At 71.6% G+C, this 448,171-nt stretch carries 411 protein-coding genes, 1 tRNA gene and 9 pseudogenes (2 of these 421 only partly in view); 211 read left to right on the forward strand and 210 right to left on the reverse strand.

Going from position 1 to position 448,171, the window contains the following annotated elements:
• Both IE206_RS02915 and IE206_RS02920 read left to right on the forward strand, forming a co-directional pair.
• On the forward strand, window positions 1-724 hold the 3' portion of the coding sequence (locus tag IE206_RS02915) for a trypsin-like serine peptidase (RefSeq protein WP_189960274.1). Its footprint begins 266 nt before the window's first position; 724 of the gene's 990 nt are visible here — the last part of the coding sequence; its start codon lies beyond the left edge, outside the window; its stop codon occupies window positions 722-724.
• Window positions 724-1,200, forward strand: a complete 477-nt coding sequence (locus IE206_RS02920; RefSeq protein ID WP_189960275.1) for a GNAT family N-acetyltransferase — start codon at window positions 724-726, stop codon at window positions 1,198-1,200. The genes IE206_RS02915 and IE206_RS02920 overlap by 1 nt, the downstream gene beginning before the upstream one ends.
• A gap of 72 nt (window positions 1,201-1,272) precedes the next feature.
• On the opposite strand, the gene IE206_RS02925 is transcribed toward IE206_RS02920, so the two are convergent.
• From IE206_RS02925 to IE206_RS02935, 3 genes are all read right to left on the reverse strand, one after another.
• A complete protein-coding gene (locus IE206_RS02925) occupies window positions 1,273-2,025 on the reverse strand; it encodes an FAD:protein FMN transferase (RefSeq protein ID WP_189960766.1) in 753 nt (250 codons plus the stop codon).
• A 97-nt stretch (window positions 2,026-2,122) separates the two neighbouring features.
• The gene (locus IE206_RS02930; RefSeq protein ID WP_189960276.1) at window positions 2,123-2,545 is read right to left on the reverse strand and encodes an FMN-binding protein; all 423 of its coding nucleotides are present in this window, start codon (window positions 2,543-2,545) and stop codon (window positions 2,123-2,125) included.
• 30 nt (window positions 2,546-2,575) lie between these two features.
• Window positions 2,576-3,940, reverse strand: a complete 1,365-nt coding sequence (locus IE206_RS02935) for a ferredoxin reductase family protein (RefSeq protein WP_226598675.1) — start codon at window positions 3,938-3,940, stop codon at window positions 2,576-2,578.
• A 191-nt stretch (window positions 3,941-4,131) separates the two neighbouring features.
• Between IE206_RS02935 and IE206_RS02940 the strand changes: the two genes are divergently transcribed.
• Window positions 4,132-4,866, forward strand: coding sequence for a response regulator transcription factor (locus IE206_RS02940; protein ID WP_189960277.1), 735 nt, complete (start codon window positions 4,132-4,134; stop codon window positions 4,864-4,866).
• A complete protein-coding gene (locus tag IE206_RS02945) occupies window positions 4,863-6,335 on the forward strand; it encodes a sensor histidine kinase (protein ID WP_189960278.1) in 1,473 nt (490 codons plus the stop codon). The genes IE206_RS02940 and IE206_RS02945 overlap by 4 nt, the downstream gene beginning before the upstream one ends.
• 72 nt (window positions 6,336-6,407) lie before the next feature.
• On the opposite strand, the gene IE206_RS02950 is transcribed toward IE206_RS02945, so the two are convergent.
• Window positions 6,408-7,955 (reverse strand): LCP family protein, encoded by a 1,548-nt coding sequence (locus IE206_RS02950; RefSeq protein WP_189960279.1) that lies wholly within the window; start codon window positions 7,953-7,955, stop codon window positions 6,408-6,410.
• Window positions 7,956-8,031: 76 nt separating this feature from the next.
• A complete protein-coding gene (locus tag IE206_RS02955; protein WP_226598676.1) occupies window positions 8,032-8,283 on the reverse strand; it encodes a hypothetical protein in 252 nt (83 codons plus the stop codon).
• 330 nt (window positions 8,284-8,613) lie between these two features.
• On the opposite strand from IE206_RS02955, the gene IE206_RS02960 reads away from it, so the two are divergent.
• The 3 genes from IE206_RS02960 to IE206_RS02970 all read left to right on the forward strand — a co-directional run bounded on the left by IE206_RS02960 (window position 8,614) and on the right by IE206_RS02970 (window position 12,879).
• On the forward strand, window positions 8,614-9,189 hold the full coding sequence (locus IE206_RS02960; protein WP_053726797.1) for a TerD family protein: 576 nt from the start codon (window positions 8,614-8,616) through the stop codon (window positions 9,187-9,189).
• 208 nt (window positions 9,190-9,397) lie between these two features.
• Window positions 9,398-11,329: a glycoside hydrolase family 5 protein gene (locus tag IE206_RS02965; RefSeq protein ID WP_189960280.1), complete on the forward strand. Its 1,932-nt coding sequence runs from the start codon at window positions 9,398-9,400 to the stop codon at window positions 11,327-11,329.
• Between the two features lie 143 nt (window positions 11,330-11,472).
• Entirely contained in the window at window positions 11,473-12,879 is a 1,407-nt protein-coding gene (locus IE206_RS02970) for a lipase maturation factor family protein (protein ID WP_189960281.1), read from the forward strand.
• A gap of 25 nt (window positions 12,880-12,904) precedes the next feature.
• Here the strand turns inward: IE206_RS02970 and IE206_RS02975 are convergent, their stop codons facing one another.
• Window positions 12,905-14,284: an FAD-binding oxidoreductase gene (locus IE206_RS02975; RefSeq protein ID WP_189960282.1), complete on the reverse strand. Its 1,380-nt coding sequence runs from the start codon at window positions 14,282-14,284 to the stop codon at window positions 12,905-12,907.
• 255 nt (window positions 14,285-14,539) lie between these two features.
• Here IE206_RS02975 and IE206_RS02980 point away from each other — a divergent pair, with 255 nt between their 5' ends.
• Window positions 14,540-15,757, forward strand: a complete 1,218-nt coding sequence (locus IE206_RS02980; RefSeq protein WP_189960283.1) for a sulfite oxidase — start codon at window positions 14,540-14,542, stop codon at window positions 15,755-15,757.
• A 94-nt stretch (window positions 15,758-15,851) separates the two neighbouring features.
• Here the strand turns inward: IE206_RS02980 and IE206_RS02985 are convergent, their stop codons facing one another.
• Window positions 15,852-16,484 carry a hypothetical protein gene (locus IE206_RS02985; protein ID WP_226598678.1) on the reverse strand — a complete coding sequence of 211 codons (633 nt, stop codon included), beginning with the start codon at window positions 16,482-16,484 and terminating at the stop codon, window positions 15,852-15,854.
• Between the two features lie 350 nt (window positions 16,485-16,834).
• Here IE206_RS02985 and IE206_RS02990 point away from each other — a divergent pair, with 350 nt between their 5' ends.
• Complete coding sequence (locus IE206_RS02990) at window positions 16,835-17,674, forward strand: SAM-dependent methyltransferase (protein ID WP_189960284.1); 840 nt, start codon at window positions 16,835-16,837, stop codon at window positions 17,672-17,674.
• A 119-nt stretch (window positions 17,675-17,793) separates the two neighbouring features.
• Here IE206_RS02990 and IE206_RS02995 read toward each other — a convergent pair whose 3' ends face one another.
• From IE206_RS02995 to IE206_RS03025, 7 genes are all read right to left on the reverse strand, one after another.
• Window positions 17,794-20,649: a condensation domain-containing protein gene (locus tag IE206_RS02995; RefSeq protein ID WP_189960285.1), complete on the reverse strand. Its 2,856-nt coding sequence runs from the start codon at window positions 20,647-20,649 to the stop codon at window positions 17,794-17,796.
• Window positions 20,639-22,477 (reverse strand): non-ribosomal peptide synthetase, encoded by a 1,839-nt coding sequence (locus IE206_RS03000; protein WP_189960286.1) that lies wholly within the window; start codon window positions 22,475-22,477, stop codon window positions 20,639-20,641. Before IE206_RS03000 ends, IE206_RS02995 begins: the two co-directional genes overlap by 11 nt.
• Window position 22,478: 1 nt before the next feature.
• The gene (locus tag IE206_RS03005) at window positions 22,479-24,362 is read right to left on the reverse strand and encodes a non-ribosomal peptide synthetase (RefSeq protein ID WP_226598680.1); all 1,884 of its coding nucleotides are present in this window, start codon (window positions 24,360-24,362) and stop codon (window positions 22,479-22,481) included.
• Window positions 24,362-27,550: a non-ribosomal peptide synthetase gene (locus IE206_RS03010; RefSeq protein ID WP_189960287.1), complete on the reverse strand. Its 3,189-nt coding sequence runs from the start codon at window positions 27,548-27,550 to the stop codon at window positions 24,362-24,364. The genes IE206_RS03005 and IE206_RS03010 overlap by 1 nt, the downstream gene beginning before the upstream one ends.
• 167 nt (window positions 27,551-27,717) lie before the next feature.
• Window positions 27,718-29,010, reverse strand: a complete 1,293-nt coding sequence (locus IE206_RS03015; protein WP_189960288.1) for a condensation domain-containing protein — start codon at window positions 29,008-29,010, stop codon at window positions 27,718-27,720.
• An 87-nt stretch (window positions 29,011-29,097) separates the two neighbouring features.
• Window positions 29,098-30,375: an MFS transporter gene (locus IE206_RS03020; RefSeq protein ID WP_229853165.1), complete on the reverse strand. Its 1,278-nt coding sequence runs from the start codon at window positions 30,373-30,375 to the stop codon at window positions 29,098-29,100.
• Between the two features lie 351 nt (window positions 30,376-30,726).
• Complete coding sequence (locus IE206_RS03025) at window positions 30,727-31,158, reverse strand: DUF6299 family protein (protein ID WP_189960290.1); 432 nt, start codon at window positions 31,156-31,158, stop codon at window positions 30,727-30,729.
• 329 nt (window positions 31,159-31,487) lie between these two features.
• Here IE206_RS03025 and IE206_RS03030 point away from each other — a divergent pair, with 329 nt between their 5' ends.
• Window positions 31,488-32,621, forward strand: coding sequence for a glutamate--cysteine ligase (locus IE206_RS03030; protein ID WP_189960291.1), 1,134 nt, complete (start codon window positions 31,488-31,490; stop codon window positions 32,619-32,621).
• Window positions 32,622-32,851: 230 nt separating this feature from the next.
• A complete protein-coding gene (locus IE206_RS03035) occupies window positions 32,852-33,472 on the forward strand; it encodes a hypothetical protein (protein ID WP_226598682.1) in 621 nt (206 codons plus the stop codon).
• A gap of 73 nt (window positions 33,473-33,545) precedes the next feature.
• On the opposite strand, the gene IE206_RS03040 is transcribed toward IE206_RS03035, so the two are convergent.
• The 4 genes from IE206_RS03040 to IE206_RS03055 all read right to left on the reverse strand — a co-directional run bounded on the left by IE206_RS03040 (window position 33,546) and on the right by IE206_RS03055 (window position 35,412).
• Window positions 33,546-34,259 (reverse strand): ribonuclease H family protein, encoded by a 714-nt coding sequence (locus IE206_RS03040; protein ID WP_189960292.1) that lies wholly within the window; start codon window positions 34,257-34,259, stop codon window positions 33,546-33,548.
• Window positions 34,260-34,346: 87 nt separating this feature from the next.
• Window positions 34,347-34,871, reverse strand: coding sequence for a DUF3592 domain-containing protein (locus IE206_RS03045; RefSeq protein ID WP_189960293.1), 525 nt, complete (start codon window positions 34,869-34,871; stop codon window positions 34,347-34,349).
• 152 nt (window positions 34,872-35,023) lie between these two features.
• Window positions 35,024-35,097, reverse strand: a tRNA-Met gene (locus IE206_RS03050).
• A gap of 129 nt (window positions 35,098-35,226) precedes the next feature.
• A complete protein-coding gene (locus tag IE206_RS03055; protein WP_189960294.1) occupies window positions 35,227-35,412 on the reverse strand; it encodes a DUF1059 domain-containing protein in 186 nt (61 codons plus the stop codon).
• Window positions 35,413-35,653: 241 nt separating this feature from the next.
• On the opposite strand from IE206_RS03055, the gene IE206_RS03060 reads away from it, so the two are divergent.
• The gene (locus IE206_RS03060; protein ID WP_189960295.1) at window positions 35,654-36,811 is read left to right on the forward strand and encodes a serine hydrolase domain-containing protein; all 1,158 of its coding nucleotides are present in this window, start codon (window positions 35,654-35,656) and stop codon (window positions 36,809-36,811) included.
• Window positions 36,812-36,892: 81 nt separating this feature from the next.
• On the forward strand, window positions 36,893-37,066 hold the full coding sequence (locus IE206_RS03065; protein ID WP_189960296.1) for a hypothetical protein: 174 nt from the start codon (window positions 36,893-36,895) through the stop codon (window positions 37,064-37,066).
• A gap of 197 nt (window positions 37,067-37,263) precedes the next feature.
• Here the strand turns inward: IE206_RS03065 and IE206_RS03070 are convergent, their stop codons facing one another.
• The gene (locus tag IE206_RS03070) at window positions 37,264-38,313 is read right to left on the reverse strand and encodes a PHP domain-containing protein (RefSeq protein ID WP_189960297.1); all 1,050 of its coding nucleotides are present in this window, start codon (window positions 38,311-38,313) and stop codon (window positions 37,264-37,266) included.
• A 166-nt stretch (window positions 38,314-38,479) separates the two neighbouring features.
• Between IE206_RS03070 and IE206_RS03075 the strand changes: the two genes are divergently transcribed.
• Entirely contained in the window at window positions 38,480-39,454 is a 975-nt protein-coding gene (locus IE206_RS03075; RefSeq protein ID WP_189960298.1) for a trypsin-like serine peptidase, read from the forward strand.
• A gap of 114 nt (window positions 39,455-39,568) precedes the next feature.
• On the opposite strand, the gene IE206_RS03080 is transcribed toward IE206_RS03075, so the two are convergent.
• The 3 genes from IE206_RS03080 to IE206_RS03090 all read right to left on the reverse strand — a co-directional run bounded on the left by IE206_RS03080 (window position 39,569) and on the right by IE206_RS03090 (window position 44,853).
• Window positions 39,569-39,946, reverse strand: coding sequence for a hypothetical protein (locus IE206_RS03080; protein WP_189960299.1), 378 nt, complete (start codon window positions 39,944-39,946; stop codon window positions 39,569-39,571).
• A gap of 44 nt (window positions 39,947-39,990) precedes the next feature.
• Entirely contained in the window at window positions 39,991-40,869 is an 879-nt protein-coding gene (locus IE206_RS03085) for a C40 family peptidase (RefSeq protein WP_189960300.1), read from the reverse strand.
• Window positions 40,870-41,088: 219 nt separating this feature from the next.
• Window positions 41,089-44,853, reverse strand: coding sequence for an nSTAND1 domain-containing NTPase (locus IE206_RS03090; RefSeq protein ID WP_189960301.1), 3,765 nt, complete (start codon window positions 44,851-44,853; stop codon window positions 41,089-41,091).
• 395 nt (window positions 44,854-45,248) lie between these two features.
• On the opposite strand from IE206_RS03090, the gene IE206_RS03095 reads away from it, so the two are divergent.
• On the forward strand, window positions 45,249-47,033 hold the full coding sequence (locus IE206_RS03095) for a M4 family metallopeptidase (protein ID WP_189960302.1): 1,785 nt from the start codon (window positions 45,249-45,251) through the stop codon (window positions 47,031-47,033).
• Window positions 47,034-47,104: 71 nt separating this feature from the next.
• Here the strand turns inward: IE206_RS03095 and IE206_RS03100 are convergent, their stop codons facing one another.
• Window positions 47,105-48,001 (reverse strand): hypothetical protein, encoded by an 897-nt coding sequence (locus IE206_RS03100; RefSeq protein WP_308433904.1) that lies wholly within the window; start codon window positions 47,999-48,001, stop codon window positions 47,105-47,107.
• A 492-nt stretch (window positions 48,002-48,493) separates the two neighbouring features.
• Between IE206_RS03100 and IE206_RS03105 the strand changes: the two genes are divergently transcribed.
• Window positions 48,494-48,862 (forward strand): PQQ-binding-like beta-propeller repeat protein, encoded by a 369-nt coding sequence (locus IE206_RS03105; RefSeq protein ID WP_189960303.1) that lies wholly within the window; start codon window positions 48,494-48,496, stop codon window positions 48,860-48,862.
• Between the two features lie 57 nt (window positions 48,863-48,919).
• On the opposite strand, the gene IE206_RS03110 is transcribed toward IE206_RS03105, so the two are convergent.
• Complete coding sequence (locus tag IE206_RS03110) at window positions 48,920-50,248, reverse strand: serine hydrolase domain-containing protein (protein ID WP_189960304.1); 1,329 nt, start codon at window positions 50,246-50,248, stop codon at window positions 48,920-48,922.
• 270 nt (window positions 50,249-50,518) lie between these two features.
• On the opposite strand from IE206_RS03110, the gene IE206_RS03115 reads away from it, so the two are divergent.
• On the forward strand, window positions 50,519-53,080 hold the full coding sequence (locus IE206_RS03115; RefSeq protein ID WP_189960305.1) for a DEAD/DEAH box helicase: 2,562 nt from the start codon (window positions 50,519-50,521) through the stop codon (window positions 53,078-53,080).
• An 8-nt stretch (window positions 53,081-53,088) separates the two neighbouring features.
• On the opposite strand, the gene IE206_RS03120 is transcribed toward IE206_RS03115, so the two are convergent.
• On the reverse strand, window positions 53,089-53,508 hold the full coding sequence (locus IE206_RS03120) for a nuclear transport factor 2 family protein (protein WP_226598826.1): 420 nt from the start codon (window positions 53,506-53,508) through the stop codon (window positions 53,089-53,091).
• Between the two features lie 162 nt (window positions 53,509-53,670).
• Between IE206_RS03120 and IE206_RS03125 the strand changes: the two genes are divergently transcribed.
• The 5 genes from IE206_RS03125 (at window position 53,671) to IE206_RS03145 (ending at window position 59,152) form a co-directional block, all read left to right on the forward strand.
• Window positions 53,671-54,231: a TetR/AcrR family transcriptional regulator gene (locus IE206_RS03125; RefSeq protein WP_189960307.1), complete on the forward strand. Its 561-nt coding sequence runs from the start codon at window positions 53,671-53,673 to the stop codon at window positions 54,229-54,231.
• A gap of 135 nt (window positions 54,232-54,366) precedes the next feature.
• Window positions 54,367-54,570 carry a hypothetical protein gene (locus tag IE206_RS03130; RefSeq protein WP_189960308.1) on the forward strand — a complete coding sequence of 68 codons (204 nt, stop codon included), beginning with the start codon at window positions 54,367-54,369 and terminating at the stop codon, window positions 54,568-54,570.
• A gap of 175 nt (window positions 54,571-54,745) precedes the next feature.
• The gene (locus tag IE206_RS03135) at window positions 54,746-56,290 is read left to right on the forward strand and encodes a carboxylesterase/lipase family protein (protein ID WP_189960309.1); all 1,545 of its coding nucleotides are present in this window, start codon (window positions 54,746-54,748) and stop codon (window positions 56,288-56,290) included.
• A gap of 138 nt (window positions 56,291-56,428) precedes the next feature.
• Window positions 56,429-57,931 carry an MFS transporter gene (locus IE206_RS03140; RefSeq protein WP_189960310.1) on the forward strand — a complete coding sequence of 501 codons (1,503 nt, stop codon included), beginning with the start codon at window positions 56,429-56,431 and terminating at the stop codon, window positions 57,929-57,931.
• Between the two features lie 267 nt (window positions 57,932-58,198).
• Window positions 58,199-59,152, forward strand: a complete 954-nt coding sequence (locus tag IE206_RS03145; RefSeq protein WP_189960311.1) for an NAD-dependent epimerase/dehydratase family protein — start codon at window positions 58,199-58,201, stop codon at window positions 59,150-59,152.
• Window positions 59,153-59,169: 17 nt separating this feature from the next.
• On the opposite strand, the gene IE206_RS03150 is transcribed toward IE206_RS03145, so the two are convergent.
• Window positions 59,170-59,586 (reverse strand): organic hydroperoxide resistance protein, encoded by a 417-nt coding sequence (locus tag IE206_RS03150; RefSeq protein ID WP_189960312.1) that lies wholly within the window; start codon window positions 59,584-59,586, stop codon window positions 59,170-59,172.
• A gap of 136 nt (window positions 59,587-59,722) precedes the next feature.
• On the opposite strand from IE206_RS03150, the gene IE206_RS03155 reads away from it, so the two are divergent.
• The 6 genes from IE206_RS03155 (at window position 59,723) to IE206_RS03180 (ending at window position 62,905) form a co-directional block, all read left to right on the forward strand.
• Window positions 59,723-60,232: a MarR family winged helix-turn-helix transcriptional regulator gene (locus IE206_RS03155; RefSeq protein ID WP_189960313.1), complete on the forward strand. Its 510-nt coding sequence runs from the start codon at window positions 59,723-59,725 to the stop codon at window positions 60,230-60,232.
• A 90-nt stretch (window positions 60,233-60,322) separates the two neighbouring features.
• Window positions 60,323-60,673 (forward strand): hypothetical protein, encoded by a 351-nt coding sequence (locus IE206_RS03160; protein WP_189960314.1) that lies wholly within the window; start codon window positions 60,323-60,325, stop codon window positions 60,671-60,673.
• Between the two features lie 63 nt (window positions 60,674-60,736).
• Complete coding sequence (locus tag IE206_RS03165) at window positions 60,737-60,925, forward strand: hypothetical protein (protein ID WP_189960315.1); 189 nt, start codon at window positions 60,737-60,739, stop codon at window positions 60,923-60,925.
• A 200-nt stretch (window positions 60,926-61,125) separates the two neighbouring features.
• Window positions 61,126-61,866, forward strand: coding sequence for an SDR family NAD(P)-dependent oxidoreductase (locus IE206_RS03170; protein WP_189960316.1), 741 nt, complete (start codon window positions 61,126-61,128; stop codon window positions 61,864-61,866).
• A 59-nt stretch (window positions 61,867-61,925) separates the two neighbouring features.
• Window positions 61,926-62,357, forward strand: a complete 432-nt coding sequence (locus IE206_RS03175) for a hypothetical protein (protein WP_189960317.1) — start codon at window positions 61,926-61,928, stop codon at window positions 62,355-62,357.
• Between the two features lie 80 nt (window positions 62,358-62,437).
• A complete protein-coding gene (locus IE206_RS03180) occupies window positions 62,438-62,905 on the forward strand; it encodes a hypothetical protein (RefSeq protein WP_189960318.1) in 468 nt (155 codons plus the stop codon).
• A gap of 25 nt (window positions 62,906-62,930) precedes the next feature.
• Here the strand turns inward: IE206_RS03180 and IE206_RS03185 are convergent, their stop codons facing one another.
• Entirely contained in the window at window positions 62,931-63,953 is a 1,023-nt protein-coding gene (locus tag IE206_RS03185) for a methyltransferase (RefSeq protein ID WP_189960319.1), read from the reverse strand.
• Between the two features lie 396 nt (window positions 63,954-64,349).
• Between IE206_RS03185 and IE206_RS03190 the strand changes: the two genes are divergently transcribed.
• Window positions 64,350-64,736, forward strand: coding sequence for a PPOX class F420-dependent oxidoreductase (locus IE206_RS03190; RefSeq protein WP_189960320.1), 387 nt, complete (start codon window positions 64,350-64,352; stop codon window positions 64,734-64,736).
• A 9-nt stretch (window positions 64,737-64,745) separates the two neighbouring features.
• Here the strand turns inward: IE206_RS03190 and IE206_RS03195 are convergent, their stop codons facing one another.
• Window positions 64,746-66,962: an RICIN domain-containing protein gene (locus tag IE206_RS03195; protein ID WP_189960321.1), complete on the reverse strand. Its 2,217-nt coding sequence runs from the start codon at window positions 66,960-66,962 to the stop codon at window positions 64,746-64,748.
• 238 nt (window positions 66,963-67,200) lie between these two features.
• On the opposite strand from IE206_RS03195, the gene IE206_RS03200 reads away from it, so the two are divergent.
• Window positions 67,201-67,683 carry a hypothetical protein gene (locus IE206_RS03200; protein ID WP_189960322.1) on the forward strand — a complete coding sequence of 161 codons (483 nt, stop codon included), beginning with the start codon at window positions 67,201-67,203 and terminating at the stop codon, window positions 67,681-67,683.
• Between the two features lie 19 nt (window positions 67,684-67,702).
• Here IE206_RS03200 and IE206_RS03205 read toward each other — a convergent pair whose 3' ends face one another.
• Window positions 67,703-68,911, reverse strand: a complete 1,209-nt coding sequence (locus IE206_RS03205) for a trans-sulfuration enzyme family protein (RefSeq protein ID WP_189960323.1) — start codon at window positions 68,909-68,911, stop codon at window positions 67,703-67,705.
• Window positions 68,912-68,970: 59 nt separating this feature from the next.
• Here IE206_RS03205 and IE206_RS03210 point away from each other — a divergent pair, with 59 nt between their 5' ends.
• Window positions 68,971-69,444: an Lrp/AsnC family transcriptional regulator gene (locus IE206_RS03210; RefSeq protein ID WP_189960324.1), complete on the forward strand. Its 474-nt coding sequence runs from the start codon at window positions 68,971-68,973 to the stop codon at window positions 69,442-69,444.
• A gap of 49 nt (window positions 69,445-69,493) precedes the next feature.
• On the opposite strand, the gene IE206_RS03215 is transcribed toward IE206_RS03210, so the two are convergent.
• From IE206_RS03215 to IE206_RS03225, 3 genes are all read right to left on the reverse strand, one after another.
• Window positions 69,494-71,077: a GMC family oxidoreductase gene (locus IE206_RS03215; protein WP_189960325.1), complete on the reverse strand. Its 1,584-nt coding sequence runs from the start codon at window positions 71,075-71,077 to the stop codon at window positions 69,494-69,496.
• Window positions 71,058-72,599 carry an APC family permease gene (locus tag IE206_RS03220; protein WP_189960326.1) on the reverse strand — a complete coding sequence of 514 codons (1,542 nt, stop codon included), beginning with the start codon at window positions 72,597-72,599 and terminating at the stop codon, window positions 71,058-71,060. The genes IE206_RS03215 and IE206_RS03220 overlap by 20 nt, the downstream gene beginning before the upstream one ends.
• An 87-nt stretch (window positions 72,600-72,686) precedes the next feature.
• Complete coding sequence (locus tag IE206_RS03225) at window positions 72,687-74,174, reverse strand: aldehyde dehydrogenase family protein (RefSeq protein WP_189960327.1); 1,488 nt, start codon at window positions 74,172-74,174, stop codon at window positions 72,687-72,689.
• Window positions 74,175-74,470: 296 nt separating this feature from the next.
• On the opposite strand from IE206_RS03225, the gene IE206_RS03230 reads away from it, so the two are divergent.
• Entirely contained in the window at window positions 74,471-75,067 is a 597-nt protein-coding gene (locus IE206_RS03230) for a Type-2Aa cytolytic delta-endotoxin (RefSeq protein ID WP_189960328.1), read from the forward strand.
• Window positions 75,068-75,076: 9 nt separating this feature from the next.
• On the opposite strand, the gene IE206_RS03235 is transcribed toward IE206_RS03230, so the two are convergent.
• From IE206_RS03235 to IE206_RS03245, 3 genes are all read right to left on the reverse strand, one after another.
• A complete protein-coding gene (locus tag IE206_RS03235) occupies window positions 75,077-76,786 on the reverse strand; it encodes a ricin-type beta-trefoil lectin domain protein (protein ID WP_226598684.1) in 1,710 nt (569 codons plus the stop codon).
• 316 nt (window positions 76,787-77,102) lie between these two features.
• Window positions 77,103-77,753, reverse strand: coding sequence for a response regulator (locus tag IE206_RS03240; protein ID WP_189960330.1), 651 nt, complete (start codon window positions 77,751-77,753; stop codon window positions 77,103-77,105).
• A 3-nt stretch (window positions 77,754-77,756) separates the two neighbouring features.
• Window positions 77,757-78,962 carry a sensor histidine kinase gene (locus tag IE206_RS03245; RefSeq protein WP_189960331.1) on the reverse strand — a complete coding sequence of 402 codons (1,206 nt, stop codon included), beginning with the start codon at window positions 78,960-78,962 and terminating at the stop codon, window positions 77,757-77,759.
• 168 nt (window positions 78,963-79,130) lie between these two features.
• Here IE206_RS03245 and IE206_RS03250 point away from each other — a divergent pair, with 168 nt between their 5' ends.
• From IE206_RS03250 to lepB, 4 genes are all read left to right on the forward strand, one after another.
• Window positions 79,131-79,646, forward strand: a complete 516-nt coding sequence (locus IE206_RS03250; RefSeq protein ID WP_189960332.1) for a YceI family protein — start codon at window positions 79,131-79,133, stop codon at window positions 79,644-79,646.
• A gap of 98 nt (window positions 79,647-79,744) precedes the next feature.
• Window positions 79,745-80,503: an N-acetyltransferase gene (locus tag IE206_RS03255; protein ID WP_189960333.1), complete on the forward strand. Its 759-nt coding sequence runs from the start codon at window positions 79,745-79,747 to the stop codon at window positions 80,501-80,503.
• 189 nt (window positions 80,504-80,692) lie between these two features.
• Entirely contained in the window at window positions 80,693-81,805 is a 1,113-nt protein-coding gene (locus tag IE206_RS03260) for an alpha/beta hydrolase (RefSeq protein ID WP_189960334.1), read from the forward strand.
• Window positions 81,806-81,974: 169 nt separating this feature from the next.
• A complete protein-coding gene (gene lepB / locus IE206_RS03265; protein WP_189960335.1) occupies window positions 81,975-82,847 on the forward strand; it encodes a signal peptidase I in 873 nt (290 codons plus the stop codon).
• 11 nt (window positions 82,848-82,858) lie between these two features.
• Here lepB and IE206_RS03270 read toward each other — a convergent pair whose 3' ends face one another.
• The 4 genes from IE206_RS03270 to IE206_RS03285 all read right to left on the reverse strand — a co-directional run bounded on the left by IE206_RS03270 (window position 82,859) and on the right by IE206_RS03285 (window position 86,005).
• Window positions 82,859-83,359, reverse strand: coding sequence for a hypothetical protein (locus IE206_RS03270; protein ID WP_189960336.1), 501 nt, complete (start codon window positions 83,357-83,359; stop codon window positions 82,859-82,861).
• Window positions 83,356-84,003 carry an RNA polymerase sigma factor gene (locus tag IE206_RS03275; protein ID WP_189960337.1) on the reverse strand — a complete coding sequence of 216 codons (648 nt, stop codon included), beginning with the start codon at window positions 84,001-84,003 and terminating at the stop codon, window positions 83,356-83,358. The genes IE206_RS03270 and IE206_RS03275 overlap by 4 nt, the downstream gene beginning before the upstream one ends.
• 73 nt (window positions 84,004-84,076) lie before the next feature.
• A complete protein-coding gene (locus IE206_RS03280; protein ID WP_226598827.1) occupies window positions 84,077-84,574 on the reverse strand; it encodes an LPXTG cell wall anchor domain-containing protein in 498 nt (165 codons plus the stop codon).
• 201 nt (window positions 84,575-84,775) lie between these two features.
• On the reverse strand, window positions 84,776-86,005 hold the full coding sequence (locus IE206_RS03285) for a carbohydrate-binding protein (protein ID WP_189960339.1): 1,230 nt from the start codon (window positions 86,003-86,005) through the stop codon (window positions 84,776-84,778).
• Window positions 86,006-86,159: 154 nt separating this feature from the next.
• Here IE206_RS03285 and IE206_RS03290 point away from each other — a divergent pair, with 154 nt between their 5' ends.
• Complete coding sequence (locus IE206_RS03290) at window positions 86,160-86,528, forward strand: hypothetical protein (RefSeq protein WP_189960340.1); 369 nt, start codon at window positions 86,160-86,162, stop codon at window positions 86,526-86,528.
• A 27-nt stretch (window positions 86,529-86,555) separates the two neighbouring features.
• Window positions 86,556-87,707, forward strand: coding sequence for a D-alanyl-D-alanine carboxypeptidase family protein (locus tag IE206_RS03295; protein ID WP_189960341.1), 1,152 nt, complete (start codon window positions 86,556-86,558; stop codon window positions 87,705-87,707).
• Window positions 87,708-87,725: 18 nt separating this feature from the next.
• Here the strand turns inward: IE206_RS03295 and IE206_RS03300 are convergent, their stop codons facing one another.
• The gene (locus IE206_RS03300; RefSeq protein WP_189960342.1) at window positions 87,726-88,640 is read right to left on the reverse strand and encodes a LysR family transcriptional regulator; all 915 of its coding nucleotides are present in this window, start codon (window positions 88,638-88,640) and stop codon (window positions 87,726-87,728) included.
• A 326-nt stretch (window positions 88,641-88,966) separates the two neighbouring features.
• Between IE206_RS03300 and IE206_RS03305 the strand changes: the two genes are divergently transcribed.
• The 4 genes from IE206_RS03305 (at window position 88,967) to melC2 (ending at window position 92,312) form a co-directional block, all read left to right on the forward strand.
• The gene (locus IE206_RS03305; protein ID WP_189960343.1) at window positions 88,967-89,413 is read left to right on the forward strand and encodes a subtilase-type protease inhibitor; all 447 of its coding nucleotides are present in this window, start codon (window positions 88,967-88,969) and stop codon (window positions 89,411-89,413) included.
• Window positions 89,414-89,569: 156 nt separating this feature from the next.
• Window positions 89,570-90,661 (forward strand): phosphatidylinositol-specific phospholipase C domain-containing protein, encoded by a 1,092-nt coding sequence (locus IE206_RS03310; RefSeq protein ID WP_226598688.1) that lies wholly within the window; start codon window positions 89,570-89,572, stop codon window positions 90,659-90,661.
• Between the two features lie 360 nt (window positions 90,662-91,021).
• The gene (gene melC1, locus IE206_RS03315) at window positions 91,022-91,408 is read left to right on the forward strand and encodes an apotyrosinase chaperone MelC1 (protein WP_189960344.1); all 387 of its coding nucleotides are present in this window, start codon (window positions 91,022-91,024) and stop codon (window positions 91,406-91,408) included.
• 76 nt (window positions 91,409-91,484) lie between these two features.
• Window positions 91,485-92,312, forward strand: a complete 828-nt coding sequence (gene melC2, locus IE206_RS03320; RefSeq protein WP_189960345.1) for a tyrosinase MelC2 — start codon at window positions 91,485-91,487, stop codon at window positions 92,310-92,312.
• A gap of 5 nt (window positions 92,313-92,317) precedes the next feature.
• Here the strand turns inward: melC2 and IE206_RS03325 are convergent.
• From IE206_RS03325 to IE206_RS03340, 4 genes and pseudogenes are all read right to left on the reverse strand, one after another.
• A pseudogene (locus IE206_RS03325) lies at window positions 92,318-92,434 on the reverse strand (methyltransferase domain-containing protein); the annotation flags it as partial.
• Window positions 92,435-92,465: 31 nt separating this feature from the next.
• Window positions 92,466-93,329, reverse strand: a complete 864-nt coding sequence (locus tag IE206_RS03330; protein ID WP_189960346.1) for an ABC transporter permease — start codon at window positions 93,327-93,329, stop codon at window positions 92,466-92,468.
• Complete coding sequence (locus tag IE206_RS03335) at window positions 93,289-94,116, reverse strand: ATP-binding cassette domain-containing protein (RefSeq protein ID WP_189960347.1); 828 nt, start codon at window positions 94,114-94,116, stop codon at window positions 93,289-93,291. The genes IE206_RS03330 and IE206_RS03335 overlap by 41 nt, the downstream gene beginning before the upstream one ends.
• Entirely contained in the window at window positions 94,113-94,577 is a 465-nt protein-coding gene (locus IE206_RS03340) for a MarR family winged helix-turn-helix transcriptional regulator (protein ID WP_189960348.1), read from the reverse strand. Before IE206_RS03340 ends, IE206_RS03335 begins: the two co-directional genes overlap by 4 nt.
• 218 nt (window positions 94,578-94,795) lie before the next feature.
• Between IE206_RS03340 and IE206_RS03345 the strand changes: the two genes are divergently transcribed.
• The 5 genes and pseudogenes from IE206_RS03345 (at window position 94,796) to IE206_RS03365 (ending at window position 100,941) form a co-directional block, all read left to right on the forward strand.
• Window positions 94,796-95,914 (forward strand): hypothetical protein, encoded by a 1,119-nt coding sequence (locus tag IE206_RS03345; protein ID WP_189960774.1) that lies wholly within the window; start codon window positions 94,796-94,798, stop codon window positions 95,912-95,914.
• A 134-nt stretch (window positions 95,915-96,048) separates the two neighbouring features.
• Window positions 96,049-97,266: a cytochrome P450 gene (locus IE206_RS03350; protein ID WP_189960349.1), complete on the forward strand. Its 1,218-nt coding sequence runs from the start codon at window positions 96,049-96,051 to the stop codon at window positions 97,264-97,266.
• 70 nt (window positions 97,267-97,336) lie between these two features.
• Window positions 97,337-98,008 (forward strand): TenA family protein, encoded by a 672-nt coding sequence (locus tag IE206_RS03355; protein ID WP_189960350.1) that lies wholly within the window; start codon window positions 97,337-97,339, stop codon window positions 98,006-98,008.
• A gap of 361 nt (window positions 98,009-98,369) precedes the next feature.
• A pseudogene (locus IE206_RS03360) lies at window positions 98,370-99,270 on the forward strand (nitroreductase/quinone reductase family protein).
• 132 nt (window positions 99,271-99,402) lie between these two features.
• Window positions 99,403-100,941 carry an alpha/beta hydrolase gene (locus IE206_RS03365; RefSeq protein WP_189960351.1) on the forward strand — a complete coding sequence of 513 codons (1,539 nt, stop codon included), beginning with the start codon at window positions 99,403-99,405 and terminating at the stop codon, window positions 100,939-100,941.
• Here the strand turns inward: IE206_RS03365 and IE206_RS03370 are convergent.
• A complete protein-coding gene (locus IE206_RS03370; RefSeq protein WP_189960352.1) occupies window positions 100,938-101,681 on the reverse strand; it encodes a metallophosphoesterase in 744 nt (247 codons plus the stop codon). The genes IE206_RS03365 and IE206_RS03370 overlap by 4 nt on opposite strands.
• 136 nt (window positions 101,682-101,817) lie before the next feature.
• On the opposite strand from IE206_RS03370, the gene IE206_RS03375 reads away from it, so the two are divergent.
• The 3 genes from IE206_RS03375 to IE206_RS03385 all read left to right on the forward strand — a co-directional run bounded on the left by IE206_RS03375 (window position 101,818) and on the right by IE206_RS03385 (window position 104,595).
• The gene (locus IE206_RS03375; protein ID WP_189960353.1) at window positions 101,818-102,438 is read left to right on the forward strand and encodes a CGNR zinc finger domain-containing protein; all 621 of its coding nucleotides are present in this window, start codon (window positions 101,818-101,820) and stop codon (window positions 102,436-102,438) included.
• Between the two features lie 115 nt (window positions 102,439-102,553).
• The gene (locus IE206_RS03380; RefSeq protein ID WP_189960354.1) at window positions 102,554-104,029 is read left to right on the forward strand and encodes an MFS transporter; all 1,476 of its coding nucleotides are present in this window, start codon (window positions 102,554-102,556) and stop codon (window positions 104,027-104,029) included.
• Complete coding sequence (locus IE206_RS03385) at window positions 104,026-104,595, forward strand: TetR/AcrR family transcriptional regulator (RefSeq protein WP_189960355.1); 570 nt, start codon at window positions 104,026-104,028, stop codon at window positions 104,593-104,595. The genes IE206_RS03380 and IE206_RS03385 overlap by 4 nt, the downstream gene beginning before the upstream one ends.
• 18 nt (window positions 104,596-104,613) lie before the next feature.
• Here the strand turns inward: IE206_RS03385 and IE206_RS03390 are convergent, their stop codons facing one another.
• Both IE206_RS03390 and IE206_RS03395 read right to left on the reverse strand, forming a co-directional pair.
• Window positions 104,614-104,805, reverse strand: a complete 192-nt coding sequence (locus tag IE206_RS03390) for a ferredoxin (RefSeq protein WP_189960356.1) — start codon at window positions 104,803-104,805, stop codon at window positions 104,614-104,616.
• A gap of 31 nt (window positions 104,806-104,836) precedes the next feature.
• Window positions 104,837-106,069 carry a cytochrome P450 gene (locus IE206_RS03395; protein ID WP_189960357.1) on the reverse strand — a complete coding sequence of 411 codons (1,233 nt, stop codon included), beginning with the start codon at window positions 106,067-106,069 and terminating at the stop codon, window positions 104,837-104,839.
• 197 nt (window positions 106,070-106,266) lie between these two features.
• On the opposite strand from IE206_RS03395, the gene IE206_RS03400 reads away from it, so the two are divergent.
• A complete protein-coding gene (locus IE206_RS03400) occupies window positions 106,267-107,268 on the forward strand; it encodes a cytochrome c oxidase assembly protein (protein WP_373300853.1) in 1,002 nt (333 codons plus the stop codon).
• Window positions 107,269-107,272: 4 nt separating this feature from the next.
• On the opposite strand, the gene IE206_RS03405 is transcribed toward IE206_RS03400, so the two are convergent.
• Both IE206_RS03405 and IE206_RS03410 read right to left on the reverse strand, forming a co-directional pair.
• Window positions 107,273-107,698, reverse strand: coding sequence for a hypothetical protein (locus tag IE206_RS03405; RefSeq protein WP_189960358.1), 426 nt, complete (start codon window positions 107,696-107,698; stop codon window positions 107,273-107,275).
• Window positions 107,699-107,796: 98 nt separating this feature from the next.
• Complete coding sequence (locus IE206_RS03410) at window positions 107,797-108,567, reverse strand: DUF2127 domain-containing protein (RefSeq protein ID WP_189960359.1); 771 nt, start codon at window positions 108,565-108,567, stop codon at window positions 107,797-107,799.
• A gap of 137 nt (window positions 108,568-108,704) precedes the next feature.
• On the opposite strand from IE206_RS03410, the gene IE206_RS42325 reads away from it, so the two are divergent.
• Together IE206_RS42325 and IE206_RS03420 are read left to right on the forward strand one after the other, a co-directional pair.
• Complete coding sequence (locus IE206_RS42325; RefSeq protein ID WP_226598690.1) at window positions 108,705-109,352, forward strand: DUF1275 family protein; 648 nt, start codon at window positions 108,705-108,707, stop codon at window positions 109,350-109,352.
• Window positions 109,353-109,618: 266 nt separating this feature from the next.
• Window positions 109,619-111,052 (forward strand): PP2C family protein-serine/threonine phosphatase, encoded by a 1,434-nt coding sequence (locus tag IE206_RS03420; RefSeq protein WP_189960360.1) that lies wholly within the window; start codon window positions 109,619-109,621, stop codon window positions 111,050-111,052.
• A 69-nt stretch (window positions 111,053-111,121) separates the two neighbouring features.
• Here IE206_RS03420 and IE206_RS03425 read toward each other — a convergent pair whose 3' ends face one another.
• Entirely contained in the window at window positions 111,122-112,615 is a 1,494-nt protein-coding gene (locus IE206_RS03425) for a DNA-binding protein NsdB (RefSeq protein ID WP_189960361.1), read from the reverse strand.
• Window positions 112,616-112,848: 233 nt separating this feature from the next.
• On the opposite strand from IE206_RS03425, the gene IE206_RS03430 reads away from it, so the two are divergent.
• Window positions 112,849-113,982 (forward strand): aminoglycoside phosphotransferase family protein, encoded by a 1,134-nt coding sequence (locus tag IE206_RS03430; RefSeq protein WP_189960362.1) that lies wholly within the window; start codon window positions 112,849-112,851, stop codon window positions 113,980-113,982.
• Window positions 113,983-114,055: 73 nt separating this feature from the next.
• Here the strand turns inward: IE206_RS03430 and IE206_RS03435 are convergent, their stop codons facing one another.
• From IE206_RS03435 to IE206_RS03455, 5 genes are all read right to left on the reverse strand, one after another.
• Window positions 114,056-115,384 (reverse strand): N-acetylmuramoyl-L-alanine amidase, encoded by a 1,329-nt coding sequence (locus tag IE206_RS03435; protein ID WP_189960363.1) that lies wholly within the window; start codon window positions 115,382-115,384, stop codon window positions 114,056-114,058.
• A 278-nt stretch (window positions 115,385-115,662) separates the two neighbouring features.
• The gene (locus tag IE206_RS03440) at window positions 115,663-116,163 is read right to left on the reverse strand and encodes a hypothetical protein (RefSeq protein ID WP_100573614.1); all 501 of its coding nucleotides are present in this window, start codon (window positions 116,161-116,163) and stop codon (window positions 115,663-115,665) included.
• 170 nt (window positions 116,164-116,333) lie between these two features.
• Window positions 116,334-117,515 carry a LuxR C-terminal-related transcriptional regulator gene (locus tag IE206_RS03445; protein WP_189960364.1) on the reverse strand — a complete coding sequence of 394 codons (1,182 nt, stop codon included), beginning with the start codon at window positions 117,513-117,515 and terminating at the stop codon, window positions 116,334-116,336.
• Window positions 117,515-118,474, reverse strand: coding sequence for a Zn-ribbon domain-containing OB-fold protein (locus IE206_RS03450; RefSeq protein WP_189960365.1), 960 nt, complete (start codon window positions 118,472-118,474; stop codon window positions 117,515-117,517). Before IE206_RS03450 ends, IE206_RS03445 begins: the two co-directional genes overlap by 1 nt.
• Before the next feature lie 265 nt (window positions 118,475-118,739).
• Complete coding sequence (locus tag IE206_RS03455) at window positions 118,740-119,540, reverse strand: crotonase/enoyl-CoA hydratase family protein (protein ID WP_189960366.1); 801 nt, start codon at window positions 119,538-119,540, stop codon at window positions 118,740-118,742.
• 166 nt (window positions 119,541-119,706) lie between these two features.
• On the opposite strand from IE206_RS03455, the gene IE206_RS03460 reads away from it, so the two are divergent.
• The gene (locus tag IE206_RS03460) at window positions 119,707-121,329 is read left to right on the forward strand and encodes an acyl-CoA synthetase (protein ID WP_189960776.1); all 1,623 of its coding nucleotides are present in this window, start codon (window positions 119,707-119,709) and stop codon (window positions 121,327-121,329) included.
• Here the strand turns inward: IE206_RS03460 and IE206_RS03465 are convergent.
• On the reverse strand, window positions 121,284-122,846 hold the full coding sequence (locus IE206_RS03465; protein WP_189960367.1) for an alpha/beta fold hydrolase: 1,563 nt from the start codon (window positions 122,844-122,846) through the stop codon (window positions 121,284-121,286). The genes IE206_RS03460 and IE206_RS03465 overlap by 46 nt on opposite strands.
• A gap of 199 nt (window positions 122,847-123,045) precedes the next feature.
• On the opposite strand from IE206_RS03465, the gene paaK reads away from it, so the two are divergent.
• Window positions 123,046-124,338 carry a phenylacetate--CoA ligase PaaK gene (gene paaK / locus IE206_RS03470; RefSeq protein WP_189960368.1) on the forward strand — a complete coding sequence of 431 codons (1,293 nt, stop codon included), beginning with the start codon at window positions 123,046-123,048 and terminating at the stop codon, window positions 124,336-124,338.
• 12 nt (window positions 124,339-124,350) lie between these two features.
• Here the strand turns inward: paaK and IE206_RS03475 are convergent, their stop codons facing one another.
• The 4 genes from IE206_RS03475 to IE206_RS03490 all read right to left on the reverse strand — a co-directional run bounded on the left by IE206_RS03475 (window position 124,351) and on the right by IE206_RS03490 (window position 129,537).
• On the reverse strand, window positions 124,351-125,841 hold the full coding sequence (locus IE206_RS03475) for an acyl-CoA synthetase (protein ID WP_189960369.1): 1,491 nt from the start codon (window positions 125,839-125,841) through the stop codon (window positions 124,351-124,353).
• Window positions 125,842-125,909: 68 nt separating this feature from the next.
• Window positions 125,910-126,767: an RNA polymerase sigma-70 factor gene (locus IE206_RS03480; protein WP_189960370.1), complete on the reverse strand. Its 858-nt coding sequence runs from the start codon at window positions 126,765-126,767 to the stop codon at window positions 125,910-125,912.
• Between the two features lie 113 nt (window positions 126,768-126,880).
• Complete coding sequence (locus IE206_RS03485; RefSeq protein WP_189960371.1) at window positions 126,881-128,431, reverse strand: acyl-CoA synthetase; 1,551 nt, start codon at window positions 128,429-128,431, stop codon at window positions 126,881-126,883.
• On the reverse strand, window positions 128,428-129,537 hold the full coding sequence (locus tag IE206_RS03490) for a nitronate monooxygenase (RefSeq protein ID WP_189960372.1): 1,110 nt from the start codon (window positions 129,535-129,537) through the stop codon (window positions 128,428-128,430). The genes IE206_RS03485 and IE206_RS03490 overlap by 4 nt, the downstream gene beginning before the upstream one ends.
• Before the next feature lie 261 nt (window positions 129,538-129,798).
• Between IE206_RS03490 and IE206_RS03495 the strand changes: the two genes are divergently transcribed.
• A complete protein-coding gene (locus IE206_RS03495; protein ID WP_373300864.1) occupies window positions 129,799-131,517 on the forward strand; it encodes a serine hydrolase domain-containing protein in 1,719 nt (572 codons plus the stop codon).
• A gap of 25 nt (window positions 131,518-131,542) precedes the next feature.
• On the opposite strand, the gene IE206_RS03500 is transcribed toward IE206_RS03495, so the two are convergent.
• The 4 genes from IE206_RS03500 to IE206_RS03515 all read right to left on the reverse strand — a co-directional run bounded on the left by IE206_RS03500 (window position 131,543) and on the right by IE206_RS03515 (window position 136,741).
• A complete protein-coding gene (locus tag IE206_RS03500; protein WP_189960373.1) occupies window positions 131,543-133,108 on the reverse strand; it encodes a phytoene desaturase family protein in 1,566 nt (521 codons plus the stop codon).
• A 105-nt stretch (window positions 133,109-133,213) separates the two neighbouring features.
• Window positions 133,214-135,406 carry a serine/threonine-protein kinase gene (locus IE206_RS03505; protein ID WP_189960374.1) on the reverse strand — a complete coding sequence of 731 codons (2,193 nt, stop codon included), beginning with the start codon at window positions 135,404-135,406 and terminating at the stop codon, window positions 133,214-133,216.
• Between the two features lie 18 nt (window positions 135,407-135,424).
• Complete coding sequence (locus IE206_RS03510) at window positions 135,425-136,315, reverse strand: oxygenase MpaB family protein (RefSeq protein ID WP_189960375.1); 891 nt, start codon at window positions 136,313-136,315, stop codon at window positions 135,425-135,427.
• A 123-nt stretch (window positions 136,316-136,438) separates the two neighbouring features.
• Window positions 136,439-136,741 carry a hypothetical protein gene (locus IE206_RS03515; protein WP_189960376.1) on the reverse strand — a complete coding sequence of 101 codons (303 nt, stop codon included), beginning with the start codon at window positions 136,739-136,741 and terminating at the stop codon, window positions 136,439-136,441.
• A gap of 569 nt (window positions 136,742-137,310) precedes the next feature.
• On the opposite strand from IE206_RS03515, the pseudogene IE206_RS42335 reads away from it, so the two are divergent.
• Window positions 137,311-137,400, forward strand: a pseudogene (locus IE206_RS42335) (rhamnogalacturonan endolyase family protein); the annotation flags it as partial.
• A gap of 67 nt (window positions 137,401-137,467) precedes the next feature.
• Here the strand turns inward: IE206_RS42335 and IE206_RS03520 are convergent.
• From IE206_RS03520 to IE206_RS03550, 7 genes and pseudogenes are all read right to left on the reverse strand, one after another.
• On the reverse strand, window positions 137,468-137,986 hold the full coding sequence (locus IE206_RS03520) for a hypothetical protein (protein ID WP_189960377.1): 519 nt from the start codon (window positions 137,984-137,986) through the stop codon (window positions 137,468-137,470).
• Window positions 137,983-139,416: a hypothetical protein gene (locus IE206_RS03525; RefSeq protein ID WP_189960378.1), complete on the reverse strand. Its 1,434-nt coding sequence runs from the start codon at window positions 139,414-139,416 to the stop codon at window positions 137,983-137,985. The genes IE206_RS03520 and IE206_RS03525 overlap by 4 nt, the downstream gene beginning before the upstream one ends.
• A gap of 13 nt (window positions 139,417-139,429) precedes the next feature.
• A complete protein-coding gene (locus tag IE206_RS03530; RefSeq protein ID WP_189960379.1) occupies window positions 139,430-139,900 on the reverse strand; it encodes a hypothetical protein in 471 nt (156 codons plus the stop codon).
• 152 nt (window positions 139,901-140,052) lie between these two features.
• Window positions 140,053-140,274: pseudogene (locus IE206_RS03535) on the reverse strand (hypothetical protein); the annotation flags it as partial.
• Between the two features lie 269 nt (window positions 140,275-140,543).
• A complete protein-coding gene (locus tag IE206_RS03540; RefSeq protein WP_189960380.1) occupies window positions 140,544-143,459 on the reverse strand; it encodes a glycoside hydrolase family 48 protein in 2,916 nt (971 codons plus the stop codon).
• 70 nt (window positions 143,460-143,529) lie between these two features.
• Complete coding sequence (locus IE206_RS03545; protein ID WP_226598694.1) at window positions 143,530-144,375, reverse strand: transposase family protein; 846 nt, start codon at window positions 144,373-144,375, stop codon at window positions 143,530-143,532.
• A gap of 201 nt (window positions 144,376-144,576) precedes the next feature.
• On the reverse strand, window positions 144,577-145,767 hold the full coding sequence (locus tag IE206_RS03550; protein ID WP_189960381.1) for an acyl-CoA dehydrogenase family protein: 1,191 nt from the start codon (window positions 145,765-145,767) through the stop codon (window positions 144,577-144,579).
• A 273-nt stretch (window positions 145,768-146,040) separates the two neighbouring features.
• Between IE206_RS03550 and IE206_RS03555 the strand changes: the two genes are divergently transcribed.
• Window positions 146,041-146,460, forward strand: a complete 420-nt coding sequence (locus IE206_RS03555) for a CBS domain-containing protein (RefSeq protein ID WP_189960382.1) — start codon at window positions 146,041-146,043, stop codon at window positions 146,458-146,460.
• A gap of 112 nt (window positions 146,461-146,572) precedes the next feature.
• The gene (locus IE206_RS03560; RefSeq protein ID WP_189960383.1) at window positions 146,573-146,773 is read left to right on the forward strand and encodes a hypothetical protein; all 201 of its coding nucleotides are present in this window, start codon (window positions 146,573-146,575) and stop codon (window positions 146,771-146,773) included.
• Window positions 146,774-146,893: 120 nt separating this feature from the next.
• Here IE206_RS03560 and rho read toward each other — a convergent pair whose 3' ends face one another.
• The 4 genes from rho to IE206_RS03580 form a co-directional block, all read right to left on the reverse strand.
• Entirely contained in the window at window positions 146,894-148,021 is a 1,128-nt protein-coding gene (gene rho / locus IE206_RS03565; RefSeq protein WP_189960384.1) for a transcription termination factor Rho, read from the reverse strand.
• A 579-nt stretch (window positions 148,022-148,600) separates the two neighbouring features.
• On the reverse strand, window positions 148,601-149,977 hold the full coding sequence (locus IE206_RS03570) for a DUF2252 domain-containing protein (RefSeq protein ID WP_226598696.1): 1,377 nt from the start codon (window positions 149,975-149,977) through the stop codon (window positions 148,601-148,603).
• A 218-nt stretch (window positions 149,978-150,195) separates the two neighbouring features.
• Window positions 150,196-151,068, reverse strand: coding sequence for a carboxymuconolactone decarboxylase family protein (locus IE206_RS03575; RefSeq protein WP_189960385.1), 873 nt, complete (start codon window positions 151,066-151,068; stop codon window positions 150,196-150,198).
• 29 nt (window positions 151,069-151,097) lie between these two features.
• On the reverse strand, window positions 151,098-151,844 hold the full coding sequence (locus IE206_RS03580; protein WP_189960386.1) for an AraC family transcriptional regulator: 747 nt from the start codon (window positions 151,842-151,844) through the stop codon (window positions 151,098-151,100).
• A gap of 84 nt (window positions 151,845-151,928) precedes the next feature.
• On the opposite strand from IE206_RS03580, the gene IE206_RS03585 reads away from it, so the two are divergent.
• A complete protein-coding gene (locus tag IE206_RS03585) occupies window positions 151,929-153,119 on the forward strand; it encodes an MFS transporter (protein ID WP_189960780.1) in 1,191 nt (396 codons plus the stop codon).
• Window positions 153,120-153,125: 6 nt separating this feature from the next.
• On the opposite strand, the gene IE206_RS03590 is transcribed toward IE206_RS03585, so the two are convergent.
• The 4 genes from IE206_RS03590 to IE206_RS03605 all read right to left on the reverse strand — a co-directional run bounded on the left by IE206_RS03590 (window position 153,126) and on the right by IE206_RS03605 (window position 157,939).
• Complete coding sequence (locus IE206_RS03590; protein ID WP_189960781.1) at window positions 153,126-154,670, reverse strand: bifunctional phosphatase PAP2/diacylglycerol kinase family protein; 1,545 nt, start codon at window positions 154,668-154,670, stop codon at window positions 153,126-153,128.
• Between the two features lie 51 nt (window positions 154,671-154,721).
• Entirely contained in the window at window positions 154,722-155,099 is a 378-nt protein-coding gene (locus tag IE206_RS03595; RefSeq protein WP_189960387.1) for a DUF488 domain-containing protein, read from the reverse strand.
• A 159-nt stretch (window positions 155,100-155,258) separates the two neighbouring features.
• Window positions 155,259-156,383, reverse strand: coding sequence for an ABC-2 transporter permease (locus IE206_RS03600; protein WP_373300854.1), 1,125 nt, complete (start codon window positions 156,381-156,383; stop codon window positions 155,259-155,261).
• Window positions 156,384-156,979: 596 nt separating this feature from the next.
• Window positions 156,980-157,939: a TIGR01777 family oxidoreductase gene (locus IE206_RS03605; protein ID WP_189960388.1), complete on the reverse strand. Its 960-nt coding sequence runs from the start codon at window positions 157,937-157,939 to the stop codon at window positions 156,980-156,982.
• 183 nt (window positions 157,940-158,122) lie between these two features.
• On the opposite strand from IE206_RS03605, the gene IE206_RS03610 reads away from it, so the two are divergent.
• Together IE206_RS03610 and IE206_RS03615 are read left to right on the forward strand one after the other, a co-directional pair.
• Entirely contained in the window at window positions 158,123-158,635 is a 513-nt protein-coding gene (locus tag IE206_RS03610; protein ID WP_189960389.1) for a DUF5709 domain-containing protein, read from the forward strand.
• Window positions 158,636-158,664: 29 nt separating this feature from the next.
• Entirely contained in the window at window positions 158,665-158,913 is a 249-nt protein-coding gene (locus IE206_RS03615; RefSeq protein ID WP_189960390.1) for a type B 50S ribosomal protein L31, read from the forward strand.
• Between the two features lie 12 nt (window positions 158,914-158,925).
• Here IE206_RS03615 and IE206_RS03620 read toward each other — a convergent pair whose 3' ends face one another.
• Window positions 158,926-159,468, reverse strand: coding sequence for a SixA phosphatase family protein (locus IE206_RS03620; protein WP_189960391.1), 543 nt, complete (start codon window positions 159,466-159,468; stop codon window positions 158,926-158,928).
• 176 nt (window positions 159,469-159,644) lie between these two features.
• On the opposite strand from IE206_RS03620, the gene IE206_RS03625 reads away from it, so the two are divergent.
• The 11 genes from IE206_RS03625 (at window position 159,645) to IE206_RS03675 (ending at window position 171,085) form a co-directional block, all read left to right on the forward strand.
• The gene (locus IE206_RS03625; protein ID WP_189960392.1) at window positions 159,645-160,025 is read left to right on the forward strand and encodes a hypothetical protein; all 381 of its coding nucleotides are present in this window, start codon (window positions 159,645-159,647) and stop codon (window positions 160,023-160,025) included.
• Between the two features lie 222 nt (window positions 160,026-160,247).
• Window positions 160,248-161,486, forward strand: a complete 1,239-nt coding sequence (gene thrS, locus IE206_RS03630; RefSeq protein ID WP_189960393.1) for a threonine--tRNA ligase — start codon at window positions 160,248-160,250, stop codon at window positions 161,484-161,486.
• 364 nt (window positions 161,487-161,850) lie between these two features.
• Window positions 161,851-162,729, forward strand: coding sequence for a glycerophosphodiester phosphodiesterase (locus IE206_RS03635; RefSeq protein ID WP_189960394.1), 879 nt, complete (start codon window positions 161,851-161,853; stop codon window positions 162,727-162,729).
• 95 nt (window positions 162,730-162,824) lie between these two features.
• A complete protein-coding gene (gene dhaK / locus IE206_RS03640; RefSeq protein WP_189960783.1) occupies window positions 162,825-163,817 on the forward strand; it encodes a dihydroxyacetone kinase subunit DhaK in 993 nt (330 codons plus the stop codon).
• 22 nt (window positions 163,818-163,839) lie between these two features.
• Window positions 163,840-164,436 (forward strand): dihydroxyacetone kinase subunit DhaL, encoded by a 597-nt coding sequence (gene dhaL / locus IE206_RS03645; RefSeq protein ID WP_189960395.1) that lies wholly within the window; start codon window positions 163,840-163,842, stop codon window positions 164,434-164,436.
• Entirely contained in the window at window positions 164,433-164,846 is a 414-nt protein-coding gene (locus IE206_RS03650; protein ID WP_189960396.1) for a PTS-dependent dihydroxyacetone kinase phosphotransferase subunit DhaM, read from the forward strand. Before dhaL ends, IE206_RS03650 begins: the two co-directional genes overlap by 4 nt.
• Before the next feature lie 161 nt (window positions 164,847-165,007).
• The gene (locus IE206_RS03655) at window positions 165,008-165,799 is read left to right on the forward strand and encodes a PIG-L deacetylase family protein (RefSeq protein WP_189960397.1); all 792 of its coding nucleotides are present in this window, start codon (window positions 165,008-165,010) and stop codon (window positions 165,797-165,799) included.
• A 90-nt stretch (window positions 165,800-165,889) separates the two neighbouring features.
• The gene (locus IE206_RS03660) at window positions 165,890-167,911 is read left to right on the forward strand and encodes an NADPH-dependent 2,4-dienoyl-CoA reductase (RefSeq protein WP_189960398.1); all 2,022 of its coding nucleotides are present in this window, start codon (window positions 165,890-165,892) and stop codon (window positions 167,909-167,911) included.
• Window positions 167,912-167,939: 28 nt separating this feature from the next.
• A complete protein-coding gene (locus IE206_RS03665; protein WP_189960399.1) occupies window positions 167,940-168,515 on the forward strand; it encodes a PadR family transcriptional regulator in 576 nt (191 codons plus the stop codon).
• Window positions 168,516-168,602: 87 nt separating this feature from the next.
• On the forward strand, window positions 168,603-169,037 hold the full coding sequence (locus IE206_RS03670) for a MarR family winged helix-turn-helix transcriptional regulator (protein WP_226598699.1): 435 nt from the start codon (window positions 168,603-168,605) through the stop codon (window positions 169,035-169,037).
• Window positions 169,038-169,183: 146 nt separating this feature from the next.
• Complete coding sequence (locus tag IE206_RS03675) at window positions 169,184-171,085, forward strand: NAD-binding protein (protein WP_189960785.1); 1,902 nt, start codon at window positions 169,184-169,186, stop codon at window positions 171,083-171,085.
• Between the two features lie 7 nt (window positions 171,086-171,092).
• Here the strand turns inward: IE206_RS03675 and lysA are convergent, their stop codons facing one another.
• Both lysA and IE206_RS03685 read right to left on the reverse strand, forming a co-directional pair.
• Window positions 171,093-172,427: a diaminopimelate decarboxylase gene (gene lysA, locus IE206_RS03680; RefSeq protein WP_189960400.1), complete on the reverse strand. Its 1,335-nt coding sequence runs from the start codon at window positions 172,425-172,427 to the stop codon at window positions 171,093-171,095.
• A gap of 95 nt (window positions 172,428-172,522) precedes the next feature.
• Window positions 172,523-172,675, reverse strand: a pseudogene (locus tag IE206_RS03685) (SAV_915 family protein); the annotation flags it as partial.
• A 273-nt stretch (window positions 172,676-172,948) separates the two neighbouring features.
• Here IE206_RS03685 and IE206_RS03690 point away from each other — a divergent pair.
• The 3 genes from IE206_RS03690 to IE206_RS03700 all read left to right on the forward strand — a co-directional run bounded on the left by IE206_RS03690 (window position 172,949) and on the right by IE206_RS03700 (window position 174,900).
• Window positions 172,949-173,512 carry a universal stress protein gene (locus IE206_RS03690; protein WP_226598701.1) on the forward strand — a complete coding sequence of 188 codons (564 nt, stop codon included), beginning with the start codon at window positions 172,949-172,951 and terminating at the stop codon, window positions 173,510-173,512.
• Window positions 173,513-173,627: 115 nt separating this feature from the next.
• The gene (locus IE206_RS03695) at window positions 173,628-174,404 is read left to right on the forward strand and encodes a GNAT family N-acetyltransferase (RefSeq protein ID WP_189960402.1); all 777 of its coding nucleotides are present in this window, start codon (window positions 173,628-173,630) and stop codon (window positions 174,402-174,404) included.
• Window positions 174,405-174,495: 91 nt separating this feature from the next.
• A complete protein-coding gene (locus IE206_RS03700) occupies window positions 174,496-174,900 on the forward strand; it encodes a VOC family protein (protein WP_189960403.1) in 405 nt (134 codons plus the stop codon).
• Window positions 174,901-174,909: 9 nt separating this feature from the next.
• Here IE206_RS03700 and IE206_RS03705 read toward each other — a convergent pair whose 3' ends face one another.
• A complete protein-coding gene (locus IE206_RS03705; RefSeq protein WP_189960404.1) occupies window positions 174,910-175,386 on the reverse strand; it encodes a DUF6328 family protein in 477 nt (158 codons plus the stop codon).
• Window positions 175,387-175,490: 104 nt separating this feature from the next.
• Here IE206_RS03705 and IE206_RS03710 point away from each other — a divergent pair, with 104 nt between their 5' ends.
• The 5 genes from IE206_RS03710 (at window position 175,491) to IE206_RS03730 (ending at window position 182,785) form a co-directional block, all read left to right on the forward strand.
• The gene (locus IE206_RS03710; RefSeq protein ID WP_189960405.1) at window positions 175,491-175,985 is read left to right on the forward strand and encodes an NUDIX hydrolase; all 495 of its coding nucleotides are present in this window, start codon (window positions 175,491-175,493) and stop codon (window positions 175,983-175,985) included.
• A 133-nt stretch (window positions 175,986-176,118) separates the two neighbouring features.
• Complete coding sequence (locus IE206_RS03715) at window positions 176,119-177,432, forward strand: ROK family transcriptional regulator (RefSeq protein ID WP_189960406.1); 1,314 nt, start codon at window positions 176,119-176,121, stop codon at window positions 177,430-177,432.
• A 298-nt stretch (window positions 177,433-177,730) separates the two neighbouring features.
• A complete protein-coding gene (locus tag IE206_RS03720) occupies window positions 177,731-179,101 on the forward strand; it encodes a family 2B encapsulin nanocompartment shell protein (RefSeq protein WP_189960787.1) in 1,371 nt (456 codons plus the stop codon).
• Window positions 179,088-180,356, forward strand: coding sequence for a cysteine desulfurase (locus IE206_RS03725; protein ID WP_226598703.1), 1,269 nt, complete (start codon window positions 179,088-179,090; stop codon window positions 180,354-180,356). Before IE206_RS03720 ends, IE206_RS03725 begins: the two co-directional genes overlap by 14 nt.
• A 305-nt stretch (window positions 180,357-180,661) precedes the next feature.
• The gene (locus IE206_RS03730; protein ID WP_373300855.1) at window positions 180,662-182,785 is read left to right on the forward strand and encodes an NPCBM/NEW2 domain-containing protein; all 2,124 of its coding nucleotides are present in this window, start codon (window positions 180,662-180,664) and stop codon (window positions 182,783-182,785) included.
• Window positions 182,786-182,787: 2 nt separating this feature from the next.
• Here the strand turns inward: IE206_RS03730 and IE206_RS03735 are convergent, their stop codons facing one another.
• Genes IE206_RS03735 through IE206_RS03745 form a run of 3 tightly spaced genes read right to left on the reverse strand, consistent with a single transcriptional unit; the run spans window position 182,788 to window position 185,133 of the window.
• Window positions 182,788-183,558 (reverse strand): class I SAM-dependent methyltransferase, encoded by a 771-nt coding sequence (locus tag IE206_RS03735; protein WP_189960408.1) that lies wholly within the window; start codon window positions 183,556-183,558, stop codon window positions 182,788-182,790.
• A gap of 31 nt (window positions 183,559-183,589) precedes the next feature.
• Window positions 183,590-184,387 carry a lysophospholipid acyltransferase family protein gene (locus IE206_RS03740; protein WP_189960409.1) on the reverse strand — a complete coding sequence of 266 codons (798 nt, stop codon included), beginning with the start codon at window positions 184,385-184,387 and terminating at the stop codon, window positions 183,590-183,592.
• Window positions 184,384-185,133 (reverse strand): GNAT family N-acetyltransferase, encoded by a 750-nt coding sequence (locus IE206_RS03745; protein ID WP_226598831.1) that lies wholly within the window; start codon window positions 185,131-185,133, stop codon window positions 184,384-184,386. The genes IE206_RS03740 and IE206_RS03745 overlap by 4 nt, the downstream gene beginning before the upstream one ends.
• 371 nt (window positions 185,134-185,504) lie before the next feature.
• Here IE206_RS03745 and IE206_RS03750 point away from each other — a divergent pair, with 371 nt between their 5' ends.
• Window positions 185,505-186,983, forward strand: coding sequence for a peptidoglycan D,D-transpeptidase FtsI family protein (locus tag IE206_RS03750; protein ID WP_189960411.1), 1,479 nt, complete (start codon window positions 185,505-185,507; stop codon window positions 186,981-186,983).
• A gap of 137 nt (window positions 186,984-187,120) precedes the next feature.
• Here IE206_RS03750 and IE206_RS03755 read toward each other — a convergent pair whose 3' ends face one another.
• Window positions 187,121-188,110 (reverse strand): alpha/beta fold hydrolase, encoded by a 990-nt coding sequence (locus IE206_RS03755; protein WP_189960412.1) that lies wholly within the window; start codon window positions 188,108-188,110, stop codon window positions 187,121-187,123.
• 251 nt (window positions 188,111-188,361) lie between these two features.
• Here IE206_RS03755 and IE206_RS03760 point away from each other — a divergent pair, with 251 nt between their 5' ends.
• Window positions 188,362-189,837 carry a M6 family metallopeptidase gene (locus IE206_RS03760; RefSeq protein ID WP_189960413.1) on the forward strand — a complete coding sequence of 492 codons (1,476 nt, stop codon included), beginning with the start codon at window positions 188,362-188,364 and terminating at the stop codon, window positions 189,835-189,837.
• 39 nt (window positions 189,838-189,876) lie between these two features.
• Here IE206_RS03760 and IE206_RS03765 read toward each other — a convergent pair whose 3' ends face one another.
• Window positions 189,877-191,127, reverse strand: coding sequence for a cytochrome P450 (locus IE206_RS03765; protein WP_189960789.1), 1,251 nt, complete (start codon window positions 191,125-191,127; stop codon window positions 189,877-189,879).
• A gap of 317 nt (window positions 191,128-191,444) precedes the next feature.
• Here IE206_RS03765 and IE206_RS03770 point away from each other — a divergent pair, with 317 nt between their 5' ends.
• Both IE206_RS03770 and IE206_RS03775 read left to right on the forward strand, forming a co-directional pair.
• Complete coding sequence (locus tag IE206_RS03770; protein ID WP_189960414.1) at window positions 191,445-192,515, forward strand: esterase-like activity of phytase family protein; 1,071 nt, start codon at window positions 191,445-191,447, stop codon at window positions 192,513-192,515.
• Window positions 192,516-192,594: 79 nt separating this feature from the next.
• Entirely contained in the window at window positions 192,595-193,533 is a 939-nt protein-coding gene (locus tag IE206_RS03775; protein ID WP_189960415.1) for a DUF4436 family protein, read from the forward strand.
• 89 nt (window positions 193,534-193,622) lie between these two features.
• Here IE206_RS03775 and IE206_RS03780 read toward each other — a convergent pair whose 3' ends face one another.
• Both IE206_RS03780 and IE206_RS03785 read right to left on the reverse strand, forming a co-directional pair.
• On the reverse strand, window positions 193,623-193,772 hold the full coding sequence (locus tag IE206_RS03780; protein WP_189960416.1) for a hypothetical protein: 150 nt from the start codon (window positions 193,770-193,772) through the stop codon (window positions 193,623-193,625).
• Window positions 193,769-193,996: a hypothetical protein gene (locus tag IE206_RS03785; RefSeq protein WP_189960417.1), complete on the reverse strand. Its 228-nt coding sequence runs from the start codon at window positions 193,994-193,996 to the stop codon at window positions 193,769-193,771. Before IE206_RS03785 ends, IE206_RS03780 begins: the two co-directional genes overlap by 4 nt.
• Window positions 193,997-194,072: 76 nt before the next feature.
• On the opposite strand from IE206_RS03785, the gene IE206_RS03790 reads away from it, so the two are divergent.
• Entirely contained in the window at window positions 194,073-194,699 is a 627-nt protein-coding gene (locus tag IE206_RS03790; protein WP_189960418.1) for a TetR/AcrR family transcriptional regulator, read from the forward strand.
• A gap of 88 nt (window positions 194,700-194,787) precedes the next feature.
• Here the strand turns inward: IE206_RS03790 and IE206_RS03795 are convergent, their stop codons facing one another.
• Both IE206_RS03795 and IE206_RS03800 read right to left on the reverse strand, forming a co-directional pair.
• Entirely contained in the window at window positions 194,788-197,010 is a 2,223-nt protein-coding gene (locus IE206_RS03795) for an NADP-dependent isocitrate dehydrogenase (RefSeq protein ID WP_189960419.1), read from the reverse strand.
• A gap of 151 nt (window positions 197,011-197,161) precedes the next feature.
• On the reverse strand, window positions 197,162-197,368 hold the full coding sequence (locus IE206_RS03800) for a cold shock domain-containing protein (RefSeq protein ID WP_189960420.1): 207 nt from the start codon (window positions 197,366-197,368) through the stop codon (window positions 197,162-197,164).
• Window positions 197,369-197,809: 441 nt separating this feature from the next.
• On the opposite strand from IE206_RS03800, the gene IE206_RS03805 reads away from it, so the two are divergent.
• The 4 genes from IE206_RS03805 to IE206_RS03820 all read left to right on the forward strand — a co-directional run bounded on the left by IE206_RS03805 (window position 197,810) and on the right by IE206_RS03820 (window position 200,875).
• Window positions 197,810-198,370, forward strand: coding sequence for a hypothetical protein (locus IE206_RS03805; protein ID WP_226598705.1), 561 nt, complete (start codon window positions 197,810-197,812; stop codon window positions 198,368-198,370).
• A gap of 322 nt (window positions 198,371-198,692) precedes the next feature.
• The gene (locus tag IE206_RS03810; protein WP_189960421.1) at window positions 198,693-199,808 is read left to right on the forward strand and encodes a mechanosensitive ion channel family protein; all 1,116 of its coding nucleotides are present in this window, start codon (window positions 198,693-198,695) and stop codon (window positions 199,806-199,808) included.
• Between the two features lie 196 nt (window positions 199,809-200,004).
• Window positions 200,005-200,454, forward strand: a complete 450-nt coding sequence (locus IE206_RS03815; protein ID WP_189960422.1) for a helix-turn-helix transcriptional regulator — start codon at window positions 200,005-200,007, stop codon at window positions 200,452-200,454.
• Between the two features lie 10 nt (window positions 200,455-200,464).
• Window positions 200,465-200,875, forward strand: coding sequence for a VOC family protein (locus tag IE206_RS03820; RefSeq protein ID WP_189960423.1), 411 nt, complete (start codon window positions 200,465-200,467; stop codon window positions 200,873-200,875).
• Between the two features lie 84 nt (window positions 200,876-200,959).
• On the opposite strand, the gene IE206_RS03825 is transcribed toward IE206_RS03820, so the two are convergent.
• Window positions 200,960-202,051 (reverse strand): hypothetical protein, encoded by a 1,092-nt coding sequence (locus IE206_RS03825; protein ID WP_189960424.1) that lies wholly within the window; start codon window positions 202,049-202,051, stop codon window positions 200,960-200,962.
• Between the two features lie 153 nt (window positions 202,052-202,204).
• The gene (locus IE206_RS03830) at window positions 202,205-202,750 is read right to left on the reverse strand and encodes an RBBP9/YdeN family alpha/beta hydrolase (RefSeq protein ID WP_189960425.1); all 546 of its coding nucleotides are present in this window, start codon (window positions 202,748-202,750) and stop codon (window positions 202,205-202,207) included.
• A 123-nt stretch (window positions 202,751-202,873) separates the two neighbouring features.
• Between IE206_RS03830 and IE206_RS03835 the strand changes: the two genes are divergently transcribed.
• Window positions 202,874-203,356 (forward strand): Lrp/AsnC family transcriptional regulator, encoded by a 483-nt coding sequence (locus IE206_RS03835; protein ID WP_189960791.1) that lies wholly within the window; start codon window positions 202,874-202,876, stop codon window positions 203,354-203,356.
• 222 nt (window positions 203,357-203,578) lie between these two features.
• On the opposite strand, the gene IE206_RS03840 is transcribed toward IE206_RS03835, so the two are convergent.
• From IE206_RS03840 to IE206_RS03850, 4 genes and pseudogenes are all read right to left on the reverse strand, one after another.
• On the reverse strand, window positions 203,579-203,851 hold the full coding sequence (locus tag IE206_RS03840; protein WP_189960426.1) for a hypothetical protein: 273 nt from the start codon (window positions 203,849-203,851) through the stop codon (window positions 203,579-203,581).
• Window positions 203,852-203,855: 4 nt separating this feature from the next.
• A pseudogene (locus IE206_RS43820) lies at window positions 203,856-204,010 on the reverse strand (IS630 family transposase); the annotation flags it as partial.
• Window positions 204,011-204,116: 106 nt separating this feature from the next.
• Window positions 204,117-205,028 carry a hypothetical protein gene (locus IE206_RS03845; RefSeq protein WP_189960427.1) on the reverse strand — a complete coding sequence of 304 codons (912 nt, stop codon included), beginning with the start codon at window positions 205,026-205,028 and terminating at the stop codon, window positions 204,117-204,119.
• A gap of 89 nt (window positions 205,029-205,117) precedes the next feature.
• Window positions 205,118-205,525 carry a hypothetical protein gene (locus tag IE206_RS03850; protein ID WP_189960428.1) on the reverse strand — a complete coding sequence of 136 codons (408 nt, stop codon included), beginning with the start codon at window positions 205,523-205,525 and terminating at the stop codon, window positions 205,118-205,120.
• A gap of 711 nt (window positions 205,526-206,236) precedes the next feature.
• Here IE206_RS03850 and IE206_RS03855 point away from each other — a divergent pair.
• Complete coding sequence (locus IE206_RS03855) at window positions 206,237-207,619, forward strand: MFS transporter (protein WP_189960429.1); 1,383 nt, start codon at window positions 206,237-206,239, stop codon at window positions 207,617-207,619.
• A gap of 48 nt (window positions 207,620-207,667) precedes the next feature.
• On the opposite strand, the gene IE206_RS03860 is transcribed toward IE206_RS03855, so the two are convergent.
• The 6 genes from IE206_RS03860 to IE206_RS03885 form a co-directional block, all read right to left on the reverse strand.
• The gene (locus IE206_RS03860) at window positions 207,668-209,584 is read right to left on the reverse strand and encodes a helix-turn-helix domain-containing protein (RefSeq protein WP_189960430.1); all 1,917 of its coding nucleotides are present in this window, start codon (window positions 209,582-209,584) and stop codon (window positions 207,668-207,670) included.
• Window positions 209,585-209,681: 97 nt separating this feature from the next.
• The gene (locus tag IE206_RS03865; protein WP_189960431.1) at window positions 209,682-210,485 is read right to left on the reverse strand and encodes a 3-hydroxybutyrate dehydrogenase; all 804 of its coding nucleotides are present in this window, start codon (window positions 210,483-210,485) and stop codon (window positions 209,682-209,684) included.
• A 56-nt stretch (window positions 210,486-210,541) separates the two neighbouring features.
• Window positions 210,542-211,024, reverse strand: a complete 483-nt coding sequence (locus IE206_RS03870; protein ID WP_189960432.1) for an NUDIX hydrolase — start codon at window positions 211,022-211,024, stop codon at window positions 210,542-210,544.
• Between the two features lie 34 nt (window positions 211,025-211,058).
• Complete coding sequence (gene lnt / locus IE206_RS03875; RefSeq protein ID WP_189960433.1) at window positions 211,059-212,675, reverse strand: apolipoprotein N-acyltransferase; 1,617 nt, start codon at window positions 212,673-212,675, stop codon at window positions 211,059-211,061.
• Between the two features lie 118 nt (window positions 212,676-212,793).
• Window positions 212,794-213,381, reverse strand: a complete 588-nt coding sequence (locus IE206_RS03880; protein ID WP_189960434.1) for a hypothetical protein — start codon at window positions 213,379-213,381, stop codon at window positions 212,794-212,796.
• Window positions 213,382-213,427: 46 nt separating this feature from the next.
• A complete protein-coding gene (locus IE206_RS03885) occupies window positions 213,428-214,210 on the reverse strand; it encodes a glutamate racemase (protein WP_189960435.1) in 783 nt (260 codons plus the stop codon).
• An 81-nt stretch (window positions 214,211-214,291) separates the two neighbouring features.
• On the opposite strand from IE206_RS03885, the gene IE206_RS03890 reads away from it, so the two are divergent.
• Complete coding sequence (locus tag IE206_RS03890) at window positions 214,292-215,467, forward strand: glycosyltransferase (protein WP_189960436.1); 1,176 nt, start codon at window positions 214,292-214,294, stop codon at window positions 215,465-215,467.
• 6 nt (window positions 215,468-215,473) lie between these two features.
• On the opposite strand, the gene IE206_RS03895 is transcribed toward IE206_RS03890, so the two are convergent.
• A complete protein-coding gene (locus IE206_RS03895; RefSeq protein ID WP_189960437.1) occupies window positions 215,474-216,808 on the reverse strand; it encodes a TerD family protein in 1,335 nt (444 codons plus the stop codon).
• 244 nt (window positions 216,809-217,052) lie between these two features.
• Here IE206_RS03895 and IE206_RS03900 point away from each other — a divergent pair, with 244 nt between their 5' ends.
• The 4 genes from IE206_RS03900 (at window position 217,053) to IE206_RS03915 (ending at window position 221,656) form a co-directional block, all read left to right on the forward strand.
• Window positions 217,053-217,505, forward strand: coding sequence for a DUF6643 family protein (locus IE206_RS03900; protein ID WP_189960438.1), 453 nt, complete (start codon window positions 217,053-217,055; stop codon window positions 217,503-217,505).
• 57 nt (window positions 217,506-217,562) lie between these two features.
• Window positions 217,563-218,396 carry an MOSC domain-containing protein gene (locus tag IE206_RS03905; RefSeq protein ID WP_189960439.1) on the forward strand — a complete coding sequence of 278 codons (834 nt, stop codon included), beginning with the start codon at window positions 217,563-217,565 and terminating at the stop codon, window positions 218,394-218,396.
• Window positions 218,397-218,534: 138 nt separating this feature from the next.
• The gene (locus IE206_RS03910; protein WP_189960440.1) at window positions 218,535-219,140 is read left to right on the forward strand and encodes an Rv1733c family protein; all 606 of its coding nucleotides are present in this window, start codon (window positions 218,535-218,537) and stop codon (window positions 219,138-219,140) included.
• A 113-nt stretch (window positions 219,141-219,253) separates the two neighbouring features.
• Window positions 219,254-221,656, forward strand: a complete 2,403-nt coding sequence (locus IE206_RS03915; protein ID WP_189960441.1) for a right-handed parallel beta-helix repeat-containing protein — start codon at window positions 219,254-219,256, stop codon at window positions 221,654-221,656.
• Here the strand turns inward: IE206_RS03915 and IE206_RS03920 are convergent.
• The gene (locus IE206_RS03920; RefSeq protein WP_373300856.1) at window positions 221,626-224,007 is read right to left on the reverse strand and encodes a hypothetical protein; all 2,382 of its coding nucleotides are present in this window, start codon (window positions 224,005-224,007) and stop codon (window positions 221,626-221,628) included. The genes IE206_RS03915 and IE206_RS03920 overlap by 31 nt on opposite strands.
• Window positions 224,008-224,142: 135 nt before the next feature.
• Between IE206_RS03920 and IE206_RS03925 the strand changes: the two genes are divergently transcribed.
• Window positions 224,143-225,003, forward strand: coding sequence for a DeoR/GlpR family DNA-binding transcription regulator (locus IE206_RS03925; protein ID WP_189960443.1), 861 nt, complete (start codon window positions 224,143-224,145; stop codon window positions 225,001-225,003).
• A 108-nt stretch (window positions 225,004-225,111) separates the two neighbouring features.
• On the forward strand, window positions 225,112-225,594 hold the full coding sequence (locus IE206_RS03930) for an SRPBCC family protein (protein WP_189960444.1): 483 nt from the start codon (window positions 225,112-225,114) through the stop codon (window positions 225,592-225,594).
• A 21-nt stretch (window positions 225,595-225,615) separates the two neighbouring features.
• On the opposite strand, the gene IE206_RS03935 is transcribed toward IE206_RS03930, so the two are convergent.
• The 3 genes from IE206_RS03935 to cds1 all read right to left on the reverse strand — a co-directional run bounded on the left by IE206_RS03935 (window position 225,616) and on the right by cds1 (window position 229,449).
• Entirely contained in the window at window positions 225,616-227,229 is a 1,614-nt protein-coding gene (locus IE206_RS03935) for an FAD-dependent monooxygenase (RefSeq protein WP_189960445.1), read from the reverse strand.
• 152 nt (window positions 227,230-227,381) lie between these two features.
• Window positions 227,382-228,287: a universal stress protein gene (locus tag IE206_RS03940; RefSeq protein WP_189960446.1), complete on the reverse strand. Its 906-nt coding sequence runs from the start codon at window positions 228,285-228,287 to the stop codon at window positions 227,382-227,384.
• Window positions 228,288-228,348: 61 nt separating this feature from the next.
• Window positions 228,349-229,449 carry an L-cysteine desulfhydrase Cds1 gene (gene cds1, locus IE206_RS03945; RefSeq protein ID WP_189960447.1) on the reverse strand — a complete coding sequence of 367 codons (1,101 nt, stop codon included), beginning with the start codon at window positions 229,447-229,449 and terminating at the stop codon, window positions 228,349-228,351.
• A 218-nt stretch (window positions 229,450-229,667) separates the two neighbouring features.
• On the opposite strand from cds1, the gene IE206_RS03950 reads away from it, so the two are divergent.
• Complete coding sequence (locus IE206_RS03950) at window positions 229,668-229,997, forward strand: hypothetical protein (RefSeq protein ID WP_189960448.1); 330 nt, start codon at window positions 229,668-229,670, stop codon at window positions 229,995-229,997.
• Between the two features lie 147 nt (window positions 229,998-230,144).
• Entirely contained in the window at window positions 230,145-230,663 is a 519-nt protein-coding gene (locus tag IE206_RS03955) for an ATP-binding protein (RefSeq protein ID WP_189960449.1), read from the forward strand.
• 22 nt (window positions 230,664-230,685) lie between these two features.
• On the opposite strand, the gene IE206_RS03960 is transcribed toward IE206_RS03955, so the two are convergent.
• From IE206_RS03960 to IE206_RS03970, 3 genes are read right to left on the reverse strand one after another with little or no spacing between them, the layout of a single operon-like run.
• Complete coding sequence (locus IE206_RS03960; protein ID WP_189960450.1) at window positions 230,686-233,241, reverse strand: ABC transporter permease; 2,556 nt, start codon at window positions 233,239-233,241, stop codon at window positions 230,686-230,688.
• Complete coding sequence (locus tag IE206_RS03965) at window positions 233,238-234,020, reverse strand: ABC transporter ATP-binding protein (RefSeq protein WP_189960451.1); 783 nt, start codon at window positions 234,018-234,020, stop codon at window positions 233,238-233,240. The genes IE206_RS03960 and IE206_RS03965 overlap by 4 nt, the downstream gene beginning before the upstream one ends.
• Window positions 234,017-234,304 carry an SHOCT domain-containing protein gene (locus tag IE206_RS03970; RefSeq protein WP_189960452.1) on the reverse strand — a complete coding sequence of 96 codons (288 nt, stop codon included), beginning with the start codon at window positions 234,302-234,304 and terminating at the stop codon, window positions 234,017-234,019. The genes IE206_RS03965 and IE206_RS03970 overlap by 4 nt, the downstream gene beginning before the upstream one ends.
• A gap of 167 nt (window positions 234,305-234,471) precedes the next feature.
• Between IE206_RS03970 and IE206_RS03975 the strand changes: the two genes are divergently transcribed.
• Genes IE206_RS03975 through IE206_RS03990 form a run of 4 tightly spaced genes read left to right on the forward strand, consistent with a single transcriptional unit; the run spans window position 234,472 to window position 236,948 of the window.
• Window positions 234,472-235,041: a TetR/AcrR family transcriptional regulator gene (locus IE206_RS03975; RefSeq protein WP_189960453.1), complete on the forward strand. Its 570-nt coding sequence runs from the start codon at window positions 234,472-234,474 to the stop codon at window positions 235,039-235,041.
• Window positions 235,042-235,076: 35 nt separating this feature from the next.
• Complete coding sequence (locus IE206_RS03980; RefSeq protein WP_189960454.1) at window positions 235,077-235,490, forward strand: (R)-mandelonitrile lyase; 414 nt, start codon at window positions 235,077-235,079, stop codon at window positions 235,488-235,490.
• A gap of 10 nt (window positions 235,491-235,500) precedes the next feature.
• Window positions 235,501-236,070, forward strand: coding sequence for a DUF4865 family protein (locus IE206_RS03985; protein WP_189960455.1), 570 nt, complete (start codon window positions 235,501-235,503; stop codon window positions 236,068-236,070).
• Entirely contained in the window at window positions 236,064-236,948 is an 885-nt protein-coding gene (locus tag IE206_RS03990; RefSeq protein ID WP_189960456.1) for a phosphotriesterase family protein, read from the forward strand. Before IE206_RS03985 ends, IE206_RS03990 begins: the two co-directional genes overlap by 7 nt.
• Here the strand turns inward: IE206_RS03990 and IE206_RS03995 are convergent.
• A complete protein-coding gene (locus tag IE206_RS03995) occupies window positions 236,936-238,156 on the reverse strand; it encodes an ROK family protein (protein ID WP_189960457.1) in 1,221 nt (406 codons plus the stop codon). The two genes, IE206_RS03990 and IE206_RS03995, sit on opposite strands and share 13 nt — an antisense overlap.
• 426 nt (window positions 238,157-238,582) lie before the next feature.
• On the opposite strand from IE206_RS03995, the gene IE206_RS04000 reads away from it, so the two are divergent.
• A complete protein-coding gene (locus IE206_RS04000) occupies window positions 238,583-239,797 on the forward strand; it encodes an MFS transporter (protein ID WP_189960458.1) in 1,215 nt (404 codons plus the stop codon).
• A gap of 65 nt (window positions 239,798-239,862) precedes the next feature.
• Here IE206_RS04000 and IE206_RS04005 read toward each other — a convergent pair whose 3' ends face one another.
• The gene (locus IE206_RS04005) at window positions 239,863-240,267 is read right to left on the reverse strand and encodes a MarR family winged helix-turn-helix transcriptional regulator (protein ID WP_189960459.1); all 405 of its coding nucleotides are present in this window, start codon (window positions 240,265-240,267) and stop codon (window positions 239,863-239,865) included.
• Window positions 240,268-240,426: 159 nt separating this feature from the next.
• Here IE206_RS04005 and IE206_RS04010 point away from each other — a divergent pair, with 159 nt between their 5' ends.
• A complete protein-coding gene (locus tag IE206_RS04010; RefSeq protein WP_189960460.1) occupies window positions 240,427-240,714 on the forward strand; it encodes a DUF6332 family protein in 288 nt (95 codons plus the stop codon).
• Here the strand turns inward: IE206_RS04010 and IE206_RS04015 are convergent.
• The 3 genes from IE206_RS04015 to IE206_RS04025 all read right to left on the reverse strand — a co-directional run bounded on the left by IE206_RS04015 (window position 240,675) and on the right by IE206_RS04025 (window position 243,396).
• The gene (locus tag IE206_RS04015) at window positions 240,675-241,340 is read right to left on the reverse strand and encodes a response regulator (protein ID WP_189960461.1); all 666 of its coding nucleotides are present in this window, start codon (window positions 241,338-241,340) and stop codon (window positions 240,675-240,677) included. The genes IE206_RS04010 and IE206_RS04015 overlap by 40 nt on opposite strands.
• Window positions 241,337-242,599 (reverse strand): sensor histidine kinase, encoded by a 1,263-nt coding sequence (locus tag IE206_RS04020; RefSeq protein ID WP_189960462.1) that lies wholly within the window; start codon window positions 242,597-242,599, stop codon window positions 241,337-241,339. The genes IE206_RS04015 and IE206_RS04020 overlap by 4 nt, the downstream gene beginning before the upstream one ends.
• Before the next feature lie 98 nt (window positions 242,600-242,697).
• Window positions 242,698-243,396, reverse strand: a complete 699-nt coding sequence (locus IE206_RS04025; RefSeq protein WP_189960463.1) for a TetR/AcrR family transcriptional regulator — start codon at window positions 243,394-243,396, stop codon at window positions 242,698-242,700.
• Between the two features lie 210 nt (window positions 243,397-243,606).
• Between IE206_RS04025 and IE206_RS04030 the strand changes: the two genes are divergently transcribed.
• A complete protein-coding gene (locus IE206_RS04030; RefSeq protein WP_189960464.1) occupies window positions 243,607-244,062 on the forward strand; it encodes a nitroreductase family deazaflavin-dependent oxidoreductase in 456 nt (151 codons plus the stop codon).
• A 96-nt stretch (window positions 244,063-244,158) separates the two neighbouring features.
• Here the strand turns inward: IE206_RS04030 and IE206_RS04035 are convergent, their stop codons facing one another.
• Genes IE206_RS04035 through IE206_RS04050 form a run of 4 tightly spaced genes read right to left on the reverse strand, consistent with a single transcriptional unit; the run spans window position 244,159 to window position 248,764 of the window.
• Window positions 244,159-245,469 (reverse strand): alpha-glucosidase/alpha-galactosidase, encoded by a 1,311-nt coding sequence (locus IE206_RS04035; RefSeq protein WP_189960465.1) that lies wholly within the window; start codon window positions 245,467-245,469, stop codon window positions 244,159-244,161.
• A 37-nt stretch (window positions 245,470-245,506) separates the two neighbouring features.
• Window positions 245,507-246,379: a carbohydrate ABC transporter permease gene (locus IE206_RS04040; protein WP_226598832.1), complete on the reverse strand. Its 873-nt coding sequence runs from the start codon at window positions 246,377-246,379 to the stop codon at window positions 245,507-245,509.
• 11 nt (window positions 246,380-246,390) lie between these two features.
• Window positions 246,391-247,389, reverse strand: a complete 999-nt coding sequence (locus IE206_RS04045; protein WP_189960467.1) for a carbohydrate ABC transporter permease — start codon at window positions 247,387-247,389, stop codon at window positions 246,391-246,393.
• Window positions 247,390-247,420: 31 nt separating this feature from the next.
• Entirely contained in the window at window positions 247,421-248,764 is a 1,344-nt protein-coding gene (locus IE206_RS04050) for an ABC transporter substrate-binding protein (RefSeq protein WP_189960468.1), read from the reverse strand.
• Window positions 248,765-249,118: 354 nt separating this feature from the next.
• On the opposite strand from IE206_RS04050, the gene IE206_RS04055 reads away from it, so the two are divergent.
• Window positions 249,119-249,856 (forward strand): TNT domain-containing protein, encoded by a 738-nt coding sequence (locus IE206_RS04055; protein WP_373300865.1) that lies wholly within the window; start codon window positions 249,119-249,121, stop codon window positions 249,854-249,856.
• Between the two features lie 45 nt (window positions 249,857-249,901).
• Here IE206_RS04055 and IE206_RS04060 read toward each other — a convergent pair whose 3' ends face one another.
• A complete protein-coding gene (locus IE206_RS04060) occupies window positions 249,902-251,167 on the reverse strand; it encodes a geranylgeranyl reductase family protein (RefSeq protein WP_226598707.1) in 1,266 nt (421 codons plus the stop codon).
• A gap of 177 nt (window positions 251,168-251,344) precedes the next feature.
• Here IE206_RS04060 and IE206_RS04065 point away from each other — a divergent pair, with 177 nt between their 5' ends.
• Both IE206_RS04065 and IE206_RS04070 read left to right on the forward strand, forming a co-directional pair.
• Window positions 251,345-252,709: a dipeptidase gene (locus IE206_RS04065; protein WP_189960469.1), complete on the forward strand. Its 1,365-nt coding sequence runs from the start codon at window positions 251,345-251,347 to the stop codon at window positions 252,707-252,709.
• A gap of 90 nt (window positions 252,710-252,799) precedes the next feature.
• Window positions 252,800-253,510, forward strand: a complete 711-nt coding sequence (locus tag IE206_RS04070; protein ID WP_189960470.1) for an MBL fold metallo-hydrolase — start codon at window positions 252,800-252,802, stop codon at window positions 253,508-253,510.
• On the opposite strand, the gene IE206_RS04075 is transcribed toward IE206_RS04070, so the two are convergent.
• A complete protein-coding gene (locus IE206_RS04075) occupies window positions 253,469-254,509 on the reverse strand; it encodes an NUDIX hydrolase (RefSeq protein WP_189960471.1) in 1,041 nt (346 codons plus the stop codon). The genes IE206_RS04070 and IE206_RS04075 overlap by 42 nt on opposite strands.
• Window positions 254,510-254,750: 241 nt before the next feature.
• On the opposite strand from IE206_RS04075, the gene IE206_RS04080 reads away from it, so the two are divergent.
• Entirely contained in the window at window positions 254,751-254,927 is a 177-nt protein-coding gene (locus tag IE206_RS04080) for a DUF8839 family protein (protein ID WP_189960472.1), read from the forward strand.
• A gap of 124 nt (window positions 254,928-255,051) precedes the next feature.
• Window positions 255,052-255,768: a 2OG-Fe(II) oxygenase gene (locus IE206_RS04085; RefSeq protein ID WP_189960473.1), complete on the forward strand. Its 717-nt coding sequence runs from the start codon at window positions 255,052-255,054 to the stop codon at window positions 255,766-255,768.
• 14 nt (window positions 255,769-255,782) lie between these two features.
• Here the strand turns inward: IE206_RS04085 and IE206_RS04090 are convergent, their stop codons facing one another.
• The 7 genes from IE206_RS04090 to IE206_RS04120 all read right to left on the reverse strand — a co-directional run bounded on the left by IE206_RS04090 (window position 255,783) and on the right by IE206_RS04120 (window position 262,937).
• A complete protein-coding gene (locus IE206_RS04090) occupies window positions 255,783-256,706 on the reverse strand; it encodes a phosphatase domain-containing protein (protein WP_189960474.1) in 924 nt (307 codons plus the stop codon).
• A gap of 8 nt (window positions 256,707-256,714) precedes the next feature.
• On the reverse strand, window positions 256,715-257,920 hold the full coding sequence (locus IE206_RS04095; RefSeq protein ID WP_226598709.1) for an RNA ligase: 1,206 nt from the start codon (window positions 257,918-257,920) through the stop codon (window positions 256,715-256,717).
• Between the two features lie 79 nt (window positions 257,921-257,999).
• Window positions 258,000-258,272 carry a hypothetical protein gene (locus tag IE206_RS04100; protein WP_189960475.1) on the reverse strand — a complete coding sequence of 91 codons (273 nt, stop codon included), beginning with the start codon at window positions 258,270-258,272 and terminating at the stop codon, window positions 258,000-258,002.
• Window positions 258,273-258,491: 219 nt separating this feature from the next.
• Window positions 258,492-259,415, reverse strand: coding sequence for a carbohydrate ABC transporter permease (locus IE206_RS04105; protein ID WP_189960476.1), 924 nt, complete (start codon window positions 259,413-259,415; stop codon window positions 258,492-258,494).
• Window positions 259,412-260,326, reverse strand: a complete 915-nt coding sequence (locus tag IE206_RS04110; RefSeq protein ID WP_189960477.1) for a carbohydrate ABC transporter permease — start codon at window positions 260,324-260,326, stop codon at window positions 259,412-259,414. The genes IE206_RS04105 and IE206_RS04110 overlap by 4 nt, the downstream gene beginning before the upstream one ends.
• Window positions 260,327-260,394: 68 nt before the next feature.
• Window positions 260,395-261,690 (reverse strand): ABC transporter substrate-binding protein, encoded by a 1,296-nt coding sequence (locus IE206_RS04115; protein ID WP_189960478.1) that lies wholly within the window; start codon window positions 261,688-261,690, stop codon window positions 260,395-260,397.
• A 293-nt stretch (window positions 261,691-261,983) separates the two neighbouring features.
• Window positions 261,984-262,937 carry an ROK family protein gene (locus IE206_RS04120; RefSeq protein ID WP_189960479.1) on the reverse strand — a complete coding sequence of 318 codons (954 nt, stop codon included), beginning with the start codon at window positions 262,935-262,937 and terminating at the stop codon, window positions 261,984-261,986.
• 159 nt (window positions 262,938-263,096) lie between these two features.
• Between IE206_RS04120 and IE206_RS04125 the strand changes: the two genes are divergently transcribed.
• Window positions 263,097-264,158 carry a LacI family DNA-binding transcriptional regulator gene (locus IE206_RS04125; protein WP_226598714.1) on the forward strand — a complete coding sequence of 354 codons (1,062 nt, stop codon included), beginning with the start codon at window positions 263,097-263,099 and terminating at the stop codon, window positions 264,156-264,158.
• Between the two features lie 40 nt (window positions 264,159-264,198).
• On the opposite strand, the gene IE206_RS04130 is transcribed toward IE206_RS04125, so the two are convergent.
• The 6 genes from IE206_RS04130 to IE206_RS04155 form a co-directional block, all read right to left on the reverse strand.
• The gene (locus IE206_RS04130; protein WP_189960481.1) at window positions 264,199-265,902 is read right to left on the reverse strand and encodes a serine/threonine-protein kinase; all 1,704 of its coding nucleotides are present in this window, start codon (window positions 265,900-265,902) and stop codon (window positions 264,199-264,201) included.
• A 90-nt stretch (window positions 265,903-265,992) separates the two neighbouring features.
• Window positions 265,993-267,291 carry a DUF6986 family protein gene (locus IE206_RS04135; protein ID WP_189960482.1) on the reverse strand — a complete coding sequence of 433 codons (1,299 nt, stop codon included), beginning with the start codon at window positions 267,289-267,291 and terminating at the stop codon, window positions 265,993-265,995.
• A 162-nt stretch (window positions 267,292-267,453) separates the two neighbouring features.
• Window positions 267,454-268,416 (reverse strand): electron transfer flavoprotein subunit alpha/FixB family protein, encoded by a 963-nt coding sequence (locus tag IE206_RS04140; RefSeq protein ID WP_189960483.1) that lies wholly within the window; start codon window positions 268,414-268,416, stop codon window positions 267,454-267,456.
• 105 nt (window positions 268,417-268,521) lie between these two features.
• Complete coding sequence (locus tag IE206_RS04145; RefSeq protein WP_189960484.1) at window positions 268,522-269,307, reverse strand: electron transfer flavoprotein subunit beta/FixA family protein; 786 nt, start codon at window positions 269,305-269,307, stop codon at window positions 268,522-268,524.
• A gap of 199 nt (window positions 269,308-269,506) precedes the next feature.
• Window positions 269,507-270,016: a flavin reductase family protein gene (locus tag IE206_RS04150; protein WP_189960485.1), complete on the reverse strand. Its 510-nt coding sequence runs from the start codon at window positions 270,014-270,016 to the stop codon at window positions 269,507-269,509.
• Between the two features lie 222 nt (window positions 270,017-270,238).
• Window positions 270,239-270,598 (reverse strand): TlpA family protein disulfide reductase, encoded by a 360-nt coding sequence (locus tag IE206_RS04155; RefSeq protein ID WP_226598715.1) that lies wholly within the window; start codon window positions 270,596-270,598, stop codon window positions 270,239-270,241.
• A 225-nt stretch (window positions 270,599-270,823) separates the two neighbouring features.
• On the opposite strand from IE206_RS04155, the gene IE206_RS04160 reads away from it, so the two are divergent.
• A complete protein-coding gene (locus IE206_RS04160; protein ID WP_189960486.1) occupies window positions 270,824-271,555 on the forward strand; it encodes a lysophospholipid acyltransferase family protein in 732 nt (243 codons plus the stop codon).
• A 4-nt stretch (window positions 271,556-271,559) separates the two neighbouring features.
• Here IE206_RS04160 and IE206_RS04165 read toward each other — a convergent pair whose 3' ends face one another.
• From IE206_RS04165 to IE206_RS04185, 5 genes are all read right to left on the reverse strand, one after another.
• Window positions 271,560-272,264 carry a B3/B4 domain-containing protein gene (locus IE206_RS04165; protein WP_189960487.1) on the reverse strand — a complete coding sequence of 235 codons (705 nt, stop codon included), beginning with the start codon at window positions 272,262-272,264 and terminating at the stop codon, window positions 271,560-271,562.
• Window positions 272,265-272,277: 13 nt separating this feature from the next.
• A complete protein-coding gene (locus IE206_RS04170) occupies window positions 272,278-272,877 on the reverse strand; it encodes a transglutaminase-like domain-containing protein (protein WP_189960488.1) in 600 nt (199 codons plus the stop codon).
• 80 nt (window positions 272,878-272,957) lie between these two features.
• Entirely contained in the window at window positions 272,958-274,019 is a 1,062-nt protein-coding gene (locus tag IE206_RS04175) for a threonine aldolase family protein (protein ID WP_189960489.1), read from the reverse strand.
• The gene (locus tag IE206_RS04180; RefSeq protein WP_189960490.1) at window positions 274,016-274,762 is read right to left on the reverse strand and encodes an SDR family NAD(P)-dependent oxidoreductase; all 747 of its coding nucleotides are present in this window, start codon (window positions 274,760-274,762) and stop codon (window positions 274,016-274,018) included. Before IE206_RS04180 ends, IE206_RS04175 begins: the two co-directional genes overlap by 4 nt.
• Before the next feature lie 26 nt (window positions 274,763-274,788).
• A complete protein-coding gene (locus IE206_RS04185) occupies window positions 274,789-276,189 on the reverse strand; it encodes a DUF6421 family protein (protein WP_189960491.1) in 1,401 nt (466 codons plus the stop codon).
• A gap of 658 nt (window positions 276,190-276,847) precedes the next feature.
• Between IE206_RS04185 and IE206_RS04190 the strand changes: the two genes are divergently transcribed.
• A complete protein-coding gene (locus tag IE206_RS04190; RefSeq protein WP_189960492.1) occupies window positions 276,848-277,531 on the forward strand; it encodes a glycerophosphodiester phosphodiesterase in 684 nt (227 codons plus the stop codon).
• 3 nt (window positions 277,532-277,534) lie between these two features.
• Here the strand turns inward: IE206_RS04190 and IE206_RS04195 are convergent, their stop codons facing one another.
• Window positions 277,535-278,083, reverse strand: a complete 549-nt coding sequence (locus IE206_RS04195; protein ID WP_189960493.1) for a GNAT family N-acetyltransferase — start codon at window positions 278,081-278,083, stop codon at window positions 277,535-277,537.
• 73 nt (window positions 278,084-278,156) lie between these two features.
• Between IE206_RS04195 and IE206_RS04200 the strand changes: the two genes are divergently transcribed.
• The 7 genes from IE206_RS04200 to IE206_RS04230 all read left to right on the forward strand — a co-directional run bounded on the left by IE206_RS04200 (window position 278,157) and on the right by IE206_RS04230 (window position 283,961).
• Window positions 278,157-278,543, forward strand: a complete 387-nt coding sequence (locus tag IE206_RS04200; protein ID WP_189960494.1) for a VOC family protein — start codon at window positions 278,157-278,159, stop codon at window positions 278,541-278,543.
• Window positions 278,544-278,697: 154 nt separating this feature from the next.
• Complete coding sequence (locus IE206_RS04205; protein WP_189960495.1) at window positions 278,698-279,252, forward strand: DUF5134 domain-containing protein; 555 nt, start codon at window positions 278,698-278,700, stop codon at window positions 279,250-279,252.
• 121 nt (window positions 279,253-279,373) lie between these two features.
• Window positions 279,374-280,309, forward strand: a complete 936-nt coding sequence (locus IE206_RS04210; RefSeq protein ID WP_189960496.1) for a M56 family metallopeptidase — start codon at window positions 279,374-279,376, stop codon at window positions 280,307-280,309.
• A 34-nt stretch (window positions 280,310-280,343) separates the two neighbouring features.
• Window positions 280,344-281,015 (forward strand): phosphatase PAP2 family protein, encoded by a 672-nt coding sequence (locus tag IE206_RS04215; protein WP_189960497.1) that lies wholly within the window; start codon window positions 280,344-280,346, stop codon window positions 281,013-281,015.
• Between the two features lie 19 nt (window positions 281,016-281,034).
• On the forward strand, window positions 281,035-281,739 hold the full coding sequence (locus IE206_RS04220) for an HAD family hydrolase (protein WP_189960498.1): 705 nt from the start codon (window positions 281,035-281,037) through the stop codon (window positions 281,737-281,739).
• Window positions 281,740-281,916: 177 nt separating this feature from the next.
• Window positions 281,917-282,519, forward strand: coding sequence for a TetR/AcrR family transcriptional regulator (locus tag IE206_RS04225; RefSeq protein WP_189960499.1), 603 nt, complete (start codon window positions 281,917-281,919; stop codon window positions 282,517-282,519).
• A gap of 95 nt (window positions 282,520-282,614) precedes the next feature.
• Window positions 282,615-283,961: an FAD-dependent oxidoreductase gene (locus tag IE206_RS04230; protein ID WP_189960500.1), complete on the forward strand. Its 1,347-nt coding sequence runs from the start codon at window positions 282,615-282,617 to the stop codon at window positions 283,959-283,961.
• A gap of 31 nt (window positions 283,962-283,992) precedes the next feature.
• Here the strand turns inward: IE206_RS04230 and IE206_RS04235 are convergent, their stop codons facing one another.
• Window positions 283,993-284,355, reverse strand: coding sequence for an ArsR/SmtB family transcription factor (locus IE206_RS04235; protein ID WP_189960501.1), 363 nt, complete (start codon window positions 284,353-284,355; stop codon window positions 283,993-283,995).
• 107 nt (window positions 284,356-284,462) lie between these two features.
• Here IE206_RS04235 and IE206_RS04240 point away from each other — a divergent pair, with 107 nt between their 5' ends.
• Window positions 284,463-285,554, forward strand: coding sequence for an NADH:flavin oxidoreductase/NADH oxidase (locus IE206_RS04240; RefSeq protein ID WP_226598716.1), 1,092 nt, complete (start codon window positions 284,463-284,465; stop codon window positions 285,552-285,554).
• Window positions 285,555-285,803: 249 nt separating this feature from the next.
• On the opposite strand, the gene IE206_RS04245 is transcribed toward IE206_RS04240, so the two are convergent.
• Entirely contained in the window at window positions 285,804-286,628 is an 825-nt protein-coding gene (locus IE206_RS04245; RefSeq protein WP_226598717.1) for a class II aldolase/adducin family protein, read from the reverse strand.
• A 140-nt stretch (window positions 286,629-286,768) separates the two neighbouring features.
• Here IE206_RS04245 and IE206_RS04250 point away from each other — a divergent pair, with 140 nt between their 5' ends.
• The 5 genes from IE206_RS04250 to IE206_RS04270 all read left to right on the forward strand — a co-directional run bounded on the left by IE206_RS04250 (window position 286,769) and on the right by IE206_RS04270 (window position 291,339).
• Complete coding sequence (locus IE206_RS04250) at window positions 286,769-287,377, forward strand: TetR/AcrR family transcriptional regulator (protein ID WP_189960502.1); 609 nt, start codon at window positions 286,769-286,771, stop codon at window positions 287,375-287,377.
• Window positions 287,378-287,466: 89 nt separating this feature from the next.
• Complete coding sequence (locus IE206_RS04255) at window positions 287,467-288,555, forward strand: WD40/YVTN/BNR-like repeat-containing protein (protein WP_189960503.1); 1,089 nt, start codon at window positions 287,467-287,469, stop codon at window positions 288,553-288,555.
• Window positions 288,556-288,606: 51 nt separating this feature from the next.
• A complete protein-coding gene (locus IE206_RS04260) occupies window positions 288,607-289,284 on the forward strand; it encodes a uracil-DNA glycosylase (RefSeq protein WP_189960504.1) in 678 nt (225 codons plus the stop codon).
• The gene (locus IE206_RS04265; protein WP_189960505.1) at window positions 289,281-290,264 is read left to right on the forward strand and encodes an N-acetylglucosamine kinase; all 984 of its coding nucleotides are present in this window, start codon (window positions 289,281-289,283) and stop codon (window positions 290,262-290,264) included. Before IE206_RS04260 ends, IE206_RS04265 begins: the two co-directional genes overlap by 4 nt.
• A gap of 145 nt (window positions 290,265-290,409) precedes the next feature.
• On the forward strand, window positions 290,410-291,339 hold the full coding sequence (locus IE206_RS04270; RefSeq protein WP_189960506.1) for a sirohydrochlorin chelatase: 930 nt from the start codon (window positions 290,410-290,412) through the stop codon (window positions 291,337-291,339).
• 85 nt (window positions 291,340-291,424) lie between these two features.
• Here the strand turns inward: IE206_RS04270 and IE206_RS04275 are convergent, their stop codons facing one another.
• Together IE206_RS04275 and IE206_RS04280 are read right to left on the reverse strand one after the other, a co-directional pair.
• Window positions 291,425-292,468 (reverse strand): lactonase family protein, encoded by a 1,044-nt coding sequence (locus tag IE206_RS04275; protein ID WP_189960507.1) that lies wholly within the window; start codon window positions 292,466-292,468, stop codon window positions 291,425-291,427.
• Between the two features lie 313 nt (window positions 292,469-292,781).
• Window positions 292,782-294,287: an FUSC family protein gene (locus IE206_RS04280; RefSeq protein WP_189960798.1), complete on the reverse strand. Its 1,506-nt coding sequence runs from the start codon at window positions 294,285-294,287 to the stop codon at window positions 292,782-292,784.
• 228 nt (window positions 294,288-294,515) lie between these two features.
• Between IE206_RS04280 and IE206_RS04285 the strand changes: the two genes are divergently transcribed.
• From IE206_RS04285 to IE206_RS04295, 3 genes are all read left to right on the forward strand, one after another.
• Window positions 294,516-294,992, forward strand: coding sequence for an Lrp/AsnC family transcriptional regulator (locus IE206_RS04285; protein ID WP_189960508.1), 477 nt, complete (start codon window positions 294,516-294,518; stop codon window positions 294,990-294,992).
• A 197-nt stretch (window positions 294,993-295,189) separates the two neighbouring features.
• Complete coding sequence (locus tag IE206_RS04290) at window positions 295,190-295,876, forward strand: HAD family hydrolase (RefSeq protein WP_189960509.1); 687 nt, start codon at window positions 295,190-295,192, stop codon at window positions 295,874-295,876.
• A 170-nt stretch (window positions 295,877-296,046) separates the two neighbouring features.
• The gene (locus IE206_RS04295) at window positions 296,047-297,099 is read left to right on the forward strand and encodes a chitinase (RefSeq protein WP_189960510.1); all 1,053 of its coding nucleotides are present in this window, start codon (window positions 296,047-296,049) and stop codon (window positions 297,097-297,099) included.
• A gap of 105 nt (window positions 297,100-297,204) precedes the next feature.
• On the opposite strand, the gene IE206_RS04300 is transcribed toward IE206_RS04295, so the two are convergent.
• Window positions 297,205-298,173: a PDR/VanB family oxidoreductase gene (locus IE206_RS04300; protein WP_189960511.1), complete on the reverse strand. Its 969-nt coding sequence runs from the start codon at window positions 298,171-298,173 to the stop codon at window positions 297,205-297,207.
• Window positions 298,174-298,322: 149 nt separating this feature from the next.
• A complete protein-coding gene (locus IE206_RS04305; protein ID WP_444545499.1) occupies window positions 298,323-298,688 on the reverse strand; it encodes a luciferase domain-containing protein in 366 nt (121 codons plus the stop codon).
• 872 nt (window positions 298,689-299,560) lie between these two features.
• On the opposite strand from IE206_RS04305, the gene IE206_RS04310 reads away from it, so the two are divergent.
• From IE206_RS04310 to IE206_RS04340, 7 genes are all read left to right on the forward strand, one after another.
• Entirely contained in the window at window positions 299,561-299,788 is a 228-nt protein-coding gene (locus IE206_RS04310; protein WP_189960513.1) for a type A2 lantipeptide, read from the forward strand.
• Between the two features lie 84 nt (window positions 299,789-299,872).
• Window positions 299,873-300,679, forward strand: coding sequence for an HlyD family efflux transporter periplasmic adaptor subunit (locus tag IE206_RS04315; protein ID WP_189960514.1), 807 nt, complete (start codon window positions 299,873-299,875; stop codon window positions 300,677-300,679).
• Window positions 300,676-302,955, forward strand: coding sequence for an NHLP family bacteriocin export ABC transporter peptidase/permease/ATPase subunit (locus IE206_RS04320; protein ID WP_189960515.1), 2,280 nt, complete (start codon window positions 300,676-300,678; stop codon window positions 302,953-302,955). The genes IE206_RS04315 and IE206_RS04320 overlap by 4 nt, the downstream gene beginning before the upstream one ends.
• A 1-nt stretch (window position 302,956) precedes the next feature.
• A complete protein-coding gene (locus IE206_RS04325) occupies window positions 302,957-305,797 on the forward strand; it encodes an NHLP bacteriocin export ABC transporter permease/ATPase subunit (RefSeq protein WP_189960516.1) in 2,841 nt (946 codons plus the stop codon).
• 161 nt (window positions 305,798-305,958) lie between these two features.
• A complete protein-coding gene (htpX, locus tag IE206_RS04330) occupies window positions 305,959-306,864 on the forward strand; it encodes a zinc metalloprotease HtpX (RefSeq protein WP_189960517.1) in 906 nt (301 codons plus the stop codon).
• A 37-nt stretch (window positions 306,865-306,901) separates the two neighbouring features.
• Window positions 306,902-307,480 carry a PspA-associated protein PspAB gene (gene pspAB / locus IE206_RS04335; RefSeq protein ID WP_189960518.1) on the forward strand — a complete coding sequence of 193 codons (579 nt, stop codon included), beginning with the start codon at window positions 306,902-306,904 and terminating at the stop codon, window positions 307,478-307,480.
• A 102-nt stretch (window positions 307,481-307,582) separates the two neighbouring features.
• Window positions 307,583-308,137, forward strand: coding sequence for a phospholipase domain-containing protein (locus IE206_RS04340; protein ID WP_189960519.1), 555 nt, complete (start codon window positions 307,583-307,585; stop codon window positions 308,135-308,137).
• A 33-nt stretch (window positions 308,138-308,170) separates the two neighbouring features.
• On the opposite strand, the gene IE206_RS04345 is transcribed toward IE206_RS04340, so the two are convergent.
• The 5 genes and pseudogenes from IE206_RS04345 to IE206_RS04365 all read right to left on the reverse strand — a co-directional run bounded on the left by IE206_RS04345 (window position 308,171) and on the right by IE206_RS04365 (window position 312,018).
• Window positions 308,171-308,665, reverse strand: coding sequence for a DUF3574 domain-containing protein (locus tag IE206_RS04345; RefSeq protein ID WP_226598718.1), 495 nt, complete (start codon window positions 308,663-308,665; stop codon window positions 308,171-308,173).
• A gap of 35 nt (window positions 308,666-308,700) precedes the next feature.
• Window positions 308,701-309,822, reverse strand: a pseudogene (locus IE206_RS04350) (NsdA family TPR-like regulatory protein); the annotation flags it as partial.
• A pseudogene (locus IE206_RS04355) lies at window positions 309,714-310,865 on the reverse strand (MAB_1171c family putative transporter); the annotation flags it as partial. The pseudogenes IE206_RS04355 and IE206_RS04350, both read right to left, overlap by 109 nt.
• A complete protein-coding gene (locus IE206_RS04360) occupies window positions 310,862-311,437 on the reverse strand; it encodes a hypothetical protein (RefSeq protein WP_189960521.1) in 576 nt (191 codons plus the stop codon). The pseudogene IE206_RS04355 and the gene IE206_RS04360, both read right to left, overlap by 4 nt.
• 158 nt (window positions 311,438-311,595) lie before the next feature.
• A complete protein-coding gene (locus IE206_RS04365; RefSeq protein ID WP_189960522.1) occupies window positions 311,596-312,018 on the reverse strand; it encodes a YjbQ family protein in 423 nt (140 codons plus the stop codon).
• Window positions 312,019-312,570: 552 nt separating this feature from the next.
• Between IE206_RS04365 and IE206_RS04370 the strand changes: the two genes are divergently transcribed.
• From IE206_RS04370 to IE206_RS04390, 5 genes are read left to right on the forward strand one after another with little or no spacing between them, the layout of a single operon-like run.
• Complete coding sequence (locus tag IE206_RS04370) at window positions 312,571-313,455, forward strand: ABC transporter permease (protein ID WP_189960523.1); 885 nt, start codon at window positions 312,571-312,573, stop codon at window positions 313,453-313,455.
• The gene (locus IE206_RS04375) at window positions 313,428-314,186 is read left to right on the forward strand and encodes an ABC transporter ATP-binding protein (protein ID WP_189960524.1); all 759 of its coding nucleotides are present in this window, start codon (window positions 313,428-313,430) and stop codon (window positions 314,184-314,186) included. Before IE206_RS04370 ends, IE206_RS04375 begins: the two co-directional genes overlap by 28 nt.
• A gap of 26 nt (window positions 314,187-314,212) precedes the next feature.
• Window positions 314,213-315,229, forward strand: coding sequence for an ABC transporter substrate-binding protein (locus tag IE206_RS04380; protein ID WP_189960525.1), 1,017 nt, complete (start codon window positions 314,213-314,215; stop codon window positions 315,227-315,229).
• Window positions 315,229-316,437 (forward strand): LLM class flavin-dependent oxidoreductase, encoded by a 1,209-nt coding sequence (locus IE206_RS04385; protein ID WP_189960526.1) that lies wholly within the window; start codon window positions 315,229-315,231, stop codon window positions 316,435-316,437. The genes IE206_RS04380 and IE206_RS04385 overlap by 1 nt, the downstream gene beginning before the upstream one ends.
• Before the next feature lie 51 nt (window positions 316,438-316,488).
• Entirely contained in the window at window positions 316,489-317,574 is a 1,086-nt protein-coding gene (locus IE206_RS04390) for an NAD(P)-binding domain-containing protein (RefSeq protein ID WP_226598720.1), read from the forward strand.
• Between the two features lie 27 nt (window positions 317,575-317,601).
• Here the strand turns inward: IE206_RS04390 and mltG are convergent, their stop codons facing one another.
• The gene (mltG, locus tag IE206_RS04395; RefSeq protein ID WP_189960527.1) at window positions 317,602-318,432 is read right to left on the reverse strand and encodes an endolytic transglycosylase MltG; all 831 of its coding nucleotides are present in this window, start codon (window positions 318,430-318,432) and stop codon (window positions 317,602-317,604) included.
• A gap of 162 nt (window positions 318,433-318,594) precedes the next feature.
• Between mltG and IE206_RS04400 the strand changes: the two genes are divergently transcribed.
• Window positions 318,595-318,747 (forward strand): hypothetical protein, encoded by a 153-nt coding sequence (locus IE206_RS04400; RefSeq protein WP_189960528.1) that lies wholly within the window; start codon window positions 318,595-318,597, stop codon window positions 318,745-318,747.
• A gap of 75 nt (window positions 318,748-318,822) precedes the next feature.
• Here the strand turns inward: IE206_RS04400 and IE206_RS04405 are convergent, their stop codons facing one another.
• Entirely contained in the window at window positions 318,823-320,634 is a 1,812-nt protein-coding gene (locus IE206_RS04405) for an ABC transporter ATP-binding protein (RefSeq protein ID WP_189960529.1), read from the reverse strand.
• Window positions 320,635-320,751: 117 nt separating this feature from the next.
• Here IE206_RS04405 and IE206_RS04410 point away from each other — a divergent pair, with 117 nt between their 5' ends.
• The 3 genes from IE206_RS04410 to IE206_RS04420 all read left to right on the forward strand — a co-directional run bounded on the left by IE206_RS04410 (window position 320,752) and on the right by IE206_RS04420 (window position 325,892).
• Window positions 320,752-321,210 (forward strand): MarR family winged helix-turn-helix transcriptional regulator, encoded by a 459-nt coding sequence (locus IE206_RS04410; protein WP_189960530.1) that lies wholly within the window; start codon window positions 320,752-320,754, stop codon window positions 321,208-321,210.
• Window positions 321,211-321,232: 22 nt separating this feature from the next.
• Window positions 321,233-324,181: an FAD-binding and (Fe-S)-binding domain-containing protein gene (locus IE206_RS04415; RefSeq protein WP_189960531.1), complete on the forward strand. Its 2,949-nt coding sequence runs from the start codon at window positions 321,233-321,235 to the stop codon at window positions 324,179-324,181.
• 322 nt (window positions 324,182-324,503) lie between these two features.
• Window positions 324,504-325,892: a Gfo/Idh/MocA family protein gene (locus IE206_RS04420; RefSeq protein ID WP_189960532.1), complete on the forward strand. Its 1,389-nt coding sequence runs from the start codon at window positions 324,504-324,506 to the stop codon at window positions 325,890-325,892.
• 34 nt (window positions 325,893-325,926) lie between these two features.
• Here the strand turns inward: IE206_RS04420 and IE206_RS04425 are convergent, their stop codons facing one another.
• On the reverse strand, window positions 325,927-327,534 hold the full coding sequence (locus IE206_RS04425) for a peptide-N4-asparagine amidase (RefSeq protein ID WP_226598721.1): 1,608 nt from the start codon (window positions 327,532-327,534) through the stop codon (window positions 325,927-325,929).
• 161 nt (window positions 327,535-327,695) lie between these two features.
• Here IE206_RS04425 and IE206_RS04430 point away from each other — a divergent pair, with 161 nt between their 5' ends.
• Both IE206_RS04430 and IE206_RS04435 read left to right on the forward strand, forming a co-directional pair.
• On the forward strand, window positions 327,696-329,534 hold the full coding sequence (locus IE206_RS04430) for an ABC transporter transmembrane domain-containing protein (RefSeq protein ID WP_189960533.1): 1,839 nt from the start codon (window positions 327,696-327,698) through the stop codon (window positions 329,532-329,534).
• Window positions 329,531-331,312 (forward strand): ABC transporter ATP-binding protein, encoded by a 1,782-nt coding sequence (locus tag IE206_RS04435; RefSeq protein ID WP_189960534.1) that lies wholly within the window; start codon window positions 329,531-329,533, stop codon window positions 331,310-331,312. Before IE206_RS04430 ends, IE206_RS04435 begins: the two co-directional genes overlap by 4 nt.
• A 298-nt stretch (window positions 331,313-331,610) precedes the next feature.
• Here the strand turns inward: IE206_RS04435 and IE206_RS04440 are convergent, their stop codons facing one another.
• Complete coding sequence (locus IE206_RS04440) at window positions 331,611-332,402, reverse strand: metal-dependent hydrolase (protein WP_189960535.1); 792 nt, start codon at window positions 332,400-332,402, stop codon at window positions 331,611-331,613.
• Between the two features lie 84 nt (window positions 332,403-332,486).
• On the opposite strand from IE206_RS04440, the gene IE206_RS04445 reads away from it, so the two are divergent.
• From IE206_RS04445 to IE206_RS04455, 3 genes are read left to right on the forward strand one after another with little or no spacing between them, the layout of a single operon-like run.
• Window positions 332,487-335,060, forward strand: coding sequence for a DEAD/DEAH box helicase (locus IE206_RS04445; protein ID WP_189960536.1), 2,574 nt, complete (start codon window positions 332,487-332,489; stop codon window positions 335,058-335,060).
• A gap of 35 nt (window positions 335,061-335,095) precedes the next feature.
• Complete coding sequence (locus IE206_RS04450; protein ID WP_189960537.1) at window positions 335,096-335,977, forward strand: acyl-CoA thioesterase; 882 nt, start codon at window positions 335,096-335,098, stop codon at window positions 335,975-335,977.
• Between the two features lie 31 nt (window positions 335,978-336,008).
• Window positions 336,009-336,497, forward strand: a complete 489-nt coding sequence (locus IE206_RS04455) for a glutathione peroxidase (protein WP_189960538.1) — start codon at window positions 336,009-336,011, stop codon at window positions 336,495-336,497.
• Window positions 336,498-336,568: 71 nt separating this feature from the next.
• Here IE206_RS04455 and IE206_RS04460 read toward each other — a convergent pair whose 3' ends face one another.
• Window positions 336,569-336,787, reverse strand: coding sequence for a hypothetical protein (locus IE206_RS04460; protein ID WP_189960539.1), 219 nt, complete (start codon window positions 336,785-336,787; stop codon window positions 336,569-336,571).
• 116 nt (window positions 336,788-336,903) lie between these two features.
• On the opposite strand from IE206_RS04460, the gene IE206_RS04465 reads away from it, so the two are divergent.
• Window positions 336,904-337,656, forward strand: a complete 753-nt coding sequence (locus tag IE206_RS04465; RefSeq protein ID WP_226598722.1) for a TetR/AcrR family transcriptional regulator — start codon at window positions 336,904-336,906, stop codon at window positions 337,654-337,656.
• Here the strand turns inward: IE206_RS04465 and IE206_RS04470 are convergent.
• A complete protein-coding gene (locus IE206_RS04470; protein ID WP_189960540.1) occupies window positions 337,653-338,882 on the reverse strand; it encodes an acyl-CoA dehydrogenase family protein in 1,230 nt (409 codons plus the stop codon). The genes IE206_RS04465 and IE206_RS04470 overlap by 4 nt on opposite strands.
• A 176-nt stretch (window positions 338,883-339,058) precedes the next feature.
• On the opposite strand from IE206_RS04470, the gene IE206_RS04475 reads away from it, so the two are divergent.
• Complete coding sequence (locus tag IE206_RS04475; RefSeq protein ID WP_189960541.1) at window positions 339,059-339,712, forward strand: TetR/AcrR family transcriptional regulator; 654 nt, start codon at window positions 339,059-339,061, stop codon at window positions 339,710-339,712.
• A 193-nt stretch (window positions 339,713-339,905) separates the two neighbouring features.
• On the opposite strand, the gene def (IE206_RS04480) is transcribed toward IE206_RS04475, so the two are convergent.
• Window positions 339,906-340,493: a peptide deformylase gene (def, locus tag IE206_RS04480; protein WP_189960542.1), complete on the reverse strand. Its 588-nt coding sequence runs from the start codon at window positions 340,491-340,493 to the stop codon at window positions 339,906-339,908.
• Window positions 340,494-340,610: 117 nt separating this feature from the next.
• On the opposite strand from def (IE206_RS04480), the gene IE206_RS04485 reads away from it, so the two are divergent.
• From IE206_RS04485 to IE206_RS04505, 5 genes are all read left to right on the forward strand, one after another.
• Window positions 340,611-341,858 (forward strand): Mur ligase family protein, encoded by a 1,248-nt coding sequence (locus IE206_RS04485; protein WP_053724187.1) that lies wholly within the window; start codon window positions 340,611-340,613, stop codon window positions 341,856-341,858.
• Between the two features lie 25 nt (window positions 341,859-341,883).
• Window positions 341,884-342,612 carry a type 1 glutamine amidotransferase gene (locus IE206_RS04490; RefSeq protein WP_189960543.1) on the forward strand — a complete coding sequence of 243 codons (729 nt, stop codon included), beginning with the start codon at window positions 341,884-341,886 and terminating at the stop codon, window positions 342,610-342,612.
• Between the two features lie 190 nt (window positions 342,613-342,802).
• Window positions 342,803-343,828, forward strand: coding sequence for a 6-phosphofructokinase (locus IE206_RS04495; RefSeq protein ID WP_189960544.1), 1,026 nt, complete (start codon window positions 342,803-342,805; stop codon window positions 343,826-343,828).
• A gap of 122 nt (window positions 343,829-343,950) precedes the next feature.
• Window positions 343,951-344,907, forward strand: coding sequence for a cytochrome c oxidase assembly protein (locus IE206_RS04500; RefSeq protein WP_189960545.1), 957 nt, complete (start codon window positions 343,951-343,953; stop codon window positions 344,905-344,907).
• A gap of 62 nt (window positions 344,908-344,969) precedes the next feature.
• Complete coding sequence (locus IE206_RS04505) at window positions 344,970-345,131, forward strand: hypothetical protein (RefSeq protein WP_189960546.1); 162 nt, start codon at window positions 344,970-344,972, stop codon at window positions 345,129-345,131.
• A gap of 25 nt (window positions 345,132-345,156) precedes the next feature.
• Here IE206_RS04505 and IE206_RS04510 read toward each other — a convergent pair.
• A pseudogene (locus IE206_RS04510) lies at window positions 345,157-345,929 on the reverse strand (polysaccharide lyase family 8 super-sandwich domain-containing protein); the annotation flags it as partial.
• A 147-nt stretch (window positions 345,930-346,076) separates the two neighbouring features.
• On the opposite strand from IE206_RS04510, the gene IE206_RS04515 reads away from it, so the two are divergent.
• Window positions 346,077-346,778 carry a lysophospholipid acyltransferase family protein gene (locus tag IE206_RS04515; protein WP_189960547.1) on the forward strand — a complete coding sequence of 234 codons (702 nt, stop codon included), beginning with the start codon at window positions 346,077-346,079 and terminating at the stop codon, window positions 346,776-346,778.
• A 93-nt stretch (window positions 346,779-346,871) separates the two neighbouring features.
• A complete protein-coding gene (locus IE206_RS04520) occupies window positions 346,872-347,909 on the forward strand; it encodes an NAD-dependent epimerase/dehydratase family protein (protein ID WP_189960548.1) in 1,038 nt (345 codons plus the stop codon).
• A gap of 67 nt (window positions 347,910-347,976) precedes the next feature.
• Here the strand turns inward: IE206_RS04520 and IE206_RS04525 are convergent, their stop codons facing one another.
• The 9 genes from IE206_RS04525 to IE206_RS04565 form a co-directional block, all read right to left on the reverse strand.
• Window positions 347,977-349,500, reverse strand: a complete 1,524-nt coding sequence (locus tag IE206_RS04525; protein WP_189960804.1) for an alpha/beta hydrolase — start codon at window positions 349,498-349,500, stop codon at window positions 347,977-347,979.
• 206 nt (window positions 349,501-349,706) lie between these two features.
• Window positions 349,707-350,474 (reverse strand): urease accessory protein UreD, encoded by a 768-nt coding sequence (locus IE206_RS04530; protein WP_189960549.1) that lies wholly within the window; start codon window positions 350,472-350,474, stop codon window positions 349,707-349,709.
• Window positions 350,462-351,139: an urease accessory protein UreG gene (gene ureG / locus IE206_RS04535; RefSeq protein ID WP_189960550.1), complete on the reverse strand. Its 678-nt coding sequence runs from the start codon at window positions 351,137-351,139 to the stop codon at window positions 350,462-350,464. Before ureG ends, IE206_RS04530 begins: the two co-directional genes overlap by 13 nt.
• Window positions 351,140-351,368: 229 nt before the next feature.
• Complete coding sequence (locus IE206_RS04540) at window positions 351,369-352,043, reverse strand: urease accessory protein UreF (protein ID WP_189960551.1); 675 nt, start codon at window positions 352,041-352,043, stop codon at window positions 351,369-351,371.
• 14 nt (window positions 352,044-352,057) lie between these two features.
• Complete coding sequence (locus tag IE206_RS04545; RefSeq protein WP_189960552.1) at window positions 352,058-353,779, reverse strand: urease subunit alpha; 1,722 nt, start codon at window positions 353,777-353,779, stop codon at window positions 352,058-352,060.
• Window positions 353,772-354,083: an urease subunit beta gene (locus IE206_RS04550; protein WP_189960553.1), complete on the reverse strand. Its 312-nt coding sequence runs from the start codon at window positions 354,081-354,083 to the stop codon at window positions 353,772-353,774. Before IE206_RS04550 ends, IE206_RS04545 begins: the two co-directional genes overlap by 8 nt.
• A gap of 15 nt (window positions 354,084-354,098) precedes the next feature.
• Window positions 354,099-354,401 carry an urease subunit gamma gene (locus tag IE206_RS04555; RefSeq protein ID WP_189960554.1) on the reverse strand — a complete coding sequence of 101 codons (303 nt, stop codon included), beginning with the start codon at window positions 354,399-354,401 and terminating at the stop codon, window positions 354,099-354,101.
• Between the two features lie 298 nt (window positions 354,402-354,699).
• Window positions 354,700-354,993: a type II toxin-antitoxin system Phd/YefM family antitoxin gene (locus tag IE206_RS04560; protein ID WP_189960555.1), complete on the reverse strand. Its 294-nt coding sequence runs from the start codon at window positions 354,991-354,993 to the stop codon at window positions 354,700-354,702.
• A 152-nt stretch (window positions 354,994-355,145) separates the two neighbouring features.
• A complete protein-coding gene (locus IE206_RS04565; RefSeq protein WP_189960556.1) occupies window positions 355,146-355,841 on the reverse strand; it encodes a lysophospholipid acyltransferase family protein in 696 nt (231 codons plus the stop codon).
• 251 nt (window positions 355,842-356,092) lie between these two features.
• Between IE206_RS04565 and IE206_RS04570 the strand changes: the two genes are divergently transcribed.
• From IE206_RS04570 to IE206_RS04580, 3 genes are all read left to right on the forward strand, one after another.
• The gene (locus IE206_RS04570) at window positions 356,093-356,722 is read left to right on the forward strand and encodes an ATP-dependent Clp protease proteolytic subunit (protein ID WP_189960557.1); all 630 of its coding nucleotides are present in this window, start codon (window positions 356,093-356,095) and stop codon (window positions 356,720-356,722) included.
• 6 nt (window positions 356,723-356,728) lie between these two features.
• The gene (locus tag IE206_RS04575) at window positions 356,729-357,037 is read left to right on the forward strand and encodes a hypothetical protein (protein WP_189960558.1); all 309 of its coding nucleotides are present in this window, start codon (window positions 356,729-356,731) and stop codon (window positions 357,035-357,037) included.
• 524 nt (window positions 357,038-357,561) lie between these two features.
• A complete protein-coding gene (locus IE206_RS04580; protein WP_189960559.1) occupies window positions 357,562-358,035 on the forward strand; it encodes a C40 family peptidase in 474 nt (157 codons plus the stop codon).
• A gap of 61 nt (window positions 358,036-358,096) precedes the next feature.
• On the opposite strand, the gene IE206_RS04585 is transcribed toward IE206_RS04580, so the two are convergent.
• Complete coding sequence (locus IE206_RS04585; protein WP_189960560.1) at window positions 358,097-358,531, reverse strand: ATP-binding protein; 435 nt, start codon at window positions 358,529-358,531, stop codon at window positions 358,097-358,099.
• Window positions 358,532-358,766: 235 nt separating this feature from the next.
• Between IE206_RS04585 and IE206_RS04590 the strand changes: the two genes are divergently transcribed.
• Together IE206_RS04590 and IE206_RS04595 are read left to right on the forward strand one after the other, a co-directional pair.
• Window positions 358,767-359,630 (forward strand): helix-turn-helix domain-containing protein, encoded by an 864-nt coding sequence (locus tag IE206_RS04590; RefSeq protein ID WP_189960561.1) that lies wholly within the window; start codon window positions 358,767-358,769, stop codon window positions 359,628-359,630.
• 23 nt (window positions 359,631-359,653) lie between these two features.
• Window positions 359,654-359,875 carry a DUF397 domain-containing protein gene (locus IE206_RS04595; RefSeq protein WP_189960562.1) on the forward strand — a complete coding sequence of 74 codons (222 nt, stop codon included), beginning with the start codon at window positions 359,654-359,656 and terminating at the stop codon, window positions 359,873-359,875.
• 7 nt (window positions 359,876-359,882) lie between these two features.
• On the opposite strand, the gene IE206_RS04600 is transcribed toward IE206_RS04595, so the two are convergent.
• Entirely contained in the window at window positions 359,883-361,025 is a 1,143-nt protein-coding gene (locus IE206_RS04600; protein WP_189960563.1) for an 8-amino-7-oxononanoate synthase, read from the reverse strand.
• Between the two features lie 145 nt (window positions 361,026-361,170).
• Between IE206_RS04600 and bioB the strand changes: the two genes are divergently transcribed.
• From bioB to IE206_RS04655, 11 genes are all read left to right on the forward strand, one after another.
• Window positions 361,171-362,391, forward strand: a complete 1,221-nt coding sequence (bioB, locus tag IE206_RS04605) for a biotin synthase BioB (protein WP_189960564.1) — start codon at window positions 361,171-361,173, stop codon at window positions 362,389-362,391.
• Window positions 362,384-363,673: an adenosylmethionine--8-amino-7-oxononanoate transaminase gene (locus tag IE206_RS04610; protein WP_189960565.1), complete on the forward strand. Its 1,290-nt coding sequence runs from the start codon at window positions 362,384-362,386 to the stop codon at window positions 363,671-363,673. The genes bioB and IE206_RS04610 overlap by 8 nt, the downstream gene beginning before the upstream one ends.
• A 1-nt stretch (window position 363,674) precedes the next feature.
• Entirely contained in the window at window positions 363,675-364,367 is a 693-nt protein-coding gene (gene bioD, locus IE206_RS04615) for a dethiobiotin synthase (protein WP_189960566.1), read from the forward strand.
• Window positions 364,367-364,729 carry a VOC family protein gene (locus tag IE206_RS04620; protein WP_189960567.1) on the forward strand — a complete coding sequence of 121 codons (363 nt, stop codon included), beginning with the start codon at window positions 364,367-364,369 and terminating at the stop codon, window positions 364,727-364,729. Before bioD ends, IE206_RS04620 begins: the two co-directional genes overlap by 1 nt.
• Window positions 364,730-364,797: 68 nt before the next feature.
• Window positions 364,798-365,478, forward strand: coding sequence for a class I SAM-dependent methyltransferase (locus tag IE206_RS04625; RefSeq protein ID WP_189960568.1), 681 nt, complete (start codon window positions 364,798-364,800; stop codon window positions 365,476-365,478).
• 150 nt (window positions 365,479-365,628) lie between these two features.
• Window positions 365,629-366,447 carry an ABC transporter ATP-binding protein gene (locus tag IE206_RS04630; RefSeq protein WP_189960569.1) on the forward strand — a complete coding sequence of 273 codons (819 nt, stop codon included), beginning with the start codon at window positions 365,629-365,631 and terminating at the stop codon, window positions 366,445-366,447.
• A gap of 6 nt (window positions 366,448-366,453) precedes the next feature.
• Window positions 366,454-369,021 carry an ABC transporter permease gene (locus tag IE206_RS04635; RefSeq protein WP_189960570.1) on the forward strand — a complete coding sequence of 856 codons (2,568 nt, stop codon included), beginning with the start codon at window positions 366,454-366,456 and terminating at the stop codon, window positions 369,019-369,021.
• A gap of 24 nt (window positions 369,022-369,045) precedes the next feature.
• Window positions 369,046-369,930, forward strand: coding sequence for an LLM class F420-dependent oxidoreductase (locus IE206_RS04640; RefSeq protein ID WP_189960571.1), 885 nt, complete (start codon window positions 369,046-369,048; stop codon window positions 369,928-369,930).
• A gap of 42 nt (window positions 369,931-369,972) precedes the next feature.
• Window positions 369,973-370,491 carry a GNAT family N-acetyltransferase gene (locus IE206_RS04645; RefSeq protein WP_226598723.1) on the forward strand — a complete coding sequence of 173 codons (519 nt, stop codon included), beginning with the start codon at window positions 369,973-369,975 and terminating at the stop codon, window positions 370,489-370,491.
• Window positions 370,492-370,673: 182 nt separating this feature from the next.
• Window positions 370,674-372,011, forward strand: a complete 1,338-nt coding sequence (locus IE206_RS04650) for a hemolysin family protein (RefSeq protein ID WP_189960573.1) — start codon at window positions 370,674-370,676, stop codon at window positions 372,009-372,011.
• Window positions 372,008-373,033 carry a hemolysin family protein gene (locus IE206_RS04655; RefSeq protein ID WP_373300859.1) on the forward strand — a complete coding sequence of 342 codons (1,026 nt, stop codon included), beginning with the start codon at window positions 372,008-372,010 and terminating at the stop codon, window positions 373,031-373,033. Before IE206_RS04650 ends, IE206_RS04655 begins: the two co-directional genes overlap by 4 nt.
• 52 nt (window positions 373,034-373,085) lie before the next feature.
• On the opposite strand, the gene IE206_RS04660 is transcribed toward IE206_RS04655, so the two are convergent.
• Window positions 373,086-373,340, reverse strand: a complete 255-nt coding sequence (locus IE206_RS04660; RefSeq protein WP_226598724.1) for a holin — start codon at window positions 373,338-373,340, stop codon at window positions 373,086-373,088.
• Between the two features lie 181 nt (window positions 373,341-373,521).
• Between IE206_RS04660 and IE206_RS04665 the strand changes: the two genes are divergently transcribed.
• The gene (locus IE206_RS04665; RefSeq protein ID WP_189960574.1) at window positions 373,522-374,358 is read left to right on the forward strand and encodes an SGNH/GDSL hydrolase family protein; all 837 of its coding nucleotides are present in this window, start codon (window positions 373,522-373,524) and stop codon (window positions 374,356-374,358) included.
• A 90-nt stretch (window positions 374,359-374,448) separates the two neighbouring features.
• Here IE206_RS04665 and IE206_RS04670 read toward each other — a convergent pair whose 3' ends face one another.
• The gene (locus tag IE206_RS04670) at window positions 374,449-375,171 is read right to left on the reverse strand and encodes a GNAT family N-acetyltransferase (RefSeq protein ID WP_189960575.1); all 723 of its coding nucleotides are present in this window, start codon (window positions 375,169-375,171) and stop codon (window positions 374,449-374,451) included.
• A 185-nt stretch (window positions 375,172-375,356) separates the two neighbouring features.
• Here IE206_RS04670 and def (IE206_RS04675) point away from each other — a divergent pair, with 185 nt between their 5' ends.
• The 3 genes from def (IE206_RS04675) to mug all read left to right on the forward strand — a co-directional run bounded on the left by def (IE206_RS04675) (window position 375,357) and on the right by mug (window position 378,148).
• Window positions 375,357-376,004 carry a peptide deformylase gene (gene def / locus IE206_RS04675; protein WP_189960577.1) on the forward strand — a complete coding sequence of 216 codons (648 nt, stop codon included), beginning with the start codon at window positions 375,357-375,359 and terminating at the stop codon, window positions 376,002-376,004.
• Between the two features lie 142 nt (window positions 376,005-376,146).
• Window positions 376,147-377,589 (forward strand): adenylosuccinate lyase, encoded by a 1,443-nt coding sequence (gene purB, locus IE206_RS04680; protein ID WP_189960578.1) that lies wholly within the window; start codon window positions 376,147-376,149, stop codon window positions 377,587-377,589.
• Window positions 377,590-377,602: 13 nt separating this feature from the next.
• Window positions 377,603-378,148: a G/U mismatch-specific DNA glycosylase gene (gene mug, locus IE206_RS04685; protein ID WP_189960807.1), complete on the forward strand. Its 546-nt coding sequence runs from the start codon at window positions 377,603-377,605 to the stop codon at window positions 378,146-378,148.
• A gap of 170 nt (window positions 378,149-378,318) precedes the next feature.
• Here the strand turns inward: mug and IE206_RS04690 are convergent, their stop codons facing one another.
• The 3 genes from IE206_RS04690 to IE206_RS04700 form a co-directional block, all read right to left on the reverse strand.
• Entirely contained in the window at window positions 378,319-378,753 is a 435-nt protein-coding gene (locus IE206_RS04690) for a hypothetical protein (RefSeq protein ID WP_189960579.1), read from the reverse strand.
• A 66-nt stretch (window positions 378,754-378,819) separates the two neighbouring features.
• Window positions 378,820-379,566 (reverse strand): ABC transporter permease, encoded by a 747-nt coding sequence (locus IE206_RS04695; protein WP_189960581.1) that lies wholly within the window; start codon window positions 379,564-379,566, stop codon window positions 378,820-378,822.
• Window positions 379,567-379,569: 3 nt separating this feature from the next.
• Window positions 379,570-380,502 carry an ATP-binding cassette domain-containing protein gene (locus IE206_RS04700; protein ID WP_189960582.1) on the reverse strand — a complete coding sequence of 311 codons (933 nt, stop codon included), beginning with the start codon at window positions 380,500-380,502 and terminating at the stop codon, window positions 379,570-379,572.
• 107 nt (window positions 380,503-380,609) lie between these two features.
• Here IE206_RS04700 and IE206_RS04705 point away from each other — a divergent pair, with 107 nt between their 5' ends.
• The 3 genes from IE206_RS04705 (at window position 380,610) to IE206_RS04715 (ending at window position 383,788) form a co-directional block, all read left to right on the forward strand.
• Window positions 380,610-381,785 (forward strand): sensor histidine kinase, encoded by a 1,176-nt coding sequence (locus IE206_RS04705; RefSeq protein ID WP_189960583.1) that lies wholly within the window; start codon window positions 380,610-380,612, stop codon window positions 381,783-381,785.
• 106 nt (window positions 381,786-381,891) lie between these two features.
• Window positions 381,892-382,542 (forward strand): response regulator, encoded by a 651-nt coding sequence (locus IE206_RS04710; protein WP_189960585.1) that lies wholly within the window; start codon window positions 381,892-381,894, stop codon window positions 382,540-382,542.
• A gap of 88 nt (window positions 382,543-382,630) precedes the next feature.
• Window positions 382,631-383,788 (forward strand): ROK family transcriptional regulator, encoded by a 1,158-nt coding sequence (locus tag IE206_RS04715; RefSeq protein WP_189960587.1) that lies wholly within the window; start codon window positions 382,631-382,633, stop codon window positions 383,786-383,788.
• A 51-nt stretch (window positions 383,789-383,839) separates the two neighbouring features.
• On the opposite strand, the gene IE206_RS04720 is transcribed toward IE206_RS04715, so the two are convergent.
• Window positions 383,840-384,604, reverse strand: a complete 765-nt coding sequence (locus IE206_RS04720) for a GntR family transcriptional regulator (RefSeq protein WP_189960589.1) — start codon at window positions 384,602-384,604, stop codon at window positions 383,840-383,842.
• 343 nt (window positions 384,605-384,947) lie between these two features.
• Here IE206_RS04720 and IE206_RS04725 point away from each other — a divergent pair, with 343 nt between their 5' ends.
• Entirely contained in the window at window positions 384,948-385,820 is an 873-nt protein-coding gene (locus tag IE206_RS04725) for an alpha/beta fold hydrolase (RefSeq protein WP_189960590.1), read from the forward strand.
• 46 nt (window positions 385,821-385,866) lie between these two features.
• On the opposite strand, the gene IE206_RS04730 is transcribed toward IE206_RS04725, so the two are convergent.
• Window positions 385,867-386,265, reverse strand: coding sequence for a VOC family protein (locus IE206_RS04730; protein WP_189960591.1), 399 nt, complete (start codon window positions 386,263-386,265; stop codon window positions 385,867-385,869).
• A 202-nt stretch (window positions 386,266-386,467) separates the two neighbouring features.
• On the opposite strand from IE206_RS04730, the gene IE206_RS04735 reads away from it, so the two are divergent.
• The 3 genes from IE206_RS04735 to IE206_RS04745 all read left to right on the forward strand — a co-directional run bounded on the left by IE206_RS04735 (window position 386,468) and on the right by IE206_RS04745 (window position 391,362).
• A complete protein-coding gene (locus IE206_RS04735) occupies window positions 386,468-388,024 on the forward strand; it encodes an alkaline phosphatase D family protein (RefSeq protein ID WP_189960592.1) in 1,557 nt (518 codons plus the stop codon).
• A gap of 162 nt (window positions 388,025-388,186) precedes the next feature.
• A complete protein-coding gene (locus IE206_RS04740) occupies window positions 388,187-389,602 on the forward strand; it encodes a GNAT family N-acetyltransferase (RefSeq protein ID WP_189960594.1) in 1,416 nt (471 codons plus the stop codon).
• Window positions 389,603-389,685: 83 nt separating this feature from the next.
• On the forward strand, window positions 389,686-391,362 hold the full coding sequence (locus IE206_RS04745; protein WP_189960596.1) for a DUF885 domain-containing protein: 1,677 nt from the start codon (window positions 389,686-389,688) through the stop codon (window positions 391,360-391,362).
• A 58-nt stretch (window positions 391,363-391,420) separates the two neighbouring features.
• Here the strand turns inward: IE206_RS04745 and IE206_RS04750 are convergent, their stop codons facing one another.
• On the reverse strand, window positions 391,421-391,906 hold the full coding sequence (locus tag IE206_RS04750; protein ID WP_189960598.1) for a rhodanese-like domain-containing protein: 486 nt from the start codon (window positions 391,904-391,906) through the stop codon (window positions 391,421-391,423).
• 95 nt (window positions 391,907-392,001) lie between these two features.
• Between IE206_RS04750 and IE206_RS04755 the strand changes: the two genes are divergently transcribed.
• On the forward strand, window positions 392,002-392,448 hold the full coding sequence (locus IE206_RS04755) for an Lrp/AsnC family transcriptional regulator (RefSeq protein ID WP_189960599.1): 447 nt from the start codon (window positions 392,002-392,004) through the stop codon (window positions 392,446-392,448).
• Between the two features lie 276 nt (window positions 392,449-392,724).
• Here the strand turns inward: IE206_RS04755 and IE206_RS04760 are convergent, their stop codons facing one another.
• The 4 genes from IE206_RS04760 to fusA form a co-directional block, all read right to left on the reverse strand.
• Window positions 392,725-395,754: an AAA family ATPase gene (locus IE206_RS04760; RefSeq protein WP_189960600.1), complete on the reverse strand. Its 3,030-nt coding sequence runs from the start codon at window positions 395,752-395,754 to the stop codon at window positions 392,725-392,727.
• Window positions 395,751-396,905: an exonuclease SbcCD subunit D gene (locus IE206_RS04765; protein WP_189960601.1), complete on the reverse strand. Its 1,155-nt coding sequence runs from the start codon at window positions 396,903-396,905 to the stop codon at window positions 395,751-395,753. The genes IE206_RS04760 and IE206_RS04765 overlap by 4 nt, the downstream gene beginning before the upstream one ends.
• Window positions 396,906-397,028: 123 nt before the next feature.
• On the reverse strand, window positions 397,029-397,655 hold the full coding sequence (locus tag IE206_RS04770; protein ID WP_189960602.1) for a YigZ family protein: 627 nt from the start codon (window positions 397,653-397,655) through the stop codon (window positions 397,029-397,031).
• A gap of 59 nt (window positions 397,656-397,714) precedes the next feature.
• Window positions 397,715-399,781: an elongation factor G gene (gene fusA, locus IE206_RS04775; RefSeq protein WP_189960604.1), complete on the reverse strand. Its 2,067-nt coding sequence runs from the start codon at window positions 399,779-399,781 to the stop codon at window positions 397,715-397,717.
• Between the two features lie 622 nt (window positions 399,782-400,403).
• Here fusA and IE206_RS04780 point away from each other — a divergent pair.
• The 4 genes from IE206_RS04780 to IE206_RS04795 all read left to right on the forward strand — a co-directional run bounded on the left by IE206_RS04780 (window position 400,404) and on the right by IE206_RS04795 (window position 405,274).
• The gene (locus IE206_RS04780) at window positions 400,404-402,821 is read left to right on the forward strand and encodes a polysaccharide lyase 8 family protein (RefSeq protein ID WP_189960605.1); all 2,418 of its coding nucleotides are present in this window, start codon (window positions 400,404-400,406) and stop codon (window positions 402,819-402,821) included.
• Between the two features lie 65 nt (window positions 402,822-402,886).
• The gene (locus IE206_RS04785; RefSeq protein ID WP_189960607.1) at window positions 402,887-403,834 is read left to right on the forward strand and encodes a phytoene/squalene synthase family protein; all 948 of its coding nucleotides are present in this window, start codon (window positions 402,887-402,889) and stop codon (window positions 403,832-403,834) included.
• Between the two features lie 35 nt (window positions 403,835-403,869).
• Window positions 403,870-404,310 (forward strand): CoA-binding protein, encoded by a 441-nt coding sequence (locus tag IE206_RS04790; protein WP_189960808.1) that lies wholly within the window; start codon window positions 403,870-403,872, stop codon window positions 404,308-404,310.
• A 100-nt stretch (window positions 404,311-404,410) separates the two neighbouring features.
• Entirely contained in the window at window positions 404,411-405,274 is an 864-nt protein-coding gene (locus tag IE206_RS04795; protein ID WP_189960609.1) for an alpha/beta fold hydrolase, read from the forward strand.
• 59 nt (window positions 405,275-405,333) lie between these two features.
• Here IE206_RS04795 and fxsT read toward each other — a convergent pair whose 3' ends face one another.
• From fxsT to IE206_RS04815, 4 genes are all read right to left on the reverse strand, one after another.
• Window positions 405,334-409,308, reverse strand: coding sequence for an FxSxx-COOH system tetratricopeptide repeat protein (fxsT, locus tag IE206_RS04800; protein WP_189960610.1), 3,975 nt, complete (start codon window positions 409,306-409,308; stop codon window positions 405,334-405,336).
• The gene (locus tag IE206_RS04805) at window positions 409,301-410,647 is read right to left on the reverse strand and encodes a TIR-like protein FxsC (protein ID WP_189960612.1); all 1,347 of its coding nucleotides are present in this window, start codon (window positions 410,645-410,647) and stop codon (window positions 409,301-409,303) included. The genes fxsT and IE206_RS04805 overlap by 8 nt, the downstream gene beginning before the upstream one ends.
• A gap of 194 nt (window positions 410,648-410,841) precedes the next feature.
• Window positions 410,842-413,262, reverse strand: a complete 2,421-nt coding sequence (locus IE206_RS04810; RefSeq protein WP_189960614.1) for an FxsB family cyclophane-forming radical SAM/SPASM peptide maturase — start codon at window positions 413,260-413,262, stop codon at window positions 410,842-410,844.
• A gap of 699 nt (window positions 413,263-413,961) precedes the next feature.
• A complete protein-coding gene (locus IE206_RS04815; RefSeq protein WP_189960615.1) occupies window positions 413,962-414,534 on the reverse strand; it encodes a helix-turn-helix domain-containing protein in 573 nt (190 codons plus the stop codon).
• Window positions 414,535-414,664: 130 nt separating this feature from the next.
• Here IE206_RS04815 and IE206_RS04820 point away from each other — a divergent pair, with 130 nt between their 5' ends.
• Window positions 414,665-415,531, forward strand: a complete 867-nt coding sequence (locus IE206_RS04820; protein WP_189960616.1) for a DMT family transporter — start codon at window positions 414,665-414,667, stop codon at window positions 415,529-415,531.
• Here the strand turns inward: IE206_RS04820 and IE206_RS04825 are convergent, their stop codons facing one another.
• Together IE206_RS04825 and IE206_RS04830 are read right to left on the reverse strand one after the other, a co-directional pair.
• A complete protein-coding gene (locus IE206_RS04825; protein ID WP_189960618.1) occupies window positions 415,532-416,275 on the reverse strand; it encodes an acyltransferase in 744 nt (247 codons plus the stop codon).
• Between the two features lie 70 nt (window positions 416,276-416,345).
• Window positions 416,346-416,876 (reverse strand): gamma carbonic anhydrase family protein, encoded by a 531-nt coding sequence (locus IE206_RS04830; RefSeq protein ID WP_189960620.1) that lies wholly within the window; start codon window positions 416,874-416,876, stop codon window positions 416,346-416,348.
• 105 nt (window positions 416,877-416,981) lie between these two features.
• On the opposite strand from IE206_RS04830, the gene IE206_RS04835 reads away from it, so the two are divergent.
• Entirely contained in the window at window positions 416,982-417,425 is a 444-nt protein-coding gene (locus tag IE206_RS04835; RefSeq protein ID WP_189960622.1) for an SRPBCC family protein, read from the forward strand.
• An 80-nt stretch (window positions 417,426-417,505) separates the two neighbouring features.
• Here IE206_RS04835 and IE206_RS04840 read toward each other — a convergent pair whose 3' ends face one another.
• The 3 genes from IE206_RS04840 to IE206_RS04850 form a co-directional block, all read right to left on the reverse strand.
• Window positions 417,506-418,177: a DedA family protein gene (locus IE206_RS04840; RefSeq protein ID WP_189960623.1), complete on the reverse strand. Its 672-nt coding sequence runs from the start codon at window positions 418,175-418,177 to the stop codon at window positions 417,506-417,508.
• A gap of 75 nt (window positions 418,178-418,252) precedes the next feature.
• Window positions 418,253-420,733: a beta-glucosidase family protein gene (locus tag IE206_RS04845; protein WP_189960625.1), complete on the reverse strand. Its 2,481-nt coding sequence runs from the start codon at window positions 420,731-420,733 to the stop codon at window positions 418,253-418,255.
• A 258-nt stretch (window positions 420,734-420,991) separates the two neighbouring features.
• Window positions 420,992-421,429, reverse strand: coding sequence for a DUF4442 domain-containing protein (locus IE206_RS04850; RefSeq protein ID WP_189960809.1), 438 nt, complete (start codon window positions 421,427-421,429; stop codon window positions 420,992-420,994).
• Window positions 421,430-421,537: 108 nt separating this feature from the next.
• Between IE206_RS04850 and IE206_RS04855 the strand changes: the two genes are divergently transcribed.
• The gene (locus IE206_RS04855) at window positions 421,538-422,581 is read left to right on the forward strand and encodes a DUF8017 domain-containing protein (RefSeq protein WP_189960627.1); all 1,044 of its coding nucleotides are present in this window, start codon (window positions 421,538-421,540) and stop codon (window positions 422,579-422,581) included.
• 105 nt (window positions 422,582-422,686) lie between these two features.
• Window positions 422,687-423,988: an MFS transporter gene (locus IE206_RS04860; protein WP_189960629.1), complete on the forward strand. Its 1,302-nt coding sequence runs from the start codon at window positions 422,687-422,689 to the stop codon at window positions 423,986-423,988.
• Here the strand turns inward: IE206_RS04860 and IE206_RS04865 are convergent.
• The 4 genes from IE206_RS04865 to IE206_RS04880 form a co-directional block, all read right to left on the reverse strand.
• Window positions 423,950-424,810, reverse strand: coding sequence for a spermidine synthase (locus tag IE206_RS04865; protein WP_189960631.1), 861 nt, complete (start codon window positions 424,808-424,810; stop codon window positions 423,950-423,952). The genes IE206_RS04860 and IE206_RS04865 overlap by 39 nt on opposite strands.
• 93 nt (window positions 424,811-424,903) lie before the next feature.
• On the reverse strand, window positions 424,904-425,740 hold the full coding sequence (locus IE206_RS04870) for a patatin-like phospholipase family protein (protein WP_189960633.1): 837 nt from the start codon (window positions 425,738-425,740) through the stop codon (window positions 424,904-424,906).
• Window positions 425,741-425,807: 67 nt separating this feature from the next.
• Window positions 425,808-426,977 carry an elongation factor Tu gene (tuf, locus tag IE206_RS04875; RefSeq protein WP_189960641.1) on the reverse strand — a complete coding sequence of 390 codons (1,170 nt, stop codon included), beginning with the start codon at window positions 426,975-426,977 and terminating at the stop codon, window positions 425,808-425,810.
• Between the two features lie 291 nt (window positions 426,978-427,268).
• Window positions 427,269-427,967 carry a DNA alkylation repair protein gene (locus IE206_RS04880; protein ID WP_189960643.1) on the reverse strand — a complete coding sequence of 233 codons (699 nt, stop codon included), beginning with the start codon at window positions 427,965-427,967 and terminating at the stop codon, window positions 427,269-427,271.
• 106 nt (window positions 427,968-428,073) lie between these two features.
• On the opposite strand from IE206_RS04880, the gene IE206_RS04885 reads away from it, so the two are divergent.
• Window positions 428,074-428,778: a TVP38/TMEM64 family protein gene (locus IE206_RS04885; RefSeq protein ID WP_189960644.1), complete on the forward strand. Its 705-nt coding sequence runs from the start codon at window positions 428,074-428,076 to the stop codon at window positions 428,776-428,778.
• A 209-nt stretch (window positions 428,779-428,987) separates the two neighbouring features.
• Window positions 428,988-429,860 (forward strand): undecaprenyl-diphosphate phosphatase, encoded by an 873-nt coding sequence (locus IE206_RS04890; RefSeq protein ID WP_189960647.1) that lies wholly within the window; start codon window positions 428,988-428,990, stop codon window positions 429,858-429,860.
• A 30-nt stretch (window positions 429,861-429,890) separates the two neighbouring features.
• Here the strand turns inward: IE206_RS04890 and IE206_RS04895 are convergent, their stop codons facing one another.
• Complete coding sequence (locus IE206_RS04895) at window positions 429,891-430,268, reverse strand: hypothetical protein (protein ID WP_189960649.1); 378 nt, start codon at window positions 430,266-430,268, stop codon at window positions 429,891-429,893.
• 210 nt (window positions 430,269-430,478) lie between these two features.
• Between IE206_RS04895 and IE206_RS04900 the strand changes: the two genes are divergently transcribed.
• The 3 genes from IE206_RS04900 (at window position 430,479) to IE206_RS04910 (ending at window position 431,819) form a co-directional block, all read left to right on the forward strand.
• Window positions 430,479-430,655, forward strand: a complete 177-nt coding sequence (locus IE206_RS04900) for a hypothetical protein (protein ID WP_189960651.1) — start codon at window positions 430,479-430,481, stop codon at window positions 430,653-430,655.
• A 119-nt stretch (window positions 430,656-430,774) separates the two neighbouring features.
• A complete protein-coding gene (locus IE206_RS04905; RefSeq protein WP_189960653.1) occupies window positions 430,775-430,972 on the forward strand; it encodes a hypothetical protein in 198 nt (65 codons plus the stop codon).
• Between the two features lie 52 nt (window positions 430,973-431,024).
• Window positions 431,025-431,819 carry a GNAT family N-acetyltransferase gene (locus IE206_RS04910; protein WP_189960656.1) on the forward strand — a complete coding sequence of 265 codons (795 nt, stop codon included), beginning with the start codon at window positions 431,025-431,027 and terminating at the stop codon, window positions 431,817-431,819.
• A gap of 24 nt (window positions 431,820-431,843) precedes the next feature.
• On the opposite strand, the gene IE206_RS04915 is transcribed toward IE206_RS04910, so the two are convergent.
• On the reverse strand, window positions 431,844-432,629 hold the full coding sequence (locus tag IE206_RS04915) for a crotonase/enoyl-CoA hydratase family protein (protein ID WP_189960657.1): 786 nt from the start codon (window positions 432,627-432,629) through the stop codon (window positions 431,844-431,846).
• Between the two features lie 83 nt (window positions 432,630-432,712).
• On the opposite strand from IE206_RS04915, the gene IE206_RS04920 reads away from it, so the two are divergent.
• Together IE206_RS04920 and lnt (IE206_RS04925) are read left to right on the forward strand one after the other, a co-directional pair.
• Window positions 432,713-433,192 (forward strand): nuclear transport factor 2 family protein, encoded by a 480-nt coding sequence (locus IE206_RS04920; RefSeq protein WP_189960658.1) that lies wholly within the window; start codon window positions 432,713-432,715, stop codon window positions 433,190-433,192.
• A gap of 110 nt (window positions 433,193-433,302) precedes the next feature.
• Complete coding sequence (gene lnt, locus IE206_RS04925; protein WP_189960659.1) at window positions 433,303-434,874, forward strand: apolipoprotein N-acyltransferase; 1,572 nt, start codon at window positions 433,303-433,305, stop codon at window positions 434,872-434,874.
• Here the strand turns inward: lnt (IE206_RS04925) and IE206_RS04930 are convergent.
• The gene (locus tag IE206_RS04930; protein ID WP_189960660.1) at window positions 434,798-435,703 is read right to left on the reverse strand and encodes a Gfo/Idh/MocA family protein; all 906 of its coding nucleotides are present in this window, start codon (window positions 435,701-435,703) and stop codon (window positions 434,798-434,800) included. The genes lnt (IE206_RS04925) and IE206_RS04930 overlap by 77 nt on opposite strands.
• A gap of 262 nt (window positions 435,704-435,965) precedes the next feature.
• Here IE206_RS04930 and IE206_RS04935 point away from each other — a divergent pair, with 262 nt between their 5' ends.
• Together IE206_RS04935 and IE206_RS04940 are read left to right on the forward strand one after the other, a co-directional pair.
• Window positions 435,966-436,502 (forward strand): DinB family protein, encoded by a 537-nt coding sequence (locus IE206_RS04935; RefSeq protein ID WP_189960661.1) that lies wholly within the window; start codon window positions 435,966-435,968, stop codon window positions 436,500-436,502.
• A gap of 96 nt (window positions 436,503-436,598) precedes the next feature.
• Window positions 436,599-437,048, forward strand: a complete 450-nt coding sequence (locus IE206_RS04940) for a hypothetical protein (RefSeq protein ID WP_189960662.1) — start codon at window positions 436,599-436,601, stop codon at window positions 437,046-437,048.
• A gap of 33 nt (window positions 437,049-437,081) precedes the next feature.
• Here IE206_RS04940 and IE206_RS04945 read toward each other — a convergent pair whose 3' ends face one another.
• The 7 genes from IE206_RS04945 to IE206_RS04975 form a co-directional block, all read right to left on the reverse strand.
• Window positions 437,082-437,555, reverse strand: a complete 474-nt coding sequence (locus tag IE206_RS04945) for a hypothetical protein (RefSeq protein WP_189960663.1) — start codon at window positions 437,553-437,555, stop codon at window positions 437,082-437,084.
• 151 nt (window positions 437,556-437,706) lie between these two features.
• Entirely contained in the window at window positions 437,707-438,390 is a 684-nt protein-coding gene (locus tag IE206_RS04950; RefSeq protein ID WP_189960664.1) for a uracil-DNA glycosylase, read from the reverse strand.
• A 94-nt stretch (window positions 438,391-438,484) separates the two neighbouring features.
• Window positions 438,485-440,038, reverse strand: a complete 1,554-nt coding sequence (locus IE206_RS04955) for an ABC transporter substrate-binding protein (RefSeq protein WP_189960810.1) — start codon at window positions 440,036-440,038, stop codon at window positions 438,485-438,487.
• A 161-nt stretch (window positions 440,039-440,199) separates the two neighbouring features.
• A complete protein-coding gene (locus IE206_RS04960) occupies window positions 440,200-440,961 on the reverse strand; it encodes an SDR family oxidoreductase (protein WP_189960665.1) in 762 nt (253 codons plus the stop codon).
• A 17-nt stretch (window positions 440,962-440,978) separates the two neighbouring features.
• Entirely contained in the window at window positions 440,979-441,740 is a 762-nt protein-coding gene (gene fabG, locus IE206_RS04965; protein ID WP_189960666.1) for a 3-oxoacyl-ACP reductase FabG, read from the reverse strand.
• Window positions 441,741-441,888: 148 nt separating this feature from the next.
• Window positions 441,889-442,272, reverse strand: a complete 384-nt coding sequence (locus IE206_RS04970) for a DUF3037 domain-containing protein (protein WP_189960667.1) — start codon at window positions 442,270-442,272, stop codon at window positions 441,889-441,891.
• Entirely contained in the window at window positions 442,269-443,132 is an 864-nt protein-coding gene (locus tag IE206_RS04975) for a HipA family kinase (RefSeq protein WP_189960668.1), read from the reverse strand. Before IE206_RS04975 ends, IE206_RS04970 begins: the two co-directional genes overlap by 4 nt.
• 159 nt (window positions 443,133-443,291) lie before the next feature.
• Between IE206_RS04975 and IE206_RS04980 the strand changes: the two genes are divergently transcribed.
• Complete coding sequence (locus IE206_RS04980) at window positions 443,292-443,738, forward strand: Rieske (2Fe-2S) protein (RefSeq protein WP_189960669.1); 447 nt, start codon at window positions 443,292-443,294, stop codon at window positions 443,736-443,738.
• Here IE206_RS04980 and IE206_RS04985 read toward each other — a convergent pair.
• Window positions 443,725-444,375 (reverse strand): isochorismatase family protein, encoded by a 651-nt coding sequence (locus IE206_RS04985; RefSeq protein WP_189960670.1) that lies wholly within the window; start codon window positions 444,373-444,375, stop codon window positions 443,725-443,727. The two genes, IE206_RS04980 and IE206_RS04985, sit on opposite strands and share 14 nt — an antisense overlap.
• Window positions 444,376-444,477: 102 nt before the next feature.
• Here IE206_RS04985 and IE206_RS04990 point away from each other — a divergent pair, with 102 nt between their 5' ends.
• Window positions 444,478-444,954: a pyridoxamine 5'-phosphate oxidase family protein gene (locus IE206_RS04990; protein WP_189960671.1), complete on the forward strand. Its 477-nt coding sequence runs from the start codon at window positions 444,478-444,480 to the stop codon at window positions 444,952-444,954.
• Between the two features lie 3 nt (window positions 444,955-444,957).
• Here IE206_RS04990 and IE206_RS04995 read toward each other — a convergent pair whose 3' ends face one another.
• A complete protein-coding gene (locus IE206_RS04995; RefSeq protein ID WP_189960672.1) occupies window positions 444,958-445,860 on the reverse strand; it encodes a LysR family transcriptional regulator in 903 nt (300 codons plus the stop codon).
• Between the two features lie 74 nt (window positions 445,861-445,934).
• On the opposite strand from IE206_RS04995, the gene IE206_RS05000 reads away from it, so the two are divergent.
• Window positions 445,935-446,891 (forward strand): DMT family transporter, encoded by a 957-nt coding sequence (locus IE206_RS05000; protein WP_189960673.1) that lies wholly within the window; start codon window positions 445,935-445,937, stop codon window positions 446,889-446,891.
• Here IE206_RS05000 and IE206_RS05005 read toward each other — a convergent pair.
• Window positions 446,885-448,171, reverse strand: partial view of an aminotransferase class I/II-fold pyridoxal phosphate-dependent enzyme gene (locus tag IE206_RS05005; protein WP_189960674.1) — the 3' portion only. The gene runs 54 nt beyond the window's last position; the window shows 1,287 of its 1,341 coding nt (coding positions 55-1,341); the start codon falls outside the window, past its right edge; its stop codon occupies window positions 446,885-446,887. The genes IE206_RS05000 and IE206_RS05005 overlap by 7 nt on opposite strands.

Raw genomic sequence — 448,171 nt, forward strand, 5'->3', positions numbered from 1 at the left:
CATCCCGCCGAGCAGGAGCTTCGACGGCATCCCGCAGGCCGGCACGTTCTTCTGGACCGACGCCTCGGGTACGGGGCGTACGTGCAGCGGATCGGTGGTGCGCAGCCCCGGCCACAATCTGGTCCTCAGCGCCGGGCACTGCCTGAAGGGGTACTCCGGCGCCTCCCCCAAGCGTCATCTGGCCTTCGTGCCGCAGTACCACGACGGGCTCACACCGTTCGGGATCTTCCCCGTCGAGGACAACGGTGTGTACGTGCCGCAGGAGTACTACGACCGGGGCGAACACGCGGGCGCCGCCTACGACTTCGGGTTCGCGGTCACCGAGCCCAACCAGGACGGGAAGCTCATCCAGGACGCGGCCGGCGCGGTCCAGCTGCTCGTCGATTCGGGGTATTCGCATGCCCCGGTGCGGATGATCGGCTACCCCGGCGGCGCGCAGAAGCCGCTGGAGTGTCTGAGCTGGACCACGAAGTGGGTCAGCGACGACCCGGCCGACCCGGGCACCTTCGATCGCATCGCCTGCGACGCCTTCGTGGGCGGGACCAGTGGCGGCCCGATGCTGGTGGCGCGGCCCGGCGGGTGGGCGGTGATCGGCGTCATCGGCGGCTACCACACCGGCGGGAACACCCCGCAGGTCTCCTACAGCGCGTACTTCGGCGCCGCCACCAAGGCCCTGTACCAGGCCGCGACCACGGGTGCCCCGCCGGCCGGGCCCGCGTCCTGATGACCGTGGCGATCGCCCTGCGCGCGGTGCGGGACAGCGACCTGCCCGCCTTGTGGGAACAGCTCTCCGACCCGGAGGCGCAGCAGGTCGCCGCGGTCACCCGGGAGTACAACTACGACCGGAAGGAGTTCGACGCCCACTGGGCGCGGGTGCGTGGCGATGCTTCGGTCACGATGCGCACCGTGCTGGCCGACGGTGTGGTGGTCGGCCATGCCGCCGTCTACGGTCCGCCGGACGAGCGCGAAGTCACGTACTGGATCGACCGGGTGCACTGGGGCCGAGGCATCGCCACCGCGGCCCTGGCGCAGCTGGTGGGCCTCGAAAGCGCCCGCCCGCTGTTCGCGCACGCGGCGGCCGACAACACCGGCTCGATCCGTGTACTGGAGAAGTGCGGCTTCGTCGTCACTGGGCGCGGCCGGGGTTTCGCGTTCGCCCGCGGCCAGGACATCGACGAGGTGCTGCTCACGCTCGCATAGCCATGCTGCTCGCTTGCCGCCGGCAGCGTCGACCCGGACCAGTGGGCTGCGGCACCATGTCTTCGTCACACATCAACCACCGTGACATGTAGGCGGGTTGTCGTGTCGGGCGGCGGGAAAGTGCTCGCTCTGCCACACGTCGCCCGCCGAGGTCACCAGCAACGTCTCGTAGGCGCTGTGGGCCCGGGTCCAGGTCCGGGCCGGCGCGTCCCCCATGGCGAAGAGCGCGGTGGCGTATGCATCGACCTCGGTGAGGTGGCGCCCGGTCACGGTGACCGATACGAGGCCCATGGCGGGCAGCCCGGTGTGTGGGTCGAGGATGTGGTGGCCGCGTTCGGCGGTGCCGGAGGTGGCGACGGCGAGGTCCCGGCCGGTGACGACGGTCAGGAGTTGGCCGGGGTGCAGGGGGTGCGCGATGCCGATGCGCCATGCGCTGCCCGGGGCCGCCTCGCCCCTGAGTTGGAGGTCGCCGCCGCCGTTGACACAGGTGTTCCGGGCCCCGGCGTCGTACAGGATCTGTGAGGCACGTTCGGTGGCCCAGCCCTTGACCAGACCGGAGGGGTCAAGTCGGCCGCCGGGGGTGTGGCTGAACCAGCCGTCTGTGGCGGCGGCGGCCTTCTCGCAGCGGGTGAGCACGTCGGCCACCTCGGACGGGCGGTCGCTCACGCCCATGTGGCCCCGCGCCATACGGCTGATCGCGCTGTCGCGCCGGTAGGTGGAGAAGACGGCGTCCACGTGGTGCAGCCAGGCGACGGCCTCGGCCAGGGCGTCGCGGACCTCGGGGGTGGGCCGGTCACGTATGTCGAAGGAGAAGACGGTGCCCATGACGTGTTCGGCATGGCGAAGGCCGTCGGCGGCGCGGGGCGGCTGCGACCCTCCGGCCGGAACGGTCGAGTGCGGCCCCGCTGCCGCCCGGGTCACGTCATGCACCGGCCTTGTCCAATGCGCTCTGCAGGGACTGGATGTAGCCCTCGCTGGTGTAACTCGCGCCCGATACGGCGTCGATCCGGGCGTTCTGCGCGCCGAGCGCCTCCTCGTTCAGGCGGGGCACGGCGCGTGCCGCGATCTCCTGGTCGCGCCCGCTCTCGCTGGGCACCTGGAGGACGTGGACGGCGGCGAGTCGCCCCTTGTCGAGGGTGACCGACACCTGGACCGGCCCGTACCGGGTGTCGATGGCGTCCCCGGTGAAGTCGCCGGTGCGGGTGCCGGTGGCTGCCGTCGGCGGTGTCGAGGTGGTCGGCCGGGGTGCGGACACGGCGGGCGGATGGCTCTGGTGGGGCTTGAGGGAGAGCAGCAGGACCACGCCCGCGGCGGTCGACAGGGTGGTGACGGCGACTCGGCGCACGGCGGGTCTCCTCTGGCTTCGGGTCGCGCATCAGAACGCGAAGGACTCGTGGTGGATGCGGCGGCGCTGCACTCCCGCGTCGCGGAGGGCTCCCAGCGCCGCGTCGGTCATGCCGGGCGGGCCGCAGAGGTAGACGTCCCGGTCCCTGAGGTCGGGCACGTACTGGAGCAGGGCCGCGGCCGTCAGCGGCAGGCAGTGGGCGGCCGGTTCGTCGACCGAGTACAGGATCCGGGCGCCGCGGGCCGCCGCGAGGGCGTCGAGTTCGCCGCGCAGCGCGAGGTCTTCGGGGCGGCGGGCCCGGTAGAGGAGGGTGATGTCGCCGGGCAGGGTCTCCAGGAGCGTGCGCAGCGGGGTGATGCCGACGCCGCCCCCCAGGAGCAGCGTCCTGGTTGTGGTGCGGCGGGCCGCGGTGAAGCCGCCGTAGGGGCCTTCGGCCCACACACGGGTGCCAGGGGCCAGTGTGGCGAGGGCGGCACTGTGGGTACCGACGGCCTTCACGGTGATGCGCAGGTGGCGGTGGTGGGCCGGGGCGGAGAGCGAGTACGGGTTGGCGGCCCACCACAGGCCCGGAGCGAGGAAGCGCCAGCGGAAGAACTGCCCCGGTTCCGCGCCGAGTTCGTCGAGGTGTTCGCCGGTGAGGTGGACGGACACGACGCCGGGGGCTTCGCCGCGGACCTCGGCGACGCGCAGGCGGTGGCGCATTGCGCGACGGACGGGGATGACGAAGCGGTACCACAGGAGCAGTGCGGCGATGCCGAGGTACATCGCGTACCAGGCGAGCTGGGCCGGCCGGTTTCCGACGAAGTCGGCGCCGTTGGAGAGCTGGTGCCCGAAGACGAGGAAGACCGCGAGGTACGTCGCGAAGTGGAGGTAGTGCCAGGTCTCGTAGCGCAGCCTGCGGCGGGCGACGCGCGCGGAGACGATGCCGGTGCCCACGAGGAGCAGGAATCCGGCGGTGCCCTTCAGGAGGTCCGGGTAGTGCAGCACGAGGGTGGTGGTCTGGCTCACCACGTTCGCGTGCGAGGTGACCGCGTAGCCCCAGATGATCAGCAGGGTGTGGGTGAGGGCGAGTGAGAGGGTGTAGCGGCCGCCCATGGCGTGCCAGCGGGCCAGGCGGTCGGTGCCCACACCCCGGTCCAGCACGGGGATACGGGCCATGAGGCCGAGCAGGACCGCGCAGGCGTATCCGGCGAGGAGACCGGTGATGCGGCCCCCGTCGGTCAGCCATCCACCCGGGCCGACGACCGATGTGGTGTCGCTCCACCACAGGCCGAGGACCCCTGCGGCGCCGCTCCAGATGAGGGTCTGGGCGGCGACGGGTATCCAGGCGGTGCCGCGCGGTGCGGCGTGCGGGACGCGCGCAGCGGGTCGGCTGTCGTACATGCCGGCGGCCATCCGGTCCCCTTTCCGGGCGGCGGACCATGTGGTCCGGCACCATGTGGGTGGTGCGCGGCCAGCCTCACACCGGCACTTCTGAGTTCCCTCTGAAAGGGGGGCGCCGGATCCGGATCCACAGGTGATTCAGAGGAAACTCAGAGCTCTGCGTTCCCCTGTCGGCGGGGTGCGCGGGGGATGCTGGAAGCACCATGGAAAACCCTTCACCACCTGCTGTGCTCCGCAGGCCCGACGGCAGCCCCGTCCGGATCCTCGTCGTCGACGACGAGCCCGATCTGACGGAGGTTTTGTCCGGCGCCCTGCGCTCGGAGGGCTGGGACGTCCGCTCGGCCGCCGACGGCGCGAGCGCTCTCAGCGCCGCGGCCGCCTTCCGTCCCGACGCGGTGGTCCTGGACTGGATGCTGCCCGACCTGGACGGGCTGCACGTGCTGCGCGAGATGCGGGCCGGCCTGCCCGACGTCTGTGTCCTGTTCCTGACCGCGCGCGACTCCGTCGAGGACCGCATCGCGGGCATCACCGCGGGCGGCGACGACTACGTCACCAAGCCGTTCAGCCTGGAGGAGGTGCTGGCCCGGCTGCGCGGGCTGCTGCGCCGGGCGGGCATGGCACGCGAGCCGGGCGGGAACCGCCTGGTGGTCGGCGATCTAGTGATGGACGAGGACGCGATGGAGGTCAGCCGGGCGGGCCGGCTCGTGGACCTGTCCCGCACCGAGTTCGAGCTGCTGCGCTTCCTCATGCGCAATCCGCGCCGGGTGCTGTCCAAGGACCAGATCCTGGACCGGGTCTGGTCGTACGACTTCGGCGGCCGCGCGCACATCGTCGAGCTGTACATCAGCTATCTGCGCAAGAAGATCGACGCGGGCCGGGTGCCGCTGATCCACACGGTGCGCGGCGTCGGCTACGTGCTGAAGCCCGACCCCTCATGAAGCGGCCTGATCTCCCGCGCCTTGTCAAGCAGCAGCGCCTCGCGGGGCGGCTCGGTCTCCCCCGCACGCTGCGGGCCCGCCTCACGGCCGGGCTCGTCCTGCTCCTGGCGCTGGCGTGTCTCGCCGTCGGGGTGACGTCCGTGCTCGCCCTCGAAGGGTTCCTGGTCAGCCGTCTCGACCAGCAGCTCAGCGCGTCCGGCGGCCGGTTCGCGGCCAGTCTCGAACACGACGAGAAGCCCGACGCCGACAACCAGCCGGACACCCGCGGCCAGTCGAACGGCACGTTCGGCGCCCGGCTGCTGCGCGGCGAGACCACCCAGGCCGCCGTGGTGCACGCCCAGACCGACGCCGCCGTGGCGCTCACCGACGCGGACCGCGCCGCGCTCGCGGCCGTGCCGGCCGACGGGCGGGGCCACGACATCCGGCTGTCGACGCTGCGCCACTACCGTGTCGTCGCGGTGCCGGGCGACGACGGCGATGTGCTGATCACGGGGCTCCCGCTGGAGCCGGTGGAGGAGACCCTGCACCGCCTGGAGGTCGTCGAGGCCGTCGTGTTCGGTGCCACCCTCGCGGCCACCGGAATCGCCGGAGCGCTGTGGGTACGGCTCTCGCTGCGGCCCCTGCGCAGGATGGCTGCCACGGCGGCCGAGGTCACCCGACTCCCCCTGGCCAGTGGGGAGATCGCGATGCCCGCCCCGGTTCCCGACACCGATCCGCGTACGGAGGTCGGCCAGGTGGGCACCGCGCTCAACCGCATGCTGGGCCATGTCGGGGACGCGCTGGCCCAGCGGCAGGCCGGCGAGGAGCGGCTGCGCCACTTCGCCGCCGACGCCAGTCATGAGCTCCGCACTCCGGTCGCCACCGTGCGCGCCCACGCCGAACTGGCCCTGCGTCACCGCGGCCCCGTACCGGGCGAGGTGCGGCATGCGCTTGAGCGGATCCAGTCCGAGACACAGCGCATGACCGGCCTGGTCGACGACCTGCTGCTGCTCGCCCGCCTGGACGCGGGCCGTCCCCTCGCGCGCGAGCCGGTCGACCTGACCCGGCTCGCCCTTGACGCGATCGGCGACGCGCGCGCCGCCGCCCCCGGTCACCGCTGGCTGCTCGACCTGCCGGAGGAGCCCGTCATGGTGACCGGCGACGAACACCGCCTCCACCAGGTCGTCGCCAACCTCCTCACCAACGCCCGCACCCATACCCCTCCAGGCACCGAGATCACCCTCCGTCTCGGTGAAACTGGCACGGGAGCACGGGAGTTGAGCGTGGCGGACACCGGCCCGGGCATCCCGAAGGACCTGCTGCCCGAGGTGTTCCAGCGCTTCACGCGGGCCGGCCACAACCGCGCCGTGTCGGCGGGCTCCGGTCTCGGCCTGGCCATCGTGCTCGCGGTCGCCCAGGCCCACGAGGGAACCGTCGACGTCACCAGCCGCCCGGGCCGCACCGTCTTCCGGGTGACTCTGCCGCGGTGACGCGGAACGAACCTGTATGACGCAGCGTCAAATAGCTGCTGTACGAGCCCACTTGTGGACTGCCGTGCTGGCTCAGCCGTACGAAAGGTTGGAGCAGACGTCGTCGTCGGCCGAGCGGGCGGTTCCGGCCACGCCGGTGGGCAGGGCGGTGGGTGCGGGTGATTCGGTGGCGGACGATGGGGTGGCGGACGATGCGGTGGGCTGCGGGGCGTCGGCGTAGGTCCGGCCGAGGATGACGCTGATCCCGGGCGCCGCCGCCGAGGTCACTTCCGCGCCGGGGAAGACCTGGGCGACCTTCTCGGCCTGGCCCTGCTGACCGGGTCCGTACTCGATGACCGTCTTGGTCTGCGTACGGACCATGGCCGGGGTGGTCTTGGTGACGGTGAAGCCGTGTTGCTTGAGTGCGTCCGAGGCGCGGGCGGCGAGACCGGTGACGGTGGTGCCGTCGTAGACGGCGACGGAGATGCCCGTGCCCACGGCGGCTGCGCTGCCGCTCGGCGAGGGGGATGTCGCGCCGACCCGCTCGCTCTGGTGATTGCCCGCGTCCTGCCCGTCGAGAGTGCGGTCGGCCTTGAGCGCGGCCCACAGTGCTTCGGCGTCGGGGTGGACGACGGCGACGCGTTCGCCCTGGTAACGCCACGGCAGGGTGATGAACTTCGTGTTGTGCAGATCCATGTCGCGCAGGGACATGGCGAACGAGATCAGCTTGTCGGCGGAGCCGAGGCCGGGGTCCACGGTGAGGGACTGGGTGGCGGCGTCCGCGAGCGGAAAGAGCTTGGTGGGGGTCAGGCCGTCGCTCTTGACCTTCTTGATGAGCGAGGCGACGAAGGCCTGCTGGCGTTGTATCCGGCCTATGTCGGAGCCGTCGCCGATGCCGTGCCGGATGCGTACGTAGTCCAGGGCCTTCTGGCCGGAGACGGTCTGCGGGCCCTTGGCGAAGATCTGGTCGCCACGGGTGGTGCGGTTGGGGTTGAGGTCCCGTTGGTAGATGTCCTGGGGCAGACAGACCTGGACGCCGCCGACGGCCTCGGTCATCTTCGCGAACCCCTTGAAGTCGACGACCATGGTGTGGTCCACGCGAAGCCCTGTCAGCTTCTCCACGGTGTTCTGGGTACACGCGGGGTTGCCCTTGGCGCTCTCGCCCACCGAGTAGGCCGCGTTGAACATGGTGTTGATCCGCGGCTCGGTCCAACTGCCGTCGGGCAGTTTGCAGGGTGGGATCTCGACCAGGGTGTCGCGCGGTATGGAGACGGCGACGGCGTGCTTGTGGTCGGCGTACACATGCAGCAGCAAGGCTGTGTCGGAGCGCCCTATGTCGCTCTTGTCTCCGCCGCCGAGTTCGTCGTTGCCACCGATGCGCGCGTCCGTGCCGATGACCAGGACGTTCGTGCCCTGGGTCGAAGCCGACGGGCGGTCGCCGGAAATCCCGTCCGCGTTGAACGTGTCGATGTTCCCGTCGAGCCGCATATAGGCCCAGCCCACACCTGCCGCCGCCAGGACGAGCAGGGCCAGCGTGATGCTCAGGCCCAGCCGTACCCCTCTGCGCTTGCGCTGCCGTCCCCTCACCTCGGACCCACCGCGTGCCCCCGACCCCTCTTGACCGCCCCGACCGCCTGCCATGCGCGCGCTCCCCAGTGCTTCCGGCACACCCCGAAGGGGATGAACCGCCCCCACCTAATAGTACTGGCGTGCCCACTCAGGGGCTGGCGCCGTCGAATCCGTAACGCAAGGGCTCTTCATGGATGCGGTGGTTGCGGCGGTACACATACACCGCCTCGGCGCGCACCCCCGGCACCGGCGACTCCCATGCGCAGGAGTACGTCACCTGCACCACCGACGGGCGGCCCTTGACGTACATGCGCAGTCCGTCCGCGGGGCCACCCGCCAGCACGGCCACTTCCCTGCACATCTCCGCCCCTGCATCCATTGCACCCGTCCCCACATCCATGCCGTTACTTTAAAGCTTGCGCAACCATTGAACTATGGTGAGGTCCATCACGCGACGGACGCACCACCGCGCATCCGGCGTCATCGGGCCCGCGTCGCATCCGGGCGGCTTTCACGCCCACTTGACACGGGGGTGGCACAACGCGGTCCGAGTGTTCGCGGACCTCGCCGCGCCCAGCGCGCCGCCGGGCCTCGCGGCCGCGCGAGCACATGGCGGCAGCGAACCGCCGACAATGATCCACATTTCAGGGATTGCGCAATCATGGAACCGTAGCTGCGTTCCGCGCGTTGTAACCGGAGGACGGAACCGGCACAACCACGGAGGAAAAACATGGGCGTGAGCCTGGCCAAGGGCGGCAATGTCTCGCTGAGCAAGGAAGCCCCCGGGCTGACGGCCGTCACGGTCGGCCTGGGCTGGGACGTGCGGACGACCACCGGCACGGACCACGACCTCGACGCGAGCGCACTGCTGTGCAACGAGAGCGGCAAGGTGCTCTCCGACAGCCACTTCGTCTTCTACAACAACCTGACCAGCCCGGACGGTTCGGTCCAGCACACCGGCGACAACCTCACCGGTGAGGGCGAGGGTGACGACGAGACCATCAACATCGACCTCACCGCGGTCCCCGGCCCGGTCTCGAAGATCGTCTTCCCGGTCTCGATCCACGACGCACAGGCCCGCGGCCAGAGCTTCGGCCAGGTGCGCAACGCCTACATTCGCGTGATCAACCAGGCGGGCGGTGCCGAACTGGCCCGCTACGACCTGAGCGAGGACGCCTCGACCGAGACCGCGATGGTCTTCGGCGAGCTCTACCGGCACGGCGCCGAGTGGAAGTTCCGCGCCGTCGGCCAGGGTTACGCGTCCGGTCTGGCCGGCATCGCCTCCGACTACGGCGTCAACGTCTGACCACTCGGCCGCACACCCCTCTCGGCCACACGCCCCGCCGGCACCCCTTCCCCTGGGGAGCGGCGGGGCTCTCTTGGCGATTCCTTTACCACGCAGCCCGTTGTACCCGGCGGTAACAGCGCTCCATGCTGCTGTCAGCCGGCCCCATCCGATGTCCGCCGACCGTCCCAACCCGGCTTCCAGGGCGGTCACTTGAGACGGAGTACGGATGTTTCGGCTACTGCCGCGCGGCACCCTGGCCCTGACCGCGCTTGTCGGCCTACTCGTCGGCACTCCCGCGGGCGCGGCCCCACAGGGGAGCCCCGTGGCGGTGACCACGGCGAGCCCGACGCAGCAGAGGACCGAGCCGCTCGCGGAGTCCTGGACCGGGCCGCTCTCCACCCGGGGCCGCTACATCGTTGACGCGACCGGCGCACGCTTCAAGCTCAAGTCCGCCAACTGGGGCGGCGCACAAGGCAGTTGGTCGGGCTCCGGCAACATCGACGACCCCGCCACCCACCATGCGGGCGAGGACTCGTACAACATGCCCGTCGGCATCGACCGGGTGCCGATCGCCACCCTCCTTGCCGACTTCCACCGCCTGGGCATCAACAGTGTGCGGCTCCCCTTCTCCAACGCGCTCATCCACAACACCACCCCCGTCCCTGACGCCGCGGTCGCCGCCAACCCACAGCTCCGCGGCAGCACCCCGCTCCAGGTGTACGACGCCGTCGTGTCCGCCCTCACCCGGGACGGCTTCGCCGTCGTCCTCAACAACCACACCAATACGGCGCGTTGGTGTTGTGGCCTCGATGGCAACGAACGCTGGAACACCTCGCAGTCGACCGCCCAGTGGGTGGACGACTGGGCATTCATGGCGGGCCGCTACCGGGACAACAAGCGGGTGGTCGGCGCCGACCTGTACAACGAGGTGCGGCGCAACCTATGGGACGACCCCAACTGGGGCAACGGCGACGACCACGACTGGTTCACCGCCGCGCAGGAGGCGGCCGACCGCATCCTCACCACGGCCGATCCGGATCTGCTCGTCGTCATCGAGGGAATCAACTGGACGGGCATCCCGGCCGACGGCCTCCCCCACGGCCGCCCCACCCTCACCCCCGTCCGCACCCTCTCGCACACCCTGCTGCGGTCCGGAAAGCTGGTGTATTCGGCGCACTTCTACGGCTTCACCGGCCCCAACCACTCGGGCGCGTACGGCACCGGAGAGACCCACGACCCGCGCTACCAGGACCTGTCCCGCGCCGACCTGTACGACGTACTGCGCCAGGAGGCGTTCTTCGTCACCGACGAGGGCCTGCATTACACGGCGCCGCTGTGGGTCAGCGAATTCGGCACCGGCGCCTCGGCGACGGACCCCAAGGCGCGCGCCTGGTTCACCGATTTCACGGACTACCTGGCCGCGAACGACACGGACTTCGGGTACTGGCCGCTGGTCGGCCTGCGCGGACCGGCCGGCCAGGGCGACGACTTCGCCCTGCTGCGGTACGACCCCGAAGGGCACCGATCCGGAATCCTCGACGGGACGGACTGGCGCACGGCGGGCTGGGGGGTTCTGCTCAACTCCCCCTCCCGCACCGGCCAGATCGCGACACCGGCCCGCTGGAACATGCTGGACCTCGACCATGCGGACGCCGTCCGCTCGCTCGGCATGGCAGCCGTTGGCGACTGGGACCCGGGGGCCCGCAAGGGTGTCTGCCCCGACGGCCAGCGGCTCATCGGCCTGGCCCACGGCGGCGGCCGCGGGCTGTGCACCGACGTGGGTGCGGGCGACCTGCGCGCGGCGGGCGACACCTACACCGTCGTGCGCGACGAGCGGTACGTCACCCACGGCGACTGGGCCGGCGGTTATACGAAGCTGGAGTGCCCAGCGGGGCAGTTCCTGACCGGCTACGGCGTGCGGGGCGAGGCGACGGCCTCGGCCCTGTGCGTCCCCGCCCGCAGCTCTCTCGGGACGGCCGGCCGCACCGTGTGGTTCGACCGGGGCGACAACCGCCCGGCCGGTTCCCCCGGCGGGGATTTCGCGTACGGCCGCTACAAAGGGCAGTGCGGCCAGGGGGAATACGCGGCCGGAATCGCCTTCACCGGGCGCGTCGGCGCCTCCCCGGCGCCGGCCGCCCTGCTGTGCCGCGCCCTGTAGGAACCCGCCCGGTCCGATGATCACGGTTCTGGCGCGAGCGGGTGAAGCGGCCGTGCACCGCCTCGACGTGGCACCTCGATCCCCGCTACGAAGAGGGCGCATACTCTCCCCGCTGCCCACTCGCACCAGGAGGCGCCCCCACCGTGGAGTGGTTCTCGTCGTCGGCCTACTGGCTCGGCCGGCTCGTCTTCCAGCGCTCCCTCGCGGCCGTCTACGGGGTGGCGTTCCTGGCGGCGGCCCTGCAGTTCCGGGCGCTCATCGGGGAACACGGAATGCTTCCTGTGCCCGATTTCGTCCGGCGCGTGCCGTTCCGCAGCGCGCCGAGCCTGTTCCAACTTCGGTATTCCGACCGGCTGTTCGCCTCGTGTGCGTGGACGGGTGTGCTGCTTGCCGGGGCCGTGGTGGCGGGGGCGGCCGATGCCGTGCCGCTCTGGGCGGCGATGGTGTGCTGGGCGGTGCTGTGGGCGCTGTATCTGTCGATCGTCAATGTGGGCCAGACCTGGTACGGCTTCGGCTGGGAGTCGCTGCTCCTGGAGGCCGGATTCCTCGCGGTCTTTCTGGGCAACGACGAGGTCGCGCCGCCGGTGGTGCTGCTGTGGCTGCTGCGCTGGGTGCTGTTCCGCGTCGAGTTCGGCGCCGGGCTGATCAAGATGCGCGGCGATCCGTGCTGGCGCGATCTGACCTGCCTGTACTACCACCACGAGACCCAGCCGATGCCCGGCCCGCTGAGCTGGTTCTTCCACCATCTGCCGAAGCCGCTCCACCGCGCCGAGGTGGCGGCCAACCACTTCGTCCAACTCGTCGTCCCCGTCGCCCTGTTCACTCCGCAGCCGGTGGCGAGTGTCGCCGCCTGCCTCATCATCTGCACCCAGCTGTGGCTGGTCCTCTCCGGCAATTTCGCCTGGCTGAACTGGCTGACCATCGTCCTCGCCGCCTCCGCCCTGGACGGCTCCCTCATCGCCGAACCGCCCTCGCTTCCCGGTCCCCCGCTCTGGTACGAGACCCTGGTCATCCTGGTCGCCGTACTCGTCCTGGCGCTCAGCTATCGGCCCGCCCGCAATCTCCTCTCGCATCAGCAGCGGATGAACACGACGTACGAACCGCTGCATCTGGTGAATTCCTATGGGGCGTTCGGCAGCATCACGCGGATCCGGCACGAGGTCGTCGTCGAAGGGACTGCGGACGCGGAGATCACCCCGCAGACGGTCTGGCGGGAATACGAATTCCATGGGAAGCCGGGCGATGTGCGGCGCCTTCCGCGTCAGTTCGCGCCCTACCATTTGCGGCTCGACTGGCTTCTCTGGTTTCTCGCGCTCTCGCCGTCGTACGGGTACTCCTGGTTCGGCGGATTCGTCGAGCGGCTCCTGGTCAACGACCGCGACACGCTGCGCCTGCTGCGGCACAACCCTTTTCCCGATGACCCGCCGGTGTTCATCCGTGCCCACATGTGGCGCTACCGCTTCACCACCTGGCAGGAACTCCGTACGACCGGGGCGTGGTGGCACCGTGAGGCACCCCGCGAGTTCCTGCCCCCGACGACACTGCGCTGAACGAGCCGTCCCGGTCCACCCGCGGCTATGCGGCGGGCTCGATGTTCTGGTTGGCGTGGAACAGGTTGTGCGGGTCGTACAGCCGCTTGATCGATGCCAGGCGGTCGTAGTGGTCGCGGTATGTGGCCTTCACCCGGTCCCGGCCCTCTCCGGCACCGATGAAGTTCACATAGGAACCACCCATCGAGTGTGGGTGCAGCTCACCCCAGTAGTCGACACACCACTGCCGGACGACTTCGGCGTTGGCCGGGTCGGGGTCGATGCCGCCGATGACTCCGGACCACATGGCGTCCCGGTAGGCCCAGGCGGTGTCCTTCTGGGCGACGCGGTGGGCGGCGCCGTCGACCGGGTACAGGTGCATCGTCGACAGGTTGGTGGGCAGGCCTTCGGCGTACTTGGCGTGCACGTCGATGGCGCCGTCCGTGATTCGGTCGAAGAAGTCCCCTCGCCAGTACCACTGCAGCCCCTTGGGGATCAGCTCGTCGAACATGGCCTGCAGCATGGGGTACGGCATCGGGCTCGTGAAGTGGAAGGTCGGCGGGCCCGCCTCGTTGACCGGTTCGAAGGTCTTGTCGGAGGCGTCCGGGTCACCCGTCCAGCACCACACCACCCCGCACATCTTGTGGCCGTGGATCTCCTCGGGGAACGGCGGCCCCGGCGGGACGACGAGCGCGGCGAAGAAGCCGTTCAGGTCGTTGGGCGCCTGTGGCAGGAAGTCGCGGTACCAGCGCAGCACGTCACCGATCCGGTCCAGCGTCCACAGGGTCACCCCGAGCACCACCGTGTGCACCGGGTGCAGCCGGAAGGTGAAGGAGGTCACGACGCCGAAGTTGCCTCCGCCGCCGCGCAGCGCCCAGAAGAGGTCGGGGTTGTCCCGCTCGGTGGCGGTGACGAAGGTGCCGTCGGCGAGCACCACGTCCGCGGCGAGCAGGTTGTCCACGGTCAGGCCGTACTTGCGGGTGAGGTGGCCGTGGCCGCCGCCGAGGGTGAGGCCCGCGATGCCCGTCGTCGACATGATGCCAGCGGGGGTGGCGAGGCCGAATCCGTGGGCCGCGTGGTCGAGGTCGCCGAGCACGCTGCCGCCGCCGACCTGTGCGGTCTCGGTCACGGGGTCGACGCGCGCCCAGCGCATCGGCGACAGGTCGAGGGTGACGCCGTCGTCCACCAGGCACAGGCCGGCGCCGCTGTGTCCGCCGCCGCGTACCGCCAGTTCGAGGCCGTGGTCCCGCACGAAGTCGACCGCGTCGATGACATCCGCGGCGTCCGTGCAGCGCACGAACGCGGCCGGTCTACGATCGATCATCGCGTTGTAGATCGACCGGGACTCGTCGTACTCCGGGTCGTTCGGGCCGATGACCGGGCCGCGCAGCACGGTCCGCATCGCCTCCAGCGTCGTGCCGTCCATGACGATCTCCTTGCAGAGGGCACGGTGGGGGGCCGTGTCCGCCCGGCATTCCCCTGCTGGGCTGCCGGTGGTGACACGCGCGCGCCGGTGGCCCCGGCACCTTCTCGGGCCGCACGCGCGGTCGGACGCCACAGGGCTGACCCTTCAAGCGTCCCGCCGGACGCGCGGACCCGCAATCGGTGGCTCACCGCCCCGTTCCGTCGCACGTTGTGGGGTGGGATGCCGGGATCCGCTCCCCGGGCGCACCATGGATGCATGGACGGTCGCATGGGTGCCATCAGTCCACCGGGGCGCCTCGCCGAGCCGGCCGAGGGCATCAGCCCCGAGGAACTGGCGCTCGCGACCCGCAATCACGGCATGCCCCTGGAGTCCCTGCGGTACGACCTCACACCGCCGGGGCTGCACTATGTGCTGGTCCACTACGACATCCCTGCCGCGGACGCCCACACATGGGCGCTCACCCTAGGTGGCCGGGTGCGTACCCCTCTCACACTCGACATGGCGGCGCTGCGGTCCTTCCCGTCTGCCACACACCGGGTGACGATGGAATGTGCGGGCAACGGCCGGGCCCGGCTCACACCGAGGCCCGTGAGCCAGCCCTGGCTCGTCGAAGGAATCGGCACCGCCGAGTGGACGGGCGTACCACTGCGCACCCTCCTCGCCGCATGCGGTGTGGCACCGGGCTCCGTCGAGGTGGTCTTCACCGGCGCCGACCACGGCCTGGAGCGCGGCGTCGAACAGGACTACCGGCGCAGCCTGCCGCTGGAGGTGGCCACGGGCCGCGATCCCGAGGTGATGGTGGCCTATGCGATGAACGGCGCTCCCCTGCCGCCGCAGCACGGCTATCCGCTGCGGCTGGTGGTTCCCGGGTGGTACGGCATGGCGCAGGTGAAGTGGCTGCGGGACATCACCGTCATCGACACGGAGTTCACGGGCTTCCAGCAGCAAGTGGCCTACCGCTACCGGCAGGCGGCGGACGATCCGGGCGAGGCGGTGACCCGCATCGCCCCACGCGCGCTGATGGTCCCGCCGGGCTTCCCGGACTTCATGTCCCGTACGCGCGTGGTGCGGCCCGGGCCGCACTTCCTGGAAGGCCGCGCCTGGTCCGGCCTGGCCCCGGTCGTACGGGTCGAGGTGAGCACGGACGCCTCACGCGGCTGGTACGACGCCGAACTCGACGTGCCGCCGCACGGCCACGACTGGGCCTGGCGGCACTGGCAGGCACCCTGGACGGCGACACCCGGCACCCATGTCCTCAGCGTCCGGGCCACCGACGCCGAGGGCAACTCTCAGCCGCTCGAGCAGAGTTGGAACCGCGGCGGCTTCGGCAACAACCTCGTACAGCGGGTGGAGGTGCTGTGCGAGGCGGCGGCCTCCCCCGAGGACGGCGACCCGGGCACGGCCGACGCCGCCGGCCACACCGAGTCCCCCACCCGCTCCGGCACCGGCACCCGCTCCGGCCACGGCTCCTGACGAGCGCTTCAGCAGAGCGGTACGGCGCGGTGCGACACTGCGGGTCGGCAGCGTGGGCCGACGGCGGATCACCGGAGCGGGTCGTCGGCGTGGGTCAGTGGACGATCTGGTCGCCGTCCGGCACGTCCTGGACCGTCACGATGTGGCGGGCACGGCCGAGTCCGTCGGCCACGGCGCGGGCGATCCCGGCGACGTCCTGGCCGCTCGGGACCGGGACCTGCTCCCCGTCGCCGTAACTCTCGATCGCCTTCGTGAAGTAGCTCGGATGCCAGGCGCCGACCGCCCCCTTGACCTCGATCGCGGCCACCGGCCGACCGCCGACGAGGGCCTTGAGGGCGGGCAGTATCTCGTCGGAGCGCAGTTCCCCCGGCACCTGGAACAGGCTGGCGTGCGCACCCACCAGGCCGCCGCCGCGCAGCCGGACCGTCACCGTGAGACAGCTGGTGACACTCGGGTACGTGATGACACCGCCCGGGGCGACCTCCTTCACCTGCCCCTCCGAGACGGTTGCCGCGAGCGGAGCCCTGGTGCCGTGCGCGACGGCCTCGGCCGCGATGCCCTGCCCGCTGTTCACCGGCTCGCGCGTCTGCGCCTGGGCCGTCGAGCCGGCCCGGATCTCCAGCGCGAGCAGCGCCAGCGGAAGCACCAGGGCACCCGCCGTGGCGGCCCTCCATGCCGTCGGCCGGCCGGTGGCGTGGGTGGACTGACGGGCGCGCGGGAAAAACACGTGAACTCCTGGCGGGTGAAACAGGGTCGGCCACACAGGTGAGGCCGACCTACGGTCGGCGGACAACTGTACGCAGCCGACTGTCTGGCGGCGTACGCGAGCCATATGCGCAGCCCACACGTGCTGGGCCACCATGTTGCCGCGCGCCACAGCCGCCCCACTCATGTGGTTGCGCCACATGGCTCGGCGCGTCGGCCAGCTCATCTCAACACCCCGGCCGTGTGGCCGAATTGGCCCTCCTGATCTTCGCGGAAGGTCCGGTTATGGTCCGGTCAACGTCACTTTCAGCACTCGGAGACGCACGAGCACGAGCATGCGCCAGCACACGAGCAACAGCAAGGACAGCAGCGATGAGTCATGAGAGCACGACAGGTGCCGCCGAGTCGGCACGCCGCTATTACGACACGAGCGACGTCGACGCCTTCTACGCCGAGGTCTGGGGCGGCGAGGACATTCACACCGGGATCTACGCCCATGACCGGGAGCCGGTCGCCGATGCCTCCCGGCGCACGGTCGAGACGGCTGCCGCGAAGATCGCCGACCGGCTCGCTCCCGGCTGCACCGTACTGGATCTGGGATCCGGATACGGCGGCCCGGCCCGCCGTCTGGCGGGTGAGTTCGGCTGCCGGGTCGTCGCGCTCAACATCAGCGAGGGACAGAACGACCGGCACCGCAAGACCAATGCCGAGCGCGGGCTCGACGGGCTCATCGAGGTGGTCGCCGGTTCCTTCCAGGACATTCCCTTCCCGGCCGAGCGGTTCGACGTGGTGTGGTCGCAGGAGGCCTTCTGTCACAGCGGGGACCGCGAGCGGCTGCTCAGCGAGGCCGTCCGGGTCCTCAAGCCGGGGGGCGTCCTGGTCTACACCGACCTCATGGCCGCCGATTCCGCGCCGCCCGAGGCGCTGCGCCCGGTGGTGGCCCGCCTCGGTGTGGAGGAGTTCGCCACGCCGTCGTTCTATCTCCGCCAGCTGGCCGAACTCGGCCTGACACACGTCGAGTTCGACGACCGAAGCGACCAGTTGCTCACCCACTACCTCCGGCTCACCGAGGAGACCCGGAGTCGTGCCACGGAGCTGAGTGACGTCATCAGCCCGGCTTATGTGGAGAGCCTCCTGGAGAATCTGCCCCTGTGGGTGGATGCCTGCCGCGAGGACCAACTGAGCTGGGGCATCTTCACCTGCCGCCGGTAGCGTTACCCCGCCCTGGGGACACCACGCCTGTCCCTGACAGACAGCGGCGCCCGCACGTACCCGAGTACAGACGTACTCAAGTACGACGGGCGCCTCAACTGCCGCACAAGCCAACCTGCTTATGCCTCCATGCCCTTGATCATCGAGGCGAGCACCGCATGCAGATCCTCGCCTGCCGCCGGGCGCAGAGCCGTCGCGAGGCGGTCCGCGCGGTAGTGCCAGCGGTGGTCGAGGTCGCGGTGCACCTCGTCGTCGAACGTGACGGCGCTGTCACTGCCGAGCAGTGTCACCAGCTCGGCGGTCAGGTCGGACCAGGACACGTGCCCGCTCACGGCGTTGGCCACACCGTGGACCGGCGCGTCGAGGCAGGCGGTCACGGCGCGGGCCAGGGCGGCCGCGTGCACCCAGGCGGCCCCGTACCAGTCGTGCCCGCCGGAACCGGCGGCCGGCAGGCTGATGGGCCGGCCGGCCAGGGCCGCCTGGTACAGCAACCCCGTGGCGCCCCAGCGCAGTTGGTCGCGGAGCCGGTCGTGGGGCCCCCACACGATGGGCGAGCGCACCGCGCTCGCGCCGCCGCGCCCCTGCGTGCCGGCCGCCTTCAACAGGAGCCGCTCGCAATCGAGCTTGGCCTGTCCGTACGCACTCAGCGGCGCGTGCGACGACGACTCCTCGGCGACCTGTCCGCTCACGGGCTGCCCATAGGCGTCCACGCTGCTCACGAAGACGAACGGGCCTCCGCGCCAGGCGTCGACCATGGCCTCCATCGCGGCCACGTCCACCTCGGGGCGGGTGAAGGTGCACGCGGCGTGAATCACCGCGTCGGCACTTGCGACGGCGGCACGCAGGCTGTCCAGGTCGCCGAGGTCGCCCTCGATCACCTCGATGCCGTCGCCCCCGACCAGGTGTGCCGACTCGGGGCGGGCGAGCGCGAGCACCGGCCGTCCCTGTGCGGCCAGTTCGCGCAGGACGAAGGCGCCGACGCCCCCTGTGCCGCCGGTCACCAGGACCGTACCCTCGCGTGCCCGGCGCGGGCGCGCGGTCGTGGCGGCGCAAGCGGTGGCCGTCGCCCGCTCCGCCTCGCGGGCGTCGAGCAGTGCCGCGATGGCTCGTGGCGTTCGGGTCTGCATGATGTCGAGGCCGATGAGCGGCAGCGTGAGGGCGGACCGCAGACGTTCGGCGAGCTGGACGGCGGCGAGCGAGTGCCCGCCGAGCGCGAAGAAGTCGTCGTCCGGGCCGGGGCGTTGGCCGAGGAGGCCCGCGAACGCCTCCGTCACCGCTTCGAGGTGGGGGCTCTTCGGCAGCGCGGGACGCGGGCCGGTGGGCAGCCTCCCCGCGTCCACCGTGCCGTCGGCCGTACGGGGCATCTCGTCGAGCAGCGTCACGGCGGCCGGGACCAGTTCGCGCCCGAGCACGCCGCGCAGGTGGGCGCGGAGCTGTGCGGGCGAGGGCCCTCCGGTGCGGCGCAGTACCGCGTAGGCGAGCAGCGGGCCGCCCGCCGGGTCCGGTACGTGTGCGTCGGCGATCTCGGGGTGGGCCCGCAGCCGGGCTTCGGCGGGGTGTCCCGCGGCGGTCCGCGGCTGTGCGAGCCGGCCGGGCAGCCGGGAGAGCGCGAGGTGGGGGTTGCCCGCGACGGCGGTCAGCAGTTCGGCGAAGGATGCGGCCAGGGCCAGGCCGGTCTCCTCGTCGAGGGCGGCCCGGCCGTACTGGACCAGGCTCGCGGGAGTGTCCTCGTCCAGCAGGCCGAAGGTGAGGTCGAACTTGGCCTCGCCCACGCCCACTTCGACGGCACGCGCCTCAAGTCCCGGCAGTTTTAGAGCAGTTGGCTCCCCCACGACGTCCGAGGTGACGCGCACCAGGGCGGTGCCGTCGTCGCCCCGGGCGGCGGCGCCGAGCCGCTCCAGGATCAGGTCGAACGGCACCTCGCGGTGCTGCTGCGCTTCGAGCAGCGCGTCGCGTACGCGCTCGACGAGGGTGGCGAAGGTGGGGTCGCCGGACAGGTCGACGCGTACCGGAAGGGTGTTGACGCACAGGCCCACCAGGCCGCGCATCGCCTGGCCCTCGCGGTGGGTGGCGGCGCAGCCGATGACGAGGTCGAGCTCGCCGGTGAGGCGGTGCAGCGCGGCGAACGCGGCGGCCAGGCCCACCGTGAACACCGTGGCCCGGCGCTCGCGGCCCAGCTCGCGCAGCGCGGGCAGCACCTGTTCGCCGAGTTCGGTGGTGCGGGTGGCGGCGGGGTGTTCGGCCGCGTCGGCGGGCGGGGTGGCGGGCCGGGGCAGCCGGGGCGGGGTGGCTCCGGCGAGGCGGCGGGTCCAGTGGGCGAGTCCGTCGTCGAGGCGGGCCGCGTCGGTGTGCTCGCGGCGTGCGAAGTCCGCGTACTGCGGGGGTTCGGGCAGCTCGCAGGGGCGCCCGTTCACGGCGGCCTCGTACAGTGCGGCGAGTTCGTCGGCGACGGTCTCCAACGAGGCGCCGTCGATGGCGATGTGATGAAACGTCAGGAGGATGGTGTGGTCCTCGGGGCCGTGGCGCAGGACGAGGGCGCGCGGGATCGTGTCCGCTGCCAGGTCGAAGGGGCGGCGGGCCTCTTCGGTCAGGAGGTGGTTGCCGTCGCCGGGCGACTCGACCACCTGCACGGTGACCGCCTCGGGGGCGGGCAGCGTCTCCTGGTACGGCTCTTCGCCGTCGCGGCCGTAGCGGGTGCGCAGGATTTCGTGGCGGCGTACCAGCTCGGTGAGGGCGGAGCCGAGGGCGGCCACGTCGAGCGGGCCATGCAGCCGGGTCGCGAACGGCACGCTGTACTGGGCGCCGTTCTGCCCGAGCCGTTCCATCAGCCACATGCGGCGCTGGGCGTGGGTGAGCGGGGCGGGGCCGGCGGCGCGGGCGGCTGCGGGCGCCGGGGTCGTGGAGCGGCCGGTGGCGCGGGCGCGGGCCCTGCGCAGCAGCTCTTCCTGCAGGGCGGCGGAGGTGTCAGTGGCCATCGGTGTCCTTGGGCGCGTCGGGGTGCAGATCGGTGTGGGCGGCGAGCAGGGCGCGCTCGACCAGGGCGGCGTGTCCGGCGACCGTGGGTGCGGTGAAGAAGTCGGGCAGCGACAGTTCGACACCGAGGTCTTCGCGCAGCTCCTCGGCTACGACGAGGGCGAGCAGGGAGTGGCCGCCCAGGTCGAGGAAGTCGGCGTCGGGACGGGTGACTTCGCAGCCCAGCGAGCGGCTCCACACCTCGGCGACGGCCTGCTGGAGCGGGGTCAGCGGCTCGGCTGCGCCGATGGTCTCGGCGGCCGTGGCGAGGTCCGCGAGCGCCCGGCGGTCCACCTTGCCGGAGGTGGTGAGCGGCAGCCGGTCGACGACGGTCAGCTCGGCCGGGACCAGGTGCGCGGGCAGCAACGCGGTGAGCCGGCCCAGGAGGGCGTCGGGGCGGGGTACCGGGCCCGGCGCGGCCACCACGAAGGCGGCCAGGCGCGCGTCGTCGGGGGTGGGGCGGCGTACGGTGACGGCTGCGTCGTCCACGTCCGGCTGCTCGCGCAGGGCGTGCTCGATCTCGCCCGGCTCGATGCGGAAGCCGCGCACCTTGACCTGGTCGTCGGTGCGGCCGTGGAAGTCGAGGACGCCGTCGGGGCGGGCCGAGACGAGGTCGCCCGTGCGGTAGAGGCGGCCGAGGGTGGGGTGGTCGACGAAGCGCTCGGCGGTCAGCTCGGGCTGCCGGGTGTATCCGTGGGCCAGGCGGCTGCCGCCGATCCACAGTTCACCCTGGGCGCCGTCGGTGACGGGCAGGAACGCCTCGTCGAGGATGTGGGCGGTGGCACCCGCCATGGGGCGGCCGATCGGCACCGGGCCGTCGCAGTCGGCGTCGGTGACGCGGTGGGTGGTGGCGAAGGTGGTGGCTTCGGTGGGGCCGTAGCCGTTGACGAGCTCGACCCAGGGGAAGGCACGCAGGACTGCGCGGGCGTGCTGGGCGGCCATCGCCTCGCCGCCCACGACGACCGTGCGCAGCAAGGAGAAGACGCGGGAGCGGCGTGCGGCGAGCTGGTGGAAGAGGGCCGTGGTGAAGAACGCGACGGTGACGCCGTGCCGCTCCACCTCCTTGGCCAGGTCCTCGAACGAGGGCCGCTCGGTGGTGCAGACCACGACGGCCGCGCCGTTGGCGAGCGCCGACCACACCTCGAAGGTGGAGCCGTCGAACGTCGCCGGGGAGTGGAGGAGCACCCGGTCGCGTGCGGTGACGGTGACGTAGTCCGGGTCGGTGACGAGTTCGGCGATGGCGCCGTGGTGGATCGCCACGCCCTTGGGACGGCCGGTGGAGCCGGAGGTGAACATGACGAACGCGGTGTCGTCGGGGCCCGGTCCGTCGCCGGGCATCTCCGCGTCGGCCAGCTGCTCGTCGCCGGGCAGCGCCAGGGTGGCGCCCGGTGTGCCGGCCGCTTCGAGCAGCTTGCTGTCGCCGACGGTGAGCGTGGCGCCCGAGTCTTCGAGCATGGCCGCGGTACGGGGCCCGGGGTGCGCCGGGTCGAGGGGTACGCAGGCCGCGCCCGTCCACCACAGGGCGAGCTGGGCGACGACGGTCCTGGCCGAGCGCGGCATGAGGAGCGCCACGAAGTCGCCGGGGCGTACGCCCTGCTCGTGAAGGTGGGCCGCCAACCGGCGGGCCGCGCCCGCCAGTTGGGCGTAGGTGAGGGTGGTGTCGCCGTCCGCCACCGCGAGGGCGTGCGGGGTGTGTTCGGCGTGCCGCGCCACCAGGGCGGGCAGGCCGGTCCGGGCCACGGTCACGGCCGTTTCCTTCCGGTCGTCGAGGAGGGGCTTGCGGTTCGTCACGTCAGGACCTCGACCTGCGGCGCTTGTCGATGACGGCGGCGATGGCCCGCAGATCGGGCTGGCGCAGCAACTCCGGTGCGCGCAGCCGCACTTGGGTTTCCTTCTCCAGGACTTCGAGGAGGCGGGCGGCGAGCAGGGAGGTGCCTCCGGCGTCGGTGAAGTTGTCCTCCAGGGTGGTCTCGGGGCGGCCGAGCAGGTCGCGCACCGAGGCGAGGACGAGCCGTTCGTCGGCGGTCGCGTCGTCCGGCAGGGCGGCATCGGCCGGGGCGAGGGCGGGTGCCTCTTCGGCGTGCTTGAGGAGGGCAGGCCGGTCCACCTTGCCGTTGGCGTCCAGCGGGAAGGCGTCCACGATGCGCACCGTCGAGGGCACCGCCTGCTCGGGCAGCCAGGCGCGTACGGCGGCGAGCAGTTCGTCGGCGGTGGGCGCGGCGCCGGGGGTGGGCAGGACGTACGCCACGAGCCTGGCGCGGCCTTCGGCGTCGCGGGGCGCGGTGACGACGGCGCTGCGGACGGCCGCGTCGTGCTCGAACGCGGCCTCGACCTCGGCCGGTTCGATGCGCACTCCGCTGATCTTGACCTGGTCGTCGAGGCGGCCGAGGAAGACGAGCCGGCCGTCGTCGAGCATGCGCACCCGGTCGCCGGTGCGGTACATGCGGTCCACGCCCGGCAGCTGCGGCGGCGGGGCGGCAAAGCGGCGCGCGGTCAGCTCCGGGTCGAGGTAGCCGAGGGCCAGGCAGGTGCCGCCGATGCGCAGTTCACCGTCCGCGCCGCGGGCCAGGACGGTGCCGTCGGCGTCGGTGACGGCCACGGTGGCGCCCGCGATCGGGGTGCCGATGGGCGGGGCTGCGTCGGAGTGCGCGTCCGGGTCGTCGGCCCGCATGGCGTGGGTGGTGGTGATGACGGTGGCCTCGGCGGGGCCGTAGGCGTTGTGGAGGGTGGCGCTCACGTCGGGGCCGGGGCGTCGGCGCATCCGGTCACCGCCGACGACGAGGTGACGGAGCAACAGATCCTGGGGCCAGGGCCGGTCCAGGAGGGGTTCGATCATGGGGGTTGCCGACACGGCGACCGTGACCTCGGCGTCGCGCCACCAGTCGGTGAGCGCGGCCGGGTCCCAGCGGACGTCGTCGGGCGCGGGTATGAGCGCGGCGCCGGAGGTGAGGCCGGCCCACAGTTCGAGGAGGTGCGGGTCGAAGGCGACGCCGATCAGCAGCGACTGGCGGTCGCCGGGGGCGAGCCCGGTCTCCGCTCGATACCAGTGAAGGAGCGCGGCAAGGGCGGGTTCGGCGACGGCGACGGCCTTGGGGCGGCCGGTGGAGCCGGAGGTGAGCACGGCGTACAGGGCCTCGGGCGGGGCCGTGCGGGCACCGGGTGCGACCGGGCCGAACGCGGCCACGACGCAGGAGGCGGCGTTGACGCCCTCGCCCGACAACGCCAACTCGATGTGCTCGACGGGTCCCTGACGTTTCGGCAGAACTTCGGGATCGCCGATGAGGCAGACGACGCCGATGTCCTCGGTGACCGCGGCGATGCGGCGCTCGCCCGGGCGCGGGCCGAGCGGCAGGTAGACCGCGCCGATCCGGGCAAGCGCGACCGCGGTGATCACCAGGGCCGCGGAACGGTCCAGGCAGACCCCGACGAGGTCGCCGGGCCGCACACGGTCGGCCAGGGTCTTCGCGACCGCCTCGGCCGCCTCGTCGAGCTGCGCGTAGGTCCAGCGACACTCCCCGTCGATCACCGCGGGGGCCTCTGGGGAGCGCCGCACCCACTCCTCGTAGCGCGACAACACCCCGGACTCGCCGGCCCCGGGAAGGGGCGTGCCGTGCAGCACGCTCAGGGTGGCGTTCGTACGGTCTGCGTCCTGACGGTGCATCAACTGCTCTGTCATCACGACTCCTTCGGCGTGGCGAGGGCGGGGGTGGCGGTCTCGGCGAGGGCTCGGGCCTGGTCGGCGAGGACCGGGTGCTGGAAGAGCAGGCGCAGCGAGGGACGCTCGCCCAGACGCGGTTCCAGCCAGGCCGCCAGCTGCGCGGCGAGCAGCGAGTGGCCGCCGATGCGGAAGAAGTGCGAGCTCTCCTCGAAGCGGTCGTGCCCGAGCACCTCGCGCCAGCCCTCCGCGAGCAGCGCGACGGCCGGGTCGTCGGACAGCGCCGGGTCCGTCGCCGGGGCGGCTTCCTCGACCGGGGCGGCCGGGGCCGGCTCGGCGGCCATGCGGGCCAGGGCCACCCGGTTGGGCTTGCCTCCGGCGAGCGTCGGCATCGTGTCGAGGAGCACCCAGCGGCCGGGCACGAGCGCGCCGGGGAGGCGGGTGCTGAGCTCGGCGTGCAGGGCCTGCTCGTCCCACTCCTCGACCTCGTCGGCCCGTTCGCGGAACGCGACCAGGCGGGGGCCGCCACTGGATTGGGTGTCGAGGACGACGGCGCAGGACCGGCCGCCGAGCGCGGCGGAGGCGGCGGCCTCGACCTCTTCGAGTTCGATGCGGTAGCCGCGCAGTTTGATCTGGTTGTCGCGGCGGCCCAGGAAGCGGAGGAGGCCGTCCTGCCCGCGGTAGCCGAGGTCGCCGGTGAGGTAGACGCGTTCGCCGCCGAGTGCCTCGACGGTGACGAAGCGGGCGGCGGTGGCCTGTGGGTTGCCTACGTAGCCCTCGGCCAGCCCGGCGCCGGCGATGGCGAGTTCGCCGACCGCGCCGGTGGGCAGCGGGCGCAGGCCCTCGTCCAGGACGTGGATCCGCTCGCCGGGCAGCTCGGTGCCGAGCGGGATCTCGGCGCCTTCGACCAGGCCGTCCCGGGTGATCTCGTGCACGGTGGAGCTGATCGCGGCCTCGGTCACGCCGTACGCGTTGAGCACGGAGAAGTCGGTGCCGCTGCCCTTCTTCGCATCGTCGAAGAAGGTGCGCATCACTTCGGCCGGGATGCGTTCGCCGCCGAGGACGAGCAGGCGCGGCGTCCACCGGCCCTCCTGGATCACCGGCAGCAGGTCGTCGCGGGTGGCGAGGAAGTAGCTGGTGGGCAGGTTGGCCACGGTGACCCGGGCGGCGCAGAGCAGCTCCGCAAGCTCGGTGCCGGTCGGCACGTCCTGCTCCGGTACGACGAGGCAGGCGCCCGCGTACAGCGAGGGCAGCACCTCTTCGAGGGCGACGTCGAAGGACGGCTGGGCGAACAGGAGCACCCGGTCGCCGGCCGCGAGCCCGAACCGCTCGGCGGCGCCGGTGAGGTGGTTGACCAGCGCGTCCCGCCCGACGGCGACGGCCTTGGGGATGCCGGTGGAGCCGGAGGTGTGGATGATGTACGCCGCGTTCGGCACGGCCTCCGCCGCGCGGGCGGGCGGCAGGGTCGCGGCGTCGACTTCGGCGCTGGGCAGGCCGTCGGGGATGCGGACCGGGCTGTTCTTGGCGGTGAGGACGAGTGCCGGGCCGAGGCGTTCGAGCAGCAGCTCGAGGCGGGCGGCGGGGTCGGACGGCGACAGCGGGCAGTACACCGCGCCGGTGCGCAGACAGGCGAGCAGCGTCACGACGGAGTCGGCGCCGCGGGGCAGCACCGCGGCGACGGGCCGGCCCGCCGTCACTCCGGCGGCCAGCATCCGTTCGGCGAGGGCGGTGACCCGCGCGTCGAGGTCCCCGTACGTGAGGCGGCGGGCGCCGATGAGGAGGGCGGGCAGCGACGGGTCCTGGGCGGCGGCCGGGTCGAGCGGGTCGCCTGCCGGCGCCACGACAGCAACAGGTGCCGATTCGGGCGGAGTTGACGGCAGCGCAAGGTCGGCGAGGGTGGTGGCGGGCGCGTCGAGGTAGGCGCGCAGCAGGTCGAGGAAGCGCTCGGCGAGCAGCTTCGCCACGTCCTCGCCGAACAGGTCGGCGTCGTAGTCCCAGACGAGGGTCATGCCGGCCGCGCCGTGCCGGAGGCTGACGCCGCGCCGGTCGTCGGGGAGCAGCACCACATCGAGGTCGAAGCGGGTGGTGCCGGTGTTGAACCCCTCGAACAGGGTGATGTCGAGGCCGGGCACGTCGATTTCGGGCAGCGCCGCGTCGTGGGCGCTGAACATGACGCTGAACAGCGGGTTGTCGGCGCCCGAGGTGTGCAGGCCGAGCGCGCGGGTGAGTTCCTGGACCGGCACCTCCTGGTGCGGGAGCGCGCGGATGAGGGTGTCGGTCACCTCGTCCATGGCGTCTTCGGCCGGTGCGCCCGAGTCCAGGTTCAGCCGCAGCGGGATGGTGTTGACGAACATGCCGACGGCGTCCTCGAAGCCGCGCGGACGGTTGCCCACAGCGGTTCCCACCACCATCTGGCTGCGACCGCTGTGGCGCCGCAACAGTTCGGCGAACAGGCCGAGCAGGGTGGCGAACGGGGTCAGTCCACGCTCGCGGGTGTGGGCGCGCAGCCGCTCGGCGAGGTCCGCGCCGATCGACTGGCGCAGCTGGCCGCCGTGGTGGCGGCGCCGCGCGCCGGGCTTGGTGAGGCCGGGCAGCGGCATGTCGTACGAGGCGTCGCGCAGCGTCTCGGACCAGTACTCCAGGCTCGCGCCCAGCTCCTTGGCCCGTATGTCACCGGCGCGGGCGCGCACGTGGTCGGCGTACGAGCTGGGGGTGCCCAACTCGACGCTCTCGCCGAGGACTTGGGCCCGGTAGACGGTGAAGACGTCGCCCAGCAGGATCGCGAACGAGTGCCCGTCGTGGATCAGGTGGTGTTCCACGTGGATGAGCCGGTGCCGGTTCTCGGCGAGCTTGACCAGGGTCCAGCGAATCAGGGGCGCCTCGGTGGTGTCGAGGGGGGTCTCCGCCTCGATGCGAAGGAGCTTGTCGAAGGCGGCCTCGGGGTCGGCCTCCCAGGTGACGTCCACGGTGCGCAGCCGCGGCAGGCAGACGTCGGCCACCTGCTGGCCGGGCATCGCGCCGGCCACGGGGACGAGTTCGAGCCGCAGCCCGGGGTGGCGGGCGAGCGTGGCGGCGAGGCCGCTGCGCAGGGCTTCGACGTCGAGGGTGCCCCACAGGTCGAGGGAGGCGGTGAAGTTGTAGGCGCGGCTGCCCGGCTGCACTTCTTCGTGCAGCCAGACGATCTCCTGCGAGGAGGAGAGGGGGAGCATGGGCGATCCCTTGGGTTGTCGGGTCGGGTGGCGCGGGGCGCGTTCGTGCGCCCCGCACGGCGGCGCGCCGGCCGGTCCGCGGATCGCGCGGCACGGCCGGATGCTGGGAGTTCAGGGGGTACGCGTTCCTGCGGCGGTGTCCGCGCGGGACACGGGTGGGGCCGGGCTCAGTGGGCCGGGGCCTCGGCGGGGAGTGCTCCGCGCAGGGCCGCGAAGGCGTCTTCGGCCGCGGCGTCGTCGAGGACCGAGCGGTCCCACACCATGCGGAGGTGGAGTTCGGGTCCCTGGGTGGCGGAGACGGCGAAGGGGGCGCGGACCTGCCGGCCGCCGATGTGGACCTCGCGGCCCGCCGTCCCGCCGAGCCTCAGCGGGGTCCGGTTGCGGGCGTCGTCCACGGTGAGCAGGCCGTCGAGCCGGCCGGACCAGGCGGATCCGCCCGCCCGGGCGGCCCGTACGACCTCGTCGAAGGGGGTGTCGGCGCGGTCGAGGTCGTCCCACCAGTCGGTGGCGGTCACCTCCGGCGCCGGGGCGCTGCCGGTGTCGGCCGGGAAGACCACGGTGTTCAGGAAGCAGCCGAGGACGGGCTCGGCGCCGGCCGGGCGGCCGCCCCACGGGTAGCCGATGGGCGCCACGGGCCCCGTCCCGAACAGGGCTCCTGCTGCCGCGCGGCAGGCGTCGAGCAGCGCCGGGAAGGGGACGCCTCCGGCGGGCGAGGGGAGCCTCACCTCGACGGCGCCGGTGGGCAGTCCGGCGGATATGGACCGCGAGCCGGGCAGCGGGGCCTGCTCGCGGGCCGTACGCAGCCGCTCTCCCCAGTACGTGAGCGCGCGGGGCGAGGCGGCGCGGTCCTCGGCTTCGAGCTGGCGCAGGACGGCGTCGCGGTAGGCGGCGAGTTCGGCGGCCGCCTCGGCGGGCGACAGGTCGTCGGGGCCGAGGCGGTCGCGGTAGGCGTCGCCGAGTTCCTCGACGATGCGGGCGAGCGACTGGCCGTCGCAGGCGGTGTGGTCCAGGACGACGGCGAGGAGCTCCTCCTCGGCGTGCGGGCCGCTGTGGGCGAGGAACAGCCGCAGCGGCGGGCCGTCGGCGGGCCAGCCGGCCAGGGTCCGGCGCAGCGCGTCCTCAGCGTCCTCGCCGGGTGCGCGGGCGACGTGGTCCAGGGGTACGTCCGCCGGTTCGGGCCGCAGGGCGGGTGTGCCGCGTACGACGCACGGCCGGGAGCGCAGTACGGGGTGGCGGGCGGCCAGATGGTTCGCGGCGGCGCGCAGCCGTGCCGCGTCGACGGTGCCGCGCGGGAAGGCGAAGAACATCGGGACGATGTCGGCGCGGCCGGCGGGGTCCAGGGAACGCACGAGCAGGAAGCGCCGCTGGGCCCCGGTGACGGGCAGCAGTCCGGCCGCCGGGTCACCTGCGCCGAGGCGCTGGTAGCGGGCCAGATACTGGCCCGTGATGCTGGGGAGCACGTGGTCCTCTCTCGGGGTTGGGAACTCTCGGTGCGGGGGTGGCGGGCTTGAACTGGCTTGCAGCCAAGGGGAGTTGCCCGGTGGCGGTCAGGCGACGGGGACACTCTCGTCGTGGCCCGGCGTCGAGTCCTGCCGGTCGTCGTCCTCGGTCTCGGGGTGCGCGGTCTCGGGGAGGTCGCGCATCCCGCGCAGCGGGGAGAGCAGGAGCGGCAGCGGCACGGCGAGGAAGCCGATCGCGCAGATCCACAGCGCGGTGCGTGCGCCGGAGGCATCCGCGACGGCGCCGCCGACGAGCGCGCCGAGCGGCAGGGTGCCCCACATCATGAAGCGGAGGGTGGCGTTCATGCGCCCCAACAGGCGTGGGGGGCACAGGGTTTGACGGAAGCTCACCTGGGCGACGTTGTAGACCACGGCGCCGAAGAAGACCACGCCGGAGGCGACCGCGAAGAGCGCGGCGGCCAGGCCCTTGCCGGACAGCGGCCACAGCAGCGCGAAAGGGCCGGTCGCGAGGGCGGAGAGCCAGATGATGCGGGCCTGGCCGAAGCGTCCGGCAAGGCGGCCCGCGCAGAGCGCTCCGGCGAGTCCGCCCACGGCCGATGCCGAGAGCATCACGCCGATCGCGGCCGGAGGCAGGTCGAGGACCCGGACCAGGAAGATGGTCTGGGTGGCCATGAGCATCGCGGTGAAGAAGTTGCCGAGCGCCGTGGTGCCCGCGATGACACGCAGCAGCGGGTGGCCGAGCACGAAGCGCAGGCCTTCCGCGACGTCCTTGCGCAGGGAGGCGCCGGGTACGGGTTCGGGCCCCGGCTCGGGGCGGCGGATGGCCAGCAGGAACAGGGCGGAGACGGCGTAGCCGATGGCGTCGGCCACGATCGCGAGGTGTGCCCCCACCAGTTGGACGAGCCCGCCGCCGAGCCCGGGCCCGGCCACCTGCGCCGAGGAACGTACCGTCTCCAGGGCCCCGTTGCCCGCCACCAGGTGCTCCCTGGGCAGGAGTTGGGGCAGATAGCTCTGGTGGGCCACGTCGAAGAAGACGGTCGCCACACCCACGACCAGGGCGACGGCATACAGCTGGGCCATGGTCAGCACGTCCGCCACCGCGGCGAGCGGGACGCTGGCCATGGCCAGGGAGCGGACCACGTCGGCGCGGATCATCAGCGTCAGCTTGCGCATCCGGTCGACCCAGGCCCCCGCGGGCAGTCCGATGAGCAGGAACGCGGCGGTCTCGGCGGCGGTGAGCAGTCCCACCTGGAAGGCGGGCGCCTTGAGTTCGAGCACGGCCACCAGGGGCAGTGCCACCAGGGTGACTTGGGCGCCGACCTGCCCGGCCGCGGCTCCGGCGAGCAGAAATCGGAAATCGCGCATACGGAGCAGGCCACTGGGAGCGGCCTGGGGCGAAGGGGACATGCACGAGACCTTCACCGCAGGCCGATCAGGAGTCAAAACAAACAGGACACTTTCGGTCGTTTCTTGTGCCATCCTGACAGTCGATCAAGAAAATCAACGGCCAGATCAGGGCAACGGCCGGATGAATTACAGATGTTGGGCCCTGTCGGCAGAGGTCTTCAACCGCCCTTGGACGAGGGATTTGAAGGGACAGTGCACCCCCGCACCCTATGAATGCGGGTATGTCCGAAACTCACCGCCCGCACACTTGTGGAGGCAACCAGAAGCGATTTCAGACGTCGGGGGTGCCGGAACGGCGTGGACGCTCCGTCAGTCCTTGGCGGGGCGAAGGTCGATGCTGTGCCAGTCGGTGGCGAGGATGACGGGCAGCGGAAGGCCGCTGCGGGTGTTCAGCTGCACCAGGGTGGCCTCGATGTCGGCCGGTCCGGGCTTCACCGGCGTCCCGTGCGGCTTCTCGTGGTTGACCCAGGTGTGTTCGGCGCCGTCGCACCGCGCGGCCGTGCCGCCGATGCCGTGCTGTACGCCGCCGCTCCGCACCGAACTCGCCACGAAGATCGGGCCGGGTCCCGGGGCGGAGCACCGGTAGGTGCCCGAGAGGATGACGGTGCCGTCGCTGGAGACCGTCCCGGTCGGGTCGGCGGAGACGGTGCCCGAGGTGGCGGCCCCGGCCGGGCCGGAGGCGGCGCACAGAAGGACTCCGGCGGCGACAGCGGCCCCGGCGGCAACAAGACTTACGCGCATCGGCAGATCTCCTACGTCGGTATGTACGTTCGCGAGGTGTGCGACGTTCATGTGTGGTGCCCGCGCCCCAAGGAATACCGCCCGGGCGCCCGGGCGCCGGGGATTCCCCCCGGTCGGTGGCGTGTCAGGCCGGGCAGGGCGGCTGTGACCCGAGTGGCGGCACAGCTGCCGTGGCGGCCGCTGGGGCCGGGGGTGCCCGGCCCTGACGGGTGTGACCGAAAGAGGGCCCCCTCACCGGCACCCGGGGACGGCACCGGCCGTGCATGCTGGTGCCCCCGGCCGTTTTCCGTGCCGCCCGACGGGCGCCCGGACAGGATGGGAGCGTCATTTTGCGCACCGTAGGCGTGGAAGAGGAACTGCTCCTGGTCGACCCGGGCACCGGGCAGCCGTGTGCCCTGTCCTCGGAGGTGCTGGCCCGTCTTGCCAAGTGCGCCGCCGACGGAGGCGGCCCCGCCAAGGGCACGTTCGAGCGTGAACTGCAGGGTCAGCAGCTGGAGTTCGGCACCCGGCCGCAGACGGACATGGAGGAACTCGGCGCGGAGATCGTGCACTGGCGCCACGAGGCGGCCCGGCACGCGGCCGAAGCCGGAGCGGCGGTCGCCGCCCTCGCGACGTCGCCCCTGCCCGTCCGGCCCGCCGTCAACGCGGGCCGCCGCTACCAGTGGATGGAGGAACAGTTCGGTCTGACGACCCAGGAACAGCTCACCTGCGGATGCCACGTGCATGTGTCGGTCGCATCGGACGACGAGGGCGTCGCCGTCGTGGACCGGATCCAGCCGTGGCTGCCCGTGCTGACCGCACTGAGCGGGAACTCTCCGTACTGGCACGGCAACGACACCCTCTACAGCAGTTACCGCAGCAGGGTGTGGGGCCGGTGGCCCATGTCCGGGCCGACGGGTGTCTTCGGCTCGGCCGAGCGCTACCACGCCCAGGTCGACGACATGGTGACGAGCGGTGTGGTGCACGACCGGGGCATGATCTATTTCGACGCCCGGCTCTCCCACCGCTACCCCACGGTGGAGATCCGGGTGGCGGATGTGTGTCTGGAGGCCACCACCGCGCTGCTCGTGGCGGGTCTGGCCCGCGCACTGGTCGAGACCGCTGCCCGGGACTGGCGCAGGGGGCGGCCACCACTGGGACACGGGGTGCAACTGCTGCGGCTCGCCGCGTGGCGGGCCGCGCGCTCCGGGCTCGACGACGACCTGCTGCACCCGGTGACCATGCGGCCGGCCCCCGCACCCGTCGTCGCACGGGCCCTGTTCGACCACGTACGGGAGGCGCTCGAAGACAGCGGGGACTTCGCATGGGCCCACAAGGCGACCGCGGAACTGCTTGTCCGCGGCAACGGCGCCCGCGTTCAGCGCGAGTTGCTCGCCCGCACCGGAAACCTCAGTCATGTGGTCGCGGCATGTGTGCGGCGCACCCTGGGCGAGCGCGAACTCCGATACACGACACCGGAGTAGCACCCCGTCATGTGGTCCGGTTCGAAGGCCGCTCTCTTCAACCCGCCGGGGCGGGAGCGGCCTCCATCCTCAGGGTGGGACATCACTCGGTGTGCCCCGCGAGGCCGTTGCCCACGGGATTCATTCACCCTGAGCGGTCTCATCTACTGTCAAGTGGGTGCCCCTGCACAGAGGAGGCGCGTAACATCCGGCAGCAATCACGTACGCACACGCCCCCGGAGGAACGACTCGTGCCGGACAGCACCATGCTCCAGTCCCAGTACGCTGCCCAGATCCAGAGCGATCTCGACAGCAACGTCGCCGAACGCGAACACATCGCCGGCCAGATCAGTGCGCTCCAGGAGCAGTTGAGCATCCTGGAGAGCAACCACGCCCTGCTCGCCTCCATGCAGCAGGCGATCGGCACCCCCGCCGTGCCCGCCGCGGGCAAGGCTCCCAAGAAGGCCGAGGCATCCGCCCCGCGCATCCCTCAGGCGCGTTCGGGATCCAAGTCCGCAGGTCGCGCGGCCAAGAAGCAGGCGCGGCCCGCCCCCAAGGCCAAGGCGTCGGGTGCTGCTCCCACGCTGCGGGAGCTCGTCGCGGCCCACCTCGCCACGAGCGGTGAGCCGCGCTCGGCCGCCGAGATCACGGCCGGTCTCACCGACGCCCACCCGGGCCGCAACATCGCCGGCACCGTGGTGCGCAACACCCTCGAAAACCTCGTGGCCAAGGGTCAGGCGCAGCGCACCCGGCAGAACCGGTCCGTCTTCTACACGGCTCCCGAGGGCGGCGACACCAGCGCGTCCGCGCAGCCCGCGGACAGCGACGTCAAGAAGGGGGAGGACGCCGTCACCCCCGTGACCACCGACTGACGGGCGCACGGTGCCGGCTCGTCCGGCACACGTACGGCCACCTACCGGACAGGTGACATGGCAGCCCCGTGCCTCACACCACTGGGCTGCAGTCCGGGTGTCCCCAGCCCTGCTCGCGCTTCATGATGGGAGCACCCGCGGCATAGGGCTGCCCGCACGGGCAGCGTCCGGGGAACTTCGCCTTGATGGTCCGCGGCTTGCCCGCACCGGCTCCCGAGGCGGACGACTTGGCCGCGGCGGGTGCCTTCCGCGCGGTGGCGGTCCTGGCCCGCGTCGTACTGGCGCGAGCCGGTGCGGGCACCGGCATCTCCTGGTCGCCGTGGGCCGTGCCGGCGGCGCGCTGGGTGGTGGCCGCGTCGCTGGCGGCCTGGTCGGCGATGGCGTTCAGCGGGTCTCCGCCCACCTGGTGTGCGGGCACATAGACGAACTCCACGTCCCGTTCGGCCAGCAACCCGTCGATGCGCTCGACGAGTTCACGGTTGGCGACCGGCTTGCCCGCCGCGGTCTTCCACCCGTTGCGCTTCCAGCCCGGCAGCCACTGGGTGACCGCCTTCATGGCGTACTGGGAGTCCATGCGCACCTGCAGGGGGGTGCCGGGGTCGACTGCTTCGAGGAGTCGCTCCAGGGCGGTGAGCTCGCCGACATTGTTGGTGGCGGTGCCGAGCGGACCCGCGCCCCAACGCTCCGGCCGCCCCTCGGCATCCGCGATCACCCAGGCCCATCCGGCAGGGCCGGGATTGCCCTTCGACGCCCCGTCACAAGCGGCAACAACAACACGATCAGACATCGCGCCATCATCCCACCGCCCTCCCCCACACCAGAAATCGTCCACACCCAAGACCCTCGACCGGTTCGGGCAGGGTTCGGACACCGCTCAGGGCCCGGCGGTGAGGTGCGGGTCCGGCAACGGGACCGGGGCGCCGTCGTCGGCCGATGCGCCCAGGAACACGGCCGCGCCGAAGCCGATCGCGGCGAAGAACAGCCCCACACAGGTGAAGACCACCATGGCCCCGCCGAAGAGGCACGACACCACTCCGACCCCGGTCGGCGCCTCGTCCACGACCGCGCGCTCGGGCCGGTGCGGCAGATGGCGCAGCAACACCATGTCACCCGTCACATAGGGCTGCCTCGATGTCACCTGCACCCGCACATCACGCCCGTCCCCCGCACGGAACCCGACGATCAGACGGCGCTGGTGATGCACAGGCCCACCGGAACGGTGGGTGCGCACCACATACGTCTCCAGACAGCGGCCCTGTGCCCTCAGCCCCTCGCGCAGGGTGCGCCTGTGCTCCGACACCCTGCGGACCACCCCGACCAGCATCGCGATGCCCACCAGGGCGAACAGCAGCCCCACACATCCGAATACCACCCCGAAGGCCCCACCTACAGCGAACATGCCCCATCTCCCCACCCGGCGTCGCCGGTGAAGAGGAGTACGGCGGTGCGTCGGTTCCCTTTCGGATGGGTGGGCCGGGCAGACATACCCGCGGGCAGCCATGTCACGCACTTCGGCCCCCGGCACGCAGAGTGCCGGGGGCCGAAGTTTCGTAGCGGGGACAGGATTTGAACCTGCGACCTCTGGGTTATGAGCCCAGCGAGCTACCGAGCTGCTCCACCCCGCGTCGGTGAACACCACCCTACGCCACCTGCGGCGGAGCTCCGACCACTCCGGTCCGCTCACGGCGCCGGGGCCGACGCCGACGCGGAACGGCCCTCAGAGGTGGTCGGTCCTGGTTCGGGCTGCCGGGGCGCTAGACGGTTGCCTCGTCCTTCAGCATCTTCTTTATCTCTTCGCGGAGTTCTGGAGAGTCCGTGTGGCCGTGCACCGATGCGGCGTGCTCGGCGGCCGCCCGGACGACTTCCTCTTCCGTCCCGGAAATCGTCAGGCTGCAATTCGATTCACTCGGGTAGTCCCGACAGTCGGCGACCTTGCGCATGAGATGCCTCCTCGGGGAAGAAATGTCCCGATATCAGGATCGCACCGATTCGCCCGCCCGGCGCGGCTACTTCGGGTGATCGGCGGTCGCACGGGGTGCACGCAACGGCGCACGGCGATGTGCGCCAAGTGGCCAAGTGACATGGGTGAGCGCGATGATTCCCGGGCCCGGGGGGAGTCTCCCTTCCGACGGACTTCGAGAACCGGACTCCAGGAGAGCCGGACTTCCAGAAGGTGGGCCCATGAGCGCATTGCGCAAGATCCTCGACACATACGTCCACGACGGCACGGTGCCGGGTGCGGTGGGCCTGGTGGCCTGCGGTGACCGCGTGGAGTGCGCGGTGGCCGGCTCCCTCGACGCGGGCGGCGCTTCCCCGATGGCCAGGGACTCGATCTTCCGTATCGCCTCGATCGGCAAGCCGGTCACCGCCGCGGCCCTCATGATGCTGGTCGACGACGGGCGGATCGCGCTGGACGACCCGGTCGCCCGGTGGCTGCCGGAGCTGGCTTCGCCCATGGTCGTCCGTACGCCGTCCTCCCCGGTCGACGACGTCGTCCCCGCCGAGCGGGCGATCACGGTGGCCGATCTGCTGACCTTCCGCGCCGGCTACGGCTTTCCCTCCGATTTCTCGCTGCCCGCCGTCGCGCCTCTGTTCAGCGAGCTCCAACAGGCGCCTCCGCGCCCGCAGTCGGTGCCCGCGCCGGACGAGTGGCTCGCGCGGCTCGCCCGCATTCCGATGCTGCACCAGCCCGGCGAGGCGTGGCTGTACAACCTGTGCTCCGACCTCCAGGGCGTCCTGATCGCGAGGGTTTCCGGGCGCACGCTGCCCGAGTTCCTGGCCGAGCGCCTCTTCGGGCCGCTCGGCATGACCGACACCGGGTTCTCGGTGCCGGCCCGCGATCTGGACCGGTTCACCACCTGCTACCGGCCCCTTCCGCAGGGCGGTCTGGAACTCGTCGACGCCCCCGACGGGCAGTGGAGCAGCCCGCCCGCGTTCCCTTCCGGCGCGGGCGGACTCGTCTCGACCGTCGACGACCTGCACGCCTTCGCCGGGCTGCTGCTCGGCGGCGGGACCGTTCAGGGGCGCCGGCTGCTCTCGCCCGAAGCCGTACGGCAGATGACCACCGACCATCTGACACCCGCCCAGCGCGCCGCCGGCACGTTGTTCCTGCAGGGCCAGGGCTGGGGGTTCGGCGGCTCGGTCGACATCGAGACCATCGAGCCGTGGAACGTGCCGGGGCGCTACGGCTGGGTCGGCGGCACCGGCACGACCGCCTACGTCGTTCCGTCCACCGGCACGGTCACCATCCTGCTGAGCCAGGTGGAGATGACCGGGCCGACCCCGGTCACCCTGATGCGTGACTTCTGGCAGTACGCCGCCGATCATTACGCTGCGTAATGGTTCGGGGTGCGCCTGGTGACGGTGCATGGCACGGTGAATGCGTTCGATCCCCACCCCCACACTCAGGAGCGAATCTCCATGGGCAAGGCCGAGAAGTTGCAGGACAAGGCGCGACAGGCCGCCGAGCAGGCCAAGGTGAAGGCATCCGAGGCCGGACAGCAGATCTCCGACCGCAGCAGCAGGCAGCGGACCGAGGACGAGCAGGAGCGGGCCGAGCAGGCGATGCGCGACGCCGGGATCGACCGCGGCTGACCCGGTCCCGCACGGGAGCCGGGGCTTCACCCAGCGCGGGGTGAAGCCCCGGCTCCCGCATGTCCGCGCCCCGCATCGACGCCCTCGCATGCCTGCCCTCGCGTGACGGCCGACCGGATTCCCGGGATGTCGGGGCGGTTGCGAAGACGCTCGTCCCGCGCGGAGTGCGCACGGGAGACGGGACGGGACCGGCCCGCTCAGGCCCGGTCGGCCACGCCTGCCGGGACCTCGCGGGTGCGGGTCCAGGTCAGCAGATCCTCCAGCGTCCAGGTCGTGATGACCCGCTCCGGCGGCACGCCGCATTGCTCGGCCCGCGCGCAGCCGTAGATCTGCCAGTCGAGCTGGCCCGGGGCGTGGGAGTCGGTGTCGATGGCGAACAGGACGCCCGCCTCGACGGCCCGGGTCAGAAGGCGGCGCGGCGGATCCAGCCGTTCCGGGCGGCTGTTGATCTCCACGGCGGTGCCGCCCTCGGCGCAGGCGGCGAACACCGCGTCCGCGTCGAACTCGGACTCGGGCCGCCCGCGCCCGGTGACCAGACGTCCGGTGCAGTGCCCCAGCACATCGGCCAGGGGGTTGCTGACGGCCGCGATCATGCGCCGGGTCATGGCGGCGGCGTCCATGCGGAGCTTGGAGTGGACGGAGACGACCACGACGTCGAGCTGGTCGAGCAGTTCGTCCTCCTGGTCGAGGGAGCCGTCGTCGAGGATGTCGCACTCGATGCCGGTGAGGAGCCTGAACGGCGCCCAGCGCTCGTTGAGTTCGGCCACCACCTCCAGCTGATGGCGCAGCCGCTCGGCGGTCAGTCCGTTGGCGACGGTGAGCCGGGGCGAGTGGTCGGTGAGCACGGCCCATTCATGGCCGAGCTCCGCCGCGGTGCGGCCCATGTCCTCGATGGTGCTGCCGCCGTCCGACCAGTCGGAGTGCAGGTGGCAGTCGCCGCGCAGCGCGGCCCGCAGATCTTCGCCGCCCTCGGCGAGCGGCGCCGCGGCCTCCAGTTCCGATTCGAGGCGCTGAAGATAGCCCGGCACCCGGTCGGCGAGTGCCTCGCGCACCACCTGGGCGGTCTTCGGGCCGATGCCCTTGACCGACTCCAGGCTTCCGGCCACCGCCGCGCGCTCGGCGACCTCGTCCGGCGGCAGCTCCTTGACCGCCGCGGCGGCGGTACGGAAGGCCTGTACGCGGTAGGTGGCGCCCTGGCTGCGTTCGAGCAGGAAGGCGATCCGCCTCAGCGCCGACACGGGATCCATGGACACCTCCTGCGGGCGGGGCCTCGCGGCCACCCTCCCAGCTTCCCCCAGCCCTCGCGCGCTCGCAGGCTCTGGGCGCGGTCCGCTGCCGCCCGAACGTTTTGCGCCCGGTTGGCGCTCGTGTCGGCGCGGCTCCTGCCCGTGCCCGGGCCCTAGCCTCGCCAGCGTGCTTATGAGAAGAAATGCGCACAGTGGCGGCCGGTTGAGGGCGGTGCTCGGCGTTGTCCGGGAGGCGGCTCTGATCACGGTTCTGACCTGCACGTTGACGATCTGCCCGGCCCGGGACGACGAGGCAAGCACCGCCATCGCCTCCTCGGCCCGGCCTGCCGGGACCCCGGCCGGGCTGCCCGGCGCCCCAGTCGGCACCGGCGCCGACGGTGCGGGGTTCCACCCGGCCCGCCCGGCCCGCCCGGAACAGTCGGCGGCCTGTGCCGCGGAGCAGCTCCGCGCGGCCCCGCACGACCTGCGGTCGGCCTGCTCGTACCCGGCCGTCGGGGTCTTCCTGTGGCCCGGTGGCCGGCACACCTGCACGGCCGCCGTCGTGGACAGCAGACACGGCGATCTGCTGGTGACGGCGGCGCACTGCCTCCCGCTGGACGGGGCCACGTTCGCGCCCGGCTATCACGACGGGCTCACCCCGCAGGGCGAGTGGCCGGTCCTCGCCGCGCTGGCGGACCCACGGTTCACCGGGCCCCGCGAGGGTGCCGAGAACTGGCCGTACGACTGGGCCTTCGTGCGGGTGGCCCGGGTCGGCGGCAGAAGCGTCCAGGAGGCGGTCGGCTCCGGGTTCCGCGTGCCTGCGCACCCGGAGCGGCTCTCCCCCGACCTCGGCCGGGTCACCCTCATCGGCTATCCGCACGACCGGCCGGGCCAGCACATCTGCACGGCGGACGCACGGCCCGCCTACAGCGACTTCCGGCAGGCCCGGTGTGCGGGCTTCTCGACCGGGGTGTCCGGCAGCCCGTGGGTGATCCCGGCGCCGCACGGCGGGAACACCGTGATCGGGGTGCTCGGCGGCGCCGAGCGGGGTGGCGGCTTCGAGGACGACGTCTCGTACACCGCCCGCTTCGACGCGGGGCTCGGCTCGCTGTTCGCGACGGCACAGGGGGTCGGGCCGCAGGATTCACCGCTCGTCACGTGACCGGCCGGCGGACACCCCTGACACATCGACAACCCCCTTGGCGGTCAGGCAAGTTGGCCGGGCCGCCCGTCGGGGGATCGACGGGCGGCCCGGTGCTCTAGTGCGGTGCTGCGATCAGCACTCGCGCAGGCCGGGAGCCGGGTCCTGGCCGGTCTTCACGCTGACGGCCGGGACGTTGCCCCAGGCGCCGTTGTCGAGCTGCGTCCAGTACCAGATGTCGTTGCCGCCCTGGTGCGGGTCGCCGTGGCCCCAGCACACGAACCAGTTGAACCCGGTGTCCAGGGTGCCGCGGGTGGCCGAGCGGTAGGAGCGGTCGGCGTATCCCTTCGCGCCGACCGCGTTGCCGCAGTACAGGCGGCCGTCGGAGCGGACTCCGCACTCGGCGGCGGGCTTGGCGGGTGCGGCGACGGCAACGGGCAGCCCGGTCGCGGTGAGGCCCGCGGTCAGCGCGGTGGCGGAGAGGAACAGGGCGATCTTCTTGCGAACGTTCACGGTGAACTCCTTGCGGGTGTGGTGTCTATGGTGGGCCGGGCTGTTCAGGCGCAGGTGGGGACGCCGTCGAGCCAGGCGGATCCCCGGATGTAGATGTTGGTGATCCATGCCTTGTAGTCGGGCAGGTAGGACCAGGCGTCGTTGCGGTATCCCTCGGCCTCGACGAGCTGGGCGTGCTTCTGGCAGCCGACCTTCACGCGGGTCGGGCCGGCGAACTTGTTGACCCGGGCGCTCGTCGTGGACGGTTGGGCGTGGGTCCACACATCGGTGCCCCAGGTGGAGAAGGTGCCGTTCTGTCCCGGGCCCGCGCCGATGATGCGTACGGCGCCGTTGTAGTCGCCGCCGAGGCGTACGTCGCTGACCATCACATGGGTGCCGGACTGGCGGGCCTCGACCATCTTGCCCGCGCCGAGGTACACGGCGATGTGGTGGATGGAGTTGTCGCCGCCCCAGGCCATCAGGTCGCCGGGCAGCAGCGGCCCGGTGCCCTGGGCCGCGCCGAAGCGGGCGGTGGCGTGCGAGGAGTGGTACTGGCTGTTGGAGTTGCCGGCCAGGATGTCCTGCCCGGTCGCCTGGGCGTAGGCATAGCGGACCAGGCCCGAGCAGTCGAAGCCGAGCCGCTCCGGGTCGTGGTTGCTGGCCGGGTCCGTGGGGTCGACCTGCCCGTAGGTGGCACCGGGTTGCGGGCCGTGGCCGCCGCCCCACGTGTACCAGATGCCGAGCTGGGAGCAGGCCGCCCGGACCGCCGCCTCGGCGGTGGCGGAGGCGCCGGGGGCGAGCACGTCGCAGCCTCCGGCGGCCGCAGCCGATGGCCTCGACTGAGGTGTTGCTGCGGAGGGTTGGGCGGTCGCCACGATGGCGCAGGCGGCCACGATGCTCGCCGCGACGAGAGTCCGCCGCGCTCTGACCAGCGTATGGTGCATGTCCGATTCCCCGTTTCGTCGTACGTGCCGTACGTGTGGTGCGTGTCGTGCGTGTGCCGGGCCGGTGCCTGGCACGCGGCAGATGCTCCTGTGCGGAGCCGGATCATCTGCCGCGGTGGTTCGAGACTGTGCCGTGCGCAGCGGCGCTGTCGAGGTGGCGGCCGTCTCCCGTGCCGACGGGAAACGGGAAACACCTGGGAAACACCCTGGATCCGCCGGTCAGTCGGCGGACGGACAGAGGGGCCGGTAAGGCAGGTCGGGCAGCAGGTGGGACCAGCGTTCGGGGCCCGTGTCGCCCAGCAGACGGCAGACCCCGGCCTGTTGGCGGGGCACGTCGGTGTTCCAGAGCCGGACGGTTCCGTCGTTGCTGCTGCTCGCCAGCGTGCCGGGCAGGCCGGGGTCGAAGGTGACGCCCCAGACGGCGCCGGTGTGTCCGCTGAGGGTGGCGGTCTGTTCGGCGCGGGCGGGGTCCCACAGGCGTACGGTCTGGTCGCTGCCGCTGCTCGCGAGGGTCTTGCCGTCGGGGCTGAACGCGACCGCGCGCACCGACCCGCTGTGCCCGGCGAGGGTGTCGGCCGTCGTGCCGTGGGCGACGTCCCACAGGCGTACGGTCCCGTCGTTGGCGCCGCTGGCCAGGGTGCGGCCGTCGGGAGCGAAGGCGACGGCGCGCACCGACCCCGTGTGGCCGCGAAGGACCGAACGCGGCCCGCGACCGGGATCGTTCACGTCCCACAGCCGGACGGTGAGGTCGTCGCTGCCGGTGGCCAGGGTGCGACCGTCGGGGCTGAACGCGACCGCGTTGACGAAGTCCTCGTGGCCGTGCAGCGTGGCGTACGGCTTGCGGGTCGCGACGTCCCAGAGCGTGGCGGTGCGGTCGGCGCTCGCGGAGGCCAGCAGGCGGCCGTCGGGCGAGAAGGCGAGCGCGAACACCGAGCCGTCGTGACCGGTGAGGGTCGCCTCGGGGCGGCCGGTCGCCGTGTCCCAGAGTCTGACCGTGCGGTCGGCGCCCGCGGAGGCGACGAGGCGGCCGTCGGGCGAGAACGCCACGGCGAACACCGAGCCGTCGTGGCCGGTGAGAGTGGCGCGCAGCCGGTGGTGGGCGACGTCCCAGATGCGGACGGTGCGGTCCGCCTCCGCCGAGGCCAGGATGCTGCCGTCGGGCGAGAACGCCGACTGCCACGCCTCGGTGAACGGCCGTGCGGTGAGCGCGGAGCGCCCCGGGTCCCACAGCACCACGGACTGGTCGAACCCGGCGGTGGCGAGGCGGTCGTCGGGCCCGGCGGCGACCGCGAGGACGTAGTCGGTGTGGCCGGACAGGGTGGCGACCACCCGGTGGTTCACGGCGTCCCACAGTTTGACGGTGCCGTCGCCGCCGGCGCTGATGACGGTGTCGCCGGTCCGCGTGAAGGCGACCGCGTTGACGTCGTCGCTGTGCCCGGTCAGGACGCTGCGCAGGGTTCCGTCGGGCAGGTTCCACAGCCGTACGGTGCGGTCGGCGCCGCCGGATGCCAGGGTGTGGCCGTCGGGGCTGAACGCCACGCCGAGCACTTGGTCGCTGTGACCGGTGAGGACCATCGGTGGCTGGCTGTCCGTCACATTCCAGATCCGTACGGTGCGATCGGCGGACGCCGACGCCACGGCGTGGCCGTCGGGGGCGAAGGCGACGGCCATCACCCAGTCGGTGTGGCCGGTGAGGACGGCGCGTGCGGTGCCGTCGGGCACGTTCCACAGGCGTACGGTGCGGTCGGATCCGCCCGACACCAGGGTGTGGCCGTCGGAGCTGAACGCCACGGAGCGGACGGCTCCCTGGTGTCCTGGCAGCGTCGCGGTCATGCGGTGGGTGGCCGCGTCCCAGAGCCGGACGGTACCGTCCGCGCCGGCTGTCGCCAGGCGTGTGCCGTCGGCGGAGTAGGCGACCGAGGTGACCGCTCCGGCATGGCCGGTCAGGGTGGCGGTCACCTGGCGGCTCGCGGTGTTCCAGAGCCGTACGGTCGCGTCCGAGCTGGCTGTGGCGAGGGTCGTGCCGTCGGGGCTGAACGCGACCGAGTTGACCGGGCCCGAGTGGCCGCGCAGCCGCCCGTCGAAGGAGGTCGCCTGGGTGCTGAGCAGGGCTCCGCGTGCCTGCGGGGTGCGGTCGGTGCGGTAGGCGTCGGCGGCGAGCAGCATGGAGGCCTCCGGCTGCCCGGCGGCGAGCGCCCCGGACCGCACGGCCAGTGCCTGGGACTGGGCGGTGCGGCTCTGGTCCAGGGCCCGTTGACGCTGTTGGAAGGCGAGGGCGCCGGCCGTCACCGCGAGCGCGAGGAGCCCGGCGAGGGTGACGAGCAGGGCGCGGCGGATCCGGGTCTGGCGTCGGGCCGTGCGCTCTCCGCGCCCCTCCTCGGCTTCGCAGGCATCGATGAACTCCCGCTCCACCGGCCCGAGTTGGGCCCGGTCGGAGGCCTGCTGCGCCCGGTCGCGCACGGCGGCGAGGCGGGTGCCCCGGTAGAGCAGGCTCGGGTCGCGGCCGGCCCGTACCCACTGGGTCGCGGCGTCGGAGACCTCCTGGCGCATCACCAGGCCCGCCCGGTCGGCGTCGATCCAGCCGCGCAGCCGTGGCCAGGCGTGCAGGAGCGCCTCGTGGGTGATCTCCACCGTCTCGCTGCCCGCGGTGACGAGCCGGGCGCGCACGAACGCGTCGAGGGCGCGGGCGCCGGACTCGGGGTCGGCCAACTGCCGTAACAGCAGGGCTCGTTCGACGGGCTTGCGGGTCTGGGCGCTGTCGTCCGCCACATGTACGAGGCGGACGAGGAGCTGGCGGGCCGTCAGTTGTTCGGCGGGGTCGAGCCGGGCGTGCACCGACTCGGCGGTACGGGCGACCGCGCCGTGGATGCCACCGGTCGTCTCGTAGCCGGCCACGGTCAGGGTGCGGCTGGTGCGCTGCTGCCAGGTGACGAGCAGGGCGTGCGCGAGCAGCGGAAGGGAGCCGACGGACGCCGCCGAGTCGCTGCCCAGATCCCTCAACAGCAGTTCCACCAGGCCTGGTTCGAGGCTGAGCCCGGCGCGTTCGGCGGGTCCGGTGATGGCCTGGCGCAGTTGGGTGCCGGACATCGGGCCGAGCGCGAACAGGCCGTGGGTGAAGACCTCCACGAGGTGGGGGTGGTCCAGGCAGCGGCCGCAGAAGTCGGCGCGCAGGCCGATCACGACGGCGGCGCGGGCGGTGGTGCCGTCGAGGTCACGGGCGGTGGCGAGGGCGTGCAGGACGGCGACGAAGTCGCGGCGCTCGCGATCGTTCTCGCAGAGGGTGAAGGTCTCCTCGAACTGGTCGACCACCAGGACCAGGCCGGGGCCGCGGCCGTGCGCGGCGGAGGCGTCGAGCAGGGTGCGCGGCCGCTCGGCGAGCGCCTCGGGGGTGATCTCGGCGCCCGCCGCGCCGAGCACCTCGGCCGCGCAGCGCAGAAGTTCCTTGAGGGGGTGGGCCGTTGGGGTGCACACCACGACCGGCCAGTCGTCGGAGCCGGGCACGGGCAGGGCGCCCCGGCGCAGCGCGGGCAGCAGTCCGGCCTGGAGGAGTGAGGACTTCCCGGCGCCCGAGGGGGCGACCACGGCGAGCGGTCCGCGGCCCATCCGTTCGGCGAGCCGCCCACTCAGTTCCGCGGTCGCGCTCTCGCGGCCGTAGAACCACTCGGCGTCCTGCGGCCCGTAGGCGGCGAGCCCCCGGTAGGGGCACAGGGCCGTCTCGGCGGGGCCTGCGTGGGTGGTGCGCGGCGCGGGGACGGCCGCCGGTCTGGGCAGCAGACGCACGAGTTCGCCCTGTGCGCCGAGCGCGTCGTCGCAGCGGCGGGCGACGTCGAGGGTGGGCGGCTTGCTGCCGTTCTCGATCTTGCTGAGATATCCCTTGCTGTAGTGGATCGAGCGGGCGAGTCCGGTGAGGGACACCTTGCGCAGGCCTCGCAGGCGCCGCAGCTCCGCTGCGAATCCGTCGGCCGTTTCGTCGTCCGTTGGCACGGGACCTACCTTTCCGTGGCGGACGGGGCGTACGCCTGAAAAGGACGAACTTCGTCGGGTTCCGGTCGGCAACAGACGTACGAGCCGGGTTCATTGGGCAACGCGAACTCCGTACCTGGACCATCACCCAAACCTTGGGCGGGCCGGGCAACCCCTCGGCGCGATCATGCATCTGGGCCGGTGAAGGGGAGTTGGACACCTTCCGGCCATCGAAGTCCAGGGCAATTGTTAAATCTGGGTTCCGGGAGCACAGAACTCGATCATCCCCCTTTACATGTTCATGCCAGGCATAGCAGGGTTTCGGCCGGGACCACACGGTCCCCGCGGTGCACAACAGCACCGTGCGTACGGGTGGTTGAGCCGACCGCCCCCGCACCCTCTAAGGACCCTCCACCGTGCGTACACCCCACATACGCAGCCTGGCGATAGCCCTGGCCGTCACCACGGCCGTCACCATCACGGCGGGAGGCGGGGCCACGGCCTTCGCCGCCCCGACCGCCCAGGGGGCCACCGCCCCCGCCGCGAGCGCCGGTTTCCAGCCGGTGATCGACGCGGCCCGCACCGCAGCCGTCGCCCACTCCTCGGTCACCGGAGTCGGCAAGGAGGACACACTTCAGGCCACCGACGTCCTGGTCGACACGGACGGCAAGCAGCACGTCCGGTTCATACGCTCGCACCGCGGACTCCCGGTCCTCGGCGGCGACCTGGTCATCCATCTCGACGCGAGATCCGGCTACACCGGCGTGACCCGGGCGCTGCGCCACCAGGTCGACGTCCCCACCACCAGCGCCAAGGTGACGGCGGGACAGGCCCAGGCGAAGGCCGCAGCCGCCGCGAAAGGCACCGCGGGCACCGCCCAGCTCGTGGTCGACGCCCGCGCCGGGCGCTCGGCGCTCGCCTACCAGATCCAGGTGAAGGACAGCTCCACCGCCGAGTCCGGCAGCCGTACGGTCGTCGTCGACGCGGCCACCGGCACGGTCCTCAGCAACACCCCGGCCAGCGATTCGTTCCTGTCGCCCAGCGTCCAGGAGAAGCTCCGCAAGAGCGGCCAGAAGCTCAGCCCCGCGCTCGGGACGGCCTCCCCGGCCCCGCTCGCCTCGTCCGCCGCGACCGGTTTCCCCGCACAGGCGACCGGCACCGGCTCGTCCCTGTTCGTCGGCAGCGTGTCGCTGACCACCACGCAGACCGCGAAGAGCGCCTTCACGCTCAAGGACCCGAGCCGCGGCCAGACCGAGACGCGCGACGCCGGCAACAAGGAGCTGGAGCAGTTCACCAGCGGCAAGGCGTTCACCAGCACCACCAACCGCTGGGGCACGGGCAGGGCGAGCGACCGCTCCACGGCCGCCGTCGACGCGCAGTACGGCATCACCAGCACGCTCGACTTCTACAAGAAGACGTTCGGCCGCAACGGCATCAAGAACGACGGGGCGGGCGCGCACGCGCTCGTCCACTTCGGCAGCAAGGTCGGCAACGCCTTCTGGTCCTCCGACTGCGGCTGCATGCTGTACGGCGACGGTGACGGGCAGACCTTCGCCCAGCCCCTCGTCGTCCTCGACGTCACCGGCCACGAGCTCACCCACGGTGTCGTGGACGCGACGGCGAACCTCCAGCCGACCCGTGTCGACGCCAACGACAACCAGTTCGGCGAGCCCGGCGCGCTCAACGAGTCGCTCGCCGACATCTTCGGCAGCAACGTCGAGTTCGCCACCAACAACCCCAACAACCCGCCGAACTACCTGATGGGCGAGAAGCTCGGGCTCCAGCAGAAGTTCCTGCGCCGCCTGGACAAGCCGTCCCTCGACAAGCTCGAAGGCACGGTCGACTACTGGTCGACGGCGTCGTACGACACCGAGGTCCACGCGGGTTCGGGTGTCTCCTCGCACGCCTACTACCTGCTGGCCGAGGGCAGCGGCAAGAAGACCATCAACGGCGTGGCCTACGACTCGCCGACCTACGACGGCTCGACGGTGGCCGGCATCGGCCGGGACAAGGCGACGCAGATCTTCTACCGGGCCCTCACCCGGTACATGGTCTCCACGACCGACTTCCACGACGCCCGCACCGCCACGCTGAGCGCGGCCGCCGACCTCTACGGCGCGAGCAGCACCGAGTACAAGACGGTGGACAAGGCCTGGGCCGCCGTCAACGTGACCGCGGCGAACGCCCCGTCCGGCAACTGATCGAGCACGTCGCTGCCGCCCCGCGCAGTGCGGGGCGGCAGCGGCATGTCCACACCCCTATGACACCCCTTCTACGGCACCAGGCTGTCGAGCGGTGTCATCACCACGTCGCTGGTGGGACGCGACAGGTGCAGGGCCGTGTGGAAGTAGCCGTCCGACTCCCTGCCCTCGGGGTCGTGCCCGGCCGCGGTCACCGTCTCGACGGCGTAGCGCCGTTCGCGTGCATCGGTGAAGCGGCGCTGGGGGAAAGTGGGCGCGGCCCGCTCGGTGGCGAGGCCGAAGGCCGCGAGGCATCCGGCGATCTCCGCGTAGGAGGTGGTGCGCAGCACGAAGGCTGCCACCCACACCGGTCCGCGCGCCGCGGAGAGCAGCGACCGGAAGGTGCGCTGCGACAGGAAGCTGGTGCCGCCCGTCACGGTGATCAGCCGGGCCTCCCGTACCGCGCGGCGCAGTGCCGGGCTGGGCGGGCCTTCCTCGAGGTTCTCGGCGAAGCCTTCCGCGAGCAGCCCGACGGCGCGCCCGTAGGCGACCGCGCGCGGGGCGATGTCGATCCCGACGACACGAACGCGGTCGCTGCGGCGCCGAGCCTCGAAGAACTCCCGGTCCCACTCGGTGAGTTGGGCCGTGTTCATCGCGGCGGCCTCGTGCGAGGTGTAGCGCTCGTACAGCTCGTCCAGCGTCACGTCGTGGTTGAGCAGGGCCGCGTTGATGCCGTACGAACAGCAGAGGTCGAGCACGGTCAGGGGCGGGCCCTCCCCCATCGCGCCGAGCGCGGACCGCAGCCGCCGGAAGATGTCCTGCGCGTGGCCCGGCGTGCGGTAGTCGAGCGGGCCGAGCACCCTGAAGTAGGCCCGGGGATCGGGCTGATCGTAGAGCTCGCCGAACTGGACCATTCCCTCCACCGCGGCGGTGACCGCCACTCCCACCCCGCCACCCGCTGCCGAGCCGGTCCGCTGAGCCTCGGTCATGGTGCCCGTCCCCTCTCGCTCCGACGCCGCTTCCCCGGCAGAGCATTGGGGACGACAACGGCCCTTGGGAACACGGCCGGTTGGAATCCGGCCAGGTGGCGAACACACCTGAGGCCCTCCACAGAGTTCGCCCCACCCGTCACACTCGACGCATGACCGCTCGTGACTCCGGAGAACTGCCGGACCCCGATGGGCCCGTGGACCCGCACCGGCCGGACGACTTCCAGTGGCCCGGAGCCGGCCTGCTGCCGCCCGCCTCGGAGCAGCGGCAGCCGGCACCGGTCCGGCCCGGCTACGGACAGGGGAACCCACCGCCTCCGGGGCAGGGTCCCGTGCCGGGAATCCTTACGCACAGCCGCAGTTGGACGCCTTCGGGCCGCCGCAGCAGCCACCGATGGCGCCGCTCCCGGCCGGCCGCAACCCGTCCAGGGGCGGGCGGGGGCTGATCGTGGCCGCAGGAGCGGCGGGCCTCCTGGTGATCGATGGCGGGGTGTGGACACGGACCTGACCAAGAACGCCGACGGCGACCAGGTCGTCGCCGTCGACCTGAACACCGGCAAGGAGAAGTGGCGCGCGAATCCGCCCCGGGCCCGCAACGTGCGTCCGCTCGCCGTCGAGAACGGCAGGGTGGTGGCCCACCTGGACGCCGGGCCCCAACTGGGCGCGGCGGTGGCGACGTTGGCCCCGACGGGCGGCGCCCCGCAGGTGTTCCTGCAGAGCCCGCAGGCCGCCGCCGAAGCCCAGCGCAGCTTCTTCTCGCCGCGCCTCGGGTGGGTAGGCGGACGGCTGTTCATGCTCAACAACCGGGTGGAGACCCCGAAGCCGAACGTCCTGGTGAACGCGGCCCTGTCGTTCGGGTAGCACCCACGGGCCTCTGCGCTCCGAAGCACGGACCGCAGAGGCCGGTCGGGCAGCACGTCAGAGGCGCGGGCCCATCGGCGGGGCGAGGTCCTGGGTGCGCGGGAGGGGCACGGCCGGGGCGGCGGGCCTGCCCGTCCGGTCCCCCGCGTTCTTGCCGCACAGCGCCTGGAGGTAGAAGCCGTTGAACGCGGCGTCGATCGGGCTCGGCTCCACCTTCCCGTCCTTGCCCACCTTCTGATACTTCATCAGGTTGTAGGCGGTGGCCATCTGGCGCTTGCCGTCCGGGCTGGACAGGACGGACGTCCCGGCCCCGAACACTGCCCCGTCGTGCCCCCAGAACCGCCCGCACGGGAGGTCGACGGCGGCCACACCGAGGCCGTAGTTCATCGCGACCTCACCGTTCTCACCGTGTACCGGCACCGTGGTCTGCATCTCGCGGAGCTGGGCGGCGGGCAGAAGCCCACCGCGCAGCAGCTTGCGGTAGAAGTCGTCGAGGTCGCCCGTCGTCGAGACGAGGGCCCCCGCGGTCCCGCCCCACGACATGTCGTACACGCTGTAGTCGCGCGGCGGGTCGATCAGACGGTAGAACGACTCGTACATCTTGGGGTGCGGTCCGGATATGTAGGGGGAGCGCGGGAAGTAGGTGTTGCGCAGCCCCGCCTTCTGGATGACGTTGCGGGTGATGTACGCCTCGGCGTCCTCGCCCGTGACCTTCTGGATCAGCATCCCGGCGATGACGTAGTTGGTGTTGGAGTACGACCACTTCTCGCCGGGCTTCCCGGTGGGCTTGGCCTCGACGCCGAGGCGGGCCAGCTCTTCGGGCCGGAAGTGGCGGAAGCGGTTGTCGTCCAGGCTCTTGGTCGACCCCTGCATGAGCGAGGGGAACGCGCCGGGGATGTAGTCGGCGATACCGCTGGTGTGGTTGAGCAGCATCCGTACCGTGATGGCCCGGCCCCGCTCGCCGGGAACGGTGTCAGGGAGGTAGCGGCCGATCGGGGCGTCGAGATCGATGCGGCCCTTGGCGACCTGCTGGAGGACGGCGACCGAGGTGAACGCCTTGGTGACGCTGCCCACGCGGTGCTGGAGCTGGGGGCGCATGGGACGGCCCGTGCCGACATCGGCGAGCCCAGTGGCGCCCTGCCACTCCTGATTCCCGTCTCTGACCTCCGTGTTCACGCCGTACATGCCTGCCGCGCGGACCGCGTCCAGCGCCTTGCCGAGCGCCTTGCGGTCCAGGCCGGCCGAAGCGGGGGCCACCGGGCCGGGAGCGGTGGGGGCGGGCGCGGCCTGGGCCGGTACGACGGTCGCGAGGAGGGCCACCGCGAGTGCGGCGGTGGTTCCGGCGACGCGTACGCGGCGACGTCGGTCCGGGCGGGTTAAGGACATGAGGTCTCCCCTTCGATTGGGCGAACTGGGCATCAACTCTCGCAAGGGGCCAGGGCCGGGCAAATCCTCCCGACGAACGATCTTGACTCTGCGCACTGCACCGAACGGACGAGCCGCTCTCGGCCACTGGCTCGGGGCTTAGGGGTGTCCGGTGGGTCAGGGCCGGGCGCCACGACCTGCCCGACCCTGACCCACCGGACACCCCCTAGTGTTTTCCTTCTCCGGGCGGCCCACGTGGCCGCGGGCAGCGATGAGGAACGGTGGGCGTGCGTGATCAGGCTCCGTGAGCACCAGGTGGACGCGAAGGCGCGGATCCTCGCCGAGTTCGGCTTCCCGGCGCACACCGCCGTACCCAGGAGCGGGGCCCGGGCCACCGTCGTGTCCGCGACGGGCAGCGGCAAGACCTACACCGCCGCTTCGGCCGCGCTGGAGATGTTCCCGCGCGGCCGGATCCTGGTGCTCGTACCCACCCTCGACCTCCTGGTGCAGACCGCGCGGGCCTGGCGTGCGGTGGGCCACCGCTCCCCCATGGTCGCGGTGTGTTCCCTGGAGACGGACGAGGTCCTGGACGGGCTGGGGGTGCGGTGCACGACCAACCCCATCCAGCTGGCCCTGTGGGCCGGCCGGGGTCCCGCCGTCGTGCTCGCCACCTACGCCTCCCTGGTGGAGCGGGACGACCCCGAGCAAGGGGCCCTGCCCGGTGCGAAGAAGGTGCCGGGACCGCTCGAACTGGCCCTGGCGGGCGGTGAGTCGATGTTCGGACAGCGGCTCGACCCGTTCGACCTCGCCGTGGTCGACGAGGCCCACCGCACGGCCGGCGACACCGGGCGCCCCTGGGCTGCCGTCCACGACCAGGCCCGCATCCCGGCCGGCCGGAGGCTGTACCTGACGGCCACCCCGCGCATCCTCGCCGTGCCCCGGCCGCCGCACGGAAAGGACGGCCGGGAGCTGGAGATCGCCAGCATGACGGCGGACTCGGCCACCTACGGGCGGCAGATCGTCCAGCTCGGGCTCGCCGAGGCGGTCGAGCGCGGCATCCTGGCCGGATTCGAGATCGACGTACTGGAGATCCGCGATCCGGCGCCGCCGCGCGCCCGGGCCGGCGAGGAGGAGCGGCGGGGGCGGCGCCTGGCTCTGCTCCAGACCGCGCTCCTGGAGCACGCGGCGGCGCACGACCTGCACACCGTGATGACGTTCCACCACCGAGTCGAGGAGGCCAAGGCCTTCGCCGCCCGGCTTCCGCAGACGGCCGCCGAGCTGTACACGGGCGAGGTCAGCGCCAGGGCGCGGCGCCGGGCCGCGAAGCTTCCGCCGTCCCAGGCCGAGCCGTACGAGCTCGAACCGGACCGCCATGTCCCGGCGGACCGGGTGTGGGCCGAGTGGCTGTGCGGGGACCATCTGGTGTCCGAACGGCGGGAGGTACTGCGGCAGTTCGCGGACGGCACCGGCGCCGACGGACGCCGTGTGCACCGCGCGTTCCTCGCGAGCGTGCGGGTGCTCGGCGAGGGCGTGGACATCGTCGGCGCGCGCGGTGTGGAGGCCATCTGTTTCGCCGACACCCGGGGCTCCCAGGTCGAGATCGTCCAGAACATCGGCCGCGCGCTGCGGCCCAACCCGGACGGCACCACCAAGACCGCCCGGATCCTGGTGCCCGTCTTCCTCGGCCGCGACGAGGACCCCCGGGACATGATCGCCTCGGCGAGCTACGCGCCGCTCGTGGCGGTCCTCCAGGGGCTGCGCTCGCACGACGAACGGCTCGTGGAGCAGCTGGCCTCGCATGCGCTGACCCGCGCGTCCGACAGCGGCCGCCATCCGCACCTGCGCCGCGACAGCCGGGGCCGCATCGTCGACGACACCGACGAGAACCCGCTCCTGCACTTCTCCACGCCGCGCGACCCGGCCACCGTCGCCGCGTTCCTGCGCACCCGCGTCTACCGTCCCGAGTCCCTGGTGTGGCTGGAGGGGCTGAACGCCCTGCGCCGCTGGCGCGCCGAGCACCACTACACCGGGCCGATGTCCGTCCCGTACGACACCGAAGTGGCCCTGGGTGTCACCCGGTTCCCGCTCGGCCGGTGGGTCGCGCAGCAGCGGCGGGCGCTGCGGGCCGGCGAACTCGACGAGCACCGCAGGCTCCGGCTCGACGAGGCGGGCATGGTGTGGGAGCCGGGCGACGAGGCATGGGAGGGCAAACTCGCGGCGTTCCGCGCCTTCCACCGCACCCACAACCATCTGGCACCCCGGCAGGACGCCGTCTGGCTGGACGAGCCGGTCGGGCAGCACCTGGCCAATCTGCGCAGGAAGGGCGGGCTCGGCAAGGACCCGGAGCGGGCGGGGCGCCGGGAGGCACAGCTCGCCTCGATCGACCCCGACTGGAACTGCCCCTGGCCGCTCGACTGGCAGCGGCAGTACGCCGTGCTGCGTGACCTCGTCGCCGCCGACGGCTCCCTCCCCGACATCCGGCCCGGGGTGACTTTCGACGGCGACGACCTCGGTCGCTGGGCCGAGCGGCAGCGCCAGGACTGGCGCGCCCTGTCCAAGCCTCAGCGGGACCGGCTGTCCGCGCTGGGCCTGGGGCCCGCGAAGCCGCCCCGCCCGGACGCGAAGACCGGCACGGCCAAGATGTCGGCCGCCTTCACGCGCGGCCTGGCGGCGCTCGGGCAGTACGTCGGGCGCGAAGCCCGCACCACCATTCCCCGGGGGCACGAGGAGACGCTGCCGGACGGCACCGTCGTGAAGCTCGGCATCTGGTACTCGAACACCAAGAGCCGACGCGCCGGCCTCAGCCACACCCAGCGCAGCGCGCTCGCCCGGCTGGGCATCGACTGGGCGTGACCACCGGCTCAGCGCAGGCGGCGGTCCGCCTCGGCGATCGGCACGTCGTTGATGCTGGCCTCGCGGCGGCGCATCAGACCCGCGTCGTCGAACTCCCACTGCTCGTTGCCGTGGCTGCGCCACCACTGGCCCTGCGCGTCACGGCACTCGTACTCGAACCGCACTGAGATGCGGTTGCCGGTGTACGCCCACAGCTCCTTGCGGAGCCGGTAGTCCCTCTCGCGCTGCCACTTGTCGGAGAGGAAGGCGCGGATCTCCTCGCGGCCGGTCAGGAACCGGTCGCGATTGCGCCACACCGAGTCCTCGGTGTAGGCGAGGGCGACCCGCTCGGGGTCCCGGGAGTTCCAGGCGTCCTCGGCGGCCTGCACTTTGGCGCGGGCACTCTCTTCGGTGAACGGCGGTACGGGCGGGCGTACGTCGGCAGTCACAGCAGCTCCGATCGACTCGGCGAATGGGCAGGGCCAGGAAGCCCGGCGATAGGTGAGAACGATCGTTCTCATCCTGGTTCCGTACCGTAGAGAACGGACGTTCTCCGCGCAAGTCATAATGGGGTGACGAGTTGAGGGACCATGGGTCGGACGGGTGGCGTGATGGATGACGACGAGGCGAGGGTGCGGCTGCTCGATGCGGCCGACGCGCTGTTCTACACCTACGGGGTGCAGGCGGTCGGGATGGACCGCATCCGCGCCGAGTCACAGGTGCCGCTGAAGCGGCTGTACCGGATCTTCCCCGCGAAGGAGGCGCTCGTCGCCGCCTATCTGGACCGGCACGACCGGCGCTGGACGGCCGGTCTGCGCCGCCATGTGGCGGCCGCACATGGAGACCCGCGCGAGCAGGTGCTCGCGGTCTTCGACTGGCTGGCCGAGTGGTTCGACGAGCCCGCGTTCCGGGGCTGCGCCTTCCTCAACGCGCTCGGAGAGCTCGGCGACACACCGGCCGCCGTGAACGATGTGGCCCGCCGCCACAAGGCCGAGCTCCAGCAGGTCCTGAACGAACTGGCAGCCGCCGCGGGGGGCCCGGACGCACTGGGCGCCCAGCTGATGATCCTCGTCGAGGGCGCCACGGCCGTCGCGGCTCTCGCCCCCGGGCCCGCCCCGGCCCGCCGGGCCCGAGCCATGGCCGAGGCGCTCCTGGGGCACGCCGTGCGATGAGAGCCGCCGTGTCACCTTCGGCGGGTGTTCCGCATGCGTCGGCGTGGTACCGGTGACAGTGTCGAATGGCCGGGGCGTACCCGGCGTCCGCGGCCGGGCGGCCGGGCGCGGCCCGACACGGATGAGGAGCCACCAGTGCGCCATCGCATCGTTGCCGAACGACTTCCCGACGGCACCCTCAAGGAATGGCACATGGTCCGCGGCGACGAGGAACAGGTCATGTGTGGACGCGGCTTGCCCGAGGGCACCGAGGAACTGCCCGACGACGCCTGGGGTACGGACCGCGCCCGCCCCTTCTGCCACACGTGCGGGGCGCTGTATCTGCGCGAGGTGCCGTAGCCGGGCCACGGCGGGCGGGCCGTGATCCGCCCGCCACCCCCTTTCCCCTGGCCCCAACTGCCGATCATTGACGGCTGGTTGAGCCACACATCGTTTCTGGGCACAGCACCCCCTCACCGCCCACCCCCTTCTCGGCTCCGTATCGTGGAGTCCCGCTGCCGAGAAGGGACATCGCATGACAGGACCCACACGCGCACCCGAGATCCGTACGACCGCCGGAACCGTCCGCGGACGCATCGCGGACGGCATGGCCGTCTTCCGCGGCATCCCGTTCGCCCAGCCGCCCGTCGGCCCGCTGCATCTGGCCCCGCCGGTGCCCGCCCTGCCGTGGGACGGCGTACGCGAGGCCGTCTCGTTCGGCCCCACTCCCCCGCAGTCCCTCGCCCTGGGGTTCGGCTCGGGGCCCGAGAGCCCGGCCGGCTCGGACGAGTGGCTGACGGTCAACGTCTGGTCGCCCGATCCGGGCGGGGCGGCCCGGCTGCCCGTCATGGTGTGGATATACGGCGGGGCCTTCATGGTCGGCTCCGCCGACGGGCCCACCTATGACGGGACGGCGCTCGCCCGGCGGGGCACCGTCGTCGTGACGTTCAACCACCGCGTGGGCGCCGAGGGATACGGCCACTTCGAGGGCGCGGTGCCCAACCGGGCGCTGCTCGACCAGGTCGCAGCCCTGGAGTGGGTGCGAGACAACATCGCCGGGTTCGGCGGCGATCCGGACCGGGTGACGGTCTTCGGCGAGTCGGCGGGGGCCGGCGCGATCGCGGCGCTGCTCGCGATGCCGAGGGCGGCCGGGCTCTTCCACCGGGCCGTGGCGCAGAGCGTCCCGGGTTCGGTGTTCAGCCCGGCGCTCGCCGCGGACGTCGGCGCGAGCGTGGCCGCCGAGCTCGGTCTGCCCGCCACCCTGGACGCGCTGGCTCCGGTGCCGCCCAAGGCACTGCGGGACGCGGCGGACGCGGTGCTCGGCAAGATCTCGCAGTACGGGGCGCGCTGGGGGCTGATCGCCCACGCCCACCTCCCGTTCTCACCGGTGGTCGACGGCGAGGTGCTGCCGTGTTCGCCGTGGGAGGCGCTGCGCACCGGGCAGAGCCGCGACGTCGAGCTGATCGCGGGTCACAACCGGGACGAGGCACGGCTGTTCACGGTGATGTCGGGCCGCCACGGCAAGATCACCCAGGAGGAGGCCGACACCACCCTGGCGAGGTTCGCACCCGGCCGCGAGGGCGTGGCGGCCTACCGGGCGGGTTACCCGGAGGCCGACCCGACCGCCATGCAGGAACTGGTCATGTCGGACTGGCTGTTCCGGATGCCGAGCCTCCACCTGGCCGAGGCACACGCGATGGGTGGCGGCACCACATACGCGTATGAACTGGCATGGGGAGCACCCGCGTTGGGCGGCGCGCTCGGCGCCTGTCACGGGCTCGATGTGCCGCTGGTGTTCGGCAACCTGCTCGGTGGTATCGCCACGCTGGCACTCGGCGAGGAGCCGCCGGCCGAGGCCGAGGCCGTCTCGGACGCGATGGGCAGCGCGTGGACCGCGTTCGCGGCGCACGGTGACCCGGGCTGGGCCCGCTACCGCACCGACGACCGGCTGACCCGGGTGTTCGCGGTCGAGCCTCACACCGTGCCGTACCCACAGGAGATCTCCCGTCGTATGTGGGCCCAACACACCTTTGCCGCCCTGGAGTTGACCCAGGACGAGGATCCTGTGCCCTCTGCCTGAGAGTCGCCGCCGCTGCGGGGCGCGCCACCTGTTCGGGTCCGACTGGGTGCGGGCGATTGCGGGGATTATGTCCGGTGAGCGCCGGGTACTCGCGTCCGGCAGGGTGCGGTTTCGGCTCGCGGCGGCAGGAGGCAGTTCATGGGCGGCGCGGTGCAGGACCCGGGTCCGCGGACCATCACGACCCAGGTGCCGGCGAGGCTGGACCGGCTGCCGTGGTCGCGCTGGCACTGGATGATCGTGATCGGTCTCGGCACCGTGTGGATCCTGGACGGCCTCGAAGTCACCGTCGTCGGGAACATCGCGAGCCGGCTCTCGGAGCACGGCAGCGGGCTCGCGATCACCGACGCCCAGGTCACGGGCCTGGGCGCCGCACTGTATGTGGCGGGGGCCTGTTCGGGGGCGCTGTTCTTCGGCTGGCTGACCGACCGGTTCGGGCGCAAGAAGCTGTTCCTGGTCACCCTCGCGGTCTATCTCGCCGCCACCGCGATGACCGCACTGTCCTTCTCGGCGTGGTGGTTCTTCCTGTTCCGCTTCCTGACCGGGTTCGGTATCGGCGGCGAGTACGCGGCCATCAACTCGGCCATCGACGAGCTGATCCCGAGCAAGTACCGCGGCCGGGTGGACCTCATCATCAACGGGAGTTACTGGCTCGGCGCGATGGGCGGGGCGCTGCTGTCGGTCGTCGCACTGAACACCGACATCCTGCCGAAGAACGTCGGCTGGCGGCTCACCTTCGCCCTGGGTGTGGTGCTCGGCCTCGTCATCCTGCTGGTGCGGCGGCACGTACCGGAGAGCCCGCGGTGGATGTTCATCCACGGCCGCGAGGAGGGCGCGGAGCAGCTGCTCGACGACGTGGAGCACGAGGTGGAGGAGCAGACCGGCGAGCGGCTTCCGCCGCCGGGGCGGTCGATCACCATCGAGCAGCGCGAGAGCGTGGGCTTCGTCGAGATCGCGCGCACCCTGTTCAAGGCCTACCCCAAGCGGGCGGTGCTCGGCTTCGCCCTGTTCATCGGACAGGCCTTTCTCTACAACGCGATCACGTTCGGGTTCAGCTCGATCCTGGTGAAGTTCTTCGACGTCTCCAGCGGCACCACCGGCTACTTCTTCGCTGTGATCGCCTTCGGCAACTTCCTGGGCCCGCTGCTGCTCGGCAAGCTCTTCGACACGGTCGGCCGCCGCAGGATGATCGCCGGTACGTATGTCCTGTCGGGCGTGCTGCTCTTCGTCACCGCGTGGTTCTTCGCCCAGGGGTGGCTCAACGCCACAACGATGACCGCGTGCTGGTGCGTGGTGCTGTTCTTCGCGTCGGCGGGTGCCAGCTCCGCGTATCTCACGGTGAGCGAGATCTTCCCGATGGAGACCCGGGCGATGGCGATCGCCTTCTTCTACGCGCTCGGTACGGCCGCGGGCGGCATCTCGGGGCCGCTGGTCTTCTCGGCGCTGACGTCCAGCGGGGTGGTCGGCGACGCGGTCATCGCCTTCAGCATCGGCGCGGCGCTGATGACGGCGGCCGGCGTGGTGGCTGCGTTCCTCGCGGTCGACGCGGAGGGCAAGTCCCTGGAGGACATCGCCGCCCCACTGTCCGCGCGGCTCGCGGCGGCAGCCGAGGGCACGACGCCGCCGGCGGCACCGGCCGCGTAAGTCCTGGCCGCGGCCGGGCGGCTCCGCGGCCGCGGGGAGTGGAGTGCTCGCCCGCGGGCCGGTGGGAGCTGGTCGCGCCCACGCGGCGGAGCCGCACGGTGCCGCTGCCGCGCGGCCCTTTGTAGCGCTGCCCGGAAGCGGCGCGAACCTGGCACATTTCCTCTCTCGATTGCGTCAAGCACACACTGACGTTATAGTCTCTAACTAACGGCACTGCACATAACGAAGCCGGGGGCTGACGCCGTCCCGGCCATGAGGGGAATCGACATGTCGCACACGGAAAACAACCTCCACGTGGTTCTCGGCTCGGGCCCGGCCGGCACTGCGGTGGCCACCGAGCTCGCGCACCGCGGCCACCCCGTCCGCCTCGTCGACCGGACCGGAACCGGCCCCGAGACAGCGGGAGTCGACCGAGTGAAGGGCGACGTCGCGTCGGCCGAGGGGGCGGCGGCAGCCATACGCGGAGCCGGGGTCGTCTACCACTGCGTCAACGTCGCCTACCAGCTCCAGGTCGAGGTCATGCCCCGCATCCAGGAGGCCGTCCTGGGCGCCGTGGAGGCGGAGGGCGCGCGCCTGGTCGTGCTCGACACGCTCTACCCGTACGGCGAGACGCACGGCGAGGTCATGACCGAGGACACCCCGTGGCGCGCCACCGCCCTCAAGGGCCGGATGCGCGCCGAGCTCGACGAGAAGTACCTGGCCGCACACCGCGAGGCACGCGCTTCGGTGGTGCTCGGCCGGTCCGCCGACTTCGTCGGCCCCGGGGTGCTCAACTCGACGCTCGGCGCGGCCGTCTTCCCCGGGGCGCTGACCGGCGGCGAAGTGCTGACGCTCGGGGACATCGACCTGCCGCACAGCTACACCGACATCCGCGCGGTGGCCGCCGGGCTCGCCACGCTCGGCGAGAGCCCGCACGGCGACGGCCGGGTCTGGCACCTCCCGACGGCGCCGGCCCTGACCACCCGCGAGGTGCTCGGAATGATCGAGGACCGGGTCGGCCACCCACTGAAGATCGTCACGCTCGACGAGCCGCGCCCCTTCGGCCCGTTCGACCAGGTCTTCATGGACGCGTACGCCGAGATGTTCTACCAGCACACCGAGCCGCAGATCGTGAGCTCGGGCGCCTTCGAGGCCGCGTTCCGCACCGAGCCGATCCCGATGGGCGACACCCTCGACGCCACGCTCGCGTGGTACCGCGGCCTGCTGGCCGAGCGCGCCTGACCGCGGCGCGCGGACCGCTACTCGATGACGATCTCGAACGGGATGTTGCCGCGGGTCGCCTTGGAGTACGGGCAGGCCGCGTGGGTCAGCTCGACGAGCTTGGCGCCGCTCTCGCCCTCCAGGTGCTCGGGGAGCTCGACGCGCATGACGACACCGATGCCGAAGCCGCCGTCGGCGGGGTCCTTGCCGATGCCGACCTCGGCGGTCACCGAGACGTCCTTGACGTCGAGCTTCAGCTGGCGGGCGACGGAACCCATCGCGCTGGCGAAGCAGGCCGCATAGCCGGCGGCGAAGAGCTGCTCCGGGTTGGTGCCCTGACCGTTGCCCCCGAGGGCCGGCGGGAAGGCGAGCGGCAGGTCGAGCTGGCCGTCGGAGCTGACGGTGCGGCCTTCGCGGCCGTTGGCGGTCGCCACTGCGGTGTAGAGCGCGTCCATGGGATCGGGTTCCTCTCGTGTCCGTCCGTACGGAGCCGGTGTGACTCCGTACGGGGAAGCCTCGGCTGCCCAGAACCAACTGAAGCACACAATTAAGTTGTGCACAACTAAATGGCGTGCGTGTTAGCCTGGTCGCATGGTGACCACGCCCCCCGACCGCCCGCACGACGAGGACTATCTGCGGCTCGACCTCCAGCTCTGCTTCTCGCTGCACGCGGCATCGCGCGCCTTCAACGGGGTCTACCGCACGCTCCTGAAGGACCTGGGGCTCACCTATCCGCAGTACCTGGTGATGCTGACGCTCTGGGAGCACGGGGAGCTGCCGGTCAAGAGCATCGGCGAGAAGCTGCGGCTCGACTCGGGCACGCTGTCGCCGCTGCTCAAGCGCCTCGAATCGGCGGGCTTCGTGGAGCGTCACCGCAGCAAGGCGGACGAGCGTTCCGTCAGCATCCGCCTCACGGAACAGGGCACGGCGCTGCGGGAACACGCGCTGACGGTGCCGCACCACATCGCGCGGGCCGTCAATCTCCCTCCGGAGGACTTCCACACGCTGCGCACACTTCTGGCCACCCTCACCGAGGGCCTCGACGCCGCACAGGGCCCGATGGCAACGGGCACGGACGAGGCGGCCTGCGCGGAGGGCTGAGTACACGGGCGCGGGCCGTGTGTGCCCCCTCCCCCTCTGTGCGCGAAAAGTCGTGTGCGGGCCACACACGGGTCGACATAACCTGCGCCGATGAGTGGCTTTGCGACACACCGTCAGCGCGTGCACGACGGGGGCCTGACCGCCCGGGCCCGCCACGCGAGCCTGCGCACCTGCGCGGTGATGTCCGCGCCCTACGGGTTCCGCGCGACGTACCACCACCTCTGCCGCAGCGCGGGTGTGCCCGCCGTACTGGAGTCGGATCCGCAGTCCCTGGTGCGGGCCGTGGAAGAGCTGTACGCCGCACGGCAGTTGTGCCTCGCGGACGAGGCCGCGTATGCCGCGCGCCGTCGGGGCGAGAAGGCCGCCGGGCGGCGGGGCGTACCCACGGACTACGACCGCCGGGGCCGCCGGCTCGGGCCCGGCGGAAGTCTCGCGCTGTGACCCGATCCCGGGTTCCACCCCACCGAACCGCTTCCGGCCGTGGTGGCCCGCATCCTCGGCTCCGTGCGATCCACCGCGTGCCCGGCGTGCGACGGAACGGCGGGCGTGAGCCGCTGGTTCGACGGCTACGACGAGCACGAGCTCTGCGCACACTGCGGGATCTCACTCGCATCACGCCAGGCCGGGCCCGATGTCCGTGTGCTGCGGGAACGTCACGAGCGATGGCTGGCGCTCTGGCGGCGTACGGCCTGACAGGTGGAGAGCCTCGCCTCGGCCCGACCGGTGGCGGGTCTCTAGTCGGCTGACCGGTAGCGGGTCTCTCGTCGGCCTGCCGCGCATCCCGCGCCTCCCCCTTCGCCCGGCCAGGAGGGGCCACGTCGGCGATCCGCGGCTCGTGCGATAGGACTTGCTGTCGAGTACATGCACGCACCAGCAAGCGCAGGAGGCAGCACGTGTCACGTCGGGTCACCATCGTCACAGGCGGCAGTCGGGGAATCGGGGCGGCGACCTGCGTCCGCCTCGCGGAGGACGGCCACGACCTGGCACTCGGGTACGTCAGCAACGACGCGGCCGCGCACGAGGTGGCCCAAGCGGTGCGTGCGGCGGGGGCCCACTGTGTCACCGTGCGGGCCGACACCTCTCAAGAGGCGGATGTGGAGCGGCTGTTCGACACGGCAGCGGCCGAGCTCGGGCCGGTGACCGGCCTGGTCAACAACGCCGGGGTGACCGGCCCGCTCGGCCGCCTCGCCGACGCCCGCACCGAGGATCTGCGCCGGGTGGTCGACGTGAACGTCCTCGGCCATCTGCTCTGCTGCCGACGGGCCGCCCGCGACATGGCGGCGAACGGCGGTGGCGCCATCGTCAACATCTCGTCCGCGGCGGCCACGCTGGGCAGTCCCGGGGACTACGTCCACTACGCAGCGTCCAAGGCGGCCACCGACGCGCTGACCATCGGCCTGTCCAAGGAACTCGGCCCAGACCGCATCCGGGTCAACGCGGTGGCCCCGGGCATCGTCGACACCGACATGCACACCACGATGGGCGACCCCGGCCGTCCGGCCAGGATGGCGTCGGCCATCCCGCTCGGCCGCCCCGGCGAGGCCTCCGAGATCGCCGCGGCCGTCGCGTGGCTGCTGTCGCCCGACGCCTCGTACACCAGCGGTGCGATCCTCAGGGTCGCCGGCGGGCGCTGACCCCGGCTCGACACCGTACGGCGGCGGCCAGCATGCTGGGAGTTCAGGGAGGTGGGCGCATGGCGGGACCGTTCGAGGCGGCCACCGGGGACGGGCCCGTGCCATCCCCGGACGCGGGCCGGGATGCGGCCGTGCGCGCCGCCTTCGAGGGGCTGCTGCACATCCGCCGGGTCACGAATGCCTCGGGCCCCGCGCAGTGGGAGCGGCTCCAGCCGGTGCGGGCGGTCGCGCTCGCCCTGGAGGCGGCGGGCATCGAACCGTCCGCCGTCGACGAGGACGGCAGGCGGTACGCCACCGGTTACCGCGTCGGCGCCACCGAAGGGGCCACCGTCCGCGTCGAGTGGCTCGGCCCGCCCGGCAGCGGTGCCGAGTACGCGGCGAAGGAGTCGCTCCGGCGCTGCGCCGCCGCGCTGCGGCCGCTGGGGTGGCTGGCGTTGGAGTACCGGGGGCCGCGCCGCCACCACTACCTCGAAGTCGAACCGGCGGGGTGAGGCGGGGCCGGTTCGCGAGTCGCACCGGCTGCCGGTAGAGTGCCATGCTTGTTCGATTGCCCAGGGGCGACGGGGGAAGCGTGAGCGCACAACTGCGGGACACAGCAAGCGAGTTGGCGGAACTGCTGTGGCGGGAGCACACCTTGTACCGCGAGCGGTCGGGCAGTGTGGTCATCCGCGGGGCACATGTGGAGCGCTGGATCAGCCTCTCCCCCCCCGGCGGCCAGGACCAGGTCCTCATCCGCGCGGGCCGGATCCTCGACGGGGGCACCACCGCCCCCGCCCGCTCGGAGGCGGTGGCCAGTCTCACCGTCGGCACGAGTGAACTCGCCGCCGTCTGCCGGAGGCTGCTCGCCGAGACCGCGGCGGGACCCGCGCCACGGAGCGAACGGCCAAGACCCACCAGAGCCAGGAAGGCCAAGGCGGCCAAGGGGGCCGGAAAGCCGGTGCGCAAAAGTCGGCACACCGGCCTGGCGTCCTGGCTGATCATCCTCGCCCTCGTCGGCGTCGTCGCCCTCTTCGTACGCAACCTGGCAACGGCCTTCTGAGGACCGGGCCGTCAGCGGGCCCCGCTCACACCGCTTCCGCCTCGATGAACGAGGCCGGTGACGGGGTCGGCAGGATGCGGTTCAGCTTGAACCCGGCCCGGCTGAAGAGGTCCTCGAACTCCTTGGCCGTGCGCTCCCTGCCGCTCACCAGCATCAGCATGATGACGTCCACCTCCACTGCCGGGTGCGGATCCCCGTTGTCGGGCAGGACCGCGTCGACCACGAGGAGCCGCTTGCCCGGGGCGGCGGCCCGGCGGATCGAGCCCAGAATGCGCAGGCAGTCCTCGTCGTTCCAGTCGTGCAGGATGCGCTTGAGCACGTAGAGGTCGCCGCCGGCCGGTACCTCCGTGAAGAAGTCGCCGCCCGCGACGCTCCAGCGTCCGCGTACCTCCTCGGTGTCGAGCACATGGTCGGCCACGGTGTCCGGCTGGTCGAACAGCACGCCGGTCAGGGCGGGTTCCCGGCTGAGCACCGCGCGCAGGAATCCGCCCCGGCCGCCGCCGACGTCGACCACGGTGCCGCTGCCGGGGAACGGATAGCTCCCCGCGAGGAGGTCGTCGCCCTGGCCGGACATCTCGTTCATGCCGGCGTCGAAGAGGTGGCGGGCGGCGGGCGATCCTGCCAGATGGGCGAAGAAGGGGACCTTGTAGGCGGCCTCGAAGGGGGTCGTGCCGGTCCGCACCGCGTCCGGAAGTCCGTCGGCGGACCGGCGGAACATCTCGTCGGTGATCAACAGGGCCGCCGTGTGCTGCGAGCCGGGCACGTCCGTGCGCAGCGCCTGGCCCGCTTCGGTCAGCCCGAAGGTGCCCTTCTCGTCCTGGGTGAAGAGGCCGTGCATGGCGAGCAGACGCAGGACGCGCCGCAGGGAATCGGCGTGCAGGCCGGCGCTCGCGGCGAGATCCTCGGCCGTGCGGGGGCCGTCGGCCAACTGGTCGGGGATGCGGTGCACGGCCACGGCGCGGACCGCCGCCGAGCAGACATGGCCGAAGAGGAGCTGGTTCAGCGGTGAGGGGGTGGGGTCGGTCGGATGGTCCGAGCTGGTCGCCAACGGTCCGCTCCTGTCATTCGGAAGGTGTGCCTTCGTCACCGAGAGGCCTGCCGGTGCGGTGACGAAGAGGTGTGCCTTCGTCACCGCACCGCGCGTGCCTTCCCATCGTCGCAGTGCGCGCCGCGCCCCGGTGTGTGTTTGCCCGGGGCGCGGGGGCGTCAAGTCGGCTTCCGGTCAGGGAGTGACAGACGGGGAGGTCAAAGACCGTAGGGCGACGAGCTCTTCGAGTACACCTGCGACCGCGTCGGAACCCTGCCCGGCGTCGAGGCCAGGGAAGTCGGTCCTGTCCTGCGCCGGATCAAGCAGGCCGGAAGCCGGGAGGAAGTCGACCCTCCGCGATGGGCACTCACCTGCTACAAAGGCCTCCCACCCGCTCGCGAGTTCAAGGATGGCGTCATGAGTGCCGACGTGCTGGACCGGCTCGGCGCCGGTAAGTACCTCCTGGTCACGACCTACAAGAAGGACGGCACGGCCGTCGCCACCCCGGTGTGGGTCGTCCGGGACGGCGACGCCCTGGTGATCTGGACGGTCGCCGACTCCTGGAAGGTCAAGCGCATCCGCAACCGGCCCGGGATTCTCGCCGGGCCCTGCGACGTGCGCGGCAACCCCACGGGCGAGCAGTACCCGGCGACCGCCGTGATCTGCGACGCGGCCGCCACCGACGCCTGCCGGGCGCTGCTGCGCCGCAAGTACGGGGTGCTCGGACGGCTCACCCTGCTCGCAAGCCGGCTGCGGCGCGGCACGAGCGGCACGGTGGCCGTCCGGATCACCCTCGACGCCTGATCGGGTTCCTCACGGCCCCGAGACCAGGTCGGCCACATTGTTCGCGGAGTTGGAGGGTCCTCCGCTGTTGTTGATGACATGGCCGATGGTTCCGGTGCCGCCGAGGGAGACCGTCACCATGTCGTGGAAGCGGACCCCGGACGCGGTGGGTGCCTCGAAGGCCCGGTCGGCGACCACCGAGGGGTCGGCGCTGAAGTAGCAGTAGCTGCCGAGCCCCCAGGCTTCGTGGCTGGTCACATTGCTCGCGACCTTGTACGCGTCGTAGCCGCGCGTGGAGCCGTTCATCCAGGAACCCTGGCCGGGCGGGTCGTAGGGCATCTCGTTCTGGAAGAAGTAGGTGCGGCCTCCGTTTCCGTTCCAGATGACCTGGTGCTGCTGGTAGTGCTCGACGAAGAGGCCGTACATGGTGACGTTGTTCCCGTTCACGGTCAGCCCGTTGGCGGCGGTGTTGCTGGTCCAGCCGACGCCGCTGCCGTGGTCGGCCCGCCACAGCCACATGTGGTCGCCGATGACGTCCGAGCTGTTCACGACGAGGCTCTGGGTCGCCCTGCCGACGCCGGCGCCGCCGATGCGGAAGAACACGTCGTGCAGTGAGGTCGGGTCGGCGCTGTGCCGGGCGGCCGCGCCGTTCGGACCGACCCGCATCAGCGTCCCCGAGTTGGTGGTGCCCGCGTCGATGAGGAGACCGGCCACGTTCACGCCGTCCACGTCGGCCACATCCATCGCGGTGATGCCGTTGTCGGGGACGAGGGTGGCAAGTCCCAGGCCGAGCACGACGGTGTCCGGACGGGTTACGTCCAGGGTCTGGTCGAGGTGGTAGACACCGGGTGTGAACAGCAGGTTCTTGCCCTGGGCGAGGGCCTGGTTGATGTCACCGGCGGTGGCGCCCGGCTTCACTATGTAGAAGGTGTCGATGCCCAGCGAGCTGCCGGGCTGGTTGCCGCCCGCCCACGTCGTGCCCTGGGTGTTGGTCCGCAGGGCGGGCACGAACACCTTGTACGCGCCCGCGCCGTCCACGTACAGGAAGGGCTTCTCGCGGGTCACGGGTGACTGGGCGACCGTGGTGTAGGGCGGGTTGGGGAAGGTGTTGGCGGGGGCGTTGACGTCACCGACGAACACCATGTTCCAGTTGGCGCCGTTCCAGCTGCCCCATTGCGTGTTGCGCGAGAGCCACTGCTGCTGCGAGCCGGACCGCACCTGTCCGTCGATCTTCGAGTCGGCGATCAAGCCGCCGCTCGACCAGCCGCCGTCGTCGAGCTGGAGGTCGCCGCGTACGTGCATGCGGCGGTAGGGGGCGGCCTGCGACACGGCCCAGCGGTCGCCGCCGCCGGTGGGGTTGACCGAGAGGTTCTCGGCGGAGCGCCAGAAGTTCTGGGTGGCGTTGCCCTGGAACCAGTCGGCTTCGGCGTGCACGGCGCCGTTGATGGTGACGTCGTCGGGCGAGAGGCCGAGCCCCGCGACCTGGGTGTAGAAGCCGACGTTGGCGTCGGCGGAGTACGTGCCGGGCTTGAAGAGCAGGGCGTAGCGCTGCGCGCCGAACTGGTTCTTCTCCTGCTGGGCGAAGACCTGGTTGAGTCGGCCCTGGATGGCGGAGGCGGACATCGACGGGTCGAAGACGGTGACGTTCGGGCCGAAGTCCGGTGTCCCTGATGGCGGTTGGGGGTCGCCCGAGGCGTCCAGGCCGAAGGACTGGGCCGCGGTTCCGTTGCAGGCGTACTGCTGGATGCGGGCGCCGTCCGCGGTCGAGGCGCCCGGCACGTCCAGGCACTTGCCGCTGTTGCGGTTGACGAAGTGGTAGGTGCCGCCCGCCTCTTGGACCGGCAGCCACTGCTGGTTGGCGCCGCCGCCGTACGACCACAGCTGGACCAGGGCAGAGTCGGCGGTCGAGACGTCCGTGACGTCCCACGCCTTGCTCGCGTTGCGGTTGTCGACCCGCACGTAGCCGTCGCCGGTCGGCTGGAACTGCCACTGCTGTGCGGTGCTCGCGTTGCAGGCGTACTGCTGGACCGCCGTGCCGTCGGCGGTGCCCGCCGCGGCCGCGTCCACGCACTTGCCGCTGTGCTTGGCGGCCACCGTCACCCAGCCCGTCGGCAGCGCGTCGGCGTGCGCGGTGGGGGCGAGGGCGGTCGCGGAGACGAGGGAGGCGAGCAGCGCGCCGAGGGCGAGCAGCGGGGTGGTCCGGGTTCTGGGGTGCGGGAGCCGGGTGGGGGATCCGGAAGTTCTCATACGTCCATCCTGTACCGCGCGGTGCACGGAGTAAGTGGGGGGTGTACGGGAGGAGTTACGAGGTGCGGGAGGGCGTCACAAGTGACGCGAGGGGTTCACGGCTTTCTTCAAGGTGTGAAGTTAGGAGTCCCTGGCGGGCCCGTCAAGAGTTCAGGTACGGAAGAAGTTCCGGTACGCGGGACGGGCGGCTGGTAGCTTGACGCGTCCGGAAATCGCGTTCACAAGGGGACGATCAGCAGTGCACAGGTTCTTGCGTACCACCGGCCTCGCCTCCATGGGGCTCGCCGGTGTCCTTCTCGTCTCGGGGTGCAGCGGCGGCTCGGACAAGGCCTCCGACGAGCCGCCGTCGGGCAAGGGGCCGGCGGCGAGCAGCTCGCCCGCGAAGACGCCCGCCGGGCCGGGTTCATCAACTCCCGGTCAGGGCACGGGACATGCCACCCCGCCCGCGACCGGCGGCAGCGTCGACGGCGACTGGGTCGCCGTGACCCAGGGCAAGCCCGTCGCCCTCGTCGTCAAGGGCAAGAACGCGTCCGTACTCGGCGAGCACCTGTGCAGCGGAACGGCGAACAGCGCCGCCGGTTCGGCGACGCTGCTGCTCACGTGCCCGGACGGCAACACGGCCCGCACCAAGGGCACGGCCAGGCTCAACGGCTCCACCCTGGAGGTCACTTGGTCCGGCGGAGGCAAGGACGAGTTCACCCGGAACAAGACGTCCCGCTGAGGCGCCTGCCTCCAGGCGCTCAGGCGTCGGCGAGCCGGACCTCTCGGGAGGCATGAACTCCCGTATGCAGAGCAGGAGTTGAGAGCTCGGAGCCGAGCGCCCGGTCGAGGTCGCGCCACAGGTCCTCGACGTCCTCCAGGCCGACCGACATGCGCAGCAGGCGGTCGCTGACGCCGGAGGAGGCGCGGTCGTCCTCGGGCACGATGCGGTGGCTGATCGACGCCGGGTGCTGGATGAGGGAGTCGACGCTGCCGAGGCTGACGGCCGGGGTGATCAGGCGGACCCGGGCGATCACGTCGTGCGGGTCGGTGAGCGTCTCGAAGGCCACCATGGCACCGCCCACCTTCGGGTAGTGGACGCGCAGCACGCGGGGGTCGGCGGCCAGGCGCGCCACGAGTTCGGCCGCGGTCGCCGACGCGGCACGCACCCGGACGGGCAGGGTCGCGAGGCCCCTCAGCAGCAGGTAGCCGGCGAGCGGGTGCAGGACGCCACCGGTGGCGAAGCGGATCTGGCGCAGCCGGCGGGCGAAGGCCTCGTCGCAGGCGACGACCCCGCCGAGTACGTCGCCGTGGCCGCCGAGGTACTTGGTCGCGCTGTGCAGCACGAGGCGGGCGCCGCTGTGGGCGGGGCGCTGGAGCACCGGGGTCGCGAACGTGTTGTCGACGAGCAGCGGCACCGTGCCGCAGGCCTCGGCGAGTGCCTCCAGGTCGACCTCGGCGAGAGTCGGGTTGGCCGGGCTCTCCACCATGACCAGGGCGGTGTCGGGACGGATCGCGTCCGCGACGCCCGCCGGGTCGGTCCAGGTGACCTCGCTGCCGAGGAGCCCGGCGGTCAGGAGGTGGTCGCTGCATCCGTAGAGCGGGCGTACGGCGACGACGTGGCGCAGGCCCGTGGCGTGCTGGGCGAGCAGGACGGCGGACAGGGCCGCCATTCCGCTGGCGAAGGCGACGGCCGCCTCGGTGTCCTCCAGGCGGGCCAGGGCCGCCTCGAAGCGGGCGACGGTGGGGTTGCCGAGCCGGCCGTAGACCGGCGGGCCCTCGGGCGCCTCGCCGGTCGCGGCGAAGGCGTCGATACGGGCCGCTTCGCCCCTGCTGTCGTACGAGGGGTAGGTGGTCGACAGGTCGATCGGCGGGGCGTGCAGGCCGAGGGCGGCGAGGTCTTCGCGGCCCGCGTGCACGGCGAGGGTGTCCACGGCTTCGGCGTCCACGGGTGTGGTGTCGGCGTCCATGCGCCCACTGTGAACAGTCACCGGGCCCCGGGAGCCGTACGCCGTGTTACGTTCGGGCCATGGCTGAATCCGTCGTACTGGACCCGGTGGATCTGCACATTCTGCGCCTTCTGCAGAACGATGCCCGCACGACCTACCGCGATCTCGCCGCCGAGGTCGGTGTGGCGCCCTCCACCTGCCTGGACCGTGTCGCACGGCTGCGGCGCACCGGGGTGATCCTCGGCTATCAGCTGCGCGTGGATCCGGCCAAGCTGGGCCGGGGGCTGCAGGCGCTCCTTTCCGTGCAGGTGCGGCCGCACCGGCGCGATCTGATCGGTCCGTTCGTGGAGCGGGTCAGGGCGCTGCCGGAATCGCGGTCGCTGTTCCATCTGACCGGGCCCGACGACTATCTGGTGCATGTGACCGTCGCCGACACGGCGGATCTCCAGCGGCTCGTCCTGGACGAGTTCACCTCACGGCCGGAGGTGGCCCGGGTGGAGACCCGGCTGATCTTCCAGCAGTGGGACTGCGGGCCACTGCTGCCACCGGCCTAGGACCGGCTCCGGGCCACCGTGCGGGAGGCCCGGAACCGGTCGGCGGGGGTCAGCGCGCGTCGGCCTTCAGGAGGTCGGCGCACTTCTCGCCGATCGCCATCGTCGTGATGCACGGGTTGACCGTGACGAGCTCCGGCATGACCGAGCCGTCGCAGACCCGCAGGCCGTCGATGCCCTTGACGCGCAGCCGGGCGTCCACGGGCGCCATGGCGTCGTCGTCGGCGCCCATCTTCACCGTCGAGGCGGGGTGGTAGACGGTGTTGTGGGTCTTGCGGATGTAGTCGAGCAGCTCGTCGTCCGTCCGCACGTCCGGGCCCGGGGCCAGCTCGGCGCCCGCCCAGCCGCTGAGCGCGGGCTGGGCCGCGATCTGGCGGGCCAGCTTCAGGCCGTACGTCATGACCCGCTCGTCGTGCTCGTGCGTGAAGTAGCGAGGGTCGACCATCGGCTTGTCGCGGTAGTCGCGGGTGCGCAGGCGCACGGTGCCGCGCGACTTGGCCTGCGTCACGTTGGGAGTGAGGCAGAACGCGTTCTCGGTGGTCGGGTAGCCGTACCGGGCGGTGTTCATGTCGAACGGCACCTGGCCGTAGTGGAACATCAGGTCCGGGCGCTCCAGGCCGGGCTCGGTGTCGGCGAAGATGCCGATCTCCCACCACTGGGTGGAGGCCGTCGTCATGGGCTGCTTGGCCTCCCACATGATGACGCCCTCGGGGTGGTCCTGGAGGTTCTCGCCGACGCCGGGGGCGTCGACCAGGACGTCCACGCCGACCTCGCGCAGGTGGGCCGCGGGGCCGATGCCGGACAGCATGAGCAGCTTCGGGGTGTCGATGGAGCCGCAGGAGACGATGACCTCGCGCCGGGCGGTGACGGTGCGGGTGTGGATGAGGTCCGGGTCGAGGTACTCGGCGCCGGTGCAGCGGCGGTTCTCGTCGATGACGAGCTTCTTGGCGCGCACCCCGGTGCGCACGACGAGGTTCGGCCGCTTGTCCATCACGGGGTGGAGGTAGGCCACCGAGGACGACTGGCGGATGTTGTTCTCGTCCGAGTTGATCTGGAACCAGTTGGCTCCGCGGATCACCGTCTTGCCGTCGTTGAACTGCGTGGTGGGGATGCCCTGCTGGGCACACGCCTCGAGCAGAGCCGCGCCGCACGGGTCGGCCGACTTCACATTGCGGATCTTCACCGGGCCGCTGCGGCCGTGGTGGTCGCCGGGGGCGTCGTTGGTCTCCAGGCGCTGGTACAGCGGGAAGATGTCGGCGGCTCCCCAGCCCGAACAGCCCGCCGCCTCCCAGGCGTTGAGGTCCTCGGCGGGCGCCCAGAAGGCGATGCACGAGTTGTGCGAGGAGCAGCCGCCGAGCACCTTGGCGCGGGCGTGCCGCATGAAGCTGTTGCCGTGGGACTGCGGCTCGACGGGGTAGTCCCAGTCGTAGCCGGAGTCGAGCAGGCCCATCCAGCGGTCGAGCTTGAGGACGTTGTCGTCGCCGACGTCGGAGGGACCTGCCTCCAGGACGCACACCGTGACCGAGGGGTCCTCGCTGAGCCGGGCCGCGACCACGTTGCCCGCCGTGCCGCCGCCGACGACGACGTAGTCGAACTCCTCGGCGGGAACGCGGGATTCAGTGGGAGGTGTGGACATGGGTGTCTGACTCACTTTCGGTTTCCGATGCGGCATGGCTCGCGAGGACGCCGGTGCGGTGGCGCTGGACGAACCAGTAGTAGGCGAAGCCGCCGAGCAGGACGGCTCCGACGAAGAGGAAGGCGCCCCAGCGCAGGTACCAGTGGTAGGGGGCGGTGGCGTTGTAGACCTCGGCGCGCGGCCAGGCGAGGTTGACGGTCATGAAGCCGCCCCACACCACGCCGACGATGTTCACCGGCAGGCCCCAGCGGCCGAGCGAGAACTTGCCGTCGCCGGCCGGGGTCCACTTGCCGCGCAGCCGGGCGATCAGCATCGGTGTCGTGACCAGCAGGTACGCGACGTAGATCATGATGATGCCGATGCTGGTGACCACCGAGAAGATCTGCGGCTGGCGGATGTTCACCAGGAGGATCACCAGGGCGAGCACACCGATGACGACGGCGGGCGCCACGGGGGTCTTGAAGCGGGGGCTGACCTTCGCCATCACGGACGCGGCGGGCAGGTTGTTGTCCCGGGACATCGCGAACGCGAGGCGGATGGCGGCGGTGTGCACGGCGAGCGCGCACACGGTGACCGCGATCAGGACGCACCAGAGCATCAGCTTGCCGCCGGTGCCGCCGAGCACGTCGAGCACGACGTACTGGAGGCCGTCGGTGGTGATGCCCTTGCCGTCGAGGCTGCTGACGCTCATCAGGGCGAGGATGAGGATCAGGCCGCCGAGCACGAACGAGGCGAGCAGCGCCCGCAGGATCGCGCGCGGCGCGTTGCGGGACGGGTCGACGGACTCCTCGCCGAGCGAGGCGGCCGTGTCGAAGCCGTACATCACGTAGGCGGAGGCGAGCGACGCGGTGAGGAAGGCGCCCATGTAGCCGAAGCTGCCGCTGCCGCCGTGGCCGTGGGTGTCGAGCACGACGGAGGGGCCGCGGACGACGTGGACGGCGAACAGGACGATCAGGACGACGGTGGCGACGAGTTCGAGGAAGACGCCCGCCGTGTTGATGCGGGCCATCAGCTTGACGCCGAACGCGTTGACCAGGGTGGTGAAGAGGATCAGCGCCGCGGCGAGGATCACGGCGTTGGTGGCGACGTCGTAGGTGCCGGTGCCGTCGCCGACGATCTGGAAGACCTTGGAGATCTGCGGCAGGGTCGCCTGGTAGGCGAGCGCCACGGCGGCGATCGACACGATCGAGGCGACCAGCATCATCCAGCCGGCCAGCCAGCCGACGTGCGGGCCGCCGAGCTTCTTGGCCCAGTTGTAGACCGAGCCGGCCACCGGGTACTTCGCGGCGAGTTCGGCGAAGCACAGCGCGACCATCAGCTGGCCGACGAAGACCAGCGGCCAGGACCACCAGTAGGCGGGCCCGCCGAAGCCGAAGCCGAAGTAGAACAGCTGGAAGGTGCCGGTGAGGATCGAGATGTAGCTGATGCCTGCGGCGAAGGTGTGGAAGTTGCCGAGGGTGCGTTTGAGTTCGGGTCTGTAACCGAACTCCCGGAGATCGTCGTCATCCTTCGTCATGCTCATGACCAGACTCCAAGTAGGCAGGGATGCAGGAGGGGCACGGGTCGGTGACCGGCCGTCCGCGGGGACGGCCGGCCGGGGTGGTGGCGGCTAGCTCTCGAACCACCGCTGGGGTTCGGGGGCCGTGTTGCGCCAGATGTGCTTGGTCTCCTGGTACTCGGCCAGGCCCGCGGGCCCGAGTTCCCGTCCCGTCCCGGACTGCTTGTAGCCGCCCCATTCGGCCTGCGGGACGTACGGGTGGAAGTCGTTGATCCATACGGTGCCGAGCCGCAGCCCGGCCGCGACGCGGCGGGCCCTGGACTCGTCGGTGGTCCACACCGCGCCGGCCAGGCCGTAGATGGTGTCGTTGGCCAGGCGCACGGCCTCGTCCTCGCCGGTGAAGCGCTCGACGGTCAGGACCGGCCCGAAGGACTCGTCCCGCACCACGCTCATGCCGGCCCGGCACTCGTCGAGGATGGTCGGCGGGTAGTAGTAACCGCCTTCCAGCTCAGGGGAGTCGGGCCGCTCGCCGCCGCAGCGCAGCACGGCGCCCTCGGCGATGCCCGCGGCGACGTACGCCTCGACCTTGTCGCGGTGGGCGGCGGAGATGAGCGGTCCGGTCTCGGCCCGCTCGTCGAAGGGGCCGCCGAGCCGGATCAGCCGGGCGCGGCGCACGAGTTCGTCCACGAAGCGGTCGTGCAGCGCGTCCTCGACCAGAAGACGGGTGCCGGCCGAGCAGACCTGCCCGGAGTGCAGGAAGACGGCGGTCAGCGCGTTGTCGACGGCGGCTTCGAAGCTCGCGTCGTCCTTCGCCACATCGGCGAAGACGACGTTGGGGTTCTTGCCGCCGAGTTCGAGCGCGGTCTTCTTCACGGTGGGCGCGGCGGCGGCCATGATGCGGCGGCCGGTCACGAGGCCGCCGGTGAAGGAGACGAGGTCGACGTCGGGGTGCTCGGCGAGCGGCGCGCCCGCCTCGGCGCCCGCGCCGAGCACCAGGTTGGCTACGCCCGCCGGAAGACCCGCCTCGTCGAGGAGCTTCATGAGGTGGATCGCGGTGTGCGGGGTCAGCTCGCTCGGCTTGAGCACGAACGTGTTGCCCGCGCCGATCGCGGGGGCGACCTTCCAGGCGGTCTGGAGCAGCGGGTAGTTCCACGGCGTGATCAGCCCGCAGACACCGACCGGCTCCTGGACGACGCGGCTGTCGACGACCGGGTTCCCGGTGTCGACGACGCGGCCCGCGCCCTGGGCCACGACGAGGGCGGCGAAGTAGCGGAAGCAGTTCGCGATGTCGTCCATGTCGTAGCGGGACTCGACGAGCCGCTTGCCGGTGTCGAGGGACTCGGCCCGCGCGAGGAGTTCCTTGTCACGCACGAGCAGGTCGGCGACGCGCTGCAGGAGCGCACCGCGCTCGGCCGGTGCCGTCCTCGGCCACGGGCCGTGGTCGAAGGCGGCACGGGCCGCGGCGATGGCGGCGGCGGTGTCCTTGGGACCCGCCTCGTCGACGGTGGCGACCAGGGTGCCGTCGGCCGGACACCGGATCTCACGGGTCCGCCCGTCGACGGCGGCGGTCCACTGGCCGTCGATGAAAAGCTCGGGCATGGTTCGGGTCCTCCGATGGGGTGCTGGGACAGGGCCATCACCGCCCCTGCCCCGGCATGCGGGGAACATGCCGAAAAAATCACCCGAAGTGACGGGCCTCACTTTCCGTGGTCCATGCAGGTCAGAGCCATGTACGGGGTCACGTACGGTCACGCTTGGTGCATCGCGAGCGTCTACAGGTCACTTCGCGTACGGAATGTGAGACCGAACTGCCGGTCCGAGGCCGCTTGTGCATACTGGCGCGTCGGCAATTGATCACTTCCAGCCCATCACTTCCAATCCCCGCGGGAGCAGCCATGGTTGACCGGGCCACCAGCACCAGGGCCGCCTTCAAGGCGGTCGTCGAAGTCGGTCCGGACGCGCTCGACCGGGCGCGGGCCGCCGAGGCCGTGCTCCAGGAGGCGATCGCCCCGGCGGCCGGGGACTTCGACTTCGGGGCCGTACGGTCGGCCGCGCGGGCGCTGCCGAACAGCTCCGTCGTCAAGATCATCCCCGGTTTCGGTCTTCAGGAGACCGCTCCGGTGCAGGTCATGGTGCTCACGCTGAAGCAGGCGGTGCGCCAGGCGCTGGTCGAACCGTTCGAGAACCCGGCGTTCTGGGACCGGGCCGATGCGGCGCTGGCCCAGGTGTTCCTCGGCCTCGGCGAGCAGGAGGGGGCGGCGCACCTCTCCTACCAGGACGCCGCGGACGGCACCCGCTACTTCTACAACCTGCTCTTCGCGCTCCAGGACGAGGAGACCGGCGGCCACCTGTACGTCGTCGCCTTCCGGGTCGAGGTGAGCGTGGGCGCGGACAAGGCGGAGCTCCTGTCGCTGGGCGCCGAGGACACCGCGGCGGTCACCATCCGCCTCGACGCGATCAGCGTGCGACAGGAGCTCGCCACCACGGTCTGACGCCGTCACTCACACGGGCAGCGCCCAGGTCTGGTTGGCCTGACGGTCGCCGCAGGTCCAGGTGTCGAGCCTGGTGCCGCTCGCCGTGCCGCCTCCGTACACGTCGAGGCAGAGCCCGGATCCGGCGTTGACCAGGGCGCCGTCCTGGTCGGCGGTCCATCGCTGGGCATCCGAACCGGTGCAGGCCGAGAGGGTGGCGGCGCTTCCGGCGCTGCCGCCGCTCGCGGTCAGACACTTGCCCAGCGCCCGTACCGTGTCGTCGCCGGACAGGGTCCAGCGCTGGTTCGCGTTGCCGGTGCAGGGATAGAGGATCACCGCAGTGCCGTTCGTGGTGCCGCTGTTGGACACGTCCATGCAGTGGGCGCCGTTGCCGGTGACCTGTCCGGTGGGCACGGCGGGGGCGCAGCCGCCGTTCGGGGTGAGCCGCCAGATCGCGGTGCCGTGCGCGGGCACGGTCGCGGTCAGCGCGGAGGACGTGGTCGAACTCGCCCCGCTCCAGAGGTCCTTGGCGCTCACCTTGCAGCCGGGCAGGCCGATCGAGTCGAGCGTCGTGGAGATGGTCCGCGCGGAAGAGGCCCGGTTGAGTACGGCTACCGCGCGGTCGCCGTTCGCCAGCGGGCGGGCGAGGACGTCGGTGGTGCCGTTGGTGGAGACCACCCCGGCCTGCCGTCCGAGACCGTCCTGGTCGATGGAGACGAGGGCCGTGTTGCCGAGGGCCGCGAGTCCGGCCGGGCTGAGGGCGGCCACGTCGGAGGAGAGGATCAGCGGGGCGGCCATCATCGACCAGAGCGCCACCTGGCTGCGTGATTCGTCGGCGGTCAGGCCGGGCGCCCCGGCGAGCACGAAGTCGGGGTCGTTCCAGTTGCCCGGCCCCGCGTAGCGGCCGATCCAGCGGTTGTAGCCATAGTTGGTCAGCACGCTCGACCAGCGGCTCGTGCCGGGCTTGTTCGGGTCGTACGTCGCGATGTCGTAGCCCTCGCGCCAGAGCTGGCCGTCCTTGCCGACCCAGGAGAGCACGGAGAACCAGCCGGGGTTGCCCCATTCGCCGGTCTGGAAGTAGGCGGGCGCCGATTCGGAGAAGACGATGTCGCGGCCGACGTCCGCCAGGGCCGCCGCCTCGGCGTCGTACGCCTGGCGGTAGGCCGCTTCCTTGGTCTGGCCGGGGGCGACATACAGGTTGCAGCCGTCGAGCTTGAGGTAGTCCACTCCCCAGGAGGCGAAGGTGGCGGCGTCCTGCGCGAAGTGGTCGGGGCCGCCGCCCTGGGGCTGTCCGCTGCCGGGGTAGCCGCCGCAGGTGCTTGAGCCGGCGTCCTCGTAGATGCCGAACTTCAGGCCGCGCGCGTGCAGGTAGTCGCCGAGCCAGGCCATGCCGTGCGGGAACCGCGCCGGATCCGCGACGAGTTCGCCGGCGCTGTTGCGGCTCTTGGTCATCCAGCAGTCGTCCACGGTCAGCGTGTTGTAGCCCTTGGCCGCGAGCCCCTTGGAGACCAGCGCGTCGGCGTTGTGCACGACGGTCTGTTCGCTGATGTCGCACATGTAGTGCGCCCAGTTGTTCCAGCCCATCGGCGGGGTGGCGGCAAGCGGCCGGCTGTCGGCGGGGGCGGCCGCGGGCTTCACGGGCGCCGGAGAGGCCAGGGCCCCGGTCGCGGTCAGTGGGACGGCCAGGAGCGCGGCCACCAGAGCGGCGGCTCTGCGACGGCGCGTGGGAAGTGACGGCACGACAGATTCCTTCCTGGCCCGGCCGGTTGGGGCCCGGGCGGGATGCGTCGGAGGGCAGGGGAAGGTGCCGATCCCGCCGGCACGAGCCTGCGGGAGGGCACCCGCCAGTGCAGTACTGATGCTCGTATCTGTCAATGGCTCCCATCGAACGAGCAGAAACAAGCATCCGCCGCCGTCCGCACCGAGCCCGGCATTGCCACGGCGTGTCCGGGTGCGGGCCGACCGGGGACGGCGAACGGCCCCGCACACGCTTCCGCAGGCCGGACACGTCGACGACTCAACTACCGCCTGAATCAAGGGAGTTGGCACGCCACGGCTACGGCGCGACCACGCCCGCCTCCTGGGCGAGCAGCCCGGCCTGGGTGCGATTGGCGCATTCCAGTTTGTCGAGCATGCGGGACACATAGCCTTTGACGGTCGCCTCCGACAGATAGAGGCGAGCCGCGATCTGCGCGTTGGAGAGCCCCTCCCCCAGGCCCACCAGGACCTCGGCCTCGCGCTCGGTCAGCTGCGCGACGCGTTCGCGCGCCCGGTCGCGGGCCGACAGACCGTCGGTCGAGGCCGCGATCAGCCGCCGGGCGGCGGCGGGCGAGAGGACGGTGTGTCCTTCGGAGGCCACCCGGACGAGCCCGATGAGATCCTCCGGCGGGGTGGACTTGACCAGGAACCCCGAGGCCCCGGCGCGCAGCGCCCGCAGGACGTACTGGTCGGAGTCGAACGTCGTGAGCACCACGATGGGCGGCGCGTCCGCACGCCGGGCCAGTTGCTCAATGGCGGCGATCCCGTCCATGCCCGGCATGCGCAGATCCATGAGGACGACATCGGGCCGGTGGCGCACCACCGCTTCCACGCCCGCCGCTCCGTCGTGCGCCTCGGCGACGACCTCGATGTCGGCGGCCGAGCCGAGGATCGTACGGAGGAATCCGCACACCATGGGTTCGTCGTCCACCACAACCACTCGGACCACAGGTCACACCATCGATTCCGCTGTCGGTACAAAGGCGGGCAGCACGGCCTCGACGCAGAACCCGCCGTCCGGTTCGGGCCCTGCCCGCAGGCTTCCGTGCACGAGTTCTATCCGTTGGCGCAATCCCGCGATGCCGAGGCCCGAACCGGTGCGGACCAGTTCGCTGTTGGGCCCGCCGCTCGGCCGGGTGTTGCGCACGGCGACCCGTACCCGGGTCTCGTCGTACTCCACCTCCACGGTGACGCGCGCCCCGGGGGCGTGCTTGTGCACGTTGGTCAGGGCCTCGCGCACGGTGCGGTACGCGGTGCGGCCGACCACCGGTGAGGCCAGCGACCGGTCGCCCCGCTCGGCCAGTTCGACGGGGACGCCCGCCGCCGTCGACTCGGCGACCAGCGCCGCGAACCCGTCGAGCGAAGGGGTGGGGTCGTCCTCCGGTGCGGTGCGCAGAATGCCGACGAGATCCCGCAGTTCCTCAAGGGCCTGGCAGCCGGCCGCCCGCAGTTCCTCGGCCGCGCGCCGGGTCGCCTCGTCGGAGGCGGTCACCCGCAGCGCGCCCGCCTGGAGCACCATGAGGCTCACCCGGTGGGTCACCACGTCGTGCATCTCACCGGCAAGACGGGCGCGTTCCTCGGCGCACGCCTGCTCGGCGAGGAGATAGCGCTCCCGCTCGGCCCGTTCTGCGCGCTCGGTCAGGGCGCAGACGAGGCGCCTTCGCGCGTCGAAGTACAGGGCGAGCAGCGGGCCGACGGCCGTGCGCAGCAGGCCGATGGTGATGACCGTGAGGGACGGCTCCCAGGCCCGGGCGACGATCAGCGTGAAGATGCCGAGCGCGAGGAACGCGGTACGCCGGTTGCGGGCGTTCTTGCCGTAGAAGAGGGGGCCGTACGCCGCGAGGGCCGTCGAGAACGGTGCCCATACGTTGCCCGGGTTCGCGGGCGTCAGCGCGTGCGCGGGCGAGATCAGCAGGGTCAGGGCCAGCGTGAAGGCACCGAGGACCGCCACCACGGTCAGCGGGGCCCGCCGGCGGGCCACCAGCGAGAGGCAGGCGAGCGCCTGCAGGCCGAGCAGCGTCCAGGCGAGGGGGCCCGGCCGCTCGGGCCACCAGGTCGCGCCGGTCAGCGTGAGAGCGATGTCGCCCAGGGCGAAACAGATGGCGAGCGCCGCATCCACGGCGAGCGGATGCCGACGGTGCCACGGTCCGACACTCATGCGGCTTACGGTAAGTCATCCCCGGGCGGGGGATCGCGACAGCAGATCTTCCGGTCCGGGCACACCCTACGAAAGTCGCATGCCGTGCCGAACGGCCCTTCTTTCGTCGCCCCGGAACCCGACCGCCCGCCGTGGCGCCCGGTACCCGCCCCGCGGTGGAATCGACTCATGGAAACGCATCAGGACAGGACCACGGCGGCCCCCGGTCTCGGGCGCTACACGATCGACCCGGGCGGCTCGGCCGTCACCTTCCGGACCCGGCATGTGTTCGGGCTGCTTCCGGTGCGCGGCAGTTTCGCGATCCGGTCCGGGACCGTCGACATCGCCGAGCCCCTCGACGGGTCGAGCGTCGGCGTCGAGATCGACACGGCGAGCTTCAGCACCGGCAGTCGGCAGCGCGACACCGTCGTACGCTCGCCGCGCTTCCTGGACGCCGACCGCCACCCGCTGATCACCTTCACCGCTGACCGCGTCGACGGCACGACCGTGCCCGGCACGCTCACCGTGTGCGGCATCGCCCGCCCGCTGAGCCTGTCCATAGAGGAGTCCGCCTCGTCGGCGGGGGCGTTCACGGCCGTCGCCACGGCCCGCGTCGACCGCACCGCGTTCGGGGTGACGGCGTCGCGCGGCATGGCCGGGCGCCATCTCGACGTGACGGTGCGGGTCCGGTGCATACGGCCGTGACGTCGGCTTGCGTACAGCCGTGCCGTGACGTCGGCTGAACATCAGCCGGGTCCAAAAGCGCTGGCAGGAACGATGGAGTTCTGGCAGGGTCCGCTCCCGTGACGCACAGCGACAACATCGAGATCAGCACTCTCGCCGAGCGGCCCGAGCTGGCCGAGCGGCTCTACGACATCAGCGACACATGGCCCGAGTTCATAGCCCGGGACCTGGTTGGCTACGCCCTGCTCAGCCGGGTGCCGGAGGAGTTCCCGCAGTACTGCGTGGTGGCGACCGAGGGGGACCGGCTGATCGCCCGCGGTTACAGCGTCCCGTTCGACGCGACGCCCGACGGACGCGAGGAGATGCCGGACCGGGGCTGGGACCAGGTCCTGACGTGGGCCTTCGACGACCTCCGGCGCGGGCGTTCGGTGACGACGGCGAGCGCGCTGGAGATCACGATCGACGTCGACCACCTCGGGCGCGGCCTGTCCCACCGCATGCTGGCCGCGATGCGCGCCGCCGTGACGCGCCAGGGGATCGACGCGCTGGTGGCGCCGGTGCGCCCCACGGCCAAGCACCTCCAGCCGGGGGTGCCCATGGCCGAGTACATGCGGCAGGTCAGGGAGGACGGGCTGCCCGCCGATCCCTGGCTGCGGGTCCACGTCAGGGCCGGCGGCACCATCGAGAAGGCGGCCGCCGCCTCGATGACGGTGAGCGGGACGCCGGCCGAGTGGCGCCGGTGGACCGGCCTTCCCTTCGACCGGGACGGCGAGGTCGAGGTGCCGGCCGCCCTGGTCCCGGCGCACTGTGACACCCGTCACGATCGCGTCAGCTATGTGGAACCCAACGCCTGGGTACGCCACGTACTGCGACCCTGAACCCAGGCGCCCTGTCGGGCGGTGCCGGGTCGGGCGCGGCGGGAACGTTACGCAACCGGCGTTGACGGATCGGTCACTTTCACAAGATTTGTAAGACAAATCCGGAACCCATTGGTCACTCTTGCCCATCCCGTCTGGTGAACGACACAGGCATGCCCTTGGGCGACAGAACCATCCGGAGCGATCGCAATGACCAACCCCCGCAATGGGGCCTACCAGTCTCGGGGCCACCGCCGGGCCAGCCGCGCCAAGCGCTGGATACTCGGCGTGGTCTCGCTCGTCGTGCTCGGCCTGATCGCGTGGCCCGTCCTGAACTACTTCGACGTCTTCTCGGACAAGGGCGACGCGATCAGCTTCGGGCAGGACGGCGGCGCGGGCGGCGACAAGCCGGGCGGCGGACCAGGGCAGGGGGCCGACTCCAAGGTGCTCATGCCGACCGGTCCGGAGGCCAAGTTCACCGTGTCCGGCACGGTTCCCGAGGACGGCAGCAAGATCGCCGTGACCACCCTGGAGGGCAAGAAGTCCGGCTTCAAGGGCAAGGTCTGGGTCTGGGTCCCGCCCCAGTACAAGGACCCGAAGTACGCCAGGAGCGGCTTCCCCGTGATGGTCGCCCTGCCCGGCGGCGCCGGTTACCCGAGCAACTACTGGATGGGCACAGACCTCAAGCTGGAGGCGAGCATCTCCAAGTGGTCCAATGAGGGCAAGAGCCTCCCGTTCATCCTCGCGATGCCGGTCCTGAACCCCCACCCGGACACGGGCGGCCTGTACTGGGACGCGAGTGACATCCCGGGCCAGCCGAAGATGGGCACCTGGCTCACCGAGGACGTGCCCGACCTCATCAAGGCCAACTTCCGTACGGTCAAGTCGCGGGACGGCTGGGCCTTCATGGGCTCCTCCACCGGCGGCTTCGCGGGCCTCAAGAGCGTGCTGCAGAAGCCGGACCAGTTCAAGGCGGTCATTGCCTCCGGACCCGACATCGTTCCCGACTCCCGCCTGTGGGCCGGGCACGACAAGGAGAAGGCGGAGAACAACCCGAATGTGCTCGCCCAGAAGCTGATCGACGCGAAGCACCCGGACGTCTATCTGGCCTTCCAGGTCGGCACCGTGGGCTCCGACGCACAGGCCAAGCCGAAGATCGAGGAGTTCATCAAGAAGTTCGGCAACAAGGGCCCGGTCAAGACGAAGCTCAGCGTCATCCAGGGCGGCGACCACAACGCCAAGACGTATGTGCCGAACATGGCCAACGGCGGGCTCATCCAGTGGATCAGCGATCACATGCAGGGCCCCGAGCCCGCCTCCTGACGCGCCCCCTCTCACACCGTGGAGCCCCTGCCGTCCGGCGGGGGCTCTCGCGCACCCGGGGTCCTTCGGATGCAGGAATGCGGCCGAACACCCGCCGCAGACCACGGTGATCGCAGCCGCCCGGAACTACCGTTCGTTGGTCAGGTCGTGGACCCACGCCGCCCGGCGCATGGGCCTCGGTACGAACGGAGGAGCGGGCGTGGGGAATTCAGCGATCGGCGCGGACGGCAGCCCACAGACCGAGGGTGAGGAGCCGGACGGACCGCGCCGTGCGAAGGCCGGGAAACACCGCTCCTTCTGGAAGGAGCTGCCGATCCTCATCGTGGTCGCCCTCGTGCTCGCACTCCTCATCAAGACGTTTCTGGCGCAGGCGTTCTCCATCCCGTCCGAGTCCATGGAGAACACGCTGCAGGTCGGCGACCGCGTGCTCGTCGACAAGCTGACGCCCTGGTTCGGCGCGGAGCCGGGGCGCGGCGAGGTCATCGTCTTCCACGATCCCGCCAACTGGCTTGCCGGCGAGCCGACTTCGGAGCCGAACGTCATTCAGAGGGTCCTGTCGTTCGTCGGGGTCATGCCCTCGGCCAACGAACACGACCTGATCAAGCGGGTGATCGGCGTCGGCGGCGACACCGTGGAGTGCAAGGGCACCGGCCCCTTGAAGGTCAACGGCAAGGCGCTCGTCGAGCCGTACGTCAATCCCGGCGGCACACCGTGCTCGGTCGACACCGAGGGCGGCCAGTTCAAGGTGACCGTGCCCAAGGGGAAGATGTGGGTGATGGGCGACAACCGGCAGCGCTCGGCGGACTCCCGCTACCACCAGACCGACAAGACCCACGGGTTCGTCCCGGTCGACGAGGCCGTGGGCCGCGCCTTCGTGGTCGCCTGGCCGGTCTCCCGCTGGGCGACCCTGCCCGTCCCCGCCACCTTCGACCAGTCCGGCATCAACGCGGCGGCCGCCCTCGCGCCGGGCTCCCTCGCGTTCGCGGGTGCTGTGCCCGCGGTGCTGGTACGCCGCCGGCGGCTCAGCGGCCGCCGCGGCTGATCGCCCCGGCGTCAGCGGGCCGGGATCGCGGCCGGCGGCTCGGGCCCGCGGGATGTGGTGCCGCGTGCCGGCGCCCCTGTCACCGGGCCCGCCGCGGGCTTCGACCGGTTCGGTGCGGGCGGCGCCTCGCTGGGCGACTTCGAGCCGTCGACGGACGGCGACCGGGTGGGCGGCGACGGCACGGGGCTGGGCGTCTCGGACGGGACCGGCGTCGGCGGGGGCTGGACCGGACCCGGCGAGTTGGCGGGCAGCGGGCGCTGTTCGTCGTGGCCTGAGGCCAGCGTCACGTAGCCGACCGCCACGGCGGCAGCGGTCGCCAGCCCGGCCAGCGGCCAGGCGAACCGGCGCAGCCGCAGCCGGGCCAGCGGGGTGCGGTGCAGGTGGGGTCCCGGCGGGTCGGCGGGCCGCAGATCCGCGAGGGTGATGCCGTCCGCGCGGGCGGCGAGGGCCCCGCGCAGCCGCCTCTCGACCGGACGCTCGGGGGTTTCGGACCCGCTCCAGTGGCCGCTCATGCCCGTGCCTCCAGGATCTTCTCCAGCGAGTCGAGGGCCCGGCTCGCGATGGACTTCACCGAGCCCCGGCTGATGCCGAGGGTGGTCGCGATCTCCGCCTCCGTGAGGTCGCTCCAGTACCGCAGGACGAGCACCTCGCGGCGGCGTACCGTCAACTGCCCCAGCGCGGCGAGCACTTCACGGTGTTCCTCGTCGAGGACGACGCGTTCCTCCGCGGAGGGCGCGTCGGGGATATGGGGCGGGGTGTAGCAGCGGGCCGTGCGGCGTCGGCGCAGCACGGAGCGCGAGGCGTTGACGACGGCGGTGCGCAGATAGGCGAGCGCGTTGTCAACCTCGTCGATGTGCTCGCCGTGGCGCCGGTACAGCGCGGTGAACGCGTCCTGCACGACGTCCTCGGCACTCGCCCGGTCGTCCACCAGCATGACGGCGAGATGCACCATCTTGAGGCGGTGCGCATGGTAGAGCTCGCTCACGGTCGGCGGCGCGGCCCCGGGATCGCGGACGTCTCCGAACCGGCCCCGGCCGAACGCGTGCGCCCGTCTGTCGTCGGGTGCGGTGCGGCCCCGGCGCAGCAGTCCGCGCCACCAGGGCGCGAGCCGGCTCGGGGCGAAGGGGGCCGGGTGCAGTGCGGCGATGTGCTCCATCAGTTCCTCGGTACGCGGGCGTGGCCCCGCCCTGGTCGTGGGCGGGGCCGTGGGGTGCCTCAGAGCCTGGGTCTCAGTGCTGTTGCCGCCGCCGTACGGCGTAGACGGTGCCGGCGCCCGCGAGGATCAGCGCGCCGGCTCCGGCGCCCATCACCGTGTTGGCCGTGGACGAACCAGTATGGGCCAGCTCCTTCTGGTCCGAGGGAGCGGGAGCGGCGGCCGGTGCGGCGGGCTTGGCCTCCGTGCTGGGCGCCTGAACACCGGGCGTCGCCGGGCCCTTCGGCTGCGCGGTCGGGGGTGCGGCCTCGGGCCGCGCGGCCGGCGGCCGGGTCGGCTTGCTCTCGCCCGCGCGCTTGACCGGCGAGGCGGGGGCGGCGCCCGGTTCGGCCGTCTTGGCCGGGGCGGGGCGCTTCGGCTGGGCGCCCTGCCCGTCCGCGTACGCGGTGCCGGCGAGCGCGGGGACGGCAAGGGCGAGGAGCAGGCCGGTCGCCGCGGCCGCGCCGGCGAGACGGCGGGGGCTGCGGGAGGCGGGGCGGTCGGGACGGTGCTGGGGGACGGTCACGTCGTGCATCTCCACGGTCGGCAGGGCGGCGCGGTGATTGCGCCTTCACCCCTGACGACGTGCGGCGGCGACGGGGGTTGCCGCTCGTGCGGAGAAACTTCCGGGGCGGGTGAAAGCCTCTCGGCCCCCGGCCCGGGAACGGCTCCGGCCGGTGCGGTGAACCGCGCCGGCCGGAGCCGTCATTGCAAGGAAACCCGGGCCGCGGGAGGTTCAGCAGGTGCCCTCGTCCTGCCAGACCCCCCACTCCCCCGTGGTCCCGGGCTCCTCGTTCTGGGTCCACCACTTGGCCTTCCACTTATGGCCGTTGTGGGAGACCTCGTTGCCCTGCGTGTAGACCGCGCCCGAGCTCCAGGCCGCCACCGTGCAGGTGCCGCCCGGTGAGGAGGGCGGTGCGGAGGACGGCGGGGGCGAGGAGGGCGGGGTGGCTCCGGCGAACTTCACCGAGTACTTGGCGAAGTCCCAGGCCGCCTGCGGAACGCTGCTGCACGTGCCCGACGTCGTGCCGTTGTTGTCGGGCGGGCTGCACTGCCGGTCGCGGTTGAGGGACCAGAAGGTGAAGCGGGCCATGCCGTGGCCGGTGGCGTAGTCGAGCACCGTCTGGAAGTCGCTTTGCGAGAAGAACTCGCCAGTGTCGCTGCGGCCGTTCATCCCGGAGAAGCCCTCGTGGGCGTAGGCGGTCGCCGCGTTCCAGCCGAACGTCGACTGGAGGAGGGAGTTGAAGTTGGTCAGCGCGCTCGTCTGGGCGGCGGCGCCGCTGAACCCGCCGTCGAACGGCATGATCGAGAAGTTGTCGGGCACAAATCCCTGCGTCTTGGCCTCGTTCAGCATCTGCTTGCCGAACCAGCCGGTGCCGTCGGCGGTTCCGGCGGTGGTCACCGACACGTACAGGCCGGGGTTGTTCTGCTGGAGGATCTTGGCGGCGCCGATCTCGTGCGCGATGGCGGTGGTGTTCTCGTACTCCGGCTCTTCGAGGTCGAAGTCGATCGCCTTGAGCTGGTACTTGGTGATGACCTGCTGGTACGCGGCCGCGGTGGAGGCCGCGTCCGAGCAGTTCTGGCCGAGCTTGGTGCCGCCGTAGCCGCCGACGGAGGCCGAGACATCGCCGCCCTTGGCACGGATCGAGGAGATGGCCCCGGCGACCGCGGTGTCGGAGGAGACGGGCGCCGTGCCGCCCCACGTCGGGCTGCAGCCACCGCCGTTGGGGGCGAGCACGAACGCGAGCTGGAAGGCCTTGAGGCCAGTGGCGTCCATGATGGCGGAGGCGTCGGGAGGGTTGTTGTCCAGCGGCATCAGATAGGGCGCGGCCGCGTACCAGCGGCCGCCGAGCCCGGCCGCGTCCGCGGTCGCGCCCGAGGCCTGACCGGTGACGAAGGCGGTGAGCCCGGCCGCTGCCAGCGCGGCGCTCGCGGCGCCGCAGAGGAGGGCACGAAGTGGCTTCATGTCGGGGTCTCCTGGGGGTGGGAGGGGCTCCCAGAATTGGTCGGTGGCCGGAACACGTCAACGACTTGGACTAGACCATTGCTGTTCCTTGAACAAAGGAAACAGGCCCCGGCGAACAGAACCGGCCACAAGGGGCGCACAGCGCGGCATATGCGTGGACGACGGCACGGCGATCGAGCCGTACGGAGCGCCGGCCTTCGCCTGTCTGCCGCACCTCACCGACCGGGCGGAAGCCGCCCGGTTCTGGTGGCAGTTCGCGGCCGGCGCCGGCTCCCCCGCCGCGGCGCACCGCCTGTATCCGCACCCTCTGCGGTACGGCGAGCCGCACGACGCCCAGCACTGGCGGGAGCAGACCGAGACCCTGGCGGACAGCGCCTCACCGGACCCGCCCCACGGGCTCCACCCCGCCGAGCACGAACCCCTGCTGCCGCAGGCCCGCAGCGGCCCGGCCTCGGCCGACGGCGTCCGGGAGGCCGCCGGCTGCCCGCCGTGTAGGCCGGACGGCACAAGCCGACCTGCGTGACGTCCGTTCTGTTCCTACGGTGGCGCAATGGTCATCAGATCCGGATTCCGCTCCATGGCTGCGCTCACCGCCACTGCCGCCATCGGTCTGTGCTGCCTCGCTCCGACACCCGTCAGCTCCGCCTCCACTCCCCTGCCGGGGCCGCCCACGGGCGAGCACGTACGCCCGCGGCGGGACGCACCCGCCCTTCCGAGTGACGTCTCCGCCCTGTCGTACGTGGTCGCGGACGCCCGCACGGGGAAGGTCCTCGCCGCCCGGGACGCCCATCGCAAGCTGCCGCCGGCCAGCACCCTCAAGACGCTGTTCGCGGTCACCGCGCTCCCCCATCTGCGCGCCGAGGACCGGCACACGGTCTCCGACCAGGACCTCGCGGGCATCGGTCCGGGCAGCAGCCTGGTGGGCATCGAGCCCGGGCACACCTACCAGGTGTCCGACCTGTGGCGCGGGGTCTTCCTCAGCTCGGGCAACGATGCCGTGCACGTGCTGGCCGCGCTGAACGGCGGCTGGGAGGAGACGGCGACCCAGATGCAGGCCCAGGCCCGGCGGCTCGGCGCCCTGGACACCGAGGTCGTCTCGCCGGACGGCTACGACAGCCCGGGCCAGGTGTCCTCGGCGTTCGACCTGGCGGTGTTCGCCCGGGCGGGTCTGGCCCGGCCGGACTTCGCCGAGTACTGCTCGACGGCGTCGGCGCAGTTCCCGGGCGAGGGCGGCTCGTACGGCATCGTGAACACCAACCGGCTGCTGTCCGGCGCCGACGGGATCGCGCGGTACCCGGGGATCATCGGGGTCAAGAACGGCTACACGTCCCACGCGGGCAACACCTTGATCGCCGCCGCCAGGCAGGGCGAGCGCACCTTGCTGGTGACCGTCATGAATCCGCAGGCCGGCGGCGGATTCACGGTCTACGAGGAGGCCCGCACCCTGCTCGACTGGGGCTTCAAGGCATGGGACAGCGTCGACGCGGTGGGCACGCTGGAACCCGTACGGCCCGCCAAGTCGGCCCGGCGTCAGGCACAGATCACGCATGCGGCGGCGGCGAAGCCGACCAGCGGGGCGGACGACGAGTGGGCCTGGCCGGTGACGGGCTCCGTGGCCGGAGGCCTCGCCGTCGTCGGAACGTTTCTCGTGGTGATGCGCCGCCGCACGGTCAGGCGTCGCGCGGAGCGCAGGACGCGGTGAGCCCTCACCGCGCTTCCCTCAGGGCGGGCCGGGCCCGACGAGCGCGCTGCGCAGCCGGGCCAGCAGGGCCCGGCCCGCGGGTCCCGCCGGGCCCCGGGTGCGCCAGGCCAGGGCGATCCGGCCGCGCGGCTCCGGCTCGACGATGCGCAGGGTCCGCAGGCCCGCGGCGAACTCCGCGCCGGGCGGCGGGGCGGGAAGTACGGCGACCCCGAGGCCGCGTACGGCGAGGCGGGCCAGGAGCTGCGGGGAGGCTGCCTCGAAGGCGATGCGCGGCTGGATTCCGGCGTCGGCGCAGGCCCGGTCGAGGACCGCGCGAAGGCCAGTGCCGCGCGGCAGGCTGATGAGGGGGCGGCCCGCCAGGTCGGCGAGGCGGACCTCCCCTCGGCCGGGTGCGAGGAGCGGGTCGCCCGGGGCGACGGCGGCCACCAGGGGCTCGTCGACGACGACGTCGAGTGCGACGCCGGGCGGGAGCGCGTCCTGCGCGATCCCGACCAGGGCGATGTCGAGCCGCCCCGCGAGCAGCGCGGCGAGCATCCGCTCGGAGGTGTCCTCGGTGAGCGTGATCTCGACGTCGGGATGGGCGTCGTGGAAGTCGGCCAGGAGGACCGCCACGTCGAACTCCTCGGTGGCGGCGCCGGAGACCACACCGAGGGTGACGTGGCCGCGCAGCAGACCGGTGAACTCGTCCACGGTGTGCCGCACCGCGTCGACGGCGGCGAGCGCGGCCCGCGCGTACGGCAGTACCGCCTCGCCCACCTCGGTGGTGGTGACCGAACCGCCGGTGCGGTCGAGCAGGGGCTGGCCGAGCTCCCGCTCCAACTGCCGGATCTGCGCGCTGATTCCGGGTTGCGCCACATGCAGACGGGCGGCGGCCCGGGTGAAGTTGGCCTCCTCCACCACCGCGACGAAGTACCGCAGCTGCCGAAGCTCCATGCCCGGGATCCTAGAGGGTGCCCTTGCCGCCGCTCCCCACCCGCCCAGCACAGAGTGACACTCTGACCAGCCCACAATTCAGCCTAAGATTCCCAGAATCAGCCCTGCCGATGCCTTGAAATCGACCACGGATCCCCCAACAGGCCTTTCTTTTGGCCGACGTTGGCGGGCTCGGCGACCTGCACACACGTGCGATGTCCTGCATGGACGCGGCTCCATCAGGTTACTTCGCGTGACCGAATGTTTCCGGTGTGTTGCGCGGAGCTCTCCGCCGCGAGAGAGACTCCTGTTCGTTCTTCGGAAACCAACCCCAAGGAGTGTTCGAAATGCGGAAGATCGCAGCAGTCAGTGCCGTCGCCGTCGCCTTGCTGGCCAACGGACTTGTCGGTACCGGACTCGGCAGCGCGACGGCGGCCCCGGCCGACGCCATGAAGCCGATGAGCCTGTACGCGCCGTCCGCGCTCGTGATCAGCGTCGAGCCCGGGACTGGCGACGAGGGCGCCTCCGTCCAGCGTGCGGTCACCCTCAGCTGCGCCCCGACGCCGTCGGGCACGCACCCCGCCCCGGCCGCGGCCTGTGCCGAACTCAGGCGCGCACAGGGCGACTTCACCGCCCTCTCCGCGAGCGGCGCCCCGCGCATCTGTACCAAGCTGTGGAACCCGGTCACCGTACGTGCGGAAGGCATCTGGAACGGCAAGCGGGTCAGCCACGTGCAGACCTACGGCAACTCCTGTATGAAGGCGGCCGGTTCGGAGGCCGTGTTCAACTTCTAGGCGGCCGCACCGGAGGCGGGGGTCCGGCCTCCGCGCGGCCGGAGCTGCCGCAAGGGGTGACAGGAGGAATCCAACTCATGTTACTTGACATGTCTTCGTCGATTCACCCGACGATGGCACTGTCCTGACGGAGAGTCACCCCCACTAGGAGGACCCGTGTCGGATCCCCGGCCCAGACGATTCACGCCCCGGCTGCGGACAGCCCTGCCCGTCGCGCTCGCCGCCTGCCTCGCCCTCGCAACGGCGGGCGCCGGCGACAGCGCTTCCGCGGCGGGGCCCGAGACCCTGCCGCTGTCCGGGGCCACCGTCTCCGGCCTGCACAACACCTACGACCCGGCCGCCTTCCCCTACTTGGCACAGGCCCTGGACACCGGCACGTCGATGATCGAGCTCGATGTGTGGGACGACTTCATCACCAAGGAGTGGAAAGTCAGCCACTCCAACCCGCTGGGCAACAGCAACAACTGCGTGAACGCCGCCACCCCCGCCCAGCTCTACACCGGCGGCGCCAACAAGAACCTGGAGAGCTGCCTGGACGACGTACGGGTCTGGCTGGCGGCCCACCCCGGGCACCCACCGCTGGTCATCAAGCTGGAGATGAAGGCGGGCTTCCAGGCCACGTACGGCATGAGCCCCGCCAAGCTCGACAAGGCGATCAGCGACCACCTCGGCTCGGCGGTGTTCCGCCCGGCGGACCTGCTCGCCAAGCCGGGCGGCGGCCAGTACGCCACGCTCGACGAGGCCGCCGGCGCGGGCAACTGGCCGACCCGCCAGGCACTCGCGGGCAAGGTGATGCTCGAAGTCATCCCGGGCACGGTCGAGGAGGGCAACCCCACCGACAGCCTGTGGACGGACGTCGAGTACGCCCGCTACCTGCGGGACCTGGCCGCGGCGGGGCGTACGGGGCAGGCTCAGATCTTCCCCGCGGTCCACAACGCCCAGGCGGGCGACCCCCGTTCACGCTACGCCGATGCCTCGATCCGTCCGTGGTTCGTGGTCTTCGACGGTGATGCGGCGACGTATACGAACGGTTCGATCGACACCAACTGGTACGACGCGCACCACTACTTCCTCGTCATGACCGACGCCCAGAACGTCGCCCCGGCCCTCGACGACAAGAACCCGTCACCGGCGGACGCCCAGGCACGGGTCGCCCGGCTCGCCGCCGCCCACGCCAGCGTCGCCTCCAACGACTGGGCCTCTCTTCCCCAGGTCCAGTCGCTGGCCCTGCCCCGCGGGGTGGGCTGACGGAACCCGCACGGACGGGGGCGGCAGCCCTCGCCCGGCGGTGACCGCCCGTGGCCGGTTCGGACGACCGGACACGGGCGGGCCCTTTTCGGTCACCTTCCACGCGTGAGGGCAGCCACACCCTGAGCATCAAAGCAACAAGATTTTCACAGACTTGGCATATTCCAGGAAGAATCTTCACGATCGGCGGCCTGGTGACCGGTGTTCAGCAAGAACCCCCTTGTTGAACACTGCACTTCGAATCGGGACATGTCCGCATAGCGGCCAACCAATACGGCCGGACTTCTTGATCCGTGGACCTGGCCGGTAGGGATGGCACTGAACCACTTGCCAACCCACCACGCATCCATGGGGATTCCTATGTCTCGACCGTCCCGACCGTCCCGGCCCACCCGCCGCCAGGCCATCGGCGTCACCGCCGGAACCCTCGCCGGGCTCGCCCTGGCCGGCACCGCACACGCCTCCACGAGTCCGGCGAAGACCGGCCATGAGGGGCACGGCGCGCCCGAGGCCTTCGACGAGGTGTTCCAGGGGCGCCGGATACAGGGCGTGCCCGGCGCCGGGCACATGCACCACGGCGGCGGGTACGCCGTGCGGATAGACGGCCAGGAACTGCACGTGATGCAGAACGCCGACGGGACCTGGATCAGCGTCGTGAACCACTACGAGCCGTTTGCCACGCCTCGCGCGGTAGCGCGCGCCGCCGTGGTGGAGCTCCAGGGCGCCGCCCTCGTCCCGCTCGCCTGAGCCGAGGCGGCAAGTCCCACGAGACCTGCCCCGTTCACGCGCCCATCCGCACCCCAGCCCAACCAGGAGCACAGCCATGGCCGTTCGCAAGAATCAGGCGCACCTCACCGCCACCGAGAAGCGCCGCCTCGTCGACGCGCTGCTTCAGCTGAAGCGCAACGGGAAGTACGACGCCTTCGTCACCACGCACAACGCCTTCATCATGAGCGACACCGACACGGGTGACCGGGTCGGCCACCGTTCTCCGTCGTTCCTGCCCTGGCACCGCAGATTCCTCATCGAGTTCGAGCAGGCCCTGCAGTCGGTCGACCCTTCGGTCACGGTGCCGTACTGGGACTGGACGGTCGACCGCACCCCGAGTTCCTCGCTGTGGGCGGCCGACTTCCTCGGCGGCACCGGGCGCAGCCGGGACGGCCAGGTGATGGACGGGCCGTTCGCCCAGAGCGCGGGCGGCTGGCCCCTCAACGTCCGTGTGGACGGCCGCACTTACCTGCGCCGGGCGCTCGGCGCAGGCGTCGCCCAGCTGCCGACCCGGGCCGAGGTCGACAGCGTCCTTGCCATGACGACGTACGACATGGCGCCGTGGAACAGCGCGTCCGACGGCTTCCGCAACCACCTCGAAGGCTGGCGCGGGGTCAATCTGCACAACCGCGTCCATGTGTGGGTCGGCGGGCAGATGGGGACGGGGGCCTCGCCCAACGACCCGGTGTTCTGGATGCACCACGCCTTCGTGGACAAGCTCTGGTCGCAGTGGCAGGCCATGCACCCGGGCTCGCCCTATCTGCCGACGGCGGGGACGCGGGACGTGGTGGACCTGCACGACACGATGCGGCCGTGGAACAACGTGACCCCGGCGGATCTCCTCGACCACACCCGTTACTACACGTACGACACGGCGGCCTGAGCCCGCCTCCCGCCGGGGCGCTGCGCGCCGAGCATGGCACGCAGCGCCCGGTCCCGGTCCTTCACATGGACCAGGACCAGGCGCGCGTGCACGAAGTCGAAGGGGCCCGAGGGTGCTTCGTCCTCGGTCATAGCGATCATGACGGCAGCCGGCTCAGCGGGCCAGTCTGCCGAGCAGCGAGGAGGCGGCCAGGATGCCGAGGGCGGCCGCGAGCAGCAGCACCCCGTAGTCGAGGCCGAGATGGGTCGGGGTGCCGAGCAGCAGGCCGCGCAGGGCGTCGACCTGGTAGCTCAGCGGGTTGGCCTTGCTGACGGCCTGGAGCCAGCCCGGCATGATCGACACCGGGTACAGGGCGCTGGAGCCGAAGAACAGCGGCATCGTGATGGCCTGGCCGATGCCCATCAGGCGGTCGCGGGTCAGCACGATCCCGGCGATCGACATCGACAGGCAGGAGAAGAACGCGGAGCCGAGGACGACCGCGACGCCGACGCCGATCAGCTTCAGGGGGTTCCAGGTCAGAGCCACCCCGAGCAGCGCGGCGATCGCGATCACCACGACCGCCTGGATGAGCGCCTTCACCCCGGCCGCGAAGGCCTTGCCGGTGATCAGCGCGGAGCGCGGGGTCGGGGTGACCAGGAGCTTGGTGAGGATGCCCGAGTCCCGCTCCCAGATGATCATGATCCCGTAGAAGATGGCGATGAACATGGCGGACTGGGCGATGATGCCGGGCGCCAGATAGTCGATGTACGGGATGCCGCCGGTCGGGATCGCCTTGATGCGGGTGAAGGTCTCGCCGAAGATGAGCAGCCACAGGGCGGGCTGCACGGCCCGGGTGTAGAGCTCGGCGCGGTCGTGCCGGAGCTTTTGCAGTTCGACCGCGCACAGGGCGCCGGCCCGTGCGGGCAGGACGCGCCAGCCCGTGCGGGGCCGCGGCGGGACGAGGAGCAGATCGAGGGCGCCCGCGGTGCCGAGGGGCTCAGCCGAGGCGGGCTGCGGTGCGGCGGGTGCTGCGGACATCGCGGAAGTCACCTCCCTCGCTGTCGAGCCCACGGCCTGCGACATCGCGGAAGACGTCCTCCAGGGTGGGCGGCGGATCGTCGGGCCCGCGGCGCTCGCGCAGCTCGGACTTCAACCCCTGGGGCGTGCCCAGGGCACGTATCTTGCCGCGGTGCATGAGGGCGAGGCGGTCGCAGTACTGGTCGGCCTCGTCCATGTGGTGGGTGGTCACAAGGACGGTCATGCCGGTGGCCCGGCGCACCGCGTTGATGTGCTCCCACACGCTGGTGCGGGCGATCGGGTCGAGGCCGATCGTCGGCTCGTCGAGCATGAGCAGGCGGGGCGCGCTGACCAGCGCCTGGGCCAGTTCGAGACGGCGGATCATGCCGCCCGAGTAGGTGCGGGCCATGCGGTCGGCGGCCTCCGTGAGGTCGACGGCGTACAGGGCCTGCGCGACGCGGCGGGCGCGTTCCCTGCGCGGGACGTCGAAGACCCGGGCGAACAGGGCCACGTTCTCGCGCCCGGTCAGTCCCGCGTCGGCCGACAGCTGCTGCGGTACGTAGCCGAGCAGCCTGCGCACCGCCATCCGCTCCTTGGCCGCGTCGTGCCCGAAGACCCGTATGCGGCCCGCCGGTACCGGAAGCAGGGTGGTGATGCAGCGGATCGCGGTGGTCTTGCCCGCGCCGTTCGGGCCGAGCAGGCCGAAGACCTCGCCCGTGGTGACCGACAGGTCGAGCCCGTCGACCGCCCTGGTCTCGCCGAACGCGTACTCAAGGCCCGCGCACATCACCGCGTCGTCGTCGCTCATGACTCCTCCGCTTCCTCATGCAGGTTCTCGGCGAGCCGGCGCAGGGCGGGCAGGGCCGCGGCGAGCGCGGCCCGGTCGGCCGCGTCCAGGCGCGCCACCTGGTCGCGTACGAGCGCGGCGCGGCGCCGCTGCCAGTCGCGCAGCCGCTCGACCGCGGCGGGCGTCGCGTACAGCCGGGCCGAGCGGCGGTCGCCCGGATCGGTCTCGCGCCGCATGTACCCGTCCCTCACCAGCTGATTGACCAGCGTGGAGACCGAGTTGCCCGCGAGGTACAGCTCCTTGGCGGCGGCCGAAACGCCGATGCCGGGCCGGGTGGTGACGAGCCGGAGCAGCTCGATGTGGGCGCCGCGCAGCCGGGGCACGGTCAGGCCGCGGCGCAGTCTTCGCCGGATGAGCCGCTGGACACCGGCGAGCACATCGGCGAAGGAGTCGTCGAACGGCTCGGCCTCTTCGACAGCCATGCCCCCATTTTATCTCTCAGTAAGAGGTATCGGCCAGGCCCGTGCACCCAGCGCTCGGGCTCGGCGGGATGTGGCAACGAGCACATGTGGACCCACTGTGAGAACGGACTCGGGCCGCATGACATCTTTCCCCGGGGCCTCCCGTGCTCCACGGGACGCCATTCGTAACGGGCAGGGAAACAGGAGCTGAAACGCACGTGCCGGCCATCAGTCAGAGGATGCATCTGATCCTGCTCTCCGCATGGACCGCTCTGTGGTTCGCCGTGGTGGAGCCCCACGGCGGCTTCTCCTGGCACTATCTGCGGGCCGGCGGCCAGCTCATCTTCCAGGGCCCTTCCGGTGACGGCACCGGCGGCCTCAACCTCTACGCCCACCACCCCGAGCTCCAGATGGGCCCGGTCAGCTTCCTGACGGCGGGGCTCTTCAACCCGTTCCCCGAGCGGACCGGCCAGTTCCTTGCCGCGCTCCTGATGTCGGTGCTCGGCCTGGTGATCGTGGTGATCGCCGGGCGCAGCGCCGCCTGGTACTTCCTGGGGACCGGCACCAACCATCAGCGGCTGCGGCAGCGGGTGCTCATCGCCGGGCTCGCCTTCATCCCGATGTGGATCGAGGTGTCGGTGCGCTTCGGCCACCTCGACGACGTGCTCGCGCTGTTCTTCACCGCGCTCGCCGTCCGCTCGGTGACCCGCGACAGCGCGGTGGGCACCGGGGTGTGGCTCGCGCTCGCGATGGACTCCAAGCCCACCGCGGTGACGTTCGCCGCGCTGCTCTTCGCGCTGCCGCGCCACCAGTGGCTGCGGGCCGCGCTGTGGGGCGCGGCGGTGGTCGCCGTCGCCTGGGCGCCGTTCTTCCTCAACAATCCGCACTCGATGTCGGCCGCCGGTTTCGCGATACCCAACCAGCCCGCGTCCGCGCTGCGCTGGCTCGGGGTCGCCGACGCCGAGACGCCCGGCTGGGACCGCCCCGCCCAGGCGGCGCTCGGCCTGCTGCTCGGCGCGATCGCGGTGTGGCGGGGGCGGTGGGCCGCGGTGGTGCTGCTCGGCGCTAACGCGCGGATCGTCCTGGACCCCAGCGTCTACACGTACTACACGGCGTCGGTCCTGCTCGGGACCCTGCTCTGGGATGTGATCGGGCAGCGCCGGCTGGTCCCGTGGTGGAGCTGGCTCGCGCTTCTGACGCTGTACGGGAGCGTGTTCGTGGTGCCGGACGATGCGGCGCGGGGGCTGATCCGGCTCGCGTTCGTGGTCGTCTCCACGGCATACGTACTGCTGTGGCCGCAGCGCGACAGAACCCGGGACCGCCGCCGAAGGCGCCGGTCCGCCTCCGTGCCCGCCTGAGGACCGCCTGGCCTGAATCGTTCCCTAGGGCAACTTTCCTGGGCGCCCGGCCGATGACGTGACGGTATGTCAGGTGCGATGCTCGGCTCAGCCGTCCGACAGGTATGGGCGACAGGCCGAGAGGAGCCGCAGTCATGGCCGAGGCGCTGAAACCCCCGCACGCCGGCGGATCGTTTCCCTTCCCGCCCGGTCCGCTGGGCGGCTGCCCAGAGGAGTACCGGCGGCGGCGCGCGGAGTGTCCGCTGGGGCCCGTCACGCTGCCCAGCGGCGACGAGGTGCTGCTCGCCACGGCGTACGACGACATCCGCGAGGTGCTCGCGGGCGCTTCCTTCTCGCGCAACCTCCGCTATCCGGGGGCGCCCCGGATGTTGCCCGGCGAGGCGTTGGGCGACGATCCGCACGCGCTGACCGGCATGGACGGTCCCGAGCACGCGCGGCTGCGGCGCATCGTGCAGGGCGCGTTCACGCCGCGCCGCGCGGAGGCCTGGCGCCCGCACGTTCAGGCCGTCGCCGAGGAACTGCTGGACGGCATCGTGGCGGCGGGCCCGCCCACCGACCTCCTTGCCTCGTACGCGTTCGCGCTGCCCGTCGAGGTGATCTGCCGGCTGCTCGGGGTACCGGCCAAGGACAGCGGGCTCTTCCGGGCCTGGTCGGACACGCTGCTCTCGCTGACGCCGGACGGGGCGGGAGAACGCCGGCGGGCCGCCGCCGAGTTCGGCGCGTACGTCGACGATCTGGTGGCCGGCCATCGGCACGCACCGGGCCACGACCTCGTCGACGCGCTGATCGAGGCGCGCGACGAGGGCGACCGGCTCAGTGAGGCGGAGCTCGGGCGGATGGTGCGCGGGCTCATCGTCGCGGGTCACGAGACCACCGCCCATGTCATCGCGCGCGGCGTCCTCACCCTGCTGCGCAACCCTGCCGAGCTCGCCGCGCTGCGGGCCGCTCCGGGGCTCCTTCCGGACGCGGTCGAGGAGATCCTGCGCCTGCAGATTCCCGGTCACGGCGCGCTGCTGCGGGTGGCGACGGCCGATGTGACCCTGCCGTCGGGCGCCACGGTGGCCCGGGGCCGGGGGGTGCTCGCCCCGATGGCGGCCGCCAATCAGGACCCCGTGCGGTTCCCCGATCCTGGCCGCCTCGACATCCGCCGCGCCGGCAACAAGCACCTCTCCTTCGGCCACGGCCCGCACTTCTGCCTCGGGGCGCACCTCGCCCGGGTGGAGGTCCGGACCGCCCTCGAAGCGGTCGTACGACGCCTGCCGGGGCTCGCGCTCGCCGTCCCCGCCGAGGAGCTGACCTGGACGACGGGAAGCCGGGTGTGCGGGCTTCGCCGACTCCCCCTCACCTGGTGAGCGCGCGAAGGAGGGGCCGCGTGAGACGCTGGTCGGGACCGCACCGGCATTCCTGCGAAGAGGGTCCCCGATGACTCGTCAGACGCGTACGGCCAAGGACATCATCGCGGCGACGTCCGCCGCGCTCGCCCCGGCGGCGGACGACAACCGGCTCGTACCGCTCATCGAGGCCGGGACCGCGCCGCTGTCCGCGCTCGCCGGGCTCGCCCTGGAGCAGCGCCACATCATCGCCTCCGACCGGCGCGCCTTCGAGCTCCTGGCCGAACGCTCGGGCAAGGGCACGGCGTGCGCTGAGTTCTTCGGCTCGCTCGTCGTGGGCGAGACGCTGGCACTCGAACGGCTCGGCGCGTACGAGAGCGCCTGCGGGCTCACCCCTCAGGCCATCGGCCAGTACGAGCCGAAGGCCGGCTGCCAGGCCTATCCGGCCTATGTGGCGTGGCTGGCCCTGAACGGCGAACCGCCGAGCGTGGCCCTCGCGCTCACCGCCAACTTCGCGGCGTGGGGCGGCTATTGCGCGCGGGTGTCCGCGGCGCTGCGCACCCGCTACGGATTCACCGACCAGGCGTGCGGCTTCTTCGACTTCTTCGCGGGCCCGGCCCCCGAGCTCGAACAGCAGGCCGTCGCGGCCGTCGCCGCAGGCTCGGACGACGAACACGGCGAGGGCGTCGGCAGCGGGGCGCACTACGGACGGCTGCTCCAGACGTACGAGTCGATGTTCTGGAACACGCTCGCGGAAGCCTGAGACGGCCAAAGTCGTGCCGGGCCGCCGGTTGACAGCGTACGCCGCTGCTGGCTGTAATGGCCCGCGTGTCGCGTGACGCCGGTCAAAGAGCAGTGGGCCGGCCGGCAGTCGGGCGAGCACCCTTTCCGAGGGACCGTGTCATGAGTTCACACTCCGCATCCCCCGCCTGACGGCAGCCTGCGCGCACGCCGTCCACCCGTCCCGAGCGGTGCCCCGCACCGCCGTGCGACGACCCACTACGCCCCGCCTTCCGTGACGGCCGCCGCCCTTCGGCGACCGTCCGCCGCGCGTACCGGGGACGGTGTTGCCACGCCCATCGCGAGCACCCCCACATCCCGATTGTCTGGAGATCCCACACCGCATGCCCCTGTCCTTCAACCAGCGCGTCATCGAGGAGTTCCGGGCCAACGCCGGAAAGGTCGGTGGCCCCTTCGAGGGCGGTGACCCTCCTGCTGACCACCACCGGCGCGAAGTCCGGTGCCCCGCACACCGTCCCCCTGGGCTACGTCCGGGACGGCGGCCGCCTGATGGTCGTCGGCTCCAACCTCGGCGCGCCGAGCCACCCCGACTGGTACCACAACCTGCTGGCCCACCCCACGGTGCGGGTGGAACTCGCCGCCGAGCAGTTCGAAGCGATCGCCGTTCCCGCCGAAGGGGCGCGCCGCGAGCGGCTGTTCGCGCGGGTGGTGCACGTGGCTCCCGGCTACGGCGGGTACCAGGCCGCGACGGAGCGGACCCTGCCGGTCGTGGTTCTGGAACGTCCGGAGCCCGGACCCGAGGCGCCGCGCGAGGTCAACAACCTGGCCGACAAGCTCATGGAGGTGCACACCTGGCTGCGTACCCAGCTGCGGCACGTCGCCGCCGAGGCCGACGCGTACTTCGCGGCGCGGGCCGCTCACGAGGGCCCGGGCGACGCCCCGGCGCCGGGGCTCGGCCTCCAACTGCGCCAGCACTGCCTGGCGTTCTGCCAGGCTCTGGAGTTCCACCACACCGCCGAGGACAACCACATGTTCCCGGGCCTCGCGCAGTACCGTCCCGCGCTGCGCGACGCCCTGGAGCGGCTGCGCGAGGAGCACCGGACGGTGGCCCGCATCCAGGGTGACCTCGTCGCCCTGATCGACACGCTCAGCACCGCCGACCCCTTCGGCTTCCGCACTCAACTGGACGCGATGACAAAGGAGTTGACCGCACACCTGGCCTACGAGGAGGAGGAGCTGCTGCCGGTCCTGAGCGCCGTGCCGTTCCCGCCGCCGGGTCCCTGAATCACCCCGGGGGTGGCATCCGTGCCACCCCCGATCCGGGTGGTGGCTGGATCGCGGCAGGGTGCCGTGGCGGTGGACGATCTCCACGACCCATTCACCGCAAGGGGAGCGATCCCAACGGGGGAGAAACACATGCAGTTGTTCAGGAAGCCGGCCCGGTGGGCCGCGGCCGCCGCGTGCGGGCTGCTCGCCGCGGCGGCCCTGCCGGCCGGTGTGGCGAGCGCCGCCGCGAAGAGCACCGTGCCCGACCGCTACCGGCTTCAGCGGCTCGACTGGCAGCCGTGCGTGTCCGGCACGCTGGAGTGCGCCACGATGTCCGTACCCCGGGACTGGTACCACCCCGATGCCGGGCCGAGCCTCAGCATCCAGGTGTCCAGGCACCGGGCGACCGACCCGGCCAAGCGGCAGGGCGTGCTCATGATGGCGGCGGGCGGACCCGGCTCCTCGGGCTACCAACGCCCGGCCCGACTCACCAAGCTCAGCCCGAAGCTTTCGGCCGCGTACGACGTCGTCAGCTTCGACCAGCGCGGGGTCGGGGCGAGTACGAACGTGGTCTGCTCGGACCAGGACAAGGTCGACGGCCTCTTCAACAGCGGCGACCTGCGGGACCGTTCGCCGCAGGCGGTGCGGGCCACCTTCGAGAGGGCCCGCGACTTCGTGGCGGACTGCGAGCGCAATTCGGGCGGTCTGCTGCCGTACATCACCACCGACCAGGCCGTGCACGACATGGACCTGTACCGGTCGCTGCTCGGCGTGGACAAGGTGTCCTACTACGGGCCGTCCTACGCCACCGTCCTCGGGGCGTACTACGCGACCGAGTTCCCGCGCCGGGTCGAGCGGGTCGTCCTCGACAGCAACGTCGACTTCACCGGCAGCTGGCAGTCGTTCATGACCGGGCAGCCGATGAGTTTCCAGCGCCGCTTCGAGCAGGACTTCCTGCCGTGGCTGGCGAAGAACGACGCCACCTATCACCAGGGCCGCACCCCGGCCGAGGCCAAGGCGTCCTACGAGCGGCTGCGGGCCGCGCTGCACGACCGCCCGCTCGACCTCGACGGGACGGTGATCACTCCCAACCACCTCGATTCCGCCGCGACGAACGCGATGTACAGCGCGGGCGACAGATTCCGGGACTTCGCCTCGCTGATGGGTCTGCTCGAACACCCCGACAGCGCTCCGGCGGACGCGAAGAAGAACGCCGCCGAGCAGCTGCGGCACTTCTACGGCGCCAACTTCTTCGCCGACTTCGCCGCGGTCACCTGCGGCGACACGCCGTGGACGCGCGACAGCCGGTACTGGGTGGACAAGAGCGCCGAGGCGCCGCGGGTCAACCCCCTCGCCGGGGCGAAGGAGCTGACGTTCGCCGCCGTCTGCGCGAACTGGCCGCGATCGAAGGCGCCGCACATCAAGGTGACCGGCAAGGGACTGCCGCCGGTCCTGATGCTCAACTCGACGCACGATCCGGCGACCTACTACGAGGGCGCGCTGCGAGCCCATCGCGGGCTTGCGGGCTCCCGCCTGATCACCGTGGACGACGGCGACCACGGCCAGTTCCAGACCGGCAACACGTGCGCGGACGCCTACGTCGAGAACTACCTCCTCGACGGCACGCTGCCCGCGAAGGACACGACATGTGCGGGCACGCCGCTGCCGGAACCGGCGGCGCGGGGCTAAACCACCACCCGATAGTGCGTCGTCAGCCGTCGGTCGTCGCCCAGGATGTGGAAGGCGAGGCCCGGCGGCTGGCCGCGGTCGGCCGGGTCGTCGCCCTCCCAGGGCAGCCGCAGCGTCCAGGTGACACCGGGTCCGACCAGGAGCGGACGGTCGGCGAAGGTGGTGGCCACCGCCGTGTGGGCGTGCCCGGTGAGGACGGCCACCACCTGCGGGTGTGCGGCGATCAGCGCCGCCAGTTCCTCGGGCTCCTGGAGCATCGCGTTGTCGGGCAGCGGGTGGTGCACCTCGACGGGCGGCTGGTGGAAGGCGATGAATGCCGGGGTGTCCCCGGGCAGCGCGGCGAGCGTGCCGTCGATCCACTTCAGCGTGGCCGCGTCCAGCCTGCCGTCGTCGCGGCCCGGGACGGAGGCGTCGCACATCAGGATCGCCGAGCCTGCGACGTGGTGGACGCGGTTGACCGGGCCGTCCTCGGGCGTCTCGCCGAGCAGGGCCTTGCGGTAGGCGGCCCGCTCGTCGTGGTTGCCGGGACAGGTCAGGACCGGGAAGGGCGCGGTCAGGATGCGCGCGGCCTCCTCGTACTCGGACTCGGCGCCGTGGTCGGCGATGTCGCCGGTGACCAGGACCGCGTCGACCTGCCGCGGCAGGGACCGCAGGTGGTCCATGACACGGGTCGCGCGTTCCACGGACCTTTCGGTGCCGTCCAGATGCAGGTCGCTGATGTGGGCGAGCAACAACGTCATCGTCCGGTTCCCCTCCTCGGGCGGCACTCCGCCCCCCTGTGACCTAACGGAAAACTTTGCCGTATCCGTTAGGGACCTTAGGGTGTGGCGACGGGAGGGATCAAGGGGTCCGGACCCGGCCGGGAAAGGGGCGGTCATGGAGCGCGGTCTGGCGCTGGAGCTGGCGAGCACGATTCGCCACGACGGGGACGGCGGGGTCGCCGACGACTTGGACACGCTGGACGGCACGAAGCGCTGGCTCGCGGAAGCGGCCCCTGTGCTCGCCGAGCACGTCACCGTCGGGGTCTTCGACGCCGAGCGGCTCGCACGGGAGGCCGACGAGGAACTGAGGCTCGCGCTCGTCGCGCTGCGCGAGGCCGTACGGGCCCTGTTCGCGCGGGCCGTGCGCCCGGGACCGCCGAGCCCCGCCGACGCGCAGCGGCTGCTCCCCCTCGACGAGGCCCTGTCCCGGATCAACGCGGCGGCCGCCCTGGAACCTGTGACTCCCGTGCTGGAGTGGGAGGTCGAGGGCCCTCCCGCGGTGCGGCAGCAGTCGGCCCACCCCGCGCCGCGCGAGCGGCTGCTCGCGGCGCTCGCGCGCGCGAGCGTCGGCTTCCTGACCGGTCCGGAGCGCGAGCGGCTGCGGGCCTGCACGGCGCCGCGCTGTGTGCGCTACTTCCTCAAGAGCCACGGCCGCCAGGAGTGGTGCAAGCCCTCCTGCGGAAACCGGGCCCGCGCCGCCCGGCACTACCGCAGGCAGCGGAGCGCCGACGACTGACCCCGAGGAGAATCCGCAGGGGCGGGCACCAGGGGTGCACAAGCGTTTACCCTGGGGGGTGAACAGACGTGCACCCCTGCACACCCCTGCCCGCATTCCAGTCGTACGGAGAGTCATGCCCCCAGCGATACCCGCGGCCGCCGACCCGCCGCGCCCCCGCTTCTTCGTCGGGGTCCTCGCGTTCTGCGGTGTGGTCGTGGCCGTCATGCAGACGCTGGTGGTGCCACTCCTTCCGCATGTGCCCGCGCTGACCGGCAGCACCCCGGCCGCGGCGAGCTGGCTGGTCACGGTCACGCTGCTCACCGGGGCGGTCTTCACGCCGGTGCTCGGCCGGGCCGGCGACATGTACGGCAAGCGGCGGCTGCTGCTCGTCTCGCTCGGGGTGCTCACGGCGGGCTCGGTGATGTGCGCTTCGAGCTCGCACATCGGGGTCCTGATCGCGGGCCGCGCCCTGCAGGGGGCGGCGCTCGCGGTGATTCCGCTGGGCATCAGCGTCATGCGGGACGAGCTGCCGCCCGCGAAGGTGCTCTCGTCGGTGGCCCTGATGAGTTCGACCCTTGGCATCGGCGCGGCCGTGGGACTGCCGGTCGCGGCGCTGGTCGTCGAGCACTTCGACTGGCACAGCATGTTCTGGGCGTCTGCCGCGCTCGGCGTGCTCGACATCGCCCTGGTCCTGTGGTGCGTGCCGGAGTCGCCGCTGCGCTCGCGCGGCCGGTTCGACGCCGTGGGCGCGCTCGGCCTCTCGGCGGGGCTGGTCGCGGTGCTGCTCGCCATCACCCAGGGCGCCGACTGGGGCTGGACCTCGCCGCGCACCCTCGCGCTGCTCGGCGCGGCCGTGGTGATCTGGCCGCTGTGGGGCGCGTACGAGCTGCGCACCCGCTCGCCGCTGGTCGACCTGCGGGTCTCGGCGCGGCCCGCGGTGCTGCTCACCAATGTGGCGGCTCTGCTCATCGGCTTCGCCTTCTACGCCAACTCCCTGGTCACCGCGCAGATGGTGCAGGAGCCGAAGGCCACGGGGTACGGGCTCGGCGCGTCCATCGTGGTCAGCGGGCTCTGCCTGCTGCCGGGCGGGCTCGCGATGGTGGCGCTGTCCCCGGTGTCGGCCAGGATCTCGGCGAAGTACGGCCCGAAGGCCGCGCTCGCGCTCGCGGCCGCCGTCATGACGGTGGGCTACGGGGTGCGGTTCTTCACCAGCCACAGCCTGCCGCTGATCATCGCGGGGGCCACGGTGGTGGCCTGCGGCACCGCGATCGCGTACTCGGCGCTGCCCGCCCTGGTGATGCGCGCGGTCCCGGTGAGCGAGACGGGCGCCGCCAACGGGCTCAACACCCTGATGCGCTCGGTCGGCCAGGCCTGTTGCAGCGCGGTGGTGGCCGCGGTCCTGGCGAACGTCACCTTCGAGGCCGGCGGGCACACCGCACCGACGCTGCACGCCTATCTCCTGGTGTTCCTGATCGCCGCCGGCGCGGCGCTTTCCGCGCTCGTCGCCACGCTGTTCCTGCCGGGCCGCGCCACCCCCGCCCCCGGTACCGTCGGGGCGGACCGTGCCGAGGGAGCGACGGGACGTACGACGGCCGAGGAGAGCGCATGACGGGGCAGCCGGCCACCGGCGGCGACACCGGGACGGGCAGGGACGCGATCCTGCGGGCGGCCCGCCGGGCGTTCACGCTGCGCCCGTACGCGGAGGTCACGATGCGTTCGATCGCCGCCGACGCGGGGGTCAGCGCCTCACTCATCGTCAAACGGTTCGGCAGCAAGGAGCGGCTCTTCCACACGGTCGCGGACTTCGAGCCCGCAGCCGACGCGCTGTTCGCGGCCCCCCTCGACGGGCTGGGCCGGCACATGGTCCTGACGATGGTGCGGATGCGGCGCGAGGATCAGGGGGATCCGCTGCTTCGCGCGGTGTTCTCGCTGGGGAACGTGGACGAACGGACACTGCTGCGGGAGCGGTTCCGCGAGCAGGTCACGTCCCGGCTGGCCGGTCAACTGCGCGGCGGGGACAGCGAGTTGAGGGCCGAGTTGATCGCCGGTCTGCTCCTTGGCCTGGGCGCGACCCTCAGTCTGCACCGGCCGGGCGCCGGGGAACGCGCCACGCCCGAGCAGCTGGCGGATCTGTACGCGCCGGCTGTGCAGCGGATGATCACCGGCTCGGAGTGACCGAAACCGGATGTTCGGCTAGTCGTGAAGGGTGATGGCCTGCACCGGGCAGGCCCGGGCGGCTTCGCGGACCAGGGGGTCGCCGCCGCCGTCCTCGCGGCCGGGCAGCAGGGCGCTGAACCCGTCGTCGTCCTGGGTGAAGACGCTCGGGGCGGTCAGCGCGCACTGTCCCGCGCCGATACAGACGTCCTTGTCGATGCCGATCCGCATGTGCGGCTCCTTTCCGTCGGTTTGTGTCGCGCTACCAGGCGACGGGGAGTTCGACCATGCCCTGGAGGGTGTCGCCCGGCTTGAACGGGATCTCGTCGGCGGGCACCGCCAGGCGCAGCCCGGGCAGCCGGTCGAAGAGGGAGCGCAGCGCGATCTCCATCTCCGCCCGCGCCAGGTTCTGGCCGAGGCACTGGTGGATGCCGAAGCCGAACGCGACATGGTGGCGGCTGGTGCGGTGCCAGTCCAGCTGGTCCGGGGCCTCGTAGCTGGCGTTGTCCCGGTTGATGATCGACGTCGAGAAGACGACGCCGTCGTCGGCGCGGATGGTCCGGCCGTCGATCTCGATGTCGTCCAGGGCCACCCTGAGCATCCCGTCGGCGATCGACAGATAGCGCAGGAGTTCCTCGACCGCGGCCGGCATGAGCGCCGCATCGGAGCGCAGCTCGGCCAGCCGGTCCGGGTGCTGGAGGAGTGTGAACGTACCCAGCGAGATCATGTTGGCGGTGGTCTCGTGGCCCGCCACCAGCAGGATGGTGGCGAAATCGACCAGTTCCTGGTGGTCAAGGGTCCCTTCGTTCAGGCGCTGCTCGATGAGTTCGTCGAGCAGTCCGTCGCCGCGTTCCTTCTGTTTGCGGTCGATGAGCCGGACGAAGTAGTCCTCCAGCGCGTCGCGGGCCGCCTCCACGTCGGCGGTCTCCGGCCCGCGCAGGAGCTTGCGGGACTGGTCCTCGAAGAAGTCGTGGTCCTCGTAGGGGACGCCGAGCAGCGCACAGATGACCATCGACGGCACGGGCAGCGCGAAGGCGCCGACCAGGTCTGCGGGCGGCCCCTGCTCGATCATCCGGTCGAGCAGTTCGTCCACGGTCCGCTGGATCTGCGGCCGCAGCGAGGCGGTGCGCTTGAGGGTGAAGCTGGGGATGAGCATCCGGCGCTGCGCCGCGTGCTCGGGGTCGTCGATTCCGAGCAGTGCCGTGCGGCGCCTGCGGATCCCGGCGAAGCGGGCCGTCGGCGACGGGAAGGCCAGGTTCTCGCGGTTGGAGGAGAGCCGCGGGTCGGCGAGCAGGGCGCGCGCCTCGGCGAGCCCGGTGACCATCCACACGGTGCGGCCGTCGTAGAGCTGGACGCGGGCGAGCGGGCGCTCGTCGCGCAGCGGCTGATATGCGGTGGGCGGGTGGTAGGGGCAGCTGCGGTCCTGTGGGAAGGCGACACTGCCGGTGTCGGTGGCGGAGTGGTCCGTGTTGACGCTGGTGTTGCTGCCTGTCATGTAGACCTCGCAAGCGAAGGGTTCCGTCTTGCCGATCTCCACTACATGCCTCGGGCACCTATGACGTCTACATGTTCTTCGGCCGAATCCCTACCTTCGGCCGAGCACGCGGGGGCCGGTGCGAGGGTCCCGGCCCGGCGGGGCTAGCGTGTGGGCGGCCCGTCGTACGTCACGGGCCGGTGAGGAGACCGAGCCGGATGTCCGGTATGACGCTGAGCGAGGCGACGGGCGGCCTGCCCGAGCTGACGACGGGGCGGCTGCTGTCGGTGTGGGAGCCGGACGCGGCGGCGCTCCTTGTGATCGTCGTCCTGGGCGGCCTGTACGGCTGGGGCGTGCTGCGGCTGCGCCGCCGGGGCGAGCGCTGGCCGCTGCCCCGCGGTCTGGCCTTCGCGTTCCTCGGCCTCGGCAGCCTGGCCGTCGCCACGATGTCCGCGCTCGCGGTGTACGACACCGAGCTGTTCTGGCCGGCCGCCGTGCAGAACGTCCTGCTCGACCTGGTCGCGCCGCTCGGCCTCGCGCTCGGCGACCCGCTGCGGCTCGGGGTGCTCGCGCTGCCCGAGCGCGGGGCAGGGCGCCTGAAGGCCGCGATGACCGGGCGCCTGGTCAGGTTCCTCACCTTCCCGCTGGTCAGCACCGTCCTGGTGCTCGCCTCCGAGCTGTGCATCTACTTCACGCCGTACTTCGAGAGCGCGCTGCGGCACGGCCCGCTGCACGAGCTGATGTACCTCCAGCTGCTGCTCGCCGGGAGCCTGTTCGTGCTGCCGGTGCTCACCCGCGAGGAGGCGCTGCCCGCCTGGTGCAGCCACCCGGTGCGGGCCGCGCTCGTCTTCGTCGACGGCCTGATCGACGCCGTGCCCGGCATCGTGGTGATGACCCACAGCACCCTGATCGCGGGCGCCTGGTACCTCCATCACGCACCCGCCTGGGCACCCGACGTCCACCGCGACCAGCAAATCGGCGGCGGCGCGATGATCACCATCGCCGAGCTGGTGTCGTTGCCGTTCCTGCTGGCGATCCTGGTGCAGTGGTCCCGCGCCGACCGCGCCCAGCGCGTGGTGCTCGACCGCCGCCTGGACGCGGAACTGGCTCCGGCCGCCCCGGTGGAGGGACGGCCGGAGGACACCGAGCTCGTACGGCCCTGGTGGGAGACCGACGGCGGAACGGTCGGGCAGCGGATGCGTCGACGGCCCGGCGACTGAGCTGTCAGTGCCGGTCGCGGCGCCTGCGCAGCCGGCTCACGATGAACCAGATCACGAACACGACGAACGCGATGAAGAGGATCACCAGGATCAGCAGGAAGATCCCGAGCTTCTTGAAGAAGCTGCTCTTCTTTTTCTTGGACTTGCTGGACTTCTTGGACTTCTCGCTGCTCTTCGACACGAGGACGCTCGACTTGCCCGCGACGGTGTGACGGCCTGCCTGCCCCGCCGCCTGGTCCGGCCGCGCCACGTCCCCTACGGAGGCGGCCTGTTGGGCCGTCGAGGCCACGACCGTGGTCCGGGGCGCGGCCTCGGCCGTGACCGGTCCCGCCACCAGGGCGGTGCCCAGCAGCAGGGCGAGCAGCACGGCGGCGCGGCGCAGTGGGCCCCGGCCGGTCCTCGAAGCGGTCGTGGAGTGCGGTGCGTTCATGGTTGTCATCCCCCAGGGAAGCTCGGTGCGGCTGACCCGCCGCACGCTGTCTGTATCTGTACCGGCTGTATCTGCACCGGATGCGAGATCGGTACGCCTCAGCTGTGCGCCGCGACGCCCGCCGTCGTCTCGACCTCGATGAGCGAGGCGCTGTGGCGCTCCGCCTCGAACGCGGCGAGCCCGCCCCGCAGGCCGAACAGGCGCTTGGCGAGCAGGATGTAGAGGACCGCGAGGATGTTGATCGTCAAAGTGGCGATCTTCACCCAGCTGATCTTCTCGGTGAGCTCGTAGATCTCCAGGGGCAGGAACATCGCCGTGGCGACGACGGTGAGGTACTCGGCCCACCGCTTGGCCCGCCACAGGCCGACGCCCTCGACGATCTCGATCAGCGCGTACACGAGCAGCGCCACCGCGACGATCAGCAGGGTGGAGTGCTTGTAGTCGAAGGTCTTCTGGATGGTGCCGACGACCGGCGAGTGGTCCAGGTCGTAGTGGAAGTGGCGGAAGACCGGCCGGAACACGTCCAGGTACTCGTCGAAGAACCGGCGCACCGAGTCCTGGCTGTTGCTGAACTTCCACACCGCGAGCGCCACAAGGACGATGAAGACGCCGCGCACGGCCCGCTCGACGGCCAGGAAGCGCAGGATGAACAGATCGCGCAGGACCTTGCCGCGCGGCACCAGCGGCGCCTCGTCGGCCGGGCCGGAACCGTGCGGGGCGCCCAGGGCGAAGTCACCGCAGCGCAGACAGCGCCAGGCCTCGCCGAGACCGGTGTCGGCCCGCAACCGGTCGCGCAGCACGTCCTCCTGCGGCGCGTACGTCACATGGCCGCGGCGCGCACAGGTGCGCCGGTCCCAGTCGATCTTCATGCTCTTCCTCCCGTGAGGCCCACGACGCGCGTGGGCCGGTGTACTCACAGGGACCGTAGTGGACTCTTGTCGTGGACTTGCCACGCGGGTCCGGGTTCCTGCCGCCTCCGTCCTGCTAAGGAGACGAGAATGCGCTGATGAGTTCCGCGATCACGACAACTTCTGCCGCCCGGTCCGACGAAAAGTTCCTCCTGGTCCTTTCCGCGGCTTCCGGAGCCACCGACGCGTTCGCGTTCCTCTGTCTGGGGAAAGTGTTCGCGGGGGTCATGACCGGCAACCTCGTCCTGGTCGGCGCATCGGTGGGCGCCGGGGACCGCGAGGCGGTTCCCCGCGCCCTGACCGCGCTGCTCGGGTACGCCCTCGGCTCGGCCGGGGCCGCCCTCGCGGCCGGCCGCCTCGCGCCCCGGCTGCTGCTCGCGGCCCAGACCGTACTGCTGACGCTGGCGGCGGCCGGCTGGGCGCTGGGGCTCGGGCGCTCGCTCGGCCCGCAGCTGGTGCTGCTGCTCGCGGCGGCCCTTGCGATGGGGGTGCAGGCACGGGCGTGGGGCACCCCGACCACGTACTTCACCGGTACGTTCACGGGGCTCGCGGGGCGGCTCGCGAAGCGGGAGGCGCGGGACGCGGACCACTGGGTGGCGGGGCGCCTGGCGGCCGTCGTGGCGGGGGCGGCCGCCACGTCCCTGGTCGAGCAGTGCTCGGCCTCCGCCGCGGGCGCGGCCGGGGCCGTGCTCTGCGCGGCCGCCCTCGCGCTCCGGCCGGGCCAATCGGCTTCCACGCAGGCCTAGTCGGCGGGCTGGACAGGGGGGCGCCCGGGCGCCGCTCGTGCACCGTCCGGTCGATGCCGCGGGAAGCCGGTCGATCGCCCCGTTCGCATATGCCCGGCGGTAATCCCCGCTCACGACAGGCGAAACCGCTCGCCTTTGGCATATGCCAAAAGCACCACCGTATCGAGTGTTGCCAAATCCCTTACGGGGCATCGCTCCCTGTGCAACAGTCGTTACCGGTCCACTTCATCAGACCAGGCTCTACCGCGGCCGCATCGGAGAACGTCATGCCGTCCCATCTGTTCGCGGACCGTCCCGCGCCACAACCGCCCGAGCGGGGCACGGTCGACGCACTGATCACGCAGACCCGTCGGCTGCGCGGGGGCGTGGACGCGGTGCGCCGCGACGCGCTCGTGGACGACGACGACCCGCAGGGCCGCTGGCAGCGCGCCCTGTGCGATCTGGCGGTCCATCAACTCGACGACCTGGGCTCGCACTTGGACCAGTTGCGCGAGGGCCTGAGCGCCGAGGAGGAGGACGCGGCAGCCCTCGCCGTCGAGAGCGCGTTCAGCGACGATCCGGGCGCCGGCACCCTGCTCAGCCGGGTCGGCAGCGCCGAATGGAACCTGCTGACCGACGCGGTGAGCTGGTCCGAGGAGCTCTTCCAGATCTTCGGGCGCCCCCCCGAGAGCGGCGGCATGTCCCTCGACGAGCTGCCCACCATGGTGTTCGCCGACGACCAGGCCCTGCTCACCTCGATGGTGACGGGCGCCCTGGTGGACGGCCGCCCGATCGACGGGGAGTTCCGGATCGTACGGACCGACGGCCGGGTCCGCACGCTCCACATGATGGGCGAACCGGTGCTCGACGCCGACGGCTGCACCGCTTCGATGTGGGCCGTCCTGCGCGACGTGAGCGAGCTGCGGAGCAGTCAGCGAGCCGTGCGGGAGAGCCGCGACTGTCTGCAGCGCCAACGCCACATCGCCCAGACCGAGCACCGGCTCGCGGTCGAGCTGCAGGAAGCCGTACTGCCCCCGTGGCGCGGCTCTCTGCGGCTCCCGCAGGGCGGCCCCGGCGCGCTCGACATCGCCGCGCACTATCTGCCGTCCTCCTCCAGCGCCCTCATCGGCGGCGACTGGTACGACGCGCTCGGACTCCCCGACGGCACCTCTTTACTGACCGTCGGCGACCTCACGGGTCACGGGGTGACGGCGACCGGCGCCATGGCGATGCTGCTCGGCGCGCTGCGTGGAATGGCCGTCGCGGGCATCGGCCCCGGCCCCCTGATGGGCCACCTCAACCAGCTTCTGGAGACGACCGTGCAGCCCGCCCTGGGCAGCGCGGTCTGCTGTCGTTACGAACCCGCCGGGCGCAGGCTCACCTGGTCCCAGGCCGGCCACCCCGCCCCGCTGCTGTTCCGCGACGGGACGGGACGGGCGCTGAGCGCACCGGAGGGGGTGCTGCTCGGCGCCACCCACGGGGCGTCCTACGGCCAGGCCGAGGTCACGCTCCAGGCGGGCGACCTGCTCGTCCTCGGCACCGACGGGCTGACCCGGCGGAGTGCGTCCGAGGCGTCACAGCCGCGTCGGCTGCTCGAACTCGCCCCGCTCTTCGACGGCGGCCGCACAGCCCAGGACTGCGTGCGGATGATCGTCGAGGAGTTCGGCGAGCACGAGCGCGAGGACGACGCCTGTGTGCTGGTGGCCCGCATCGGGTCCTGACGCACAGGCGGCGGAGAAACGGCCCGAGGGGGGCTCGGGGGTTGTACGTGTCCGGCGTACAACCCCCTTCTAGATGTCCGCGATCCGGTTCCGCTTGACCGGCGCCTGGGGCAGCGCCAGCTCGATCTCCTCCCGGAGGTCCTGGATCTTGGCGTAGCTCGCGTACTGGCCGGTGAGCCGGTACATCTCGCGCAGCCGGTCCCAGGTGCGGTGCGAGGAGGTCTCCCCCATCGACACCAGAGCCAGACGGGCGTAACGGTCCGCCTGTTCCGGGTCGTCGGCGATGAAGCAGGCCGAGGCAAGCGAGATGTAGTCGAAGATCTTCGAGCGCTGACGGCCGCCGACCCGCAACTCCAGTGCCTGCTTGGCGTGGTGCTGCGCGATGGTGGCCGCCGCCGGATCGTGCTCGGCGAGCGTACGGAAGGCCAGGGCCTCCATGCCGTGCAGATCCGCCTCGTCGAACATCTGCATCCAACTGGGCGGCGGTACATCGCCCTTGTCGGAGACGAAGAGCTCCTCCGCCTCGCCGAGGGTGCGGCGCATCGCCTGCCCGCGCCCCATGGATGCCTGGGCCCACGCCTCGATGGTGTGCAGCATCGCCTTGGTGCGGGGCAGGGTCTCCTCGCCCGAACCGGACTTGGCGAGCTTCATGAGGTCGAGGGCCTCGCCGGGACGGCCCAGGTGGACCATCTGGCGGGCGGCCCGCGAGAGGGCCTCGCCGGCGCGCGGGCGGTCGCCGCCCTCGCGGGCCGCGTGCGCGGCGATGACGAAGTACTTCTGCGCGGTCGGTTCGAGGCCGATGTCGTGGGACATCCAGCCCGCGAGGACGGCCAGGTTGGCGGCGACGCCCCACAGGCGCCGCTGGAGATGGTCGGGGTGGCGGTAGGCGAGCATGCCGCCCACCTCGTTGAGCTGGCCCACCACCGCTTTGCGCTGGAGCCCGCCGCCGCGGGAGGCGTCCCAGGCACGGAACACTTCGACCGAACGCTCCAGGGCGTCGATCTCCTGCGATCCGATGGGGGCGGCCTCGTAGCGGTCGAACCCGGCGGGATCGGCGTGCAGAGGGTCGTTGAGGCGGGGGGCGTCGGCCGAGAGTACGGGGTCGGTGTGCAGCCAGTCGTGCATGGCGCTGCTGAGTACGGAGCCGGTGGCGAGCGCGGCGCCCGCGCCCACCAGACCGCGTCGGTTGAGCATGAGGTCCATTCCCGTGAATTCGGTGAGGACCGCTGCCGTCCGTTCGGGCGCCCACGGAAGGCCGTCCGGATTCTTCGTGTTCCTGACGTCGTTCCGCTTTCCAGCGCGCCCGTGCCGGTCGAACCCGAGGTCCTCGATGGTCACGACACGGCCGAGCCGCTCGGTGAACAGCGCCGCCAGCACCCTGGGCACCGGATCGCGCGGGGTCTCCCCCATGTCGATCCAACGCCGCACCCGTGAGGTGTCGGTGGCCAGTTGGGGGTGGCCCATGGCCGCCGCCTGCCGGTTCACCATTCTCGCGAGTTCGCCCTTGGACCAGCCGGCGAGGCCGAACAGGTCGTTCAGGCGGGTGTTGGGTTGTCCGCTCACGTCAAGCCCCCAGGTTCTCGGCTGAGTTGACAGTAATCCCCCTGTCAGATGCGGCGCGAGTATTCGCCATGGTTCGCCAGGGCACGCCAGATGGTGTGCCACCCGCGGCCGGGTGTCAGGTAAGAGAGCGCCACCCCGACCCGGGGGCCGGACCCCATTCCCCAGGGTGCGGCTCGGCCACCGGGACGGGTAGCGCACGCAACTTGTCGGCACACGAAGGGATCTGTCACCCCATGTACACAGCATCGTCCTCCGTGTCCGCGCCGCCCCGGCCGCACCGTCCTCTGGGGGCGGGTGGCGGACCGTACCTCGATCCCACCCACGCCGGGTCGGCCTACGGTGCGGGCCGGATGCCGCGCCGGACCGGGGCGGGCACGCAGCCGCTCAGCGGGAGAATCGACATGTCGGGCCCGCAGGGCGCGCAGCTGCGCATCGCGATCTCCTCGGTGCAGCGCATCTGCCCGGAGTTCAATCCGGTCCAGGTGATGAGGCACAGCGGACGCTCGGTGCTGATCGTCGGCACGACAGGACGCACGACGGCCGTCGCCAAGTGTTTACTGGACCACTCGCCTGCGTGGGCCGAGCGGTTCCGGCACGAAATAGCTGCGTATCGCGCCTTCGTCCGGCACCGCCCACCGGTGCGGGTGCCGCGGCTGATCGCCGCCGATCCCGACAACTGCACCCTGGTGATCGAGCGGATGCCGGGCCGGGCGGCGGCCCTGCAGCGACACCCGGTCGAGGCTCCGCCGCGTGCCGATGTCAGGGCTGCCCTCGGCGCGATCGGGCGCATCAACGCCTGGCGGCCGCCCGCCGAGATGTTCGGCAGGCCCTTGGACTACGCACCGAGGATCGCCCGCTACCACGAGCTCGGCCTGTTCACCGACCGGGATCTGAGTGACCTTCAGAAACTGGTGCACGGTCTGGCGCTTTCGGGCCGGGTGGACTGGCAGTTCTCGCACGGTGACGCGCTGCTCTCCAACATCCTGCTGTCACCGGCGGGCCCGGTCCTGGTCGACTGGGAGCACGCGGGCTGGTACCTGCCCGGCTACGACCTGGCGACGCTGTGGGCGGTCCTCGGCGACGCCCCGACGGAGCGGCGGCGGATCAGCCAGGCGGCGCAGGCGGCGGGCCCCGCCTCGCGGGACGCGTTCCTCGTGAACCTGATGCTCGTACTGACCCGCGAGATCAGGACGTACGAGACGGCGGTGCAGCGCACCATGCGGGACGCGGCACCGGCCGGCCCGGCACAGAACCCCCCGCCGGGTTCGCTGTCCGCCGGGGAGCAGCAGCGGTTGCTGCTCCGCAGGCTGCACGACGACTGCGCGTTGGCGCGGCGGGCCGTGCGGGCGGCGGTCGGCACGCGCTGACCGCCGGGCAGAGGGGGAAGCGTGCTGCGCGTCCAGTGCCGACACACTGGGCGCGCAGCGCGCTGTCGTACGGTCAGCGCACCCGGACGACGTCGACGTCCGAGGCCTTCACGAAGGCGATCCGGTGGCCGATCTGCACCGTCACGAAGCGGGTGCTGCCGGGGAAGTACGTGTGGTCGTAGGGGTACGACGAGTCGATGGTCGGGGCGTAGTAGTAGCCGGCGGGTGTGGGCTCGCCACCGGGGTAGGACTGGCCGGCCTTGATGGTGTAGCCGAGCGGGGTGCTCACCCGCGGCGCCTTGAAGTCCGCCGGATAGTCACCGGCCACCGGGTAGGCGGTTCCGTAGACCGGCACATCGGTCAGGCCCGGCTTGGGGCGTACGACGTAGCCGGCGGTCGGGGTGGTGGTGCGGGTGTGCCCGGGGCTCTGGAACCAGGCCTTCTGGCCGTACCACCAGATCGCGGTCCAGCCGGGCTTGCGGTCGGCGACCACGGCCTGCTGGGTGGCGCTGATCTTGCTGCCCCAGTCGCCCGCGCAGTTGGTGCCGGGCCGGCCGGGCGGGTGCAGGCCCGGATCGGCGAACAGCGGGGCGGTGGTGGAGGGTTCGGTGTGCAGCGGCACCGCGCTGGAGGGCTGGACGGGCAGGTCGATGTTCTTCTCGCAGTCGCGGACGGACTGGAGATTCTTCTTGAACTCCGGGTTGATGGTGACCAGTTGGCCGCCCGGGCGGCCGGTGGGCTCGGTGGGTTTCCCGAGCAGGGTCATGAAGTGGTTCCAGTCCCAGTACGGGCCCGGGTCCCAGTGCATGGCGGCGGTGCCGGACGGGGTGGTGGGCGGCACGTTGTCGTGGCCGAGGATGTGCCGGCGGTCGAGCGGGATGTCGTACTTGGCGGCGAGATAGCGCACCAGGGCCGCCGTCGAGCGGTACATCTCGGGAGTGAACCAGGTGGCGCCCTCGGTGGCGTAGCCCTCCTGCTCGATGCCGATGGAGTCGGAGTTGACGTACCAGTTGCCGGCCTGCCAGGCGACGTCCTTGGTCTTCACCATCTGGGTGACGTGGCCGTCACTGGAGCGCACGACGTAGTGGGCGGAGGCGGCCCGCTTCGGGTCCTGGAAGATCTTCAGGGTGGTGGCGAAGGTTTCCTCGGTGTCGTGCAGGACGATGTACTTGATCTTGTTGGTGCCCGGCCGGTCGGAGAGGTCGTAGTTGCCGTAGTCCTCCTTGTTGGCCGGGTCGCCGGTCTGCCGGTAGGCCGCCGGAACCCAGTCGCACTTCAGGACGCGGGGGCATTCGGTGCCGCCCGGGGCCGCGCTCGCCGGGGAGGCGGGGGCCAGGGCGAGGCCCAGGGCGCCGGCCGTCGCGGCCGCGAGCGCGAGTCTGATCCTCTGCTTGGACGTCATGGACAACCCTTCTTGCCGGGAGGTGCATGGGCTCTCTCGCCGTGCGCGCGTGGGTACGCGCGGGACACTGTGTGACCCCGGATGACGGCGCGTCAAGTACCTCTCGGCCAGCGTGACTTGTATCAGTGGCCCAGACCTCTGACAGGGCGTCTGACCTACTGGTGGCGCGGACAGGTCAACAGGCGATGGCGCAGGGCCGGTTCACGGCCGGGGACACGCAGCAGCCCGGCACCTTGGACGGAAGGTGCCGGGCTGTGGGGCGAAACGCCGGGTGTCGCTCAGCTCTGCTGGAAGAGCTCCGCGGGCAGCGGCTTCAGGAGGGCGTACAGGTCGTCGGTGATCGGCCGGTCCCAGCTGGCGATCGTGACCAGGACGTTGTCGCTGCGGTCGAACTGCACGCAGGAGATACGGCTTTCGGAGAGCTTGAGGCGGCGCACGATGAGGAGGTTGTCGCCCTGCATCACCGGCATGTCCTCGGTGCCGACGACCTCGATCGGCTCGTCGTTCTCCAGCGCCACGAGCAGCTGGGCGACCTCGAAGGGGACCTGGCCCTCGGCCATCTCGCGGGCCGGGGAGCCCTCCGGCAGATTGCCGATGATCATCGCGGGGCCGCGCCCGCCGAACAGGTCGTAGCGCAGGAAGACACCCTGGCAGCTGCCGTCGGGCGCGGGCAGCAGACCGGCGCCCAGGTTGCCGGGCCAGTCTCCCGGGTCCATGGCCAGGACATCGAAGTCCGGGCCCGCGGGAGTGGCGGCGCTGCGGCGGCGGAGGAAGGACATGCCGTCAATGGTACGTGCCCCGGGCGGTCCGGCGGAGCCGGGCCCGGGGGCCTGGGCGGGTCGGCGGGCCGGTGCGGGCAGGGTGTCCGCACCGGCCGCCGCACGGCGCGGCCCCGGCTCCCCCTGCCGGCGGGCGGCTCGGGGGCCGGGGCCGTCCGGGGGTGGCCTCCTCAGCGGCCGGGTGGCACTCCTCGGATGCCGGAGCCTCGGGTCTGGTGGGGCAGCAGACCGGCCAGGCCGCTGCGGTCGGTGCCGAGCTTGCGGAAGGCGCCGGACAGCAGGAGCTCCACCGTGCGCTCCTTGATGCTCAGCTCCTCCGCGATCCGCTTGTTCTCCCAGCCCTGCGCGGCCCGCTCGGCCACCGCCTTCTCCTGCGAGGTGAGCGAGTCGGAGTCGACGGTGCGCAGCTGGAGCGGGCGAAGGCCGGAGGCCGCGAGCTCCTCGCGGGCCCGCGCCGCCAGGGCGTCGGCACCGCACAGCGCGGCGCTCTCCAGGCCGCGCATGAGCAGGTCGGCGGCGTCCTGGGGCAGCCCGGCGCGGCTGAGCATCGCGCCGTGGTCGACCAGGGCCTGGGCGAGCTCGTACGCGGCCGGGGACCGTTCGAGCTGGCGGACGGCCTCGGCCATCAGGGCCAGGCTGTCGGCGCCGGAGGCCACCTTGGCGGCCGCGTGCAGGGCACGGCCGATGGCGCCCGGGGTGCCGAAGCGGCGGGCGATCTCCACCGCCTCCTGCGCGATGTCGGCGGCCTCGCCGGGATCGGTGTGGGCGATCGTCTGGGCCAGGAGCGGCCGCCACGGGCACCACATGGGGTTGCGCATGCCGCGCGGTTCGAGCCTGCGGCCGACCGCCCGCAGCCGTTCCTCGGCGTCGGTGCGCAGCCCCCGGGCGATCAGGAGCTCGCTGTAGACGGTCTCGGAGTCGGGATAGACGACGGCGCCCGGGACGACCTGGCCGTAGTTGTAGGTGTCGGAGAGTTCCTGGGCCTCCTGGATGCGGCCGCGGGCGAGCAGGATCTCGATGAGGATGCCGTCGGCCTCCCCGGTGAGGATCTTCACCCAGGCCTCGTAGAGCGCCCAGGCGCCGTCCATCTCGACATGGGACTCGGAGATCGGCGGCCAGGCACCGACCCCGTCGAGCGCCATGGTGAACGAGAAGGCGCGCCCGGCGAGATAGTCGCTCGATCCGGAGCAGGTGAACCCGATATCACTGGTCTTGAGGCCGGTCGCATCCAACACCTCGTGCAGCACGGGCATGAGCAGCTCGACCTCGGACAGCTCGTCCGTGCGGCGCCGGTGATCGCTCTGGGCGAAGGCGACGATCGCCACGTCCCGGGCGGGAGAGGTGGGCGCCATCAGATCAGCTCCTTGTACGTCTCGTAGTCGGCGTCGGGTTCGCCGGTGGGCCGGTAGTGGTCGGGATAGCGGCCGCCCTCGGTCCACACGGGCTCGACCCGCAGCCCCATCCGGACCTGGTCGTACGGGATGCCGCCGATCCGCCCGTGGAGGGCGAGCCCGGCTCCGTCGAGCGCGATGTGCGCATAGACGTAGGGCACCTCGATATCGAGGTTCCGCGCCTTGATATTGACGATGCAGTACGTGGTGACGGTCCCGGCGGGCCCGACCTCGACCCGCTCCTCGGTGGCGACCCCACAGGTGGGGCAGGCGCCGCGCGGCGGAACGTACACCTTCCGGCAGGACGGGCAGCGCTCTCCGACGGTCTTGCGGGCGGACAGCGCGTTGATGTAGGCGGACTGGGCGCGGCCGGGACTGTAGGTGTAGTCGAGCCGTGCGGGAGCGACGATCCCGGTGACGGCATCCGCGAACTCACCACTGTGAGGCGCGGGTTGATGACGTTCCCCACCCTCATACGGTTCAAAGCAAGCGATATCGGTGATGGCGCCGGTACGCTCCTCGGCCCACCGGATCCGCACGCGCATCCCGGTGTGGACGGATTCGGGCCCGGAGGCGTCCAGGGCATGGAGGAGCGAGGTATCGGCCCCGTCCAGCTTCACGAGCACCCAGGCGAAGGGCCGGTCCAGGGGCTGGTCGCGGCGGGGGGACGGGTTCCAGGCCCAGGTGGTGACGGTCCCGGTGGGCGCGACTTCGACGAGCTCGCGGATCTCCTCGGCCGTGACGGGGTCGTACTCGACGGGCGGCACGAGCACGCGCCCGTCCCCGCCCCGCACCCCGAGCACGACGCGCTCGCGCAGGCCGGTGAGAAAGGCGCTCTGGACCGGCCCGAGGGACCGGGTAAACGGAAACTCGACGACGAGGGGTGCGCGCAGCACCTCGGGCGCGGCAGAACCTGTCATGGGACGAACTCCTTTGCTCCTGGGCCACTTTCAGCAGATCCTGGGCGGCGGTCAGCCCGTCATGGGGGTCCCCCGGCCCTTGATGTGTTGGGGAGTTTGAGGACGAGCGCCCTTGAGGCGCGAGGGGTCCGGGGCGCAGCCCCGAAAGCGGGGTGCAGGGGGCGGGGCCCCCGCGAGGGGTCCGGGGCGCAGCCCACGAAGACCCCCCTCCCCCATCCCCCTCCCCCCGCCGGAGGCTTTCGGGAAGGGGCGGGGCGGGGAAGATTCACGCCCGCCGATACACGGGCGCCCGCTTCTCCGCAAACGCCCGGGCCCCCTCCTTCGCATCGGCCGTGGCGAAAACCGGCCACCCCCGCTCAAGCTCAGCCGCCAGCCCGTCCGCCTCACTCATGGACGCCGTGTCGTAGACACACGCCTTGACCGCCTCGACAGCCAGCGGCCCGCACGCATTGATCTGCTCAGCGATCGAAAGGGCCACATCCAGCGCCGTGCCGTCCGGCACGACCCGCCCGATCAGTCCGATCCGAGCCGCCTCCTGCGCCCCGTACGGCCGCCCCGTGAGCAGCATCTCCAGCGCATGCGTGCGCGGAATCTGCCGCTGGAGGCGGACCGTCGAGCCGCCGATGGGGAAGAGTCCGCGCTTCACCTCGAAGAGCCCGAACGTCGCCCCGGCCCCGGCGACCCGGATGTCCGTGCCCTGGAGGATCTCGGTGCCGCCCGCCACGCAGTACCCCTCCACCGCCGCGATCACGGGTTTGCGGGGCCGGTGGTGGCGCAGCATCGCCTTCCAGTGCAGGTCGGGGTCGGCCTTGAGCCGGTCCCGGTACTGGTCGCCCTCCATGCCCTGGCCCGCGAGGGCCTTGAGGTCCATACCGGCGCAGAAGTCGCCGCCGGCGCCGGTGAGGACGACCGAGCGGATCGAGTCGTCCGCGTCGGCCTCCAGCCAGCCGTCGTACAGGCCCACCAGCAGCGGCAGCGAGAGCGCGTTCTTCGCTTCCGGCCGGTTCAAGGTGAGCACCAGTGTGGCGCCCTCGCGCTGCACGGTGAGGTGTTCCGTACCACCCATTGCCGTCCTCCCGTCTCAAGACCTAGAACAGGTTGCAGTAGGGGCGGTGCCAGTTCAATAGTTTTCTGACAGTCAGTCAGATTTCTTCTGCGACACCCCTTCCCAGTTGTGCACGGCTTTGCTCTGATGACCCCCGAGTCAGTCGGGGCCGGTGTCAGGAGGAATGGTGGAGTACAACCTTGCCGACCTGTTCGAGTCCGTCGTCGACGTGGTCCCGGACCGCGAGGCGCTCGTGTACATCGACCATCCCGGAACGGGCGCCGAGCGCAGGCTGACGTACCGCCGGCTGGACGCGGCGGCGAACCGGCTCGCGCACCATCTGATCGACGCGGGCCTGAGGCCCGGCGAACACCTGGGCCTGCACCTCTACAACGGCGTCGAGTACCTCCAGACGGTGCTGGCCGCCCTCAAGGCGCGCCTGGTCCCGGTGAACGTCAACTACCGTTATGTGAAAGAGGAGTTGGTCTACCTCTACCGGGACGCCGACCTCGCGGCACTGGTCTTCGACGCCGAGTTCACGGACCGGGTGGCGGGGGCGCTGCCGCAGACGGAGAAGCTGCGGCACCTGGTCCGGGTGGGCACCGCCCCGGACGGCTCCGCGGCCCTCGACGCGACGGCGTTCACGGAAGCCGAGGCAGCCGGCTCCCCGGACCGGGGCTTCGGACCGCGCTCGGCCGACGACCTGTTCATCATCTACACCGGCGGCACCACGGGCATGCCCAAGGGGGTGATGTGGCGTCAGGAGGACCTGTTCTTCGCGGGGCTGTTCGGCGGCGAGCCGGCGGGCGAGCCGGTGAAGCGGCCCGAGGAACTGGCCGAGCGGGTCGCGAAGAGCGGCGAGGGGCTGACCTTCTTCCCTGCCCCTCCCCTGATGCACGGCACCTCCACACTGACGTCCTTCGTCGCCTTCAACTACGGCCAGCGGGTGGCCATCCACCGCAAGTACGTGCCCGAGGAAGTGCTCCGTACCATCGAGAAGGAGAAGGTCACCAGCGTGTCCCTGGTGGGCGACGCGATGCTGCGGCCGCTCATCGACGCGCTGCACGGCCCGCTCAAGGGCACGGACCTGTCCTCTCTGTTCACCGTCTCCTCATCAGGGGCGATCATGTCGGAGACGGTGCGCGACCAGCTCCAGGCGCTCGCCCCGAACGTATTGATCCTGAACAACTTCGGCTCGTCCGAATCCGGTTCCAACGGGAAGGCGACCGACGACTCGGGCCCGGAGAAGGGCTTCCGCCTGGAGGTCAACGAGCGTACGCAGGTGGTGGATCCGGTGACGCACGAGCCGGTCGCGGTCGGCGAGCCGGGCCGCCTCGCCCAGCGCGGGCACGTTCCGCTGGGCTACTACAACGACCCGGCGAAGACCGCGGAGACCTTCTTCCAGAAGGGCACGGAGCGGTGGGTGCTGCTGGGCGACATGGCGACCGTCGACGAGGACGGCATCGTCACGGTCCTCGGACGCGGCTCGCAGTGCATCAACACGGGCGGCGAGAAGGTCTACCCGGAAGAGGTCGAGCAGGCCCTCAAGTCGCATCCGGATGTGTACGACGCGCTGGTCGCGGGGGTGCCCAACGCGAAGTGGGGCAGCCATGTGGCGGCGGTGGTGCAGGTCCGCGAGGGCGCCCCCGAGCCCACCCTCGCCGCCATCCAGACGCACTGCCGCACCAAGCTCGCGGGCTACAAGGTGCCGCGCCAGCTGGTGATCACCCCCAGCATCCAGCGCTCCCCCAGCGGCAAGGCGGACTACCGCTGGGCGCGTACGGTGGCGGCGGAGGCGGACGCCCGCTGAGGGGCGCCGATGCCGAACTCGCCGAGCGCGGACAGGAATTCGGCGGGGCGCTCGGTGTGCACGAGATGGCCCGCATCGATGGTGACCAGGCGGGCGCCCGGTATCCGCGAGGCCATCCAGGCCAGCTTCTTCTGGTCGATCTGGCTCGCCGGGCCGCCCGCGACGACCAGCGTGGGCACCGCGATGGCGGCGAACCGGCCGCGCCACGCGGGGTCGGGATCGTTCAGCTGGGCATCGGTCGACGGGACGACGGGCCAGTCGAAGCCGAGCCGCCCTCCGGGGCGTTCGGCGGGTCCGCGCGGCGGGTCCAGGGGAAAGAACGGCGGGGTCTCCTCCAGAACGAGGCGGCCGATGAGGCCCGGCTCGTCCTCGGCGAGCAGCGCGGCGGCCGCGCCACCCATGGAGTGACCGACCATGTCGGTGCCGGACAGGCCCAGTTCGATGACGAAGCCCCGCAGATCATCGCGGAACGCCTCGAAGGAGTAGCCGCCCGGCCAGTCGCTCAGGCCGTGTCCGCGCAGGTCGATCGCGTACACCCGGCGGGTTGCCGCGAGCCGTTCGGCGATCTGGGCCCAGTCCCGGCTGTCGCCGCCCCGGCCGTGCACGAGGACGACGGGCGGCGCGGACTCGGCGCCCCACACACGGTAGGCGAGCCGGACGCCGCCGACGGTGACCGTCCGCACGTCCGGGTCGAGGAAGGCGGCGACGGTGCGGACGAACGCGCCCGGGTCGTCGATCCAGGGGAAGTGCCCCGCGCCCGGCTGCACTTGGAGCTCGCCGTCGGCGAAGCAGGCCGCGGCCCTGGCCGCGAGGTCGGGGCAGGGCCCGCCGTCGAGCTCACCGGCCAGCAGGAGCACGGGTGCGTCGAGCCGGGCCAGCGCCGTGCGGGTGACGACCGGCTCGAACGCGCCGTCGCTGCCGTAGACGGCCGCCGCCTCGTCGTTGTGCTGCCGCTCACCCGCGGCGGCGTGAGCTCTGGCCGCGGCGTCCCACCGGCCGTAGAGGAGCGCGTCGAAGTCCGTATGCGGCTCGCGTCCCGCCAGCGCCGCCGCGTAGGCCGCGTACGCCTCCTCGAACCACGGCTCGTCCTTGCGCAGCCGCGCCGCGGCGAGCCGCTCCTCGGGCGTGGGCGGCATGCCGAGGGCCCACGGGGACGGCGTGATCAGCACGAGGCTGCCGATGCGTTCCGGGTGAGCGGCCGCGTACAGCATCGCGAGGTTGCCGCCCGCGGAGTGCCCGAGCAGATCGATCCGGTCGAGGCCGAGGTGCGCGCGCAGCGCCTCCACGTCGGCCACCTGACGGTCGCAGCGGTACGAAGCCGGGTCGTCCGGCACAGCCGAGTCCCCCGTGCCGCGCAGGTCGAGCAGGACCAGCTGCCGGTGGGCGGTAAGCCCGCCGAGGTCCCCGAGGTACTCCGAGGCACGCATCGCACCGCCCGGTATGCACAGCAGCGGCTCGCCCTCGCCGCGCAGATGGTAGGCGAGTCGGGTCCCGTCGTACGTCGTGAACATCGGCATGCGGCCGATCCTCACAGCACTCCGATGATCAAGGCAATGGGTTTCGCCGACAGCACGAACCATCCGCCGTCGAGTTGTCCACAGGCCTTGACGAGCCCCTCAGGTGGCTGAATTACTGATCCGACACAGATCGACCGAATGATCGGTCGTCCGATTTCGTCGCACCCTCCGGGGGCGGAGCGAGGACGGGAGCGCAACGATGGCAGTGGAGCTGGACGAGGCGGAGCGGATGGGCCGACCGGAGCTCGAAGCCTTGCAGCTCGACCGGTTGCGGGCCTCGCTGCGGCATGCGTACGACCACGTCGGGTTCTACCGGGACGCGTTCGACAAGGCCGGGCTCCACCCGGAGGACTGCCGCTCGCTCGCGGACCTCGCCCGTTTCCCGTTCACCGCCAAGTCCGACCTGCGCGACCACTACCCGTTCGGGATGTTCGCGGTCCCGGAGAGCGACATCCGCCGCATCCACGCCTCCAGCGGCACGACGGGCCGGCCGACCGTCGTCGGCTACACCCAGCGGGACCTGGACACCTGGGCGGACGTGGTGGCCCGCTCGATCCGCGCGGCGGGCGGCCGGCCCGGCCACAAGGTCCATGTGGCGTACGGATACGGCCTGTTCACCGGCGGCCTCGGCGCGCACTACGGGGCCGAGCGGCTCGGCTGTACGGTGATTCCCGCCTCCGGCGGCATGACGGCCCGTCAGGTCCAGCTGATCCAGGACTTCCGCCCCGAGATCATCATGGTGACCCCGTCCTACATGCTGACGCTGCTCGACGAGTTCGAGCGCCAGGGCGTCGACCCCCGTACGACCTCGCTCAAGGTGGGCATCTTCGGCGCCGAGCCGTGGACCGAGGAGATGCGCCGCGAGATCGAGGAGCGTTTCGCGATCGACGCGGTCGACATCTACGGTCTCTCGGAGGTCATGGGCCCGGGCGTCGCGCAGGAGTGCGTGGAGACCAAGGACGGGCTGCACATCTGGGAGGACCACTTCTATCCGGAGATCGTGGACCCGCTCACCGGCGAGGTCCTGCCGGACGGGGAGCGGGGCGAGCTCGTGTTCACCTCGCTCACGAAGGAGGCGATGCCGGTGATCCGTTACCGGACCCGGGACCTGACGCGGCTGCTGCCCGGCACGGCCCGGGTGTTCCGGCGGATGGAGAAGGTGACCGGGCGCAGCGACGACCTGGTCATCCTGCGCGGGGTGAACCTCTTCCCCACCCAGATCGAGGAGATCGTGCTGCGCACGCCCGGTCTCGCCCCGCACTTCCAGCTGCGGCTGACCCGGGAGGGCCGGCTCGACGCGCTGACGGTGCGGGTGGAGGCCCGGGCGGACACGCCGCCGGAGCAGCGCGACGCCGCGGCGCGCTCGATCGTCGCCGCGGTCAAGGACGGGATCGGCGTCTCCGTGGCGGTGGAGATCGTCGACCCCGAGACCATCGAGCGCTCGGTGGGCAAGTTCAAGCGGATCGTCGACCTGCGGCCGGGCCGCGCCTGAGTTCACGGGAGGTCACGCGAACCGCTCGCGCAGCTCCCGCTTCAGGATCTTCCCGCTCGCGTTCCTCGGCAGCTCGTCGACGAACAGGACCCGCTTGGGGGCCTTGAAGTGGGCGAGCAACTGCCGTGCGTGGTCGATGAGTTGGGCCTCGTCCACCGTGTCGCGCCGTACGACGAACGCGGTGACCGCCTCGATCCAGCGCTCGTCGGGCAGGCCGACGACGGCGGCCTCGGCGACCGCCGGGTGGGTGTACAGCGCGTCCTCGACCTGGCGGGACGCGATCAGTACACCCCCGGAGTTGATGACGTCCTTGACCCGGTCGACGACGGTGAAGTAGCCCTCGCTGTCGCGCACCGCGAGGTCGCCGGAGTGGAACCAGCCGTCGCGGAAGGCCTCCTCGGTCTCGGCGGGCTTGTCCCAGTAGCCCTCGCACAACTGCGGGGAGCGGTAGACCACTTCGCCCGCCGTGCCGTCGGGCACCTCCTCGCCGCTCTCGTCGACGACCTTCGCCTCGACGAAAAGGACGGGCCGGCCGCACGAGTCCATCCGCCCCTCGTGCTCCTCGGGCCCGAGCACGGTGGCGAGCGGCCCGATCTCGCTCTGCCCGAAGCAGTTGTAGAACGCGAGCCCGGGCAGCCGTTCGCGCAGCCGCTCCAGAACCGGCACCGGCATGATCGAGGCCCCGTAGTACGCCTTGCGCAGCCCGCTCAGATCGCGCGTGGCGAACTCGGGGTGGCCCGCGAGGCCGATCCACACCGTGGGCGGCGCGAACAGCGAGTCGGCGCGGCCCGCCTCCACCAGGTCGAAGATCCGGCCCGCGTCCGGCGCGTCCAGAATGGTGTTCTCCGCGCCCACCGCGAGGTAGGGCAGCAGGAAGACGTGCATCTGCGCCGAGTGGTAGAGCGGCAGCGAGTGCACGGGCCGGTCGCTCTCGCGCAGGTCGAGCGCCGTGATGGCGGAGACGTACTCGTGGACGAGAGCCCGGTGGGTCATCATCGCGCCCTTGGGCTGCGCGGTGGTGCCGGAGGTGTAGAGCAGTTGGACCACGTCGCGCCGCTCGCCGTCGGGCTCGTACGGGAGCGGCTCGGCAAGGGCCGCGAGGAGCGAGCCTTCGCCGTCGCGCAGGGGAAGCACCGGGAGGCCGCCGGGCACTCGCTCGGCGAGCGCGGGGTCGGCCAGGACGAGAGCGGCGCCGGACTGCTCCAGGATGTACGCCAGGTCCGCGCCGGTGAGGTGCTGGTTGACCGGCACATGGATGAGCCCGGCGCGGGCGCAGGCGAGGAACGCGATGAGGTACGCGTCCGAGTTGTGGCCGTAGGTGGCGACCCGGTCGCCCTTGCTCAGCCCCTGGGAGGCGATGACGGCGGCCGCGGTGGAGACGGCCGCGTCCAGTTCGGCGTAGCTCCAGGCGCGGTCCGCGTACCGGACGGCGGTGCGGTCGGGGGTGCGGCGGGCGCTGCGGCGCACGATGCCGTCGACGGTGCTGCTGCGTACCTCTTCCATGGCTGGATCCTGGGCGGCCCGCCCGGCGGGGTCAAGGCATGGGCCCCTTTCCCCGCCGAACGGTCCGCCTAGGACGACAGATGGGTGAGCTTGTCGGGGTTGCGGATCGAGTAGATGGTGCCGATGAGCCCGTCGCGGGAGGCGACCAGGCCGATCTGGCGCTCGCCGTCGGCGGTGATCGACAGGGCCGGGCCGCCGTTGATGTCGACGAGCTCGAAACTCTCCAGCGGGTACCGGTTGAGCAGGCCGGTGAGGAAGGCGAGCACCTTCTTGCGGCCCAGGACCGGGCGCAGCGCGGCCCTGACCTTGCCGCCGCCGTCGCTCCAGGCCACGACGTCCTCGGCGAGCAGTTCGGCGAGCGCGCTCAGGTCGCCGCCCGCGGCCGCTTCGAGGAAGCGGCTGAGCAGCTTGGCGTGTTCGTCGTCGGAGAGCGGGAAGCGGTCGCGGCCGGCGGCGAGGTGGCGGCCGGCCCTGCTGTACATCTGGCGGCAGTTGGCGACGCTCGCGTCGACGACGTCCGCGATCTCCTCGTACGGCAGCTGGAAGGCCTCACGCAGCACGAACACGGCGCGCTCCGGCGGCGAGAGGCGTTCCATGAGGTGGACGGTGGCGTAGGCGACGGTGTCGCGCAGCTCGGCCGTGTCCAGCGGGCCGAGCGTGTCGGTGGCGACGGGCTCGGGGAGCCACGGCCCGACGTAGGCCTCACGGGTCACCCGCGCCGAGCGCAGCTGGTCGATGGCGAGCCGGGATACGACGGTGATGAGGAAGCCGCGCGCGTCCCTGACCTCGGCGCGGTCGACCCGGCTCCAGCGCAGATAGGCGTCCTGGACGACGTCCTCAGCGTCCCACAGGGAGCCGAGCAGGCGGTAGGCGAGCCCGATCAGCACCTGGCGGTGGTCCTCGAACTCCTCGGCATGATCCGTCATGACGTGTGACGCCTCCCCGTGCGGTGCCGCCGGCCGGCGCCCCGGCGGCTGCCGCGTCATTCAACTCGACGACGGGCCGGGGCGCCAGCGGGGCCGGGCAGATGTCCGCCGGGTCACATCGCGCGCTCGTGGCCCTCCCAGTACGGTTCGCGCAGCCGTCGCTTGTAGAGCTTGCCGTTCGGGTCGCGCGGCATCGTCTCGATGAAGTCGACGGTCTTGGGCCGCTTGTATCCGGCCAACTGGCGTGCGCAGTGCGCGAGTATCTCGGTCGCGAGGGCGTCGCCCCTCTCGTGTCCCTCGGCGACTTCGACGACGGCCTTCACCTCCTCGCCCCAGTCGGCGTGCGGAATGCCGAAGGCCGCGGCGTCGGCGACGGCCGGGTGGGTCAGGAGCGCGGCCTCGATCTCGGCCGGGTAGATGTTGACGCCGCCCGAGATGATCATGTCGATCTTGCGGTCGCGGAGGAAGAGGTAGCCGTCCTCGTCGAGGTAGCCGAGGTCGCCGACGGTGAAGAAGTCGCCGATGCGGTTCTTCTTCGTCTTGCTCTCGTCCTTGTGGTAGCTGAAGCCGCCGGTCGACATCTTCATGTAGACGGTGCCCAACTCCCCTGCGGGCAGCCGGACCTGGTCGTCGTCGAAGACCGCCAGCTCGCTGATGGGCCAGGCCTTTCCGACCGTGCCGGGCTTCTTCAGCCAGTCCTCGGCGGTGGCGAAGGCGCCGCCGCCCTCGCTGGCCGCGTAGTACTCCTCGACGCAGCTCCCCCACCAGTCGATCATGGCGCGTTTGACGTGGTCCGGGCAGGGCGCGGCGCCGTGGATGGCGTGCCGCATCGAGGAGACGTCGTACCGCGCCTTCACCTCGTCGGGCAGCGAGAGCAGCCGGTGGAACTGGGTCGGCACCATGTGGGTGTGTGTGCAGGCGTGTGTGTCGATGAGGCGCAGCATGTCCTTCGGCGTCCACTTGTCCATGAGGACGATGCGGTGCCCGATGTGCAGGGAGGCGCCCGCGAATTGGAGGACCGCCGTGTGATAGAGCGGCGAGCACACCAGGTGGACGTTGTCGTCGAACGGCTTGATGCCGAAGATGGCGAGGAAGCCGCCGAGGTAGGTCTCCTCCGGCGGCTTCCCGGGCAGCGGGCGCCGGATGCCGCGCGGGCGTCCAGTGGTGCCGGAGGTGTAGTTCATGACCCAGCCGAGCGTGCGGTCGGCGGGCACCGACTCGGGCTGTCCGTCCAGGAGTCGGTCGTAGGGCGCGAAGCCCGTGATCGTGCCGACGGCGTAGCGGTGCGAGGCGGGCAGCTCGGCCTCGTCGGCCGCGGCGGTGGCAGCGTCCGCGAACCGCTCGTGCGCGATGAGCACCTTGGCGCCCGAGTCGGCGACGATCCAGGCGATCTCCGGGCCGACCAGGTGGTGGTTGACGGGCACGAGGTAGAACCCGCCCTGGGAGGCGGCGAGATAGGCCGTGAAGAACTCGACGCCGTTGGGCAGCACCACCGCGAAGGCGTCGCCGCGCTCGAGGCCGGCGGCCCGCAGCCCGTGCACGAGCTGGTTGACGGCGCCGTGCAGACGGCCCGCGGTCCACTCCTCGCCGTCCGGCGCGACGAGGACCGGGCGGTCCGGGTCGGCGGTGGCCTGGGCCCAGAAGCCGTTGGGCGGCTGGTTCATCGGGCGTCCCTCCCGGCGATGCGGTTGATGCGGTCGATGGCGCGCTCGAAGCCGCGCGTGAGCTCGTCGAAGGTTTCCCGGACGCTGCGTTCGGCGGTCATCTTCCCGACGATCTGGCCGACGGGCGTGCCGAGCAGCGGCTCCACCTCGTACTTCTGGATGCGGGACACGGCCTCGGCGACGAGCAGGCCCTGGAGCGGCATGGGCAGGGTGCCGGGTCCGGCCGGGTCGTCCCAGGCGTCGGTCCACTCGGTACGCAGCTGGCGGGCGGGCTTTCCGGTGAGCGCGCGGGAGCGGACGGTGTCGCCGGAGCCCGCCGCGAGGAGCTTGCGGGTGAGCGCGCGGGAGTGCATCTCGGCCTCGGTGGTGGTGAGCCAGAGCGAGCCGAGCCAGACGCCCTGGGCACCGAGCGCGAGCCCGGCGGCGATCTGCTCGCCGCTGCCGATGCCCCCGGCCGCGAGGACCGGCAACGGGCCGACGGCGTCCACGACTTCGGGGACGAGCACCATGGTGGCGATCTCCCCGGTGTGCCCGCCGGCCTCGTAGCCCTGGGCGACGACGATGTCGATGCCCGCGTCCGCGTGGTGGCGGGCGTGCCGGGCGCTGCCCGCGAGCGCGGCGACGAGCACGCCCCGGTCGTGGGCGCGCTGGACGACGTCGGCGGGCGGTGAACCGAGCGCGTTGGCAAGCAGCTTGATCGGATAGTCGAAGGCGACATCGAGCTGGTTGCGGGCCACCTGCTCCATCCAGCCGGTGATGCGCCAGCCCGACGCCTCGCCCTTCGCGAGCTCGGGCACCCCGTGCTTGGCGAGGGTGTCCCGCACGAACTGCCGGTGCCCCTCGGGGATCATGGCTTCGATCTCGGCCTCGCCGACCCCCTCGACCTTCTTGGCGGGCATCACCACGTCGAGCCCGTACGGCAGCCCGTCGGTGTGGTCCTGCATCCAGTCGAGGTCGCGCGCGAGGTCGTCGGGCGCCGTGTAGCGGACCGCGCCGAGCACACCGAATCCGCCGGCCCGGGTGATGGCCGCGGCCACCGCCGGGAACGGCGTGAAGCCGAAGACGGCGTGCTCGACTCCCAGTCTCTTGCTCAGCTCCGTCTGCATGGGGCGCAGAATGCCGCAGCCGGGGCGACGAGGGAAGAGATTTTCTGATGCTGCGTCAGATTCTTTGCCCTGGGCCGCGACGGCCCGCCGCCTCATTGACACGGGCGCGCCCATGGAAGAAAGTTCCTGTCGTTCGGAGTGATCGCGAAAGATACTTTCAGCACGCCGGATTCCGTGTCGGGAAGGCACGGCGGAAAGGGGTGCGTGCCGGTGGCCGACGAAGTCCGGGGCGTGAGCAGGCGACGGCTGGCCGGTGCGGCCATGGCCCTGGGAGGTGCGCTGATGGTGGGCTCGTTGCCGGGCGGTGAGGCGATCGCGGCGGCGCGCGGCGGGACGCTGCGGCGCGGGTCCGCCGAAGAGGCCGGGCTGCTGCCCGAGCACCTGGACCGCCTGGCCGAGGACGCGGAGAAGTTCCTCGGCCCCTCCCCCGAGCACCCCTGGTACGCCGGGGCCGTGCTGCTCGCGGGGCGCGGCGGCACGGTGGCGCTGCACCGCCCGATCGGCAGCGCGGTGCGCTACGCGGCGTACGACGAGAGGAGCGACCGGGCGGTGGAGCTGCCGCCCGGGCGGCGGATCGCGACGGCGAAGGACACGGTGTACGACCTCGCCTCGCTCTCCAAGTTGTTCACCTCGCTGCTCGCCGTCCAGCAGATCGAGCGCGGTGCGCTGGACCTCGGCCGGACGGTCGCCTCGTATCTGCCCGAGTTCGGCGCGGCGGGCAAACAGGCCGTCACCGCAGGGCAGTTGCTCACGCACACCTCGGGGTTCCGCGACTGGATCCCGCTCTACGGGGCGCCGACGTACGAGGAGAAGCTGAAGCTCATCTGGAACGAGGCCCCGGTGAGCCCGCCCGGCAGCACCTACCTCTACTCCGACCTGAATCTGATCTCCCTGCAACTGGTCCTGGAGAGGATCACCGCTCGCCCGCTGGATGCACTGCTCCACGACGAGATCACTGCTCCACTCGGGATGCACCGCACTCGCTACAACCCGCCGGCCTCCTGGAAGCCGAAGATCGCCGCGACCGAGGACGCCCGCAAGCCGTGGTCCGGCATCGAACGGGGCCTGGTGTGGGGCGAGGTGCACGACGAGAACGCGTACTGCCTCGGTGGTGTCGCCGGCCACGCCGGGGTCTTCTCCTGCGCCTGGGACCTCGCGGTCCTCGCCCGCACGCTGCTCAACGGCGGCGCCTACGGCCGGACCCGGATCCTGGCCCCCGCCTCCGCGGACCTGCTGTTCAAGAACTTCAACACGGCCTTCCCCGGCCATGAGCACGGACTCGGGTTCGAGCTCTACCAGCACTGGTACATGGGCGCGATGGCGACGCCGCACAGCGCGGGGCACACCGGGTTCACCGGCACGAGCATCGTCCTCGACCCGAGCACCGACACGTTCCTCGTGATACTCGCCAACTCCGTTCATCCGGTGCGCACTTGGCGCACGGGCTCCGCGCCGCGCGTGGCCGCGGGCAACGCACTCGCGCGGGCCGTCGCGGTCCGCGCCGCGCACGGCGGCACGTCCTGGTTCGCGGGCATGGCGCGCGGCACGAGCGCCACACTCACGCTCCCCGAGCTGTCCATCACCTCCGGCCGGGCCCTGCTGGGCTGCGCCCTGTGGTGGGACACCGAGCCGGGCGTGGGCACGGTCGCCCTGGAGGCCTCGGCGGACGCGGGGGCGAGCTGGCGGCCCGTGCCGTTCACGACCGTACGCCCGGGAGAAGGGGCCGTGGAGCACCCGGCCGGGTCGCTGACGGGCTGGTCCGGGCGGGTCTGGCACGAGGCGACGGCGGACCTGTCGGCCTGGCGCGGCCGGCCGGTGCGGCTGCGCTGGCGGTACACGACGGGCCCGCTGTACGTCGGCCGCGGGGTGTACGTCGACGGGCTGCGGGTCGCCGAGGAACGGCGGGTGCTGTTCGACGAGACGCGGGTGGACGACGTCGCACGGATCGAGGCGTCGGGCTGGGAGAAGTCTCCCGACTGAGCGGATTCACAAGGGGATCGGCCCCCTACCGACCCAGCACCGCCATCGCCGCATTGTGGCCCGGGATGCCGCTCACGCCGCCGCCGCGTACGGCGCCGGCCCCGCAGAGCAGCACGTTCGCGAGGCCGGTTTCGACGCCCCAGCGGCCCGTCGAGCCGTCGGCGTAGGGGAAGGCGAGGGCGCGGTGGAAGATGTTGCCGCCGGGCAGCCGCAGGTCGCGCTCCAGGTCGAGGGGGGTCTTGGCCTCGATGCAGGGGCGGCCGTCGGCGTCCGGGGCCAGGCAGTCGGCGAGGGGTTCGTCGAGGTGGGCGTCCAGCTGGGCGAGGGTCGCGGCGAGCAGCTGTTCGCGGGCCTTGTCGTTGTCGTCGGCGAACAGGCGGGCCGGGGTGTGCAGGCCGAACAGGGTGAGGGTCTGGTAGCCCTGGGCCGCGAGTTCGAGGCCGAGGATCGAGGCGTCGGTCAGCGAATGGCAGTAGATCTCCGAGGGCGGGGCGGAGGGCAGCTCGCCGCGCGCGGCCTCGGCGTACGCGGTCGCCAACTGGCCGTAATCCTCGGCGATGTGGAAGGTTCCGGCGAAGGCCTCACGCGGGTCGACGGACGTGTCGCGGAGCCGGGGCAGCCGCTTGAGCAGCATGTTGACCTTCAGCTGGGCGCCCTCGGCGGGCTCGGGCGGGGTGTCGCCGACGAGCTCGGCCAGGGTCTGTGGCGAGGCGTTCACCAGGACGTGGCGGGCGGCCACCGTGCCGGACGCCTCCGCCGTGACGTAGCCGACCTCGGCCTCGGTGCCGTCGGTGCGGATCGCGGTCACCTCGTGCCCGGTGGCGATCTCCGCGCCGGCCGCCCGCGCGGCCCGGGCGAGCGCGTCGGTGAGGGCGCCCATGCCACCGACCGGGACGTCCCAGTCACCCGTGCCCTGCCCGATCACGTGGTAGAGGAAGCAGCGGTTCTGGGCGAGCGAGGGGTCGTGGGCGTCGGCGAACGTACCGATCAGGGCGTCGGTGAGGACGACGCCGCGGACGAGGTCGTCGGTGAAGCGGTCCTCCACGGCGACGCCGATGGGCTCCTCGAAGAGCATCCGCCACGCCACGTCGTCCGCGACCCGCTCGCGCAGCGCGGCCGCGGTGGGCAGCGGCTCGGTGAGAGTGGGGAAGACCCGTTCGGCGACCTGCCGCGTGGTCTCGTAGAAGGCCTGCCAAGCCGTGAACTCGGCGTCGGATCCGGTCAGTCGGCGAAACGACGCGGCGGTACGGTCGTGGCCGCCGCCGACCAGGAGGCCGCCGGGGCGCCCGCCGCGGACGGTGGGCGTGTACGAGGAGATCGTCCGCTTGCGGACCGCGAAGTCGAGCCCCAGGTCGTCGACGATCTTCTTCGGCAGGAGGGAGACCAGGTAGGAGTAGCGCGAGAGCCGGGCGTCCACGCCCGCGAAGGGGCGGGTCGAGACGGCGGCGCCGCCGGTGCGGCCGAGCCGTTCGAGGACGAGGACGGACTTTCCGGCACGGGCGAGGTAGGCGGCGGCGACCAGGCCGTTGTGGCCGCCCCCGACGATGACGGCGTCGTACAGGTCACGGGCGAACGCGGTGCGTGCGGGCATGCCTCTTGGTAACACGGGACGATCGCCGGGGGAACCCGTCCCGGGCCGGACGGCCCGCGCAGCGTGTCCTCGCAGCACGGGTGCGCAACCCCGATCCGCCCGGGCTCAGCGCCCGCCCCCCTGCCGCCGCGCCGCCACCCTGCGGTACAGCTCCACCGCCTCCGATGCCCGGCCCAGCTGTTCCAGGCACTGGGCCTCGTCGTTGCGGGCGGCCAGCGTGTCGGGGTGGGCGGAGCCCAGGGTGCGCTCCCGGGACTCGGCGATGTGGCGGTAGACGTCGAGCGCCTCGGGCCAGCGGCGCAGCCAGCCCAGGCCCACGGCGATCTCGCGGCGGCTGATCAGGGTGTCGGGGTGGTCGGCGCCGAGCACCCGCTCACGCAGGGCGCACACCTCGCGCGCCTCCTGGAGGGCCTCCTCCCAGCGGGCGAGCCGCCCGAGGTTGACGCCGAGGCCGTGCCGGGCGCGCAGCGTCTCGGGGTCCTCGGGGCCGCCGACCCGCAGCCGGTCCTCGACGAGGTCGCGGTACAGCTCCAGCGCCTCGGGGCTGCGCCCGAGCCGGCCGAGACCGATGCCGATCTCGTAGCGGGCCGCGAGGGTGTCCGGATGGTCGGACCCCAGCGCCGCGGACCGCCCCCGGGCCACGTCGCGGTAGGTGGCGAGCGCCTCGATCCAGCGCCCCAACTGGCCGAGCGCGTACGCCACTTCGTACCGCGTGACCAGCGTGTCGGGGTGTTCCGCTCCGAGCACCCGGGTCCGCGCGGCAGCCACGTCCTGGGCCAGCGCGCAGGAGTCCTCCAGACGGCCGAGCCGGGCGAGGTTGACGGCGAGGTTGTGCCGGCAGCGCAGGGTGTCCGGGGCTTCGGGACCCTGGGTGCGCTCGCGGGCCGCGAGGACCGTGACGTACAACCTGTGCGCCTCGAAGTGGCGGCCAAGGCGGCCGAGGACGTACGCGGTCTCCTGGCGCGCGTCGAGGGTGTCGGGGTGGTCGGGCCCGAGCGAGCGGGCTCTGCCGTCGGCGACCGTGGCGAACTCGCGCAGCGCCTCGGCCGTGCGGCCCGTCCGGCCGAGCGCGAAGCCCGTCTCGTAACGGCTGGAAAGTATGTCGGGGTGGTCGGGCCCGAGGACACGGGCGCGCTCGGCGGCGACCGCCCGGTGCGCCTCGCCCGCCTCCGCCCAGCGGCCGTGCCTGCCGAGTTCGAGGGCCGCTTCGTGGCGGCCGTTCAGGTCGGCGAGGACGTCCGGCGGCGGGGCCGGCCGGTCCGGCTCCTGCGGGGCGAAGGCGCGTGGGGTGGTCCACTCGCCGGTGAGGCCCGCGGTGGGGTCGGGCGGGGTGGCCGGGGTGAACGTGCGGGTCGCCTTGTGGCCGGTGGTCATCCCCTTCGTCCAGGACGGCAGCCGGGGCGCGTGCCGCGGGGGCAGCGGTACGGGGTCGGCCAGGGGGCGCGGTGCGCCTCGGCCCGCGGCCAGGATGCGCACCAACTCCCTTGCGTCATCGGGGCGTTGGTCGGGCTCCTTGGCCAGCAGGTCGAGCACGGCCCGTTCGAGGAACTCGGGAAGTTCGCCGCGGTGCTCGCGGGGCGGCCGGGGCGGGGTGTCGCGGTGGCCGACGAGCACCGCCCAGGCGTCGTCCAGGTCGAACGGCGGCGCTCCGGTGCACAGCTCGTACAGCACGCAGCCCAGCGAGTAGAGGTCGCTGCGGTGGTCGACCTCGGTGCCGCCGATCTGCTCCGGCGACATGTAGTGCGGGGTGCCCATGGCGATGCCGGTGCCGGTGAGCCGGCTGGTGAAGCCGATGTCGGCGCCGAGCCGGGCGATGCCGAAGTCGCAGATCTTCACGGTGCCGTCGTCGAGCCGCATGATGTTGGCGGGCTTCAGGTCCCGGTGGACGATGCCCTGTTGATGTGTGTAGGCGAGGGCGGCGGCGACCTGTTCGGCGATGTCCACGACGTCGGCCACGGGCAGCGGATGCTGCTTGTTGTCGCCCAGGAGCTGGCTGAGGTTGCGGCCTTCGAGCAGCTCCATGACGAGGTAGAGCCCGCCCTCGTACTCCCCGAAGTCGTGGACGACGGTCACGCCCCGGTGCTGGAGCGCGGCGGCGACCCGGCCCTCGCGCCGGAAGCGCTCCCTCAGCACCCGGGTGAACGACTCCTCGTGGCCCGGCGCCGGCGGCTTCAGCAGTTTCACCGCGACGCGCCGCTCCAGCGATTCGTCGCGGGCCCGCCACACCTCGCCCATGCCGCCGCGCCCGATCAGGTCGAGCAGCCGGTAGCGGCCGTGGATCAGCCTGGTGTCCGCCATCTGATGCCGCCGCCCCCGTCACTGACCATGCGCCCTCCCCGGCCCGTCCAGTATGGCGGCCTGTCTGCGGAGTGTGTACGGGGCCGGTCGGGACCCGGGTCCGAGCCGGGCCACCGCCTTCAGGATGTGCCGGGGCGGAAGCTGCCAGCGCACGGTCGCGGGGATGCTGCGCAACACCGTTCCGGCAAAGGTCAGCCGACGGTTCACGATGCGCTCCGCGGGGGCGGGGCGGCCGTAGAGCTCATGAGCGTACGGGGGCAGGGAGGCGTAGGCGAGGTGGGCCACGCGCCGCCAGACGAGTTCGCGCGCCGGGATCAGGAGGGGATGGACGGGCGGCCGCCGCAGGAAGTCGTCGACGTCCCGCGCGTCGGCGGTGGCCGCGAGCTGTGGCCGTACGGAGTCGAAGTAGGCGGCGAGCTCGGCGGCGGTGCCGGGCACGCCGGCCGGATCGAGCCCCACCAGGCGGGCGTCCACCCGGTGTTCGCCGACGTACCGGTCGGCCTGGGCGTCGCTCAGCCGGAACCCCGAGCGCCGCACGACCCCGAGATAGCTGTCGATCTCGGCACAGTGCACCCACAGAAGCAGCTCGGGGTCGTCGATCCCGAACCGCTCCCCCGTCACGGGGTCGTCCGCCTTGAGCAGCGCGTGGATGCGCCGGACCCGGGCGCCGGCCTGCTCGGCCGCGTCCTTCGTGCCATACGAGAGCGTCCCGACGAAGTTGGCGGTACGCATCAGCCGCCCCCAGGCGTCCTTCCGGAAGTCCGAGTTCTGCATGACCCCGCGCACGGCGCGCGGGTGCAGCGCCTGGAGGTAGAGCGCCCGGACCCCCGCGATCCACATCATGGGGTCGCTGTGCAGCTGCCAGGTGACCGATGAGGGCCCGAAGTACCCCGGGTCGGCATCCGCCATCCGCCACCTCCGGTGGGAGTGCGCTCAGGGCCGGGCGTGCCTGTGACACCTGAAGGTTAGTCGGTACTCCGTGCACGAGATACAGGTCGGCCGGGGCGGCACGCGGCGCGCGATGCCGGGGGCTTAGATCGCCTCCACCGCCTTCTTGCCCGGGACGACCAGGACGGCGAGCACCGCGCCTGTGGCAGCGGTCGCCCAGGCCGGTCCGGGCATCCGGCCGGTCGCGAACAGCGCTGAGCCACCGACCGAGCACGAGCAGACCGGGACCGCGCCCGCCACCTTCCAGCCGGTCGACCACTTCTCGCCCACGGGCCGTGGATTGCGCACGACCCGGCACCCCGGGAAGAACGGGCCGCCCTCGGCGAAGAAGCGGAACGCCGAACACTGCCCCGTGCGCCAACTACCCGTGCTTGAGGCTGCCTTCACGGCCCACGACGTGCGACCACTGCCTCCGGGAGGCATCCCCGCATGTGACGCCCACCTGCGGTTCTGCCACCTGGAGGCGGCGCCGTGGTGAGCATTCCGCAGAGTCTTCCTGGCACATCGGTGACCCGCGCGTCGAGGGGTTCGCCGAGCGGCTGGCGGCCCTTCCCGACCAGGACCGCCGCCGCCCCGACCCCCGGTTCCGTGTGCGCTCGTTCAGGAAGCCGACGGCCGCCTGAAGTCCATCGCCCGTCCGGTCACCCAGGTCTCCCCGCCGTCCACCGAGGACGCCTGCTCCCAGCGGGCTCCGGCGGGGAGACCCCCGGTCCCACGAACCGGACGCGCACGCCCCGTTCCTGCGTCCCGGCACGGACACCGAGGCCGCGGCACCGGCCGAGCTGCGCGAACGCACTCCCCGCACTGCCCGGAACCGGCCGAGAAGTGCGGCACCTCCCGTGCGGGAGGCGGCTACTGACAGGCGACCCCGCCCGTTCTCCCCGGGAGGTACGTCACGTGAAGCACCCGCACCCCCACCGCAGACGCCGTCGCGTCTGGGCCGCGGCGGCAAAGCTCTGGTCAGCCAGCGCTGGCTCGGCACCGGCCCCGACAACGTCTCCTTCAACGTCTACCGCGCCGGTACGAAGGTCAACCCGGCCCCGATCAACCGTAACGATCAGCCCGCGGGCAGGTCTGGCCGAGGCTGCCTTCCCGAGTCGCGGGAGGGCAGCCTCAGCCGACGCCCCTGAGATACACCTGGCTGTGCTGCGCGTCGAGCGGATGCAGCGCCACGGCCAGCGAGTTCAGTTCGCCTTGGCAGGGCGAGCAGACGGGCCCTTCCGTGACATCGGCCAAGCCCTCCGGCTCCCTCAGACCGAGGTGGGCGAAGGGAGTCGTCGGCTTGACGTCCTTCGCCGAAGGAAGAGGGCTCGCCCGGTGCGACAAGGGGCTGTCGGGGGCCAGTTTCCCGACGAACGCCTTGGTGTCCGCCGTGGGCAGGGTGAACGCGAGCAGCAGTCCGTCGTCCTGGAAGCCCTTCTGGTAGGCCGCTCTCAGGTCGGTGGCCTGCGCCGGGATCGTGACATGCAGTCGCCCGGCGACCTCGTGCGGTGTCATCCCCTTGACCCAGTACGGAATCCGCTGCCCGCCCGGGGAGCCGTCACGCACGGACGCGCCCGGCGACGACGAACAGGCGGCCAGGGCGCAGACCAGCGCCCCGGCGCACAGGACACCGACGGACTTCCGTCTCACCGGGCGTCTCCGTCGCGTCCGAGGTCGGTCCGCGTACCGTCCCGGCCCGGGTCGGCCGGGGCAGGCAGGGGACCCGGGTCGTCGTTCCCCAGGTCGTAGTGCTGCACCGTGCCACTGCCTCTCATGTCGAACTCCTTGGCGAGTCCCGTCCTGTGCAGACGGGCCATGTCCGCGTCGGTCATGGTCGTCGGCCCGATCTGGGTGGACTTTCCAGGGTCCCAGTTGTACCGGTCCCAGACGTTCACCCGGTAGTCGAGACCGATCTTGGGTTTGCCGTCGTCCCCCGGCACCACCGTGACTACGCCCGTCGTGTTGGTGTTCGCGCTGCCGACGGCCAGAAACCAGTTCCGGTCCGAGTGCGTGTATCCGATGCCGTTCGACTCCACCGGGATCGACACCGGTTTCCCGCCGGACTTACGGAAAGCCTCCAGTGCCTCTTTGCGCCATTCTTCCCGGTTGTCCTGGACGCCCTGCTCTGTCGTGAGTCGGAGCTGCGCGTCGTCCTGCAGCATCCGGTCCACGTCGAGGTCCAGTGTGGTGCCCATGCCCCGGAGGTAGTGGTCCATGTTGCGGGCGGCGTCGGTGTTGCCGATGACGTCGCCCCCGGCCGCCATGGCCTTGGCCTCGGCGAGGATCCAGTAGTCGTGGGCGGAGGGGTCCTCGACGTCGTAGGGGCCGGAGCCGTCGTCGGGCGCCACCTGCTTCACCTGAACCCCGAGGATACCCGCCGAGATCAGATCGTCCTTGTGCTGCGACCACAGTTCGGCTCGTGCCTCCGGGCTCAGAGACTGCCACAGGCGGCGCAGCTCCCCCCTCTGCTCGGCGTTGGCCTCGTCGCCGAGCTCGGCGAGTTTGGTGGCCCGCGGCACCATGTCCTCGTCCAGGGAGGTGTAGGTGGCATGACCCGCGTTGAACGGATCGTCACCGTGGCTCTTCTGGAGGGCCCGCACGACGGCGGCATCGATCTCCGAGGCGTGCCGCACGACATCGGTGAGGGTGTCGGCGTACCACTGCATCAGGTCCTTCGCCTTCTGCCCCTCCTCCTTCCCGTCCACGGTGCACATGGCCGGCATCACCTTCACCGAGCCGTGGTCCCCGTCGACCACCAGGAATCCGGCCTTCTGTGCCTCCGCGTCCAGTTTTTTCGCGTTCCGCTGGAGTCCCGCGAGTTCCGTATGCGCGTCGTCGAGCACGCTCCAGATGCTCTTGGCCTCACTGTGCAGGTCGGTGCACTCCTTGGCCGTCTTGTCCACGAACTCACGGGTCACCGACGCGTTGAGGCCGGCCCACCGGGCGCTGTCGGCCTTCGCCTTCAGCCCGTCCTGGGCGTCCTTGGCCAGCGCATCGAGGTGTTTCACCGCCTGTTCCCAGGTGGCCACGGCGGAGCCGAGCTTGCCCAGATCCACTTCGAGCAGGTCACGGTAGTTCACTGGTCCGGCCTCCTCACTTGAAGTAGCTGCTCAGCACGGACACGGACACGGCGGAGCCGTCCCGGTTCCGCACCTCGGCACCGATCGTCTCGTCGTCGCGCGCGTGGAGCTTCTGCGAGTAGTCCAGGTGATTCGAGATGTGCGCGAACGCCTGCAGGACCGCCTTGACCTGAGAGGTCCACACGGTCACGGTCGTCTCCAGCCCCGACCCCATGTCGAAGTGATGGCTCTTCAGCGCCGCCGCGGCCTGCATCGTCGTTCCGGCGCCGCTCTGGTCGGCTCCGGCCCCTGCGATGTCGACCTGGTCGTGCAGGCGTGCGTGGAGCTGGAATGCCTCGTGCCCCACGGCACCGAGGTCGTCCTGATGGACGACGAGATCCGCGTCCCCGCCACCTCCGGAACCCGGCTGACTGTTCAACTGCATGCCCGTGTCATGCTTTTCGGCAGCTCGGCTCTTCAGCTGCTCCCATTCATCCCAGGCCATGTGTCACACGCTCCCCCGCCGCGAAGCCCCGGCACAATTCATGATCAGTTTACGCGAAAGAGGGCGCGCGTCCCGTACGGCACGCCCCCTCTTTCGTCAGGCGGCCGTGCAGGCGCCGGTCGTCGGCGGGGTCGTACCGCCGCCACCGCCTCCGTCCCCGCCGCGCCCGTCCAACCCCGCTGGTGGGCATCGTCGTTGATGCGGGTCCAGGTCGTGCCCTGGTCGGTCGACCGGAAGATGCCGCGTACGCCGCCCATCCTGACGCTGGTGCAGAGGGTCTGGTACGACGCCCCGCTCGACGCCTTGCCGAAGCCGGTGGTGTCGGCCTGCTCGACGTCCGCCGGCTTGGCGAAGCTCGCCCCGCCGTCCGTTGCCGTACATCATCCGGGACGAGTTGAACGGGGCGATCTCCAGGGACTCCGTCATCCAGCCCAGTTTCGGACTCTGTTCGGGCGGGGGCAGGTTCGCGCCGAAGGTCAGCCCGAGTCCAGCAGCGGCGCCCAGGTCTTCGACGACTCCTGCCAGCGGTGGGGGTCCTCTCCTGGGGAAGGGCGGTCCCCAGCGCAGGTGGGGGCCGCCCGAGGAGGGGTGCGGTGCCGCGCACCCGAAGGGGCGCGGCAAGGTCGGTGCGACCCGCGGAGGGTTACTCGAGAAGCTCCGCGTACGAACCCATGGCCATGGCGATGTCCGCCTCGGCCCAGAGGCGGTGGTACGTGAAGCTGGGCGCGGCGCCGCCCTTGAGGTAGGCCTCGATCTTCGACCAGGCCGGGTCGTTCTTGTAGAAGGACCGGATGGAGGAGAACGTCGAGGACGAGTTGACCGCGTCGCCGTTCGGCATCGTGCCGCTCCAGCCGCTCGGCACGTACACGCTGTCGCCGAACCTGCTGTAGTCGCTGCGGGTTTCGGGGACCGCGATGCCGAGGCCGTCCTGGTACTTGCCCCACATGCCGTCCAGCAGTGCTCTCTCCGTCGACTTCGCCGTCGCGTCACCGGACTTGGCGGCGTAGTAGGTGAGCGTCTTGGCGTACGCGGCCGTCACGTCGACGTCGTTGGTGTAGTCGGCGACTATGACGTGAAGTCCGCTGCTGCTGCCGGGACTTGACGCGTTCCAGGTGTCGGGCTGGCCCGACCACTGGAGGGTGGAGGGGATCCGGTAGGTGCCGTCCGGGTTGATCGTGGTCTTGGACAGCGCCCACTTCACCCACTTGTCGAGGACCGCCTTCGCGGTGGCGTCGCCGGTCTGCTGGTAGTACTCGGCGACCCGCTCCATCGACCAGGCCTGGAACCCGAACCACTGGTTGGAGGGCGGGTCGTGGTAGACGGACTCCCAGTCGTAGGCCATGCCGTAGAACGTCGACGTACCCGCCGGCGGGGAGGCGTAGCGGCCCTGCCAGCTGTTGGTCGCACCGCCCGCGATCGCACCCTCGGACGACTGCAGCCACTTGTAGAACTCCAGCTGCCGCTGCAAGGACTTGCCCCAGTCGCTCGCCCCCGTCGCCGACTTCGGCTTCAGGTCGGCGTAGGAGCTGAGCGCGTACGCGGCTAGCGGGTTCTGGTAGCCGCCGTGCACATGGCTGGAGCCGATGCGCCAGGCCCAGCCCGCACCGGAGTCGGTGGCGCCGCCCCAGGCGTAGTACCAGGACAGCAGGTAGTGCGAGGCGTCCTTGCCGGTGCCGGCCGGGCAGGGCGAGGCCCCCGCGCAGGTGCCGATCTTCTTGAAGTACTTGTCGTACATCGCATACGGCAGGTATTCGCCCATCTTCGCCGCCTTGGCGACCGTGGCGGACACCTCACTGCCCTTGCCCTGCGCCTTCGCCCACACGTCCGCCCAGTACGCGGCCTGCCCCGCACGCGCATCCGCGTCCGGGGCGTCCGTGCACTTCCACTGCTTGGCGTAGGAGGAGTCGCCGGTGAACAGGTCCAGGTAGCCGTTGGTGCCGCCGTACTTGAAGGCGTCGCAGGTCGGCTGCGGGACGGTCTCCCAGACCGACTCCTGCGGGCCGCGCTGGAAGGTGTTGATGTACGACGGTCCGGTCGCCGTCGGGCCCGCCTCGCACTTGCCGGGCCCGTTGCCGTAGCCGTAGCCGTTGTCCACGTCCTGGAGCCAGTGCATACCGTACACATCGTCCGTGCCGTATGCGGTCTTCAGTTCACCGGCGATCGGATCCGATCCCACCGGCACCGACGTGTCCAGCTTCGCCGGATACTCGTTCGGCGTGTCCAGCTCCGGCGCGTACGTCGCCGGCTTCGAGGCGTTGTAGAAGGAACTGGTCGGCTGGTCGGCGTGGGTCGGGATCATGTACTTGTCCATGAGGTTCCACGCACCGTTGCACTTCGACCAGTCACCGATGACCTTGCCGTACATGGCCTGCAGCCAGAGAAGGTAGCTGTAGGCCTCCGACGTGGTCTCGTGGCCCTGGTCCGGGGCCTCGACGATCAGCGTCTCCATCGAGTGGTAAGGAATGCCCTCGGGGGAGAAGTAGCCGTTCGCCGGGTTGGTGATCTTCCCGTACAGGTCCAGGAAGCGGGCATCGTACGCCTTCGTCGCGGCCAGCTCCGTGACCGTGACCGTGGCCTTGAGGCCGGTCGCCGAGGCCGTGAAGGTGGCGCTCCCGGTGCCGGAGGCATCGGCCGTGATGGTCACCGGCTGCGCGGTGTTCCAGTTCGACGGGGTGAAGGTCAGCACGGAACCGCCGGTCACGCACAGGCCCGTGTTCCCGTCCGTGCGGGCCACGCTCACCGTCACGTTCGCGCTCGGCTGTGTCGACAGCTTCACGTCGAACGAGCCCGACTTTCCCTGCTGGACGCCCAGTTGGGACGGCGGGGCCACGACCGCCGGTCCCGAGGCGACCGTGATGCCGACCGGTGTGGACTCGGCGGAGGCGCCCAGACTGTCGCACGCCTTCGCCACCAGGGAATGACTGCCCACGGTCAAACTGGAGACCGGCAGCGAGTACGGCGCGCTCGTGTCCGTACCCAGCAGTGTGGTGTCGTCGTAGAACTCCACCTTGCTGATCGTCGCATTGTCGGCCGCCGCCGCCGCGGTCGCCGCGAGCGGCACCGCATCCCCCTGCGTGTAGACCGCGCCCGCGCTCGGGCTGGTCAGTACGGTGACCAGCGGCTGGTGTGCGCCGGCGCAGGTGGTGCCGTTGACCGCGAAGGAGGCGGGGGCGGCGTTGGTGCCGCTGTAGGTGAACTGGGCACCCGTGGAGACCGCGGCCCCGGCCGCGATCGTGCCGTTGTACGAGGCGTTCTTGACGGTGAGGGTCTGACCGGACTGGGACCAGGTGCCGTTCCAGCCGTTCGTCAGCTTCTGGTTGCCCGTGTAGTCGTAGGTCAGGGTCCAGCCGTCGATCGCGGCCGTGCCGCGGTTGGTGATGGTGAGGTCGGCCGTGAAGCCGGAACCCCAGTCGTTCGTCTTGTAGTCGACGCTGCACTGCACACTCGCGGCGTGCGCGGCGGTGGTGCCGGTGGCGAGCATCGTCAGGGGCAGAGCGAGTGCGGCCAGCGTGGCGGTCCACCACCGCCGCACGGCTGTGCGTCTGCGTCCGGGATCCATGTGCTGGTTCCTCCTTGCGGCGTGCGGCTCGAAAGAAGGGGTCCCAGTAGTTCTCGCGGAAAAAACAACGCTAAGCCGTGCGGCAGCCTCTGATCTGGGCTGATCTCGGGGAAACGGCGTGGTGACCAGTCTCGGCGTAGGTCTCGCGGCGCCCGGTGTAGCGCTGCAGCTGCCTCCACTGCCTCATCTCGGCGTTGGCGTGCTCGACCACGATCCGGGCCGAGGACTGGCGGCGCTTCATCTCGCGCCAGCCGTAACGCTCGGTGATCGGTGCATCGTCCTCGCCCAGGCCCTTCGGCTTCTTCGGCGGGGCGGAGATCGGGTCGGGGAACTCGTTGGCCAGGCCCCGGTGGCCGTCGTCGGCCTCGGCTTTCACTCTCGGGTGCAGGCGCAGTTGCTCAGCGATGCCCCCCCCGGTGCGCATCGCGGTCTGGTCATGCATGCGGCCCGGCCGGTCTGCGCCGCTGAACAGGGTGCGGCCTTGGGCATCGCTGATGGTGGTGGTCTTGATGGTGTTCTGCTTCCTCTTGCCGGACACGAAGGCGCGCCGCCCGGGCCGGTGGGCCTTCCGGCGGCGGACTTGGGTCTCCATGCCGTCGATGCGCAGTTCGACGTCCTCGGCCTTGGCATAGGCGAAGACGTCGGCCAGGGTGCGCAGCCGCAGGCCGGGCCGGCCGGGGACAGCGAAGCCGCGGGCGGCCAGCAGAGGGCGGATCTCCCCGATCGCGCGGGTAACAGTGGAGCGGCCCACGCCGCATAGAGCGGCCAGGGCCGCGTGGGGCAGTTGGGTGCGTAGGTGGACCAGGGTGACCAGGAGTCGGTCGATGAAGACCATGTAGTGGTCGGGACCGGCCCCGGCGGCGCGTTGGCGGGCGCGGCCGCGCCGGTCGTGCAGGGCCGGCCGCCTACATCTCACCCCAGCACCTGGCCCGGGATTCAACGGGCCGCTGACCATCGTCGACGACGCCCGCGGAGCGTCCGACCCCAAGACGGTCGTCACCACGCTCAGTGACAAGTAGGTTCAGCTACCGCGGCTCGGCTCAGCCACTTGCCTCAACCCGGTTCGTGTGCCAACTAGCCTCGGTATGTGCCAACTACAGGCCGTAGTCACACGGCACTACCGCCGCACCCGGGGCATCCCCAGCCCGATCCAGGCGATGATTTCCCGCTGGATCTCGTTGTTCCCTCCCCCGAAGGTGAAGATCACCGCCGAGCGGTAGCCGCGTTCCAGTTCGCCGTGGAGGACTGTTCCCGCCGAGCCCTCCTTCATGGGGGCGGCCGCTGCCACGATCTCCATCAAGGAGGCGTACGCGTCCCGGCGGGCCTCCGAGCCGTACACCTTCACGGCGGAGGCGTCCTGGGGGGTGAGGGTGCCTTCCTGGACGGCGTTGACCATCTGCCAGTTCAACAGCTTCATCGCGTCCAGGCGGGCGTGCGTGCGGGCCAGGTTCTTGCGGACCCAGCCGAGGTCGATGACGCGGCGGCCGTCGGCGAGTTTGGTGTCGGCCGCCCAGCGCTGGACGTCGTGCAGGGCGCGGATCGCCATCGTGCCGTGGGCGGCCAGGGTGACCCGCTCGTGGTTCAGCTGGTTGGTGATCAGGCGCCAGCCCTTGTTCTCCTCGCCGACCCGGCGCGACACGGGGACCCGGATGTTCTCGTAATAGCTGGCCGTGGTGTCGTGCGAGGCGAGCGTGTTGATCAGGGTGCAGCTGTAGCCGGGGTCGGAGGTCGGGACCAGGAGCATGGTGATGCCCTTGTGCGCGGGGGCGTCCGGGTCGGTGCGGACGGCGAGCCACACCCAGTCGGCCGTGTCCCCGTTGGTCGTCCAGATCTTCTGCCCGTTCACTGTGTAAGTGCCGGTGACCTCGTCGCCCTCGCGCACCGCCCGCGTCTTCAGGGCCGCGAGGTCCGTCCCCGCGTCCGGCTCGCTGTAGCCGATCGCGAAATCGATCTCGCCGGAGAGGATCTTCGGCAGGAAGTACGCCTTCTGCTCGTCCGTGCCGAACTGCATGATCGTCGGGCCGACGGTGTTCAGCGCCATCAGCGGCAGCGGCACCCCGGCCTGGGCGGCCTCGTCGAAGAAGATGAACTGCTCCATCGGGCTCAGCCCGCGCCCGCCGTACTCCTTGGGCCAGCCCACCCCCAGCCAGCCGTCCCCGCCGAGCCGTCGCACGGTTTCGCGGTAGAACCGCTTCTGTGCGGCCGGGTCGGCGTACCGGGCGTAGACGTTGTCCGGCACCAGGTCGGCGAAGTAGGTCCGCAGCTCGGTGCGCAACTGCTGCTGCTCAGGCGTGTATTCGAGGTGCACGGCCCCTCCAGGACGGTCGCGGTACGGCGGCGCACACAGTAGAACGTGTTCCAAGAATCTGGAACCCTCTCGTACGCGCCGCCCGCTGGACACCGGCTGCCTCGACACCCGATCGGCGCCGAGCGGTCGCCCGGAGCCGTGTGCCCGGCGAGCATGGCCGAGGCGTGCGCGTCGCATCCGCCACCCCCGAAGCCGTACACCCCCGCATCCGCGCACCTCACATCCGCGCAGCTCTGAACCGCACACCTTCCGCGCCCTCGACCGGAGGCCTTCGTGACCACTGCCCGTGACCTGATGACCCCGGACGTCCACTGCGTCCCCGCATCCGAGACCCTCGACCGGGCCGCCCAGCTGATGCGTGACCACAAGATCGGCGCACTGCCGGTCAAGGGCAGCGACGGCGAGCTGGCCGGCATCGTGACCGACCGGGACATCGTCGTGAAGGCGCTCGCCGCGGGGAAGGACGCCTCGAAGGTGACCGCGGGCGAGCTCGCCGAGGGCGGGGTCCACACCGTCGACGCGGGCGCGGACGCCACTCTGGCGGTCAAGGCGATGAGCGAGGCGCGGATCCGCCGGATCGTGGTGGTCGAGGACGGCACACCGGTCGGCATGATCACCGAGGCGGACCTGGCCCGGAAGCTCACCGCGGAGGCGTTCTCGTCGTACGCGGGCCGGGTTTACGAGGCCCCCTGAGCCGACGGTGGGGGCTGCCGCGCCGTGGTGCGTACGGGCCCGTGTGGGCCGGATGCGGTCCGGGTAGGCGGGGGCGAGAATGGTGCATTACCGGAGAGACGTAGGAGGCGGCATGAACGACCAGCCCGAGTCCGGCCCGCAGCACGACCCCGTGACCCCCGATGCCCTGCTGCACACGGGATCCGGGGGCGAGGTCACCGCCGAGGACCTCGTACTCGCGTCCGGGCGGGACATCACCCCGCAGAACCTGGCCTGGGCCGAGCGCAAGCTGGCCACGGAGGGCCCCACTGCCCTCGACAAGATGCTTCCCTGAAGCCCGCCCGACGAGCGACGGCCTCGTGGGGTGCGTCGCCGGGGCGATGGAGCGTGCCCGGGCGCATCCGGCCGGGTCGTCCCGGACGGCGGAGCACCTGGCTGCGCCGTCCGGGACGCTTCAGGCCGTGAGCCGGACCTGCCGCAGGAACGCGGCGTTGTCGGGGGCCTGCCGGAGCTTGTCGAGCAGCGCTTCGAGCGCGCCGTGCGCATCCTGATGGTGCAGCGCCCGGCGCAGTGCGCGTACGGCGCTCAACTCCCCCGGATTGAGGAGGAGTTCCTCCCGCCGGGTACCGGATGGGGTGACGTCCACGGCCGGGAAGAGCCGCTTGTCGGCGAGGGTGCGGGCGAGCCGCAGCTCCATGTTGCCGGTGGACTTGAGCTCCTCGAAGAAGTAGTCGTCGCCCCGTGACCCCGTCTCCACCAGGGCTGTCGCGAGGATCGTGAGGGAGCCGGCCTCCTCGGTGAGCCGCGCGGCGCCGAACAGCCGCTTGGGGCCCTGCAGCGCGGCGGCGTCGACTCCGCCGCTGAGGGTACGTCCGCCGGGTCCGGCCGCGTTGTTGTGGGCGCGGCACAGCCGGGTCAGCGAGTCGAGCAGCACGACGACGTCGCGGCCCTGCTCGACCAGGCGCTTGGCGCGCTCGATGGCGAGTTCGGCGAGCGCGATGTGTTCCTTCGGCGGCCGGTCGAACGTCGAGGCGAGCACCTCGCCGTGGACCGAGCGCCGCATGTCGGTGACTTCTTCGGGCCGTTCGTCGACCAGGACCACCATGAGATGGCACTCGGGGTGGTTGTGGGCGATCGCCTGGGCCAACTCCTTGAGCAGGACGGTCTTTCCGGTCTTCGGCGGGGCGACGATCAGGCCGCGCTGCCCCTTGCCGACGGGTGCGACGAGGTCGACGACACGGCCGGCGAGCCGGTCGGCCCGGGTTTCCAGGCGCAGCCGCTCACGCGGGTGCAGCGGGGTGAGGTCGGCGAAGTGCGGCCGGTGGCGCAGCGCCTCGACGGGCCGGCCGTTGACCCGTACGACGCGCTCCGGCGTCGGCCCCTCGCATTCGATGAAGTCGCCGTTGCGCAGGGCGAGTTGGCGGATGAGGGCGGGCGGGATTTTCACGTCGCCCGGGGCGGGCGCGTAGCCGCCGGTCCGGATGCGGCCGTGCCCGCCGGTGAGGTCGAGGACGCCGGCGAGCGGGGTCTCGATGGGGTGGTCGTGGTGGATGGTCGTGGGGTGTTCGAGCGTGCTGAGCACAGGAGGGTCCCTTCGCGCGACGGGGCGCAGGAGAAGTCCGGGCCGTACGGCGGCCGGGAGGGGAACAGCGGGCGCCGCGCTGGAGGCGGCACCGGGAGGAAACAAGCACGGACGCCGCGAAGAAGGGGCGTACACACGTGCTGAGGGCAGAGTAGCACTCCGGGTGCCGAGGCGGGTTGGTCTGCGCCCGGCTGCCGGGAGGAGGAGGCCGTTTGCGGTGGTTCCACCGGGGGCTGCTGGGGTGAACTCCCTTGGCAGTACGGGCAGTTGATTGCCGGCGGGTGCCGGGTGCCGGTGCCGCACGGGCCGTGGCGCACGCCCGACGGCCGCCCGGCCCAGCGGCCTGGCTGCCTGGCGGCTGGGTCGGCAGCCCGGCGGCTCGGCAGCTCGGCGCTCGACGGGGTGAGCGGCACAGCGGGGTCAGCAAAACGGCTGCCCGGCACGTTCACCGGCCCTGCGGCACGGCGGCCCAGCAACTCGGCGGCACGGCGGCACGGCGGCACGGCGGCACGGCGGCACGGCAACTCGGCGGCACGGCGGCACGGCTTCCCGGATGTTCGCCCCCGGGCCCGGACGCCCTCAGATGCCGGTCACGGCCTCGATCGTGCCGTCGGCGACGGCCGCCACCAGGGCGGCGTGATCGGCGGCGTTCTGCTCGGCGTAACGCACCGCGAACGTGGCGACGGCCCGCTCGAAGGCGTCGGAACCACCGAGGTAGGCGGCGATCGCGATGCGGTCGCCGGACCGCGCGTGGGCTCGCGCCAGGGCCGTCCCGCACAGGCCCGCGTACGCGCCCAGCAGGTGCGCGGGCATCCCGTCGAGGTCGACGGAGCCCTTCATGTCGCGGAGCTGGCGCCAGTAGAAGTGCCGCCCCTGCGGCCCGGTCATCCAGCCGAGGAAGATGTCGCCGGCGGCCTGCATCAGGCGCTGCCCGGCGACCACCCGGTGCCCGTGGTGGGCGTGGGCCGCGCCGGGCAGATGCGGTTCGAGTACCGACCGCTCGGCCTCCTTGATCTGCAGGAACAGCGGATCGGCGGCGTCCCGGCCCTCCAGGAGCACGACGTAGCAGCGGGTGCCGACGCTGCCCACCCCGACAACCTTGCGGGCCGCGTCCACGAACCGATACCGGTCGAGCAGGATGCGCCGCTCCTCGGCGAGCGACGAACGGTAGTCGCTGAAGATCTTGCGCAGGGCCACCAGATCGGGGACGGCGACCGGGTCGAGCAGCGGCGGGTCCTCGATGATGCGGCGCCGCCCGTCGCGGATCTCGGTGAGTTTGGCGAGCGCCCGCAGGCTGGTGCGGCCGCGCGCCTTGGCAAGGCCCGCCTCGACCGCCTTGTGGCCGCCGGTGCGGCGGACCAGGCGCACGATGTCCCGGGTGTCGATGTGCTCGTACCAGACGTCGAGCTCGCCCCGCACGGCGAGCCTGCGTATGCCGCGGCGGTACGCCTCCGCCGCGGCCAGCGCCGAGACGCGGACGTCGGCGTCCGGGTGTCCGTTCTCGCGGGCGGCGACGGCGGCGCTGGCGGCGAGGCGCTTGACGTCCCATTCGAAGGGGCCGGGGCAGGTCTCGTCGAAGTCGTTGACGTCGAACAGGAGGGCCCGCTCGGGCGAGGCGAACACGCCGAAGTTCAACAGGTGGGCGTCGCCGCAGAGTTGGACGGTCAGGCCGGTGTTGTCCTGCGCGGCGAGGTCGGCGGCCATCACGGCGGGCGACCCGCGCAGGAACCGGAACGGGCTCTCGGCCATCCGCCCGTACCGGATCGGCACCAGCTCGGGCACCCGCGTACGGGCCTGCTCCGCCAGGACCGCGAGGGGGTCGGGCCGGTCGGCGCCCGGGATCCATCGGCCGTGCGCGGAGCGGGAGAGCCGCTTGCGGGCGGCTCGTCCGTGCCCCGCACGCTCTTCGGGGCTCATCGGGGGCCGCGCGGCAGGACTCGGGCTCGGGCTCGTCATGGGCACACCCTCCGGCGTTCGGTCCGGGGCGGGCGGTGGTCGGGAACGTGGCCTACGCCTTCCGCTCGCATCCGAGCGTATCCAGGGTGGGCGACCACGGCACCTGCTGCGTCGGCCACCCTGCGAGTCCGCCGCAGTACGGCGCCCCAGGGGCGCGGGGAGCTGCGCGACCGGCCACGGACGACCCGCGGCCGGACATCCGCACTTCCCCGGCGTGCTCAGCCGGCCTGCCCCGTCGCCCCGCTGCCGGAGGCGCCCCGCTCCTCGAACACCTCCCGCGCGGCAGTGATGCCGTTGATCGCCGCCGGGAAGCCCGCGTACCCCGCCATCTGCGTGATGACCTCGACGACCTCCTCGCGGGTGCCGCCCACGTTGAGGAAGCCGTGGATGTGGACGCGCAGTTGGGGTGCGGCCGTGCCGAGGGCGGTGCACATGGCGATGGTGGCCAGTTCGCGCGACTTCAGGTCGAGCGCGGAGCGGGAGTAGATGTCCCCGAAGGCGAACTCGACGATGTAGCGCGCCAGATCGGGCGCGATGTCCCGTAGCGAGGCGACGACCTGGTCGCCCGCGTGCCCGTCGACCTCGGCCAGCTTGGCGAGCCCGCGCTCGTACCGGTCGCCCGGCAGCGGCTCGGTGTCGACCGGGGTGGCGGCGGCGTCGGGGCGGGCCTCGAAGACCTCGCGGGCGACGCCGATGCCGTTGAGCGCGGCCGGGAAGCCCGCGTACACGGCGGTGTGGATCAGGATCTCCACGATTTCGGCCGGGCTGACTCCGACGTTGAGCGCGCCGTCGATGTGGAAGCGCAGCTGCGGAGCCGCGTTGCCCAGGGCGGCCAGCGCGCCGACGGTGGCGATCTGCCGCTGGCGCAGGGTGAGTCCGGGGCGGGACACGACGTCGCCGTATCCGAAGGCGACGGTCATGTGGCCGAGGGCGGGGGCGATGTCGGCCAGGCTGTCCAGGACGGCCGGGTTCTCCCGGCCGCCGACGGTCCGCAGCACGGCGAGCCCGCGTTCGTACCGCTCGTCGGTGGTCTCGTTGGTCCGGGCGGCCTGGGCGTCAACGGCGTTCTTGGCGTTCTCTGCGCTGTTCATGTGCAGGACGCTACGAGTTGGAGCACGCTCTAACGCAAGCGGCTGTGCGTACCCGGTGTGTGGCCGAAGGCGCGGCGGAAGACATCGATGAACGCGCTGGTGGATGACCAGCCGCAACGGTGGGCCACGGTCGTCACCGGGGTGTCCTCGGCGAGGAGTTGCAGGGCGCGGTAGAGGCGGACCTGGGTGCGCCACTGCGGGAACGTCATGCCGAGGTCGGCTCGGAACAGCCGGGTCAGGGTGCGCTCGCTCGCGCCCACGAGGGCGCCGAGTTCGGCGAGCCCGCGCCGGTCGGCGGGGTCGGCTTCCAGCAGCGCGCACACGGCGACCAGGCGGGGGTCGCCGGGCGCGGGCAGATGGACGGGCTCCTGCGGCGAGGCGCGCAGCTGGTCGAGCAGCACGGCCCGCAGCCGCTCGCCCTCGGGGCTTTCGTCGTCGGGCGAGCGGGTGTGGGCCAGGAGCAGCTCGCGCAGGAGCGGGCCGACCATCAAGACCGTGGGGGCGTCCAGGCCCAGCGGGTTCTCGTGGGCGGCGATGCCCATGAGGTGCAGCTCCAGCCTGCCGTGCGCGCGGTGGGAGTGCACGGTGCCGGCCGGCACCCAGATCGCGCGCGTGGCGGGGGCCACCCACGTCCCGGCCTCGGTCGTGACGGCGAGGACGCCGTGGCCGGCGTAGACGATCTGGTGGTCGTCGTGCCGGTGCGCGTCGATGCTGTCCCCGGGCGCCATCTGCTGGGCGCGGGTGGGGGCGACGGGAGTGTGGCGGATCTTCGGCATTGCTTGGCAATTTATCGGAAGCGGGACAGCGGCGCGCGCGGTGATGATCGGGCTGTGCCGAAGAAACAGCAGCGTCATGAGCGAATGTACGGCGGAGGCCTGCTCCGCAGCCCGGTGTTCCTGCTGGCGGTGGGGCATTCCTGTGTCGATGTGTACCAGGGTGCCGTCGCGGCCCTGGTGCCGTTCTTCGTCGCCGAACGCGCCTATTCCTATGCCGCCGCGTCCGGCATCGTGCTGGCCGCCTCCCTGCTCTCCTCGGTCGTCCAGCCGCTGTTCGGCGCGCTCACCGACCGGTGGGCACTGCCGTGGCTGCTGCCCGTGAGCACGGCGGTGGCCGGGATCGGCATCGCCCTGAGCGGCACGGGCGGCGCGTACGCCCTGACCCTGGCGACGGTCGCCCTGTCCGGGGTGGGGGTGGCCGCCTATCACCCCGAGTCCGCGCGCGTGGCCCGGCGCGCGAGCGACGGGAGCCACACCGCGATGGGGTGGTTCTCGCTCGGCGGCAACCTGGGGTTCGCGGCCGCGCCGTTGCTCGTGGCAGGGGTGGTCGGCATCGGTGGGCTGCGCGCGGCGCCGCTGCTCGTGGTGCCGGCCGCGCTGGGCGGCGTGCTGTGCGTGCTCGCGCTGCGCGCGATACGGGGCACCGGCGGCGGCGCGCCCAAGAACGTACGGGCCGCCGGCCGCGACGACCGGGCCTCGTTCCTGAAGCTGTGCCTGGCCGTGATCTGCCGCTCCCTGGTCTTCGTGGGCCTGAGCACCTTCGTCGCCCTGTACGCCCGCCAGCGCGTGAGCGGCGGTCAACTCACGGGCTCCGCCGCCCTGTTCGTGCTGTACGCGGGTGGCGCGATCGGCACGGTCGTGGGCGGCCGGCTGGCGGCGCGCCGGGACCGGGTGCGGGTGGTGAACGGGTCGTACGCGGCTGCGGTGCCCGCCGTCGCCGGAGTCGTGTTCGTGCCCGGCCCGGCGTTCTACGTGTTCGTCGCACTGACCTCGGCCGCGCTGTACGTGCCGTTCTCCTTGCAGGTGACGCTGGGTCAGGACTATCTGCCCACCCGGATCGGCACGGCGAGCGGGGTCACGCTCGGCCTGACGGTGAGCGTGGGCGGGGTGGCGGGCCCGCTGATCGGGGCGGCGGCGGACGCGACCTCGCTGGGGACCGCGCTCGCCCCGCTGATCGTCTTCCCCGCCCTGGCCTGGCTCCTCACCCGCACCCTGCCGGAGCCGGAAGCTCCACCGCAGGAGGTCACGAAGTCCCTTGTGCAGAACGTCAGTTGAACGGAATCAAGACGCCGGTTTCGCCCCGGCGGCGATGGCGGCCGTCGCGGTGCGGGCCCGCTGGGCGATCTCGTCCTGGGGTTCGGCGGGGCTGTAGACGACGAGCGCCCGGTCCGCCTTGTCGAGCAGCAGGGCGTCCGGCGCGGCCGCGGTCTCGCCGTCGTACGCGAGGGTGTTGACCTCGTCGAGGCCGGTGAGCCGCACCGACCGTACGCGTTCGGCACGGTAGACGTGCGAGCGGCGCAGGGCGCCCGCGAGCGCGGAGACGGCGAGGCGCGTGCGGGCGAGCGGCGCCTCGGCGTCGACGGTGCGCAGGTCGATGAGGCCCTCGTCGAGGCGGGGCCGGTGCGAGGGGGCGAGCCCGTCGGGCTGGTAGTGGCCGTTGCCCGCGAACAGCAGCCACAACGCCCGCGGGCGGCCGTCGATGCGCAGGCGTACGGGCGTGGCGGTGCGCAGCACACGGACGAGGGCGACGGCGGCGGCCGGCCACTTGCCGATGCGGCCCTCCATGCCTTCGCGCATGCGGACCAGGTCGGGGTAGAGGCCGATGCTGAACGTGTTGAGGAAGGCGGCGACGTCCTGGCCCGAGTCGTCGCGCGCCCGGGCCAGGTCGACGCGGATCGCCTCGCCGTGTTCGACGGCGTACACGGTGTCCTCGAAGGCGGCGACGCCCGCGTCGAGCGCGAAGTGGTTGAGGGTGCCGCCGGGGAACACCGCGAGGGCGAGTCCGGCACGGGCGGCTCGTTCGCAGGCCGCGTTCACGGTGCCGTCGCCGCCGCACACGCCGAGCACTCCGGCGAGCTCGCCCGCCCGGGCGACGGCTTCGTCGAGGAGTTCGCCCAGGTCGTCGCCGGGACCGCGTTCGACGATCTCGGCCTCGGGAAGCAGCAGGCGCAGGAGTTCCGGCGCGGGCAGGCGGCCAGGAACGCCTTTGCCCGCGCCGCCGTTGACGACCACGACGAGACCCTGGCCCCGTTGCAGAACGGGCGCCGCGGCGCGGGTGTGCAGGGGGTGTACGGGCTGCGGGCGGGGCGGCCACCAGTAGCAGGTGACGGCGGCCGCGGCCATGCCGAGCGCGCAGCCGGCCAGCACGTCGCCGGGGTAGTGGACGCCGACGTAGACGCGGGAGAACGCCACGGCCACGGCGACCGGGGCGAGCAGTGCCCCGTACCGGGTGGATTCCAGGGCCACGCCGGTGGCGAAGGCGGCGGCCGACGCGGAGTGCCCGGAGGGGAACGAGGTGCTGCGCGGCAGCTTCGCGAGCCGCCGCACCAGCGGCACGGTGTCGATGACCGGGCGCCGGCGCCCGGTCGCGTACTTGGCGACGGTGTTGGTGGTGAGCGAGGCCAGCGCCAGGGCGCCGATCCCGCGCCGGGCGGCCCGGCGGGCCGTGGGGCCGCCGACCGCCGAGAGCGCGGCCGCGGCGGCGAACCACAGCCGCCCGTGATTGGCGGCATGGCTGAGCGTGGGCAGCACCTGCTCGGCGCCCGCCAGCTTCGCGGTGGCGACCCGCTCGAACCAGCGGCGGTCGATCGCACCCATCCGGGACATCGGTGACATGCCCCCTGCCTAGCCCGGATGGCACCGGGCCGCCCGCCGGACTCACCCGGACGGGCGGCCCCGCTCCAGGGCCGCCACCAGCGTCGGCACATGGCTGTGGTCGATGTCCTTCACGGCGGTGACCAGGGTGACGGTGTCGCTCTTGGCGAGGCCGAGCAGCCGGTCGAGCGCCCGGGCCGGTCCGGGCTCGGCGAGTTCGGCCTCGTACCGCTCCCGGAACTCGGCGTAGCGCGTGCGGTCCTCGTGGTACCAGCGGCGCAGTTCCGTCGAGGGGGTGAGCTCCTTGGGCCACTCGTCGACGGCGGCGCGTTCCTTGGAGAGGCCCCTGGGCCACAACCGGTCCACCAGGACGCGTACGCCGTCGCCGTCCTCGGGCGGGTCGTAGACGCGGCGGACCCGCATCGTGCGCTTTCCCGGCATGGATGCCTCCAAAGGTGTCGCCTCCCCCGCGCTGTCAACAGCCCAACCCTGTCAACCGCCCACCGATTCCGCGACCGACGCGAAGGGCGGCCCGATCGCCTCGGGCCGCCCTGGGAACCTGTGTCCGACGCCGGGAGCCTGTGTCGGAGATGCGCGGCGTCAGACGCCGACGGCCTCCTCGACTTCCTCTTCCTCTTCGGCCTCCTCGGCGAGGGCCGCTGCCACGGTGACGGACGGCGCCGCCTCTGCGGCGACCGGCGCGGCGACCCTGGCCCGGCGGCGTTCGGTCAGTCCCGCGACCGCCATCACGGCGAGGCCGAGGACCAGCCAGGCGGCGAGCACCCACACGTTGCGGGCGAGGCCGTGGCCGTCGAAGTAGACCAGGTCGCGGATGCCCTCGACGAGGCCGGCGCCGTTCCAGAAGGCGTGCAGGCTGCCGAAGAAGCCGTTCTGCAGCTCGGGCCGGAACAGACCGCCGGAGCTCGTGAAGTTGAGCATCACGAAGAGCACCATCACGGCGAGCGTGGTCCAGCGCTTGAGGAAGGTGTGGAGCCCGGCGCCGAGGAAGAGGATGCCCGCCGAGTACAGCCAGGACATCGCCCACACGCCCCACAGGCCGTGGTCGACCAGGTGGAACAGCGGTCCCGCGAAGGCCGCACCGATCACCGAGACCGCGAAGGAGACCCCGGTCACCAGCGCCGCACGAACCTTCAGGGAGAGCCCGGCTCCGGCCGCCCCGAGCGCCGCGACGGAGGCGTACGAGCCGATGCTCACGGCGATGAGCAGGAAGAAGATGCCCGATCCTGTCGGGTCGCCGGAGACCGGCGGTACGACGTCGGTGACCTTCAGGGGGACGCCCTGGGCGCTCGCCACCGGGGTGAAGACCTTCGTGACGGCGGTGGCGCTCATGTCGGATCCGGCCGAGGCGACGATGAGCTCGGGCGCCTTCGCGTTCAGGACGTAGGCGCCGGAGATGTCCCGGTGCTCGAGCTGGTCGACGGCGGTGGCGCGGTCGGCGACGGTGCGGACGTCGAGCTTGTCGCCCGCCTTGTCCTTCACCGTCTGCGCGAACACCTTGGCCTCGGGGCCCGCCCCGACGACCGCGACCGGCAGGTGATGCGGCTCGGGGGTGGCGAACGCTCCCAGGTAGGCGAGTCCCATGCCGAGGCACATGAGGAGCGGGGTGATCAGATGCGTGAGGACGTGCCGCAGTGCGGGGTTCGACGACGCGGTACGCACGTCGCCCGGCGTGGCGACCCGTCCAGCCTTGTGGCCTCCGGACATGACAGGACCCTTCTGATCGGACCCACGGTCGGACCGGCCGCGACCCAATGGTTGGCTTTTACAACTTCAATGAGTTGTACTATACAAGCATTCCCTCGAGGAAGCCACCCCGATCGCGACCGGGGCCCGGCCGTGGCCCTGCCGGCGGTGGGTGCGGTGATCTGGCCGGCGCTCCTGATGGCGGTCGTACGCCACGGGCAGCGGCGGATGCGCAGGAGTGGCCTTCCTGGTGTGTGTAGCGACCCAGGGGCCGGCGGTCCTTGCCGCCACGCTGTCGCCGGCGGGCGCGGGCGAATGACGGGCCGCGCCGGTCGCGCTGGGGCTCGGCCTTTCCCTCTACGCCGGGGCGCCGGTCCGGTTCGGCTTCCGGCAGGTACGGGACGGGTCAGCCGAGTGCCGGGCGGGACGGGCCGAGCGGCCGGCGGGAGTCCGGTGCGCCGTCGGTGCGGCGAAGAACGATCCCGCACAAGGGGCGCGGGGCTGCGACATGCGCGGCTCCGCCGCGATGGGGATCCCCCCGTTCGAGCGGAGCCGAGAACTTGGGGGAGCGACCAGCCACGACGAGCCCGCAGTCGAAAACCGGCGCCCCCGCGGAGCTATTGGCCGGCACCGCGGCGCGTGGCCCGCACCCGCCGCACCAGATCCAATGCCGCCCCCTCCCACTCCGCATGCTCAAAGGTGAACCCCGCCTCCAGGAGGCGCCCCGGCACCACCCGCCTGCTCTTCAGCAGCAACTCGGTGTCCGAGCGGAGCGCAAACGCGCCGAGCTCGGCCATCCACTTCGTGGCGGGCAGCCCCACCGGGACGCCCCAGGCGCCGCGCAGGGCACGCATGAAGGCCCGCTGCGGGAGTGGGGCGGGGGCGGCCAGGTTCACGGGGCCGGTGAAGTCGTCGCGCGCGACGAGGAACTCGACCGCCCGCACGAAATCGCGGTCGTGGATCCAGGACACGTACTGCCTGCCGCCCGCGACCGGCCCGCCCAGGCCGAGCCTCGCCATCTTCAGGAGCACGTCGAACACCCCCTCGCGGTCCGGGCTCATCACCATCGCGGAGCGCAGGGCGACCTTGCGGGTGTCCGGCGTCCTGGCCTCTTCCTGGGCCGCCTCCCACGCCTTGGCGATCTCGACGCTGAACCCCCAGTAGCCGGGGACGTCCGGCTCGGCGCCGCCCACGATCCCGGTCGCCTCGTCGTTGGCTGCGTCGAAGCGATGGGCGTACACGGTCGCGGTGCTCATCTGGAGCCACACCTTCGGGGGCCGCGCGGCGGCGCCGATCGCCTCGCCCACGACCTGGGCGGAGCGCACCCGGGAGTCCATCATGGCCCGCAGGTTCGCCTCGGTGTAGCGGCAGCTCACGCTGCGGCCCGCCAAGTTGATCACGACGTCGCTGCCGTCGACGACCTCGGCCCACGCGCCGAGCGTCTCGCCGTCCCAGCCCACCTCGCGCTCGCGGCGCGGCCGACGGGTCAGGACGACGACGTCGTGGCCCGCTGCGGTCAGCGCCCTGTCCAGGATCGCTCCGACCTGGCCGGTTCCGCCGGGAATCACTATCTTCATTGCGCCCCCTCGATATGGGCACGACCCTAGCGCACCGAATTGAACACGTTCAAAGCGGCCTTGTGGTCACCCGGGTGGCTTGCGTGCGGTGGTCAGTAGGAGCCGGGCGGGCCGAGACTGGAAGAGGCTGCCGGATCCGACCGCGCGGCGTGCGAGCCACTGGTCACAACCCAGGAGGTAGCCGTGGTCGACAGTGAGGCGTGGGGGGACGATGTCTATCAGCCCGACGGCTCCGAGGTACAGGACGACCAGGGCCTCCTCAGCGCCGAGGACACGCTCCTCGACGACGGCCCCGCCGACCCCCTCGACGTGGGCTACTCGCCACCGGAACGGCCCTGGGCGGTGGAGCGCGACGGGGTGACGGCGGCCGAGCGGCTGCACGGCGAGAGCCTGGAGCGGCGCCTGGCCGACGAGCTCCCCGAGGTGTCCGACACCGACGGCGACGGCATGGGCGACACCTGGGACACCGACGGCGAGCCGCGCGACATCGAGGTCGGCGGCGCCCGCTCCGGACGCCTCGTGGCCCCCGACGAGGGAGCGCACCCGGACGACGAGACCCGCATGCTCGCCACCGACGTCGGCATCGACGGCGCGGCCTCCTCCGCCGAAGAAGCCGCCATGCACATCGTCGACGAGGACGATCTCGACTACCTCGAAGGCTTCGAGGCCCCCGCCCGCAGCGAATCGGGCGACTAGAGCCCGCCGACCGACACCCCGGAGCCCCCATGCAGCGCGACAAGCAGCCCCCGTACCAGCCCGTCGTCTTCCGCGACAAAGCCGCCGGGTTCGCCTTCCTGACCCGGTCGACCGCGTCGAGCGAGGAGACGATCGACTGGGACGACGGCAACACGTACCCGGTCATCGACGTGGAGATCTCCGCGGAGAGCCACCCCTTCTACACCGGCAAGGCCCGGACGGTGGACACGGAGGGGCGGATCGCCCGCTTCGAGCGCCGTTACGAGGGCAAGGAGTGACCTGACCGGCAGTCAGGACTTCCTGCCGCGCGGGACGGCCACGTCGGTGAGGACGGCCGCGCCCTGCTCCAGGTCCCGCCAGGTGTGGCCGTGCCAGGCGAGGACGGCGACGGCCGACGTGGGGAACTTCGCCCCGAGCCGGTCGAGCGTGTCACCCCGGCCCTCCCCCGCCAGGGTCAGCACCAGTTCCTCGAGCCCGGGATTGTGCCCGATCACCAGCAACTCCCCCACCGCGTCCGGGACTTGATGCACCACGCCGAGCAGCCCGCGCGCATCGGCCGCGTAAAGGCCTGGCTCGTACCGTACGGGCGGCGGGCTGCCCCACTCGGCGACGGCCAGCTCGCAGGTCTGGCGGGCGCGGACCGCGGTCGAGCACAGGACGAGGTCGGGCAGGCAGTCCATGTCGGACAGGAGCCGCCCGGCAGCCGGCGCGTCCCTGCGGCCACGCGCCCCGAGCGGGCGCTCGTGGTCGGCGACGCCGTCGGGCCAGGCCGACTTGGCGTGCCGCAGCGCGATCAGGCGGCGCAGCGGGGCGAATTCGGGGCGGGTCGTCATCGGGTTCCTCCGTAGCGGTCGTCGTGCGGGTCCGGATCTCTGTTCACCACCGTGCGCCCTCGTGTCGCGCCTTCCCCCACCCGGCCCGGGTACCGGAAGATCCACAACGTGCGCCGGAGGCCCCGTTCGCGGCGCGAGCTGCCCTGTAGACCCGTTCCGCACAGGAGGAACCCTCCGTGAAAAGACTTCTGCTCGCCTCGCTGCTGCTCCTGACCACGCTCGCCGCGCCGACGGCCGCCGCCCAGCCGTCGGCGACGGCCCACCGCCGGTCGACCGAGCCGAGCCCCCACGTACGCACGACGCGATGGCAGACGGGCAGCACCTACTACATCGACGGCACCGGCTGGACTCCCCACGCCGTCGTACGCACCTATGTGGAGGGCTGGGAGAGGGCGCCGGCGACCCGCCAGTGGAGCCAGGACACCACGGACGCGAACGGCGCCTTCTCCTTCCAGCGCTACGAGCCGTACAACCCGTACGAACACGGTCTGCTGCACCTGTACATGGTGGACTCCGTGACGGGCCGACGGAACGGGGTGTCGATCCCGCTGCCGTAGCGGCATCGCAAAAGGGGGCGGCATCGAAAAAAGGGGAGGCGTGCGCCTCGCCGGGGCTGTTAGCTTCACCGGCATGAAGAAGCGTGCGGCTGTGCAGTGGACGACGACGCCGGAGAGTGTCCCGGCGCGCTGACAGCTGTGTACGTCAAGAGCCCCGGGGCGAGTGGCCCCGGGGCTTTTCCGTGCGGTCACTCGTCCCACGAAGACCGCGAGGAGCCCCCCATGCACGACCACCGCAAACTCGGCCGCGAACTCGATCTGTTCGACACCGACCCGCTGATGGGGGCCGGACTGCCGTACTGGCTGCCGGACGGCGCGGCCGTGCGGCACGCCTTGGAGGAGTACATCCGCGAGAGCGAGCGGCGGGCCGGATACCGGCACGTGTACTCGCCGGTGCTCGGCAAGCGCGAGCTGTACGAGATCTCCGGGCACTGGTCGCACTACAGCGAGGACATGTTCCCGCCGATGGACCTGGGTGCGGAGCAGGTCGTGCTGCGACCGAGCCTGTGCCCGCACCACGCCCTGATCTACCGCTCACGCGCCCACAGCTACCGCGAACTCCCGCTGCGCATTGCCGAGTTGGGCGGCATGTACCGCTCGGAGCTCTCCGGCGTGCTCGGCGGCCTGACCCGGGTGCGGGCGATCCACCTGAACGACGCGCACATCTTCTGCACCCTGGAGCAGGCCGCCGAGGAGGCGCGCGCCGCGCTCGACCTGATCGGCCGCGCATACGCGGCGCTGGGCATCCGCCCGGCCCGCTACCGGCTCTCGCTGCCCGGCTCGGGCGGCAAGTACGTGGCGGATCCCGGCATGTGGGAGCGGGCCGCCGCCCTGCTCACCGAGGTGCTCGACGCCAGTGGGGTGCCGTACGAGTCCGTCGAGGGCGAGGCCGCGTTCTACGGCCCGAAGATCGATGTGCAGATCGCCGACGCGGCGGGCCGCGAGGCCACCCTGTCCACCGTGCAGGTCGACTTCCACCAGCCCGAACGGTTCGATCTGCACTACATCGGGCCGGACGGCGCCAAGAGGCGGCCGGTGATGGTCCACCGCAGCGTCATCGGCAGCATGGAGCGGGCCGTCGCCCATCTCATCGAGCTGCACGGCGGCGCCTTCCCTGCCTGGCTGGCGCCCGTCCAGCTGGTCGTGGTGCCCCTCTCCGACGCGGAGGTGGGCCGGGCCGCCGAACTCGTCGAGCGGGCCGTCGCCGACGGCCTGCGGGCCGAGCTCGCCGGACCGGAGCAGGGCTCCCTGGGCGCCCGGATCCGGGCCGCCCGGCTCGTCCCGTACCAGGCGGTGATCGGCGCCCGGGAGGCCGCGTCCGGCGAGGTCGCCCTGCGGCTGCGCGACGGCCGCCGCCCGGACGCCCTTCCGGCCGCGGAACTTCTGCGACGCGTCGGCGCCCTGGTGGCGGCGCGGAGCCTCCAACTCTGGGAGCAGGAGGGCGAGTTGACCATCGACTGAGGCCGGTGGTACGCAGCTGGATCCCCTTGGCGTACGGGGAGTTCCCGTCCGGGCCGTATGCGGTGAGGTGCGCCTGCCGGTCGGCGAGCGCGCCGTCGGTGTCGCCGTGTGGCATCTCCCGGCATCCGGGGCCGCCCGCGATCACCCCGCCGGGGCTCTCGCCCTCCCCTGCGCGCGGCGGGCCGTGCCGTTCGGCGGCGGTCCGGTCAGGTGCTCGCACTTGGGCCTCCTGGTCGAACGGAAGCCACCCGCACCGGGGAACACGTCTCCGTTCTTGGTCACCTCCTCATGGCAACGCGGCTGCGGAGGCCGGCGGGCTGGCACCCTCGGCGGACAGTGATCCGAGCCGTCGTGAGGAATGCGCATGCAGCACCGCACCGCTGTGTCCACCGTCGTCAGCGCGCTCTGCGGGGTCCTCGCCCTCGCCCTGCCCTCCCAGGCCGCGTCGGCCGACCCGGCAGGGCACATCACCGTCTTCGGGCACCGGGGGGCTTCGGCCTACGCCCCGGAGAACACCCTCAGCTCCGTCCAGGAGGCCGCCGACCTCGGCGTCGACTGGGTGGAGAACGACGTCCAGCGCACCCGCGACGGCGCGCTCGTCGTCATCCACGACACGACGCTGGCCCGTACCACCAACGTCAGGCAGCGCTACCCCGACCGGGCACCGTGGTCGGTGAGCTCGTTCTCGCTCGCCGAGATCAAGCAGCTCGACGCGGGCAGCTGGTTCGGCCCGGACTTCCGGGGCGAGCGCGTCCCCACCCTGATGGAGTACCTGGACCTGCTCGACGACACCGGCCAGGGCCTCCTGCTCGAACTGAAGCAGCCCGAGCTGTACCCGGGCATCGAGCGCCAGACCTTGGAGGTCCTGGACCGGGCCGACTGGCTCGACCTGCCGCACCTCTCTCAGCGCCTGGTCGTGCAGAGCTTCAGCGCCCCCGCTCTGCGCACCACGCATCGGCTGCGCCCGGAGGTCCACACCGGCTTCCTCGGCAGTCCGCCGGTCTCCCAGCTCAAGCAGTACGCCGCCTTCACCGACGAGATCAACGCCGAGCAGCACACGGTGACTTCGGCGTACGTCAAGGCGGTGCACGGGACGAAGGGGGCCCACCAGACGCCGATGCGCTTCAACACCTGGACCGTCGACAACGCGCCCGCCGCCACCAGGCTCATGAAGATGGGGGTCGACGGCATCATCACCGACCGCCCGGACCTCATCGAGAGCACGGCGCGCCAGGGCGCGTAACAGCCGGCCCGATGGCACGTCCTTTCCCGTGACCGGCGGGCATCGCGTGATACTGGGGGCCGTCACACTCCGCACGCCTCGCCCTGGAGGTCATGGTGAACATGCTCATCAACGTGCCCGAGACCGTCGTAGCGGATGCGCTGCGCGGCATCGCCGCCGCGCATCCCGCGCTCACGGTCGACGTCGAGAACCGGGTGGTGCTGCGGCGTGACGCACCCGTGGCCGGGCAGGTGGGCCTCGTCTCGGGCGGCGGATCCGGGCACGAGCCGCTGCACGCGGGATTCGTGGGTCCTGGCATGCTGTCGGCCGCATGCCCCGGGGAAGTGTTCACGTCGCCCGTGCCGGATCAGATGGTGCGGGCCGCGGCGGCCGTGGACGGCGGCGCCGGGGTGCTGTTCGTCGTCAAGAACTACACCGGCGACGTACTCAACTTCGACATGGCGGCCGAGCTCGCCGAGGACGAGGGCGTGACGATCGCCAAGGTCCTCGTGGACGACGACGTCGCGGTGACCGACAGCCTGTACACGGCGGGGCGGCGCGGCACCGGCGCGACGCTGTTCGTCGAGAAGATCGCCGGGGCGGCCGCGGCGGAGGGGCAGACCTTGGAGCGGGTCGAGGCGATCGCCCGGCAGGTGAACGGGAGCGCGCGCAGTTTCGGGGTGGCCCTGACCGCCTGTTCCACCCCGGCCAAGGGCAGCCCGACCTTCGAACTCCCGCCGGGTGAGCTGGAGTTGGGCGTCGGCATCCACGGCGAGCCGGGGCGCGAGCGGCGCGCGATGATGACCTCGCGGGAGATCGCGGACTACGCCGTGGACGTCGTCCTGGAGGACCTGCGGCCGACGAGCCCCGTCCTGCTCCTCGTCAACGGAATGGGCGCCACTCCCCTGCTCGAACTGTACGGATTCAACGCCGAGGTGCACCGGGTGCTCGCCGAGCGGGGCGTGCCGGTGGCCCGTACCCTCGTGGGGAACTATGTGACCTCGCTCGACATGGCGGGCTGTTCGGTGACGCTCTGTCAGGTCGACGAGGAGCTGCTGCGATTGTGGGACGCCCCGGTCGACACGGCCGCGCTGCGGTGGGGTTGCTGAGCCGATGTCCGAAGGAGTGCCCGTGCTCGACGCCGCGTTCATGCGCCGCTGGATGACCGCCACCGCCGCCGCGGTGGACCGGGAGGCGGCCCGGCTGACCGATCTGGACTCGGCGATCGGCGACGCCGACCACGGGGCGAATCTGCAGCGCGGCTTCACCGCCGTGACGGCGCTGCTCGACAAGGAGGCGCCCGCCACGCCGGGAGCCGTGCTCGCCCTCGCCGGGCGGCAGTTGATTTCCACCGTCGGGGGCGCTTCGGGCCCGCTGTACGGAACGCTGCTTCGGCGTACGGGCAAGTCGCTCGGGGAAGCCGCCGAGGTCACCAGGGAGCAGCTGGCCGAGGCGCTCGGCGCCGGGGTCGCGGCGGTCGCGCAGCTGGGCGGGGCGGCGGCCGGGGACAAGACGATGCTGGACGCGCTGCTGCCCGCGGTCGAGGCGCTCGGCGAGTCCTTCGCGGCGGCGGCCGAGGCGGCCGACGCCGGGGCGCTCGCAACCGTACCGATGCTGGCCCGCAAGGGGCGGGCCAGCTATCTCGGGGAGCGGTCGGTGGGCCATCAGGATCCGGGGGCCACATCGTCGGCGCTGCTGATCGGCGCGCTGGTGGAGGCCGCCGCGTGAGCGGGCCGGACCCGCTGGTCGGGGTGGTGCTCGTCTCGCACAGCGCGGCGGTCGCGGCGTCCGTCGCCGAACTGGCCGAGGGCCTCGCGGGCGGCGGCCCCACCGCCCCCGTCGCGCCTGCGGGCGGCCTGCCCGACGGGGGCCTGGGCACCAGCGAGGAACTCATCGTGCGCGCGGCCGAGTCCGTGGACCGGGGCGCGGGCATCGCCGTCCTGGTGGACCTGGGCAGCGCGGTCCTGACGGTCAAGGCCCTGCTGGCCGAGGGCGACGAACTCCCGCCCGGGACACGGCTGCTGGACGCACCGTTCGTGGAGGGAGCGGTGGCCGCGGTGGTCAGCGCGTCGGCGGGAGCGGACCTGGACGCGGTGGAGGCGGCGGCCACGGAGGCGTACGACTACCGGAAGGTGTGAGGGCGGAAGGGGGGCGGGCCCGACGGGGTGCGCTCCCCGGCCGGGCGCGGAAGGGGCCGCCCTCACCCGGCCGCCCCCGGCCCCGGACGATCGGGCGGCCGGGCCCGACCGGGCATGCCGTCCGGCTGTCGCACGTACTCGCCCGGCGCCATGATGAGGACATGAGTGCCTTCAACGACTTGGGCGGTACCGGTGGGCCGCCGCTTGCCCCGCTGCCGGAGGACTGGGTCCGCGCGCTGGCCGTGGCGGCGCATCCGGACGACATCGAGTACGGCACCGCGTCGGCGGTGGCGCGCTGGACCGCGCAGGGCAAACAGGTCGGCTACCTCCTGGCGACGCGCGGGGAGGCGGGGATCGACGGGATGCATCCGGACCGGGCCGCGCCGCTGCGCGAGGCCGAGGAGCGGGCCGGGGCGCGCGAGGTCGGGGTCAGCGATGTGGAGTTCCTCGACCACCGGGACGGGGTGGTGGAGTACGGGATCGCGCTGCGGCGCGACATCACGCGGGCCATCCGCAGGTTCCGGCCGGACGTGATCGTCACGGGCGCGTACACGATCCGGATGGTCGGCGGGCTGGTCAACCAGGCCGACCACCGGGCGGTCGGGCTGGCGGCGCTGGATGCGGCGCGGGACGCCGGGAACCGGTGGATCTTCCCGGAGCTGGCCGAGGAGGGCCTCGAACCGTGGTCCGGGGTGCGTTTCGTCGCGTTCGCGGGCGCGGAGCGGCCCACGCACGGGGTGGAGGTGACCGGCAACCCGCTGGAGCGGGGCATCGCCTCCCTCGCGGCGCACGCCGAGTACACCAAGGGGCTCGGCACGGACGCCGACGCCTTCGCGCCACGCCCCTTCCTGACCTGGATCGCCCGCTCGGCGGGCCCGGCCCTGGGCGTGGAGGCCGCCGTGCTCTTCGACGTGCACCAGCTGGCCCCCGAGGGGCCGCCGCCCTGGGTGTGAGCGCCACCTCAGTGTTATGCAACTTGTTGCATAACCCGGGTCCGCTGGTCTACAACTGGAGGCGACGACACCCCACCCGGAGGCGCCCCCATGACCGCGTACCCCCATCTGCTGAGCCCCCTCGACCTCGGGTTCACCACCCTGCCCAACCGGGTGCTGATGGGCTCGATGCACATCGGCCTCGAAGAGGCCGAGAACGGCTTCGAGCGGATGGCCGCGTTCTACGCCGAGCGGGCCCGCGGCGGGGTCGGCCTCATGGTCACCGGCGGCATCGCGCCCAACGACGCGGGCCGGCCCTACCCGGGCGGCGCAAAGCTGACCAACGAGGCGGAGGCCGCCCAGCACCGGACCGTCACCGACGCGGTGCACCGCGAGGGCGGCCGGATCGCGATGCAGATCCTGCACTTCGGCCGGTACGCCTACCACCAGGACCTGGTCGCGCCGAGCGCACTCCAGGCGCCGATCAGCCCGTTCGTGCCGAACGAGCTGAGCGACGACCAGGTCGAGCAGACCGTCGAGGACTTCGTGCGGGCGGCCGAGCTCGCGAAGTCGGCCGGGTACGACGGCGTCGAGATCATGGGCTCCGAGGGCTACCTGATCAACGAGTTCATTGCGGGCGCCACCAACCGGCGCACCGACCGCTGGGGCGGCTCGTACGAGAACCGGATGCGTTTCCCGGTCGAGATCGTGCGCCGCACGCGCGAGCGCCTGGGCGCCGACTTCATCCTCATCTACCGGCTCTCCATGCTGGACCTGGTGCCCGGCGGCTCGACGCTGGAGGAGGTCATCACCCTCGCGCGGGCCATCGAGGCGGCCGGGGCGACGATCATCAACACGGGCATCGGCTGGCACGAGGCACGCATCCCGACCATCGCCACCTCGGTGCCCCGCGGCGCGTACACCTGGGTGACGAAGAAGCTCATGGGATTGGTGTCGATCCCGCTGATCACCAGCAACCGCATCAACACCCCCGAGGTCGCCGAGCAGCTGCTCGCCGAGGGGCGGGCGGACATGGTGTCGATGGCGCGGCCCTTCCTCGCCGACCCGGAGTTCGTCGCCAAGGCAAGCGCGGGCCGTGCCGAGACCATCAACACCTGCATCGGCTGCAACCAGGCGTGCCTCGACCACACCTTCAGCGGGAAGATCACCTCCTGCCTGGTCAACCCGCGCGCCTGCCACGAGACCGAGCTGGTCCTGTCCCCCACCAAGCTGCGCAAGCGCCTCGCCGTGGTCGGCGCGGGCCCGGCCGGGCTCGCCTTCGCCGTCTCGGCCGCCGGGCGTGGGCACGCCGTCACCCTCTTCGACGCCTCCGACCGGATCGGCGGCCAGCTGAACATCGCCAAGCGCGTCCCCGGCAAGGAGGAGTTCGACGAGACGCTGCGCTACTTCCGTACGCAGCTCGAACTGCACGACGTGGACGTCAGGTTGAACACCGAGGTGAACGCGGGGGACCTCGACGACGGCTCGTACGACGAGATCGTGATCGCGACCGGTGTCACCCCCCGCACCCCCGAGATCCCGGGCTCGGACCACCCGAGTGTCGTCAGCTATCTCGACGTGCTGCGCGACGGCGCGCCGGTCGGCGAGCGGGTCGCGGTCGTCGGCGCGGGCGGCATCGGCTTCGACGTCGCCGAGTTCCTCACCGACGGGGGCGACGCGGCCAGCCTGGACGCCGAGACGTACTTCCGGCAGTGGGGCGTCGACACCACGTACGGCGAGCGCGGGGGGCTGCGCAAGGCCGAGCGGCCCAAGCCGCCGCGCCAGGTGCACCTGCTCCAGCGCAAGACGACGAAGGTCGGCGCGGGGCTCGGCAAGACGACGGGCTGGATCCACCGCACCGAGCTCAAGCACCGTGGCGTGACCATGGTCCCGGGCGTGCGCTACGACCGGATCGACGACGCGGGCCTGCACATCACCGTGGACGGCGAGTCCACCGTGCTGCCCGTCGACACCGTCGTGCTGTGCGCGGGCCAGGAGTCGCGGCGCGGCCTGTACGAGGAGCTCAGCGCGGCCGGGGCGACGGTGCACCTGATCGGCGGCGCCGACGTGGCCGCCGAGCTGGACGCCAAGCGCGCCATCGACCAGGGCACCCGGCTGGCCGCGACGCTCTGAGGCCGTCGGCCGAACCTAGGATGCGGTCATGTCTCTCCCGCACGCGATCCTGACCGCATTGCTCGAAAAGCCCTCATCGGGACTTGAGCTGACGCGCCGCTTCGACAAGTCGATCGGCTACTTCTGGTCGGCCACGCATCAGCAGATCTATCGCGAGCTGGGAAAGCTGGAGCAGTCCGGGTTCATCCGCGCGCTGCCGTCCGCCGCCCCGGCCCGCGGGCAGAAGAAGGAGTACGAGGTGCTGCCCGCGGGCCGGGCCGAACTCGCCCAGTGGGCGGCGGCCGGCCAGGACCCCAAGCCGATGCGGGACCCGCTGCTGCTGCGGATGCGGGCGGCGGCGGTGATCGGCACGGGCGGCCTCCGGGCAGAGCTGGAGCGCCATCTCGCGCTGCACCAAGGCCAGTTGACGAAGTATCACGGGATCGAGACGAAGGACTTTCCGCCGGAGCGGGACAGCGAGCAGGACCGGCTGCGGCATCTGGTGCTGCGCGGCGGCATCGAGCTGGAGACGTTCTGGATCGGCTGGCTGACCGAGGCACTCGCCACCCTGGGCGAGGAGCCGTTGGATGAGGCGCCCCCGCGAGAGGGGCGGCCCGAGAAGTGAGGCGAGGCATCCGGCGCGGCGCCGTTCCCCGCACTCATCGCGGCGTTGTATTCTACAACCCACCCGTGAGACGAAAGGGGATCAGTCGTGCTCAGCCGAGACCAGTCGGTCATCACCATCCAGCGTGAGCTGACCGCGTTCGCCCGGCGCGCCCGGGCCGCGGCCGCCCGGATGCACCCGGAGCTCTCGCTCGTCTCGTTCACCCTGCTCTCCCATCTGGAGGACCAGCAGGGCTGCCGGGCGACCGATCTGGCCGCCTACTACATGCTCGACAAGTCGACGATCAGCCGCCAGATCGCGGGGCTCGAAAAGCTCGGCTTCGTCGAGCGCATCAGCGACCCCGACGACCACCGCATCCAGGTGCTCCAGCTGACCGCGGCGGGCACCGCCAAGCTCGCGGAGGCGGCGGAATTGCGCCGCCAGGCCTTCCACGAACGGCTCGCCGACTGGGCGCCGCAGGACCTGGACCGGTTCGCCGAGTATCTGCTGCGCTACAACAGCCTGGCCGAAAGCGGCCGTTGAGGCCTGCTGAAACCCGGGGCCGACCGTCGACCCGCCCGGGCGGCCGTCGACGCCGCACCACCTGATGGGGCAAGGTCTGGGGTGTGCCTTCACTTCCTCAGCAGCCGCTCCCGTCCCAGCCCTGGGCGGGGCCGCCCGTCGGACACATGGTCGTCAGCGGGGACGACGCGCTCGCCCACCGGCTCGCCGCCGAACTGCGCGAGGTGTACGGGGAGCGGGTGATCCTCGTCGTGCCGCCGGATAACGGGACCCGCTCGGCCCGGCTCCCCGCGGGTGGCAGGGCCAGAGCCTCGGCTCTGTTCGGCCGCATGTCGTCCGCGATGCTCCGCGCCCCCGTGCCCGGCTCCGACCGGGCGGGCGACTCCCGGCTCGTCGAGGCGGTCGAGCCGAACGACGGGGCACTTCTCGAAGCCGGCATCGAGGGGGCCGCGGCGCTCGCGCTGGTGCACGGCGACGACGAGACGAACATCCGGGCCGCCCTGATCGCCCGGCGTCTGAACCCGCGCGTCCGGCTCGTCATCCGGCTCTACAACCGCAAACTCGGCCAGTACCTCCAGGAGTTGCTCGACCAGGCCGCCGCCCTCGCGGCCCCCGATCCCGGCGCGGCCGCGTCCGAGGCCTCCACCACCGTCCTGTCCGACGCCGACACCGCGGCGCCCGCGCTCGCCGCGACCGCCCTCGCGGGCACCACCAAGGTCGTGCACGCCGACGGGGTGCTGCTGCGGGCCGGACAGCGCCCGCCGCCGCGCCGCGGCGAGGTCACCGACCCCGGCCTGTGCACGCTGGCCCTGCTCTCCTCGACCACCAACGACCCGGCGGGCGCGGAGGGTTCGGACCGCAGCGGCTCCGAAGGGCCCCGCCTGCTGCCGGACGAGCGGTCGATGGACGAGGCCGACCGGCGCGGCCGGGTCGTCCTGGAGACCGTCACCTACACCGGCCCCGCACAGCCGCCGGGCCGCCTCACCGATCTCGGCGCGCCCCTTGGCCGACTGTTCTCGCGACGGCTTCGCTGGTCGCTCGCCGGGATCGTCGCCTCCGTGGTCGCGCTCGCCATCGCGACCTGGCTCACCACCGGCGACGATCCGCTGCACGCCGCCTATCTGACCCTGCTCGACATCTTCGCCATCGACGATCCGGCCATCGACCAGCCCGTGGGCCGCCAGATCCTCCAACTCCTGTCCGGGCTGACGGGGTTGCTGTTGCTGCCGGTTCTGATCGCCGCCGTCCTGGAAGGACTCGGCACCTTCCGCAGCGCCTCCGCGCTGCCCCGCCCGTCGCGCGGCCTGTCCGGGCACGTGGTGCTGCTCGGCATGGGCAAGATCGGCGCCCGGGTCCTGGTGCGCCTGCGCGAGCTCGACATTCCCGTGGTGTGCGTGGAGTCCGACCCGGAGGCCCGCGGCATCGCGCTCGCCCGGCGCCTGAGGGTGCCCACCGTCATCGGCGACGTCACCCAGGAGGGCATCCTGGAGTCGGCCCGTGTCCACCGGGCGCACGCCCTGCTCGCGCTGACCAGTTCGGACACCACCAACCTCGAAGCGGCCCTGTACGCCCGCTCGGTGAAGCCCGACCTACGGGTCGTGATGCGGCTGTACGACGACGACTTCGCGACCGCCGTCTACCGCACGCTGCGCGCCGCCCACCCGCAGGCCATGACCCGCAGCCGCAGCGTCTCGCACCTGGCGGCGCCCGCCTTCGCCGGGGCCATGATGGGCCGTCAGATCCTGGGCGCCATACCGGTCGAGCGCAAGGTGCTGCTGTTCGCGGCCGTCGATGTGGCGGGCCATCCGCAACTGGAGGGCCGTACCGCCGAGGAGGCGTTCCGCGAGGGCGCCTGGCGGGTGCTCGCGCTCGACACGTCCTCGCCCGCCGACCGCGTGCCCGACCTGGGCGCCGCCCGCCGCCGGGGCGGGGGCGCCCCGGGCGACCTGGTGTGGCAGCTGCCGCCCGGCTACGTACTGCGGCCCGAGGACCGGATCGTGCTCGCGGCGACCCGGCGGGGCCTGGCCGAACTCCTCGGCCGCCGCCCCTCCTCGCGGGTGGCTCCGTGAGGGCGGCTCACAACCCGACGTCGCGGCTGCGGAAGTCCTCCAGGCACTCGCGGCGCATCAGGAGCCGGGCGTGCCCGTCGGCGACGGCGACCACCGGCGGGCGGCCCACCATGTTGTAGCCGGACGCCATGGACAGCTGGTAGGCGCCCGCCACCGGCACCGCGAGCAGGTCGCCGGGGTGGATGTCGCCCGGCAGGTCCACCGCGGAGGCCAGGACGTCGCCCGCCTCGCAGTGCCGGCCGACCACGGTCGCCTTGCAGGACTGGGCCGTCGAGGCCCGCCCGATCAGCCGGGGCGCGTAGCGCACTCCGTACAGGGCGGGCCGCGGGTTGTCGCTCATGCCGCCGTCGACGGCGACGAACAGGTTGTCGCCGGTGCGTTTGACGGCGAGAACGCGGTAGAGGGCGACGCCCGCGGGGCCGACGACCGCGCGGCCCGGTTCGACGAGCAGGCGGGGCACGGTGAGCCCGGCCGCCGCGCAGCTCTCGGCGAGCTCGGCGCGCATCCGGCGAGCCAGCGTCGTGATGTCGAGCCCGTCCTCGCCGGGCCGGTAGGCGACGCCGTGTCCGCCGCCCATGTCGAGCTCGGGCAGTTCGACCCCGTGGGTCTCACGGATGCGGGCCATCAGGCCGACCATGCGGCGCACCGCCGACAGATAGGGCTTGACGGTGGTGATCTGTGAGCCCAAGTGGCAGTGCAGACCGGCCAGTTCGAGCTGGGGCTGGCCGAGGATGCGGGCGATGACGTGCTGGGCGTGGCCGTCGGTGAGGGAGAGGCCGAACTTCTGGTCGTCCGTACCCGTACGGATCTTGTCGTGGCCGCCCGCGCTGATCCCGGGCACGACCCGGACCATCACCTTCTGGTGGCCGTGCGGCCCGACGGCCGCGGCGAGCCGGGCGATCTCGGACGGGCTGTCGATGACGATGCGTCCGACGCCGAGGCGCAGCGCGGCCTCGATGTCGTGCGGGGACTTGGCGTTGCCGTGCAGCACGATCCGTTCGGCCGGGAACCCTGCGGTGACGGCCAGTTCGAGCTCGCCGGCCGAGCACACGTCGAGGCCGAGTCCCTCCTCCTCGACCCAGTGGGCCATGGCCCGGCACAGGAACGCCTTGGCCGCGTAGAGGACTTCGGCCTCGGGGAAGGCGCTGCGATAGGTGCGGCAGCGCTCGCGCACCTCGCCCTCGTCGAGGACGTAGACGGGGGTGCCGAAGCGTTCGGCGATCTCGGTGAGCGGTACGGCGCCCACCGCGAGGCCGCCGTGGCCGACCCGGGCGGTCGAGGCGGGCCACACCGACAGGTCGTCCGCGGGTGTCAGGCCGGTCGGCATGTTCATGATGGTCATGGGCTACGTACTCCTTCTCAGCCGATCCACAGGGCGAGCGCGTCGGCGACGACGGCGGCTCCGGTCACGCTCACATCGCGGACCCTCCAGGACCGGGTGGTGAATCCGACGGCGGTGCGGTCGCCGAGCGGGGTGCGGAACCTCCGGGCCGCACACCCCGCGGGCCCCGGCCGGACGGGTACGAAGAGCGGTCCGGCCGGGGTGCGTTCGCAGGGCTCCGGATCGTCGCCGCGATCGGTCTTTGCCATGGGATTCCTCCTGGAGGATCCTCGCGGTGGTCGATGCGGCCCCGGCACGGGGAGGCGGGCCGGGGCACGTCGGCGACGCTACGCCCGTGGGGAGCGGCCGGCCGGAGCCCTGACGCGATGCTGACGGCCAGGGGGCGTGTGCTGACGCGATGCTGACGCGGCGCCGAGCCCGGCGTCATGAGCCCGTCAGGGTCTCCCGATCCCTCGTCAGGAAAGCGCCAACGCCCCCTGCGATCGGGCGTCCAGGGGCTTTGCTCGACGGATGCTCTGCAGATGAGCGGAAGGCGATACGAGTACGAGGTGGACGTCATGGACCGGGCCGGTGGGCGACGGGTGGTGGCCGGGGTCAGCGGCTCGCTGGGCAGTCTGACGGCGCTGCACCGCGCGGCGCGGGAGGCCGAGCTCGGCGGGGGCACGCTGACGGCGGTCCTCGCCTGGTCGCCGCCCGGCGGCGAACTCGGCCACCGGGGCTCGCCCGATCCCGGGCTGCTGGCCGAGTGCCGCGAGGTGGCGGGCCAACAGCTCGTCCAGGCCCTCGACACGGCCTTCGGCCCGGCCGGCCCGCCGGTGCCGCTCGAAGCGATGGTGGTACGGGGCACGCCGGGCGCCGTTCTGGTGGAGGCGGCGCAGGAGCCCGAGCACCTCCTGGTCCTGGGCACCGGCACCCGCGGCCTGCTTCGCCGCGCGCTGCGCCCGTCGGTCGCCCGCTACTGCCTGGCCCACGCCACCTGCCCGGTCCTCGCCGTGCCGCCGTCCCCCTTGGAGCACGAACTGGCGGCCGTGCACCGGCTCGTCGCCTGGCGACGGCCGCTGGACACCAGGGAGCTGGCGGAGTGAACCGCGCCGCTCGGCGGTCCGTCGTGGACGGTCGCGTCCTCATGGCGTCGGGACAGGCCCGCCCCGCTCCCCTCCGGCCACCAGGCCCGACCCCCACCTCCGAAGGGAGCCCGTCGTGATCGAACTCCGTCCGCACCAACTCACCGCCCACACCCGCTGGTTGTGCGCCGCCGAGCCTGGGCCCGCGGCCCTGGCCGAGCACGTACTGACCACCGGGAACGGACACGGGTGGGCAGACCGCGCCGTACAGCCGCGCACGATCGCCCTCGACTGCGCGGGCCATGTGCTGCTGCGCGGCGACCCGGGGGCGCTGGATCCGGCGGGCCTCGCACCGCTCGCGCACCGCTGCATCGAAGCGCCCGGCCGCTTCCTGCCGGTCCTCGGCGCCTCCTTCGACCGGGTCGTGCCGTGGGAGCGCATGGTGTACGTGCAGCGGGAGCGGGCCACTGCCCCGCCGCCCCCGCGCGGCGTGACGATCCGTCAGCTGACCTCGGCCGATGCACCCGCGCTCGTAAGACTGTCTCCCGACTCTGCCTGGATTCATGCCAGTTGGGGCGGTCCGTCGAGGCTCGGCCGTTCCGGCCACGCCTGGGGCGCCTTCCACCAAGGGGCCCTACTCGCCGTCGCCTGCACCTACTTCCGGGGCGGCACGTACGAGGACATCGCAGTGGTCACCGCCCCCGGCCGGCGCCGCCGGCAGCTCGCGCTGGGCTGCGTGGTCGCGTTGAGCCGCGACATCTCGGCGCGCGGCCGCACCGCGAGCTGGACCTGCTCCCGCCACAACCGGGCGAGCCGGCTGCTCGCCTGGACGGCGGGGTTCCGGCTGGTGCGCGAGTACGTCCACTACGCGACGGGGTCCCCTGCCGTACGGGTGGCCCGCATGCCCGCCTGACCGGGTTGCGCCCGTGGGCCCGCACCCCCGGCAAGGGGCCGGGTGGCTCCGACTCGCGTTAGGCGCGGCACCCCGCGGGCACTCGGCCCGCATGAGTGTTTCCAAGACCAGCATCCTCGTTCTGGACTGTGCCGAGCCCGTCGAACTGGCCGAGTTCTACGCCAAGTTGCTCGGCGGCGAGACCCGCACCGCCTGCGACCCGGACTTCGTCGAGGTCGTCGGCGGTGACGGGGTCCATCTCGCGATCCGCCGTGACCACGGGTATGCGCCGCCCAGCTGGCCGCGCCCCGACGACTCCCAGCAGGCGCACCTGAGGATCGTCGTGGCGTACGGCGACATGGACGCCGCCGAGCGCGAGGCCATCACCCTCGGGGCGATGCCCGTCGACACCAAGGACAACAACGGGCCGCGCGACGAGCGCGTCTATGCCGACCCGGCGGGACACTCCTTCACGCTCGCCGTCTGGGCCAAGCGCTCCGAGCAGGAGGACACCTAGGAGAGGCGGTCAGGACTGGTCGTGGTGGCGCCTGCGGGCCAGGCCCGGCAGCACGAACCAGCAGCACACGTACCAGCAGACGACGCCCGCGACCAGCCAGGGCGCCAGAGCGCTGTGCAGGGCGACGCGCAGGATGAGGAGCAGGGAGCTCGCCACCGTGCACAGGAGCAGCACCAGACCGACGACGGTGAGCCGCGAGGCCCAGGTCACCGTCTGCGGCTTCAGCCGCCGCCCGGCCAGCATCCGGTGGAACGAGACCGGCCCGATGAGCGCGCCGGTCGTCGCCGCGCCGAGGACCACCGTCACCACGTAGATGGCCCGGTCGGTGGCGCCAAGTGTGGTGAACCGGGCCTGGAACACGACCGCGAGCAGGAACCCGAACAGGATCTGCACGCCGGTCTGCGCGACCCTCAGCTCCTGGAGCAGGTCCCCCCATCTGCGGTCGGCACGCTCCTCAGGCGTCTCGTGACGTCCGAAGTCCGTCATGTGCACCACCTCCTCGACTTCCGGATACCCATACATATCAAGGCGAAGCCCACCAAAACCGCCGCCCCGTGGCGCCGCGCGCTGCGGACCCGCAGACTGGCGGCATGGCCGGAAAACGCAGCGCCGGGCTTCTGCTGTACCGCAGGGTGGAGGACGGCATCGAGGTGCTCGTGGGGCACATGGGCGGACCGTTCTTCGCCGGGCGGGACGCGGGCACCTGGTCGGTCCCCAAGGGTGAGTACGACGCCGGGGAGGCACCTCAGGCCGCGGCCCGGCGGGAGTTCGAGGAGGAGCTGGGGCTGGCGCCGCCCGAGGGCCCGCTCGTGCCGCTGGGCGAGATCGTCCAGCGCGGCGGCAAGACCGTGACAGTGTGGGCGGTCGAGGCGGACCTGGATCCGGCCGACGCGGTACCGGGCACGTTCACCATGGAGTGGCCGCGGGGGTCGGGCACGATGCGCGAGTTCCCCGAGATGGACCGCTTCGCCTGGCTGTCCCCCGACGCCGCGGCCGCCCTGCTCGTCCAGGGCCAGCAGGCCTTCCTCGAACGCCTCGTCGCGCACGTGGAGGGCGAACCTCCCACCAAGGTCAACAAGCCCTGACGAAAAGGCAGTCGGCCGAACCGAGCCCACCCGTATCGACCTCACCGCTTAATTTAGACCGTGAGTCAAGACGCGGGACAAGGGCGCGGCACAGGCTCCCGCACCGGTATGTTGCACGCAGGGAGGGAGCCACATGGTCACACCGAACAGAAGGACCGTCCGCGACCTGCGCCGGGACAATCGCGGCGCGGTACTGCGACGGCTGTACTTCGACGGCCCGATGAGCCGCCAGGCCCTCGGCCCCGCAACCGGGCTGAGCTCGGGTTCCATCAGCAATGTCGTCGCCGAGCTCGTGGCCGACGGCCTCCTCGAGGACGCCGGAGTGGTGGACTCCGACGGCGGAAGGCCGCGGACCCTGCTGCGGGTCGCCCCGGACAGCGGCCATCTCATCGGTGTGGACGTCGGCGAGACCCGGGTCAGGGTCGAGCTGTTCGACCTGGTCCTGCGTGAACTCGCCCGTGCGGAGCTGTCGTTGGACGCGGGCGGGTACGACGTCGGGCACATCGTCGGCCGGATCCGCGAGGGCGTGGCCACCGTGCTCGGCGAGAGCGGCCTCGATCCGGAGCGTCTGCTCGGCGTGGGCGTGGGCGTGCCGGGCATCGTCGACCGGAGCTCCCCCGACGGAGCCGTGGTGCACGGCCAGACCATTGGCTGGGACGCGGTTCCGCTGGAGTCCCTGCTGCGCGACACCCTCCAACTGCCGCTCGGCACGAGGTACTTCATCGAGAACGGCGCCAAGACGCTCGGGCAGGCCGAGATGTGGTTCGGTGGCGGCCGTGGCGCGTCCGACGCGGTGATCGTCCTGTTCGGCTCCGGCGTCGGCGCCTGCATCGTGACGGGCGGCGCGATCTACGGGGGTGCGCACAGCAGCGCCGCCGAGTGGGGCCACACCACCGTGCACGTCCGCGGCCGGCGCTGCCGGTGCGGGGCGCTCGGCTGCCTGGAGGCGTACGCGGGCGCCGAGGCGATCGTCCGGCGCTGGCGCGAGGCAGGAGCCGAACTGGCGCCCGGGACCGCCGAGGAGACGGCGGTGACCGCGCTGCTGGCGGCCGCGCATCCGGATGAGAAGGGGATCGACGCCAGCCCGGTCGCCCTCGCGGTCCTTGAGGAGACCGCCGAGTATCTGGGCGCGGGCCTGTCCGACCTGATCAACCTCTACAACCCGGAGCGCATCCTCATCGGCGGCTGGGCGGGGCTCCGACTCGGCCCGTACATCCTGGAGTCGGTGCGCCGCCATGCCACCGCCCATGCCCTGCGCCATCCGGCGGAGCGCGTCACCATCGAGCTCGGCCGGCTCGGCCCGGATGCCGTCACGGTGGGCGCGGCCACCCTGCCGCTCGCCGGATTCTTCGCCCGCGGCGGCCACCGCGCACCCGCGGCCGAAACGGAGACACCCACCGAAAAGCCGGGCTGGCGCAGGTCGGTGGAGGAACGCGTGGCCCGCTGATCATTTCCCCGGCACATTCACGCCGCGGGCTCATAAATTCGACCGGATTCAGCATTCCCATAAGCAGGACTTTCAGGATCTAATAGCGGGTACAGCAAGTTTGAATTGAGTCTCATATGCCGTGAGCCGGATCCGCCCCGACCTGCGCCGGGGCGGTTTTTCGCGGCCCGTGCACCGCCATTTCCGGCCTGCCACCGGCACTTGCCTCTTGTGGTGCCGGTATTTCCAGGAACACGATCGGTCCTCGTCCAGCCCCATCGAGGAGGTACCGGTGAACGTTCCCGTGAATAACCAGCGGATGAGTCTCAGCCCGGACGCGGCGCGCCAACTCGCCACCGCCACCAAGACCGTTCCGCAAATGCGCGGAATCACCCCCCGCTATCTGCTGCGCGCCCTGCCCTGGGTGGATGTCGAATCCGGCGTCTACCGGGTCAACCGCCGCCGCTCGTTCGTCCTGGGCGACGACCGGATCAGCACGTACGACGAGGACGGCACCCCGCGCGTCGTGCCGGGCGACCTGCGCGAGCTGCCCTACTTATGCGACTGCGAGGACGCGCTGCTCGGCGAACTCGCGGGCGCCTTCACACCGGTGACGTTCGACGCGGGTCAGGTCCTCGTGCAGGAGGGCGACCCGGCCGACCGGCTGTGGATCCTGGTGCAGGGCCGCGCCGAGAAGCGCGTCACCGGCCGGTACGGCGAGGACGCGCTGCTGGAAGTCGCGGGCGACGGCCAGTTCTTCGACCTCGACGCGTGGACCCGTGGCGAGCCGATGCCGTACCGCGTCAAGGCGCTCACCCCCGGCACCGCACTGTGCGCCGACCGCGCCACACTCACCCAACTCGCCGACCGCAGCGAGCAGTTGCGCACGGCGATGGACGCGTTCACCTCCGGCGAGGGCGTCAAGCCGGGCTCGGAGGCGCCCATCGACCTCAGCTCCGGGCACGTCGGCGAGATCGATCTGCCCGGCACATACGTCGACTACGAGGACGCTCCCCGCGAGTACCACATGACGCTGGCCCAGACGGTGTTGCGCGTCCACACCCGGGTCGCGGACCTCTACAACGGGCCGATCGACCAGACCCGCGCCCAGTCCAACCTCACGGTGCAGGCGCTGCGCGAGCGGCAGGAGGCGGCCCTGCTCAACCACCCCGAGTTCGGCCTCCTCAACAACGTATCCGCAGGTCAGCGCGTACAGTCCCGCACCGGTTCGCCGACCCCCGACGACCTCGACGAGCTGCTCGCCAAGGTGTGGAAGCAGCCGGGCTTCTTCGTCGCGCACCCGAAGGCGATAGCCGCGTTCGGCCGCGAGTGCACCCGGCGGGGTGTGCCGCCGGTGACCGACACCCGGTTCGGCAGCCCGCTGATCACCTGGCGCGGGGTGCCGCTGCTGCCCTCCGACAAGGTCAGGTTCTCGGGCGGCGGCAGCGTGGGCACCACGGAGATCCTGCTCATGCGCACGGGCGAGGCCGAGCAGGGCGTGGTCGGGCTGCGCCCGGCGGGGGTGCCCGACGAGATCGAACCCGGCCTGTCCATGCGGAACATGGGCGTCGACCAGAAGGGCATCACCTCGTACCTGATGACCGCGTACTTCAACACGGCGGTCCTGGTGGAGGATGCGATCGCCGTGCTGCAGAACGTCGAGGTGTCCAACTACCATGACTACTCCTGACGTCACGGAACGGACCGCTCTGCCGGGCCGCCAACCCGGCGGGTTCACACCGGAGTCGGCGCGCAAGGACTTCCCGATCCTGCACCGGACGGTCAACGGGCACCCGCTGGTCTGGCTCGACAACGCGGCCACCACCCAAAAGCCCCGCCAGGTCATCGAGGCGCTCGCCGGCTACTACAGCGCGTCGAACTCCAACATCCACCGGGGCGCGCACACCATGGCCCGCGAGGCCACCGAGATGTACGAGGCGGGCCGGGCGGCCGTAGCGGACTTCCTGGGAGCGCCGTCCCCCGATTCCATCGTGTTCGTACGGGGCACGACGGAGGCGATCAACCTGGTCGCGCAGAGCTGGGGACGAGCGAACCTGGGCCCCGGCGACGACATCCTCGTACCGGTCCTGGAGCACCATTCGGACATCGTGCCGTGGCAGCTGACAGCGAAGGAGACCGGGGCGCGAGTCGTCCCGGTCCCCCTCCTCCCGGACGGCCGGATCGACCAGAACGCCTACGCCGACCTACTGTCCTCCCGCACCCAGCTCGTCGCCATCAGCCAGGCCTCGAACGTACTCGGCACGGTTCCGCCGGTGCGCGAGATGACCGCGCTCGCGCACCGCTACGGGGCGAAGGTGCTGGTCGACGGCGCGCAGGCGGTCGCTCACCTGCCCGTCGACGTGACGGACCTGGACGCCGACTTCTACGCCTTCTCCGGGCACAAGCTGTACGCCCCGACAGGCATCGGCGCGCTCTATGTCAAGCCGGAGGTCCTCGCGGGCCTGCGGCCGTGGCAGGGCGGCGGCAACATGATCGACTCGGTGTCCTTCGAGCGCACCACCTTCGCGCCGGTCCCGCACCTCATGGAGGCCGGCACCGGCAACATCGCGGGGGTGGTCGGGCTGCTCGCCGCGCTGAACTGGTTCACGTCCTTCGACCGGGCCGCGGTCGCGGCGTACGAAGACGGGCTCACGGCGTACGCGCAGCAGGCGATGGGGATGGTGCCGGGCCTGGAGATCCTGGGGTCGGCGCCGGGCCGGATCGCGGTGCTGACGTTCACGATGGCGGGCCACGACCCGGCGGCGATCGCCTCCTGGCTGGACCGCGACGGCATCGCGATCCGGGCCGGCCACCACTGCGCGCAGCCGGCACTGGCCCACTACGGCCTGGAGTCGGCGGCCCGCGCCTCATTCGCGCTGTACAACACCCCGGAGGAGGTGGACGAGCTGGTGGCATCGCTGCGGGGCCTCCAGCAGTCGGCCTGACGTTCCATACGGCCCGACGTTCCATACGGGCACGCACACGATGGCCCCGTACCCCTGCCGGTACGGGGCCATCGGCCTTGAAGGGTGGGCTTCCCCGAGCTGCGACCCCGAACCTCCAACGCCTCTTCGCCCCGTGTTCCTGCCGGCCCACCCGCGCGCCCGCGCGGGACCCGCCGAGCACGGAGGGACACTTTCGCGACTCCCTCTCCACTTCTCTTGACATGCACTTGTCCGACCGCTGAGATGTGGTTGCTTTCGTTCGACGCCGTTCGTTTGTGCGCCAATTACCCTCACCGGAGCCGCACTTGACTACCGAACTGCACAACTTCAGACAGCGCCTGACCGCCACTCTGGGCGCCCTCGCCCTCGTCGCGGGCGGTGTGACGGTCGCCGTGGAGGTCGCGGCCGCACCGCCGGCCGCGGCCGTGGACAACGCTCTGGCGCGTACCCCGCAGATGGGGTTCAACAACTGGAACTCCACGCACTGCCGTGCCGAGTTCAACGAGTCGATGGTCGAAGGGATCGCGGACGCCTTCGTCGCGAAGGGCCTGAAAGACGTCGGCTACACCTATGTCAACATCGACGACTGCTGGGCGCTGCCCAACCGGGACGCCTCCGGCAACCTCGTCCCCGACCCGGTGCGCTTCCCGCACGGCATCAAGGCGGTCGCGGACTACGTACACGCCAAGGGCCTCAAATTCGGGCTCTACTCCAGCGCGGGCACCAAGACCTGCGACACCCAGGGATTCCCCGGCGGCCTGGGCCACGAACAGCAGGATGCCAACCTGTGGGCGTCGTGGGGCGTCGACTACCTCAAGTACGACAACTGCAACAACACCGGCGCCGACGCCAAGCAGCGCTACAAAGCGATGGGCGACGCGCTCAAGGCGACCGGCCGGCCCATCCTCTACAGCATCTGCGAGTGGGGCTCCAACCAACCCTGGAACTGGGCGTCCGGCACCGGAAACTCCTGGCGCACCACGGGCGACATCAGTGACTCCTGGTCGAGCATGATCGGCATCGCCCACCAGAACCAGCCGCTCGCCCCCTACGCCGGTCCCGGCGGCTGGAACGACCCGGACATGCTGGAGGTCGGCAACGGCGGCATGACGGACACCGAGTACCGCACGCACTTCAGCCTGTGGTCGCAGATGGCGGCGCCGCTGCTCATCGGCAGCGATCTGCGCAACCCGAGCGCGGCCACGCTCGCCATCCTCAAGAACACCGACGTCATCGCGGTCGACCAGGACGCGCTCGGCAAGCAGGGCACGGTGGTGTCGAGCTCCGGCGGCCAGGTCGTCATGTCCAAACCCCTCGCGGACGGCGGCCGTTCGGTCACCCTGACCAACGAGAACGCATCGGCCCGGACCATCTCCACGACGGTCGACGCGATCGGCATCGGCGGCGCGTCCTCGTACGCGCTGAAGGACCTGTGGTCCAAGCAGACGAGCAGTACGACGGGCACCATCAGCGCATCGGTGCCCGCGCACGGCACGGTGATGTACCGGGTGACGCCGGGCACGCCGGTGCCGCCGCCGACCGGGCTCAACCAGCTCAGCGACCTGCCCTGGACGTCGGCCGTGAACGGCTGGGGCCCGGTCGAGCGCGATCACAGCAACGGCGAACAGGCCGCCGGCGACGGCAGAACCCTCACCATCAACGGCACCACCTACCCCAAGGGCCTCGGCACGCACGCGCCCTCGGACATCACGTACTACCTGGGCGGCGGCTGCCGCTCGCTGGGTGTCGACGTCGGCGTGGACGACGAGTCCACGGCGGGCGGTTCGGTGGTCTTCCGGATCTACCGCGACACCACGCTGGTGGCCGACAGCGGTGTGCGCACCGCGAGCGATCCGCCCAAGCGTCTGACGGCGGATCTCGCCGGCGGCACCGAGCTGCGGCTCGTGGTCACCGACGGCGGCGACGGCATCACCTACGACCACGCCGACTGGGCGAACCCCCAACTGGCCTGCGGCCGGGGCCCGTCGGCGGGTACCCACGCGCTCAGCGACCTGACCTGGACGTCGGCCGTGAACGGCTGGGGCCCGGTCGAGCGCGACCGCAGCAACGGCGAACAGGCCGCCGGTGACGGCAAGACCCTCACGATCGGCGGCACCACGTACGCCAAGGGCCTCGGCACCCACGCGGCGTCCACGGTGACGTACTACCTCGGCGGCACCTGCACCGCGTTCAGGGCGAGCGTCGGCGTGGACGACGAGGTGGGCGCGAAGGGTTCGGTCGACTTCCAGGTGTACCGGGACGGGACGCTCGCCGCCGCCAGCGGCAAGGTCACCGGCGCCGACGCGGCGAAGGCGATCAGTGCGGACGTGACCGGCGGATACGAGCTGAAGCTGGTCGTGACGGACTCCGGCGACGGGGTCGACTACGACCACGCGGACTGGGCCGCTCCTCAACTCACTTGTTCCTGAGGTCAGTTGGGACTTCCCTCTTCGGTGGACGGAGGGGCCTCGTCCGTTCGGGCGAGGCCCCTTCCCTGCTTCGTGGCGACCACGAGCCGGGCGCGCGGGCTGCCGTCCCTGCGGCGGCCGAGTTCCTCCAGGGCGTACAGCTCGACGCCGAAACCGACCGTCGCGAGTTCCTGTCGTACGTCCGAGAGGCGGAACCCGCGGTAGTACATGACGAACGGGGGACGCCACAGCGCGTTGCGCACCCGCATCGCCGTGTCGAAGCCGAGCAGGGCGAGGTGGCCGGGGCTGCCGGGCCGGAACGGGGCCACCACCGGGAACGCGAACCGGCCGCCCGGCCGCAGCGCGGCGTACGTCCGGGCGAACAGGTTCGGCCGCTCCTTGGGCAGGAAGTGCCCGAACGCCCCGAAGCTGACGGCCAGATCGAACCCGTCACTCAGCGGCAGTGCCCGCGCGTCGGCCCGCAGCAAGGTGGCCTCCGGGTGCGCGCGGGCGGCCACCGCCAGCATCCCGGCGCTGATGTCGACCCCGGTGACGCCGTCGCGGCACACCTTGCCGAGGACACCGAGGCCCGCGCCCGTGCCGCAGCACAGGTCGAGCCCCCGGCCGAAGGGGCCGAGCCCGTCGAGTACGCCGGCCACGGAGGCGAGGATCACCTCGGGCGTACGGAACGGGGTGAGGTCGAACTTCGGGGCCAGGAGGTCGTAGCCGTGCTCGACGGACGACAGCGCCTGGACGGCGAGCTCACGGAGTGTGGGGCCCTGGGGTGCGAACATGGCTGCCCAGCTTAGAGGGCCCCCGGCTCTTTCAGGCTGGTACGTACGGCTCGGTGTGCGCGGGTGGACGGGTGCCGCAGACCGCCGCCCGGGCCTCGGCGGCCAGGGTGCGGCGGTCGGTGCCGCGCAGCTCCGGGTGTGCGGTGACCCGCACGCTCAGTCCGCGGGCGGCGGCGACCCGGCGCAGGGAGGTCGTGAAGTCGTCGCCGCCGAGGAAGGCCGCGACGGTGCTGGGGGCGCCGTCCTGGAGGTAGTCGACGGTCATCGGCCGAACGGGGGCGCCCGCGTCGACGGCCGCCTGGAACGCGGCCCGCCGGAACCGGCCGCCCGACACGGCACACCAGGTCGTCGCCTGAGGGAAGACGAGGACGGACCGGCCCGAGCGCAGGGTTGCGGTCAACTCGTCGACCGTGTGCGGGAGTTCACGTACCGCACCCCGGTCGATGAAGCGGGTGCCGATCCGGCGGGCGAGCGTGCCGACCACCGGCCACTGGCCCACTTCCCGTTTGGCGAGGACCGTGACCGGCTCGACGGCGAGCAGCGCCACCACGTCCAGCCAGGAGATGTGGTTGGCGACGAGCAGCGCGCCCCGGGTGTGCTCGCTCGGGGCCGGCCCGGCTTCGAGCCGTACTCCCAGGGCGTCGAGAACCGCGCGGGCCTGGGTGCGCAGGGTGTGGGGGTCGGCGAGCCGTTCCCCCATCGCCACGGTGCGGATCAGGGTGTGGGTGAGCGCCGCGTACCGGCGGGCCGTCTCGGTCAGCGGCACCCGCGGTGCCGTCTCGCGCACACAGTCGGGGGTGCAGGGCCCCTCCACCGACCAGGGGCTCATCGTGTGTCCCCCAGGAAATAGCGGCGGTAGCGGTCGCCGAGCCGGTCCATGTCGAGCAGCACGAAGAAGTCGGCCACATTGAACTCGGGGTCGAATGTGGGCGCCCCACACATCCAGGCGCCGAGCCGGAAGTAGCCGCGCAGCAGTGGCGGCAGATCCGCGTAGCTGGGGCGGCCTTCCGCCGGGCCTGTGGGCAGCCAGGGGCGGTGGGGGTGCACGCGCAGTTCGGGCGGCGAGGAGTGCTTGGCGTTGCCGAGCAGCCAGGCGCTGGAGGCGGCAGCGCCCCCGTCGGCGAGCGGCACGGACGCGCAGCCCGCCAGATAGCGGTGGCCCGAGAGCAGTACGTAGCGGGCGAGCGCCGACCACATCAGGTTGATGACGGCGCCAAAACGGTGGTCCGGGTGCACACAGGAGCGCCCCGCCTCGACCATCGAGGGACGCAGCGCGTCGAGCGCCCCGAGGTCGAACTCTCCCTCGCTGTACGAACGTCGGGTCCGCCCGGGAGGCAGCAGCCGGTACGTCCCGACCACTTCGCCGGTCGAGGTGTCGGTGACGATCAGGTGGTCGGCGTACGCGTCGAAGGCGTCGATGTCGTGGCCGGGCAGCGGGGTGGTGAGGGTGGCGCCCATCTCCTCGCCGAAGACGCGGTACCGCAGCCGCTGAGCGGCCCGGATCTGTTCCTCGGAGTCCGCGATGGAGGTGACGTAGGAGCCGGTGGCCGTGGGTGCGGTGGATATCGAGAGCATGGGTGTGGCGTTCTCCGCGACGTGGTGCACAGTCGAATCCCTCATGTGGTGTCCGCATGGGCTTCCGCGCAGTGAGTATGGGATCGCCATATGTGCGCCGGGTGAATTGCACGCAACGCGGCGTCGGGCATTGCCCGGCTCGAAGACGCCCGTGAACCGGCCCGCCCCGGTGCGCACGATGACCGCTTTATGACCCTTCCGTAACAGCCACACCGCCGCGATTCGGCCGCCACACGCCCGTGACCTGCACCGATAGGTGGATCACTATGGCGTCCACGCACTCAACGCTCTTGGACATCGAGGTGCCGTAGCTGTTCTGCTGATCACTACATGTCCGGTTCAACCCCATTCGGTACGTCTCTGGGAGCGTGATGAACAAGCCGCTGCGGCGCATAGCCGTCTTCTGCGGGGTGCTGGTGCTCGCCCTGCTCATCCGGGCGACATGGGTCCAGTTCGTGAAGAGTGACACCCTGGCCAACGACTCGCACAACCGGCGGGTGCTGATCGACGCGTTCTCGCAGCCGCGCGGCGACATCGTCGTCGGCGGGCAGCCGATCACGGGGTCGGTGGAGACCCCGGGGTCCGACCTCAAGTACAAGCGGACCTACAAGGACGGCCCGATGTACGCGCCGGTCACCGGCTATCTCTCCCAGGCGCAGGGCGCGACCTTCCTGGAGGGCGTGCACGCGAAGGTGATGAACGGCAAGGACGACCGGCTGTTCTTCGACCGGGCCAAGTCCCTGTTCACCGGGGAGACCCCGCGCGGCGGCGATGTGGTCACCACCATCGACCCGGCCGCGCAGAAGGCCGCGTACAAGGGTCTTACGGACCTCAAGGCGAAGGGCGCGGTGGTCGCCCTCGATCCCCGCTCCGGCAAGATCCTCGCCATGGTGAGCACGCCCTCCTACGATCCCTCGGTCTTCGCGGGGATCTCGGCGAAGGAGGGCAAGGAGTTCGGGAAGCTCGACGCCGACAAGAACAAGCCGCTCAACAACCGGGCGATGCGCGAGGTGTACCCGCCTGGCTCGACCTTCAAGATCCTCACCGCGGCCGCCGCCATCGAGCACGGCGTCGTGACGGACATCAACGCCCCCATGCCGGACGCCCCGGCCCCCTACACCCTGCCGCTGAGCTCCACCCAGGTCGGCAACGACGTGGACAACTCGCTGTGCGACAAGGTGTCCCTGAAGACCGGCATGCAGTGGTCCTGCAACAACGTGTTCCTGGACACCGCGCTGAAGACCGGCAAGGACAGGATGCGCGAGACGGCGGAGAAGTTCGGCTTCAACAAGGAGCAGTTCATTCCGGTCCGTACGGCGAAGAGCGGCTACCCCGACAAGCTGGACAAGCCGCAGACCGCGCTGACCGGCATGGGCCAGGGCAGCCTCACCAGCACCCCGCTGCAGATGGCCATGGTGACCGCGGGCATCGCCAACAACGGCAAGGTCATGAAGCCGTACATGGTCGACGAACTGCGCGGCTCCGACCTCGCCACGCTGGAGAAGGCCAAGCCGGAGGTGCTCAACCAGGCCGTCTCCGAGGGCACCGCGAAGAAAGTGCAGGAGATGATGGAGTTCACCGCGAGCGAGGGCACCGCGAAGAAGGTGAAGATGGAGGGCGTCACCGTCGGCGGCAAGACCGGCACCGCCCAGCACGGCTCCGATGTGCGCGAGCAGCGCCCGTACGCCTGGTTCGTCTCGTACGCCAAGCAGAGCGACGGCACCTCGCCGGTGGCGGTGGCGGTGTTCGTCGACCCGTCGGACATGGACATCCAGCGCTCCGAAATCGCGGGCGGCAAGCTGGGCGCCCCGATCGCGAAGTCGGTGATGGAAGCGGTGCTCAAGAAGTAACCCGGTCGCTTCCAGAGGCCCTGGGCGGTACCTGCGCCCTATAGGGGCGCGGGGCCGAGTCGTGGTGCGGCTCCACCGCGTGGGCACGACCGGCCACGACGAGCCCGCAGTCGAAGGAACCGCACCCCGGGCCGCACTCACCCGCCCTCCACAACCACCTCGTACGCAGAGTCGACCTCGGCCCCCGGGGTGCCGAACCGCCCACCCCGCAACAGCTCGCGCCAGCGCTCGGCACTCCAGTCCGCCGGCGGGGTCGTCTCGATGAAGTCCTCGACCAGGGCCAGAAAGCGGGCCGGGTCGGTGTGGAAGGGAAAGTGCCCGGCCCCGTCGAATATCTCAAGCCGGCTGCCGGGCATCGCGGCATGCGCGCGATGCGCATGGGCCTTTGGAACGACGCTGTCGCGCGAGCCCCAGACCAGCATCGTGGGCATGCCCTGGGTCAGATAGCAGCGGTCCAGCATGGTGATGACCTGGCCGCGCCAGTCGACGACCGCGCGCAGGGTGCGCACGAAGACGCTGCGGGAGCGGGCGTCGGGCAGCGCGTCCACCAGGCCGAGGAGGTCCGGGGCGTCCTGGCCGAGGTCGCTGTCGAGCAGCCGCATCAGCTCGATGACGAGCCGGGTCGGCCGGCGCATCGAGGGCCGCGAGAGCAGGGCGAGCATCAGCTCGGCGCCGGGCAGGGCCGCTGCGCGCAGCACCGGGTTGACCTCACGGCCCACTCCCCCGGCCCCGACCAGGACGAGCCGTTCGGTCGACTCCGGGTACTGGTAGGCGAATTGCATGGCGACCCCGCCGCCGAGGGAGTGCCCGACGAGGGTGGCCCGCTCGATGCCGAGGACGCCGAGCAGATCGCGGACGCCGTTGGCGTAGGCGGCCACCGAGTAGTCGGCGCGCGGTTTGTCGGAGGCGCCGTGGCCGAGCAGGTCGGGCGCGAGGACGGTGTAGCGGCGGGCGAGGCCGGGGATCAGCCCGGCCCAGGTGGCCGAGGAGTCGCCGATGCCGTGGATCAGCACGACGGGCGGCCCTTCCCCCGCGGTGCGGTACGCCCGGCGGTACCCGTGGACCACGCGGTGGCGCAGTCGCACGTCCTGGTCCCCCACCGGGCGCAGCCTCGTGCCAGTAGCCATCGACAACCTCCCCGATCACGCCCGCACCGCTGCCCCGTGCGCGCTCCCCGTCAGCGTTCCCGGTAACGAGCCTAGAACCAGCGGCACATGCTCGATTACCAGCAGATTTCGCCACGGACAAGCCTGCCCTCGCACCTTTCTGCCATGTACGGTTCAACCGCGCGCTGCGCAGGCGTCCGTACAACGACGTTCTACGCGCGCAGACTTGGTGTCCCCACCACCTTGCCCCCACCCTCACGGAGGTACACAGGATGCTCGGAGCCAGAAGTTCCGGACGCTCCCACCGCCGGACCGCCGGTGTGCTGACCGCACTCGGCGCGCTCGTCGTCGCGGGCGGCGCGGCCGCCCAGGCCGCCACCCCGCCCGCGTCGCCCGCCCCCCGGGCCGCGGCCGCCACCCAGCACCGGGTGCTGTTCGACAACTCCAAGGCGGAGACCGCCGGCAACGCCGACTGGATCATCAGCACCAGTCAGCCGGACCCGCTCGGCGAGAACCCCTCCCCCAGCGCCGAGGGCGACTGGACGGGCGCGCTGTCCTCCTGGGGCGTGGCGCTCCAGAAGACCGGCAACTACGCCCTGAAGACGCTGCCTTCGGGCGGCACGATCACGTACGGCACCTCTTCGGCGACGGACCTCAAGAACTTCGACACGTTCGTGATGCCCGAGCCGAACGTACTGCTCAGCGCGTCCGAGAAGACCGCCGTGATGCAGTTCGTGCGGAACGGCGGCGGACTGTTCCTCATCTCCGACCACACCGGCTCCGACCGCAACAACGACGGCGCGGACGCGGTGAAGGTCATCAACGACCTGATGACCAACAACAGCGTGGACTCCTCGGACCCGTTCGGCTTCTCGGTCGACTCGCTCAACATCGGCACCGACAACCCGCGTGCCATCAGCGACGCGTCCGACCCGGTCCTGAACGGCTCGTTCGGCAAGGTGACCGGCAGCATCATCCGCAACGGCACCACCGCGACCCTCAAGCCGTCCGACAACCCGGCGGTCAAGGGCGAGGTCTACCGCACCGGCTACTCCGGCAACACCGGCGCCTTCTTCGTCACCAGCACCTTCGGCAGCGGCCGCGTCGCCTTCTGGGGCGACAGCTCGCCGATCGACGACGGCACCGGCCAGCCGGGCAACACCCTGTACGACGGCTGGAACGACCCGGCGGGCACCGACGCCGCGCTCGCCCTGAACGCCACCGAGTGGCTCTCGGGCGCGGGCACCACCACCGGGGGCGGCGGCACCCCGACCCCCTGCACCCCGGCCCAGCTGCTCGCCAACCCCGGCTTCGAGTCGGGCAGTTCGGGCTGGACAGCCACCAGCGGCATCATCAACACCAGCAGTGGCGAGCCCCCCTACGCGGGCGCGTACAAGGCCTGGCTCGGCGGCAAGGGCACCGCGCACACCGACACGCTGGCCCAGACGGTGACGATCCCGGCGGGCTGCGCGGCCTCGCTCGGCTTCCAGCTGCACATCGACACGGACGAGACGACCACGAGCACGGCGTACGACACCCTCAAGGTCCAGGTGATCGGCAGCGGCGGATCGGTCCTGGCCACCCTCGCCACGTACTCCAACCTGGACGCGGCGGACGACTACACCCAGCAGACCTTCGACCTCGGTGCCTACGCGGGGCAGACGGTGACGCTCAAGTTCACCGCCACCGAGGGCTCCAAGCTCCAGACGTCGTTCGTCATCGACGACACCGCGCTCACGGTGAGCTGATGAGCGCGCCCGCCCGGGTCCCGGCCCGGGCGGGTGTGGTCAGCCCCGCAGCCGTACCGGCAGCGATTCGACTCCGTACACGATCGACAGCTTGCGGAAGGCGAGTTCCTCCGCCGGTACGGCCAGGCGCATCTCGGGGAAGCGGCGGACCAGGGCGGGGAAGGCGGCGCGCAGTTCCATGCGGGCCAGTTCCGCGCCGATGCAGCGGTGGATGCCGTAGCCGAAGGCGAGATGGCCGCTCGCCCTGCGGTGGGCGTCGAAGCGGCCGCCGTCCGGGGTGAACGCGGCGTCGCGGTTGGCGCCGCTGAGCGAGCAGAGCACCATGTCGCCCTTGGGGATGAGCACACCCGCGATCTCGACGTCCTCGCGGGCGAAGCGCGGGAAGGCCAGCTGGACGACGGTGAGGTAGCGCAGCGCCTCCTCGACGAACGTGGCGGCCGCCGCCTCGTCGTGCGCTATTCGCGCGAAGGCGTCCGGGTCCTGGAGCAGGACGAGGGAGCCGAGCGCCAGCATGCTCGCGGTGGTCTCGAACCCGCCGGTGAGCACACCGTCGGCGAGGCCCGCGAGTTCGTCGTCGCCGACGCTGTCGCCGTGCTCCTTGACGATCATGCCGAGAAGGCCGTCGCCCGGGTTCTCGCGCTGCTTCTTGACGACGTCCCGGAAGTAGGACATGGAGGCGGACATCGCGCCGAACGGGGCGGTGGCTCCGCCAAAGAGGTCGAAACGCTCCATGGCGAGCTGCTGGAAGTCGTTCCGGTCCTCGTACGGCACGCCGAGCAGTTCGCAGATGGTCAGCGAGGGGATGGGCAGCGCGAACGCCTCCACCAGGTCGACGGGCCCGTCGACGGCCTCCATCGCGTCGAGCCGCTCCTCGACGAGGGCGTCGATGCGCGGGGTCAGCCGGCGCAGACGCCGCATGGTGAACTCGGGCGTCAGAATGCGGCGCAGCCGGGTGTGCACCGGGGGATCGCTGAACCCGAGCCCGCCCGGGTGCTGCTCCTCGACGACGCCCGCGTTGCCCGCGAGGTGGGTGAAGTCGTTGCTGAACCCGTCGGTGGAGCCGAGCACGGCCTTGACGGCGTCGTGGCCGGTGACGACCCAGGCGTCCATCCCGAAGGGCAGCGGAACCTTGCTGACCGGCTCCTCCGCCTGCCGTGCGGTCAGCTCGGGCACCGGATCGAGTCCGTCCCGGCGCAGCGGCATGAGCAGTGCGTCGGGCAGCAGCGAGATCGTGCCGGGGCCGATACCGCGTTTCTGGATCCTGGCAAGGTAGGAGCGCCCGAGCCACATGGTGACTCGGGAACGGAGATTTACCCTCAAGGCGGACTCCAAGGACAAGTTGTGCGGCCAGGACACCGGGTACGGACTGAGTGGCTCAGGATAAGTGGCTCAGCGACCCTCCCGATCCGCCAGGGGAGCAGCTCACGAGCAGTTTGCGGCCGCGACCGGCCCGCCCCCGGTCGGCACGCGAAGGCGGAATGTCCGTTCCGGTCCCTGAATCGGCCGGCAGTCCAGCGTTCCCGCGCAGGATGACGGAACTCAACTCGCCCGTCACACAAGCTGATCTACGGTGTCGGTACCGCCGCATCCGACCTGGGAGGAACCCCGTGCGTCTGCGCACCGTCGTCACCGCCGCGACCGCGTCCTTGGCCGTCGCCGCATCCGTGACCGTCACCGATGCGACCGCCGCAGAAAGGGCGCCCGCGCGCGCCCCGCACGCCTGCTCCTCGTCCACGGCCATCGACGGCTTCTACGACGGTCTGGACAAAACGCTGTATCAGGGCACGGTCGTCGGCAATCTGTCCGGTCTGGCCGTGGACACCGACGGCACCGTCGCGGCGCTGTCCGACCGTTCGCAGTTGTTCAGCCTCAAGGCGGGCAAAGGCCCGATGGCCACTCCCGTCCGGGTCGTGCCGCTCGCCGACGAACAGGGCAAGCGGCTCGACTCGGAGGCCGTGGTCGTCGAGCGCGACGGCACCCGCCTGATCACCTCCGAGGTCGAGCCGTCCGTACGCCGCTACGACCGCGACGGCAAGCTCCTGGCCCGTCTGCCCGTCCCCGGCGCGCTGCGGGTCGCCCCGGCCGGACGCGCCGTCTCCAACGCGACGTTCGAGGGCCTCGCCCTGCAGCCCGGTGGCCACACCCTGATCGCCTCGATGGAAGCCCCTCTGTCAGGTGACGGCAAGGACGCGGCCGGTCATTCGCTCGTACGGTTCCAGAGCTGGCACCGGGGCGGCGCGAAGGGCGAGTTCGAGCTCGCCGGGCAGTACGCCTACCCCGTCGAACCGAACGCGGGCGTGTCCGAGATCACCGCGACGGGCGACGGCCGGCTGCTCGTCCTGGAGCGCGGCTTCACCGCGGGCGTCGGCAATGCGATACGCCTCTTCCTCGCCGACCCGCGCGGCGCGAGCAATGTGAGCAAGGTCGAGAACCTGCCGGGCACCGCCAAGGCCATGCGCAAGACCCTGCTCGCCGACCTCGCCGCCTGCCCCTCCCTCGGCGCGACGGCCAAGCAGCCGCAGCCCAACCCGCTGCTCGACAACATCGAGGGCGTGGCCGTCACCGGCCGCACCTGGGACGGCCGGCTGCGGCTGCTCCTGGTCAGCGACGACAACGAGAACCCGGCGCAGATCACCCGCCTCTACTCGCTGACGGTCCGTCTGCCGCGCCACGTGTGATCGCTCGGGCGGGGCTGGATGACCGCGCCCGGCCCCGCGTCCGCCGGACCACGGTGTCACGGGGTGTATTCATTCGCCTATGGCACGTTTTCGACCGGGCAAATACTTCCTACGTCACCTCATTTCGCTCCTCGTGATCCTGCTGGCCGCCGTCGTGGGGGTGTTGCTGTACTTCAACGAGCGCGATGTGCGCCAGCAGGAGCACACCCTGGGCGACCGGCGGGCGACGAACGGCGTGTATGTCGACACCAGCGTCCAGAAGGTCGACCCGGTCGCCCGCGAGCTCACGCTGCGGGTCCTGGTGCTCCCCCAGGGCACGTTGCGGGAGCAGGGCGACCCGTACACCCCGGCGGTCGATCTGAGGGTGGAGACGTCGTCGCTGATCCGGGGCAGCCTCGACTTCAAGGCCGGCCGACAGGTCTCGTACCAGGATGTGAAGGTGAGCCTGGACGGCGGTTCCGTCTCGGACTACCCCTTCGACCGGTACTCGACCTCCATCGGCTTCGCCGCCGAGGCGGCGGGCAAGGAGGTGCCGGTCGCCGTCTCGCTGCGCGACGTGGACGCGTTCTTCAAGCCGACGATCGTCAGCCGCAGCCAGGACCACGGGTTCGTGTCGTTCGAGATCCGGGTCGGCCGCTCGCGGGCCACCTTCATCTGGGCCTGGTTCATGATGTTCATCATGTGGGGGCTCGCCCTCGCGGTGCTCGGCGCCGGCTGGGTGATCATCGACCAGCGCCGGGGGCTCGTCTGGCCGGCGATGGCCTGGATGGCGGCCACCCTTTTCGCTCTGGCCGGCTTCCGCAATGCGGCTCCGGGCAGCCCTCCGGTCGGCTGTCTGCTCGACTACGCGGCGTTCCTGTGGGCCGAGGCGATCATCTCCGCGTGCCTGGTGGCGGTGGCGGTGACCGGCATCATCTCCGAAACGCACCGCCGAACCGACGAGGCCCCGGAGGTACACCCGGACCATCACACGGACAGCCATGGGGCGGGGGATGCGGGGGACGGGGGCGGGCACTGAGTCCGCCTTCAACCGGCCGATTTTCCCGCACAGTTGGGCGACGGAGTGGCCACCCTGACTCCTGACGCCCTGTCATTTCTGACGCCGCATCATTGCCGACGGCGTCCGGCGCGGCGCCAGATCAGCACCATGCCGAGCACCAGAACGATCGCCGCGACGACCACGATCACGCCCTTGACGGCGAAGTCCATGAGCAGGTGGTGAGCCAGGTCGTCGGAGCCGGCCGCGAAGGCGTTCACCGTCGGCCGCCCGGACGCCGGGCGGAGCCGGGTCCGGCCTCGAGGCGCCGGGCGGCCGCGCGCAGGGCCGCCCGCGCCGCGGGCTCGGCAAGGCGCCGGGCCTCGCCGAGGCGGCCGCGACGCCTGAGCACGAGCGCCACGGCGAAGGCCGAAAGGGCCAGCACCACGACCGCGCCCGCGATCAGCGCGAACCTGATGAGCATGAGGTTGAGATACGTCTCCATGGCAGACCTCCGGTCGGACACGTTGTATCACGCTTGTGATAGAAACCAATGTATCACGAGCGTGATACAAAGAGGCATGCCCAAGTACGTGGATCCCGAGGCCCGCCGCCGCGAGGTGGTCGACGCCCTTTTCCGAGTGGTCGTACGCGAAGGGCTGCAGCGGGCCTCGCTGCGCGTCGTCGCGGACGAGGCCGGACTCAACATCGGCTCCCTGCGGCACTACTTCGCCAGTCAGCAGGACCTGATGGAATTCGCGATGCGCTCGATGCTGGAGCGGGTCGGCGGCCGACTGCTGCGCCGGGTGGAGGAGATCGGCACGCTCGCCGAGCACCCTGCGGACGAGCAGCGCCGGCTCGCCGCCGACCTGCTGTGCGAGCTGCTGCCGCTGGACGAGCGCCGCCGCGCGGAGGTCACCGTCTTCATCGACTTCGTCACCGCCGCCCGCACCAACCCGGCGCTCGACGGCCTCGCCCAGGAAGCGGCGGTCGGCGCCCGGAGCCTGGTCCGCCGGATCCTGGCACGCCTCGACGAATCGGGGGCCGTGCGCCCCGGACTCGACCTCGACCAGGAAACCGAGCGGCTCGCCGCGCTCGTCGACGGGCTCGGCCTGGGCGCGGCCCTGCACCCGGACGTGCTCGCGCCCGAGACGGCCGCGAGCGTGCTATACGCCCACCTGGAGAGCCTGCGCCCGCCGGCCGCGTGAAGGGCCGCACAACAGCGCCGCCCCGGCCGGAGGGAATCCGGCCGGGGCGGCGGTGTGCTCAACTCACGTCCCCCATAGGGGAGTTGGGTCAGGCGAGGGTGGCGATGGCCTGGTTCAGGGTGGCCGACGGGCGCATGACCGCGGAGGCCTTGGCCGCGTCCGGGCGGTAGTAGCCGCCGATGTCGACCGGCGAGCCCTGCACCGCGATGAGCTCGTCGACGATGGTCGACTCCTGCTCGGTCAGCGTCTTGGCCAGCGGCGCGAACGCGCCGGCGAGCTGCGCGTCCTCGGTCTGCTTGGCCAGCTCCTGCGCCCAGTACAGGGCGAGGTAGAAGTGGCTGCCGCGGTTGTCGATGCCGCCCAGCTTGCGGCTCGGCGACTTGTCCTCGTTGAGGAAGGTGCCGGTGGCGCGGTCGAGGGTGTCGGCGAGGATCTGGGCGCGCGCGTTGCCCGTGGTCGTCGCGAGGTGCTCGAAGCTGACCGCGAGCGCGAGGAACTCGCCCAGGCTGTCCCAGCGCAGGTAGTTCTCCTTGACCAGCTGCTGGACGTGCTTGGGGGCCGAGCCGCCGGCGCCCGTCTCGAAGAGGCCGCCGCCGTTCATCAGCGGGACGACCGAGAGCATCTTGGCGCTGGTGCCCAGCTCCAGGATCGGGAACAGGTCGGTCAGGTAGTCGCGCAGCACGTTGCCGGTGACCGAGATGGTGTTCTCACCGCGGCGGATGCGCTCCAGGGAGAACGCGGTCGCCTCGACCGGAGACATGATCTCGATCCGCAGACCCTCGGTGTCGTGCCCGGCGAGGTAGGTGCGGACCTTCTCGATGAGGACGGCGTCGTGCGCGCGGCCCTCGTCGAGCCAGAACACGGCCGGGTCGCCGGTGGCGCGGGCGCGGGTGACGGCGAGCTTGACCCAGTCCTGGATGGGCAGGTCCTTGGTCTGGCAGGCGCGGAAGATGTCGCCCTCGGCGACCTCCTGCTCCAGGACCACGTTGCCCGCGGCGTCCACGAGGCGGACGGTGCCCGCGGCCGGGATCTCGAAGGTCTTGTCGTGGCTGCCGTACTCCTCGGCCTTCTGCGCCATCAGGCCGACGTTGGGCACGGAGCCCATGGTGGCCGGGTCGAAGGCGCCGTGCGCACGGCAGTCGTCGATGACGACCTGGTACACGCCCGAGTAGCTGCTGTCCGGGAGCACCGCGAGGGTGTCGGCTTCGGCGCCGTCCGGGCCCCACATGTGGCCGGAGGTACGGATCATGGCCGGCATCGAGGCGTCGACGATGACATCGGACGGCACGTGCAGGTTGGTGATGCCGCGGTCGGAGTCGACCATGGCGAGGGCCGGGCCCTCGGTGAGCTCGGCCTCGAAGGCCGCCTTGATCTCGGCGCCGATGTGCGGCACGCCATCGAGGCCCTTGAGGATGGCGCCGAGGCCGTCGTTCGGGGACAGGCCGGCGGCGACGAGCACGTCACCGTACTTGTCGAACGTCTTCGGGAAGAAGGCGCGCACCACGTGGCCGAAGACGATCGGGTCGGAGACCTTCATCATCGTGGCCTTGAGGTGCACGGAGAACAGCACGCCCTCGGCCTTGGCGCGGGCGATCTGCGCGGTGAGGAACTCGCGCAGCTGGGCCACGCGCATCACGGAGGCGTCGACGACCTCGCCCGCGAGGACCGGTACGGACTCGCGCAGCACGGTGGTGGTGCCGTCGGCGGCCGCGAGCTCGATGCGCAGCGAGCCGTCCTCGGCGATGACCGCGGACTTCTCGGTGGACCGGAAGTCGTTGGCGCCCATGGTGGCGACGTTCGTCTTCGAGTCGGAGGTCCACTTGCCCATGCGGTGCGGGTGGGCCTTGGCGTAGTTCTTGACCGACGCGGGGGCACGGCGGTCGGAGTTGCCCTCGCGCAGGACCGGGTTGACGGCGCTGCCCTTGATCTTGTCGTAGCGCGCGCGGACGTCCTTGTCCTGGTCGCTCTGCGGGTCGTCCGGGTAGTCCGGCAGTGCGTAGCCCTGGCCCTGCAGCTCGGCGACGGCGGCCTTGAGCTGCGGGATGGAGGCCGACACGTTCGGCAGCTTGATGATGTTCGCGTCGGGCGTCTTCGCCAGCTCGCCGAGCTCGGCGAGGGCGTCATCGATCCGCTGGCTCTCCTCGAGGAACTCGGGGAAGCTCGCGATGATGCGCCCCGCGAGGGAGATGTCACGGGTCTCCACAGTGACACCGGCGGTCGAGGCGTACGCCTGGATCACGGGCAGGAACGAATGCGTCGCCAGGGCCGGCGCCTCGTCAGTGTGGGTGTAGATGATGGTCGAGTCAGTCACCGGGTGCTCCGCTCCACGTCTGCAACATTGCTCGACATCAAGATATCTCGTGATCGCCCCGGGTCACGACGGGGGCCCGCACCGAGCCCCGGGCCAGGAGGGCGCGGCGGACAGCGGGGGCTCTCGCTTCGCGGGCGTACGGCGTCCCGGTTCACGGCCGTACGGCGCGCGCCTCGAAGCGGCCCCGGCCCAGCTCTATGACGAAGGAGACCTGCTGCCCCTCGGAGAGCGTCCGGGTCTCCCCCTCGATGTCCTCCCGCCGCACGTAGATGGCGTCGCTCTGCCCCATCGGCACGACGAATCCGTAGCCCTTGTCACGGTCGAAGTACTGAACGATTCCCTCGCACCTCTCGCTCATTGCCTCACTCCTCGGGTGATCGCTTCCACTGCCTCCGTGGGGCCGGGAAGGGGGGAACCGGCTGGGTTCACACAAAGGATTCCGGTTCACAAGGATGAGGACGGGACGCGGCCTCCCGCGCCGGAACAGGGCCTGCCCGCGAGGGGCTCCTGCCGTCCTGGAAAGAGAGCCGTCCTGGAAAGAGAACTGTGCACGCTCGTCCACGGCGCCCGCCACGGCCCGACGCCCGCCGAAGCGGACAAGTTTCCTACCGGTAGGTATACCTCCGTTCGCCGCGTCTGATACCTCCAGGATGCCCCTGTCCGAACGTCCGGAGAAAGGCCTGCTCCGGCTTCGTACGGCGGCCCGGCGTATGGCTCGCATCAATTCCGGCGGGCGGCACATCAGCGGTCCGTCAAGGTAGGGCGCCATATGTGGTGCGAGCCCATAGCGTCCTCCCCCATGGGACGACTGACCACCCGCAATGTGGCGGGACACGGCACCGCACCCCGGCGAGGAGCCGAAGCAGTGGTGTACGACACCACATGGGCCGGCGAGGCCCGCTCGGCGGCGGGCTGCTCGGGAGTGCTGCTGGGCCTGCTCCTGGCCATCGACGCCGGAGCCGGCACCCTCGGTGTCGTACGCGCCGTGCTGTGGGCCGTTCTCGCCGCCCTGCTGTTCGTCGTGCTCTGGCCCGCCCGGGTGTCGGTGGGGCCGGGCAGCCTGGTCTCGCGGGGGCTGCTGCGGCGGACCGAGGTCCGCACCGACCGCCTGGTGTCGGTGCGGTGGTCCGACGGCGTCGCCCAGCGTCTGGTGCTGCGGGACAGCGAAGGCCACCGGGCCGAGCTCGACCCGAAGGTGCTCGTCGCCAATCCCCCGATGTGGCACGTCCTCGACCGGGACGCCCGCACCAGCCTCGACCGGGACGTGCTCCGCTGCGGCGAGACGGCCCTGCGCCAGATGGCGGCCCGAGTCGACCGCGAGACGGCCCGCACGGTCTTCAAGCTCTCCGGCCTCCGGTAGGCGCGGCAGCCGCCGGCGTCGGCGTCGGCGACACCCGGTGTGGTGACGTCCCGTCAGCTCGAAGTGCCCAAGTCTGCGGACCAGTTACGTCGCACTACCGGGGCAATCTCCCGGCTTGGGCAGCCGGACACCGGCCCACCTGCGAGGACGCTCTGCCCATGGGGCAGGATGGCAGCCCGTTCCGTGTGCGTACCGCCCGAACGAGGCTCCAGGCAGCACGGTCTGACAGGCGACAAGGTGACAAAGTGACGACTCATCACATACGGCGATCGACGGCGCCCCTCGCTCAACCCCCGGCTCCTTGGCGCCCGGAGGGTGTCCGTTGAACCGGGGCCTCGTGCTGCACGACTGGGTGGTGGCGTCCATAGCGATGGCCGCGGGCATAGCGGCCGGGCTGCTCCTGCGCGTACTGCTGAGATGGCTGGGCAAGCAGGCGCTGAGAACGCAGTGGACCGGGGACGACATCATCGTCGACGCGCTGCGCACCATCGCACCCTGGGCGGCCACGGTCGCGGGCACGGCGGCGGCGGCCTCGGCACTGCCGCTCACCACGCGAGTCGCGGGCATCGTCAACCATTCGCTGACCGCCCTGCTCATCCTCGTCATCACCCTCACCGCGGCCCGGGTCGTCGCGGGGCTCGTCCAGTCCCTGGCGCAGTCCCGGACCGGGGTGGCCGGCTCGGCCACGATCTTCGTCAACATCACGCGGGTCGTGGTCGTCGCGATGGGCGTCCTGGTCGCCCTCGAAACCATGGGCATCTCCATAGCGCCCCTGCTCACCGCCCTCGGAGTGGGCGGCCTCGCGGTCGCCCTGGCCCTCCAGGACACCCTCGCCAACCTCTTCGCGGGAGTGCACATCCTGGCGTCGAAGACGGTGCAGCCCGGTGACTACATCCGGCTCAGCAGCGGCGAGGAGGGCTATGTCGTCGACATCAACTGGCGCAACACAGTGGTGCGCAACCTGTCGAACAACCTCGTGATCATCCCCAACGGCCGCCTCGCCCGTACGAACATGACCAACTACACGCGCCCGGAACAGGAGTTGACGGTCCTGGTGCAGGCGGGGGTCGGCTACGACAGCGACCTGGAGCACGTCGAGCGGGTGACCCTGGACGTCGCGGACAGCGTGATGGCGGACATCACGGGTGCGCTGCCCGGGCACGAGGCCGCGGTCCGTTTCCATACGTTCGCGGACTCCCGGATCAACTTCACGGTGATTCTGGGAGTGGGCGAGTTCAGCGACCAGTACCGGATCAAGCACGAGTTCATCAAGCGGCTGCACCGGCGGTACCGGGCGGAGGGCATCTCGATCCCCGCTCCGACCCGGACCGTGTCCCTCCAGCACGACCAGCCCGGGCCGTCCTCGCCCTCGTCCCCGGTCTCCTTCCCGCATCAACGCGAGGCCCCGCCCTCGACGCTGTCGGACCCACAGCGCTGAGCACCACCTGAAGGCGGCCTGTGGTGAGGGGGCGTATGTGTGCCGAGCACATGCGTGGGGCGTTCACGTGCCGGGCGTACACACAGAGGCACACGGCACCTGGGCACAGGGCACCGCGGCGGACCGCCCCCAAGCCTTCTAGCCCCGCCCCCGCAGGTCAGCCGCCCTGTCAGTGCCCGGTGGTAGCGTCAGTGTCATGACGCCGGAAGAGCTCGCCAACCTCGTGCACCTGCGCCGAGCGCGGGATCTCATCGACCGGGAGTACGCCAAACCTCTCGACGTGCCGACCATGGCCCAGCACGCGCTCATGTCGCCGGCGCACTTCTCGCGGCAGTTCCGGGCCGCCTATGGGGAGACCCCGTACAGCTATCTCATGACCCGCCGGATCGAGCGGGCGATGGCGCTGTTGCGTGAGGGGATGAGCGTGACCGACGCGTGCATGGCGGTCGGCTGTACGTCGCTGGGTTCGTTCAGCTCTCGGTTCACCGAGGTGGTGGGCGAGACGCCGAGCGCGTACCGCAGCCGGGGTCACGATGCGGTCGCGGCGATGCCCGCCTGCGTGGCGAAGGTGCGCACCCGGCCGAGCAGAAATCCTCCGAGCGCACCGAGCAGAATTCGAGAAGCGGGCGACAACGCCGCCGCCTAACGTTGACGGCATGACCATCGCACTCCAGTACTGCCACATCACCGTCAACGACGTGGACGAGTCGCTCGGCTTCTACCGCGACGCGCTCGGCCTCGAAGTGCGCAACGACGTCGCGTCCGGCGGATTCCGCTGGGTCACCCTCGGCAGCCCGACCCAGCCGGGGCTCGAGATCGTCCTCTCGGAGCCGCACGCCGGCCGTTCCCAGGCCGACGGCGACGCCATGCAGGAGTTGCTCACCAAGGGTGTACTGCCGATGTGGGTCTTCAGGACGGACGATCTCGACGCGACCTTCGAAAAGGTACGGGCCTCGGGCGCCGAGGTACTCCAGGAGCCCATCGACCAGCCCTGGGGCCCGCGCGACTGCGGCTTCCGCGACCCCTCCGGCAACCTGATCAAGATCCAGCAGGAGGCCAAGGCGTAGGGCGGCTCGGTCGGCAGGCTTCGCTCCGGGCCGAGGCGGCTTCACCCTCGCGCGGGCGTCGGGGGCGCCTGCAAGCCGGCCGGATCAAGAAAGTGGCCGGGCGGTGCGCGGGACAACCGCCGCTACCGGAAGCGTTTCGCGCCGGCGCCGGATCACCGAGACGGCACCGGCGACGAGCCCGGCGCCCGCCAGCGGCAGGCCGAAGTACTCGCCGCCGACGACCACTTGGTAGGCGGCACCGTCGGGTCCGAACTCGTCCGGCCTGTAGAGCCGCCCCTTCCACAGTCCGTGCGAGGCGACCCGGCCGATCTCGAAGCCGTTTCCGCCGGAACTGCCGCCCGCTCCACGGGACTTGAGGCTCGGATCCCGGTTCGGGTCGCAGTGGAACGGGCCGGTGCGGAGGCCGGAGTCCAGGGGATCGGTCCAGCTGACGGTGCAGCTGCCGTCGGGACGCTCGGACAGCACGGTCAGATCGACGAGCGGGTCGTCCTGGGAGGACGTCTGCGCGTACGCCCCCAATGTGAACAGCGCCGCACCGGCCACCACCACCCACCGGAACAGACCGATCCGCCGCCCCGGCCGGGCCGGGGGTGCCCCAGGGTCCGCCCTCGGCGCCGGAGCGGGGACCGGCCCCGTCCATACGCCCTCGGCCGTGGCAGCCCCGGCCAGCCTGTCCCGCAGGCGGGCGCTGCGTATGGGCGTAGTCCACACCAGCTCCCCGCTGCCGGGCCGCATCGTGACCCCCGGCGAGCCGGGGGCGCCGCACCACCAGAGCACCCCGTCGGACCCGGGTCCGACGGCATCGTGGCGCAGGCGGGTCACGACCGCGGCCAGCGGACGCAGCTCGCCACGCTCAGGATCGGCTAGAACCACGGCGATCGCCTGCCGGGGTCGGGGCACCACGACCGCGCGGTACGCCGTCCAGGGCGCCGACGCCAGCGCCCGCCGCATCCGTCCGGCGACCGAGAGCGCCCCGATGCCGATCCCGAACATGGCCACACCCAGCGCGACGAGGATGCTCACGAGCGCACCCGGCGGATGGCGTACAACGACGGCGAGCACCACCGCGAAGGCCACTGATCCGGCACCGCCCCCGACGCATCGCCAGGCCCTGGCCCGGTAATGCCTCAATGCCTGCCGGGTTTCGTCCAGTTGGAGCGCGCTGCTGTGGGACACGGTGCTGACGGCAGATCTGTGGGCGCCCCTCATGGGTGACGGTTCCGATCGCTCCGGGCCTGTGGCCGCCGAGATTAGCCCGCCCACCGTCCACCCGGAAGCCATCGGACAACCGGCGGCGCCGGGCTGTGGCACACCTTCGGCCCGGCCGTCTCACCGGCCGACCAGCCTGCGAAGGAGTTCCAGACCGGCCGGCCAATCTCCGAGACCACTGGCGGCATTGATGTGGCCGCGGTTTTCCATCGGGTGGTGCTGCGCCTGCCAGTCGCGCGCGAACGAGGTGGCCGTCTTCGGGTCGCAGTAGGGGTCGTCGTCGCTCGCCACCAGCACGCTCGGGCACGGCAAGGGGCGGGCGGACAAGTCCAGAAAGGTGGATGCGGCCTGACGTGGGAAGGCCGCCCCTCGCGGGTCGGGAGGGGCGACCAGGAACGCCACCACCCCGTCGGGCCGCGCCCGGGCCAGCCACTGCGCGGCCGCCCAGCAGCCCAGGCTGTGGGCGACCAACGCCACCTGGCGCTCGCGCCGCGAGGCGGTCTCGTAGGCGGTCTGGACCGCGGCGACCCAGTCGGGCAGCTCCGGCCGGCTCCATGAGGCCGGCGCGATCCGGACCGCCGAGGCCCCCCACCGCTTCTCCCACCGGCTCTGCCAGTGCCGCTCGTCCGAACCGTCGATCCCGGGGATGACGACGTACGCGACCATCGCCTACCGTCCTTCCATTCGTGGCCCTCGCACCTGGCGGGCCTGCCCTGCGGTGATTCTCGATGGACCGGCGGTGGCAGCCGGGCCCAGCAAGTGATCTCAAAGAAAGTGGCGGTGACAACGATGGAATCACTCGACGAGATCGACCTCTCCATCCTGGAACTGCTCCAGGCCGACGGCCGGCTCACCGGCGCCGAGGTCGGCCGCCGGGTCGGGCTCTCGCAGCCGGCGGCCAGTGCCCGCATCCAGCGCCTGGAGAAAAGCGGGATCATCACCGGCTACCGCGCCGTCGTCGCCCCGGCCGCGGTAGGGCTGAACATCCACGCCGTCGTCCGGCTTCGCACCACTCACGCACAGCTGTCCCAGGCACTCACCTTGGCCGCCCACATTCCCGAGGTCGTCTCGACCCTGCGAATAACCGGCGAGGACTGTCTGCTGTTCGACGTGCACTGTTCCCACGCCGAACGCCTTGAGCAAGTCGTGGACGCCCTCGCCCGCCACGGCCCCGTCACCACCTCCCTCGTCCTGCGCAGCTATCCACCCAAATCGCTGCCGACGGGTAAGGCACCCACTCCCCGGCCCGAGGCCCGCGGCCCGGTGTCGTAGGGCCCGACCGCACACTCGGCGCCCGAAGTGTGGTGCCCCACCACATATCCGGCTGGCCAGCGCATTCCTACGGTGTGGCAACACGTATCGTCCCCGCCCACCGCCCGGAAGTGGTACCCATGGCCGCCTCTGCAACCGCTCCCCCACCCGCCACCAACCTCAAGCGCATCGTCGCCGCCAGCCTGATTGGCACCACCATCGAGTGGTAGCCGCGAGCCTGTTTCAGCCCGGGGGCATCCTGCCGCTCCCTACAGAACCGCGCCAGGTCTCCTGGATCTTCTCGAACGAACTCAGTAGCCCGCCGTCCCGCACCACGGGCCGCAGGACGTCGGTGTCGCTCGCGCGCATCCGGAGCACATCCGCCGGTCGCAGTGTCAGCGGGAGTGGTTCAGCATGCGCGTCGAGCCACTCCCGCTGCCCCAGTTCGTTGGCCAGCCGCAGTAGCCCGATGACCAGCCCTGGTTCCCACTCATCCGCGGGCACCGCCTCGAGCATGGCACGCAGTGAAGCCGCGCTCGCCCATGCTGTGACGCTTGCCCCGGCGCGCTCGGTGGGGCCGCAGGCGGTGACACAGCCTGGTCCGGGAACCGGGGGCCGCACCGCGATCAGTCCGGCCACCGACAGCCGTCCCGAGCAGCGCCCGATGACCGGCACGACGCACCGTCGATATACCCGTGAACAACGGATGCGCCAACACCGCCCGATCGACCATGCCCTTCACCACGAGGGGCATGCCCACCCGCTATCACGCACCAACTCGTTAGTGCCCGGCAGGGGCGGGGACGGAGAAGCGAATCCCGTAGCGCTTCTCCATGGTGGCGATCCGGTCGGGCAGGCTGGTGCGGATCTGCGCCAGCTCGTCCTTGTGTTCGGCGACGAACTGCTCCCGCGCCTTCGCGCGCAGCGGTTCGCGCGCCGCCTCGACCGGCTTCATGCAGGTCGCGTAGATCGCTCCGAGCCGGCGGTCCTCCGCCTTCATGGCGTCGCGGTCGTCGATCTCCTGGATCTTCTTGTCGACCCCGTTGAAGAAGTCGTTCTCGTCCTTCGCCTGCACACCCTTGTCCGCCAGGCAGCCCGTGAGGGTCTTGCGTGCGGACACGACGGCGTCCTGCGTCTCCAATGGGGCGAGCCCGCCCAGCCAGCGAGAGAACAACGGACCGTAGACGGACTGGAGCTCGGCGGCCGCCGCATCGCCCTTCTGACCGCAGCTTTGCACCAGCGCGCTGTCCGGCGCCGCACCACCAGCGGAGGAGACCTGCTCGCCCGGGACCGTGCCGGAAGTGAAGCCGTTGTGCGCGATGGTCTCCAGGTCCGGAATCTCGAACAGCCGCCCGAACATGGCCGGAGGTGCGTCGGGCAGCTGAGCATGTACCGACGTGAAGCAGGCTCGTACGGTCTTCGACCGGATCAGGCTGGTGAAGCCTTCGAGCCCTTGGGTGAGCCGGGTGTCCGCGCCGCTGGCGGGCAGCACCATGGGCGTGACGTCCTGCGGCAGGCCGTACGACACCGCCGTGGTGGGCTCGGCGGCGGGCGCGGAGGTGTCAGAACGAGTGGGGGCGTCGTCCGCCGGCGCCGAGCAGCCGGACGACAGGGTCAGGAACGTGCCGACGAGCACCGCTCCAAGAGCGCCGAACGAACGGGGGCGGCGGGAGTGCCGGGCGGGGCGGGACATGTCCGCCTACCTCCGATGACGAGGGTGGACCGGATGCGCGGGCCGTGCCTGCCGGACGAGGTTTCCCGGCAGGCAGGCACGGCGCGAGATCAGTGAACGATGGTGACCTGGTCGCCAGGGTTGCGGCTGATCACGGTGAACTGGGTGCCCGGGGTCAGGTCCGTGACCAGAGCGAAGTAGGAGTTGTTGATGTCGTGGTAGCCGTTTTCCATCTGGACATAGCCCCTGGACCCTGGCTGCCAGCCCACAGAGCTCGACTTGCGGTACATGCCCATGTACTGGGAGAACTGGGCGCCGGGGGCGGCCTGTGACCAAGACACGTTGAGGTCGTGGCAAGGCGAGTCGGCCTTGGTCGCGACCATGGCACCGTTCGTGGTCGTTCCCGGGCTCCTCAGCCAGGTCGAGACGCATCCGGAGGCGGAAGCGGTGGGCGCCAGAGCGACCAGGGAGGCGGCAGTTATGCCGACGACGGTCAGCGCGGAAAGCGACTTCTTCACAAGAAACCCGATCTATACGAGTACAGCAGGCCCGGTCACACTGACGGGCCAAACGCTGGGCACAATAGCAACTCACCGCCCTGACCTGCACATTCGCACGATCGCGCCAGGGGGCGCGCTCCCCTGCCTCGACCAGCCGGGGCGGCCCCGGCGGTGTCGAACCAGTACTGCGTTCCTCACAGAACGTACACATAGCGGCGCCTGCGTGTGCGAGTGGGATTTGCTGGTCGTCCCCAGGTCCAGGGGCGGACAGGGGTGTTGAGCTGAGCGGTGGCCGGCTCGGTGGCGTGGGCGATGTCGTCGTGACCTCCATGCCGTCGCGGATCCGCAGGCCGCCGAAGACCCAGGTCTTCTCCGGGCCCCGGCCGTAGTCGAGTTCGGACTTGATCCGGTGTCCGTCCGGCGACCAGCCCGGTCCGGGTGCAAAGGTCCACGGGATCACCGGCTCGAGCTCGTCCGCGCAGATCACCGTCGCGTCGGGTGGCGGGGCGGCGTACAGGCCGATGATCCGCGTTCTTTTGGGACGAGGTCCGGGTCGGCCGAACTCTGCAAGAAGGCGATACACCGGACAGGCCGGGACCACCTCCATGGTGGACGCGCGCACTCCACCGACCAGAACTATGGTGTCCCACCACATACGCCGCTGACCTGCACGTTCCTACGGTATGGCGACACGAAGACGTCCCCGTCGAATGCCAGGAAGTGGTGCCGATGTCCTCCCCCGCAACCGCTCCCCCACCCGCCACCAACCTCAAGCGCATCGTCGCCGCCAGCCTGATTGGCACCACCATCGAGTGGTACGACTTCTTCCTGTACGGGTCGGCCGCCGCGCTCGTGTTCAACAAGCTGTTCTTCCCCGAGTCCTCGCCACTCGTCGGCACGCTGCTCTCCTTTCTCACGTACGCCGTGGGGTTCGCGGCGCGGCCGCTCGGGGCGCTCGTGTTCGGGCACTTCGGGGATCGGCTCGGCCGTAAGAAGCTGCTCGTGGTGAGCCTGCTCATGATGGGCGGGGCCACCTTCGGCATCGGCCTTCTGCCCACCCACGCCACGGTGGGGGCCGCGGCTCCCGTGCTGCTCACGGCGTTGCGGCTGGTGCAGGGGTTCGCGCTGGGCGGCGAGTGGGGCGGGGCCGTGCTGCTCGTGTCGGAGCACGGGGATGCCCGGCGGCGCGGGTTCTGGTCCTCGTGGCCCCAAACCGGCGCGCCCGCCGGGCAGTTGCTCGCCGCCGGTGTGCTCTCCGCGCTCACCGCACTGCTGAGCGACGACGCGTTCACGGCATGGGGCTGGCGCATACCGTTCCTGCTGTCCGGTGTGCTCGTCCTCGTCGGCCTGTGGATCCGGCTGTCAGTGGATGAATCGCCGGTGTTCAAGGCCGCGTTGGCGCAGGCCGAGGCCCGCAAGGCGGACAGCGTCACCGAAAAGCTGCCGCTCGTCGCGGTGCTGCGGGACCACTGGCGCGATGTCCTGGTCGCCGTGGGAGCCCGGATGGCGGAGAACATCAGCTACTACGTGATCACCGCCTTCATCCTGGTGTACGCGACCACCTCGGCCGGGATGGCCAAGCAGACGGCGCTCAACTCCGTACTCATCGCCTCCGCCGTGCACTTCGTGGTGATACCGGCGTGGGGCGCCCTTTCGGACCGGATCGGGCGCAGGCCGGTGTATCTGATCGGCGCCCTCGGCGTCGGCGCCTGGATGTTCCCGTTCTTCGCGCTGATCGACACCGGCAGCTTCGGAAACCTGATCCTCGCCGTCACTGTCGGCCTGGTCTTCCACGGGGCGATGTACGCGCCACAGGCGGCGTTCTTCTCGGAGATGTTCGCGACCCGGATGCGCTATTCGGGCGCTTCGATCGGTGCGCAGTTCTCCTCCGTGGCGGCCGGTGCGCCCGCGCCGCTGATCGCGACGGCGCTGCTCTCCGACTACGGCACGTCGACGCCGATCGCCCTGTACGTCATCGCGGCCGTACTGCTCACCGTGGTCGCCATCGGGTGTGCGAAGGAGACCCGGGAGCGGGATCTGGAGTGTGTGGACAGCGCCGCACAGGGTGTTCCCGCCACATCCGCACGCGGGGTGGATGCCCGAACTGCCTGACAAGGGAGGGGAATTGGGTGGAGTGGCAGTGTGGTGCCGCCCCACCCTTCACGGCGTCATGGCCGGCGCCGCCACATGGAGGCGCAGGGCGAGCTGGATTTCCAGGGCGCGGGCGGGCGTCTGCCAGTCGGGGCCCAGGAGGCGGCCGATCCGGTCCAGGCGCTGGGCCACCGTGTTCACATGGACGTGCAGACGCTCCTTGGTGCGAGCCGGGCTCATGCCGTTCGCGAAGTACGTGTCGAGGGTGCGGACCAGGTCGCTTCTGCGTTTCCTGTCGTACGCCACGACCGCGCCGATCGTCCGGTCGACGAACCCGCCGATGTCCCGGGTGTCCGCGAGCAGCAGGCCGAGGAAGCCGAGGTCCTGGGCCGCGGCCCCTTCACCGGAGCGGCCCAGCAGCCGCAGCGCCTCCAGGCAGCGGCGGGCCTCGGCGTACGCGGTGGCGACCGCGGAGGGTGTCACGGCGGGGGCCGCGACGGCGGCGGACGCGCCGACCGTGACGGGCTCGTGGAGGGCGCCGCTCAGCTGTTTCGCCGTCTGCCGGGCGACCTCGGCCGGGGTGTCGCCCGGGCCGAGCGGAAGGAGCAGCACCGTACCGCCGTCGCGGGTCGAGGCCAGGCCGTGCCGGGTCGCGGCCAGGTATGCGGCGGCGGAGCCGATGCGCCGGCGGTCCGCGGTGCGGCGGGCGGCGGTGCCCGGGTCGAGGCCGTCGATGCGGGCGGCGATCACCACGTGCGGGGCGTCGAGGTCGGCCCGCAGCCTGGTGGCGCGTTCGCTCAGCAGCCGGGGGTCGCGGCCCGGCGCGTCCAAGAGGTCGTCCAACAGCTCGCCCCGCACGCGTTGTTCGGCCTCGCCGGCCGAGCGCCGGTTGAGCAGCAGGAGCGAGGTGACCAGGGCGGCCCGTTCCAGGGTGCGCCGGTCGACGGGGTCGAGGCCCGGCTGGCCGTGCAGGACCAGCGCACCCAGGAGTTCACCTCCGGCCGACACTCCGGCGAGCCAGTCCTCGCCGTGGCGGATCGCGTGGCCGTCGGTGCCGCTGAGGCGCAGGACGGCGGTGTGTGCCGAGTCGGGGTCGGCGAACTCGACCATGCCGTCGAGGACTTCGGACACCGCGTCGGCCACGTCGTGGACTCCGCCGCCGCGCAGCACCAGTTCGGTGAGCCGGTCGTGGACCTCCGACGCCCGTTCGAGGACCGCGCTGTGGTCCCGGACGGTCTCGTTGGCCTTCTCCAACTCGGCCAGTGCGGACCGGGTTTCGGCCAGCAGGTTGGCGGTGTCGATGGCGACGGCGGCGTGCGCGGCGAAGGAGCCGAGCAGGGCGATCTCCTCACGTGCGAAGACCCGCGGGTGCCGGTCGGCCGCGAAGAGCACCCCGATGACGGTGCTGCCGAGCATGAGCGGCACCCCGAGAATGGCGACGAGTCCCTCGTCGCGTACGCCGGTGTCGATGGTGCTGGTGTGCTGGAAGCGTTCGTCGGCGAAGTAGCTGGAGGTGACGTAGGGGCGGGCGGTCTGCGCGACGAGCCCGCCGAGCCCCTCGCCCATGCCGAGGCGCAGCTGCTGAAAGCGGGCGGCCACGGAGCCTTCGGTGACCCGCATGTAAGTGTCGCCCGCTGCGGGGTCGTTGAGGCTGAGGTAGGCGACCTCCGTGCCGAGCAGCGAGCGGGCCCGCTGCACGATGGCGCGCAGTACGGCGTCCAGGTCGCGCAGGCCGGCGAGGTCGTGGGCGGTCTCGAACAGGGCGGACAGCTCGGCCTCGCGGCGTCTGCGCCCTTCGAGGTCGGCCCGTACGCGCAGGGCGAGCTGTTTCGCGGCCTCCAGGCCGGCGAGCGCCTCGGGTGGCGCGCCGTCGGCGCGGGCGAGGAGCGCCGGGCGGTCGTACGCCTCGGTGGGCGCGCCCCGGGCGAGGAGTGCCAGGTAGGAAACTTCGGGGTGGTCGTGGGGATGCGCTTGGTCGTGGGACATGGTCACAGGGATACCTGCCGGGTGGGCGGCCTCGCCAGGCCTGTGGACAACTCTTGAGGGGTGCAGAACAAGCGGGAGAACGGGCAGGCGCCGACGCTCAGTGTGCGGTCCAGCCGCCGTCCAGGGCCAGCGAAGTACCGGTGATGAAGGAGGCCTGCGGAGTGCAGAGATAGGCGACCGCTTCGGCGACCTCGTGCGGTTCGACGAGCCGCTTGAGTGCCGCGTCCTTGAGCAGCACCTCGGTGAGCACCTGCTCCTCGGGGATGCCGTGTGCCGCCGCCTGGTCGGCGATCTGCCGCTGCACCAAGGGCGTACGCACATATCCGGGGTTGACGCAGTTCGAGGTGACCCCGTGGGGGGCGCCTTCCAGGGCGGCGGTCTTGGAGAGGCCTTCGAGGCCATGTTTGGCGGACACATAGGCCGACTTGAAGGCGGAGGCCCGCAGACCATGTACCGACGACAGGTTGACGATGCGGCCCCACCCCTGCCCGTACATGTGGGGCAGCGCGCCCCGGATCAGCCGGAACGGGGCTTCCAGCATCACGGTGAGGACGGTGTGGAAGGCCTCGGGCGGGAACTCCTCGATGGGGCGCACCAGTTGGAGTCCGGCGTTGTTCACCAGGATGTCCGTTCCGGCGGCGGCCTGTTCGGCGGCGTCGAGGTCGGTCAGGTCGAGGACGACGGGTTCCACGGTGCCGTCGAGTCCGGCGCCCTGAGCAGCGAGCTCTTCGAGGCCTTCCGCGTCCCGGTCGACCGCCCTGACCTTGGCTCCGGCGGCGGCGAGCCGCACGGCGCAGGCCCGGCCGATGCCGCCCGCGGCGCCGGTGACGAGCACGGTGCGTCCGCCCAGGTCGACGGTGACGGAGTGCGGGAGGGCTGCGGGGGCGAGGGGCGGGGTCATGGTCTCGACCCTAGGCAGGCCGCCCCTCACCCACCCATGTGGTCAGCGCACATACTTCAGAGCCCAGTGCTGGGTTGGAACCATGTGGGGCTGTCCGACTGTGCCTGCTTGATGCGGAACAGCGCGAACTCGCTGAGCTTCGGCAGTGCGTCCATGGCGAACCAGCCCACTTCGAGGGACTCCTCGTCGTTGACGCGGGCCTCGCCTCCGGTGGCCCGGCAGCGGAAGGTGATGTCCATGAACTGGCATTGGTCGCCGTTGGGGTAGGTGATAGTGCTCTTGCCTGCCTCCACGAGCACCACCCGCTCGGCGACGCACCGTACGCCGGTTTCCTCGTACACCTCGCGCACGGCAGTGTGGGCGGGCTCCTCCCCCGGCTCGGGAATGCCGCCGATCGTCGACCACTTGCCGTTGTCCGCCCGGCGGCCGAGCAGGACCCGGCCCTCGTCGTCGAAGACGATCGCACTCACACCCGGCAGCAGGAGCAGCTGGTGCCCGGCGAGGGCCCGGATGTCTTGAATGAAGTCAGGAGTTGCCATGCTCCGACCCTAACGGCCGTCCGGATCCGGCCAGTCAGCTCCCGTTGCCTCGACGCCCCCGCACGGACCGGGTGATCGCCCAGGCCAGGCCCGCGGCGGCGGCCGCGACGAGCGCCCACTCGGGCAGCGTGCCCAGCTTGGTGGCAGGCGTCTGCGAGGAGCGCAGCGGCACCTTGGCGACGAGCGAGGCGGGGGTGAACATGGCGGTCTTCTGGACGACCTTGCCGTCGGGCATGATCACGGCGCTGACCCCGCTGGTGACCGGAACGGTGACGGTCCTGCTGTGCTCGACGGCCCGCACCCGGGACATGGCGAGCTGCTGGTAGGTCATCTCGCTGCGGTCGAAGGTGGCGTTGTTGCTCGGTACGGAGATCAGCTGGGCGCCCGAGGTGACGGTGTCGCGCACCGCCCAGTCGAAGGCGGCCTCGTAACAGGTGGCGATGCCGACCTTGGTGCCGGCCATGGTGAACAGGCCGGGCTTGGTGCCGCGGTTGAAGTCCTCGCGGACCATGGACGTGTAGCCGGGGGCGAAGGTGTTGATGAGTCCGCGCAGCGGGATGTACTCGCCGAACGGCTGGATCTGCCGCTTGTCGTACGTTGCGACGGGGCCCAGCTTGGGGTCCCACTGGACCTGCTCGTTGTAGAGCTTCGCGCCGTAGCCGCCGACGACCGCGCCGACCGAGATGGGGGCGCCTATGGCCTTGGCGGCCTGGTCGATGACGGCGCGGGCGTCGTCGTCGGCGAAGGGGTCGACGTCGGAGGAGTTCTCGGGCCACAGCACGAAGTCGGGCTGCGGCTCCTTGCCGGCCTTGACCCGGTCGGCGAGCCGCAGTGTCTCGCGTACGTGGTAGTCGAGCACGGCCCGGCGCTGGGAGTTGAAGTCGAGGCCGAGGCGGGGCACATTGCCCTGGATCACGGCGACGGTCGCGGTGCCGTCCTCGGCGGAGTCGCTGACCAGGCCGCGGGCGCCGAAGGACGCCGCGACCGGCACGACGACCGTGAGCAGTGCGGCCGCCGCCGCTCCCTTGCGGACACTGCCGGTGCTCCGGAGCCGCAGCGCCTGCCGTACGCATTCGTACAGGCCGAAACCGCACAGCACCACGGCGAAGCCGAGCACGGGCGTGCCGCCCAGGGCGGCAAGGGGCAGGAAGGTCCCGTCGGCCTGTCCGAAGGCGACCTTGCCCCAGGGGAAACCCCCGAACGGCGCGCGGGCGCGGGCCGCCTCGGCGACTACCCACAAGGTGGCGGACCACACAGGCCACAGCGGAAGCCTGGAGACCACCGCCATACCCGCCCCGGCCGCCCCGATGAACAGCGCCTCGATCGCGGCGAGCCCCAGCCAGGGCCCGGGGCCGACCTCCACCCCGGTCCATACGAGGAGCGGGAGCAGGAAGCCGAGGCCGAAGAGGTAGCCGAGGCCGAGGCCCGCCTTCCAGCTGCGGCCGCGCAGGAGCCGGCCGAGGACGGCGAACGCGGGCAGCGCCAGCCACCACAGGGGCCTCGGCGGGAAGCTCAGGTACAGGAGCACCCCAGCCAGCGCGGCCACGGCGGGCCGGGCGAGACGGTTCAGCAGTCCCCGCAGCCGCGAGGGCGCGGCAGGCTGCGGTCCGAGCTGTTCCGGCTCGGTTGTGGGGGTTTCGGTGGTGCTCACCCGGCGGAGTCTACGGCGGGTGGCTGTGTACCGGGGAGTCCGGTCTCGGAGCCTGTGGGGACTCCGTCAGGCCCGGACGGACTTCAGCACCGGGCTCTGCGGCATCCAGCCCGGGAGGTCAGGCCTCGGCGGCCTTCGTGGTGCCGAGGAGGCGCAGCCGGTCGCGGATGACGCGGACCGCCGCTTCGGCGTCGTCGACGGTGACGGTGAAGACGCGGCCGTCGCCGAGCTTGAGCGCCACGCCCTCACCGCGGCGTACCACGACGGCGGTGCCGATCTCGGGGCGCCAGCGGTAGCCCCAGCCGCCCCACTGGCGCGGGGTGACGCGGGGCACGAAGTCGGCTCCGACCACATGGTCGAGGGGGATCCTGCGGCGCGGCAGCCCGATGTGGCCGCAGCGCACTTCCAGGCAGTCGCCGTCGACCGTGACCGCCACGTGGACGAAGGCGAGGGTCCCGAAGAGCACGAGGAGCCCGGCCGCCAGACAGCCGACGACGGACATCAGGAGCGGCGCGATGCCGGACGTCCAGTTCGAGTCGACGGCCAGCTCGACGCCGAGCGCGATGCAGGCCGCTCCACCGGCCGCGAGCAGCCACTGGACACGGTTGGTCGCCCGGCCGGTCCAGACCTCTGGCGCCTGTTCGGCGGCACCGGATCCGTGCTGCGACTCGGGGGGCGTGGGGTACTCCGGGGACGGTTCCCTCATGAGTAGCAGCGTACTCAGGTTCCGCTGCCGTGGCACCGTGCAGCGCTCAGCGAGCGGGGCTGACGGCCTGGAGCAGGCGGCCTTCGGGGTAGGCGAGGGCGACATCGGGCAGGGCGCCGGTGCGGCCGCTGAGCAGCACCGTCAGGCCTCCGACCTGGGCCGCGTCCGGTGCGGGCATGATCCCGGCCCGGCGCAGGCCCTGGGCGGCCACGGCTTCGGCACTGCCGAAGAAGGTAAGCGGGCCGCCGTCCGGGCGCAGGGCCATACGGATACGTTCGGCGACCAGCTCGTAATGGGTGCAGCCCAGGACGACGGTCCTTACCTCGGGCGGCGTGAGGGCGGCGGCCACAGCGATGGCCCGGTCGATCGCGGCGTCGTCGGCGTGCTCCACGGCCTCGGCGAGGCCGGGGCACGGCACCCCCGTGACGGGGACGCCGTCGGCGAATTCACGGATCAGGCCGCGCTGGTAGGGGCTGCCGGTGGTGGCCGGGGTCGCCCAGATCGCGAAGGGCTCGCGGCCGGCCGCGGCGGGCTTGATCGCGGGAACGGTGCCGATCACCGGGATCTCGGGTTCCAGGGCTGCGCGGATCGCGGGCAGGGCGTGCACGGACGCGGTGTTGCAGGCGATGATCAGGGCGTCCGGCTCCAGGGCCGCGGCGGCCCTGGCCACGGCGAGGGCGCGCTCGGCGACGCCTTCGGGTGTGCGCGGGCCCCAGGGCATGCCGTCGGGGTCGTTCGAGATCACGAGTTCGGCGTCGGGCCGTAGCCGGCGTACCGCCGCGGCCGCGGCGAGCAGGCCGATTCCGGAGTCCATGAGCGCGATCTTCACCCGGTCACCATAGTCGACGGGCCCCGGCGGAAGGGGCCGAGGTCCCGTGTGGAGTACGGGATGTGGGGCAGACTGCGGCGGATGAGCGCCCTTGTATGGATCGCCTCGGTGTCCCTGGTCGTCTGGCTCTGGCTGCTGCTCGGGCAGGGCTTCTTCTGGCGCACCGACCAGCGGCTGCCGCCCCGAGCGGCACTCGAACATTGGCCGGATGTCGCGGTGGTGGTGCCGGCCCGCGACGAGGCGGAGGTGCTGCCTTCGAGCCTTCCCTCGCTGCTCGCGCAGGACTATCCCGGCCGAGCGGAGATCTTCCTGGTGGACGACGGGAGCTCGGACGGCACCGGCGAGCTCGCCCGTTCCCTCGCCGAGCGGTGCGGAGGTCTGCCGTTGTCGGTGGTGTCTCCGGGTGAGCCGGAGGCGGGCTGGACCGGCAAGCTGTGGGCGCTGCGCCATGGCATCGCGCTCGCGCGGGCGCGTGAGCCGGAGTACCTCCTGCTCACCGACGCCGACATCGCGCATGCGCCGGACAGCCTGCGGGAGCTGGTCGCCGCGGCCCGCGGCGGCGGCTTCGACCTGGTGTCGCAGATGGCCCGGTTGCGGGTGGCGAGCGGCTGGGAGCGGCTGATCGTCCCGGCGTTCGTGTACTTCTTCGCGCAGTTGTATCCGTTCCGCTGGATCAACGCCCGCAGGCCGCGTGCCACGGCCGCCGCCGGTGGTTGCGTGCTCCTCCGTACGGAGGCTGCCGTACGGGCCGGGATTCCGGACGCGGTGCGCCAGGCGGTGATCGACGACGTGTCCGTGGCGCGCGCGGTGCGCACGTCCGGCGGGCGGGTGTGGCTGGGCCTCGCGGACCGGGTCGACAGCGTGCGCCCCTATCCGCTCCTCGCCGACCTGTGGCGGATGGTCTCGCGCAGTGCGTACGCGCAGTTGCGGCACAACCCGCTGGTGCTGCTCGGCACCGTCGCGGGTCTGGCGCTGGTCTATCTGGCACCGCCGGTCACGTTCGCCGCGGGCCTGGCGGCCGGGAGTGCCGGGGCCGCGTGGGCGGGCGGTCTTGCCTGGCTGGTGATGACCGGAACGTATCTGCCGATGCTCCGCCACTACCGTCAGCCGCTCGCGCTGGCCCCGACCCTGCCGTTCACGGCGCTGCTCTACCTGCTGATGACGGTCGACTCGGCGGTGCAGCACTACCGGGGGCGGGGTGCGGCCTGGAAGGGCCGCACCTACGCCCGGCCCGAGGCCGCACCCGAGCAGCGGTGACGCGGGCTACTTGCGGCCGGGCGTCCAGTTCATGCCCCAGCCGTAGGCCTGGTCGATGGTGCGCTGCGGGCTGACGCCGCGCGCGGGCACCAGGTAACGGGCCTCGCGCTGGACGACCAGGTCGCCGTTGTTGTTGGTGATCAGGGCGAGCGCGCAGACCGTGGAGGGGACGGTGCATTCGTCGAGGAAGAACTCGATCGGCGCGCCGAACTGCGGCTGGAGGGTCACCGTGGCGTGCAGGTCGGCGAAGCTGCGGGCGCCCTCGTAGATGGTGACGAAGATCAGCAGGCGGCGGAACTTGTCCTTCTGGTCGAGGTTGACGGTGAGGTTCTCGCCCGATTCGACGGCGCCGGTACGGTCGTCACCGTCGAGGTGGATGTACGGGGGCTGGTGGAGCGCGCCGAAGGCGTTGCCCAGGGCCTGGACGACGCCCTTGCGGCCGTCGGAGAGCTCGTACAGGGCGCACAGGTCGAGGTCGAGATCGGAGTGGTTGGCTGCGGCGCGGCCCAACTTGGCGCCCCAGCCGCTGAATTGCTTGCGGCTCTGCCAGTTGAGGTTCACCCGCATCGCGCCCGAAGTGCCGCCCTGTTTGGCGAGCGAAACCCTGGGCGTGTCCTTCGTGAGGGTGACTTTGGAGAGGCGCACCGGTGACGGCGGCGTCAACGGCGGAGCGGTCGGGGGCGCCGGAATCCGGGCGGCCGGCTCGGGCCATACGGGCGACGGGGGCGGGGTGTAGGCGGCCTGGGCGGGAGGCGGCACCGGGGTGAAGGGCGCCTGCACGGGGGACGCGGCGGGCGGCTGCTGAGGCTTGTCGACGGTGATCCCGAAGTCCGTTGCCAGGCCTTCGAGTCCGCTGTCGTAGCCCTGGCCGACCGCGCGGAACTTCCAGGCTCCCTGGCGGCGGTAGAGCTCACCGAGGATGAACGCGGTCTCGACGGTGGCGTCCTGGCTGTCGAAGCGCGCGAGCTCTGCGCCGGTGGCCGCGTCCAGGACGCGGATGCCGAGGCCCGGGACGCGGCCGAAGGTTCCGCCGTCGGCGGAGGCGGCGACCACGACGCGCTCGACGGCCGGTTCCACCCGCGCGAGGTCGATGACCAGGGTGTCCGTCACGGTGTCGGGACCGGACCGCTTGCCTTCGTGGCGTACGGCGCCCGAGGAGTGGGTGGGCTGGTTGTAGAAGACGAAGTCGGCGTCCGAGCGGACCCGTCCTGCGGCCAGCAGGAGAGCCGAGGCATCCACGTCGGGGACACCGGGTCCCGACCGCCAGGCCAGTTCGACGCGTACCGAGTGCGCAGGCACCGGAACATTGGCTCCTTTAAGCATGGACATGCTCTCCCCCATCACTCGCCGCGGTGCCAAAAGATTTCTGCACCGTCAACCTAGTGCCCGGTCGGCCACCCGGCACCTCTCCCGTCCACCCGCCGGTAACCCCGGATGACCTTGCCCTTTACAGGATTCCAACGCCCCGGCGCGACCGATTTTCCCAAGTTCGCTCACATTGATGATGCCCAGCCACTCCGAACACGCGAAACAACCCTCTTATCGGGCTCCCCAACGACCACATCGTGGGCTTAACTTATGTGCCATGACCTCCCCCCGCTCCACCTATGGCGGCGGTTACTACTCCGCGCCGTTCTTCCCGGACACCCCCATCTACGACTCCCTCGTCGCAGAACGGGGTACGCCTCAGATCGCCCCGATCCGAGTGCCTTCCCTCTATGACACCGGCAGCAGTTACCTGCCGGCGCTTCCGTCGGCGCTGCCCGCGCTGCCGGCCGCCCCTTCGCAGCAGAGCCCCTCCTACGCCTCGTCGTACGGGTACCAGCAGCAGATGCCGCAGCCGACGCCGCTGCAGCACGCGCCCGCCCCGTACATCCCGCAGCAGACCTCGGCCCCGCGCGGCTATCAGGGGCAGCAGGCCGTGCCGCAGCGGCCGATGGGCACCGGGTACGAGGCCATGCGCCCCGCAGCGCCCCGGCCGGCGCCCGCGCCGTACGAGGATCCGTACAACCGGCCCTATCAGGGCACCGGGTACTGATCAAGGGCGGGACCGGCCGCCCGGACGCTTGTCCGAGGCGGCTGGCAGAATGTGTTTATGAGCAACGGACTTGATGCGGTTGTCCACGGGATGCGCATTCATCCCGTCAAGTCGGTCGGGGGATACGACACAGCGCAAGCGGCGGTCGAGCCATGGGGGCTCGCCGGGGACCGTCGCTGGATGCTGGTGGACACAGAGGGCACGGCCGTCACTCAACGCGAGCGGCCGGGCCTCGCCCTGAGCAGTGCCGCCACACTGCCGGGCGGAGGCGTGCGGCTTTCCGCGCCGGGGCGCGACGATCTGGTCGTCGAGCCGCCGGAGCCGATCGCCGCCGTGGGCGTCACGCTCTTCGGCAACAAGTTCAAGGCGGTGACCGCCGCCGACGAGGCCCACGCGTGGTTCAGCGCCTATCTGGGCACCGAGGTGCGGCTCATGCACCTGGACGATCCGGCGCGCCGCAGGACGATCAACCCCAAGTACGCGCCGAACGGCGAGACGGTCAGCTTCGCCGACGGATACCCGCTCCAGATCGCCACGCGCGCCTCGCTCGACGCCCTCAACGCGCTGATCGCACAAGGTGGCCACCCCGCCGAGGGCCCCCTGCCGATGAACCGGTTCCGGCCCAACGTCGTCATCGACGGCACCGAGGCATGGGCCGAGGACACCTGGTCACGGATATCGATCGGCGAGGTCACCTTTCGGGTGGCGAAGCCCTGCGGGCGCTGCGTCATCACCACCACCGACCAGGCCACCGCGGAGCGCGGCAAGGAGCCGCTGCGCACCCTGGCCCGGCACCGCCGGATCGGCCGCTCGCTGGCGTTCGGCGTCCTGGTGATCCCGGAGGACACCGGCATCATCCGCATCGGTGACGCGCTGAAGGTGCTCGCATAGCTCTGCGCCACGCGGGAACTCCTGTGGGTAGCAGAGGCGTTGGACAGGGCAAGCCGGGTGGATCAGATCCCTGTTCGTGCCACCCGCGCGCAGGCCGGCCCGCCGGGGCGGCATGAAGCGGAAGGGGGTGCGTGGCGCGTGCGAGCCATTACGGGAGTGTGGCGCTGGCGGCACAATCCGCTGCGCCGCCGCACCGACTTCGCGGAGGCCTGGCTGGCGCTCGTGGCCCTGGTGCTCATGGTGTTCGCCGCGCCGGCGGTGGGGGTGCTCTGCGGTTCCCTCACGGATACGAGCCTGCGCCAGGCGGTCACCGAGCAGCGCCGGCACCGGCATGTGACCTCGGCGGTGGTGGTGCGCCGGGCCGAGCAGCACGCGCCGGTCTCCGAGCCCGACGGTTCGATGGGCCGCGCCATCCGCACCCGTGTGGTCGCCAACTGGACTGCGTACGACGGCAGTTCACACAGCGGGACGCTGGCCTCGCCGCTCAAGGCGCCCGCTCCCGGCGCCACTTTCCGGATATGGACCGACGACCGCGGGCGTCCGGCGCCCCGTCCGATGGCACTGTCCGCGGCCGACACGCATGCCGTGTTCTCGGGGATCTGCGCGGCCGCGGCGGCCGCCGGACTCGTCGAGGGCGTACGGCGGTTGATCGTATGGCGGCTGATACGCCGGCGGTACGAGCGACTGGACCGGGCGTGGGCCCGGTACGGTCCGGACTGGGGCCGTACCGGCGCAGGCAGCTGACCGGTCAACTCACCGGCCCCGCGCGCGCTACGGTGGACCATCAGTCGCACAAACCAGGTCACGGTCGAGGTGTGTGCGAGGTCGTACGCACGAGGTGGGGGCACGGCAGCACCATGGCTCAGGGCACGGTCCAGGTGACGCACACGGGCACGTCGAGGTGGCGCCGCCGCACGGGTGAGTACGCCTCTCTGGCCGCGGCCCTGGAGGCCGCGGGCGACGGCGACGTCCTGACCGTCGCCCCGGGCACCTACCGGGAGAATCTGGTGCTGCGCCATTCGGTGACGCTGCGCGGCCCCGAGGGTGCGGTCGGTTCGGTCCGGATCGCGCCGGCCGACGGTGTGGCACTGACCGTGCGCGCCTCGGCGACCCTGCGGGACCTGTATCTGGAGGGCCAGGACGCGGCGGCGCCCGCGCTGCTCGTGGAGGACGGTGCGCCCGAGCTCGTCGATCTGCGGGTGGTGACGCGCTCCGCGGTGGGCATCGAGGTCCGCGGCGGGGCACGGCCCACGGTGCGGCGCTGCACGGTGGACAACCCGGGCGGCGTCGGCATCGGTGTGTTCGACGGTGCGGGCGGGGTGTTCGAGGAGTGCGAGGTCGTCGCGGCCGGCCAGTCCGGGGTCTCGGTGCACAGCGGCGGCCACCCCCGCCTCGAACGCTGCCGGGTGCACCACTCCAGCGGCGCCGGGCTCGCCGTCAGCGGCGAGGGCAGCGGTCTCGAGGCGCTCGGCTGCGAGGTGTACGAGATCAAGGGCGCCGGGGTGCAGATCGCCTCGCGCGCCTCGGCCCACCTGACCGACTGTACGGTGCACCGGACTTCGGCCGACGGCATCACCCTGGACACGGACGCGGTGCTCACACTCGCCGACTGCGACATTCACGACATCCCGGAGAACGCGGTCGATCTGCGTTCGCGCTCGGTGCTCACGCTGACCCGCACCAAGGTCCGCCGCTTCGGGCGCAACGGCCTGTCGGTGTGGGACCCGGGCACGCGGGTGGACGCCAACCAGTGCGAGATCCACGACAGTACGGGCGACTATCCGGCGGTGTGGGTCAGCGACGGAGCCACCGCGGTCCTGGAGGGCTGCCGCGTCCATGACGTACCGGACGCGATCTTCGTGCTCGACCGGGGCTCGCGCGCCGACGTCGTCGACAGTGATCTCACCCAGGTCCGCAACACCGCGGTGTCGGTGAGCGACGGCGCCACCGCGCAGCTCGACGACTGCCGGATCAGGGAGGCGTCCACCGGCGCCTGGTTCCGTGACCACGGCAGCGGCGGCACGCTCGCGGGCTGCACCATCGACGGCGCGCAGACCGGCGTCATCGTCACCAAGGGCGCCGATCCGCGCATCGAGCGCGTCACGGTCACCTCGCCCGCCGAGGCCGGGTTCTACGTGTCCGCCGAGGGCCGGGGCACCTTCCACGGCTGTCGGGTGACCGGCAGCGGCGGCTTCGGCTTCCATGTCATCGACGGCTGCCGTACGACGCTGACGCGCTGCCGCACCGAGCGGTGCGCGCGCGGCGGTTATGAGTTCTCGGAGGACGGCGCGGTCGTCGAGGACTGCACCAGCGACGAGAGCGGCGCCAAGGCGGGCGCGGCCGAGCCGCCCGCGGTGCTGAGCGCGACGCAGACCATGGGGCTGCTCTCGGCCGTACCCGGCCCGCGCGCCGTCGAGTCCCCGGCGGCGGAGCAGTTGACCGAGCCCGCGCGCACGTCGGGCGCGGTGCTCGGCGAGCTGGACACGTTGGTGGGTCTGGAGAGCGTCAAGCGCGAGGTGCGGGCGCTCACCGACATGATCGAGGTCGGCCGCAGGCGGCAGCAGGCCGGACTCAAGGCGGCCTCGGTCCGCCGCCATCTGGTCTTCACGGGCTCCCCCGGCACCGGAAAGACCACGGTGGCGCGCCTGTACGGGGAGATCCTGGCATCCCTCGGCGTCCTGGAGCGCGGCCATCTCGTCGAGGTGTCGCGCGTCGACCTGGTCGGCGAGCACATCGGGTCCACCGCGATCCGCACCCAGGAGGCCTTCGACCGGGCGCGCGGCGGGGTGCTGTTCATCGACGAGGCGTACGCCCTGTCCCCCGAGGACTCGGGCCGGGACTTCGGCCGTGAGGCCATCGACACGCTGGTGAAGCTGATGGAGGACCACCGTGAGGCGGTGGTGGTCATCGTCGCCGGATACACGGCGGAGATGGAGCGCTTCCTGAGCGTCAACCCCGGTGTGGCGTCCCGGTTCTCACGGACCATCAGGTTCTCGGACTACTCCCCGGAGGAGCTGCTTCGCATCGTGGAGCAGCAGGCCGACGAGCACGAGTACCGGCTCGGCTCCGGCACCGCGGAGTGCCTCCTGAAGTACTTCACGGTGCTGCCCAGGGGCGCGGCGTTCGGCAACGGGCGCACCGCGCGCCAGACGTTCGAGTCGATGGTGGAGCGGCACGCGGGCCGGGTCGCCCAGCTGGCCGAGGCCAGCACCGACGACCTGACCCTGCTCTATCCGGACGATCTGCCCGAACTTCCCTGATCCGCCCGCTGGTTCGGCACCCCGCTCGCCAGCTCGGCCAGGAGCAGGGCCCGTTCGCGGCCGAAGGCGGGGTCGGCCTGGTAGTCGGAGTGCCCCAGTATCGGCGCGGGCAGCGGGTGTTCGCGGGTGCGGCCGTAGGCGAGCGGGTCGAGCAGCGGTCCCCTGTCGACGTCGCCGCCGGTCAGGACGGGGCCGCCGATGGGGTCGGTGGTGCGCCACAGGTTCCTCCAGCAGTGCACCTCCTGGTGGAGCGCCTGGAGCGGCGCGGGGCCGAAGTAGGTGGGGAACCAGCGTCCGTAGAGCCGCTCGACGGGGCAGCCGTAGGTGAGCAGGGCGACCCGGCGCCGGGTGGCTGCGGGCAGTTGCCAGACGGCGGCCGCGGCGAGCACGCTGCCCTGCGAGTGGCCGGAGATCACGAGACGGCCGCCGGTCCGTTCGGTCCAGGTGTTCATCCGCCAGGCGAGGTCGGGCACGGCCCGCTCCGCGTAGCAGGGCGGCGCGAAGGGGTGTGCGGCGCGCGGCCAGAACGTGCCGACGTCCCACAGGATGCCGACGGTGCGGCGGGCCGCCGCGTCCTTGTAGGCGCGCCGGCCCCAGGTGACGAAGAGCAGGAAGCCGAAGCCCGTGCACCAGGAGCCGAGCGACTGGGCCGCGTCGGCGGCGAACGCGATGGGCGTGGCCGCCCGGTCGGCCGCCTGCTCCGGCACTTCGCTGGTCCACCACGCGCCGACCAGGGCCGCGGCGCCGAGCAGCAGGGACGCGCCGGAGACGATGCCGAGGAAGACGGGGGCGTGGTCGGTGAGCCCGGCCATCGCGCGCGCTCTGGCGATCTGGCGGGTGCGGGCGGTGTCGGGCTGTTCGGTGGGATAGTCGGCCATGACGCGCGGGGCATCGGCACGGGCGGTGCGCCAGGTGCGTACGGCGAAGAACAGCACGACGGGGATCAACAGGGCCAGCAGGGCGGGGATCACCGAAGCCTGCCACGTCAGCAGCGCGGGCGGCCCGTTGAAGGACGCCCGGTGGATGGCCCCGTGGTCCACCCAGTCGGCGACGCGCTGGGCGACACCGCCCGTCATCACGCCGCCGAGCGCGCAGGCGAGCATGGCGACGGCGGGGCCGCCGAGTCCGCACAGGGCGGTGCGCTCCCCTGGCGCCCGCCGTCGCAGGTGCCGGGCCACGGCCGCCAGGGCGGTGATCAACACGCCCTGGGCGAAGGCGAGGAAGCCGAAGGAGCGGTCGCCGGGCAGGGTGCCGGAGGAGACCCAGTCGGCACGGTCCCAGGCCGCATACACCACGGCGAGCGCGAGCAGGGCGAGTGAGGAGACGGGCAGCCAGGCGGTGACGGCCCGGTCGAGCTGCTCGTCAAGACGCGTTTCGGTACGCCCCCTGCGGCACACGACCCACACCACAACCACCCCTGCCACTGCGAGAGTTGACTCCAGAAGCAGGCCCAGCGTCTCGAAGACGGCGCTGGTGGCGGCGCGGTCGTAACGCGCCGCGGCGGCCGTGACGCCCGCGGCGGTGGTCAGGAACCCGGCGGCGGTGTGGGCGGCGCGGAGCCGGGCCACCAGACGCCTGCCGTACCAGAATCCGGGGCTGCTGAAGGCGGGCTTGACGGCCTCGACGTGGTCGTCTGCGGGCTCGGCGTTCAGCGGCTGCTGGGATTCGTACGCGCTCCAGGTGCGGTTGGAGAGGTACCAGAGCAGGAAGGTCAGGCCCGCGGGCGCGAGTGCCGCGAGGGCGAGGCGGCGGCCCGGCTGGGACCACCAGCCGTGGTGGGCGACGGAGGTGAAGCCCAGCCAGTACCAGGAGCGCGAGCAGGGGGCCGAGCCCGCGCACTGCCAGGCGGTGAGGTCGAGCGCGACCTCGCAGGCGGCGGCGACCAGGAGCACGGTGAGGCTGAGCGCGATGAGCCGCACCAGGACCCCGTACAGCCGGACCGCCCAGTGTGGTTCCTTGGCGGGCGGCCGCATCCAGTGCGCGAGGTTGATCACCATGAACGGCAGCAGGAGCAGCCACAGGGCGCGGGCGCTGTTGCCGGAGGTCAGGTTGCACCAGACGTACGCCTCGGGCACCGGGCGGTCGCGGTAGCGCTCGGGGTGCGCCTCGGCGTCGGTGTCCTCGGCGCGGCGGTAGATGGCCGCCGTGTCGTCGCCCGTGACGCACACGGTGCGGGGGGCGTCGAGCATCTTCTGCGGTGTGGTGCCCCCGACGCCGTGGACAAGGAGTTCGAGGGCGGGCCCGCCGCTCTCGACTGCTGGGGCACCGGCCTGGGCGGCGGGTGTGGCACGGGACACTTCTGCGACTCGCTCTCGTGATGGCAGGATCGGCGACGCGAAGGGCACGGACATTCAGGATCTCGGATCCGGGTGCCCCGGCGCAGTGCTCTCACGGAATCTCCCCGTGACAGGATGGGGTGTCCGTAGCCGGGGGTGCAGATGTGCCCGGCGAGTGTGTTCGACAATGTGGAAGGGGCCGGCCCGGCAGTGAGCGACCACCAGAATCTGCTCGCGGAGCAGCGTCGTGCGCTGATCCTCGATGAGGTCAGACGGCGTGGCGGAGTCCGGGTCAACGAGCTCACCCGGAAACTCAACGTCTCCGACATGACGGTCCGCCGGGATCTGGACGCGCTGGCGCGCCAGGGCGTGATCGAGAAGGTGCACGGCGGGGCCGTGCCCGTCGCGGAGGCCACGGCGCACGAGCCGGGCTTCGAGGCGAAGTCGACCCTCGAGCTGAGCGCCAAGCAGGACATCGCGCGGGAGGCGGCCAGGATGGCCGTGCCCGGCAGCGCGATCGCGCTGGCAGGCGGCACGACGGCGTACGCGCTCGCACAGGAGCTGGTGGACGTTCCGGAGCTGACGGTGGTGACCAACTCGGTGCAGGTCGCCGATGTGTTCCATGCCGCGCAGCGCTCGCCCGCGGGATCCGGGCCGCGTCCGGGGGCCGCGACCGTGGTCCTGACGGGCGGGGTGCGCACGCTCTCCGACACCCTGGTGGGGCCGGTCGCCGACGCGGCGATCCGTTCGCTGCACTTCGATGTGCTGTTCATCGGGGTGCACGGCATCTCGGTGGAGGCCGGGCTCTCCACGCCCAACCTCGCGGAGGCGGAGACCAATCGCCGGTTCGTGCACTCGGCACGGCGGGTCGTGGTGATCGCGGACCACACCAAGTGGGGCACGGTGGGGCTCAGTTCGTTCGCCTCGCTCGACCAGGTCGACTCGCTCGTGACGGACTCGGGCCTGTCGGACCGGTCCCGCGAGGAGATGACCGAGCACCTGCGAGACCTCGTGGTGGCCGGGGAGACCCCCGACAACGGTGGCGAGAACGGCGACTTGGCAGACATCTGACGGTCTGCCAGTTATGGTGTGCGGGCTTCCGCGCCGGGTCCGTACGGATGCCGGTGCGGGTCTACCCGCAAGGATTCTCGCTCTCCCGACCGCCAGGAGGTACGCGTCATGGCTCGCCGACTCAGGTCCGTGGAACTCGACTTCGCCGAGTCGGCGCCGGTACGGCTGGCATTCACGGCCCGCCTCTCGGCGGAGCCCGCGGCCGTCTACCGCGCGCTCGCCGACGAGGTGTCCGACACGCCGACCTGGTTCTCCTCCGTCGCCGCGGCCCGGCCCCTGGACGGCGGGGCCGGGCGCGAGATCAGGCTGCGGGGCGGGGTGTTCTTCCGCGAGACGATCATGGCGAGGGACCCGGGCGAGCGCTACGCCTACCGGATCGACGAGACCAACGCCCCGGGTGTGACCGCCCTGTTGGAGAACTGGCGGCTCACTCCGGACGGCTCCGGAACCACCGTGCGGTGGACGATGGCGAGCGACGGACCGGCGCTGTTCCGCCTGGCGATGCGGGCGGCACGGCCGGGCATCGGCCAGTCCTTCAAGGGCGCGATGCGCAACCTGGGCCGTCGGCTTGCGGCCGCGCCGAAGGCCTGACCTCCATCGACCGGCCTTGTCTCAGTGGCCGGTGACGGATCGCCAGATGTCGTCCAGGGTGTCCGGGGTGAGACCCTCGTCGGACCGGGCGGCGACGAATCCGTCCGGACGGACGAGCAGCGCGCCCTGCGGGGGCAGTCCGACCAGGCCGGGCCAGACGCCTTCGCCGTCGCGCAGAACCCCCTCTCCCGACGCCAAGTCGCCTTCCCTGCTCCGTATATGATGCACCGTCACCGGAAGCGTCTTGGCTGCATCGGCCCAGGCCGCGTCCGCTTCGGCGTCCCCGCCGGTGAGCAGGGTGAAGCCCGGACCGCACAGGTCCAGGGTGGACAGGCGGCTGCCGTCGCGGTCGAGCCAGAGGTGCGGGACACGGGTGCCGGCCTGGCCCGCGAGCAGGTCGACCGTGTCCCCGGCCGGGGCGCCGTGGACGGCGGCGGACGCGTACCGGTAGCGGGTCATGATCTCGCCGGTGCCCAGCTGGCGGTCCAGCGCCTCGGCGTTCTGCGGGGTGCGGATGCCGTACCGGGCGAGGAACTCGGTGCGCAGCCAGGCCTGTTCGGCGACGAGCAGTCCGCGCGGGCGCCGCTCGGGCTCGTAGGTGTCCAGGAGTGCGGCCGGCGCTTCCGCGCGCAGGACGGCGGCCAGCTTCCAGGCCAGGTTGTGCACGTCGGCGATGCCGGTGTTGGCACCGAAGCCGCCCCAGGGGGCGTGCCGGTGGGCCGCGTCGCCGGCCAGGAAGACCCTGCCTCCGCGGTAGGCGTCGGCGACCGCGGTACCGGTGTCCCACGCGGCGCGGGCGAGCAGGTCGATACGGAGCTCGGGGTCGTCCGCGCCGATGGCGGTGCGCAGCAGGGCGAGACACCGCTCGTCGGGGTAGTCGCGCGGGCTCTCGCGCTCGGGGTCGTAGGCGAGGTGGAAGGACCATTCGTCGGTGTTGTTCTTGGCCAGGAACAGGCCGGACACCTCGGGACCGGTGATCTCGCACTGGCTGAAGGTGCGGTCGCGCACCAGCTCGGTGAGGTCGGCGCGGAAGTAGAGGTTGAGGTAGTGGTGGGTGGCGGGGCGGGTGGTGCTGGTGATGCCCAGGGCGGTGCGGATCGGGCTGCCGGCGCCGTCGGCGGCCAGGAGGTAGTCGGCGTACATGGTGGTCGTGCGGCCCGTTGACCGGTCCGTGAGGGTGGCGGTGACGCGGTCGTCGTCCTGGGTGAACGCGGTCAGCTCGGTGCCGAAGCGGATGTCGCCGCCGCGCTGTTCGGCCAGTTCGCGCAGGACCGGTTCGAGGAGCACCTGGGGGCAGAAGCAGAAGGAGCAGGGGCTTTCGTCGGCGCCGACCATGGCGCCGGTGGCGAAGACGTGGCGCAGGTCGAGCGCCTCGGAGCCGGCGATGCTCCGGCCCCTGCGCGCGCCGCCGAACCTGCCCATTTTGAGGGCGGACGCGCTCGCGGCCTGTACGGCGTCCTCGACGCCGAGCTGCCGGAAGATCTCCACGGCGCGGGTGTGCATGCCGCGCGAGCGGGGCAGCACCGTCGGCTCGGTGTTGCGCTCCACGAGGACGTGGTCGACCCCGTGGTGGTCCAGGCACAGGGCGGCGGTCAGGCCCACCAGTCCCCCGCCGACGATCAGTACAGATGGCATGACAGCTCCCCGTGTTCCCCGTGCCGTTCAGTGGATCTTTCCCACCGTAGACAGCGAAGTCACCGTCGGGGGCAAACTGCGGGTCAACGCTGGGGCGGGCTCAACGCGGCGTCCGAGGGCGGCAGTTGGGGTGGCCGAAAACAGGGGCCCGTTCAGTCCCCCTCGCGCGCCGGGACCACCGCGACCGGGCACTCCGCGTGGTGCAGCACCGCGTGGGCCACGGAGCCCATCAGGAGGGAGCCCGGCTTCAGGCGGCGGCGGTGGCGGCCGACCACGATCAGCGCCGCGGAGGCCGAGGCGTCGACGAGGTGGCCCGCGGCGTCGGCGGGCGCGATCACGGCGTCCACCTCGACGTCGGGGAAGCGCTCCTCGAAGGGGTGCAGCCGCTCGGCCTGGTCGCGCCGCACGTCCCGCTCGGCGGGTTCGTACTGATCGACGTCGAGTCTCCCCGGCGGGAACTCGCCCGCGACCATCAGGGCGGCCGGGGGCGGCGCCGGGTAGGCCGAGAGCACCTGGAGCGGCACGTTCCGCGCCCGGGCCTCGACGAAGGCGAAGTCGATCACTTCGTCCACGGTGTCGCCGAGATTGAGCCCGAGCACGACCCGGCCCGCCGTCCGCTCGTCCTCGCCCGTGCGGGCCAGCGGCGGCACGACCACCACGGGGCAGGGCGCCCGGGTGGCGACGGCCAGGCTGTTGGAGCCGAGCAGCAGGCTGGCGAAGCCGCCGCGGCCGCGCGAGCCCATCACCAGCATCCGCGCCTCGGCGCCCAAGGCGTGCAGCGCGTCGGCCACTTCGCCCTCGAGGGAGTCGAACCGCACCGAGGGCAGTCCGTCGCGGCCCGAGAGCGCGGCGCGGACCCGGTCGGTGACCGGGTCGTTCAGCGCCGGGCCCGGGCCGAGGGTGGACCGGCGGGCCGCCCAGAGCTGTGTGGCGTCGGGCAGGACATGCGCGATGACCAGGTCGGCGGCCAGCCTGCGGGCGGTCGGAATGGCCCATTCCAGGGCTCGCAGACTGTGGTCGGATCCGTCGACGGCGACAACTACCGGGCGCGTGTCCATGACGTCACCCTGGCACGCGGCGCGGGGTCCCGCACGGGCAGAAGGTCCCGTTCCGGACAGCTCAGCGGGCCGGCCAGACCCCGGTCTCCAGGAAGGTGTCGAGCGTCTCGGCGTACGGGGTGATGTCGAGGCCCTGCTCGGCGAGCCAGCCGTCCGAGTAGTACTTGTCGAGGTAGCGGTCGCCCGGGTCGCAGAGCAGGGTGACGATGCTGCCGGTGCGGCCCTCGGCGACCATCTCCGCGACGATCCGCAGCGCGCTCCACAGCCCGGTGCCGGTGGAGCCGCCCGCCTTGCGGCCGATCGCCTTCTCCAGTGCGCGTACGGCCGCGACGCTCGCCGCGTCCGGCACCTTCATCATCCGGTCGATGGCGCCGGGCACGAAGCTCGGCTCCATGCGGGGCCGGCCGATGCCCTCGATGCGCGAGCCGCAGTCGCTGGAGGCGAGCGGGTCGCCCTGGGTCCAGCCGTCGAAGAAGCAGGAGTTCTCCGGGTCGGGGACGCAGATCATGGTGTCGTGCTGCATGTAGTGCACATAGCGCGCGATGGTGGCCGAGGTGCCGCCGGTGCCGGCCGTGGCGACGATCCAGGCGGGCTCGGGGTAGCGCTCCAACTTCAGCTGCTGGTAGATCGATTCGGCGATGTTGTTGTTGCCGCGCCAGTCGGTGGCCCGCTCCGCGTAGGTGAACTGGTCCATGTAGTGGCCGCCGGTCTCGGCGGCCAGCACCGCGGACTCCTCGTACATCTTCATCGAGTCGTCGACGAAGTGACACTGGCCGCCGTGGAATTCGATCAGGCGGCACTTCTCGGCGCTGGTGGTGCGCGGCATCACGGCGATGAACGGGACGCCGATCAGCTTGGCGAAATATGCCTCGGAGACGGCGGTGGAGCCGCTGGACGCCTCGATGACCGGCTTGCCCGGCCGGATCCAGCCATTGCACAGGCCGTACAGGAACAGCGAGCGGGCGAGGCGGTGCTTGAGACTGCCGGTGGGATGCGTCGACTCGTCCTTGAGGTAGAGGTCGATGCCCCAGGCCTCGGGGAGGGGAAAGCGCAGGAGATGGGTGTCGGCGGAGCGGTTGGCATCGGCCTGGACCTTGCGCACGGCCTCCTTCAGCCAGGCGCGGTACTCCGGATCGCTGCGGTCCACATCGATGGTTTCCATGCCACTCCTCGTCGTGTCTGCGTGCCGCCCCCACACTTGACAATACCCCTCTCACCTGCACAAACGTTCCCTTTGGGGATCCATAGGAGTGGCTTGTGGGGCGCCTGGTGGCCGTTGTCCGACGCTGGCCCGGACCCGATCCTCCGCGCGCCCTGGTGCGTAGGCTCGTCGTTGTGCAGACTGCCCACCAGGAACGATGCGAAGGGGGCCGGACGGTCATGGCGGAACCCGAGTTCAGTGCGAAGGGCGTACGGATCGAGCGGTGGACCCGTTCGCTGACCCGGGCGGGCCAGGTGCTGATCAAGGACGGCCGGCTCGCCCTGCTCACCAGCAACGGGCGGGAGATCGACAGCGCGCCCGTCGATGCGGTCAGCGCGGCGCGCCCCAGGCTGCCCTGGCTCGCCAAGGAGGACCGCACGGTGGCGCGGCTGAACGGCACCCGTTACCGCTTGACGATGGGCGAGGAACCTGGCCGTTCGCGCGGCCCCGATCTGACCCAGCGGTTCCTGCAGGCCATCCGGCAGACGACGCACGGCGCGCACGGCTGAAACGCATGGGGCCCTGGGTGGAGTTGCGGAGTGAGAACCCTTGGGCCACCCTGGTGTCACATCACTGAGGGTTTACCGGCGGTGACGCTCTGGGCAGGCCGCCGGACCAGATAGCAACTTCCGGACCTCATTCGGGGAGTCGCAACCGTGATCAGCCAGCCAAGCAGGCAGTGCACGGTGGAGCTCCAAGCCCTGCCGTCGCGGATCGGACAGGTCCGCAGAATCGTATCGGCGCAGTTGCGCTACTGGCATCTGGACCCGTTGATAGACGAGGCGGCGCTCGGTGTCACCGAGTTGCTCACCAATGTTCACCGGCATGCCGAGCCGGACAAGATGTGCACCGTGGAGATCGAGCTGCTGCTCGACCGGCTCACCATCTCCGTCCACGACCACGATCCGACGCTCCCCGCCCTGCGGGACTCCGACGCGCTCGCCACCAACGGCCGCGGTCTCGCCCTGATAGCGGCGGTCAGCGACAGCTGGGGAGTGCGCCCGGAAGGCGAGTCCGGCAAGGCCGTGTGGTTCACGCTCGCCACGCCCTCCCCCGCCGTGGCCCTGCCGCCGTACCCGCTGTACGCGACGACGTCCGGCACTCCCTTCACTCAGGCGCGGCCCTCGCGCGCGGCGCGCGGACGGGCCGCCGCCCGGTCGCGCATCGCGGGCTGACCGGGCGGAACTCTGCCGGGCGCTACTCGGTCGCGATCGCACGGAGAACGTTGAGTCGCGCCGCCCGGCGTGCGGGCCGCAAGCCCGCCACCAGCCCGGCCAGCAGGCCGACGAGGGCGACCACCGTCAACGGGAGCGGCGGCAGCGCGAAGGCACTGGTGCCGGCCGAGTCGGACGCCTTGACGAGCACCCAGCCGAGGAACGCGCCGAGCCCGAGCCCGCCCGCCGTGCCGAACGCGGCCACCAGCACCGACTCCCAGCGGACCATGGCCCGCAGTTGGGCCCGGGTCTGGCCGACGGCGCGCAGCAGCCCGAGTTCCCGGGTGCGTTCGTGGACGGCGAGGGTGAGGGTGTTGGCGATTCCGAGCAGGGCGATGACGACGGCGAGCGCGAGCAGGGCGTAGACCAGCGTGAGCATCATGTCGATGCCGCTCGCCGAGGAGGCGGCGTACTCGGCGCGGGTCTGCACCTCGGGACTGCCGTACGCGGCGGCCGTCCGCTCGACCGCCTGCTTGCCTTCGGGCAGCGGGACGCCGGGCCTGAACGACACCGCCACCAGGCTGTCGGAGTCCTGGACGCGGTGCGGGGCCCAGGCCTCGCGGGTGAGCAGGTAGTCGCCCGCGAGCTCCCTCTCCGCGTACACGGCACGGACGGTGAAGGTCTGCTTCTGTCCGTCGGGAAACGCGAGTTCGGCCGTCGAGCCTGGGTGCCAGCCCCTCTTGCCGGCCTCGTCGGCGGAGACCGCGAGGCCGTTGGCGCCGAGGCCGGCGAGCGAGCCCTGGACCGTGCCCAGGTCGAGCACGCCGGAGAGTTTCGCCGGGTCGGTGACGGTCAGGGCGCGCCCGCCGCCGTCGACGTCCGCGACGCCCCTGCCGAGCCCGACGGCGGTCTTCACCTCGGGCAACTTGCTCACCGCAGGCGCCAGTTGGGGGCTGATGCCCGCGCCGCCCGCACCGAATGCCCTGGCACTGACGGCGACATCGCCCGCGAAGGACTTGGACACCGTCTGGTCCATGGTCGTCTTCAGCGAGGCTCCGAACACGGTGAACAGGGACACGACGGCGACGCCGATCATCAACGCGGTCGCGGTGGCGGCGGTGCGCTTGGGGCTGCGCAGCGCGTTGCGCCGGGCGAGGGAGCCGGTGATGCCCCGCACCTTGTCGAGCGGGCCGCCGAGGAGACGTACGGCGTAGGTGGACGCGACGGGGCCGAGCACCACGAAGGCGGCCGGGGTCAGCACCGCTCCGGCACCCGCGAGCAGCACGTTCGGGCCGGTGAGCACTCCGGCCAGGGTGACCGCGACACCGGCCGGGAGCAGGATGCCGCCGGTGATTTTGCGTCCGCGGGAGGCGCCTGACTGGTCGACGGCCGTTTCGCGCAGCGCGGCCAGCGGCGCGGTGCGGCCGGCCCGCAGCGCGGGCAGCAGCGCCGAGCCGAGGCAGACCAGGACGCCGACGGCGACGGGCAGGGCGGCGGAGAGCCCGCTGATCACCAAGTCCCCGTTGGGGAACGGGAATCCGATGGCCGGGAAGAGTGCCTGAAGGCCGGCCGCGATGCCGATACCGGCGAGCACACCGGCCGCCGACGCCGCGATCGCTACGGCCGTTGCTTCGGCGAGCGTGGCGGCGGCGACCTGCCGCCGGGAGGCGCCGAGCGCGCGGAGCAGGGCGTTCTCGCGGGTGCGCTGGGCGACGACGATGGCGAAGGTGTTGTGGATGGAGAAGGTCGCGACGAGCAGGGCGATGCCGGAGAAGACGAGCAGGAGGGTGGTGAAGAGGTCGAGGAACATTCCGGCGACCATGTCGAGGCTCTCGGCCGACGCGGCCTTGCCGGTGATGGCCTCGACTCCGGTCGGCAGTACGGGAGTCAGCTTGTCGACGAGTTGCTGCTGGGTGATGCCCGGGCCCGCGCGGACGGCGATGGAGGAGGCCTCGCCGGGCCTGGGGGTGAGGTACTTCTCCGCGTCGGCCAGGGTCAGTCCGGCGTAGGTGACCTGCCCCATGCCGTCCTGGCCGCCGAAGGTGGCGATGCCGACGATGCGTACGGTGACGGGGTCCGGGGCGCGCAGCACGGTCGTGTCACCGAGCTTGAGACCGCCCTTGTCGGCGGCGCCCCGGTTGACGACGACCTCGCCGGGCGCCCGCGGGGCGCGGCCCTGGGCCAGTTGATACGGGTTGAGCTTCGGGTCGGTGATCCAGTTCCCGGCGCGGGTGGGCGGTCCCTGGCCGCCGATGGGTTGGTGGTCGGCGCCGACGAGCTGGCCCGAGCCCTCGACGACCGGGACGGCGGCCGCGACGCCGAAAGTGCCCTGGACCTTCGTGACGAGGGAAGTGTCGACGGGGCGGCGGGTGCCCTGGCCCTGTCCTGGGACGGTGACGACATTGGCGCTGCGGACGACGGCGTCCGTGCCTCCGTTGGCGCTGGTGAAGAGGGTGTCGAAGCTCGCGCGCAGGGTGTCGCCCATGACCAGCGTCCCGGCGAGGAAGGCGACGCCGAGCAGGACGGCGACAAAGGTGCCCGCGAAGCGGCGCCTGTGGGAGCGCAGGGAGGTGAGGCCGAGGCGCAGTGAGGCGTTCATGTCCCTTGCCTCCCCTGGGAGTTGACGCCGTCATCGCTCTGCGAGAGCAGGCGCATCCGGTCGAGTACGCGCTCCGCGGTGGGGTCGGGCATCCGGTCGACGAGGCGGCCGTCGGCGAGGAAGAGGACCTCGTCGGCGTGCGCCGCGGCGACCGGGTCGTGGGTGACCATGACGACGGTGCGGGCGGTCTGGCGCACGGTCCGGCCGAGCAGGCGCAGGACTTCCTCACCGGAGCGCGAGTCGAGGTTTCCCGTCGGCTCGTCCGCGAAGACGACGTCCGGGCGACCGGCGAAGGCGCGGGCGACAGCGACGCGTTGCTGCTGGCCGCCGGAGAGTTCGCCGGGGCGGTGGTGCAGGCGGTCGCGGAGGCCGACGGTGTCGACGAGCGCCTCGATCCACTCGCGGTCGCCGCGCTGCCCCGCGAGATCGAGGGGCAGCGTGATGTTCTCGGCGACGGTGAGCGTGGGGATCAGATTGAAGGCCTGGAAGACGAAGCCGATCCTTTCGCGGCGCAGCAGGGTGAGCCTGCGGTCGTCGAGCGCGCTCAGGTCGGTGTCGCCGATGAAGGCGGAGCCGGCGCTGAGCGTGTCGAGCCCGGCTGCGCAGTGCATGAGGGTGGACTTGCCGGAGCCCGAGGGCCCCATGATCGCGGTGAAGCGTCCGGCGTGGAAGTCGACGCTCACCCCGTCCAGGGCCCTCACTTCGGTGTCACCGGTGCCGTACACCTTCACGGCGTCGACGACCCGGGCTGCGGTGGCGGTGCGTACAGCGGTGCTCATGCCGCACCGCCCTTGCCCCCAGGGGTCGGGTTCGCGCGCCCGAAGTGCTCCTCCAGAACGGAGATCCGGCGCCAGTACTCCTCCTCGTCGATCTCGCCGGCCGCGAACCGGCGGCCGAGGACGGCGATGGGCGAGCGGTCGTCCAGGGGCGGGCGCCACGGTCCGCGGCGGCCTCGCCGACCGGTGCGGCGCAGCACCGTGACGACGGTGAAGATCACGGCTGCCCAGACCAGCGGGACGAAGAAGATCCAGGGTCCGGGTCCTGCGTAGGCCAGGGTGTTCATCTCGGTCAGCTCCCTCGGGGGGTGGTTCCTTGGTGCTTCGAGCCTCCCGCCGCACAGGGGCCCGAGTCGTCGTACGGCCAGCGGCAGTCGGCGTACCCCGCAGGGAGTAGACCGGGTTCCGCCGACTGCTCTGGATTCTGTACCTACTGGTATGTACAGTGGGCTTCATGAGCACTCCGGAGCGTCTGATCGAAGCCACCCGCGAGCTGTTGTGGGAGCGGGGTTACGTAGGCACAAGCCCGAAGGCGATCCAGCAGCAGGCGGGCGCCGGGCAGGGCAGCATGTACCACCACTTCGCGGGCAAGCCCGATCTGGCGCTCTCCGCGATCCGGCGCACCGCCGAGGAGATGCGCGGCGCCGCCGAGGCCACGCTCGGGGGCGGCGGCACGGCGTACGAGCGGATCTCGGCGTATCTGCTGCGCGAGCGCGATGTGCTGCGCGGCTGCCCGGTCGGGCGCCTCACGATGGACCCCGAGATCATCGCCAGCGCAGAGCTGCGCGCTCCGGTCGACGAGACGCTCGACTGGCTGCGCGGACGCCTTGCCGGGATCGTCCAAGAGGGCCTGGACCAGGGCGAGTTCAGTGCCCACCTGGTGCCGCGGGAGATCGCCGCGGCCGTGGTGGCGACCGTCCAGGGCGGCTACGTCCTGGCCCGCGCCTCCGGCTCGCCCGACGCCTTCGACGCGAGTGTGCGCGGCCTGCTCTCGCTGCTCGCCCCTGTCGGCACAACCCAGTGACCACCGCCAACCGCCCAGCGAAGGAACGGTCGTACGTGCACATCACCCGCCAGCGCCCCGACACCCAACCCGGACCGGCCGAGAACTTCACGGGCGCGGTCTGGCTCGACGAGATCGCCTCGCCCCCACCCCCTTCCCGGCTGCGGATGTTCAGCGTCCACTTCGCCCCTGGCGCCCGCACCGCCTGGCACCGCCATCCGCACGGCCAGGTCCTGCATGTGACCGAGGGCGAGGGTCTGGTGCAGCGCCGGGGCGGTGAGATCGAGCCGATCCGGGCAGGCGACACGGTCTGGATCGAGCCGGACGAGTGGCACTGGCACGGCGCCGGTCCGCGCACGTTCATGACGCATCTCGCGGTCGTCGAGGCGGCCGCCGACGGCGCGACGATCGAGTGGGACTGCCACGTCGGAGCCGACACGTACCCGGCCATGGCCGGCCCCGCTGCCTGAGGAGTACGCGATGCACGCCATGAATTACGAGATCACGCTGCCCGCCGACTACGACATGGAGATCATCCGCAAGCGCGTCGCCACCCGGGGCCACCTCCTGGACGACTTCCCCGGGCTCGGCCTCAAGGCGTATCTGATGCGCGAGCGCGGAACCCGATCGCCGGTCAACTCCTATGCCCCGTTCTACCTTTGGGCCACTCCCGAGGGCATGAACTCCTTCCTGTGGGGCCCCGGGTTCCAGGGGATCGTCGACGACTTCGGGCGTCCGCGGGTGCGGCACTGGACGGGTCTGGCTTACGCGGAGGGTCCCGCGTCCGGGGCCGCGCCGAGCACGGCGACCCGGCTGCGCCTGCCCGTGCCGGAAGGCGTCGAGCCGGCGCGGTTCGTGGCGGACGAGGTGGCCCGGGCGCTGGACCCCGGGGTGGTGGCGGGCGCCGTGGCCATCGATCCGAGCCGCTGGGAGCTGGTGCGGTTCACGCTCTGGGAGCAGCCCGATCCACCGGCGGAAGGCGACCGGTTCCAGGTGCTTCACCTGTCGGAGCCCGGGCGCGCGGGGCTGCGGTCGGGACGGCAGTGGTGAGCGCGGCACACACGGTGCTCGGCGAGGTTCCGGCCGACCGGCTCGGTGTCGTCGACGCGCACGACCACCTCTTCATCCGCAGCCCTCTGTTGCCGGGCCGGGAACTCGACGACGTCGGGGACGCGGCGGCCCGGCTCGCCGGGTTCGGCGCCCTCGGCGGCGGCACGGTGGTGCAGTGGACGCCGTACGGCATGGGGCGGCGCATCGCCGAACTGCCCACGCTGTCACAGGAGTCGGGGGTGCACGTCGTCGCCGCCACCGGACTGCACCAAGCCGCCCACTATTCGGGCGAGTTGCTCGATTCGGTACGTGACCGGCTGGCCGAGCTCTTCGTGGGCGAGCTGACCGAGGGCATCGGCGACACGGGCGTCAGGGCGGGCCTGATCAAGGTGGCGGGCGGCTTCCACGGGCTCGACGAGCACGCCGAGTTCACGATGCGGGCCGCCGCCGAGGCGCACCACCGCACGGGCGCGCCGATCGCCGTCCACCTGGAGCTGGGCACGGGTGTGCTCGACGTACTCGACCTGCTGTGCGGGGAGTTGGGGGTGGCGCCCGGGTCGGTGATCCTCGGGCACCTCAACCGCTCACCCGACTTCGCCGTGCACCGCCTGGCCGCCGAAGCGGGGGCCAACCTCGCCTTCGACGGGCCTTCGCGGGCCAACCACGCCACCGACTGGCGGATGCCGGACGCGCTGCGGGCGCTCGCGGACGCGGGGTTCGCCGACCGGCTGCTGCTGGGCGGGGACACCGTGACCCCGGACACCCCGGGCATGCCGTATCTGCTGCGCCGGGTGCGGCCCAGACTCGAACTCGCCCTGGGCAAAGGGGTGTTGGAGCAGATCCTGGTCGCCAATCCGGCGCGGGTCTACGCCTGGTGAGTGAGCGCGCCGAGCGGGTCGTCGAGCACCGGCTGCCAGGCCAGCTCGGCCGCTCCGACCAGGCTGTTGTGGTCGAGGGAGCAGGCGAGGATGGGTACGCCGCCGCTCCGGCCCCACAGGCTGCGGTCGGCCACGACGGCCCGCAGCCGGTCCGGGTCCGCCTCCAGGAGCGCCTTGTGCAGGCCGCCGAGGATGATCCGGTCGGGGTTGAGGATGTTGACGAGTCCGGCGAGGCCGAGGCCGAGCCGGTCGATGAGTTCTTCGGCGGCGCGGCGGATCGTGACGTCCGCGTACTCGTGGCGCAGCAGGGCACGTGACTGTTCGAGGAGCGACACCTCGGGTCCTGGCGTGCGACCCGCCGCCGTGAGGAAGGCGAGCGGGTCGGCCTCGACGTCGAGGCAGCCGCGGCTGCCGCAGTAGCAGGGGCGGCCGTCCGGGTTGACGGTGAGGTGGCCGACCTCCAGGGCCAGGCCCGAACTCCCGCTGTGCAGACGGCCGTCGAGGACGAGCGCGCCACCGACGCCGCGGTGGCCGGTGGCGACGCAGAGCAGGTCCTTGGCGCCGCGGCCCGCGCCGTGCCGGTGCTCGGCGAGGGCGGCGAGGTTGACGTCGTTGCCGGTGAAGGCGGGGCCCGCGATGCCGGCCGCCCGGACGCGTTCGGCGAAGATCTCGCGCACCGGGGAGCCGGCGGGCCAGGCCAGGTGGAGCGGGTTGAGCGCGGTGCCCTCCGGTTCGGCGACGGCGGAGGGGACGGCGAGGCCCGCGCCCACGCAGCGGCGGCCGGTGCCCTTGAGGAGGGCCGCGCCCGCGTCGACGACCTCGCCGAGCACCTGGGCGGGGTCGGCCGAGACGATCACACAGCCGGGGTCGGTGGCGACGATCTCGCCGCCGAGGCCCACGAGCGCGGCCCGGTAGCCGTCGGCGTGCACCTGCGCGGCGAGCGCGACGGGCCCGCTGTCGTTGACGGCGAGCCGGTGCGAGGGGCGGCCCTGGGAGCCGGCCGCGGCGGGCCGGGAGTCGACCTGGATCAGACCGAGCGCTTCGAGCTCGGCGGCGACCGCGCCGGCGGTGGCGCGGGTGACGCCCAGCTCGGCGGTGAGCACGGCGCGGGTCGGGGCGCGGCCGGTATGCACCAGTTCGAGCGCGGGGCCGAGCGCGCTGCGGCCCCTCTCCAGCCTGGTCCGGGTGGTCGTCGCCTTGCCGTTCATGGGGGCGAGTCTCCCATGATCCCGACGGAACCGGTTCTTCCGGCAGTTGGCCGGGCGACAGGTCCGGATCGGTCTCCACTCCCTGGGGCTCCGCCGATGCATCCTGCCGGGGTCGACGCCGCTGAAGGGCGCGACAAACTGCGCGGCCGGCCACACACGGCCCGCGGGGTCCGGGCCCACCGCCCGAGGGAGCCGGCACCAGTGTCGCGAGGGGCGCGGGGAACTGCGCGAGCGCCACCCACGGTCCGCAGACCCAGGGGCAGCGGGGTCCGGGCACAGCCCGGGGATGCCCGCACCGCATCCCGCCAAGGGCGCGGGGAACTGCGCGAGCACCCCCGCACGGTCCGCGGCTGAAGCCCCCGCCCTGGGAGGGCCCGCCGCTCCAACCGGTTGATGCACCCACCCCACCACCCCTATCCTGACTTTGTGCCGCTACTAAACAAAGTCCGGACGGCCGCTCCGGGGGGGCCTGGCGAAAACACCGCCGCACCCTCCCTGTCCCGCCTCCGCACCGCCCTGACCGTGTTCTTCGCCCTCGACGGCTTCCTCTTCGCCGGCTGGGTGGTCCGCATCCCCGCGATCAAGCAGCAGACCGGGGCCTCCGCGGGCGAGCTGGGGCTCGCCCTGCTCGGTGTGTCCGCCGGGGCGGTGGTGACGATGGTGCTGACCGGCCGGCTGTGCCGCCGGTTCGGCAGCCATCCGGTGACCGTCGTCTGCGGCGCGCTGATGGCGCTCGCCATCGCGCTGCCGCCGCAGACCCACTCCGCACTCGCGCTCGGCCTGGTCCTGCTGGTGTTCGGCGCCGCGTACGGCGGCATCAACGTGGCGATGAACAGCGCAGCCGTGGATCTGGTCGCGGCGCTGCGCCGCCCGGTGATGCCGAGTTTCCACGCGGCGTTCAGCCTCGGCGGCATGGTCGGCGCGGGCGTCGGCGCGCTGGTCGCAGCCGGCCTCTCCCCCACCACGCACCTGCTGGCCCTGACCGGCGTCGGCCTCGTGGTGACCGCACTGGCCGGGCGGGTGCTGCTTCGCCATCCGGCGCCGGCGCACGCGAGCACATCCCACACCCAGGGACGCCGGCTCGACGGACGGGCCCGGCGCCTGGTGCTGCTCTTCGGCGTGATCGCGCTGTGCACGGCGTACGGCGAGGGCGCGATGGCGGACTGGGGCGCGCTGCACCTGGAGCAGGACCTGTCCGCCGCACCTGGTGTCGCGGCCGTGGGCTACTCGCTGTTCGCCCTGGCCATGACGGCCGGCCGGCTCTCCGGCACAGCGCTGCTCGAACGGCTCGGCCAGACCCGCACCCTGGTGGCGGGCGGCCTCACGGCCAGTGCCGGCATGCTGCTCGGCGCACTCGCCCCGACGGTATGGCTCGCCCTTGCCGGATTCGCCGTGATGGGCCTGGGCCTCGCCAACATCTTCCCGGTCGCCGTCGCGAGGGCGGGCGCGCTCGCCGGGCCCGGCGGGGTGGCGGCGGCCTCCACACTCGGCTACGGCGGCATGCTGCTCGGGCCGCCCGCGATCGGGCTGCTCGCCGAGTGGTCGTCACTGCCGGTCGCCCTGACCACGGTCGCGGTCCTGTCCGCGGGCGCCGCGCTGATCGGCTACACCGCGCGGCACGCGACGGCGTCCCAGACCTGAGCCGAGCGCCAAAGCCTCAACTCACCACTGCCGCACGGCAGTTGACCGCAACGGCGCTCCACGGCCTACCGCCCGGCCCGGCTCCCGAGCATCCGGGCGAGCACCGCGCGCTGGAGCGGCAGCACCTCGGCATGGCGGGACCGGCCGGAATCGGTGATCGCCACGCTCACCCCGCGCCGGTCCTCGCTGCACATCCCCCGCGTGACCAGGCCGTCCTTCTCCAGGCGGCCGATCAGGCGGGACAGCGCGCTCTGGCTCAGGTGGACGCAGGAGGCCAGCTCCTGCACGCGGAACGCGCAGTGCGGCTCGCCCTTGCGCCCCTCGGCCAAGATGTCCAGGACCTCGAAGTCGCTCGCGCCGAGCCCGTACGCATGGAGCTCGCGGTCGAGTTCGCACGTGGTGCGCGCGTGGAGCGCGAGGAGCTCCCGCCATTCCGCCACGAGCAGGCGCTCGGTCTTCTCAGCTGCCATGTCGGCACGGTAGCAGAGCCGGGCGATTTTGTTGCATTGACATTAAATGCGCTCGCATTCAATGCATGCACATGTAATCTCGGCCAAGCAAGCACCGGGGGAGGGACGGCCGGTGGGCGACGGTTGCCCACCGGCCGTCCCTGCTGTGAGACTTCGCGCATGGGGACACGGAGTGGGGCCGAGCGGGACGCCATCACGATCGAGATCGGATACGCGCTGGTCAGCGCCCTGTTCGCGGCCGGCGTGGTGTTCGGCGCGATCGGCGGCTCCGGCTACGCCCTCGAACTCCCGCACCCCCTGCGGCGCGTACTGCTGCTCATCGGCGGCGCCTGTGCCCTCGTCGTCTTCGTCTGGCGGACCGTGCACGTCCTGTGGCGCTTCCCGTACGGGGCCGGCCGCGGCCCGCGTCAGCCCAGCCAGCCGGGGCGCACCAGCCCCGACTCGTAGGCCAGAACCACCAGTTGGGCCCGGTCGCGGGCGCCGAGCTTCACCATCGCCCGGCTGACGTGGGTCTTCGCGGTCAGCGGGCTGACGACGAGGCGGCGGGCGATCTCCTCGTTGGAGAGCCCGATGCCGACCAGGGCCATCACCTCCCGCTCCCGCTCGGTGAGTTCGGCCAGGGTGTCGGCGGCGGCCGGCTCCTTGGAGCGCGCGGCGAACTCGGCGATCAGCCGCCGGGTCACCCCGGGCGAGAGCAGCGCGTCGCCGTCGACCACGGCCCGGACCGCGCGCAGCAGTTCCTCCGGCTCGGTGTCCTTCACGAGGAAGCCGGAGGCACCGGCGCGGATCGCCTCGAAGACGTACTCGTCGAGCTCGAAGGTGGTGAGCATGACCACCCTCACGGCGGCCAGGTCCGGTTCGGAGGTGATCCGGCGGGTGGTGGCGAGGCCGTCGAGCCGGGGCATCCGGATGTCCATCAGGACGATGTCCGGCCGCAGTCGGCGCACCAGGCCCAGCGCCTCCTCACCGTCGGCGGCCTCCCCCACCACCTCGATGTCGCCCTGGGCATCGAGCAGCGCCCGGAACCCGGCGCGCACCAGGAGCTGGTCATCGGCTAGCAGCACGCGGATCAAGGGGTCTCCTTCGGATGGGCGGCCAGGGGAAGCCGGGCGGTCACGCGGAAGCCGCCGCCCGCGACCGGTCCCGCGTCGATCGTGCCACCGAGCGCGGCCGCCCGCTCCCGCATGCCGATCAAGCCGTTTCCGCTGCCGCCCGCGTCACCGCCGGACGGCGGCCCGTCGTCGTCGACGCGCAGCAGCAGGGCGCCGGATTCATAGCCGACCGCGACCCGTGCGGTGCGCGCGGCGGAGTGGCGTACGACGTTGGTGAGGGCCTCCTGCACGATGCGGAAAGCGGCCAGATCGGTGCCGGGCGACAGCGCCTCGGACTTGCCGGTGATCGTGGTCTCGACGGTGAGTCCGGCGCTCGCGGCCTGCTCGACGAGTTCGGGGAGCCTTTCCAGGCCGGGCGCCGGGGAGCGTGGCGCCTCGCCCGGCGCGCGCAGCGTCTCCAGGACCTGGCGCACCTCGCCGAGCGCCTCCTTGCTCGCGGACTTGATGGTGGTCAGCGCGGTGCGGGCCTGCTCGGGGTCGGAGTCGAGCAGTGCCAGGCCGACGCCGGCCTGGACGTTGATGACGGAGATGCTGTGGGCGAGCACGTCGTGCAGTTCGCGGGCGATCCGCAGCCGCTCCTCGTCGGCCCGCCGTTTCTCCGCGGCGGCCCGCCCTGCCCGCTCCCTGGCCCACTGCTCCCTTCGTACGCGCACGAGTTCGGCGACCGCGGCGATCGCCACCGCCCAGGCGGCGACGCCCACTTCCTGGCCCCAGGGCGCGGCGGAGTCACCCGAGGGGGGCAGCCACCGGTAGAGCCAGTGGGCCACGAGGAGGTGCCCGAGCCAGAGCATGGCGATCGCACCCCAGGCCTGGCGTCGGTGTCCGGCGATGACCGCGGTGAAGCAGCCGACCATGACGGGCAGGAAGACCGGGCCATAGGGATATCCGGCGCCGAGGTAGACCATGGCGGCCGCCGAGGCGGCGAACACCGCGACGACCGGGTGGCGCAGGCGGATCAGGAGCGCCGCGCAACTGGCGACGAGGAGCACATGGGCGAACGCGTCGAGCGGCGCCCGGCCGGTCTGGGAGTGCGCGGCGAAGTGGGAGCCCACCAGGACGAACACGGTGAGCGCGGCCGTCGACGGCCACGGCAGCCGGGGGCCCCGCCGGTCCTCGTCGTCGGGCCCCTGCACCCAGCGCCGCACGAAGGGCGGCGGCCCCTCCCGGCGCCGGGGCGGACCGCCGCGGCCGGCGGCGCGCGGTGACTGCTGCTCTTCCATACCGGCCACGCTAGACCGGGGGCGGCGGCCGGGGCGTCAGCCGTGCGAGGTGATCACGCGTACTCCGCAGGGAGTACCGGACCGGCCGGGGTGCCGGGTCAGGCGGGCAGCACCAGGCCCACCGAGCGGGCCAGCTGCTCGGCGGCGTGCGTGAAGAACGGATCGCGGTCCTCGACAACCCGCCGGAACTGGCCGAACACCTCGAACAGGATGAGGCCGAAGAGCTGCGCCCAGGCCGCGACCAGGGCGACGACCACCGCCGGAGGCAGGTCGGGGGCGAGTTCGGCGGCCATCCGCTCGGCCTCGGCACGCAGGGGTACGGCGAGCGGCGGCGGGGCGATGCCCTTGCCGTGGTGGGCGTCGCGGGCGATGGAGACAAGGACGAGCCCGACCCGGGCAGCGGGGCCGACGGTCTCCTGGGGGGCTGTGTAGCCGGGGACGGACGACCCGTAGATCAGGGTGAACTCGTGGGGGTGGGCCAGCGCCCAGGCGCGCACGGCGCGGCAGACGGCGGTCCAGCGGGCGGCGGGCGACGCGGCCTTGCGCTGCTTGGCGAGGGCCTGCTCGGCGGCTTCGCCCACGGCGTCGTAGGCGTCGATGATGAGGGCGGTCAGCAGGTCGTCGCGGCTGGGGAAGTAGCGGTACAGGGCCGAGGAGACCATGCCGAGCTCGCGGGCGACGGCACGGAGCGAGAGCTTGGTCGCGCCTTCCGTGGCCAGCTGCTTTCTGGCCTCGTCCTTGATGGCCGCGGTGACTTCGATACGTGCCCGTGCGCGGGCTCCCTGGACGGTGCTCATGGCCCCAGTCTGCCAGTCCGGAGAGCAGTGGCCAAGAACGCGACTGCCGCACTGGAACCGGAGCGCCGCACATTGATGAGAGCACTGCTCTTGCTTTGGAGCACCGTTTCGGTGCACACTGCTCACGAACGAGAGCACCGCTCTCGCCCACGACCCGCTCGCCGCCCGCCGCTCGCCCACCCGCTTACTCACCCCCAGGGGAGACACACCATGTCCGCATCCGTACACGTCAAGAAGCCCGGCTGGTTCACGGTCAACGTCCTCAACCGGTCCGTCGCCTGGCTGACCCGGCGCGGGCTCAGCGTCTGGGGCTCCCGGGTGCTCGCCGTCCGCGGGCGCAAGAGCGGCGAGTGGCGGCGCACCCCCGTCAACCTGATGACCTTCGAGGGCGGGCAGTACCTGGTGGCCCCGCGCGGGCACGTCCAGTGGACGCACAACATGCGGGCGGCCGGTGGCGGCGAGCTGCACCTCGGCAAGAAGGCCGAGGCGTTCACCGCGGTCGAGGTCTCCGACGACGACAAGCCCGCCCTTCTTCGCGCCTACCTCAAGCGCTGGAAGGCCGAGGTCGGCGTCTTCTTCAACGGCGTCGGCCCCGACTCCAGCGACGAGGAACTCCGCCGGATAGCCCCCGACCACCCCGTCTTCCGCATCACGATGACCCAGTGACCCCACCCTGCTCACCTGCCCCCCCGCCCCCTCCCCCGGACCCCAGGCCCCGCGCCCCACGCCCGGAACTCATCGCCCGGACTCACCGCCCGGCGCTCAGTGCCCGAGCAGAGCCCTCAACTCCGGTTGCAGCAAAGGCTCATGGGCCCGTACGAGGTCGTCGCACAGGTCCCAGATCCGCTCGACGGGCAGCGTCGCCGCGGTCGCCGGATCGCTCATCGCGGCGTGCCGGATGTGGCGCGGCTCGCCGAGCACGGCGGCCCGCACCACCAGGTCGGTCACGGAGACGTAGCCGCGGTTGAGCGCCGCGCACTGGGGCGGCAGGGCACCGATCCTGGTGGGCTGCACCCCCAACGCGTCGACCAGGCAAGGGACTTCGACGACCGAGTCGGCGGGCAGGTTGTCGATCAGGCCGTGATTGGGAACGTTGCCGTAGACGGTGCGCGGGGTGCCGGTGACGATGCTGTGGATGATCTGCGGGGCGTACTCCATGGTCCCCGCCACCGGCAGCGGCCGCCCCGAGGCCAGTGCGTCGCGGGTGCGGGCGTAGGTGGCGAGGTTGTCCTCGACGATGTCGAGGTAGACGCCCACCGGCAGGCGCAGCCGGTCGATCTCCGCGTCGTGGTGCAGATACCAGGGCACGTACTCCGAAGAGTGCTCGCTGGTCTCGGTCGGGTAGTGGCCGAGCCTGCGATACATGTCGACGCGTACCCGGCGAAGGAGTTCGGGATCCTTGGCGATGGCCTCGTCGAGGAGTGGATACAGGTCCTGGCCGGCGCGTTCGAAACGCAGCACCCAGGACTGGTGGTTGACCCCGGCGGCGAGGTAGGTGACCTCCTCGAAGGGCGTGCCGATCAGTTCGGACAGGTCGTGCATCGTCCAGTACACGGAGTGGCACAGGCCCACGGCCCGCAGCGCGGGGGCCACCCGGTGCAGGTAGAGCAGGTTCATCGCCATCGGGTTGGTGTAGTTCAACAGGTGGGCGTCCGGGCAGAGTTCGGCCATGTCGGCGGCGAGCGAGCGCAGCAGCGGGAATGTACGCAGGGCGCGGAAGATGCCGCCGATGCCGAGGGTGTCGCCGATGGTCTGGCGCAGCCCGTAGCGGGCCGGGATGTCGAAGTCGGTGCGGGTGGCCCGGTTCATGCCGATCTGGACGGTGTTGATGACGAAGTCGGCACCGTCGAGCGCCGCCCGCCGCTCCAGGTGGGCGCTGACCAGCGGCGTCGCGCCGAGCTCGGCCGCGATGTGGTGGGCCGCCGCCTCGCTGGTGGCGAGGCGTTCGGGGTCGATGTCGTGGAGCGCGATGCGGGCGCGGGCGAACTCGGGGAAGGCGAACAGATCGGCCAGCAGCCCCTGGGTGAATTCCACGCTGCCCGCGCCGATGAAGGCGATCCTGGTCGCGGTCATGCCGTGCTCCTTCCGGTCTCGGCCGTGCCGTACTCCCTCACCCCTTGAGCCCGCTCGACGTCAGCGACTGGATGAAGGTCTTCTGCGCGAACAGGAACGCGAGGAGGACCGGAAGGACGGTGATGACGTTGCCCGCCATGACCGCGGACCACTTGGTGTGGTGCTGGCCCTGGAAGGTGGTGAGGCCCAGCTGCAGGGTGTAGTGCGCGTCGTGGTTGATGGCGATGAGCGGCCAGGAGAGGTCGTTCCAGGTGGCGAGGAAGGTGAGGACGGCGACCGTGGCCAGCGCGGGGCGGGCCAGCGGCGCCACGATCGAGACGAGCACCCGCAGTCGCGAACACCCGTCGATCCAGGCCGCCTCCTCCAGTTCCCTCGGCAGCGACAGGAAGAACTGCCGGAACAGGAACACCGCGAACGGTGTGACCAGGGACGGCACGATCAGCGCGCCGAGCGTGTCGATGAGCCCGAGCCACTTCATGACCAGGAACGTCGGGATCATGGTCAGCTGGAACGGCACGGCCATCGTCGCGAGCATCAGCCCGAGCAGCAGCCGCGACCCGGCGAACCGCATCCGCGCGAAGGCGTAGCCGCCGAGCGCCCCGAGCACGAGGTTCGAGGTGACGGCCACCGACGCGACGATGCACGAGTTGAGGAACCAGCGCGGGAACATCGCGTTGCCGAGGACGTAGCGGTACCCGCCGAGGTGGATGCCGTGCGGCCACAGCGCGGGCGGGAACCGGTTGATCTCCGCGTCGCTCATCACGGAGCTGAGGATCAGCCACACCAGCGGCAGCGCGAAGCCGATCGAGAGCGGCGCGAGGAGCAGGTGCCAGGGGCTGAACGGCAGCCGGCGGCGCCGTGCGGTGCGGCCGGCGGACGCACTGACGGAGGCTGCCGCCCCCTGGGTCATCGTGGGCGCGGTCATCGGCCCGCTCCTTCCGGTCGCACAACGCCCGCTCCTGTTACGGGAGTTGCCCCCGTGCTTTCCCGGTGGCTCCGGTACAGGCGCAGCACGACGGCCGCCGCCACCAGGCCGACCGCGAGGACGTAGGCGGCCGCGGCGCCGTATCCGGCGGTGAAGTTCTGGAAGGCCTGCTCCCAGACGAAGTAGACGATGACGGTGGTGGCGCCGAGGGGGCCGCCCTTGGTGGTGACGTACACGAGGTCGAAGACCTGGAGGGCGATGATGAACTGCCACAGGACCAGGAACACCGTGACCGGGGTGAGCGAGGGCAGGGTGACGTGGCGCAGCACCTGCGCCCGGTTCGCGCCGTCGAGGCGCGCCGATTCGACGAGTTCGGCGGGCACGTCCTGGAGGGCGGCGAGGTAGACGATGACGCAGAAGCCGATGCCGCTCCACAGCGAGATGAGCAGCAGGACGTAGAGCGCCTGGCCCGGATCGGAGAGGAAGCCCTGCGAGGAAACGCCGATGTGGTGCAGGAGGGCGTTGGCCACGCCGAACTCGGGGTCGAAGATGAACGAGAACAGCACGCCCTGGGCGGTGGCCGAGACCACGAACGGGACGAACACCAGCGTGCGGTACAGCCCGACGAGCCGGATGCGCCGGTTCAGCGCGAGGGCGAGCGCGAGCCCGCCGGCCAGGCTGAGCGGTACGTAGACGCCCGCGTAGATCAGGGTGTTCTTCACGGCGGTGCGGAACGCCGGGTCCTTGCTGAGGGCGTGGTAGTTGTCGAGCCCGACCCAGCGGCCGGGCGTGACCAGGTCGTCCGCGCGGAAGGAGAGCAGCAGCGACCACAGCAGCGGTACGACGCCGAGCCCGAGAATCACCAGGACGGCCGGGCTGATGAAGGCCCAGGCGGTGGCGGTCTCGCCGCGCGCCCGGCGGCGCCTGGCGGCGCGGGCGGCCGGGGTCGGGTCGAGCGTGAGCGGGCGGGGGGTCCGCGGCCCAGTACTTCTCATCTCTCAGACCCTTCTGGTCACGGAGTCGGCTTCAGCGCGGGATCAGCAGGGCGGCGTCGGCCTTCTCGACGCACTGGCGCATGGCCTTGTCCGGGGAGGAACGCCCCAGCAGGATCGCGACGACGGCCTCGCCGAACGCCTGCGAGATCTGCGGATACGCCGGGTGCACGGGCCGCACCCGCGCGGACTCCAGGGCCTTGGTGAACACCGGGATCCCCACGGTCTTCGCGGAGTGGTCGGCCCACGCCGGAAGGCGTGCGCTCTCCACGCTGAGCGGCAGGCTTCCCCCTCCCATGTCCCACTTGACGTCCTGCTCGGGCGCGATGAGCCACCGGACGAATTCGACGGCGGCCTTCGCGCGTGCGGAGCCGTTGTCGAAGACGGTCCAGGTGTCGGGGCCCGAGATGGTGACGGGCTTCCCGCTGAAGGAGGGCAGCGGCACCACCGTGTAGTCGATCTTCGCGGTGATGATGTCCGCCAGCGTCCAGGGGCCGCCCATCACCATGCCCATGCGTCCGGACAGGAAGACCTGGTACATCTGGGCGCTGCCCGGCTTGGGGTCTATGTAGACGCTCTTGCCCGAGACGAGCGAGGCGATGGTCTCCAGGGCGCGGCGGCCCTGGTCGGCGAAGCCGATGCTCTTGCCGCCCGGCCCGATGATCTCCCCGCCGAGGTCCCACACCATCGGCCAGAGGCGCCAGGTGGTGTCCTCGTCGCCGACGCCGGGCCAGCCGGTGCCGAAGACACCCTTGGAGGCGTCGGTGAGTTTGTGGGCGGTGTCGATGAACTCGGCCCATTTCCAGCCGGGTTGGGGCAGCGGAATCCCGGCCCGCCGGAACAGGGTCTTGTTGCAGACGACCGCCATGGAGTCGACAAGTGAGGGCGCGGCGCGGACCTTGCCGTTGACGGTCACCGCGTCCCGCAGCGAGGGCCAGTAGTCCGTCCAGGGCACGGGCCCGCCGCGCATGGCCGTCGTGAGGTCGACGACGCGGGGGCTGCGGGCGATGCTCGCGATGTCCGAGCCGAAGACGTAGGCGATGTCCGGGTACGAGCCCGAGGCAAGGGCGGCCGTCACCTTCTGGAGCATCACGTCCGAGGTCGACCCGCCGCCCGTATCGACATGGATCTTGGGGTGGGTGCGGTTGAACTCGGCCACCAGGGCCTCGATCGCCTTCTTCGACGTGTCGACCTGGCCGTGCCAGAGTTCGACCGTCACTGTGCCGTCGGGGGCGACGCCCTCGGCGGAGCCGCAGGCCGCGAGGGCCGGTGCGGCGACGGCAGCCGCCGCGCAGCCCGCTCCGGCCCGCAGTAGCGCGCGGCGGTCCGGCGCTCTGTGGGACGAAGGGGCGGTGGAGTGATCCGGGCCGGCGGGCATGATCCGCTCCATCCCTCGCGGGTACGTCCCCGCCTCGGACCCGGGGTCGGATCCTGGCGACTCGGGCCGGTCCTGGGACCCCGGTCGGGGGACCTTGTCGGCTGGGCGCACCTCTCGCGGTGCCGGACCAAGCCGCGGTCCGGGCCACTGGCTGGATGAAAGCGCCTTCTGCGGCCGGGCGTCAAGAGCCCGGAGCCGTGTCGTTGGGGTGCTCCGCCGGATGGTGGTGCCGGGGCCGTGCGCAACGGTCCCGATCCGGCCCCCGACCGGCCGTTATTCGGCCGAACTTGCGACCGGGGACCCACAAGTCACTTTCTTCCCAGTAGATGTGATGACTCATCATCTCTGAGGAGGATCTCGGTGAAACCCCTGCGCAGACTGCGCGTTCTCGTCGGGACGGCGTTCGCGGCCCTCGCCGCCACCGCGCTGATAGGCACCGGCACCGCGCAGGCGGCGACGGACGGCGGTGCGGCGACGGCCGCTCTGTCGGCCCAGCGTCCGGCCGCGTGCTCCGGCGCGTACCAGGGCGACGAGCGGCTCGGCCCGCAGTATCTGCCCCGGCCCTGGAACGGGCCGGTGGGGCCGCTGGTCCTCGGCTACCACCGCACCGGACACCTCACCCCGCCGACGTTCCTCGCCACGTTCTGGGACACCACCGCCGGGTCCTGGAAGTACCCGCCGGGCGACGGCTTCGCCAACCGCCCCGACGGCACCCCGGACAAGCACGCGGTCGCGCTGCGCGTCGGCGAGGACCTGGACCGGTTCGGCTCCGAGTACGGCTCGTTCCTCGCCCCGGCGGGGGCCCGCTACAGCGAGCGGGCGCTGCCCCCGCAGAGCCTGATCACCCGTGAGGCCGCCTACCCGTGCGCCTATCACGCGTACGAGGTCGTGAAGTCGTTCACCGTGTGGCAGGGCCGGATCGCGCCCTGGTTCGACCAGCCGGGCGGCGGGCGGCAGATCAAGCTGGACCCGGCGTTGCTCGACCCCGGCCAGGGCCAGTCCCTCAACGTCAAGTGGCTGCTCGACCACGGCTATCTGAAGGCCGAGACCAACCCGACGGCCGCGGCGAGCGCGCTCGCGGGCATCGGCTGAGGCCGGCCGGCGCGGGCCGGGGCGCACGGCCCCGGCCCGTGCCGGTCAGCGGTCGACGGCGTCCAGGGCCTGCCGGGCCATCGGATGCGTACGCACCAGACCGGCCAGGGTGGTGGCACCGCGGGTGATGTCGGCGAAGGCCTTCCACGCGGGCCGGAATCCGGTGATCGCGGCGTGCAGCAGCAGCGGGCGCTTCTCGAAGAGGGTGAGCATCCGGCGGCCCACGCCCATCTCGACGCCGAGCCCGGCCTTGATGGCGAACGCGTAGTTCAGCGCCTGGCGGCGGGCGTCGACGGCGTCCTGCGACTCGGCGATGCGCACCGCCCACTCGCCGGCGAGGCGGCCCGAGCGCAGCGCGAAGGAGATGCCTTCCCGCGTCCACGGCTCAAGGAGGCCCGCCGCGTCGCCGCAGACCAGGACGCGGCCTCGGGACAGCGGCGAGTCGTCGCTGCGGCAGCGCGTCAAGTGGCCGGAGGAGACGGCCGGTTCGAAGCCCGCGAGGCCGAGCCGGGCGATGAAGTCCTCCAGATAGCGCTTGGTGGCGGCGCCTTCGCCGCGCGTCGAGATCACGCCGACGGTCAGGGTGTCGCCCTTGGGGAAGACCCAGCCGTAACTGCCGGGCATCGGGCCCCAGTCGATGAGCACCCGCCCGGCCCAGTCCTCGGCGACGCTCGGCGGCACCGGGATCTCGGCTTCGAGGCCGAGGTCGACCTGCTCGGTCTTCACGCCGACGTGTGCCCCTATGCGGCTGGCGCTGCCGTCGGCGCCGACGACCGCCCGGGCCAGCACGGTCTCCCCGTCGGAGAGGACCACGGCGACGGTGCGCCGGTCGGGCACGGCCGAGCCGTGCTGCTCGACCTTGGAGACGGTGACGCCGGTACGGATCACGGCGCCCTCCTTCTCGGCGATCGCGACCAGGCCCGCGTCGAACTCCGGCCGGTTGATCAGGCCGAACAGCATCTTCTTGGAGCGTCGGGTGCGCGTCAGCTTCCCGTTGAGGGAGAAGGTGACCGCGTGCACCCGGTCCTGGAGCGGCAGCTCGAAGCCGGGCGGCAGGGCGTCGCGCGAGGGGCCGATGATGCCGCCGCCGCAGGTCTTGTAGCGGGGCAGTTCGGCCTTCTCCAGGAGCAGCACCTTGCGCCCCGCGGCCGCCGCCGCGTACGCGGCCGAGGCTCCCGCGGGGCCCGCGCCGACCACGACGACATCCCAGACGGGCCCCGCACCCGGTCCGGTCACCGCTTCGGCGGCGGGCTCGCCCTGGTGCTCTTCCAGCGGTCCGTCCGTCCCGGCGTCTGCGTTCTCGCTGCTCACGATGTGCCTTTGCTCCCCGTCCGACCAGTGGCCCCTGTTGACGACCGCATCCTACGGGGCAGTAGCCCCGCCCTCCTGTCCTGGCCCGTTGTGGGAGGATCGGCCATACCTTCGCCGTACACACACGTGCACCTGCGTATCTGTACATACAACGTCGCACCCACGAGGAGCGTGCCCATGACCGCCCATCCGATCGCCGAGACCATCGCGTCGCTGATGCCCCGCGCCAAGACGGAGCTCACCGAGCTGGTCGCGTTCCAATCGGTGGCGGACGAGGCGGTGGCGCCGAAGAGCGAGTGCGAGGCCGCGGCGAACTGGGTGGCCGACGCGCTGCGCACCGAGGGCTTCCAGGACGTCGCCCTGCTCGACACCCCGGACGGTTCGCAGTCGGTGTACGGGCTGCTGCCCGGCCCGGTGGGCGCACCGACGGTGCTCCTCTACGCGCACTACGACGTGCAGCCCAAGCTGGACGAGTCCGCGTGGGTGACGCCGCCGTTCGAGCTGACCGAGCGCGACGGCCGCTGGTACGGCCGCGGCGCGGCGGACTGCAAGGGCGGGTTCATCATGCACCTGCTCGCGCTGCGCGCCCTGAAGGCGAACGGCGGCGTCCCGGTCTCCGTCAAGGTGATCGTGGAGGGCTCGGAGGAGCAGGGCACCGGCGGTCTGGAGCAGTACGCCGAGGCGCACCCCGAACTGCTCACCGCCGACGCGATCGTCATCGGCGACACCGGCAACTTCCGGGTCGGCCTGCCCACGGTGACGGCGACGCTGCGCGGCATGACCATGATCCGCGTCCAGATCGACACCCTTGAGGGCAATCTGCACTCGGGTCAGTTCGGCGGCGCCGCCCCGGACGCGCTGGCCGCGCTCATCCGCGTACTGGACTCGCTGCGGGACGAGAACGGCCAGACCGTCATCGAGGGCCTGGCCGCGGACTCCGCGTGGGACGGGCTGCAGTACCCGGAGGCGGAGTTCCGCCAGGACGCCAAGGTCCTCGACGGGGTGTCGCTGCCCGGCACCGGCACCGTCGCCGACCGCATCTGGGCCCGCCCGGCCGTCACGGTCATCGGCATCGACTGCCACCCGGTGGCCGGCGCGACGCCGTCCATCCCGGCGAGCGCCCGCGCGCAGATCAGCCTGCGGGTGCCGCCCGGCCAGGACGCGGCCGAGGCGACCAAGCTCCTCTACGCGCACATCGAGAAGCACGTCCCGTGGAACGCCCGGGTCAGCTTCGAGCAGGTCGGCCAGGGCCAGCCGTTCCGCGCGGACATCAACAGCCCGGCCTACACCTCGATGGCCGAGGCGATGGCGGTGGCCTACCCGGGCGAGGAGATGCAGTCCTCGGGCATGGGCGGCTCGATCCCGCTGTGCAACACCCTGGCGGCGCTGTACCCGCAGGCCGAGATCCTGCTGATCGGCCTCAGCGAGCCGGAGGCACAGATCCACGCGGTGAACGAGAGCGTGTCGCCCCAGGAGCTGGAGCGGCTGTCGGTCGCGGAGGCGCACTTCCTGGTCAACTACGCGGAGTCCAAGCGGAGTTGAGCCCTTCTCTTCGGGGGTTCAGCGCTCGGCGGACATCGCCCAGAGCGTAGATCCATGCGTCGAGCGGCGTCACCGACGTACGTTCGCCGCATGGATCTCGTAGAAGTCCTCCCCCGGCTGCACATGTTCCGCTTTCCCGTCGGGCAGGCGTATCTGTGGCGCGACGACGACGGGCTCACCCTCATCGACGCCGGCGACGTGAACGCGGCGGCGCCCATCGAGGAGGCGATCCGCGGACTCGGGCTCGACCCGTCCGACATCCGCCGCATCGTGATCACGCACTGTCACCGCGACCACTTCGGCGCGGCCGGCGAGCTCGCCGAGCGGCACGGCGCCGAGGTGATCGCGCACCGTCTCGACGCCCCGGTGATCCGGGGCGAGCTGCCCACTCCGCAGCCGGTGCTCCTGGACTGGGAACGTCCGCTGTACGAGCACGCGCTGACGGTTCCGGAGGCACCGTCGACCCGGGTGGACCGCGAGGTGGGCGACGGGGACGCGCTGGGCTTCGGCGACGGCGCGGTCGTCGTCCACTCCCCCGGCCACACCGACGGCTCGATGTCGGTCCATCTGCCGCGCTCCGGCGTGCTGTTCACGGGCGACAGTGTGGCCGGGGTCGGCCAGGTGATGGTGGGGGTGTTCAACACCGACCGGGAGCGGGCGCTCGCCTCGTTCCGCCGTCTTGCCGAACTCGCCGCGGACACCGTCTGCTTCGGGCACGGCGACCCGCTGACCGAGAACGCGGCGGCGGTCATGAAGGCCTCAGCCGACCGGGACTCCGGCCTCCAGGTTGAGCACGGTTGACCGCTCCCTCGCCCGCAGCGCCCAGCGCAGCCGCTCGAAGCGGGCGGGCGGCAGCAGCTGCGCGGCCTCCTGCTCACTGACGAAGCGCCAGCCGCGCAGTTCGGCGCCGGGCAGCAGCACCCGCCCGGCCCGCGCGCTGTCGAGCCGGCCGCCGTCGAAGAGCATCCGCAGGCCGCCGAACCCGGGGGGCCTGGGCGGTTCCCAGTCGACCACCAACAGCCTCGGTACGCGGTCGAGCCGGACGCCGAGCTCCTCCTCGACCTCGCGGACGCCGGCCCTGGCGGGGGCCTCGCCGCGCTCGACGACGCCGCCGGGGAACTCCCAGCCGGGCTTGTAGGTGGGGTCGACCAGGAGCACCCGGTCCTGGTCGTCGAAGAGCAGCACCCCGGCGGCGAGCGTCTCGGCGGTGGGCTCGGGGGTCTGCACGATCTCGCATGCGCGGGCCGCTCCGGAGCGGACCGCGTCGGCTATTCGCTCGGCGCTCTCGCGCGGGGTGAGCGCGCTGTTGTCGACGGTGTGCGCGTCGGCGGCGATCCAGCCGAGCGCACGCCGGAAGGCCTCGATGTGCTCGTACGCCCATTTGCGGACGCGCTGCTCGTCGGCCTCGGGGTCGTCGGGGAACTCCACCCGGGCGGCGATACGCGCCCGCAGGATCGTTTCCTCCTGAGTGAGGACCACATGGCGTACGGGGATGCGGCGGGCCGCGAGCCCGCCGAAGATCTCGTCCCGGTACTCCTGCCTCAGCAGGGTCATCGGGACCACGAGCACACCGCCGACCTCCGCGTGCAGCGCGGCCGCGCCGTCCACCACCAGCCGCCGCCAGATCGGCAGGTCCTGGTAGTCGGTCACCTGGTCGAGCATCTTCTGCGGCAGCAGGTGCCGCAGTGCCCCGCCGATCACCTCGGGGTCGTAGAACGTGCTGTTCGGGATCAGGTCGATCAGCTCGCGCGCGGTGCTGGTCTTGCCCGCGCCGAACGCACCGTTGACCCAGACGATCACGGTTCCCCCTCTTCGGTAGCCCCCAGTGGACTGCCCGCAACACCCTGCCACGGAAACCCGCGCCCCGGCTGTGGCCGTCCTTGATCGCGTACCCAACTGTGGCCGGGCTGTTGCCTGCGGGACGCGACCTTCGGGCCCTTGGCGGCGTCTTGATGTACGAGCACCGGCCACGGGGGGCCGTAACGCCGACGGCGGAGACGTCGTTGTGCGGGTGCCGGAAGAGATGACAAGGGGCGACGAAATGCGCCGTACGGTACTGGAACGTTTTCCCGCTGGCGGGCCGTACGGCCACTGGCCGGCCGAGGAGTTCGCACGCGACCGCAGGAACGAAGGGCTCGCGGCCGAGGTCGTGATGGATCTGGAGAGCGACGCCTTCCTGGTCGTCGTCACCCGCCCCGTGCCGGAACCCGTCGGCTGACGCCGCCGCGCCCGCCCTCAGCGCGACGTCCGGATTCCGCCGGTCGGCGCGGGCGGACGGCGTGACCCTCGATGTGTTGCACCGTCCGGGCACGAACCCTGTGCCCCGCACATCGGAGGGCCCCATGTCCAGCACCCGCACGGCCGACCGCGTGAGCGCGGGCGACTGGCCGAAGATCGTCGAGGAGCTCGACGCGTACGGCTGCGCGCCGACCCACCGCCTCCTCACCGCGGCCCAGTGCCGTTCACTGGCCGACGCCTACGACCGGGCCGACCGGTTCCGGGCGACGGTCGACATGGCGCGCCACCGCTTCGGATCCGGGCAGTACCGCTACTTCGCGGAGCCGCTGCCGGATGTGGTGCGTGAACTGCGCGCGGCCTTCTATCCACTCCTTCTTCCCATCGCCCGCGACTGGGCGGAGCGCCTTGGCCGGCCCGCACCGTGGCCGGACACCCTGGAGGAGTGGCTGGCCCGGTGTCACGAGGCCGGGCAGGCCAGATGCGCGCAGATCCTGCTGCGGTACGGGCCCGGCGACTGGAACGCCCTGCACCGCGACGTGTTCGGCGAGGCGGTGTTCCCGCTCCAGGTCGTCGTCGGCCTGGACGCGCCCGGCACCGACTACACCGGAGGCGAGTTCCTTCTCGTGGAGCAGCGGCCGCGGGCCCAGTCGCGGGGCACCGCGACCCTGATTCCGCAGGGCCACGGGCTGGTGTTCACCACCCGGGACCGGCCGGTGGCCTCCCGGCGCGGCTGGTCGGCGGCGCCGGTGCGGCACGGCGTCAGCACCGTGCGCACCGGCCACCGCCGCACCCTCGGCCTCGTCTTCCACGACGCGACCTGAGGGCATGAACTCCCTTAGAAATCGCCGTAGTTGACCTGCCAGGTGGGCAGGCCCATGCGGCGCCAGATCGCCACGACCCGATCGCGGTCGTCGAGGCTCACACGGACGTTGAACCGGTGACGGACATGCGCGTCGAAGAGCTCGGCCTTCACCAGGTCGTCGCGTCGCCCGTCGCCGGCCGGCCGCATCCACAGCTCGTCGTACGGCACGTCGTGCGCGGCGAGCCACGCCTGGGTCTGCGGCCGGAACTCCTCGCCCCGGCCCGAGAGCAGCACGATCTTGTCCCCGTGCGCCTGCCGGAAGCCGGTCAGCGCGTCACGGACGGACCCGTTGAGGCCGTCCTGCTCGCAGCGCGTGAAGTCGTACGGGTTGCGGTTGAGGTTGATGGCGAGCGTGCCGTCGATGTCGCACATCACCGCGCTGGGCAGGGTCTCGTCCGGGGTGTAGGGCTCGACCTCGGCAAGGACGACGGTGTCGTTCATCCAGGCGTCGGTGAGCCGCCATCCGTTGCGTACGGCCTTGGCGTGCTTGTCGGCGAGCAGGCGGATGATGTCCTCGCCGACCGGGTTGGCGCGGGCCGCGTCGCGACGCAGGCACTCCTCGACGGGCACATCCGTGAAGTCGTGCACGACGAACCGGGCCCGGCCCGCGACGGCGGCCTTGAGGCGCTTGGGGATGTTCGGGGTCAGATGCGTGTTGTCGACCACCACGTCGAATCCGGCGGCGATCGTCTCGCGCACGGCGGCGTCCTGGACCGCGAGGACGCTCCGCTCGGCGGCGTACGACCGCTCCCGCCCTTCGGCCGCGTGGTCGAACATGCCGCGCAGGTCGTCGAGGTTGACGCGGCGGCACTGGCCGTCGGAGTCCGCCACGAGCTTGCGGGCGGCGGTGGTCTTGCCGGAGGCGGGCAGTCCGGTCATGACGTGCACGGTGGGCATGGAACAGATCAGCTTTCTTCGTCGTTCGTGAACGGGTCGGCGGCCGTCGGTTTGACGGACCGCCAGATCATCAGGTCGATGCCGCGGCCGTCGAGCAGCTGGAACACGGCCGCGCGTACGGTGCGGTCCTGGATCCGCTGCGCGGCGCGGGCGAACGCGCCCCGGTCCTGGGCGAGTCGGGCGATCTCGCCGAAGTGCTCGGCGGCGAGGCGGGCCAGTTCGGCGGCCTGCCCGTCCAGGCGCGCCGCCACACTCTGCACCCAGGTGTCGAACTCGTCAGGGACCTGCTGAAGCATAGCTTCCAGCGGGTCGGCGCCGTCCGCGGTGAGTTCCGCGATCTCACCGGGCGCGCAGCCCAGCGCCTGGGCGACCCGCTTGGGGTCCTCGCCGGTGAACCGGCGAATGCCGAGGAAGCGCCAGATGTCCCGCTCGGTGATGCCGGTGAGCACCTTGTGCAGCCGTACGTACTCGCTGATCTTGGCCTTGACCCGCAGGCCGGAGGCGTACCGCAGGACATAGCCCTCGGCGTCCGTGCCGGTGGCCTCGCGGCCGTCGGCGCGCACGTTGGACTCGGCGCGCGCGAGGAGTTCGGCGAGCGGCATCGCGGGCCACGTGCGCGCCACCGAGCCGACCTGCGCCCAGTCCTCGGCGGCCCGGGACAGACCGATCTCCTCGCCCGTCGCCTCGTACGCGGCGAGGAGTACGAGGTCGCGGCGGCCGCCGTAGTCGACGACGATCCGGTTCTCGGGGTAGAGGATCTCCGCGAGGTAGGTGACGCCGGGCCGCAGCGCCGACGTGTCCCGCCCCTGCAACCAGGCGGTCGCCCAGGCGGCCTGTTCGGAGGTGAACGAGCCCCGGGAGGCGACTCGCCAGCGGCCCTCGTAGTGGAAGGCGATGCCGAGCGAACCGTCGACCTTGTCGTACACCTCGAACGGCTCGTCGGGCAGCGGCGGCGCGTAGGGGCGGCCGTGGTTGTGCTCGCCGACGTTGAAGAACTTGGGCAGGCAGTGCGCCACGACCGTCCCGCTCACGTCGTCGACCACGAGGCCGCGGCAGCGCGTGGTCACCTCGTCCCACGCCTGCTCGTACTGGCACGCCCTCGTGTAGGAGAGGATCGACAGCGGCAGTTCGGGGTGCGCCTTGCGGACGACGTGGCCGGCGTCGATGGCGGCGGCCAGGCCTGCGGGCGGGACGATACGGTCGAGGTCGATCACTGCTTGCTCCAGGGAAGGGTGCTGTCACGTGCAGCTTGACCGATCCCGACCGGCGGAGCGAGGGAATTTCGATCAGCACTCAGGCCGCGAGCGGAATGCTGGGTGCGATGAAGTAGCCGTCCCGGTCGTACCAGCGGATCTCGGTGATGCGTATGTCGTGGAACCCGGCGCGCTGGAAGATGGGGTCCATGAGCGCGGCCCCCTCGGGCGCGTCGGCCGTCTCCAGATCGAGGATGGTGACGGTGGGGTTCACGGGACTCGTCCGCCGGGCGACCTCACGGCCGGGCAGCGGGTTGCGCGCCGAGTCGATGTCGTGCAACAGAGCGGTGGCGACGTGCAGTTCGACGGTCATGGCGGACTCCAGGGCCGGGCTGCGACGGCCCGTGCGACGGCCGGGCGGTAGCAGGCGCGTATCTGTCTGAGGCCGCAGACCTTCTGGCGTACGCCTTGAGGGACGCCGGATTGCCGCTGGAGCCGGACTGGACGGCGGGTCGCGGGGACGGCGGCCCCGGCCGGCTTCCCGAGCCGCCGCCATGACGATCCGCCAACCTGACGATCCGTCACTCGAGCTCTATCCTTTGCTGGACCCCAGCGTCAGCCCCGCGATGAAGTGGCGTTGCAGCAGCAGGAACACGATCAGCGTCGGCAGCGCGACGATCACCGAGCCCGCCGCCAACAGGTTGTAATCGGTGAAAAATTGGCCACGCAGGTTGTTCAGTGCCGAGGTGATGGGGAGTTTGTCGCCGTCGGACATGAAGACCAGGGCCCACAGGAAGTCGTTGTACATCCAGGTGAACTGGAGCGTGGCCAGCGCCGCGAGGGCCGGGCGGCACAGGGGCAGGGTGATGCGCCAGTACTGGGTCCACACCCCCGCGCCGTCGACGATCGCCGCCTCCAGGATCTCCTGCGGCAGGGTGCGCATGAAGTTGGCGAGCACGAAGACGCAGAACCCGATCTGGAAGCCGACCTGGACGGCGATGACGGCCCAGTACGAGTCGAACATGGTCATCGAGTCGGACATCCAGTACGGCAGCGGGATGCGGTTGAATACGACGTACAGCGGCGTCACGATGACCTGCTGGGGCAGCAGGTTGCCCGCCGTGAACAGCATCAACAGGACAATGCCGCCGCGGAGTTTGAGGCGTGAGACGGCGAACGCCACGAACGCGGCGAAGAACAGCACGAGGATCACGCCCGGCACCGCGATGATCAGGGTGTTGACGAAGTACTTCGTCATGCCCGAGTCGGTGAACGCCTGCTTGTAGTAGGCGAAGGAGAGGTGCTTGGGGAGCGAGAAATAGCCGTCTCGCGACGTCTCCTCGTACGGGCGCAGCGACGCGTACACGGCGAGCAGCAGCGGTGCGAGGAAGGCGAGCGAGACCGCCATCAGGAACGCGTGTACGCCGAGGCGGCCCGGGCGCACCCGGCGCCGGCGGGCTGCGGGGGCCGTCGCCGGGGCGGTGGTCGTGGGCGCGGGCGCGGTGTGGGTGGTCATCGGCTCTTCTCCCCTCGGATCTCCTGGACCAGGTACGTGATGACGAAGCCGAGGGAGACGGCCAGCAGCACCACGGCGATCGCCGAGCCGAAGCCGATGCGGCTGGCCTCGCCGATGATGTTGTCGGTGACGAGCACCGAGAGCACTTCGAGGCCGTTGCGCCCGTGGTTGACGGCGTACACGATGTCGAAGGCGCGCAGCGACTCGATGACCGTGATGACGCCGACGATGACGTTGACCGGGCGGAGCGTCGGGAAGACGACCCGGAAGAAGGTCTGGCGCTCGCTCGCGCCGTCGATGGCCGCGGCCTCCTTGAGCGAGGGGTCGACGGCCTTCAGCCCTGCCAGGTAGAGGATCATCACGTAGCCGGTGTGCCGCCAGGCCGCGGCGAGGAGGATCATCCAGATGTTCAGGTTCGGGTCGCCGAGCCAGTCGGTCGGGTCGCCCTTGTTGCCGAGCACGGCGTTGAGCGCTCCCTGGTCGCGGGAGAAGACCAGTTGGGCGATGAATCCGACGACGGCGAGGGAGAGGACGACCGGCATGTACAGCGTCGACTGGTAGAAGCGGCTGAACCGCACGCCCTTGTCGATGAGCACGGCGAGCAGCAGCCCGAACGGCGTTGCCACGAAGCCGAGTACGCCCAGCCACATCAGGTTGTGCCGGACCGCCGGCCAGAACGGCGGGTAGTTGGTGAACAGGTCGGTGTAGTTCCGCGTGCCGACCCACTTGATGTCGCCGATGCCGTCCCAGCTGGTGAAGGACAGGACGACGGAGGCGAGGGTCGGGCCCCACACGATGGCGATGTCGAGCAGGACGGGCAGGCCAAGCAGCACGCCGAGGACGGCGAGGTCGCGGGCGGTGAACCGCCTGGGGCCCCGTCGTCCTGCGCGCCGCGCGGTGATGAGCGCCACGGCTGAGTACTCCAAGTCGAAGCCAATGTCGGTCAGTTGGAGGAGCGCTGGGCTTCGGGCCCCTGCTCTCAGCCCTCGGTGGCGAAGATGGACTTCTTCTGCCGCTCGATGTCGTTGACGAGGCCGTCGACGTCCTTCGGGTTGCCGATGAACTTCTGGATGGCCGGGATCATCACCGTGGAGGCGAAGTCGGGGCGGGTGTCGCGGTCCAGGAACTGCGAGATCTGCTTGGCCCCGGAGACCAGCTCGACCGCCTTCTTCTGCAGGGGGCTGTACTTGGCGGTGTCCGCCCCGGAGTTGACGGCAATGTTGTTCGGGTCGCCCGCGAGGTAGACGTCCTCCGCCTGGGGAGTGGCGAGCCACTTGAGCAGGTCCTTGGCGCTCTCCAGGGACTGCTTGTTCTTCAGCTCCTTGGCGTTCTTGGCGAGCAGGAAGCCGTCGATGGGGGCCTCGACCGCGTCCTGGCCGTACTGCGGGTCGATCTCGGGGAACGGGAAGAACGCGATGTCGTCCTGGTCCTCCTTCGGGAACTGCTGGCCCACGTGCGGCAGTCCGAACACCGCCATGCCCGACTGCTTCTTCTGGAGGCTCTGCGCGGCTTCCTGCCAGGTGCGCCCGTTGGCGCCCTGCTGGCAGTACGGAAGGATGCGGCGCCAGCTGTCGAAGACGTCCTTGACCCGCTTGTCGGTCCACGCCTCCTTCCCGGCCATCAGGGACTTGTGGAAGTCGTAGCCGTTGGTGCGCATGTTGAGATAGTCGAAGGTGCCCATGGCGGGCCAGCCGTCCTTGTCGCAGAACGCGATCGGATCGAGCTTGTCCTTCTGCATCTGCTTCGCCAGCTCGACGTACTGGTCGAAGGTCTTGGGCGCCGTGTACCCGTGCTGCTGGAAGACGCTCGCGCGGTGGAACACCGCCCACGGGTAGTAGTAGTACGGCACGAAGTACTGCTTGCCGTCCGCGCCGGTCGACTGCGCCTTGAGCGCGTCGGAGAAGCCCTGGAAGCCCGACCAGAGGTCGCTTATGTCGTACAGCAGACCCTTCTGCGCGAAGAACTGCATGCGGTAGCCCGCGAACCACATGAAGACATCGTCCGGCTTGCCCTGCAGATAGCGGTTGATGTTCTCCTGGAAGGTGTTGTGGTCGACGGTGTTGACCTTGATCTTGCGGTCTTCCTTGGACTGCTTCTCGTACGCCGCGAACGCGTCGGCGAACGCCTTCTTGGGGACGGCGTCCGAGGAATTCGAGCCCATCCGGATCGTCTTGGAGTCCCCGCCGGGCCCGCTGCCGCACGCCGCGAGCAGCGAGGGCAGCGCGACCGCCCCGGCTCCGATCGCCGCACCACGCAGAAGATTCCGCCGGGACATCCGATGTCCTGCCACGCTTTTGGGCGTTGCAGGACCGTTGAACGATGACTGCGCCATGTCCCCCTCCTTCGGGGTGCAACCCAACACAACCGAACGCGAGGCTTGGATCACACCCCCAAGTCAGAACGTCGTCAAGGGTTTTGACGCAAAGGCGGGCAACCGTTACCGCTTCTCATCCAACAGACTTCAACAAGCCCTACCGGAAACGCTCGTCGCTGACGGTCGGCCAGCAGGGGTGTGAAGTCGTCCTACCTTGCCCCTTTTGGGCTTCGCGAGAGGAGACGTCGGAGCAGTCACTTCAGCAACGCAGCCGCGTCCGACCGCCGCGCGGCAGCGGCCGCGGCCGCCCCCACCAGACCCGCGTCCGTACCCATCAGCGCGGGCGCGACGGTGAGGCGCTGGACGAAGGAGAGCGTGGCGTAGTCGCGCAGCGCCCGGCGCAGCGGGGTGAAGAGGACATCGCCCGCGCCGGCCACTCCCCCGCCTATCACCGCGATCTCGATCTCGACCAGCGTCGCGGTCGCGGCGACGCCCGCGGCCAGGGCCTGGGCCGCGCGCTCGAAGGAGGCGACGGCGACCGGGTCGCCGGACCGGGCGGCCGCGGCGACGGCGGCGGCCGAGGCGTCGCCGTCGGGGCTGGGACGCCAGCCGTTCTCCAGGGCGCGGCGGGCGATGTTGGGGCCGCTGGCGATCCGTTCCACACAGCCCCGCGCCCCGCACGGGCAGGCGTCGCCGTCGAGGTCGACGCTGATGTGGCCGATGTGACCCGCGTTGCCGGTGGGGCCGGGGTGCAGTTTGCCGCCGAGAACGAGCCCGCCGCCGACACCGGTCGACACGACCATGCACAGCGCGTTGTCGTGGCCGCGGGCCGCGCCCAGCCAGTGTTCGGCGGCGGCCATCGCGACGCCGTCGCCGACGAGTTCGACGTCGAGGCCGCCGGTCACCGCGCGCACCCGCTCGACCAACGGAAAGCCACGCCAGCCGGGGATGTTGACCGGGCTGACCGTGCCCGCCGACGCGTCCACGGGCCCGGCGCTGCCGATGCCGACCGCGCTCGTGCGCTCCCACAGTGGGGATCCGGTCAGCTCGGCGAGGACCGCCTCGGCCGCGCGCATCACCGTGTCGCCGTCCTCATGGGCGGGAGTCGGCCGCTGGGCCCGGACGAGAAGCCGGCCGTCGGCGTCCACCAGGGCTCCGGCGATCTTGGTGCCGCCGATGTCGAGCGCGGCCACGAGGTCGGTGTGCATCGAGGTCGGATCTCCTGGTGAGGGACGGGTAACGGCAGGTCAAGATGAGAGTCTCCATGCATGTGACAACGTTGTCCAGGGCCTATGCTCGACGCCACACACACCGTTATGGCACTCGACCGCGCCGGACGGCTCCCGACGACGACAGGACTGTGCACTGTGGCCGAGAATGCCCGCCACCACGAGCCCCGCTACGGCAACCGTCCGACGATGAAGGATGTCGCCGCGCGTGCCGGTGTCGGCCTCAAGACGGTGTCCCGGGTGGTCAACGGCGAGCCCGGGGTGACCCCGGACACCGAGCGCCGGGTGCAGGAGGCCATCGAGGCGCTGGGCTTTCGCCGCAACGACAGTGCGCGAGTGCTGCGCAAGGGCCGTACCGCCTCGATCGGCCTGGTCCTCGAAGACCTCGCCGACCCGTTCTACGGGCCGCTCAGCCGAGCCGTGGAGGAGGTCGCGCGGGAGCACGGGGCGCTGCTCATCAACGGCTCCAGCGCCGAGGACGCGGACCGCGAGCAGGAGTTGGTCCTGGCGTTCTGCGCCCGCCGGGTGGACGGGCTCATCGTGATCCCGGCCGGGTCCGACCACCGCTATCTCGAACCGGAGATAAAGGCGGGCGTGGCGACGGTGTTCGTGGACCGCCCGGCCGGGCGGATCGACGCCGATGTGGTCCTGTCCGACAGCTTCGGCGGCGCCCGCGCGGGCGTGGCCCATCTGATCGCGCAGGGTCACCGGCGGATCGGCTTCATCGGCGACCAGCCCCGCATTCACACGGCCACCGAGCGGTTGCGCGGCTACCGCGCGGCGATGGCGGACGCGGATCTGCCGGTCGACGAATCCTGGGTGTCGCTGGGCTCGACATCCCCCGAGCGCGTGCGCGCGGCCGCCGAGTCCATGCTGGCGGGACCGGACGCGGTCACCGCCCTTTTCTCGGGCAACAACCGGGTGACGGTCACGGCGGTACGCGTCCTGGCGGGCCGCGAGAGCCCGGTGGCCCTGGTCGGCTTCGACGACATCGAGCTGGCCGACCTGCTCGGCATCACGGTCATCTCGCAGGATGCCGCCACCCTCGGCCGCACGGCGGCGGAGCTGCTCTTCCGGCGGCTCGACGGCGCCGACGAGACGCCCGCCCGTGTGGAGCTGCCCACCGTCCTGATCCAGCGCGGTTCGGGCGAGATCCCGCCGCCCACGGACGCCCAGTCGGCGGATCGGCAATCCCGCTGAGCGGCAGCGGGCCTTGAAGCCCGGCACCGGTCGGCTCGGTTCAGCAGGTCTTCAGGCCCGGCACCGGCTGGTCGTTGTCGCCGCCCTTCAGGTAGACCACGCTGACGTAGACGTTCGTGTTGCCGCTGTCGTCGTCGGTCCTGGCCCACCAGGTGTTGGTCCATTTCCCGTACGTCTCGCGCCGGCCCAGGTCCGCCTGGCAATAGAAGTAGTTGGTGCCCGCGTTGAGCACGCCCGCCGCGCCGCCGTCGTGGCGGATGGACTTCGCGGTGCGCCACACCTGGCAGTCGAACTTGCCTCCCGCGGTCGGCCGGCAGCTGCCGGCCGGGGGCTCGGCGCCACCCGAGGTGCCGCCCGTGCCGGGGGCGCTCGGGGTGTTCTTCTTCGGGTCGGGCGCCTTGCTCGCGTCGCCCTTCGCATCCCCGCCCTTCCCGGCGTCACCCTTGGCGGACGGCTTCGGGCTCGAACTCGGCCTGGACGAGGGCGAGTTGGGCATCGGGCTCGCGGAGGGACCGGATGTGTTCAGGCCCGCGGAGCCGAGCTGATCGTCCGCCGCGCCCGTGCCCGGGGGCGCGCTGTTCGCCGCCCCCACGGCCTGACCGCCTCTCGCGTCTCCGTGATCGAGGAGCGCGTACGCGACACCGCCGCCGACGAGCAGCACGGCGGCCGCCCCGGCCGCGATCAGGACCTTGCCCCCGCTCCGCCCGGCCGAGGGGCGCGGCTCCGGAGTCGGTTCCGGGATCTGCGTGACCACCGGCCCAAAGCCTTCGGGCTGCTCCGGCACGGGCGTGACCGGCCCGAATCCCTCCGGCCGGTGCGGCAGCACATCGCGTACGGTCGCCGAGCGCGGCGGCGAGGGGGCCGACAGGGAAGTCCGCACCGCGGTCGGCCCCGTCTCCCCCGGGCCCGCGGCAGCCGCTACCTCCGCGAGCAGCCGTGCCGCGGTCCCCGCGTCGGGCCGCTGCGTCGGGTCCTTGTCCATGAGGCGCCGCAGTACGGGCCCGAGCGGTCCGGCCCGGCGTGCCTCGGGCAGTGGCTCGACCACGATCGCGTTCAGGGTCGACCAGGTGGAGGTGCGGCGGAAGGGGGCCGCGCCTTCGACGGCGGCGTACAGCGTCGCGCCGAGCGCCCAGACGTCGGACGCGGGGCCGGGTTCCTGGCCCTGGGCCCGCTCGGGAGCCAGGTAGTCGAGGGAGCCGACCAGCTCGCCGCTGCGGGTCAGATGGGTTTCCGAGCCGTCGCCGGGGTCGTCCATGGCGGCGATGCCGAAGTCGGTGAGGACCACCCGGCCCGAGGCGTCGAGCAGCACGTTGCCGGGCTTCACGTCGCGGTGCAGCACGCCCGCCCGGTGGGCCGCGGCCAGCGCTTCGAGGACCTTGGCGCCGATGGCGGCGGCCTCACCGGGTTCCAGGACGCCGCGTTCGCGGAGCACGTCGTCGAGCGAGGGGCCCTCGACCAGCTCCATGACGATGACGGGCCGGCCCTCGTGCTCGGTGACGTCGTGGACGGCGACGACCGAGGGGTGGCGCACCCGTGCCGCCGCCCGCGCCTCTCGCTGCATGCGCAGGCACAGATCGCCCAGCTCGGGCGCGGAGGCGTCGCTGAAGGTGCGCAGTTCCTTGACGGCGACCTCGCGGCCGAGCACTTCGTCGTGGGCGCGCCACACGACGCCCATGCCGCCTCGGCCGAGCTGCTCGACGACCCGGTAGCGGCCCGCCAGTAGTTGGCTCTCCCCCGTAGACACCGCTGCCCCGTCCCTGTGTGGCGATTGTGGTCGCGTACAGAGTACGGGGCAGCGGTGACAGTCCTCGGGGCCCGTGCGGTCCCGGTCGGGCTACGGGGCGGTGACGGTGAGCGTGCCGCGGCGGGGCGAGGCGAACGCGTCGAGGTCGGCGCGGGTCAGGCCGGTCAGGCGGGCCACCTCGGCGTTGTCGAGGGCGCCGCAGTCCAGGCCTCGCAGCAGGTAGCCGCTGAGCGCCTTGGCGGTGGCGGGCTCGTCCATGACGTCGCCCTCGGTCTTGGCGACGTACGCGGCGAGGCGTCCGGCGGCCTGCTCCAGGCCCTCGCGGTAGAAGGCGTACACGGCCGCGTAGCGGGTCGGCATGTGGCCGGGGTGCATGTCCCAGCCCTGGTAGTAGGCGCGCGCCAGGGCGCGGCGGGTGAGGCCGTAGTGGAGGCGCCAGGCCTCGTGGACGTGCTCGGTCGAGCCGACGGGCAGCACGTTGGTCGAGCCGTCCGAGACGCGTACGCCGGTGCCCGCGGCGGCGACCTGCATGACGGCCTTGGCGTGGTCGGCGGCGGGGTGGTCGCTGGCCTGGTAGGCGGCGGAGACACCGACGCAGGCGCTGTAGTCGAAGGTGCCGTAGTGCAGGCCGGTGGCGCGGCCCTGGGCGGCGTCGATCATCTTCGCGACGGCGGCGGTGCCGTCGGCGGCCAGGATCGACTGGCTGGTCTCGATCTGGATCTCGAAGCCGAGCCGCCCCTCGGGCAGGCCGTGCGCCTTCTCGAAGGCGCCGAGCAGCCGAACGAAGGCGGTGACCTGCTCGGGGTAGGTCACCTTCGGCAGGGTCAGGACGAGGCCGTCGGGCAGGCCGCCGTGCTGCATGAGGCTGGTGAGGAAGACGTCGGTGGTGCGGATGCCCCGGTCGCGTACGGCGGCTTCCATGCACTTCATGCGGATGCCCATGTACGGGGCCGCGGTGCCGTTGCGGAAGGCCTCGGCGATGAGGCGGGCGGCGCGCGCGGCGTCGGCGTCCTCCTCGGCGTCGGGGCGCGGGCCGTAGCCGTCCTCGAAGTCGACGCGCAGGTCCTCGATGGGCTCGCTCTGGAGCTTGGCGCGCACCCGGTCGTACACCGGGGCCGCGAGCTCGTCGGAGATGCCGAGCACCTTGGCGAAGGACGCGGCGTCCGGGGCGTGTTCGTCGAGGGCGGCAAGCGCCTGGTCGCCCCAGGCGCGGATGGTGCCCGCGTCGAAGACGTCACCGGGTACGTAGACGGTGTGCACGGGCTGGCGGGTGCCGGGGTCGCCCGGGTAACGGCGGGCGAGCTCCTCGTCCACCGCCACGAGGGAGGCACTGATCTCCTCGCTCACGACGCCGGCGAGGCTCGTTGCCACCTGCTCCTGCTGACCCATCCTGCACCCTCCACACGGTCGAAACTTTTCCGCTTCACGGAATCAACAATCCGTATAGCGAAGTTAATAGGCCGCTCCTCCTGCGTCAATGGTTGTCCCAAACGGCCCGGGGCCGCGCGGTGAAGATCACCACGCGGCCCCGGGACCGGAAGAACTCGCAGGTCAGCCCTTGCGGGCGTTGACCTCTTCGGTGAGCTGCGGGACGACCTGGAACAGGTCGCCGACCACGCCGTAGTCGACCAGGTCGAAGATCGGGGCCTCGGCGTCCTTGTTGACGGCCACGATGGTCTTCGAGGTCTGCATGCCGGCCCGGTGCTGGATGGCGCCGGAGATGCCGTTGGCGATGTAGAGCTGCGGCGAGACGGACTTGCCGGTCTGGCCGACCTGGTTGGAGTGCGGGTACCAGCCCGCGTCCACAGCGGCGCGGGAGGCACCGACGGCCGCGCCGAGCGAGTCGGCGAGGGCCTCGATGATCCCGAAGTTCTCGGCGCCGTTGACGCCGCGGCCGCCGGAGACCACGATCGCGGCCTCGGTCAGCTCGGGGCGGCCGGTCGACTCGCGCGGGGTGCGCGAGGTGACCTTGGTGCCGGTGGCAAGCGCGGAGAACGTGACCGACAGGGCCTCGACGGCGCCCGCGGCCGGGGCGGCCTCCACGGCGGCCGAGTTCGGCTTGACCGTGATGACCGGGGTGCCCTTGGAGACGCGGGACTTGGTGGTGAAGGAGGCGGCGAACGCGGACTGCGTGGCCACCGGACCCTCGTCACCGGCCTCCAGGTCGACGGCGTCGGTGATGATGCCGGAGCCGATGCGGACCGCGAGGCGGGCCGCGATCTCCTTGCCCTCGGCGGAGGACGGGACGAGCACGGCGGCCGGGGACACGGCGTCGTACGCGGCCTGGAGGGCGTCCACCTTCGGTACGACGAGGTACTCGGCGAACTCGGGGGCGTCGGCGGTGAGGACCTTGACCGCGCCGTGCTCGGCGAGCGCGGCGGCGGTGTTCTCGGCGCCCGCGCCGAGCGCGACGGCGACGGGCTCGCCGATGCGGCGGGCCAGCGTCAGCAGTTCGAGGGTGGGCTTGCGGACGGCGCCGTCCACGTGGTCGACGTAGACCAGAACTTCAGCCATGGGACTTCAATCTCCTGCAAGTGCGAAGAAAAGACGGGCAGTTGAGGGGCTCGGCGAGCCCTAAGTGCGGGGTCGGCCCGGAAAGTTCCCGGACCGGTGGGGCACTTAGATGAACTTCTGGCCGGCCAGGAACTCGGCCAGCTGCTTGCCGCCCTCGCCCTCGTCCTTGACGATCGTGCCGGCCGTGCGGGCCGGACGCTCGGCCGCGGAGTCGACCGCGGTCCAGGAGCCTTCGAGGCCGACCTCGTCGGCGTCGATGTCCAGGTCGCCCAGGTCCAGGGACTCCACCGGCTTCTTCTTGGCGGCCATGATGCCCTTGAAGGACGGGTAGCGGGCCTCGCCCGACTGGTCCGTCACCGACACGACGGCCGGCAGGGACGCCTCCAGCTGCTCGGAAGCGGTGTCGCCGTCGCGGCGGCCCTTCACGACGCCGTCCTCGACGGAGACCTCGGAGAGCAGCGTGACCTGCGGGACGCCGAGGCGCTCCGCGAGCAGCGCCGGCAGGACACCCATGGTGCCGTCGGTCGACGCCATGCCGCAGATGACCAGGTCGTAGCCGGTCTTCTCGACGGCCTTGGCCAGGACCAGCGAGGTGCCGATCACGTCGGTGCCGTGCAGGTCGTCGTCCTCGACGTGGACGGCCTTGTCGGCGCCCATGGAAAGCGCCTTGCGCAGCGCGTCCTTGGCGTCCTCGGGGCCGACGGTCAGCACGGTGATCTCCGCGTCGTCCGCCTCGTCGGCGATCTGCAGTGCCTGCTCGACCGCGTACTCGTCGAGCTCCGAAAGGAGGCCGTCGACGTCGTCGCGGTCGACGGTCAGGTCATCGGCGAAGTGCCGGTCGCCGGTGGCGTCGGGCACGTACTTCACACAGACAACGATCCTCAAGCTCACGCCGGCTCTCCTACTGCATCGTCATTTCTGGGCTGCCTTGTTGCACGCAGCATAGGCGCCTGATGGGGCGGTTTCCGGTCGGGGCGACCGGCGCTCCGAACGAAATATTACTCGCCAGTACACCCAGCTTGTCCCCAGTAAGCAAGCGCTTTGAACTGTGACCTTGCCAACGCTGAGTAATCGAACCGGTGAGGAACTCTCAGTCGCGCAGCGCGTTGAAGCGGCCCTGGTGATAGAGCAGCGGGCGGCCGGCGCCCGCGGGGTCGCCGACGACCGCCTGGCCGAGCACGATGCGGTGGTCCCCGGCCGGAACGCGGGCCACCACCTTGCACACCAGCCAGGCCAGGACGCCGTCGAGGACGGGCACGCCCTCGGGGCCGGTGCGCCAGTCGGTGGCCGGGCCGAACCGGTCGGCGCCGCTGCGGGCGAAGGTGGCCGCCAGGTCCTGCTGGTGCTCGCCGAGTATGTGCACGCCGATGTGGTCGGCCTCGGCGACGACGGGCCAGCTGGAGGACCCGGTGCCGATCCCGAACGAGATCAACGGGGGCTCCGCGGCAACGGAGTTGAGCGAGGTGGCGGTGAAGCCGACGGGCCGGCCGCCACTCTGGGCGGTGATCACCGCGACGCCCGCGGCGTGCTGACGGAAGACCGACTTGAACAGTTCGGGAGAGGCGGTCTGAGCGGTACGGAGCTCGGGCGAGGCCGTCATGGAATTGTCCTTCTGCAGTGGGTCCGACGGGGGCTGCGGGTGTTCAGCAGCCCGGACAGCGCGCACTCGCGTTGCGGGCGAGGTCCACGTGGGCGCGTCCGTAGAGAAGGAGGTCTGTCGGCACATCGTCAGACTGACGATTCGGCGCGGTCGCAGTCAAGTGGCTCCCGGGATATGGGAGATCCCTCACTGCGGACCTCGGCGAGAAGGCGGGCGCGCACCTCACACCGCCTGCCCGAGCGCCGCGATGACGTCCGCACGGCGCGGCTGCCCGGCCGCCCGGCGCACGATGCGGCCCGCCGCATCCAGCACGAGCACGGTCGGGGTGCGCGCGATCTCCAGGTCCCGTACGAGAGCGAGCCGCTCCTCCGCGTCGATCTCCACGTGCGCGACACCGTCCACCATCGCGGCCACCTCGGCCAGGGTGCGCCGGGTCGCCCGGCAGGGCTGGCAGAAGGCGCTGGAGAACTGCACCAGGGTGGCCCGCCGCCCGAGCCCGTGCCCCAGCTCGGCCTCGCCGAGCCTGCGCCCGCCGTCGTCCACCACGCCACCTTCCACGACTGCCCCCGCCCACGTCTTCACGCCACCACTACCTGCCCTGTCGTACGGTTGCAGCGCGTATCGGTCCGCAATGATTCCCCCGGCCCCGACCTGCGAAGACGTGACGAGAATCTCCCCTGCGCACAGCGCCAGGACTGGCCAGCTCGTCCCACATCGGGCACCATCTGCCCAAAGCCTAAAACCTACGGCTGCGTAACTTATTCTCCGGGAGCACCCTCCCCGGGCACACGAAGGGTCTCCCCTCAGATGGCAGAACTCGTCTATCGGCCGGTCATCGGCGCCGCACGCACGATGTTCAAGGCGCTCGACCTGAAGATCGACACCCAGGGTTCGGAGAACATCCCGCGCACGGGCGGGGCGGTGCTCGTCAGCAATCACATCAGTTATCTGGACTTCATCTTCACCGGACTCGCGGCGCTGCCACAGAAGCGGCTTGTGCGCTTCATGGCCAAGGAGTCGGTGTTCCGGCACAAGATCTCCGGCCCGCTGATGCGCGGCATGAAGCACATCCCGGTCGACCGCAAGCAGGGCGAGGACGCCTACCAGCACGCGCTGGCTTCGCTGCGTTCCGGCGAGGTGATCGGCGTGTTCCCGGAGGCGACGATCTCGCAGTCCTTCACGCTGAAGAGCTTCAAGTCGGGTGCGGCCCGGCTCGCACAGGAGGCCGGGGTTCCGCTGATCCCGATGGCGTTGTGGGGCACCCAGCGGGTGTGGACCAAGGGACGGCCCCGCAACTTCAAGCGCAGCCACATCCCCGTCACGATCCGGGTCGGCGAGCCCGTGGAGGCGCCCACCGACCAGTTCGCGGGGGCCATCACGCGGCGGCTGCGCGAGCGCTGCCAGGAGCTGCTCGAAGCGGCCCAGCGCGCCTATCCCGTACGCCCGAAGGACGCGAGCGACACCTGGTGGGTGCCGGCGCACCTGGGCGGCACGGCGCCGACACCCGAGCAGGTGAAGGCCGCCGAGGCCAAGGGCTGAATCGTCACTTCTGTACGGATACGGCGACCGGGGCATGGACGGTGATCCGCGCCCCGGGGCTGAACTTCTCCAGGAGCTCGGCCAGTTCGGCGCCGGCCGTGACCAGGTCGCAGTGCGGCGCCATGCCCTCCAGGAGGAAGAGCGCGTTCACCGACTCCTCGGTGAGCCTGGTCCGCACCCCCTGCCGCCAGTTCCAGCGGCGGCAGGTGACGCCCTCGTCGTCGCGCCACACCACTTCGCCCGCGTCCGGATGCTCGACGGCCGCCTCGCCGCCCGCGACGGTGTGGAACGGCTCCTCGCCCGTGGCCCGCACCAGACGCATCGACCCCTTGATGTGATCGGTGTCCTCGCCGCCGACCGGGACGAGGTGGGCGACGCTGATCGCGTTGTACACGTCGACGAGCCGGTTGATGCGCGGAAGGCCGCCGTCGGCCAGGGCCCGCTTGGCGAGCGCCTCGGCCGAGTTGCGGGTGCGGTTCGGCTTGGAGCCGAAGGCGGTGTAGGCGGCGCGCCAGGCGGCCATGTGCGGGTCCTCGTGCGGGGCCCGGCCCGCAAGGCGCTCGGCGAGCCGGCGCGCGGCGTCGTCGAGCAGTGCCGAACTCGCCTCGTCACTGGGCGCGTTGACGAGTCCGTACGCCTCGACGGCGACGTGGGTGAAGCCGGGTGCGATGGCCCCGACGTCGTCGGACACGGTGAGTTCGAGCGTCATGATCGGTGGTGCCTCACAGTTCGGTCGGATAGATCGGCCACAGCGACGGCCGGTCGGGCGCGGCTTTGAGCGCCTTCATGACCGCCGCATGAGGTACATCGTAAAGCACCGGGTAGTCCACTTCATTAAACTCTGGCCGGACCTTCCACGCGAGGCGTTCCTCGTCGAGCGAGAACCGGGCGTCGACCCCCGGCTTGTTGCCGCGCGCGTCGATCCGCGCCCATGCGCCCCTGCCGGGCAGCCTGACGGCGACCAGGCCGTGCACGAACGGGTGGGAGCCGTCATCGTCGGCGAGCCGCTGATAGCAGAGGGCGGCCGGAATCGCTTCGGCGCGCAGCAGCGCGGCCAGGGCGTGCGATTTGGCGCAGCAGATGCCGGTGCGCTCCGCCAGGACGTCGGAGGCCCGCCAGGTCACCCGCGGGTCGCCGGCGTCCTGGGAGTGAGGGATCTCGTCCCGGACGAACTCGTAGGCGGCCTTGGCGTATGAGTATGCGTCGGTGGTTCCGGATGCGAGCCGGTCGGCCGTCTCACGGACCAAAGGATGCCGATGGTCGACGACGTCGTCCGCAGCGAGATAGGCGGCGAGTTGGGGGTTGCGTTGTATGAGCTCCATGGCACGCGAGCGTACGAATGCGACCGACCGCAAGTCAATGACTTTACGATCGGCCGCATAGCTATTCAGCCCTGTGTCGGTTAGCGGGCCATTTCTTCCTTCAGCGCCGCCAGGAAGCCGTCGACATCATCCTCGGTGGTGTCGAAGGAGCACATCCAGCGGACGTCGCCGGCCTTCTCGTCCCAGAAGTAGAAGCGGTAGCGCTTCTGGAGCCGCTCGCTCACGTCGTGCGGCAGGCGCGCGAAGACGGCGTTGGCCTGCACCTCGTGGAGGATCTCCACGCCGTGGACCTGGCGCACGCCCTCGGCGAGGCGCCGGGCCATGGCGTTGGCGTGCCGGGCGTTGCGCAGCCACAGGTCCTTGGCGAGCAGCGCCTCCAACTGCACCGAGACGAAGCGCATCTTAGAGGCGAGCTGCATGGACATCTTGCGGATGTGCTTCATCTGCCGGGCGGCGTCCGGGTTGAGGACGACGATCGCCTCGCCGAACAGCATCCCGTTCTTGGTGCCGCCGAACGACAGGACGTCGACCCCGACCGCGTTGGTGAACGTACGCATGGGCACGTTCAGCGAGGCGGCCGCGTTGGATATGCGGGCCCCGTCGAGGTGGACCTTCATGCCGCGCTCGTGGGCGTGCTCGCAGATCGCCCGGATCTCGTCGGGCGTGTAGACCGTGCCGAGCTCGGTGTTCTGGGTGATCGAGACCACCTGCGGCATCGCGCGGTGCTCGTCCTCCCAGCCCCAGGCCTGCCGGTCGATGAGCTCGGGCGTCAGCTTGCCGTCGGGCGTCGCCACGGTGAGCAGCTTGAGCCCGGCCATGCGCTCGGGAGCGCCGCCCTCGTCGACGTTGATGTGCGCGGTCTCGGCGCAGACCACCGCACCCCAGCGGTCGGTCAGCGCCTGGAGCGCGGTGACGTTGGCCCCGGTCCCGTTGAAGACCGGAAAGGCCTCGGCGCCCGCGCCGAAGTGGCTGTGCATGACGCGCTGGAGGTGGTCGGTGTAGTCGTCCTCGCCGTACGCGATCTGGTGACCGCCGTTGGCGAGCGCGAGGGCCGCGAGGACCTCGGGGTGCGCGCCGGCGTAGTTGTCGCTGGCGAAGCCGCGCACCGCCGGGTCGTGGTGCTGTCGCGCGTCGGTCCTCACGGCTTGGGGGTCAGCCACAGGCGCTGTCCATTCACTTCCTGGGCGGGCCGGTCCCAGACGCCGGCGATGGCGTCGGCCAGTTCCTTGACGTCGGTGAAGCCCGCGAACTTCGCATTGGGTCGCTCGGCGCGCATCGCGTCGTGCACCAGTGCCTTGATCACCAGGATCGCAGCAGCGGCGCTCGGCCCGTTCTCGCCCCCTGCCTTGCGGAAGGAGTCGCCCAGCGCCAGCGTCCAGGCCTCGGCGGCGGCCTTGCCCGCGTTGTACGCGGCGTTGTTCGCGGTGGGCTTGTGCGCGCCGGACTGGCTGACCAGGACGAAACGGCCCCGGTCGCTGCGCAGCAGCGCGTCGTGGAAGGCCAGCGAAGTGTGCTGGACGGTCTTGATGAGGAGCTTCTCCAGGAAGTCCCAGTCGGCCAGGTCGGTCTCCGGGAAGGAGGTGCTGCCGCGCCAGCCGCCGACGAGGTGGACCATGCCGTCGATCCGCCCGAAGTCCTTCTGGATGCGGTCGGCCCAGTCACGGGTCGCCTGGAGGTCGAGGAGGTCGACGGTGTCCCCGGTGACGGTGGCCCCGCCGTGGGCGTACCGCGCCGCGTCCACGGCCTCGGCCAGGCGCGCCGCGTCCTGGTCGGAGCCGACGACGACCGCGCCCGCCTCGGCGAGCCGCAGCAGCGCGGCCCGGCCGGCCGGTCCCGCGGCTCCGGCCACGGCGATGACGGCACCGTTGAGAGGTCCGTTGTTCATTTTCCTCGCCCCTTCCGTACGAGAGCTCACGCGGCAGCCCCGGTCGAGGCGGAAGCGGCGGTGATCCCCTTGGTGGAGGCGATCACGTCCTTCAGCTTCTTGGAGAGCGCCTCATAGAACATGCTGAGCGGAAACTCGTCCGGAAGCACGTCGTCGACGAGCTTGCGCGGCGGCTGGGACAGATCCAGGGCGTCGGGGCCCTTGGCCCAGCGCGATCCCGGGTGCGGGGCGAGGTAGGTGGAGACCAGCTCGTACGCGGCGAACCAGTGCACCAGCTTCGGACGGTCGATGCCGTCGCGGTAGAGCTTCTCGATCTCGGCGCACAGCTGGTTGGTGACCTGCGGGGCGCGGTCCCAGTCGATGTGCAGCTTGTTGTCGGTCCAGCGCACCACGTCGTGCTTGTGCAGGTAGGCGAAGAGGAGCTGGCCGCCGAGCCCGTCGTAGTTGCGGACGCGGTCGCCGGAGACCGGGAAGCGGAACATCCGGTCGAAGAGCACGGCGTACTGGACGTCACGGCCGTGCCGGTTGCCCTCGGCGTCCAGCTTCACGGCCTCCTTGAAGGCGGTGAGGTCGCAGCGCAGCTCTTCGAGGCCGTACATCCAGAACGGCTGGCGCTGCTTGATCATGAACGGGTCGAACGGCAGGTCGCCGTGGCTGTGGGTGCGGTCGTGGACCATGTCCCAGAGCACGAAGGCCTGCTCACAGCGCTCCTGGTCGGCCACCATCTCCCGGATGTCCTCGGGGAGTTCGAGCCCGAGGATGCGGACGGAGGCCTCGGTCACGGCACGGAAGCGGGCCGCCTCGCGGTCGCAGAAGATGCCGCCCCAGGTGAAGCGCTCGGGGGCCTCGCGCACGGCGATGGTCTCGGGGAAGAGGACGGCCGAGTGGGTGTCGTAGCCCGAGGTGAAGTCCTCGAAGGTGATGCCGCAGAACAGCGGGTTGTCGTAGCGGGTGGCTTCCAGCTCCGCGAGCCACTCGGGCCACACCATGCGCAGCACGACTGCTTCGAGATTGCGGTCGGGGTTGCCGTTCTGCGTGTACATGGGGAAGAGGACGAGGCGCTGGAGTCCGTCGGCGCGGTCGGCGGCCGGGTGGAACTGCAGCAGCGAGTCCAGGAAGTCCGGCACGTCGAAGGCGCTGTCGGCCCACTTGCGCAGGTCGGCGACGAGAGCGCGGTGGTAGGCCTCGTCGTGCGGCAGGAGCGGGGAGAGCTGCTCGACCGCGGCTATGACCTGGTCCAGGGTGGCCTCGACGAGGGCGCGGAGCGGGGCGCCCTCGGCGTCGAAGTCGATGGAACCGTCCTTGGACTGCCAGGGCCGGATCTCCTCGACGGCATTCTTGAGCGCGGTCCATGCGGGGTGGTCGACCACCCGCCGGTCGGATACTGCGCCCCCCACGGCCGGGTCCTGCACAAGAATTTCCGTCATGTCACTTCCTCCACAGGAGAACCTCGCGTTAAGACACCGTATCCGCGTTCGGTTCCCTCACTCAAGAGGTTTCCCAATAAATTATCCTGCCATCCCGCCGTCACACCGCTCTTCTTCCTGTGTTAAGGCAATGGCACGGCTATGGCTGCGGCAACGCCGTGATCGCGACCCGGCCGTCGGCGATCAGGTCGGCACGGGCGCGATCGGGCGCAGACGCGTACGGACCGACGCCGATCGATGCGGGCGGACAACGGGCCGGCCTGGAGCGGCTGACACCGCCGCAGGGTGGAGAACCGGACAGTCTCGACGGCCGGCCCGGCCCCGGATGAGACGTCGGCGCGAGTCGCGTCAAGGGCGGGAGGAATCGCCCACGGGCGGGTGACACGCGTTGGCCCGCGCGGGTTGCGCACAGGTGGGACGGAAACCTTCCGCCCCGACGTCCTCACCCCAAAGCCGCCCCCGTGAGTACCCGCGCAGTGCTTGTCGCACCCGTCGTCACCGGCCGCGTCCTCGGGATCGCGTCAACCCGGTCGCGGGACGCCGATGCCCCGCGCGAGGCGGGGTCCGTTGAGGTGGCGGGCCGTTAGGCTGCGCCTGCCGCGTGCGCACGGGACTGCCGCACGCGCCAATACCGCCGTCGACGGAAGCGAGGCCTGTCTTGACGTTCCTCACCATCGGTCATCGCGGGGTCATGGGTGTCGAGCCGGAGAACACCCTGCGTTCCTTCGTCCACGCAGAACGCGCGGGCATGGACGCCATCGAACTAGATCTGCACCTCAGCAAGGACGGCGCCCTCGTCGTCATGCACGACGCCGAGGTCGACCGCACCACGGACGGAAGGGGCCCCATCGGCGAGATGACCCTGGCCGAGCTGCGGGAGCTGGACGCGGGTCAGGGCGAACGCATCCCCGTGTTCGAGGAAGTCCTCGACGCGGTGAAGACCCCGGTCCAGGCAGAGATCAAGGACGTCGCCGCGGCCCGCGCGCTCGCCGAGGTGATCCAGCGGCGCGATCTGGTGAGCCGGGTGGAGGTTCTGTCGTTCCACGACGAGGCGCTCGCCGAGATCGCCTCGCTCGTGCCCGGGGTGCGCACCGGGCTCGTCGACGACAGCTGGGGCCCCGACCTCATCGACCGGGCCCGGGCCGTCGGCGCGAAGACCCTGGTCCTGAGCATCCACCGGCTCACCCTGGAGACGGTCGAGCAGGCCCACGCGGCCGGGCTCAAGGTGATCGGCTGGACCGTCAACACCCAGGACCATCTGCGCCTGGTGCGCGCCCTGCAGCTGGACGGCGCGACGACCGACTACCCGGAGATCCGCCGCACCGGCCGCTTCACCGCGTAGCGCTCAGCCCAGCTTCTTGACGAGCAGCTCGAATTCGAGGTCGTCGCGCTGCGGCACGCCGAAGCGCTCGTCGCCGTACGGGAAGGGCGTCATCTTTCCCGTACGGCGGTAGCCGCGCCGCTCGTAGAAGGCGATGAGCTCGTCCCGTACCGAGATCACGGTCATGTGCATCTCGCTCACGCCCCACTCGGCGCGGACGGTGCGCTCCGCCTCGGCGATGATCTGCTTGCCGAGGCCCGCGCCCTGGAGGGCGGGAGAGACCGCGAACATCCCGAAGTAGGCGGCGTCACCGCGGTGTTCGAGCTGGCAGCACGCGACGAGCTCCCCGCCCCGCTCCACGGTGAGCAGCTTGCTGCCGGGACTCGTGATGACCGCGCGGACGCCTTCGGGGTCGGTGCGCTGCCCTTGCAGGATGTCGGCCTCGGTGGTCCAGCCGGCACGGCTGGAGTCGCCGCGGTAGGCCGACTCGATGAGCGGCACCAGCGCCTCGACGTCGGCTTCGGTGGCGGCTCGGTAGCTCAGCTCTCCGGCGGCCCGGCTGACGGTGTCCATCGTGCGGTCTCCCTGCTGCTCGATTGCGCTGCGGCGGCGCCCCGAGCGTAACCCGGCCACTAGGGTCCCCGTCATGGTGCACGTACTGAGCAGCCGGACCCTTCTGCGCCCCACCGACCCCGAGCGTTCGCGCGCCTTCTACGGCGAACAGCTCGGGCTCGCCGTCTACCGCGAGTTCGGTACGGGGCCGGAGCGCGGCACGGTGTACTTCCTGGGCGGCGGCTTCCTGGAGGTGTCCGGCCGCGCCGAGCACCCGCCGGCGCCGGGCCTCCAGCTGTGGCTCCAGGTGGCGGATGCGGCGCAGGCGCACGAGGAGCTCGTGGGACGCGGGGTGACGGTCGTGCGGCCGCCGGTGCGCGAGCCGTGGGGGCTGATCGAGATGTGGCTCCAGGACCCGGACGGGGTGCGCATCGCGGTCGTGGAGGTCCCGGCCGACCACCCGCTGCGCTTCCGCCCCTGACGGCCCGGCGGCTCCCGCGAGCCTCTCGTCACCGGTCCTGACCGGCGAAGATCTCCCGCGCGCTCCCCCTGTGTGTCCCTGCGCCCGCGTATGCGGCCCCGCGGCCGGGCATCGACCTGTCGGCAGGGCGATCCATCGAGCGGGGAGGTACGCCGTGCACGGTCCGGTGCTGCCCGGCTGGCTGCTCGTCGCGCTGTGCGCGGCGACGGGCTCGTACTGTCTGCTGCGGCTGCGCAGCGGCTCCCCTCCGGCTCGTACGGCGGCGGGCGGGGAGGCGGTGATGGGGTTCGGGATGGCCGCGATGGCCGTGCCGGCCGCGTTCCTCTCTCCACCGCCGTGGATGCTGACGGGGTACGCGGTGATCTTCGGCGGCACCGCGCTGCGGGCGCTGTGGCTGGCGCGGGGCGGGGCGCACCATCTGCACCATGCGGTGGGCTCGCTGGCGATGGTCTACATGGCGCTCGCGATGACGCCGGGCGCCGGGGGCGGCGCGCACGAGGGGCATGCGGCAGGCGGGGTTCCGCTGCTGACCGGGGCGCTGCTGCTGTACTTCGCGGGCTATGTCCTGTCGACGGGGGTGCGACTGCTGCCCACGGCGGGCGGGGGCGGGCCCGTGGCGGCCGTCTCCTGGAGTGCGCGGCCCGAGCTGGCGCTGGCCTGCCGCCTGTCGATGGGGATCGCCATGCTCGCGATGCTGGTGACGGTCTGAGGCGTCGGCCAGGGCCACGTCGCGGCGTCGCGGCTTTCCGGAAGGCGGCCCCATCGTGGCGTGCGTCACTTGGTGCCCGCGGCCATACCTATGACGGCGGCCCCGCTCATAGGCTGAGACCATGACGGTCTCCCTCGCGTTGCTGGTGCTCGGCCTGGTGTCCGCCGTCGCCGCTCCGCGACTCCTCGCCCGCGCCGACTGGGTCGAGCGCGAGCCCGTGGTGGCGCTCTGGGTGTGGCAGTGCGTGGTGGCGGCGGTCCTGCTCTGCTTCGGGCTCGCGATGGTCTTCAGCGCCGCGTCCGCCTGGCAGACCGTGCGCGGCCAGGTCTTCGCGTCCGCGCCCCGCGCCGTCGTCGAGGCGTACGCGCTCGGACCGTACGGCCCCTGGTCGGCGGCGCTCGCGGTGGTGCTCTTCCTCGGCGGCGCCTGGACCGGGGCGATGCTCACCCGGGAGGTCAGGGACAGCTGGGCACGCCGGCGCCGGCGCCGGGCCGAGCTGCGGCTTCGCTCGCCGCTGCTGCCCGGCGAGGAGCCCTCGGGCGAGCGTCTGGTGGTCCTGGAGGCGGCCCGGCCCGACGCCTGGTGGCTGCCGGGCCAGACGCCCCAACTGGTCATCACCACGGCGGCACTTCAGCGCCTGAAGGGCCGTCAGCTCGATGCGGTGCTCGCCCATGAGCTCGGTCACGCGCGGGCCCGGCACGACTGGCTGCTGCACTGTTCGGGAGCGCTCGCCCGGGGGTTCCCGCAGGTGCCGGTGTTCGCCGCGTTCCGCGACGAGATGCACCGCCTGGTGGAACTGGCCGCCGACGATGTGGCGTCCCGCCGCTTCGGCCGCCTCACGATCGCGCTCGCGCTGGTCGAACTCAACGAGCACCGCGGGGTGTTCGGGCCCTGCCCCGCGCCGGACGGCCAGCTCCCCCAGCGCGTGCACCGGCTCCTGTCGGCAGCCCCGAGGCTCCCCGCGAGCCACCGCCTGCGGCTGACCGCGTACGCCGCGCTCGTACCGGCGGTGCCGCTCGTCGTGGCCCTCGTGCCGGGCCTGCACGCCTTGGGCTAGCCATACCCGGGCCGGGTCGGCTTGGATCCTCCCCATGCTGCTCGCTCCCGCCGAGGCCCGCCCGCGCCCGGCCGTACCGCTCCGCGCCGGCCTCGTCTGCGCCCTGCTCGCCGGAGTCCTGCTGGTTCTGGTGGTGGCCGAGTGGGGCCCGCTGATGGCGCTGGACCGGGCGGTCGCCGACGGGCTGCACCGCCGGGCCGTCGCCGACCCCGGGCTCACCCACGTCAACCGGGTCCTGACCGACTGGGTGTGGGATCCCTGGACGATGCGGGCCCTGCTCGCGGTGGTCGTCGCGGTCCTGCTCTGGCGCGGCGAGCGGCTGCTCCCGGTGTGGGTCGCGGCGACGAGCGGCCTCGGTACGGCCGTGCAGCAGGGGCTGAAGGCGGCCGTGGACCGGGACCGGCCGCAGTGGCCGGACCCGGTGGACTCCGCAGGGTATGCCGCGTTCCCGTCCGGCCACGCACTGAGCGTGACGGTGGCCTTCGGCCTGCTCGGGTGGCTGCTCGCGCTGCACGGGGCCGGGCGCCGGACCCGTACGGCCGTGCTCGCGATCGGAGCGGTCTCGGCGCTCGGCGTGGGGTTCACCCGGCTGTTCCTGGGGGTGCACTGGTTCTCGGACGTGATGGGCGGCTGGCTGACCGGAGTGGCGATCGTCACGCTGAGCGCGGCGGCCCACGAGCGGTGGGCCTTGAAGCGGCGGGGATGAGCGCGCGAGGATCGCGGGCATGACGATCAAGGGCGTTCTCTTCGACTTCTCCGGCACACTCTTCCGCGTCGAGCCGGTCCACGACTGGCTCTCCGCCGTCCTCGACGCCTCCGGCGCAGCCCTTCCGGACTCCGAACTCGCCCGCTGCGCAAGGGAGTTGGAGGAAGCCGGCGCGCTGCCCGGCGGCGCCAACCCGCTGCGGCTGCCCGACCATCTGGCCGACCTGTGGGCCGTACGCGACCGGAGCGGCGAGCTCCACCGGGAGACGTACACCGGTCTCGCGCGGCAGGTGGAGCTGCCTGATCCGCGCCTGTACGACCTGCTCTACGACCGCCACATGACCCCGGCCGCCTGGCGCCCGTACCCCGACACGAAGCAGGTGCTCGGCGGGCTGCGGCAGCGCGGCATCAAGATCGGCGTGGTCAGCAACATCGGGTGGGACCTGCGGCCGGTCTTCCGCGCGCACGGCATGGACGACTTCGTGGACGCGTACGTCCTGTCCTTCGAGCACGAGGCGCAGAAGCCGGACGAGCGGCTGTTCAGGGCGGCCTGCGAGGAGCTCGGGCAGGACCCGGGCGAGGTCCTCATGGTGGGCGACGACCGGCGGGCCGACGGCGGCGCCGCGACGCTCGGCTGCGCGGTGCACTTCGTCGACCATCTGCCGGTGGACGAGCGCCCGGAGGCTCTGCTGCCGGTGCTCGCACTGGCCGGGGAGGGCTGCTGAGCAGCCGGAAGGAGTGACCTGAAGGGGTCGGAGAAAAGGGGGCCACCCATTCGGGGTGATCCCCCGCGTCACCCCGAACGAGCAGCCGACGCCGCAGGTCAGACCCCGGCGAAGGGGTACCGTCCCGCGACAGCCTGAGTATATTGGCTCCGAGCCAGTCAACGCAGGAGTTACAGCATGTCCCCGCGCAGCGCATCGGTCAATGAAGAATTGCGCAGACGTTCTCGCGAGCGGCTGCTGCAAGCCACTGTGGAACTGGTGGCGGAACGTGGCTATGAGTCGACGACCCTCGGCGACATCGCGGACCGGGCCGGTTCGGCCCGCGGCCTGGTGTCGTACTACTTCCCGGGCAAGCGCCAGCTGCTCCAGTCCGCGGTGCACCGCCTCATGCATCTGACCCTCGAAGCGGGCCTGGAGCGCGAGCCGCAGACCGCCGACGGGCACGAGCGCCTTGCCCGCGCCATAGACGCGATCCTCGGGCTCACGCGCTCCCAGCCGGTCCTCATGCGGGCCCACATGGCGGGCATCCTGCAGGCCCAGGGGTTCGTGCAGTGCCCCGAGCAGCAGCGCCTGGCCGCCCTTCTGCGCGACACCGTGGAGCGGTACGGCTCGCAGGACGTGGACACCGAGTACCCGCTGCTGCGGGCCAACCTGATGGGTGCCGTCTTCGCCGCACTCCTTCCGGGTGCCCCGATGGACGCGACGACCCTACGGGCCGAGCTGTTCCAGCGGTACGGGCTCGACTGGGAGCTGGGCGCGCCGCCGGAACCGACCCCCTGACCGGCGGCGGATGTCTATCCGCCATGCGCACGACGGTGCCATCCTGAAGGTCCTCTACGGTCTTCTGCGGTTCTCTCTCCCAAGGAGCACCCGCCATGCTGCGCATCGCCGTCGTCGGATCCGGGCCGAGCGGGGTCTACACCGCCCAGAGCCTGGTGGAGCAGAGCGCGGTCGCGGAGGTCCATGTGGACGTCCTGGACCGGCTGCCGTGCCCGTACGGCCTGGTCCGCTACGGGGTCGCCCCGGACCACGAGAAGATCAAGTCGCTGCAGAACAATCTGCGTACGGTCCTGGAGAACGGCAGGATCCGCTTTCTGGGGCATGTCGAGGTGGGTCCGGGCGGCGTCGCGCCCGAGCTGCTGCTGCGGCTGTACCACGCGGTGGTGTACTGCGTCGGCGCCAAGTCCGACCGGCACCTGGGGATTCCCGGCGAGGACCTGCCGGGCAGTTTCTCCGCGACCGAGTTCGTGTCCTGGTACAGCGCGCACCCCGACAGCGACCCCAACGCCTTTGTCCTGGGCGCCCGCTCGGCCGTGGTGATCGGCGCGGGCAATGTGGCGGTGGACGTCGCGCGCATGCTGGCGCGCGGCGCGGACGAGCTGCGGCCGACCGATGTGCCGCAGTCGGCGCTCGGCGCGCTCGCCGTCAGCCGGGTGCACGAGGTCCACATGGCGGCCCGGCGCGGCCCCTCGCAGGCCCGCTTCACCACCAAGGAGCTGCGGGAGCTGGGCGCGCTGCCGGGCGCGGACGTGACGGTGGACGCCGTCGAGCTGGCCCGGGACCCGGACTTCGTGGACCCTTCGGCATTGCCGGGCGCGGTCCGGCGCAATGTGGAGGTGCTGCGCGGCTGGGTCGGGCGCGGACAGCGGGCCGGCGTACGCCGACTTCACCTGCGGTTCTATCTGCGCCCCGTGGAGCTTTTGGAGCGGAACGGCAGGGTGGGCGCGGTGCGCTTCGAGCGGACGGTGCCGGACGGCGCGGGCGGGGTGCTCGGCACCGGCACGTACGAGGACATCGAGGCGCAGCTGGTGCTGCGGGCGGTCGGCTACCGCGGGGTGCCTCCGCAGGGGCTGCCGTTCGACCCGGCGACCGGGACGGTGCCGCACGCGGCGGGCCGGGTGCTGCGCGAGGGGACCGCGTCGCCGGGCGAGTACGTGGCGGGCTGGATCAAGCGCGGCCCGACGGGCGTGATCGGCACCAACCGCCCCTGCGCGAAGGAGACGGTGACCTCACTCCTTCAGGACGCCCCGCGTCTCGCCGGGCGCCCGGTGGCGGCCGAACCCCTCGACGCGCTGCGGGAGTTGGGTCTTCACCCGGTGACCTGGCAGGGCTGGCTGGCGATCGAGCGCGCCGAGGCCGAGCTCGGCGAGTCGCTCGGGCGCCGCTCGGTGAAGATCCCCGACTGGGACGGGCTCCTTACGGCGGCGCTGGGTAGGGGCTGAGGCCGCGCCCGGATGGCCCTGCCGGAGCAGCTCAGGCGTCGTCGCCGAGCCGCCCGGCCTCTCGTCGCGCCGCGTCCAGAATGTTGTCGAGCAGGCCGGGGAAGAGGGCGTCGAGGTCGGCGCGGCGCAGGCCGTTCATCTTGGCGGTGCCCCGGTAGACCTGCTCGATCACGCCGGCCTCGCGCAGCACGCGGAAGTGGTGGGTGGTCGTCGACTTGGTGACGGGCAGCACGAAGTGCGAGCAGGAGAGCTCGTCCTCGGTCGTGGCGAGCGCCCGGACCACCCGCATCCGCATCGGGTCGGACAGCGCGTGCAGGACGCACTCCAGGCGGATCTCGTCGCGCGCCGGATGGGCGAGTTCACGGGTGTTCGTGGCGGTGGTCACGGAGCTCATTGTACGAGACTCGTCGTAGTTTGACATCCCCCGTACTACGAGAGCTATCGTACGAAGCGTTCCCGGCGCCGTACCGGCGCCCCGGGTCATGTCGACTGGAGTCTGCCGTGCCTGCTGCGAGTGCCCTCTTCGAGCCCTACACCCTGCGGTCCGTGACCGTCCCGAACCGGGTCTGGATGGCGCCGATGTGCCAGTACTCGGCCGAGGTCTTCGGGCCGAACGCGGGCGTGGCCCACGACTGGCACTTCGCCCACTACGCGGCCCGCGCCGCCGGCGGCACCGGCCTGATCCTGGTCGAGGCCACGGCCGTCAGCCCCGAGGGCCGGATCTCGCCCGCAGACCTCGGCATCTGGAACGACACCCAGGTCGAGGCGCTGCGCCGTATCACCACGTTCCTGGAGGGCCAGGGCACCGTCCCCGGCATCCAGATCGCACACGCCGGCCGCAAGGCCTCCACGGACCGCCCCTGGCTGGGCGGGGCGCCGCTGGCCCCGGACAGCGAGGAGGGCTGGCAGCCGGTCGGCCCGAGCGCGGTGGCCTGGGACGAGCGCCACACCGTCCCCACCGAGCTGACGATTGATCACATCAGGGAAATCGTCGGCCAGTTCGCCGATGCTGCCCGTCGGGCCCTCGACGCCGGGTTCAAGGTCGTCGAGATCCACGGTGCGCACGGCTACCTGATCGGCCAGTTCCTCTCCCCGCACTCCAACAAGCGCACCGACGAGTACGGCGGCTCGTTCGAGAACCGCACCCGCTTCGCCCTCGAAGTCACCGATGCCGTACGCGCCGTGTGGCCCGAGGAGCTGCCGCTCTTCTTCCGCATCTCCGCCACCGACTGGCTGGAGGAGGGCGGCTGGAGCGCCGACGAGACCGTGCGCCTGGCCGCGCTGCTCAAGGAGCACGGCGTGGACCTCCTGGATGTGTCGACCGGCGGCAACGCCTCGGGCGTACGCATTCCGACGGGGCCCGGCTACCAGGTGCCGTTCGCCGAGCGCGTGCACAACGAGAGCCCGCTCGCGGTCGCGGCCGTCGGCCTGATCACCGAGCCGGCGCAGGCCGAGAAGATCCTCGCGAACGGCGAGGCGGACGCGATCCTGCTGGGCCGCGAGCTCCTGCGCAACCCGTCGTGGGCCCGCCAGGCGGCCCGCGAACTGGGCGGCGACGTGCACGTGCCGGACCAGTACCACCGCTCGGTCTGACACTCGGCTTCCCTGTATTTCAAGGGACTTGGAAGGGTTCGCCCACTCCGGTGAACGGACCCTTCGTCGCGCTGTCGCCGTGGTACGCGATGCACGTCCACGATCCGTCGTCGTCCCGGCGCTCCACGCTCCGGTGACTGCCCGCCCCTGCGCGGGTCGCTGGACGGGTGCGCGGCGACGAAGGACTCGGCGGCCTCCCCGGTGATGTCGGCCATGCCGCGTCCGGCCCGAAATCCCTTATGGAGACAGCTAGTTGACGTGATCCGGGTCGGAGTCGGCGATCTGCTCGTAGAGCGGCTGGGCCTGGAACCAGCCCGCGAAGTGGCCGCCGAGCTGGCCGCGGGTGTGCAGGGCGGTGTCGCGGTCGATGTGCCGGGGGGTGCCGGCGGCCATGGCGAGGAGCTGGGCCTGGCAGGAGCGCTCCATGGTGATGAACCACCACACCGCCTCGGCGACGGAGTGCCCGACGGTGAGCAGCCCGTGGTTCTGGAGGATCACCGCCTTGTACGCGCCGAGGGCGGCCGCGATCCGCTTGCCCTCCTCGGCGTCGTCGACGACGCCCCGGTAGTCGCCGTAGAGGCCGTGGTCCTCGAAGAACGCGCAGGCGTCCTGGGTAATCGGGTCGAGCGGGATGCCGAGCGAGGAGAACGCCTTGCCGTGCAGGGAGTGCGAGTGGGCAGCGGCGATCGCGTCGGGGCGGGCCTGGTGGACGGCCGCGTGGATGACGAACGCGGCGCGGTTCACCGGGCGGGTGCCGTGCACGAGGTTGCCCGCGTGGTCGACGAGGATCAGGTCGGACGCCTTGATCCGGCCGAAGCTCATGCCGAACGGGTTCACCCAGAACCGGTCGGTGTGCTCCGGGTCGCGAACGGTGATGTGCCCGGCCACGCCTTCGGAGAAGCCGAAGCGGCCGAACAGCCGGAATCCGGCGGCGAGTTGCTCCTTGCGGTAGCGGCGCTCCTCCTCGACGTCCTCGAAGACGGGCGGCAGGGGAATGGTGACCCCTTCGGGCATGGGGCCCGCCGCGCCCGCGATCACCTCGGCGGGGGCCGGAGCCGCGCCTTCGTCACTCATGTGCGTTCCTCCTGGGGGGGGAGTTGCGGGTGGGGCGAAGGGAGTTGCCGGAGAGCTCATATCGGATACATTCACGTATCCGATACGCGTTCGGATGCTTTCCGAGTGCGTACGCGCTGTCAAGGGTCCGGGAGCGACACGTGCCCAAGGGAACGACGAAGCGGCGGCCGCAGACGCTGGCACGGCTGCTCGACGCCGCGCTGGAGGTGTTCGCCGAGTCCGGCTTCGGGGCGGCCAGGATCGAGGACGTCTGCCGGCGAGCGGGCTACACGCGCGGCGCGTTCTACTCCAACTTCTCCTCCAAGGAGGAGCTGTTCTTCGCCCTCTTCGACGCGCACGCGGCACGCGAGCTGGAGCGGATCACCAGGCTGGCCGACGAGACGGACGACCGCGATCTGTCAGTGACGCGGATCGCCTCGCTGCTCGCGCACGTCGAGCCCGACGAGCGCACCTGGTTCCTGGTGACCACCGAGTTCACCCTGTACGCGATCCGCAATCCGGAGGCGGCCGCCCGGCTCGCCGATCATGACGCGCGGCTGCGCGAGCAGGCGGCGGCCCTGCTCGGCGGCCTGCTGGCGAGGGCCGGGCTCCGGCCGCGCGGGGATCTGGCGGAACTCGTTCGGGTCGTGGTCGCGCTACGTGAGGGGGCGCTCGGTCAGAGTTATGTGGAGCCGGATGCCCCGGCGCCCGGCGCTTTGGCCGAGCAATTCCTGCCGTACCTCGTGGAAGCCGTGACAGAACCCCTCTGAGCTGCCTCTTTCCCGTCTTGGAGGCCGTTGTCAGTGGCCGGGTGCACACTGGCCACTATCCGGAACAACGGCGTTTTGGAGGGACCGGCATGACCGAGGTATTGCTCACGGTGGGTACGCGCAAGGGGCTCTTCGTCGGCCGCAGGCGCGGCGGGACCTGGGAGTTCGAAGGGCCGCACTTCAACGCCCAGGCGGTGTACTCCGTCGCCATCGACACCCGGTACCAGCCGTCGCCCCGGCTTCTGGTCGGCGGGGACAGCATGCACTGGGGCCCGTCGGTGTTCCACTCCGACGACCTGGGCCGGACCTGGACCGAGCCGAAGCAACCGGCGGTGAAGTTCCCCGAGTTCACGGGGGCTTCCCTTGAGCGGGTGTGGCAGCTGCGCCCGGCGGGACCCGAGGCACCGGGTGTGGTGTACGCGGGGACGGAGCCGGCCGCGCTGTTCCGCTCGGAGGACGGCGGCGAGAGCTTCGAGCTCGTACGGCCCCTGTGGGAGCATCCGACGCGCTCGCGGTGGGTCCCCGGCGGCGGGGGCGAGGGCCTGCACACCATCGTCACGGACCCGCGCGACACCCGGGCGCTCACCGTCGCCGTGTCGACGGCGGGCGTGTTCCGCACACAGGACGGCGGGGAGAGCTGGGCCCCCGCGAACAAGGGCGTCTCGGCGGTGTTCCTGCCGGACCCGAACCCGGAGTTCGGCCAGTGCGTCCACAAGATCGCCCAGGACCCGGCCGACCCGGACCGGCTCTATCTGCAGAACCACTGGGGCGTCTACCGAAGCGACAACGCCGGTGAGCAGTGGACGGACATCGGCGCGGGCCTGCCCTCCACCTTCGGCTTCGCGGCCGCCACCCATCCGCGCCGCTCCGGCACCGCCTACGTCTTCCCGATCACGGCCGACTCCGACCGGGTTCCGGCGGACAACAAGTGCCGGGTCTTCCGCACCGAGGACGCGGGCAAGAACTGGGAGCCGCTCTCTGCGGGCCTGCCGCAGGACGCCCACTACGGCACGGTGCTGCGCGACGCACTGTGCACGGACGACGCCGACCCGGCCGGGGTGTACTTCGGCAACCGCAACGGCGAGGTGTACGCGAGCGCGGACGACGGCGACAGCTGGAGCCTGCTCGCCTCGCACCTGCCGGACGTGCTGTGCGTACGGGCGGCGGTGATCGGCTGAGGTTGACGGGGGCGGGAATGCCGCGGGTGCTGCGCCAGTAGAGTGACGGCCGTGGCAGCACGACCGTTGAAAGAGATCGTCGAGCCCGGCTGGGCGGACGCACTGGAACCCGTGGCCGGAAGGGTCGCCGCGATGGGCGACTTCCTTCGGGAGGAGATCGCGGCAGGACGCACCTACCTGCCGTCAGGAGCGAATGTGCTGCGGGCTTTTCAGCAGCCGTTCCACGAGGTGCGGGTGCTGATCGTCGGCCAGGACCCGTATCCGACGCCGGGGCATGCGGTGGGCCTGTCGTTCTCGGTGGCGCCCGAAGTGCGGCCGCTGCCGGGCAGTCTGGAGAACATCTTCCGCGAGCTGAACTCCGACCTCGGGTTGCCCAGGCCGTCGAACGGCGATCTGACGCCGTGGACGCGGCAGGGGGTGCTGCTGCTCAACAGGGCGCTCACGACAGCGCCCCGCAAGCCCGCCGCCCACCGGGGCAAGGGCTGGGAGGAGGTCACAGAACAGGCCATCCGGGCACTGGTCGCGCGCGGCACCCCGCTCGTGTCGGTGCTGTGGGGCCGGGACGCCCGCAATCTGCGTCCGCTGCTCGGCGACCTCCCGGCGATCGAGTCCGCGCACCCCTCCCCCATGTCGGCGGACCGCGGCTTCTTCGGCTCGCGTCCCTTCAGCCGTACGAACGAACTTCTCCAGCGGCAGGGCGCCGAGCCCGTCGACTGGCGCCTGCCGTGACGGACGGCGGCGCGCCCTGGGTGCTCGGGGTCGACTCGGGGGGATCCGGCGTACGGTTCGCGCTGCGCCGCACCGAGCCGGGCTCCCCGGCCGAGGTCATCGCCTCGAAGGAGCCGGTACGGACCGGTCCCGGCGGGATCGACGCCGGGCATCTCCTTGGCCAACTGCTTCCCGCCGTCGAGGAGTTGAGGGCAGGCACCGGCGCGGGCCGGATCGCGGCGGTGGCGGTCGGCGCGGCCGGGATGGCCACCCTCGGGGACGAGCTGCGGGCCGAGCTGCCCGGCGCCCTGGCCCGTTCGCTCGGCGTGCGCACGCTCGCCCTGGCCGCCGACGCGGTCACCGCCTATGCGGGCGCGCTCGGCCGGCGGGCCGGGGCGGTGGTCGCCGCGGGGACCGGGATGATCGCGCTCGGCACGGATCTCGCAGGGTGGCGGCGGGCCGACGGCTGGGGGCATCTGCTCGGCGACTGCGGCAGCGGCGCCTGGATCGGCCGGGCCGGCCTGGAGGCGGCGCTGCGCGCCCACGACGGCCGGCGGGGTGGTTCGGTGGCGCTGCTCGACCGGCTGACGGCGGTGTTCGGTGCGCCCGGCGAGCTGCCCGGGCTGCTGTATCCGCGCAGCGACCGGCCCGCGGTGCTCGCCTCGTTCGCGCCCGAGGTGGCGGGCTGCGCCGACGCCGACCCGGTGGCCGCGGGCATTCTGCGGGAGGCGGCCCGGCACATCGTCCAGGCGGCCGCCGCGGTCTGCCCGGCGGCCGCCGACGAGAAGCCCCAAGTGGCGCTCACCGGCGGCCTGTTCAAACTGGGCGAGCCCCTTCTCGCACCGCTGAAGGAGGAGTTCCGCCGCCAACTGCCGTATGCGCGAAGGGTCGAGGCGGCCGGGGATCCGCTCGACGGCTCGCTGCTCATCGCGGCGGGCCTCGCGGCCGGGGAGCTGCGACTGCCGCGGGACCCACGCATGTTGTGGGTCGCGACCGAGTGACGGCGAGGGCGTCTGAGCGACTGAGGGCCGGGACAGATCAGGGCAGTTGATCTTTATGCCACTCTCCGGGAAAAACGGGACAGATACCGCTCAGCTGTCCCCTCCCCGAACAGCCGCCCACGCAAAACCAGTAGCATGCGACGCCATGAGCACCCCCACTGGGCCAGCATCCGGCCTGCCCGTACGAATGCCGCGACCCCGCCAGTCCGGCCGGCACCGCCGCCCGGAACCGGTGGTTGCTCCGGAGGGCGCGCCCGCGCTCGTTCTCGCCGTTCCCGGCGTTCCCGGCCCGGCTGTGCGCAGCCTCGCCGACGAGGTCATCAGCATCGCCCGCTCCGAGCTGCCCGGCCTGCACGCCCGCATCGGCTACCTGGACAGCACCGAAGCCGAATCCGCCGAGTACCCCACGCTCGACGCCGTTCTCGCCCACACCGCCGCCGAGCGCAGCGCGCGCGTCGAGCAGGCGCGTGCCGCGGGCCGCGAGGTCGCCGAGCCCGAGGGCCCGGCCGCCGTGGTCGTCCCGCTGCTCGCGGGCCCCGACAGCGCCCTGATGCGCCGCATACGTCAGGCGATCATGGACAGCCGCACGGCCGCCGAGCTGACCGATGTGCTCGGCCCGCACCCGCTGCTCGCCGAGGGCCTGCACGTGCGGCTCTCCGAGGCCGGTCTGGCCCGCGCCGACCGCGCCCGGCTCTTCACGGTCGCGACCGCCGCCGACGGGATCATCCTGGCGACGGTGGGCGGCGAGGAGGCCGTCCAGGCCGCCGGGATCACCGGCATGCTGCTCGCCGCGCGCCTCGCCGTGCCGGTGATGGCCGCCGCCCTCGACCAGGAGGGCGCGATCGCGGCGATGGCCGCTCAGCTGCGCGGCTCGGGTTCGGTGCAGCTCGCCGTCGCCCCGTACCTGATCGGCCCGGAGGTGGCCGAGGGGCTGCTCGACGCCGCCGCCAAGGAAGCCGAGTGCGCGATCGCCGAGGCGCTCGGCGCCTACCCGGCGATCGGCAAGCTGGTCCTGTCGCAGTACGCGGCCGCGCTGGGCATCACCCCGCAGCCGCAGGGATCGCCGGTCCACTGACCGTCCGTACGAAACGAAAGGCGGGGCCCGCACCGGAGAACCGGTGCGGGCCCCGCTTTGTTGATGATCGCCTCGCTATCGATGCTCAGCGGAACACGACGCACGAGGCGGCGGGCGCCTCGATGGAGCCGGCCCGGGTGGGGATGCCGGTGGCCGGGTCGATGTCGAACCAGGTCACGTCGCCGGAGCGCTCGTTGGCGGCGTACAGACGGCGTCCGGACGGGTCCAGGGTGAGATCGCGCGGCCAGTGCCCGCCGCAGTCCACGGTGGTGACGAGGCGGGCCTTCTCGCCTGCCCCGTCAAGGGCGACAACGGCGATCGAGTCGTGCCCGCGGTTGGCCGCCCATGCGAAGCGCCCGTCGAGGGCGACGACAACCTCGGAGGGGTACGTGGTCGTGCTCACCCCGTCCTCGACGACGGGCGCTTCGTGGAGGGGTTCGAGGGCGCCGCGCTCCGCGTCCCAACGGCACACGGTGAGCGTCGGCACGAGCTCGTTGAGGACGTACGCGTGGCCGCCCGCGGGGTGGAAGGCGAGGTGGCGGGGGCCGGTGCCGGGCCGCAGGACGGTCTCGGAGTGCGGGCGCAGGGTGCCGGCCTCGGCGTCGAGTGCACAGACGCGTACGGAGTCGGTGCCGAGGTCGACGCTCACCACCCAGCGGCCGCTCGGGTCGGCCAGCACCTGGTGGGCGTGCGGCTCCTGCTGGCGGTCGGGGTGCGGACCGCAGCCGTGGTGCGCGAGGACGGACGAGGCCGGGCCCAGGCCGCCGTCGGGGCGGACCGGGAGCGCGGTGACGCTGCCGGAGTCGTAGTTGGCGGTGACGAGGTGCCCGGCGGCGAGGGCGAGATGGGTGGGCCCGGAGCCGCGTACGGAAACGGGCTCACCGAGCAGCCGCGGCACCGGGCCGGTGATGTCGAACGCGGCGGCCGTTCCCTCCGGGGTCTCCCCCACGGCGTACAGGACGGTCCCGTCCTCGGACGGGACCAGGAACGAGGGGTTGGTGACAGCGTCCGAGGAGTCGAGCGGGGTGAGCGCCCCGGTGGCCTCGTCCACGGCGACCGCGGTCACCCCGCGCCCGCCCGCCGTGGTGAACGACCCGATGAATGCCCGCGCGACCCTGTCCGTGCCCACCCTGCAGCCCCTCTCCGCCGTGGCCGCCCCGCACTCCGGGACCCGGCCCGCACACCGCTGTGCTCCGGCGAACTTAGCAGGGGGTCTAGACCAGATGAGGGGATGGCCGGGGGCGCCTCACCGGCCAGCGTTCCCTCGGGCAGCCCGGCCGCGCGGTCGAGCGCGGTCGTCCCGTCGGGGTCCCGCAACCGCGGCACGCCGTCGAAGTCGCAGAGCAGAGCGTCGAAGGGCAGATCATCCATGGGCATGGACGTGGTCCTGCCAGGCCGCCGCCGGACAGGAGCGAAGCCGGGGCCGCCGCCTGGCCTCCCGGTCAGGCCACGGCCAGAGCCGCCCGAGGCGAGGACCTCAGCGGTGCGGCCAGCTCTCCCAGGGCCCGCTCCAGGCCGTGCAGATGGGTGAGGGCGACCTCCGCGCCCGGGTGGTGGTGGGGGGCCGGGAGCGCGGTGAGGGCGGTCCACGGGGACGGGTCGGGCGACGGCGAGACCAGGGCCGCCACGGCCGCCTCCACGCGCTGGCACGCCGCAGTGAGGCGGGCGTCGTGCGAGGCGGCCGGGTCGGCGGCCACCGCGGCCAGACCCCGCACCTCGCGTGCGCAGTCGTCGAGCAGGACGAGGACCTGGTGGGCGCGGGCCCTGCGGGCACGGAACGGGCTGAGCGGGTGGACCAGCGGGGCCAGCGAGTGGCGTACGCGGCCGAGAAGGAGTTCCAGTTCGGCCGCGCGGGGCGCGGGGTCGGCGCTCTCGTCCCCGGCGAGCCGGTGCGCGGCCGCCGCGGTGCAGCGGCGTACACAGTGCAGGGCCCGCTGGATCCACGCGTCGGTGGCGGCGTGCGTACTGACCGGCAGCACCAGGGCCACGCCGACGACCGCGCCGAGCGCGCCCACCGCCGTCTCCTGGACGCGGAGCACGAGCAGCCCGGGGTGCAGCACGCCGAGCAGTCCGTAGAGCAGACCCGCCATGACGGTGACGAAGAACATCATCCAGCTGTAGCTGGGCGCGGCCGTGTAGAAGATGCCGAAGACGCACACCGCGACCAGCACCGCGGTGGGGGCCGGCGCTCCGTGCAGCGGGATCGCGACGAGCAGCCCGGCGGCGATGCCGGTGACCGTGCCGAGCACCCGGCGGAAGCCGCGCACCAGGGTCTCGCCGCGCGACGCGGTGTTGACGAAGATCCACCAGGCGGCGCCGACGGCCCAGTACCAGCGGGCCTCGGAGAGCACCTGGCCCACACCGAGCGCGATCCCGCAGGCCACCGTCGCCTGGAAGGCCTGGCGGGTGGTGGGGTGGGCGAGTCCGCGCCCGGTCAGCGGGGCCGGAGCCGCCGGCGGTGAGGTGCGCCGCTCGATGCACCAAAGACCGAACCTGACCCCCGCCGAGGCCGCGATCGCGAGTGCAACTGCCCCGTAGAGTTCGGGCAGTTGAGAGGGAACCGCGTGCAGGAACTGGGTCGTGAAGAACATCATGAAGGCGAAGATCCCGAGCGCCTGGCCACGCGGGCCCCAGCGCCGCGCGTACACCCCTGCGAAGATCACCGCGAGCCAGCAGGCGTCGCGCAGCAGCGGGGTGCCGTGCAGCGCGGCCGCCAGGGCGAGCACCGGGAATCCGACGGCGGGAAGCAGCGCGGTGGTGACCGCCTGGGAGCGGACCGTGGCGTCGCCGACCGTGAAGAGCGCGAGCAGCGAGGCGAGGCCCGCGGTGATCGACGCGGGCAGGGGGAGCCCGCAGAGTTCCGCCGCGGTCACCGACAGGCTCACGCCGAGAACGGCCCGCAGTGAAACACGCAGTCGCAAAAGCCCCGGGTCCGGAGCCACAAACATCCTCTTCACGACGGTCGCCGCGCCCCCTTTACTCGCACATTCGCCTCAGGCATGACAAAGGCGCCGCTGGGTCAGGACCGGCGTCGTCACCGTCCCGCGCGCTGCGCGGCGCCATCTACCTTCAGAGGAAAACATCCGGAGTGATACTGGCTCAACCGAGCTCAGAATCACTGCGCCATTGGTACAGTCAAAGCTCTGTCAACAGGACCAGAAGGGAGCCAACGGGACATGACGGTGGACACACTCGACACCCGGATCCTGCGGTTGCTCATCGAGCAGCCGCGGACCAGCATCCGCGAGTACGCGCGCATCCTCGGCGTCGCCCGCGGCACGCTCCAGGCCCGGCTCGACCGGATGGAGCGGGACGGCGTGATCACCGGCACCGGCCCCGCGCTCTCCCCCGCGGCCCTCGGCCACCCGGTGCTCGCCTTCGTCCACATCGAGGTGACCCAGGGCCACCTGGACGAGGTCGGCGACGCGCTCGCGGCGGTGCCCGAGATCATCGAGGCGTTCTCGATCACCGGCGGCGGCGATCTCCTGACCCGGGTCGCGGCCCGCGACAACGCCCACCTCGAAGACGTCATCCAGCACCTCATCCAGCTCCCGGGCGTCGTCCGCACCCGTACGGAAGTGGCGCTGCGCGAGCGGGTGGCGCACCGGCTGCTCCCGCTGGTCGAGTCGGTGGGGCGCGCCTCCGCGAAGTGAGCGGAGCGGGCTGCTGCCGCGGAGCGGGCGCGACAAGGCCCCCGCTCCGGCCCTGGCCCCGGCTCCGGCCCTGGCCCTGGCCCTGGCCCCGGCCCCGGCTCCGGCTCCGGCTCCGGCTCCCGCCCAGTGGGCCGCGTCGGAAGCCTCGGCCACGTGACCGACGTGGAACGCCTCCACCCCTTGGCATGCTGGGACACATGAGCACATCACGCGCCACTTCGGTCATCTTCGATCTCGACGGCACACTCGTGGACAGCGAGCCGAACTATTACGAAGCCGCGCGCCAGGTGCTCGCGCGCTACGGCCTCCCCGACTTCACCTGGGAGCAGCACGCCCGCTTCATCGGCATCGGAACACGCGAGACGCTGGAGATCCTGGACCGGCAGCACACCCTGACCGGCCCGGTCGAGGAGATGCTGGCGGCGAAGAACGCGGCCTATCTGGAGCTGGCCCGCGCTTCCACCGAGGCCTTCCCCGAGATGCGCAAGTTCGTGGAGCGGCTGCACGCGGAGGGCGTACGGATGGCGGTGGCCTCGGGTTCCTCACGCTCCGCGATCGAGGCGATCCTCGCGGGCACCGGCCTCGATTCCTTCATGGAGCTCGTGGTGTCGGCCGAGGAGGTCGAGCACGGCAAGCCCGAGCCGGACGTCTTCCTGGAAGCAGCCCGCCGCCTCGGCGCCGCGCCCGCCGACTGCGTGATCCTGGAGGACGCTCCGCCCGGAGCGGCGGCCGCGCACGCCGCCGGGATGCGCTGCATCGCCGTCCCCTACCTGCCCCAGAGCGCCGACGACCCCGCGTTCGCGACAGCGGGACTGCTCTTCCCGGGCGGCCAGCGCGAGTTCAGCGCGGAGCGGGCGTACGAGTGGACGACGACAAGGGCCTGACCCTCAACACGGCCTGGCCGTAAGCGTGTTGATGCCTCCCGCACGATTGACGGAAGGTCTGGACCAATCTACGGTGTGGGGCGCCACCCCCTCGCACCTCCTCAGGTCCCCCCACGGTCCAGGAGCCGCCGCGCCCCCACACAGCCGCTCCCGGAGGCAAGGAGCACAGCATGATCGGTCGTACGTTACGTCTGCTGGGAGCAGGTCTGGCGCTGGCTCTCGCCGCGCAGGCCCCGGTGGCCGCGGCGCCGGGCGCGTCTCGGGCCGACACCTGCGCGGTCAGGTCGAGACCCTCGGGCAAGGTGCTCCAGGGGCACTGGGAGAACTGGGACGGCGCCGCCAACGGCGTTCATCCGCCGCTGGGCTGGATCCCGGTGACCGATTCCCGCATCGCCGGCCACGGCTACAACGTCATCAACGCGGCCTTCCCCGTGATCCGCTCGGACGGCACCGTGCTGTGGGAGGACGGCATGGACTCGACGGTCAAGGTGCCCACGCCCGCCGAAATGTGTCAGGCGAAGGCGTCCGGCCAGACGGTCCTCATGTCCATCGGCGGGGCCGCGGCCGGCATCGACCTCGGTTCGAGCGCCGTCGCCGACCGGTTCGTGGCGACCATCGTGCCGATCCTCGAGCAGTACAACTTCGACGGCATCGACATCGACATCGAGACCGGCCTGGTGGGCAGCGGAAACATCAGCACCCTGTCGGCCTCGCAGGCCAACCTCATCCGCATCATCGACGGCGTGCTCGCCCGGATGCCCTCGAACTTCGGCCTGACGATGGCCCCGGAGACGGCGTACGTCACCGGGGGCAGCGTGACGTACGGCTCGATCTGGGGCGCGTACCTGCCCATCGTGAAGAAGTACGCGGACAACGGCCGGCTGTGGTGGCTCAACATGCAGTACTACAACGGCAGCATGTACGGCTGTTCCGGTGATTCGTACGAGGCCGGCACGGTCGCCGGATTCACCGCGCAGACCAGCTGTCTCAACAAGGGCCTCGTCGTCCAGGGCACCACGATCAAGGTGCCGTACGACAAGCAGGTGCCGGGCCTGCCCGCACAACCTGGCGCAGGCGGCGGCTATATGACGACAAGTCAGGTGTCTCAGGCGTGGCACACCTACGGCGGTGCGCTCAAGGGCCTGATGACGTGGTCCATCAACTGGGACGGATCGAAGAACTGGACGTTCGGCGACAACGTCCAGTCCCTGCAAAGCCGTTGATGTTCCGTTGACGGCCCGGGCGCATGAGCCCGTGCGGCATGAGACCCGCCCGGCTTCCGTCGGGCGGGACGCATGGGCGCGCACAGCTCTCACGGATCTCGCGGATCAGACGTCGAGCACCAGACGGCCGGAGGAGCAGCGCGAGACGCACAGCATCATCACGTCGCCCGCGTCCTGCTCATCAGCGGTGAGCACCATGTCCCGGTGGTCCGGGGTGCCGTCGAGCACGGCGGTCTCGCAGGTGCCGCAGACGCCTTCGCGGCAGGACGTCTCGATCGGGATCCCGGCGTCTTCGAGTGCCTCGACGATGGACTCCTCGGGGCCGACCTGAAGGGTGCGCCCCGAGCGGCGGCACTCCACCTCGAACCCGAGCTCACCACCCTGGGGAGCCGCAACCTCGGCGGCGGCGAATCGCTCGACGTGCAGGCGGTCGCGCAGGCCGAGTTCGGCACACTTCTCCTCGACGGCGACCAGGAGCGGCTCGGGCCCGCAGCAGTAGACGTGAGTGGTGGGCCCGGCCTGGGCGAGGATGTGGCCGAGGTCGAGGTGGCCGTGCTCGTCGAAGGGGTGGAAGGTCACCGCTCGCTCCTCGGCGACGAGTTCGAGCAGCTCGTCACCGAAGGCCATGGAGGCGCGCGTGCGTCCGCCGTGCCAGAGCTGCCACGGCCGCCCGTGCGCGCCGGCCTCCTTCGCCTGGGCGAGGATCGGCGTGATGCCGATGCCGCCCGCGATGAAGAGGTACGACTCGGCCTCCACCAGGGCGAAGTGGTTGCGCGGCCCCTTCACGGTGAGGGTGTCCCCCGGGCGAACCTGGGTGTGAAGGTGCCGCGAACCCCCGCGCGAGGACGGTTCGTTGAGGACCCCGATACGGTAGCGGCCGACATCACCCGGGTCGCCGCAGAGGCTGTACTGGCGGATGTGGTCACCGGCATGGACGTCGATGTGCGCACCCGCTTCCCAGGCGGCCAGCGGCTTGCCCTCGGGGTGGACCAGCTCGACGGAGAGAACGTCCTCGGCCTCCCATGTCATCCGGTGCACGAGCAGGTCGAACTGGGATTCCGGGGCGGTGCTCATGTCGTCCTCCTTGGCGGACCGATGCATCAAGATCGGGATGCGCTACTGGCCGTGGATGCTAGCCCGCGCGCCCCGCCCCGCCAACGAGTGTTCAACTGAACGGGGTTCAGCCACCGACCCGGCCAGGACCACCGCTCAGAACGCAGACCTCAGACCGCCCGGGGCCCATGCGGCAAGAACCGTCCGACCGCCCGCCGCGCGGCAGGGAACATGCCCGCCGCCGGGAGCTCCAGGACGGCCCGTTCCCGTACGCGCTGAAGCGGAACCGCGGGGCGGTACCACGTGCACGGGGAAGGAAGGGGGCTCGGCGGGCTGCCGGTGTGGGCCTTGAGGGCGACACTGACCAGCGTGAGCAGCAGGTCCACATCCGAGTCGCAGTCGAGCAGTATGGTCACCCACGCGGACCCCGGCTTCAGCCGGATCGCCGTGCTGTGCCGCAGCTCGGGACGCAGTCGCTCGATCGCCGTGTGGGTGAGGTGCAGATCGGCCGCGAATCCGGAATGGAAATGCACCACTTCGTATTCGGCCGCGAAAAGTGCCTCCCCAACTGCGCACCCGGGTGGGCCACTTACCAGGTTCGGCCATGATTGCAACTGGTCCATGGCGCGATGAGCCGCGGTCATGACGCCATCCTCGCGCACACTTCACCCGGAGGACCACCCCCCGCCACCCATGGATGGGTTTCGTGGCTGGTCCACGCCGGGCCGCCTGCGGCCGGAGCGGCTGCCCCACGGGTGTTCACTCCCGCGTCATCTCCTGGACAGGTGACCAGTTCTGACGGGTGAGGGCCCCCGCCACGCCACCCGGCGGGGCCGGCCGATCCTGGCCGACTTGTCCTGCGAGGGGGCTTCGAACGGCGGCCATTGGGCCGCGGGCCGTCTGCGGCTGGTCGCTCCCGCGAGTTCTCGGCTTCGCTCGACCAGGGGGCACCCTCATCGCGGCGGAGCCGCACATGTCTCAGCCCCACGCGCCCCTCAAGGGCGGGCGACCTCATCCGACGCACAGCGTCCGGCGCCCTGCATATGCCTCCGAGGCAAGCGGAAGACCGCCTTCCGAAAACCTGCACATCCCATGCGCAACCCCGTCACCGAGGTCACGGACCGGCCTCGGGTCCGGACCGGGGGGCGGGGGTTTGGGGCGGGAGTGTCCCAGTTGGGAAAAGTGAGCTCCGGGCGCCAGGAATTCAACTCGTGAAGCTCGTGAAGAATCTGACCCCGATTCATGAACAGACCTCCACGCGACCGCAATTCGGAGCGCTCACCAACCCCTGGTCGGCCACCTGGCGATTGGCTGTGAAAGCTGTCCCCGTGTTTTGATCCTGGCCACTGCGGGAGCCCCGGCAAGGAGTTCCCGATAGGAAATGTCCCCATGAAAGGCAGTACTCACCATGAACAACGCTCCCCAGGTTGAGACCCTCGAGATCTCCGACGCCGACCTCGACAACGTGTCCGGCGGCCTCGTCGGCACCGCGCTCGGCAACGTGACCAGCACCGCCGACTCGATCCTCCCGGTCTCCGGCATCGTCGGCTCCGTCACGGGCCTCGTCGGCTCGGTCACCGGCGTGAACACCGGCGCCGTCACCGGCCTGGCCACGGGCCTCGTCGCCGGTCTCTGAGATCACGCGTGAGCCCCGGAACCCCCTCGGTTCCGGGGCTTTGCGGATGATTTGCGGATGGTTCACGGTTAAGGAAAGAGTTTCTTGCAGTTTCGCCAACAGGCCCTTTCCAAACTGCAGTCACCGGAGGAAATCGACCTGCCGGTGCGTTTTGCGCGCCCGCAGGGCAGGCTCGTCCTTTTTGTCACTGTGATGGTCATGGCCGCAGCCTGTTTCTGGGCCGTGACGGGTTCCGTTTCCTCCACGATCGACGCGCCCGGCATCCTCACACACGCGCAGGGCAGCTATGTCCTGCAGAGCCCGGTCGCGGGCCAGATCACCGGGGTGTACGCCAAGGAGGGCCAGGCCCTCGCGGCCGACGCGCCGCTCCTCAAGGTGCGTACCGCGCAAGGCGACCGGACCGTCCGCGCGATCGCCGCGGGCCGTCTCACCAGCCTCTCCGCGACCATCGGCTCGGTCGTCGCCACCGGCGCGAACGTGGCGAGCGTGGAGCGGACCGGCGGCGCCGACGACCCGCTGATGGTGATGCTGTACCTGCCCGGCGACAGCGTCGCGAGCGTCCCCGCGGGCGCCTCCGTCGACCTCACCGTGCAGTCCGTGCCCGCCGAACAGTACGGGGTGCTGCGCGGCCGGGTGGCCGCGGTCGGCAGGGCTCCGCAGACCCAGCAGCAGATCGCCGCGTTCCTCGGCGACGCCCAGCTCGCCGAGCAGTTCTCGCAGCACGGCAGGCCCGTGGGGGTCCTCGTGAAGCTCGATGCCGCGCCCGGCACGAAGTCCGGCTACCGCTGGTCGTCGGCCGACGGACCGCCGTTCACCGTCGACTCCATGACCCTGGCCACCGGCACCGTCCACCTGGCCGACCGGCGTCCCATCGATTGGCTGCTCCCGTGACCGCACCCCACGCATCCCCCACCGCCCCACAGCTCCCGCCCACCGGCCACGGGCGCCGACGCCCCGCCACCTCCCCCGGCGGCAGCCGTCGTTCACGCGGTCGCCAGGTACCCAAGGCCGGGCGGACCAAGACCGTGCGCAGCCCCACCGTCCTCCAGATGGAAGCCCTGGAGTGCGGTGCCGCCTCCCTCGCCATGGTGCTCGCCCACCACGGTCGCCACGTTCCCCTCGAGGAACTGCGCATCGCGTGCGGCGTCTCACGCGACGGCTCGCGGGCCAGCAACGTCCTGAAGGCGGCCCGCAGTTACGGGCTCACGGCCAAGGGCATGCAGATGGAGCCGGCCGCGCTCGCCGAGGTGCAGGGGCCCGCCATCCTGTTCTGGGAGTTCAACCACTACGTCGTGTACGACGGCATGGGACGGCGTCTCGGCCGGCGGGGCGTGCACATCAACGACCCGGACAAGGGCCGCCGGTTCGTACCGACGGAGGACTTCGACACCAGCTTCACCGGTGTCGTCCTCGTCCTGGAACCCGGCCCCGACTTCCGGCGCGGCGGACGCAAGCCCGGCGTCATGGGCGCGCTGCCCGCGCGCCTTCGCGGCACCACGGGCACCATGCTGGCCTCACTGCTCGCCAGCCTGCTGCTCGTGGCGGTCGGCGCGACACTGCCCGCGCTGAGCCGTACGTACATCGATCTGTTTCTGATAGGCCATCAGACCTCGCTGCTGGGCGTGCTGTTCGCGGCAATGGGCACCATGGTGGCGCTCACCGTCGTCCTGACCTGGCTCCAGCAGGCGAATCTGCTGCGGGGGCGCATCATCTCGTCCACGCTCAGCAGCGCCCGGTTCTTCCGGCATCTGCTGCGGCTCCCGGTCACGTTCTTCGCGCAGCGCAGCCCCGCCGACCTCGTGCAGCGGCTCCAGTCCAACGACGCGGTCGCCGAGACGCTGGCACGCGATCTGACCGCGGCGGCCGTGGACGGCATCGTCGTGCTGCTCTACGCCTTCCTGCTGTGGACCTATGATCCGCAGCTGACCGTCATCGGGGTGGGCATCGCGCTGCTCAACGTGGTGGCGATGCGCATCGTCGTACGGCTCAGGGCAACGCGCACGCAGAAGCTGCGCGCCGACAGCGCGCGGCTCACCAACACCTCGTACACCGGGCTCCAGCTGATCGAGACGATGAAGGCCACCGGGGGCGAGAACGGGTACTTCCGCCGCTGGGCCGGCCAGCACGCCACGACCCTGGAGGAGCAGCAGCGCCTGGGCGTGCCGAGCGCCTGGCTCGGCGTCGTCGCGCCCTTGCTCGCCACCCTCAACAGCGCGCTGATCCTGTGGATCGGCGGGCTGCGGGCGGTGGAGGGGCACATCTCGATCGGGCTGCTCGTCGCGTTCCAGGCCCTGGTGACCCGCTTCACCGCGCCGGTCACCCGGCTCAACGGCGTGGCGGGCCGCATCCAGGACTTCGCGGCCGACGTGGCCCGGCTCAAGGACGTCGAGAACTTCCCCGTCGACGCCCTGCACACCCGCCCCGAGCCGGCCGCGAGCACGCGCCGCCTCACGGGCCATGTGACGCTCGAAGACATCACCTTCGGCTACAGCCCGCTCGACAAGCCCCTGCTCACCGGGTTCTCGCTGACCGTCGGCCCGGGTCAGCAGGTGGCCCTCGTCGGCGGCTCCGGAAGCGGCAAGTCCACGGTGTCCCGGCTGATTTCGGGTCTCTACGCGCCCTGGGAAGGCACGATCCGCATCGACGGGCAGCGCCTGGAGGACATCCCGCGCGGGGCGCTCGCCGCCTCGGTCTCCTTCGTCGACCAGGACGTCTTCCTCTTCGAGGGCACGGTGCGCGACAACGTCGCGCTGTGGGACCCCTCGATCCCGGACGACGCGGTCGTGGCGGCCCTCGAGGACGCGGCCCTGTACGAGGTCGTCGCGCGCCGGGCGGGCGGCATCCACAGCCGGGTCGAGCAGGACGGGCGCAACTTCTCCGGCGGCCAGCGCCAGCGCCTGGAGATCGCGCGGGCGCTGGTGCGGCGGCCGAGCATCCTGGTCCTGGACGAGGTCACCAGCGCCCTGGACGCCGAGACCGAGCACGTCATCATCGACAATCTGCGCCGCCGCGGCTGCGCCTGCGTCGTCATCGCCCACCGCCTCAGCACCGTGCGCGACAGCGACGAGATCGTGGTGCTCGACCACGGGACGGTCGTGGAGCGCGGCCGGCACGAGGACCTGGTCGCTGCCGCGGGTCCGTACGCCGAGCTGGTCAGGGAGCACTGAGGTGACGTCCGTACACCCCCTCGCCGAGCCGGGCACCGACCCGGTCGTCGGCGCGCTCGGCGGGCTCGGGCAGCACATCGACTGCGCCGGTCTGCGCAGCTTCTCGCTCGACGGACCGCAGGTGCTGTGGCTCGTGGTGAGCGGCGCCCTGGACCTGTTCGCGGTCGACGCGGTGGCCCAGGGCCACTGGCACTTCCTAGGCCGGCTCGAACCGGGCACTCTGCTCCTCGGCCCGGTCGAGGGCCCGCAGCACACCCTGGTCGGCCGCCCGCTGCGGGAGTGCGTGCTGCGCCGCATCCCGCTGCGCGAGCTGTACCGGTACCCGGACGCCGGCGGGTACGAGGGGCAGTACCTCAGCCAGTACGACACCGGGGACGCGGCGCTCAGCCTCCTGGAACACGCCTTCTCGCTCGGCGTCGGCCGGGGCCAACGCGTCTTGTTCGAGGCCCCGTTGGACGGCCGGACCGCCCTCGACGAGACGGTGGCCGACGACGACATCCTGTGGCTTCCGGTGTCGCCGGGCAGTGTGCAGTACGGGGCCGCGTTCAGCGCGGAGGCGGCCGGTGACCTGCTGGTCGACGGCGCCCTGTGGCAGAGCATGGTCAACCAGCAGTACCGGCTGCTCTCCGCTCTCGACCGCTGGATCGAGCGCCTGGAGCGCGCGCACGAGGACCGCACCGCGGCCGGCATCAAGGCGGGCGAGGCCGTCCGCGAGGAGGCCGACCGGGCGCTGCTCACCTCCATCGGCCGCACCCGTAAGGCGCCTTCGCGTACGGCGGGTTCGAGCGATGACGCCACGTACGCGGCGTGCCGCCTCGTCGCGGACGCGGCCGGGATCACGCTCGCGGACCCGGCGCTGGGCGGCGCGGTCAGCGACCGGATCGACGCGGTCGAGCGGGTCGCGGTCGCCTCCCGCATCCGCACCCGGCCGGTGCGGCTAGACGGGCGCTGGTGGCGCGAGGACTCCGGCCCGCTGGTGGGCCACCGCACCAGCGGCACCGCGGTCGCCCTGCTGTGGCGGCGCGGCGGATACGAGGCGGTGCACCCGGTGTCCGGCCGGCGCACCCGTATCGACGCCGACAACGCGCAGGAGTTCGAGCAGCGGGCCGTCATGTTCTACCGGCCGCTGCCGGAGCGGCCCTTGGGCAAGTGGGGGCTGCTGCGCTTCAGCCTGCGCGGCACCCGCGCCGACGTGCGCAATCTGCTGCTCGCCGGTCTGGTGACGGTGGCGCTCGGCGCCCTGGTGCCGATCGCGACCGGGCAGGTGCTCGGCGTCTACGTGCCGCGTGCCGAGACCGGCCTCATCGTGCAGGTGTCGCTCGCCGTGATCGTCTCCGGCATCGTGTCGGCCGCGTTCACGCTGCTCCAGAACCTCACCATCCTGCGCATGGAGGGGCGGATCGAGAGTACCCTTCAACCCGCCGTGTGGGACCGGCTGTTGAGGCTGCCGACGAAGTTCTTCGCCGAGCGCTCCACCGGTGAGCTGGCGAGTGCGGCGATGGGGGTCAGCGCGATCCGGCGGGTCCTTTCGGGCATCGGCCCGGTCGCCGTGCAGGCGGGCACGGTCGGGGCGATGAACCTGGTTCTGCTCCTGTGCTTCAGCGTGCCGCTGGCGCTGGTGGCGATCGCGATGCTGATCGTCATCGCCGCGGTGTTCCTCACCATGGGCATGTGGGAGCTGCGCTGGCAGCGCCGTCTGGTAGAGCTCGGCAACAAGCTCAACAACCAGGCGTTCCAGACTCTGCGCGGGCTGCCCAAGCTGCGGGTCGCCGCGGCGGAGAGCTTCGCGTACGGGGCGTGGGCGGGCGAGTTCGCGCGCAGCCGGGAGCTGCAGAAGCGGGCGGGCCGGATCAAGAACTTGACGACGGTCCTCAACGCCGTCTATCTGCCGCTGTGTTCACTGCTCCTGTTCGTGCTGCTCGCGGGACCCGCCCGCGGCTCCCTTTCGGCGAGCGCGTTCCTGACGTTCAACACGGCCGTGACGATGCTGCTCACCGCGGTCACGCAGCTGACCGGCGCGTTCATCTCTGCGGCCGCCGTACTGCCCATGTTCGAGCAGATCGAGCCGGTGCTCGACGAGGCGCCCGAGGTGCGCGGGGCCAGCACCCAGCCCGGCGCGCTGTCCGGCGGCATCGAGGCGCGGGGCCTGTCGTTCCGCTACGCCGACGACGGGCCGCTGGTCCTGGACGACGTGTCCCTGAACGTGGCGCCGGGTGAGTTCGTGGCGGTCGTCGGCCCGAGCGGCTGCGGCAAGTCGACGCTGCTGCGGCTGCTCATCGGCTTCGACGACCCGGTCTCGGGCAGTGTGCTGTACGACGGCCAGGACCTGGCGGCCCTCGACCGGGCGGCCGTGCGCCGCCAGTGCGGGGTCGTGCTGCAGAACGCCCAGCCGCTCACCGGGTCGATCCTGGACTGCATCTGCGGGGCGGAGGTGTTCACGCAGGAGGAGGCGTGGGAGGCGGCCGCGATGGCGGGCCTGGCCGAGGACATCAAGCGGATGCCGATGGGCCTGCACACCATGATCTCCGGTGGCAGCGCCATCTCGGGCGGCCAGCGCCAGCGCCTCATGATCGCCCAGGCCCTTGTCCGGCGCCCCCGCGTCCTCTTCTTCGACGAGGCCACCAGCGCCCTGGACAACGAGACCCAGCGCATCGTCATCGAGAGCACCCGGAGCCTGCGGGCGACGCGCGTCGTGATCGCCCACCGGCTCTCCACCGTCCTGGACGCCGACCGCGTGATCGTCATGTCGGAGGGCCGGATCGTGCAGCAGGGCCCGCCCGCCGAGCTCCTCGCCGACCCCCGGGGCCGCCTGCACGAACTGGTCCGGCGGCAGCTGCGCTGAACGCCCTGCGCGGTGGCATGGTGGAGAGTGAGCACCACTTCACCGGTCCTGGAGAACGCCATGGTCAAGAGGAATGTGCCACCTCTCCTCCGGCCCCCGGCCCCGGCCGCGCGGCCCCGCACCGGGACGGTCCGTACCGCTCCGGGGAGGGTGTGACGGCCGTGCACAGTCGCTTCGAGCCCGACCGGCAGCTGACCGCCCGCATGCTGGTCACGCTGTTTCTGCTCGGCCTGCTGTACGTGGCGTTCGTCGGGGCCCTCCTGGTCCTGCTGAAGTCGACCCTGGTGGTCGTCGTGGTGGCCGCGGCCGTCCTCGTGTCGCAGTACTGGTTCTCCGACCGGATCGCCCTCTACGCGATGCACGGCCGCGTCGTGACCCGCGAGCAGCAGCCCCAGCTGCACGGCATCGTCGACCGGCTCTGCGCGACCGCGGACATGCCGAGGCCTCAGATCGCGGTCTCCGACACCGACCTGCCCAACGCGTTCGCCACCGGCCGCAACGCCGATCACGCGGTGCTCTGCGTCACCACCGGGCTGATGCGCCGCCTGGAACCGGACGAGCTGGAGGGCGTCCTGGCCCACGAGCTGTCGCACGTCGCGCACCGCGACGTCGCCGTGATCACCGTCGCCTCGTTCCTGGGCGTGATCGCGGGGCTCATCGTCCGCTTCGCCTTCTACTCCCAGATGTACGGGGGCCGCGGGCGGCGCGACCAGAACACCATGGTCGTCCTGCTCGGCGTGATGGCGGTCTCGGCGGCCGTGTACTCGCTCAGCTTCCTCCTCATCCGGGCCCTTTCCCGCTACCGGGAACTGGCCGCCGACCGGGCCGGGGCGCTGCTCACCGGGCGCCCCTCGGCCCTCGCGTCGGCGCTGACCAAGCTCGACGGGGACATCGCCCGCATCCCCAGCAAGGACCTGCGCACGGCGAGCGCGTTCAACGCGTTCTACTTCATCCCGGCCTTCGGCAAGGGCGACAGCCTGGCCCGCCTCTTCAACACCCACCCGACCCTTGAGCAGCGTCTCGACGGGCTGGCGAAGATCTCCGCGGAGCTGGGCCGTCCGGCCTGACCGCAGTACCTCTCACCCCTGACCTAGGACGGAGCGCATGGGCTTCCTGGACATCCTGCTCGGCCGTACCCGGCCGGCGGTCCCCGACCTGGACAGGTTGTTCGGCCTGCCGTCGGCGGCTGTCACCCTCCAGGCCGCCGCGGAATTCGAGCCGACCGGGCGGGGCTCGGTGTGCTTCACGACGGTGGAGGGATCGGCGTTCGCCGGGATCCGGCAGGACGTGACGGACCTCCTGAACGCGGACACCGAACGGGACCCGTCCTCGGTCGAGTTCAGCCGCGACTCCTACGGCTACTCGTGGCTCCTGTCCCGCCGGAGCCCCGACGACCTGGCCTCGCTCGTCGGCGATCTGCACGCCGTGAACACCGCGCTCGAAGGATCCGGCTTCGGCCCACAACTCCTGTGCTCCCTGGTCGGGTTCACCAACGCGGAGGGCCGGACGTTCGCGCTGGTGTACCTCTACAAGCGGGGCACCTTCTACCCCTTCGCGCCGCTGCCCGGGGAGAAGCGGGACAACGCCCTCGAGCTGCGGATCAGGGCGGTCGTCGCGGACGACCTGCACATGGAGGGCGATCTGTCCCGCTGGTTCCCGGTGTGGGGCGCGCCGGGCCTGTGAGGCGCAGATGCCCCGACACGGCTTCCGCCGACTCCTGTTGAACGCGGGGTCGACCGTTTCCGTATGGAGGGACGTCCTTGCCCTCAGCCCGAAGGGCCTTTCGTGAGGCACGCAACGAAGTGCGGTGCGGCCCGCTGGGCCGTGGTGCTCGCGGCCGTGAGCGCGGTCGCGAGCACCACGGCGGCGCTTCCCGCGAAGGGGCCCCGGCCGTCCGTCGCCGCGGTGGACGACTGCGCCAGGGGCGGCGTGGACGTCACGGCGAGCAACGGGGGCGACGCGCCCTTCACGTTCCAGCTGGCGGGTGTCTCGGCCGCCGTGGACCCGGGCCGGTCGCGGACCATTCTGGTTCCGGTCGCCGACCGCCAGAGCTACCGCTTCACCGTGCTCGGCCCGGGCGGATTCCGCCAGGACGTGAGCGGCGTACTGGACTGCGCGACGGCTTCCCCGTCGCCAACGCCGTCGCCGCCCCCGTCACCCACGAGCGGCGCGGACCGGGCGGTCGGCTCCCGGCCCGTCACCGCCGCGCCCCGCGAGGCCGCCGCGGACGGGCGCCGGCTCGCGATCGCCGGGGTCACCGACCTCGACTCGCTGGTCATGGGGACGGTTCTGGTGCTGCTCGGCGCGATGCTCTTCGTCGTACGGCGGCTCAGGCTGTGAGCGGTGCTCGCCGGGCAGCGGGGCCGGTCCGGCTCAGAAGTCGGCCTGGGCCTTCACATCGGCGCGGCCCACCGACTCCAGGCCGTACATCGCGCAGTACAGACGGCGGATGTACTCGATGTCGGGGTCGTGGGTGTGGGCCTCGCGGGCGGGATAGAGCACCGTCAGCTCGTAACTGATCTCCCGGTTGATGGAGCCGGTCTTGTCGCGCCACTGGCCGCGGCCCTGCTGGACGGTGAGGCCGGACGGGAAGCGGGGGGTGATGACGTCGGCGACGAACTTCATGAACTGGTCGTCGGTTATGGGTGGTTCGCCGTTGTGGCGGCCTGTCCCGAAGTAGAGATGGGTCGCCAGGTACGAGCTGCCGCGGGCGGCGGTCTGCGCTTGTGCCGACGCGGTGGCGTTCGTGCCGTAGGCGACTTCGGACACCGGTCCTCCGGTGGCGAAGAGGAGAACGACCGCCACGAATGCGGCGGCCGCGGGCGTGGACACCCGGATCTGGAGCATGTTGTCCCTGTCTGTCGGCATGAAGTGGGGTGCTTTCCCGGCGGTGCCAGGTGGTCCTAGCGGGAAGGACAGTCCTGGCCGTCGGAGTGCGAGGGGACGGACGCGAGGAGAAAGGCCGCCGCGTCCCGCAGGTTCACGGGCGCCGCCGGGCAGCCGCGTAAGCGGGCGGCGGTGCGGGCGAGGGTCTCGGTCGTCCGTACGGAGCCGATGCTCGCGGCGCGCGGAGCGAGGTCCGCGACGAGGTCCTCGGCGTCGCGCCAGGCCCCGGCGCCGGCGAGGGCGGCGAGGAGTTCCGCCGTGAAGAGGTGGCGGTAGGAGGGGCCGGGGGCGGCGGCGGCCTCGTGCAGCAGAGGGATGGCGCGGTCCCAGTCGTGCAGCCTGGCGAGCACCCAGCCGTGGTGGCCGGTGAGTTCGGCCTCGTCGATCCACCAGGCCCAGGGCGGGTCCTGGCGCGATGCGCCGTCCAGGAACCGGCTCCGGGCACGCGAGATGAGCTCGTCGGCGTCCCGGCGGCCGCCCAGCATGGCGGTCGCGTGCGCCCTGCGCACCAGCACGAGCGTGCCGACCAGGGTCGGCAGTGGGCGAGGTCCGGACACGCGGGCGGCGGATGCCAGGGCGGCCCTCGGGCGTCCGGTGCGGGCGTGCAGCATGCTGTCGTTGAGCAGCACCAGACGGGCGATCGCGCGGTCGCCGCAGAGTTCGGCGAGGGCCAGGGCGCGGATGTTCATGCGGTGGGCCGTGTGGTTCAGGCCCGCGTCGAAGAGGATCCAGCCGATCACTTCGCAGAGTTCGGCGAGTGCGGCGAGCAGGTCGCTCTCCTCGTCGCGCAGGGCGGCGGGGTCGGCCGACAGCTCCGGGACGCCGTGCAGGAGCTCGCGTACGGCGGGCACCGCGGCCGTCGCGCCGTGCTCGGCGTCGAGGGCCACGAGGCGCTCAACTGCACCCAGCGCAAAGGGAGTCAGGTGCTCACGGCCGATTCCGTCGCATCGTGGTGGGCCCGCCTGTGTCATGACGGGATTCTGTCGGCCGCGCGCACCGCCCGGCCCTGCGTGAGGGCGGTGAACGAGGACGCGACCCGGGTCAGCCACTCCACCTCGTCGCGGAAGTCGTCGTACGGCGGCCGGGCCGGGATGTCGGCGGCGTCGGCCTGCTCGTCCCGTTCCTCGGCCGGGCGGTTCAGGACGGCCCGCACCTGGAGCGCCTCGCCGAGCGGCGAGGTGGGGTCCTCGGGGAGGCCGAGCGAGCGGGCGACCCGGGAGAAGTCGGCCAGCGAGAGCGAGGTGCGCAGCATCAGCTGTCCGTCGCGTATCTCGATGACGCGCCGGTAGAGGCTGTAGTGCGGATCGCGCGGCGGGATCAGGTCGCGCGCCCACGACCGGGGCGGGTCGAGCGCGATGTCCGGCGAGGCCTGGTAGAGCGCCCACCACAGCGGTCGCAGCCTCAGATACGAGCGGTAGCTGCGCAGCCAGCCCGCGGCCCGGGTGAGGTGGATGCCCCAGGACGGAATGGTCCAGCCGGTGATCTGGAGCAGGGCGCCGATGGTGCCGCACGACCACTGGATGGGGTCGAGGGCCGAGGCGTCGAAGTGCAGCCGGGTGCCGGCGATCTGAATGCTGCGGGTGACGCAGTAGACCAGGATCAGGCTCGCGCCGACGGTCACGGTGCGCATACCGACTTTGAGCCATTGCCGGTTGGCCATCTTGGTGAATCGCAGCGAGAGCCGGACCGTCTCGAATTGCCCGATGCCGCAGATGACGAGATAGAACGACATGTACAGCGCGTAACGGCCGTCTTGAATACTGAGAAGGATCGTCGACGTCGCCGTTTTCGCGCTCGCAACCGGGCTGACCGCCAGCGAGGCCACCACCAGGACACACAGCGCGGCACCGAAGAACAGCACCCGGCGCGTTGCCCGGTGCCGGGCCTCTTCGGGCGGTGACGACCAGTACACGAGGACGACCTGCTGAGCCGCGGTGAGGATGACGACGGCGACCTGGACAATCAGCGAGGTGATGTTGGGCAGGCCGAACAGGTCGGAAATGTGCACCCGCAGCGCGTCCAGGTCGACCAGGAAACTGATCCCGGAACACAGGAAGTAGACGCACAGCGCCCACAGGGCGACATCGTGCTTTCTGCGCAGCAGATCCGGCAGCCGGTAGGCGAAGGCCGCGAGGCCGCCGAGGGAACAGACCCAGGTGAGGACCAGGTTGACGGCATTCATGACTGATCCGGATTGCCGACGCCGTTCTCGATGCGCGCAACGATCTCCGCGGCCTCCTCCGGCACGCCCCAGGCGGGTTCCAGCCACCTCTTGGTGGCACGGGCCAGGATCAGCGAGGCCATCGTCTCGGCCTCCTGCTCCTCGTCGTCGCTGTAGCGGGAACGCATCAACATGCTCTGGACCACCGCCGGTTCGACATCCGTGAACAACTGACTCGTATCACTGTGGTCGAATTCCACGGAACCTCGGTGCGCGAAGGCGATATGAGACAGTTCATGGGCAATGATGTGCTCTTTGTGTGACGGGGAGGCAGCCTTCTCGTAAGCGATGATGTCGAAGTCGTCGAGTTTCAGCCACAGGCCGAAGAGATGACGTTCCGGGAAGGGCATCGGAATGAGATGGATGGGCCGCTGATTCTGTGTACTGAGATAGCGGTGCAGTTCATCGATGCCGCAGCCGTGCTCCATGCCCCAGTCCGCGAGCAGTGCCTCACAGGTTTGACGAACCTTTTTGAGACGGCGCCTGAGCCGACGGTCCTCCGGCGACGGTAACGCAGAGCCAGACACCTTCATCCTTTAGCCTTCCACGCCTTCCACGCTGGAGAAGCAGGCCGTAGCAATGCCGATTTCAGCGGTGCCGGGGATTCAGGCCGCCAAATCCCTTGCCGGACACCGCGGCCATGATGCCACACCCTTCAACTCTCCTCCTGTTGAAGTGTCTTTCGCCGGACTCAGCCGAGAAAACTCAGCCGCACCTGCCGGTTCGGATTGTCCTTGTTCGTGTCCACCAGGCACACCGACTGCCAGGTGCCGAGCGCGAGCCGCCCGCCGATGACCGGCAGCGTGGCGTGCGGCGGCACGAGCGCGGGCAGGACGTGGTCGCGGCCGTGGCCGGGGCTGCCGTGCCGGTGCTGCCAGCGGTCGTCGGCGGGGAGCAGCGTGTGCAGCGCGGCGAGCAGGTCGTCGTCACTGCCCGCGCCGGTCTCCAGGACGGCGACTCCGGCCGTGGCGTGCGGGACGAAGACATTGAGCAGGCCGTCGCGGCCGGCCGCGCTCTGCGTCAGGAACTCCTCGCAGTCCTGGGTCAGATCGGTGACGGTCTCGTGGGAGCCGGTCGCGATGTTCAGGATGCGGGTGGTGAAGGCGTCGGACATGCTCCCCATCTTCCCGCCCGGGCGCCGGGTACGCGCGGGCGCCGCACCGGGGAACGCACCGGGGCCGCGACCAACGGGCAAGATCGCTCGTCCGAGGAGCGAGACACCGTTGACCCCGTCCGGAACGGGTCGCTACGTTCACGCCATGTTGCGTACAGCCCTGCTCACCACGCGCGGTCACATCGACCTGCTGCGGGTGGCGTCCGCCGCCTGTTGTCGCGGCTGCTGACGTCCTTTCGGGCGACGGGCACCCTTCTCCGCCGGTGCTGACGTCTCTTTCTGCTGGTCACACCTGCTGAGGCTCCTTGCTCCTCGGCCCGTTGCGACCAGCGACGTCGTACGCCTGCCCTCATTTTCCCAGAGCTTTCCCGGGCTTTCCCGAGCCTTCTTGAGCCTCGCCGTCACCCGCTGACGCGTGCGGCCGGACGGTCGTGTCCCGCACCCACCGCCCGGCGAGGGCACGCGCGCACATCCGCGTCGTAGGGGCGGCCGCCGCTGCCCGAGGCCCTCCCCCCTCCCCCTTCATCCCCTTCGCCCGACCATGGAGTCCCCATGACCGTCGATCACGCCCCGCCGGATATTTCGGCCAAATCCGGTGCTGCCACCCTCGCCGCACCCGTCGGCCCGGCTCTCGAACCGGTCGTTCCCGCCGCTTCCCGGGGCGGCCGACTGCGCTCCGTGCCGCGCTGGCTGCGACGTACCGTAGGGCCGCTCGTGCTGCTCGCCCTGTGGCAAGTCCTCAGCTCCACCGGGGTATTGAGCCCCGACACCCTCGCTTCGCCCGGCACCGTCGCCCGTGCCGGGGCCGATCTGATCGGGGACGGAACGCTGCCGTCGGCGATGGCCATCTCGCTCCAGCGGGTGGCGGTCGGCCTGCTCATCGGCGGCGCGGCCGGAATCACGCTGGCCCTGCTCTCCGGGCTCTCCCGGCTCGGCGAGGACCTGATCGACGCCACCGTGCAGATGCTGCGCACCGTGCCCTGGGTCGGCCTGATCCCGCTGTTCATCATCTGGCTCGGCATCGGCGAGGCCCCGAAGGTGGCTCTCATCGCGCTCGGCGTGGCCTTCCATCTGTATCTCAACGTGTACGCCGGAATCCGGGGCGTGGACGCCCAACTCGTCGAGGCAGGGCAGGCGTTGGGGCTCGGGCGCTGGGGTCTGGTGCGCCATGTGGTGCTTCCGGGCGCACTGCCCGGCGCGATGACCGGGCTTCGCTACTCGCTCGCCACCGCCTGGCTGGCCCTGGTGTTCGGCGAGTCGATCAACGCGGACGCCGGGATCGGCTTCCTGATGAATCAGGCCCGTGAGTTCTTCCGTACCGATGTGATCGTCGTCTGCCTGGTCGTGTACGCCTTCCTCGGTCTGCTCGCCGACGCCGTCGTCCGCACTCTCGAAAGGCTGCTGCTGCAATGGCGACCGACCTTCACGGGCCAGTGACCACCATGGCCACGGCCACCCCCGATGCCGTTCGGGTCGAGGGGCTGACCCGGTCCTTCGACGGGCGGGCCGTCATCGACGGGCTCGAACTCACCCTGCGGTCGGGCGAGTTCACCGCACTGCTCGGCCGCAGCGGCTGCGGCAAGTCGACGCTCCTGCGGGTGCTCGCCGGGCTCGACCGGGAGATCGAGGGCACGGTGCTCGTGCCCAAGCGGCGGGCCGTCGCCTTCCAGGCACCCCGGCTGATGCCGTGGAAGCGGGTGTGGCGCAACGTACTCCTCGGACTTCCCGGCAAGCCCCAACGAGCCGTTGCGGAGAGCGCGTTGGAGGAGGTGGGTCTCGGACACCGGTCCGGGGCCTGGCCCAAGACGCTGTCCGGCGGGGAGGCCCAGCGCGCCTCGCTGGCGCGGGCGCTGGTGCGCGAACCCGATCTGCTGCTGCTCGACGAGCCGTTCGGCGCGCTGGACGCGCTGACCCGGATCAAGGCGCAGCAGTTGGTCGCCGAGCTGTGGCAGCGTCGCGGCTGCGCGGTGCTGCTCGTCACGCATGACGTGGACGAGGCGCTGCTGCTGGCCGACCGCGTCCTTGTCATGCGGGACGGCGTCATCGCCCATGACACGCCTGTCGGTCTCGACCGGCCCCGCACGGTCGGCGCGCCCGGATTCGCCGGGCTGCGGTCCCGGCTCCTGACCGAACTGGGCGTGGAGCAGCCCGCCGCCCCGTCCCTCTGAACCCCCTGCGAAGGATGCACGTACTCATGCGACGCCACACCCTGCCCGTTCTGCTCCTGCCGCTCACCGTGCTCCTCGCCGCCTGCGGCGGGAACTCGGCTGCCGATACCAAGACCTCCGGCAGTGTCACGCTCAACGTCGGTGATCAGAAAGGCGGTTCCGAGGCCATCCTCAAGGCGGCCGGTGAGCTCGACCACCTCGACTACAAGATCAAGTGGTCGACGTTCACCTCGGGCCCGCCGCTGCTCGAAGCGGTCAACGCCAAGGCCGTCGACATCGGCGCGGTCGGCAACACGCCGCCGGTGTTCGCCGCGGGCGCCGACTCCAAGATCAAGGTGGTCGCGGCCAGTCACGGCTCGTCCGCCGGCGAGGCGATCCTCGTGCCCGAGGACTCCCCGCTGAAGCAGCCCTCGGACCTCAGGGGCAGGTCGGTCGCCGTGGCCCAGGGGAGCTCCGCCCACTACCAGTTGCTGGCCACGCTGAAGAAGGTCGGGCTCGGCATCGGCGACGTCAGGCTGAGCTATCTCCAGCCCGCCGACGCGCTTGCCGCGTTCAACCGCGGCAAGGTCGACGCCTGGGCGGTGTGGGACCCGTACACCTCGCAGGTCCTCGGCTCGAAGAAGGGGCGCGTGCTCGCCACCGGCGAGGGGGTCGTCAACGGCCTCGGGTTCCAGGTCGCGGCGCCCGCCGCGCTGGGCGACCCGGCGAAGGCGAAGGCCGTCGGGGACTACCTCCAGCGCCTCAACCGCGCCCAGGACTGGGTGTTCAAGCACCCCGAGGCCTGGGCCAAGGTCTGGTCGAAGGAGACCGGGCTCCCCTACTCCGTGGCGCTCGACTCGGTGAAGCGCAGCAACGGCACCCGCGTGACGGTGGCCGTGGACGATGCCGCGATCGCCTCGGAGCAGCAGATCGCCGATACCTTCGCCGGCCTGAAGCTGATTCCGCGCCGCTTCTCCTTCAAGGACTACGTCGACACGCGCTTCAACGGCTCGCTGCCCGCCTCCACCACCGCGCCCCGCTCGTACGGAAAGGCCTCCTCCTGATGACCGTCCATCTGCACTGGTTCCTGCCCACCGGCGGCGACGGCCGGACCCTGGTCGACCGCCACGCCTACACCGACGGGGGCATCAAACGCTCGCGGATCACCCCGGTCACCGGGGTGCGCGCGCCCGACATCGAGTATCTGGCCCAAATCGCCAAAGCGGCCGAGCAGTTGGGGTTCGAGGCGGTCCTGACGCCGACGGGGACCTGGTGCGAGGACGCCTGGCTCACGACGGCCGCGCTCGCCCAGCACACCGAGCGCCTGAAGTTCCTGGTCGCCTTCCGGCCCGGCGTCATCTCCCCCGTCCTCGCCGCGCAGATGGCGGCCACCTATCAGCGCATCACCCGCGGCCGGCTGCTGCTCAACGTGGTGACCGGAGGCGATTCGACCGAGCAGCGCCGCTTCGGCGACCACCTGGACCACGACCGGCGCTATGCGCGGACCTCGGAGTTCCTGTCCGTCGTACGGGGTGTCTGGCGCGGGCGGCCGTACGACTTCGACGGCGAGCACTACCAGGTGGAGGGCGGGCTGACCGCTCTGCCGCCGGATCCGCTGCCGGAGATCTTCTTCGGCGGCTCGTCGGCGGCGGCCGGGCCGGTGGCCGCCGACCATGCGGATGTGTATCTGACCTGGGGCGAGCCGCCCGCGCAGGTGAAGCAGAAGATCGACTGGATCCGGGGGCTCGCAAAGGAGCGGGGGCGCACCGTGCGGTTCGGCATCCGCCTGCACACCATCTCGCGGGATGCGTCGAGCGAGGCGTGGGCGACGGCCGACCGGCTGCTCGGCGATCTCGACGCCGAGACGATCGCGGCGGCCCAACAGGCGCTCGGCAAGAGCGAGTCGGTGGGCCAGCAGCGGATGCTCGCCCTGCACGGCGGCTCGCGGGCCGACCTGGAGATCTCGCCGAATCTGTGGGCGGGCGTCGGGCTCGTGCGGGGCGGCGCGGGCACGGCGCTGGTCGGCAGCCATGCGGAGGTGGCCGACCGGATCGAGGAGTACCACGACCTCGGCATCGAGCACTTCGTGCTCTCCGGCTACCCGCACCTGGAGGAGGCGTACTGGTTCGGCGAGGGGGTGACTCCCGAGCTCGCCTCGCGCGGTCTGCTGCCGAGGATCCCGGCCTCGCCGCTGCTCGGGGTGCCCGCAGCGAACGGGCGCCCGGCCTCCGCACCGGGCGGCGCTCCGCTCCTGGTGGGCGGCGGGCGCTGAGCGGGCCCTGACTCCGGGAAGATCCCCGCCCCTCGCGCGGTTAGTAGAACCGTGAACGACTTCGGGGTGCGAGACGTGGACGTGGTGGTCATAGGCGCCGGGCAGGCGGGCCTGTCCGGCGCCTACCACCTGCGGCGGGCCGGCCTGGAGCCCGACCGCGACTTCGTGGTGCTCGACCACGCGCCGCGACCGGGCGGCGCCTGGCAGTTCCGCTGGCCTTCACTCACGTACGCCAAGGTGCACGGCATGCACGCGCTGCCCGGCATGGAGCTGACGGGGGCCACCGCGGACCGCCCCTCCTCGGAGGTCATCGGCGGGTATTTCGGCGCATACGAGGACGCCTTCGATCTGCGGGTGCACCGGCCCGTCGACGTCGGCGCCGTACGGGAGGGCGAAAGAGGGCGGCTGCTCGTCGAGACCTCCTCGGAGGGCGGCTATGCGACGCGGGCGCTGATCAATGCCACCGGGACCTGGGACCGGCCGTTCTGGCCGCGCCATCCGGGCCAGGAGACGTTCCGGGGGCGGCAGTTGCACACCGCGAACTATCCGGGCCCCGGCGCTTTCGCGGGGCAGCGGGTCGTCGTGGTCGGCGGCGGAGCCTCGGGCACCCAGCATCTGATGGAGATCGCCGAAGTCGCGGCGGGCACGACGTGGGTGACGCGCCGGCCGCCGGTGTTCCGCGAGGGCCCGTTCGACGAGGACGCCGGGCGCGAGGCCGTGGCGATGGTCGAGGAACGGGTACGGCTCGGGCTGCCGCCGAGGAGCGTGGTCTCGGTGACGGGCCTGCCGCTGAACGACGCCGTCCGCGCCGCGCGGGCCAAGGGGGTCCTGGACCGGCTTCCGATGTTCGACCGGATCACCGAGCACGGGGTCGCCTGGAACGACGGGCGGACCATCGAGGCCGACGTCATCCTCTGGGCGACCGGGTTCCGCCCGGTCGTCGGCCATCTCGCCCCGCTGCGGCTGCGCGAGCCGGGCGGCGGCATCCGCATCGAGGGGACCAGGGCGGCCAGGGACGAGCGCGTCCACTTGGTCGGCTACGGCCCTTCGGCATCGACGATCGGCGCGAACCGGGCCGGGCGGGCGGCGGTGCGCGAGATCAAGCGGCTGCTCGACCGGAATCCGGTCGGGGTGTAGCCGGCCCGCCCGGGGGCGACAGCCGGCTCAGGCCGCCTTGGCCGCCTTCTTCCGGTTCTCGTTGAACTCCGCCACGTTCAGCTCCTGCTGGGCATAGCTGTCGGTGAAGCGGGTGTCGCCGGGGGCCACCGTCACGAAGTAGAGCCAGTTGCCCGGGGGCGGGTTCAGGGCGGCGCTCATCGCCTGCCGGCCCGGGTTTCCGATGGGCGTCGGCGGCAGGCCCTTGTGCTGGTAGGTGTTGTACGGGCTGTCGGTCCTGGTCTCGGCCGCCGTGGTGGTCAGCGTCGAGCGGTTGAGCGCGTAGTTCAGCGTCGAGTCCATCTGGAGCGGCATGCCGAGGGCCAGGCGGTTGCGGATGACGCGCGAGACCTTGCCCATGTCGGCGGGGGTTTCGGCCTCGGCCTGCACGATTCCTGCGATGGTCATCACCTGATACGCCGTCAGCCTGCCGTGCCGGGTGCGCACGGCGGTCCGATCCGGCCCGAACTGCTTGTTGGCGGTCGCGACCATGTAGGCGAGCAGCCCGCCGGGGGTCGTGTCGTCCGTGATCGGGTACGTCGCCGGGTACAGATACCCCTCGGGGTTCCCCTTGGCCTCGGCCGGAAGCTTGAGGTGCGCCTTGGCGGCGGCGGCTTTCGTGGTCCCGGGCGGCAGATCGAGACCCTTGTCGACGGCCGCGTACACCTGGCTCGCCCGCCATCCCTCCGGCACAACCAGCGTCCGGGCCGGGGCCCCGGTCTCCCGCAGCAGCAGGAAGAGCGCCACAGCGTTGACCACGAGCAGCGCGAACGCCAGCAGGAGGAGCAGTCGGCCACGCCGGGACAGCCCGGCCCGTCGACGGTACGAGGTCTCACTCATGGCGGCACGCTACCTCCAGATATAAGGCAAATCAGACATTCACCACTGATCGACACGTAACGCGCCCAGCCTTGGGGAACACACGAACAGGGGATCGGTTGTTCGCCGGTACGCGTGATCGTCACGCCATTCGTTGCTCAACTCCCTTGTGGCGAAGGATGCTTGACGGGCGCAAGCGACGGGCTGCAGACCGGAGTTGCGCAGTCCCACAGCGGCATCCGTCCGATGCCCACCGCACAAGGAGAAAGCACCACCATGAACCTCATTACTGGCCTGCTCGCCGGCGTCCTCCACTTCATCGGCTGGCTCGTCTGACGATCGTCACGCCCGGCGCCGCCGCTCCCCGTCCCACGGGAGCGGCGGCGTCGCCGTGTGCGGGGACACCGGCGCTCAGCCCTGGACCGGGGCCAGCTCGGCGTCCCTGCGGACCAGGGCGGCGTATCTGCCGTCCCGGTCGAGCAGTTCCTCATGGGTGCCGCGCTCGGCGATCAGGCCGCCGTCGAGGACGACGATCTGGTCCGCGTCGCGCACGGTGGACAGACGGTGGGCGATGGTGATCGTGGTGCGGCCCTCGGAGAGCGCGTCGATGGCCTGCTGGACGGCGTGTTCGGTACGGGTGTCGAGCGCGCTGGTCGCCTCGTCGAGGATGAGGACGGGCGGGTCGCGCAGGATCGTACGGGCGATGGCCAGGCGCTGTTTCTCGCCGCCGGAGAACCGGTAGCCGCGCTCGCCGACCAGGGTGTCGTAGCCGTCCGGCAGCGAGGCGATGTGGTCGTGGATCTGGGCGGCGCGGGCGGCCTCCTCCAGCTCCTCGTCGGTGGCTTCCGGCTTGGCGAAGCGGAGGTTCTCGGCGACCGAGGCGTGGAAGAGGTACGTCTCCTGGGAGACCACGCCGACCGAGCGGGCCAGGCTGTCGAAGTCCAGCTCGCGCACGTCGACGCCGTCGAGAGTGACGCGGCCGCCGGTCACGTCGTACAGGCGCGGCACCAGGTAGCTGAGCGTGGACTTGCCGGAGCCGGTGGGGCCGACCACGGCGAGGCTGCCGCCCGCGGGCACGGACAGGTCGATGCCGGAGAGGGTGGGCCGCTCCTGCTTGTCGTCGTAGTGGAAGTCGACGCCTTCGAAGCGGACGGCTCCGCGTGCCTTGGTCAGGCGTACCGGCTCGTCGGGCTCGGTGATGTCCACCGGCAGGTCGAGGTATTCGAAGATCCGCTGGAAGAGGGCGAGCGAGGTCTGCATCTGGACGCCCGTGGACAGCAGGCTCACGGCGGGCCGGAACAGCCCCTGCTGGAGCGACACGAAGGCGACGAGGGTGCCGATGGAGACGGAGGGGCCGCCGGTCTCCAGGGCTATGCCGGCCGCCCAGTAGATGACGGCGGGCATGGCGGCCATGACTATACCGATGGTGGACATGCGCCAGCGGCCGGCCATGTTGGAGCGGACTTCGAGGTCGACAAGGCGCTCGGACTCGGCGGCGAAGGACTTGGTCAGCGAGTCGGCCCGGCCCATGGTGCGGCCGAGCAGGATGCCGCTCACCGACAGCGATTCGGTGACTTCGGCGGCCATGGCGGCCATCTGCTTCTGGCGCTGGGTCGTGATCTTCTTGCGTTCGCGGCCGACCCGGCGGCTGATCCACACGAACACCGGCAGCAGGACCAGCGACACGAGGGTCAGGCGCCAGTCGAGCGCGAGCATCGCGACGACGGAGGCGACGACGGCCGTGAGGTTGGAGACCAGCGAGGTCGCGGTGGAGGTGACGGTCGCCTGCATGCCGCCGATGTCGTTGGCGATGCGGGACTGCACCTCGCCGGTGCGCGTCCGAGTGAAGAAGGCGAGCGGCATCCGCTGGAGCTGGGCGTAGACCGCGGTGCGCAGGTCGTGCATGACGCGCTGGCCGACGGTGGTGCTGATGAGCGTCTGCAGCACGCCGAACACGCTGTTCACGACAGCGGTGGCGATCATGCCGAGGGCGAGCAGGCTCAGCAGGCCCGTGCGGTTCTGCGGGATGGCCACGTCGAGGATCTCGCGCAGCAGGAACGGCGAGGCGACCGAGACCAGCGAGGACGCGGCGACGAGAAGCCCGACGATCGCGAGCCTGCCGCGGTAGGGGCGGAACAGGCCGAGGATGCGGCGGATCTGGGCCGGCTCTCGCGGCTCGGCGCCGCGGGGCGGGGGTGTCCAGGTGGATTGTTCGGGGCGCATGGGCTCCTTCGACAGGGTGTGAGGGCGTCCGCCCGAAGGCGCAACGGCGATGACTTCGGGAGCATAGCTCATTGTTACCTATACTCACAATGAACGGGGTCCTGTTATTGTTCCCCTATGCAGCCACACATTTCCCGGGCCCCCGACGCCGACGGCCTGCTGGCCGAGCAGTTGCTGCGGCTGACCCGCCGACTGCACCGGATCCAGAAGCAGCACCTGGAGCCGGTCGGCATCACGCCCGCGCAGTCCCGGCTGCTGCGCACGGTCGCGCACTGGAACGAGCCGCCGCGCATGGCCGATCTGGCCGCCCGCCTCGAAGTGGTCCCGCGCGCCGTGACCACGCTGGTCGACGCGCTGGAGGAGAGCGGGAACGTGCGCCGGGTGCCGGATCCGACCAACCGCCGGGTGATCCGCATCGAGCTCACGGACGCGGGCCGCGCCACGCTGCGTGCCCTGCGCAGCGCGCGCCGGGGCGCCGCGGAGGAGATCCTGGCTCCATTGACCGCCGACCAGCGCGAGGTGCTCGGCGGACTCCTTACGGCTCTGGTGGACGGATCTCCGGAGCGCCGCTGCTGACGGACCCGAGGAGGCCGTGGCCATGCCACTCCTTGAGCCAGATCCGGGAAGCCTGCGCCCGCGAGGGCGCCGCGAGCCGTCGCCCGACCGGGTCCCCGACCGCCTGGCGGCCGGCACTCCCGAGCCGCTGCGCTCGGAGCTGATCGCGCTGCTCGGCGCGGACAAGGTGTGCTGGAAGGTATCCGACCTCGTACGGTACGCCTCGGACGCCAGCCCGTACCGCTTCGTCCCGCAGGCCGTCGTCGTCGCCGAGGACATCGACGACGTCTCCGCGGTCCTGTCGTACGCGCACGGCAGGGGCCGCGAAGTCGTCTTCCGGGCGGCGGGCACCAGCCTGAACGGGCAGGCGCAGGGCGAGGACATCCTGGTCGACGTGCGCCGGCACTGGGCGGGGATCGAGGTGCTCGACGACGGGCTGCGGGCGCGGGTGCTTCCGGGGACCACCGTCGTCCGCGCCAATGCCGCGCTCGCCCGGCACGGCCGGGTGCTCGGGCCCGATCCGGCGAGTGCGATCGCCTGCACGGTCGGCGGGGTCGTCGCCAACAACGCCTCGGGCATGACGGCGGGCACCACCCGCAACTCGTACCGCACCGTCTCCTCGCTCACCTTCGTGCTGCCGAGCGGCACGGTCGTCGATACCGGCGATCCGGCGGCCGACGAGGACCTCGCGCATGCCGAACCCCGGCTCTGCGAGGGACTGCTGGCCCTCAAGGCGGAGATCGAGGCGGACGCGGAGCTGACCGCCCGGATCCGCGCCAAGTACACGATCAAGAACACCAACGGCTACCGCCTGGACGCGTTCCTCGACGGGGCGACGCCCGTCGAGATCCTGCGCGGGCTGATGGTCGGCTCCGAAGGCACCTTCGGCTTCATCTCCGAGGTCGTCTTCGACACGCTGCCGCTGGACCGCCTGGTGTCCACGGCGCTGCTCTTCTTCCCCTCGCTGCCCGCCGCGGCGGCGGCCGTGCCGCTGTTCAACGAGGCGGGCGCGATCGCCGTCGAGCTGATGGACGGCAATACGCTGCGGGCCTCCGTCCGTGTCAAGGGGGTGCCCGCCGACTGGGCCGGGCTGCCCAAGGACACCACCGCGCTCCTGGTGGAGTTCCGGGCGCCCCACGAGGCGGCGCAGGACGCGTACGAGCGGGCCGCCGCCGCGGTGATGGCCGGGCTCGACCTCGTCGCGCCCGTCGCCTCGGTGACCAACGAACTCACCCGGGACGCGCGGACGATCGCCGGGTACTGGAAGGCCCGCAAGGCCTTCGTGACCGCGGTCGGCGGGTCCCGGCCCTCCGGTACGACGCTGATCACGGAGGACTTCGCGGTACCGCCGTCCAGCCTCTCCGAGGCCTGTGCCGCGCTGCTCGAACTCCAGGCCCGGCACGGTTTCGACGCGGCCGTCGCCGGCCATGCCGCGCACGGGAACCTGCACTTCCTGCTCGCCTTCGACGCGTCGAAGCCGTCCGACGTCGAGCGGTACGCGGCGTTCATGGACGAGTTCTGCCGCCTCACGGTGGAACGCTTCGACGGGTCGCTCAAGGCCGAGCACGCCACGGGCCGCAACATCGCCCCGTTCCTGGAGCTGGAGTGGGGGCCGAAGGCGACCGGGCTGATGTGGCGCACCAAGCAAGTCATCGATCCCGACGGGGTGTTGGCGCCGCGCATCGTGCTCGACCGCGACCCGCAGGCGCACCTTCGAGGGCTCAAGACAATCCCGAAGGTGGAGCCGATCGCCGATCCGTGCATCGAGTGCGGCTTCTGCGAGCCGACCTGCCCCAGCCGCGACCTGACCACCACACCCCGCCAACGGATCGTGCTGCGAAGGGAGTCGATGCGCCAGCCGGACGGCTCGCCCGTGGAGGCCGGGCTGCTCGAATCGTACGGCTATGACGCGGTCGACACCTGTGCCGGTGACTCCACCTGCGCCCTCGACTGTCCGGTCGGCATCGACACGGGCGCCCTGATGAGGGAGTTCCGGCACCGGCGGCACAGCCCGCGCGAGGAGCGCGTCGCCGCGCTCGCCGCCCGCCGTTTCAAGGCGGTCGAGGCCTCCGTGCGCCTCGCCGTCGCGGCGGCGGACAAGGTCGGCGACCGGCTTCTGGAGCGGGCGACCGGCCTCGCCCGGCGGGCCGTGCGCCCCGATCTCGTACCGGAGTGGCTGCCCCAGATCCCGGGCGCGGCCCCTGCATCGCTCCCCCGCACCGAGCGGGTCGGCGCCTCGGCCGTGTACTACCCGGCCTGCGTCAACCGCATCTTCGGCGAACCCGAGGGCTTCCGCGGGCCCTCGCTCCCCCAGGCCCTGGTGGCCGTGTCCGAACGCGCCGGGCGGCCGGTGTGGATCCCGGACGACGTCGCGGGCACCTGCTGCGCCACGATCTGGCACTCCAAGGGGTATGCCGAGGGCAACGCGGTGATGGCCAACCGCATCGTCCGGGCCGCGTGGGGCTGGACCGCAGGCGGCCTGCTCCCGCTGGTCGTCGACGCATCATCGTGCACGCTCGGCATCGCGCACGAGGTGGTGCCGTATCTCACCGACGACAACCGGGAGTTGCACCGCGAGCTGAAGGTGGTCGACTCCGTGGTGTGGGCCGCGGAGGAGCTGCTTGAGCACCTCACGATTCTGCGCACGGCACGGTCGGCCGTCCTCCATCCGACGTGCTCCATGAGGCACTTGGGCGACGAGGCGTCGTTGCGGGCCGTCGCCTCGGCCTGCGCGGAGGAGGTCGTCGTGCCGGACGATGCGGGGTGCTGCGGGTTTGCGGGGGACCGCGGGATGCTGCATCCCGAGCTGACCGCTTCGGCCACGGCGCGGGAGGCGGTTGAGGTTGGTTCGCGCCCCTACGAGGCGCATCTGTCGGCCAACCGGATGTGTGAGGTGGGGCTGGAGCGGGCTACCGGGCGGCGGTACTACTCCGTGATTCTTGAGCTTGAGCGGGCGACTCGGCCGGGGCCGGGGTATTTGAGGCGGAGCTAGGCGCGAGTGCTGGGCGCCGGGGCGGGGTCCGGGTGCGGGGCCCGGGTGCAGGTCGTCCTGGGCTTGTCGCTCCCCCGAGTTCTCGGCTCCGCTCGAACAGGGGGACCCCCATCGCGGCGGAGCCGCACCATGTCACAGCCCCGCGCCCCTGTAGGGCGCTCAGTACTGCATCGGGGCTCCGCAAAGCCACTCTTCGCACCCCGACACGCGCACCCGCCCTCTTGCGCATCGCCCGCCTCACCCACCAAGGTCGCTACCTGAGTTCGGTAAAGGTCTCACAAACGTCAGCCCATGGGATTCCTGTCTCTCACCAGGAGGTTCGATGAACGACGCGGTGCCGGAGCAGCACGAGGTCAGTCGGCGGTCGGTTCTGGGGGCCGCGGGGGCCGCCGGGGCCGGGCTCGCTCTCGGGGCCACACCCGCCGCAGCGGAGGAGGTTTCCGCGCGGGAACCCCGGCGCCAGGGCGGGACCATGATCGGGGTGCCCTTTCAGCGGCGTTCGGCCGTGCGGGTCGCGTTGATCGGGCTCGGCAATCGGGGCGGGGCGATGATCGAGCTCTATCTCGCCGTGCCCGGCGTCAAGGTGGTGGCGTTGTGCGATCCGGTGAGGGCGAAGGCCGAGCGGGCCGCCGCCAAGGTCGTGGCCGCCGGGCAGCCCGCGCCGGCCGTCTACGTGCACGGGGACCACGACTACGAGCAGCTGCTCAAGCGCGGTGACATCGACTTCGCGCATGTCGCCACGCCCTGGGACTCGCACTTCGAGATCGCCAAGTCGGCGCTCCTGAACGGGGTTCACGTCGGCGTGGAGTGCCCCGTCGCGCTCCAGCTGGACCAGCTGTGGGACCTCGTGAACCTCTCCGAACGCACCCGCAGGCACTGCATGCAGCTGGAGAACTGTTGTTACGGGCGCAACGAGATGCGGGTGCTGCGCATGGCGCACGCGGGCAAATTCGGGGATCTGCTGCACGGCGCGGGCGCGTACAACCACGATCTGCGGGGCCTGATGTTCGACCCCGCGTACTACGAAGGCCCGTGGCGCAGGCTCTGGCACACCCGGCTGCGCGGCGACCTCTACCCCAACCACGGCTTCGGCCCGGTCGCCAACTACATGGACCTCAACCGGGGCGACCGCGCGGTCAGCATCGTCAGCGTCGGCTCGCCCTCGCTCGGCCTGGCCCAGTACCGAGCCGCCAACATGCCTGCGGGCGACCCGAGTTGGAAGGAGACCTACATCGAGAGCGATCGCACGATCAGCCTCGTGCAGACCGCCAGGGGCCGGGTGATCCGCCTGGAGCACGACGTCTCGACGCCGCATCCGTACAGCCGGATCAACAGCCTCGGCGGCACCTTGGGGCTCTTCGAGGACTACCCCGAGCGGATCTACATCGAGCCGGACCACAAGAACGACGAGTGGGGCGACTTCTCGAAGTACGCCGAGTGGGACCACTGGCTGTGGAAGGAGCACGCCAATCCGCCCGGCGGGCACGGCGGGATGGACTACATGCTGGTGTTCCGCCTCATGCAGTGCATGCGCCTGGGTCTCGTGCCCGACTTCGACGTGTACGACGCGGCGACGTGGACCTCGCCGGTCCCGCTGAGCAATCTGTCGATCAAGCAGCACGGCATGCCGCAGCGGATTCCCGACTTCACGCGCGGCGAGTGGAAGAAGCCCCGGCCCGGGATGGACTCCGAGAAGCCCGCAGAAGTGTGAAGCAGGGTGCCCCCTGTCCGGGGGCACCCGCGTTTCAGCAGTGCCGGACGTCCTCCGTCAGGGCACCCTGGGCCGTTTTCAGGCTGCGGTCGTAGCAGCCGTCCGAGCCGTACAGGCGGTAGCGCTCGGCGGAGGTGCCGACCGCGTGGCGCTGCTCGCGCGGCACGTTCATCGTCCAGGACGCGTCACCCTGATAGGTGTCGTCGAGGTGCGAGAAGGCGGTGGGGCGCGCGCCGCGCAGGGTGACGGCGTCCGCGCGGTCGCCGAGGGTGATGACGGTGCGCAGCCGGTTGTCCGCGGCGATGGTCGTCGTGCCGTCCATCGTGTAGGTCCGGTTGTTCCGGGCGGTCACCGCCGGGCCACGGCCGTCCGTCGTCACACTCTCGTCGTCGCGCCAACTCCCCTTCAGGGCATCGGTGTTCTCGCCCTCGGTCCAGCGGTGCACCGAGTCGGCCGACACCGAGCGGGCCACCGTCGTGGTGACGCGGCCGTGCGAGGTGTCGAGGTAGCCGGCCGTGGTGAGCCGGTGGCTGCTGCTCGCGTCGAGACGCAGTTCCGGTGAACCCGGCTTGTACGTCGTCGAGTTGACCGGCTTCGTCTCGTCGTGCCGGGTCAGCGCGCCGGTGACGACCTTGCTGCCCTTGTCCTGCCAGACCAGCAGGTTCGTGGGCGTGGACCAGCCCGACTGTCCTGCGGGGACTCCGGCGACGGACACCTCGACCTGGTGCGGGCGGCCGTCGTTGAGCAGTGCCGCGTACGGCGTCAGGTCGTACTCGACGGGCTTCACGTCGAAGGCGCGGGGCGCGGGAACGACGTACCAGAGGAAGGGGTTGGACCAGCCGCCCGTCCATACGGTGGGGAACGGGGCGGCTATTCCGGCGAGTTGGCCGTCGACCCTGACCTGCACCTCCCGGTTCGGCCCGGCGGGCGCCTTGCAGGAGTAGGCGGCGGGGTCGGGGACCGCGAGGTACCAGAACTCCTCGCAGCCGCCGCCCGAGCCGGTCGCGTACACCTCGGCGACGACGCGTTCCGCGTTGCGCGGGGTGGTGACCTGCGGGGTGTCCAGCGGGAGCACCTTGTCGGGGGTCGCGGCGGGCGCGGTGCGACCCTCGGCGGCGTAGAAGGTGAGCGTCACCCTGACGTCGATGACGCCGGTGTAGGTGTCGTCGACGGTGTTGCCGATGAGCATCTCGACGGGCTGCGCGGCGCGGAGGGTGTCGCTGTAGCGCGTGACGTCCTTCTCGACGTTCCAGGCGATGCCGTCCACCGAGGGCTCCGGCGTCGAGGTGCGCAGCACTTCCACGCCGCCCACGTGGAGATAGCCGAGGCGGTCGTACTGGCGCCCCTTGACCTTGCCGTCGAGGCGCAGCACCACCTTGCTCCAGCGGTCCCCGCAGCCCTTGGGCGGCGCGTAACTCCCCTTGTAGGGCGTGTAGTCGCGGAACTTGGCCTCGGCCAGGGTGACTTGGCAGGACTTGGTGTGCGGGGTGGCCACCGGCGGCGCCGCGGTCAGCGGGTCGTGCCAGTCGGTGCCGAACTCGGCGGGCGGGGTGTCGGCAGCGGCGGCCGGGCCCGCGCCGAGCAGCAGACCGGCGGCCAGGGTGAGGCCGCCGAGCATGGACATGATCCTTCGTCGTCTCATGGGTCAGGAGTGAAGCGCGAGCGCGGCCGGGACGCCAGACCCGAGGGGCGGACCATGGCGGGTTCTGGGCCCCAACGCGGAAAAATCGATTGAAATCCGTAAGTGAAAAAGGCGAACCTTGCACGGTTCCAGCCACTCGATGCAAGGAATCCCGGGACGTCATGCAGATTCGCGATCTTCCCTTTACGGATCCAGGCGAACCGGACGTCCGCTCGGGTCCCCGCTTCCTCTACTGGCTGGGCCGCAATCAGCTCGGCGGCCAGCTCAAGTCCCTCGCCTGGGGACTGCTCCACCAGTGCGGCATCGCCGGACTGCCGCTGACCGTCGGCTTCGCCGTGCAGGCGGCCGTCGACCGCTCGGGCAGCCGGCTCGCGCTGGCGGCGGCGCTCAATGTGCTGCTCGGCGTGGCCATCGCGGTCGGCGAGATGATGCTGCACCGCACCGCGGTCACCAACTGGATCACCGCGGCCGCCCGGGTGCAGCAACTGCTGGCGCGCAAGACCGCCGAGCTCGGCTCGGTGCTCACGCGCCGGGTCGCGGCGGGCGAAGTGGTGGCGGTGTCAACAGGCGACGTGGAAAAAATCGGATGGTTCGTGGAGGCGCTCTCGCGCTTCGCGGCGGCCGCCGCCGCCCTCGTGATCATCTGTGTCGGGCTGCTGGTCTACCAGCCCGCGCTCGGCATCGTCGTCGCGATCGGCGTGCCCGTACTGGCGCTCGCCGTCCTGCCGTTGCTGCCGCGCGCCACCAAGCGCGCGGACATCCAGCGCGAAAAGGCGGGCCGGGCAACGGAGTTGGCGTCCGACACGGTCGCCGGGCTGCGCGTGCTGCGCGGCATCGGCGGCGAGGAACTGTTCCTCGGCCGCTACCGCGAGGCCTCGCAGGAGGTCCGCCGGGCAGCGGTGCGCAGCGCCCGCATGTGGTCGCTGATCTCGGCGGTCCAGGTGCTCCTTCCCGGACTGCTGCTCATCACGGTCGTGCTGTACGGCGCGCATCTGGCGCTCGACGGACGGATCGCGGTGGGTGAACTGGTCACCGTGTACAGCGCGGTGACGCTGATGCTGTACCCGCTGCAGCACTTCGAGGAGATCGCGATGGCGTACTCGTTCTCGCGGCCCTCCGCGAAGCGGGCGGCGCGGGTGCTCGCGATCCAGCGGGTCACCGACCCGGCCGGGACGGACACGGGGGTGCCGTCCGGGCCGGAGCGGGCTCTGCCGTCCGGTGACCTGTACGACCCGGCGACCGGGCTGCTGGCACCCGAGGGCCGGTTCACGGCCGTGGTGTGCGGCGACCCGGACGCGGCCGGTCGGCTCGCGGACCGGCTCGGCGGACATGCCGCGGAGTCGGACGGGCTGGCGTCGGTGCTCCTCGGCGGGGTCGCGCTCGACGGGCTCGCGCTGGACAGCGCCCGCACCGTCGTCCTGGTCCAGGACAAGGACCCGGTGCTGCTCTCGGGCACGCTGCGCGAGCTGCTCGACGTGCCCTCGTCCGGACAGGTCGAGGCGGCGGACGCGCTGGCGGCGGCGCAGTGCGGTGACGTACTGGAGGCGCTCGCGCAGGCCTCGGCCGACGACGGACAGGACCCGATGAGCACCCGGATCACCGAGCGCGGCCGGTCCCTCTCGGGCGGGCAGCGCCAACGCCTGGCGCTTGCCCGGTCGTTGGTGGCCGACCCCGAGGTCCTGGTGCTCGACGAGCCGACCTCGGCGGTCGACTCGCACACCGAGGCGCGGGTCGCGGACGGCATCAAGCGGCTGCGGGCGGGGCGGACGACGGTCGTGTTCACGTCGTCGCCGCTGCTGCTCGACCTGGCCGAGCGGATCGTGTTCGTGCACGACGGCGAGGTCGCGTCGGTGGGCGTGCATCGCGAACTGGTGCACACCGACGCCCGCTACCGCGCGGTCGTCACCCGCGAGACGGACGAGGAAGAGTCGAAGACGATGTCGCAGGCGGCGTCACGGACGACGTCACGGACGATGGAGAAAGTGGAGGAGTCGGCATGATCGGCGTGGCAGCACCGGAGTACGACCCGGCGGCCCCGCAGTCGGCCACCACCCTGCCGGTGGGCACCCCGGCGACGGTGCGTTCCTACGTGAAGGAACTCATGCGGCGCCACCGCAGGGCGTTCTCGGTCCTGGTCGGAGTGAACGCGGTCGCCGTGCTCGCCTCCATGGTCGGCCCCTACCTGCTCGGCGGCGTCGTGGAGGACCTCTCGAAGGGGTCCCGCGACCTTCACCTCGGCCGCGTGGCAGCCCTGTTCGCGACCGCGCTGATCATCCAGACGGTGTTCGTGCGGATGGTGCGGCTGCGCGGCGGGATGCTCGGCGAGGAGATGCTGGCCGATCTGCGCGAGGACTTCCTGGTGCGGTCGGTCGGGCTGCCGCCGAGCGTGCTCGAACGGGCCGGTACGGGCGACCTGTTGTCCCGGATCACCACGGACATCGACCGGCTGGCCAACGCGATGCGCGAGGCCGTGCCGCAGCTGGCGATCGGCGTGGTGTGGGCGGCGCTGCTGCTCGGCGCGCTCGGGATCACGGCTCCGCCCCTTGCCCTCGCGGTGCTGATCGCGCTGCCGGTCCTGATCGTGGGCTGCCGCTGGTACTTCCGGCGGGCGCCCGCCGCCTACCGCTCGGAGGCCGCCGGTTACGCGGCGGTCGCCTCCGCGCTGACCGAGACGGTCGACGCGGGCCGCACGGTCGAGGCACACCGCCTCGGCGCCCGCCGGATCGCGCTCTCGGACCAGCGGGTCAAGGAGTGGACGGCGTGGGAGCGGTACACGCTGTGGCTGCGCACGGTGCTCTTCCCGGTGGTCAGCGTCACCCACATGACGATCATGGTGTCGGTGCTGACGATCGGCGGGGTGTTCGTCCTCAAGGACTGGATCACGGTCGGCCAGCTCACCACCGGCGCGCTCCTTGCCCAGATGCTGGTCGAGCCGGTCGGGCTCATCCTGCGCTGGTACGACGAGCTCCAAGTGGCCCAGGTGTCGATCGGGCGCCTGGTCGGCGTGCGGGACATCGAGCCCGACGCGGGTGACGCCGAGGTCCGCCCCGACGGGCGGCACGTCGAGGCGGACGAGGTCCGCTTCGGCTACCGCGAAGGCGTGGACGTGCTGCACGAGGTGTCTCTGTCGGTGGCTCCGGGCACGCGGGTCGCCCTGGTCGGGCCGTCCGGGGCGGGCAAGTCGACGCTCGGCCGGCTGCTGGCCGGGATCTACTCGCCGCGCGAGGGCCGCGTCACGCTTGGCGAGGCCGAGCTGTCGCGGATGCCGGCGGAGCGGGTGCGCGAGCATGTCGCACTGGTCAACCAGGAGCACCACGTGTTCGTGGGCTCGCTGCGGGACAACCTGCTGCTCGCCCGCACGGGCGCCGACGACGCCGAGCTGTGGGCGGCGCTCGGGGCCGTCGACGCGGACGGCTGGGCGCGGGCGCTCGACGACGGCCTCGGTACGGAGGTCGGCTCGGGCGGCCTGTCGCTCACCCCGGCCCAGGCCCAGCAGATCGCACTGGCCCGGCTGGTGCTGGCGGACCCGCACACGCTGGTCCTGGACGAGGCGACCTCGCTCCTGGACCCGCGGGCGGCCCGCCACCTGGAACGCTCGCTGGCCCGCGTCCTGGATGGCCGCACGGTGGTGGCGATCGCCCACCGGCTGCACACGGCGCACGACGCGGACGTCATCGCGGTGGTGGAGCGCGGCCGGATCAGCGAGCTGGGCAGCCATGACGAGCTGGTCGCGGCGGATGGCGCGTACGCGGCACTGTGGCGGTCCTGGCACGGCTAGCCTGCGGCGCGCTGCGGGGGGGGCTCGGCATTGTGGTGCTGGGCCCCTGCCCCAGGGCCTCGGTTCGCTGTCGGCTGCGGGCCGTGCGTGGCTGGTCGCTCCCCCAAGTTCTCGGCCTCGCTCGAACAGGCTCGAACAGGGGGGACCCCCATCGCGGCGGAGCCGCACATGTCACAGCCCCGCGCCCCTGGCTCCGGGGCAGAGCCCCAGGAGACCCGGCCTCCCCTTCCCCCACCCCCGGAGGGTTTCGGGAAGGGGCGGGGCGGGGGCGAGCCTCGCCGGAGGCGGAGCAGAGCCGTCAAATGAAGTTCAGCGCCCCCGCCGCCCCTATCCCGCCCAGCACCATGAACGCCGGCATCAAAACCTTCAGCTCCACCCAGCTGCCGGCACGGAAGCGCATGCCCTTCGGCGGTCCGACGGGGTGCCAGCGCTTGCGTCCGAGCGGGATCGGCCACAGGATCGGGCAGCCCGAGACCGTCAGGGCATCGCCGATGTCGTGCACGAGCGCGCCGAGCACGATCGGCAGCCCCAGCCACAGGTACTCCTGACCGGGCCCGCTGAAGAGCCAGTCGGAGCCGTTGCCCGGCTTGTCCAGGACGCCCGCCAGGATCCACGCACTGGTCGCCCCGAGCGCCCACACCAGCACATCGCTGGAGACCCGGGCGGCCCGCCACAGCAGCCCTTCCACGGCGAGGACGAGGTGGACGAAGAGGATCGCGAGGACCGCCCAGCGCCCGCCGAACACCGCCGCCGCCGAGGCGCCCGCCCCGATCAGGACGGCCCACAGCCAGGTGTGGGTCAGGGTGCGGTGGCCGCCGTTGCGACGCGGGTCGCCGGGGCCACGGGTCGCCTTGTAGACGGCGTGCGACAGCTCGTCGACGATGCCGCACAGGCCGCGCGACACCGGCCCGAAGGCGCGCGAGATGGTCGCCGACTTGTGATCGAGGTCGGGCGCGAGGGCCGCACCCGCCGTGATCAGGGCGCCCACGACGAGCACCGGCCACGGCATGGCGTGTCCGGCGGCGGCCGCTGCCGCGCCCACCCCGAGCCAGGCCGCGGCCCCCGACAGTGAGTGAGCTGGTCCCATCATGGCCGTGCCCCGCCCCATTCCTCTTGCTCATGAGCTCAGTTGACGGCCTGTCCGGGGACGGGCCGAGCTGGCAGCCTACCTGCGATGATCTTCATGGCGACGGCCGGTTCCCGCTTCCGGTCCCGCGCCAGGCAAGATGGGGTCGTGACCCTTATCGATCAGCTGCCGCCGAGTGCCGACCCCGATGCCCTTTTCGAGGCCTTCTCCACCTGGGCCGAGGACCAGGGCATCAACCTGTACCCGGCCCAGGAGGAGGCGCTGATCGAGGTCGTGTCCGGGGCCAACGTGATCCTTTCCACCCCGACCGGCTCCGGAAAGAGCCTGGTGGCGGCGGGTGCGCACTTCGCGGCGCTGGCCCGGGACGAGGTGACCTTCTACACCGCGCCGATCAAGGCATTGGTCTCGGAGAAGTTCTTCGACCTGTGCAAGCTCTTCGGCACCGAGAACGTCGGCATGCTGACCGGTGACGCCTCCGTCAACGCGGACGCGCCCGTCATCTGCTGCACCGCCGAGGTGCTCGCCTCCATCGCGCTGCGCGACGGCAAGCACGCCGACATCGGCCAGGTCGTGATGGACGAGTTCCACTTCTACGCCGAGGCCGACCGCGGCTGGGCCTGGCAGATCCCGATCCTGGAACTCCCCCAGGCGCAGTTCGTCCTGATGTCGGCCACCCTCGGCGACGTCTCGATGTTCGAGAAGGACCTCACCCGCCGCACCGGCCGCGAGACCGCGGTGGTCCGCTCGGCGACGCGGCCCGTGCCGCTCTCGTACGAGTACGTGACGACGCCCATCACCGAGACGCTGACCGAGCTGCTCGAAACCCGGCAGTCGCCCGTCTACATCGTGCACTTCACGCAGGCGCAGGCGGTCGAGCGGGCGCAGTCGCTCATGTCGATCAACATGTGTACGCGCGAGGAGAAGGACAAGATCGCCGACCTGATCGGCAACTTCCGCTTCACCACCAAGTTCGGCCAGAACCTGTCCCGTTACGTCCGTCACGGCATCGGCGTGCACCACGCGGGCATGCTGCCCAAGTACCGCCGCCTGGTCGAGAAGCTCGCACAGGCGGGCCTGTTGAAGGTCATCTGCGGCACGGACACCCTCGGCGTCGGCGTCAACGTGCCGATCCGTACGGTCCTGTTCACCGCGCTCACCAAGTACGACGGCAACCGCGTACGCACCCTGCGCGCCCGTGAGTTCCACCAGATCGCGGGCCGCGCCGGGCGGGCCGGGTTCGACACCGCCGGGTTCGTGGTGGCCCAGGCGCCCGAGCACGTCATCGAGAACGAGAAGGCGCTCGCCAAGGCCGGCGACGACCCGAAGAAGCGCCGCAAGGTGGTCCGCAAGAAGGCCCCCGAGGGCTTCGTGGCCTGGTCGGACACCACCTTCGAGAAGCTGATCGGCTCCGATCCCGAGCCGCTGACCTCCCGCTTCCGGGTCACCAACATCATGCTGCTCTCGGTGATCGCCCGGCCGGGCAACGCCTTCGAGGCGATGCGGCACCTCCTGGAGGACAACCACGAGCCGCGCAAGGCGCAGCTGCGGCACATCCGCCGGGCCATCGCGATCTACCGCTCGCTGCTCGACGGCGGCGTGGTGGAGCAGCTGGACACCCCAGACGCCGAGGGCCGCACGATCCGGCTCACCGTCGACCTCCAGCAGGACTTCGCCCTGAACCAGCCCCTGTCGACGTTCGCGCTCGCCGCCTTCGACCTCCTGGACCCGGAGTCGCCGTCGTACGCGCTCGACATGGTCTCGGTCGTCGAGTCGACCCTGGACGACCCGCGGCAGATCCTCGCCGCGATGCAGAACAAGGCGCGCGGCGAGGCCGTCGGCCGGATGAAGGCGGACGGCGTCGAGTACGAGGAGCGCATGGAGCGGCTCCAGGACATCTCGTACCCGAAGCCGCTGGAAGAGCTGCTCTGGCACGCGTACAACGTCTACAAGAAGTCGCACCCGTGGGTCGGCGACCACCCGGTCTCGCCGAAGTCCGTCATCCGTGACATGTACGAACGGGCGCTCACCTTCACGGAGTTCACCTCCTGGTACGAGCTGGCGCGCACCGAGGGCATCGTCCTGCGCTATCTGGCGAGCGCGTACAAGGCGCTCGACCACACCATCCCGGACGACCTGAAGACCGAGGACCTCGAAGACCTCATCGCCTGGCTGGGCGAGATGGTGCGCCAGGTGGACTCCTCGCTCCTGGACGAGTGGGAGCAGCTCGCGAACCCCGAGATCCAGACGGCCGAGGAGGCCCAGGAGAAGGCCGACGAGGTCAAGCCGGTCACGGCCAACGCCCGCGCCTTCCGCGTACTCGTGCGCAACGCGATGTTCCGCCGGGTCGAGCTGGCCGCCCTGGACAACGTCGACGCGCTCGGCGAGCTGGACGCGGAGTCCGGCTGGGACGCGGACGCGTGGGGCGAGGCGATGGACAAGTACTGGGACGAGTACGACGACCTCGGCACCGGTCCCGACGCGCGCGGCCCCAAGCTGCTCGCGATCGAGGAGGACACGGCGCACGGGCTGTGGCGCGTCCGCCAGACGTTCGCCGACCCGAACGGCGACCATGGCTGGGGCATCAGCGCGGAGGTCGATCTGGCGGCCTCCGACGAAGAGGGCCGCGCCGTGGTGCGCGTCACCGACGTCGGCGAGCTCTGACCGCGCCCCCCATTCTGCGAGAGGACTGCGACGACATGACCAACCCTGCGGAGAGACTCGTCGACCTGCTCGACCTGGAGCGGATCGAGGTCGACATCTTCCGTGGCCGCAGCCCCGAGGAGTCCCTCCAGCGGGTCTTCGGCGGGCAGGTCGCGGGCCAGGCCCTGGTCGCGGCCGGGCGCACCACGGACGGCGAGCGCCCGGTGCACTCGCTGCACGCGTACTTCCTGCGTCCGGGGCGTCCGGGCGTGCCGATCGTCTACCAGGTGGAGCGGGTGCGCGACGGGCGTTCCTTCACCACCCGGCGGGTCACGGCCGTCCAGCAGGGCCGCACGATCTTCAACCTCACCGCGTCCTTCCACCGCCCGGAGCCCGGCAGCATCGAGCACCAGCTCCCGCCGCGCCTGGACTTCCCCGAGCCGGAGTCGCTGCCCACGGTCACCGAGGAGATCCGCGAGCACCTGGGCGCCCTTCCCGAGGCGCTGGAGCGGATGGCGCGCCGCCAGCCGTTCGACATCCGGTACGTGGACCGGCTGCGCTGGACGGCCGAGGAGATCAAGGACGCGGATCCGCGCAGCGCGGTCTGGATGCGGGCGGTCGGCCCGCTGGGCGACGACCCGCTGGTGCACACCTGCGCGCTGACGTACGCGAGCGACATGACGCTCCTGGACGCGGTGCGCATCCCGGTCGAGCCGCTGTGGGGGCCGCGCGGCTTCGACATGGCCTCGCTCGACCACGCGATGTGGTTCCACCGCCCGTTCCGCGCCGACGAGTGGTTCCTGTACGACCAGGAGTCCCCCATTTCCACGGGCGGCCGGGGCCTGGCCCGGGGCCGGATCTACAACCGCGAGGGCGAACTGCTGGTGTCGGTGGTCCAGGAGGGCCTCTTCCGACCCCTGACCGCCCCCACCGACTGATCAACTCACCTTATTCCAGAAGGAGTTACCGATGAGCCTGTACGACATCCCGCTGCGCACCCTGACCGGCGAGCCGACTTCCCTCGCCGACTACAAGGGCCGCGCCGTGCTCCTGGTGAACGTGGCGTCCAAGTGCGGTCTGACCCCGCAGTACGCGGGCCTCGAGCGCCTCCAGAAGGAGTACGGCGGCCGTGGCCTGACCGTGCTCGGCGTGCCGTGCAACCAGTTCGGCGGCCAGGAGCCCGGCACCGCCGAGGAGATCGGCACGTTCTGCTCGGCGACCTACGGCGTGACCTTCCCGCTCCTGGAGAAGACCGATGTGAACGGCGCCGGCCGGCACCCGCTGTACGCGGAGCTGACGAAGACCGCGGACGCCGACGGCGAGGCCGGCGACATCCAGTGGAACTTCGAGAAGTTCCTGCTCACCCCGCAGGGCGAGGTGGCCGCCCGGATCCGCCCCCGCACGGAGCCGGAGGCCCCCGAGGTCGTCGCTCTCATCGAGGCCAACCTCCCTGCCTGACCCGGCAGTTGACGCCAAGGCGCTCCCCCCTCCTCCGAGGGCGGGGGCGCCTTTCGCGCACCCGGCTCCGGTCACCGGCGCCCGAGCGTCTTGGCGTGCGCATGCGACCAGCTCGTGAGGATCACTCCGGCGGCGATCACGACCGCGTACGCGCAGAGCAGGGCCCAGAATCCGGCGGGGATCCAGCCGAGCAGTCCGCGGTTGTCGTGGTCGATGAGCAGTCGGATCGCGCCCTGAGTGAACAGGGCCATCATGATCGCGCCGACGATCTGCAACACGTCGTACTTCATGGTTCCTCTCCCGTTTGAATCCTCACCCGTTGATACGAACGTATCAGCGCGAATGTGCGTCATCCCTGGTGTGAGGCGCCTTACGTCACACCAATTTCGCGCCTATAGTCAGTTGCGTGCGTGACGAAAAGGAAGCGCGGTGCGAGGTGTGCGGCACGGATCTGGCCCCGGCGGGACGCGGGCGTCCGGCCCGCTATTGCTCGCGGAGCTGTCAGGCGCGGGCGTACCGCGCCCGCAAGCGGCCGCCTCTGCCGGAGCCCGAGCCGCAGGAGCCCGAGGAGCTGGAGGGGCGGCGGCGGGAGATCGCCGGGGCGGTGTGGCGCATCGCGGCCGGGCGGGGGCTGCACGAGGCGAGCATGCGCGAGATCGCGGCCGAGGCGGGCGTCTCGCTGCGCTCGGTCCAGTACCACTTCGGCAGCAAGCACCAACTCCTCGTCGGCGCGCTGAAGTTGCTGCACGCGGACAATGAACGGCGTGCCTGTGAGCGCATCGATCACGACCCGGGCGATCCGCGCGCGCTGCTCAACGCGATCCTGGAGGAGTGCCTGCCGCTCGACGAGGAGCGGCGCTTCGGGCTGCGGGTTCTCTCGGCGTACTACTCCCGCAGCCTCACCGATCCCGCGCTGGCGGCGGTGTTCCTGAGCGCCGAGCACCCGCTGGAGGATCTGGTCGCGTGGGTCATCGGGCAGGCGCAGGAGGGCGGTGCGTGCCGGCACGGGCTCGACGCGCGGCACGAGGCCGATCTACTGGTGTCGGGCGCCGTGGGGCTCGGCGGGGACATGCTGCACGGGCGGCGCGGCCCGGCCGAGGTGACGGCCACCCTGGGCTATCACCTCGACCGGATCTTCGAGCCGCGCGCCGGTCGCTAGCGGATCGGCATGCCCGAGAGGGTGCGGGCGATGACGAGCCGCTGGATCTCGCTCGTCCCCTCAAAAATGGTGTAGATAGCGGCGTCCCTGTGCATGCGCTCCACCGGGTATTCACGGGTGAAGCCGTTGCCGCCGAGGATCTGGATCGCCTGGGCGGTGACCTTCTTGGCCGTCTCGCTGGCGTACAGCTTGGACATCGAGCCCTCGGCCGACTCGAACTTCTTGCCCGTCGTCGCCATCCAGGACGCGCGCCACACCAGCAGGCGGGCCGCGTCGATCTGGGTGCGCATGTCGGCGAGCTGGAAGGCGATGCCCTGGTTGTCGATGATCGGGCGGCCGAACTGCTCGCGAGTCTTGGCGTATTCGAGCGCGTAGTCGTACGCGGCCCGCGCGGTGCCGACCGCCATCGCGCCGACGGCCGGGCGGGAGGCCTCGAACGTGGCCATCGCCGCGTTCTTCACGCGCTCCCCGCCACCTGCCTTCGCCTTCTCACGGGCCCGGGCGAGCCGCTCGTCGAGCTTCTCCTTGCCGCCGAGCAGGCAGTGACCCGGGACGCGAACGTCCTCGAGGACCACCTCGGCGGTGTGCGAGGCACGGATGCCGTGCTTCTTGAACTTCTGGCCCTGCGTCAGACCCGGGGTGCCCGGCGGCACGATGAAGGAAGCGTGGCCCTTGGAGCCGAGGTCGGCGTCGACGACCGCGACGACGACGTGGACATTGGCGATGCCGCCGTTGGTAGCCCAGGTCTTGGTGCCGTTCAGGACCCACTCGTCCTTGGCCGCGTCGTACACGGCCCGGGTGCGCATCGAGGCGACGTCGGAGCCCGCGTCCGGCTCGGAGGAGCAGAAGGCGGCGACCTTGACGTCCGTCACGTCGCCGTACATCTGCGGGATCCAGGTGCCGATCTGCTCCTCGGTGCCGTTGGCGAGGACGCCGACGGCGGCAAGTCCCGTGCCGACGATGGAGAGCGCTATGCCCGCATCGCCCCAGAACAGCTCCTCCATGGCGACCGGGATGCCCAGGCCGCTCGGGTCGAAGAACTGCTGCGCATAGAAGTCGAGGGAGTAGATTCCCACCTTGGCCGCCTCCTGGATCACCGGCCAGGGGGTCTCCTCGCGCTCGTCCCACTCGGCGGCCGCGGGACGGATCACATCCTTGGCGAACCCGTGCAGCCAGTCACGGACCTGCTTCTGGTCGTCGTTGAGATCCATCGTGAACTCGGCCATGTCCCCTCCACCACTCCAAGCGTTACTTGCGGTAACCGCAGTCTGTTACCGACGGGTAGCCCATGTCAACCGACCACCGGCCGCCCAGCGCCGCCGCCGGGCGGAGTGTTACGTTGCGCAAGGCTTTCGACAGATGGAACCCACGGAAAATGCAGTACGGGCGGGGAGAAGAACCCATGGAGACCACACAGCAGGCCGGACAGCAGCGAACGGCGGCGGAGCGCCGACGGCGCGAACTGCTGGAGGCGGCGGACCGGGTGGTGCTCCGGGACGGCCCGAAGGCCTCCATGAACGCGATCGCGGCGGAGGCGGGCATCACCAAGCCCATCCTCTACCGCCACTTCGGCGACAAGGGCGGGCTCTACCGGGCGCTCGCCAAGCGCCACACCGACGCCCTGCTCTCCGCGCTGCGGGCCGCGCTCGACGCGCCGGCCGAGCGGCGCGAGCGGGTCGAGGCGACGCTGGAGACCTATCTGACGGCCATCGAGGCGCGGCCTCAGGTGTACCGGTTCCTGATGCACCCCGCCGAGGACGCCCCGGCTCCGGAGTCCGAGCAGGGCTTCGACGTGGGCCGGCACTCCGCGCCGCTGCTTCGCCGCATGGGTGAGGATCTGGGTGTGGTGATCGCCGAGCGGATCGATCTCGGGCCGGGCAGCGAGGTGCTCGCGCGGGTCTGGGGGCACGGGATCGTCGGCATGATGCATGCGGCGGGTGACTGGTGGCTGGGCGAACGCCCGTGCTCCCGCGCGGAGTTGGTCCAGGCCCTGGCGGACCTCCTGTGGGGCCGCCTGGCCGCCGCCGGCGACAGAGTGGGCGGGCCCAGCTTCTGACCCCCACCCCGCCCCTTCCCCAAGGCCTCCGGCGGTGAAGGGACCCCGGGGCTCCGCCCCAGGCCCCGTATCGCGCCCGAAGGGCGCTCGTCCTCGAACGCCGGACGGGCTGACATGCCCGGTGCGAGCCGGCATCGCCCCTGCTAGGGGCGCGGGGAACTGCGCGACCAGCCAACTACGACCCGCAGCCGGCCTACTCCCCCGGCGGGTTCGGGGAAGGGGCGGGGCGGGGCCAGTCCGCCCGTCCGCCCCACGGCGTCCTGCGGATCGCCCGCCGCAACCGGGACCTGCGCCACCCCGTGACCCGGTCCGCGTACACCAGCCCCTCCAAGTGGTCGCACTCGTGCTGCAGGCACCTCGCGAAGAACCCGGTGCCTTCGATGCGGACCGGCGCGCCGGAGAGGTCGACGCCCTCCACCACCGCACGGTCGAAGCGCGAGGTCGGCGCCTCAAGGCCCGGCAGGGAGAGGCAGCCCTCGGCGCCGCGCACCTCGATGCCGTCGGCCTCCACGAGGCGGGGGTTGACGACGTACCCCAGATGCCGCACGTCCTCGTCGTCGGGGCAGTCGTACACGAACACCCGCCGGGCGACGCCGATCTGGTTCGCCGCCAGGCCGACACCGTCGGCCGCGTACATCGTCGCGAACATGTCCTCGACGAGCCGGTGCAGCTCGGGACCGAAGTCCGTGACGGGTTCGCAGGGGGCGTGGAGCAACCGGTCACCGAGGAGACTCATCTCTCGTACGGAGCCGGAACTGCCGGGAATGGGGCGGTGGCGCATGGGCGCAAGAGTACGTTCCGAGGGGTGGAGGCCATTCCGGATGGTGGCGCGGTTCGGGCCGCCGACCGGATCTCGATAGGCTGACACCCGACCCAGGCGCAAGGAGGATCAAGGACGATGTCAGGACACGTTGGAGGTGCCGGGCCCCTGTCACCGCGAGCCAAGCTGGCGGTGACCGCGGGCAAGGCCGCCGCGGCGGTGTCGCGCGCGGCGGGCCGGGGCAGTGGATCGGTGATCGGCGGGCGCGTCGCGCTCAAGCTCGACCCCGATCTGCTCGGGCGGCTCGCCACTCATCTGGACGTCGTCCTGGTGTCGGCGACGAACGGCAAGACGACCACGACCCGGCTGATCGCCGAGGCACTGCGGGCCAGCGGCCCGGTGGTGTCGAACGCGCTCGGCGCCAACATGCCGGCCGGCATCACGTCGGCGCTGGCGGGCGGTTCGGACGCCAAGTACGGCGTGATCGAGGTCGACGAGAAGTATCTGGCGGGAGTCGCGCGCGATGTGACGCCCAAGGCGATCGCGCTGCTCAACCTCTCGCGCGACCAGCTGGACCGCGCCGCCGAGACCCGCATGCTCGCCGAGAAGTGGCGCGAGGGCCTGTCCGGCTCCAAGGCCGTGGTGATCGCCAACGCGGACGACCCGCTGGTCGTGTGGGCGGCGTCCTCCTCCCCCAATGTGGTGTGGGTGGCGGCCGGTCAGGAGTGGAAGGACGACGCCTGGTCGTGCCCCGCCTGCGGCGGTGTGATGCAGCGGCCCGGCGACGACTGGTTCTGCGGCGAGTGCGGTTTCCGCCGCCCGGCCCCCAGTTGGGTGCTCAACGGCGACTACGTCCTCGACCCGCACGGCTCGGCCTGGCCGATCCACCTCCAGCTGCCCGGCCGTGCCAACAAGGCGAACGCCGCGACCTCCGCCGCGGTCGCCGCGGTGTTCGGGGTGCCGCCGCAGGTCGCCCTGGAGCGCATGTACCAGGTGCAGGCGGTCGCGGGACGCTACGACGTGGTCAGCTTCCAGGGGCGGGAGCTGCGGCTGCTGCTCGCGAAGAACCCGGCGGGCTGGCTCGAAACGTTTTCCCTCATCGACCCGCCGCCCACCCCGGTCGTCCTGTCCGTCAACGCCCGCGGCGCGGACGGCACGGACACCTCCTGGCTGTGGGACGTCGACTACACCCGGCTCGCCGGCCACCCGATCTTCGTGATCGGCGACCGCAAGCTGGACCTGGCGGTGCGCCTCGAGGTCGCGAACCTGGACTTCCGGGTCTGCGAAAGCCTGGAGGAGTGCGCCCAGTTGGCGCCGCCCGGGCGGATCGAGCTCATCGCCAACTACACCGCGTTCCAGGACGTCCGCCGCGTCGTCGGCAACTGACCCGAGCAAGGAGCAAGCAAGCGACATGGCAGACAACAGCCTGCGCCTCGTGTGGGTCTACCCCGACCTGCTGAGCACCTACGGCGACCAGGGCAACGCCCTGGTCGTGGAGCGCCGGGCGCGCCAGCGCGGCCTGGAAGTGCACCGGCTCGACGTCCGCAGCGACCAGCCGATCCCGACGTCCGGTGACATCTACCTCATCGGCGGCGGCGAGGACCGGCCGCAGCGGCTCGCGGCCGAGCGGCTGCGCCGCGACACCGGGCTGAGCCGCGCCGCGTCCAACGGCGCGATCATCTTCTCGGTCTGCGCCGGGTACCAGATCCTGGGCCACGAGTTCATCAACGACCTCGGCGAGCGCGAGCCGGGCCTCGGCCTGCTCGACGTGATCTCGACGCGCGGCGAGGGCGAGCGCTGCGTCGGCGACGTCCTCGGCGACATCGACGAGCGGCTCGGGCTCCCCCAGCTCACCGGATTCGAGAACCACCAGGGCGTCACCCACCTCGGTCCGACCGCCCGCCCGTTCGCCCGGGTCCGCCTGGGCAAGGGCAACGGCACGGGCGACGGCACCGAGGGCGCGTACAACGACACCGTCTTCGGTACGTACATGCACGGCCCGGTCCTCGCGCGCAATCCGCAGATCGCGGACATGCTCCTGAAGCTGGCCCTCGACGTGAACGCGCTGCCGCCGACGGACGACCGCTGGTACGAGGCGCTGCGCGCCGAGCGCATCGCGTCGGCGACCCAGCCCGCGTAACGCCCGAACGGGGCAAGAGCGGATACCTTGGGCAACTCGGTCCGGCTGGTGGGCGGTTCGTACGTTCGTACCACGTCCATCAGTCGGACCTCCGATTCGGCCCCCGTCACCCTGCGCCGGTAGGGTGACGGGGATCCAACCGGACGACGTGGTCCGGTCGTCGGCCCACGTTGCAAAGGTTCTCCGGGCAATGCGAATTGGTGTGCTCACCTCCGGCGGCGACTGCCCCGGCCTGAACGCCGTCATCCGATCCGTCGTGCACCGCGCGGTGGTCGACCACGGCGACGAGGTCATCGGCTTCCACGACGGCTGGAAGGGCCTGCTCGAAGCCGACTACCGCAAGCTCGACCTCGACGCGGTCGGCGGCATCCTCGCCCGTGGCGGCACCATTCTCGGCTCCTCCCGCGTCCAGCCGGCGCATCTGCGCGACGGCGTCGAGCGCGCCAAGGGACACGTCGCCGAGCTCGGTCTCGACGCGATCATCCCGATCGGCGGCGAGGGCACCCTGAAGGCCGCGACCCTGCTGTCCGAGGCAGGTCTTCCGATCGTCGGCGTGCCCAAGACCATCGACAACGACATCGCCTCGACCGATGTCACCTTCGGCTTCGACACCGCCGTGGGCGTGGCGACCGAGGCCCTCGACCGCCTCAAGACCACCGCCGAATCGCACCAGCGTGTCCTGATCGTCGAGGTCATGGGCCGCCACACCGGCTGGATCGCGCTGCACTCGGGCATGGCCGCCGGTGCGCACGCCATCGTCGTGCCCGAGCGCCCCTTCGACATCGACGAGCTGACCGAGCTGGTCGGCCGGCGCTTCTCGGCGGGCAAGAAGTTCGCGATCGTCGTCGTCGCCGAGGGCGCCAAGCCGCGCGAGGGCTCGATGCAGTTCGACGTGGGCGGCACCGACATGTACGGCCACGAGCGCTTCGCCGGCGTGGCCCGCCAGCTCTCCATCGAGCTGGAGCAGCGCCTGAACAAGGAGGCCCGCCCGGTCATCCTCGGTCACGTCCAGCGCGGCGGCACGCCCACCGCGTACGACCGGGTGCTCGCCACCCGCTTCGGCTGGCACGCGGTCGAGGCCGCCCACCGCGGCGAGTTCGGCATGCTGACCGCGCTGCGCGGCACCGACATCGTGATGGTCCCCCTCGCCGAGGCGACGGCCACCTTGAAGACCGTCCCGGCCGAGCGCTACGCCGAAGCGGAGTGCGTCCTCTAGTCGTCCTCCGGCATCCCGTCGCCTCCGGATTGTTTTCGCAAGGAACCGCCCCCGGCCGCATCACCGGCCGGGGGCGGTTCTAGTCTGGTGCGGGACAACCGGTACGAATCAGGAGTCAGCGGATGGATCACAGCGGGCACGGCATGGACATGAACATGGACCTGCCGCCGTTCACGCTGGCACGGGGGCTCGAATGGTCGGCGGACTCCTTCTTCCTCATCGGCTGCCTGCTCGGGCTCGGCCTGTACGCGTGGGGTGTGGTCCGGCTCAAGCGGCGCGGTGACAGCTGGCCGGTCAGCCGGATGATCTTCTGGACCGTGGGCGTCCTGACCATCGGGCTCGTCATGTGCACCAGGCTCAACGACTACGGCATGGTCATGTTCAGCGTGCACATGGTGCAGCACATGGTGATCAGCATGCTGTCGCCCATCCTGCTGCTGCTCGGCGCGCCGGTCACGCTCGCGCTGCGTGCGCTGCCGGTCGCCCCGCGCGGCCGCAAGGGCCCGCGCGAGTTGCTCCTGATGCTGCTGCACAGCCGGTACATGAAGATCATCACGCACCCGGCGTTCACCATCCCGCTGTTCATCGCGAGCCTGTACGGGCTCTATTTCACGCCGCTCTTCGACTTCCTGATGGAGTCGAAGACCGGGCACATCGCGATGATGGTCCACTTCCTCGCGGTCGGCCTGGTCTTCTTCTGGCCGATCATGGGCGTGGACCCGGGCCCGCACCGGCCCGGCTATGTGATGCGGATGCTGGAGCTCTTCGCCGGGATGCCCTTCCACGCCTTCTTCGGCATCGCCCTGATGATGGCCAGCGAGCCCATGATCGGCACGTACAAGAACCCGCCGGCCTCGCTCGGGATCGACGCGCTCACCGATCAGCAGGCGGGCGGCGGCATCGCCTGGGCGTTCAGCGAGATCCCCTCGGTGCTCGTCCTGATCGCGCTCGTCTTCCAGTGGTACGCCACCGAGAAGCGGCACGCGCGCCGCACCGACCGGGCCGCCGAGCGCAACGGCGACAAGGAACTTCAGGCCTACAACGCCTATCTCGCCTCACTGAACACGCGCGGGCAGTAGCGCGGCGGCCCCTCCCGGGAGACCATGGTCTTCACGGCGCCCGCCGGGAGGAAGGGGACGCTATGCCCCGTTCGACGAAGTCGATGATGGTGCTCACCCTCGTGATGCTGGTGGTGATCACGGCGTACACGGTGGCGCTCGGCAGCAGCGGCTGGCTGTGGTTCGGCTGGGTGGTGCTCGGGCTCACCGCGATCGGGACGGCCGCGACGTCGCGCAGCAGCTGAGCGCTTGTGCCGGAGCCCCTCCCGGTCAGCCGAGCCTGACGGTGATCTTCTGGGTGGCTCCCCCGGTGCCGCTGAGGTCGCCGAAGGTGAGGGTCAGGGACGAGCCCGTGGTGGCGCCGGTGACGGTGGCCGGGCGGGAGGTCACCGAGGCCACGGCCCGTCGCCAGGTCAGGGTCAGCGAGGTCTGCATCCGCATGGGGTCGCTGACGCAGATCACCGCGGTGCCGTCGCCCCGGTCACCGATCATCACCGCGCACGGCGCACTGGCGGTGAGCGCGCCGACGGTGCCGCCGAACCAGAAGTTGACCCCGGTGAAGCCGAGCGAGGGCACCTGGACGCCCTGCTGATCGTCGGTGTTCGCGAGCACGCTCAGCCAGCCGGTGTCGGCGGCGCGGGCCGCGGTCCGGTCGGCGGACGCACACCCGGCATCAGTACGTAGGCGCATCCGGCCCCGGACGGGTTGGTGCCGTGGTCGGCCCACAGGGTGAGGTAGCGGCGGCTGACCGGTGTCGTCGAGCTGCCCTTGTTGATGTCGCTCCAGCGGCCGGTCCGCTCCTCGCGCCCGGCCCGCACGGTCGCCCGGCCGGGGAAGACATAGCCGCCATGGCCCGCGAGGTGTGCCCAGGAGGCGCCGGTCAGGGTCGCGGACCAAGGGTGGGCGAGCGGCTGCACGGTGCCGTCGACGGTGAGGGCGGCGCTTCCGGTCGGCCCGAGGTTGCGGTTGTCCACGGTCGACTCGACCACGGTGCCGTCCTTGCACGAGATGCCCGCGCCCAGGCACACGATGGCGTCGTCGAGGTTTCTACTCTTCGCACTTCGTTCGCTCAAGAACTCGCGCACAAATGATCGATTGATCGATCCGCTGCCGGGCCGGTCGACGGTGGTTACAGCGGCCCGGCCCTCCCCCTACACTGGCCACCCTTCTGCATGGTGAGGAGCTTGCGGGTGCTCTACTACATCCTCAAATACGCAGTCCTGGGGCCCCTGTTGAGACTGCTGTTCCGGCCGCGGCTGGAGGGTCTTGAGCACATTCCCGAGGAGGGCGCGGCGATCGTCGCGGGGAACCACCTCTCCTTCTCCGACCATTTCCTGATGCCGGTGATGCTGAAACGGCGCATCACCTTCCTCGCCAAGCAGGAGTACTTCACCGGGCCCGGCATCAAGGGCCGGCTGACCGCCGCGTTCTTCCGGGCCATCGGGCAGATCCCGGTGGACCGGTCCGGCAAGGAGGCGGGCCAGGCCGCGATCCGGGAGGGGCTCGGGGTGCTTGCCAAGGACGAGCTGCTCGGCATCTACCCGGAGGGCACCCGCTCGCACGACGGCAAGCTGTACAAGGGCAAGGTAGGCGTCGCGGTGATGGCCATCCGGGGCGGAGTGCCGGTGATCCCGTGCGCGATGGTGGGCACCTTCGAGATCCAGCCGCCCGGCCAGGTCGTACCGAAGATCAAACGGGTCTCGATCCGCTTCGGCGAGCCGCTGGACTTCTCGCGGTACGAGGGGATGGAGGGCGAGAAGGCCATCCTGCGGGCGGTCACCGACGAGATCATGTACAAGGTCATGGAGTTGTCGGGGCAGGAGTACGTGGACCGGTACGCGGCCGATGTGAAGGCCGAGGAGTCGCGCAGGTTCCGGGGCCTCATCAGCTGAGCGGAAGTTCCCGCGATCGCTCGGCCCTGGGCGGATCCGCGCAGGGCGAAACGCTCTGGCCGCCTCGATCGGCGCGGGCGTAGCGTCCGGGCCATGGCAAAGGGAACCGCGTTCGTCGTCGGAGCTACCGGACAGATCGGACGGGCCGCCGTGCGCGCGCTCGCCGAGGAAGGCTGGGAGGTGCGGGCCGCGTCACGCGGAGGCGGCGGGGACCCCGATTGGCCGGGGAGCGTACAGCGGGTGCGCCTCGACCGTGAGGACGATGCCGCCCTCGCCGGTGCACTCGGCGACGGCGTAGACGTACTGGTCGACATGGTCGCGTACGGACGGGATCACGCGCGGCAGCTGGCCGGCCTCGGCGACCGGATCGGGTCCGCGGTGGTGATCTCCAGCGGCGCGGTGTACGAGGACGACAAGGGCCGCAGCTTCGACACCCAGGGCGAGTCCGACGGGTCGCCGTGCTACCCGGTGCCGATCCCGGAGTCGCTTGCCACCGTGGCTCCCGGCGAGGCGACGTACGGCACCAAGAAGGTGGCCCTTGAGCAGGAGCTGCTCGGCTCGTCGATCCCCTCGACGCTGCTGCGCGCGGGTGCGGTCCACGGGCCGCACTGCCGGACGCCGCGTGAACTGCACTTCGTGAAGCGGGCGCTGGACGGGCGGCCGGTGCGGGTGCTCGCGTACAACGGCGAGAGCCGGTTCCATCCGGCGCACATCTCGAACATCGCGGAGCTGATCCGGCTGGCCGCGGACAGGCCCGGCGACCGGGTGCTCAACGCGGCGGACGACGGGGCCCCCACGGTCGCCGAGATCAGCGCGGCCGTCGACGAGATCCTCGGCGTGCGCAGCGAGCACGTCCTGGTGGACGGCCCCGCGCCGCAGGGCACGGTCGGTATCACGCCGTGGAGCACTCCGCATCCGATCGTCTACGACATGGGTGCCGCCGAGCGGGAGCTGGGCTACCGGCCGGTGACCGGGTACGTGGAGTCGCTGCCCGCCACGGTCGAGTGGCTGGCCGGGCAGCTGAAGGGCCGGGAGTGGAGCGAGGCGTTCCCGAAGATGGCCAAGAACTACGCGGCCGTGGGCCTGTTCGACTACGCGGCCGAGGACGCCTGGCTGGCCGGACGCGCGTAAGAAGAACACGTAAGGGAAAAGGGGAGACCGGAGCAACTCCGGTCTCCCCCATCCGCTCAGCCAACGCCTACGGCACGGGAGTCGCGTGCGGGGTGCAGGTGTAGTCCGCCTTGTCGGTCTTGCCGGTGAGCAGGTAGTCGTCCACGCGCGAGTTGATGCACGAGTTGACGAGACCGGTCACACCGTGCGAACCGGCGCCCTTCTCGATGATGAGGCGCGAGTTCTCGAAGGCCTTGTGCAGTTCGACGGCACCCTGGAACGGGGTGGCGGCGTCATTGGTGGACTGCACGATCAGGACCTGCGGGAGGCCCTTGCCCGTCTTGACCTCGACCGGGTTCTGCTGCTTGGTGGACCAGGTGGCACACGGCAGGTTCATCCAGGCGTTGGACCAGGTCAGGAACGGGTAGTCCTTGTTCAGCTTGGTGTTGTCGCGGTCCCACTTGCGCCAGCTGGTGGGCCACTTGGCGTCCGCGCACTCGACGGCGGTGTAGACCGCGTTGCCGTTCTCGGAGGCGATGTTGCCCGCGATGTCCGACATATCGGGAGCGGAGGCCTCGACGACCGGCTTGATGTCACCCGCCGCGTAGGCGCTGAGCGCCTTGGCGACCGGCACCCAGTACGAGTCGTAGTACGGCGCCTTCTGGAAGTACCCGAGCAGCTCGGCCGGGCCGACCTTGCCGTCGAGGGGGCTCTTCTTGGCGTCGGCACGCAGCTTCAGCCACTGGGCCTCGACCTGCGCCCGGGTGGTGCCGAGGTGGAACTTGGCGTCGTACTTGGCGACCCAGTCCTCCCACTCGTCCCAGCGGGCCTGGAAAGCGACGTCCTGCTCCAGGTTGGCCTGGTACCAGATGTTGTCCCGGTCCGGGTTGACCACGCTGTCCACGATCATGCGGCGGACGTGCGAGGGGAACAGCGTGCCGTAGACCGCACCCAGGTAGGTGCCGTAGGAGACACCCAGGTAGTTGAGCTTCTTCTCACCGAGGGCGGCACGGATGACATCCAGGTCGCGCGCGGTGTTCGGAGTGGTCATGTACGGCAGCATCCAGCCGCTGCGCTCGGCACAGCCGTCCGCGTACTCGGCGGCGAGCTTGCGCTGGGCGCGCTTGTCGGCCTCGCTGCTCGGCACCGGGTCGGCCTTCGGCGCCTTGGCGTACTCCTGCGGGTCCACGCAGGAGATCGGCGTCGAGTGGCCCACGCCGCGCGGGTCGAAGCCCACGAAGTCGTACGCCTTGGAGGTGTTGGTCCACAGCGGGTTCTTGCTGGTCACCCGGGTGGGGAAACGCATGCCGGAGCCGCCGGGGCCGCCCGGGTTGTAGATGAGGGCACCCTGGCGCTCGGCCTTGGTGCCGGTGTTGCCGATGCGGTCGACGGCGAGCTTGATCTGCTTGCCGTTGGGCCGGGCGTAGTCGAGCGGGACGCTCACGTAGCCGCACTGGATGGGCTTGGCGATCGCCCAGTCAGTGGGACAGTCCGTCCATTTGATGCCCTGCTTGGCCGCCCTGTCGGCGGCGACCTGCGCGCCACGCGCCTCGGACCAACCGTGGTCGCGGTTGTCGGCGTTGGCGACCGGAGCCGCTATCGCGCCCACCATCAGCGTGCCCGCGATCAGTGTGCCGGCCGAGCCGAGCACTGCGGTGCGTCTCAAGTGGTACCTCCCCCTGCTGAAGTGCGCTGTCAGTCTCAGCGCTCCATTTGGGCCTGTCGGGGGATCCTTTCGTCTGTGAGCCCACTGTGCACAGGCCGTACAGGTGTTTTTTTACCGAACCGATAGCCGGAGAGTGGTGTTCCGCTGAGCGGTCAGCGTGTCGCGAGGTGCGCGTGCAGTACGTCGTCGAGGGTCCGGCGCAGCAGCCGGGCGTCCGGGGCCACCGCCGTGACGAGGAAGCCGGGCCCGGCGAGCGGGGTGAGCACGGCGCTCTCGCCGAGCAACCCGGTCTCGGCGGGCCGCTCACTGAACTCCGGCCCCACAACGAGCAGTTGGCCCGCCGCCCGGTGCCCGCCGAGCACCGCTCCCCCGTCCCAGCCACCGGGCGCACCCGGCCCGTACGCCAGCTCCTGGTCGAGCAGCGGGCGGCCTGCGCGGTGCACGGTGAGCCGGGTGGCGAGGGTGCCGGGCGCCTCGCCGTGGCGGCCGAGCACCTGTTCCTCACGGAACACGAGGCGGGCTCCGGCCGCGAGGTCGATCCGGGTGCGCATCGCGAGGTCGCTGCCGTGTGCCGAGATGAGCTGCTCGGGGAGCCAGCGCAGTTCGGCGCCCTCGCCGACGGTGAGGCGCACGTCGTAGTGCGCCCGCCCGCCGTCGCGGCCGGGCAGCGCGATGGTGGCGGCGGCCGAGTCGACGTCGAGCCGCGCCCCGTCGCGCACCTCGGCCTCGACGGCGATCCGGTCGCCGCCGAGCGGGGCGCTCATCGCGCCCACGACGGTGACCCGGTGGTACGGGCCGCGCGCCCGGGTACGGCGCAGCGCGAGCGGCCCCTCCCCTTCCAGTACAGGCAGGCCTTCGGGGGTGGCGACGATGCGGGCGGTGGCGCGCACCCCCGGCGCGCCGAGGGTCAGGCCGCCCATGCCGCGAGCTGCTCCCGCACCCATCCGGCCACCTGGTCGACGCCCTCGTCGGACCTCAACGACTGGAAGACGACGGGGAGTTCGGCCCGCTGCTCCTTGGCGTCGCGCGCCATCCGCCCGAGGTCGGACCCGACATAGGGCGCGAGATCGGTCTTGTTGACGACAAGCAGGTCGGCAGTGGTGACCCCCGGCCCGCCCTTGCGCGGAATGTCGTCCCCGCCCGCCACATCGATGACGAAAATCTGGGCGTCGACCAGACCCTTGGAGAAGGTGGCGGTGAGGTTGTCGCCGCCGGACTCGACGAGGATCAGGTCGAGCGGCCCGACCGCGTCCTCCAGGTCCTCGACGGCTTCGAGGTTGGCGGAGATGTCGTCACGGATGGCGGTGTGCGGGCAGGCCCCGGTCTCGACGGCCTGGATCCGCTCCGGCGGCAGCACGGCGTTGCGCAGCAGGAAGGCGGCGTCCTCGCGGGTGTAGATGTCATTGGTGACGACGGCGATGGAGAGCTGGTCGCGCAGTGCCCGGCAGAGCGCGGCCACGGTGGCGGTCTTCCCGGACCCGACGGGCCCGCCGAGCCCGACGCGCAGAGCCCGCCGGCTCCCGTCGGGGCGGTGGGCATCGGCACTGATGGCGGCGGGGCCTTCGTGGGAGTGGTTGAGGTGCATGGGGTGCTCCAAGGGTGGTCGGGGTGGGGGATGTTCGGGGTCCGGACGGCTGGGGGCTGGATCAATCCCCGCAGCTCGTCCGGGTTTCTGAGGATTCGGGGCGGGCCAACCCCTTCAGCCCGCCATGGGGCCCCTGGCTCTTAAGACCTTCGGGGGTTGAGGACGAGCGCCCCTGAGGCGCGATCGGGGGTCCGGGGGCTGAGCCCCCGGGCAGGCAGGCGGCACGCAGCTACGACGCAAACAGCCGCACCGGCCAAGCCGCATGCGCTTCGGCCATGACATCCAGCAGCGGCGCGGACGCCGCGGGCAGCGCATCAAGCCCCTCGACAACCGCCTCCGCCGCAGCGAGGGCGGCCCGCCGAGCCACCGCGTCGAGCTCCGGCGCAAGCCGAGCAAGAACCGCCGTCGCGTCGAACGGGTCGAGGCTCAGCAGCCGTACAACGGCCGTGGCAGGCCCGCTGACCACCTCGTAGGCCACGCAGTGCGCCGCGTCCTCGGGACCCAGTCCCGCCGCCCGGGCAGCGAGGCCGAGCACGATGGGCTGGTGAGCGCCGCGCGGGCGAGCCGCGGCCAGCGCGTCGAGTTCGGCGGACGGCCAGGTCGCCCGGGCCGCCCGCATCATCTGGCGGCCCAGTTTGCGGGCGGTGGCCCGCAGGGCGGGGGACGGGGTGCGGGCGTCGGCGGCCTCGTCCAGGGCGAGCGGGTCGAGACCCGCGGCCGCCGCCGCGGCGAGCGCGGCGGAGGTCAGGCCCGCGGTGTGCAGCCGCCCCCGGCAGAACTCCGCGAGGTCGGCGGCGTCGCGGATGCGCCCCGCCTTGACGGCCGGTTCGGCGCCGCCGGAGTGGGCGTGGCCGCCTGCGGGGAAACGGCCGTCGGCGAGGACGAGCAGGGCTGCGCGGCTCATGAATTGACAACCCGTCAGAAGAGGAAGTACCGCTGAGCCATGGGCAGTTCGGCGGCGGGAGCGGGCTCCACCACGTCACCGTCGATGGTCACGGTGAAGGTGTCGGGGTCCACCCGCACGTCCGGCATCGCGTCGTTCTCGCGCATGTCCGTCTTGCCCACTCGGCGGGTGTTCTTGATGGCCACGAAGTGCTTGTCCAGGCCGAGCCGCTCGGGAAGGTCGTCCTCCAGCGCGGCCTGGGACACGAAGTTGAGGGAGTTGGCGGCGGGCGCCTTGCCGTACGCGCCGAACATGGGGCGCGGCAGAATCGGCTGCGGGGTGGGGATCGACGCGTTCGCGTCCCCCATCTGCGCGTACGCGATCTGGCCGCCCTTGATGACGAGCTGCGGCTTGACCCCGAAGAACGCGGGCTCCCACAGCACCAGGTCGGCGAGCTTGCCGCTCTCGACCGATCCGATCTCGTGGTCGAGGCCCTGGGCGACGGCCGGGTTGATCGTGTACTTGGCGACATAGCGCCGCACCCGGTGGTTGTCCGCGCGCCCGTCCCCGGCCAGCGCGCCCCGCCGGACCTTCATGACGTGCGCCGTCTGCCACGTACGGAGAATGACCTCGCCGATGCGGCCCATCGCCTGTGAGTCGGAGGAGAGGATGGAGATGGCGCCGAGGTCGTGCAGGAAGTCCTCGGCCGCGATCGTCGAGGGGCGGATACGGGACTCGGCGAACGCCAGGTCCTCGGGCACCGCCGGGTTGAGGTGGTGACAGACCATCAGCATGTCGAGGTGTTCCTCGATGGTGTTGACGGTGTGGGGCCTGGTCGGGTTGGTGGAGCTGGGCAGCACGTTGGGCTGCGAGACCACGGTGATGATGTCGGGCGCGTGCCCGCCGCCCGCGCCTTCGGTGTGGTACGCGTGGATCGAGCGGCCCGCGATGGCGGCGAGGGTGTCGCCGACGAAGCCCGCCTCGTTCAACGTGTCGGTGTGGATGGCGAGTTGGGCCCCTGTCTCGTCGCAGACGCTCAGGCAGGCGTCGATGACGGCGGGGGTGGCGCCCCAGTCTTCGTGGATCTTGAATCCGAGGGCCCCGCCGCGCAGCTGGGAGTGCATGGCCGCGCGCGACATGGTGTTGCCCTTGCCGAGCAGCCCGATGTTGACGGGCGCGTTCTCCAGGGCGGCGAACATGCGGGCCAGATGCCAGGGGCCCGGCGTGATGGTGGTGGCCTTGGTGCCCTCGGCGGGTCCCGTGCCGCCGCCGACCAGCGTGGTGATGCCGGAGGAGAGCGCCTGGTCGATGAGGGTCGGCGAGATGAAGTGGACGTGGGTGTCGACGGCTCCCGCGGTGAGGATCTTCCCGTTGCCCGCGATGATCTCGGTCTCGGGGCCGATGACGAGGTCGGGGTGGACGCCGTCCATGGTGTCCGGGTTGCCGGCCTTGCCGATGCCGGTGATCCGCCCGTCGCGGATGCCGATGTCGGCCTTGACGATGCCCCAGTGGTCGATGACGACGGCCCCGGTGACAACGGTGTCGGGCGCGCCTTCGGCTCGCGTGGTCCGCGCCTGCCCCATGGACTCGCGGATCACCTTGCCGCCGCCGAACACCGCCTCGTCGCCCGAGCGCCCGGGGCCGCCCGAGCGGTCCTCCTCGATCTCGACCAGGAGATCGGTGTCGGCGAGCCGGATGCGGTCGCCGGTGGTGGGGCCGAACAGGTCGGCGTACACGGCACGGTCGAGGTCAGTCATCGAGAAAACCTCCGGTCTCGCCACGCAGCCCCGGCACGGTGCGCCGTCCGGCCAGGGGGACGAGTTCTACGTCGACGGGAATGCCGGGCTCGAAGCGGACGGCGGTGCCCGCGGCGATGTTGAGTCGCTTGCCCCGGGCAACCGTACGGTCGAAGTCGAGGCCGGGGTTGGCCTCGGCGAAGTGGTAGTGGGAGCCGACCTGGACGGGCCGGTCGGCGGCGTTGAGGACGGTCATCCGCACGACCTCGCGGCCCTCGTTCAGCACGATGGGGTCCTCGGCGAAGAGGATCTCTCCGGGAATCACGGCAGCGCTCCCCCGTCAGGCGATCGGTTCGTGGACGGTGACGAGCTTGGTGCCGTCGGGGAAGGTCGCCTCGACCTGGACGTCGTGGATCATCTCCGGGATGCCCGGCATGACCTCGTCCCGGGAGAGCACCTTCCGCCCGGACGCCATGAGTTCGGCGACGGTGCGGCCGTCGCGGGCGCCTTCGAGAATGTGCGAGGTGATGAGCGCGACGGACTCGGGGTGGTTGAGCCTCACCCCGCGGGCTCTGCGCTTCTCGGCGACATCCGCGGCTACATGGATGAGCAGCCGTTCCTGCTCGTGCGGCGTCAGTTGCACGCTTCCCACCTCACAGTCGTGCCCTTCCGTCCACGGACAGCCATGGACGGACCCAGCTGGCGTCGAGGGCGGAGACCGACCGGACAGGTGTTCGCCGCCCGAACGCAGCGGAACCGTATCCGACTTCAACATCCTGTTGAGCGCCATCCACGCGCCCCTTGGCCAGGCATTGCACGTTAGAGCGGAAGTTTTTCCGGCGCGTTAACTGGCGCTTTAAGAACACATGATCATCAAAGGGGCGTCGCGGCAGGGTAGGTCCGTGTATAGGACACTCTCACCGCGGCGGGCGTACGCACCGTCAGTCGCCGATGTGCGGACTCCGGTGTTCCGCGGCGATCCCGAAGCGCCGGGGCTCCGCGGGGGCGGACGTCGGCAGGGGGCTCCCGAACGAGAACGTCCTCGCCACCTGCTCCTCCTGCTGCGCCTCCGGCTCCGGCTCGGCCTCCAGTTTCGCCAGGTCGGCGGCGGAGACCAGGGCGACGAGCGGCTTCCCGTGGCGCGTCACCACGACCCGCTCACCGCCGTACACAACGCGGTTGATCAGCTCCGCGAGCTCTGCGCGGGCTTGCGTCACCGGAATCTCGTAGGCCATGCACCCAGCTTAGACTCCGCCCACCCGCGCCGTTGGATCCGCGGGAAACGGCATCCGTGCAGGTCAGTGGGGTGCGACGGGCCCCGGCCCGCAAGGGGCCCCGGCCGGGAGACGCGCTCCGGCCGAGGCTCCACCGTGCGACGGGCGGCAGATCAGGCGGCCGCGGCGCCCGCTTCCCACGCCGTCCTGGCCTCGGCCGCGTATACGTCCACGTACTCCTGCTCGGACAACTTCTGCACCGCGTACATGATCTCGTCCGTCACGGCCCGCAGCACCAGCCGCTCGTGCTCCATCCCGGCGTAGCGCGAGAAGTCCAGGGGCTCCCCGAAGCGGAGCGTGATCGGCACGCGCCGGGGCAGCCGACGGCCCTTCGGCTGGGCCTCGAACGTGCCGATCATCGCGACCGGGACGACCGGGGCGCCGGACCGTAACGCCATCGCCGCGACCCCCACCTTGCCCTTGTACAGGCGCCCGTCATGGGACCGCGTCCCCTCGGGAAAGACCCCCAACACCCCTCCGCCGTCCAGGACTTGGAGTGCGGTGTCGAGCGCCGACTGTGCCGCGTCCTTGCCGGAGCGGTCGACCGGGATCTGGCCGAGGGCGCGGAAGAACGCCGCGGTCGCCCGGCCCGTCAGGCCCGGAGCGGTGAAGTACTCCTGCTTGGCCAGGAAGGTGAGCCGGCGCCTGAGCGTCACGCCGAGCAGGAACTGGTCGGTGAACGACTGGTGATTCCCCGCCAGGATCACCGCACCTGCCTCGGGTACCCGCCCGGCCCCTTCGACGCACGGACGGAACAGCCACCGCAGCAGCGGCACCAGCACCACGAGACGGAATGCGAAATAGAACACTTCAGTGAGCCCTCTCCCCAGGTGACCCCCGCGCCGACGCACGCTAGTGATCCGCGGAGATCGCCGGGAGAGGGCCTATTGAGCCAGGACCCGCACTCCCAGGCGGCCAAAACCGCCCGCTCGCTGACAGCGAAACCTCATCTGACCTGCCACTTCTCCGAGACCTCCGGGCTGCACTCCCTCTATGTTCTGTACGTCCTGTACATTTTTTACAGAGGCCTTCGGAACCTCCGATCGAGGAGAGGTATGTCATGAACCACCGCCCTGCCGCCCGCTACGTGCTGCCCGAGTTCCAGGAGCGCACCGCAACCGGTATCCGCACGCTCGATCCGTACTCCAAGCTGTTCGAGGAGCGGATCGTCTTTCTCGGCACCCCGGTCGACGACGCTTCGGCCAACGATGTGATGGCCCAGTTCATGCACCTGGAGCACGCCGATCCGGACCGGGACATCTCGCTCTACATCAACTCGCCCGGCGGCTCGCTCACCGCGATGGCCGCGGTCCACGACACCATGCAGTTCGTCACCTGCGACGTGCAGACGTTCTGCCTGGGCCAGGTGAGCTCGGTGGCCGCGGTCCTTCTCGCAGCCGGCACGCCCGGCAAGCGCCTGGTGCAGCCCGGCGCCCGGGTGCTCCTCCAGCAGCCGGCCATCGAGGAGCCGATGCAGGGACAGCCCTCCGATCTGGAGATCCAGGCGGCCGAGATCCTGCGCGGCCGCGCGCTGCTGACCGAGCTGCTCGCCCAGCACACCGGGAAGAGCGCCGAGCAGGTGGCCGCCGACATCGAGCGGGACGTGGTCTTCGACGCGGCGGGCGCGGTGGCGTACGGGCTCGCCGACCACGTACTGGAAAGCCGCAAGACGTCGCTGCGCGGGCGGTGAACCGTCGTGCTGCCACCGGAGCTCCCGCCGCTGCCCGCGCTGACGCGCGCCGAGGGCGACTTCATCGACTCCTATCTCGCGGTGGTCGATCTGCTCGGCCGGATCAATCCGGCGCACGGCCATGACACGTACGCCGCGCTCAGGGCCGCCCAGGCGCTGGTCGGCCGGGCGGCCGCGCTGAAGGAGGCTCTGACGCTGATGCACCAGCGCGGGGAGGCCCACGTACACGCCCAGACGCTGACGCGGGCGCTGCGGGTCCTGGACGGCGAGCGCCGCGCGGGACGGCTCCTGGTGCCCCCGCGGACGACGGGTTGAGTGCACCCGGCACCGCGAGCGATACCCGACGCGCTCATGGGGCCGACGAAACGCACCAGACGGGCTACCCCCGTTCGGCCCACCGGCGGCTACTTTCACTGGCGCTTATAAGCTGCTTATATGCCGTGGACGATCTGCTGAATCGATCCTTCCGTCGCTGGTACGAGGCTCGTCAGCCCCATTCGGAGGAACGCCGAACCGGCCGTGTCCACCCGAACGGGACAGCCGTGAGCACCCTCACACAAAGCCGTTTCGGGCCCGAAATCCGCGTGTCGGTGCGTGAAGATCCCAGAGACGACAAGCCCCCGCCACCGCGGCGGGGCGGTCCGGGCGGACGCCGAGTCCTGCCGCCGTTCCGGACGACTGGTCGAAGGAGTGGACCGGCAGGAGTGGAGGACCCGAGTACTTCGGGAGGGCCGTACCCCGGCCGTCCCTCGGGGTGAAGCCGCTAGCGCGGCCGGGCGTCTTCGCCAGCCCGAACCCGACAGGTCATCCTTCGCAGGCGGTTTGACGAAGGGTTGCGCATGACCGCGCATACACACGTCTCGTCCCTGGCGGTCCGCCTCGGCACCGTCTGTGCCCTCACCCTCGCCGTGACGGGCGCGACGACGCTGGTGCCGGGCGCCACGCACGAGGCCAACGCCGCCGCCGTGGCCACCAAGGCGCTCCACGTGGCCGCGTCGAAGAAGGGTTCGCCCTACCAGTTCGGCGCCACGGGCCCGCACCGGTTCGACTGCTCGGGGCTCACGCTGTACTCGTTCAAGCAGGCGGGCCACAAGCTGCCGCGCACCGCCCAGCAGCAGTACAACCACGCCCGGCACATCTCCGGCTCCGCCCGCAAGGCCGGGGACCTGGTGTTCTTCCACTCGGGAGGCCGCGTGTACCACGTGGGGATCTACGCCGGGAACGGCAAGATCTGGCACTCCCCCAAGGCCGGCACGGTGGTGCGCCTGGAGCGGATCTGGAGCCAAAGTGTCTGGTACGGGCGAGTGGGCTGACACCCCGTCGGACCGGGCGTCCCGGTGCGTGTCCCGCGTACCGGGGCGCCCTCGTACGCTCCTAGCCGCTCTGGACCGGCGCCGTCCACGGCAGGGCGATCCAGACCGTCTTGCCGCCGTCCGCGGTGGGTGCGACCGAGAGGCGGCCGCCGCACTCGGCCGCGAGCCAGCGGATGATCACCATGCCGCGGCCGTTGTCCTGCTGGACGGCGGCGGGCAATCGTTTCGGCCAGCGCGGGTGGCTGTCGGTGACCCCGATCCGCAGCTCCTCCTCGCGCTCCAGCTGGACGTCCACGGTGAAGGTGGGCGACTGGCCGAAAGTGTGTTGCACGGCGTTGGTGGCGAGCTCGGAGACGATGAGACGGACCGTGTCGGCGGCCTCGGCGTCGGAAGGCAGACCCCAATCGGCGAGGACCCCGGCGACATACCGCCGTGCCGCGGAGACCGAGGCGGGATCGCTCGGCAGGGTGACGGTTGCTTCGAGGTGGTCTGCCATGGCGACGCTGTCCCTTTCCCACCCGGGCCGGCTTGAGGACTCGTAGCGGTTGAGCGCTCGCGAAGACGACATCGGCCTCGGATTGTGCTTCGCGCCAGAGTGCCACTCATCGTGCCGGTCTCGGGTGCGATCCACCAAGATATGCATATATCTGTCGCTCAAAGCAGTGAACTCTCCGACGGTAGACCGTATTTGGGCTCACACTTACCCATCGCCGGAGACGAAGGAGGCGGCCATGGGGCACGGACCGGCGGTGCGCAGACGCAAGCTCGGCGAGGAGTTGCGCAAGCTGCGCGACCGAACGGGTCTCACGAGCGGTGAGGCGGCCGGCCTGGTCGGCTGGCACCAGTCGAAGGTCAGCCGGATCGAAACCGGCCGCAGTGGCGTGAAGCCCGCGGACGTGGCCCGGCTGCTCGAAGCATACGGGGTACGCGACCCCCAACTGCGCGCGCTTTTGGAAGCGTTGGCCGATTCGGCGGGCGGCGCCGGGGTGGACTGGGCGCATGCGTACCGGGGTCTGCTGCCGACGCAGTACCGCGATTTCATCAGCCTGGAGTCGCAGGCGCGCTCGGCCCGCACGCTGGAGACCTCGGTGGTGCCGGGCCTTTTGCAGACACCGGCGTACGCGCGGGCGGTGACGCGGGCCGCGCTCGGGGGGCTGCCGTCGGACAAGGTGGACTCGCTCGTCGAGGTGCGGATCGCCCGGCAGGAGGTGCTGCGCGGCGATCCCCCGCTGGCGCTCAGTGCGGTGCTCGACGAGGCGGTATTGCGCCGCAGAGTGGGCGGCCCGGCGGCCATGCGGGAGCAGTTACGGCATTTGCTGCAGCTTGCCGCACTGCCGCACGTGCGATTGCAGGTCATCCCTTTCCATTACGGCGGCTATGTCGGCCTCACAGGCCCTTTCATTATCTTTTCATTTCCGGCCATTTCGGATCTGGATGTGGTTGTTATCGACCATTTGACGAGTAGCCTCTACCTCGAACGGAGAGAAGACCTTGAGGCGTACAGTGCCGCGTTCCTGACCGTTCAAGCACTCGCGCTTTCCTCCGAGGACTCGTTGGATCTCATCGCCCGGATAGCCCGGGAAGGACCGGGCTAGTTCGTGGCGAGTGGGGAGGCATGATGTCCGCACGCCCTGCGCACGTTCCTTCCAGCACTTCCCTCACCGGTGTCACGTGGCGGCGCAGCAGCCGCAGCGTGGGCATGAACAACTGTGTCGAGACGGCCCGGCTCAATGGCGAGCTGCTTGCCGTGCGCGACTCCCAGCGGATCGACGGGCCCGCGCTGCTCTTCGGCGCGCCCGCCTGGCAGCGCTTCATCTTCACCTTCACCGCAGCGAATTGACGGTTCGTCAGGCGGTGGGCGCGGTCTTCAGGATCGTGCCCACCGCCCTGTCGATCTGGCGCTCCGTCAGATCAGCCCGTGCGGTCAGCCGGATCCGTGAGATGCCGTCCGGCACCGACGGCGGCCGGAAGCAGCCGACCACGAGCCCGGCCTCACGACAGTCGGCGGCCCAGGCCACCGCGGCCTCCGGCGAGGGCGCGCGCACCGAGACGACCGCGGCGTCGGGCCGTACCGCCAGGTGTCCGGCGGCGGTGAGCCGGCCGTGCAGTTCGGCCGCGACGGCGCGGGCCCGTCCCGCCAACTCGGGTTGCATACGCAGCAGTTGCAGCGCGGCGAGCGCCCCGCCGGCCGCCGCGGGGGCGAGCCCGGTGTCGAAGATGAAGGTGCGGGCCGCGTTCACCAGATGGCGGATGACCCGGGCCGGGCCGAGGACCGCACCGCCCTGGCTGCCGAGCGACTTCGACAGGGTGACCGTGGCGACCACGTCGTCCGCGCCCGCGAGGGAGGCCGCGTGCAGCGCGCCGCGCCCACCCTCACCGAGCACCCCGAGCCCGTGCGCGTCGTCCACGACCAGGGCGGACCCGAACTCCCGGCAGGCCGAGGCGAGTTGGCTCAGCGGGGCGGCGTCGCCGTCCACCGAGAACACCGAGTCGGACACGACGAGGCCGGGCTCGCCGTGCGCGTCCAGGGCCTTGCGGACCGCCTCCGGTTCGGCATGCGGCACGACCTCGGTACGGGCGCGGGCGAGCCGGCAGCCGTCGACGATGGAGGCGTGGTTGCCCGCGTCGGAGACGATCAGGGAGCCGTGCGGGCCGAGCGCGGTGAGCGCCGCGAGGTTCGCCGCGTACCCGGAGGAGAAGACCAGGGCCGACTCGAAACCGCAGAATGCGGCGAGCTCGCGCTCCAGCTCCGTGTGCAGCGCGGTGGTCCCGGTGACCAGGCGGGAGCCGGTGGCACCCGCGCCCCAGCGGTGGGCGGCCTCGGCCGCGCCCGCCGTGACCGCCGGATGCCGGGTGAGTCCCAGGTAGTCGTTGCTCGCCAGGTCCAGGAGGTCCTGGTCCGCGGCCCGGGGCCGCAGGGTGCGCACCAGACCGGCGCGCTCGCGGCGCTCCGATTCTCCATCGATCCAGTCGAACGGCGCTCGCGGCATGGTGGAGTCCCTTTTTGTAGGCTGCCGACAGACCCTAGCCGGTGCCATGCCAGGTCAGGGTGTGGCGATACACACACCTCAAACGGGCCGTGTTGTGGGATCCCTACCTTGGCCGCAGGCGGTGCCGTGCGCGAAGATCGGCGCCATGGACCTGCTGAACACGCTGGTGGACAAGGGGTTGCGGCGCGAACTGCCGACCCGCGAAGAGGCACTCGCCGTACTGGCGACCTCCGACGACGAACTGCTCGATGTGGTGGCCGCGGCCGGCAAGGTGCGCCGCCAGTGGTTCGGACGCCGGGTGAAGCTGAACTATCTGGTCAACCTGAAGTCGGGCCTGTGCCCCGAGGACTGTTCGTACTGCTCCCAGCGGCTCGGCTCCAAGGCCGACATCCTGAAGTACACCTGGCTCAAGCCCGACGAGGCGTCCAAGGCCGCGGCCGCCGGCGTCGCGGGCGGCGCGAAGCGGGTCTGCCTGGTGGCCAGCGGCCGCGGCCCCACGGACCGCGACATCGCCCGGGTCTCCGAGACGATCGAGACGATCAAGGAACAGAACGAGGGCGTCGAGGTCTGCGCCTGCCTCGGCCTCCTCTCGGACGGCCAGGCCGAGCGGCTGCGCGCCGCCGGGGCCGACGCGTACAACCACAACCTGAACACGTCCGAGGGGACGTACGGGGACATTACGACCACGCACACCTATCAGGACCGCGTGGACACCGTGACCAAGGCGCACGACGCGGGGCTTTCGGCCTGCTCCGGTCTGATCGCGGGCATGGGCGAGTCCGACGAGGACCTGGTCGACGTGGTCTTCGCGCTGCGCGACCTCGACCCGGACTCGGTGCCGGTGAACTTCCTCATCCCGTTCGAGGGCACCCCGCTCGGCAAGGAGTGGAACCTCACCCCGCAGCGCTGCCTGCGCATCCTGGCCATGACCCGGTTCGTGTGCCCGGACGTGGAGGTGCGGCTGGCCGGCGGCCGCGAGGTGCATCTGCGCTCGATGCAGCCGCTCGCGCTTCACCTGGTCAACTCGATCTTCCTGGGCGACTACCTGACCAGCGAGGGCCAGGCCGGACAGGCCGACCTCGACATGATCGCGGACGCCGGGTTCGAGGTGGAGGGCGCGGGCACCACGACCCTCCCCCGGCACCGCGCGGACGCGGTCGCCGCGGCCGGCTGCGGTTCGGGCGCGAGCGCCTGCGGTTCGCACGAGGAGAGCGGCTGCGGCTCCGACGGGGGCGGCGGCTGCGGGCCCTGCGGTGGCCACGCCGCCGCCGAGGTGCCCGAGCAGGCGCCCGCGGACCAGGCGCGCACCGATCTGGTGGCCGTGCGCCGCCGCGGCGCGGGGACGGACCTCGCGCCCAATGCCTGAGTACTCCCCCACCGATCTGCTCGACCTGGACCGCCGGCACGTCTGGCATCCGTACGGCCCGATGCCGAACCGGCAGGAGCAGCTCCTGGTCGAGTCGGCGTCGGGCGTACGGCTGCGCCTGGCCGAACCGGCTCACGGGCAGCGCGAGTTGATCGACGGGATGTCGTCGTGGTGGTCGGCCGTGCACGGCTACAACCACCCGGTGCTCAACGAGGCGGCGCGCGGCCAGCTCGACCGGATGAGTCATGTGATGTTCGGCGGGCTCACGCACGAGCCCGCCGTCCGGCTCGCCACCCGGCTCGTCGAGATCACGCCCGGGCCGCTCCAGCACGTCTTCCTCAGCGACTCCGGTTCGGTCGCGGTCGAGGTCGCCGTGAAGATGTGCCTGCAGTACTGGCGCTCGGTCGGGCAGCCGCGCAAGCAGCGCCTGCTCACCTGGCGCGGCGGCTACCACGGCGACACCTGGCAGCCGATGTCGGTGTGCGACCCCGAGGGCGGGATGCACGAGCTGTGGCAGGGCGCGCTGCCCCGCCAGATCTTCGTCGGCGCCCCGCCCGCGGAGTTCGAGGAGTCGTACGCGAGTGAGCTGCGCGAGGCGATCGCGCGGCACGCCGACGAGCTGGCCGCGGTGATCGTGGAGCCGGTGGTGCAGGGCGCGGGCGGGATGCGCTTCCACGCGCCGGAGTATCTGCGGGTGCTGCGCGAGGCCTGCGACGAGCACGGTGTGCTGCTCGTCTTCGACGAGATCGCCTCCGGCTTCGGCCGTACCGGCGCGCTGTTCGCGGCCGATCACGCGGCGCTCGCGCCGGACGTCATGTGCGTCGGCAAGGCGCTGACCGGCGGTTATCTGTCGATGGCGGCGACGCTCTGCACGAGCCGGGTCGCCGAAGGCATCTCCTCGGGCGAAGTCCCGGTGCTCGCCCACGGCCCGACGTTCATGGGCAATCCGCTGGCCGCCTCGGTGGCCCTCGCCTCGATCGATCTGCTGCTCGGCCAGGACTGGCAGGGCGAGATCAAGCGCATCGAGACCGGCCTGCTCGACGGCCTTGGGCCGGCCCGCTCGATCGAGGGCGTACGGGACGTCCGGGTGCTCGGCGCCATCGGCGTGGTCCAGCTGGACCACGACGTGGACATGAAGGCCGCGACCGCGGCGGCCGTGCGCGAGGGCGTATGGCTGCGGCCGTTCCGGGATCTGATCTACACGATGCCGCCCTATGTGACGGGCGACGACGATCTGGCGCGCATCTGCCGTGCGGTGTGCGCGGCGGCGCGGGAGGGCTGAGATGGCGATTCTGGTCGTGAGCGGTACGGGCACCGAGATCGGCAAGACGATCACCACGGCGGCCCTCGCCGCGGTGGCGCTCGCCGCCGGCCGTTCGGTGGCCGTGCTCAAACCGGCGCAGACGGGGGTCGCGCCGGGCGAGCCCGGCGACGTCTTCGAGGTGCGGCGGCTCGCGGGCGAGGCGGTGACCGGGGTCGAACTGGCCCGGTTCCCCGAGCCGTTGGCGCCCAACACATCGGCCCGCCGGGCCGGGATGACGCCGGTGGGTCCCGAGGAGGTGGCCGAGGCCGCCGCGAAGCTGGCCACCGAGCACGATCTCGTCCTGGTCGAGGGCGCGGGCGGGCTCCTGGTCCGCTTCGACGACGAGGGCGGCACGCTCGCGGACGCGGCCCGGCTGCTCGGTGCCCCCGTCCTGGTGGTGACGCCCGCCGGACTGGGCACACTGAACTCGACGGCCCTGACCGCCGAGGCCCTGCGGGCCCGGGATCTCGCATGCGCCGGGGTCGTCGTGGGCATCTGGCCGGCCGAGCCGGATCTGGCCTCGCGATGCAATCTCGCGGACCTTCCCGAGGTGGCCGGCGCACCCTTGCTCGGCACCGTGCCCGAGGGCGCCGGACGGCTGGCGCCCGCCGACTTCCGTACCCGAGCGGCCGGTTGGCTCGCCCCGGCGCTCGGCGGCGTTTGGAGTATCTGATGGCTGTGTTACGGGCCCGCCTCGGGCAGCTCGTCGTGGACTGCGCCGACCCGGGGCGGCTCGCCCGCTTCTGGGCCGGGCTGCTCGGCGGGCGCCCGGTGGTGCGGGACTCCTCGTGGGCGTACGTCGATCCGCCGGGCGCGCCCAGGCTCGCCTTCCAGCGGGTGCCTGAGGAGAAGGCGGGCAAGAACCGGCTGCACCTGGACCTCGCGGTCGAGGACGTGCGCCGGGCGCGGGCGGCGGCCGTGCGGCGCGGGGCACATCCCGTGGGTGCGACCGTGACCGACGCCCAGGGGACCTTCCAGGTGATGCGCGACCCCGAGGGCAACGAGTTCTGCTTGGTGGAGTCCGCGGACGGGTGAGCGGGCGCGGCGCGGGGACAATGCGGGTAACGCGACGGCTGCCCGCCCGCAGGCTCAGGAGGTCCGACATGGCGCAGCGAACCAAGATCGCCCCGGATGCCGTGCACCACCCCGTGTTCGCCCGCTTCTACGCGCGCTACAGCGAGGCGGTCGACCTGAGAGCCGGGATCGCCGAGCACCGCCACGAACTGCTCGACGGCCTCTCGGGGCGCGTCATCGAGATCGGGGCGGGCAACGGGCTCAACTTCGCGCACTATCCGGCGGCCGTGTCCGAGGTCGTGGCCATCGAACCGGAGCGCACACTGCGGCAGTCGGCGGTCCGCTCGGCCCTCCAGGCGGAGGTTCCGGTGGACGTGGTGCCGGGTGCGGCGGAAGCCCTGCCGGTCAAGAGCGAGGCCTTCGACGCGGCGGTCGCCTCGCTGGTGCTGTGTTCGGTACGGGACCTCTCCAGGGCGCTCGGTGAGATCCGCCGGGTGCTGCGCCCGGGCGGCGAGCTGCGGTTCTTCGAGCACGGCCGGGCGGACGGCCGGGTGCTTGCGGCAGTGCAGCGCGGCCTGGACCGCACGGTGTGGCCGCTGCTGTTCGGCGGCTGCCACACGGCACGCGATCCGCTGGGCGCGATCGAGGCGGCGGGCTTCGAGATCGTCGGCCACCGCCGTCTGCGGGTGCCCGCCAAGGGCGTCGGCTCCCCGTCCTCGCCGTGTGTGCTCGGGGTGGCCCGGCGCCCCGCGCTCGGCCCGGACGAATAGGGGCCCGTGCCCGAGCGTGGCGCGTGGCCCTTACATCCGCCTGCCCACACCGGGCCCCCCGACGGATGGCGACGGCTCGGCCCCGGCCTCTACTCTCTTGTGCGGTACGGGAGTTGGAGCGGCCATGACGCCACAATCGGGGAGGCGGCCTTGTCCACACCTGCAACGGCACGCGCGTACGGCACGGAGCCCGCGCGGCCGGTCGCCGCGCGGGCGCGCGGACTCACCAAGGCGTACGGCAGCGGCGAGACCACGGTGCTCGCCCTGGACTCGGTCGACGTCGACATCATGCGGGGCGCCTTCACCGCGGTGATGGGTCCTTCGGGTTCGGGGAAGTCGACGCTGATGCACTGTCTGGCCGGGCTCGACACCGTGTCGGCGGGGCAGGTGTGGCTCGGGGACACCGAGATCACCGGGCTCAGGGACCGGGAGCTGACCCGGCTCAGGCGGGACCGGATCGGCTTCATGTTCCAGTCGTTCAACCTGCTGCCCACGCTCACGGCCGCCGAGAACATCACGCTGCCGATGGACATCGCGGGCCGCACCCCGGACGGCGCGTGGGTGGACCGGGTCATCGACACGCTCGGCCTGCGCGACCGGCTGGGGCACCGTCCGGCGCAGTTGTCCGGGGGCCAGCAGCAGCGGGTCGCGTGTGCGCGGGCGCTCGCGTCCCGGCCCGAGCTGATCTTCACGGACGAGCCGACCGGCAACCTGGACTCGCGGGCCGGCGCTGAGGTCCTGGCGTTCCTGCGGGAGGCGGTGGACAGCCTGGAGCAGACCGTGGTGATGGTGACCCACGACCCGGGCGCCGCGGGCCACGCCGATCTGGTCCTCTTCCTGGGCGACGGCCGGATCGTGGACCGGATGGAGCGGCCCACCGCGGAGGCCGTCCTGGAGCGGATGCGGCTCTTCTCGGGCGCCCGGCCGAGCCCCGGCGGCGCCCCCGACGACGTGCTGCGGAAGAGCTGACCGGCCGTGCTGAAGGCGACCCTGCGCGGTTTCCTCGCGCACAAGGGACGGCTCCTCCTGTCCGCTCTCGCCGTGGTGCTCTCGGTGGCGTTCGTGGCCGGTTCGCTGATCTTCTCGGACACCGTGGCGCGCACCTTCGACCGGCTCTTCGCCTCGACGTCGGCCGATGTGACCGTCTCTCCGAAGAAGCAGATCGACACCGCGCTGCCGTCCGGCGAGACACCCACCGTGCCGGCCGCGCTCGCCGCCCAGCTCGCCCGGGTCGACGGCGTCGCGGCGGCCCGCATCGACGCGGCCGTCTCCAACATCACCATCATCGATGCCCACGACAAGGCGGTGGGACCGACCACCGGCGGCCCCACGATCGCCACCAACTGGTATGTCACCCAGCGAAGTCCGGTGAAGCTGACGAGTGGTCATGAACCGCGCGGGCCCCACGAGGCGCTGCTCGACAAGGACACCGCGGACAAGAAGAAGGTGCGGATCGGCGACACCCTCACCGTGCTCGCCGGGCCCGGTTCGTTCAAGGTGGACGTGGTCGGGATCGCCACGTTCACCACCACCAACCCGGGCGCGGCCCTGGTCTTCCTGGACACCCCGACCGCCCAGTCCCGGCTGCTCGGCACCGCGGACGCGGCGACCAGCATCTCGGTCGACGCGGCACCGGGCGTCGGTGACGACGTACTGAAGCAGCGCATCGCGGACCGGCTCGGCGGACGGTACGAGCTCAGGACCGCGGCCGAGCAGGCGACGTCGGACGCCGCGCAGCTCGGCGGGTTCCTCGATGTCATCAAGTATCTGATGCTGGGCTTCGCGGGCATCGCGGTGCTCGTCGGAATCTTCCTGATCGTCAATACCTTCTCCATGCTGATCGCCCAACGCACCCGGGAGCTGGGCCTGTTGAGGGCGCTCGGCGCCGATCGCGGACAGGTGCGCCGTTCGGTGCTCCTGGAGGCGCTGCTTCTCGGCCTGGCGGGATCGACGCTGGGGCTCGCCGCGGGCGTCGGGCTCGCCGTCGGGCTCATCGCGCTGATGAGCCTGTTCGGGATGAACCTGAGCGCCGCCGAGATGGTGTTCAACTGGCCGACGCCGGTGGCCGCCTATGCGGTGGGTGTCGGCGTGACGTTCGTCTCCGCCTATCTGCCGGCCCGCCGGGCGGCCAAGGTCTCCCCCATGGCCGCGCTCGTCGATGCCGAAGTGGCGGGCTCCGGGCGGCCGTTGCGGGTACGGGCCGTGGTGGGCGCGCTGCTCGGCGCGGCCGGAGCGGCGGCCCTGGCGGGCTGCGCGAGCAGCACCAAGGCCTCAACCGCCTCATCGTTGCTGGGACTTGGCCTCGTATTCACGCTGATCGCGACCGTCGTCGCGGGTCCGCTTCTGGTGCGTCCGGTGATCCGGGTGCTCGGCGGGGCGTTCCCCGCGGTGTTCGGCCCGGTGGGCCGGATGAGCCAGCGCAACGCCCTGCGCAACCCGCGGCGTACCGGAGCGACCGCGTCCGCCCTGATGGTCGGCATCGCCCTGGTCACCGGGCTCTCGGTCGCCAGCTCCTCGATGTCCAAATCCTTCGACCAGCAGATCGACCGGGTCCTCGGCGCGGACTTCGTCATCCAGAACGCCAACTTCCAGCCGTTCCCGCAGGAGATCACCGAGCGGATCCGGGCGACGCAGGGCGTGGGCACGGTGGTGCGCCAGCGGTTCGCGCCCGTGCGGATCACCCTGCCGGACGGCAGGAAGGCCGACACGGCGGCGTCCGGCTACGACCAGCGGCTCGACGACGTGGCCCATCTGACGTACGCGGGCGGCGGCACCGCGCAGGCGCTCGCCGCCGACGGCCTCGCGATGGACAAGACGTACGCCCACGACCACGACGTGCGGATCGGCGACTCGCTGCCCGTGCTGTTCTCCTCCGGGCAGCAGGCGCGCCTGAACGTGGCGGCGCTGACCGACATGAACCAGGGCAGCGGCGGATTCGCGACCGAGGGCGCCCTCTTCATGGGCCTGCCCACGCTGGAGCGGTATGTGCCCGGCGGCCAGGACGCCGCCGTGTACGTGAACGCGGCGGGCGGCACACCCGCCGACCGGCTGCGCGCCGCGCTGAAGACCACACTGAACTCGTATCCCCAGGTCCAGGTCCGGGACCAGAGCGACTACAAGAAGCTGGTGCACGACCAGATCGCGGTGCTGCTCTACCTGGTGTACGCGCTGCTCGGCCTGGCGATCGTGATCGCGGTGCTCGGGGTGGTCAACACCCTTGCCCTGTCCGTGGTCGAGCGGACCAGGGAGATCGGGCTGCTGCGGGCGATCGGGCTCTCGCGGGTGCAGCTGAGGCGGATGATCCGGCTGGAATCCGTCGTGATCGCCGTCTTCGGCGCACTGCTCGGGCTCGCCCTGGGCATGGTGTGGGGGGTGGCGGTGCAGCAGGTGCTCGCGCTCCAGGGCCTCACCGCGTTCGCGGTGCCGTGGTCGACGATCGTCGCGGTCGCGGTGGGTTCGGCGGTCGTCGGTCTGGTGGCGGCGCTGCTGCCCGCGCTGCGGGCCTCGCGGATGAATGTACTCGCCGCCATCGCACACGAGTAACTCCCCGTCCATGAAGGAGAGTTGATGATCCGTCCGTTCCGTTTCGCTGTGAACATGGTGACCCCGGCGGTGGGCGGGGAGTGGCGCAAGCGCTGCCGCCGGGCCGAGGAGCTCGGCTACGACGTCATCCAGGTGGCCGACCATCTGGGCATGCCCGCGCCGTTCCCCTCCGTGGTGGCCGCCGCGTACGCCACCGAGCGCCCCCGGGTCGGGCCCTTCGTGCTCAACGCCGCGTTCTGGACGCCGGCGCTGCTTGCCCGAGAGATCGCCACGGTGGACGCGCTGACCGACGGGCGCCTGGAGGTCGGGCTCGGCACCGGATACGTACGCGAGGAGCACGAGCGGGCCGGGGTCGCGTGGCGCACACCGGGCGGCCGGGTCGACCATCTCGCCCGCACCATACGGGAGTTGGAGCGCCTCCTGGGGGACGAGGCACACGCTGGGCAGCTCGTGCAGCGGCCCCGGCCTCCGCTGCTCATCGGCGCAAAGGGCGACCGGATGCTGCGGCTGACCGCCGAGCACGCGGACATAGCCGCTTTCACCGGGACGCGGACCTCTCCCGTCGACGGGACGCTCACCGTCATGAACGCCGACGACCTGGCGGAGCGGATCACCACCTACCGGAGGTTCGCAGCCGGGCGCGAGACTCCGGCCGAGCTCAATCTGCTGATCCAGTGGGTGGCCGTGACCCGGGACCGGCGGGCCTCGGTGCGCGAAGCCCTGCACCGCCTTCCCTATCTGACCGAGAACGAGATGCTCGACCTGCCGATGCTGCTCATCGGCACGGTGCGGCAGATGGCCGACCAGCTGCGCGCCCAGCGGGAGCGCTACGGCTTCTCCTACCTCACGGTCCTCGACTCGTACATGGAGGAGTTCGGGGCGGTGATCGAGGAGCTGCGGGGCGAGTGAGCGGACGCCCGCGCCGATCGGGGTCCGCATCGATCGGCGCCCGTGCCGGTCGGCCTGTATCGATCGGCCCGGATCGATCGGCGTCCGTATGGCAAAACGGTTCGCCGCGGGTCACGGCCCGGTGGTGGGATGAACGCCATGAACGAGTTGCGCATCCGGGCCGCCGGGCCCGAGGACCTGGACGCGGTGCTTGCCTTCTGGAAGACGGCCGCCGAGGGCACCAGCATCAGCGACGACCGCGAGGGCGTCGAACGCCTCGTCGCCCGTGACCCCGAGACCCTGATCCTGGCAGAGTCCGACGGCGATCTGGTCGGCACGGTGATCGCGGGCTTCGACGGCTGGCGCTGCCATCTCTACCGCCTCGCCGTCCACCCGGACCACCGCCGCAAAGGCATCGGCGGGGCGCTGCTCGCCGCGGCCGAGGACCGGTTCGTCGCGCTCGGCGGGCGTCGCGCGGACGCCATGGTGCTCGTCCGCAACGAGCTCGCGCAGCACGCCTGGCAGGCCGCGGGCTACGGGCCCGAGGAGCAGTGGCGCCGCTGGGTGAAGCCGCTGGGCTGACCAGCCGGGTTCGAGCGGCCGGGCCCGCTCCTCTTTGCCAGTGCTTTACCATGGGTGAACCTCTACCCATCGACTGAAAGGTGTGAGCGTCCGCCCATGGGCGAGCCTCCCAGTACCAGCACCGCCGCGCGACACCGCGCGCACCGCCTCCCCCTGGCCGATCATGGGACGGAGGTGACCCGATGACCGAAGTGCTCCTCCTCCTGGCGGCCGTACTGCTCTCGCTGGTCTGCGCGGTCTTCGTCGCGGCCGAGTTCTCCCTCACCACCGCCGAGCGCAGCGATCTGGAGCGGGCCGTCGAACGAGGCGAACGAGGCGCCTCCAGCGCATTGAAGGCCGTACGGAGCCTCACCTTCCAGCTGTCCGGCGCCCAGCTCGGCATCACCGTCACCGGCCTCGTCATCGGCATGATCGCCAAACCGTCGATCGCCAAGCTCCTGACCGGCCCGCTCGAAGCGCTCGGCCTGTCCGCGACGACCGCGAGCTCGGTGGCCCTAATGCTCGGCATGGTGCTGTCCACCGTGTTCCTGATGGTCGTCGGCGAGCTGGTCCCCAAGAACTGGGCGATCTCCTCGCCGCTCGCCGTCGCGAAGGTCGTCTCGGCCCCGCAGCGCGCGTTCAGCGCGGCCTTCCGCCCGCTGATCAGCCACCTCAACACCTCGGCCAACCACCTGGTGCGCCGCTTCGGCCTGGAGCCCGCCGAGGAGCTGGCCTCCGCGCGCAGCCCGCAGGAGCTGGTCGCCCTCGCCCGGCACTCGGCCAAGGAGGGCGCCCTGGAGGCGGACACCGCCGAGCTTTTCGTGCGGACCCTCAGCCTCGCCCAGCTCAACGCGGAGAACGTGATGACGCCCCGCGTGCAGGTCACGGCGCTCGACATCCAGGCCACCGCCGAGGACGTCGCGAACGCGACCCGCGCCACGGGCCTGTCCCGCTTCCCCGTGTACCGGGGCAGCCTCGACTCTGTCGTGGGCATCGCACACATCAAGGACGTCCTCGCGGTGCCGGCCGAACGCAGGCGCCTGCACCCGGTGACGTCGTTGCTGCGCGAGCCGCTGCTCGTCCCCGAGACGCTCACCGTCGACCGGCTCCTCGACCAGCTGTACGGCAAGCGAACCATGGCCGTCGTCATCGACGAGTACGGCGGCACCGCGGGCGTCGTCACCCTGGAGGACATCGTGGAGGAGGTCGTCGGCGAGGTGCGCGACGAGCACGATCCGCACGAGACCCCCGACCTCGCCCCCGCAGGACAGGACGCCGACGGCCGCACCCTGTACTCCGCCGACGGCGCCGCCCGCGACGACCAGCTCGCCGCGATCGGCCTGCGCGTACCGGACGGACCGTACGAGACCCTCGCCGGATTGGTCGCGACCGAACTCGGCCGGATTCCGACGGTCGGCGACCGCGTGGACCTGGCCGGCTGGCGCATGGACGTCGTCGACGCGTCCGGCCGGCGCGCGGCCCGCGTCCTGCTGCACGCGCCCCTGAACCCCGAGGACGACCACGAGGGGGCTGGCCGATGATCATCGCGATCCAGATTCTGATCGGCCTGGCGACCCTGGTCGTCAACGCCTTCTTCGTCGGCGCCGAGTTCGCCCTGATCTCGGTGCGCCGCAGCCAGATCGAACCGCTCGCCGAGGACGGCAACCGCCGCGCGCGCAGCGTCATTTGGGGCCTGGAACATGTCTCGGCCCTGATGGCCGCGGCACAGCTCGGCATCACGCTGTGCACCCTGGTGCTCGGCGTGGTCGCGGAACCGGCCATCGCGCACATGGTCGAGCCGGTCTTCGACGCGGTGGGCGTGCCGACCGGGCTGATCCATCCGGTGTCGTTCGTGCTCGCCCTCGCGGTCGCCACGTATCTGCACATGCTGCTCGGCGAGATGGTGCCGAAGAACATCGCGCTGGCCGAGCCCGCGCGCACCGCGCTGCTGCTCGGCCCGCCGCTGGTGACGCTTGCGCGGGCGCTGCGTCCAGTGATCTTCGCGATCAACGCCTTCGCCAACACCCTCCTGAAACTGCTCAGGGTGGACGCCAAGGACCATGTCGCGGCGACCTTCTCGGACGACGAACTGGCCCGCCTGGTGACCGACGCGGGAGATGCCGGACTCCTCGACGACCGGGCGGCCGAGCGCCTGCACGACGCCCTTGAACTGGGACGACGGCCCGTCCGGGACGTGGTCGTGCCGCTGGACAAGGTGGTACGGGCCGAGGTCGGCACCACCCCGGAGGAGCTGGAGCGGCTCGCGGCGAGCTCCGGGTTCTCGCGCTTCCCGGTCGTCGACGAGGAGAGCCGCATCCTGGGTTATCTGCACGTCAAGGACGCCTTGGACGCGGCGCCGCGCGAGGTGGCCTTCCCCGTCGCGGCGCTGCGCCCGATCGCCCGGGTGCGCGCCGCGACCCCGCTCGACGACGTGCTGACCGCGATGCGGCGCAGTCGTACGCACCTGGCGGCGGTCATCGGCGAGGAGGGCAAGCTGGCGGGCCTGGTCACGATGGAGGACGTGCTGCGGGAGCTCGTGGGCCCGCCGGCGGCCGCGGCCTAGGGGAACACCCACTGGCCCTTACGGTTGCCCCGTTGTTCGGCTGCCCGGCCGCTCACGCGGCGGGTTTGGCGGGAGCGGCCGGGCTCGTGGTCTCGGTGAGGCCCGGGCCCGGCTGCCCCAGCTGCGAGGAGCCGACGGCCATCAGGACGGCGAGCACCGCGGCCATGCCCGCGGTCGCGAAGGCCGCGGTCCAGTGCACGTCGAGGAGGTTGGTCGCGCCGGCTGTCAGGACGGCGGCGAGCGCCTGGGCGAAGGTGCGGATGGCACGCTCGGCGGTGGCCTTCCAGAAGGCCGCGGTGAACAACATCGACGCTCGCTCTCTCGACGGCCGGTTCCGGCCGGGTTCCATAAAGTTGATGTGCTCCTGGCATACCGCGGAACGGGCTCCGCCGAAAGGGCCTGGTCGGCCTCCTTGTGATCACGGTCCCCAGGAGGGATTCGGCGCCCCCGGGCCGCCGTGGCATACCGCGCGGTACGATCGCTCCGCCATGGAGATGAATGCCTCATACACCAGCTTTGCCGCGATCGGGGACTCCTTCACGGAGGGCATGTCCGACCGGCTTCCCGACGGCTCCTACCGCGGCTGGGCCGATGTGCTCGCCACCCGCCTCGCGGCCCGCACACCCGGCTTCCGGTACGCGAACCTGGCCGTGCGCGGCAAGCTCATCGGGCAGATCGTCGAGGAGCAGGTGGCCGCGGCGGCCGCGCTGCGCCCGGACGTGATCACCCTGGTCGGCGGCCTCAACGACACTCTGCGCCCCAAGTGCGACATGGGCCGGGTGCGCGGACTCCTCACGGAGGCGGTCGAACAGCTCGCCCCCGCCTGCAAGCACCTGGTCCTGATGCGCAGCCCGGGCCGCAACGGCCCGGTCCTCGACCGCTTCCGCCCCCGCATGGAAGAGCTCTTCTCGTACGTCGATGAACTGGCCGGGCGCCACGGCGCGTTGGTCGTCGACCTGTACGGGGCGCCGGTGCTCGGTGATCAGCGGCTGTGGGACGTGGACCGGCTGCATCTGACCGAGGACGGGCACCGCAGGGTGGCGGAGGCGGTCTGGCAGACGCTGGGCCTGGACGCCGAGGACGACTGGCGCTCGCCCCTGCCGCCCGCGGTCCGCCCCGGCTGGGCCGCGAGCCGGACGGCCGACCTGCGCTTCGCCCGCCAGCACCTGGTGCCCTGGATCGGGCGCCGCGTCACCGGCCGCTCCTCCGGCGACGGCCGCAGCGGCGCCCACTTCGACGCCGCGCGGGGGCAGGCGTTCTGGGTCACACCCAGGGACGCGGCGGCTGCGGGGCCGGTGTCGGGGTGGGTCCGGGTCGAGGACTGAGCGATCGTCAACCTGGCTTCCCCGAGCCGGAGTTGTGGGTCCGACTGCTTGTGCCTTGAGCGACCGGGAGCGCGGAGACCCATCAGCCAGTCACCCTGCCGTGCTCGGCTGCGGTACCCGGGCCGCGAGGAACCGGGTGGTGCGGCGGAGCCGGAAGCCCAGCGACTCGTACAGCCTGATGGCGGTGGTGTTGGTGGCCGCGGTGTGCAGGAACGGGGTTTCGCCCCGCTCCCTGATGCCGAAGGCGACCGCGCGGACCAGGCGGGAGCCGAGGCCCTGGCCGCGGAAGGCGTCGTCGGTGCAGACCGCGCTGATCTCGGTCCAGCCCGGCGGGTGCAGCCGCTCCCCGGCCATCGCGATCAGCCGGCCCTCGCGGCGGATGCCCAGGTAGGTGCCGAGCTCCACTGTGCGGGGCAGGAACGGTCCGGGCCGGGTGCGCTCCACGAGGGCGAGCATCTCGGGCACGTCGTCCGCGCCGAGCCGTACCGCCTCCTCGTCGGGGCGGGCGTCCACCGCCTCGTCGACGAGCTGGACGCCCTCCAGGTCGAAGGTGATCTCCCAGCCCTCCGGCAGCGCGACCCGCACCCCCGGAAGCGCCACTTCGGCGCCGGGCCCGGCGAGCGCGGCCAGATCCGCCCAGTCGCCGGCGTCCGGGTCCGCGGGCAGCCCGAGCCAGGGCGACACGTCGGTCTCGTAGCGCAGCACCCTGCCGCGGACCTCGGCGAACCGCGCGTGCGGCCCGGTCAGCGAGGCGTACGCGGGGTTGTCCAGCGGGTGCGCCGGGGTCTCGGTGCGGACGGGCGCGTCGGACATGATCTCCTCGCTCGGAATCTCGGGATCTCGGCACAGGGCAACGCCGGGTGCGCCCGTGAACGTCGGGTGCACCCTTACATGAAAGATCCGATTCCGGTCACGCATTCCCGGACGAGCCGGATTGTTCACAAGGTGGACATGATCCCGAGTGCGCGTCCAGTGATCGTTCTTGGCATCCTGTGAGCATGTCGTCCCCCGCGCTCATCGACCTCGTCGACCAATTGCTCGCCGGCTCCGGCCCCTTGCCGATCGTCGCCGCCGGCGACCCCGTGCTGCGTCGGCCCGCCGAGCCGGTGGACGACCGCCTGGACCGCAAGCGCCTCGACCGGCTGATCGAGGCGATGCGCGAGACGATGCTCGCGGCCCCGGGCGTCGGCCTCGCGGCACCCCAGGTGGGCCTGCCGCTGCGGCTCGCGGTCATCGAGGACGCGGCGGAGGTCTCCGAGGAGATCAGGCAGGCCCGCGGCCGCGTCCCGCAGCCGTTCCGGGTCCTGATCAACCCGTCGTACGAGCCCGTCGGGCCGGGCCGGGCCGCGTTCTTCGAGGGCTGCCTGAGCGTGCCGGGCTGGGGCGCGGTCGTGACCCGGCACGCGAACGTACGCCTGCGTGCGCTCGACGAGCGCGGCCGCGCGGTGGACGAGGTGTTCACCGGCTGGCCCGCCCGCATCGTCCAGCACGAGAGCGACCACCTCGACGGCACGCTGTACCTGGACCGCGCGGAGCTGCGCTCGCTGTCCTCCCGGGAGGCGATGGCCGGCCGCTGGGCCCAGCCGACCCCGGCCGCGGCGGCCGAGGCCCTCGGGTTCGAGCTGGGTGACACCCAGGAGGCGTGAGAGCGGCCGTCACCGCGAGCCCACCTCCCGTTCCGCTGTGTGAGCGGCGCCCCCTCCCTCGGCAGCGAGGCATCGTCTCGTAGCAAGGCACAAACCGGGGTGGGGCGCTGGCCTGCAGAAATCGCCAGTAGAATCTCGACACGTGACTGCTGTGTCTGCGAAGCCTCGCATCCCGAACGTTCTGGCCGGCCGCTACGCCTCCGCGGAGCTCGCCGTCCTCTGGTCCCCCGAGCAGAAGGTCAAGCTGGAGCGCCAGCTGTGGCTCGCCGTGCTGCGTGCCCAGAAGGACCTGGGGATCGAGGTGCCCGAGGCCGCACTCGCCGACTACGAGCGCGTCATCGACCAGGTCGACCTCGCCTCCATCGCCGAGCGCGAGAAGGTCACCCGGCACGATGTGAAGGCCCGCATCGAGGAATTCAACGCGCTGGCCGGCCACGAGCAGGTCCACAAGGGCATGACCTCGCGCGACCTCACCGAGAACGTCGAGCAGCTCCAGATCCGGCTCTCGCTCGAACTGATGCGGGACCGCACGGTGGCGGTCCTCGCACGCCTCGGCAGGCTGTCCGGCGAGTACGCCGAGCTGGTCATGGCCGGGCGCTCGCACAACGTGGCCGCGCAGGCCACGACCCTGGGCAAGCGTTTCGCGACCGCGGCCGACGAGCTGCTCGTGGCGTACGGCCGCCTCGATGACCTGCTCGCCCGCTACCCGCTGCGCGGTATCAAGGGCCCGGTCGGCACCGCCCAGGACATGCTGGACCTGCTCGGCGGCGACGCCTCGAAGCTGGCCGACCTGGAGCAGCGCATCGCGGGCCACCTCGGCTTCGCGCACGCCTTCACCTCGGTCGGCCAGGTATACCCGCGCTCCCTCGACTACGACGTGGTGACCGCGCTGGTGCAGCTGGCCGCCGCGCCGTCCTCGGTCGCCAAGACGATCCGTCTGATGGCCGGGCACGAGCTGGTCACCGAGGGCTTCAAGCCCGGCCAGGTCGGCTCGTCCGCGATGCCGCACAAGATGAACACCCGCTCCTGCGAGCGCGTGAACGGCCTGATGGTCATCCTGCGGGGCTACGCCTCGATGACGGGCGAGCTGGCGGGCGACCAGTGGAACGAGGGCGACGTCTCCTGCTCGGTGGTCCGCCGGGTCGCGCTGCCCGACGCGTTCTTCGCCTTCGACGGTCTGCTCGAAACCTTCCTCACGGTGCTCGACGAGTTCGGCGCGTTCCCCGCCGTGGTCGCCCGTGAGCTGGACCGCTACCTGCCGTTCCTGGCCACGACGAAGGTCCTGATGGCCGCCGTCCGTGCCGGGGTGGGACGCGAGGCCGCGCACGAGGTCATCAAGGAGCACGCCGTCGCCTCCGCCCTCGCGATGCGCGAGCAGGGTGCCGAGCGCAACGAGCTTCTCGACAAGCTGGCCGCCGACGAGCGCATGCCGCTCGACCGCGCCCAGCTCGACGACCTGATGGCCGACAAGCTGTCCTTCACCGGCGCGGCCGGTGACCAGGTCACCGCCGTGGTGTCCCGCATCGAGGAGATCGTCAAGCAGCACCCCGCGGCCGCCGGTTACACCCCGGGCTCGATCCTCTGATCCCGCACCCGTGCTGAGCCCCGAGGAACTCCAGGCCGCCCGCGACACCGTCATCCCCGACGTGATCGCGGGCGGTCTGTCCGTGCTGTTCTGCGGCATCAACCCGAGCCTGATGTCGGGCGCCACCGGCCACCACTTCGCCCGCCCGGGCAACCGCTTCTGGCCGGTGCTGCACCTGTCCGGCTTCACCCCCCGGCAGTTGAAGCCCTCCGAGCAGGGCGAGCTCCTCTCGTACGGTCTCGGCATCACCAATGTGGTGGCCCGGGCCACCGCGCGGGCCGACGAACTCGACGCCGAGGAGTTCTGCGAGGGCGGACGCCTGCTGGCGGCGAAGGTCGAACGGCTCCGACCCAACTGGCTGGCGGTTGTGGGCGTCACCGCGTACCGCACGGCTTTCGGTGACCGCCGGGCCCAAATCGGTCCGCAGGACCACACGATCGGCACGACCCGGGTGTGGGCACTGCCCAATCCCAGCGGGCTGAACGCGCACTGGACCGCGCAGACGATGGCCGAGGAGTACGGACGGTTGCGCGTGGCTGCGGAGGGGCGCCTCGGCTAGCCCCCTCGCTGCGGTACGGCTCTTCGCGTGCGGGGCATCCCTGGCTGGTCGCGGCTCCGCGCCCGTTGGGGGCTGGCCACGCCCGCAAAGGGGGCGTTCCTGAAAGGGCAGGCGCACCGGCGAGGCAGGCGCATCGCGGGGCGCAGGCGCCCAGACCCATCGGACAGGCCCTAGGGCGGATCCACCTCCGTCACCGTCACGCTCAGGTCCCAGCCCGGGCCCTCCGCCTCCAGGTCGAGGCCCACGGCTATCCATCTGCCCTCGATCCGCCACAGGTTCAGGAAGTCGAAGCCGACGGCGAACTCCGCCCATGGCTCCGGTATCGCCTCGCCCGCGACCAGCCGGGCCTGGGCGCTCCAGAGGCTGATCCACTGCGGTTCCTCCCAGCGTCGGGTGAGCTCGGCCACCAGGGCGTCGTGGTCGGCGACGCATTGGGCGCGTTTTTCCAGGCGTTCCGTCAGGTCCTCCCATTCCTCCTCGTCGGCGCTCAGGCATGCGGAGTGATATCCCGGGCCGCTCACTTCCGCGCCGCTTCGGCTGCGCTCGGCGGGGAATTCCCGGGAGCGCAGCCGGTCGATGTGCTGGAGATACAGAGCGGTGGTCATGTCGTCAGTAAACCGCCCGGCACTGACAATTGGCGTGCCGTCAGCCGCCGGACGGCTGCCATCCGGTCAGGCGTCGCGGCGCCGCAGCGCCCACCAGCCGACGGCTGTCGCGAGCACCGTCCAGGCCGCCAGGACGGCCATCCCGCTCCACGGCCCGAGCGTCCCGGGCGGCGCCTGGAGCAGGATCTGCCGACCCGCCCGGTCCGGCAGGAAGTCGGCGGCGCCGCCGCCCTGCGACACGTCTCCCACCACGAACGGGAGGACCAGGAACAGGGGCACGAGCACGCTCAGCGCGCCGGTGACACTGCGCAGAAGGGCGGCGGCTCCTGCCGAGAGCAGGCTGACCAGGACCAGGTAGAGGGCGCAGCCGACGACCGCGCGCAGCGCGCCCGGGTCCGCGATGCCTATGCCGAAGCCCCGGTCCATCAGCGCCTGGCCGCCGAGAAAGCTGATCAGGCTGGCCACCAGGCCGACCGCGAGGACACTTCCGCCGATCACCGCGAGCTTGGCGCCGTAGAACAGCGTTCTGTTGGGCACGGCAGCCAGGGATATCCGGATCCCTTCGTTCTTGTATTCACCCCCCATGGCTATGGCACCGAAAATGATCGCCGCCAACTGCCCGAAATTCAGCCCGTAGTAGGAGAACAGCACGGGGTCGAAGTCCGTGCTGCCGGGCTCCGGGCGTCCGAGCGCGGCGCAGACGAGAAGGGAGAGGCCCGCCGTCGCCACGGGGACGGTCAGCAGGGAGCCCACCAGGGAGCGCAGTGAACGGACCTTGATCCACTCGGTGTGGAGTGCCGCGGGGAACGACATGGCCTAGGCCTCCTGGGTCTGGGGCGGGCGGGAGGATGCGTACTCCGCCTGGTCGGCGGTCAGATCGAGGTAGGCCTGCTCCAACGTTCCTTCCTCATTGGCGAGTTCGAGAATGGGGATGCCCTCGCGGGCTGCGATCGGGCCGATGTCGTCGACGCGTGCGCCCTCCACCGTCCAGCGTCCGCCCTCTTCCTGGACCGGGTCGAAGCCCTTGCCGAGCAGGAGGGTCCGCAGCCGGGCGCCTTCGGTGGTGCGCAGCCGGACCCTGGGCCGGATCCGGGAGTCGATGAAGTCCTGCATCGGGGTGTCGGCGAGGAGCCGGCCGCGGCCGAGGACGACCAGGTGGTCGGCGAACGAGGCGGTCTCGTTCATCAGGTGGCTGGAGACGAGCACCGTCCTCCCCTCCCGCGCGAGGCTGCGCATCAACTCCCTTGTCCAGATGATCCCTTCGGGGTCCAGACCGTTGGACGGCTCGTCCAGGATCACCACCGCCGGGTTGCCGAGCAGGGCGGCCGCGATCCCGAGCCGCTGCCGCATCCCGAGCGAGAACGTCCTGATCCGGCGGCCCGCGACCCCCGCGAGCCCGGCTTCCTCCAGAACCTCCGCCACGCGCCGCACCGGTATGCGGTTGCTCGCCGCGAGGGCCAGCAGATGGCTGCGGGCCGTGCGGGAGCCGTGCGCGGCCTGTGCGTCGAGCAGGGCGCCCACTTCGCGCAACGGCTCCGTCAGGTCCGCGTACCGGCGGCCGCCGATCAGTGCGGTGCCGGACGTCGGCCGGTCGAGGCCGAGGAGAATGCGCAGGGTGGTGGACTTGCCCGCGCCGTTGGGGCCGAGGAAGCCGGTCACCCGGCCGGGCTCGACCGCGAAGGTGAGCCGGTCCACGGCTCGCGTGGTGCCGTACTCCTTGCGGAGCTCTTGGACGTCGATCCTTGTCATGCCCCAAGCGTCGCCGTCCACGCAGGTCAGCCGCCTCCCCCGGCAGAGGGGAGCTTCTCCCCCGCACGGGGGAGCCGGATCGATCACCGCGCTGGGACGATGGGCGAATGCACCGCTCACTTCGCCCGCTGGCCCGCCCGGTCACCTACACACGCTGGCTGCATCTGCTGATCCCGATCGCGTTCGTGGCGATCTGGCTCTTCATCGACATGGACCGGGTGTGGGTCCTCGGGCTGCTCGTCGTGCCGCTCGGGCTGATACCGGCGGTGCGTCTCGAAGAGGGCATTCAGGCACAGCTCCTTCTCACTCCCGGCGAGCGCGGCAGGCCCGACGCCTCGATCGCGGCCGCGCCGTCGGCCACATGGCGCGACCGCTGGCGCACCGTGCTCTGGCTGGAGGCGCGGCTGATGCTGTCCGGCGTGGCGATCGCGGGCACCGTCTGGCTTCCCGCGTTGTCCGTGGACCTGGCCGCACGGGGGTTCGGCAGGCCGCCGTTGGTCTTCGGATGGATGGCGCCCTGGCTGCCGCCCCACGGCTGGCTCGTGCCGCTCGCCCTGGTGCCGTTCATCGTCATGCTGGCCTGTCTGGTGGCGGGCGGGAACCTGATCACCTTCATCGCCCGCAGGCTGCTCGGGCCCTCGGCCACGGAGCGGCTCACCGCACTCGAAGCGCGGACCGAGCTGCTCCTCGAGCGCAACCGCATGGCCCGCGAGATCCACGACTCCATCGGCCACGCGCTGACCGTCGCCGTGGTGCAGGCGGGCGCGGCCCGCGCGGCCGGGGATCCCGCCTTCACCGACCGCGCCCTGGCGGCGATCGAAGAGACCGGCCGGGCCGCCCTTGAGGACCTGGAGCGGGTGCTGCTCGTCCTGCGCGAGACGGGCCTGCCGGCCAGTCAGCGCCCCACGCTCCTGGAGGCCGACCGGCTCATAGAGTCGGCCCGCGGCTCGGGCGCCGCGGTCGACGCGGAGTTCTCCGGCCCGCTGGAGCAGGTGCCCGGGCCGGTGTCGCGGGAGGGGTACCGCATCCTGCAGGAGGCACTCACCAATGTGCTGCGGCACTCGGGGCCCGTACCCGTGCGGATCCGAATGGCCGTGCTGGGCAGGCGACTTGAGATGGATGTGACCAATCCGCTGACGGGAGCGGCGCCCGGCGGAAAGGGAGGCAGCGGTCTGCGCGGGATGCGCGAGCGAGCCGCGCTGCTCGGAGGGGAGGCGGAGACGGGGCCGCATGAAGGCGAGTGGCGGGTGCGGGTGCGGCTGCCGCTGGACACACTGATCTGACACCGCGCTGCGGCGGAGCCCGGCACCGGCCGCGACGGCCCGGCATCCGGTCCGGCGTTGTCCACAGGCCCCCGGGCCCTCTCCGGCCTGCGGCTAGGCTGGCCGGATGCCGGTAACCGTACTTCTGGTCGACGACGAACCCCTGGTCCGCGCGGGCTTGCGGGCCGTGCTCGAAGCGCAGCCCGACATCGAGGTGGTGGGCGAGGCCGCCGACGGCGCGGCTGTGATCCCGCTGGTGCGGCAGCTGCGGCCGGACGTGGTCGCGATGGATGTGCGGATGCCGCTCCTGGACGGCATAGAGGCGACGCGGGCAGTGCTGCGTACGGTCGAGGACCCGCCGAAGATCCTGGTCGTGACGACCTTCGAGAACGATGAGTACGTGTACGAGGCGCTGCGGGCCGGGGCCGACGGCTTCCTGCTGAAGCGGGCCCGACCGGCCGAGATCGTCAACGCGGTCCGGCTGGTGGCGGAGGGCGACTCGCTGCTGTTCCCGGCGGCGGTGCGTGCGCTCGCCGCCGAGTACGGCAACGGCGCCGCACGCACGGCGCTCGCCGAGGCGGGCCTCACCGACCGGGAGGCCGCGGTGCTGCGCCTGATGGCGCGAGGACTTTCCAATGCGGAGATCGCCGCCAAGCTCATCGTGGGCTCGGAGACGGTGAAGACGCATGTCAGCGCGGTGCTGGCGAAGTTGGGCGCCCGGGACCGCACGCAGGCGGTCATCGCCGCGTACGAGTCCGGTTTCGTGGCCCCGGGCTGATGCGCCTCCGTTACCGGCCGCCGCTCGCCGTACACCTGACCAGCGAGTACGATCCGGCAGACACGCGCACGAGCTGGGAGGACACACGTTGGGGCGGCTGACCGGCGGGGACCCCTCTCTGCTGCGGAGGATCAATTCCGCGGTGGTGCTGCATGCCCTCAGGGGTGCGGAATCTCCCACGCTGACCGATCTGACCCGGATCACGGGTTTGTCCCGGCCGACGGTCGAGGGCGTGGTCGACGGCCTGATGGAGGCCGGGCTCGTCGTCGAGTCGGCGCCCGAGGAGGGCGAGGCCCGGCGTCAGGGCCGGCCCGCGCGGCGGTTCCGGTTCCGGGCCGAGGCGGGGCATCTGCTCGGCATAGAGATCGGCCCGCACCGGGTGGCCGCGCTGCTGTCCGGTCTGGACGGCCGGATCTTCGGCGCGGGTTCCCGTGAGGTCCCCGAGACGGCCTCGGCCGACGAGCGCCTCGAACGGGTCCGGATGACCGTCGCCGACGTGCTGCGCCGGGCCGGTGTGGCGCGCAGTTCGCTGCGTGCGGTCGGCGTCGGCAGCCCGGGCATCGTCGAGGCCGACGGCACCGTGCGGCTCGGCACCGCGCTGCCCGAGTGGACGGGCCTGGCGCTGGGCGAGCGGCTGCGGCGTTCCTTCCGCTGTCCCGTACTGGTCGAGAACGACGCCAACGCAGCGGCCGTCGCGGAGCACTGGAAGGGTGCGGCGGCCGACTCGGACGACATCGTCTTCGTCATGGCCGGTCTGAGCCCGGGGGCGGGTTCGCTGATCGGCGGCCGGCTGCACCGGGGGTTCGGGGGCGCGGCGGGCGAGATCGGCGCGCTGCATCTGCTCGGCCGCGATGTCACCCCCGAGAAGCTGCTCTCGACGACGGACGAGCCACTGCACCCGCTGGACGAACAGGCCGTCGCCGATGTGTTCGCACTGGCCCGGCAGGGCGATGCGCGGGCCCAGGCCGCGGTGGAGCGGTTCCTTCAGCGCCTGGTGCACGATGTGGCCGCGCTGGTGCTCGCCCTCGATCCGGAACTGGTCGTCGTCGGCGGCTGGGCGGCCGGCATCGACGGCGTACTGGAGCCGCTGCGCAGGGAGTTGGCGCGTTATTGTCTGCGGCCGCCCCGGGTGGTGCTCTCGATGCTGGGCGAGGCGGTGGTGGCGACCGGCGCGCTGCGGCTCGCCCTCGACCACGTGGAAGAAGAGCTGTTCGCCGTCGAGGGAACGGTGACGGCGCGGCGCTGAGGCCCTCCAGGTCCGGGTGACCGTCCACGAGGTGCCCCGCGCCGGACCGGGTCAGGAGGCCTGGCGCTGCTGACCGGGGTGGTTGATCTCCACGTCGACCGAGTCGCCGAAGGTGAGGCGGCAGGTGTCCGCGCGGTAGGTGGCGACGGAGACGGCAGCGGTGCGGCCCCCGGCGAAGTACCGGGTGGTCACGACGAGGACGGGGGCGCCGGGCAGCCGGTCGAGTTCCTTGGCGTCGTCGGCGCGCGCCGAGCCGAGTTCGACGGCGCGTTCCTGGCCTTCGAGTTCCAGGCGCTGAAGTTCGCGCAGGACGGCGCGGCCGCGGGCTGGCCCCGAGGGCACGTCGATCGCGGAGAGCTCGGGCACGGACCCGACCGGAACGTAGAGGAGCTCGGCGGCGACGGCCTGGCCGTGAGCGACCCGGGTCCGGCGGACGGTGTGCATCTCCTCGCCGGTCGCGGCGTCGAAGAGGCGGGCGACCGCGGTGGGCGGCACGGCGGCCGTGGCGTCCGCGGTCTGCCAGGCGTCGCCGGGCGCACCGGGCCAGTCGTGCTGGGCGGTGGAGACCGAGACGGCCGTACGCGGCGGGGCGACGGTGGTGCCGACGCCACGGCGGCGCTGGAGCCGGCCTTCCAGTTCGAGCTGTTCCAGTGCCTGGCGGAGCGTGGCGCGCGCGACGCCGAACCGAGCCGCGAGATCACGCTCGTTGGGCAGGATCTCGCCCACCGCGAAGTCCGAGTCGAGCGCCTCGCTGAGTACCGTCCTGAGGTGCCAGTACTTCGGCTCCGGCACCGATTCCAGCTGCGTGGTCCCCACCCTGATCCTCCGCAATCGCCGTGTCCGCGGCGGCTTTCCGTGCCCTTGTTTATTAAAGGTTCCTGCACTAACTCTGCGACCATAGGGCGGCCCACCCCCTTGGTCAAGACCAATCCTCGTTCCGTTACGGAGCGCGCACGAGGGTTGCCGCAGAGCGTTCACACGACGTTCGTGCCCCGGTGACGGCAGCACCGCACAAGGGCCTCCGAGGCGACGGCCGGGCTCCGGGAAAAGTCGCCGGGCCGCCGAGATGTCCGATATGCCTCTTGAACTCGAAGCTACCGAGCGGTAGTTGTTGCTGACAGGACGTCTAAGCGTGGATCCCAGGACAGGGAGCAGCCCCATGACCGCAGAGGTCTCGTTCACGATCGACACTCCCCTGGGGAGCCGCTCCACCTCGGTCACCTACCGGCGCGAGGGCACGGGCGAACCGCTTCTGCTGCTCCACGGGATAGGCCACCACCTGCAGGCCTGGGATCCGGTCTTCGAACTGCTCGCCGCCGACCGCGACGTGATCGCGATCGACCTGCCGGGCTTCGGCACCTCACCCGCGCTGCCGGAGGGCACCGCCTACGACCTCTCCACCGTCGTCCCGATCCTCGGCGCGCTGTGCGAGGCCCTCGGCATCGAGCGGCCGCACGTCGCGGGGAATTCCCTGGGCGGCCTGCTCGCCCTGGAGCTGGGGCGCGAGAAGCTCGTACGGTCCGTGACGGCGCTCTCCCCGGCGGGCTTCTGGACGCCGTCCGAGCGGCAGTACGCGTTCAATGTGCTGCGGATGATGCGGCGGGTGGCGAAGGCGCTGCCGGTCCCGGTCATCGAGCGGATGTCCCGCACAGGCGCCGGACGCACCGCGCTGACCAGCACCATTTACGCCCGGCCCGGCCGCCGTTCACCGGAGGCCGTCGTCGCCGAGACGCTGGCGCTGCGCACCGCGCCCGGCTTCGGGCAGACCTTGGCCGCCGGACAGGACGTCCTGTTCACCGACGACGTGCCCGGGGTGCCCGTGACCGTCGCCTGGGGCAGCGGGGACCGGCTGCTCCTGCGCCGCCAGGGCGTCCGCGCCAAGCACGCCATTCCGGGCGCCCGGCTCGTGCGGCTGCCCGGCTGCGGCCACGTCCCCATGAACGACGACCCGGCCCTGGTCACCCGGGTCATCCTGGACGGCAGCCGCCCCGTCGGCGAGGTTCCGTCCCGCCCGGAGACCCAACTCGCCTGATTCCAGGCCGATTCAAGGCCTCAGGGTCGCCTGCTGGGCGAAGCCGTCAGGCGTTGGACCAGCCGCGCTTGCAGAGCACGAGGCGGTACCCGTCCGGGTCGGCGACGGTCACACCCCAATCGTTCCAGTACGGGTTCGGCGACTGGACGCGTGTGCCGCCGTGCTCCACCAGACGGCCGACCAGGTCCTGAGGCACTTCCTCGTCGAGATAGATGACGAGGAGGTCCTCCTCGGTGGGCCTGGGTTCGACCGGGTGGCCCGCCTCGCGGACCAGCTCCAAGTGCCAGTCGGCGTCCGGCCACCCGAGCATCAGGAGGTCGTGCCCGTCCGCCTCGGCCCGGTAGACGACCTTCAGGCCCAGCCCGTCGACCCAGAAGAGCTCGGCCGCCGCGAGGTCGAGGGACGGCCTGGCGATACGGATGTGTGAACGGCCGCCGATAGGCATGCAGTGCTCCTCTTTCCCTGGTCCGCCTCGTCGGCGTCCCGTACACGCAACCTACTCAACGAAGATCGACGAGTCGATCGTTCCCTGGTCCCGGTCCGCTCGACCTAGGACGGTTGTTCACCCGGAGTTCGCGCCCGCGCCGCGGCCGGGCAGTAGGCATGGCAGGGCACCCAGCGACCAACCTCCCCAGGAGGCGACACCGATGCCCAACCGCCGTACCGTACTGAAGGGTTCGCTCGCCGCGTCGGCGGGTCTCGCCCTGCCGACCGGGCTCGCCGCGGCGCCCGCGTTCGCCCGCTCCGGCCGGCCGAGCGCATCCTGGGGTGTGCAGGCCGGCGACATCACCGCCTCGTCCGGGCTCATCTGGGCGCGCTCCGACCGCCCGGCCCGGATGGTCGTGGAGACGTCCGCGACGGAGTCCTTCCGGCGCGCCCGCAGATGGCAGGGGCCGCTGCTCGGGCCTGGTACGGACTTCACCGGTACGACGCCTCTGCGCGGGCTCCCGGCCGGCGAGCAGATCCACTACCGGGTCACCCTGGCCGACCCCGACGACCCGCGGCGCACCGGGCAGCCGGTGTGCGGCACCTTCCGCACCGCGCCCGACAGCCGGCGCGACGACGTGCGGTTCCTGTGGTCCGGGGACATCGCGGGGCAGGGCTGGGGCATCAACCCGGACATCGGCGGCTACCGCGTGTACGACGAAATGCGACGCCTGGACCCGGACTTCTTCCTGTGCAGCGGCGACAACATCTACGCCGACAACGTGATCCTGCCGAGCGTGACGCTGCCCGACGGCCGGGTCTGGCGCAACATCACCACCGAGGAGAAGTCCAAGGTCGCCGAGACTCTCGCCGAGTACCGGGGCAACTTCCGCTACAACCTGCTCGACGAGAACGTCCGCGCGTTCAACGCCCAGGTGCCGTCCATCGTGCAGTGGGACGACCATGAGGTACGCAACAACTGGTACCCGGGGCAGATCCTGGACGACGCGCGCTACACGGAGAAGAACCTCGATGTACTCGCGGCCCGTTCGCGGCGGGCGTTCAGCGAGTACTTCCCGATCTCCACGCTGGGGACCGGCGAGCGGGCGGGGCGGGTGCAGCGCGTGCTGCGGCACGGACCGCTCCTCGATGTGTTCGTGCTCGACATGCGGACGTACCGCGACGCCAACTCGCCCGGCCGGCAGCCGGACGACCGGGTCGGCATCCTCGGCGCGGAGCAACTCCATTGGCTGAAGCGGGAGTTGGCGAGGTCGCGGGCGGTGTGGAAGGTCATCGCCGCGGACATGCCGCTCAGCCTCGTCGTCGTGGACGGGGCGACCGACTTCGAGGCGGTGTCCCAGGGCGACCCCGGCGCGCCGCTCGGGCGCGAGCTGCAGATCGCCGAGCTGCTGCGGTTCATCAAGCACCAGCGGATCACCGGCACGCTGTGGCTCACCGCGGACGTGCACTACACGGCCGCCGAGCACTACGACCCGTCGCGGGCCGCGTTCAAGGACTTCGCCCCGTTCTGGGAGTTCGTGTCCGGGCCGCTCGCCGCGGGCGGCTTCCCGCCGGACAAGGTGGACGGCACCTTCGGCCCCCGGCAGGTCTTCGTGCAGGCCCCCACCACGGCCAACGCCTCTCCCATGGAGGCCCCGCCGAACTTCGGCGAGATCGAGATCGACGGCGGCTCCGGCGAGCTGACCGTACGGCTGCGGGCGCAGGGCGGTTCGGTACTCTTCGCCCAGGTGCTGCGGCCCGGGCTCGTGGGCCAGTGATCCGAACCCCCATGACGGGGAGGCCGGGCAGGCCGGGACGCAGAGACGAACACTCCAGGCCACACCCGGCAGAAAACAGCCAAAAGAGCATCAGAAGCACACTTAACCCGTCAGTCACAAAGCGTTCGTGATCACGCAACAACGCTGAGCCACAGTGATGCCATGACTGATATGCAAGGACAGCTGTCCCACAAGCAGGCCCGCCGCCGTCACCACTGGCGGCGGGACCTCGTCGAACTCGCCGCACTGTTCACGGCCGTGGCCGTCGCCGACGGACTCTCGAACCTGGTCGCGCACGGCCCCGACGGACCGTTCCTGCTGGTCGCCTCGGCCGTGGCACTGATCGCGACGGCGGCGTTCCACACCTGGTGGGCACACCGCCACAGCCATGCGCCGCCGCTCCCGGACACCGGCGATGCGGGCGATACCGACGGCCCGGCGACCGACGGCGACTCGGGGAGCGACCGCGCGCGCCGCGAGACGGCGCTCTGGCGGATGCGGACGACCGTACGGGACGAGCCCGGCAGCCTCGCCGCGCTGTGCACCGCGCTCGCCGGGCACCGCGTGGACATCCTCACGCTCCAGACGCACCCGCTCGCGGACGGCACGGTGGACGAGTTCCTGCTGCGTATGCCCGCCGAGCTGTCGGGCGCCGAACTGGCCCGGGCGGTCTCCGTGGCGGGCGGCCACGACACCTGGACCGAGCGGGCCGACGCCCACGACCTCGTGGACGCGCCGACCCGCGTCCTCGGCCTCGCCACCCGCACCGCGCTCGACGCCGCCGAACTCCCGCTCGCACTGCGCCAGTTGCTCGGCCGCTGCACCATCCACTCGCTGCCCGCGGTCTCGCTGACCGGCCGCCCCACCGGCGAGACGGCCCCGGTCGAGGGCGTACTGGAGTCGACGACCATGCGGCTGCGCGACCCGAACGGCGGGACGATCACCATCGATCGGCCCCATCTCCCGTTCACCCCGACCGAGTTCGCCCGCGCCCGGGCGCTCGTGGAGCTGGACGCCCGGCTCGGTCCGCGCGTGCCGCGCAGCGAGGACGTCCTGACGCTGCCCGAGGGCAACGAGATCACGGTGCGGCGGGCCGACCAGAGCGACATCGAGGCCGCCAAGGCCATGCACGAGCGGTGCTCGGACCGCACCCTCGGCCTGCGCTACCACGGCCCCGTCGCCGACGCCGACCGCTACCTCGGGCACCTGCTGAGCCCGCGCTACGGCCGCACCCTCGCCGTGCAGACCGCCTCCGGACGCCTGGTCGCGCTCGGCCACCTCCTGTGGGACGGCGACGAGACCGAGGTGGCCGTGCTCGTCGAGGACTCCTGGCAGCGCCGCGGCATCGGCTCCGAACTGCTGCGCCGCCTGGCCGACCTCGCCGTCGAGGCCCGCTGCGACAGCGTGTACGCCGTCACCCAGGCGTCCAACACCGGCATGGTCGCGGCCATGCGCGGGCTCGGGCTGCCCCTGGACTACCAAGTCGAGGAGGGCACCCTGGTGGTCACCGCCCGCCTCGACAAGACGGCGGCCCCGACGAGCTCGGCCGGCCGCCGCGGGGGCTTCGAACAGCGCTGAGCAGTCCGGTTCCCGGCGACCCGGTCAGGCGTTCCGGAAAGATTGGTGGTGACGCGGAGCCCTCACTTGGAGAGGATGTCCGCATGTCAGTCACTTCCAGCAGCGCGCTGCCCCGCCAGGTCGCCGACGCCTATGTCGACGCACTCATCGAACTCGACCCGATCACCGGGAGCTATCTGGGCGTCAGGGCGAGCCACGCCCTCCTGCCCGACTTCTCCCCCGCAGGACAGTCGGCCGTGGCCGACCTGGCGCGCACCACGCTCGCCCGCCTCGACGAGGCCGAGCGGCAGCCCGGCGCCGACAGCGACGCCGAGCGCCGCTGCGGCCGGCTGCTGCGGGAGCGGCTGACCTCCGAACTCGCCGTCCACGAAGCCGACGAGGGCCTGCGTACGGTCAGCAATCTGCACTCGCCCGCCCACAGCGTCCGGATGGCGTTCACCATGACGCCGACCGAGACCGAGGAGGACTGGCGAGCCGTGGCCTCCCGCCTTCGCGCGGTGCCCGCCGCCATCGAGGGCTACCGCGCCTCGCTCGAACTCGGCCTGGAACGCAAGCTGTTCGGCGGTCCGCGCGCCACCGACACGGTCATCGGCCAGCTCGGCGAGTGGGTCGACACCCGCTTCTTCGAGGAGTTCGCCGCACCCGGCCCGGAGGCCCTGCGTGCCGAACTCGACTCGGCGGCCGGCGAGGCATCCGCAGCCCTCGCCGCGCTGCGCGACTGGCTGCGCGACGTGTACGCGCCGGCCATCGAGGGATCCGCCGACACGGTGGGCCGCGAGCGGTACCAGCGCTGGTCGCAGTACTACAACGGCACCGCGCTCGACCTGGACGAGGCGTACGCGTACGGCTGGTCCGAGTACCACAGGCTGCTCGGCGAGATGAAGACCGAGGCCGCCAAGATCCTGCCGGGCGCCGGCCCCTGGGAGGCGCTCGCGCATCTCGACGAGCACGGAACACACATCGAGGGCGTCGACGAGGTCCGCGACTGGCTGCAGTCCCTGATGGACGAGGCCATCGAAGCGCTGGACGGCACGCACTTCGAACTCGCCGAGCGGGTACGGAAGGTGGAGTCCCGCATCGCACCGCCGGGCGGCGCCGCGGCCCCCTACTACACGGGCCCCTCCGAGGACTTCTCGCGGCCCGGCCGCACCTGGCTCCCCACCATGGGCGAGACCCGCTTCCCGGTGTACGACCTGGTGTCGACCTGGTACCACGAGGGCGTGCCGGGCCACCACCTGCAGATCGCGCAGTGGGTGCACGTCGCCGACCAGCTCTCCCGCTACCAGGCCACCGTCGGCCACGTCAGCGCCAACGCCGAGGGCTGGGCGCTGTACGCGGAGCGCCTGATGGACGAGCTGGGCTTCCTGACCGACCCCGAGCGCAGGCTCGGCTACCTGGACGCGCAGATGATGCGCGCCTGCCGGGTGATCATCGACATCGGCATGCACCTGGAGCTGGAGATTCCGGCGGACTCGCCGTTCCATCCGGGCGAGCGCTGGACGCCGGAGCTGGCGCACGAGTTCTTCGGCGGCCACAGCAGCCGTCCGGCGGACTTCGTCCAGAGCGAGCTGATCCGCTACCTGTCGATGCCGGGGCAGGCGATCGGCTACAAGCTGGGCGAGCGCGCCTGGCTGCTGGGCCGGGAGAACGCCCGGGCCCGCCACGGCGACGCCTTCGACCCGAAGGCCTGGCACATGGCAGCCCTCTCGCAGGGCTCGCTCGGCCTCGACGACCTGGTCGACGAGCTGTCCAAGCTCTGAGGCACCGGCGGGGTGGTCCGGTGACCGGGCCGCCCCGCCCCCTCGGTGCCCACGGTGTTCAGCAACCGCAGTCGTCGGAGTCGACCGGCGCGGTCAGCGGGTCGGCGGCGCGCTTGTCCCGGCCCTCCCACGTCTCGAACTCGAAGCCCTCGCGGACCCAGTACTCGAATCCGCCGAGCATCTCCTTGACCTGGAAGCCGAGTTCGGCGAGCGCCAGCGCCGCGCGGGTGGCACCGTTGCAGCCGGGACCCCAGCAGTACGTGACGACCGGCACGGACTTGTCCAGGAGCTGTTCGGCCTGCTCGGCGATCAGCGCGGTCGGCAGGTGGACGGCGCCGGGCACATGGCCCTGATCCCAGGACGCGGTGGAGCGGGAGTCCAGGACCACGAATCCGGGATCGCCGTCGACGGCGAGTCCGGAGGCCACGTCGGAGACGTCGGCGTGGAATACCAGGCTGGCGCGGAAGTAGGCGGCGGCGTCTGCCGGGGCGGCCGGGGCCACGCGCAGGACGGGGTTGGCGGGGGCGGTGAGCTGTGTCGTCATGGCTGAAAATCTATGTCCCGGTGATCAACTCCAGGAAGGTCCGATCCCCGGAACATCTCTTGATCCGCCGGGATTTTCACGGTTGTCTGTGCTGCATGACCGCGTATTCCCCGGACGCCACCGACTGGCGCATTCTGGAAGCCCTCCAGCAGGAAGGCCGGGCCACGTTCGCCGAGCTGGCCCGGACCGTCTCCATGTCGGCGAGCGCCGTCACCGAGCGGGTGCGTCGCCTCGAAGAGGCCGGGGTGATCGCGGGCTACACGGCGGTCGTCGACCAGGAACGCCTCGGCCGGCCGATCCTCGCCTTCGTCCGGCTTCGCTATCCGAACGGCCATTACAAGCCGTTCCACGATCTGGTGGACGCGACGCCGGAAATCATGGAGGCGCACCATGTGACCGGGGACGACTGCTTTGTGATCAAGGTGGGGGCTCGGTCGATGAGCCACCTGGAGGAGATCTCGGGGAAGATCGGGGCGTTGGGGTCGGTGACGACGAGCGTGGTGTATTCCTCCCCGCTCCCGCGGCGGGCGATCGGCCGCTGATCGGGATGCGGGGGTGCGCCGGGGCTCCGGGAGGCCCCACCCCTCCCCTTCCCTAAACCCGCCGGGGGTGGGGCAGGGGTGAGGCCAGGTTCCCTGGGGCTCCGCCACAGACCCCGTACCGCGCCTCAAGGGCGCTCGTCCTCGAACGCCGGACGGGCTGAAGATGTCGACCGGCGTCAACCCTGCCAGGGGCGCGGGGAACTGCGCGAGCAACCACCCGCCGCCCGCAGCCGACATACGTCCGCCGGAGGCTTTCGGGAAGGGGTGGGGAGGGGCCTACGGGGTCTGGGGCGGAGCCCCAGCGGCCACCCCGCGCAGCCGCACCGACGACCCCGCGCGGTCCTTCACCACCTCCAGCTGCGCCGGGATGCGCCGCCGCAAGTCGCCCACGTGGCTGACGATGCCCACGCTGCGGTCGCGTTCGCGCAGCGAGTCCAGGACGTCCAACACCTCGTCCAGCGTCTGGTCGTCCAGGCTGCCGAAGCCCTCGTCGATGAACAGGGTGTCGAGCCGCGCCCCACCCGCCTCGTCGGTCACGACATCGGCCAGGCCCAGGGCCAGCGCGAGGGAGGCGAAGAACGTCTCGCCGCCCGACAGCGTCGCGGTGTCGCGCTCGCGGCCCGTCCAGGCATCGACCACGTGCAGCCCGAGGCCCGACCGCCCCCGGCCGCCCCTCACATCGGAGTGGACCAACGTGTACCGCCCGCCCGACATCCGCCGAAGCCGGGCCGTCGCCGCGGCCGCGACCTGTTCGAGGCGCGCGGCAAGCACGTACGACTCCAGGCGCATCTTGCGCTCGTTGTCGGCGGAGGTGCCCGCGGTCAGCCCCGCGAGGCGGGCGACCCGCTCGTACTCCTCGCGCAGCGGGCCGATCCTGCGGGTCTCCTCGGTGGCCCGGCTGCTCAGCTCGTGCAGTTCCGCACAGCGGGCCCGAGCCGCCGAGAGCGCCGACGCCGCGTCCCGCAGGGCCCGTTCGGCCGCCGCCGACCCGGCCTCGGCTTCCTCGGTACGGGCCGGTGCGGCAAGTCCGGCCGCGGCCGTCTCCGGCTCCGCGAGGCGCGCGGCGACCGTGGCCCGCTGGTGCTGCCATTCGTCGAGCCGGTGCTGGATGTCTCGCTGGCCCCGCTCGTCGATCAGGGCGGCCGATGCCGCGGCCGGGGTGTCGAACCCGGCCCGGAAAGCCGCCTCCGAGAGCCGTCCGTCGGCCTCCTTGAGCCGCTCGGCGCTGTCCTCGACTGCGCGCACCGCCTCCACGGCCTCGGCGAGGATGGCCGCCCGGTGTTCGAGCAGCCCCGCCTGCTCGGCGACGCTGGCCGAACCCGCCCGGACCTCGCTCAACTCCCGTTCCAGGGCGGCCTGTTCGCGATCCAGGGCCTCGCGGCTCGCGGTCCGGGCGGCCATGTTCTGCTGTGCCGTGCGCTGGGCGTTCAGGCGCCGCTCGTACTCTCCCTCCGCCGCGGCAAGCGCCAGCTGAGCCTCGTGCAGCCCGGCCGCCGCGCCCCGCGCGGCGCTGTGCGCACGCTGCAACTCCCCTGCCGCATCGGCCAGTTCGGTCACGCTCGCCGCGCCCGCCTCGGCCCGCGCGCCGGCGAGCTCCTCCCGCACGGAGGACAGGGTGGCCTCCGCTTCGGCGCGGGCCCGGTCGGCGTCCCGGTATGCCTGCTGCGCGGCGTCCTCCGTCGCGCGGTCGATCCGGTCGGCGCCGGGGCGGGCGGGCGCGGGGTGGTCGGCCGAGCCGCACACCGTGCACGGCTCCCCCTCGCGCAGCCGCGCCGCGAGTTCGGCCGCGATGCCGCGCAGCCGCTTCTCGCGCAGCGCGAGCCAGTGTTCGTGCGCGGCGTTGGCGGCCTCGCGTGTGTCGACATGTCGCCGGTCGGCCGCGGTCAGGCGAGCCTGTAGCGCATCGCGTTCGCGGGCTGCCGCGAGCCGCCGCTGGGCCGGTTCGAGCCGGCCCGCGAGCTGTTCCGCGCGGGTCGCGGCTTCGTGGGCGGCCTCGATCCGCTTCTGGTGGCCGAGCCGGGCGGCCTCCCAGCCCGCGAGCCATGCCGCGGCGTCGGTGAGGGCGTCCTCGTCGGCGCGGGCCTGCCGGTCGAGGCGGGCGCGCTCGTCGTCGATCTCCGCACTGCGGCGCTCGGCCCGGCGGGCGGACTCCAGGGCGCCGAGGTCCTGGCGCATCCTCCGCTCCAGGGCGGCGAGTTGATCGGCTCCGGCGTCGGCGAGATCCGGGTGCAGCCGGGCGCGCGAGCGGTCCCGCTCGGCGGTGGCCGTACGGTGCGCGCGCTGGGCCTGCTCCCGCCATTCGAGCGCGGGCGAGACCAGTTCCGCCTTGCGGGCCGTGTCCAGGCGGGCCCGCAGTGCGTCCTGTTCGGGGCGGCGGGCCGCCAGCTCCTCGGCTCTGCGGGCCGCTTCCGCGTACCGCTCCTGGAGGGCGGCCAGCTGCCGGGTCTCTTCGACGATGCGGCGGGCGGCGGCCTGCCTGCTTTCGGCGGCGGACACGGCGGCCGAGGCGATGTCGAGGCGTTCGTGTGCACCGCCGCGCGCGACGGCCGCCCATTGCAGGACGGCCGAGGCCAGGCCCGGGTCGCCGGGCCGCGCGTCGGGCAGCGGCCACGCGCGCGCGTCGGCGCTGTCGCCCGCGGCCTGCGCCATGCGCTGGGCGATGGCGAGCAACTGCTCGTCGCCGTCCTTGACTTGTCGCTCGGCAGTCTTGCGCAGCTCGGCGAGACGGTCCTCCACGGCGGCGAACCGGCGCGTGTCGAAGAGCCTGCCGAGGAGGCGTCCGCGCGCTTCCGCGTCCGACCTCAGGAACTTGGCGAACTCCCCCTGCGGCAACAGCACGACCTGGCAGAACTGCTCCCGGCTCATCCCGATGAGCCCGCCCAGCTCCTCGCCGACCTCCTGGTGCGAGCGGCTCAGCACCTGCCAGGCGCGACCGGCCGGGTCGTACTCACGCAGCCAGGTCTGCGCCTTCTCGGTGGTGAAACCGCTGCCACGCTTCTTGGGCCGGTCCTGCTGCGGGCGCCGGGTGATCTCCAACCGCCGTCCGCCCACGGTCAGTTCGAGCAGCACCTCGGTGAAGACGTCCGGCGCGGCGTGGTCGCTGCGCAGGGGGGTGCCGGGGCTCTGGCGGGCGCCGGGGACCGCTCCGTACAGGGCGAAGCAGACCGCGTCGAGCACCGAGGTCTTGCCCGCGCCGGTCGGTCCGTGCAGCAGGAACAGGCCCGCGGCGGACAGCGCGTCGAAGTCGACCTCCTGGCTGCCCGCGAAGGGGCCGAAGGCCGTGACGCGCATGCGGTGCAGCCTCACCGGGCCACCTCGCGCACGCCGTCGTCCACGCGTACGGCGTCGAACGCTCCTTGCAGCACGGTGCGTTCCCGGGCGTCCGGGCCGCTGCCGCCGCGTACGTGCGCCACGAAGTCCTCCGCGATCTGCTGGTCGCTGCGGCCGCTGAGGCGCTGCGCGTACGAGGCGTGCGGGTCGTCGTCGCCCCGCTCGGGGTCGAAGGCGAGGCTCAACGTGTGCGGGAAGCGCGTGCTGATCCTGGCCATGGCGTCGGCGGGGCGCTGCGCGTCGGTCAACGTGGCCTCCACCCATGCCTGTTCGTGGCGGGTCAGCGCCGGGTCTTCGAGGAGTTCGTCGAGGTGTCCCCGGATGCGGGCGAGGGGGCGGGGCACCGGGCAGTCGACGCGTTCGGCGGTGATCGCTCCGTCGGCGGCGAGGTCCACCAGCCACATGGACTTGCGGTGGGTGGCCTCCGAGAAGGAGTAGGCGAGCGGCGAGCCCGAGTAGCGGACCCGGTCGGTGATCACCTGGCTGCCGTGGAGGTGGCCGAGGGCGACGTAGTCGACGCCGTCGAAGACCCCGGCGGGCACGGCGGCGACTCCCCCTACGGTGATGTCGCGCTCGCTGTCGCTCGGCTCGCCCCCGGCCACGAAGGCATGCGCGAGCACGATGGACCGGGTGCCTTCGGGGCGGGTCGCGAGGTCGGCCCGTACGCGCTCCATGGCCGCGGCGAGCACCGCCTCGTGCCCGGCCTTGGGCGCGGCCAGTTCGTCCCTGACCAGGGCGGGCTCCAGGTAGGGCAGCCCGTAGCAGGCCACGTCGCCGATCATGACCGGCGTACCGCAGCCCGCCGGGTCGGTCCGCAGATGGATTCCGGCCCGCTCGATCAGCCCGGCCCCGACGCCGAGCCTGCGCGCCGAGTCGTGGTTCCCGGAGATCATCACGGTGGGCACGCCGAGGCCGGCGAGGCTGTGCAGGGCCCGGTCGAAGAGGTCGACGGCGGCGAGCGGCGGCACCGCCCTGTCGTACACGTCCCCCGCCACGAGCACCGCGTCCACACCCCGGTCACGCACCGTCGCCACCACGTGGTCGACGAACGCCGCTTGGGCGCCGAGCAGGTCGACCCGGTGGAAGGACCGGCCCAGGTGCCAGTCCGAGGTGTGCAGGAATCTCATGATCCCCGAGGGTAACGGTGGGGTCTGACATCACGGGCGGTAACCGGGACATCCGCCCGTTCCGCCCGCCTCAGGCGTACCCGTTCCGCCCGCCCCGGCTCTCCCGTGCCGCTGCCGCCGGTCTCACGCATCCCCGTACGCCTCTCCGCCCAGCTCAAGGGTCGCGGTGCCGGCGGTGGCGTCGGCCAGCCAGGCGCGGAAGCCCTCGACGTCGGCCTCGGGGAGCCCGATCTCGATGGTCACGGCCTCCGCGTACCGCACCTCGCGCACCGCGCGGCCGGTCGCCCTGAGGTCGTTCTCCAGCTTGCCGGCGCGCTGGTGGTCGACGGTGACACTGGCGAGGCGGAAGCGCTGGCGCACGATCGTGCCGAGCGAGTCCAGGGCTTCGCCGACGACACCGCCGTACGCCCTGATCAGACCGCCCGCGCCGAGCTTGACCCCGCCGTAGTAGCGGGTGACCACGGCCACGACGTACCGCACCTCGCGCCGGGTCAGCATCTGGAGCATGGGCACGCCCGCGGTGCCGCCGGGTTCGCCGTCGTCGCTCGCCTTCTGTACGGAGGCATCGGCTCCGATGACGTACGCGAAGCAGTTGTGACTGGCGGTCGGGTGCTCCTTGCGGATGCGGGCGACGAAGGCCTGCGCCTCCTGTTCGGTCGCGGCGGGCGCGAGCGCGCAGATGAAGCGCGACCTGTTGATCTCGCTCTCGTGCACGCCCTCGCGGGGGATGGTGCGGTACTGCTCCTGCATCCGCCCACCCTATGCGCCTGTTCCGCCCCGGCCGACCGGGGCGGAACAGGCAGCGGCCGCTACCGGGCCAGGAGCGCGTCGGCGACCGCGGCCGGTACCGGCGCGAGCGGGGCGGGCCGGGTCGTGAAGGTGCCCCGGCCCTGGGTCCGGCCGCGCAGCCGGGAGGCGTACCCGAAGAACTCGGCCAGCGGGACCGCCGCCGTGATCACCGCGGAACCGGCTGCGGCGGTGGACGCCGACACCTGGCCGCGGCGCGCCGCGAGGTCACCCAGGACACCGCCGACGCCGTCTTCGGGCACGGTCACCGTGACCTCGACGACCGGTTCGAGGAGCCCCATCACGCTCGACCGCAGCGCCTCGCGCAGAGCGAAGCGACCGGCCGTGCGGAACGCCATCTCCGAGGAGTCCTTGGAGTGGGTCGCCCCGTCGGTGAGCGTGACGCGCAGGCCCGTGACCGGGTGGCCGCCGAGCGGGCCCTCGGCGAGGGCGTCGCGGCAGCCGGCCTCCACGGCGCGCGCGTACTCCTGCGGCACCCGGCCGCCGACCACCGTCGACCGGAACTCGAATCCCACCCCTTCCATGGGCTCCACATCGAGGACGACCTGCGCGAACTGCCCGGCCCCGCCGTCCTGTTTGACATGCCGGTACACGAGACCGGTAACCCCTCGCACGACGGTTTCGCGGTACGAGACCTGGGGCCGGCCGACGCCGACCTCCACGCCCTGGTCGCGCCGGATCTTCTCCACCGCGACTTCCAGGTGCAGCTCGCCCATGCCGGAAAGCACGGTCTGGCCGGTCTCCGCGTCGGACCGCACGACCAGCGACGGGTCCTCCTCGGCGAGGCGTGCCAGCGCCGCGGCGAGCCGGCCCGTGTCGGTGCCGCGCTTGGCCTCGACCGCGACCGACACCACCGGTTCGGCCACCGAGGGCGGTTCGAGGAGCACGGGCGCGTCCGGCGCACACAGCGTCGCGCCCGGCCGGGTCGACTTGAGACCCACCACGGCGACGATGTCGCCCGCCATCGCTTCCTCCCTCTCCTCGTGCCGGTCGGCCTGGACGCGCAGGATCCGGCCGACGCGTTCGACGCGGCCGGTCGCCGCGTCGCGTACGGAGTCGCCCTTGAGCAGGGTGCCCGAGTAGACCCGCAGATAGGTCAGGCGCCCGCGCGCGGTGGCCGCCACCTTGAAGGCCAGCGCCGCGAACGGCTCCGCCGGTTCGGGCGCCCGCTCCTGCTCGTCGCCGTCGACGGTGCCGCGCACGGGCGGCATGTCGGCTGGCGACGGCAGATAGGCGAGCACCGCGTCCAGCAGGGGCTCGATCCCGCGGTTGCGGTAGGCCGAGCCGCACAGCACCACCACGGCGTCCCCGCGCAGGGTCAGCTCGCGCAGGACGCGCACCAGGGTCTGCTCGGTCAGCGCCGAAGCCGCGCAGAACTCCTCCAACGCGTCCGGATGGAGCTCCGCCACCGTCTCCTCAAGGAGGCGGCGCCTTCGTGTCGCCTCGTCGAGCAGTGCCCCGTCGACCGGCCCGCTCGTGCAGGTGTCGTCGTGCCACCGCAGGGCGCGCATGCGCACCAGGTCGACGACGCCGGTGAACGCGTCCTCGCGCCCGATGGGCAGCTGGACGACCAGGGGTACGGCGCCGAGCCGCTCCCGGATCGAGGCGACCGCCTTGTCGAGGTCGGCGCCCGCCCGGTCCAGCTTGTTCACGAACGCGATGCGCGGCACGCCGTGCCGGTCGGCCTGCCGCCAGACCGACTCGCTCTGCGGCTCGACTCCGGCGACGGCGTCGAACACCGCGACGGCCCCGTCGAGCACCCGCAGGGACCGCTCGACCTCGTCGGCGAAGTCGACGTGGCCCGGGGTGTCGATGAGGTTGATGCGATGCCCGTCCCAGCGGCAGCTCACGGCCGCCGCGAAGATGGTGATGCCGCGGTCGCGTTCCTGCGCGTCGAAGTCGGTGACGGTCGTTCCGTCGTGCACCTCGCCCCGCTTGTGGACGGCGCCGGTCGCGAACAGGATCCGTTCGGTGACAGTGGTCTTGCCCGCGTCGACGTGGGCGAGGATGCCGAGGTTGCGGACGGCGGAGAGGGATGTCGCGGCGAGAGGTCGCGTGTTGGTGCGCATGGCCTGAGGCCTTTCGAGTGCTTTCGCTGAGGAAGCCCAGGGACGGACTGGGCAGGCTGGAAGCGCGATTCAGGACGACGAGAACCCGGTCGGCTCAGCCGTGACTCCGCGTCACAACTGTGCTGCATGAAAAGGGATCTGACGTTACGTCACAGAAATTCGGCGAAGGCCGCGCAGCCGTCACCGAGCGATACGAGACACCAAAATCACGTCGTACCGGGACGGGGGAGCAAAGGCCGCGGTGTGGTGCTTGCACATGACCCGGCTCCCCTTCTCTTCACTCGTTCGCTCGTGCACTCGTGTGCACTGGTCTGCTCGACAGCAGAGCGCGACGCCTTGCTGGCGGCACGCAGAGCGAGTGTAGGGAGGGGACCGGGGAGACGGCACCGAGTTTTTCGCGGCGTGGGGCGCGGGCGGCGGGGGGGCGTCCGGCGCGGGGGCCCGGCACCCGGGGGCGGCCCAACGGGCGGCGATCGCAGGGGCGTTGACTGCCCCGCACCCCCGGACTACCTTGAGCCCGCCCACGAAGTTCCTGTATCTGAGCACTGTTCAGAAGATTGAACAGGATGACGAGATCGTGCCCCTCCCCCACCGCCCGTGCACCCTGACGTGAGGACGAGCGATGTCGCTGGATCGCAGAGACGCGCTGCGTCTCGGAGCAACTGCCGCCGCGACCGCCGCGGTCTCCTTCCCGCTCGGCGGGCCCGCGACGGCCGCGCCCGGAGGCGCCTCGGACGCCCCGGACCACACGCGGATCGTGGCCGCGTACCGCGCGCTCCAGGTCGGCACGGGCCGGGTGTCGCCGAAGCGCGACCGGGCCGTAGCCGCCCTGGACGAAGTGGCGCTCGGCTATCACTCGGCCATGGATGTGACCCGCGACCAGCTCTGGGCGGACCTGCCGACGGGCCCCGGCAGCACCTACTTCCCCACCATGTACTACCGCTTGCGGACGATCGCGGTGGACTGGGCGACGCCCGGCTCCGCCCTCTCCGCCCGCCCGGAGCTGCCGGGGCGCATCGTGACGGCGCTCAACACCCTCTGGCGCACGCAGTACAACGAGCACACGGCCGAGATCGGCAACTGGTACTCGTACGAGATAGGCGTGCCCTACTGGCTGCTCCAGACCGTCGTGGCGCTCGGGGACCGGCTGCCCGCCGCCGACCGGGAACGGGTCCTGCGCCCCGTGCTGCGCTTCGTCGCCGACCCCAACCGGCGCACCGCGACGGCCGGGTTGGTGGAGACCGGCGCCAACCGGGCGGACAAGGCGCTCATCACCGTGGTGTCCGGGGCGCTCGCGGGCGACGCGGGCCGGGTGGCAGCGGGCCTCGCGGCGGTGACCGACGTCGCGGGGCAGGGAGCGGCGGACCTCACCAAGCGGTCGACCGAGGGCGACGGCTACCGCACCGACGGCTCCTTCATCCAGCACGAGGTGGTGCCGTACCCGGGCCACTACGGCCTGGTGCTGCTGAGCGCGATCGCCGCACTGACGTATGTCACCGCGGATACCACATCTCAACTCCCCTTTTCCGTAAGGGAGATGTTCGAGCAGTCGGTCTCGGATGTGTACGCGCCATTCCTCTTCGCCGGGTCGATGATGGAGCCGGTCCGCGGCCGGATGCTGTCCCGGCAGGGCGAGACGGGGCACGATGCGGGGCACCAGTTCATCGCCGCGGTGGTGCTGCTCGCCAGGACGGCGGCCGAGCCCGCCCGCTCACGCCTCGCCGGTCTCTCCGCGCGGTGGATCGCCGAGGGCACGTGGGCGCCGTACCTCGATGTGGCGGACCTGGCGCGGTTCTCGGGCGGACTGCAACCGGTCGGGGTCCCCGAGGTCGAGTTCGCCGAACAACTCACCTCGCCGTGGCCCGGGTCCGCCGTCCCCCTCTCCCATCGGGTGTTCCCGCAGATGGACCGCATGGTGCACAGCACGGGCGGCTGGTCGGCTTCCCTCGGTGTCGGCTCGAAGCGGATCTGCCGGTACGAGTCCATCAACGGCATGAACCTGCACGGCTGGTACACCGGCGACGGCGTCCTCTACACCTTCCTGCCCGGGCAGCAGGGTCACTACAGCGACGCGTACTGGCCGACCGTGGACGCCACCCTGCTGCCCGGCACCACCGAGCGGGACGCGCCGCCGCCCCCGCTCCTCTCCGACCCTCCGCGCACCACCACGTCGTACGCGGGCGGGGTGCGCTTCGACGCCCAACACGGTGCGCACGGGCTCGACTTCGTGTCGCAGGACGGCGCCTTGTCCGCGCGCAAGTCGTGGTTCTTCACCCCGGACGCGGTGATCTGTCTCGGCGCCGCGGTCACCGACGCCTCGGGCGCCCCGGTGCGGACGGCCATCGAGAACCGGAACCTGGGCGAGCGGGGCGCCGCCCGGCTCCTCGTGGACGGCAGGCCCGACGCGTCGCCGCTCGGCACGACCCGGGCCGTGACCGGGGTGCGCTGGCTGCATCTGGCGGGCACGGCGGGATACGTCCTGCTCGACGGGCCCGGCCGACAGCCGGTCACGCTGCTGTGCGAGGACCGCACCGGCAGCTGGCTCGGCATCGACACCGGCGCCAACACCCATGGCACGCCCGTCCCGTGCACCCGCCGCTACCAGAAGATCGTCCTGGACCACGGGCTCCGCCCGGCCGGCGCGAGCTACGCCTACGCCGTACTGCCCGGCGCCTCGCCCGCCCAGACCCGCCGGGCGTGCGGCCGCTGGACCGTCCTCGCCAACACGGCGCTGGTTCAATCAACCGGCCTGGACGGCCGGTTGACGGCGGCGACGTTCTTCGCCGCCGGGGCCGTCGAGCGGGTCCGCGTCTCCGGTCCCGCGGCGATGATGTGGGGCCGCACCGCGCACGGGTGGACCTTCGCCCTCTCGGACCCCACCCAGACCCAGGACACCGTACGCGTCACCATCGACGGCCCGGCCCGTCGCGTCCTGCACGCCGACGCGTCCGTCACGGTGGTCGCCACCCATCCGCGCCTGGTGGTGGACGTCAAGGTCGCCGGGTCGTTCGGGGCGACGCACACCTTCATGACGGGCTGACGGGCGCCCTGTCGCACCGTCGTGATCCACTGGGACCCGCGTCCGCATCCCGGGAGAGGTCATCGATGAGCGCGTGGCACCAGGCACTCGACGCCGCGGGCATCCGCGAGCCCGGACTGCGCGAGGACTACACGCGCCAGCGCGAGCTGGCCGCCCGCTTCAGGCGCAGCGCCTGCCTCGCCGCCCGGATGCTGCTGCCCAGGCCGCTGTTCCCGCACGTCGTCGCGGCGACCGCGTTCATGCACCACAGCGACAACGTGCTCGACAGCGGCCCCCAGGACGGGCGCGCGGCGGCCTATGCCCAGTGGGAGAAGCTCGTGCGCGAGGGCCTGGCCGGTGGCGACGCCCGCCACCCGGTGATCCGACCGCTGCTGCACACCATCACCGCGTACCCCCAGCTGCGCACGCAGGTCGAGGACTACCTGCTCACCGCCCGCGCCGACCTGGACTTCGCCGGGTTCGTCACCGAAGCGGACCACCAGGCCTACATCGACCAGTACTCTCTGCCCGCGTTCATGCTGGTCGCCTGCCTGCTCGCGCCGGAGGGCGACGCGACCGACTTCCGCGCGGGGTGCCGTAGGTACATCGACGCCAGCCAGCGCCTCGACTTCGTCAACGACCTGGCGGAGGACCTCGCGGACGGCCGGCTCACCATCCCGCGCGAGACGCTCGACCGGTTCGGGGTCACCCGCGAGGACCTGGAACAGGCCAGGGACCTGCCCGGCACCCGGCAGTTGATCGCTTACGTACTGGGGCGGGCCCGCGACACTCTCGCCGCGAGCCGGCCGCTGGTCGATCTCGTCCCGCCGTCGGGACGTCCGCTGGTACGCGCGCTGATCGCCTTCGACGAGCTCACCCTCACGGCGGCGGCCAGTAAGGGCGCCGGCCTCCTGAAGGGGTCGGCCCGGCCCTCGGTGCCGGGGGCCGGGCGGGTCCTGCTGCGGGAGTACGTCCAGGCCCGGCGCCTGCGCCACGACCTCGGCCGACGGGAGGCCTCGACGACGAGGAGGTAGCAGGAATGCCGTCCACGGCCGCGGGCGTTTCACCCATGACCGTGGACACCCCATCCGAGGAGAGCTCCGTGCAGTCCGAGCAGGACACCATCCGCAAGATCCTCACCACCACCGGCGACACCTGGGCCATCGTCGGTCTTTCCACCAACCAGCGCCGGGCCGCCCACGGAGTCGCGGACGTCCTCCAGCGCTACGGCAAGCGGATCGTGCCCGTGCACCCCAAGGCCGAGACCGTGCACGGTGAGCAGGGCTATGCCTCGCTCGACGCCATTCCGTTCCCGGTCGATGTCGTGGACGTGTTCGTCAACAGCGAGCTCGCCGGGGGCGTGGCCGATCAGGCCGTGGCCATCGGTGCCAAGGCCGTGTGGTTCCAGCTCGGGGTCCTCGACGAGGACGCGTACGAGCGGACCCGGGCCGCCGGGCTGGACATGGTCATGGACCGGTGCCCGGCGATCGAGATCCCCCGGCTCGGCTGAGCGGGGCGGAATCCGGCCGCGCATTCGACGAGTGCGGGTATGTACCACTGAATCGCACACGCTCATACTGTCGCCTACCAGACCTACGGGGAGGCACCAGTTGGGGGAGCTGATTCGTACCAGGGACGGGCGCGACTTAGCGGTCGAGAACTACGGGAACCCGCAGGGCAGGCCGGTGTTCCTGTTGCACGGCACCCCGGGGAGCCGGCTCGGCCCGGCGCCTCGCAGTGCGGTGCTCTACCGCCTCGGTGTCCGCCTCATCACGTTCGACCGGCCGGGATACGGCGATTCGGACCGGCTGCCGGGGCGCCGGGTGGCGCATGCGGCGGCCGATGTGGAGGCGATCGCGGACGCGCTGGACATCGGCGAGTTCGCCGTCGTAGGACGATCCGGCGGCGCCCCGCACGCACTCGCCTGCGCGGCGCTGCTCCCCGACCGTACGGCGCGGGCCGCGGCCTTGGTGGGGCTCGCGCCGCGCGATGCGCAGGGGCTCGACTGGTTCGAGGGGATGACCGAGTCCAATGTGCGCGAATACATCAACGCAGCTGCCGGGAAGGGGCAGTTGACGACGTCCCTGGAGATGCGGTCGATCACGATCAGGGCCGATCCGCGCCGTTCGGTCAACGACATGCGGCCCGGGCTGCCCAAGCCGGACCGGGGCATCGTCGCCGACGCGGGCATCCGGGTGATGCTGGAGCGCAACTTCGAGGAGGGGCTGCGCAGTTCGGCCGACGGCTGGGTGGACGACGTGATGGCGTTCAGCACCGACTGGGACTTCCGCCTGGAGGACATCCACGCGCCGGTCCTGCTGTGGCACGGCGAGCAGGACGTGTTCGCACCCGTGCAGCACACCCGCTGGCTGGCCGAGCGGATCCCCGGCGCGCAGATGATCGTCGAGCGCGGAGCGGCACACTTCGGCGCGCTGCGGGCGCTCACCCGCGTGCTGAGCTGGGCCACTCGGTGAGCATGCGGGGCTGAACCGGGGAGTGCCCGGGCCGTGAGCCCGGGCACTCCCCGTCCCGCTCACACCGGCTGCGGCTCCAGGTCCCGGTTGATCCGGCGCCAGGCGCGGGCCGCCTCGGCGATCGGATGGTCCACGCCCAGCTGCTTCGCGGCCGGTTCCAGGATGGAGGACCGCAGCCGCTGGGCCTCCTCCTCGCGGCCGGCCGACCGCAGGGTGATCGCCAGGTTGGAGCGGCAGGCGAGCACATCGGGGTGGGTCGGCGCGAACCGCTCCAACAGGCCCTTGAGCGCGGTCCGTTCCCACCGTTCGGCGAGATCGGGGCGGCCCATGTCGCCGTACGCGTTGGCCAGGTTGATCGCCGCGCAGAGCGTGAACGGGTGGCGTGGGCCCAGGACTTCCTCCAGGGCCGCCCGCACGTCCTCGCCGCCCCGCACCGCCTCCTCGGCCGCGCCGAGCCCGCGCTGGTAGATGTAGACGTTGTTGCGGCAGGCCAGGGTGAAGGGGTGCTCCTCGCCCAGCGTGCTCTGGTAGCCCTCGAGCGCCTGGACGGCGAGGTCGAGAGCGGCCTGCTTGTCGCCGGTCGCCGAGAAGTCGGCGGCCAGGTTGAGGCAGCAGGCCAGCGCGTCCGGCGCCTTGGTCCCGTACCGGCCGCGGTAGCGGTTGTACGTTTCCTCGGTCAGGCGTTTCGCCTCGTGCGGATGGCCCGCCTTGCGCAGGGACACCGCGAGGCTCTTGGCGGTGCGAAGCGCCTCGGGGACATCGGCGTTGAGGACCCGTTCGAACGCCGACACCACTTCCCGAAGGACCTGGACCGAGGCCGCGTACTCGCCGCTCTCGCGCAGGTCGCGCGCCAGGTGGCCCTTGGTGGTGAGGGTGAAGGGGTGCTCGTCGCCCAGTAAGGCGCTGCGGCGCTCCACCGTCTCCTCGTCCAGCCTGCGGGCCGCCTCACTGTCGCCGCTGAGCCGGTAGTCGATCGCGAGGTTGTTGGCGGCGATCAGGGTGCGCGGGTGGTTCTCGCCGAAGATCTGCCGCAGCCCGTGGTAGATCCTGAGGTCGCGGGTGAGGGCCTCGTCGAACCTGCCGAGCGCGCGCAGGTCGGCGGCGAGGCTGCCGGTGGTGATGAGGATGCTGGGGTGGTCGTCGTTCGGGTGGTCCTTGTGCAGGACGCTGATCTGGCGGGCGAGGGTGTCCTCGTCCATCGCCCGGGCCTCCTGGTACTTGCCCTGGGCGCGCAGCGCGTTGGCGAGCTCGAAGCGGATGTTGAGGGTCTGGAGGTCGTTCTCGCCGAGTTCGCGCGTCCAGACCTTGTTGAGCTGGGTGCCGAGCACCCGGGCGCTCTCCAGCTCGCCGCGCTTGAGCAGATAGCGGATGCGGTCGACCATGAGCTGGCGGACCTTCTCCTCGTCGCAGTCGGCGATGCCGGAGGCGCTCAGGTGCGGCCAGATCAGCTCGAAACTGGGCCAGCTCTTAGGGTCGTTGACGGGGTTGTCGCGGTCGACGCCCTCGACCGGGCGGGCCTCGGCGAGGATGCGGTGGACCTCGTGCTTGGCGGTGTCCACCTGCTCATCGCTGAGGCCGGCCCGCACCGCGGCCTGGACGAGCCGGTGCACCTGGATGCTGCTGTCCGCCGGGTCGACCTTGGCGAGCGCGAACCGGTTGAGGGTCTGGATGACCTTGCCCAGCATGTACCGCTCGCGCAGATCGGGGTCGTACGGCAGGAGGGACTCGAACATCGAGTCGCTGCCGATCAGCCGCATCGAGATGGGCTCGGCGGAGAAGAACGAGCAGAGCTCCAACAGGCGTACCGCGGCCTTGGACTCGTCGCGCAACCGGCTGATCGAGATGTTCCAGGTCGCGCCGATCTGCTCCGAGTAGTCCTCGGGCTTGCCGAGCGAGAGGACCTTGGTGCTCTGCTCCTTGAGCTGTTCCACATAGGCGTCGACGGGGGTCGCGGTCTCGGCGAGCCAGGCGGCCGCGACCTCGACCGCGAGCGGCAGGTCGCCCACCGCGTCGGCGACGCGTTCGGCGTCGGCGGTGGGGAGTTTGGTGACCCGGCGGCACAGGTGCTCGACGCTCTCGGCGCGGGTGAAGACCTCCACCTCGATCGCCTCGACCTGCGTCGAGGCGGGCTTGTTGCGGCAGGTGGCGAGGATGTGGCCGTACGTCTCGCCGGAGATCGGCTCGGTCTCCTCCGGGAGGAGCTTCAGCGCCCGGTCCAGGTCCTCGACGTTGTCGAAGATCAGCAGCCAGCGGGAGTAGGGCGCGCCCCGCCGCAGCGCCTGCATGGCCGCGCTGGCCGCCTCCGCCACGACGTCACCGGCTCTGAGGTCCATCTCGGCGGCCAGCTCGGCCAGCGAGGACACCACCCGGTCGGGCTGTTCGGCCTCGATCCACCACACCAGGTCGTAGTCGGCGCGGAACCGGTGCGCGTACTCGCGGGCCACCTGGGTCTTGCCCACGCCGCCGAGCCCGTACAGGACCTGCGGGAAGCGCTGTGCGGAACGGCTGTCGCCGCGCAGCTGGTCGCGCAGCTTCTCCAGGACGGAGGTGCGGCCGGTGAACCAGGCGTGCCGGGGCCGTACGTTCCAGATCTTGGGCACGCTGCCCGGATAGCGGGGACCGGCAGGCCCGGCGGTCAGCGCGGTGACCGCCTCGGCCCGGTCGAGCGCGTGCAGCACGGCGGCCCCCGCGTCGTTCTCGTCGAGGCGTACGAGGTCGATGAGCCCGCGGCTGCTGAGCGGCGGGCTGAGCCGTACGTCACCGACGCGCACCGGCAGTATCTGGCGCCGCCCGCCGGCCGCGTCGAGTCCGGCGCCGGTCTCCCAGAAGCTGCGGGCGCGCTCGGTGTTGAGGTAGGCCTGCGAGACCACGGGGATGACGCGGTATCCGATGCCGGAGGTGAACTCGGCTTCCACGGCGGCCGCTTGGGGCGTGCGGACGTCGATGGGCACGACTTGGAAGCCGCCGATCGTCAGGACGTGGACCAGCCAGTCCGCCCACATCTGGTCCTCGGCGACATGGGTGAGAACCACATTGGACGGCGGCATGGGCCTGCGCCGGGTGTAGGCGGCGACATGGGTGAGCCGGTCGGCCTCGTCCATGGGCGGCAGCGCGTTCACCACGCCGCCGGTGAGGACGGAGGTGAGCCGTTCGCAGGCGCTGAGCATGGAGCTGCTGACGTTGGGCGCGTCGCCGAAGGTGGCCAGGATCTCTTCGTAGGCGTAGAAGGGGCGGTAGGGAACTTCCACCGTGCCCCAGTAGTTGCCGAGTTCCTCGGTGCTGAGGCCGCTGGGGAAGCCCGGGAAGCTCTCGCGGGCGAGCGCCCGTCCGGCGTCCGCCTTCTCCTTCTCGCCGTCGTCGATGCGCATCGGGACGGGCAGGATGCGGATGCCCCGCTCGTGGTAGCGCTCCTCGATGTCGCGGGCCACCGCCGAGGCGCCGTCGATGCTCTGGTCGCTCAACGTGAAGCAGACGACGAGGACTTCGGGCATCTGGACGGTGCAGATGTCGGCGATGTCGCTCAGGCCCGTACGGCTGTCGATCAGGGTGTAGTCGTAGTGGCGCTGCATGTCGTCGCGCATGGCGTCGAAGAACTGGCCGCCGCCGAACCGCTCGTGGAAGTCGTCCCAGTCCATCTTGCCCACGATGGACGGGTAGTCGCGGTTGCGTCGCCCCGCCGAGAGGAAGTCCAGGCTGCCGCCGTGCGGGAAGTTCCAGTTCAGGGAGGTGGCGTGGGGGCGGACCCGGGCGTAGTCGCGGTGCCAGTCGGGGTCGCGGTCGGCGGGGCGCCGGGCCTCGTCCTGGTAGTCGGTGATCAGGTTGATCAGACCGGGAGTCGCCTCCAGGTCGGCGAGGTCGAGGAAGGGGTGGAAGAACCGGTGCAGGCCCGGCGCCTCCAGGTCCCAGTCGACCGCCAGTACCCGGTATCCGTTGGCCGCCAGGATCCATGCGCAGTTGGCCAGCGCCATGGTCCTTCCGGTGCCGCCCTTGTACGAATAGAACGTGACGACGGTCCCGTTGCGGTTCTCAGTCATCTGATGAGCCCTCCGCCTTATCACCGTTGTTCTTGTCCTGGTCCGTGCTCTGACCGCGGCCACCGGGGCCACTGACGCCGTAGCCGATGCCGCGCGGAAGCACCCGGGGCATCGGCCCACCGCTTCCGGGCGGTGGATAGGTCGGCGCGTTGGCCTCGTAATGTCTGACCGCCGCCTTCACGGCCCCCGGGATCGCCTTGCTGAAGGCTTCCAGTGTGGGCAGTCCGGCGCTCGGCGTGCGGTGTCCGTCGCTCTCGTCGACGCGGGTGGCGAGGGCGGCGTCGGTCTGCCGCGCCAACTCCTCGTCGCGCGCACCGGTCTGGGGGTCGGTCTCGTTCCCGGGGACCATGACGCTGATCCACGGCCGGGGCGTGGCGCACAGCTGGGTCATCAGGTCGCGGCGGCGCCGGGCGTCCAGGGCCCAGCGGTCCAGGAGCAGCAGACCGGGCCCGGTGGGCGGGTCGGAGTCGAGGAGCCGTTGGGGCTCGGCCTCGAAGTCGCTGAGGTGCACGGTGTAGTCCAGGCTGCGTACGACGTCGACGGTGTGGTCGGCGAGCGGTCTGGAGGAGGCCGGATGGTACGGGTTCCAGTCGAGGGCCTCGGATCCGTAGCAGTCCGGGCTGCGTCCGGTCGGGAGGGTGGAGCGCGAGCAGGCCAGGACGGATACCTCCAGTTCACGGGCGGGCTCGCCGGCCGGACCGAAGGCGGCCGGCACCTTCGCGTAGTCCTGGTGCGGGTCACCGGGTTCGAGGCGGATCTGCTGGGCCACGCTCACGATGCGTTTGGCGAGCTGGTAGACGGCGCGTTCGTACTGGTCGCGCAGGTAGTTGAGCTTGATGAGCCCGTAGAAGCCCTCGTCGGCGTACTCGTCGCCGAAGGTGGCGTGGTTGAACTGGAGCCGCTCGGCGGGCTGCGGCAGCTGCCGGGTCGGCACGGGCACCCAGAGAGCGGGCACGATTCCGGTGACGGGGTTGCTGTTGTTGTGACTGTTACGGGTCTGGGCGGCGGCCCGGCTGGAGAAGGCGAACCACTCCCGGCCGCACTGTTCGCTGAGGAAATAGCGCGGCGAATAGAGCGGCACGAACACCTTGCAGAACGCCAGCGCCTCCGAGAGCCGTTCCTGCCATCCCTCGCCGGGCTGCATCTGCTGGTCCATGAAGCCGGCGCTGCCGGCCGGCAGGGACGTCAGCTGCATCACATGGGCGCAGAGGTCCCGGAAGAAGCGCTCCACCCAGAGATTGGGGTTGCGCTCCTTGGGGTCGCTCTTCGGCGTGTGCGCGTAACTGAGGAAGAAGTACGGCTTCTGCTCGTCGCCCCCGGCGCCGACTGGTCCCTGCACCACTGTCTCCCCCGGTCCAAGTGGATGGGTCCTCAGTGTAGGAACGGAGGATTCTCCGGCGGAACAGAACGAACAAACCCAATGATTGATCCACTCACGGAGTTCCGATCAGATCATGACCGAAATCATGCGCAGCTCGGTGAGTGGATCAATCAATTAGCGGGAGAATTCGCTCAATTCGAGGGGGAATTCACTCAGCGCGAGGCTTCGACGCGGGCCTTCCACTCGGCGCGATGGCGCTTCGCCGAGCCGACCGCGGCAGTGAGCGCCGCCCCCGAGACGGGTTCGTCGAGCCAGCCGCGCACCGTGTGACCCATGCTCCCGACGAAGCGTTGCCCCAGGTCGGTGAGGGTTCCCGAGCCGAGCAGCTCCTCGACGGCCTCCGCCGTCTGCTGCCGCCAACGCGCGAACTCCGCCTCGGCCGCGCCGCGTTCAAAGGCCGCATCCGCGGTCTGCCGGCGCACCCGCCAGAAGTCGGTCACCGCGATATGGGCGTACGTTCCCTGGAGCAGCCCGCCGATCGGCCGCGGGTCGTCGCGCCAGGGGGCGTAGTACAGGTTCCGGTCGGCCGTGTCGTACAGGTCGACGGCGTCGAGGACCGCGGCGAGCTTCACGTGCTGGAACTCGTGGACGATCAGGAGGGCGAGCTGGTCGGGCGAGGCGGGCCTGGCGGCCCCGATCGCCCCCCAGGCCTCCTTGCAGGCGGCGCTGACGTTGCTGCGCTCCTGTGCGTGCAGCGGGGTGATCAGGCGCAGCCCCGCGGCCACGCCGTCGGCGTAGGCGGGCAGTTCGCGGCGGATCAGGGACCAGGCGCCGGTCAGATCCTCGGCCCACAGCTTGGCCTCGTCCACCGCGAGCCGCCCGGACACGGGCCACTTGTGGCAGTCCCGCAGCGGGTCGGTGTCCTCGATGGCCACGCTCCAGCCCTCGCCCTCGAAGAGGCGCACGGGCTGCCAGCGCGGCGTCGGCCCGTCCAGGCCTTCGTGCCAGCCGATGTCGAGCCGCCCGGAGCCGGCCCGCACGGTGAACCCGTCGGCGCCCGCGGTCACTTCGGCGTCCTCGGACCCGCCGTCGAGCCGTACGCTGCCGAGCCCGGGCAGCCGCAGGGTGCCGTCGCGCAGCGGCACCGTGACGCTCCGGCCGAGCCGGGCCCGCAGCACCGTGGCGGCCGCGATCTCGGCGAGGCCGCCCGCGGGCGCCGCCTTGCCTTCGAGCACGCTCAGGGCCCACGGCCGGGTGTAGGGGTGGGCGAGGACGGCGTCGAGTTCGGCGGGCGCCTCGGCATCCAGGTCGGTCAGGAGTTCCCAGGCCCTGGCGCCCTCACGGTCGGAGAGGGCGATGTGTTCGCTGACGGCGGCGAGCAGCTCCTGGTTGATCTCCAGCTGGGCCGCCGTGAGGCGCGCGACGGTGTCCGCGCCGCCGAAGCCCGCGGCCAGGGCATCGAAGTCGCCCTGTTCCATGGGTAGTTCCGCGGGTGTCGGCGTCGGTGCGGGCACGGCCGCCTCCCGGTCTCGGATGGTGGTGACCAGTGCCAGCAGGTCGGGGCAGAACACGGAGGGGTTGTCGAACTCGTTGCCGGTGCGATAGCGGTGGGCGTAGAGGCCGCCCCCGCAGGACTGGACGACGGGGCAGCTCCGGCACTGCGCGCAGAGCTGCTCGATGCCCTGCTGGCGGGCCAGCATGCCGGGGTGCTGCAGCACGTCGTCGAGCGAGTGCGTGAAGACGTCCATGCCGGTGGCCGGGGCCCCGTCGTACGACGTCTTGAGGCTGTCGGCCTGCTCGAAGGTGCCGTCGGTCTCGATCACGACGAGGTCGGCCGGGGCGAGCCCGAGCGATTCCGTCAGGCTGCTCTCGCCGCGCAGGGTGCGAAGCACGGAGTCGAAGATGCGGACCGGAACGGGCCGGCCCGCCGCGTCCCAGCGCCGGTAGATCGCATCGAGCCAGTCCGCGTAGGGCGTGGCCGCGCCGCCGGGGCGGGGCGGCGGAGTGTCCCAAGTGGCGTGCGGGAGAAGGAAGTCGATGCGGGGAGGCGAGAGTGCGACGAGCGCGTCGTAGACGGCGACCGGATCGTTCTCGACGTCGATGGTGCACAGCAGCCCGGCGAACAGGCGCCGGTAGCGGGGGCGGTTGAGGAGCTCCACCGCGCGGATGACCTTGGCGTGGCTGCTGCGGCCGTCGGCGTAGCGGCGGTGGCGGTCGTTGGAGACCTTGTCGCCGTCGAGGGACACCCCCACCTTGATGCCCAGTTCGAGGAAGAGCTCGCAGAACTTCTCGTCGAGGAGCACACCGTTGGTGTGCATGCGCAGATCGAGCGCGCTCACCGAGTGCAGCGCCCGCTGGAGTTCCTCGGCGGCGCGCCGGATCCGGTCGGGTCCGGCGAGCAGGGGCTCGCCGCCGTGCAGAACGACGTGGACGGTGGGGAGTCGGTGACGCCTGGCGTGCTCGGCGATCCGGTCCGCCACTTGCGCCAGGATGTCATCGGAGACGGCCCGGGGCCGCCCGCGCCAGCTCGTGTCCGCGTGTTCATAGACGTAACAGTGATCGCATGCCAGATCGCAGCGGCTGTGCACCTTCAGCACGAACTGGGACAGGGCAGGCGGAGTCGGCCGGTCCATGGGGTGAGTCGTTCCGCCCGTCAGAGCGCCGACTGGAAGGCGGACGTACCGGGAACGCCGGGGCTCCCGCCTGCTGTCATCACCCTGGTCAGGCTCGCCGGAGCTTTCCCGGCACTCTGCGCCGCTGCCCGCTTCACCAGCGGCAGCCGCCTGCTGGCCGGCCTGTGGGGGGCGGGGCCGGGCCGTTCGGCCGCCGAGACGAGAGCTTCCACGTGAGCGCCTTTCGGATCGTAGCGCCGTTGTCGCAGCAAGGTCTTTCTGGATCACTGCGCAGAACACGGCTCATAGAACATTGCATGGGCTTTTCGCAGGTCGTGCAATTCGGCCGCACGCCGTGCCCATGTGCGCTCATGCGCCACGAGCGACTGGTCCGACCACTGCCGCCTCCCCGGGACACCACAACTGCGTTGGCCCGTGCCCAGGTTCGGCGTTGGCGCCAAAACCACCCACACGAGTGGTTTCGTCCGAGATGATCTCCGCTTTCGTCGCCCCTCAGTCGCGAGAGTGACGATAGTCAGCCTCCACCCGACTCGGCCCTGAACACCAGATACAAGGCCAAAATCGTCCAGAACCGATCACGGCGCGCGCCCCGGGGGCGCACACCGGCTCACGTTCGGGCTCGGTCTCCCCCTCCGCAGCTCTCTTGCAAGCGTACGGCCATGAAGCCAACCAGCCGTACCAGCAAGGGGGTTGAGCGGCTCAGCGATCAAAGGGAACCGAGATGGCCATCGTCATCGCAACCGGCTCGGCACCCCGATTGTCGTATGTGTGCGGCGCGTTGGCCTCGAACGATGCCGAATGGCCCGCCGGGACAGGGTGGTCGACGCCGTCCACGACGAGGGTCAGCGTGCCGTGCGTCACATGCAGCAGCTCGATCGTGCCGGCCGGATGCGGGTCCGACGCGCTGGCATCCCCCGGCATCAGATGCCACTCCCACATCTCCAGCGGTCCGGGCGCCTCGGTCCCGGCGAGCAGGGCGCTGTAGCTCCCCCGCTCCGTGGACCAGAGCCGGACGACCTGCTCGGGCGGGACGATGCGGACCTTGGGCCCGCTCTCGTAGTCGAGCAGGGTGGTGATGCTGACGCCGAGCGCGTCACCGATCTTCACCACGGTGCCCACACTGGGATTCGTCCGGGCCTGCTCGATCTGAATGAGCATGCCACGGCTGACCCCGGCGCGGGTCGCGAGCGCGTCCAGCGTGAAGCCGCGCTCGGTGCGCCAGCGCTTGACGTTGCGGGCCAGTGACTGGGTCAGCAGTTCGAGGTCCGACACATTCCGTCCATGAGGTGGGCCCCAGCAGGGCCGTCCAATATTTTTGATGACAGAGTTCAATATGCTGCACTACGGTGGAGTGCACCCCAATGAATCCCCTGTGTCACTGCACTGTACTGCGAGGCTCCCGATGACAGCACTGTTCGCCCTGGCCACCAGCCTCCTGTGGGGCCTGGCCGACTTCGGCGGCGGGCTGCTCACCCGGCGCATACCCGCGCTGACCGTCGTGGTCGCCTCGCAGTCGGTCGCCGTGGTCGTCCTCGGCGCGGTCGTCGTCGCGACCGGCGGCCGGCACGAGGCGGGCCCGCAACTCTGGTTCGCGGTTGCGGCGGGGGCCGTCGGCCCGGTCGCCATGCTCAGTTTCTACAAGGCCCTCGCGCTCGGCCCCATGGGTGTCGTCTCGCCGCTCGGCTCGCTGGGCGTGGCGGTGCCGGTCGGCGTCGGGCTCGTCCTCGGCGAACGCCCCGGCATCCTGCAGTTCGCCGGCATCGCGGTGGCCGTGGTGGGCATCCTGCTGGCGGGCGGCCCGGAGTTCCGCGGCGCCGCGGTGCGCCGCCAGGCCATCCTGCTCACGCTGCTCGCGGCCTTCGGTTTCGGCGCGGTGATGGCCCTGATCTCCGAGGCGTCCACGACCGTGACCGGGCTCTTCCTCGCGCTGTTCGTGCAGCGCGTCACCAACATCGCCGTCGGCGGCACCGCCCTGTACGTCTCGGTGCGGCGCGGCGCCCGCGCCCTGCCCGAGGACGGCGGCCTTCGCACGGTCTGGCTCTCGCTGCCCGCACTGGCCTTCGTGGGCCTGGCCGACGTGGCCGCCAACGGGACGTACTCGATCGCCGCACAGCAGGGCCCCGTCACCATGGCGGCCGTGCTCGCCTCGCTCTACCCCGTGGTCACCGCCCTCGCGGCGCGCGGGGTTCTCAAGGAGCGGCTGCGCGCGGTGCAGGCGGCCGGCGCGGGCCTGGCCCTGGTCGGCACCGTACTGCTCGCGACCGGCTGATCAGGCCTCTTCGGGCGTCAACTCCGCGATGGCGAGCAGCTGTTGAGGGGTGACGCCCTCCGGGATGGGCACCGGCGCGGGCGTGCGCAGCGGCGGCTGCCAGCCGTTCTCCTCGTCCCAGGTGCGGACGATCCTCGCGGGCGCCCCGGCCACCACCGCGTGGTCGGGCACCTCACCGCGTACGACCGCGCCCGCCGCCACGACCACGTTGCGGCCGAGCCGCGCGCCGGGCAGCACCACGGCGCCCGTGCCGAGCCAGCAGCCGGGGCCGATCTCCACCGGCTCCATGCGCGGCCACTGCTTACCCACGGGCTGGTGCGGATCGTCGTAGCTGTGATTGGTCGAGGTGATGTAGACGTACGGGCCGCAGTACGTGTCCGAGCCGATGGTGACCGTCGTATCGGCGATGACGTGGCTGCCCCGGCCGAGCACGACCCCGTTGCCCAGGGTCAGTATCGGATCGGCGCCGAGGTCGAGGCCGGGCATCATCCCGGCGGTCAGGGTGACCTGTTCGGCGATGATGCAGTGGTCGCCCAGCTCGATCCAGGGCTCGCCGAACACGGTGCCTTGCGGGAAGGCGAGGCGGGTTCCGGCGCCGATCCGGCGAAAGCGCAGCTTCCCCGGACGTTCGGCGGTGACCGCGCCGGCCTCCTTGATCAGGCCCCAACCGCCGTGGACCGCGCGGGAGGCGAGCCTGCGCCGCCAGGCGGTCAGCGATGAGAACGTGTTTCTGTTCTTGGGCACCCGCACACGGTACTCATCGCCGACCCGGCCGATCAGGGCCGACGCCTGTGATCTTCCGCTCAGCGCGGGCTCAGCCGCCGTGCGCCTTGCGGTGGTCCTCGGCCAGGCCCAGGTACATCAGGGCGTTGACCTTGATCCCCTCGCGCTCCTCGTCGGTCAGCTCGCGCCGCACCTTCGCCGGTACGCCCGCGACCAGGGAGCCGGGCGGCACGACCATGCCCTGCGGCACCAGGGCGTGGGCCGCGATCAGCGAACCGGCGCCGATCCGGGCCCCGTTGAGGACCGTGGCGCCCATGCCGACCAGCACGTCGTCCTCGACGGTGCAGCCGTGCAGCACCGCGTTGTGCCCGACGGTGACGCGCTCGCCGACGCTGACCGGGAAGCCCGGGTCCACATGCACGGTGCAGTTGTCCTGGATGTTGCTCTCGGCGCCGATCACGATCGGCCCGCAGTCGGCCCGCAGGACCGCGTGGTACCAGACGCTCGCGCCCGCCCCGAGGCTGACCTCTCCGAGCACCACGGAGGTGGGTGCGGTGAATGCGGTCGGGGCGATCTCGGGCGTCTTGCCGCCCACTGCCACGACCAACGCCTGCTCTGCCATGCGCCACTCCTTGTACGGACCCTGTACGGATTCCATCGCGCCGGGTGTCACGCTAAGCGACCGCGCCTGGGCCCGCGCGGCCGGGGGGCCGCTTACGATCGCGCGATGGCACTCTTCCGGATCGCCCGCCGCACGCACCTCACGCCCGCCGAGGCGTGGCGCCGGCTCACCGACTGGGAACGGCACGGCGACAGCGTCCCGCTGACCCGGATCATCGTGAAGACCCCGCCACCGACCGGCGTGGGCACGGTCTTCGTGGCCCGCACCGGCCTCGGCCCCGTGGGCTTCGACGACCCGATGGAGATCACCCGCTGGCAGCCGCCGACCGAGGACGCCCCGGGCGTGTGCCACCTGCAGAAGCGCGGCCGCGCGATCACGGGCTGGGCCGAGATCGAGGTGGGCGCGGCAGGCACGGGGTCGTACGTGGTCTGGCGCGAGGACCTGCACGTACGCGGACTCCCGCGAGCGCTGGACGGCGTGACGGAGAGCGCTGGGCGGGTGGTGTTCGGCAGAGCGGTGAAGACTCTGCTGCAGGACCGCACCTGCTGAGCGCACACGCCCTTGAGGGGCGCGGGGAACTGCGCGACCAGCCACAACGGGCCCGCAGCGACCCAACAACCTGCGGAAGCTCAGTCCGCGGCCGGAACGTTCTCCGCCGCGGACTGCCCCGCCCCAGCCTGCGCAGCCTCCGCCTCGGCCATCGACTTCTTCGCCCGGTTCTTGACCACCAGCATCGACACGACACCGATCAGCAGCGCAGCGACCAGACCCAGGTACGAGAAGTTCTTCAGCCAGGACTCGGCGACGATGCCGACGTAGTAGATGACGGCCGTCGTACCGCCCGCCCAGCAGATCCCGCCGAGCACGTTGGCGATGAGGAACTTCCAGTACGGCATGTGCAGTACGCCCGCGAGCGGGCCCGCGAAGATGCGGAGCAGGGCGATGAAGCGGCCGAAGAAGACGGCCCACATGCCCCACTTCTGGAAGGACCGTTCCGCCATGGCGACATGGCCCTCGCTGAAGTGCTTGGGGAACTTGCGGCCGAGCCAGGCGAGCAGCGGGCGGCCGCCCTTGCGTCCGATCGCGTAGCCGATCGAGTCGCCGATCACCGCACCCGCCGTGGCGCAGGCGCCCAGCACGACCGGGTTGATGTGGCCCTGTTGTGAGGCGAGCAGTGCCGAGCTGACCAGGACGATCTCGCCGGGCAGCGGGATGCCGAGGCTTTCGACCCCGATGACCAGCGCCACCAGAAGATAGACGCTGACGGCGGGGATGTTCTCCAGCCACTCCTGGATGTGCAACGCCGCTTCCTCCCGCTCGCTCCGGACCGGAGCCCGGCATGCGCCCCCCTGGCGCACGCCGGGAAGCCTACCCGGTCAAGGCCGGCCGGCCGCTGTGCGCGATCGGACCCGGCCAGGGCCGACGAGCCGCGGTTCGCGCGCCGAGACACCCACGCTCACCTCGCGCGTTCCGGTGCCGAGTACCCAGCCGTGCCGCTCCGGGTCCCACGAGGACAGCGAGCGCGCGGAGATCCGTACGGTCACGCGCTGCTCGCGGCCGGGCTCCAGTTCCAGGCGGCGGTAGCCGGCCAGGGCGCGGCGCGCCTGGTCGAGGCGGAGGTCGGGCGAGGGGCCGAGGTAGACCTGGGCGACCGTGGTGCCGGTGCGGCGGCCGGTGTTGCGGACGGTGAAGCCGACCGCGAGCCCGTCGCCGTCGGGCCGCACACTCAGGTCCGTGTACTCGAACGTGGTGTACGAGAGGCCGTGCCCGAAGGGGAAGAGCGGGGTCACGTCCTCGGCGTCGTACCAGCGGTAGCCGAGGTGGATGCCTTCGGAGTACTCCTCGGTGCCGTCCACGCCGGGGTAGCGGCGCGGGTCCCCCGCCATCGGGTGCCGGTCCTCGGAGACGGGGAAGGTCTGGGTGAGCCGGCCGCCGGGGTCGCAGTCCCCGAACAGGACGGCCGCGGTGGCCTCGGCGCCCTCCTGGCCCGGGTAGTACATCTGCAGTACGGCGCCGACGCGGTCCAGCCAGGGCATGGTGGTGCACGACGAGGTGTTGAGCACCACGGTGGTGCGGGAGTTGGCGGCGGCGACCGCTTCGATCAGCTCGCTCTGGTGGCCGGGCAGCGCGAGGGAGGTGCGGTCGGCGCCCTCGGTGGCGTCCTCGTACGCGAAAAGGACCACGCTGTCGGCCGCGCGGGCGGCGCGCACCGCCTCGGCGACGTCGGCGGCGCGGGTGGCTCCGGTGGTGCGGCGGAGCCGGAAGAGCTGGCCCTTGTCGCGGCCCTTGGCGGTGATGGCGAGCCGGTGTGTCCCTGCGGTGAGGTTCAGGGTGCTGCGGCGGACGGTGAGGCCGTCCGGTGCGGCGCCGATGAGTCCGCCGGCGAAGAGCTCGCCGAGGCCGGGGGCGGGCGGGAAGAGTTCGGTGCCGTCGAGGAGCACCTTGGGGCGGTCGCCGGAGTAGTGGATGCAGAAGGTCCATTCGTCGGCGTCGTCGACGGTGAGTGTGCCGTCGTACGTCCAGGTGGCGCCCGGGGCGACGCCCTGGCCCTCGAAGTCGGCGCCCGCGGAGGTGCCGGGGAGCGGCTTGCCGAAGAGGTCCTCGCCCAGGGCGTAGTCGACGTGGGCGCCTTCTCCGGCCCGGGCTCCGATGGCGTCGAGGGGGCTCTGCGCGTGGTCGGGCACGACGTGGGCGCTGCCGCCGCCGCTGACGAACGGGATGGTTCCGGTGGGCCCGATGACGGCGATGGTGCGGGCGGCGCGGCCGGTGAGCGGGAGAGTGGCGTGCCGGTTGTGGAGCAGGGTGGCGCCGGCCTTGGCGACCTTGAGCGCGGTGCGCGCACCGGCCTGCGGGTCGCGGCCGGGCCGTGCGGGAGCGCTCCCGTCGAGCAGACCGAACCGGTCCATGACGGACAGGATGCGGCGCACGGAGCGGTCGACGAGCGCCTCGGGGACGCTGCCGTCGAGCACGGCCTTCTTCAGCGCGTCGGCGAAGTAGTTGCCGCTCGGCATCTCCATGTCGAGCCCGGCGGTGAGGGCGGCGACCGTGCTGTGGGCGGCGAACCAGTCGGTCATGACCCAGCCGTCGAAGCCCCAGCCGTCGCGCAGGATGTCGCCGAGAATTGGCTTGTTCTCGCAGGCGAAGGTCCCGTTCACCTTGTTGTACGCGCCCATCACTGCGCCCGCTCCGGCGGCGACGGCCGCTTCGAAGCCGCGGAGTTCGAGTTCGCGCAGGGGCTGTTCGGCGATCCGCACGTCGATGGACATGCGGTCCTTCTCCTGGTTGTTCAGGGCGAAGTGCTTGACGGTGGCGATGAGGCCCTGGCTCTGGATGCCGCGGATCTCCTCGGCGACCAGGTCCGCGCCGAGCAGCGGGTCTTCGGAGAAGGTCTCGTAGTTGCGTCCGGCGTACGGGGTCCTGATCAGGTTGACCATGGGCGACAGGAGGACGTCCTGGCCAAGGGCGCGCCCCTCGCGGCCGATGACCTCGCCGTACTCGCGGGCGAGCGCGGGATCGAAGGCGGAGGCGAGCATGACCGGGGCCGGCAGCGCGGTCGCGTGCGCGGTGACGCGGACGCCGGCCGGTCCGTCGGCGAGTCTGAGCGGGGGGATCGAGAGCCGGGGCACACCGGGCACGTAGCCGGCCTGCCCCAGTTTCACGGGGTCGTCGGCGCCGTGCAGAAGGCCGACCTTCTCGTCCGGGCCGAGGCGGGCGATCAGCGCTTCCACCCGGCGGGAGGCGGGGGTGAGGGAGAGCGCGCGGGCGGGGGCGGCGAGGGTGCCGGTCGCGGCCGCCGCGACCATGACGGCGCCGCCGAGCAGACGCAGTGCTGACCTTCGGGAAACGGTGTCGGACATGGACCGTCACTCCTTTGTGTGCGGGCACGACGTGGTGGACCGCGGCACAGCAGGCGGCGGGCCGGCGTTCGACCTGTGAACGCACTATGCGTCACGACCGAGTTGACAACCCGTCAGGCGCCACGAGGCGCCGGGAAACGTAGGACCGTCCGGTGGAAGAGTCAATGAAAGCGAACGAGGCAGCCGTCAGGACATGGAAAAGGCGCCCCGGCCGGAGCCGGGACGCCTTCGGGTTCCGTAGCCTGCGCTACCGAGCGGTCAGGAGTTGGGGCGCAGGGTCCACACGACCGTCATCTCGCCGGTCACGGCGCCGTCCGCGCGCTGGATCTCGATGACGACGGGGAACTCGGGGCGCTGCCCCGCGTCGAGTTCGGCCACCACGTCGGCGATCGGGCGGCCAAGCGTCGCGGTCGCGGTGACGACGCCCATGGCGAGCTTCTTGTAGCCGATCTCCGCCTTGACGGCGAGCGGCACGGCACGGTTCATCTGGTCGCCGAACGCGGCGATGACGATGGCGCCACTGGCGGACTCGGCGAGCGTGAACATCGCTCCGGCGTGCGGGCCACCCACGTGGTTGTGGTACTCGGGCTGGTCCGGCAGCTCCACCACGGCGCGCTCGGGGGTGGTCTCCAGGAACTTCAGGTTGAGGGTGCGGGCCATGGGAACGGTCGCGGCGAGCATCTCGCCCACGGACATCTGATCAGCGCTCATGGGCCGATGTTACCCATGGGTAGCCGTCATTGACCATCCCCTGCCGGGGGCGGCCGTAGCAGGAGCGGGAGTGCACCTCTATGGTTACTGGCCATGTGGCCAGGACAGCAGCCGCCCGGGGGCGAGCAGAACCCGCAGGATCCGAATCAGAACCCGTACCAGCAGCCGGGGTACCAGCAGCAGAACCCCTATGCGCAGCCGGGGCAGCCGCCCACGCAGCCGCCGGGATACCCGCCGCAGGGTTACCAGACGCCGAACCCGTACCAGCAGCCGACGGTGCCGCAGTACCCGGTGGGCAGCCCGCCCGGGCCGCCGCAGCCGCCGGGGAACAACGACAAGAAGAAGACCACCCTCATCGCCATCGTCGCGGCCACCGCCGTGGTCGTGGCCGCCGCCGTGACCGGCGTGATGGTCCTCAAGGACGACGGCAAGAGCGACACCAAGGCCGACGGCAAGGACAAGCAGTCGCCCGCGGCCTCGTCGCCGGCGGCGCCGTCCTCCCCGGCCGCCAACCCGCGTGGCGCGGGCGCCCAGGTCCAGCCGGTGATCGCGGGCTGGAAGGTCGTGGTGAATCCGACCAAGGGCGACGCCTTCGACGTGCCGCCGGACTGGGAGGTCGACAGCCCCGGCATGAGCGTGGGCTGGTCCGACAAGGCGGACCCCAACGGGTTCGGCGGCATGATGATGTCCTCCCCCGCGTACTACAAGTCGAAGTGGTGCACCGCCAAGAACGGCAGCGGCCGCGACGAGAACACCGCTCTCGCCCAGATCGGCACCAAGGGCGCGAACGGCGCCAAGTCGACGGACGACGCGGCCGAGCAGGCCGACGACTGGCTGTACTACGCCTACACCCAGCCGGACAAGAACCACATCACCTCCGAGAAGCCGGTCCCCTTCACTACCAAGTCGGGTCTCCAGGGCAGCGTGGTCCGCGCCAAGACGACCGGTGTGAAGAAGACGAACAAGTGCTCCACCGAGGGCCAGTCCGTGCTGTTCGGCTTCAAGACCGCCAAGGGCGACCTCGCCGCCTGGTCCTTCATCGCCAACACGGGCGTGCCCGACGCGGTTCCTGAGGACACCATCCAGAAGATCCTCAGCACCATCCGGCTCGTGCCGGTCACCGAGTCCGGTTCCTGACACGCACCGCTTGTGCGATCCGGTCCTGGAAGGGACCGGGTTCCTGGCGCGGGCGAGGCCGCAAACCGTTTGTCGCCATGGGGTGGCGGCGGCGATAGTCCCTGAGTGACTTCCGCCGCCGCCACCCCTTCGCCTGTGCGCCGCCCCTCGTGGGCGGGCCGCAACTACACCCTGCTGACCGCCGCCGCGGTCGTGACCAACCTGGGCAGCCAGGGTGCCCTGATCGCGGCGGCGTTCGCGGTGCTCAAGGCCGGCGGCAGCGGTGGCGACGTGGGCCTGGTCGCGGCGGCCCGCACCGTGCCGCTCGTCCTGTTCCTCCTGGTCGGCGGCGCGCTGGCCGACCGGCTTCCGCGCCACCGGGTGATGGTCGCCGCCAACACCCTCAACTTCCTTTCCCAGGGCGCCTTCGCGCTCCTCGTCCTGACCGGCACCCCGTTGCTCTGGCAGATGATGGCGCTCACCGCGCTCGGCGGTGTGGGCCAGGCCTTCTTCGGCCCCGCCTCGGAGGGCATGCTCATGTCCAGCGTGAGCGGCGCGGAGGCGGGCCGCGCCTTCGCGTTCTACCGGATGGCGATGCACGGCGCGGGCATCGGCGGGGCCGCCCTCGGCGGCGCGCTGATCGCCGTGTTCGGCCCGGGCTGGGTGCTCGCGATCGACGCGGCGGCCTTCGCGGTGGCGGGCGCGCTGCGGGCCTTCCTCGACGTGAGCCACATCCCGCCGCGCGAGGCGGGCGGCGGCATGATCTCCGATCTCCGCGAGGGCTGGCGGGAGTTCATCACGCGGCCGTGGCTGTGGTCGATCGTGGTGCAGTTCGCGGTGGTCAACGCCGTGGTCGCGGCAGCCGAGGCGGTGTACGGGCCGCTGGTGGCCCGCGACGAGCTGGGCGGGGCGGGGCCGTGGGGGCTCGCGCTCGCCGCGTTCGGCGCCGGCACGTTCTGCGGCGCGCTCCTGATGATGCGCTGGAAGCCGCGCCGGCTGCTGCTCGCGGGCAGCCTGTGCGTCTTTCCGCTGGCCCTGCCCTCTGCGGCGCTCGCCATACCGCTGCCGGTGGGCGCGCTCGCGGCGGCCATGCTGGTGACGGGCGTGTCGATCGAGGTGTTCGGCGTCTCCTGGATGACCGCGCTCCACCAGGAGATCCCGGAGGAGAAGCTCTCGCGCGTCTCCGCCTACGACTGGCTGGGCTCGATCGCCATGGTGCCGCTGGCCACCGCGCTCGCCGGGCCCGCGCAGAGCGCTGTCGGCCGCACGTCCGCGCTGTGGGGCTGCTCGGCGCTGATCGTGCTGCTCACCGCGGCGGTCCTGTGCGTGCCCGACGTACGCCGCCTGACCCGGCGCACCGAGCCGGTGGCCGCGGGCGGGCCCGGGGTGTCAGCCGATGCTGAAGGCGCCGTCGGGCGGCTCGGGTGAGGGCTGCGCGTCCGCGTCGCCGACGGGCCGCGCGTCCGCGACGAAGCGGCGCAGCGAGTCGCCGTGCTCGACCCGGGCCGGAAAGGCGTCGCCCGCCGTGCGCCGCGCGAGCGCCGCGACGTCGAGGGGCCGCGCCGAGGCGAGCAGTACGGCGTTCCCGAAGCGCCGCCCGCGCAGCACCGACGGCTCGGCGATCAGCGCGACCTCCGCGAACACCGCCCGGAACGTGGCCAGTTGGGAGCGCAGGAACGCGAAGGGTGCGCCGTCCGCCAGGTTGGCGGCATAGATGCCGCCGGGCTTGAGAAGGCGCTCGGCGACGCGCGCGTACTCGATCGAGGTGAGGTGCGCGGGCACCCGCGAGCCGCCGAAGACGTCCGCGACGAGCAGGTCGGCCGAGGCGGCCGGCGCGCGCTCGGCCCACGCCCTGGCGTCCGCCGCGTGCAGGGTGATCCCGGCGTCCGGAGGCAACGGCAGATGTTCGCGGACGAGTTGGACGAGCGCGCGGTCGGCGTCCACGACGTCCTGCCGCGAGCCGGGCCGGGTCGCCGCGACATAACGGGGCAGGGTGAGCGCCCCGCCGCCGAGGTGCAGCACGTCGAGCGGGGCGCCTTCGTCGGCCGCGCAGTCCACGACATGGGCGAGCCGGCGCACGTACTCGAACTCGATGTACGTGGGGTCGTCGAGGTCCACGTACGACTGCGGGGCGCCGTTCACCGTCAGGAGCCAGGCGCGCCGGCGGTCGACGTCGGGCAGCAGTTTGGCGGTGCCCCAGTCGACCTCCCGGACGACGGGTATCGGTTCGGCGCGCGGGTCGTCGTTCACCGTCCCATTGTGCCCTTGCTCGGCAGATGTCAGGAGTTCGCATCTCCTGGGCGAGCGCCCGGCGGACGGGTGCGGGTCGCCGGGCGGTGTGCGTCAGGCCCAGAGCGCCTTGACGGCGTGGACATGGGCGGCGGCCTGGGCGAGGCCGGCCCGGGCGGCCGGGGCGCGCCGCGCGGGGTCGAGGCTGCTGCGCCCGAAGGCCTTCTTGGCCGCGGCGTCCGGCGTGATCAGCACGACCTTCGCGCCCGCCGCGGTGAGCTTCGCGGCCTGGGCCGCGGGGGAATCGAGCGGGCCGCCGCCGGCCGGGCTGGGCGCGAGGATCACGACGCGGCTGCAGCCGGCCGCGAGGTGCGCGTTGGCCGTGGAGTGCAGGCCGCCGTCGATCCACTTGCACCCGTCGATGGTGACCGGCGGCCAGACCAGCGGGACCGCGCAGCTCGCGGCGACCGCGTCGACGAGCGGGACGCCGCTGTCCTGGTCGAAGACCCTCAGCTCGCCGGTGTCGGCGGCGACCGCGGTGAGCTTCAGGGCCCGCTCGGGCCACTCGTGCGTGAGCAGCCGCGCGGCGATGACCGCACGCCGGTCGGCTTCGCTCGGGGTGTCCGCGACCAGCGCCATCCTGCCCATCTTCGCGCCGTATTGCTCGGGCGTGCGGGAGCCGATCACGGCCCGCGCGTAGCGGAATATCTTGCCCGCGCCGAGGCGTCCCGCGATCTCCCCCTCGGGGTGGGCGAGTTGACGCTCGTAGAGCTCGGGGAGGCCGATGCGCGCGCTCGTGTTCACGCCGACGACCGCGCCCGCCGAGCTGCCTACGACGAGATCGGCGTCGGTCAGATCCACGCCCGCCTCGGCGAGCCCGTGCAGGATGCCGATCTCCCAGCCCACTCCGATGAGCCCGCCCGAACCGAGTACCAGTGCAGTGTCCGTCATGATCGCAGTGTGCCGGAACGCCAACGGCCCGCCTCCCCCGGGGTGCTGGGGAAGGCGGGCCCGCCGGTCACAGGACCGAGCTCACCGTTCCGGCGCCGACGGTGCGGCCGCCCTCGCGGATGGCGAAGCCGAGACCCGGCTCCAGGGGCGTGTCCCGGCCGAGCTCGACGGTCATGGTGACCGTGTCGCCGGGCCGGGCGACCGCGAGCTCACCGAGGTCGACGTCGCCGACCACATCCGCGGTGCGGATGTAGAACTGCGGCCGGTAGCCGGTCGCGATCGGCGTCGCGCGGCCGCCCTCGCGCGTGGAGAGGACGTACACCTGGGCGGTGAACCTTCGGCTCGGCGAGACGCTGCCGGGCTCGGCGATCACGTGTCCGCGGCGGACCGCGTCGCGTGGCACCCCGCGCAGGAGCAGCGCGACGTTGTCGCCGGCCTGGGCCGACTCCATGGGCTTGCCGAACGTCTCCAGGCCCGTGACCACCGACTCGACGTCCGCGCCCAGGACTTGGACCCGGTCACCGACCCGCACCGTGCCGCGCTCGACCGCTCCGGTGACGACCGTGCCGCGCCCGGTGATGGTGAGCACGTTCTCGACCGGCAACAGGAACGGCGCGTCCACATAGCGCTCGGGCATGGGCACGTAGGTGTCCACGGCGTCGAGCAGCGCGCCGATCGCCTCGGTCCAGCGCGGCTCGCCCTCCAGGGCCTTGAGCCCGGAGACCCGGACGACGGGCACGGAGTCTCCCCCGTATCCGTGCGCGGACAGCAGTTCGCGCACTTCGAGCTCGACCAGGTCCGTGAGCTCCTCGTCGCCCGCGTCCGCCTTGTTGAGCGCGACCACGATGTGGTTCACGCCCACCTGGCGGGCGAGCAGCACGTGCTCCGCGGTCTGCGGCATGATCCCGTCGAGCGCGGACACCACGAGGATCGCCCCATCGAGCTGGGCGGCGCCGGTGACCATGTTCTTGACGTAGTCGGCGTGGCCCGGCATGTCGACGTGCGCGTAGTGGCGGGTGTCGGTCTCGTACTCGACGTGCGCGATGTTGATGGTGATGCCGCGGGCGGCCTCCTCCGGGGCCCGGTCGATCCGGTCGAACGGCACGAACGTGCCGCTGCCGCGCTCGGCGAGCACTTTGGTGATGGCGGCGGTCAGGGTCGTCTTGCCGTGGTCGACGTGACCCATGGTGCCGATGTTGAGGTGGGGCTTGGTGCGTACGTATGCCGTCTTGGGCATGGCTGGATGTCCCTCGCGTGGTCGCTGAGCGTGCTGGGACCCCTGAATCCGGCCGACCCTCCCCGTGCGGGGTCCGCCGGACTTTCCGGGAAGGGTCAGCTTCGGGCGCCGCCGAAGGGCGCTGCGGCCGTGACTGCGTCGGCCGCTGTGAAGACGGCAGCCTTCGGCGCGTCCGCGACTGCGGACGGCGCTGCGGGGAAGGCGTACCTGGACATGTCGCCGATCATCCCTGGTGGGCGACGGCGCGTCGAATGGTTTTCGGCGGGCGGGAGTTGAGCCGCCGGGCGCCGCCTACAGGTTCTTCAACGCCTCGCGCACGGACAGCGGCGACAGACGTTCGCGCTCGGCGCTCACGAAGGCGCGGACCGCGCCCGGGTCGGTCTTGGCGTACTCGCGCAGGCTCCAGCCGATGGCCTTGCGGATGAAGAAGTCCGGGTGCGTGCCGCGGCGCAGGCAGTACGCGAAGAGGCGGTCGGGGTCGGTGCGGTCCTTGTAGGCGAGCTGGTGGAGCAGGGCGGTGCGGGCGATCCAGAGGTCGTCGTCCTCGATCCACTCGTCCATCACGGCGGCCAGCTCGTCGTCGGCGGCGACGAGCGGGCCGACGACGTGGGCGGCGAGGTGGTCGACGGTGTCCCACCAGGAGGTGGTGGCGACGAGGTGGCGGGCGACCGGCAGGAACCCGGACGAACAGACCCGGACATGGCGCCGCAGGTAGTCGACCGCGAAATAGTGGTACTCGCGCTCGGCCAGCTCCCAGCACCGCAGCGCGACGGCGGCGCAGTCCGCCTCGGTGGGCCGCGGGAGCCCGTCGAGCACGGTCCGCGACAGCGTGCGCCGCTCGGGGGTGCGGATGCCGAGGAAGGGGGCGACGCCCTTCATGTACGCGACCATCTCGGCGGCCCGGTGCGGGTCGCCGCCCCCGGGATAGACCCGGACGAGCCGTCCGAGCACGTCGTCGGCGAGCGGACTGCGGGGCACGCGAGGCGTCATGGGATCACGGTACGGGCAGAACGCGCGGCGCCCGTCGCGGGCCCGGGGCGGGGTTCGGACATGGTTCTTACGACGGGCAACGGTCCGCGTCGGTTAGTCTCCCCGGATGCTGGAGCCCGCCGTCCACCCGTCCCCCGGCCTCGCCGCCCGCTGTACGAGAGCAGTGCTCTCGCCGTGGGCCCGGCTCGGGCTGCTCGTCGTGGTGCTCGCGGCCGCCGGAAGCGCGGTGCTGGTCCTCCAGCCGCAGCGGCTGCTCGCCGACGGCTGGCCGCCACAGGTGGGCGGGGCCGGTGCGGTGGTCCTCTTCGCGGTGGCGTACGGGCTGTGCACGGCGGCGTTCGTGCCGCGACCCATCCTCAATCTGGCCGCCGGGGCGCTCTTCACCACCTGGGCCGGATTCGCGTCCTCGCTGGTGGGCACGGTGCTCGGCGCGGGCATCGCGTTCGGGCTCGGCCGGGTGCTCGGGCAGGACGCGCTGCGGCCCCTGTTGCGCGGGCGCTGGCTGAAGGCGGCGGACGGCCAGCTGTCGCGGCACGGGTTCCGCTCGATGATGGCGATCCGGCTGTTCCCCGGCGTGCCCTTCGCAGGCGCCAACTACTGCGCTGCGGTCTCGCGCATGGGGTGGGCGCCGTTCCTCCTCGCGACGGGCCTCGGCTCGGTGCCCAACACCCTCGCGTATGTCGTCGCGGGCAGCAGCGCCTCGTCGCCGACCTCGCCCGCCTTCCTGATCGCGATGGGGTTCATCGTGCTGAGCGGTGCCGGGGCCGCCGCGGTGGCCTGGTGCAAGCGGCACGGATTGCGGCAGCGGTAGAGCGCAGGCCCGGCGAGGTCCACCGGAATCCGGACGGCCACGCTTCCCCCAGGCCTCGCTGCGTCAACCATCCGTTAACTCACGGCCGTTACCGTGCCCCTCGATCCGCGCAAGATCGCCGGTGCGGCCGTGCCGTACCGGGCGCTCCGGCCGGTCCCCGTCGTGCCGAGCGGCCGTGGCCCCGACCCTCTTGGATGGCGCAGTAACCCATGTCTTGGTTCGAATCGTTCATACTCGGGCTCGTCCAGGGGCTTACGGAGTTCCTGCCCGTCTCCTCCAGCGCGCATCTGCGGCTGACCGCGGCCTTCGCGGGCTGGCAGGACCCGGGTCCGGCATTCACGGCGATCACGCAGATCGGCACCGAGACGGCCGTCCTCATCTACTTCCGTACGGACATCGCGCGGATCGTCTCGACCTGGTTCCGCTCGCTCACCGACCGCTCCCTGCGCGGTGACCAGGACGCGCGGATGGGCTGGCTCGTCATCGTCGGCTCGATCCCGATCGGCGTGCTCGGCATCGTCCTGAAGCACCAGATCGACACCTCCTTCCGCGATCTGCGGGTGATCGCCACCACCCTGGTCGTGATGGGTGTCGTGCTCGGCATCGCCGACCGGCTCGCGGCCCGCGACGAGTCGGGCGGCCGTCACCGGGCCGCCAAGGAGCGCAAGTCGCTGCACGAACTCAGCACCAAGGACGGCCTGATCTACGGCATCTGCCAGGCCATGGCGCTGATTCCGGGCGTCTCGCGGTCCGGCGCCACCATCAGCGGCGGCCTCCTCATGGGCTACACCCGCGAGGCGGCGGCCCGTTACTCCTTCCTGCTCGCGATCCCGGCCGTGCTCGCCTCGGGGGTCTTCGAGCTGAAGGACGCGGGCGGTCCGGGTCAGGCCCCGATGCTTGAGACGCTCTTCGCCGCGGTCATCGCCTTCGGTGTGGGCTATGCGGTCATCGCGTGGTTCATGGCCTTCATCTCCAACAAGAGCTTCATGCCGTTCGTGGTCTACCGCATCGTGCTCGGCATCGCGCTGTTCGTCCTGATCGCCGCCGGAACCCTCAGCCCGGACGCGGGCGGCGGCCTTTAACCCGCCTGATGCCTAAGGGAGTTGGCGACCTCAGCCCGCCGCCTCCCCGGGCCCGTCGCCCTTGATTTCCTCCGCGCGCAGTGCCAGGTCCTGGAGCACATCGGCCGAGGTCACGTCCTGCTCGCCGGAATCGTGGACCTGGGCGAGGGCCACGAACGCGAGGCTGAACGCGGCCACGAGCTGGCGGATGGCGCCGCCGACCTCCCTCGCCACGAGGGTGGCCATCTCCTGCGGGGTGGCGTCGGCCGGGATCTCGATGTGCGGCATCGTCTCGTTGAGCAGAGCGGTGACGATGCCGATGTCCGTTTCCCTGGCGCCCCGTTCGTCGTCCTCCTCGATGCGGCGGCGGTAGTCCCCGGCCTCGGTGAGAATGCCGATCACTCGCTTGAGAACCTCGCTCTGCTCCATGCCGCGAGGATAGGCGGCGACGTCCGCCCAGGGTCCGGACAACGCCCCGAGCGCTCCGGGCAGTTGCCGCGCCGGTACGGCCGCGTGTCCGGATCTCGCCCCCCGACAACCGCTTCGTTCCGGGCCTCCCACCTCACTCAACTGCTTCATGTTGGCTGAGAGTTTCCACTCCGTGGCGGTGGGTCACCTCATGGCCGTAGGGTTGTCTCCATGCCCCCGACTTTCGACCGCCGCTCCCTTCGCCCTGCCGACGTGGTGAACGCGGAGATCCGCTCGCTGTGGGAGCGGTCCGACGGACGCCTCTCGCCCGAAGAGGAGGAGCGCTATCACTGGCTCCTGGTCGAGTGGGCCGCGGCCGTCCGCGGAGACGCCGCCCAGGCGGCCTGACTTCGGGCGGGCCAAACGTCCCACACCCTGTGACCTTGACCACCCCCCCACCGCTCCCACCTGGGGTTCGGCGCATTTGGCGGAGGTGGTTGTCCGACCGGACCCGTAGCCTGGGGCGCATGTCTTCCTCCCCCGAGCGGCCCGGCCCCGCGCCGACCGACGCGGATGCCGCCAACGACGCCATCCGTGCGCTCGTCGACGGCGCGGACGAGCACTGGCCCGCGGAGGAGTACGAGCGGCTGCTCGCCGAGTGGGCCGCGGCGGTGGGCGAAAGCGCCCCGGTCGCGGCGGGGGCGTCCTCGCGCCGACGGGCCTGAGCCGCCCGAATTCCGGTTGCTGTGGCCCGCGTCACGGTGTTGGAGTGGCCGGATGGACACCACTACTTTCGGTACCGATGACGAGTTGCTCGCGGTTTTCGACCGGCAGATGCGGGAGAACGCCCTGCCCGACGGCCCCGGCGCGATCGTCGAGCGGTCCGGCGATGTCGTACGGCAGGTGGGGCCCGGCCAGGTGTGGAACGGCATCATCTGGTCGGACCTGACCGCGGCGAACGCGGACGCGGAGATCGCGGCACAGGCCCGCCACTTCGCCTCGCTCGGCAACGAGTGCGAGTGGAAGCTGTACGCCCACGACTGCCCCGCCGACCTCGGCCGGCGCCTCCTCGCGGCCGGATTCGAGGCCGAGCCCGAGGAAACCGTCATGGTCGCCCGGGTCGCGGACCTTCCCCTCGACGTCGAGCCCGCCGACGGCATCACCCTGCGCCCGGTGACCGACGCGGCCGGGGTGGACCTCATGGCATGCGTCCACGAGCGGGCCTTCGGCGACGACGGCGTCCGGTTCCGCGCGCGCCTCCTCGCCCAGTTCGCCGAGGCCCCCGAGACCGTCACGGCGGTCGTCGCCCTGGCCGGGGACGTGCCGGTGAGCGCGGCCCGCATGGACTTCCACCCCGGCACGGAGTTCGCCAGCCTCTGGGGCGGCGGCACCCTGCCCGAGTGGCGCGGCAAGGGGATCTACCGTGCCCTGATCGCCTACCGCACCCGCATCGCCGCCGAACGCGGCTACCGCTACCTCCAGGTCGACGCGTCCGACCAGAGCCGCCCCATCCTGCAGCGGCTCGGCTTCACCCCGCTGACGGTGACGACGCCGTACATCCGCCGGCCCTGAAAGCGCTCAGCCCCGGCCAAGCGCTCAGCCCCGGCCCTCGAAGGCGCCGTGCCGGCCCGCCCCCGCCGCGAACCTCGCCGCACCCTCGGCCGCCTCCCCGAGTGCGTGGGCGCCGTGCCGCACCTCGCCCAGCAGGGCTTCCGATTCGCCGAGGCCCTCCTGTTCGAGCAGCGACATCCGGTCGTGGCGCAGGCACGTCTGCGGGAAGGCGGCGATCTCGGCGGCCAGCCGTTCCGCCGCCACGCGGGCGGTGCCGCTCGGGACGACCCGGTCGGCGAGGCCGATGGCGTGGGCCTCGGCCGAGTCCACCGGCCGCCCGGTGAGGACGAGGTCCATGGCGCGGCCCGCCCCGATGAGCCTCGGCAGCCGCACCGTCCCTCCGTCGATCAGGGGCACGCCCCAGCGGCGGCAGAAGACCCCGAACACGGCGTCCTCCTCCATCACCCGCAGATCGCACCACAGCGCGAGTTCCAGGCCGCCGGCCACCGCGTGCCCGGCGACGGCCGCGATCACCGGCTTGGAGAGCCTGAGGCGGGTGGGGCCCATCGGGCCGTCGCCGTCCTCCGTGACCGTGTTGCCGCTCTCGGTGCCGATCGCCTTGAGGTCGGCACCCGCGCAGAACGTGCCGCCCTCGCCCCAGAGCACCGCCACCGCGGCCCGCTCGTCGGCCTCGAAGGCGCGGAAGGCGTCGGCCAGGGCCTTCGCGGTCGGGCCGTCCACCGCGTTGCGCACACCGGGCCGCGAAAGGATCACCGTCGTGACCGGGCCGTGCCGCTCGCTGCGTACCACCGGAGCCGTCTCATCAGTCATGGCGCCAGCGGTAGCACGGGGTGCCAACCAGCCACAAGTGCAGGACTCTTGGCGTACCGGGCCCGCTGGCACAGACTGAGCCGATGACGCAGCGCGTGGACCTCGGAACCCTCCTCGACCGTTTGGCCATCGACGAACTCATCACCGGCTATGCCGCGGCCGTCGACGACGGGGACTGGACCGCCTACCGCGCCCTGTTCGCCGCCGACGGCCGAGCGGACTACCGCCCGGCGGGCGGCATCGAGGGCCCGGCCGAGGACGTGGCCCGCTGGCTCGCCGAGACCATGCGGGTCTTCCCGGTCCGCCAGCACCTGATCACCAACCGCCTGGTGAACCTGCAGGATCTCGGCGGCTACCCGGGCGACCGCGCCGAACTGCGCGCCGACTACCTCAACCCGATGTGCCTGGGCGCCAACGGCGACGGCAGCCCGCCCGCGCCCGACTTCGAGTCCGGCGGGCGCTACACGTTCTCGCTGGTCCGCACGGACGCGGGCTGGCGGCTGAGGTCGGTGACCGTGCACGAGAAATGGCGGCGGATGTCGGGGGCGCTCGCCGGGGGCTGAGCGCGCGGGCCGGACGCGCCGGGCGCCGGGCCGTCTGTGCGTGGCGGCCCCTGACCTGCACACTGGCAGGAGAACCCAACTGATCACGGGGGCGGGCAAGGAGGCGCTGCATGCGGATTCCGGTCGGCCGTCACACACCGCGTCCGAGCGATGCCTGGTGGCGCGGTGCGGCCGCGCTGCTCGCCGGGGCGCTGCCCTCGCCGGCCTTCCCGGCGCCTTCGCTGTGGTGGTTCGCCTACGTCGCCCTCGTGCCCTGGCTGCTGCTGATCCGGTCCGCCGGCAGCGTCCGGCGGGCCGCGCTCGACGGGTGGCTCGGCGGCATCGGCTTCATGCTGGCGGTGCACCACTGGCTGCTGCCGAGCCTCAACGTCTTCATCGTGGTCCTGGCCGCTCTGCTCGGGCTGCTCTGGGCGCCGTGGGGCGTCCTGGTGCGCTCGACGCTGGGGGGCAGGCCCCGCGTCACGCGCGCGCTGGCCGCCGTCGCGGTGGTGCCCTCGGGCTGGCTGATGGTGGAGCTCGTCCGGTCGTGGCAGGGGCTCGGCGGGCCCTGGGGGCTGCTGGGTGCGAGCCAGTGGGAGGCCGCTCCGGCGCTGCGGCTGATGTCGGTGGGCGGGGTGTGGCTGGTGAGCCTGCTGGTGGTGGCGGTCAACACCGCCGTCACGCTCTGTGTGGCCCTCCCCCATGTGCGTACCGCCATGGTGTCCGCCCTTGTGGTGTGTGCCCTCACCACGGGAGCCGTGTGGATGTGGGCTCCGCACATGCAGCGGGACGGGCAGATCAGGGTCGCCGTGGTGCAGCCCGGTGTGATCGAGAACGGCGACGCCCGCTTCGCCCGCAGCGAGGCGCTGACCCGTGCGCTGGCCGGGCAGCACGTGGACCTCGTCGTGTGGGGCGAGAGCAGTGTCGGGCAGGATCTGGCGACCCGGCCGGATCTGGCCGCGCGGATCGCGGCGCTGTCCAAGGACCTGCACGCGGACATCCTGGTGAATGTGGACGCCCGCAGGTCCGACAAGCCGGGCATCTTCAAGAGCTCGGTCCTCGTGGGGCCCGAAGGCCCGACCGGGCAGCGTTACGACAAGATGCGGCTCGTGCCGTTCGGCGAGTACATCCCGGCGCGTTCGCTGCTCGGCTGGGCGACCTCGGTGGGCAAGGCGGCGGGCGAGGACCGGCAGCGCGGCACGACGCCCGTGGTGATGACGCTGCCGGACGCGGTGCGGGTGGGGCCGCTGGTGTGCTTCGAGTCCGCGTTCCCCGACATGAGCCGTCATCTGGTGCGCATGGGCGCCCAGTTGCTCATCGCGCAGTCCTCGACCTCGACGTTCCAGGACACCTGGGCGCCGGCCCAGCACGCCTCGCTGGCCGCGCTGCGCGCCGCCGAGACGGGCCGTCCGACGGTCCATGCGACGCTGACCGGCATCAGCGCGGTCTACGGCCCGGACGGCGGGCGGATCGGCCGGTGGATCGGCACGTCCGCCAGCACCTCCGCGGTGTACGACGTGCCGCTCGCCACCGGCACGACGCCCTATGTGCGGCTGGGCGACTGGGCGGTGTACGGGGCGCTCGCCGTGCTCGCCGCCTTCTGCGCCGCCGAGGGCGCGCGGGCCCTCAGGAGGCCTGCTCCAGAGCCTCCCGCACCACCCGCTCGCACAGCTCGTGAGTCGCCAGCGCGTCCTGCGCGCTGAGCGTCTTGCCCGCCCGTACGGCGTCGAGGAAGGCGAGGACGGACTGTTCGATGCCGCGCTGGCGGGCGACGGGCACCCAGTCGCCGCGGCGGCGCACGGTCGGCTGGCCCTTGTGGTCCACGACCTCGGCGAGGTTGAGGACCTGGCGCTTGGTGTCCTGCCCGGAGACCTCCAGGATCTCCTCGGTGGATCCGTTCATCCGGTTCATGGTGCCGATCGCGGTGAACCCGTCGCCGGAGAGCTGGAGGACCACGTGCTCCATCAGCCCCTCGCGCACGCGGGCGCGTACGACGGTGTGCTCGATCGGTCCCGGCACCAGGAAGCGCAGCGTGTCCACGACATGGATGAAGTCGTCGAGCACCAGGGTGCGCGGGTCCTCGGGAAGACCGACGCGGTTCTTCTGCATGAGGATGAGCTCGCGCGGATGGTCGGCGCACTGCGCGTAGCCGGGCGCGAGGCGCCGGTTGAAGCCGACGGCGAGGCTGACGCCGCGCTCCTCGGCGAGCGCCACGAGCCGCTCGGACTCGGCGAGTTCGTACGCCAGCGGCTTGTCGACATAGGTCGGTACGCCCGCTTCGAGCAGCCGGGCCACGATCTCGGGGTGCACCGCGGTCGGCGCGTGCACGAACGCGGCGTCGAGGTCCTGCGCGAGCAGCGAGTCGAGGTCGGTGTGGCGCTGCGCGGCCGGTATGCGGTGGGCGGCGGCCACCGCGGCGAGGGCGGCCGGGGTGCGGGTCTGCAGATGCAGCTCCGTGCCCGGCAGCATGGTCAGAACGGGCAGATAGGCCTTCTGCGCGATGTCCCCGAGTCCGATGCATCCGACCTTCACGGGGTCTCCTTCTGCCGAGGGGTGTCCTGCTTCCTTGCCTGGTCAGCATACGTGCGCCGGGGCGGCCGCCAGGGGGCGACGTCCGCGGGGGAACGGGGCGCGAAAGCGGGGCCGAGGGCAAGGACCGCACTGATCAGGGCGTTGCGGACCACGCCGCGACCGGGTACACGGCCCGGTGATCAGTCCGGTCCGCCCCGCTGTGCGCGGCCGGCGCTCCGATAACCGTTGGCCGTGGGTCGAGGCCGTCCGCGAGGATGACGCCATGACGACCTCCGAAGTACCGCCGGCCGAGACCGCCGAGCGCAACGAGCCCGCACTGGACGCCACCGAGCGGGCGATGCTCGACGGCTGGCTGGAGTACCACCGCGAGACGCTGGCCTGGAAGTGTGCCGGGCTCACCGACGAGCAGCTCAAGCAGGCCGCCGTGCCGAGCTCGACGCTCACCCTGCTCGGCCTTCTGCGCCACCTGACCGAGGTCGAACGCTGGTGGTTCACCACGGTGTTCGGCGGCGAGCCCGATGTCTGGGTGTACGGGACCGAACAGGACCCGGACCGCGACTTCCATTTCGGCCCCGACGACACCTACGCCGACGCCCTTGCCACCTGGCAGCACGAGGTCGCGACCGCCCGCTCGCACGCGGCGAAGCACGGCCTGGACGACTTCAGCGTCGGCACCGCCCGGGGCGGCCAGCACTTCAGCCTCCGCTGGATCTACACCCACATGATCGAGGAGTACGCCCGCCACAACGGCCACGCCGACCTGATCCGCGAGGCGATCGACGGCTCGACGGGCGAATGAGCCCGAGGAAACACGGAGGCGGCCGGGTCACTCGTGCGGGCCATTTGTAGGCCCGTACTATCGCCCAACTGCCCCCGCGGCCAGCAGAGTTGCCAGATGCACCGAACCAGGAACGCGCTGAAGCTCATGACGGTGGTGGCAGCCCTCACCGCCTGCGGATGCGTCTCGGGTTGTGTCTCCGTCGACGCCCGGACCGCGCCCACCCAGCCACCCGCCGCCCCGCCCGCCCGGCCGCCGGGCGAGGGCGCCCCGCAGAGGCAGATCGTCCAGGCCCCGGCCCGCGAGGCCCTGGACTCGGTCATGCCGCCGGACGCCCCCTCCCCTTCGCCGCCCCCGCCCCCGAAGGCGGAGCACCCGTACGCGCCCCGCCATCACCACCCCCGGGCCGAGCAGCCCAGGCATCACCCCGCCGCCCCCAGGAAGCGGCACCCCCGGCCGGCCCCGCCGCCCGCGTCGGGCGACATCTGCGCGCTGGGCGAGGGGTACGGCGGCTGGCAGCCGGACAGCCCCGAGGCTCGCATCTGCCATGAGGCGTACGGAAATTGACGGCTCGTCACCCGGTTCGGACCCAGGGGGCCGTCACACGGCGTCCAGCTGCCTCTCGAGCCGCCGGAGCGCCTCACGGATGCCGTTGCCGTACGCGTCGTCGGACAGCGCGTCCAGGGAGGCGTGGGCCCGGTCGAGGTGGAGCCGGGCGTCATCCGGGCGGTGCAGCTTCACATAGTCGGCGGCGAGATTGAGGTGGAGCGAGGGGTAGAAGGCCCGCACCGCGAGCGAGGCGTGGTGCTCGGTGAGGCGCTCCTGGCTCAGGCCGTCGGCGGCCGCCAACGCTCTGAGGTCCCAGGCCAGTTCGTCCCCCGCGTCGTCCTGGGCGTCCGCCATGTAGTGGGCCAGGGTGCAGCGGTGCAGCGCGTCGCCGTCCTCACCGAGCTCCGTCCACAGGGCGCCGAAGCGGTTGCGGGCCTCCTCGCGGTCCCCGCCGTGCAGCAGCATCATCGCTTGCCCGATCCGGGTCATCACGATGTCCCCCGGGGCTTCCTGCATGTCCGTCACCGCTGTCTCCACCCGTCGTCACGAAAAGCCGATCGCCTTCGACGCTAGCCGCCGCCACTGACAATGGGCCTCAGGCTCGGGCGGGGGCCCGGGCCTGTCAGCCGGACGCCGTCACCACGCCCGGCCGACGGTCCCCCTCGGCCGGTCCCTCTCAGCCCAGGTTCGGCACGCGCCAGTCGATCGGGGCGTGGCCCTGGGCCGCGACGGCCTCGTTGATCTGCGTGAACGGGTGCGAGCCGAAGAACTTCTTGGCCGAGAGCGGGGAGGGGTGCGCGCCCTTGACCACGACGTGGCGCTCCTCGTCGATCAGCGGGAGCTTCTTCTGCGCGTAGTTGCCCCACAGCACGAAGACCGCCGGGTCGGGCCGCGAGGCGACCGCGCGGATCACCGCGTCGGTGAACTTCTCCCAGCCCTTGCCCTTGTGCGAGTTGGCCTCCCCGGAGCGCACGGTGAGCACCGCGTTGAGCAACAGCACGCCCTGCTGGGCCCACGGCATCAGATAGCCGTTGTCCGGGATGTCCAGGCCGAGCTCGTCGCGCATCTCCTTGTAGATGTTGCGCAGCGACGGAGGCGTCTTGACGCCGGGCCGCACCGAGAAGCACAAGCCGTGCCCCTGGCCCTCGCCGTGGTACGGGTCCTGGCCGAGGACCAGGACCTTCACCTTGTCGTACGGCGTCGCTTCGAGCGCCGCGAAGACCTCGTCGCGCGGCGGGAAGACGGGGCCCTTCGCCCGCTCCTCCTCGACGAACGCGGTGAGCTCCTTGAAGTACGGCTTCTGGAGCTCCTCGCCGAGGACGCCCTGCCAGGACTCGGGCAGCATGGCGATATCGGTCACGTCAACAACCTCCGTGGGACATTCGGTTTCCGCACCTTCAGTGCGGATTCCCGAACCTACCGGGAGCCACTGACAACGCCGTCCGCGCCCGCCCCTACCAGCTGGTCTTGCGGTGCAGCTCCCACATCTGCATGACGGTCTGCGGGTCCATGGCTCGCTCGCCGCCCGCGATGTCGTCACTCGCGGCGATGTAGAGCTTGCCCTGCCACAGGGGCAGCAGCCGTACGTCGTCGACGAGAATGTCCTGGGCGCGCTCGAACTGCTTGCTCACGGCGCCCCGGTCGGAGATCTCGCGGGACTGCGGGATCAGCTGCGTGGTGATCTCGCGCGGCTCGTACGGCGTGCCGACCGCGTTCTCCTTGCCGACGAACGGCGCGATGAAGTTGTCCGGATCGGGGAAGTCGGGGAACCAGCCGCGTCCGAAGACGGGGAATTCGCCGGCCTGGAAGCCCTCGGTGTACGTCTTCCAGGGGCGGCTGTCGAGCGTGATCTTGAAGAGACCCGAGGCGTCGAGCTGCCGCTTGAGTTCCTGGAACTCCGCCGCCATGGAGGAGCCGTAGCGGTCGGTGGTGTACCAGAACGTGAGCGGGACGGGGCCGGTGATGCCGGCCTTGCGCAGAATCTGCTTCGCCTTGTCGACGCTGGGCGAGCCGAAGGTGTCGAAGAAGCTCGTGGTGTGCCCGTTCACGCCGGTCGGGACCATCGAGTACAGCGGCTCGGCGGTGCCCTTGTAGACCTTGGCGACCAGGGCGTCGCGGTCGACGAGCTGGGCGACCGCGCGGCGTACCGCCGGGTTCGCGGCCTCGGGGTCCTTCGGGTTGAACACCAGGAAGCGGATCTCGGTACCGGTGTTCTCGACGAGTTCGAGCGGCTTGCCCGCGGCCTTCTCGTTGCGTACGTCCTCGACCTCGTCGGCGGTGATGCCGCGGTAGGTGACATCGATCTGCTTGTTCTTGAGGGCGTCCACCATGGTCTTGGAGTCGCGGAAGTAGCGGATGGTGACGCCGTCGTTCTTGAGCTGCGCGAAGCCCTGGTAGCTGTCGTTCTTCTTCAGGACCGCGCGGTCGCCCGCCTTGTACGAGTCGAGCGTGTACGGGCCCGATCCGGTGAGCCCGCCGTCGTCGCGGAGCTTGTCGGCCGGGTACGCCTTGGGGTCCACGATCGACATGGCGGGCGCGCCGAGCACGTAGGGGAAGGTCGCGTCGGGCTTGTTGAGGTGGAAGGTGACGGTCAGGTCGTTGTCGACGCTGACGTGGTCCAGGCTGCTGAGCAGCCCCTTCGGCCCCGCCTTCACGTTGATCTTCACGATGCGGTCGATGGAGTACTTGACGGCGTTCGCGTCGAGCGTGGCTCCGTCGGAGAAGGTCATTCCCTTGCGCAATGTGCAGGTGAACGTGCGGCTCGACTTGTCCTGGAACTGGCAGGACTGCGCGGCATCGGGCTGCGGGGCGCTGCTGCCGGTCGGGAAGGCCACCAGAGTCTGGAAGACATTCCGGTACAACTCCCACGATCCGTCCCAGGACGCGGCCGGGTCGAGCGTGCTCGGTTCGCTCGTCGTACCCACTGTTATCTCCTGCTGCGCCTGCGAACCGCCCCCCGAGAGCAGTCCGCAGCCGCCGAGCAGGGATATGGACGCAAGGGCCGCCATGGTGCGCCGGCAGATGGTCCGTTTGAACACGTGCACGCTCCTCGATCGGCCATGGGTCGGCAGACCATACCGCAGTGCCCCGCCGAGTCGACCGACCGTCTCAGCAGGGCACTTTGGAATATTCAGGAGCAAATCCGCTCAGTGTTCGCGGACGCCTCGCGTCAGTGGACTCCGGCGTTGAGGAACAGCCCTCCGTCGACGACCAGCGTCTGTCCGGTGACCCAGTCCGACTGCTCGGAGGTCAGGAAGGCCGCCGCCCCGCCGATGTCGGCGGGCACGCCGAGCCGGCCCAGCGGGTAGGCCGCGGCGGCCTCCGCCTCGCGGCCCTCGTAGAGCGCCTGGGCGAACTTGGTCTTGATCACGGCCGGCGCGATCGCGTTGACCCGGACCACCGGCGCGAACTCGTGCGCCAGCTGGAGGGTCAGGTTGACCATGGCCGCCTTGCTCATGCCGTACGCGCCGATGAAGGGCGAGGCGGAGACTCCGGCGATGGAGGCGATGTTGACGATCGCGCCGCCGTTGTCCTTCTGCCAGGCCTTCCAGGTCTGCTGGGCGAAGCCGAGCGCGGAGATCACGTTCGTCTCGTAGACCTTGCGCGCGACGTTCAGGTCGAGCTCGGCGATCGGGCCGAACACCGGGTTCGTACCGGCGTTGTTGACCAGGAAGTCGACCCGGCCGAAGGCCTCCATGGTGCGCTCGACGACGGCGGCCTGGTGGGCCTCGTCGGCGGCCTTGCCCGCCACCGCGACGACCCGGTCGGAGCCGAGCTTCTCGACGGCCTCCTTGAGGGCGTCCTCGCCGCGGCCGGTGATGCACACCCGGTCGCCGCGGGCGACGAGCGCCTCGGCGATGCCGTAGCCGATGCCGCGGCTGGCTCCGGTGACCAGGGCCACCTTGCCCGACAGTTCAGGAAGTTCAGTCATGTCCCTTGCCCCTGGCCCTAGTTGAGCGGTCCGCCGGCCACGTACATGACCTGGCCGGAGACGAAGCCGGCGGCGTCGCCCGAGAAGAAGGCGATCGCGTTGGCGATGTCCTCGGGGAAGCCGACGCGCTGGACGGGGATCTGGGTGGCGGCCGCGGCCTGGAACTCCTCGAAGCCCATGCCGACCCGGGAGGCGGTCTGTGCGGTCATCTCGGTGACGATGAAGCCGGGGGCGACCGCGTTGGCCGTGATGCCGAACTTGCCGAGCTCCTTGGCGAGGGTCTTGGTGAAGCCCTGCAGGCCGGCCTTGACGGCGGAGTAGTTGGCCTGGCCGCGGTTGCCGAGCGCCGAGGACGAGGAGAGCGAGACGATGCGGCCCCACTTGGCGTCCACCATGTGCTTCTGACAGGCCTTGGCCATCAGGAACGCGCCCTTGAGGTGCACGTTCATCACGGTGTCCCAGTCGGACTCGCTCATCTTGAAGAGGAGGTTGTCGCGCAGCACGCCCGCGTTGTTGACGAGGATGGTCGGCGCGCCGAGCTCGGCCGCCACGCGCTCGACGGCCGCCTCCACCTGGGCACTGTCCGACACGTCGCAGCCGACGGCAATGGCCCGGCCGCCCGCCGCGGTGATCTTGTCGACGGTGTCCTTGCAGGCCGCCTCGTCGAGGTCGAGTACGGCGACGGCCCGGCCCTCGGCCGCAAGCCGGACGGCGGTCGCGGCGCCAATGCCCCGCGCCGCCCCGGTCACGATGGCGACACGCTGCTCGGTGGTGGACATGCTGTTCTCCTCGCCCTGGGATCCGCGGCCCTCAGTCACTGAGCAACCGCTTAGTAGCTTCAGCAGACGAGACGCTAGAAGCCCTGGCACCCGGTGTCAACGGCCCACGGATCCCCCGGCGCATGTCACACCCCTGCCGGGGCGTGTTTCAGCGCACCAGGAGGTCGAGGAGCCGCTCGGCCTCGGCCGCCGGATCCGCGGTCAGGCCGGTGTGCACGGGGCCCGGCTGGACGACCGTGGAGCGCGGCGCGATCAGCCACCGGAAGCGGCGGCCCGCGTCGTCGCCCGCCGCCTGCCCGGCACCCTCGCCGCCGCCGCAGATGCCCTCGACGGCGCGCAGCGCGGCCCGTACGCCCACCACGTCCGCGGCCGGGTCGAGCGCCTTCAGTTTCGCCTCGTCCAGATGGGTGCGCGCCGCGACGAAGGAGTGGGCGCGGCAATAGACGAGCACGCCCGCGTTGAAACATTCACCGCGCTCGACGCGTGGCACCACGCGCAGCAGCGCGTACTCGAAGACATCGCGCTTGCTCAACGGTCGTCGTCCTTCTTGCTGTTCTCGGTGTTCTTGGTGGGGTGCGGCCACGGCTTGATGGGGTCGGTCAGCCAGCCCGGAGGCTGCGGCGCCTTTGTATTCACCGGGGTGTCGAACGTGATCCGCTCGTGAATGTCGGCGGCGCGGGCGAGCAGCGGCTCGACATAGGCGCGGCGCAGCGCGTCGGTGGTGTCGAATCCGGGCTCGTCGACCAGCCACTCGCACGGCACGAGGGCCGCGACCTCGGTCAGGAGCTCCTCGGTCACCAGCGGCGCGAGCTCGGCGGCAGCGGCGGCGACGTCGGGGCCGAACGGGGCGAGCGCGTGGTCGGAGGCGTTGTACGGCTTGGCCGCCGAGGCCGCGGCGCCGGGCCAGTTGTGGTGCCAGATCATCGTCGCGCCGTGGTCGATGAGCCACAGGTCGCCGTGCCAGACCAGCATGTTGGGGTTGCGCCACGACCGGTCGACGTTGTTGATCAGCGCGTCGAACCAGACGACCTTCCCGGCCTCGGCCGGGTCCACCTGGTAGGCGAGCGGGTCGAAGCCGAGCGAGCCGGGCAGGTAGTCCATCCCGAGGTTGAGTCCGCCGCTCGCCTTGAGCAGCTCCTGCACCTCCTGGTCGGGCTCGGACAGGCCGATGACCGGGTCGAGCTGGATGGTGACCAGTTCCGGGACGCGCAGCCCGAGCCGTCGGCCGAGCTCCCCGCAGATGACCTCGGCGACGAGCGTCTTGCGGCCCTGGCCGGCCCCGGTGAACTTCATGACATACGTTCCGAGATCGTCGGCCTCGACGATGCCCGGAAGTGATCCGCCCTCACGCAACGGCGTGACGTACCGGGTCGCGGTGACTTCAGTGAGCATGGGCACAGGCTACTTCGCGGCAATCGGGCGCTCGCTCCCTTTTCCTCCCGGCCCGGCCCCGCCCGGTTCCCGAGAAGTGGCCGGATCGCTGAACGCCCCGCGCATCACTCCCGTACACCCTCACGCAGCTACGCGTCGTACATCGAGAGGACAGTCAGCATGAGCACCGAATCGCAGTCCGTACCCGTGCAGGTTCCGGCGCGCCGCACCGTCATCGCGTGCGTCGGGGCGGCCGGGCTCGCCGCCGCGCTCACCGCGTGCGGGGGCGGCGGCTCGGACGACGCGAAGCCCGCCGGGGACGGCGCCGGCAAGGAGGCCGGGGGCGTGCTCGGCAAGACGTCGGACATTCCGCAGGGCGGCGGGAAGATCTTCGCCGCGCAGGGCGTCGTGGTCACCCAGCCCACCGCCGGCCAGTTCAAGGCGTTCTCGGCGAAGTGCACCCACCAGGGCTGCGCCGTGTCGTCGGTGTCGGGCGGCACCATCAACTGCCCCTGTCACGGCAGCAAGTTCGACGTCGCGGACGGCAGCGTCAAGGGCGGCCCCGCGCCGTCCCCGTTGCCCGCCGCCGCGATCTCCGTCCAGGGGGATTCGATCAAGCTCGCGTGACGCGGCGGGCCACCTTGAGGCAGCCCAGGATGTCGTCGGTGGTGGCCACCGTCGCGACCAGGGCGAGGGTGTTGCGGATCATCGCGGGGGTGTAGTCGGCCGGCACCCCCGCGATCGCGTCGGCCGCGACCACCGCCGTGTAGCCGAGGTTGACCGCGTCGAAGACCGCGTTGGGGATCGCCACGTTCGCCGAGACGCCGGTGACGATCAGGGTGCGGCAGCCGAGGTTGCGAAGGAGCGGGTCCACGTCCGTGCCGGCCACCGGCGAGAGGCCGTGCAGGCGGCGTACGACGATGTCCTCGTCGGCCACCTCGATCGGCTCGGCGATCCGCACCGCCCGCGAGCCGGAGTACTGCTGCACGGGCAGCCGTTCGGCGGCCCGGAACAGGCGCGCGTTGCGGTTGGCCCCGCGCCCGTCGGGGCGGCGCTCCGCGACCGCGTGCAGCACCTGGACACCCGCCTCGTGCGCGCCCGCCACCAGGCGGGCCACGTTGTACAGCGCTCCCGACTCCCTCGCCTCCTTGGCGAGTTCGGGCAGCGCGCTGTCCGCGCCGACCACGCCCTGCTGGCACTCCACGGTCATCAGGACCGTGGAGGAGGGGTCGAGCTGTTCCGCGAGGAGTTCCTTCGTCGCCATGGCGCGGGAGGCTAACCGCCATTGCGTGCCGAGGGAAGAGCGCGCCATGATTCCTGACGTACCGTCAGATGCCTGCACGCAACCGTGGAAGGGATGGCGCAGATGACCGTCACACAGCGCCGGGGCCGCCGGATCATGATGACCGACGAGGAGCGCGACGCCTTCCTCGGCGAGCAGCGCACCTGCCGGGTCGCCACGGTCTCGGCCGACGGAAGGCCGCACGTCGCCCCGCTCTGGTACGTCTGGCACGGTGGCTCGCTCTGGCTGTACTCGATCACCCGCAGCCGCCGCTGGACCCAGCTCGGCAAGGACCCGCGCGTCGCGGTGGTGGTGGACGACGGCACGGAGTACGGGCAGCTGCGCGGGGTGGAGCTGAGCGGCAGCGTCGTCCCGGTCGGCGAGGCCCCGCGCACCGGCGAGCCGTGTCCTGAACTCGCCGATGTGGAGCGGCTGTTCGCGGCGAAGAACTTCGGCCTTGAGGAGATGGTCCACGACGGGCGGCACGCCTGGCTTCGGCTGACCCCGGACACGGTGGTGTCGTGGGACTTCCGCAAGCTGGGCGGCGACTTCGCGCGGTAACCCTCAGGCGAGCCGCTCCCCCGCCACCGCCAGCGCGTCGACCGCCGCCCGGATCGAGGGCCTGCGGTCGGCGTCGGCGCGCCACACCGCGTACACATGGCGGCTCATCGCGTCGCGCACCGGGACCACCCGCACCCCGTCGGGGATCGGGCCCCGGCCCAGGCGCGGGGCGATGCTGACCCCCAACCCGGCTTCCACCAGGGCGAGTTGGGTGGCATGTTCGCGGGCCACGTGGGCGATTCTCGGCTCGATGCCCTTGCCGCGCAGGGTGAACATCAGCCACTCGTTGCAGAACTCACCCTCGGGCCAGGTGATCCACTCGTCGTCGGCGAACTCCTCCAGGTCCACCACCTCGCGGCCGGCCAGCGGATGACCGGCGGACAGGGCGACGTCCGCGAGGTCGTCGAGGACCGCCCGCTTGGCGAGCCCGTCGGGCAGCGGCAGCGGCTTGTTGTACCAGTCGAGTACGAGCGCGAGATCGAGGTCGCCGAGCAGCACGCCCCGCACGGACTCGTCGGCCTCCAGCTCGTCGGAGCGGACGGCGAGCTTTGGATGCTCGGCGCGCAGCGAGGCGAGCGCGGCGGGGAACAGGCCCCGGGCGGCGGTGGCGAACCCGGCGATCCTGAGCTCGCCGACGACCCGGCCGCGCTGGGCCTCCAACTCGGCCTGGGCCACCTGCACTTGGGACAGGATGCGCGAGGCGTGCTCGGCGAGCAGCCGGCCGGCGTCGGTGAGCCGCACGCCGCGCCCGTTCTTGGCGAGCAGCGGCTGGCCGGCCTCCCGCTCCAGCTTGGCGAGCTGCTGGGAGACGGCGGAGGTGGTCACGTGCAGGGTGTCGGCCGCGCCGCCCACCGAGCCGTGCCGGGCCACCGCGTCGAGGGTGCGCAGGCGCTCCAGATTCAACATGTAAGCGATGCTAACCGATCACACGCATGCTTTCTCGCTTGTGCTACGTAGTTCTGGCCCTCATCCTGGTCGTCATGAGCACCACCGCCCCGTCCCGGGCCACCTCCTCCACGCCGACTTCGACGACCGTCCCGCGCCGCCCCGCCCTCGACTGGCGCATCCGGTTCGCGGCACTCTCGCTGATCTGGGGCTTCAGTTTTCTGCTGATCAAGGTCGGTACGGACGGCTACGCCCCGTTCCAGGTCACCTTCGGACGGCTGCTCTTCGGCACGCTGGTGCTCGCCGTGGCGATGGCCGTCAAGCGCGAGCGGCTGCCGCGCGGGCGCCGCACCTGGCTGCACCTCACGGTGGCGGCGCTGCTCCTCAACGCCGCGCCGTTCTCGCTCTTCGCGTACTCGGAACTGACGATCCCCTCGACACTGGCCGGCATCTGCAACGCGACCTCGCCGCTGTGGGGCATGGCGCTGTCCATGGTGGCGCTCTCCGAGGACCGGCCGACCCGCCGCCGGGTCGCGGGGCTCGGCCTCGGCTTCCTCGGGGTGCTCACGGTGCTCGGCGCCTGGCAGGGCTTCCACGGCCTCGACGTCACCGGCACCGCGATGGCGCTGCTCGCCTCGCTCTGCTACCCGGTCGGCTGGATCTACGTCCGGCGCACACTGGCGGGCAGCGGCCACTCCAACCTGTCCCTGATCGGCTCGCAACTCGGCGTCGCCACCCTCCAGCTGGCCCTGGTCACCCCGCTGTTCGCCGGTTTCCCGAGCTCCTTCCCGCTCGTCCCGCTGCTCGCGGTCGCGGCGCTCGGCGCGCTCGGCACGGGTCTCGCGGTGCTCGTCCAGTACGGGCTCGTCAACGAGGTGGGCCCGACGACCGCGCAGATGGTCACCTACTTCATCCCGGTGATTGCCACGGCCGCCGGTGTCGCGCTCCTCGGCGAGAGCCTCAGCTGGAACACGCCGGTCGGCGCGGCCGTCGTCCTCGCGGGCGCGGCCCTCACCCAGAGCCGCGCCCGCGCGAAGCCGAAGGCTCAGTAGGCGTAGCGCGTCCCGGGGCCCGGGCCGATCGCGGAGGCAATCGCGTCCGCGAGCGGCCCGATCTCGTCCAGGGCCAGGCTCGACACCGTGAGCCGCACGCCGGGCGCCGACGCCAACCGGAAGCGGGCGCCGGGCGCCACCGCCCAGCCCGCGTGCAGCAGCCGGGACACCGCGCCCGTCTCGTCCGGCACCGGCACCCACACGACGAAGCCGCTGCGGCCGTGTGCCTCGACGCCCCGCTCGCGCAGCGCCCGCAGCAGGCCCTCGCGCCGTTCGCGGTACGAGCGCGCGACCTTCGCCGGGTCGACGGCGCCCGACGTCCACAGCTCGACGACGGCCCGCTGGAGCAGCCGGCTGACCCAGCCGGGCCCGAGCCGCTGGCGCCCGCGCACCCGGTCGAGGGTGACGGCGTCCCCGGTCAGCAAGGCGAGCCGCAGATCCGGCCCGTACGCCTTGGCCACGGACCGTACGAAAGCCCAGTGCTCGGTGACCGGGGCGACCGGGTGCAGCGGCAGGTCGACCATGCCGTGGCCGTGGTCGTCCTCGATGAGCAGCACCCCGGGGTGCCCGGCGAGGACCTTGCGCAGGGCCCGGGCGCGGGCCGCGCTCACGGCCGCGCCCGTCGGGTTCTGCGCCCGGCAGGTAATCACGACGGCCTTGGCGCCCGCAGCCAGGGCGCGTTCGAGCCCCGCGGGCAGCGGGCCCTCGTCGTCGAGCGCCATGGGTTCGGGCCGCAGCCCCAGCGCCGGCACGAGGTCGAGGAGCGCGCCCCAGCCGGGGTCCTCGATCGCCACCGCGTCGCCGGGGCGCAGGTGGGAGGTGAGCACCCGCTCGATGGCGTCGAGCGAACCCGAGAGCACGCCGACCGGCCCGTCCGGCACGCCCCCTTGGTCGAACCCGGCGCGGGCGAGGCGCGCGAGATCCTCGTCCACGGGCTCCTGCCCGTACATGTACCGCCCGGGCCGTTCGGCATTGCTGCGCGCGGCGGCGGCCAGTGCCTCGCCGAGCGGCGGGAGCAGCGTCGCGTCGGGGTTGCCGTCGGCGATGTTGCGTACGCCTTCGGGCACGTCCACGCGGATGAGGTCGCGGGCGGTGCTCGCGGGCCTCGGGCGCACGCGGCTGCCGCGCCGGCCCGCCGTCTCGATCACCCCGCGGTCGCGCAGCAGCCGGTAGGCGGCCGCGACGGTGTTGGGATTCACGCCGAGCTCGGTCGCCAACTCCCTTAGTGGAGGCAGCAGTTGACCCGGTTCGAGCCCTCCGGCGCCCACCGCGCGCTCCAC

This window comes from Streptomyces violascens, assembly GCF_014649955.1.
In the GTDB taxonomy this organism is placed as follows: Bacteria; Actinomycetota; Actinomycetes; order Streptomycetales; family Streptomycetaceae; genus Streptomyces; species Streptomyces violascens.

What these genes read in the sequence shown, in the direction of transcription:
- IE206_RS03975 (WP_189960453.1), top strand. Translation starts at nt 234,472, where the DNA reads ATGAGCACTCCGGAGCGTCTGATCGAAGCCACCCGCGAGCTGTTGTGG.
- IE206_RS03045 (WP_189960293.1), bottom strand. Translation starts at nt 34,871, where the DNA reads ATGTTCGCTGTAGGTGGGGCCTTCGGGGTGGTATTCGGATGTGTGGGG.
- IE206_RS03665 (WP_189960399.1), top strand. Translation starts at nt 167,940, where the DNA reads ATGTCTCTCCCGCACGCGATCCTGACCGCATTGCTCGAAAAGCCCTCA.
- IE206_RS04035 (WP_189960465.1), bottom strand. Translation starts at nt 245,469, where the DNA reads ATGACCGCGACCAGGATCGCCTTCATCGGCGCGGGCAGCGTGGAATTC.
- IE206_RS03230 (WP_189960328.1), top strand. Translation starts at nt 74,471, where the DNA reads ATGGTTGACCGGGCCACCAGCACCAGGGCCGCCTTCAAGGCGGTCGTC.
- IE206_RS04790 (WP_189960808.1), top strand. Translation starts at nt 403,870, where the DNA reads ATGACCGTGGACACCCCATCCGAGGAGAGCTCCGTGCAGTCCGAGCAG.
- IE206_RS03750 (WP_189960411.1), top strand. Translation starts at nt 185,505, where the DNA reads ATGAACAAGCCGCTGCGGCGCATAGCCGTCTTCTGCGGGGTGCTGGTG.
- IE206_RS03600 (WP_373300854.1), bottom strand. Translation starts at nt 156,383, where the DNA reads ATGTCCGGAGGCCACAAGGCTGGACGGGTCGCCACGCCGGGCGACGTG.
- IE206_RS04735 (WP_189960592.1), top strand. Translation starts at nt 386,468, where the DNA reads ATGCCCAACCGCCGTACCGTACTGAAGGGTTCGCTCGCCGCGTCGGCG.
- IE206_RS03445 (WP_189960364.1), bottom strand. Translation starts at nt 117,515, where the DNA reads ATGGCGCCCACCTCTCCCGCCCGGGACGTGGCGATCGTCGCCTTCGCC.
- IE206_RS03390 (WP_189960356.1), bottom strand. Translation starts at nt 104,805, where the DNA reads ATGCGGATCGGCATCGACAAGGACGTCTGTATCGGCGCGGGACAGTGC.
- IE206_RS04230 (WP_189960500.1), top strand. Translation starts at nt 282,615, where the DNA reads ATGCTGCGCATCGCCGTCGTCGGATCCGGGCCGAGCGGGGTCTACACC.
- IE206_RS03110 (WP_189960304.1), bottom strand. Translation starts at nt 50,248, where the DNA reads ATGTCCTTAACCCGCCCGGACCGACGTCGCCGCGTACGCGTCGCCGGA.
- IE206_RS03745 (WP_226598831.1), bottom strand. Translation starts at nt 185,133, where the DNA reads ATGCTCTCGATATCCACCGCACCCACGGCCACCGGCTCCTACGTCACC.
- IE206_RS03160 (WP_189960314.1), top strand. Translation starts at nt 60,323, where the DNA reads ATGAGTGGCTTTGCGACACACCGTCAGCGCGTGCACGACGGGGGCCTG.
- IE206_RS04455 (WP_189960538.1), top strand. Translation starts at nt 336,009, where the DNA reads ATGAGCCTGTACGACATCCCGCTGCGCACCCTGACCGGCGAGCCGACT.
- IE206_RS04620 (WP_189960567.1), top strand. Translation starts at nt 364,367, where the DNA reads ATGGCTGTGTTACGGGCCCGCCTCGGGCAGCTCGTCGTGGACTGCGCC.
- IE206_RS04590 (WP_189960561.1), top strand. Translation starts at nt 358,767, where the DNA reads ATGGGGCACGGACCGGCGGTGCGCAGACGCAAGCTCGGCGAGGAGTTG.
- IE206_RS02920 (WP_189960275.1), top strand. Translation starts at nt 724, where the DNA reads ATGACCGTGGCGATCGCCCTGCGCGCGGTGCGGGACAGCGACCTGCCC.
- IE206_RS04290 (WP_189960509.1), top strand. Translation starts at nt 295,190, where the DNA reads ATGAGCACATCACGCGCCACTTCGGTCATCTTCGATCTCGACGGCACA.
- IE206_RS03215 (WP_189960325.1), bottom strand. Translation starts at nt 71,077, where the DNA reads ATGTCCACACCTCCCACTGAATCCCGCGTTCCCGCCGAGGAGTTCGAC.
- IE206_RS03595 (WP_189960387.1), bottom strand. Translation starts at nt 155,099, where the DNA reads ATGCCGGGAAAGCGCACGATGCGGGTCCGCCGCGTCTACGACCCGCCC.
- IE206_RS03305 (WP_189960343.1), top strand. Translation starts at nt 88,967, where the DNA reads ATGCGGAAGATCGCAGCAGTCAGTGCCGTCGCCGTCGCCTTGCTGGCC.
- IE206_RS04540 (WP_189960551.1), bottom strand. Translation starts at nt 352,043, where the DNA reads ATGAGCCGCGCAGCCCTGCTCGTCCTCGCCGACGGCCGTTTCCCCGCA.
- IE206_RS04345 (WP_226598718.1), bottom strand. Translation starts at nt 308,665, where the DNA reads ATGCCGACAGACAGGGACAACATGCTCCAGATCCGGGTGTCCACGCCC.
- IE206_RS02965 (WP_189960280.1), top strand. Translation starts at nt 9,398, where the DNA reads ATGTTTCGGCTACTGCCGCGCGGCACCCTGGCCCTGACCGCGCTTGTC.
- IE206_RS04960 (WP_189960665.1), bottom strand. Translation starts at nt 440,961, where the DNA reads ATGACTGAACTTCCTGAACTGTCGGGCAAGGTGGCCCTGGTCACCGGA.
- IE206_RS04065 (WP_189960469.1), top strand. Translation starts at nt 251,345, where the DNA reads ATGACCGCCCATCCGATCGCCGAGACCATCGCGTCGCTGATGCCCCGC.
- IE206_RS03700 (WP_189960403.1), top strand. Translation starts at nt 174,496, where the DNA reads ATGAGTGTTTCCAAGACCAGCATCCTCGTTCTGGACTGTGCCGAGCCC.
- IE206_RS04920 (WP_189960658.1), top strand. Translation starts at nt 432,713, where the DNA reads ATGACGCAGCGCGTGGACCTCGGAACCCTCCTCGACCGTTTGGCCATC.
- IE206_RS02990 (WP_189960284.1), top strand. Translation starts at nt 16,835, where the DNA reads ATGAGTCATGAGAGCACGACAGGTGCCGCCGAGTCGGCACGCCGCTAT.
- IE206_RS03295 (WP_189960341.1), top strand. Translation starts at nt 86,556, where the DNA reads ATGGTCATCAGATCCGGATTCCGCTCCATGGCTGCGCTCACCGCCACT.
- IE206_RS03710 (WP_189960405.1), top strand. Translation starts at nt 175,491, where the DNA reads ATGGCCGGAAAACGCAGCGCCGGGCTTCTGCTGTACCGCAGGGTGGAG.
- IE206_RS04835 (WP_189960622.1), top strand. Translation starts at nt 416,982, where the DNA reads ATGGCACTCTTCCGGATCGCCCGCCGCACGCACCTCACGCCCGCCGAG.
- IE206_RS04980 (WP_189960669.1), top strand. Translation starts at nt 443,292, where the DNA reads ATGAGCACCGAATCGCAGTCCGTACCCGTGCAGGTTCCGGCGCGCCGC.
- IE206_RS04285 (WP_189960508.1), top strand. Translation starts at nt 294,516, where the DNA reads ATGACGGTGGACACACTCGACACCCGGATCCTGCGGTTGCTCATCGAG.
- IE206_RS04820 (WP_189960616.1), top strand. Translation starts at nt 414,665, where the DNA reads ATGACAGCACTGTTCGCCCTGGCCACCAGCCTCCTGTGGGGCCTGGCC.
- IE206_RS04415 (WP_189960531.1), top strand. Translation starts at nt 321,233, where the DNA reads ATGCCACTCCTTGAGCCAGATCCGGGAAGCCTGCGCCCGCGAGGGCGC.
- IE206_RS04140 (WP_189960483.1), bottom strand. Translation starts at nt 268,416, where the DNA reads ATGGCTGAAGTTCTGGTCTACGTCGACCACGTGGACGGCGCCGTCCGC.
- IE206_RS04490 (WP_189960543.1), top strand. Translation starts at nt 341,884, where the DNA reads ATGGCAGACAACAGCCTGCGCCTCGTGTGGGTCTACCCCGACCTGCTG.
- IE206_RS04440 (WP_189960535.1), bottom strand. Translation starts at nt 332,402, where the DNA reads ATGATGGGACCAGCTCACTCACTGTCGGGGGCCGCGGCCTGGCTCGGG.
- IE206_RS04425 (WP_226598721.1), bottom strand. Translation starts at nt 327,534, where the DNA reads ATGAGACGACGAAGGATCATGTCCATGCTCGGCGGCCTCACCCTGGCC.
- lepB (WP_189960335.1), top strand. Translation starts at nt 81,975, where the DNA reads ATGGGCCTCGGTACGAACGGAGGAGCGGGCGTGGGGAATTCAGCGATC.
- IE206_RS04530 (WP_189960549.1), bottom strand. Translation starts at nt 350,474, where the DNA reads ATGGGCGGCCTGACCCTCGGCGCGCCGGGGGTGCGCGCCACCGCCCGC.
- IE206_RS04225 (WP_189960499.1), top strand. Translation starts at nt 281,917, where the DNA reads ATGTCCCCGCGCAGCGCATCGGTCAATGAAGAATTGCGCAGACGTTCT.
- IE206_RS03970 (WP_189960452.1), bottom strand. Translation starts at nt 234,304, where the DNA reads ATGAACACCCTGGCCTACGCAGGACCCGGACCCTGGATCTTCTTCGTC.
- IE206_RS03430 (WP_189960362.1), top strand. Translation starts at nt 112,849, where the DNA reads ATGTACACAGCATCGTCCTCCGTGTCCGCGCCGCCCCGGCCGCACCGT.
- IE206_RS03010 (WP_189960287.1), bottom strand. Translation starts at nt 27,550, where the DNA reads ATGCTCCCCCTCTCCTCCTCGCAGGAGATCGTCTGGCTGCACGAAGAA.
- IE206_RS04050 (WP_189960468.1), bottom strand. Translation starts at nt 248,764, where the DNA reads ATGCCCGCCGGCCCGGATCACTCCACCGCCCCTTCGTCCCACAGAGCG.
- IE206_RS04040 (WP_226598832.1), bottom strand. Translation starts at nt 246,379, where the DNA reads ATGACCCAGGGGGCGGCAGCCTCCGTCAGTGCGTCCGCCGGCCGCACC.
- IE206_RS03475 (WP_189960369.1), bottom strand. Translation starts at nt 125,841, where the DNA reads ATGGAAGAGGTACGCAGCAGCACCGTCGACGGCATCGTGCGCCGCAGC.
- IE206_RS04310 (WP_189960513.1), top strand. Translation starts at nt 299,561, where the DNA reads ATGAACAACGCTCCCCAGGTTGAGACCCTCGAGATCTCCGACGCCGAC.
- IE206_RS04640 (WP_189960571.1), top strand. Translation starts at nt 369,046, where the DNA reads ATGATCCGTCCGTTCCGTTTCGCTGTGAACATGGTGACCCCGGCGGTG.
- IE206_RS04460 (WP_189960539.1), bottom strand. Translation starts at nt 336,787, where the DNA reads ATGAAGTACGACGTGTTGCAGATCGTCGGCGCGATCATGATGGCCCTG.
- IE206_RS04985 (WP_189960670.1), bottom strand. Translation starts at nt 444,375, where the DNA reads ATGGCGACGAAGGAACTCCTCGCGGAACAGCTCGACCCCTCCTCCACG.
- IE206_RS04990 (WP_189960671.1), top strand. Translation starts at nt 444,478, where the DNA reads ATGACCGTCACACAGCGCCGGGGCCGCCGGATCATGATGACCGACGAG.
- IE206_RS03385 (WP_189960355.1), top strand. Translation starts at nt 104,026, where the DNA reads ATGACGGGGCAGCCGGCCACCGGCGGCGACACCGGGACGGGCAGGGAC.
- IE206_RS03140 (WP_189960310.1), top strand. Translation starts at nt 56,429, where the DNA reads ATGGGCGGCGCGGTGCAGGACCCGGGTCCGCGGACCATCACGACCCAG.
- IE206_RS02995 (WP_189960285.1), bottom strand. Translation starts at nt 20,649, where the DNA reads ATGGCCACTGACACCTCCGCCGCCCTGCAGGAAGAGCTGCTGCGCAGG.
- IE206_RS04045 (WP_189960467.1), bottom strand. Translation starts at nt 247,389, where the DNA reads ATGAGAAGTACTGGGCCGCGGACCCCCCGCCCGCTCACGCTCGACCCG.
- IE206_RS03345 (WP_189960774.1), top strand. Translation starts at nt 94,796, where the DNA reads ATGCATCTGATCCTGCTCTCCGCATGGACCGCTCTGTGGTTCGCCGTG.
- IE206_RS03570 (WP_226598696.1), bottom strand. Translation starts at nt 149,977, where the DNA reads ATGACGAGCCCGAGCCCGAGTCCTGCCGCGCGGCCCCCGATGAGCCCC.
- IE206_RS04885 (WP_189960644.1), top strand. Translation starts at nt 428,074, where the DNA reads ATGCTGGAGCCCGCCGTCCACCCGTCCCCCGGCCTCGCCGCCCGCTGT.
- IE206_RS02945 (WP_189960278.1), top strand. Translation starts at nt 4,863, where the DNA reads ATGAAGCGGCCTGATCTCCCGCGCCTTGTCAAGCAGCAGCGCCTCGCG.
- fusA (WP_189960604.1), bottom strand. Translation starts at nt 399,781, where the DNA reads ATGCGCACCAACACGCGACCTCTCGCCGCGACATCCCTCTCCGCCGTC.
- IE206_RS03250 (WP_189960332.1), top strand. Translation starts at nt 79,131, where the DNA reads ATGGAAACGCATCAGGACAGGACCACGGCGGCCCCCGGTCTCGGGCGC.
- IE206_RS02935 (WP_226598675.1), bottom strand. Translation starts at nt 3,940, where the DNA reads ATGGCCGCCGGCATGTACGACAGCCGACCCGCTGCGCGCGTCCCGCAC.
- IE206_RS04215 (WP_189960497.1), top strand. Translation starts at nt 280,344, where the DNA reads ATGCTGCTCGCTCCCGCCGAGGCCCGCCCGCGCCCGGCCGTACCGCTC.
- IE206_RS03450 (WP_189960365.1), bottom strand. Translation starts at nt 118,474, where the DNA reads ATGACAGGTTCTGCCGCGCCCGAGGTGCTGCGCGCACCCCTCGTCGTC.
- IE206_RS04595 (WP_189960562.1), top strand. Translation starts at nt 359,654, where the DNA reads ATGTCCGCACGCCCTGCGCACGTTCCTTCCAGCACTTCCCTCACCGGT.
- IE206_RS04625 (WP_189960568.1), top strand. Translation starts at nt 364,798, where the DNA reads ATGGCGCAGCGAACCAAGATCGCCCCGGATGCCGTGCACCACCCCGTG.
- IE206_RS04120 (WP_189960479.1), bottom strand. Translation starts at nt 262,937, where the DNA reads ATGCACACCGACCTCGTGGCCGCGCTCGACATCGGCGGCACCAAGATC.
- lysA (WP_189960400.1), bottom strand. Translation starts at nt 172,427, where the DNA reads ATGACCATCATGAACATGCCGACCGGCCTGACACCCGCGGACGACCTG.
- IE206_RS04475 (WP_189960541.1), top strand. Translation starts at nt 339,059, where the DNA reads ATGGAGACCACACAGCAGGCCGGACAGCAGCGAACGGCGGCGGAGCGC.
- IE206_RS03655 (WP_189960397.1), top strand. Translation starts at nt 165,008, where the DNA reads ATGAGTGCCTTCAACGACTTGGGCGGTACCGGTGGGCCGCCGCTTGCC.
- IE206_RS04655 (WP_373300859.1), top strand. Translation starts at nt 372,008, where the DNA reads ATGATCATCGCGATCCAGATTCTGATCGGCCTGGCGACCCTGGTCGTC.
- IE206_RS04770 (WP_189960602.1), bottom strand. Translation starts at nt 397,655, where the DNA reads ATGCAGGAGCAGTACCGCACCATCCCCCGCGAGGGCGTGCACGAGAGC.
- IE206_RS04705 (WP_189960583.1), top strand. Translation starts at nt 380,610, where the DNA reads ATGCACCGCTCACTTCGCCCGCTGGCCCGCCCGGTCACCTACACACGC.
- IE206_RS04280 (WP_189960798.1), bottom strand. Translation starts at nt 294,287, where the DNA reads ATGTTTGTGGCTCCGGACCCGGGGCTTTTGCGACTGCGTGTTTCACTG.
- IE206_RS04545 (WP_189960552.1), bottom strand. Translation starts at nt 353,779, where the DNA reads ATGACTGACCTCGACCGTGCCGTGTACGCCGACCTGTTCGGCCCCACC.
- cds1 (WP_189960447.1), bottom strand. Translation starts at nt 229,449, where the DNA reads ATGGAAACCATCGATGTGGACCGCAGCGATCCGGAGTACCGCGCCTGG.
- IE206_RS04420 (WP_189960532.1), top strand. Translation starts at nt 324,504, where the DNA reads ATGAACGACGCGGTGCCGGAGCAGCACGAGGTCAGTCGGCGGTCGGTT.
- IE206_RS03145 (WP_189960311.1), top strand. Translation starts at nt 58,199, where the DNA reads ATGTCGCACACGGAAAACAACCTCCACGTGGTTCTCGGCTCGGGCCCG.
- IE206_RS03040 (WP_189960292.1), bottom strand. Translation starts at nt 34,259, where the DNA reads ATGTCTGATCGTGTTGTTGTTGCCGCTTGTGACGGGGCGTCGAAGGGC.
- IE206_RS04750 (WP_189960598.1), bottom strand. Translation starts at nt 391,906, where the DNA reads ATGACGACACAGCTCACCGCCCCCGCCAACCCCGTCCTGCGCGTGGCC.
- IE206_RS03020 (WP_229853165.1), bottom strand. Translation starts at nt 30,375, where the DNA reads ATGCGCGATTTCCGATTTCTGCTCGCCGGAGCCGCGGCCGGGCAGGTC.
- IE206_RS04365 (WP_189960522.1), bottom strand. Translation starts at nt 312,018, where the DNA reads ATGTCCGACGCCTTCACCACCCGCATCCTGAACATCGCGACCGGCTCC.
- IE206_RS04470 (WP_189960540.1), bottom strand. Translation starts at nt 338,882, where the DNA reads ATGGCCGAGTTCACGATGGATCTCAACGACGACCAGAAGCAGGTCCGT.
- IE206_RS04370 (WP_189960523.1), top strand. Translation starts at nt 312,571, where the DNA reads ATGACCGTCGATCACGCCCCGCCGGATATTTCGGCCAAATCCGGTGCT.
- IE206_RS04500 (WP_189960545.1), top strand. Translation starts at nt 343,951, where the DNA reads ATGGATCACAGCGGGCACGGCATGGACATGAACATGGACCTGCCGCCG.
- IE206_RS04845 (WP_189960625.1), bottom strand. Translation starts at nt 420,733, where the DNA reads ATGTCCGACACCGTTTCCCGAAGGTCAGCACTGCGTCTGCTCGGCGGC.
- IE206_RS03735 (WP_189960408.1), bottom strand. Translation starts at nt 183,558, where the DNA reads ATGTTCGCACCCCAGGGCCCCACACTCCGTGAGCTCGCCGTCCAGGCG.
- IE206_RS04090 (WP_189960474.1), bottom strand. Translation starts at nt 256,706, where the DNA reads ATGCCCACCGTGCACGTCATGACCGGACTGCCCGCCTCCGGCAAGACC.
- IE206_RS03510 (WP_189960375.1), bottom strand. Translation starts at nt 136,315, where the DNA reads ATGGCGGATGCCGACCCGGGGTACTTCGGGCCCTCATCGGTCACCTGG.
- IE206_RS04955 (WP_189960810.1), bottom strand. Translation starts at nt 440,038, where the DNA reads ATGGCGGCCCTTGCGTCCATATCCCTGCTCGGCGGCTGCGGACTGCTC.
- IE206_RS03870 (WP_189960432.1), bottom strand. Translation starts at nt 211,024, where the DNA reads ATGGCAACTCCTGACTTCATTCAAGACATCCGGGCCCTCGCCGGGCAC.
- IE206_RS04385 (WP_189960526.1), top strand. Translation starts at nt 315,229, where the DNA reads ATGACCGTCCATCTGCACTGGTTCCTGCCCACCGGCGGCGACGGCCGG.
- IE206_RS03835 (WP_189960791.1), top strand. Translation starts at nt 202,874, where the DNA reads ATGGAATCACTCGACGAGATCGACCTCTCCATCCTGGAACTGCTCCAG.
- IE206_RS04360 (WP_189960521.1), bottom strand. Translation starts at nt 311,437, where the DNA reads ATGAAGGTGTCTGGCTCTGCGTTACCGTCGCCGGAGGACCGTCGGCTC.
- IE206_RS04785 (WP_189960607.1), top strand. Translation starts at nt 402,887, where the DNA reads ATGAGCGCGTGGCACCAGGCACTCGACGCCGCGGGCATCCGCGAGCCC.
- IE206_RS03225 (WP_189960327.1), bottom strand. Translation starts at nt 74,174, where the DNA reads ATGCCCGAGCTTTTCATCGACGGCCAGTGGACCGCCGCCGTCGACGGG.
- IE206_RS03070 (WP_189960297.1), bottom strand. Translation starts at nt 38,313, where the DNA reads ATGGATCCCGTGTCGGCGCTGAGGCGGATCGCCTTCCTGCTCGAACGC.
- IE206_RS03755 (WP_189960412.1), bottom strand. Translation starts at nt 188,110, where the DNA reads ATGGCTACTGGCACGAGGCTGCGCCCGGTGGGGGACCAGGACGTGCGA.
- IE206_RS03765 (WP_189960789.1), bottom strand. Translation starts at nt 191,127, where the DNA reads ATGTGGCTCGGGCGCTCCTACCTTGCCAGGATCCAGAAACGCGGTATC.
- IE206_RS03985 (WP_189960455.1), top strand. Translation starts at nt 235,501, where the DNA reads ATGCACGCCATGAATTACGAGATCACGCTGCCCGCCGACTACGACATG.
- IE206_RS03500 (WP_189960373.1), bottom strand. Translation starts at nt 133,108, where the DNA reads ATGCCCGCACGCACCGCGTTCGCCCGTGACCTGTACGACGCCGTCATC.
- IE206_RS04570 (WP_189960557.1), top strand. Translation starts at nt 356,093, where the DNA reads ATGAACCACCGCCCTGCCGCCCGCTACGTGCTGCCCGAGTTCCAGGAG.
- IE206_RS03960 (WP_189960450.1), bottom strand. Translation starts at nt 233,241, where the DNA reads ATGAACGCCTCACTGCGCCTCGGCCTCACCTCCCTGCGCTCCCACAGG.
- IE206_RS03560 (WP_189960383.1), top strand. Translation starts at nt 146,573, where the DNA reads ATGAACGACCAGCCCGAGTCCGGCCCGCAGCACGACCCCGTGACCCCC.
- pspAB (WP_189960518.1), top strand. Translation starts at nt 306,902, where the DNA reads ATGGGCTTCCTGGACATCCTGCTCGGCCGTACCCGGCCGGCGGTCCCC.
- IE206_RS03005 (WP_226598680.1), bottom strand. Translation starts at nt 24,362, where the DNA reads ATGACAGAGCAGTTGATGCACCGTCAGGACGCAGACCGTACGAACGCC.
- IE206_RS02925 (WP_189960766.1), bottom strand. Translation starts at nt 2,025, where the DNA reads ATGGGCACCGTCTTCTCCTTCGACATACGTGACCGGCCCACCCCCGAG.
- IE206_RS03590 (WP_189960781.1), bottom strand. Translation starts at nt 154,670, where the DNA reads ATGTCCCGGATGGGTGCGATCGACCGCCGCTGGTTCGAGCGGGTCGCC.
- IE206_RS03455 (WP_189960366.1), bottom strand. Translation starts at nt 119,540, where the DNA reads ATGGGTGGTACGGAACACCTCACCGTGCAGCGCGAGGGCGCCACACTG.
- IE206_RS03245 (WP_189960331.1), bottom strand. Translation starts at nt 78,962, where the DNA reads ATGAGTGTCGGACCGTGGCACCGTCGGCATCCGCTCGCCGTGGATGCG.
- IE206_RS03275 (WP_189960337.1), bottom strand. Translation starts at nt 84,003, where the DNA reads ATGGAGCACATCGCCGCACTGCACCCGGCCCCCTTCGCCCCGAGCCGG.
- IE206_RS04115 (WP_189960478.1), bottom strand. Translation starts at nt 261,690, where the DNA reads ATGTCCCGGCGGAATCTTCTGCGTGGTGCGGCGATCGGAGCCGGGGCG.
- IE206_RS04600 (WP_189960563.1), bottom strand. Translation starts at nt 361,025, where the DNA reads ATGCCGCGAGCGCCGTTCGACTGGATCGATGGAGAATCGGAGCGCCGC.
- thrS (WP_189960393.1), top strand. Translation starts at nt 160,248, where the DNA reads ATGCACGACCACCGCAAACTCGGCCGCGAACTCGATCTGTTCGACACC.
- IE206_RS03995 (WP_189960457.1), bottom strand. Translation starts at nt 238,156, where the DNA reads ATGAACGGCAAGGCGACGACCACCCGGACCAGGCTGGAGAGGGGCCGC.
- IE206_RS03330 (WP_189960346.1), bottom strand. Translation starts at nt 93,329, where the DNA reads ATGTCCGCAGCACCCGCCGCACCGCAGCCCGCCTCGGCTGAGCCCCTC.
- IE206_RS04100 (WP_189960475.1), bottom strand. Translation starts at nt 258,272, where the DNA reads ATGACCGTCGAACTGCACGTCGCCACCGCTCTGTTGCACGACATCGAC.
- mltG (WP_189960527.1), bottom strand. Translation starts at nt 318,432, where the DNA reads ATGAGTGAGACCTCGTACCGTCGACGGGCCGGGCTGTCCCGGCGTGGC.
- IE206_RS04725 (WP_189960590.1), top strand. Translation starts at nt 384,948, where the DNA reads ATGACCGCAGAGGTCTCGTTCACGATCGACACTCCCCTGGGGAGCCGC.
- IE206_RS05000 (WP_189960673.1), top strand. Translation starts at nt 445,935, where the DNA reads ATGAGCACCACCGCCCCGTCCCGGGCCACCTCCTCCACGCCGACTTCG.
- IE206_RS03935 (WP_189960445.1), bottom strand. Translation starts at nt 227,229, where the DNA reads ATGCCATCTGTACTGATCGTCGGCGGGGGACTGGTGGGCCTGACCGCC.
- IE206_RS04235 (WP_189960501.1), bottom strand. Translation starts at nt 284,355, where the DNA reads ATGAGCTCCGTGACCACCGCCACGAACACCCGTGAACTCGCCCATCCG.
- IE206_RS03580 (WP_189960386.1), bottom strand. Translation starts at nt 151,844, where the DNA reads ATGCCGAAGATCCGCCACACTCCCGTCGCCCCCACCCGCGCCCAGCAG.
- IE206_RS04895 (WP_189960649.1), bottom strand. Translation starts at nt 430,268, where the DNA reads ATGGAGCAGAGCGAGGTTCTCAAGCGAGTGATCGGCATTCTCACCGAG.
- IE206_RS04030 (WP_189960464.1), top strand. Translation starts at nt 243,607, where the DNA reads ATGTCCGCATCCGTACACGTCAAGAAGCCCGGCTGGTTCACGGTCAAC.
- IE206_RS03785 (WP_189960417.1), bottom strand. Translation starts at nt 193,996, where the DNA reads ATGGAGACGTATCTCAACCTCATGCTCATCAGGTTCGCGCTGATCGCG.
- IE206_RS04870 (WP_189960633.1), bottom strand. Translation starts at nt 425,740, where the DNA reads ATGACGGACACTGCACTGGTACTCGGTTCGGGCGGGCTCATCGGAGTG.
- IE206_RS04170 (WP_189960488.1), bottom strand. Translation starts at nt 272,877, where the DNA reads ATGGAGCTCATACAACGCAACCCCCAACTCGCCGCCTATCTCGCTGCG.
- IE206_RS03930 (WP_189960444.1), top strand. Translation starts at nt 225,112, where the DNA reads ATGGCTCGCCGACTCAGGTCCGTGGAACTCGACTTCGCCGAGTCGGCG.
- IE206_RS04165 (WP_189960487.1), bottom strand. Translation starts at nt 272,264, where the DNA reads ATGACGCTCGAACTCACCGTGTCCGACGACGTCGGGGCCATCGCACCC.
- IE206_RS02960 (WP_053726797.1), top strand. Translation starts at nt 8,614, where the DNA reads ATGGGCGTGAGCCTGGCCAAGGGCGGCAATGTCTCGCTGAGCAAGGAA.
- IE206_RS04495 (WP_189960544.1), top strand. Translation starts at nt 342,803, where the DNA reads ATGCGAATTGGTGTGCTCACCTCCGGCGGCGACTGCCCCGGCCTGAAC.
- tuf (WP_189960641.1), bottom strand. Translation starts at nt 426,977, where the DNA reads ATGCCCAAGACGGCATACGTACGCACCAAGCCCCACCTCAACATCGGC.
- IE206_RS03055 (WP_189960294.1), bottom strand. Translation starts at nt 35,412, where the DNA reads ATGCGCAAGGTCGCCGACTGTCGGGACTACCCGAGTGAATCGAATTGC.
- IE206_RS04695 (WP_189960581.1), bottom strand. Translation starts at nt 379,566, where the DNA reads ATGTCGTTCCCCGCGGCACTCCACACCGAGTGGATCAAGGTCCGTTCA.
- IE206_RS04300 (WP_189960511.1), bottom strand. Translation starts at nt 298,173, where the DNA reads ATGAGCACCGCCCCGGAATCCCAGTTCGACCTGCTCGTGCACCGGATG.
- IE206_RS03210 (WP_189960324.1), top strand. Translation starts at nt 68,971, where the DNA reads ATGGCTGAATCCGTCGTACTGGACCCGGTGGATCTGCACATTCTGCGC.
- IE206_RS04610 (WP_189960565.1), top strand. Translation starts at nt 362,384, where the DNA reads ATGCCTGAGTACTCCCCCACCGATCTGCTCGACCTGGACCGCCGGCAC.
- IE206_RS02980 (WP_189960283.1), top strand. Translation starts at nt 14,540, where the DNA reads ATGGACGGTCGCATGGGTGCCATCAGTCCACCGGGGCGCCTCGCCGAG.
- IE206_RS02975 (WP_189960282.1), bottom strand. Translation starts at nt 14,284, where the DNA reads ATGGACGGCACGACGCTGGAGGCGATGCGGACCGTGCTGCGCGGCCCG.
- IE206_RS03575 (WP_189960385.1), bottom strand. Translation starts at nt 151,068, where the DNA reads ATGAACAGCGCAGAGAACGCCAAGAACGCCGTTGACGCCCAGGCCGCC.
- IE206_RS03635 (WP_189960394.1), top strand. Translation starts at nt 161,851, where the DNA reads ATGCAGCACCGCACCGCTGTGTCCACCGTCGTCAGCGCGCTCTGCGGG.
- IE206_RS04150 (WP_189960485.1), bottom strand. Translation starts at nt 270,016, where the DNA reads ATGACGGCCTCGCCCGAGCTCCGTACCGCTCAGACCGCCTCTCCCGAA.
- IE206_RS04810 (WP_189960614.1), bottom strand. Translation starts at nt 413,262, where the DNA reads ATGGACCGGCCGACTCCGCCTGCCCTGTCCCAGTTCGTGCTGAAGGTG.
- IE206_RS42325 (WP_226598690.1), top strand. Translation starts at nt 108,705, where the DNA reads ATGAGTTCCGCGATCACGACAACTTCTGCCGCCCGGTCCGACGAAAAG.
- IE206_RS02950 (WP_189960279.1), bottom strand. Translation starts at nt 7,955, where the DNA reads ATGGCAGGCGGTCGGGGCGGTCAAGAGGGGTCGGGGGCACGCGGTGGG.
- IE206_RS03285 (WP_189960339.1), bottom strand. Translation starts at nt 86,005, where the DNA reads ATGAAGCCACTTCGTGCCCTCCTCTGCGGCGCCGCGAGCGCCGCGCTG.
- IE206_RS04690 (WP_189960579.1), bottom strand. Translation starts at nt 378,753, where the DNA reads ATGACCACCGCTCTGTATCTCCAGCACATCGACCGGCTGCGCTCCCGG.
- IE206_RS04435 (WP_189960534.1), top strand. Translation starts at nt 329,531, where the DNA reads ATGATCGGCGTGGCAGCACCGGAGTACGACCCGGCGGCCCCGCAGTCG.
- IE206_RS03365 (WP_189960351.1), top strand. Translation starts at nt 99,403, where the DNA reads ATGCAGTTGTTCAGGAAGCCGGCCCGGTGGGCCGCGGCCGCCGCGTGC.
- IE206_RS03195 (WP_189960321.1), bottom strand. Translation starts at nt 66,962, where the DNA reads ATGAGAACTTCCGGATCCCCCACCCGGCTCCCGCACCCCAGAACCCGG.
- IE206_RS03220 (WP_189960326.1), bottom strand. Translation starts at nt 72,599, where the DNA reads ATGAGCATGACGAAGGATGACGACGATCTCCGGGAGTTCGGTTACAGA.
- IE206_RS03855 (WP_189960429.1), top strand. Translation starts at nt 206,237, where the DNA reads ATGTCCTCCCCCGCAACCGCTCCCCCACCCGCCACCAACCTCAAGCGC.
- IE206_RS03405 (WP_189960358.1), bottom strand. Translation starts at nt 107,698, where the DNA reads ATGAACGCACCGCACTCCACGACCGCTTCGAGGACCGGCCGGGGCCCA.
- IE206_RS04270 (WP_189960506.1), top strand. Translation starts at nt 290,410, where the DNA reads ATGAGCACCCCCACTGGGCCAGCATCCGGCCTGCCCGTACGAATGCCG.
- IE206_RS04730 (WP_189960591.1), bottom strand. Translation starts at nt 386,265, where the DNA reads ATGCCTATCGGCGGCCGTTCACACATCCGTATCGCCAGGCCGTCCCTC.
- IE206_RS03775 (WP_189960415.1), top strand. Translation starts at nt 192,595, where the DNA reads ATGGCACGTTTTCGACCGGGCAAATACTTCCTACGTCACCTCATTTCG.
- melC1 (WP_189960344.1), top strand. Translation starts at nt 91,022, where the DNA reads ATGTCTCGACCGTCCCGACCGTCCCGGCCCACCCGCCGCCAGGCCATC.
- IE206_RS03915 (WP_189960441.1), top strand. Translation starts at nt 219,254, where the DNA reads ATGGCTCAGGGCACGGTCCAGGTGACGCACACGGGCACGTCGAGGTGG.
- melC2 (WP_189960345.1), top strand. Translation starts at nt 91,485, where the DNA reads ATGGCCGTTCGCAAGAATCAGGCGCACCTCACCGCCACCGAGAAGCGC.
- ureG (WP_189960550.1), bottom strand. Translation starts at nt 351,139, where the DNA reads ATGCACCTCAACCACTCCCACGAAGGCCCCGCCGCCATCAGTGCCGAT.
- IE206_RS03815 (WP_189960422.1), top strand. Translation starts at nt 200,005, where the DNA reads ATGACGCCGGAAGAGCTCGCCAACCTCGTGCACCTGCGCCGAGCGCGG.
- IE206_RS04080 (WP_189960472.1), top strand. Translation starts at nt 254,751, where the DNA reads ATGCGCCGTACGGTACTGGAACGTTTTCCCGCTGGCGGGCCGTACGGC.
- IE206_RS03900 (WP_189960438.1), top strand. Translation starts at nt 217,053, where the DNA reads ATGACCTCCCCCCGCTCCACCTATGGCGGCGGTTACTACTCCGCGCCG.
- lnt (WP_189960659.1), top strand. Translation starts at nt 433,303, where the DNA reads ATGCGGATTCCGGTCGGCCGTCACACACCGCGTCCGAGCGATGCCTGG.
- IE206_RS04520 (WP_189960548.1), top strand. Translation starts at nt 346,872, where the DNA reads ATGGCAAAGGGAACCGCGTTCGTCGTCGGAGCTACCGGACAGATCGGA.
- IE206_RS04855 (WP_189960627.1), top strand. Translation starts at nt 421,538, where the DNA reads ATGTGGCCAGGACAGCAGCCGCCCGGGGGCGAGCAGAACCCGCAGGAT.
- IE206_RS03435 (WP_189960363.1), bottom strand. Translation starts at nt 115,384, where the DNA reads ATGACGTCCAAGCAGAGGATCAGACTCGCGCTCGCGGCCGCGACGGCC.
- fxsT (WP_189960610.1), bottom strand. Translation starts at nt 409,308, where the DNA reads ATGACTGAGAACCGCAACGGGACCGTCGTCACGTTCTATTCGTACAAG.
- IE206_RS03760 (WP_189960413.1), top strand. Translation starts at nt 188,362, where the DNA reads ATGCTCGGAGCCAGAAGTTCCGGACGCTCCCACCGCCGGACCGCCGGT.
- IE206_RS03800 (WP_189960420.1), bottom strand. Translation starts at nt 197,368, where the DNA reads ATGAGCGAGAGGTGCGAGGGAATCGTTCAGTACTTCGACCGTGACAAG.
- IE206_RS04195 (WP_189960493.1), bottom strand. Translation starts at nt 278,083, where the DNA reads ATGGACACCGTCAGCCGGGCCGCCGGAGAGCTGAGCTACCGAGCCGCC.
- IE206_RS03370 (WP_189960352.1), bottom strand. Translation starts at nt 101,681, where the DNA reads ATGACGTTGTTGCTCGCCCACATCAGCGACCTGCATCTGGACGGCACC.
- IE206_RS04085 (WP_189960473.1), top strand. Translation starts at nt 255,052, where the DNA reads ATGTCCAGCACCCGCACGGCCGACCGCGTGAGCGCGGGCGACTGGCCG.
- IE206_RS03895 (WP_189960437.1), bottom strand. Translation starts at nt 216,808, where the DNA reads ATGGGGGAGAGCATGTCCATGCTTAAAGGAGCCAATGTTCCGGTGCCT.
- IE206_RS04485 (WP_053724187.1), top strand. Translation starts at nt 340,611, where the DNA reads ATGTCAGGACACGTTGGAGGTGCCGGGCCCCTGTCACCGCGAGCCAAG.
- IE206_RS03150 (WP_189960312.1), bottom strand. Translation starts at nt 59,586, where the DNA reads ATGGACGCGCTCTACACCGCAGTGGCGACCGCCAACGGCCGCGAAGGC.
- IE206_RS03675 (WP_189960785.1), top strand. Translation starts at nt 169,184, where the DNA reads ATGGTCGTCAGCGGGGACGACGCGCTCGCCCACCGGCTCGCCGCCGAA.
- IE206_RS03805 (WP_226598705.1), top strand. Translation starts at nt 197,810, where the DNA reads ATGGGACGACTGACCACCCGCAATGTGGCGGGACACGGCACCGCACCC.
- IE206_RS03085 (WP_189960300.1), bottom strand. Translation starts at nt 40,869, where the DNA reads ATGCACCATACGCTGGTCAGAGCGCGGCGGACTCTCGTCGCGGCGAGC.
- IE206_RS03350 (WP_189960349.1), top strand. Translation starts at nt 96,049, where the DNA reads ATGGCCGAGGCGCTGAAACCCCCGCACGCCGGCGGATCGTTTCCCTTC.
- IE206_RS03205 (WP_189960323.1), bottom strand. Translation starts at nt 68,911, where the DNA reads ATGGACGCCGACACCACACCCGTGGACGCCGAAGCCGTGGACACCCTC.
- IE206_RS03940 (WP_189960446.1), bottom strand. Translation starts at nt 228,287, where the DNA reads ATGGACACGCGCCCGGTAGTTGTCGCCGTCGACGGATCCGACCACAGT.
- IE206_RS03270 (WP_189960336.1), bottom strand. Translation starts at nt 83,359, where the DNA reads ATGAGCGGCCACTGGAGCGGGTCCGAAACCCCCGAGCGTCCGGTCGAG.
- IE206_RS03530 (WP_189960379.1), bottom strand. Translation starts at nt 139,900, where the DNA reads ATGGCCTGGGATGAATGGGAGCAGCTGAAGAGCCGAGCTGCCGAAAAG.
- IE206_RS04580 (WP_189960559.1), top strand. Translation starts at nt 357,562, where the DNA reads ATGACCGCGCATACACACGTCTCGTCCCTGGCGGTCCGCCTCGGCACC.
- bioB (WP_189960564.1), top strand. Translation starts at nt 361,171, where the DNA reads ATGGACCTGCTGAACACGCTGGTGGACAAGGGGTTGCGGCGCGAACTG.
- IE206_RS03060 (WP_189960295.1), top strand. Translation starts at nt 35,654, where the DNA reads ATGAGCGCATTGCGCAAGATCCTCGACACATACGTCCACGACGGCACG.
- IE206_RS03300 (WP_189960342.1), bottom strand. Translation starts at nt 88,640, where the DNA reads ATGGAGCTTCGGCAGCTGCGGTACTTCGTCGCGGTGGTGGAGGAGGCC.
- IE206_RS04295 (WP_189960510.1), top strand. Translation starts at nt 296,047, where the DNA reads ATGATCGGTCGTACGTTACGTCTGCTGGGAGCAGGTCTGGCGCTGGCT.
- IE206_RS03400 (WP_373300853.1), top strand. Translation starts at nt 106,267, where the DNA reads ATGTCCGGTATGACGCTGAGCGAGGCGACGGGCGGCCTGCCCGAGCTG.
- IE206_RS03485 (WP_189960371.1), bottom strand. Translation starts at nt 128,431, where the DNA reads ATGAACCAGCCGCCCAACGGCTTCTGGGCCCAGGCCACCGCCGACCCG.
- IE206_RS03790 (WP_189960418.1), top strand. Translation starts at nt 194,073, where the DNA reads ATGCCCAAGTACGTGGATCCCGAGGCCCGCCGCCGCGAGGTGGTCGAC.
- IE206_RS04880 (WP_189960643.1), bottom strand. Translation starts at nt 427,967, where the DNA reads ATGACGCCTCGCGTGCCCCGCAGTCCGCTCGCCGACGACGTGCTCGGA.
- IE206_RS04665 (WP_189960574.1), top strand. Translation starts at nt 373,522, where the DNA reads ATGGAGATGAATGCCTCATACACCAGCTTTGCCGCGATCGGGGACTCC.
- IE206_RS03175 (WP_189960317.1), top strand. Translation starts at nt 61,926, where the DNA reads ATGGCGGGACCGTTCGAGGCGGCCACCGGGGACGGGCCCGTGCCATCC.
- IE206_RS04585 (WP_189960560.1), bottom strand. Translation starts at nt 358,531, where the DNA reads ATGGCAGACCACCTCGAAGCAACCGTCACCCTGCCGAGCGATCCCGCC.
- IE206_RS04010 (WP_189960460.1), top strand. Translation starts at nt 240,427, where the DNA reads ATGGGGACACGGAGTGGGGCCGAGCGGGACGCCATCACGATCGAGATC.
- IE206_RS04135 (WP_189960482.1), bottom strand. Translation starts at nt 267,291, where the DNA reads ATGGGTCAGCAGGAGCAGGTGGCAACGAGCCTCGCCGGCGTCGTGAGC.
- IE206_RS03660 (WP_189960398.1), top strand. Translation starts at nt 165,890, where the DNA reads ATGACCGCGTACCCCCATCTGCTGAGCCCCCTCGACCTCGGGTTCACC.
- IE206_RS04830 (WP_189960620.1), bottom strand. Translation starts at nt 416,876, where the DNA reads ATGGCAGAGCAGGCGTTGGTCGTGGCAGTGGGCGGCAAGACGCCCGAG.
- IE206_RS04745 (WP_189960596.1), top strand. Translation starts at nt 389,686, where the DNA reads ATGTCAGTCACTTCCAGCAGCGCGCTGCCCCGCCAGGTCGCCGACGCC.
- IE206_RS04995 (WP_189960672.1), bottom strand. Translation starts at nt 445,860, where the DNA reads ATGTTGAATCTGGAGCGCCTGCGCACCCTCGACGCGGTGGCCCGGCAC.
- IE206_RS04445 (WP_189960536.1), top strand. Translation starts at nt 332,487, where the DNA reads ATGATCTTCATGGCGACGGCCGGTTCCCGCTTCCGGTCCCGCGCCAGG.
- IE206_RS04180 (WP_189960490.1), bottom strand. Translation starts at nt 274,762, where the DNA reads ATGAACAACGGACCTCTCAACGGTGCCGTCATCGCCGTGGCCGGAGCC.
- IE206_RS04185 (WP_189960491.1), bottom strand. Translation starts at nt 276,189, where the DNA reads ATGACGGAAATTCTTGTGCAGGACCCGGCCGTGGGGGGCGCAGTATCC.
- IE206_RS03830 (WP_189960425.1), bottom strand. Translation starts at nt 202,750, where the DNA reads ATGGTCGCGTACGTCGTCATCCCCGGGATCGACGGTTCGGACGAGCGG.
- IE206_RS03490 (WP_189960372.1), bottom strand. Translation starts at nt 129,537, where the DNA reads ATGCAGACGGAGCTGAGCAAGAGACTGGGAGTCGAGCACGCCGTCTTC.
- IE206_RS03465 (WP_189960367.1), bottom strand. Translation starts at nt 122,846, where the DNA reads ATGCCGATGTTCACGACGTACGACGGGACCCGACTCGCCTACCATCTG.
- IE206_RS03740 (WP_189960409.1), bottom strand. Translation starts at nt 184,387, where the DNA reads ATGAGCCCCTGGTCGGTGGAGGGGCCCTGCACCCCCGACTGTGTGCGC.
- IE206_RS03965 (WP_189960451.1), bottom strand. Translation starts at nt 234,020, where the DNA reads ATGAGCACCGCTGTACGCACCGCCACCGCAGCCCGGGTCGTCGACGCC.
- IE206_RS04375 (WP_189960524.1), top strand. Translation starts at nt 313,428, where the DNA reads ATGGCGACCGACCTTCACGGGCCAGTGACCACCATGGCCACGGCCACC.
- IE206_RS03495 (WP_373300864.1), top strand. Translation starts at nt 129,799, where the DNA reads ATGGCCCTGGGAGGTGCGCTGATGGTGGGCTCGTTGCCGGGCGGTGAG.
- IE206_RS03840 (WP_189960426.1), bottom strand. Translation starts at nt 203,851, where the DNA reads ATGCTCGAGGCGGTGCCCGCGGATGAGTGGGAACCAGGGCTGGTCATC.
- IE206_RS04525 (WP_189960804.1), bottom strand. Translation starts at nt 349,500, where the DNA reads ATGGTGGGCGCGATAGCGGCTCCGGTCGCCAACGCCGACAACCGCGAC.
- fabG (WP_189960666.1), bottom strand. Translation starts at nt 441,740, where the DNA reads ATGTCCACCACCGAGCAGCGTGTCGCCATCGTGACCGGGGCGGCGCGG.
- IE206_RS04660 (WP_226598724.1), bottom strand. Translation starts at nt 373,340, where the DNA reads ATGTTGTTCACCGCGGCCTTCTGGAAGGCCACCGCCGAGCGTGCCATC.
- IE206_RS04755 (WP_189960599.1), top strand. Translation starts at nt 392,002, where the DNA reads ATGACCGCGTATTCCCCGGACGCCACCGACTGGCGCATTCTGGAAGCC.
- def (WP_189960577.1), top strand. Translation starts at nt 375,357, where the DNA reads ATGTCGTCCCCCGCGCTCATCGACCTCGTCGACCAATTGCTCGCCGGC.
- IE206_RS04220 (WP_189960498.1), top strand. Translation starts at nt 281,035, where the DNA reads ATGACGATCAAGGGCGTTCTCTTCGACTTCTCCGGCACACTCTTCCGC.
- IE206_RS04850 (WP_189960809.1), bottom strand. Translation starts at nt 421,429, where the DNA reads ATGTCCGTGGGCGAGATGCTCGCCGCGACCGTTCCCATGGCCCGCACC.
- IE206_RS04650 (WP_189960573.1), top strand. Translation starts at nt 370,674, where the DNA reads ATGACCGAAGTGCTCCTCCTCCTGGCGGCCGTACTGCTCTCGCTGGTC.
- IE206_RS03690 (WP_226598701.1), top strand. Translation starts at nt 172,949, where the DNA reads ATGAGCGGAAGGCGATACGAGTACGAGGTGGACGTCATGGACCGGGCC.
- IE206_RS03135 (WP_189960309.1), top strand. Translation starts at nt 54,746, where the DNA reads ATGACAGGACCCACACGCGCACCCGAGATCCGTACGACCGCCGGAACC.
- IE206_RS04430 (WP_189960533.1), top strand. Translation starts at nt 327,696, where the DNA reads ATGCAGATTCGCGATCTTCCCTTTACGGATCCAGGCGAACCGGACGTC.
- IE206_RS04505 (WP_189960546.1), top strand. Translation starts at nt 344,970, where the DNA reads ATGCCCCGTTCGACGAAGTCGATGATGGTGCTCACCCTCGTGATGCTG.
- IE206_RS03440 (WP_100573614.1), bottom strand. Translation starts at nt 116,163, where the DNA reads ATGTCCTTCCTCCGCCGCCGCAGCGCCGCCACTCCCGCGGGCCCGGAC.
- IE206_RS03505 (WP_189960374.1), bottom strand. Translation starts at nt 135,406, where the DNA reads ATGGCGGACACCAGGCTGATCCACGGCCGCTACCGGCTGCTCGACCTG.
- IE206_RS03705 (WP_189960404.1), bottom strand. Translation starts at nt 175,386, where the DNA reads ATGACGGACTTCGGACGTCACGAGACGCCTGAGGAGCGTGCCGACCGC.
- IE206_RS04200 (WP_189960494.1), top strand. Translation starts at nt 278,157, where the DNA reads ATGGTGCACGTACTGAGCAGCCGGACCCTTCTGCGCCCCACCGACCCC.
- IE206_RS03420 (WP_189960360.1), top strand. Translation starts at nt 109,619, where the DNA reads ATGCCGTCCCATCTGTTCGCGGACCGTCCCGCGCCACAACCGCCCGAG.
- IE206_RS04405 (WP_189960529.1), bottom strand. Translation starts at nt 320,634, where the DNA reads ATGCGCCCCGAACAATCCACCTGGACACCCCCGCCCCGCGGCGCCGAG.
- IE206_RS04915 (WP_189960657.1), bottom strand. Translation starts at nt 432,629, where the DNA reads ATGACTGATGAGACGGCTCCGGTGGTACGCAGCGAGCGGCACGGCCCG.
- IE206_RS03355 (WP_189960350.1), top strand. Translation starts at nt 97,337, where the DNA reads ATGACTCGTCAGACGCGTACGGCCAAGGACATCATCGCGGCGACGTCC.
- IE206_RS03845 (WP_189960427.1), bottom strand. Translation starts at nt 205,028, where the DNA reads ATGTCCCGCCCCGCCCGGCACTCCCGCCGCCCCCGTTCGTTCGGCGCT.
- IE206_RS04935 (WP_189960661.1), top strand. Translation starts at nt 435,966, where the DNA reads ATGACGACCTCCGAAGTACCGCCGGCCGAGACCGCCGAGCGCAACGAG.
- IE206_RS02940 (WP_189960277.1), top strand. Translation starts at nt 4,132, where the DNA reads ATGGAAAACCCTTCACCACCTGCTGTGCTCCGCAGGCCCGACGGCAGC.
- paaK (WP_189960368.1), top strand. Translation starts at nt 123,046, where the DNA reads ATGGCAGTGGAGCTGGACGAGGCGGAGCGGATGGGCCGACCGGAGCTC.
- IE206_RS04890 (WP_189960647.1), top strand. Translation starts at nt 428,988, where the DNA reads ATGTCTTGGTTCGAATCGTTCATACTCGGGCTCGTCCAGGGGCTTACG.
- IE206_RS03890 (WP_189960436.1), top strand. Translation starts at nt 214,292, where the DNA reads ATGAGCGCCCTTGTATGGATCGCCTCGGTGTCCCTGGTCGTCTGGCTC.
- bioD (WP_189960566.1), top strand. Translation starts at nt 363,675, where the DNA reads ATGGCGATTCTGGTCGTGAGCGGTACGGGCACCGAGATCGGCAAGACG.
- IE206_RS03340 (WP_189960348.1), bottom strand. Translation starts at nt 94,577, where the DNA reads ATGGCTGTCGAAGAGGCCGAGCCGTTCGACGACTCCTTCGCCGATGTG.
- IE206_RS03860 (WP_189960430.1), bottom strand. Translation starts at nt 209,584, where the DNA reads ATGTCCCACGACCAAGCGCATCCCCACGACCACCCCGAAGTTTCCTAC.
- IE206_RS03820 (WP_189960423.1), top strand. Translation starts at nt 200,465, where the DNA reads ATGACCATCGCACTCCAGTACTGCCACATCACCGTCAACGACGTGGAC.
- IE206_RS04905 (WP_189960653.1), top strand. Translation starts at nt 430,775, where the DNA reads ATGTCTTCCTCCCCCGAGCGGCCCGGCCCCGCGCCGACCGACGCGGAT.
- IE206_RS04160 (WP_189960486.1), top strand. Translation starts at nt 270,824, where the DNA reads ATGGCAGAACTCGTCTATCGGCCGGTCATCGGCGCCGCACGCACGATG.
- def (WP_189960542.1), bottom strand. Translation starts at nt 340,493, where the DNA reads ATGCGCCACCGCCCCATTCCCGGCAGTTCCGGCTCCGTACGAGAGATG.
- IE206_RS03605 (WP_189960388.1), bottom strand. Translation starts at nt 157,939, where the DNA reads ATGAAGATAGTGATTCCCGGCGGAACCGGCCAGGTCGGAGCGATCCTG.
- IE206_RS03100 (WP_308433904.1), bottom strand. Translation starts at nt 48,001, where the DNA reads ATGACCGAGGCTCAGCGGACCGGCTCGGCAGCGGGTGGCGGGGTGGGA.
- IE206_RS03585 (WP_189960780.1), top strand. Translation starts at nt 151,929, where the DNA reads ATGTACGGCGGAGGCCTGCTCCGCAGCCCGGTGTTCCTGCTGGCGGTG.
- IE206_RS03380 (WP_189960354.1), top strand. Translation starts at nt 102,554, where the DNA reads ATGCCCCCAGCGATACCCGCGGCCGCCGACCCGCCGCGCCCCCGCTTC.
- IE206_RS04255 (WP_189960503.1), top strand. Translation starts at nt 287,467, where the DNA reads ATGACCGAGGTATTGCTCACGGTGGGTACGCGCAAGGGGCTCTTCGTC.
- IE206_RS04710 (WP_189960585.1), top strand. Translation starts at nt 381,892, where the DNA reads ATGCCGGTAACCGTACTTCTGGTCGACGACGAACCCCTGGTCCGCGCG.
- IE206_RS04900 (WP_189960651.1), top strand. Translation starts at nt 430,479, where the DNA reads ATGCCCCCGACTTTCGACCGCCGCTCCCTTCGCCCTGCCGACGTGGTG.
- IE206_RS03620 (WP_189960391.1), bottom strand. Translation starts at nt 159,468, where the DNA reads ATGACGACCCGCCCCGAATTCGCCCCGCTGCGCCGCCTGATCGCGCTG.
- IE206_RS04020 (WP_189960462.1), bottom strand. Translation starts at nt 242,599, where the DNA reads ATGGAAGAGCAGCAGTCACCGCGCGCCGCCGGCCGCGGCGGTCCGCCC.
- IE206_RS04765 (WP_189960601.1), bottom strand. Translation starts at nt 396,905, where the DNA reads ATGAGATTCCTGCACACCTCGGACTGGCACCTGGGCCGGTCCTTCCAC.
- IE206_RS03190 (WP_189960320.1), top strand. Translation starts at nt 64,350, where the DNA reads ATGAGTGCCGACGTGCTGGACCGGCTCGGCGCCGGTAAGTACCTCCTG.
- IE206_RS04070 (WP_189960470.1), top strand. Translation starts at nt 252,800, where the DNA reads ATGGATCTCGTAGAAGTCCTCCCCCGGCTGCACATGTTCCGCTTTCCC.
- IE206_RS04025 (WP_189960463.1), bottom strand. Translation starts at nt 243,396, where the DNA reads ATGAGCACCGTCCAGGGAGCCCGCGCACGGGCACGTATCGAAGTCACC.
- IE206_RS03920 (WP_373300856.1), bottom strand. Translation starts at nt 224,007, where the DNA reads ATGTCCGTGCCCTTCGCGTCGCCGATCCTGCCATCACGAGAGCGAGTC.
- IE206_RS03865 (WP_189960431.1), bottom strand. Translation starts at nt 210,485, where the DNA reads ATGACCCCGCCCCTCGCCCCCGCAGCCCTCCCGCACTCCGTCACCGTC.
- IE206_RS04700 (WP_189960582.1), bottom strand. Translation starts at nt 380,502, where the DNA reads ATGACAAGGATCGACGTCCAAGAGCTCCGCAAGGAGTACGGCACCACG.
- IE206_RS04975 (WP_189960668.1), bottom strand. Translation starts at nt 443,132, where the DNA reads ATGCTCACTGAAGTCACCGCGACCCGGTACGTCACGCCGTTGCGTGAG.
- IE206_RS03725 (WP_226598703.1), top strand. Translation starts at nt 179,088, where the DNA reads ATGACTACTCCTGACGTCACGGAACGGACCGCTCTGCCGGGCCGCCAA.
- IE206_RS03335 (WP_189960347.1), bottom strand. Translation starts at nt 94,116, where the DNA reads ATGAGCGACGACGACGCGGTGATGTGCGCGGGCCTTGAGTACGCGTTC.
- IE206_RS03410 (WP_189960359.1), bottom strand. Translation starts at nt 108,567, where the DNA reads ATGAAGATCGACTGGGACCGGCGCACCTGTGCGCGCCGCGGCCATGTG.
- IE206_RS03395 (WP_189960357.1), bottom strand. Translation starts at nt 106,069, where the DNA reads ATGACAGGCAGCAACACCAGCGTCAACACGGACCACTCCGCCACCGAC.
- IE206_RS04245 (WP_226598717.1), bottom strand. Translation starts at nt 286,628, where the DNA reads ATGAGTGACGAAGGCGCGGCTCCGGCCCCCGCCGAGGTGATCGCGGGC.
- IE206_RS04410 (WP_189960530.1), top strand. Translation starts at nt 320,752, where the DNA reads ATGCAGCCACACATTTCCCGGGCCCCCGACGCCGACGGCCTGCTGGCC.
- IE206_RS03260 (WP_189960334.1), top strand. Translation starts at nt 80,693, where the DNA reads ATGACCAACCCCCGCAATGGGGCCTACCAGTCTCGGGGCCACCGCCGG.
- IE206_RS03880 (WP_189960434.1), bottom strand. Translation starts at nt 213,381, where the DNA reads ATGAGGGAACCGTCCCCGGAGTACCCCACGCCCCCCGAGTCGCAGCAC.
- IE206_RS03540 (WP_189960380.1), bottom strand. Translation starts at nt 143,459, where the DNA reads ATGGATCCCGGACGCAGACGCACAGCCGTGCGGCGGTGGTGGACCGCC.
- IE206_RS04560 (WP_189960555.1), bottom strand. Translation starts at nt 354,993, where the DNA reads ATGGCCTACGAGATTCCGGTGACGCAAGCCCGCGCAGAGCTCGCGGAG.
- IE206_RS03905 (WP_189960439.1), top strand. Translation starts at nt 217,563, where the DNA reads ATGAGCAACGGACTTGATGCGGTTGTCCACGGGATGCGCATTCATCCC.
- IE206_RS03615 (WP_189960390.1), top strand. Translation starts at nt 158,665, where the DNA reads ATGCAGCGCGACAAGCAGCCCCCGTACCAGCCCGTCGTCTTCCGCGAC.
- IE206_RS04910 (WP_189960656.1), top strand. Translation starts at nt 431,025, where the DNA reads ATGGACACCACTACTTTCGGTACCGATGACGAGTTGCTCGCGGTTTTC.
- IE206_RS03480 (WP_189960370.1), bottom strand. Translation starts at nt 126,767, where the DNA reads ATGACGGATCATGCCGAGGAGTTCGAGGACCACCGCCAGGTGCTGATC.
- IE206_RS02955 (WP_226598676.1), bottom strand. Translation starts at nt 8,283, where the DNA reads ATGGATGTGGGGACGGGTGCAATGGATGCAGGGGCGGAGATGTGCAGG.
- IE206_RS03125 (WP_189960307.1), top strand. Translation starts at nt 53,671, where the DNA reads ATGGATGACGACGAGGCGAGGGTGCGGCTGCTCGATGCGGCCGACGCG.
- IE206_RS03720 (WP_189960787.1), top strand. Translation starts at nt 177,731, where the DNA reads ATGAGTCTCAGCCCGGACGCGGCGCGCCAACTCGCCACCGCCACCAAG.
- IE206_RS04940 (WP_189960662.1), top strand. Translation starts at nt 436,599, where the DNA reads ATGCACCGAACCAGGAACGCGCTGAAGCTCATGACGGTGGTGGCAGCC.
- IE206_RS03715 (WP_189960406.1), top strand. Translation starts at nt 176,119, where the DNA reads ATGGTCACACCGAACAGAAGGACCGTCCGCGACCTGCGCCGGGACAAT.
- IE206_RS03065 (WP_189960296.1), top strand. Translation starts at nt 36,893, where the DNA reads ATGGGCAAGGCCGAGAAGTTGCAGGACAAGGCGCGACAGGCCGCCGAG.
- IE206_RS04780 (WP_189960605.1), top strand. Translation starts at nt 400,404, where the DNA reads ATGTCGCTGGATCGCAGAGACGCGCTGCGTCTCGGAGCAACTGCCGCC.
- IE206_RS04450 (WP_189960537.1), top strand. Translation starts at nt 335,096, where the DNA reads ATGACCAACCCTGCGGAGAGACTCGTCGACCTGCTCGACCTGGAGCGG.
- IE206_RS03280 (WP_226598827.1), bottom strand. Translation starts at nt 84,574, where the DNA reads ATGCACGACGTGACCGTCCCCCAGCACCGTCCCGACCGCCCCGCCTCC.
- IE206_RS03155 (WP_189960313.1), top strand. Translation starts at nt 59,723, where the DNA reads ATGGTGACCACGCCCCCCGACCGCCCGCACGACGAGGACTATCTGCGG.
- IE206_RS03950 (WP_189960448.1), top strand. Translation starts at nt 229,668, where the DNA reads ATGGCGGAACCCGAGTTCAGTGCGAAGGGCGTACGGATCGAGCGGTGG.
- IE206_RS03025 (WP_189960290.1), bottom strand. Translation starts at nt 31,158, where the DNA reads ATGCGCGTAAGTCTTGTTGCCGCCGGGGCCGCTGTCGCCGCCGGAGTC.
- IE206_RS04210 (WP_189960496.1), top strand. Translation starts at nt 279,374, where the DNA reads ATGACGGTCTCCCTCGCGTTGCTGGTGCTCGGCCTGGTGTCCGCCGTC.
- IE206_RS04670 (WP_189960575.1), bottom strand. Translation starts at nt 375,171, where the DNA reads ATGTCCGACGCGCCCGTCCGCACCGAGACCCCGGCGCACCCGCTGGAC.
- IE206_RS04005 (WP_189960459.1), bottom strand. Translation starts at nt 240,267, where the DNA reads ATGGCAGCTGAGAAGACCGAGCGCCTGCTCGTGGCGGAATGGCGGGAG.
- IE206_RS04740 (WP_189960594.1), top strand. Translation starts at nt 388,187, where the DNA reads ATGACTGATATGCAAGGACAGCTGTCCCACAAGCAGGCCCGCCGCCGT.
- IE206_RS03375 (WP_189960353.1), top strand. Translation starts at nt 101,818, where the DNA reads ATGGAGCGCGGTCTGGCGCTGGAGCTGGCGAGCACGATTCGCCACGAC.
- IE206_RS04105 (WP_189960476.1), bottom strand. Translation starts at nt 259,415, where the DNA reads ATGACCACCCACACCGCGCCCGCGCCCACGACCACCGCCCCGGCGACG.
- IE206_RS04380 (WP_189960525.1), top strand. Translation starts at nt 314,213, where the DNA reads ATGCGACGCCACACCCTGCCCGTTCTGCTCCTGCCGCTCACCGTGCTC.